Raw genomic sequence first — 363,852 nt, 5'->3', positions numbered from 1 at the left:
AGCCGCGACCTCCACCCGTCCGTGCCGGCGGTACTCCCGCCAGAACACATCCTCGAAACGACGAGCCACCTTCAACGTCACAACACACCTCCGCAGGTCGTGTTGCACTCACCCCTTGAAGTCGCCGCGCCGACCGTCGGCGTGTTGCCCGACGTCGACGACCGTGAGGTGCCGCTCGGACCGACGCGCGGTCGAAGGATCAGTCGCCCGGGTGCACGTGCGAGGAGGCGTACGACGTCTCACCGACGGCGATGGAGTACTCCGCGTAGTAGTCCGCGACGCCGTGCCGCTGGGCCTCCCGGTGCCGCGGGTGGTCCCGCCACCCCGCGTGCGAGGCGGCGTCGGCGAAGGTCACGACCGTGCACCGCTCGCCGTCGTCGGCGACGAACGTCTTCGTCTCGACGAACCCCGGCATCGACGCCGCGAGGTCGGCGACGACGGCCAGCTCGTCCCGGTAGGCGTCCTCGTGCTCCGGGCGCAGCCGGTTGCGGAAGACGGTGACGACCTGCCCGACGGCGGGCCGCTCCGGGAGCGACATGTCAGATGTCGCGGAAGGTCTCGATCGTCGCGCCGAGAGCATTGAGCCGCTCGGCGAGGTCCTCGTAGCCGCGGTTGATGACGTAGACGTTGCGCAGGACCGACGTGCCCGGCGCCGCGAGCATCGCGAGGAGGACGACGACGCCGGGACGCAGGGCCGGCGGGCACATGACCTCGGCGGCACGCCACTTCGGCGTCGGGCCGGTGATCATGACGCGGTGCGGGTCGAGCAGCTGGACCTGGCCGCCGATCTTCGTCAGCTCGGTGAGGTAGATCGCCCGGTTCTCGTAGACCCAGTCGTGGATCATCGTCGTGCCCTCGGCGCAGGCCGCGATGAGCGCGAAGAACGGCAGGTTGTCGATGTTGAGGCCCGGGAAGGGCATCGGCGCGATCTTGTCCTTCGGCGCGGTGAGCGGGCCGGGATGGATCGTGAGGTCGACGAGCCGGGTGTGCCCGTTCTTCGCGAGGTACTCCTCGGTGGTGTCGAACCGCAGGCCCATCTCCTCGAGCGTCGCGAGCTCGATCTCGAGGAACTCGATCGGGACACGCTCGATCGTGATCGTCGACTTCGTGACGACCGCGGCCGCGATGAGGCTCATCGCCTCGATCGGGTCCTCGGAGGGGGAGTACTCGATGTCCATGTCGACGGTCGTGACGCCGGTCACGGTGAGGGTGGTCGTGCCGATCCCCTCGATCCGCACGCCGAGGCCCTGGAGGAAGAAGCACAGGTCCTGGACCATGTAGTTCGACGAGGCGTTGCGGATGACCGTCGTGCCCTCGTAGCGGGCGGCCGCCATGAGGACGTTCTCGGTGACGGTGTCGCCGCGCTCGGTGAGGACGATGGCGCGCTTCGGGTGCCGCTCGGCGTCGACGGCCGACTCGTAGAAGCCGTGCGTCGCGGTGACGTCGAGGCCGAAGTGGCGCAGCGCCGACAGGTGCGGCTCGACGGTGCGGGTCCCGAGGTCGCAGCCGCCGGCGTACGGCAGCCGGAAGGCGTCGTACTCGTGGAGCAGCGGGCCGAGGAACATGATGACGGTCCGGGTGCGCCGGGCCGCCTCGATGTCGATGCCGGCGATGTCGAGCCGGGCCGGCGGCACGATCTCGAGGTCGTTGCTGTCGGGCAGCCAGCGGACCTTGACGCCGATCGAGGTGAGGACCTCGATGATCCGGTTGACCTCCTCGATGCGGGCGAGGTTGCGCAGCGTCGTGCGGCCCTTGTTGAGCAGGCTCGCGCACAGCAGCGCGACGGCGGCGTTCTTGCTCGTCTTGACCGGGATGGACCCGGAGAGCTTCTGGCCGCCGACGATCCGCAGGTGCTGCGGGCCGGAGTGCCCGAGCGAGACGAACTCGCTGTCGAGCTTCTCGCCGACGCGGGCGAGCATCTCGAGGGACAGGTTCTGCTTGCCCTGCTCGATCCGCGCGACGGCGCTCTGGCTCGTGCCGAGCAGCTCCGCGAGCTCGTTCTGGGTCAGCCCCTGGTGGCGTCGCGCGTCCCGGATGAGGGTGCCGATGCGGGTCAGGTACGTGTCGGTGGTCGTCGTCACGATCCCCACTGTAGATCACATATGAGATATGTCGAACGCGCCGGGCGGGGTGTCCTGAGCGTCGCCCTCAGGACCCCGCACGACCTGGGACGCGCGGGAGGGCCGCCCGGCGACCCTCCCGCGCGCCCGCGGCTCAGGCGAGGACGCTCGCGACGCCGCGGGGCAGGACCCGGCGGCCGAGGACCCGTTCGGTGACGCCCTCGCGGTCCAGGAGCGGGATGATCCCGCCGTTCCAGAACTGGAACCCGGCGCCGGTGATCATCGCGAGGTCGATGTCCATCGGGGCCTCGACGACCCCGTCGGCGAGCATGATGCCGACCTCCTCCGCGATGGCGCCGAGCACCCGCTCACGGACCTCGTCGACCTCGAGGACGACCGGCTCGGCCGGCTGCTCGCGCATCGCCTCGACCTCCGGGTCGGGGACGGGGCGGCCGCGCTCGTCGGTGAGGTAGTACCCGCGCTTGCCGGCCTCGACGACGCGGCGCAGCGTCGGCGAGACGTGGAACCGGTCGCCGAAGGCGCGGTGCAGCGTCTCGCTGTTGTGCAGCGCGATGGCCGGCCCGACGAGCCCGAGGAGGACGAACGGCGGCATCGGGGCCAGGCCCGCGACGGCGCGGTCCGCGACCTCGACCGGGGTGCCCTCGTCGACGATCCGGCTGTACTCGCCCATGAACCGGCCGAGCAGGCGGTTGACGACGAACGACGCGGTGTCCTTGGAGCGGATGCACGTCTTCCTCAGCGCCTTGCCGGTCGCGAACGCCGTCGCGAGCGTCGCCTCGTCGGTCCGCTCGCCGGGGACGATCTCGAGCAGCGGCATGACGGCGACCGGGTTGAAGAAGTGGAACCCGACGACCCGCTCCGGGTGCTCCAGCCGGCTCGCCATCTCGGTGACCGACAGCGACGAGGTGTTCGTCATGAGGACGCACTCGGGGGAGACGACGGCCTCGACCTCGGCGAACACCTGCTGCTTGACCGACATCTCCTCGAAGACGGCCTCGATGACGAGGTCGGCGTCGGCGAACCCGTCCTTGGACGTCGAGCCGGTGACGGCGCGGGTGAGGAAGGACGCCTGGTCGGGGGAGACTCGGCGCTTCTCGAGAAGCGCCTCGACCTCCCGGTGGACGGACTCGACGCCCGTGGTCACCCGCTCCTCGTCGAGGTCGGTCATGACGACCGGGACCCCGAGGCGGCGGGCGAAGAGCAGCGCGAGCTGGCTCGCCATGAGCCCGGCGCCGACGACGCCGACCTTCGTCACGGGCCGGGCGAGGGCCTTGTCCGGGGCGCCGGCCGGCCGCTTGGCGCGCTTCTGGACGAGGTCGAAGGCGTACAGGCCGGCGCGCAGCTCGTCGGACATGACGAGGTCGCCGAGCGCCTCGTCCTCGGCGGCGAAGGCCTCCTCGCGGTCACTCGTGCGGGCGGCGCGGACGAGGTCGATCGCCCGCAGGACGCCGGGGGAGCGGCCCGCGGTCTTCGCGAGGGCGTTCTTCCGGGCGGCGTCGCACGCCGCGTCCCAGGCCTGCGCGTCGTCGAGGTCGACCGGGGCGCGGTCGACCGACACCTCACCGGTGAGCACGGCGGCGGCCCAGCGCAGGGAGTCCTCGAGGAAGTCGGCGGGCTCGAGGAGGACGTCGGCGATGCCGAGCCGGGCGACGTCCTTCGCCGGCAGCATCCGGTTCTGGGACAGCGGGTTCGCCGCGATGACCGTGAGCGCGTGCTCCGGCCCGACGAGCCGCGGCAGCAGCCAGCACCCACCCCACCCGGGCAGCAGCCCGAGGAAGGTCTCGGGCAGGGCGAACGCCGGGACACCGGCCGACACGGTCCGGTACGTCGCGGACAGCGCGAGCTCGACACCGCCGCCCATCGCCGCCCCGTTCACGAAGGCGAACGTCGGGACGGGCAGGTCGGCGAACGTCGCGAAGGCGCGGTGTCCGGCGCGGGCGATCTCCAGGGCCTGCGCGCGGTCGGTGACGGTCGGCACGCCGGACAGGTCGGCGCCGACGGCGAAGACGAACGGCTTGCCGGTGACGGCGGCGGCCTGGATCTCGCCGGCCTCGGCTCGGGCGCGCAGGGAGTCGAAGGTCTCCTGGAGCCCGGCGACGGACTCGGGTCCGAAGGTGGTCGGACGGGTGTGGTCCTTGCCGTTGTCCAGCGTCACGAGGGCGAGGACGCCCGCGCCGCCTGGCAGGACGACGTCCTGGACCGGGCTGTGCGTGACGACCTCGGCGTGGGCCTCGGGGGCGGTCGTGGTCATGGCTCAGGCGTCCTTCCCGTAGTCGGCGTGCTGGGGGTTCTCCCAGATGACGGCGCCACCCATCCCGATGCCGATGCACATCGCGGTGAGGCCGTAGCGGACCTCGGGGTGGGCCTCGAAGTGCCGCGCGAGCTGGGTCATGAGCCGCACGCCGGAGGAGGCGAGCGGGTGGCCGGTCGCGATGGCGCCGCCCCAGGGGTTGACCCGCTCGTCGTCGTCGGCGATCCCGAAGTGGTCGAGGAAGGACAGGACCTGGACGGCGAACGCCTCGTTGAGCTCGAAGAGGCCGATGTCCTCGATCGTCAGGCCGGCCTTGGCGAGCGCCTTCTCGGTCGCCGGGACGGGGCCGATGCCCATGACCTCCGGCTCGACGCCGACGAAGGCGTACGACACCAGCCGCATCCGCACCGGGAGGCCGAGCTCGTCGGCGGCGGCCTGCGAGGCCAGGAGGCACGCGGTCGCGCCGTCGTTGAGCCCGGCGGCGTTGCCCGCGGTGACGTTGCCGTGCGGGCGGAACGGGGTCCTGAGCGTCGCCAGCTCCTCGAGCGTGGTGCCCGGGCGGGGCGGCTCGTCGACCGTCGCGAGGCCCCAGCCCTTCTCGACGTGCCGGGTGGCGACGGGGACGAGGTCGGGCTGGACGTGCCCGGCCTCGTACGCCGCGGCGAGCTTGCGCTGGCTGCCGACGGCGAAGGCGTCGCAGCGCTCCTTCGTCAGCTCCGGGAAGCGGTCGTGGAGGTTCTCGGCGGTCCTGCCCATGACGAGGGCGGACTCGTCGACGAGCCGCTCGGCGACGATCCGCGGGTTGGGGTCGACGCCCTCGCCCATCGGGTGCCGGCCCATGTGCTCGACGCCGCCCGCGACGGCCACGTCGATGGCGCCGACGCCGATGGAGGACGACACGTTCGTCACGGCCGTCATCGCCCCGGCGCACATCCGGTCGATCGAGTAGCCGGGCGTGCTCTTCGGCAGGCCCGACAGCAGCCCGGTGAGCCGGCCGAGGGTCAGCCCCTGGTCGCCGATCTGGGTGGTCGCGGCGATCGCGACTTCCTCGACGCGCTCCTTCGGGAGCTCGGGGTGGCGTCGGAGCAGCTCGCGGACGCACTTGACGACGAGGTCGTCGGCGCGGGTCTGGGCGTACATGCCCTTCTCACCGGCCTTGCCGAACGGGGTGCGGACGCCGTCGACGAAGACGACCTCCTGGAGCTCACGGGGCACGGGGGTCCTCCCGGGTCGGGGACGGGGTCGAGGACCCGGGTCGCCGGGTCCGGTCCCGAGCATAACTAAGCGCTTGCTTACCGCGCACCCACCCTCGGCGTGAGTGTGCTCACGAGGACGGGCGACGGTTTGCCACGATGGGTCCGTCGACACCCGAGGAGGACCGATGGACCTGCAGCTGCCCGGTGCGCGCGAGGAGCTCGTGATCCGCGACCGCTACGAGACGGTGAGCATCGTCAACGACCTGCTCGTCGCGATCTGGTTCCTCGTCGGCAGCATCCTCTTCTTCTCCGCGGACACGACGTACGCCGGGACGTGGCTGTTCGTCGTCGGGTCCGCGCAGCTGATGCTCCGGCCCTCGATCCGGCTCTCCCGGCGGGTGCACCTGAAGCGGCACCACCGTAGGCACGGCCGGACCGGGCCGGTGGAGACGAGCCAGGACTTCTGACCCGCGGACCTGTGCTCGCGGGTCAGTCGTCGGGGTGCGCGGCGAAGGCCGCGTGCAGCATCGGTGCGACGATCCCCGCCTGCCACGGGCGGACCCCCCGGGCCCGCAGCGCGTCGGCGAAGGACGCGACGTCGTGGTCCTGCGGCGGGTCCCAGACGACACGGCGCAGCGGGTCGGGCGAGCAGACGTTCTCGACGGGGATCGTGTGCTCCTGCGCGAAGTCGGTGAGGGCGGCGCGCGTCGCGGCGAGCCGTTCCGCCGCGACGGGGTCCTTGTCGGCCCACACCCGCGGGGGCGGCGGGCCGTCGGAGGGCAGCGAGCGCGGCGGCAGCTCGTCCTCGGGGATGTCGTGGGCCCGGGCCACGGCCTCGACCCACTGCCGCCCGTAGCGCTTGATCGCGCGGTGCCCGGACGGCAGGTCGGCGGGGGAGCGGGGCGCGGCCTTGGCGATCTCGACGAGCGAGGCGTCGGGCAGGACCCGCCCCACGGAGGTGTCCCGCTCTCGGGCGATGACGTCCCGGGCGTACCAGAGCTCGCGGACGACGCCGATGGCCCGGCGCTGACGCAGGGTGTTGATGCCCGAGGTCCGGCGCCAGGGGTCGACCCTCTCGGCGGGGGCCCACTCGAGGAGGGCCTCGAACTCCTGGCGCGCCCACTCGTCCTTGCCCTGCGCCGCGAGGTCGACGCCCATGAGGTTGCGCAGCTCGCCGAGCACCTCGACGTCGAGCGCGGCGTACCGCAGCCACGGCTCCGGCAGCGGGCGGGTGGACCAGTCGACCGCCGAGTGCTCCTTGGCGAGGGAGAGTCCGAGGTAGTGCTCGACGACGGCGGCGAGGCCGACGCGGGGGAGGCCGAGGATGCGGGCCGCGAGCTCGGTGTCGAAGAGCTGGCGGGGACGCAGCCCGACCTCCGCGAGACACGCGAGGTCCTGGGTGGCGGCGTGCAGGATCCACTCCGCCGGGCCGATGGCGTCGGCGACGGGGGAGAGGTCCGGCAGCGCGATGGGGTCGACGAGCCACGAGCCGGACCCCTCACGGCGCAGCTGGACGAGGTAGGCGCGCTGGCCGTACCGGTAGCCGGACGCGCGCTCGGCGTCGATGGCGACGGGACCGACACCCGCGGCGACCGCACGGGCGACCTCGTCGAGCCCGCGCTCGGACTCCACGACGGGCGGCACGCCGTCGGCGGGCTCGGAGAGGGGGACCGGCGGCGGGGCGGACGCGGGCGCGTCGACGCCGACCGACGGGTCCTGGGACGGGTCGGGGAGCTGGCTCATCGGCTCCTCGTCACCGCCGCGGACCGGGCAGCGAGACGACGCCGTCGGGCAGCGGGGGCAGCCCGGCGATCGTGCACATGAGCTCGGACCACGCGGCGAGGTGCGCCCCGACGGCGTCCCCGTCCGGGGTCCACGACGCGCGCAGCTCCATCTCGACGCTCGCGGGGCGGTCGGACAGACCGCCGAAGCTCTCGGAGACCACCCGGGTCACCGTGCCGGCCGCCGCGCGGACCCCGAGCCCGCGGGACTCGAGGGCGTCGGTGAGCCACGTCCAGCCGACCTCCCCGAGCAGCGGCTCGACGGCGAACTCCGCCTCGAGCTCGGCGCGGGCGAAGGTGACGACCCGCCACTCCCCGTCCCACGGCTCCGGGGAGGAGGGGTCGTGGAGCAGGACGAACCGGCCGGTGGCCAGCTCCTCGTCCCGGTCCCGCGGGTCGAGCACGTCCGCGGTGAGCGCGACGGCGTGCGGGGCGATGCGCTGGGGGGCCGGGACCTCGGTGAGCCGGACCTCCGGGCGCAGACGCGCGGCGTGCAGGTCGGCGAGGGCCTGGGAGAACTCCTGCGGCTCCCGGCCGGTCAATGTGCTACGGGCCACGGCAGCACAGTAAGCGGACCGGGCCGTCCGGTGGGTGAGGCCACGCCGGTCGGCGCGGGAGCCGCCGTCTACAGTGCGCGCGTGCTGAGCCTCGTCGCCCTCGGGTCCTCCCTCGTGTGGGGCACCTCCGACTTCGCGGCCGGACTCGTTTCCCGTCGCAGGCCCCCGGTCGCCGTCGTCGGCTGGACCCAGGGGCTGGCGCTCGTCGTCCTCACCGCCGTCGTCCTCGGCGTGCACGGCACGTCGGTCCCGGGCGGCGGCTGGTACCCGTGGGCGGTGGGCGCGGGCCTCGCCGGGACCACGGGCCTCGTCTGCTTCTACACCGCCCTCTCGACCGGGACGATGGGCGTCGTCGCCCCCATCGCGGGCCTCGGCGTCGTCGTCCCCGTCGTGCTCGGCGTGCTCGGCGGCGAGCGGCCGGCCGCGTCGGCCTGGGCGGGGATGGCGGTCGCCGTGGTCGGGGTGACCCTCGCGTCCGGTCCGGAGCTGCGGGCCGGGCTGTCGGTGCGTCCCGTCGCGCTCGCCGCCGTCGCGGCGCTGGGCTTCGGGTTCGGCCTGTTCTTCCTCGACCGAGGCGCGCGGGAGTCGACGCTCATGACGCTGTGGGGGATGCGCTCGACGTCGCTGCTCGTCCTCCTGCTCCTCGCGCTCCTCCTCCGGTCCGCCGGCGGGGTGCGCGCGCGGGAGACCCCCTGGCTCCTCGTCATCGGCTGCGGCGACCTCGCCGCGAACGCCCTCTTCGCGCTCGCCTCCGCCCGGGGACAGGTGAGCGTCGCCTCCGTCCTCGCCTCGCTGTACCCGGTCGTCACCGTCGTGCTCGCCCGCTTCGTCCTCGACGAGCGGCTGCAGCGGGTCCAGCAGGTCGGGGTCGCCCTCGCCGTCGTCGGCGCGGTCCTCATCGCCGCCTGAGCGCGGTCCTCGTGGCGTCGGCGGCGTCGCGGCGGTGGGAGGATGGGTCGTCGTGACGACCTCCCAGCCGCCGGCCGCCGCCTCCGACTCCCCGCTCGTGCGGGCCGCCCGCGGGCTCGACGTCCCGCACACCCCCGTGTGGTTCATGCGCCAGGCGGGCCGGTCGCTGCCGGAGTACCGCGCGGTGCGCGAGGGCGTGGGGATGCTCGAGGCGTGCCGCCGGCCCGACCTCGTCACCGAGATCACCCTCCAGCCGGTCCGCCGGCACGGCGTCGACGCGGCCATCTTCTTCTCCGACATCGTCGTCCCGCTCGCGGCCGTCGGCATCGACCTCGACATCGTCCCGGGGGTGGGGCCGGTCGTCGCCGAGCCGGTCCGGGACAGGGCGGGCGTGGAGCGGATCCGCGACCTCGTCCCCGAGGACGTGCCGGACATCGACGAGTCCGTGCGCCGGCTCGTCGCCGAGCTCGGGCCCACGCCGCTCATCGGCTTCGCCGGGGCGCCGTTCACCCTCGCCTCCTACCTCGTCGAGGGCGGGCCGTCGAAGAACCACGAGCACACGAAGGCGCTCATGCACGGCGACCCCGACCTCTGGCACGACCTGTGCGCCCGGCTCGCCCGGATCTCCGGGGCGTTCCTGCGGGTCCAGGGCGAGGCGGGGGCGTCCGCCCTCCAGCTCTTCGACTCGTGGGCCGGGGTACTGAGCCGCGCCGACTACGTCCGCTTCGTCCAGGAGCACTCGGCGGCGGCGCTCGCCGAGGTCGCCGACCTCGGGGTGCCGCGAATCCACTTCGGGGTCGGGACCGGCGAGCTGCTCACCCTCATGGGGGAGGCCGGGGCCGACGTCGTCGGCGTCGACTACCGCGTCTCGCTCACCGACGCCCTCGAGCGGACCGGTGGCCGCTGGCCGCTCCAGGGCAACCTCGACCCGGCGCTGCTCTTCGCCCCGTGGGAGGCGCTGGAGCGCCGGGTCCGCGAGATCGTCGAGGAGGGCCGCGCCGCCCCGGGCCACGTCTTCAACCTCGGCCACGGGGTCCTGCCGGACACCGACCCCGACGTCGTGACCCGCGTCGTCGAGCTCGTCCACGAGGTCTCGGCCCGCTGAGCGTCCGCACCGGACGGTCGGGACCGGCCCGGACGCTCGGGACCGGCCCGGACGCTCGGGACCGGCTCAGGCGGTCGGGGCCGGCGGGGTCGTGGCGGCGGGCACCGGATGGCGGCGGCGCCACCACAGCCCGGCGGGCACGAGGACGAGGGCGGCGGCCACGGCGAAGGGCAGCAGGGCCCCGGCGAGGGTGAGCAGCAGGGTCACCGACGTCGTGAACGCCGACCAGCCCGAGGCGAGCCCGGCGAGGAACCCGGTCGGGTCCTCCTCCTGCGGCAGGACGTCCGCGTCGGTCGTCAGCTGCACCGTGATCGGGGCGAGCGTCACGCGGTCCCGCAAAGCCGCGAGGGTGCTCTGGTAGGCCTCGAGGTCGGCCTGGCGCCGGGACAGCTCGGCCTCGAGCTGGACGACGTCCGAGAGGTCGCTCGCGTCCGCGAGGAGCCCGCGGACCCGCGAGACGCTCTCCTGCATCGACGCGACCCGGGACTCGGTGTCGACGTACTGCGCGGTGACGTCGTCGGTGCTCGTGCTCCGCGAGAGGACCGTGCCGACGCCCGCCACCTCGTCGAGGGTCGCGTCGAGCCGGTCGGCGGGGACGGAGATCGTCACCGTGCCCCACCCGGTCGGCCGCGTCGTCGAGGCCGGGTCGACGGGGTCGGACGAGACCTCCTCGTTCGTCACGAGCCCGTCCGCGGCCGAGGCGACGGCCCGCAGCCGGGAGGCCGCCCGGGCCACGTCGTCGACGGCGAGGCTGATGTCGGCGCGCCGGGCGAGGCGGCGCTCGACCACGGCCGGGGCGACCTCGCCCGGGGCCGCCGCGGTCGCCCGGTCCGCGGACGGCTCGTCGGCCGCGAGGTCGTCGGCGGACTCCTCGGCGCCGGCGGACCCCGCCGACCCGCCGTCGGCGCCGGACATCGCGTCGTTCCCGCTGCTGCAGGCGGTGAGGCCGAGGAGGGCGATCGCCGCGGCCGCGACGAGGACCCGGGGCCGGGACGGGTGGTGGCTGGTGTTCACGGTGACTCCTTCGTCGGGGCGCTCCGTCGTGCGCCGTCCCCGCTGTGGCGCGGCGCGCCGCGACCGGGTTCCCGTCGCCCGGTCTCGATGCGGTCACGTCGCGGCGTCGGCGCGGTCACGGCCCCGGGCCGGTCCGCTCACCACCGCGTGGGATCCTGAGGGCATGTCCGACACCGCCGTGCGCCCGGCCCCGCGGGTCGCCGTCGTCGGCGGCGGCGTCGCCGGGCTCACCGCGGCGGTCGAGGTCGCCGAGGCCCTGCCCGGCGCCCGGGTGACGGTCCTCGAGAAGGGGCCGACGGTCGGGGGTGCCCTGCGCCGCGAGGAGGTCGCCGGCCACCTCGTCGACGTCGGCGCCGAGTCCCTCCTCGCGGTCCGGCCCGAGGCCGTCGACCTCGTCGGCCGGCTCGGCGCCGCGCAGGACCTCACGTCCCCCGCCACGACCTCCGCCGCGGTGTGGAGCCGCGGCCGCCTGCACCCGATGCCCCGCGCGACGCTGCTCGGCGTCCCCGCCACCCCCGCGTCCGCACGCGGTGTGCTCGAGGAGCCCGAGGTGGCGCGGCTCGCCGACGAGCGGCCGTGGCCCGGTGGTCCGCTCACCGAGGACGTGGCCGTCGGCGACTACGTCGCGACCCGCCTCGGGGCGGCCGTCGTCGACCGCCTCGTCGAGCCGCTCCTCGGCGGGGTCTACGCCGGGCACGCGCACCGGCTCTCCCTGCGGGCGACGATGCCCGCCGTGTGGCAGCGCGGCGTCGCCGGCGACTCGCTGCTGCGCGGCGAGGTCCCCGGCCCGCCCGCGCCCCCGGAGCGGCCGCCGTTCGCGGGCGTCGTCGGCGGGGTCGGCCGGCTCCCCGGGCTCGCGCTCGCCCACCTCGGCACCCTCGGCGTCGAGGTGCGCATCGGCAGCACCGTGCGGGCCCTCGAGCGCACCGCACACGGCTGGCGCCTCGTCGTCGGCTCCGCCGCGGACCCCACGGCCCTCGAGGTCGACGCCGTGGTGCTGGCCGTCCCACCCGCCCCGACCTCGCGGCTGCTCGCCCCGCACGCCGCCCACGCCGCCAGCCTCCTCGCCGACGTCGAGACCGCCTCGATGGCCGTCGTCACCCTCGCCGTCACCCGGGCGGGGCTGCCCGGGCTGCCCGGCTCCGGCTTCCTCGTCCCACCGGTCGACGGCCGCGGCATCAAGGCGGCCACCTTCAGCGCCGCGAAGTGGGGGTGGGTCGACGCGCTCGACGACGCCGTCGTGCACCTGCGCGCGTCCGTCGGCCGGGCGGGGGAGGAGGCGTCGCTCCAGCGGACCGACGAGGACCTCGTCGCGCTCGCCGTCGCCGAGGTCGGCGCGGCGCTGGCGGCCCCCCTGCCCCGCGTCGTCGACGCGCACGTCCAGCGGTGGGGCGGCGCCCTGCCGCAGTACGCCGTCGGGCACGTCGACCGGGTCGAGGCGGTCCGCGCCGACGTCGCCGCCCTGCCCGGCCTCGCCGTCGCCGGCGCCGCCTACGACGGGGTCGGGGTCCCTGCCGTCGTCGGCTCCGCCACCCGCGCCGCCGAGGCCGTCGTCCACCACCTGACCGCACGATCCGTCCCCTCCCGAGGAGAGCACCCATGAGCACCCCGTCGCGTCCCGCCCCCGGCAAGCCCGGCGCGGCCCGCATCCGCGAGATCAACGACTCGATCCGGTACGCCATGTGGTCGGTCTTCGCGCTCGCCGAGCCGCTCGGCGACGCCGACCGCGACGCGCTCACCGCCGAGGTCGAGTCCCTCGTCGACGACCTCGGCGGCGGTGACGTCGTCGTCCGCGGCGTGTACGACGTCGCCGGCCTGCGCGCCGACGCCGACGTCATGGTCTGGTGGCACGCCCCGACCGTCGAGGCGCTCCAGGACGCCTACCACCGGCTGCTGCGCACCGGCCTCGGCCGGCACCTGCGGCCGGTGTGGTCGGTCGCCGCGCTGCACCGCCCCGCCGAGTTCAACAAGAGCCACGTCCCGGCGTTCATGTCCGGCGAGGAGGCACGCGACTACGTCTGCGTCTACCCCTTCGTCCGCTCCTACGACTGGTACCTCCTCGACGACACCGAGCGCCGCGACATGCTGGTCGAGCACGGGAGGATGGCCCGGGAGTACCCCGACGTGCGGGCCAACACCATCGCCTCCTTCGCGCTGAACGACTACGAGTGGGTGCTCGCCTTCGAGGCCGACGAGCTGCACCGCATCGTCGACCTCATGCGCGAGCTGCGCGCCTCGCAGGCCCGGCGGCACGTCCGCGAGGAGGTGCCGTTCTACACCGGCCCCCGGGTCGAGGTCGCGGACCTCGTCGCGCGGCTGCGGTGACCCACCGCACCCCGCCGAGGGCGTGACCCCCGGACGGGTCGCGCACTACGCTCGGTAGGTGACGCGCGACCCGGTGGTGCCGGAGACCGTCACGGTGGCCGGGCGCGGTGCGCTGATGGACGCCGTGGTGGCGATCGGCACCGACCTGGACCTGCACGCCGTGCTGCGTCGCATCGTCGACGCCGCCTGCCGGCTCGTCGGCGCGCGGTACGGGGCCCTCGGGGTGCTCGACGACTCCGGGGAGCGGCTCGTCGACTTCGTGACGGCGGGCGTCAGCGACGAGCAGCGCCGCGCGATCGGTGACCTGCCCCACGGCTACGGCCTCCTCGGGCTCGTCATCGAGACCCGGGGTCCGCAGCGGGTCCCCTCGATCGCCGACCACCCGCTCGCGCACGGCTTCCCCCCGGGTCACCCGACGATGACGCGCTTCCTCGGGGCGCCCGTCCGCGTCCGGGACGAGGTGTTCGGCAACCTCTACCTCACCGACAAGGAGTCGGGGGCGGACTTCGACGCCGACGACGAGGCGTCCGTCGTCGCCCTGGCCGCGGTCGCCGGCGTCGCCATCGACCACGCGCGGCTCTACGAGAGCAGCCGGTCCGCGCACGCGTGGTCCGAGGCGGTCCGCGACCTCGTCCTGGAGCTGCTCGGGGGCCGGTCCGCCGACGAGGTGCTCGCCGACGTCGCCGACGTCGTCCACCGGCTCACCGCGGCCCGCTCGTGCCTCGTCGTGCGGCGCACCGGCGGGCGGACCGTCGTCGTCGCCTCCGCCGGCGAGGTCGTCCCCGCCCCCGGAGAGGTCGTCGACGACGTCGCCCCGGAGACCGCCCGGGTCGAGCTGCTCGGGGTCGACGAGGAGGTGGGGCTCCTCGTCGTCGACGGGGTGGTCGTCGCGCCCGGCGCCCCGGAGCCGCCGCTCGCCGACTTCGCCCACCGGCTCTCGGTCGGGCTCACCGCGGCCGCCGCCCAGCGCGAGCAGGCGCGCCTGGAACGCGTCGAGGACCACGACCGGATCGCCCGCGACATGCACGACCACGTCATCCAGCGGCTCTTCGCGACCGGCCTGGCCCTGCAGTCCACCGCGCGGCTCGAGCGCGACGCCTCGGTCCGGGACCGGCTCGAGGCCGCGGTCGACGAGGTCGACGCCGTGATCCGGGACATCCGGCACACGATCTTCGGGCTGCACCGGGACATCACCGGCGCCGGGCTGCGCTCGGCCCTCGGCGACGTCGTCACCGCGACCGCGGGCGTGCTGCCGCAGGCGCCGACCCTCACGCTCGAGGGGGACCTCGCCGGCCTGCCGGACGACCTCGCGGCCGACGTGCTCGCGGTCGTTCGCGAGGCGATGAGCAACGTCGCCCGCCACGCCGGCGCGCGGCACGTCGCGGTGCGCGTGCTCGTCGGGGACGAGGTGCTCGTCGAGGTCGTCGACGACGGCAGGGGCATGGCGGGCACCGGGCCGCGGTCGGGGCTGGTCAACCTCACCCGGCGGGCGGAGCGTCGCGGGGGACGGCTGGACGCCGGACCGGCCGCTGGCGGCGGGTCCGCGCTCTCGTGGCGGGTGCCCCGATGAGGACGGGACCAAGGTCCCTGTCCGGGCCGCGCCCCGGGGCCCGATGCTTGCACCGGAGACGACGGGACCGGCCCGGAGGGAGCGGCCGAGCAGGGCGGCCGGCACCCGCGCCGGTCCCGTCGCCTCCACGAAGGCCCGGACGACGATGACGCACGAGGTGAGCGCCACGGTGATCCGGGTCTTCCTGCTCGACGACCACGAGCTCGTCCGCCGGGGCGTCATCGACCTCCTGGAGTCCGAGCCCGACGTCGTCGTCGTCGGCGAGTCCGGCTCGGCCGAGGACGCCGTCCACCGCATCCCGGCGCTGCGGCCGGACGTCATGGTCCTCGACGCGCGGCTGCCCGACGGGTCCGGCCCGGACGTGTGTCGACGCGTCCGGGCCGTCGACCCGTCGATCGCCGGGCTCGTCCTCACCTCCTACGACGACGCGGACGCCCTCGCCGCGGCGGTGGCGGCGGGGGCCGCCGACTACGTCCTGAAGGACGTGCGCGGCGCCGACCTCGTCGGTGCGGTGCGCCGCGCCGCGGCCGGGGCGAACCGGCTCTCGCCCGACCTCGTCGACCGGCTGCGCCACGACTGGGAGCCACCCGAGGACCCGCGGCTCGCGGCGCTGACGCCCCAGGAGCGCCGGGTGCTCGCGGGGGTCGCCGAGGGCCTGACGAACCGGGAGATCGGCACGCGCCTGTACCTGTCGGAGAAGACCGTGAAGAACTACATGACCTCGATCCTCGCCAAGCTGGGGCTCGAGCGCCGGGCCCAGGCCGTCGCGCTGCTCGCCGGGCATCACGTCTGACCGGCCGAACGGCCGACGGGGACCGCTCCCCATGTGCGACACCCCTCCCGGCTGCGAGGATGGCGCCGACCACCACCGTGGTGGCCGACGACGAGGGGAGCAGACGTGGCACGGGCAACGGAGGGCGGACGGGGGTCCGGTAGCGGGGAGCGGTTCTCGGTGCAGCCGCAGTCGCTCGCGACGTTCGCGAAGGCGCTCGACGAGCTCGAGACGGACGCCGACAACGCGCGCTCGTACGCGCTGAGCCACGCCGACGTCCGGGTCACCGGCGGAGGGCTCATGGCCCGGCTCGGCGACGCGACGATCCACGTCGACGACGACCTCGAGCGGCTCTTCCGCCGCCTCGGCCAGATCGCCGGACGCGCGGCGAGCGAGATCCGCGCCTCCCGCGACACCTACCGCTCGCTCGACGCGCAGACCGCGCAGGAGCTCGACTCGACGTACTGGAGCCGGTGATGGCGCTCAAGCCCGACAGCGGTGGCGGCGGCTACGCCCCGAGCGGCTGGCTCTTCGAGCCGACGCCGGAGGACGCCATCCCCGACGAGTGGGAGGCGATCATCAACGCCCGCTCGAAGATCCCCTCCCTGGGGTCGATGGCCCTCGCGGCGTGGGAGGAGATGGGGGGCGACGACATCCCGAACGCCTGGAGCGAGATGCTCGCCGGGGACTGGAAGGACGTCACGAAGGTCTCCTCGGCCCTGCGCAACCTCGGCGGGTTCTGCGACTCCTACGCGGGCTCGCTCGACTCCAGCGTGTCCCTCGCCCTCGGGGGCTGGACGGGGACCGCGGCCGACGCGATGAGCACGTACTTCGCCGGTGTCTCGGCGGAGCTGCGGTCGCTCAAGACGACGCTGGACTCGCTCGCCGACGACTGCAACGAGGTGGCCTTCGGGGTCTACGAGTGCGGGATCGCCGTCGAGGACGGCGTCTCCGTCGTCTTCGACCTGGTGCTCACCGCCGCGGTCGCCCTCGCGGCGGCGGCCGCGTCGTCGTGGACGGTCGTCGGCGGGCTCGTCGGGGGCGGCGCGGCCGCGGCGGCCATCGTCGCCGCCGTCGCCAAGATCAAGCTCGTCGTCGACGCCATCGACCTCGCCTTCCAGATCGCCAACGGCACCATCGGTGTCATCGCGACGTTGAGCGGGGCCATCGCGGAGTCGGTCGACATGACCCTGCCCTCCGGGGACTACGACAACAAGGCCGTCGGATGAGCGAGCCCACGACCCCGCCCGGCGACGACCGGCCGCTCCTGCCCGGCCTCACCGGGAACGCGGCCCTGCAACGCCAGCTGCGGCTGTCGCTCGAGACCCTCCGCGACCAGGCCGACCCGAGGGTCCGGGAGCGGCTCACGGCCGTCCTCGAGGGACGGGCCTCGCTGCGCGACGTCGCCCGGGAGGACGGGTTCTCCCGGTTCGTCGGACCGCTCGCCGACCGCGGGTGGGACCGCTTCCGGGAGATGAGCCCGCAGGAGCGGGACGAGGCGCGCCGGCTCGTCGAGGAGGGGGAGGACCCCGACGGCACCGCGGAGGGCGCGCCGCGGGGCACGCCTCCGTCACACGACGGCGGCACCTGGTAGGGCTGCGGGAGGCGCTGCGGGCGTAGGCCCCCGAAGCACCCGCCGCGGTGGGAGGGTGCGTCCATGACCGACCTCGTCGTCCTCGTCGTCGTCGTCGCGCTGCTCGTGCTCGCGTCGTCGCGCTTCCGGATCCACCCGTTCATGGCCCTGCTCGGGGCCGCCCTGGTCGGGGGCGTCGCCTTCGGCCTGCCGCTCGTCGACGGGGAGGACACCGACGGCGTCGTCACGGTCGTCGCCGACGGCTTCGGCGACCTCCTCGGCGGGATCGGCCTCGTCATCGTCCTCGGCACCGTCGTCGGGGTGATGCTCGAGCGGGCCGGGGCCGCGGTGACGATGGCGAACACCGTGATCCGTCTGCTCGGGGACCGCTTCCCGACGCTGACGATCTCGATCATCGGCTACTTCGTGTCGATCCCGGTGTTCTGCGACTCCGGGTACGTCATCCTCAACTCGCTCAAGGAGTCGATCGCCAAACGGGCCGGCACCTCGCCGGTCGCGATGTCCGTCGCCCTCGCCACCGGGCTCTACGCCACGCACACCTTCGTCCCGCCGACGCCCGGCCCGATCGCGGCCGCGGGCAACCTCGGGATGGCCGACCGGCTCGGCCTCGTCATCCTCCTCGGCGCCCCGGTCGCCGCGGTGACCGCCGGCGCCGGGCTGCTCTGGGCCAACCGCTTCCGCGACGAGGCCCCCGCCGGGCTCCAGGAGCGGCTGCAGGAGAGCCGGGAGGCCTTCGACGAGGTGCGCGAGAGCGTCGGACCGCTGCCCGGGGCCTGGGCGTCGTTCGCGCCGATCCTCGTCCCCATCCTGCTCATCATGCTCGGGTCGGTGGCCGAGCTGCCCGCCGCGCCGTTCGGTGACGGGGTGCTCTACACCGGGCTCGCGTTCCTCGGCGAACCGGTCATGGCACTGCTCGTCGGCGTCCTCGTCGCGCTCCCGCTGCTGCGCGGCCGCGGCGGGGTCGGTGCCTTCACCGAGCAGGTGGCGGCCGCGATCACCGCGGCGGCGCCGATCCTGCTCATCACGGGGGCGGGTGGCGCGTTCGGTGCCGTCATCCAGGCGACCGACCTCGGCGACTACCTGGGGAGCTCCCTGTCGGCGCTCGGCGTGGGGATCTTCATGCCCTTCCTCGTCGCCGCCGCGCTGAAGTCCGCGCAGGGCTCGAGCACCGTCGCCCTCGTCACGACCTCGGCCCTCGTCGCGCCCCTCGTCGGCAGCCTGGGCTACGACAGCGACCTCGGTCGTACCCTCGTCGTCCTCGCGATCGGGGCGGGCGCGATGACCGTGTCGCACGCCAACGACAGCTACTTCTGGGTCGTGACCCAGTTCAGCCGGATGAGCGTCGCACAGGCCTACCGGGCGCAGACCGCGGCGACGCTCGTGCAGGGCGTCACCGGGATCGTCGTCGTCTGGCTGCTCAGCCTCGTCCTCGTGTGACCGACCCGGTCAGGAACCGTCGGCCGGGTGGAGGGTGAGGCTGATCGAGTTGATGCAGTACCGCTGGTCCGTCGGGGTGTCGTAGCCCTCGCCCTCGAAGACGTGGCCGAGGTGGCTGCCGCACGAGGCACACCGGACCTCGGTGCGGACCATCCCGAGCGTGCGGTCCTCGATGAGCTCGACCGAGTCGCCGGCGAGCGGGGTGTAGAACGACGGCCACCCGCAGTGGCTCTCGAACTTCGTCCCGGACGTGAACAGCTCGGCGCCGCACGCCCGGCACGAGTAGGTCCCCACGGTCGTCGTGTCGGTGTACTCCCCGACGAACGGCCGCTCGGTGCCGGCCTCGCGCAGCACCTGGTACTCGGCGGGGGAGAGCGTCTCGCGCCACTGCTCGTCCGACTTGGTCACGGCGTACTGGCGGTCGGTCGGCTTCATCGTCATGCCGGGTCCAACACCGCGGCCCGCCGGAAGGTTCCCGGCGGGCCGCGGCGGTCCGGCTCAGCCGGACTCGGGGCGCACCACGAGCACCGGGCACTGCGCCCGGTGCAGGACGCCCTGCCCCACCGAGCCGAGGACGAGGCCGCCGAACCCGCCGAGCCCGCGGCTGCCCACGACGAGGATCGCGGCGTCCGCCGCCGCGTCGGTGAGGGCGAGGACGGGGTGCTCGTCGACGACCCGCACGTCGACGTCCACCCCGGGGTACTTCTGCCGCCAGCCGGCCACCGCGTGCTCCGTGCTCGACCGCTCGTACTCGGCGATGCGCTCGCGCAGCTCCGGCGAGTCGACGACCGCCAGGTGGGTCCCGACGGTGGCGGCCGTCGAGCCGTGCACGACGACGAGCGGCATCCCGCGTTCGTCGGCGAGCCGGAAGGCCTCGCCGAGGGCGGCGTCGGCGTTCCCGGAGCCGTCGACGCCGACGACGACGGCCGTGCGCGGGGTGTCGGCGTCGGCACGGTGCCGGACGACGGCGACGGGGCAGTGCGCGTGCCCCGCGACGTGCAGCGACGTCGACCCGAGGAAGGCGCCGGCGACGGCTCCCCGACCGCGCGCGCCCACGACGACGAGGTCGGCCGTGCGCGACTCGTGGACGAGGGAGGCGGCCGCGTCCCCGACGGGGCGCACGGTCGTCACCGTGAGGTCCGGCGCGAGCCGGTGCGCCCGCTCGGTTGTCTCGCTCACCACCTGCTCGGCGTGCGCCTCCTGGTGCTCCATCGCCGGCAGGGCGTGGATCCCCCCGAGGGTGACCGGGACGGCGTGGAGGACCCGCAGGTCGCGGTCGCGTCGGACGGCTTCCGCGACCGCCCACTCCAGGGCGGCGGTGCTGTGCTCGCAGCCGTCCGTGCCGAGCAGGACGGGGCGGTGGGTGGTGGTGTTCATGGTCGGCCTCCTCGGGGTCGTTCCCGGTGGGTCCTCCCAGCCTCGTCGGCGCGCCCGCGCGTCGCCAGGGACCAAGGTCCGGCGTCGTCGCGTCGTCGTGTCCCCGGGGCTGGCTAGGCTCGGCGCATGGCGGATGCGCAGATCGTCGAGGTCGAGGGTCCGGGGGGCGTGCGGCAGGTCCGGCTCAGCAGCCCCGACCGGGTGATGTGGCCGGACGCGGGGATCACCAAGGGCGACCTCGCGGGGTACGTCATGGCGGTCGGCGACCCCCTGGTGCGGCACATCGGGGACCGGCCCGTCACCCTCCAGCGCTTCCCCGACGGCATCGAGGGCGAGGAGTTCTACCAGAAGAACCCGCCCAAGGGCATGCCCGACTGGGTCCGCACGACGCGGTGCCGGTACCCCAGCGGACGACAGCACGACCAGGTCGTCGTCGACGAGGTCGCCACCGCCGTCTGGGCCGTCCAGATGAACACCGTGACCTTCCACCCCTGGCCGGTCCGCACCGCCGACAACGACGACCCCGACGAGCTGCGCATCGACCTCGACCCGCAGCCGGGACGCACGTTCGCCGACGCCGTCGAGGCCGCGCAGGCGCTGCGCGAGCTGATGGCCGGGATCGGGCTCACCGCCTGGGCCAAGACGAGCGGCAACCGGGGCGTCCACGTCTACGCGCGGGTACGACCCGCGCACGAGTTCCTCGCGGTGCGCCACGGGGTCATCGGGATCGCCCGCGAGCTCGAGCGGCGCCTGCCCGACCTCGTCACCTCGTCCTGGTGGAAGGAGGAGCGGGGCGAGCGGGTGTTCGTCGACTTCAACCAGGCCTGCCGCGACCGCACCATCGCCAGTGCGTACAGCCCCCGGCCGCTGCCCGGGGCGCCGGTGTCGATGCCGGTGACCTGGGACGAGCTCGCGACCGTCGTCCCCGGCGACTTCACCGTGCTCACGGTGCCGGACGTCGTCGAGGACCGCGGCGACGCCTGGGAGGGGATCGACGACGCCGTGGGCGACCTCGGCGGAGCCCTCGCGCTGTGGACCCGCGACGTCGAGGAGCGCGGGCTCGGCGAGCTGAACTTCCCCCCGGACTACCCGAAGATGCCCGGTGAGCCGCCCCGGGTGCAGCCCTCGAAGCGCCGGTCCGACAAGGCCGACGACGAGTACGAGGCGCCGAAGGCCGAGCGGGACGCCGCGCTGCGCGAGGAGTGGGGGATGCCGCTCGTGCCCCCGGTGCCCCCGATGCTCGCCAAGCCCGTCAAGGGGCTGCAGGCCAAGGCCCTCACCGACGTCGAGGTCGTCTACGAGCCGAAGTGGGACGGGTTCCGCTCGATCGTCTTCCGCTCCGGCGACCGGGTCGAGATCGGCAGCCGCAACGAGAAGCCGATGACCCGATACTTCCCCGAGGTGGTCGAGGCGGCCCTGGCCAACCTGCCGGAGCGCTGCGTCGTCGACGGCGAGATCGTCGTCGTCCGCCCCGGCGAGGACCGGCTCGACTTCGACCTGCTGAGCCAGCGGATCCACCCGGCCGCCAGCCGCGTGCGGAAGCTGGCTCAGGAGACCCCGGCCCGCTTCGTCGCCTTCGACCTGCTGGCCCTCGGCGACGAGGACCTCACCGGACGCCCGTTCGCCGAGCGACGCGCGCTGCTCGAGGAGGCGCTGGCCGTCGCCGAGGCCCCGGTCCACCTCACCCCCGCGACCCGCGACCCCGAGGTCGCCCGCGAGTGGTTCACCGCCTTCGAGGGCGCCGGGCTCGACGGTCTCGTCGCCAAGCCGGTCGACGGCCGCTACGAGCCGGACAAGCGCACCATGCTCAAGATCAAGCACGAGCGCACCGCCGACTGCGTCGTCGCCGGGTACCGCACGCACAAGTCCGGTCCGGACGTCGTCGGCTCCCTCCTGCTCGGCATCCACGACGCCGACGGGTCGCTGCTGTCGGTCGGGGTCATCGGCGCCTTCCCGATGGCCCGCCGCCGCGAGCTCTTCGAGGAGCTGCAGCCGCTCGTCACGACCTTCGACGACCACCCGTGGGCATGGGCCCGGCAGGAGGAGGGGTCCCGGACCCCGCAGTCGTCGGCCGGCAGCCGGTGGGCCGCGGGCAAGGACCTGTCGTTCACCCCGCTGCGCCCGGAGCGGGTCGTCGAGGTCCGCTACGACCACATGGAGGGGGTCCGCTTCCGGCACACCGCCCAGTTCGTCCGGTGGCGCCCGGACAAGGATCCCGCCGACTGCACCTACGACCAGCTCGACGAGCCGGTGTCCTACGACCTCTCGGCCGTGCTCGACGGGGACGGGTCGTGAGCCGGCCGCCGTCGCGGGCCAAGGTCGCGGCGATCGCGGGGGCGGCGGTCGGCGGGACGGCGACGGTCGCCTCGGCCGGCGGGTCGCTCGCGGCGGCCGCGTACTTCGCCCGACGGGTGCTCACCCCCGACCCGTTCCGGCCCGACGACGTCGTCGTCCGGGAGGTCGAGGACGACGCCGTCGTCCTCGACACCACCGCCGAGACCGTCGTCCCGGGCCGGTACGGGCTGTGGCTCGACAACGGCCGCGGGCACGCCCGGCTCGGGGACGTCACCGACCTCGACGCCGCCGCCGGGACCGTGCGCCGTGTCCTGCTCGGCGTCGACGCCGGACGGCTGCGGCCCGGCACCGCCCGGTGGAACGGCTACTTCGTCGGCTCGCCGCCGGACGAGAGCCTCGGCCTCGCCACGGAGCACGTGACCTACGACGGCGAGCTCGGGGCCATGCCGGCGTGGGTCGTCCCCCCGGACACCGGCCCCACCTCCCGGTGGGCCGTCCTCGTCCACGGGCGCGGTGCCCGGCGCGAGGAGGTGCTCCGGGCCCTCCCGCCGCTGCTCGGTCAGGGGTGGACCTGCCTCGTCCCGACGTACCGCAACGACGAGGGGGTGCCGTCCGGGCCCGACCGCCGGTACGCCCTCGGCCTCTCCGAGTGGCGGGACGTCGACGCCGCGATCGAGTACGCGGTCGCCCGGGGGGCCACCGAGATCCTCCTCGGCGGCTGGTCGATGGGCGGGGCGATCGTCCTCCAGCTGCTCGACCGGTCCCCACGCGCCGACCTCGTCTCCCGGGTCGTCCTCGACGCGCCGGTCGTCGACTGGGGCGACGTCCTGGCCCACCACGCCCGCTCGCACCACGTGCCACGGCCCGTCGGGTCGCTCGCCCGGGTGATGATGCGCCAACGCTGGGGCCACCGGCTCGTCGGCGTCCACGAGGGTGTCGACCTCGCGCTCACCGACTGGGTCCGTCGCGCCGACGAGCTGCGCCACCCCATGCTCCTCGTGCACTCCGCCGACGACGAGTTCGTCCCGTTCGGGCCGTCCCTCGCTCTCGCCCAGGCCCGCGCGGACCTCGTGACGTTCCCGGACTGGCGGGTCGCCCGGCACTGCAAGGAGTGGAACACCGAGCCGGACCGGTGGGAGGACCTCGTCGCCGACTACGTCGCCTGAGGTCCTCCCGGCGGCGGGGCGCCGACGTCAGCGGCGCACCCGCCACAGCCCGAGCAGCGTCCCCGACTCCTCGAGCAGCAGGTGCGGACGCAGCGCCACCCCGTCCGGGACGGCCAGGGGCGGGCCGGTCACGATCCGGGGGAAGTCGCCGCCGACGACCGTCGGCACGACCGTCACCGCCATCTCGTCGACGACGCCCGCCTCGAGGGCGGTGGCGAGCAACGACGGCCCGCCCTCCAGCAGCAGCCGGGTGAGGCCGCGGGCGGCGAGGGCGTCGACGGCGCCGGACAGGTCGACCCGGGCGTCCCCGCACACGAGGACGTTCTCCTCGCCGAGGACGGAGCGGGCCCGGGACAGCCGGTCCGTCCCGGCGGCCTCGCACGTCACGAGCAGGCCCTCTCCGCGCCCCTGCGTGGGGGTGCGCAGCCCCTCGGGCACGCGCCCGCTGCGGGTGACGGCGACGAGCGCGGGCGGGACGGGCGAGCGTCGGGTCGGCGCGACCCTGCGGTAGCCCTCGTCGCGCATCGTCCCGGCACCGGCGACGACGGCGTCCGCGTGGTCGCGCAGCAGGCCGAAGACCTTGCCGTCGGCTGCGGTGTTGACCGACCCGCTGCGGCCGTCCGAGCCGACGGCCGACCCGTCGAGCGTCGTCACCATGTTGGACCGGACCCAGCGGCGCTGGGACGGGGCGTAGAGCCGTTCGAGCTCCCCGGCCGCCACGCGTTCCCCGGGGCGGCTCGGACGGCGGGGGTCGAGGAGGACGCGCATCCGGTCATCCTCGCAGCCGGCCCCGGGTCTGGAAGGATGCCGTGATGGCGAAGGGTTCGAGGAAGAAGTCCGGGAAGAAGGCCGACGCGGCGTCGCTCGGGAAGGGGAAGCCCCCGAAGAGGGCCCGGGTGGCCGACGAGGAGCTCACCGGCAAGGCCGCGCGCAAGCTGGCCAAGCAGAAGGCCAAGGAGAAGCAGGCCCGGGCCGACGAGACGACCGGCTCGTGGTCGGACCTGCTGCGCTTCCGGCCCGGCGACCGGCTCGCCGACGTCCACCCCCGCTCGACACCGGGGTTCGCCGGCAAGAAGAAGCACGCCGAGGAGGCGATGGCCGCGCTCCAGGCGCGGCTCGGGGACCTCCAGGAGCGTCTGTACGCCGAGGCGTCCGGGGGCGGCGGCCGCTCGGTGCTCCTCGTGATCCAGGGGATGGACACCGCCGGCAAGGGCGGGATCATGCGGCACGTCGTGGGCAGCGTCGACCCGCAGGGGGTGGCCATCACCGCGTTCAAGGTGCCGACGGCCGAGGAGCGGCGGCACCCGTTCCTCTGGCGGATCCGCCGGGCCCTGCCGGCGGCGGGCCGGATCGGGGTGTTCGACCGCTCGCACTACGAGGACGTCCTCGTCGTCCGTGTCCACGACCTCGTGCCGCGGGCTCAGTGGGCGCGACGCTACGGCCAGATCAACCGCTTCGAGGAGGGCGTCGTCGACGGCGGGACGAGCGTCGTCAAGGTGATGCTCCACGTGTCCCAGAAGGAGCAGAAGGCGCGGCTCGGGGAGCGGCTGCGCCGGCCGGACAAGTTCTGGAAGTACAACCCCGGCGACGTCGACGAGCGGATGCACTGGGACGCCTACCAGGAGGCGTACCAGGTCGCGCTCGAGCGCTGCTCGACCGACGCCGCGCCGTGGCACGTCGTGCCGGCGGACCGGAAGTGGTTCGCCCGCCTCGCCGTAACGAACCTGCTGCTCGAGGCGCTCGAGGCGATGGACCCGCAGTGGCCCGCCGCGGACTTCGACGTCGACGCCGAGCGGGAGCGCCTGGCCGCGACCTGAGCGGCGCTCCGCCTCAGCCCGGCAGGACCCGGTCGAGCACCGCACCCGCCGCGGTCGGTCCGACGTCGGGGCCGAGGGTGCCGAAAGCGCCCCCGTGCCCACCCCGGAGCCGACCGGAGACGAAGGCCTCGGCCACCGGGGCCGGTGAGTGCCGGACGAGGAACGCCCCCTGGAGGGTGACGGCCAGCCGCTCGACGAGCCGGCGCGCACCCCAGGCGGCGTCCTCGTCGCCCGCGGCGGCGGCGAGGGTCCGGCACTCCCGGGCCGACGCGTCGAGGTCCGGGTCGGACCCGCGGACGGCGTCGACCTCGGCGAGGACGGCCTCGAGCGAGCCGGGCTCGCGGGCGATCGCCCGCAGCACGTCGAGCGACCCGACGTTGCCCGAGCCCTCCCAGATCGAGTTGAGCGGTGCCTCCCGGTACAGCCGCGCGAGCCCGTTCTCCTCGACGTACCCGTTGCCGCCGAGGCACTCCAGCGCCTCGGCGACCATCGGCGGGGTCCGCTTGCAGACCCACACCTTCGCGAGCGCGACGCCGAGCCGGACGAGGTCTCGCTCCCCGGCGTCGACGGCGTGCGCGAGGCGCATGCCGAGGAGGGTCGAGGCCTCGGACTCGACGGCGAGGTCGGTGAGGACGTTGCGCATGAGCGGCTGGTCGACGAGGACGGCGCCGAAGGCGCGCCGGTGGCGGGCGTGGTGGACCGCCCGCACGAGGGCGGCCCGCTGGGTGGCGGCCGAGCCGAGGACGCAGTCGAGCCGGGTGGAGGCGACCATGTCGATGATCGTGCGGACACCTCGGCCCTCGTCGCCGACGCGGACGGCCCACGCCTCGTCGAGCTCGACCTCGGAGGAGGCGTTGGCGCGGTTGCCGAGCTTGTCCTTGAGGCGCTGCAGCCGCAGGGCGTTCCGCTCGCCGTCGTCGAGGACGCGGGGGAGGAGGAAGCAGGTGAGCCCGCCGTCGGCCTGCGCGAGGACGAGGAAGCCGTCGCTCATCGGGGCCGAGCAGAACCATTTGTGCCCGGTGAGCCGGTAGGTCCGCCCGGCGAGCGGCCCGCCGGGGACGGCGACGGCGCGGGTGGTGTTGGCACGCACGTCCGAGCCGCCCTGCTTCTCGGTCATCCCCATGCCGAGCGTGAGCCCGGGCTTGTCGGTGTGCTGGCGCAGGTCGGGGTCGTAGGCCCGGGCGGCGATGCCCGGCAGCCAGCGCGCCGCGACGTCGGGCTCGGCGGCGAGCGCGGGGGCCGAGGCGTAGGTCATCGACACGGGGCACAGGTGGGCCGCCTCGACCTGGGACCAGGTGACGAACCCGGTGGCGCGCCGCACGTGGGCGCCGGTGCCGGTCGGCAGGGTCCAGGGCTCGGCCGTGAGGCCCGCGCCGACGGCGACCTCCATGAGCCGGTGGTAGGCCGGGTCGTAGGCGACCTCGTCGACCCGCTCGCCGGTCGGGGAGTGGGTGCGCAGCACCGGGGCGTTGCGTTCGGCCCGGTCGGCGAGGTCGCGCACCGCCGCTGTCCCCGCGAGCCGCCCGAGCGCCGCCAGGGCCTCGCGGGCGGGGTCGTCCGCCGGCCCGCCCCACCGTCCGAGTGCCTCGTGCAGCACCGCGTCGCCGCCGAGGACGTCGTGGTCCGGCAGCGGGGGAACCTGGTTCGTCACCTCGTGGGTCCGCACCCCTTCACGGTACGGCGGATACCGTGGGCTGCATGACCGGGGCCAGGCGACGCGTGCGGGCGCTGCTCGCGTCCGTCCCCGGAGCGCTGACGACCGCCCGCCTCACGGTCGCGACGACGCGGATCTGCCTGCGCTACCGGGTGACGGGGCTGGCCTCCGAGGCGGGCTTCTTCGCCCTGCTGTCCCTGCCGCCGCTCGTCCTCGGGCTGTTCGGCGGCCTCGGCTACCTCGGCAACGCCCTCGGTCCCGACACCGTCGTCGAGGTGCGGCAGGACATCCTCGACTACTCCGCGCAGTTCCTCACCCAGCCGGTCATCGACTCGGTGCTCAGCGAGACCGTTGACGACGTCCTCGACACCGGCCGGGCCGACCTGCTGTCGATCGGCTTCATCCTCTCGCTGTGGTCCGGCTCGCGGGCCCTCAACGTCTTCGTCGACACCATCTCGATCATGTACGGCCAGTCCGGGGTGCGGGGGATCGTGCGGACCCGGGCGCTGTCGCTGTCGCTGTACTCGGTGGCGCTGCTCCTCGGGATCGTCACCATCCCGCTCGTCCTGCTCGGCCAGTCGATCATCGAGGGATGGCTGCCGGCCCCGTGGGAGGCGCTGGCCCAGCTGTACTGGCCGCTCGTCACCGTCCTCACGATCGGCGGGCTCACGAGCCTGTACCACGTGTCCACGCCCCGCCGCTCGCCGTGGCGCCGGGACATCCCCGGGGCCGCGCTCACCCTCGTCATCTGGGCGTTGGCGTCCTACGTCGTCCGCGGGACCATCGCGGCCTCGCTGGGCGGGTCCTCGATCTACGGGCCGCTGTCGGCGCCCATCGTCATCCTCATCTGGCTCTACGCCCTCGCGATCGCCGTGCTCATCGGCGCGGCCCTGAACGCCGCGATCCGCGAGCTGTGGCCGCACGACGAGGGGCGCGCCCTGCACACCCGGTTCGCCGACTGGGTCCGTGGGGTGCGCGAGCGCCGGCGTCCCGCGGAGGTCCCGCCGGCTCTCCAGGACCCGTTCGCGGGCTACGCCCGGTCCGAGAGCCTGCGCGACGACCTCGACATCCGGGCGCTGCGGGACGCCGCGAACCGGCCGCTCACGCCGATGGCGAACAACGCCACCGGCACCGAGCCGGAGCCTGCCAAGGACGTCGTGCCGATGGCCGAGTCGGACCGCTGAGCGGGTGCGTCCGAGCCGGGTGGCCGTCCGCCGGTCCCGGTTTGGAGAACGCGTCGCGGATCGGATACTGTCTCGGAGCACGCCGAGAGGGGTTCTCGCCAGGGAGCACCGAACGACGCGCGCGGATGTAGCTCAGTTGGTAGAGCGCAACCTTGCCAAGGTTGAGGTCGCCGGTTCGAGGCCGGTCATCCGCTCGGAGGGTTAGCCGCCCCCACGGTGGAGTGGCCGAGAGGCGAGGCAGCGGCCTGCAAAGCCGCGTACACGGGTTCAAATCCCGTCTCCACCTCGAGTAGTAACCCCACGGGCGATTGGCGCAGTGGTAGCGCGCTTCCTTGACACGGAAGAGGTCACTGGTTCAAACCCAGTATCGCCCACCACGACGAACGGCCCCCGACCTGCGAGACGCAGGTCGGGGGCCGTTCGCGTGCCGCCGGGAGGTCGCCGCGGGTACGCCGCTCGTCCACCGACGAGGTCCGAGGACGACGAAGGACGGCCCGGATCGCCGTGCAGGGGGATGGCGATCCGGGCCGTCCTGAGACAAAGGCTAGACACGGCGCCGCCCGGACCGCGAGGGAGAAGCGCGGGGTCGGGCCGAACGGCCGATGGGCCTCGTCCGTTCGGCCCCTGGCCGGTGAAGGTAAAGGGATCGTAAAGTGGGAGCCAGAGGCGGTCGAGACTGCAGGGGTCGAGGCCGCCGCAACCGGACGGACCGCAGGGGGTTCGGTTCGGCACCGTTGGCCGGCACTGCAGGGATGTAGGCCACCCAACGACGCAGGCGCCCCCTCCGCACCGCGGAGGGGGCGTCGTCGTGTGCCCGGGGCCGGCCCGCGCCCAGCTCCCCGAGGTGAGCCGGACGCGCGGACGCCGTGTGCGACATCGCGGGCGTGGCTCCGAGTCGTGCGGGGTAGGGGACGGGCATGAACACACCACCGGCACACCCCCGTCTGGCCGTCGTCACCGGCGGCGACTCCGGCATCGGCAAGGCCGTCGCGGCCCTCCTCGCGACGGAGGGCTTCGACGTCGGCATCACCTACCACAGCGACGAGGAGGGGGCCGAGGACACCCGTCGTCTCGTCACCGAGCGCGGTCAGCGGTGCGTCGTCGCCCAGCAGGACACGGCCGACCCCGGCACGGCGGGGACGACGGCCCGGCTCGTCGAGGACCTCGGCGGCATCGGCGTCCTCGTGAACAACGCCGGCACCGACGAGCGCGTCCCCGCCCTCGACCTCGACCGGGAGACGTGGGACCGGATGATCGCGACCGACCTCACCGGGTCCTTCCTCAACGCCCAGGCCGCCGCGCGGGTGATGGTGCAGCAGGGACGCGGCGGGCGGATCGTCAACGTCACGAGCGTCCACGAGCACGTGCCGCGGTACGGGGCGAGCGCCTACTCCGTCGCGAAGGCGGGGCTCGGCATGCTCACGAAGTCCCTGGCGCTCGAGCTCGCCGGGCACGGCATCCTCGTCAACTCCGTCGCCCCCGGCGAGGTCACGACCCCGATCAACGACGCCGACCCGTCCGACGCGTTCTCGACCGACCGCCCGGGCAACCCGGTCGGACGTCCCGGGCACGTCGAGGAGATCGCGGCGGCCGTGGGGTTCCTCGCGTCCCCGCGGTCGTCCTACCTCACGGGGTCCTCGCTCGTCGTCGACGGCGGCCTCACCCTCATGGCGGCGCACGGCCACGACCGGGCGACGGACTGGCGTCGGGCCTGAGTCCCGGGGCGGATAACCCCGCCGGCGTCGTCGGGCAGGACCGGGATACCCCCGCAGGGTATGGCGTAGGGTGGGCGGTCGCTGACGGAAGCCACACCGGGACGGGACGGTGTGGGTGCCACGACGAGGACGAGAGGACGGCCGCATGACCGGGATGGTGCTCGCAGCGTGCGTCGCCGTCGGCGCGGTGCTCGTCGTCCACGTCGTCGACGGGCTGCTGTTCCGGGACCCGGTGCTGCGCACCCTGCCGTACCAGTCCGGCGGGGTCCCCGACGCCCACGCACTGTCCCGCTTCCACGTCCGCTGGTACCCGGCGACGCTCGTCTTCCTCGCCGTCGACGTCGAGATGCTCTTCATGTACCCGTGGGTCCTCGTCGTCGCCGACCTCGGCATCGGCGCCGTCGTCGAGATGTTCCTCTTCCTCGGCGTGCTCGCGGTGGCCGTGGCGTGGGCCTGGCGTGAGGGGGCGTTCCGGTGGGTCTGAGGCAGTGGGTCGAACGCCGCGCCGTGCGGGCGAGCCGGGTCCTCCTCGTCGAGTGCCCGGGGGCGTGGCAGGTCCGCGCGGCGTGCGAGGGGGCCGTGCTGCGCCGGGGATGGCGCCTCGCGGACTGCCCGGCCGGCGCCGACGTGCTCCTCGTCGCCGGCGTCCCGGACGAGGACACGCAGGTCGTGCTCGAGCGGGTGTGGGAGGCCATGCCCGGCCCCCGTGTCCGCGTCGGGGCCCGATCGGAGCACGCGGTCGACGCAGCCCTCGACGACGCGGTCCGCGACCTGCTGGACCTCGGGGCCCGGGACGACGACGCACGGAGCCGTCCCACCGTCCCCGACCTCGGCGACACCGACCACGACGACACGGCCATGGCGCCCGACGGGATCCCGCTCGCCGAGGGGGACCCGGACGACCGCGACGGGCTCGAGATGGACGTGCTGCCCCTGCGCCTCGGCCCGGTGCTGCCCCACTGGCCGCCGGGACTCGTCGTCGACGTCCGGCTCCACGGGGACCTCGTCGTGGCCGGGAGCACCTCGTGGGTCGGGGGCGGGACGGTCGCGGCGGAGCCGCACCCGCGGCTGCGGGCGGCCCGGGCCTGCGACGACGTCGCCGCGGTGCTCGCGCTCGTCGGATGGGAGGACGCGACGGACGCCGCCCGCACGGCGCGCGACACCCTGCTGGCGCGCCACGGGGACGACGCCCGAGCCACGATCGCCGACCTGCGCCACCGGGTGGCCCGCTCGCGCCGGCTCGGATGGGCGCTGCGGGGCGTGGGGTACCTGGAGCGGGAGGCCGTGCTCCGCGCAGGTCTCCCCGGGTCCGCCGCCGGGGACTGCCTCGACCGGCTGCTCGTCCTGCTGGAGCGCGCCGACACCGCTGCCCGTGAGTACCGTGAGGGCGCCGACAGCCACGGCGGGGAGCCCGGGCAGCCGGCCGTCGTCCTCGACGACCTCCTGGCCCACCAGGACCTCGGCGTCGCCCGCATCCTCGTCGCGAGCCTCGGCCTCCGGGCGCCGTGCAAGGTGGGCGCCGATGCCTGACACCGTGACGGCGGCCGGGCCGTGGGGCGCCCTGCTGGCCGGGGTCCTGCTCGTGGTCCTCGCCGCGGCCGCCCTCGTGGCCGAGGGGGTCCTCGCGGCCCGCGCCCGTGGGGGACCCGTCGGGCCGGAGCTGACCCGACCGCTCGACGAGACCCTCCGCCTCCTCCGCCAGCGCCGCAGGGCCCCGGTCTCCGCCGACCTCCTCCTGTGGCGGGTCGCGGGCGGGGGCCTGGTCGTCGTCGCGCTGCTCATGGTCGCGCTCGTCCCGCTCGGGAACCGCGTCGTCGCCGACCTCGACGTCGGTGTCGTGTGGTTCACCGCGCTCGACGTCCTCGTGTGGGCCCTGGTCTGGCTGCTGGGGTGGGGGGCGAACGCCGCGTACTCGCTCGTCGGTGGCTACCGCTTCCTCGCCCTCGCCCTCGCCTACGAGCTGCCCCTGATGTTCGCGCTCGTCGCCCCCGCGCTCGCCGCCTCGAGCCTGGACGTCGCCGAGGTCGCGGCGGCCCAGGACGACCTGTGGTTCGTCGTGTGGATGCCCGTCGCCTTCGTCGTCTTCCTCGTGGGGGTCGCCGCGTTCTCCGTCCGCGGGCCCTTCACCTCCCCGGCCGGTGCCGACGTCGCGGGCGGGGTGCTCTGCGAGCTGAGCGGGGTCGACCGGCTCGTCGCCCGGGCGGGCCTGGCCTGCCTGCTCGTCGCGGGCTCGGCGTTCGCCGTGCCGATGTTCCTCGGGGGCGGTGCGGGGCCGGTGCTGCCCGGGTGGCTGTGGGTCCTGCTCAAGACGGCGGCGGTGCTCACGCTGCTGCTCGCCCTGCGCCGACGCCTCCCCGTGGTGCGGCCGGAGCTGGCGATGGAGGTCGGCTGGGTCGTCCTCCTGCCCGCGGTCCTGATGCAGGACCTCGTCGTGGCCGTCGTCGTCGCGGTGCGGGGGTGACCGGCGTGCTCCTCGACGTGCTCTTCTGGGGGCTCGGGACGGTCGCCGTCGCGAGTGCGGTGGCCGTCTTCGTCGTCGACTCGATGGCCCGGGCCACCTACGCCCTCGCCGTCTCGTTCGTCGCGGTGGGCCTGACGCTGCTGCTCATGGAGCAGGGCTACCTCGGTGTCCTCGTCGTCCTCATGATGGTCATGGAGATGGCCGTCATGGGCGTCTACATGGTGATGTTCATGGGGATGAACCCCGCGCTCATGCCGATGTCGATGGTGCACGACAAACGGGCGGCGCTCGTCGTGTCCGTCCTCGCGTTCGTCGTCCTCGGCGCCGGGGCGCTGCTCGTCCCGTGGCCGTCGCGCCGAGGGCTCCCGGACCCGGACGTCACCGCCGCCCTCGGCGAGTCCCTCATGGGCCCGCAGATGCTCACGATGGTCGTCGTCAGCCCGGTCATGGTCGCGACCATCGTCACCGGGGTCGTCCTCGCGGCCGGCCGGACGCGGTACGACCGGTTCGGCGACGACCTCGACGTCCGTCCGCCGCGCGACCCGCAGCGGGGAGGGGTCGGCCGATGACGCTCCAGACGGTGCTGCTCGTCGCGGCCGCGCTCTTCGCCGTCGGCCTGTACGGCGCGATCTCCCAGCAGGTGGTCGTCATGGTGATGATGGGCCTGGAGGTCATGGTCAACGCCGTCCTCCTCGCCGCCGGCGCCATGTGGTGGTTCCTCGCCCCGGACCCCACCGGACAGGTCCTGCTCCTGCTCGTCCTCGCCGCGATGACGGTCGAGATGGCGACCGGCTTCGCCGTCGCGACCCTCGTCCACCGGTACCGGGGGTCCGACACGACCGACTCCGCGACGGACCTGGCCGGGTGAGGCGCCGATGACCGACGCCCTCCTGTGGGCGCTGCCCGTCCTCCCGGCCGTCGTCGGGGGTCTCCTCCTGCTCGTCCCGATCCGCCACCCGCACGCCGTGGTCGTCGGCGTCGGGACCGCCGTGCTGAGCACGACGCTCGCCGTCGTCGCCGGGACGAGCGGCGCCGAGGTGGCCGTCCCCTTCGTCGCCGGGGCCGACCTCGGGCTCGCGCTGCGCGGTCCGGGGGTGCTCCTCGCGCCGGCCGTCACCGCCGTGACCGCCCTCGCGCTCCTCGCGGCCCCGGACCAGGTGCGCGGCAGCGCGGCCCGCTTCCACGGCCTCATGCTGCTCTTCTGCGCGGCCGCCCTCGTCACCGTCGCCGCGACGACCCTGCCCGCCCTCCTGCTCGGCTGGGAGGTCATGGGGGCGATGTCGTACGCCCTCATCGGCTTCCGCTGGCGGGACCCCCACCGGGTCGAGTCGGGGCTCACCGCCTTCGTCGCGACCCGGGGGGCCGACCTCGGCCTCTACGTCGCGACCGGGGCCGCCCTCGCCGGAGGCGCGGGGACGGCCCTGGACGACCTGGCGGCGGCGTCCCCGGGCTGGCGGTCCGTCGTGGCGGCAGGCCTCGTCGTCGCGGCCCTCGGCAAGTCCGCCCAGCTGGTCCTCGCGTTCTGGCTGGCGCGGGCGATGGCCGGTCCGGCGCCCGTCAGCGCGCTCCTGCACTCGGCGGCGATGGTCGCGCTCGGCGGCTACCTGCTCCTGCGGGTCGAGCCGCTGCTCGCCGCGACGTCCTGGGCGGGCCCGACCGTCGCGTGGGTCGGTGCGCTCTCCACCGTGCTGCTCGGCCTGGTCGCCCTCGGGCAGCGTGACCTCAAGCAGCTGCTCGCCGCGTCGACGTCGGCGCAGCTCGGGTTCGTCGTGCTCGCCGCGGGCGTCGGCGGGGTCGTCGCGGGCACGACGCACCTCCTCGCGCACGCCGCGACCAAGGCCGCCCTCTTCCTCGTGGCGGGGGCGTGGCTGGCCGCGCACGGGACGAAGCAGCTCGCGGGACTGCGGGGGGCGGTCCGGCGGCACCGGGGTCTGCGGGTGCTCGCCTCGCTCGCCCTGCTCTCTCTGGCCGGGGTGCCGCCGCTGTCGCTGTGGGCGACGAAGGACCTCGTCCTCGCGGCCGCGTTCGCGCGCTCGCCCGCCCTCGGTGTCGTCGCGGTGCTCGGGGCCGCGCTGTCGGCGGCGTACGCGGGAGTCGTCCTGCGGGTGCTGTGGGCGCCGGTGACCGACGCCGAGGCGCGGGAGGCCTCCCGGCTCCGCGGGTCCGAGGAGCCGGCGTCCGGGCGGGTCGGCCCGTCGACGGCCGTCGCCGTCGCGGTGCTCATCGTCGCGGCCGCCCTCGGTGGGCTCGTCGCCGTCCCGGCCGTGGGTGAGACGGTCGCCGGGGTCGTCGGGGCGTCCGCCACCGGTCCCGGTCCGCTCGCCGCCGCGTCGGGGGTGCTCGCCCTCGCCGTCGTGGCCGCGGTCTGGGCGCGACCGCCGGGGTCCTGGGCCCGGGCGCGGGCCTGGGGCGGCGTCGAGGCGGCGGTCCGTGGCGGCCTCGTCGCACCGACCCTACGCCTCGCGGACGCGGCGGCCCGGGTCGACGAGGGACTGGCGCGGACCGTCCGCGCCGTCCCGGCGGTCGTGCACCGGCTCGCCGCCACCGTGGCGGCGGGGGAGCGGAGCGTCCTGGAGGCCGCCGTGGACCGCGCGGCCGGTGGCACCGTCCGCGTCGCGCAGGTCGCCCGTCGGGGTGACGAGCGTCGGGTGCACGGTGCCGTCCTCGCCGTCGCCGGTGCCGCCCGCCGGGCCGGAGAGGCGGCGCGACGCCCGCAGACCGGGCAGCTGCACCAGTACTACGTCCAGGCCGTCGCGCTCGTCGCGCTCGGCACCGTCCTGCTCCTCGTCGCGAGGTGACCGTGCTCTCCCTGACCGTCTTCCTCCCGCTGCTGGCCGCGTCCCTGCTCTGCGGCCCGCGGCTGCCCTCCCCGGTGCTCCGCTGGGGCTGGGTCGTGGCGTCGGCGCTCGAGCTGGCGCTCGTCGCGGTCCTGTGGGCGCGCTACGACACGCCCGCGGAGGGCACGCTCGCGTTCGAGACGCGGGTGCCGTGGATCCCCGGGGTCGCGTCCGACTACCACGTCGGTCTCGACGGCCTGTCGCTGCCGCTCGTCGCGATGACGGCCGTGGTCTTCCTCGCGGCCGCCCTGTACTCGTTGCGCGACGAGGACCGGCCCCGGTCCCGGGTGGCGGTCTTCCTCGCCCTGGAGACCGTGTGCGTGGGGACCTTCGCCGCCGCCGACCTCGTCCTCTTCTTCGTCTTCTTCGACCTGTCGATCGTCGGCATGTACCTCGTCATCGCCGGGTGGGGGCACGGGGAGCGGGCCCGCTCGGCGCTGCTGTTCTTCCTCTACACCTTCCTCGGGTCGCTCGCGCTGCTCGGCGGCTTCATCGGGCTCTACGTCGCGTCCGACCCGCACACCTTCGACATGGTCGAGCTGGCCCGGCAGGACCCGTTCGCCGGGGGAGGCACCGCGGCGGCGGTCGTCCTCGGAGCGATCCTGCTCGGGCTCGCCGTGAAGACCCCGACGGTGCCGTTCCACACCTGGCTCCCGCCGGCGCACACCGACGCGCCCGCGGCGGGGTCGGCGGTCCTTGCCGGGGTTCTCCTCAAGCTCGGGACCTACGGGTTCGTCCGGCTCGGGATGACCCTGCTGCCGGACGCCTGGCAGGCGTGGGCGTGGGTCGTCCTCGTCGTTGGGCTGGTGTCGGTCCTGTGGGGGGCGCTCGTCGCGATGGCCCAGCGCGACCTCAAGCGGCTCATCGCCTACACCTCCGTCAACCACATGGGCTACGTCGTGCTGGCCGTCGGTGCGGCGGGCGTCGTGGCAGCGGACACCGCCGGGGCCCGTGAGGTCGCGGTGAGCGGGGCCGTGACGCAGATGGTGAGCCACGGGCTCGTCACGGCGGCCCTCTTCCTCCTCGCGGGGGTGGTCCTCGAGCGCAGCGGGACGTACGAGATCGACCGGTTCGGCGGGCTCGCGGGACGCGCACCCCGGTTCACGGCGCTGTTCGCGGTCGCGGCGTTCGCCTCGCTCGGCCTGCCCGGCCTGTCCGGGTTCGTCGCCGAGCTGCAGATCTTCGCCGGCAGCATCGCCGCCGTCCCCTGGAGCGCCGTCGGACTGCTCGGGATCCTGCTGGTCGCCGGACTGCTGCTGTGGACCCTGCAGCGGCTCGTCACCGGCGAGGCCGGACCCGCGACGCACCGCTTCTCGGACGTGCGCGCGCACGAGCTGCTCGCGGTCGGGCCGCTCCTGCTCCTCTCACTCGCGATCGGGCTCGCGCCCCGCCCGCTCCTCGACGTCGTCGAGCCCGCGGCCGCGGCCGTCGTCGCGGTCCTCGGGAGGTAGCGCGTGGGGACGATGGAGATGCGGCCGCTCGCGATGCTGCCGGAGATCCTCCTGCTCGCCGGGGGGCTCGTGTGCCTGCTGGGCGGCTCCTTCACGCCGCGGCGCCGGCAGTGGCGGCTGCGCGTCGTCGCTGCGGGAGCCCTGCTCGCGGCCCTCGTCGCCGCCCTGGTCGGGTCCCGGGACCCGGGGCCGGCGCTGGAGGGCGCCGTCGTCGTCGACGGGCTCACGACGGGCACCCGGGTCGTCGTCGCGCTGGCCACCCTCGCGGTCCTCCTGCTCGCCGAGGAGGAGGTCCGCGACGACGACCGGGAGAGCGAGACGTACGCCCTGATGCTCCTCGCCGCGACCGGCGCCCTCGTCCTCGGCGGGGCCCGCGACCTGCTCGTGCTCGCCGCCGCCTTCCTCCTCGCGAGCATCCCCCTCTACGGCCTCGTCGGCCTGCGACGCACGGACCGTGGCGCCGAGGCCGCCCTGAAGACCTACCTCACCGGCGCGGTCTTCGGGATCCTCCTGCTCCTCGGCACGACCCTGGTCTACGGGCTGGCCGGCACCACCCGGCTGCCCGACCTCGCCGCCCGGCTGGCCACCGCTCCTGCGGCGCCGCTCGCGGTCGGTGTCGTGTGCGTCGTCGCCGGGCTGGCGTTCAAGGCCGGCGCGGTCCCGGCGCACTTCTGGGTGCCCGACGCCGCCCAGGGGGCCGGGGGCCACACGGCCGCCTTCGTCACGACGATCCCGAAGGTCGGGGCCGTCGTCGCGCTGTACCGCCTCGTCACGGCGCTGCCGGAGACGTTGCCGTGGGGGCTGCTCGTCGCCGTCCTCGCGGTGGCGAGCATGACGCTGGGCAACCTCGCGGCGTTCGGACAGGACGACCCGCGCCGGCTCCTCGGGTGGTCGACGGTGAGCCAGGTCGGCTACCTCCTCGTGCCGGTCGCCGTCGCTGGCCGGACGTCGCTCGCCGCTGCCGCGATGCTGCTCTACCTCGCGGCGTACGCCGTGACGAACGTCGTCGCCTTCGCGGTGACGACGGCCCTGCCGGACGTGCGGGACCTCGCGGGGTACGCCGGGCTGGGACGCGGTCGCCCGGCCCTCGCCGCGTCCCTCGTCGTCGCCCTGCTCGGTCTCGTCGGCACCCCGCCGACGGCGGTGTTCGTCGGGAAGCTCGCGGTCGCGACCGCGGCCTGGGACGGAGGGATGCCCTGGCTCTCGGTCGCCCTGCTCGCCAACACGCTCGTGTCGCTGTTCTACTACCTCCGCTGGGTCGCCCCCGTCCTGCGGCAGGGCGACCCCGACGTCGGGCCGCCGGTCACGCGGCCCTGGTCGACGGGCGCAGCGACCGGGCTCGCGGTGCTCACGCTCGTCGGTGCTCCCGCCGCCGGGATCCTGTGGTGCGCACTCGGCGGGACCGGCTGACGGCGGCCCGGGGACGCCCTGCTCCCCGGGGGGTGCGGGGGGACCCGGACGAGCGCGCCCTCCCGCGTGCGTACCGTGGGTGGTCCCATGGGGGAGACCCAGCGACCCGTCGGTGAGGGAGATCCCATGACCGCGCAGACCACGACCGTCCTCGTCCCCGGACCGGACGGCACCTGGCTCGAGGAGGAGCGTCCGGCCCCGACGGCCGGTCCCGGAGTGGTGCTCGTCCGCTCCCGGTACGTCGCGGTGAACAACGCCGACGTGGCAGGGATGGCCGCCGCGGCGGCCGTCGACGAGCCCGGCGTCGCCGGCTACGAGACGGCCGGCGAGGTCGTCGCGGTCGGGGCCGGGGTCGATGAGTCACTCCTCGGCACGTCCGTCGCCGCCTGCACGCCCGGCGCGTTCGCCGGCCTCGTCGCCGCCGACGCGCGGCACACGCTGCCGGTGCCCGACGGCGTCCCGCTGTCGGACGCCGCCGCACTGCCCACGGCCCTCCTCACCGAGCACGGCGCGCTCCGTGCCGGGGGGTTCGAGCCCGGTCGCACGGTCCTCGTGACGGGCGCCACCTCGGCGATCGGCCTCGTCGGCGTCCGGCTGGCGAAGGCCCTCGGAGCCTCCCGGGTCCTCGCGACGACGCGCTCGGCGGGCAAGGCCGACCTTCTCGGCCAGGTGGGGGCCGACGAGGTGCTCGTCGGCACGGACGACCTCGGCGAACGGGTCCGGGCCCTCACCGGCGGCGAGGGCGTCGACCTCGTCCTCGAGCACGTCGCCGGCGACGTGCTCGACGGCGCGATCGCGGCCACCCGGCCGCACGGGACCGTCGTGCAGATGGGCCGCCTCGGGGGCCCGCAGGCACGGGTCGACGTCGACGCCCTGTCCTTCGGGCGGGTCACCGTCGTCGGGGTGTCCTACGGGCTGCCCGACGAGCTCGCGGAGCTGCTCGGCACCGTCCGCGAGCAGGTGCTGCCGCTCGTCGCCAACGGCTCGGTCCGCCCCGTCGTCCACGAGGTGCTGCCCTGGGCGGGGCACGCCGAGGCGGCGCGGCTCGTACGGAAGGGTCAGGCCGTCGGGAAGGTCGTCCTCTCCGTGCCCTGACGGACTCAGGACCCGTCCACGAGGGTGACGCCGTCGGCGAGCCGGTACGGGGCCGTCGCGACGAGCGCGCCGACGACCCGGCGCAGCCGGCTCACCTCCGCGCGGACGGTGACGCGGTGCTCGTCGTCCCCGAACAGGTCCCGGCTGAGGTCCGCGGCCGTCCTGCCGTGGGGCGTCGCCGCGGCGAGGGCGCGCAGGACGGTGGCGTGGCGCGGGGTGAGCGTGACCCGCCAGGACGCCCCGTCCGACCCGGTGACGTCGAGCACGGTGTCCCCGGCGACCTCGTGGAGCCGGGCCCGGAGCGAGGACCCCGACGCGCCGGGGCGCACGAGCCACCCCTCGCCGACCCGCTCCGGCAGGCACAGCCCGAGCCCGGGGACGGACACGGGCCGGTCCGCCCGAGGGGCCGCCACGCGGTCCCTCACGAGGACACCGCAGTGGTGGGCCACCCAGCCGTCGTCGTCGACGAGGAGCAGCGGTCCGCTCGTCGTGGCCAGGACGTGCTCGGCCGAGCGCCGCACCCGTCGCAGCGCCTGTTCGTGGTGGCGCCACAGCGCGGCCTCCGCGAGCCGCGCGGCGGTGCCGACGAGGGCGACGAGGGCCGGGTGCAGCGTGAGGGCCGGGCCCGACACGTCGACGACCCCGAGCAGGGCACCGGTCCGCGGGTCGTGGACCGGGGACGCCGTGCAGTACCAGGGGTGCTGACCCTCCTCGAAGTGCTCGGCCGAGAAGAGCTGGACCGGGGCCTGCTCGGCGAGCGCCGTCCCGATGGCGTTCGTCCCGACGTGGTCCTCGGTCCAGGTCGCCCCCTCGCAGAAGCCGAGCCGGTCGGCGGTGCGCAGGACGCCGGCCGAGCCCTCGCGCCACAGGATGATGCCGTCGGCGTCGGTGACGACGACGATGAAGCGGGACGCGTCGGCGACCGAGGTGAGGACCGAGCGGACCTCGTCGACGACGAGGGCGAGGGGCGAGGCCTGGCGGCGGCGCTCGACCTCGGCACGCGGCAGGGGGTCGCGGGCGTTGGCGTGGGTCGGGTCGAGCCCGAAGCCGAGGACGCGCGACCACGAGCGCGAGACGAGGGGGCGGACGGGGTCCTGCGGCCGGGCGCCGCCCATGACGGCGTCGTGCGTCCGGCGGAGCGCGCGGGCGTGCTGCCCGAGGTCGGTGCCCGGGACCACGGCGCTGCCCGCGAACGGCGTCATCGTCGACTCCTGACCGTCGGCGCGCAGGGGCGCCGGACGTCGTGTCCAGGCTAGTCCGGGCCGGGCGGGTGCACCCCGTCGGATCGGAGGGGCTGCAACCCGGTGCAACCCTTCCCGGGAGGTGCGTCCCGGGGGTTCCCTGGCCCGGACGCGGGTCGACGTGGACCCGCCCGCGGGAAGGAGCCCTGCCATGACCGACACCCTGGAGCGACCCGCCACCGAGGGACGGTCCGCACCCGACCGGGCGGACGCCTGGCTCGCCGACCTCGAGGCGGCGCTGACCGCCGGCGACGTCGAGCGGGCGGCAGGGATGTTCGCCGCGGAGAGCTACTGGCGCGACCTCGTGTCCTTCTCGTGGAACCTCACGACGGTCGAGCACCCGGACGGGGTCCGCGACCTGCTGACGGAGACGCTCGCCCGGACGGCACCGTCGTCGTTCGCGACGAGCGAGCCGGCGACCGAGGACGGTGGCGTCGTCACCGCCTGGTTCACGTTCGAGACCGCCGTCGGGCGCGGCACCGGCCTCGTGCGCCTGAAGGAGGAGGACGGCGCGGACAGGGCCTGGACGCTGCTCACGACCCTCGACGAGCTCAAGGGGTTCGAGGAGCCGCGGCGCCGGCGGCGGCCGATGGGCGCCGAGCACGGGGCGAACAGGACGCGGACGACCTGGAAGGAGCAGCGCCAGGAGGAGGCCGAGTCGCTCGGGTCGACCACGCAGCCGTACGTCCTCGTCATCGGGGGCGGCCAGGGCGGCATCGGCCTCGGCGCGCGGCTGCGGCAGCTCGGCGTGCCGAGCCTCGTGATCGACAAGCACCCACGCCCCGGCGACCAGTGGCGCGGCCGGTACAAGTCGCTCTGCCTCCACGACCCCGTCTGGTACGACCACCTGCCCTACATCAAGTTCCCGGACACCTGGCCGGTCTTCGCGCCGAAGGACAAGATCGGCGACTGGCTCGAGTCGTACGTGAAGGTCATGGAGATCCCGTACTGGTCGAGCACCGAGGCCAGGAGCGTGACCTGGAACGAGGAGGCGGGGGAGTGGACGGTCGAGGTCGAGAGGGAGGGCCGGCCGCTGACCCTCACGCCCACGCACGTCGTCTTCGCGACCGGGATGTCCGGCAAGGCCCGGATGCCCGAGGTCGAGGGCCTCGACGTCTTCCGGGGCGACGTCCACCACTCCTCGCGCCACCCCGGGCCGGACGCCTACCGCGGCAGGAGGGCGGTCGTCATCGGCAGCAACAACAGCGCCTTCGACATCTGCGGCGCGCTGTGGGAGAACGACGTCGACGTCACGATGGTGCAGCGGAGCTCGACGCACATCGTGAAGTCGGACAGCCTCATGGAGTACGGGCTCGGTGACCTCTACTCGGAGCGGGCGCTCGACGCCGGCGTGACGACCGAGAAGGCCGACCTGATCTTCGCCTCGCTGCCGTACCGCATCCTTCACGAGTTCCAGATCCCGGCCTACGAGACGATGGCCGAGGTCGACAAGGACTTCTACGACCGGCTCGAGAAGGCCGGGTTCTGGCACGACTGGGGCGCCGACGGCTCGGGACTGTTCATGAAGTACCTCCGACGCGGCTCGGGCTACTACATCGACGTGGGCGCGGCCGACCTCGTCGCGGACGGCGAGGTGACCCTGGCGCACGGCCAGGTCGTCCGGCTCACCGAGGACGCCGTCGTGCTCGACGACGGCACCGAGCTGCCGGCGGACCTCGTCGTCTTCGCGACCGGGTACGACTCGATGAACGGCTGGGTCGCCGACCTCGTCGACCAGGAGACCGCCGACCGGCTGGGCAAGTGCTGGGGCCTGGGGTCCGACACGCCGAAGGACCCCGGTCCGTGGGAGGGCGAGCAGCGCAACATGTGGAAGCCGACCCAGGTGACCAACCTGTGGATGCACGGCGGCAACCTCCACCAGTCACGCCACTACTCGCAGTTCCTCGCCCTCCAGCTCAAGGCCCGGTACGAGGGCCTGGACACCCCGGTCTACCGGCTGCAGGAGGTGCACCACACCGGGTGAGCGCCACCGCCACGGCCCGGTCCGCCGCGGCTGCCGACGCGCACCCCTGCGCGTCGGTAGCGTGCGGCCGTGGGCGACGACCGGCTGTACCGCGTGGTCATCCGGGCGGCCTTCGTGCTGTTCCGGCTCCTCGGGTTGCGCTTCGACGTCCGCGGGGAGCAGCACGTGCCCACGTCCGGCGCCGCCGTCGTCGCGGCGAACCACCAGAGCTTCCTCGACTTCCTCGTCGTCGGACTGCCGGCCGTCCGGCGCGGCCGGCTCGTGCGCTTCATGGCGAAGGAGGCGGTCTTCCGCTCACCGGTCGGCGGCCCGCTCATGCGCGGCATGCGCCACATCCCCGTCGACCGGCGGCACGGGGCGGTGGCGGCCCGGACGGCGCTCCGGGCGCTGCACGCCGGTGAGCTCGTCGGCGTGTACCCGGAGGCGACGATCGGGCACTCCTTCGTCGTCAAGGACCGCGCCGACCTGCGGCTCGGCGCCGCCCGGCTGGCCGTCGAGGCCGGGGTGCCGCTCGTCCCGGTCGCGACGTGGGGCCTGCACCGGGTGTGGACGGTGGGGCCGCACCTGTCGCTGCGTCGCGGCCGGTGGGTCGGGCTGTGGGTCGGCGAGCCGTTGTGGGCGCTGCCGGGGGAGGGCGCCGAGGAGCTGACCGACCGGTTCCACGCCGCGCTGCACGACCTCGTCACCGGTCTCGTCGACGCCTACCCCGACCCACCGCGGCGGCCCGAGTCGGCGTGGTGGTGGCCGGCCGAGCGCGGCGGTGGTGCGCCCTCGCCCGAGGTCGCCCGGGTGCTCGACCGCCGGGCCGTCGCGAAGGCCGACGGCCTCCCCGACCCGGGCGACTGACGACGTCGGCGACGGACGAGGTCGCGCCGACCCAGCGATCTCGCGCCGACCCAGCGGGCTCGCGCCGACCCAGCGAGCTCTATGCACCGGGCGTGGTCGGGGAGCGCCGCGCGGGGACGCCGTGCCGGGGTCGGGTACGTCACATCCGTGACAACGTTGTCCCACAGGCGAAATCGCTTACACCCACCCCTACTGACCGGTATCTGTGACGCAGGTCTCGTCGTGGGTACCCGATGTGACCAAGCCCTCCCGCAGGGGTCGTCCCGGGTGGTGGCCCGCCCCTTCCGACTGCGGTCCAATGGCCGTCTCGTGGAGCGGACACCCCGGCGTCGTGGTGCACCGGTCCCGGCATCTGTGACCGACGAGAAGGGTGAGGAACCGTGGCCGACCTGGAGAAGTCCCTGGATGACGCGGGGCTGACGAACAGCAGCGTCCGGGAGTACGTCCTGCACTGGGCGCAGTTCCTGGACGCCGAGCGGATCGAGGTGGTGAGCGCCGTCGACGACGCCCGGCTGCTCCGGGAGTCCCTCGACGCCGGCGAGATCGACCCGGCCGGGGAGGGGCTGTACTACTCGCGCAGCTACTCCAAGGACACCGCCCGCTCCGAGGAGCGCACGATCGTCGCGACGAGCCGCCCCCAGGACGAGGGCGTCTACAACAACTGGAAGCACACCGACGAGATCCGTCCCGTCGTCGAGGGCCACATGAAGGGCGCGATGGCCGGGAAGACGATGTACGTCATCCCCTACCTCATGTCGCCCCCCGGGTCCCCGCTCGAGCGGTTCGCCGCCGGCGTCGAGATCACCGACAACCGGACCGTGTGCCTGCACATGATCCGGATGGCCCGGGTCGGCATCGACCTCATCAACGACCTCGACGAGCCCGACATGTTCGTCCGGGCCGTCCACGTCACCGGTGACCTGCCGACCCTCGGCCAGGGCACGCCGGAGGACAAGCGGTACTTCGTCACCGTCGCCGACGAGCGGACGATCCTGCACTTCGGGTCCAGCTACGGCGGCAACGCCCTGCTCGGCAAGATCGCGCACGGGCTGAGGCAGGCCGCCTACGACGGCTGGGCGTCGGGGGAGTTCCTCGGCGAGCAGTTCATGCTCCTCGGTGTCACCGACAAGGAGACCGGCGAGAAGCACCACATCTGCGGGGGGTTCCCCAGCGCCTCAGGCAAGACCAACCTCGCGATGACGCTCGCGCCGGACGCCCTCGGCGAGCGGTACCACGTGGAGTTCTACGGGGACGACATCGCGTGGCTGTGGGTCGGCGAGGACGGCCACCTCTACGGGATGAACCCCGAGAACGGCGTCTTCGGCGTCGCCAAGGACACCAACGAGCGGACCAACCCGACGGCCCTGGACGCCGTCGCCGAGGACACCCACGCCCTGTTCACGAACGTCGCCTACAACGAGAAGACCCACGAGGTCTGGTGGGAGGGCCGCACCCCGGCCCCGCCGGCCGACCTCGACGGGTGGCGCGACTGGAAGGGCGAGCTCGTCGCCGAGCGCGGCGCGGACGAGGCCGACGCCCCGTGGGCGCACCCGAACAGCCGCTTCACGACGACGCTCGCGAACGTGCCGAACGTCGCCGCCGACTTCGAGAAGCCCGAGGGCGTGCGGATCGACGCGATCATCTTCGGCGGCCGCACCCGCGACCGCGAGCCGCTCGTGCGCGCCATCACCGACCTCGCCGAAGGGGTCTACGACGGGCTGACGCTCGGCGCCGAGGCCACCGCGGCGGCCGAGGGCGTCGAGGGCAAGCTGCGCTACGACCCGATGTCGATGCGCCCGTTCATGTCCTACCCCGAGGGCGCGTACGCCGCGCACTGGCTGAAGATCGTCGGCGCCGCGACCCACCAGCCGCTCTTCGCCCACGTCAACTGGTTCCAGCGCGACCCCGAGGACGGCCACTTCCGCTGGCCCGGCTACCGCGAGAACCTCCGCGCCCTGCTGTGGATCATCGCCAGGACCAAGGGCGAGGTCACCGGACGGCAGACCCCCGTCGGGATCCTCCCCCTCGAGGAGGAGCTCGACCTCACCGGTCTCGACATCAGCCGCGAGGACCTCGACACCATCCTCACCGTCGACGTCGACCGCTGGCGCGAGGAGATGCGCTTCCGCGAGGACCACCTGAACCAGTTCCACGACCTGCCCGAGGAGATCTGGGCCGCGCACCGCCGCGTCGCCGCCGCCCTCGAGCAGGAGGCCAGCGTCACGGCCTGAGCGGTCGCCGGCCGAGCGGACAGGCAGGGCCCCCGACCGACCGGTCGGGGGCCCTCTGCTCGTCCGCGGTCAGCGCCCGAGCAGCGCGTCCTCGAGGGTGCGGGCGGGCCGGCCGAGGACCCGCTCGACGTCGCCGCTCACCCGCGCGACCGAGCCGTCGGCGATGGCGGTGTACGTGCTGACCCAGGCGTCGAGCTGCCACTGCGGGACGTCGTACTCCGCCGCACGGGAGGCGTAGGCCTCCTCGACGGTCTCCTCCTCGTACCGGAGGTCCCGGCCGAGCACCGCCCCGGCCCGGCGCGCCGCCTCGTCGAGGGTGACGGCCTCGGGCCCGGTGAGGTCGTACGCCACGTCCCGGTGCGCCGCCGGGTCCCGCAGGACGGCCGCGGCGACGTCGGCGACGTCGAGCCGGCCGACGAGGGCGACCCGCCCGGACCCGGCCGGCCCCCGGATCACGCCCTCGGCGTCGGCGAAGAGCGGGACGACCTCGGCGTAGAAGTCGTCCCGGAGCAGCGTCCACGCCATGCCGGACGTGCGGACGGCCTCCTCGGTGTCGGCGTGGTCCCGGCCGAGGGTGAACGTGGCGTCCGGCGACGCGCCCGCGAAGGAGGTGTAGACGACGTGCGACACCCCGGCCGTCGCCGCGGCGCGCACGAAGGTGCGGTGCTGCTCGCGTCGGTCGGCGGACTCCGAGCCCGAGACCATGAGGAGGACGTCGACCCCCTCGAGGGCGCGGACCGAGGCCTGCTCGTCGCCGTAGGACGCGACGACGACGTGGCTGTCCTCGAGGGTCGGCGCGCGTCCGGCGTCGCGGACGACGAGACGGGGCGCGAGGTCGGCGACGCGGCGGGCGACGGCGCCGCCGAGGGCGCCGGTGGATCCGGTGATGGCGATCGTCATGGCGCGGCAACCCCGCGTGCGCCGCCGGCATTCCGCGGCGCGCGGGACGCTCCGCCAGGAGCCCCTAGGCTTGCCCGTCGTGGGTGAGGCACGGTTCGGGTCGCTCGTGGCGCAGGGGGTCCAGGACGTCACGGACGACGTGGCCGACCTCACCGCCGGGTTCTGGGCCGTCGTCCTCACCTTCGAGGGGCGTCTCACCGCGGTGCGGATGGCCCGGGTCGGACGGGGCGCGACGCCCGACCCGGACCCGCCGTGGCACCCGCTCGAGGGCCCCTGGCGCAGCTCGCTGGACCGCGCCGGCTACCTCGCCGGTGTCGAGGAGGTCCGGCGCCGCATCGCCGACGGCACCGTCTACCAGGTCAACCTCTGCCGCGTCCTCGAGCACGACCTGCCCGAGGACGCGGACCTGCGCGGGCTCGGCGCCCGTCTCGCCCGGGGCAACCCGGCGCCGCACGAGGCGGTCCTCCACCTGCCCGAGGCCGGGCTGGAGGTCGTGTGCGCCTCGCCCGAGACCTTCCTGCACCGCGCGGGCGACCGCGTCGTGTCCGGACCGATCAAGGGCACCGCGGCCGACCCCGTGTCCTTCCTGCGCAAGGACCACGCCGAGAACGTCATGATCGTCGACCTCGTCCGCAACGACCTCGCGCGCGTCGGCGTCCCGGGGACGGTCGCCGTCGACGCCCTGTGCCGGGTCGAGGAGCACCCCGGCCTCGCCCACCTCGTGTCGGAGGTGTCGGCCCGGCTGCGTCCGGGCACGGGTTGGCGGGACCTGCTGGCGGCGACCTTCCCACCGGGGTCGGTGAGCGGGGCGCCGAAGCACAGCGCCCTGGTGACCATCGCCGAGCTCGAGCCCGTGCCGCGGGGCCCCTACTGCGGCGCGGTCGGCTGGCTCGACGCCGACCGCGGCACCGCCCGGCTCGCCGTCGGCATCCGCACGTTCTGGGCCGCCCGCCGCGACGACGGGGGCCGGGTGCTGCGCTTCGGCACCGGGGCGGGCATCACGTGGGGGAGCGACCCGGCGGCCGAGTGGGAGGAGACCGAGCTCAAGGCGGCCCGCCTCGTCGGGCTGGCGGCCGGTCGCGTCCCCGCGTCTGGGACAGTGTGAGCATGACGGAGGTGCGGGTCTGGGTGGACGGCGAGACGGTGTCCCCGGACGCCCCGGCGCTCAGCGCGATCGACCACGGGGTCACCGTCGGCGACGGCGGGTTCGAGACCCTCCAGGTCCGAGACGGCCGGCCCTTCGCGATGCGGCGTCACCTCGCCCGGATGGACCGCACGATGGCCGGGCTCGGCCTGCCCCGGGCCGACCACGACCGGATCCGGGCGGGGGTCGAGGCGGTGCTCTCCGGACCGCCGATCGAGTTCGGGAGGCTGCGCTGGACGGTGACGGGCGGACGTGGCCCGCTGGGGTCCGACCGGCTCGGCGCCGACCTCACGACGATCGTCACCGCCGTCGCGCACGCCCGTCCGCCCGCCACCGGGGCCGTCGTCACGGTGCCGTGGACGCGCAACGAGCGGTCCGCGACGGCCGGGCTCAAGACGACCTCGTACGCCGACAACGTCGTCGCCCTGGCCCGCGCCCAGGAGCACGGCGCGCTCGAGGCGCTGCTCGCGAACACCCGGGGCGAGCTGTGCGAGGGAACCGGGAGCAACGTCTTCGTCGTTCTCGACGACGTGGTCCTCACCCCGCCCCTCGACAGCGGCTGCCTCGCCGGCGTCACCCGAGAGCTCGTCCTCGAGTGGTGCCGCGCCGACGGCGTCGACGTGCGCGAGCGCCCCCTGCCGCTCGCCGTGCTCGAGGACGCCCGCGAGGTCTTCCTCACCTCCTCCCTCAAGGACGTGCTGCCGGTCTCCTCCGTGGACGGCCGCGCCCTCGGCGCCCCCGGCCGCGTCACGCGGCGCGTCCAGGACGCGTGGGCCCGGCACGCCGCGACCGACGAGGACCCGTGAGCGACGGCGAGCCCCGTCGGGCCGAGACGGGCGAGGTCGTCCCGGGGGCGAGCACCCCCGAGGAGGCGCCGCCGCTCGTCGTCGGCCGGGACTGGGAGTGGCGCCGCCGGGTCCGGGCGAACCCCGCCACCTACCGGGTCTACCGGCTGGTCGTCGGCGTCGTCGGCAGCATCCTCGTCGTCGGTGGACTGGCGCTCGTCCCCCTGCCGGGGCCCGGCTGGCTCATCGTCATCATCGGCCTCGCCGTCCTGTCGACGGAGTTCGAGCGGGCGCAGCGCCTCCTCGGATTCGTCCGCACCAACGTGCGAGCCTGGGAACGGTGGATGGCGCGGCAGGCCTGGTACGTCCAGGGCGTCGTCGGGCTGCTGACGTTCGCGTTCGTCGCGGCCGTCGTCTGGGCCACCCTGCGGGTGTTCGGGCTGCCCGAGTTCGTCCCCATCGAGGCCGGCCGGTGGCTCGTGCGCAACCTCGGCCTCTCCTGGGGCTGACGCCCGATTACCCGCGCGCCGGGGGCGCCGGGTATGGTCATCCCGCCGCACGGCACCCGGATGTGTAGCTCAGCTGGTTAGAGCGTTCGCTTCACACGCGAGAGGTCGGGGGTTCGAGTCCCTCCACATCCACTGACGAGCCCCCGACGCGACGCGCCCGGGGGCTCGCCCGTGTCCTCCGGCGTGTCGAGCGCCGGGACCCCTGGCGCGCGGCCCCGCCCCCGGGTGTAGGAATGGACGCATGACGATGACCGTGCAGGCGCTGCACACCTTCCCCGAGCGCGGGCAGGACGGCCGGGAGCACGAGCGGGCCGAGGTGACCGCCGAGGGGCTCGTCGGCGACCGGCCGAAACGGGCCGCCGTCTCCGTCGTCGGGCACGACGCCCCGGCGACCCGGGCCAACCTCGTCCTCGACGTCCCCACCGCGCAGGTCGAGTCGCTCGCGGGGCGCCTCGTGCGCGTCGGGGGCGTGCTGCTGGCCGTCGAGGCGACCGGCAACGCGTGCCCGGGGCTGTACGCCGCCGTCGGCGAGCCGGGGACGCTGGCCGTCGGCGACGCCGTGGAGGTCGTCGAGGAGGAGGCGTGACGGCGGCGACCACCGGCCTCGCCGCCCACGACCGGGGGGTGCAGCGGCTCGTCGACAGCCATCGCGCCATCCCGGCGGGGGCGCCGGTCCGGCTCGCCAAGCGCACGAGCAACCTCTTCCGGGCCCGCACCGCGACCGACACCCCGGGGCTGGACACCTCGGGCCTCACCGGGGTGGTGTCGATCGACACCGGCGCCCGCACCGCCGACGTCCAGGGGATGTGCACGTACGAGGACCTCGTCGCGGCCACCCTGCCGCACGGGCTGACCCCCCTCGTCGTCCCGCAGCTGCGCACCATCACCCTCGGCGGCGCCGTCACCGGCCTCGGCATCGAGTCCGCCTCCTGGCGCAACGGGCTCCCGCACGAGTCCGTCCTCGAGATGGACGTCCTCACCGGGGCGGGGGAGGTCGTGACGACCGACGCGACGGACCGCCACCCGGACCTCTTCCACGCCTTCCCCAACAGCTACGGGACCCTCGGCTACGCCACCCGGCTGCGGATCGAGCTCGAGCCCGTCGGCCGCACGGTCTCCCTGCGCCACGTCCGCTTCCACGACGTCGCCGACCTCGTCGCGGCCATCGGCGCCGTGACGAGCGCCGGCGCCTGGGACGGGGAGCCGGTCGACTACGTCGACGGCGTCGTCTTCTCGGCGCAGGAGGCCTACCTCGTCCTCGGCCTGCGCACCGAGGACCCCGGCCCGACGAGCGACTACACGGGCCGGGAGGTCTACTACCGCTCGCTCCGGCACGACGGGCCGAGGCCGCGGCGGGACGTCCTCACGACCCACGACTACCTGTGGAGGTGGGACACCGACTGGTTCTGGTGCTCGCGCGCGTTCGGCGCCCAGCACCCGGCCGTCCGCCGGCTCTGGCCGCGGCGGTACCTGCGCTCCAGCGTGTACTGGCGCCTCGTCGCCCTCGACCGCCGCTTCGACGTCGCCGACCGGCTCGAGGCCCGCCGTGGTCGCCCGGCCCGGGAGCGCGTCGTCCAGGACGTGGAGATCCCCCTCGAGCGGACCGCGGACTTCCTCCGGTGGTTCCTGCGCGAGGTCCCGATCGAGCCGGTCTGGCTGTGCCCCCTGCGGCTGCGCGACGACCGGACGTGGACGCTCTACCCCCTGGCGCCGGGGGAGACGTACGTCAACGTCGGCTTCTGGTCCACCGTCCCGGTGACGCCGGGGGAGCCCGGGGCGACGAACCGCCGCATCGAGGACGTCGTCACCGCCCACGGGGGGCACAAGTCCCTCTACTCCGAGGCCTTCTACGACGAGGACACCTTCTGGCGTCACTACGGCGGCGCCGACTACCCCGCGCTCAAGGAGCGCCACGACCCCGACCACCGCCTGCCGGACCTGTACGCCAAGGCCGTCCGGGGCGCCTGACACCCATCGAGGAGACCATCGTGAGCATCGCCGACATCATCGACTCCGTCGTCGAGGGCCCCCTCCCGCTGCGGGTCGAGGCCTACGACGGCTCGGCGGCCGGCCCGGCCGACGCCGACTACCGGCTGCGCATCACGAGCGAGCGCGGCGTCTCCTACCTCGCGACCGCCCCGGGCGACCTCGGCATGGCCCGGGCGTACGTCACGGGCGAGATGGAGGTCGACGGGGTCCACCCCGGCGACCCCTACGCGCTGCTCGCGACGATGGCCGGCATCCGCTACCGCCGGCCGCCCCGGGAGCAGGCGGTCGAGCTCGCCCGCACGCTGGGGCCGCGCGGCCTCACCCCGCCGCCCCCGCCACCGCAGGAGGCCCTGCCCCGCTGGCGGCGGGTCGCCGAGGGGGTCCGCCACTCGCTGACCCGGGACGCCGACGCCATCCACCGGCACTACGACGTCTCGAACCGCTTCTACGAGATGGTCCTCGGCCCCTCGATGACGTACACCTGCGCGGCCTACCCGCAGCGGGACGCCACCCTCGAGGAGGCCCAGGAGAACAAGTACCGTCTCGTCTTCGACAAGCTCGGGCTCTCCGCCGGCGACCGGCTCCTGGACATCGGCTGCGGCTGGGGCGGCATGGTCCGCTACGCCGCGCGACGGGGCGTGTCGGTCCTCGGGGTGACGCTCTCGCGCGAGCAGGCGCAGTGGGGGCAGAAGGCCCTCGCCGAGGAAGGGCTCGCCGACCTCGGCGAGATCCGGCACAGCGACTACCGCGACGTCACCGAGACCGGTTTCGACGCGGTCTCCTCGATCGGGCTCACCGAGCACGTCGGGGTGCGCCGCTACCCGGCGTATTTCGGGTTCGTCCGGGACCGGCTGCGCGACGGCGGCCTGCTGCTCAACCACTGCATCACCCGGCCGCACAACGGGCGGACCGAGACCGGGGCCTTCATCGACCGCTACGTCTTCCCCGACGGCGAGCTCACCGGGTCCGGACGCATCGTCACCGAGGCCCAGGACGCCGGTCTCGAGGTGCTCCACGAGGAGAACCTGCGCGAGCACTACGCCCTGACCCTCGCCGGGTGGTGCCGCAACCTCGTCGAGCACTGGGACGAGTGCGTCGCCGAGGTCGGTGAGGGCACCGCGCGGGTCTGGGGCCTGTACATGGCCGGCTCCCGGCTCGGCTTCGAGCGGAACGAGGTCCAGCTGCACCAGGTGCTCGCGACCCGGACCGGGGCGGACGGCACGCACGGGCTGCCGCTGCGCCCCTGGTGGAACGCTTGACGCGACCGGCTCCCCCGGGCGTGCCGCTCAGGCGGCGTGGCCGGCGAGACCGCCCCACGCGAGGGCGGTGAGGTCGTCGGCGAGGTCGTCCGCGGACCGACCGTCCACGGCGCCGCCCTCGGCGAGCCACGCGTCGGCGGCCGCCCGGACCATGCCGACGAGGGCGACGCCCCACAGCCGTGTCGTCGCCGGGTCGTCCGACCCGTCGAGACCCTCGCCGAGGATCGTGGCGACGTGCTCGGCGATGCGCGTCGTCATCCCGGCGGCGACGTCGCCGTCCGGTCGCTCCCCGGGCGGCAGGATCGGGGCGTTGACGATGAAGCGGTACACCTCCGGGTCGTCCTCCACGAGATGCAGGTAGGCGCCGATGACGGCCCGCACGACGCGGCGCGCGTCGCCGCGGCCGGACGCAGGGCCCGCGCCCGCCGCCCGGGTGATGCCCCGGATGATCGTGCCGTCGACGCGCTCCGCGACACCGCGGTACAGCCCGGCGCGGTCCGTGAAGTGCCGGTAGAAGACGGTCTTCGACGTCCCGGCGGACGCGGCGATCCCGTCCATCCCGACCCCGGCCCCGTGGGTGCGCACCGCGGCGACGGTCGCCTCGACGAGCTCGCGGCGCCGGGCGAGGCGGTGCTCGTCCCAGCGCGCGCTGCGACCGTCGGTGCCAGCGGTGCTCACCCGGTCGACGGTAGCAGGGACCGTCGGTACCTGATACCTTCGGTACCGGATACGGTCCGGGGCGGTCGCCCCGCCCGGACCCCACCGACCCACGAGGAGCACCTCCGGTGACCACCACCCGCCGCGCCGCCGTCCTCGGCGGCAACCGCATCCCCTTCGCCCGGCAGTTCGGCCCCTACGCCGAGGCCTCGAACCAGGACATGCTCACCTCCGCCCTCGAGGGCCTGGTCGCCCGGTACGGGCTCGCGGGGGAGCGTCTCGGCGAGGTCGTCGCCGGCGCGGTCATCAAGCACAGCCGCGACTTCAACCTCACCCGCGAGGCCGTGCTCGGCTCGAGCCTGTCGCCGGACACCCCCGCCTACGACGTCCAGCAGGCGTGCGGCACCGGGCTCGAGGCCTCGATCCTGCTCGCGAACAAGATCGCGCTCGGGCAGGCGGACTCGGGGATCGCCGGGGGCGTCGACTCCGCCTCCGACGCGCCCGTCGTCGTCGCCGAGCGGCTGCGCCGCAAGCTGCTGCGGCTCAGCCGGGCCCGCTCCACGGCCGACCGCGCGAAGGCGCTCGCGCAGATCCGCCCGACCGACATCGGCATCCAGGTCCCGGGTGCCAGCGAGCCCCGGACCGGGATGACGATGGGCCAGCACATGGCGATCACGGCCGAGCGCTGGGGCATCACCCGCGAGGCGCAGGACGAGCTGGCCCTCGCGAGCCACCACCGGCTCGCCACCGCGTACGAGGCGGGCTTCTTCGACGACCTCATGACGCCCTACCTCGGGCTCACCCAGGACCAGAACCTGCGCCCCGGGACGACGCTCGACAAGCTCGCCTCCCTGCGGACGGTGTTCGGCGAGGGCGAGGGCGCGACGATGACGGCCGGCAACTCGACGCCGCTGTCCGACGGCGCCGCGACGGTGCTGCTCGGCTCCGAGGAGTGGGCGCAGGCGCACGGCCTGAAGCCGCTCGCCTTCTTCGTCGACGGCGAGACCGCCGCGGTCGACCACGTCTCCGGTGACGAGGGGCTGCTCATGGCCCCGGCCTACGCCGTCCCGCGGATGCTCGCCCGCCAGGGCCTGACCCTCCAGGACTTCGACCTCTACGAGATCCACGAGGCCTTCGCCTCGACGGTGCTCTCGACGCTCGCGGCCTGGGAGAGCGAGTCCTTCTGCCGTGACCGGCTCGGCCTGGACGCCCCGCTGGGGTCGATCGACCGCGACCGGCTCAACGTCACCGGGTCCTCGCTCGCCGCCGGCCACCCCTTCGCCGCCACGGGCGGGCGCATCGTCGCGACCCTCGCCAAGCTCCTCGCCGAGCGCGGCAGCGGCTCCCGGGGCCTGGTGTCGGTGTGCGCCGCGGGCGGCCAGGGCGTCGTCGCCATCCTCGAGGCGGCCTGAGATGGCGCGCGCGGACGGCTACACCGCCTTCGTCGGCACCCCCGTCGGGCGCCGGCTCGCGTCGACCCTCGGTCTGCCGCGGCCGGTGCCGCTGCGGCGGTACGAGCCCGGGCAGCCGGTCACCGAGGGTCCCGTGCTCGTCGGCGGGCACGGCGACACCCCGGCGCTGGCCGCCCTGCGCGGCGGTCTCGTCGCGGCGGGCGTCGACGTCGTCGACGAGGCGGGCGAGGACGCGCGGCTCGCCGGTGTCGTCGTCGACCTCACGGCCGCCGAGGACCCGGCCGACCTCGAGTCGCTGCGGGCGCTCCTCTCGCCGGCCCTGCGACGCCTCGACCGCTGCGCCCGGGTCGTCGTCGTCGGCCGGCACCCGGAGTCCGCCTCGGGCGTGGCCCAGCGCGCCGCGCGCCGGGCCCTCGAGGGCGTCACCCGTTCGGTCGCCAAGGAGCTGCGCGCCGGGGCCACCGCGAACCTCGTCCTCGTCACCGAGGGGGCGGAGGCCGCCGCCCTGGGCACCGTCGGCTTCCTCCTGTCCGCCCGGTCGGCCTACGTCGACGGTCAGGTGGTCCGGGTCGGCGGCGGGTCGGTCCCCGACGCCGCCGTGCAGGCGGAGCGCCCGCTCGCCGGCACGGTCGCGGCCGTGACCGGGGCGGCCCGCGGCATCGGTGCCGAGATCGCCCGCACCCTCGCCCGGGACGGCGCCCGGGTCGTCTGCGTCGACGTCCCCGGCGCCGGCGCACCGCTCGCCGCCGTCGCGAACGAGGTGGGCGGGACCGCGCTGCAGACCGACGTGACCGACGAGCGGGCCGGCGCCCGCATCCTCGAGCACGCCACCCAGCGGCACGGCGGGCTCGACCTCGTCGTCCACAACGCCGGCATCACCCGCGACAAGCTGCTAGCCAACACCGACGCGCAGCGGTGGGCGTCCGTCCTCGACGTCAACCTCCGCTCGATCGTGCGGATGAACGAGACCCTGCTCGCGCCCGGCGCGCTGCGTGCGGGCGGCCGGGTCGTCCTCGTGTCCTCCATCGCGGGGATCGCCGGCAACCGGGGCCAGAGCAGCTACGCGGCGTCCAAGGCCGGGGTCATCGGGCTCGTCGACGGCTACGCGGCGGACGCGGGGCTGCGCCGCCGCCGGATCACCGTCAACGCCGTGGCTCCGGGGTTCGTCGAGACCGAGATGACGGCGCGGATCCCGCTCGCCACCCGTGAGGTCGGGCGCCGGCTCAACAGCCTGTCCCAGGGCGGGCTGCCGGTCGACGTCGCCGAGACCGTCGCCTTCTTCGCCGGCGACGGACAGGCCGCCGTCACCGGGAACGTCGTGCGCGTCTGCGGCCAGAGCCTGCTCGGGGCGTGACGATGGCCGTCGAGACCCTGCCGGAGATCCCCGCCATGGGACCGCTGCTCGTCCGTGCCGCCGTCACCGCCCGCGGCCGGCACGGCGACGACGTGCCCGAGCGCACCCTGCGCGTCGAGGACGCGACCGTCGACCGCGCGCGCCTGGCCGCCTACCAGCGGATCACCGGCCACGACGTCGCCGACACCCTGCCCCAGGCCTACCCGTGGGTGCTCGCGTCCCCGCTGCAGACCGCGCTCATGGTCCGCCCGGACTTCCCGCTGGCCCTGCCGGGCCTGGTGCACCTGGAGAACCGGGTGACGACGCACCGCCTGCTCGACGCCGCCGACCCGCTGACCCTCGAGGCCTCCGCCGGGCCGCTCCGGGCGCACCGGCGGGGCCGGACGGTCGGCGTCCGGCTCACCGCCCACGTCGCCGGCGACCTCGTGTGGGAGAGCGACAGCGTCTACCTGGGCCGCGGTCGTGGCGACGAGGACACCGTGCGGACCGGCGGGCCACCGGACGCCCCGGAAGGACCGGCGCGCGCCGTGTGGCGCCTGCCCGAAAACCTCGGCCGGCGCTACGCCGCCGTGTCCGGGGACGTCAACCCGATCCACCTCCACCCGCTCACGGCCCGGGCCCTGGGGTTCCGCCGGCACATCGCCCACGGCATGTGGACGTACGCGCGAGTGCTGTCGGCGCTCGGTCGTGGCTCGCTCGGGCCGTCGACGAGCCGGGTGTGGTTCACGCGGCCCGTCGAGCTGCCGTCGACCGTGGAGCTCGTCGCCCGCACCGGGTCCGACGGGTCCGTGGCGGCGGTGCGCCCGGCAGGCGACCGGTCCCGCACGAGCGCCGTCGTCGTCCTCGAGGGCTGAGCGCGACTAGCCCTGCCCGAGCCGGAGCACCCGCGTGTAGAACGCCAGCTCGCGCTCCAGGGCGTCGACGAGGCTGTCCCGTCGGCGGAACCCGTGCCCCTCGCCGGCGTAGACCGCGAGCTCGACGTCGCGGCCGAGGGCGCGGACGGCGTCCGCCATCTCCTGCGCCTGCGCGAGCGGGACGACCTTGTCCTCGTCACCCTGGAGCAGCAGCAGCTCGCCGCGGAGGCGGTCGACGTGGTGCACGGGGGAGCGGTCGCGGTACACCTGCTCGCCCTCGGGAAACGGGGCGACCAGCCCGTCGGTGTAGCGGGACTCGAACTTGTGGGTGTCCCGCGCGAGCGCCGAGAGGTCGCCGATGCCGAAGAGGCTCGTCCCGGCGGCGAAGACGCTGCTCGTCGTCATCGCGCGGAGGACGACGTAGCCGCCGGCGCTGCCGCCCCGCACGGCGAGCCGGCTCCGGTCCGCGAGCCCCGCGCCGGCGACGGAGAGGGCGCCCGTGACGACGTCGTCGATGTCGACGAGCCCCCACCGGCCCCTCAGCCGCTCGCGGTAGGCCCGCCCGTAGCCGGTGCTGCCGGAGTAGTTGACGTGCAGGACGGCGAAGCCGCGCGTCGTCCAGAACTGCACCGCGCTCGCGTAGCCCGCCTCGGTCCGGCTCGTCGGGCCGCCGTGCGCCATGACGAGCAGCGGCGGCAGGTCACCGTCCGGGCCCGTGACTTCGCGCAGCCGCGGCCGGAAGAGGACGCCGTGCACCTCGTCGCCGCCGCCGTTGCGCCATGACCACGGCTCCGGAGGGGAGACCGAGGCCGGGTCCGGCACCTGCGCGGACGACGCCGCGAGCACGGGGAACGGACCGGGCAGCGGACCCCGGACGACCTCCGGCAGCGCGTCGACCCGGCCGCGCTTCATCGCGACGGTGCCGTCCGCCGCGACGAGGTGGTCGTGGGAGGCGCCGGGGTCCGGCAGGACCTCGACGGCGCCGGTGCGGGCGTCGAGCACCCCGAGGTCCTGGCCCTCGGCGGTCCACCACCGCACGAGGGCGCGGTCGGCGTCGAGCACGGCGTAGTCGTGCATCCCGAGCGACCACTGGGGTGCGGCGTGGTCGGCCTCGGCGTCGTGGACCGGCACCGGACCGGACCCGGTGTCACGGTGCAGCAGCCACCAGCCCGAGCCGTCCGCGACGAACCACAGGGCCCCGTCCGGCCCAAACCGGGGCTGCGCGACCGAGACCCCGGCACCGCCCGCGACGAGGACCGGGGGGCCGGCCCCGTCCGGCCCGAGCGGTGCCCGCAGCAGCCGGGTCGAGTCCCACGGCATGTCCGGGTGGTCCCACGCGACCCAGGCGATCGCCGAGCCGTCGGGCGCCACCGCGGGCCTCGAGACGAAGTCCGACCCGGTGGCCAGCACGACGCCGCCGTCCTCGTTCGGGCCGGCGAGGTCGAGGCGGACCAGCTCGTTGGCGGGCTCGGGCGACCGGGAGTGGTCCTCGCGGACGGCGTACACGTGCTCGCCGTGGAGGACGAGACCGCCGAAGCGCCAGGGCCCCTCGGGGGTGATGGCGACCGGCTCGCCCGCTCTGCTGTCGAGGCGGTGCACCCGGTCACCGGGGAGGGCGGAGACGACGACCGTGCCTCCGGCGACGGTGTACGCACCGCCGCCGTACTCGTGGACCCGGGAGCGGACGTTCCACGGCTCCGGCAGCACGTCGCGCGCCGCCGTGCCGTCGTGCCGGACGAGCGCCTGGCGACCGCCCTCCGCCGGTCGCGACTCGAGCCAGTAGGTGTCGCGGCCGTCGACCCGGACCTCGTCGAGGGTGCGCTGCCCGGCGGCCAGCGCGTCGGGAGTGACGGGTGAGGGCCAGGTGCCGTACGGGACCACGCGGGACGTCATGGCCCGCCACCCTAGGCGCCCGCCGGCGAAACCCCGTGGCGGCCCTCTGCCGTCCGGTGGTGGGATGACCCCGTGACGGACGACGAGTACGCCGCGCTGGACACCGACGCCCAGGTCGCCGTGCTGCGCGACGTCGCCGGACGGGCCGTCCCGCTCTTCGGCCTCGACGTCGGGTCGCTGGACCTCGTGCTCCACGGCTTCAACACGACGTTCGCCCTCGTCACCCCGGACGGGGAGCGTGCGGCGGTGCGGGTCAACACGAACTCGCTCGCCCGGCCGGAGCACATCGCGGCGCAGCACGCGTGGCTGCACGCCGTCACGACCGAGACCGACGTCCGGGTCCCCGACCCCTACCGCACCCTCGACGGCGAACCGTTCGCCACCGTCCGCGAGGGTGGGGGCGAGCACCGGGTCGTCGTCACGTCCTGGCTCGACGGCCCCGACGTCGAGGACTGCGACACCGAGCAAGCCGTCGCGCTCGGGCGCGCGATGGCGGCGCTCCACGAGCACGCCGAGGGCTGGACCCTCCCGCGGGGGGCCGCGCTGCCCTCCTTCACGGGGCCGCTGCTCGGCGACGAGGACCGGCTCTCCGACACCTCCCTCCTGGACACCGCCGGGCACGACGTCGTCGAGGAGGCGATGCGACGGGCCCGCGCGGTGTTCGAGGACCTGCCCGGCCCTCGGCTCGTCATCCACGGGGACCTCCACGGTGGGAACCTCAAGTGGCACCAGGGGCGCCTCGCGGTGTTCGACGTCGACGACGCGGGGATCGGGACCCCGGCCCTCGACCTCGCCGTCGCGACCTTCTACGTGCGCGACGCGCCGTCGGTCGAGGAGGCCCTGCGGGCCGGGTACGCCGGCCGTGCACCGCTGCCGGTCGTCGACGCGGCCGCCTTCGAGACCCTGGTGGCGTCCCGGCAGCTGCTCCTCGCGAACAGCCTCCTCACCTCGAGCACCGCCGAGCTGCGGGCCATGGCTCCCGAGTACGTGCACCGCACCGTCGAGCGGCTGCGGTACTGGCTGGACGCGGGTCGGTTCCTCCTGGACCCGCCCGGCTGACCGGCGCGCGGTATCACCGGCGGGCGCGCCGCCTCCTCCTCCACGACCGGTCGGGGCCGTCGGGGGGGAGCACATCATGGGTGTCGGGGTCGAGCTGGAGTCGGTGCTGTGCGAGCGGGAGACCTCCTCCGGTCGTCACGCCCGGGTGCGCGCCCGACGACGACGGCGGGGGTCGGACGAGGTGGCGCTCTTCGTCGCCGTCCACGACGCGGAGTCCGGAGGGCTGCTCGCGACGTCCCGCTGGATCAGGACCGGCGTCGACGACCACGAGCTCCACGTCGTCCGGCAGACCGTCCTGCCGGCCGACGGCTCGGCGGGGTCGGTGGCCGTGACCCTCGTCGGCCACGAGATCGACGGACGGGGCTCGACGGCGACCCTGGCCGAGGAGAAGTTCGCGGGGTTCCGCGACGCGGTGAGCCTCGGGGACCGGGGGACGGCGCTCGGTCGGGGCCGGGCACGCACGGCCGCGCGGGTCCTGCTCGTCCCACCGTTCGTGCGGCGCGTCCTCCGGGACGACGTCGTCGTGCTCGACCACCTCGTCGTCGCGGACACCGACCTCGACGGCCCCGGACTGCCGGAGCCGACGTGGACCTCCGCGGGGGAGACCGTCCCCGGTCTGTCCGTCGAGGGCACCTGGGAGCGCACGACCCGCGCGCTGCGGGCGACCCGGGTCCACCGGGCGCGGGCCGAGGACTCGGTCTACCGGGTCCGTTCGCCTTCTCGCGCTGACCCTCCGACGCCGGAGGGACAGGCCACCCGACGTGACGGGGATGCGCCCGGCCCCGCCCCGGTGGTGTGCTGGTGGGGCCAGCGTCCGCCGACGATCCCGGGAGCCCGCCATGGACCGCACGATCACCGAGGAGTACCTGCTCCTCGTCCTGGACCGCGGCTCCGGGCGGCTGCCCGCCGACCCCGTGGGCATGCGGGTGGCGACGAGCGGTGCGGTGCTCGCGCAGGCGGTACTGGACGGCGGGCTCGTGCTCGAGCACGACGGCGAGGCCGCGCGCCTCGTCGCCACGGGGGCCGGACCGGCCCGGTCGGCGGAGGTCGCCGAGGCCGTCGCCCTCGCCGACGGCCACCTGCCCAAGGACGCCGTCTCCCGGATCGGGGGGATCGGGGCCTGGAGCGACCGGGCGGGGGTGCTGCGGCGCCGCGCCGTCGAGGGGCTGGTGGCGGACGGGGTGCTCCGGAGGGCCGACCGGCGGGCGCTCGGGGTCTTCCCCGTCCGGCGGCTCGAGCTCGCCGACGCGGGGCCGGCCGACGACGCGCTCGAGCGGGTCCGGGCGGCCGTGGCACCCGGGGGTCCGGAGTCCGCGGAGGCCCGTACGGTCGCCCTCGTCGCTCTCCTCGGGGCGACGGGCCGGCTGCACCCCCTGCTGCCCGGACGGACCGCGGACGAGGCCCGGCGCCGTGCGGAGGAGGTCGCGGACGGCGACTGGGCGGCTCCCGCGGTGCGTGCCGCCGTCCGCGAGGTCCACGCCGTCCTCGTGACGACGGCGGTCGCGGCCGTCGTCACCGGGTCCGTCGTCGCGGGCGGCTGACCCCGTCGCCGGCGGAGGGGCCCGCGAAACCGCCGCGACCCCCTCGGCCACCGGTCGCTAGCATCGTCGGGGCGTCGGACGTCGGCGCCGCACCCCCCTTTCCGAGGAGCACAGGCCATGCCCGCGCAGATCACCGTCCACGTCGCCGGAAGCGAGCGATCGGTGGACGCGGGCACGACGTACGCCGACCTCTTCGAGGGCGACCGGGCGGTGCTCGTCGCCCGGGTCGACGGCGAGCTGCGCGACCTGCACCTCGAGGCCGGCGACGGCGAGGCGGTCGAGCCCGTGACCGCCGCCGAGCAGGACGGGCTCGAGGTGCTGCGCCACTCGGCCGCCCACGTCCTCGCCCAGGCGGTCCAGCAGCTGCGCCCCGACGCCCGGCTCGGGATCGGTCCGCCGGTGCGCGACGGCTTCTACTACGACTTCGACGTCGACGAGCCGTTCACCCCCGAGGACCTCAAGGCCCTCGAGAAGGCGATGCAGCGGATCGTCAACGAGGGACAGACCTTCCGCCGACGCGAGGTCAGCGACGCCGACGCCCAGGTCGAGCTGTCCGGCGAGCCGTACAAGATCGAGCTCATCGGGCTCAAGGGCGGGGGCGCCGACGACGCCGCCGAGGGCGCGGCCGTCGAGGTCGGCGGCTCCCAGCTGACGATCTACGACAACGTCCGACGCGATGGCAGCGTCGCCTGGGGCGACCTGTGCCGGGGGCCGCACGTGCCGTCGACGAAGGTCCTCGGCAACGCCTTCAAGCTCATGCGCAGCGCGGCGGCCTACTGGCGCGGCTCGGAGAAGAACCCGCAGCTCCAGCGTGTCTACGGCACCGCGTGGCCGAGCAAGGACGAGCTCAAGGCGTACCTCGACCGGCTCGCCGAGGCCGAGAAGCGCGACCACCGCAGGCTCGGAGCGGAGCTCGACCTCTTCTCCTTCCCCGAGGTGCTCGGGGCCGGCCTGCCGGTCTTCCACCCCAAGGGCGGCGTCGTCAAGCGCGAGATGGAGGACTACGTCCGGCAGCGGCACATCGAGGAGGGCTTCTCCTACGTCGGCAGCCCGCACATCTCGCGCGAGGAGCTCTTCTACACCTCCGGGCACCTGCCGTACTACGCCGACGGGATGTTCCCGCCGATGGACGTCGACGGGCAGAACTACCGCCTCAAGGCGATGAACTGCCCGATCCACAACCTCATCTACCGCTCCCGCGGCCGGTCCTACCGCGACCTGCCGATGCGGCTCTTCGAGTTCGGGACGGTCTACCGCGACGAGAAGTCCGGGGTCCTGTCCGGCCTGACCCGGGTGCGGATGATCACCCAGGACGACTCGCACTCGTACGTGACGAAGGAGGACGCCCCGGGCGAGGTGCGCCATCTCCTCGACTTCGTCCTGTCGCTGCTGCGCGACTTCGGCCTCGACGACTACTACCTCGAGCTGTCGACCCGCGACGACAGCAAGCCGGACAAGTTCATCGGCTCGGACGAGCAGTGGGACGAGGCGACCCGGATCCTCGAGGACGTCGCCACCGCCTCCGGCCTCGAGCTCGTCCCCGACCCCGGCGGCGCGGCGTACTACGGCCCGAAGATCTCCGTCCAGGCCCGCGACGCCATCGGCCGGACCTGGCAGATGTCGACGATCCAGTACGACTTCAACCAGCCGGAGCGGTTCGGCCTCGAGTACCAGGCCGCCGACGGCAGCCGGCAGCAGCCGGTGATGATCCACTCGGCGAAGTTCGGTTCCATCGAGCGGTTCGTCGGGGTCCTCGTCGAGCACTACGCCGGCGCGTTCCCGCCCTGGCTCTCCCCGGTCCAGGCCCTCGGCATCCCGGTCGCCGACGAGTTCGCCCCCTACCTGGAGGACGTCGTGGGGGAGGCGCTGCGGGCCGAGGGGCTGCGCTACGAGGTCGACACCTCCGACGACCGCTTCCCGAAGAAGATCCGCACGGCGAGCAAGTCCAAGGTGCCGTTCGTGCTCATCGCGGGCGAGGACGACCGCTCCGCCGGTGCGGTGTCCTTCCGCTTCCGCGACGGGTCGCAGAAGAACGGCGTCCCGCTCGACGAGGCGGTCGCCGAGATCGCCGCCGCCGTCCGGGACAAGCGCCAGGTCTGACCACCGATGCCCCGGGAGACCGGTGGTCGTCCGGGGCCGCACCCTCGGCGGCGCCCTTTCCCGCACCGGGTCGGCCCCGATGGGCCATGCTGGACGCGTGCAGACCTCCCGTGACGTGCGCCTCCGCGAGGCGGTCCCGACCGACGCGTTCTCCGTGGCGGCCCTGCACATCCAGGACGAGCGCGAGCGGGGACACGTCCCGGCCGCCGGCTTCCTCGACCGGTTCGCCGACGCCTGGCTGCGCGACCGGGCCCGTCGGACGTGGCTCGCCGAGGAGGTCGAGGGTCGTCCCGTCGGGGTGCTGCACGGCACCCGCGTCCAGAAGCTGCCGAGCGCGCACCGACCCGCCGACGCGTGGTTCCACGTGAGCTTCCTCTACGTCGCGGTCGACGCGCGGGGCCACGGGCTCGGGGAGCGGCTCCTGCGGACCCTCGTCGGCTGGGCCGCCTCCGACGGTGTCGGCCGCGTCCAGCTCACCGCGGTCCCGCAGGCCCGGACCCTCTACGAGCGGGTCGGCCTCGGCGCGCCGGACGAGCGCCTCATGGAGCTGCGTCTCGGTCGCCCGAGCGGACCGTCGGCGTGAGCGGCGTGACCGGCGCATCGGGAAGGGGTCGTGGCGTCCTGGTCACGGGCTCCTCCCGGGGTGTCGGGGCCGCCGTCGCTCGGGCCTTCGCCCGGGCGGGTGACCGCGTCGTCGTCCACCACAGCGGCGACCGCTCCGCCGACCGGGCCGAGGCGGTCCTCGCCTCGCTCGACGGCGAGGGCCACGGCCGGCTCGCCGCCGACCTCGCCGACCCCGAGGCGGTCCGCCGGCTCGCGGACGACGCGGCCGACCTGCTCGGGCGGGTCGACGTGCTCGTCAACAACGCGGCGCTCATCGTCCCGCCCGGGGGAGGGGGCAGCCGTCGCGGCGACCACCCGCTCGACGCGACGGGCTGGGAGGACTGGGTCGCCGTCTGGCGCGCCACGCTCGCGACGAACCTCGAGGGGCCGGCCCACCTCACGTGGTGCGTCGCGCGCCGGATGGTCGAGGTCCCGCCGGCCGACGGCGTGCCCGTCGGACGGGTCGTCAACGTCGGCAGCCGCGGCGCGTACCGCGGGGAGCCGGACATCCCCGCGTACGGCGCGAGCAAGGCCGGTCTGCACGCCTTCGGCCAGTCGATGGCCGTGCACCTCGGCCGCCACGGCATCGCCGTCACCTCGATCGCGCCGGGGTTCATCGCGACGGACATGGCCGGGTACGCCCTCGCGGACGAGGACGCGGCCGCGGCGACGCGGGCCCAGAGCCCGTTCGGCCGGGTCGCGACGCCGGAGGAGGTCGCGGAGGCCGTCCTGGCCCTCGCGGCACCGGGCGCGGAGTGGGCCTCCGGTGCGGTGCTCGACTTCAACGGGGCGAGCCACCTGCGCTGACCCCGGGCCCCGCCACCCGTCGAGATCGGGCAACACGCAGGAGCGAGGGCGCGGGAGTCCACGTGTTGCCCGATCTCGACGGCGCCCTCGGGTGGTTCCGGGCCGGACCGGGGCCCGGTGCGTCCGGCCACCTAGGATCGGGACATGGCCGAGACCGAGGACCCCGCCGACTTCGTCGGGGAGCCCGACGGCTTCGACCGGCTCTGGACCCCGCACCGGATGGTCTACATCGAGGGGGACCGGCCCGACCCGGACGGCGGGACGGGGTGCCCGTTCTGCGCCGCGCCGGACAAGGACGACGCCGAGGGGCTCGTCGTGCACCGCGGTGAGCACTGCTACGTCGTCCTCAACCTCTTCCCGTACAACCCGGGGCACGTGCTCGTCTGCCCGTACCGGCACGTCGCGCGGTACGTGGACCTCACCGACGACGAGACGGTGGAGTTCACCGCCCTCACGAAGGCCTCCGTGCACGCGCTCGAGGCCGCGTCCGCGCCGATGGGCTTCAACCTCGGCATGAACCAGGGCGAGGTCGCCGGGGCCGGGGTCGCAGCCCACCTGCACCAGCACGTCGTGCCGCGCTGGGGTGGCGACAGCAACTTCCTGCCGATCATCGCCCGCACCAAGGCGCTCCCGGTGCTGCTCGAGGACGTCCGCACGCGGCTCGCCGCGCACTGGCCGCACGGCTGAGCCGGCCCCGCCCCACTACGCTGGTGCCGCCATGCTCAACCGTTACGCGCGCGCCTTCTTCACGAAGGTCCTCACCCCCGTCGCCGCCTTCCTCCTCCGCCTCGGCGTCAGCCCCGACGTCGTGACGATCGTCGGCACCCTCGGGGTCGCCGCCGGGGCGCTGGTCTTCTACCCCCGGGGTGAGCTGCTCGTCGGCACCCTCGTCATCACCGCCTTCGTCTTCTCCGACACCGTCGACGGGATCATGGCCCGCCGGCTCGGCCGCTCCAGCCGCTGGGGGGCCTACCTCGACTCCACGCTCGACCGGGTCGGCGACGCCGCGATCTTCGGCGGGCTCGTCCTCTGGTACGCCGGGGACGGCGACGAGACGGTGATGGCCACCCTGGCGCTCGCCTGCCTCATCCTCGGCAGCGTCGTGTCGTACGCGAAGGCCCGTGCCGAAGGGCTCGGCATGACGGCGAACGTCGGGATCGCCGAGCGCGCCGACCGGCTCGTCGCGGTCCTCGTCGCCACCGGGCTGACGGGGCTCCTCGGGCTGCCGACGGCCTTCCTCGGCGTCGTCCTCGGGCTGCTGGCCGTCGCGAGCCTCGTCACGGTCGTCCAGCGCGTCCTCGTCGTGCGCCGGCAGGCCCTGGACGCGGGGTGAGCCCGGCGGCGCACCGGCTGCGAGACGCGCTCGTCGTCGCCGGCTACCGGGTCGGGTGGACCGCGGTCCGCAGGCTCCCCGAGCGGGCGGCCCTGCGGCTGTTCGACGCCGCCGCGGACGTCACCGTCGCCCGCGGCGGCGCGGCCCGGCTGCGGGCCAACTACGCCCGGGTCCGGCCCGACCTCGACGACGCCGCGCTCGACGCGCTCGTGCGCGAGGGCATGCGGCGGTACCTGCGTTACTTCTGCGAGGCCTTCCGGCTGCCGGACCTGGACCGCCCGGCCATCGACGCGCGGGTGCGGATGGAGCACGACGACGAGGCCCGGGAGGTGCTCGACGCGGGTGGCTCGGTCGTCTGCTTCCTCGGCCACCTCGGCAACTGGGACCTCGCCGGTGCGTGGGGGACCCTCAACCTCGGACCGGTGACGACGGTCGCCGAGCGGCTCGAGCCGGAGGAGGTCTTCGCCGAGTTCCTCCGCTTCCGCGAGTCCCTCGGGATGACGATCCTGCCGCTCACCGGTGGGCCCGAGGTGTTTCCCGCGCTGCGCGAGGCGGCACGCCGGCAGGGCGTCATCCCGCTGCTCGCCGACCGCGACCTCACCCGCCGCGGCGTCACGGTCCGGCTCTGCGGGAGTCCCGCGCGGATGGCCCCGGGCCCGGCCGCCCTCGCCCTCGCCGAACGACGACCGCTCTACCCCGTCTCGGTGCGCCACGAGCGCCGCGGCCGGGGATGGGGGATCGTCGTGCGCTTCCACCCCCGGGTCGAGCCGCCGACGTCGGGCACGACCCGCGAGAAGGTCGTCGCGATGACGCAGGGCTGCGCCGACGCCCTCGGCGAGGCGATCCGCGAGCACCCCGCCGACTGGCACATGCTCCAGCGCGTCTTCGTCGAGGACCTCGACGACCGGGCGACGGGAGCGGCGTGATGCGCATCGGCATGGTCTGCCCGTACTCCTTCGACGTCCCCGGCGGCGTGCAGTTCCACGTCCGCGACCTCGCCGAGGTCTTCCTCGACCAGGGCCACGAGGTCTCCGTGCTCGCCCCGGCCGACGACGACGAGCCGCTCCCGCCGTACCTCGTCTCGTGCGGGCGGGCGGTGCCGGTGCGCTACAACGGCTCGGTGGCGCGCCTCACCTTCGGCCCGGTCACCTCCGCCCGCGTCGGGCGCTGGCTGGAGCACGGCCGCTTCGACGTCCTGCACCTCCACGAGCCGGTCACGCCGTCGGTCTCGCTCATGGCGCTCTGGGCCGCCGAGCAGCCGGTCGTCGCGACGTTCCACACCTCGACGACCCGGTCCCGGGCCATGCACGCCGCCCAGCCGCTGCTGCGCCCCTCGCTGGAGAAGATCCACGCCCGGATCGCCGTCTCGGAGGACGCGGCGCAGACCGTGCGCAGCCACCTCGGCGGGGACACCTACATCATCCCCAACGGCGTCCACGTCGAGCGGTTCGCCCGGGCCGGCCGCGTGCCCGCCTGGCAGGGGACGCCCGCCGCTCCGACGCTCGCCTTCCTCGGCCGGGTCGACGAGCGGCGCAAGGGGCTCGCCGTCGCGCTGGCCGCGATGCCGCGGGTCCTCGACGCCCACCCCGGGGCGCGGCTGCTCGTCGCCGGCCCGGGGGACGCCTCCGAGACCCTGCGCCACGCCGACCCGCGCGCGAGCGCGGCGACCGAGCTGCTGGGCCCGGTGAGCGACGGGGACAAGGAGTCGCTCCTCGCCTCCGTCGACGCCTACCTCGCGCCGCACCTCGGCGGCGAGAGCTTCGGGATCGTCCTCGTCGAGGCGATGGCCGCCGGGGCACCCGTGCTCGCCTCGGACCTGCCGCCGTTCCTGCGGGTGCTCGACGACGGACGGGCCGGGGCGACCTTCCCCGTCGGCTCCGCGGACGGCCTCGCGGACGCCGTGCTCGACGTCCTCGGCGACGGCTCGGTCCGCGAGCGGCTGCGGGCCGCCGGCCGCGCGCGGGCACCGCTCTTCGACTGGACCGGCGTGTCCGGCCAGGTGATGGCCGTCTACGAGACGGTGCGCGCGGGGGCGGACGCGGCGCCGCCGGAGCGGGCCCGGCTGTGGGGCCGTCTCGTCCGGGGCGGGGCCGGGACCGGGGCGGAGCGATGAGCGAGTCCGGCGTCGACGTCCTGCAGACGGTGACCCTCGTGGTCATCGTCCTCATCGGGGTCGCCTGGTACCTGTCCTACAGCGCCGCGCGGCTCGACCGCCTGCACGCCAAGGTCGAGGGCTCGATGTCGGCGCTCGACGCCCAGCTCGTGCGGCGGGCCGAGGCGACCCTCGAGCTCGCGAACAGCGGCACCCTCGACCCGGCGACGGCCCTCCTCCTCGCCGACGCGGCGACGGCCTCGCTCGAGCGCACGACGGAGCTCCCCCACGAGGACGACCTCCTCGACGGACAGCACTTCGGCGACCGCGAGGACACCGAGGGGACCCTCACCGAGGTGCTCGGGCTCACCCTCACCCCGCCCGTCGTCGCCGAGCTGCGCGGTCGCGGCGACGGGCTCGTCGACGACGCCCTCGACCGGATCGCCGCGAGCGCGCTGCGGGCCCGGATGGCCCGCCGGTTCCACAACGCGGCGGTCCGCGAGGTGACCCGGGTCCGCGGCAAGCGGGTCGTGCGCTGGTTCCGGCTCGCGGGACATGCGGACCTGCCGCGCCGGGTGGACTTCGACGACGACCTGCCCGAGGCCCTCGTCCGCTGACCGGGCCGGTCGGAGGCGCCCGCCCCGCGGTCCTACAATCGCGGCATGACCGACCAGCACAGCACGTCCGGCACCGGCACGACCCGCGTCAAGCGGGGGATGGCCGAGATGCTCAAGGGCGGCGTCATCATGGACGTCGTCACCGCCGAGCAGGCCCGCATCGCCGAGGACGCCGGCGCCGTCGCCGTCATGGCGCTCGAGCGGGTGCCCGCCGACATCCGGGCCCAGGGCGGCGTGTCGCGGATGAGCGACCCGGACATGATCGACGGCATCATCGAGGCCGTCTCGGTCCCGGTCATGGCCAAGGCCCGGATCGGGCACTTCGTCGAGGCCCAGGTGCTCCAGAGCCTCGGCGTGGACTACGTGGACGAGTCCGAGGTCCTCACGCCCGCCGACTACGCGAACCACATCGACAAGTGGGCCTTCACCGTCCCCTTCGTCTGCGGCGCGACCAACCTCGGCGAGGCGCTGCGCCGGATCACCGAGGGCGCGGCGATGATCCGCTCCAAGGGCGAGGCCGGCACCGGTGACGTGTCGAACGCGACGACCCACATGCGCTCGCTGCGCAAGGAGATCAACCGGCTGCGCTCGATGGAGCCCGACGAGCTGTACGTCGCCGCGAAGGAGCTGCAGGCGCCGTACGACCTCGTCAAGGAGGTCGCCGAGACCGGGAAGCTGCCGGTCGTCCTCTTCACCGCCGGTGGCATCGCCACCCCCGCCGACGCCGCGATGATGATGCAGCTCGGCGCCGAGGGCGTCTTCGTCGGCTCGGGGATCTTCAAGTCGGGCAACCCCGCGCAGCGCGCGGAGGCCATCGTCAAGGCGACGACCTTCCACGACGACCCGGACATGCTCGCCAAGGTCTCGCGCGGCCTCGGCGAGGCGATGGTCGGCATCAACGTCGACGACGTCCCCCAGCCGCACCGTCTGGCCGAGCGCGGCTGGTGACGCCCGGGCGGCCGCCCGTCAGGTGACGGTCGTGCGGGTCGCGTGCTCGGGCCGGCGGTGCTCCTCGGCGTCGAGGACCGCGCGCAGCTGCTCGGCCGCCCGCAGCACGTCGCCGTGGGTGAGGTACATCGGCGAGAACCCGAGCCGGACGATGTCGGGCTCCCGGAAGTCACCGACGACGCCACGGGCGATGAGCGCCCGGACGACGCCGTACGCCTCCGGATGGCGCAGGCTCACCTGCGAGCCGCGCCGGTCGGCCTCGCGCGGCGTGGCGACCGACACCTCGGGGACGAGGGCGTCGAGGCACTCGAGGAAGAACCCGGTGAGGGAGAGCGACCGGGCCCGAAGGTCCGCGACCGCCACCCCGTCGTAGGCGCGCAGGGCCGCCTCGAGGGCGAGCATCGACAGCAGCGGCGGCGTGCCCACCCGTCCGCGGGACACCCCGGGGGCGGGGGCGAAGTCCGGGGCCATCGCGAAGGGCGTGGCGTGGCCGTTCCAGCCGGCGAGGGGCTGGTCGAAGTCGTCCTGGTGGCGCCGCGCGACGTAGAGGAACGCCGGCCCGCCCGGCCCGCCGTTGAGGTACTTGTAGCCGCAGCCGACGGCGAGGTCGACGGCGTGCTCGTCGAGGCCCACCTCGAGCACGCCCGCGGAGTGGCACAGGTCCCAGCAGACGAGCCCGCCGACGTCGTGCGCCGCGCGGGTCAGCGCCGGGAGGTCCCACAGCTCGCCGGTCCGGTAGTCGACCGAGCTGTAGGAGGCGAGGACGAGGTCGTCGCCGACCTCCCGCACCCGGGCGACGGCGTCGGCGGGGGAGACCCGCTCGACCCGCAGCCCGGCGTCGCGGGCGGCGGCCTCGGTGACGTACAGGTCGGTCGGGAAGGAGTCGGGGTCGGTGAGCACGACCGAGCGGCCCGGCCGCATCCGCGCTGCCGCGACGACGGCCTTGTAGAGGTTCACGGTCGTGGAGTCGGTGCACACGACCTGACCCTCGCCGGCGCCGACGAGGGCGCCGATGCGGTCACCGACCCGGGTCGGCGCCTCCCACCAGCCCTCGTCGTTCCAGCTCGCGACGAGCTGTCCGCCCCACTGCCGCTGGACGACGTCGGACACCGCCTCCGCGACGCCCACCGGAAGTGCGCCGAGCGAGTTGCCGTCGAGGTAGGTGACGCCCGCGGGGAGCCGGAACCGGCCCCGCAGGTCGGTCGCGGCGTGGGCGGCGTCGAGGTCTCGGGCACGGTCCGGCAGCGCTGACGTCATGGGACGGAACCTACCGACAGTCAGCCCGCGGGCGGCAGCGCCATGAGCAGGACCGGGTCCTGGTCCTCGGGCAGCCACACCGGTCGCGCCTCTCCGACGACCTGCCACCCGCGCGCCCGGTACACCTCCGAGGCGTCGGTGTGGGTCCGGACGACGTCCAGGACCGGCATCCGGCCGAGCTCGCGGCACCGGTCGGTCACCGTGTCCATGAGCCGCCCGCCGACCCCGCGGCCGCGGACCGCGGTGGCGACGAAGAGGACCGCGAGGACGGCGAGCCGGTCCGCGGGCAGCCCGGTCCCGCGCTCCCACCCGTCGGTCTCCGGGCCCGGGGACGGCTCGAGCACCGAGGCGTGCCCGACGACCTCGTCGCCCCGCGTCGCCACCCACGCCCCGAGCTCGCCGGGACGGACGAGGAACTCCTCGACGGGGAACGGCAGGGGCCAGCGCAGGGGGTAGTGCGAGCGCGGCTGCTGCTCGGCGAGCACCCGGGCGAGGAGCGGGAGGTCCTGGGCCCGCCGCTCCCGCACCTCCACCCCGTCACCCACGGGCGCCAGGCTAGCCGGGCCGCCCGTAGAGTCGCGTCCGTGACCACCACCCCGACCGTCGGAGTCCTCGCCGTCCAGGGCGACGTCCGCGAGCACGTCGCCGCCCTGGAGCGCGGGGGCGGCCGGGCGGTCACGGTCCGGCGCCCGGCCGAGGTCGAGGCCGTCGACGCGATGGTCCTGCCGGGCGGGGAGTCGACGACGATCGACAAGCTGCTGCGGGCCTTCGACCTGCACCAGCCGATCCGGGACCGGATCGCGGCCGGCATGCCGGTCTACGGCTCGTGCGCCGGGATGATCCTCCTCGCCGACCGGCTCGCCGACGGCGCGGCGGGGCAGCAGACGCTCGGCGGGATGGACGTCCTCGTCCGGCGCAACGCCTTCGGGCGGCAGGTCGACTCCTTCGAGGAGGACCTCCACATCCGCGAGGTGGGTGGCGAGCCGGTCCGGGCGGTGTTCATCCGCGCCCCGTGGGTCGAGGAGGTGGGGGAGTCCGTCGAGGTCCTCGCCCGCGTGGAGCACGGACCGGCCGCGGGTAGGATCGTCGCCGCGCGGCAGCGTGACCTGCTCGTCACCGCCTTCCACCCGGAGGTGACCGGCGACCACCGGGTCCACCAGCTGTTCGTCGACATCGTGAGACAGAGTCTGAGGGAGCGTTCATGAGCGGCCACTCAAAGTGGGCGACCACCAAGCACAAGAAGGCGGCGATCGACGCCAAGCGCGGCAAGCTCTTCGCCAAGCTCATCAAGAACATCGAGGTCGCCGCCCGCACCGGCGGCGGCGACCCCGCGGGCAACCCGACGCTCTACGACGCCATCCAGAAGGCCAAGAAGTCGTCGGTGCCGAACACGAACATCGACAACGCCGTCAAGCGCGGGTCCGGGGCGACCGCAGGCGGCTCGGACTGGGAGAACATCACGTACGAGGGCTACGCCCCCGGCGGGGTCGCCGTCCTCATCGAGTGCCTCACCGACAACCGCAACCGGGCCGCCGCCGAGGTGCGCACCGCGCTCACCCGCAACGGCGGGCAGCTCGCCGACCCGGGGTCGGTGTCCTACGTCTTCGACCGTCGCGGCGTCGTCATGGTGCCGAAGTCGGAGAAGTCCGAGGACGAGCTCCTCGAGATCGTCCTCGAGGCCGGCGCCGAGGAGATCAACGACCACGGCGACGCGTGGCAGATCGTCAGCGAGGCCACCGACTTCGTCGCCGTGCGCTCCGCGCTCCAGGAGGCCGGCGTCGACTACGACTCCGCCGAGGCGTCGTGGGTCCCGAACCTCCAGGTGCCGCTGGACGCCGACGGCGCCCGGAAGATGATCCGCGTCGTCGAGGCTCTCGAGGACTCCGACGACGTCCAGGACGTCTTCGCCAACGGCGACGTCCCCGACGACGTCCTCGCCGAGCTCGACGAGGACTGACCCGGCGGGCGTGTCGCACGGCGACCCGCCCCGGCCGCTGCCGTACGTTGGGTCCCGAACACGTGTTCTAACCGGATCCCAGGAGTCTCCCGTGCGCGTCCTCGGTGTCGACCCCGGTCTCACCCGCTGCGGTCTCGGCGTCGTCGACGGTCGCCCCGGGCGGGCCTCGCTCGTCGCCGTCGGCGTCGTGCGCACCCCCGTCGCGGCAGAGCCGGGGGACCGGTTGCTCTACCTCGAGCGCGAGATCGAGCGGTGGGTCGAGCGGTACCGCCCGGACGTGGTCGCCGTCGAGCGGGTCTTCGCCGACGTCAACGTGCGCTCGGTGATGTCGACCGCCCACGCGACCGCCGTCGCCCTCCTCGTGGCCGCGCGCCGGGGGACCCCCGCGGTCTTCCACACCCCGACCGAGGTGAAGGCGGCGGTCACCGGCAGCGGCCGCGCCGAGAAGGCCCAGGTCGGCGCCATGGTCGCCCGGATCCTCGGGCTCGACGAGGCGCCCCGGCCCGCCGACGCCGCCGACGCCCTCGCCCTCGCCGTCTGCCACGCCTGGCGCGGGGCGCAGACGAGCCGCCTCGCTGCCCTCGCGGACGGGGCCCGCTCGTGATCGCCTCGGTGCGCGGGGTGGTCGAGCACGTCGGCCTCGACCACGTCGTCGTCGTGGTCGGGGGCGTCGGGATGCTCGTGCACACGACCCCCGCCACCGCGACGACCTGCCACCGGGGGCAGGAGGCCGCCCTGGCGACGAGCCTCGTCGTGCGCGAGGACTCGCTCACCCTCTACGGCTTCGCCGCGACCTCGGAGCGGGACATGTTCGAGACGGTGCAGACGGTCTCGGGCGTCGGTCCCCGGCTCGCCCTCGCGATGCTCTCGGTCATGGGTCCGGACGAGCTCGCCGCCGCCCTGACCCGGGGCGACACCAAGGCCCTCACGACGATCCCCGGGATCGGGGCCAAGTCGGCGCAGCGGCTCGTCCTCGAGCTCAAGGACAAGGTGGCGGCGATCCACGGGACACCCGTCGCCGGCGCCGGGACCCCGCCCCCCTCGTCCTCGGCCGAGCCCTGGCGCGAGCAGGTCACGGAGGCCCTCGTCGGGCTGGGCTACACCGCCAAGCAGGCCGGTGACGCCGTCGACGGGGTCGCCGGCGACGCCCCGGCCGACGCCGACGTCGCGACCTACCTGCGTCTCGCGCTGCGGGGGCTGCGCCGATGACGGCCGGCGACGCGAGCGGGTTCCGGTCCGAGGTGCACGAGGCGGACGGGTCGTGGGACGCCACCGCCCGGGTCGTCGACGCCGAGGGCGGCGAGGACGAGCGGGTCGTCGAGGCCGCGCTGCGTCCCCGCCGGCTCGCCGACTTCCCCGGCCAGCCGCGGGTGCGCGACCAGCTCGGCCTCGTCCTCGAGGCGGCGCGCCGCCGCGGCAGCCCGCCGGACCACGTCCTGCTCTCCGGGCCGCCCGGTCTCGGCAAGACGACGCTCGCGATGATCGTCGCCGCCGAGCTCGAGCGCCCGATCCGGGTGACGTCCGGCCCGGCGATCCAGCACGCCGGGGACCTCGCGGCCGTCCTGTCCAGCCTCGACGAGGGCGAGGTGCTCTTCCTCGACGAGATCCACCGGATGAGCCGGGCCGCGGAGGAGATGCTCTACCTCGCGATGGAGGACTTCCGCGTCGACGTCGTCGTCGGGAAGGGGCCGGGCGCCACGGCCATCCCCCTCGAGCTGCCCCCGTTCACCGTCGTCGGCGCCACGACCCGCGCCGGGCTCCTCCCCGCCCCGCTGCGGGACCGGTTCGGGTTCACCGGGCACCTCGACTTCTACGCCACCGACGACCTCGTGACGATCCTGCGCCGGTCGGCCGCGCTGCTCGACGTGGAGGCCGACGACCCGGGCGTCGCCGAGATCGCGGGCCGCTCCCGGGGCACCCCGCGGATCGCGAACCGGCTGCTCCGACGGGTCCGCGACTGGGCCCAGGTGCACGGCGAGGGGGTCGTCGACCGGCACGCCGCCCGCGAGGCCCTCGCCCTCTTCGACGTCGACACCGCCGGCCTGGACCGGCTCGACCGCGCCGTCCTCGAGGCGCTGTGCCGGCGGTTCGGCGGCGGGCCCGTCGGCGTGTCGACGCTCGCGGTCGCCGTGGGCGAGGAGAGCGACACCGTCGAGACCGTCGCCGAGCCCTACCTCGTGCGCGAGGGCTTCATGGTGCGCACCCCGCGCGGCCGGGCGGCGAGCCCCCGGGCCTGGCAGCACCTCGGTCTCACCCCGCCGGTGGACGCCCCGGCCCAGGCCGTGCTGCCGATCGACGACGGAGGACCGGGGCGGCTGGGCTGAGGGCCGCCGCGGCACTCCGGGCGCACCTGCTTCGTTGGTGAGGTGTCCGGCTCTCGCCTAGAGTGGGCCCTCGGCCCGGGCGCGTCCGGGCCGATCCGCTGCCCGGTGACCCGGGCGACCCGTTTCCGTGAAGGACCTTTCTGCGATGTCTGACGGCTCCGGCTCCGGCCTTGCCTACGTCCTGCTCCTGGGACTCCCGTTCCTCCTGATCGTCTGGATGTTCTTCACCCAGCGGCAGCGGACCAAGCAGGTGCAGGCCCTCCAGGACTCGCTGTCGGTCGGTGACGAGGTCGTCACCACCTCCGGGCTCTACGGGACGATCGCCGCCGTCGACGACGGGGTCGTCACGCTCACCGTGGCCGAGGGCGTCACCGTGCGGTTCGACCGGCGCGCGATCGGCATGCGCACCGGAGAGGCGGCCTGATGGCCTCCGCCACCCCGAAGACCCTGGCCCGCCGGGCGCTCATCGGCATCACCGTCCTGACCGTCGTGCTCGGCGGCCTGCTCGGCGGGTCGATCGTCTGGGGGAGCGGCGAGCCCACCCCCAAGCTCGGCCTCGACCTCGAGGGCGGGACGCAGATCATCCTCGAGCCCCAGACGAGCGAGGGCCAGGACGTCACGACCGAGCAGCTGAACCAGGCGCGCGACATCATCGTCCAGCGCGTCGACGCGGGCGGGGTGTCCGGCGCCGAGGTGACGACCCAGGGTGACCGCAACATCGTCGTGAGCATCCCGGAGATCCCCACCCAGGAGGTGCGGGACGCGATCAGCCGCTCCTCGCAGATGCAGTTCCGCCCCGTGCTCCAGGTCGCGAGCGGGGTGCCCGTCCCGACCCCGTCCCCGAGCGAGGGCGGCGAGCCGGGTGCGAGCCCGTCGCCGAGCGCCTCCTCGTCGGCCTCCGAGGGCGGGGACGCCGAAAGCGGGGACGCCGAGGCGTCCCTGACGCCCGAGCCGTCCGCGACGAGCAACAGCGCCCTCAACGAGGTCCTCACCGCGGAGTCCCCGACCCCCTCCGGCTCCGACGAGGCCACCCCGAGCCCGTCCGGCTCCGACGAGGCCACCCCGAGCCCCGACGCCACGAGCGGGACCGGCGAGCCGCAGGACGCGACGTCGCTGGAGTGGGTCACCCCCGAGCTGCAGCAGCAGTTCGACGAGCTCGACTGCACGAACCCCGACGCGATCCCGACCGAGGCCGCCGACCCGACCCAGCCGCTCGTCACGTGCGGCGACGACCTCGGCAAGTACATCCTCGGCCCCGTCGTCGTCTCCGGTGCCGACATCGACGACGCGACGGCCGGCTACCGCGCCAACCAGCAGGGCGTCCTCACCAGCGACGTCGAGATCGCCCTGTCCTTCTCCAGCGAGGGCAGCGACCGCTACGCCGACATCAGCCGGCAGATGGTCTCGCTGCCCCCGCCGCAGAACCAGCTCGCCACGGTCCTCGACGGGCGGGTCATCGTCGCGCCGCAGTTCAACGAGGCCATCCCGAACGGGCAGGCGAGCATCACCGGCGGCTTCACGCTCGACGGTGCCCAGGCCCTCGCCGACCAGCTGAAGTTCGGTGCCCTGCCGCTGTCGTTCCAGGAGCAGTCGAGCGTCGACATCAGCCCGACGCTCGGCAGCGAGCAGCTGCGCTACGGGTTCGTCGCCGGGCTCATCGGCCTCGCGCTCGTCGTCGTGTACTCGCTCTTCCAGTACCGGGTGCTCGGCTTCGTCACGGTGGCCTCGATCGTCGTCGCGGCGCTGCTCACCTACCTCGCGATCACGATCCTGGGGTGGGCCGAGAACTACCGGCTCGACATGGCCGGCATCACCGGGCTCATCATCGCCATCGGGTTCACCGCCGACTCGTTCATCGTGTACTTCGAGCGGATCCGCGACGAGCTGCGCGACGGCAGGTCCCTCGCGGCGGCCGTCGAGACGGCGTGGGACCGGGCCAAGCGGACGATCCTCATCGCCGACGCCGTCAACGTCCTCGCGGCGCTCGTCCTCTACGTCCTCGCGAGCTCGAGCGTGCGGGGCTTCGCCTTCACGCTCGGCCTCACGACGGTCATCGACATCATCGTCGTCTTCTGGTTCACCCACCCGCTGCTCACACTGCTCGCCCGGCGGAAGTTCTTCCGCGAGGGCCACCCGTGGTCGGGCCTGGACCCGAACCGGCTCGGTGCCTCCGCCGCCCGGTACGTCGGCCGAGGGAGGTTCGTGCCCCGCTCGCAAGGCGTGCGCGAGCCCGAAGGGAGCCACGCATGAACACCGATCTCGCACGGTTCGGCAACGACCTTTACACCGGTCGCCGCTCCATCCCCGTCATCAGCCTGAGCAAGCGGTTCTACGCCGCCTCGGTCGTCCTGTTCCTCGTCGCCGCCCTCGGCCTCGTGACCCAGGGGCTCAACCTCGGCCTCGAGTTCCGCGGCGGCTCGGAGTTCCGTGTCGCGACCTCCTCGGCCCCCGAGGACTACGAGCAGACCGCCCGCGAGGCCGTCGGTGCCGCCGAGGGCGACCGCGGCGTCAACGTCACCCTCGTCGGCACCGACACGGTCCGGGTGCAGACCCAGTCGCTCGGCGACACCGAGGCCCAGGACGTCCGCGGCTCGCTCGCCGAGGCGTTCGGCGTCGCTCCGGACGACGTGAGCGCGACGACCATCGGCCCGTCGTGGGGCCAGTCGGTGAGCCAGGAGGCGCTGCGCGCCCTCGCGATCTTCCTCGTCGGAGTCGTCGTGATGCTGAGCATCTACTTCCGCAACTGGAAGATGGCGGCGGCCGCGCTCTTCGCCCTCGCGCACGACCTCTTCATCACCGTCGGGATCTACGCCCTCGTCGGGTTCGAGGTGTCCCCGGCGACGCTCATCGGGTTCCTCACCGTCCTCGGCTACAGCCTCTACGACACCGTCGTCGTCTTCGACAAGGTCCGGGAGAACACGAACGAGGCCTTCCGCACCGGCCGGGTGACGTTCGCCCAGGCGGCGAACCTCGCCGTGAACCAGACGATCGTGCGCTCGATCAACACGACCGTCATCGGCGCCCTGCCGATCGCCGCCGTGCTCGTCGTCGGGTCGCTCTTCCTCGGCCCCGGCGTCCTGCTCGACCTCACCCTCGTGCTCTTCGTCGGCCTCGTCGTCGGTGCGTACTCCTCCCTCTTCATCGCGACGCCGTTCCTCGTGACGCTGCGGCGGAACGACCCGCAGGTGCTCGAGCTCGCGAAGCGGGCGAGGACCTGGGAGGAGCGGGTCGAGAAGCGCGACGCCCTCGAGTCCGCGCAGGCCGCCGAGCGCGCGGGCGAGCCGGTGCCGGCGGGGGCCGCCGGGACGGGCGAGCGCACCGAGGGCTCGACGGTCACCGGCCGCTCGGTCCACCAGTACGCCCGGGGCGGGCCGCGCAACCAGCCGAAGCGCCCGCCGAAGTCCAAGCGCTGACCGTGGCCGACGCGCGGCCCCCGGTCGCCGGCGTCGTCGCGGCGCACGTCCGCGACGTCCCGGACTTCCCGCAGCCCGGGGTCGTCTTCAAGGACCTCACCCCGCTCTTCGTGGCGCCGGAGGCCTGGGACCGGGTGCTCACCGCCCTCGCGGACGGTCGGCACGGCGAGGTCGACCTCGTCGCCGGGGTCGAGGCGCGCGGCTTCGTCGTGGGCGCCGCTCTGGCGCGCGTGCTCGGCACCGGCTTCGTCCCCGTCCGCAAGGCGGGCAAGCTCCCGGGGGACGTCGTCGCCGCGACCTACGGCCTCGAGTACGGCGAGGCGACGATCGAGGTGCAGACGGGTGCCGTCCCGGACGGCTCCCGGGTCCTCCTCGTCGACGACGTCCTCGCGACCGGGGGCACTGCGGTCGCCGCGTGGGACCTGCTGGAACGGGTCGGCGCACGGGTCGTCGGCTTCGACGTCGTCGTCGAGCTCGGGCTCCTCGGGGGGCGCGACCGGCTGGGCGTCCGGCCGGTGAGGTCCCTGCTCACCGTGGGGTGAGCCCCGTCTAGACTCCCGTCATGGCGGACCACACGACGACGACGGCGGGGACGCCGCCGCCGTCCGGGGGGTCCCGGGCCCGGGCCCGGGCCGCGCTGGCGCGCGTCGGGCGCACCAAGGGGGCGAGCATCCCCGTCCTCGAGCCGCTGCTCCAGGTCGTCCGCCAGACCCACCCCAAGGCCGACGTCGCGATCGTCGAACGCGCCTACGCCGTCGCCGAGCGCGCCCACGAGGGGCAGAAGCGGCGCAGCGGCGACGACTACATCACCCACCCGCTCGCGGTGACGACGATCCTCGCCGAGCTCGGCATGACCCCGACGACGCTCGCGGCCGCGCTGCTCCACGACACCGTCGAGGACACGGCGTACAGCCTCGAGGCGCTGCGTCGGGACTTCGGCGACGAGATCGCGATGCTCGTCGACGGGGTCACCAAGCTCGACAAGGTGACGTACGGCCAGGCCGCCCAGGCCGAGACGGTCCGCAAGATGATCGTCGCGATGGCGCGCGACATCCGGGTCCTCGTCATCAAGCTCGCCGACCGTCTCCACAACGCCCGCACGTGGCGGTACGTCTCCCAGGAGAGCGCCCAGCGCAAGGCCAAGGAGACGCTCGAGATCTACGCCCCGCTCGCGCACCGCCTCGGCATGAACACCATCAAGTGGGAGCTCGAGGACCTGTCGTTCCAGGCCCTCTACCCCAAGGTGTACGACGAGATCGTCCGGCTCGTCGCCGAGCGCGCCCCGGCACGCGAGGAGTACCTCGCCGAGGTGCGCGACGAGGTCGGGTCGGACCTGCGCGGGGCGAAGATCAAGGCGACGGTCACGGGGCGTCCGAAGCACTACTACTCCGTGTACCAGAAGATGATCGTCGGGGGCCGCGACTTCGAGCAGATCTACGACCTCGTCGCCGTCCGCGTCCTCGTCGACACCGTCCGCGACTGCTACGCCGCGCTGGGGGCCCTGCACGCCCGCTGGAACCCGGTGCCGGGGCGGTTCAAGGACTACATCGCGATGCCCAAGTTCAACATGTACCAGTCGCTGCACACGACGGTCATCGGACCGGGCGGCAAGCCGGTGGAGATCCAGATCCGCACCCACACGATGCACCGCCGCGCCGAGTACGGCGTCGCCGCGCACTGGAAGTACAAGGAGGACCCGAAGGGTGGCGGGTCCCCCGGGGCGCGGGTCGAGGACGGCCAGACGGGCCCGGTCAACGACATGGCGTGGCTGCGCCAGCTGCTCGACTGGCAGAAGGAGACGGCCGACCCGGGGGAGTTCCTCGAGTCGCTGCGCTTCGAGATCACCGCCTCGGAGGTGTACGTCTTCACCCCGAAGGGCCAGCTCGTCGGGCTGCCCGCGGGCGCGACCCCCGTCGACTTCGCCTACGCCGTCCACACCGAGGTCGGCCACCACTGCATCGGGGCCCGCGTCAACGGCCGGCTCGTCCCGCTCGAGAGCCGGCTCGACAACGGGGACCTCGTCGAGGTGCTGACCTCGAAGGCGGACTCCGCCGGACCGTCGCGCGACTGGCTCGGGTTCGTCCGTTCGGCACGGGCCCGGAACAAGATCAAGCAGTGGTTCACCAAGGAGCGGCGCGAGGAGGCCATCGAAGAGGGCAAGGAGGCCCTCGCGAAGGTGCTGCGCAAGCAGGGCCTGCCGATGACCCGGATGATGTCGCTGGAGTCCCTCACCGGCGTCGCCGAGGAGCTGCGGTTCAACGGGATCGACGCGCTCTACGCCGCCGTCGGCGAGGGCAACGTCTCGGCCCAGCACGTCGTCTCGCGGCTCGTGGCGTCGGTCGGCGGCGAGGAGGGCGCGAGCGAGGACATCGCCGAGGCCGCCAGCCCCGACCTCTCCCGCCCGTCCCGCCGGCGGCACGGCGACCCCGGGGTCGTCGTCAAGGAGATGTCGGACGTCTGGGTCAAGCTCGCCCGGTGCTGCACCCCGGTCCCCGGCGACGACATCCTCGGGTTCGTCACTCGCGGCAACGGCGTCTCCGTCCACCGCCGGGACTGCACGAACGCCGACTCGCTGCTGGCCCAGCCCGAGAAGATCATCGACGTCGAGTGGGCCCCGACCGCGGGGAGCATGTTCCTCGTCCAGCTCCAGGTCGAGGCCCTCGACCGCTCACGCCTGCTGTCCGACGTCACGCGGGTCATCTCCGACCACCACGTGAACATCCTCTCGGCGTCGGTGCAGACCTCCCGCAACCGGGTCGCGGTGCTGCGGTTCACCTTCGAGATGGGCGACCCGGGGCACCTCGGCCACGTCATCCGCGCGGTGCAGAGCGTCCCCGGTGTCCTCGACGCCGAGCGGGTCACCGGCGGACGGCGCGACGCCTGAGGGCCGCCCGCCGCCGACCCTGCCTCAGCCGCCGAACTCGTCGACGCCGGCCCGGGCCTGGTCCAACCACTGCTGCTGGGCCGTGAGCCGCTCCCGCGCCGCCGCGGCCTTCTTCTCGTCGCCGGCCGCCTCGGCCTTCTCGACCTCGGCCCGCACGGACGCGACGGACGCCTCGAGCTGGTCGACGAGGCTCTGCGCCCGCGCCGCGACCTCGGGGTTCGTCTGCTTCCAGCGCTTCTCGTCGGCGTCGCGGACGGCCTGCTCGACCGCGCGCATCCGCTTCTCGACCCGGTCCAGGTCGGCGCGCGGCACCTTGCCGGCGGCGTCCCAGCGGTCCTGGACGTCGCGCAGGGCGACCTTGGTCCTCTCGATGTCCTGCACCGGGAGCAGCGCCTCGGCCTCGACGAGCAGCTCCTCCTTGACGACGAGGTTGGCGCGGAAGGACTCGTCCTCGGCGGCGGCGACCTCGTCCTTGGCCGTGAAGAACGCGTCCTGGGCGGCGCGGAAGCGCTCCCAGAGGGCGTCGTCGTCGGCGCGGGCGGCCCGCCCGGCGGCGCGCCACCTGTCCATGAGCTGCTTGTAGGCGCGGGCCGTGGGTCCCCAGTCGGTGCTCTTCTGCAGGGCCTCGGCCTCGGCGACGAGCTTCTTCTTCGTCGCCTTGGCGTCGGCGCGGGTCGTCTCGAGCTCGGCGAACCAGGCCCGCCGTGCCTTGTCGAAGGAGTTGCGGGCGTGGCTGAAGCGCTGCCACAGCGCCGTCTCGGTCGGCTTGTCGAGCTTCGCCGCGGAGCGCTGGTGGGCCTTCCACTGGTCGAGCAGGGCGCGCATCCGCTCGCCGCTCTGCTTCCACTGCGTGCGCTCGGCGGGTTGGGCCGCGATCTTCTCGGCCTCGGCGACGATGAGCTCCCGCTCGGCGGCGGCGGCCGCCCGGGCCTGCTGCCGGGCCTCGGACTCACCGGCCCGCTTGGCCTCGAGCCCGGTGCGGACCCGGCCGACCGTGGCGTCGAGGGCGGCGAGGTCACCGACGACGTTGGCCTCGGCGACGTGCTGCTCGAGCGTCCGCAGCCCGTCCGCGACCTCCTTGGCCGAGACCTCGGGGTTGGCGAGCCGGGCCTCGAGCAGGTCGGCGGAGGCGGCGAGCTCGTCGTACTTGCGGGCGAAGTACTGCAGCGCCTCCTCGGGCGCGGCGTCCGGGTAGGACCCCACCTCGCGCTCCTCGTCGCCGACGGTGACGAACACCCGACCCTGCTCGTCGGCCCGGCCGAAGCGGGCGGACTCGGAGTGCGTCACGGGGGCGGGCGGCGCGGCCGCCGGGCGGGGCGGACGCCGACCTGCGAGGGCGGCGGGGGAGGGCACGGGGGGACGGGGCGTGGGCTGGTCCTCGGACACGGTCAGGACGACTCCTCGGTGACAGCAACCTGCAGGATGCTGATCGGTGCGGCGGGCGGACCGTCCGTGGGGCTCGAGCCGGTGGCTACGACCCCCTGGGCGGCGACGCGGTCGACGATATCCAACCCGGCCGTCACCGTGCCGAACACGGTGTAGCCGTCCGGGTCCGGGATCTCGGTGTCGCCGTACACGAGGAAGAACTGTCCGCCGTTGCCGTTCTCCGGGTCGGACGTGCGGGCCATCGCGACGGAGCCGCGGGGGTACACCCCGTCGGCCGGCGCGTTCTCGACGCCGTACCCGTACCCGGGGCCACCGGTCCCGGTGCCCGTGGGGTCGCCGCACTGGAGGACCTCGAAGGACTCGCCCGTCGTGAGCCGGTGGCACGGCGAGTCGACCCAGTACCCGGTGCGGGCCAGCTGGAGGAAGGACGCGACCGCCTGCGGGGCGAGCGTGCCGTCGAGCCGGACGACGATGTCGCCGCAGTTCGTCGTGAGGGTCGCCTCGTAGACGGTGCCCTCGGCCTCGGCGGCGTCCGGGAGCTCCAGCTCGGCGGCCGTTCCGGGGGCGGCGGGCGGCTCGGTGCAGCCGGACGCCGTCGTCCCGGCCGTGCCGCCCTCCGGCTCGTCCTCCGCACCGCCGAGCACCCCGAAGGCGACGACCGCGCCGAGGACGACGAGGACCGCCACGACGACCGCGACCGTCCGCTGGACCCGGCCGCGGGCGGCGGCGTCGGCCTCGTCCCGCACCTCGAGCCGGCGCGCCCGGCGGCGGGCGCGCTCCTGCTCCTGCTTCCTCGTGCTCACGTGGCTCCTCCGGCATCGGCTCTGACGGTGGCGCTCAGTGTAGGAGGCCCGGCGCGTAGTCTCGCCGGGTGCTCGCCCTGTCCTTCCCCGCCGCCGCCTTCGACACCAACTGCTACGTCCTGGCCCCCGGTCCGGGGGAGGAGTGCCTCGTCGTCGACCCCGGCATCGGGGTCGAGGACACCCTCGCCGAGGTGCTGCGCGAGCACCGGCTGCGTCCCGCCGCGGTGCTCCTCACCCACGGCCACCTCGACCACGTGTACTCGGTGACCCCGGTGTGCGGTGGCACGACCGCGGCCTACATCCACGCGGACGACCGTTACCGGCTCGAGGACCCGCTCGCCTCGGTCGGTCCCGCGATGGTCGCGATGATGGAGGCCCAGTTCGGCCGGTCCGCGACCTGGGCCGAGCCCGAGACCGTCGTCGACGTCGCGGACGGGCAGCGTCTCGAGGTCGCGGGGCTCGCCCTCGACGTCCTCCACGCCCCGGGTCACACCGAGGGCTCGGTGATGTTCGCCCTCGACGCCGTCCCGGACGGCCTGGCGCCGGGGGAGGGGCTGGACCGGACCGTCGTCTCGGGTGACGTCCTCTTCGCGGGCTCGATCGGCCGCACCGACCTGCCGGGTGGCGACACGGCGGCGATGCAGCGCTCGCTGCGCGACGTCGTCCTCCCGCTCGCGGACTCCACGCTGGTCCTCACCGGTCACGGCCCGGCGACGACGATGGCGCGCGAGCGGGGCACCAACCCGTACCTGCGAGGATTGGACGCGTGACCCCTCCCGCCACGAAGGTGACCCCGATCTCGGGGTTCCCCGAGCTGCTGCCCGCCGACCGGCTCCTCGAGCTGCACTTCCTCGACACGATCCGTGAGGTCTTCGAGCTGCACGGCTTCGCCCCGCTCGAGACCCGGGCCGTCGAGCCCGTCGAGCGGCTCCTCGGCAAGGGCGGGGACGCGGACAAGGAGATCTACGGGGTGAGCCGCCTCGCCGGCGAGGAGACCGGCCGGGACGCCGACCTCGGGCTGCACTTCGACCTCACCGTCCCGTTCGCGCGGTACGTCCTCGAGCACGCCGGACGCCTCCAGTTCCCGTTCCGCCGCTACCAGATCCAGAAGGTCTGGCGCGGCGAGCGGCCGCAGGAGGGCCGGTTCCGCGAGTTCACCCAGGCCGACATCGACGTCGTGGACGTCGGCGAGCTCGCGCCGCACCTCGAGGCCGAGATGCCGCTCGTCGTCGCCGAGGCGTTCCGCCGGCTGCCGGTCGGCGAGTTCCGCATCCAGGTCAACAACCGCAAGGTGCCGGAGGGCTTCTACCTCGGCATCGGCCTCACCGACGTCGCCGGGACCCTGCGGGTCGTCGACAAGCTCGCGAAGATCGGACCGCGGAAGGTCACCGAGCAGCTCGTCGCGGCCGGGGCCACCGAGGAGCAGGCGCGGCTCGCGCTGGCCCTGGCCGACATCCGCAGCGGCGACCTGTCCTTCGTCGACGAGGTCCGGGCGCTCGGGGTCTCGCACCCCACCCTCGACGAGGGGCTCCGGGCCCTCGCCGCCGTCGTCGCGGCCGGGGCCGAGCAGGCTCCTGGCACGCTCGTCGCCGACCTGTCCGTCGCCCGGGGGCTCGACTACTACACCGGCACGGTCTACGAGACCCAGCTCGTCGGCTCCGAGGAGTGGGGGTCGGTCTGCTCGGGTGGCCGCTACGACTCCCTCGCCTCCGACGGCCGGACGACGTACCCGGGCGTCGGCATCTCGATCGGCCTCACCCGGCTCGTCCACCTCCTCGTGGCGAAGCGGGGACTCACGGCGTCCCGGTCCACCCCGGCGGCGGTGCTCGTGGCCGTCGTCGACGAGGAGTCCCGGGCCCGGTCGGGGCGGGTCGCCGCGACCCTGCGCGGTCGTGGCGTGCCGTGCGAGGTCGCGCCCTCCGCGGCGCGCTTCGGGAAGCAGATCCGCTACGCGGACCGCCGGGGCATCCCCTTCGTCTGGTTCCCCGGGACGGACGACGCCGGGGACCAGGTCAAGGACATCCGCAGCGGCGAGCAGGTCGACGCCGACGCCGCGACGTGGACGTGCCCGGCGCAGGACCTGCGTCCGGCCGTCGTCACTCGGGACTGACGGGCGGCGGCCGCAGCCCCGAGGCCCGCAGCTCGAGGACGGCGAGGGCGCGCACGACCTCCGGGTCCCCGCGTCGCCACGCGCCCGCCGGGTCGGTGCTGATCCGGGCCAGCCGGGGCATCGGCTGGTTCGCCATCGCCCGCAGGGCGAAGAGGTCGAGGTCGGGGGCGCCGTCGACGAACCGCTGCGCGGCCCCCGCCCGCCGGGCGAAGCGGACCCGCAGCAGCAGCCAGGTGAGCACGACGAGCACGATCGGGGTCGCCGCGACGACCACCCCGAGGACGAGGGCGAAGCGCTCGACCGCCGCGACGAGGTCGGCGCCCGCCGACTCGAACCCGGCGCCGGCGTCGGCGGCGGAGCGGAACGGGGTCGCGATCCGGTCCTCGAGGAGCGGCAGCCCGTCGACCTGGTCGCCCGCCGCTGTCATCCGGCCCCGGAAGCCCGAACCCGCAGCCTCGAGCCGTCGCCCGGGCTCGGCCAGGGTGAGCGTCGCCTCGTGCACGGCCGTCCCGACCCACACCCAGGCGAGGACCCAGAGAAGGACGCAGAGGTCCGTGACGACCTGGGCGGTGCGGCGGGCGGGGAGGTCGCTGTAGGGCTTCACGGGTTCTCCGGCTTCCGGTCGGGGTGTCGCGTCCCACTAGACTTCCACCCTCCCTCCCACGAGGAGGGGCACAGGGGCGACGAGGCCCGGACCGCGACACGAGACAGGGTTGGTCACACGTGAAGATCGGCATCCCCACCGAGGTCAAGAACAACGAGTTCCGGGTCGGCATCACGCCGGTGGGTGTCAACGAGCTCACCCGCCGCGGTCACGAGGTGCTCGTCCAGAAGGGCGCCGGCCTCGGGTCGACGATCACCGACGAGGAGTACGTCGCCGTCGGCGCCCGCATCCTCGACGCGGCCGACGACGTGTGGGGCGAGGCCGACATGGTGATGAAGGTCAAGGAGCCCGTCGCCGAGGAGTACCACCGGCTGCGCGAGGGGCTCACCCTCTTCACCTACCTCCACCTCGCCGCCGACGAGCCGCTCACGAGCGAGCTCGTCGAGAGGAAGGTCACCTCCGTCGCCTACGAGACCGTCCAGCTGCCGTCGGGTCTGCTGCCGCTGCTCTACCCGATGTCCGAGGTCGCCGGCTGCCTCGCTCCCCAGGTGGGCGCGCACTCGATGATGCGCGCCCAGGGGGGTCGCGGGGTGCTCATGGGCGGTATCGGCGGCGTGAAGAGCGCCAAGGTCGTCGTCCTCGGGGCCGGGGTGGCGGGTCAGAACGCCGCGAACATCGCCCTCGGGATGGGCGCCGACGTCACCCTGCTCGACACCGACCTCGACAAGCTGCGGATGAGCTTCTGGCGCTACGACAACCGGGTCGCCCAGATCGCCTCGTCGGCGATGTCGGTCCGCGAGCAGGTCCTCGAGGCCGACCTCGTCATCGGGACGGTGCTCATCCCCGGTGCGAAGGCGCCGAAGCTCGTCACCGACGAGATGGTCTCGCAGATGAAGCCGGGGTCCGTCCTCGTCGACGTGGCGATCGACCAGGGCGGGTGCTTCGAGAACAGCCGGCCGACGACGCACGCGGACCCGACCTTCGAGGTCCACGACTCGATCTACTACTGCGTCGCGAACATGCCCGGAGCGGTGCCGCACACCTCGACGTGGGCCCTGACGAACGCGACGCTCGCGTACGCGACCACCCTCGCCGACCAGGGCTGGGAGGCCGCGATGCGTGGCGACGCGGCTCTCGCCAAGGGCCTGAACACCCACGGCGGCCGGCTCACCTACCCCGCGGTCGGCGAGGCGTTCGGGATGGACTCGGTGACCGTGGACGAGGTCCTGTCCTGACGGCGGACCCCCGTCCCACGGCGCTCGACCGCGCGGTCGACGCGTGGCTCACCCACCTCGACGTCGAGCGCGGCGTCTCGGCGAACACCCTCGCCGCGTACCGCCGGGACCTGCGCCGCTGGACCGGCTTCCTCGAGGCGGAGTCGGTGCGCCGGCCCGAGGACGTCACGGCGGCCCACGTCGCCGAGTTCCTCTCCCGGCTGCGCGAGGGCGCCCCGGACCGTCCCCCGCTCGCGGCGTCCTCCGCGGCGCGGACGCTCGTCGCCGTCCGGGGACTGCACCGCTTCCTCGCCCTCGAGGGGGACCTCGACGGGGACCCGACGCGTGACGTCGCCCCCCCGCGCACGCCCGACCGGCTGCCGAAGGCGATCTCCACCCACGAGGTCGAGCGCCTGCTCGAGGCGGCGTCGCTCGGCGACGGCCCGCTGCCGCTCCGGGACCGGGCCCTGCTCGAGCTGCTCTACGGGACCGGGGCCCGCATCTCGGAGGCGAGCGGCCTCGACGTCGACGACGTCGACACCGGCGAGCGGGTCGTCCGGCTCCTCGGCAAGGGCGGCAAGGAGCGGCTCGTCCCGCTCGGCTCCTACGCCGCGAGTGCGCTCGAGGCGTGGCTCGTGCGCGGTCGACCGGAGACGGCCCGCCGCGGCCGGGGGACGCCGGCGGTCTTCCTCGGGGTGCGGGGCGCGCGGCTGTCCCGGCAGAGCGCGTGGGCGGTGCTGCGCTCGGCGGCCGAGCGCGCCGGCCTCGACGGCCACCTGTCGCCGCACACCCTGCGGCACTCCTTCGCCACCCACCTCCTCGAGGGCGGCGCGGACGTCCGGGTCGTCCAGGAGCTCCTCGGGCACGCCTCGGTGACGACGACGCAGGTCTACACCCGGGTCACCGTCCAGCAGCTGCGCGAGGTGTACGCGCAGAGCCATCCCCGGGCCCGCTGATCACCGGGGCGGGGGCCGGCCGCTGATAAGGTCGTCCCCGATCGGCGGGAGGCCGACCGAGACCGAGAAGCACCGGGGAGAAGAGCGAGTTGGGCGAGACCGAGGCGGCGTTGCAGACCCGGACGGACGGACGGCTCGGACCGACCGGCCGTCCGCTGCCCGACTTCCCGCCGCCCCCTCCGCTCACGGCGCACGGGCCGGCGCGGGTCATCGCGATGTGCAACCAGAAGGGCGGCGTCGGCAAGACGACGACGACGATCAACCTCGGTGCCGCGCTCGCCGAGCAGGGCCGCCGGGTCCTCCTCGTCGACTTCGACCCGCAGGGCGCCCTGTCCGTCGGGCTCGGCATCCCGACGCACGAGCTCGACGTCACCGTGTACAACCTCCTCGTCGAGCGCGGCCACGACGTCCGGGACGTCATCCAGCGCACGGCCGTCGAGGGTCTCGACGTCCTCCCCGCCAACATCGACCTGTCCGCCGCGGAGGTCCAGCTCGTCGGCGAGGTCGCCCGCGAGCAGATCCTCGCCCGCGTCCTGCGTCCGGTCGAGGACGACTACGACGTGGTCCTCGTCGACTGCCAGCCCTCGCTCGGGCTCCTCACCGTCAACGGGCTCACGGCCGCGCACGGGGTCATCATCCCCCTCGAGTGCGAGTTCTTCGCGATGCGCGGCGTCGCCCTGCTCGTCGAGACGATCGAGAAGATCACCGACCGGCTCAACCCCCGGCTCGAGGTCGACGGCATCCTCGCGACGATGTACGACGGGCGCACCCTGCACTCGCGCGAGGTCGTCGCCTCCGTCGTCGAGCACTTCGGGGACCTCGTCTTCCACACCGTCATCTCGCGGACCGTGAAGTTCCCCGACGCCACCCTCGCCGCCGAGCCGATCACGACGTACGAGTCGAGCCACAAGGGCGCCGACGCCTACCGCCAGCTGGCCCGCGAGCTCATCGCCCGTGGCGGCGCGGCCTGACCCGGTGACCGAGCCGCCCGTCGTCCCCGGCGGCGTCCTCACCCGGCGTGCCGCGAGCACCCCGTTCGAGGTCCACCTCGAGAACTTCACCGGGCCGTTCGACCTGCTGCTCGGGCTCATCAGCAAGCACCGGCTCGACATCACCGAGATCGCCCTCGCCAGCGTCACCGACGAGTTCATCGCCCACATCCGGGCCGCGCAGCAGGGCGAGTCCGAGTGGGACCTCGGCCAGGCGACCGAGTTCCTCGTCGTCGCATCCACCCTCCTGGACCTCAAGGCCGCCCGGCTGCTGCCGCAGGCCGGCCCCGAGGACGAGGAGGACCTCGCCCTCATCGAGGCGCGCGACATCCTCTTCGCCCGGCTGCTGCAGTACCGGGCCTTCAAGGACATCGCCCACACCTTCGGGGAGCGGATGGCGACGGCCGGGCGCCGGCAGCCGCGCTCGGTCGCCCTCGAGCCGCACCTCGCGGCGCTGCTCCCCGAGCTCGTCATGACGGTGTCCCCGGAGCGCCTCGCGATGATCGCGGCGCGGGCCATCGCCCCGCGGACGCCGCCGACCGTGGGACTGACCCACCTGCACGCCCCCCAGGTGAGCGTCCGCGAGCAGGCCGGCGTCATCGGCGCCCGGCTGCGCCGCGACCGCGTCGCCTCCTTCCGCAGCCTCGTCGCCGACGCGGACACCACGCTCGTCGTCGTCGCGCGCTTCCTGGCCCTCCTCGAGCTCTTCCGCGAGTCCGCCATCGGCTTCGAGCAGGCCGAGGCCCTCGGCGAGCTCACCGTCCGCTGGACGGGGCCGGACGAGGACGTCGACGTCACCGACGAGTTCGACGAGCCCGACGCACCGCCGGGCGACACCCCGGACCCGGAGACCACAGGAGCCACCCCATGACCGCCCCGCCCCCCGAGCCGCCCGCCGTCGAGACCCCCACCGAGGACCAGCTCGCCTTCGACGTCGCCGACTTCCCCGGCGGCATCCGCGGCGCCCTCGAGGCCGTCCTCATGGTCGTCGACGAGCCCGTGACGACGCTCGCCCTCGCCTCGGCCCTCGAGCAGCCCATCGACGCCGTCGCCGCGGCCCTCGCCGACCTCGAGCAGGGCTACGAGGAGCAGCGCCGCGGCTTCACCCTCCGCGAGGTCGGCGGGGGCTGGCGGATGTACAGCCGCCACGAGTACGCCCCCGTCGTCGAGAAGTTCGTCCTCGACGGGCAGCAGGCGCGCCTCACCCAGGCCTCCCTCGAGACCCTCGCCGTCATCGCCTACCGGCAGCCGGTGTCCCGCTCCCGGGTCGCCGCCGTCCGGGGGGTCACGGTGGACGGGGTCATCCGGACCCTGCTCACCCGTGGTCTCATCGAGGAGGTGGGTCAGGACGAGGAGTCCACCGCGACCCTCTACGGGACGACCTCCTACTTCCTGGAGCGGCTCGGGCTCGGCAGCATCGAGGAGCTGCCGGCCCTCGCTCCGTACCTGCCCGAGGTCGACGTGCTCGACGAGATCGCCGAAGGAGGCCGCGGATGACACCGCCGAAGGGACGAGGAGGCCGGCGCGCCGGTGACCGGCAGCAGCGCCGCCGGGGGAGCGGCGAGCAGCAGCGCGACCGCCGCGTCGGCACGACCCGCCGCAGCCAGCCGACCCGGCCGAAGCAGGAACCGGCCCGGCCGGTCGTCGACGTCCACGACCCCGAGGGCGTCCGGCTCCAGAAGCTGCTGGCGGCGGCCGGGGTCGGGTCGCGGCGGGTCTGCGAGGACCTCATCGCCCAGGGGAGGGTCGAGGTCGACGGCCAGGTCGTCACCGAGCTCGGCGTGCGGATCCGGTCGACCCAGGTCGTCCACGTCGACGGTGAGCGGGTGCAGCTCGACGAGTCGCGGGTCTACCTCGCCTTCAACAAGCCGCTCAACGTCGTGACGTCGATGAGCGACGACCTCGGCCGGGTCGACATCGGCGACTACCTCGGCCAGCGCAAGGACCGGCTCTTCCACGTCGGCCGGCTCGACGCCGACACCGAGGGCCTGCTGCTCCTCACGAACGACGGCGACCTGGCCCACCGGCTCCAGCACCCGCGCTACGGCGTCCTGAAGACCTACCTCGCCGAGGTGCCCGGACCGATCCCGCGCGACCTCGGCCGCCGGCTGCGCGAGGGCGTCGAGCTCGAGGACGGCCCGGCCGCGGTCGACTCCTTCAAGGTCGTCGACTCCCGGCCCGGCAAGGCCCTCGTCGAGGTCGTCCTCCACGAGGGACGCACGCACATCGTCCGGCGGATGCTCGAGGCCGCCGGGCACCCGGTCATCTCGCTCGTGCGCACCGAGGTCGGCCCCATCCGCCTCGCGGACACCAAGCCCGGCAAGTGGCGGGCCCTCAGCGGGGCCGAGGTCGCCGCGCTGTACAAGGCCGCCGGGCTGTGACCGACGTCCACGTCGTCGGGACCGGCCTGCTCGGCACGAGCCTCGGCCTGGCGCTCGTGCGCGCCGGTCACGACGTCACGCTCGAGGACGCCGTGCCGACGCACGCCGCGCTGGCGCGCGACCTCGGCGCGGGCCGGCTCCCGGGCCCGGGGGAGCCGTCGGGCCCGGACCTCGTCGTCGTCGCGGCGCCCCCCGACGTCACCGCCGGGTGCGTCCTCGACGCGCTGCGGCGCTGGCCGCAGGCCGTCGTCACCGACGTCGCCTCGGTCAAGGGGGTCGTCCTGCGCGCCCTCGAGGCGAGCGGGGTCGACCTCGCCCGGTACTGCGGGTCGCACCCGATGGCCGGACGCGAGCGCTCGGGCGCGGTGGCCGGCCGGGCGGACCTGTTCGACGGGCGCGCCTGGGTCCTCACTCCGACGACCGCGACGGCGCGCTCGGCCACCGACCTCGTCGCCACGGTGGCGCGGGCGGCGGGCGCAGCCGTCCGCGAGCTGGACCCCGCGAGCCACGACGCGGCCGTCGCGGTCGTCTCGCACCTGCCGCAGCTCGCCTCCAGCCTCGTCGCGGCGCGGTTGGCGTCGCTCGACGACGACGCCGTGGCCCTGGCGGGGCAGGGCCTGCGCGACGTCACCCGCATCGCGGCGAGCGACCCGCACCTGTGGACCCAGATCCTCGCCGGCAACGCCCGCGCCGTCCGCGAGGTCCTCTCCGGCCTCGCCGACGACCTCGACCGGGTCCTCGAGGCGCTGGCCGCCCTCGAGGACGGCGGCGACGTGCCGGGCGCCCGCGGCACGCTCGCCGCGGCGGTCGCAGCGGGCAACGCCGGTCAGGCCCGGCTGCCCGGCAAGCACGGCGCAACGCCGACCGCCTACACGACGGTCCGGGTGCTCCTGCCGGACGAGCCGGGTCAGCTCGGCCGGCTCTTCGCGGACATCGGCGAGATCGGCACGAACGTCGAGGAGTTCCACCTCGACCACGGCCTGGGGCAGCAGCTGGGCCTCGCGGAGGTCGACGTCGTCCCCGCCGCCGCCGCGGGCCTCGTCCACGCCCTCGCGGACCGGGGCTGGCGCATCCACGGCTGAACGCCGGGCTAGAGTCACCGCCCATGACCGCGCCGCTCACGATCGCCATCGACGGACCGTCCGGATCGGGCAAGAGCACCGTCGCCCGCCGCGTCGCGGAGCGGCTCGGCATCGGCTACCTCGACACCGGGGCGATGTACCGGGCCGTCACCTGGTTCTGCCTCGACACCGGCGTCGACCTCGACGACGAGGAGGCCGTCGTCGCCGCGACCGAGCGCCTGCCGCTCGACCTCGGCACCGACCCGGGCGCCCCGACCGTCCTCGTCGGCGGCCGGGACGTGTCGCGGGAGATCCGCACGACCGAGGTGAGCACGGCCGTCTCGCGGGTGGCCACGAAGCAGCGCGTCCGTCCGGTCCTCCAGCGGCTGCAGCGCGAGGAGATGGCGCGGATCGCGGTCGACACCGGCGGGGTCGTCGCCGAGGGCCGGGACATCACGACGGTCGTCGCGCCCGACGCCCGGGTGCGCATCCTCCTCACGGCCTCGGAGGAGGCCCGGCTGCGCCGGCGCTCCACGGAGCTGCACGGCAGCGCCGACGCAGCGGCGGTCGAGGCCACCCGGGACCAGGTCGTGCGCCGGGACCGGGACGACGCGACCGTCTCGCAGTTCGCCGAGGCCGCCGAGGGCGTCACCCTCGTCGACACCTCCGACCTCACCCTCGAGGGCAGCGTCGAGGCGGTCCTCGACGTGGTCGCCGCGGCGGGCGGCCCGGGGGACTGAGCACCCCCGCGGATGCGGGACAATGGGGGGATGACGAGCGAGGACACGACGCGGACCGAGGACGGGCCGCCGGCCGAGGACCCGGAGGCGGTCGAGCGCGCGCTGCGCGCCGGCCTCGAGGACTTCGAGCTGAGCGAGGAGGACCGTGCGCTGCTCGACGTCGACGGCCCGGCCCTCGGCGACGGCGACGATGACGGGCCCCAGCCGGTCGTCGCGGTCGTCGGGCGGCCCAACGTCGGCAAGTCGACCTTCGTCAACCGCGTCCTCGGGCGCCGCGAGGCCGTCGTCGAGGACGTCCCGGGCGTGACCCGGGACCGCGTGGCCTACGACGCCGAGTGGACGACGCGCCGCTTCACCCTCGTCGACACCGGCGGCTGGGAGGTCGACGCCACCGGCATCCACCTGCGGGTCGCCGAGCAGGCCGAGATCGCCGTCGAGCTCGCCGACGCCGTGATGTTCGTCGTCGACGCCACCGTCGGGTCCACCGACGACGACGAGGCCGTCGTGCGGCTGCTGCGCCGGTCCGGCAAGCCGGTCGTCCTCGTCGCGAACAAGGTCGACGACGAGCGCACCGAGGCCGACGCCGCGGCGCTGTGGAACCTCGGGCTCGGCCAGCCGTGGCCGGTCTCGGCGCTGCACGGGCGGGGGAGCGGTGACGTCCTCGACGCCCTCCTCGACGTGCTGCCGGAGGTGTCGCAGGTCGCGGCCTACGCACCCGGGGGTCCGCGACGGGTCGCGCTGCTGGGGCGTCCGAACGTCGGCAAGTCCTCGATGCTCAACAAGCTGACCGGCACCGACCGGGTCGTCGTCGACGACGTGGCGGGGACCACCCGCGACCCCGTCGACGAGGTCGTCGAGCTCAAGGGCCGCACGTGGCGGTTCGTCGACACCGCGGGCATCCGTCGCCGGGTCCACCAGACGCGGGGGGCCGACTTCTACGCGTCGCTGCGGACCCAGACGGCCCTGGAGAAGGCGGAGGTCGCCGTCGTCCTCGTCGATGCCAGCGACACGGTCGCCGAGCAGGACGTCCGGGTCATCCAGCAGGTCATCGACGCCGGCCGGGCACTCGTCATCGCCTACAACAAGTGGGACCTCACCGACGAGGAGCGCCGGCACTTCCTCGAGCGCGAGATCGAGCGCGACCTCGTCCAGGTGCCCTGGGCCCCCCGGGTCAACGTCTCCGCCCGCACCGGCCGCCACCTCGAGCGCCTCGTCCCCGCGCTCGACACCGCGCTGGAGTCCTGGGACTCGCGGATCCCCACGGGACGCCTCAACGCCTTCCTCGGCGAGGTCGTCGCGGCGCACCCGCACCCGGTCCGGGGCGGCAAGCAGCCGCGCATCCTCTTCGCCACCCAGGCGGGGACGCGCCCGCCGCGGTTCGTCCTCTTCGCCTCCGGCTTCATCGAGGCCGGCTACCGCCGGTTCGTCGAGCGGCGGCTGCGCGAGGAGTTCGGGTTCGAGGGCACGCCGATCGAGATCTCGGTGCGGGTGCGCGAGAAGCGGCGCCGCCGCTGACCACGGGCCGGGGCGATTGGGCCGCCCCGGCTTCGGTGGGATAAGGTTTCGACCGCCCTCGAGAGGGGGCAGCCACGGGCTGTGGCGCAGCTTGGTAGCGCACTTGACTGGGGGTCAAGGGGTCGCAGGTTCAAATCCTGTCAGCCCGACGCTGTGATGTCTCAGGACATCGGCAAGGCCCGAACCCTCAGGGTTCGGGCTTTTTGCTGTTCTGGGGTTGGTACCGGCGGGTGGGGTCGAGGGTGAGCTCGTGGAGGACTTCGCCGGTGGTGGCGTCGAGGACGGTGATGTGCAGGCCGTGGACGAGGATGGTGACGGCGCGGTTCCGGTGAAGGCTCGTCCGAGGCCGATGGAGTACAGGGTCCCGCCGTGGCGGAGGGTGATCTTGCCGTTGTTGACCTTGTCGTGGCGGACGCGGGTGTGGGTCCGGTCCGCAGGTTCGCCGGCCGGGGGTGCGGCTTTGGGGCGGGCGGTGTACGCGGCGGCGGGGGTGCGCCGGTCCAGGGCCCGGTGGGGGCGGTCGTGGTTGTAGGCGTGCCGGAAGTCCTCGAGCCGGGCGTGGAGGTCCTCGATGGTCGCCGGCGGGTCGGGTTGCCGGGTGAGCCAGGTCTTGAGGGTCTGTTGGAAGCGTTCGACCTTGCCCTGGGTCTGGGGGTGGTTGCCGCGGCCGTTCTTCTGGGTGACGCCGAGGGTGGCGAGCTCGGTCTCGAACGCGTTGCGGCCGCCGCGGACCCGGTGGGAGGAGTGGCGCACCGTGTACACCATCCCGTTGTCGGTCAACGTCGATGCGGGGCAGCCGTGCTCGGCGACCGCGGCCCGGAAGGTGGCGAGGACGATCGCGCCGGTCACGCGTCGGTGGGCCGAGACGTGCAACGCCATCCTGGAGTGGTCGTCCAGCCAGGTGATGACCTCGACCTGGCTGCCGTCGGCGAGGGTGACGTGGGTGAAGTCGGACTGTCAGCACTCGTTGGGCTGCTCGGCGGCGAAGCGGCGGTAGGCGGACTTGGGCTTCTTCTTCGGCGCCGGGACCACCCGGTCGTGCCGGGTCAGCAGGCGCGCGATCGTCGCCCGTGACGGCGCCGGCAGCCCGGCCCGCTGCAGGTGCCAGGCGATGGTCTCCGGGCCGGCGTCGTGCCCTGAGGCGACGAGCCGGTCCCGTTCGGCCAGGACCGCGGTCACCACCGGTCCCGCAGTCGCGGTCGGAGACGTGCGCGGGCGCCGGGAGCGGGGTTCGAACGCCGCCTCGCCCTCGACCCGGTAACGCGCCACCAGTCGGGACACCCACGCCTGGGAGAGCCCGTACCGGCGGGCAGTCTCGGCCTGGGAGAGCCCTTGGACGGTGACGGCGGTGATGACCAGCCTGGCTTTCGACACCCCCGCATCGCACCGCCGGGGTGTTGCCTATGTCTTGAGACATCCCTTGCCGATGTCCTGAGACTCGACACTGTCAGCCCGACGCTGTGATGTCTCACGACATCGGAAACCCCCGAACCGTCAGGTTCGGGGGTTTCGTCGTGGTCCGACGGCCCGCGTGGAGGATCTCCGGGGCCCTGACCCCGGAGATCCTCCACACGAGTGGGCGAGGCACGGCTCGATGCACCGGCCCCGCGGGGTCGCTCACATGCCGTGGGCGGCCAGGCCCTCCTGCCACTCGAGGAGGTCGGACACCTTCTCCGAGACGTGGGCCCCGCCGCCGAGCCCGTGCGCCATGCCGCGGGCCTTGCGCAGGTGCTTCACGGCGGTGGCGCGGTCACCGGCGTCCGCCGCGCTCTCGGCGGCGGCGAGCGCCGCCTCCACCTTCGGGGCGAGGGCCTTGGAGCCGCGGCCGTCGGCGCCGTCCACGAGGGACTCCACCTCGTCGAAGGTCACGCAGTTGCCGCCGCCCTCGACGACACCGGCGGTCCACTCGATGCCCTTGAGCATGTGCTCGACGAAGAGCGGGTCGGAGTAGGACTCGTCGACGTGGCCGGCGCCCTCGTACCAGGAGCGGCCGCCCTCGAAGTTGTGGCACCAGGCGATCGGGTGGTCCGCGCCCATCGTGCCGCCCTCGTACGTCGACTCGTCCAGCGTCATGAGGACGTGGACGTCGTCGCGCGGGTTGGACGTGTAGTTGTACCACTCGTCGAAGCGGGTCCACTCCAGCGGCAGGTGCTCGGTCGAGGGGTGCGTCGGGCTCTCGACCCGCATCGTCGCCGTCTGCTGCCGCGGGTGGCCGGCGAACCGGGCCCCGCCGCCGGTCAGCTCGCTGTACCAGGGGACGGTGTGCATCGTGTCGGTCGCCGCGTGGAGGCCGACGTAACCGCCACCGGCGCGCATGTAGCCCTGGAAGGCGGCGAGCTCGGCGTCGTCGAGCAGCCGCGGCTTGTCCGGGTCGAGGTCGTTGGTGTTGTCGACCGGCGAGGCGAAGACGATCGTCGCGTACTGCGAGAGGTCGGCGGCGCTCGTGAAGGGGGTGCTGTCCATCGTCAGCTCCGGCTGGCCGGGGGAGCCGGGCCCCCACCAGCCGCCGGAGGTGTTCGGCGGGTCCCACACGTCGACGGAGAAGCCGTGCTCCTCACCGAGGTCGATGACCGCGTGCGTCGTCTCGTCGATGTGCGAGTGCCGGAAGCCGAGCGTCTCGCCGACGACGAGGACCTTGTACTCCTCGCCTGCCGTCTCCTCCTCGGCGACCGCGGGCGCGATCCCGAGGCCGAGCACCATGCCGGAGAGGGCTCCGAGGGCCGCGAGCGGCCGACGGACACGTCGTTGTGTCGAGGTCATGCTGGTTCTCCCTGGTCGTCACTGTCCCGGGACCGGGCGGACCCGGGCTGCCGCCGACGAGCCTGCCCCTGACGGAGGCTTTTGTCCAGTGATGAAACAAATGTGTCCGAGCGGGCGTCGGAAGACGCCTGCGGCTCAGACCGACCGGGCCATCCGGCGCACGGCCTCCTCGACGATCCCGGGCGAGGTCGCGAGGTTGAGGCGGACGAAGCCGCGTCCGGCGTCGGCCCCGTAGCGCGGGCCCGAGCCGAGGGCGACGCGGCCGCGCTCCCGGAACACGGCCGCCGGGTCGTCGCCGAGGCCGAGCCCACGGCAGTCGAGCCACGCGAGGTACGTCGCCTCGGGCGGGGTCCAGCGCACGTCCGGCAGGTGCTCGGCGAGCAGCCGCCCGAGCAGGTCGCGGTTGGCCGCGAGCTCGGCCATGAGCCGGTCGTGCCAGTCCCGGCCGTCGCGCAGGGCGGCGACGTGGGCGATCTCGCCGAGGTGCGACGAGCCGTGGGTGTGGACCTCGTGCAGCGCCCGCACGTCCTGCCGCGCGGCCGACCCGCCGACGACGAGCGCCGACTTCAGCCCGGCGAGGTTCCAGCCCTTGGACGGGGAGAACACCGCGATGCCCCGCTCGCCGCCCGGCACGGTGAGGTACGGGGTCGCGTCCGGGCCGCCGGGGTAGGTGAGAGGAGCGTGGATCTCGTCGCTGACGACCCGGACCCCGTACCGCTCGGCGAGCGTCGCGAGGTCCGTCAGCTCCTCGCGGGTGTGGACCGCTCCCGTGGGGTTCTGCGGGTTGCACAGCAGGTAGGCCGCCCGCTCGCCGCCCGCGGTCGCGGAGCGGAAGGCCTCCTCGAGCACCGCGAGGTCGAGCCGACCGTCGGCCCCCAGCGGGGCGTCGACCCGGCGACGACCGATGGCCTCGACGAACCCGAAGAACGAGTCGTAGACCGGGGGCGAGACGACGACCGGGCCGCCCTCGTCGGTGAGCAGGCGCAGCACCTCGCTCGCGCCGATCATGACGTCGGCGACGACGAGCGTCGCCGAGGCGTCGATCCGCCAGCCCCACCGGTCGGCGGCGTAGCGCGCCACCTCGGCGGCGTAGCGCGGGGCCCAGCCGTACCCGGTGTCGCCGCGGGTCACGGCGTCGGTGACGGCCCGCACGACCGCGGGGCACGGGGCGACGTCCATCTCGGCGACCCACAACGGCAGGACGTCCGGTGGGTACGCGACCCACTTGACGCTCGTGCGGTCCCGGCGGAGGGTGGCCTCGGAGCCACCGAGGAGTGCGGCCGTCATGGGCCCACCCTAGGGACGGGCCACCGGCGACGGGCCGGCCGCCTCCCACGGCCGGGCACCGCTACGCATACAGTGGCGCCATGGCGGGAGAGACGCCGGGGCGCCGGGTGAGTGCGAGCGTCGTGACGCTGCCGAACGTGCTGTCCGCGCTGCGTCTCGTCCTCGTGCCCGTCTTCCTCTGGGCCATCCTCACCGAGCGTGACGTCCTCGCCATCGTCCTCCTCGCCGCCTCCGGCGTCACCGACTACCTCGACGGCCGGATCGCACGGACCTACCAGCTCGAGTCCCGCCTGGGCCAGCTCCTCGACCCCGTCGCGGACCGGCTGTTCATCGCCTCGACCCTCCTCGGCCTCGCCTGGCGGGACGTCGTGCCCTGGTGGCTCGTCGCGGTGCTCTTCGGTCGCGAGGTCTTCATGGCCGTGGTCATGGTCGTCGCCAAGCGCCACGGCTGGACCGGCCTGCCCGTCCACTTCGCGGGCAAGGCGGCGACCTTCAACCTCCTCTACGCCTTCCCGCTGCTCCTGCTCGCCGACGGGGACTCCACGGCGGCCCGCGTCGCCGAGCCGGTCGCGTGGGGCTTCGCGTGGTGGGGCATCTGCCTCTACTGGCTGGCGGGCATCCTCTACGCGGTCCAGCTGCGCCGGCTCGTCGTCGGCGGGCGGCCGGTGCCGGCATGAGCACCCCGGACGCCCCCGACCCCGGGCGTCCGAGGACCCGCGAGGAGGTCCGCGCCGGTCGCCGCCCCGACCGGCGGCCGGACGCGTCGATGACGCTCATCCGCACGATGATGGAGCGGCCCCTCGACCCGGGGTACCAGGCCGCCGCTGACCGGCGGGAGGCGGCGGGGGAGCCCCGGGCCACCTCGCTCCGCTCGCCCCGGCTCACCGCCGCGGCGCTGGCCCTCGGCCTCGTCGTCGGGGTCGCCGCCTCCAACCTCACCGCGACCGACAGCCCCCGGGCGGCGGCACGGGCCGACCTCGTCGACCAGATCGAGCAGCGCCGTGCCGAGGTCGAGGACCTCTCGGCCCGGGCGCAGGACCTCCAGGGACGGGTCACCACCCTCGAGGCCGAGCAGGTGGGGGGCGGTGAGGCGGCCCGCACCCGCGACCTCGCGGTCGCCGTCGGGGCGCTGCCCCTCGAGGGGCCGGGGCTCTCGATCGTCCTCGACGACGCGCCGGACGTCGACCAGGACGCCGCGGACGGCGGCGACGAGGGACGGGTCAACTCCCGCGACCTCCAGTTCGTCGTCAACGCCCTGTGGGAGGCGGGTGCCGAGGCGGTGAGCATCAACGGGCAGCGCCTGACGTCGGTCTCGGCGATCCGGTTCGCGGGTGCCGCCATCGTCGTCGACAACCGCCCCCTCGCACGGCCCTACACGGTCACCGCCCTCGGTGACCCGACCTCGCTCCCCACCGACTTCGCCGACGGCCCGGGCGGCAGCTACGTCTCCACCCTCGACAGCTCGTTCGGCATCCGGGTCGAACGCGAGGTGTCCGACGACCTCGCGGTGCCCGCGGCCTCCGGCCTGACGACGCGGTACGCGCGGATCATGGATACTGGCACCGCACCGACGCGAGGTGCCGACACCAGCACCGACCCGGAGGACGGCTCGTGATCCCAGCCATCGGCCTCGCCCTGGGCATCCTCATCGGGCTCCTCCTGCAGCCCGCGGTCCCCGTCTGGCTCCAGCCCTACCTCCCGATCGCGGTCATCGCGGCGCTCGACGCCGTGTTCGGCGCCGTCCGGGCGATCCTCGACGGGATCTTCAGCGACAAGGTGTTCGTCGTCTCGTTCCTCTCCAACGTCGTCGTCGCGGCCTTCATCGTCTTCCTCGGGGACAAGCTCGGCGTCGGCAGCCAGCTCTCGACGGGCGTCGTCGTCGTGCTCGGGGTGCGGATCTTCTCCAACGTCGCCTCGATCCGGCGGCACCTGTTCGACGCATGACGGCGGAGCGACGGGGCAGCCCCCCGCAGGACGCCCGGCACGCGTGGGCCCGGCTGCGGCGGGCGGGGGCGCCGACCCCGAGCCGGTCCAACCTCCTCGCGATGCTGCTCGCCGTCGCCCTCGGGTTCGCGATCATCGCCCAGGTCCGCCAGACCTCGGTCCAGGGCCTGGAGACCCTCCGCGAGGACGAGCTCGTGCGGATCTTCGCCGACGTCGACCAGGACGGCGAGCGGCTCGGCGACGAGGTCCGCGAGCTGCAGACCTCGCTCGAGCGGCTCGAGAGCCGGTCGACGAGCGAGGAGGAGGCCCAGCGGGCGGCCCAGGAGCGGGTCGACGCGCTCGGCGTCCTCGCCGGGACGGCGCCCGCCACCGGTCCGGGCATCGTGCTGCGCATCGAGGACCCCACCCAGCAGGTGCGCTTCACCGTCCTCCTCGACGCGATCCAGGAGCTGCGGGACGCCGGGGCCGAGGCCATCCAGGTCGGTGACGTCCGTGTCGTCGCCGGCACCTGGCTGGAGGACACGACCGACGGGATCTCGGTCTCGGGCAGCCTCGTCCAGCCGCCCTACGTCATCCGTGCCATCGGTGACGCGAACACCCTCGCCGGCGCGATGCAGATCCCCGGCGGCGTCACGGCGACCGTCCGACGGGTCGGTGCCCAGGCCGACGTCGAGATCGTCGACCGGGTCGAGGTCGACGCGTTGCTCACCGTCACCACGCCTCAGTACGCTCGCCCCGTCCCCTCGACCCCCTGACGCGGCCGGCGCCGCGAGACTGGAGCACCATGAGCGACCTCGAGTACCCCGCAGGCCTGCGCTACACCGCCGAGCACGAGTGGCTGCGCACCGAGGGCGACACCGTGCGGGTCGGGATCACCTCCTTCGCCCAGGAGGCCCTCGGGGACGTCGTCTACGTGAGCCTCCCGGGGGTCGGCGACACCGTGACCGCGGGGGACACCTGCGGCGAGGTCGAGTCGACGAAGTCGGTGAGCGACCTCTACGCCCCGGTCTCGGGGGAGGTCACGGCGGTCAACCCCGCGCTGGACGCCACCCCGGAGCTCGTGAACACCGACCCCTACGGCGAGGGCTGGATGTACGAGCTGCGCCCGGCCGACGGCGCCGACGTCGAGGCCCTCATGGACGCCGACGCGTACACGGCCCAGCTGTCCTGACCACCCACCGCGGCGCCCCCGCCGGGGGCTGCCCGAGGATCGGGACGACGCGGGGTCCCCGCGTCCCTTAGGGTGGGCTGACCTCGAGTCACGAGAAGGAGGAGGAGCGCGCCATGAGCACCGACGAGCGCGAGCAGGGTCCCGCGCCCGCGGCCGAGCCGACGACGATGCGGTTCCAGGCCGTCGAGGGGTCGACCCGGCCCGAGCAGACGGGTGAGGGCGAGCACGCCCTCACGAAGGCCGACCTCGCGACCGTCGAGGCCCTGCGTCCCGGCACCGCGCTCCTCGTCGTCCTCCGTGGCCCGAACACCGGGGCCCGGTTCCTCCTCGACGACGACGAGGTCGTGTCCGGGCGTCATCCGGACAGCGACATCTTCCTCGACGACGTCACCGTCTCGCGCAAGCACGCGGTCTTCCGGCGGACCGGCGACACCTTCCAGGTCTCCGACGTCGGCTCCCTCAACGGGACCTACGTCAACCGCGACCTCGTGGACGAGGCGACGCTCGGCACCGGCGACGAGGTGCAGATCGGCAAGTTCCGCCTCGTCTTCTACGCGGCCGCGCAGGGCTGACCCCGGCGGTGGCCGCGGCCCTGACGATCGGGGCGGTCGTGCGCGCCCTCGCCGAGGAGTTCCCCGACGTCTCGGTCTCCAAGGTCCGCTTCCTCGAGTCCGAGGGTCTCGTCACCCCCGAGCGCTCCGGCGCCGGCTACCGTCGCTTCACCGAGGACGACGTCGAGCGGCTGCGGTACGTCCTGCGGGCGCAGCGCGACCTCTTCTGGCCGTTGCGGGTCATCAAGGAGGCCCTCGCCCAGGCCGACCGCGGACTCGAGCCCGCCGGCCCCGACCGGCCCGCCGCGCTCCCACGGGTCATCGACGACCCGGCGCTCCCGGACGCCGGTGCGGTCAGTGGCGGGGCCGTCCTCCGGCTCACCCGCGACGAGCTCGTCGCGGCGTGCGGCCTCACCGCTCCCGAGGTGGACGAGCTCGTCGACCACGGGATGCTCCGCCCGGACCGCGCCGGGCTGCACGGCGCCGCCGACGTGCGCGCCGCGCGCGCCGTCGCCGGTCTCGCCCCGTACGGCCTGGAGCTGCGTCACCTGCGGGCCTTCCGGACCGCGGCCGACCGTGAGGTGGGGCTTCTCGAGCAGGCCACGGGCGCGCTGCGCGGCGAGGCGGCGGTGCAGGCCCGGGAGGACCTCGTGCGGCACGCCCTCGCGCTGCATGCCGCCCTCGTGCGCAACGGGCTCGACGAGGGGACCTGACGACCCGTCGTCCTCGCGGGGTACGGTGACGGGATGAAGGTCCTGGACGTCCTCGGGGTGCGGGTCGAGATGCCGACGAACAACCCGATCGTGCTGTTGCGCGAACGCGACGGCGACCGCTACCTGCCGATCTGGATCGGGGCGGCGGAGGCCACGGCCATCGCCTACGCCCAGCAAGGGGTCGTGCCGCCGCGCCCGCTGACGCACGACCTGCTGCGGTCGGTCATCGACGAGACCGGCCACACCCTGACCCGGGTGCGCATCACCTCGCTCGAGGACGGCGTCTTCCACGCCGTCCTCGACATCGACGGGGGAGCGGCCGAGGGCGGCACCGACGTCGACTCCCGGTCCTCCGACGCCATCGCCCTCGCGCTCCGGGCAGGGGCCGACATCGTCGCCGACGAGGACCTCCTCGCCGAGGCCGGGGTCGAGATGACCGAGACCGAGGACGACGAGGTGGAGAAGTTCAAGGAGTTCCTCGACCACGTGTCGGCGGACGACTTCGACACCGAGAGCGACTCCTGAGGGCGCGACACGCCGAGGGCGTCGGGGCCACGGTCGTTGACCGCCGTCACATGCGCCTCTAGTTTCACACCTGTCACAGAAGTGACCGGAGAGTGACGCCTATGTCATTCCCGGCGTAGAGTCGCTCCGTCAGGCGGCATCCAGGAGGTAGGCGTGGGCTCCACAGGAGAGGCGCGACGCACGGGCCAGGTCCCGGCGGCGGCGCAGGGGATGCTGTTCTCCGACGACCTGCCCGAGCTCGACGAGGAGGTCGGCTACCGCGGCCCCACGGCGTGCCAGGCGGCCGGGATCACCTACCGCCAGCTCGACTACTGGGCCCGCACGGGGCTCGTCGAGCCGTCGGTCCGCTCCGCCGGCGGGTCCGGCACCCAGCGGCTCTACGGCTTCCGCGACATCCTCGTGCTCAAGGTCGTCAAGCGGCTCCTCGACACCGGCGTCTCGCTCCAGCAGATCCGCGGCGCGATCCAGGTGCTGCGGGACCGCGGCGTCGAGGACCTCGCCGGCATCACCCTGATGAGCGACGGCGCCTCGGTCTACGAGTGCACCTCCACCGACGAGGTCATCGACCTGCTCCAGGGCGGCCAGGGCGTCTTCGGGATCGCCGTCGGCCGGGTCTGGCGCGAGGTCGAGGGCGAGCTGTCCGAGCTGCCCGGGGAGCGGGCCGAGCAGGACGGCGCGGGCGAGCACCCCGACGACGAGCTCAGCGCCCGCCGGGCCGCGCGCCTGGCCTGACCCGTCCCGGCCCCGCCGCGCCGGCCCTCGTGCCGCGCGGCCGGTGGTAGATTCGGCACCGCCGCTCACACCGTGCGGGAGAGTCCCCGGCGATCGTCGTCGGGGCGCCGAAGGGGCAAATCTCCCCAGAACCTCTCAGGCGCCAGGGACCGCACGGCACAGGCACCTCTGGAGGAGCGTCACGGCCCGACAGAGGGGGAGACGTCGACGCCGTCTGCCCCTGGAGGTCCGTCCGTGAGTACCCCCGCCCTTCCCGACTTCGCCGCCCGCCACATCGGTCCGCGCGAGAGCGACATCGAGACGATGCTCGGCGTCGTCGGAGCCGGCTCGCTCGCCGAGCTGGTCGACAAGGCCGTGCCCTCGGGCATCCGCGCGGCCGGTGAGCTCGACGTGCAGGCGGCCGCCTCCGAGCAGGCCGTCGTCGCCGAGCTGCGCGAGGTCGCCGCCCGCAACCGGGTCGTGACCTCGCTCATCGGCCTGGGGTACTACGGCACGGTGACGCCGGCCGTCGTGCAGCGCAACGTCCTGGAGAACCCGGCGTGGTACACCGCCTACACGCCCTACCAGCCGGAGATCTCGCAGGGACGCCTCGAGGCCCTCCTCAACTTCCAGACCGTCGTCTCCGACCTCACGGGGCTGGCCGTCGCGGGCGCCTCCCTCCTCGACGAGGCCACGGCCGCGGCCGAGGCGATGACCCTCATGCGGCGCGGCTCGAAGGTCGCCGCCGACGCCGTGCTCCTCGTCGACCGGAACGTCTTCCCGCAGACCCTCGCCGTCGTCCGGACCCGGGCGCTGCCGCTGGGCCTCGAGGTCGTCGAGGCGGACCTCGAGGGGGTCGACTCCGTCGAGGCGCTGCGGGCCGCGGCGGGCGACCGCGACGTCTTCGGCGTCCTCGTCCAGTACCCGGGCCTCGACGGCTCGCTGCGCGACCACCGCGCCCTGGCCGACGCGGCGCACGAGGCGGGGGCGGTCGTCACCGCGTCCGCCGACCTGCTCGCCCTGACCCTCGCGACGCCGCCGGGGGAGTGGGGCGCGGACATCGCCGTCGGGACCACGCAGCGGTTCGGGGTCCCGATGGGCTTCGGTGGCCCGCACGCGGGCTACATGAGCGTGCGGCAGGGCCTGGAGCGCACGCTGCCGGGCCGCCTCGTCGGCGTCTCGGTCGACGCCGACGGCGCCCCGGCCTACCGGCTGGCGCTGCAGACCCGGGAGCAGCACATCCGCCGCGAGAAGGCGACGTCGAACATCTGCACCGCCCAGGTGCTGCTCGCCGTCATGGCGAGCATGTACGCCGTCCACCACGGTCCCGAAGGGCTGCGCGCGATCGCCCTGCGTGTCCACGGGCACGCCAGCGCCCTCGCCGCGGCCCTCCGCTCCGGCGGGTACGACCTCGGGGACGCGCCGTTCTTCGACACCCTCGCCGTCCGCGCGCCGGGCGAGGCCGAGCGGCTCGTCGCCGCGTGCCTCGCCGAGGGCGTCAACGTCTGGCGCCGGGACGACGACACCGTCCTCGTGAGCCTCGACGAGACGACGGACCTCGTCGTGCTGGGCAAGGTCTGCCGGGGCTTCGGTGTCGAGGCCCCCGGCCGGGTCGAGGTCGCCGCCCCCGCGTGGCCGGGGTCCTTCGCCCGCACGAGCGACTACCTCACCCACCCCGTCTTCTCGGCCCACCGGTCCGAGACCGCGATGCTGCGCTACCTGCGCCGGCTCGCCGACCGCGACTTCGCGCTCGACCGCGGGATGATCCCGCTCGGCTCGTGCACGATGAAGCTCAACGCGACGACCGAGATGGTCGCGGTGACGTGGCCGGAGTTCGCGGCGCTGCACCCGTTCGCGCCGCACGAGCAGACCCGCGGCATCCGGGGCCTCGTCGACGAGCTGTCGTCGTGGCTGTGCGAGATCACCGGCTACGACGCCGTCTCGCTCCAGCCCAACGCCGGCTCGCAGGGCGAGCTCGCGGGGCTGCTCGCCATCGCCGCCTACCACCGGGCCGCGGGCGACCACGAGCGCCGGATCTGCCTCATCCCCTCGAGCGCGCACGGCACGAACGCCGCGAGCGCGGTCATGGCGGGGATGAAGGTGGTCGTCGTGGGGACCGACCCGAGCAGCGGCAACGTCGACATGGACGACCTCGCGGCCAAGGTCGAGCAGCACCGCGACACGCTCGCGGCCATCATGGTCACCTACCCGTCGACGCACGGCGTCTTCGAGGACACGATCACCGACCTGTGCGCCATGGTCCACGACGCCGGCGGCCAGGTGTACGTCGACGGCGCCAACCTCAACGCGCTCGTCGGGGTCGCCCGGCCCGGTCGGTTCGGCGCCGACGTCTCGCACCTGAACCTGCACAAGACGTTCTGCATCCCGCACGGCGGCGGTGGGCCCGGGGTCGGGCCCGTCGCGTGCCGCGAGCACCTCGCGCCGTTCCTGCCGAACCACCCGCTCGACGCCGACGCCGGGCCGGAGACCGGGGTGGGGCCGATCTCGGCCGCTCCGTACGGGTCGGCCGGCATCCTGCCGATCTCGTGGGCCTACGTGCGGCTCATGGGCGGGGCCGGGCTGACCCGGGCCACGGAGGTCGCGGTGCTGTCGGCGAACTACGTCGCGGCGCGGCTGCGGGAGGCCTTCCCGGTGCTCTACGCAGGGCACGGCGGCCTCGTCGCCCACGAGTGCATCCTCGACCTGCGGGGCATCACGAAGGAGACGGGGGTGACCGTCGACGACGTCGCGAAGCGGCTCATCGACCACGGGTTCCACGCCCCGACGATGTCCTTCCCGGTGGCGGGCACCCTCATGGTCGAGCCGACCGAGTCCGAGGACCTCGGCGAGCTCGACCGCTTCTGCGACGCCATGCTCGCGATCCGGAGAGAGATCGACGAGGTCGCGCAGGGCACGGTCGACGTCGCGGACAGCGCCCTGCGTCACGCCCCGCACACGGCCGAGTGCCTGACGGCGGACTGGGACCACCCGTACGACCGCCGCACCGCCGCCTACCCGGACGGCGTCGACGCTGCGTCGAAGTACTGGCCGCCGGTGCGCCGCATCGACGGGGCGTACGGCGACCGCAACCTCGTGTGCTCCTGCCCGACGCCGGAGGCCTTCGAGGACTGACGGCGGGAAGGGGCTGCCCGCGGGCCCCCGTCGCTCAGGCGGCGGGGGCGCCGTCCGCGACGCGCACGGACGCGGTGCTGCCGGCGACCCCCTTCTCGACGACCACCTGGTGCGGGACCCGGGTGCGCAGGTCGGCGACGTGGCTCACGACGCCGACGGCCCGCCCGCCCTCGCGCAGGCCGTCGAGGACGGTGAGCACCTGCTCGAGGCTGTCGTCGTCGAGGCTGCCGAAGCCCTCGTCGACGAACAAGGTGCCGAGGTCGAGCCCGCCGGATTCCTCCCGGACCGCGTCCGCGAGGCCGAGCGCCAGCGCGAGCGAGGCCATGAAGGACTCGCCCCCGGACAGGCTCGCGGTGTCGCGCGCCCGCCCGGTCCACTGGTCGAGCACCCGCAGCCCGAGCCCGGACCGCTTGCCGCCGGCCACCCGGTCGTCGCTGTGCTCGAGGACGTAGCGGCCCCCGCCCATGACCGCGAGCCGCTCGTTGGCGCGGGCCGCGACCGCCTCGAGCCGAGCGGCGAGGACGAAGGAGGTGAGCCGCATCTTCAGGGTGTTGTCCGGGCTCGTGCCGACGACGGTGTCCGCGAGGTCGCGCAGCCGGTCGTGGCGGTGGGTCAGCGCCGCCACCTGCTCGCACGCACCGAGCACCCGCGGCGCCACCCGGCCGAGGGCCCGGTCGGCCCGGCGCAACGCCTCGAGCTGCTGGTGGGCGCCGAGGACCTCGCGCCGGGCACCGGCCCGGGCGTCCTCGAGGACCGGGAGGTCGGGCGGGTCGAGGGCGAGGGCCGCGGCGACCTCGGGCTCGGCGAGGACGGACCGCGCGGCGTCGGCACTCCTGACGTGCTCGTGCACGGCGTCGCGCAGGCGGTCGGCCTCCGTCGTCGGCAGCGCGGCGGCTGCGCAGTCCTCGGCGGTCTCGAAGCCCGCGTCGGCGAGGGCCGCCGCGAGGTCGACCTCGGCCCGGGCGAGCCGCTCCTCGGCGCCCCCGAGCGCCTCCTCGGCGCGGCGCAGGGCCTCCAGGGCCTCGCGCACGGTGTCGTGGGACGAGGCGTCGGCCGAGCCGCACGGACAGCCGGCGTGGGCATCGGTGGCCGCGGTGAGGGCGGACGCCGCCCGCTCGGCGTCGGTCTCGAGCTCGGCGGACCGGGCGTCCAGCGCGTCGAGCGTCGCGAGGGCCCGGGTGTGCTCCCCGCCCCGCCCCTCGGCCTCGGCCCGGGACACGGCTTCGGCGGTCTGCGCTCCAGCGAGCTCGGCGGTGGCGGCTCGGGCCGCGGCCCGGGCCGCGCGGGCGTCGTCGAGCGCCGCGGTGACCTCCGCGCGGGTGCTGCCCTCGAGGAGCCCTTCCCGGGTCTCGACGGCCGCCTCGAGGCGGCGCGCCTCACCGGCGAGGGCGTCCAGCCGCTCGGACGCCTCCGTCAGCCGCGACTCTGCGTCCTCGAGGGCGGCGTCGTTGACCCGGTCACCGGCCGCGGCGGGGGCGGGGTGCTCGGTGGCCCCGCAGACGGTGCACGGGCGACCGTCGACGAGGGCGTCCGCGAGCTCGGCCGCCATCGAGTCGACCCGCCGCTCGCGTAGCAGGACGAGCGCCTCGCGGCGGTCCGCGACGTGCTCGCGCGCCTCGAGGAGCGCCGGGACGAGGTCCTCGCGGGCCGACCGGTCCCGCTCGAGGTCGTCGAGCGTCGACGCGGACGCCTCGAGCCGGCGCACCCGCTCCTCGTGCCCGTCGGCGCCCTCCGCGGCGCGAGCGAGGACGCGGACCCGCTCGCCGGCGTCCGAGGCGGCCGCCACGGCCTCGGCGTGGGCGGCCTGTGCCGCCGTCGCTGCCTCGGCGGTCGCGAGGCGGCGCTCCGCCGTCCCGGCGAGCTCCGCGGCGACCCGAGCGGCGTCCTGCCGGGACGTGACGACCTCGGCGGCCGCGGGGTCGAGGTCGCGCAGGTCCCGCAGGACCGCGACGGCCGGCCGGTCCGCGGGCATGCCGGACGCCACGAGCGGTCCCCGGGCCCGCTCGCACCGGGCCCGGGCGTCGGCGGCCTCCTGGCGAAGGCGCTGCTCGGCGCGCAGGTGCCCGCGGACGGTGGCGGCGCGGTCCGCGGCGTCGAGCCGTGCGACCCGGTCCGCGTGGGCCTCGCCGTCGGCCTCGAGGGCCGTGAGGCGCCGGCGGGCCCGCGCCGCGCGCTCCTGCCGCTCGTGGGTCGTGCTCGCCTCGTCGTGTGCGGCGACCGCGGCCCGTTCGACCTGCTCGGCGGCGTCGAGCCGGGCCATGGCCTCACCGACCCGCCGGGCGAGGTCGTCGGCCACCCCGCGCACCCGGTCCGGAAGGCCGGCGAGGTCGGCCTCGTCGACGACGGCGGGGCCGTGCTCGTGCTCGTCCGCGACGGAGCCGAGGAGCTCCTCGACGACGCGCAGCTCGGCGTCGAGGGCCGAGCGGGCCCCCTCCGCGTCGGCGGCCGAGCGGCGTCGGGCGTCGACGAGCCACTGCTCGACGTCGGCGAAGACGGAGATGTCGAAGAGCCGCTGCAGCAGGGAGCGGCGGGCCTCGGGGTCGGCCCGCAGGAACGTCGCGAAGTCGCCCTGGGGGAGCAGCACGACGCTCGCGAACTGCGAGAGCCCCATCCCCAGGAGGTCGAGGACGAGGTCGGCGACCTCGTCGTTGCGGTGGCTGAGACCCTCCCACCGGGACCCGACCCGCTCCTCGAGGACGACGGAGGCGGGGACGGACGTCGTCCCGCTGCCCCGCTTCTTCGGGCGGTCCCACGCGGGGGAGCGGGTGATCCTCAGCCTCCGGCCACCGACCGTCAGCTCGAGGACGACCTCGGGCCGCACGTCCGGTGCCGCGTGGTCGCTGCGCAGGCCGTGCCGACCCCGGGCGCCGGGGACGTCGGCGTAGAGGGCGAAGCAGACGGCGTCGAGGAGCGTCGTCTTGCCCGCGCCAGTCGGGCCGTGGACGAGGAAGAGCCCGGCGCCCGCGGCGGTGTCGAGGTCGATCTCGACCCGGCCGGCGAACGGCCCGAACGCCTCGACCTCGAGGCGGTGGATCCTCACGCCGCCCCCACGGACCGGGCCCGACCCTCGTCGTCGGTGGCGCCGCGGGCCAGCCGGGCGGCCTCGACGGCCTCGCGGACGAGGGCCTGCTCCTCGTCGTCGGCGGCGCGCCCGCCACGGACGTGGCCGAGGAAGTCGCAGCAGACGTCGACGGTCGAGCGCTGGGCGACCCGGGTGGCGTAGGGGCGCAGCGGCGCGGCGGCGCCCTCGGGCTCGAAGCGCAGCTCGAGGGTGTGCGGGAAGCGGCGGCGCAGGCGTTCCATCGCCCCGAGCGGGCGCGCGGCGTCGGTGAGGGTGACCTGGCACCAGGCCGACTCCGCCTCGCGGTGCTCGGGGGACGCGAGGAGGTCCTCGATCCGGCCGCGCAGGACCGCGAGCGGTCGCCCGACCGGTGCGTCGACCTCCTCGACGACGGGCTCGTCCCCGGACAGGTCGACGAGGAGGGAGCCCTTGCGCTGCCGCGCCTCGCCGAAGGACATCGCGAGCGGCGAGCCGCTGTACCGGACGTGCTCGTCGACGGCCTGCCGGCCGTGGAGGTGCCCGAGGGCGGCGTAGTCGACCCCGTCGAAGACGTCGGGAGCGACGACGGAGACCCCGCCGACCGCGATGTCCCGCTCGGACTCGCTCGTCGCGCACCCGCTGACGAAGGCGTGCGCCATGACGACGCTGCGGCCGCCGCGCGTCGCGACGTCGTCCCGCACCCGGTCCATCGCCGCGCGGACGACGGCGCCGTGGCTGCGCTCGGTGGCGCCGAGCGCGTCGGCCACGAGCGACGGCTCGAGGTAGGGGAGCGGGTGGACCGCGACGTCGCCGAGGAGCACGGGCCGGCCGATGTCGGCGACCGAGGTGCGCACGTGCACCCCTGCACGCTCCAGGAGGCCGGAGGCGAAGCCCAGCCGCACCGCGGAGTCGTGGTTGCCGCTGGAGACCACCACGCGCGCCCCGGCGTCGACGATCCGCTCGAGGGTGCCGGAGAGCAGCTCGACGGTGTCGGGCGCGGGCAGGGCCCGGTCGTAGACGTCACCGCTGACGAGGACGGCGTCGACGCCCTCGGTGCGGACGACGTCGACGAGGTGGTCGAGCCAGGCTGCCTGGGCACCGAGCAGCCCGACCCCGTGGAACGAGCGTCCCAGGTGCCAGTCCGAGGTGTGCAGCAGCCGCATGACCGAAACGGTAGGAGAGAGGTCCGACAACCCGGTGGACCGAAACGCGATGCGCCGCTACCGCCGACCCGTGCGATGTGGTTGGTTGTCACCATGGGAGCCGAGGTCTCCGCGCAGAGCTACACGCGCGAGCAACGTCAGCGGTACCGCGAGAAGGTGCGCCAGAACCTCGACGTGTTCGAGCGGATGCTCACCCAGAGCAGCTTCGAGTTCGAGCGCCCGATGACGGGGCTCGAGATCGAGCTCAACCTCGTCGACGGGGACCAGCAGCCGCACTTCCACAACGCCGAGGTGCTCGAGGCCATCGCCGACCCGGGGTTCCAGACCGAGCTCGCCCGGTACAACATCGAGCTCAACGTCCCGCCCCGGCCGTTGCCGGGGGACGCCGCGCTCGAGCTCGAGCACGACATGCGGGCCAGCCTCAACGCCGCCTCCAGCGCCGCGGCCGAGGTCGGCAGCCGGCTCGTCGCCATCGGCATCCTCCCGACCCTCATGCCCGAGCACTACGAGGGCGACTGGATCAGCGCCAACAACCGGTACACGGCGCTCAACGACTCGATCGTCGGCGCGCGCGGCGAGGACGTCTACCTCGACATCGAGGGCCCGACGGGGGAGCGGGTCGCGACCTACTCGAGCAGCATCGCGCCCGAGTCGGCGTGCACCTCGGTCCAGCTGCACCTCCAGGTCGCCCCGCACGACTTCGCGCCGCACTGGAACGCCGCCCAGGCGCTCTCACCCGTCCAGGTCGCCCTCGCCGCGAACTCCCCGTACTTCTTCGGCAAGCGGCTGCACGCCGAGACCCGCATCGAGCTCTTCAGCCAGTCCACCGACACCCGTCCGGTGGAGCTGAAGAACCAGGGCGTGCGCCCACGGGTGTTCTTCGGCGAGCGCTGGATCACCTCGATCTTCGACCTGTTCGAGGAGAACAGCCGCTACTTCCCGGCCCTCCTCGCCGAAGTGACCGACGAGGACCCGATGGCCAAGCTCCAGGCCGGGATCGCCCCGGACCTCGCGGAGCTGCGGCTGCACAACGGCACGGTCTACCGCTGGAACCGCCCGATCTACGACATCGTCGGCGGCACCCCGCACCTGCGGGTCGAGAACCGCGTCCTGCCCGCGGGTCCCACGATCGCCGACGTCCTCGCGAACGCGGCGTTCTACTACGGCGCCGTGCGGGTCCTCGCGGCCGCCGACCGGCCGGTCTGGACGAAGATGAGCTTCGCCGCGTGCGAGGAGAACTTCCGCCGCGCCGCCCGCGACGGCATCGAGGCGCGGGTGTACTGGCCGGGCTTCGGCGAGGTCTCCGCGGACGAGCTCGTGCTGCGCCACCTGCTGCCGATGGCGCACGAGGGGCTGGCGTCCTGGGGCGTCTCGGACGACGTCCGGGAGCGCTACCTCGGCATCATCGAGGGGCGGGCGACGACCGGGCTCAACGGGGCCGAGTGGCAGACCCGCGCGGTCGCGCACTTCGAGGCCGACGGCCACGAGCGCCGCGACGCGCTGCGGCTGATGCTCGGACGCTACGTCGAGCACATGGACGGCAACGAGCCGGTCCACACCTGGCCGCTGCCCTGACCGGCGGCCCCGGGCGCTACTCCATGTCCTCCAGCTCGCGGCCTTTGGTCTCGGGCACGAACTTGAGCACGAAGAACAGCGAGGCCAGCGCGGCGAGCGTGTAGAAGCCGTAGGCGAACCACAGACCCACGGCCGCCATCGAGGGGAACGTCGTCGAGATGAGGAAGTTCGCGGCCCACTGGGCGGCCGCGGCGACACCGAGCGCGGTGCCGCGGATCCGGTTGTTGAACATCTCGCCGAGCAGCACCCACACCGCCGGTCCCCAGGACATCCCGAAGAAGACGACGAAGAGGTTGGCCGCGACGAGCGCCGCCGGGCCGGCCGCCCCCTCGAGGACCGGCGACGTCGAGCCGTCGGGGTTCGTCGTCAACGGGGCCTGGCTGAAGATGACCGCCATCGTGCCGAGGCTGAGGAACATCCCGGCGGAGCCGATGGTGAGCAGCCGGCGGCGCCCGATCCGGTCGATGAGGGCGATGGCGACGACCGTCACGACGATGTTCGTCACCGAGGTGATGACGGTCTGCTGGAGGGCGTCCTCCTCGGTGAACCCGACCGCGCGCCACAGCGTCGTCGAGTAGTAGAAGATGACGTTGATCCCGACGAACTGCTGGAAGACCGACAGCGCGATCCCGATCCACACGATCGGCAGGAACCAGCCCTTCGGCGCGCGCAGGTCGGACAGCGAGGTGTGCCGGTCGCGCAGGATGGTCCGGCGGATCTCCTTGATCCGCTCGTCGACCCCTCCCTTGAGCACCTGCCGGAGGATGTTCCGGGCCTTCTCCTCCTCGTCGAGGTGCATGAGGTAGCGGGGCGACTCAGGGATCGTCGTCGCGAGCAGACCGTAGGCCACGGCCGGCACGACCTCGGTGATGAACATCCACCGCCACGCCTCGAGCCCGAGCCACAGCTCGTTCGCCGACCCGCCGGCGGCCGTCGCGATGGCGTAGTCGGACAGCAGGGCGACGAAGATGCCGGAGACGATGGCGAGCTGCTGCAGCGAGCCCATCCGACCGCGGATCGCCGCGGGCGAGATCTCGGCGATGTACGCGGGGGCGATGACCGAGGCGGCGCCGACACCGAGGCCACCGACCACCCGCCAGAGGATCATGTCGACCGGCCCGAAGGCGAGCCCGGAGCCCAGGGCGGAGATCGTGAAGAGGGCCGAGGCGAGGAACATCACCCGCAGCCGCCCCCACCGGTCCGCGAGGCGCCCGGCCCCGTAGGCCCCCGCCATGCAGCCGAGGAGGGCGGAGGACACGGTGAAGCCGGTGAGACCGGCGCCCATCCCGAAGTCGTCGCGCATGGCGTCGACCGCGCCGTTGATGACGGCCGTGTCGAACCCGAAGAGGAAGCCGCCGAGCGCGGCGACCGTGGCCAGCTGGACGACCTTGCTCGTGTAGTACCCCTGCTCGCTCGGCAGGTCCCGGGTCTGGCTCATCGTGCCTCCACGTCCTCGCGGCCGGCCGGGTCGTCGCGGTCGCCTGGGGAGACGGTCGCAGACGCCGCGCCGCGGCGCCACCCGACGGACGGACGGTCCGCACGTCGTCGGCGGGCGGTGACAGGATGTCGCACATGCCCCGCTACGTCGCCTTCCTGCGCGCGGTCAACGTCGGCGGCCGCTTCGTGCGGATGGCCGAGCTGCGGGCGGCGCTCGAGGGCGCGGGGTTCACGTCGGTGGAGACCCACATCCAGTCCGGCAACGTCGCCGTGACCAGCCGCCGCCGCTCGACCGCCGCCGTCGGGCGCGAGCTCACCGACGTCCTCACGGCGTGGGCCGGGTTCGACGTCCCCGCCATCGTCCGCACGCCGGCCGAGGTGGCCGCCCTCGTCGCCGAGGCCGACGCCGTCCCCGCCCTCCTGCCGGGGACGACGAAGCGCTACCTCGCGGTCGCGGACGGCGACGTCCCGGCCGACGCCGCTGCGACCCTCTCCGCGTGGGACGTCGAGGACGAGCGGGCCCGCGCCCTCACCGGCGGCGTCCTCGCCGAGCTGGGCAAGGACTTCCACCGCACCCGCCTGACCAACGCCCGGATCGAACGGATCACGGGCCTCACCACGACGTGGCGCGACCTCGGGGTCGTGCGCGCCGTCGCAGAGAAGTGGAGCCGACGATGACCGACGCCACCCAGGAGACCGGAGGCACCGGCCTCGGCCGCCGCACCGTGTCGATGGCCCGGACCGGGAAGGGCACCTACCGGGTGACGAACGCCCGCGGCGGGACGATCGAGATCGGGGGAGGGGAGTCCGACGACTTCACCCCCGTCGAGCTGCTGCTCACGGCGATCGCGGGCTGCAGTGCGGTCGACGTCGACTTCATCACGAGCCGGATCGCCGAGCCGGTCGCGTTCGACGTCGACGCCGCCGGCACGAAGATGCGCGACGACGACGGCAACCACCTCGGGGACATCGAGGTGACCTTCCGGGTGCGCTTCCCCGACGGGGAGGACGGCGACCGCGCCCGCGAGCGGCTGCCGCGAGCGGTCGCGCAGAGCCACGACCGGCTGTGCACCGTCTCCCGCACGGTCCAGCGCGGCGCGCCGGTGTCGATGACGCAGGACTGACCCCCGGGTGGCCGCGGACCCGGCGCTCGCCGCCGTCAAGACCTCCCGGTACCTCCGGGTCGGGCTCGTCGCCCTCGTCCTGCTCCTGTTCTCCGGCGTCGCCCGCGAGTGGGCCGTGTCCGGGTGCCTCCAGCCGTCGATCAGCGCCTACGTCCACACCCCCGCCCAGCCGGTGCTCGTCGGCTCGCTCGTCGGCATCGGCGTCGCCCTGCTCGCCCTCCAGGGCAGCACCGAGGTCGAGGGGCTGCTCCTCAACGTCGCCGGGATGCTCGCGCCGGGCGTGGCGTTCATCCCGACGACGACGCGCGGCGAGTGCCTGCCGAGCGCCGCCGTCGGCGACCCGTCGGCCACGGTGTCGACGAGCATGCCGGCCCTCTTCGTCGCCGGGGCGGCCGTGGGCGTCTTCGCGGCGGTCCTCGCGGTCCGCGAGCGCCGCCCGCGGGGGGTGCCGCGGGCGGACCGGGTCGGCCTCGTCGGCACGGCGGCCCTGCTCGGCGCCGGGGCGGTGTGGTTCGCGCTGGACCGCGACTCCTTCCTCGCGCACGCCCACGGGGTCGCGGCCGTCCCGATGTTCCTCGCCGTCATCGCCGTCGTGTGGCTCAACGCCCGTGAGGCCGCGGGGGAGCGCCGTCGGCGCTACGTCGCCGTGTACCGGACGATCGCCGTCGCGATGCTCGGCGCGCTCGCCCTCGCGGTCGTCGTGGACCTCGCCACCGCGGCCTCGACCGTGGTGCTCTGGGTCGAGGTCGTCCTCATCCTGCTGTTCGGGGTGTTCTGGGTCGTGCAGACCGTCGAGCTCTGGTCGCGGGGCCTGCGCCGGTCCTAGGCTTCGGGGATGGCTCGCTACCTCGACGTGCACCCGGTCGACCCGCAGCCCCGTGCCATCGCCCAGGCGTCGGCGATGCTCCGCGACGGCGGTCTCGTGGCCTACCCGACCGACTCCGGCTACGCGCTCGGCGCCCTCATGGGGGACCAGCAGGCCAAGGAGCGCATCCGCTCGATCCGCCGGCTCGACGACAAGCACCACTACACCCTCGTCTGCCGCGACTTCGCGCAGCTGGGGCAGCTCGTCCACGTCGACAACCACGTCTTCCGGGCGGTCAAGGCGGCGACGCCGGGCCGCTACACCTTCATCCTGCCCGCCACCGGCGAGGTGCCCCGGCGGCTGCTGCACCCGAAGAAGCGCACCGTCGGCGTCCGCATCCCCGAGCACCCGGTCGTCCGCAGCCTCCTCGCCGAGCTCGGTGAGCCGCTGCTGTCCTCGACCCTCATCCTCCCGGGGGAGAGCGAGCCGATGACCGACGGCTGGGCCGTCAAGGAGGCCCTCGACCACGTCGTCGACGTCGTCATCGACTCCGGGGAGTGCGGGACCGAGCCGACGACGGTCGTCGACTTCACGACCGACCCGGCCGGCGAGGTCGCCCGTGAGGGTGCCGCTCCCTGGCCGCCGCGCTAGTCCGCTCGTCCGTCCCGCCGTGGATGTGAGGTGCCCCGGTGCCGGTGAGCCGACCGGCACCGGAGCACCTCCGAGGTGGTCTCGGTCGAGCCAGCCGCGGGGCCGGAGGGGGAGGACAAGCGACGTGCCGCGGACGGCGACGTCGGCCGAGGGCCTCGCAGGGCGTGGACCACCGCCGTCCACGGTAGGTGTCCCCGACCCGGGCGTCACCCCCGCGCGCGTCAGGAGTCGGTAAGGGTTCGGTCAGCCCGCGGTCCGGGACGTCCCCGCCGTCTCGCGCAGCGTCTCGAGGACGCGGGCGTCGACCCCGTCCGGCGTCATCCGGTTCTCCAGGTTGGCCTCGCCGGCCCAGGCCTCGAGCGCGCCCGCGACGTCGTCGTCGACCGGGGCGTGACCGAGTGCCGTGAGGAGCCAGGTCACCTCGCCGCGCAGGGACCCCTCGAGCGGCTGCACGTCCTCGGGTGTCCCGAAGAAGAGGGTGGAGAGGGAGTGCAGCCGGGCGAGCTCGCGGGGGGCGTCGTCGTGGTCGTCGACCCGCAGGTCGGCGACGACACCACACCCGTCGTACCCGGCCCCGGGGCAGCGGACGAGCAGCGCGGCGCTCTGGCGCCCGCGCGCGTCACCGCCCTCGGTGTCCCCGGCGAGCAGGACGCCGAGCAGGCGGTGGTCGAGCGGGAGGCCCGCCCCCTCGTGCCACGCGGACTCCATGGCCTCGACGACCCGGGGGCCGACGAGGATGTTGCCCTGGACCGCGTACGCGGTGTCGCCGTCCTGGCCGCTGCGTCCGCCGGCCCAGTGCAGGCACTCCGAGCCGGTGTACGACGCGGCCCCGTCCGGGGCGACGAGACCGACCTGACGGTGCTCGCGTCCCTCGTCCCCGGCGACGGCGGCGGCGAGCGCCTCGGTCACCGGGGTGCCGGCGGCCACGGCGGCCTCGAGCTCGTCGAGGTAGGCCACCCGGGCCATCGCCTGGGTCGCGACGGCGGGACCGTGCAGTCCCACCCGGGGCACGATGGAGCCGACGGCGAGGAACTTGCTGGCGACGGCGACGCCCCAGGCGTCCCCGTCCCGGGCGGCGATGGAGAAGGTCATGGCCTCACCGTAGGCGGGCGGGGGCCTGCGTGCGCTCCAGGAGGACGAGCGTCTCCACGTGCCGGGTCTGCGGGAACATGTCGGCGAGCCGGGCGGCGACGACCCGCAGCGACGGCATCGCGGCGAGGTCGCGCTCCAGCGAGGTGACGTCGCAGCTGGAGTAGACGACGTGGCGGGAGGGTGAGCGGTCGAGGAGGGCCGCGAGGTCCGGTCCGATGCCGCGCCGCGGCGGGTTCACGACGACGAGGTCCGGGTCCGGGCCGCCGGGCGGGTCGGTGGTCGCGTCGCCGGCGTGGAAGCGGACGTCGCCCGGCACGTCGGCCGCCGCCGCCCGGGCGGCCCCGACCGCCTCGGCCGAGGTCTCGACGCCGACGACGGACCGCTCCGGAGCAGCGAGGTGCAGGGCGAAGCCGCCGACCCCGCAGTAGAGGTCCCACACCGTCCGGGCCGCGGTCTCGGTGACCCAGGCGCGCGCCTGCTCGTAGAGGGCCGCGGCGACCGCCGTGTTCGTCTGGAAGAAGGAGCGCGGGCCGAGGAGCAGCCGGGCGCCGGGGAGCCGCATCGGCAGCAGCCGCTCGTCGGTGAGCACGTGCTCGACCTCTCCCTCGAGGACGGCCTTGTGCTCCGGGTGGACGTTGACGGTGACGACGCGGGCGCTCGGGACGGCGGAGCGGACCGCGGGCAGGGCCTCCCGCAGCGACTGCGCCGCGGCCTCGCTGCGCACGACGAACCGGACGAGGTGCTCGCCGTCGGGGGAGTGGGTGACGATGACGTGCTTGAGCTCGCCGCGGCGGCCGGGGACGTCGTACGGTGCGATGCCGAGGTCGGCGACGACGTGGTGCAGCGGGTCGAAAGTCGCGGTCAGCCCCGGCTCGTAGAGGCCGCACCGTCGCAGGTCGACGCCCCGGCCGCCCGCGTCGAGGATGCCGAAGGTCGGGCGTCCGGGACGACCGCCGACGACGAGCTTGGCCTTGTTCCGGAAGTGCGAGGCGGGGGAGCGGACCGGCTGGTCCCACGCTCCCGGCGGCACGTGCGCGGAGAGCACCTCGGCGACGTGCCGCTGCTTGTCGGCGAGCTGGGTGGCGTAGGGCACTCCCATGAGGGTGCACGAGCGGCACCGGCCGGCGTCGAAGTAGTCGCACTGCACCGGGCTCAGGCTACGGCGGCACCCGGTGCGCGGGAACGGCGGATGTTGCACATCCGAAACACGCAGGTGCGTGCACCGTGACCGTCCCCGCCCTAGGGTGCCTCACTATGAACACGCGTCGAATGACCAGCATCCTCGCCGGCGGGGCCCTCGCGCTCACCGCGTCGGCCTGCGCCACCGAGACCACGACCAGCGAGAGCGGGGCCAACCTCATCTCCGAGGGCACGCTCACCGTCTGCACGTCGCTGCCCTACGAGCCCTTCGAGTTCCGCCAGGGGAACGAGGTCGTCGGCTTCGACATGGCGATGATGGACGCCATCGCCGAGGCCAACGGTCTCGAGAAGTCGGTCGAGGTCACCGGCTTCGACGGCATCCAGTCGGGCCAGGCGCTGAACTCCGGGCTGTGCGACGTCGCTGCCGCGGGCATGACGATCACCGACGCCCGGGCCGAGGCCATCGACTTCAGCGACCCGTACTTCAACGCGACGCAGGCGCTGCTCACGACCGACGAGTCGATCACCAGTCTCGAGGACCTGTCCGGGATGAGCCTCGGTGTCATGACCGGGACGACGGGCGAGATCTACGCCGAGGAGAACGCCCCCGAGGACGTCGAGATCCGCTCCTTCGAGGACCTCGGCCTCCAGACCCAGGCCGTGAGCAACGGCCAGGTCGACGCGATCATCCAGGACAACGGTCCGCTCCTGGACTACGCGAACAAGAACGAGGGCACCTTCGTCACCGCCGAGTTCGAGACCGGTGAGGAGTACGGCTTCGCGGTCCGCAAGGACGGCAACGACGAGCTGCTCGCCTCGATCAACGAGGTCATCGCCACGGTCCAGGAGGACGGGACCTACGACGAGATCTACACGGAGTGGTTCGGCCAGGCGCCGGAGTCCGAGTGACCCCTCGCTGACGAGACCGACCACACCACCACCCCCGAGGACGACACCCCATGGCCATGAGCCCCCGTAAGCGTGCCCAGGTCAGCCGGGGCATCCAGTACGCCGTCCTCGGGGTGGTGGTGGTGGCGATCGCCCTCGCCGCCGACTGGGGGACCCTCCAGCAGACGTTCCTCAACGGGGAGATCCTCCCCGAGCTGTTCCCCGACCTGTTCACGGTCGCCCTGAAGAACACGATCTACTACACGGCCGGCGCGTTCGTCTTCGGTCTCGTGCTCGGTCTCGTCCTGGCCCTCATGCGGCTGTCGTCGGTCGGCCCGTACCGGTGGATCGCGACGACCTTCATCGAGTTCTTCCGCGGCGTCCCGGCGCTCATCGTCTTCATCGGCTTCTACTACGGCCTGCCCGTCGCCTTCCCGGGCCGCGCGCTGCCGGGCGGGACGTTCGGCACCGTGACGGTCGCCCTCGGTCTCGTCGGCGCCGCGTACATGGCCGAGACGATCCGCGCCGGCATCCAGGCCGTGCCCAAGGGGCAGGTCGAGGCCGCCCGCTCGCTCGGCATGTCCTCGACGCGGGCGATGGTCACGATCGTCATCCCGCAGGCCTTCCGGATCATCCTGCCGCCACTGACGAACGAGCTGATCCTCCTCACGAAGGACTCCTCGCTCGTCTACCTCATCGGCCTCAGCTTCTCCGACTACGAGCTGACCAAGTTCGGCCGTGAGGGGCTCAACCAGTACACGAACCTCACACCGCTGTTCGCCGCGGCGCTGTGCTACCTGCTCATCACCGTCCCGCTCTCCGTCGTCGTCAGACGCATGGAGGCCCGAGCCGACAGGGCCCGCTGATGTCCCAGATCACCGTCGACGAGAACGCCCCGGCGATCGACGTCCAGCAGCTGCACAAGTACTTCGGAGACAACCAGGTGCTCACCGGCATCGACTTCCACGTCGACCGCGGCACCGTCGTCTGCGTCATCGGGCCGTCCGGGTCCGGCAAGTCCACGCTGCTGCGCTGCATCAACCGGCTCGAGGAGCCGACCTCCGGCAAGGTCTTCGTCGAGGGGGTCGAGGTCACCGACCCCGACATCGACCTCGACGCGCTCCGGGCCCGGATCGGGATGGTGTTCCAGCAGTTCAACCTCTTCCCGCACCTCAGCGTGCTCGACAACCTCACCGTCGCCCAGACGAAGGTCAAGAAGCGGAAGAAGGACGAGGCCGTGGAGGTCGCGCGCAGGAACCTCGAGAAGGTCGGCCTCGCCGAGCGCGAGGACTCCTACCCGGCCCACCTGTCCGGCGGACAGCAGCAGCGCATCGCCATCGCCCGTGCCCTGTCGATGGACCCCGACCTCATGCTCTTCGACGAGCCGACGTCCGCGCTGGACCCCGAGCTCGTCGGGGACGTCCTCGGTGTCATGAAGGACCTCGCCTCGGAGGGCATGACGATGATGGTCGTCACCCACGAGATGGGCTTCGCCCGTGAGGTCGGCCACAAGCTCGTCTTCATGGACGGCGGCGTCATCGTCGAGGAGGGCGACCCCCGCACGGTCCTCGGCGACCCCCAGGAGGAGCGCACCCAGTCCTTCCTCTCCAAGGTCCTCTGAGGGCGGTCACCGCTGGGCGAGCGCCCGGCGCAGGGTCGGCAGGAAGGCTCGGGCGATCTCGACGTAGCCCGCGTCGTTCGGGTGGAAGAAGTCCGTCGCGAGCCGGCCCCGCCAGGACGTCGGACCCTCGGCGCGCATGTCGACCATCATGAGATCGCCTCTCGCGGAGGCGTCCTCGAGATGACGGTTCGCCTGCTGGGCCGCCGTCCGCGGCTGGGGGAGCGAGGCGATGACACTGCCGCGGGGGAGGGCCGTCACGAGCTCGCCGAAGGCGTCCGGCAGGCGCCGTCGCACCGCGCCACCGGCGAACAGGTCGTTGGAGCCGACCATGACGGTGACGAGGTCGTCGTCGGGCGAGTCGGCGGGCGGCAGGTCGCGCAGGACCGGGAGCTGCTGGTCGAGCACGTCCCGGGTCCGGGCACCGGTCGCCGAGAGGTTGACGACGGTGAGGGGGTGGCCCTCGTCCCGCAGGGTGGCGGCCGCGACGTCGACCCACCCGGCGTCCCACGACGAGGCGCCGACCGACTGGGACATCGAGTCGCCGAGGACGACCCAGCGCCGGCCGGGGGCGGCGAGAGCGTCCCGGTTGTGGGCGCTCCACGCGTCGGCGTACCGCTCCGCGTGCCCGTTGACCGACCGCACGCCCGGGAGGACGACGCCCAGCGCCCGTGTCACGAGCCCGCGCGGGCGGCCGGTGCGGTTGGTGTAGCCCAGGGGCAGCGCGTCGCCGGTCACGGTGCCGACTCTAGGCATCGGCGGGCCGGTGCGCCGATTCGACCGGGGGAGAGGGCAGGATCGCGGGCATGCGCGTACTCGTCGTCGGGATCGGTGCCATCGGAGGGACCCTCGCGGTCCGGCTCGCCCGGGCCGGGCACGAGGTCACCGCGGTCGCGCGCGGGGAGCACCGTTCGGCGGTCGTCCGCGACGGTCTGCGGCTGCTGACCCCGGAGGAGGACGTCACCGTGCCGCTGCCGTGTGTCGGTGACGTGGCCGACGCGCCCGACGTCGACGTCGTCCTGCTCACGGTGAAGAGCCAGGACACCGAGGCTGTCGCGGCCTCGCTCGGCGCCGGTCACCTGCGTGACGTCCCCGTCGTGTGCGCCCAGAACGGGGTGACGAACGAGGAGGTCGTGGCGAGGTCGTGCTCCGACGTCCACGGCGGGCTCGTCATGATGCCCGCCGCGCACCTCTCGCCGGGGGAGGTGCTGGCGTTCTCGACGCCGACCGTCGGCATGGTCGACGTCGGGCGGTGGCCCGGGGGGCGTCGACGCGGTCGACGACGCCGTCGCGGCGGTGTTCCGCGGGGCGGGCGTCGACAGCCGGGCGGTGCCGGACATCGCGCGCTGGAAGCACACGAAGCTGCTCATGAACCTCGGCAACGCTGTCGTCGCGCTGTGCGGGGACGCCGGACGGGGGAGCGACCTGCTGCGACGGACCGGCGAGGAGGGGCGCGCCGTCCTCGCCGCCGCCGGGATCGCCCACGCGAGCGAGGACGAGGACCGGGCCCGTCGCGCCGACGTCCTGCGGGTCCGGCCGATCGCCGGACGGGACCGCCCGGGCAGCTCGACGTGGCAGAGCCTGGCGCGCGGGACGGGCACCTCGGAGGTCGACGCGCTGAACGGCGAGGTCGTCCGGATCGGTGCGCGGGCCGGGGTCCCGACGCCGGTCAACGCGGCGCTCACCCGGCTCGTGCTCGCAGCGACGCGGGAGGGGAGGCCGCCGGGGACCCACACGCCGCACGAGGTGCTGGCCGCGGCGGGCGTGGACTGAGGGCCGGGAGGGGCACCGGGCTGCTCCAGCTCCGCCGTATTGACATAATGTGGATTATCGGCGTTTTCGGTGGCTATCTCACGGGTTCCCGGTGGCCGCCGCTCCGTCGGTCTCGCGTGAGCCGTCCAGGAAACCGTGGGATCCTGGGAACCCGTCCCGCGGTCCGTTCGCTGGACCGGGTGCGCCCCGTGGCGCGACGGCCGATGCCGAGACACGACACCGACCCAGGAGCCAACCACCGTGAGCAAGAACTCCGGCACGTCCGGGCGCAAGAACCGTGACGCCCTCGAGGCGATGAAGAAGCAGCAGGCCGCCAAGGAGCGCCGCTCCCGCCTCCTGCTCGTCGGCGGCATCGCCGGGGTCGTCCTCGTCATCGCCGGCATCGTCGGCGTGACGATCTACCGCGACGTCTCCACCCGGCCGACGCTCGACGCCGTCCAGGAGTTCGACGGGCTCACCGCGGACCACGTGACCGAGCCCGTCGAGTACGACCAGACCCCGCCGGTCGGTGGCAACCACCACCCGGTGTGGCTCAACTGCGGCGTCTACGACGTCGAGGTGCCGGCCAACCACGCGGTCCACTCGCTCGAGCACGGTGCCGTCTGGGTCACCTACCGTCCCGACCTGCCGGCCGACCAGGTCGAGGCCCTCGTCGACAGCGTGCCGGACACGTACATGATCGTCTCCCCCATGGAGGGCCTGCAGGCGCCGGTCGTCGCCTCGGCCTGGGGCGTCCAGCTCGAGCTCGACGGCGTCGACGACCGGCGTCTCGAGCAGTTCGTCCGTGACTACCGCCAGGGTCCGCAGACCCCCGAGCCGGGCGCCGCGTGCACCGGCGGCACCGACGAGTCCGGGATGGGCGGCGCGGCGATGGAGCAGCCCTCGTCGTGACTGAGGACCACCTCGAGCCCGGGCGCACGGGCGTCGGCCGCGGCGTCGTCGCGGTCGTCGCCGTGCTCGCCCTCGCGCTCGGGGTGACGCTCGGCTGGGCCGTCACCCGTCAGTCGGGGCCGACGGTGCCGGACTTCGGGGTCGACGCCGGGTTCGCCCGGGACATGCAGAAGCACCACCTGCAGGCGGTCGAGATGTCCTTCATCGTGCGCGACCGCACGCAGGACCCGGCGGTGCGCACGCTCGCCTTCGACATCATCACGAGCCAGCAGCAGCAGGCCGGACAGATGTACGGCTGGCTGCGGCAGTGGGGTCTCCCCCAGACCGGCTCGTCCCCCGAGATGGCCTGGGTCGGCGGTGAGCACGCCGCCCATGTCGAGGCGGGGCAGCCGATGCCCGGGCTGGCCACCCCCGAGCAGCTCGACGACCTGCGGGCCGCGAGCGGCGTCGAGGCCGAGCGGCTCTTCCTCGAGCTGATGATCGCCCACCACCGCGGCGGGGTCGACATGGCGATCGCGGCCGTCGCGGACGCGCGCACCGACGAGGTGCGCAGCCTCGCCCGCGCGATGGAGAACGCCCAGAGTGCGGAGATCACGCTCATGGAAGGCATGCTCGAGGAGCGAGCCCCGGCGTGAGGGCCGGACCGGTCGCCGCCGCGTCGCTCGCCCTCGCCGGCCTCACCGGGTGCGGGAGCGGGGACGACACCCCCGACATCGACGGCCTCGTGACGTGGGACCTCGAGCCGTCGCACGTGACGACGCCCGTGGACTACCCGATGACGCCGGGCGCCGGGGGCCCGCACCACCCGACGTGGTTGGACTGCGGGGTCTACGACGAGCCGGTGCCGGACGAGAACGCGGTGCACTCACTCGAGCACGGCGCGGTCTGGGTGGCCTACCGCCCGGACACGGCCGCGGACCAGGTGGACGCGCTCGTCGCCTCGCTCCCGGACACCTACGTCGTCGTCTCCCCCTACCCCGGGCTCGAGGCGCCCGTCGTCGCGACGGCCTGGGGCGCCCAGGTCGCTCTCGACGGGGTCGACGACCCGCGGCTGAAGGAGTTCGTCGTCGCCTACCGGCAGGGGCCGGACACCCTCGAGCCGGGGGCGCCCTGTCACGCCGGCACGGACGGCACGACGGCCACCCCGCAGCCCGAGGGCTAGCCGGACGGGCCCCCGGTCGACGGTGCGCGGCGGATGCGGTGGGCCTCGACCTCATACCGGCTCGCCGCGCCGCCGCCGGTGCGGAAGAACCGTCGCCGCAGCGCGCCGGTCACCTCCACCCGGTCCTGGACCACGAGCCGCCCGGCCACCCGCCGCGTCGCGGCGCTCCAGCACGCGACGTCGACCGCGTCGACCACCGTGCGTCCGTTCCCCCGGCCGACCCGTCGCACGGTCACCCGCAGGGAGTGCACGAGGTCCCCGCTCGGGAGCTCGGTCACCTCCCCCACCGCCGTGACCCGTCCCACGAGGTGCACCTCGTTGACATCCGTCCCGCTCATCGCCTCTCCTCCCCGGTCCTCGGTCCAGCCAACCGGCGGCCGCCCTCCCCCGCCACGGCCGCGCCCGGACTGTGGACGGGGGACGGTGGCCGGCGGGGCCTGTGGACGACCACGGCGTCCTGCCCGAGGTACTCGTGTGACTCATGATGCTGATGTGACGATCGCACCGCGGGAACGGTCCGTTCGGCCGACCCAACGGGTGCCGCCGCGTCGAGGTGACACCTATGCTCGACGGAGGGCGCGGAGCAGGGCGCGCCCGGGGTTGGTTGCGGCCCGTGCTGTCGACAGGAAGCAGGTTGTTGGTGCGTTCGCTCGGTGCTGGAGCCATCGTGCGCGGTGCTGCCGTGACGGTCGTCGCGGCGCTCGCGGTGCTGGGCTCGCTCGCCCCCGCCGTCGCCGACTCCGGTGACCTCACCTTCGCCTCCGACGAGACCGCGTCGGCCACGCCCAGCGCGAGCCCGACGCCGACCCCCACCCCGACGTCGACTCCCTCGCCGTCGGCCACCCGGACCCCCTCGCCGACCACCTCCTCGCCGGCCCCGTCACCGAGCACGCCGCCCTCCTCGGACGACGCACCCCCGCCGCCGGAGCCCGAGAGCGGGCACGCCGAGCCCGACGCCCCGGCCCCCCTCGCGGGTGAGGTCCTCGCGGCCCAGATCGCCGAGGCCGAGCGGATCGCCGCGATCCTCGAGGAGTCCTCGTCCGAGGTCGCCGTCGAGATGCGCCGCATGGACCGTCTCTCGGACCGCTCCAACGACGTCCTGGAGTCCCTCGCGGCCGCGACCGACGCCGAGGACGCGGCCAGCGAGGAGTCCTCGCAGGCCCACCGCGACCTCATCTCGCTCGAGGCCCGGCTCGCCAAGGCCCGGGCGATCATGCGCAGCTGGGCCTTCGACGTCTACAGCGGGGGCGAGCACGCCGACCTCGAGGGCATGCTCGACGCGATGCAGTCCGAGGAGGACGAGGCCGGCAACCCGCTCGGCGACCTCGCCTACCTCACCGACCAGCGCACCCGCGCCGTCGCCGAGGTGCGCAGCCTCACCGCCGAGCAGGAGCGGCTCACCGAGGCCGCCGACGAGGCGGAAAAGACCGCGCGCGAGGCCCGGACCCGGATCGAGAAGGACAGCGAGCGGCTCGAGACGCTGCTCAAGGCCCAGCGGGCCCGTGTCGGCGAGCTCCGCAAGCTGCAGATGGCCGAGGTCGACAAGGCGGGCCCGGTGGCGAACATCCTCGTCGGGGCCCGCACCCCCGAGGCCAAGGCCGCGGCCGAGCGGCTGCGGGCCGCCCTCAGCGGCGCCGTCGTCGACACCGCCGACGTCGGCAAGCCCTGCACCGACGAGACCGGCACGTTCGCCAACGGTCTCTTCCCCTCGAGTGCCCTCTGCCCCGTGTGGCGCCAGCCCGGCGAGCGCCTCTCCCCCGAGGCCGCGGCCTCCTTCAACGCCCTGAGCAAGGCGTACGCCGCACAGACCGGCACCCCTCTGTGCGTCACCGACTCCTACCGCTCGCTCCCGGAGCAGGTCGCGATCAAGGGCAGCCACGGGCACATGGCCGCGACGCCGGGCACCTCACGCCACGGGCTGGGCCGCGCCGTCGACCTCTGCGGTGGCGTCCAGGACTTCGGCTCCCCCGCCCATCAGTGGATGCGCCAGAACGCCCCGCTGTACGGCTGGTTCCACCCGTCCTGGGCCGGCGCCGGGGGGTCGCTCCCCGAGCCGTGGCACTGGGAGTTCGCCGGCTGAGCGGAGCCTCGCTCTCCTAGCCGACGCGGTGCTCGCCGTGCTCCTTGACCGGGAGCATCACGGCGAAGCCGGCCGCGAGGATGAGGACGATCCCGAGGATCCCCCAGTACTGGGTGTTCTCCTCCCCCGTCACCGCGGCGCCGAGGGCGATGAACACGCCGAAGGCGAGCGGCGACAGGAACGACACGACCCGGCCGGTCGTCGCGTACAGACCGAAGATCTCACCGCCCTTGCCCTGCGGCACCAGACGCGCGAGGAAGCTGCGGGACGCGGCCTGGGCCGGGCCGACGAACACCGTCATGAGCAGGCCGAGCGTCCAGAAGACGACGGCGCCCCCGTCGTGGAACACGAAGATCCCGAGCCCGAGGACGACGAGCGCGGCGAGCGAGACGAGGATGACCCGCTTCGGCCCGAGCCGGTCGTCGAGCATCCCGAAGAGCATCGTCGCGACGCCCGCGACGATGTTGGCCGCGGCTCCGAAGACGATGACGTCGGCCGCCGAGAGCCCGAAGGTGCCCGCGGCGAGCACCGCCCCGAAGGCGAAGACGCCGGCGAGCCCGTCGCGGAACAGCGCGGAAGCCATGAGGAAGTAGACCGTGTGCCGGGACGAGCTCCACAGCGCCCGGATCGAGGCCCAGACGAGGCGGTAGGAGTCGGCGACCCCCACCCGCGGCGCGCGCTCCCGCGGACGGTCCCTGAGGACGAGGAAGGCGGGGACGGTGAAGAGGGCGATCCACAGCCCGCAGACCAGCATCGACACCCGGATGTCGAGCCCGTCCTCCCCCGTGACGCCGAAGAGGCCGACCTCGGGCTGGATGAAGAGGACGTAGATGAGCAGCAGGACGATGATGCCGCCGAGGTAGCCCATCCCCCATCCGACGCCGGACACCCGGCCGACGGTCCGGGGCGTCGCGACCTGGTCGATCGTCGAGTTGTAGTTGACCCCCGCGATCTCGGAGACGACCGACCCGACGGCGAGCAGCCCGAGACCCACCCAGAGGAACCCGGGCTCGGGCAGCACGACGAAGAGGGCGGCGGACAGGAGGGCGACGACCAAGGTCTGAACCCTCAGGTGGCTCACCGTCCGGCCCGACCGGTCCGAGTTCTGCCCGAGCACCGGGGCGAGCAGCGCGACGAGCAGACCCGCGACCGCGGTGGAGACGGCCAGCGCCGTGGACGTCGTGTTCGTCGACCCGAAGGCCTCGCCCGTGATGTAGACGGAGAAGACGAACGTCGTGATGACGGTGTTGAACGGCTGGGTCCCCCAGTCCCACATCCCCCAGGCGAGGACTCGGCGCTTGGCGGTGGGTCCGGCGAGGTCGAGCGCGGCGGGGCCGGTCACGTCGACGTGGCCGGCGGGAGGTGTGGTCACACCGAGACGGTAGCGACGTGTACTCTCTCCCGGCGGGAGAACGCGCGCGCATCGTGGCGCCGCCCGGGGACGGCACCGGGGACGGTTGTGACGTAGGTCACACGACCCCTCGACAACCGCCGGGCGCCGGAACAACGAACCCCCCATGCACGTTCTCCACCCATGACCCGGTCGAGAGGACCCCGTCCGGGACATCCGAGACCCCCGGGAGACAACCATGGCAGAACGCAGCCTGCGCGGCAGTCGGCTCGGCGCCCTGAGCATGGAGACCGACGACAACGTCGTCCCCTCCGAGCGTCGCATTACGACGTACCTGTGCCCGAACGGCCACCAGATCGAGCTGCCGTTCTCCGTCGAGGCCGAGGTGCCGCCGGTGTGGGAGTGCCGCTGCGGCGCCGAGGCGAAGCTGCAGGGCGGCGGCGCCGACGTCGAGGTCAAGCCCGTCAAGCCGCAGCGCACCCACTGGGACATGCTGCTCGAGCGCCGCTCCATCCCCGAGCTCGAGGAGCTGCTCCAGGAGCGGCTGACGCTCCTGCGCGAGTCGCGCGGTGAGAAGCCGAAGAAGAAGAAGTCGGCCTGACGCACCGCTCCGCGAACGACGCGCCGGTCACCGCGAGGTGACCGGCGCGTTCGTGTGTCCGGGACGCAGTGCTCCCGTCAGTCGATGATCTCGCCCTCGACGACGTCCGGCCCGTCGTCCCGTCGACCTGGGCCACCCGGGCCACCGGGGCCGCGCCCCGGCCACTCGCCGAAGGGGCCCAGCAGGCGCCGGGCGACGAGCGCCTCGAGCCACCGCCGGGTGATCGGCCGGGTCACCGGCAGCACGACGAAGAAGCCGACGACGTCGGTGACGAAGCCGGGGGTGAGCAGCAGCGTCCCCCCGACGAGCACGAGGGCGGCGTCGGCGAGCTGGTGGCTGGGCATCCGGCCGCTGCGCAGCGCCTCCCGCAGGGCCGACCAGGCCCGTCCCCCCTCGCGCTGGACGATGACGGCTCCGACGAGGGACTCCAGGAGCAGCAGGCCGAAGGTGGGCCACCCCCCGATCGTGCGGCCGACGGCGATGATGACGGCGATCTCGACCATGGGGACGAGGAGGATCGCGAGGAAGACCAGCCGCAGCACGCGTCCACGGCGGCCGCGGGAGGCGTAGGGCGTCGACCCGGTGGGGCTCACAGGTCGTGCCACCGTTCGGTGCGCCGGGGGACGCGGTCGCGGACCTGCCCGGCCCGGTGCGCCAGCCCCCAGCCGGTGATCCGCCGCAGCGACTCGGCGACGATGTCGCCGCTCATCTTCGACGTCCCGACCTCGCGCTCGACGAAGGTGATGGGGACCTCGACGACGGTGAGCCCCGCGCGGACGGCCCGCCACGTGAGGTCGGTCTGGAAGCAGTAGCCCTGCGACGCGACGTCGGCCAGGCCCATCGCGTGCAGGGCGTCGGCGCGGTAGACCCGGAAGCCGGCGGTCGCGTCGTGGACCGGCATCCCGAGCAGCGCCCGGACGTAGAGGTTCCCCCCGACCGACAGCGCCTTGCGGTGCACCGGCCAGTTGACGACCGAGCCGCCGCGCACCCAGCGGGACCCGATGACGACGTCGGCGTCGGCCGCTGCGGCCAGCAGCGACGGCAGGTCCCGCGGGCGGTGCGAGCCGTCGGCGTCCATCTCGACGAGGGCGTCGTAGCCGCGTTCGAGGGCCCAGGAGAACCCCTCGAGGTACGCAGCCCCGAGCCCCTCCTTGCCGGCACGGTGGACGACGTGCACGTGGGGGTCCTCGGCGGCGAGCACGTCAGCGACCGCACCGGTGCCGTCCGGCGAGGCGTCGTCGATGACGAGGACGTCGGCCTCGGGGGCGTGCTGCCGGACGCCGGCGACGGCGGCGGGGAGCGTGTCCCGCTCGTTGTACGTCGGGATGAGCACGACGACGCGCGCCAGCGGGGGGCGGGCGGGTTCAGGCACGGGGGCGGTCCTCGGCGGGTCGGGGCGTTCCCGTCACCCTAGCGCGGTGCCCGGAGCGGACCGAGGCGAGGACGAGCAGGCCGAGCACGGCGGTCGCGAGGGCCTGCGGCGCCGGTCCCAGGCGGTCCGAGAGCGTCGTCCCGCTCCGCAGGACCGGGCGACCGATCCCCTGCTCCGCCGTGAAGAGCCCGGTCTTGCCGGTCACCGACCCGTCGGGGGCGACGAAGCCCGAGACCCCGACGGTGGAGACGTGGACGACGCTGCGGCCGTGCTCGATGGCGCGGAGCCGGGAGATGGCGAACTGCTGCTCCGACTCGGCGGTGAAGCCGAACGTCGCGTTGTTCGTCTGGACGAGGATGACGGAGTCCCGGTCCCCCGCCGCGAGGACGCTGTCGCGCATCAGCCCGTCGTAGGCCACCTCGAAGCAGATCGTCGGCAGGGCGGCGTAGGAGCCGCCGGGCGCCGGCACGTCGAAGACCCCGATCTCGTCCCCCGCGACGAAGTTGCCGGCGAGGTCGGCCATCGGGGTGAACGTCCGGAAGAACTCGCGGTGCGGGATGTACTCGGCGAACGGGACCGGGTGGATCTTCGTGTACCGGTCGGCGGGCTCCCCCTGCCCGGTGTAGAAGAGCGACACGTTGGAGCTGGCGTCGGCGGGCTCGGCGAGGACGGCCCCGACGACGAGCGGGACGTCGACGGCGGCCTGCGCCCGGCGGACCTGCTCGGCGGCGTCCTCGTTGCGCAGCGGGTCGATGTCGGAGGCGTTCTCGGGCCACACGACGAGGCTGAGGTCCTCCGGGGCGCTCTCCGCGAGGCGTTCGGTGCCGGTGACGTGGTTGTCCAGGACCGCCCGGCGCTCGGCGTTGAACGACAGCCCGGGTTCGGGGACGTTGCCCTGGACGAAGCCGATCGTCGCCTGGCGCCCGTCGGTCGGCAGCGGGACCGTCCCGGAGAGGAGGACGACCGCCGCGGCGAGGAGGGCCGGCAGCGGCGCGACGATGCGCGGGCCGCGGACGAGGAAGACCACGGAGACGAGCAGGAGCGTCCCGACGAGGGCGACGGCGAACGTCACCCCGGGGGCGCCGAACCAGCGCGCGAGGTGGGCCAGCGGGCTGTCGGCCTGGCTGAACGCGAGCCGGGCCCAGGGGAAGCCGCCCCAGGGCTGGGTCCCGCGCAGCCACTCCTGGGCCACCCAGCCGAGCGGGATCAGGGCGTAGGCGGCGCGGGTGGCCCCGGCGGCGGCGAGACGGCGTCCGGCGAACCCGGTGAGCGAGCACTGGAGGGCGACGTACAGCGCCTCGAGGACGGCGAGGGCGAACCACGGCAGGCGCCCGACGTAGATCCCGGTCCACGACAGCGTCGGGACGAAGACGGCGAGCCCGGCGACGAAGCCGAGGAGGAAGCCCTGAGGGCCTCCGGCGCGCAGCGTGGCGCCGCCGAGCAGGGCCACCCCGACGGGCGCGAGCCACCACAGGTCGTGCTCGGGGAAGGACAACCACAGGGCGAGGCCGGCGGCGACGGCGGCGAGCAGCCGCAGCGGGAGGCGGAGCGCGTCGGGCACGCGCTCACGGTAGGTCACCCGGCTGGGGGCACGACGACCACCCCGCGGGCGGTCGTGGCGACGAGCGGCGGGTCGAGGACGTCGGCCGCCGACTCCCCCCGCTCCGGGGCGCCGCGTCCGACGACCCGCACCTCGAACTCCATCTCCCGCGACCGGGTCCCGACGCGGACGATCCGGGCCTCGACCTCGATGACGTCACCGGCCCGGACGGGCGCGACGAACTGGACGTCGGAGTAGGAGGCGAAGAGGCCCTCGTCGCCGTCGGTGCGGATGCACATCTCGGTGGCGACGTCGCCGAACGCGGCGAGGCTGTACGCCCCGTCGACGAGGTTCCCCGCGTAGTGGGCGTGGCTGTACGGGACGTAGCGGCGGTGGGTGACGGTCGTCCCGACCTCGGCCGTCGTCATCGCTGGGCTCCTCGGGGGTCGGGGCGGGTGCGGGAGGTGACGAGCTCGTGGACGAGGTAGGACGCGACCTCGCCCGGGGTCGTGCCGCGGCCGAACACCCGGTCGACGCCCAGCGTGGCGGCCGAGCCCTCCTCGAAGCGGGGGCCACCGGCGACGAGCAGCGGGACCTGACCGGTCGGGAAGGCCTCGCGGAAGGCCGCGGACATCGTCGTCGTGTTGTGGATGTGGGCGTCGCGCTGGGTGACGACCTGGGAGACGAGGACGGCGTCGGCCTGCACCTCGCGGGCGGCCTCGACGAGGTCCGGGACGAGGACCTGGGCGCCGAGGTTCACGACGGTCATCTCCCGGTAGTACTCCAGCCCCTTCTCCCCCGCGAACCCCTTGATGTTGAGGATCGCGTCGATGCCGACGGTGTGCGCGTCGGTGCCGATGCACGCCCCGACGACGACGAGCTTGCGCTGGAGGTGGCTGCGGATCGCCTGGTTGACGTCGGCGGAGGACAGCAGCGGGTACTCGCGCTCGACGACGTGGACCTCGCGCAGGTCGACGAGGTGGGTGACCGAGCCGTAGACGACGAAGAAGGTGAAGTCCGGGCCCATCGGCTTGGCGTGGACCAGGAGGGCCGGGCTCATCCCCATCTTCGCGGCGAGCTGGAGGGCGGCGCCCTCGGCGCGCTTGTCGTGCGGCAGCGGCAGGGTGAAGGACGTCTGCACCATGCCGTCGCCGGTCGTGTCGCCGTACGGGCGGACGAGGTCTGCGCTCATCGGGTGCTCCCCTCCTCGAGGAGGGTGATCGCCGGGTTGTCGTAGTCGTCGGCCTTGACCGCGACGCCGTCGAGGCCCTTGCCGGCCGTCGGCGGCCGCTTCATCGCGCCGAACGTGCCGTCGGCGATCGCGGCGAGCAGCGGCTGCGGGTAGGTGGAGCCCTTCGCGGAGGTGTCGGAGACGATGCCCTCGAGCAGGCCGACCGCCTCGTCGAGCACCTCGCGGGCGCGGGTCTGGACGAAGCCGTCGCGCGGCGGGTGGAAGTCCTCGGTGAGCCCGCCGGCGGCGTCCATGACGTACCGGACGTTCTGCAGGGCGAGGTCGCGGTCGCTGATCCACGGGGTGACGACGGCCTCGGTCATCATCCCGACGAGGAGGATGCCCTGGCCGGTCATCGCCCCGACGAGGTTGAAGAAGCCGTCGAGGAGGTAGCCGCGGAACACGTCGCCCGTCATGTGCTTCGTCGGGGGCATCCACTTCAGCGGCGCCTTCGGGAAGAGCTGGCGGGCGAGGAGGGCGTGGGCGAGCTCGAGGCGGAAGGACTGCGGCACCTCGGGGTCGATCTCGAAGGCGTGCCCGAGCCCGAGCTGCCAGTCCTCGAGGCCGGCCTCCTTCGCGAAGTACTCGTTGAGCAGCTGGCTCACGGTGACGGTGTGCGCGGCCTCGACGGCGTCGGCGGTCGTGAGGTAGTTGTCCTCGCCGGTGTTGATGATGATCCCGGCGCGGGCGTGGACCTGGCGGCTGAACCGCTGGTCGACGAAGGTGCGGATCGGGTTGATGTCGCGGAAGAGGATCCCGTACATCGAGTCGTTCAGCATCATGTCCAGCCGCTCGAGCCCGGCGAGGACCGCGATCTCGGGCATGCACAGGCCGGAGGCGTAGTTCGTGAGCCGGACGTACCGGCCGAGCTCGCGGCTCGTCTCGTCGAGGGCCGCCCGCATGAGGCGGAAGTTCTCCTGGGTGGCGTACGTGCCGGCGTAGCCCTCGCGGGTCGCGCCCTCGGGGACGAAGTCGAGGAGGCTCTGGCCGGTCGAGCGGATGACGGCGATGACGTCGGCGCCGGCGTGCGCGGCGGCGCGGGCCTGCGGGATGTCCTCGTGGATGTCGCCGGTCGCGACGATGAGGTAGATCCAGGGCGTGCGCGGGGCGTCGCCGACCTTCCGGACGAACCGGTCTCGGGCGGCGTGCTGCCGGTCGAGGGTGCGGACCCCGGCGGCGACGTCCTTGCGCGCGGCCTTGCGTGCCGCGGTGGCGTCCTTGCCGTCGGGGAGCCGGAAGGTCACTCCCCCGCTGCTCGCCTTCTGGGCGAGGGTGAGCAGGTCGGGGGCGGCGTCGCGGCGCAGGGCGTCCCACACCGGGGTCGTCACGCCGTGCTCGAGGCCGACCTCGGCGCGGACGGCGTCGACGAGGTGGTTGACCCACGGGGTGCCGTCGTGGTCGGCGCCGGTCAGCCCGGCGAGCCGCAGCGTCGCCCGCTCGACCGAGACCGTCGTGTGCGCCGTCGCGAGGTCGACGACCGGCTTGCCGGCCTTCCGGGCGAGGCTGCGGGCCCGGCGGACGACCGCCGGGTCGAGGTCGAGGAGCGCGTGCGAGCGTGGAGACACCTCGCCAAGATAGCAACCGGACGCAAGGACTTGCGGCTGAGCACGGCTGGGGCGGGAGAACTTGTCGTCGCCGGATGCGTCCGGGCGCGTGGCGGTGCCGTCGTCCGGTGCGAAAGCCGGTCGCCGGCTGGGTGTCGGCGTGGTTGGCTCGGCCCCGATGAGCGATAACCCCTCCCCCGCCTCCGACCTCGTGGTCCGACCCACCGCCGCCCGCGACGTCGACGAGCTGATGCGGTGGCGCGCCGACCCCCGGATGACCCGGTGGATGCTGCGGACCCGGACGACCGCCGATGAGATGCGTGCCCGGCTCGCCGACCCGGGCACGACGACGTCCGTCGTCGGCGTCCTCGACGGTCGGGTCGTGGCGACCGGGTCCGTCGACGTCGGCGACGGCATGACGCAGGACGAGGAACGCGCTCCGCGCGCCACGGGGGGACTCATCGGGTACCTCGTCGCGCCGGAGTTCCATGGTCGCGGCGTGGGGACGGAGATGGCGCGGCGGCTGCTGTCGATCGCCTTCGACGACCTCGGGGTTCGCCGGGTGACGGCCGGCTGCTTCGCGGACAACACCGCCTCGTGGCGGGTCCTCGAGCGGGTCGGGATGCGGCGTGAGCAGCACGGCGTCGAGGACTCGTGGCACGCCGAGCTCGGCTGGGTCGACGGCTACACGTACGCGATGCTGCGGTCCGAGTGGGAGGCGCAGCGGCGCGGGTGACGCCCCCGGCGGACCCCCTGGCGACCCGCAGATCTGTGGACGAACCCTGGTGTTCGAACACGTGTTCGAGTATACTCGAGGCATGGACCGGGGGGATGTCAGCAGCCGCATCGCGGCTCTGCGCGCGGAGTGCGCGGCGCTGGGTCGGGAGCTCGCGGCGTCGGGGGCGTCGATGACGCCGGACGAGGCGTTCGCGGCCGCGGGAGAGCTGCAGGGTCTCGTCAACGCCGCCGAGGGCGCGCAGGCCGCTGTCGCGGCGTGGGGCGCGCGGGTGGAGTTCACCGTCCACGAGTCGCGGCCATGGGAGCGGGTGCACCCGGTCGGCTTCGTCGACGGGATGGCCGCCGCGGAGGTCTCGCTCGCGACGGGAGTCACCGAAGGGCTGGCCCAGCGGAAGGTCCGGCTCGGGGCGGCGCTCGCCGACCGCTTTCCCATCCTGCAGCGTCTCGTCCTCGACGGCGAGGTCGGCTCCGCCACGGCCCACAAGGTGCTCGACGCCTGTGCCGGCCTGGACCACGACGCCTGCCACCTCGTCGACGGCGCGCTCGCCGGCCGTCTCCCGCAGATGGACCCGGCGCGCGTCGCCGCGCAGGCCCGTGCGACGGCGACCCGCGTGGCCGCGGACCAGGTGCAGGCTCACGTCGCCGCGTCCCGGCGGGGGCGGTCGGTCGAGGTGCGACCCGGGGAGGACGGCCTGACCGAGTGGTGCGCGACCGTGCCGACCGCGACGAGCGTTGCCGCCTGGTCGGCGGTCGACACGCTCGCCGCGGAGTACCGCCGGGTCGACGACACGCTGACCGTCGCGGAGTCCCGCGCCGACGCGTTCGTGGACCTGATGCTGCGCGACGTCCGCGTCACCGCTCAGGTGACCCTCGGCGTCCCGGTCGTCACCGGCGACGCCGCATCCTTCCTCGACGAGACCGGCTGGGTCGAGGTCGAGCACGGTGATGACGAGACGTTCCTCGACGCCGACACCGGGGCGGAGGTCCGCTACGGCGACCTCACCCCCGCCTCGCGGGCCGAGCTGTCCCGCCACCCGGTGACCGACCACGACGAGCACACCGTCGACACCGGCTGGGGTCCGATGCTCACCGTCGACGGACGCAGCCGCGACCTCGCGCCCGTCCCCTCCGGCGCCGCCGCGCCCGGTGTGGCCGGAGTGATGGTCTCCGGTGCCGCGGTCCCCGGTTTGGGCTGGGTCGACGCCGCCACGATGGCGTCCCTCCTCGCGAGCGTCCCGATGAGTGTCGGCCGGGCCGTCCTGGACGCGGAGACCGGGGTGCTGACCTCGACGACGAGCTCGGCGTACACCCCGCCACCCCGGATGCGGGAGCACGTGACGACCCGTGACGGCACCTGCCGGATGTGGGGCTGCACCCGTCCCGCCGTCCACTGCGACCTCGACCACAGCCGGCCGTGGCCGGAGGGCCGGACGAGCCCACAGAACCTCGTCGCGCTCTGCCGCCGACATCACCGGATGAAGCAGCAGACCCGATGGCGCCCGGTGCTCGACCCCGCGACCGCCACTCTCACCTGGCACGGCCCGGGCGGTCGCACCCGCACCACCGAGCCCGAACCCTGACTTCTCCCCGCCCGTCGTGGTCCCGACACCGAGCCGCAGCCTGAGTTCCCGGCTCCGACCACCCGCGACGTCCCCGAGCTCATCCCCTTCTGACGCGATCAGCGCACCCAGGTCGGGTTGCCGATGGTGCTTCCACCCGTCACGGGCGGTGGGCGAGCTCGATCTCGGTCGGATGGGGCGGGAACTCGGCGGGACGGGAGCGGCCGGTGGGTACCCAGCCCAGGTGCTCGTAGAGGCCGCGGGCCCGGTGGTTCTGCTCGAGCATCCAGAGCGTCGGCGTCTCCATGCGTGCCGTTGCGACGTCGAGGGCGCGGCGGGCGTGGCCGTGGCGCCAGTGCCGCGGGTGGACGGCGAGGTGACGGATCCGGTCGGCGTCGAACGCGACGAAGGCGACGACCTCACCGGGTCGCTCCTCGCTCTCCAGCAGCAGCGTCGTCACCGACGGGTCGGCGAGGACGACGAGCCACCGCGCCCGGATGTCGTCGGTCGGGTACGGGTACTCGTCCGGCGGGAAGATGTGACCGAGCGCGGCGAGCGAGGCACCCCGCTCCACGGCGACGAGGGCTTCGACGTCGTCCACCCGGGCCGGACGGAACTGCGGCTCCGGCCTCGGCTCACGCCGTGCGGGCATGGAGGACCACCCCGGAGCGGACGGTGAGACGGCAGTCGGGCAGCGGCGCGCCTCCGCCGAGGACCGGCAGCCCGCCGGGACCCCGCTCCGGGACGTCCCACGCCGAGAACGACGCGACCGCGCCGACGGACAGCACCCCGCCCCGCTCCCCCGCCAGCGACCACCCGCCGACAGTGTGCGCCTCGAGCGCGGCCTCGGCGCTGATCCGCTGCGACGGCTCCCGGTGCTCGACCGCGGCCCGGACGGCCACCCACGGCGAGAACGGCGTGACCGGCGAGTCCGATCCGAGCCCCACCCGGACCCCCGCCGCGATGAGGTCGGCGAGGAGGTTCGTGTGGGCCCCGCGGTCGGCGCCCATCCGCTCGGCGTACATCCCCTCGCGCCCGCCCCAGTACCAGTCGAACGCCGGCTGCACGCTCGCGCCGATCCCGAGCCGGGCCATCGTCGCCGTCCCCGCGGCGTCGACCATCTCGGCGTGCTCCAGGCGCGGACGCGACGCCCGGACGACGTCCTCCCCGACGAGCTCCGCCGCCCGCACGTACCCCTCGAGGACGAGGTCCATCCCCGCGTCCCCGATGACGTGGAAGCCGCTCTGCACCCCGGCGACCGCGCACGCCGCGACGTGGTCGCGCACCGACGCCACGTCCCGGTACGCCGTGCCGTGGCAGTCCGGGCGGTCCGCATACCCGTCCCGCAGCAGCGCGGTGTGCGACCCGATCGACCCGTCGATGTTGAGGTCTCCGCCGAGCCCGCGCGCCCCGTGCAGCGTGACGAGCGCCCGCGCCTGCTCCGGGTCGGTCACCGCCTCGGCCCAGTAGCCGACGGTCGCGGGGAGGTCGGCGCGCCGGCCGAGGTCCACGACGTCGGCGAAGTCCTCGGCGGAGGTGAGCAGCGGCCCGCCGCACTCGTGGACGGCGACGATGCCCTGGGCGGCGGCGGCACGCAGCGCCACCTCGACGTCCGCCCGCCGCTCCCCCGACGGTCTCGACGCGTCGTAGGCCGCGCGGGCCGCGTTCTTCGCGTCCCGTACGACGAAGCCGCTCTCGGACCACCCGTCGAGCGAGTCCGCCCCGCACAGCGCGACGAGGGCGCTCGACACGACCGCCGAGTGCCCGTCGATCCGCGACGCGTAGACGACGCCGCCCGAGGACGCCCGGTCCAGCTCGGCCGCGGTCATCGTCCGCTCCCGCGTCCAGTCCTGCTCCTGCCAGCCGTGCGCGAACACCGGCCGGCTCGGGTCCCGACGGGCGGCCGCGGCGACGAGGTCGAGGGCCTCGGTCACCGTCCGCGTTCCCGCGAGGTCGACCCCACGTACCCCGAGCCCGGTGTGCGAGACGTGCGCGTGGGCGTCGACGAACCCGGGGACGACGAGCGCCCCGTCGAGGTCGACGACCGCGTCGACGGCGTCGGCGTGACCCGACGACCGCGCCTCGTCCCCGAGCCACACGACCCGGCCGTCGTCACCGACGACGAGCGCGGTGGCGGCAGGATGGTCCGGCGTCCACACGCGTCCGTGGCGGTACAGGGTCGTCGGCACGGCGCCACCCTATGCGGCGGCGACGCGCCCGCAGGCGCAAGACCCGCTCAGAGCAGGCCACGCTCCCGGGCCTTCCCCGCGGCCTCGGCCCGGTTCCGGGCGCCGAGCTTCTGCATCGCCTCCGAGAGGTAGTTGCGCACCGTCCCCTCGGCGAGGTGCAGCGTCGCCGCGACCTCCCGGTTCGGCACGCCGGTCTCGACGACGCGCAGGACGTCCCGCTCCCGCTCGGTGAGCTCGACGGGGGCGTCCCAGGCCATGACGGCGAGCTCCGGCGCGACGACGCGCCGCCCCGACGCCACCTGCCGCAACGCCGACACGAGCTCGTCCACCGGGGCCGCCTTGAGGACGTAGCCGGCCACCCCGGCGTCGAGGGCCCGCCGCAGGTACCCCGGCCGCGCGAAGGTCGTGAGGATGACGACCCTCGTCGGGACGTCGGCCGAGGCCACCTGCTCGGCGAGGTCGAGCCCGCTCGTGCCCGGCATCTCGATGTCGGTGAGGACGATGTCGGGCCGCAGCCGCTCGACGAGCCGCATCGCCTCCGCACCGTCCTCGGCGCGCGCGACGACCTCGACGTCGGGCTGGAGGTCGAGCAGGCGGGCGAAGGCGTCGCGGATCATCCCCTGGTCCTCCGCGACGACCACGGTGACCCGGCGCGACGGTCCGGACGCGTCGCTCATGCCGGCACCGTCACGACGATCCGCGTGCCGCGCTCCCCGGAGCGTTCGACCGAGCCCCCGACGGCGGCCACCCGCTCGCGCATCCCCCGCAGCCCGTTGCCCTCGGCCTCGTTCCCGCCGACCCCGTCGTCCGCGACCTCGAGGCGCCAGAGGCCGTCCGCGGAGGCGAGGACGACGCGACAGCGGGTGGCCTCCGAGTGCCGGATGAGGTTGGTCACCGACTCCCGCAGCGCGAGCGCGAGCGAGCGCTCGACGAGCGGGTGGGGCCCCTCCCCGGTCGGGACCTCGAACGCGGCCTCGATCCCGGCGGCCCCGAGCGAGCGCCGGGCGCCCTCGACCTCGTCCACGAGGCTCACCTCGCTGAGCCCACCGACGGTCCGCCGCACCTGGTCGAGCAGGTCCCGGGCCTCGGACTCGAGCAGCCGGGCCTCCTCCGCCGCCTCATCGGGGGCAGCGGCGGCGAGGGACTGGATGAGCTGGCTGCGGACGACGACCCCCGTGAGCTGCTGGCCCAGCAGGTCGTGGAGGTCGCGGGCGATCCGCTCCCGCTCGGCGGCCGTCGCCAGCTGCTCGATCCGAACGTTGTCGATGCGCAGCCGCTCCGCCTCGACCTGCTGCAGCATGGCGGCTCGGGTCTGCAGGCCGATGACCCAGAGCAGCACGACGCACGGCAGCACCCCGAAGAGGCTGTAGGGCCACGGGACGAAGGTGACGACGGACAGGACGGCGATGGCCACCGTGAGCCCGGCGAGCCAGCGCATCGGGCGTCGCCCCCGCTGGCGCACCGCGATGGCGCCGGCGTAGACGAAGAAGACGGCCGCCCCGATGTTCACCATCGTCACGACGACCCCGAGGCCGGTCGTGCCGTACAGGGCGCCGCTCCGGAAGCGCGGATCGGGGTGGTAGGAGGCGACGAAGAACGCGACCATGAGAGTGGCTGCCACCCCGACGACCGTCCAGGACACCCAGGACGACGCCGGGTCGAACACCGGCTGCCACAGCAGGTTCGACACCCACACGAGGTGCACGAGCTCGCCACGCGGCGCCCAGGCGGGGCGGCGGGAGGGTGCTGCGGCGTCGCTCACGGGCGCTCCTTCATCGTGCGGGACGACGGTACGCCACCGCGGCCACGGCGCCGGCCACGACGGCGAAGCCGAGCAGGTACGCGGCGTGCCCGATCGAGCCGGTCGCGGCCCCGCCCTCCAGCGGGCCGAGGGCCAGCCGGGAGAGGTGGTAGGTCGGCAGGAACTGCGCGACGGACCCCATCCAGCCCGGCAGCATCTCGAGCGGGAACCACAGGCCCCCCGCGATCGCCATCGGGATGACGAACGCGTTGAGGACGGCCGTCGTCGCGTTGCCCGAGGCCCGGGCGCCGACGGCGAGGCCGATGAGGGCGAAGGGCAGACTGCCGACGAGGAGTGCCGCGAGCAGCAGGAGCCACTGGCCGACGCCGATCCGGAGCACCCCGAGTGCCGCGGCCGTCGCGGTCATCGCCCCGAGGATCCCCACGCAGTAGGGCAGGGTCGCGACGACCTTGGCGAGCAGGGTCAGGGGGACGGGCACCGGGGACACCTTGACGACGTCGAGCCACCCGCGCTCCCGCTCCTCGGCCAGACCGATCCCCGGGGTGAGCATCGTCGCACCGAGGACCCCGTAGGCACCGAACGTCGCGAGCATCGTCGTCCCGACCGGGAGGCCACCGACCCCGGCCGTCTCGCCGCCGAACATCGCGCTGAAGAAGGCGAAGAAGGCGACGGGCATGAGGACGCTGAAGAACAGGGCCGCGGGTTCGCGGTAGACCTGCTTCAGCTCGTCCCTGACCTCGGCGCCGAGCAGCGCGAGCGTGGAGGGTGCACGGGTGGCGGTGGCCGCTGTGGCGGCCGTGACGGGAGTGTCGACGGTGGTCATGCGCTCATCCGATCGGTCGCGGCCATGACGGCCTCCTCGAGACTGGCGGCCTCCACGCGGAGGTCGTGGGCGGTGGGGTCGTCGTGCAGGACCCTGCGGACGACGGCCTCGGGGCTCGTCGTGACGACGACGAGACGGCCCGCGGTCTCCTCGACCCGCAGGACGCCGGGCAGGTCGCGGACGACGGCCGCCGGGAGGGCCGTGCGCACGGACACCGTGCGGTCGGCGAGGCGGCCGGTGAGGGAGGCCGGGGACTCGTCGGCGACCACGCGCCCTCCGGCGATGACGCTCACCCGGTCGGCGACGGCCCCCGCCTCCTCGACGATGTGCGTCGTGAGCAGCACCGCCATGCCGGCGTCCCGCCGGGCCGTCAGGTTGCGCCAGAAGTCGCGCCGGGCGGCGGCGTCCAGGCCCTCGGTCGGCTCGTCGAGGACGAGCAGGGCCGGGTCGGCGACGAGGGCCCGGGCGAGCTGGAGCCGACGCCGCTGCCCTCCGGAGAGCTTGCCGCTGCGCCGACGGGCGAGGTCGTCCAGGCCCACCTCCTCGAGGACACCGGCGGCCCGCCCGCGCGGGACACCCGAGCGGACCGCCGCGCCCTCGACGAGCTCGCGGACCGTGAGGTGCCGCGGGAAGGCGGTGTCCTGGAGGACGGCGCCGAGCCGCAGACGGGTCCGGGCCGACGTCGGGTCGCCGCCGCAGACCCGCACCGTGCCCCGGTCCGGGACCCGCAGCCCCGTCACCATGCCGATGAGGGTCGTCTTCCCGGCGCCGTTGGGACCCAGGAGGGCGACGTACTCGCCGGGGTCGACCCGCAGCGAGACGTCGTCGAGGGCCGGTGCGTCGGCGCCGGCGAAGCGGAAGGTGACGCCGACGGCGTCGAGGGACGGGTGCACGGGGACTCCGGTGGGTCGGGCCACCCCGGGGGCGGCGGGCTGTCGATGGCCCCACTGTGGTGCGGCCCGGCACGGCCCGGTAGCGACGACCGTCACCCGTCGCGGGTGACAAACGTCAGGGCCGCCGCGGGCTCAGTCCTCCGCGAGCCGCGCCTCGAACAGGGCCCGGACGGCGTCGGACCCGCGGAGCAGGTCGAGGGCGTACTCGGCGTGCCCGGGGACGTAGCCGTTGCCGACGAGCATCCGCACGTCGGCCGCGAGCCCCTCGGCCCCGAGCGCCGCGGCCGCGAAGCTCGTCGCCATCGAGAAGTACACGATGGTGCCGCCCTGCGCCGTGGCGAGCACCGCGGGCTGCTCGCAGCCCGGGACGTCGACGCACACGACGGTGACGTCGGCAGGGCCCCCCGCGGCCGTCACCGCCTCGGCGAGCCCGAGCGGTGACCGTGCGTCGGCGACGACGACGTCCGCGAGCCCGGTGCCACGCAGCGTCTCGGCCTCGGCCTCGGTCGGGACGACCCCGATCCGGAGCCCGGCCCCGGAGGCGGCGGCCGCGGCGAGGGACAGCGACCCGGACTTGCCGGCGGCGCCGAGGACCGCGACCGTCGGGGCGCTCCCGCGCTCGAGGTGCTCGCGCACGACCCGCGAGACGAGCGCCGGCGCCCCGCACACGTCCATGACCATGAGGGCGAGGTCGGGCGAGAGGTCCTCCGGGAGCCGCGCGGCGATGGACCGGCCGAAGAGCACGGCGGTCCCCTGCGCCGGCACCCGCTCGGACCGTCCGTCCCACCGCTCGAGACCGTCGGTGAGGACGAGCGGTGTGAGCGAGAGCGACACGAGCGTCGCGACCCGGTCCCCGACCGCGAGCCCGAGCGGCGACTCCGGGCCGACCTCGGCGACCGTCCCGACGAGCATCCCGCCCGACCCCGTGACCGGGTTCTGCATCTTGCCGCGCGCCGCGACGATGTCGAGCACCTCGGCACGCACCGCGACTCCGTCGCCGCCGTGCTTCTCCGTGAGCTGGCGGAAGGACGCGGCGTCGAGGTTGAGGGTCTCGACGTCGATGCGCACCTCGTTGGGCCACAGGTCCGGACCGGCGTCGAGGACGGCGGCGGCCTGCGGCAGCGAGGCTCCCGCGGGCTCGATCACCCGGTGCAGGCCGACGGGTGAGCTGGGCGTGGTGCGCACGAAATCCTCCTTGTCCGGCGACGCGCCGCAGGAGTTCTTGCGGCCTGGACGTGTCGTAAGCGTGGCTCGTCCCGTATCGTGCCACGTATGACGACCATCGAGCAGCCCTACGTCTACCGGCGCCAGCCGCTCGTCGAGCCGGACTGGACCCGGCTCCCCGGGTGGCGCGACGTGACCTCCGCCGACTGGGAGAGTGCCCAGTGGCAGCGCGCCCACTGCGTGAAGAACGTCGGGCAGCTGCGGGCCGTCATGGGCGACCTCCTCGAGGACCGCTTCTACGCCGACCTCGAGCGCGACCAGGCCGAGCGGGCGACGATGTCGATGCTCCTGCCACCGCAGATGCTCAACACGATGGTCCCGTCGACCGACGGCGACGTGCCGTCCGCGGGTGCCGCGTACACCGAGGCGTTCTACGCCGACCCGGTGCGCCGCTACATGCTCCCCGTCTTCTCCGACCGGCGCACCGACTGGCCGAGCCACCCGTTCGCCGCACGCGACAGCCTGCACGAGCACGACATGTGGGCCGTCGAGGGCCTGACCCACCGGTACCCGACGAAGGTGCTCGCCGAGCTGCTCCCGACGTGCCCCCAGTACTGCGGCCACTGCACCCGGATGGACCTCGTCGGCAACTCCACCCCGCAGGTCGTCAAGCTCAAGCTCGCCGGCAAGCCCGTCGACCGCCACGAGGCGATGCTCGACTACCTGCGGCGCACCCCCGGCGTGCGGGACGTCGTCGTCTCCGGCGGTGACGTCGCGAACATGCCGTGGAAGGGCCTGGAGTCCTTCCTCGACCGGCTGCTCGACGTCGAGAACGTCCGCGACGTCCGGCTCGCGACGAAGGCGCTCATGGGGCTGCCGCAGCACTGGCTGCAGCCCGACGTCGTCGAGGGCGTCGGCCGGGTGTCGGCCAAGGCCCGCTCCCGCGGCGTCTCGCTCGCCATCCACACGCACGTCAACGCGGCGCAGTCGGTCACCCCGCTCGTCGCCGACGCCGCCCGGGCCATGCTCGAGGCCGGCGTGCGCGACGTCCGCAACCAGGGCGTCCTCATGCGGGGTGTCAACGACTCGTCCGAGGCGCTGCTCGACCTCTGCTTCGCCCTGCAGGACGGCGCGACCATCACGCCGTACTACTTCTACATGTGCGACATGATCCCGTTCTCCGAGCACTGGCGGCTCTCGCTCGCCGAGGCCCAGGAGCTGCAGCACGACATCATGGGCTACCTGCCCGGCTTCGCGACGCCGCGCATCGTCTGCGACGTCCCGTTCGTCGGCAAGCGCTGGGTGCACCAGGTGCACAGCTACGAGACGACCACCGGGATGTCCTACTGGCGGAAGAACTACCGCACCTCGATCGAGGGTGACGACACCGAGGCGCTCTCGCGCGAGTACGTCTACTACGACCCGATCTACACCCTCGCCGAGGAGGGGCAGGACTGGTGGCGCCGCAACACGGACCTCGACGCCGCGCACGAGGCCGCCCTCGCCGGGGCCGGTGCGAGCCGGGCCGCCTCCGCTGCCGACCTCGCTTGAGGCCCGTAGCCTGGTCCGCATGGCCCGTCGCGCGCCGTCCGGCACCCCCGCGACCGTCGCGCTCACCGATGCCGGGGTCGCGTTCACCCAGCACCCGTACGAGCACGACCCGGCCGCGCCGTCCTACGGGCTCGAGGCGGCTGCCGTGCTGGGCCAGCCGCCGGAGCAGGTCTTCAAGACGCTGCTCGTCGACACCGGCGACGGCCTCGCGGTCGGCGTCGTCCCCGTCGCGGGGTCGCTCGACCTCAAGGGGATGGCGGCGGCGCTGGGGGTGAAGAAGGTGACGATGGCGCGCCCTGAGGACGCCGAGCGATCGACCGGCTACGTCGTCGGCGGGATCTCCCCCGTCGGGCAGAAGCGTCCGCTGCCGACCGTCGTCGACGAGACCGCCGAGCTGTACGACGTCGTCTACGTCTCGGGGGGACGGCGCGGCCTCGACCTCGGCCTCGCCCCCGCCGACCTGCTGCGGGTCACCGGCGCGACCGTCGCCGACATCGCTCGCTAGGAGCGCGCCTGCTTCGGGCGGGCCCGGACGTGCATCCGCTCCCCCTGCGGGCCCATGATGCTCAGTAGCTCGACGGGGCGGTCGTCCGCGCAGCCGAACCAGTGCGGCGTGCGGGTGTCGAACTCCGCGACCTCGCCGACCCCGAGGACGACGTCGTGCTCCGCGAGGACGAGCCGCAGCCGGCCGTCGAGGACGTAGATCCAGTCGTAGCCCTCGTGGCTGCGGGGGTCGGGCTCGCGGCCGTCGGGACGGAGCACCATCTTGAACGAGCGGGGACCGCCGACCCGTCGGGTCAGCGGGATGACCGTGGCGTACGCGTGGTCGACCGGCCGCAGGTGGACGCGGGGGTCCGCGGAGTCCGGCGCGTCGACGAGCTCGTCGAGCGTCACCCGGTAGACGCGGGCGAGCGGCACGAGGTGCTCGAGCGTGGCCCCACGCTTGCCCGACTCCAGCCGGGAGAGGGTGCTCACGGAGACCCCGCTGTCCCGGGCGACCTCCGCGAGGGTGAGCCGCCGCCGGGTCCGCAGGTCGCGCAGCCGATGCCCCACGGCGAGCGGGTCGAGGTTTGCCGTCATGGCAACGGAGTTTGCCACGTCGGTCGGCGGCGCCGCACGCTCGAACCATGAGCACCCCCACCTCCCCCACGTCGTCCGTGACCGATGCGTCCCCGACCGTCGACGTCCTCGTCGTCGGAGGCGGCGCCGCCGGGCTGTCCGCCGCGACCGTCCTCGCCCGATCCCGCCGCTCGGTCCTCGTCCTCGACGCCGCCGAGCCCCGCAACGCCCCCGCCGACGGGGTCCACGGCTTCCTCGGCCACGACGGCGTCCCCCCGCTCGAGCTCCTGGCCCGCGGCCGCGCCGAGCTCGAGTCCTACGGCGGTCGCGTCGTGACCGCCGAGGCCGTCTCGGCGACCACGGACGACGACGCCGTCACCGTGAGGACGGCAGCGGGCGACGTCCATCGGGCCCGGCACCTCGTCGTGACCACCGGAGCGGTCGACCGGCTGCCGGAGGTCGACGGCCTGGCCCGGCACTGGGGGCGCGGGGTCGTCCACTGCCCCTACTGCCACGGTTGGGAGGTGCGCGACCAGCGCGTCGTCGTCCTCGCGGCGAGCCCGGCGGCCATGCACCAGGTCGGCCTCTTCGGGCAGCTCACCGACCGGCTGGCGGTTCTCGCCCACGACGCCGACGCCCTCGACGACGCGGCCCGCGACCGGCTGGCCCGCCTCGACGTCCCGGTCCACGAGGGACCCGCCACCGGGGTCGTCGAGTGCGACGGCACCCTGGTCGGGCTCGAGACGGCCGCCGGGGTCGTCCCGGCCGACGCCGTCGTCGTCGCCTCGTTCGTCGAGCCCCGCTCGGCCCTCCTCGACGGCCTCGGGCTCGCCGTGCTCGACCTCGAGATGGGCGGGACGGTCCTCGCCCGTCACGTCGAGGCGGACCCCGTCGGACGCACCGCCCTCCCCCGGGTCTGGGCCGCGGGGAACGTCGTCGACCCGATGAGCCAGGTCGTCCTCGCCGCGGGGGCCGGGATGCGCCTCGGGGCCGCGCTCAACGGCGTCCTCGTCGTGGAGGACCAGGAGACGCGGCTCGCCGGGTGACCGTGGTCGGTCGAGGACCGGCCCGGGTGTCCGTACGCTGTGCCGGTGACCGAGCCGCCCCCGATGACCTCCGGGTCCGTGCACCCCTTCGCGGCCTGGCTCGTCCGCCCCGACGCCGCGGCCGGCGAGGTGGCCGCGATGGCCGAGACCGCGGTGGCCGCCCGGTCCGGTCCTCGTCCGGTCCGGCCGGAGGCGTACGATGCGATGGCCCCCGCGGTGTACGTCTACCGGCAGCGCACCCCGGTCGCCGACCACGTCGGCATCGTCTGCGACATCACTCCCGAGGTCTTCGTCGCGGGCCGGGTCCTGCGCCACGAGGAGGTCCAGGCCGACCGCGTCGAGGCCCTCTCCCACTACCTCGAGTCGGTCCCGCAACGGGTCGACCTCGTGAGCACCATGCACCACGCCGGTCCGGTGGCCGAGCGGGCGGTCGCGGACGCCCTCGTCTCACCCCCACTGCTCGACGTCCCAGGGGCTGACGGGACGCAGCAGACGGTGTGGCAGGTACCCCCGGGCGCGAGCACCGAGGAGCTCTGCCGCGAGCTCGAGACGGGCCTGCACTACATCGCCGACGGGCACCACCGGGTCGCGGCCGCGCTCCGGGTGTGGGAGCGCTCCGGACGTGCGCCGGGTCATGGGGTCCTCTGCGCCGTCTACTCCCTCGGTGGTCTGCGGCTGGAGTCCTTCGACCGGTGGGTCCACGGTCCGCTCGACCCGCAGGCGTTCCTCACGCTCCTCGAACGCGACTTCGAGGTGCGCCCGGCGGCCGACGCCCGGGACGCCGCGCGCTCCGGGAGCGCCGTCTACCTCGGGGGCCGCTGGTACGGCGCGCGGTTCACCGGCGTGCGCCCGGGCGGCGCGGCAGGCCTGGACGTCTCCCTGCTGCACGCCCTCGTCCTGGACCACCTGCCGCCGGGGACGTCCGTCGAGCCGGTGCGTGAGCTCACCGACGTCCTCGTCGCGGCGTGCGACGCGGACGGCGGCGCCCTCGTCATCCCGCCCGCCCCCGGGCTCGCGGCGGTCACGGCCATCGCCGACGCCGGGGAGGTCGTGCCGGCCAAGAGCACCTTCTTCGCGCCGAAGCCGGCGTCCGGGATCTTCCTCCGGGCCCCTGCCGCGGTCGACGACCGGCGACGGGCCCTGGCCCACCCCGAGCGCGCCTGACCGGCCGCCCCGGCAGGTCTCACTCCCAGGGCGTGGAGAGCACCACCGTCGTCCGGGTCGAGACGTGCGCCGACCCCCGGATCCGCGCGATGAGCTCCTCGAGGTTCTGCGGGGTGGCCACCCGGATCTTGAGGATGTAGTTCTCGTCGCCGGCCACCGAGTGGCACTCCTCGATCTCGGGGATGTCGTGCAGCCGCTGCGGGATGTCGTCCGGCGCGGCGGGGTCGAGCGGGGTGACCGACATGAACGCCGTGAGCTCCCGCCCGAGCTCGCGGTGGTCGACCGTCGCCGTGTAGCCGGTGATGACCCCGCGCTCCTCGAGCCGGCGGACCCGCTGGTGGACGGCGGAGGTCGACATCCCGAGCGCCTTGCCCAGGTCGGTGTAGCTCATCCGGCCGTCCCCGGTGAGGAGGTCGACGATGCGGCGGTCGAGGTCTTCCACGCGGCCAGACTAGTGGGCGCCGCTCCCCCTCGGCAGCCGCCGATCCACGGGCCGGACGTCCGTACCTCGTCCTCGGCTTGACCTCAAGTGAACCTGAGGTGATGGGCTCCTTCCATGGATGTCACGACGTTGCCCGAGTCCGCCACCTGCGAGCTGACGACCCGGGGTCGCCGCAGCGGACGGGAGTCCCGGATCGAGATCTGGTACGTCGTCGCCGACGGCCGCCTCGTCATCACCGGGACCCCGGGCCGGCGGGACTGGCTCGCGAACCTGCGGGCCGACCCCCGCGCCCGGCTGCACCTGCGCGGCCGGGACGTCGACGTCGTCGCGCACGAGATCACCGACCCCGACGAGCGGCGGCACGTCGTCCGCGAGGTGTGGCGGGTCCAGCCCTGGTACTCGCGCCAGGCCTCCTCCATCGACGCCTGGGTCGCCCGCGCGCCGATCGTCGTGCTGCGCGAGGCCGACACCCGCGCGGCGTGAGCCTCCCCTAGGCTCGGCGCCATGCCGCGCGAGACGACCCGCCCGCAGAAGCTGCTGCTGCTCGACAGCGCCTCGCTGTACTTCCGCGCGTTCTACGGGGTGCCGGACCGGCGGGAATCCCCCGACGAGACCCCGACGAACGCCCTGCGCGGCTTCCTCGACATGATCGCGACGCTCGTCACCGCGCACCGGCCGACGCACCTCGTCGCGTGCTGGGACGACGACTGGCGACCGCAGTGGCGGGTCGACCTCGTGCCGACCTACAAGACCCACCGGCTCACCGACGGCTCGGACACCGCCGAGGAGAGCCCCGACGACCTCACCCCGCAGGTGCCGCTCATCCGTGACGTCCTCGCCGCCGTCGGGATCCCCCGGATCGGGGTGCCCGAGTGCGAGGCGGACGACGTCATCGGCACCCTGACGACGACGCACCACGGCGTCATGCCGGTCGACGTCGTCACCGGTGACCGCGACCTGCTCCAGCTCGTCGACGACGCCCACGAGGTCCGTGTCCTCTACACCGGCAAGGGCGGCGTCCGCGAGCCCGACGTCTTCACCGAGGCCGCCCTCGCCGAGAAGTACGGCGTGACCTCCGGCGAGGGCTACCTCGAGATGTCCGTCCTGCGGGGGGACACGAGTGACGGGTTGCCCGGCGTCAAGGGCATCGGCGACAAGACGGCCGCGACGCTCATCGCGCAGTACGGGTCGCTCGCCGCGCTGCGCGAGGCCGTCGACGGGGGCGACCCGGCCATCAAGGGCGCCCGGCGGACCAACCTCGAGGCGGTGGCGGACTACCTCGACGTCGCTCCCGACGTCGTCCGCGTGCGCCGGGACGCCGCCGTGCCCGACGTCGACGTCGCCATCCCGTCGGTCGTCGCCGACCGCATCGCCCTCGACGAGCTCGCCGCCCGGCACGGCATCGAGAACCCGGTGGGCCGGCTGCTCACCGCTCTCGGCCTCGACTGACCGGACGGGTCCAGCGCATCCGGAACGCCGTCGGGACGAACCCCGTCGCGGGGTCCGGTCCCCGGCGGTACTCGCTCGGCGGCACCCCGACGACGTCGGAGAAGGTCCGGCTGAAGGTGCCGAGGCTCGTGAACCCGACCGCCATGCAGACGTCCGTGACGGGGGTGTCCGTCGTCCGCAGCAGGGTCATCGCCCGCTCGATCCTGCGCCGCTGGAGGTAGCGGTGCGGCGTCTCGCCGAAGGCCGCCTTGAAGGCCCGGATGAAGTGCGCCCGCCCCATGAACGCCACGGCCGCCAGGGCGTCGACGTCGAGCGGCTCGGTGCTGTGCCGGTCGATCGTGTCGCGGGCCCGCAGCAGGCGGCGGTTCCGGTCCTCCTTCGCGGCGCTCACGGCGCCACGGTACGGCCCCGCGGTCCACGAACCGCACTTTCGGAGAAGCGGCCCGGCGCCGGCGGCCCTAGCGTCCTCCTCGTCACGATCCTTCGCTCCGAGAGGCACCCCATGCTCACCCGCAACAACATCTCCTCGATCTTCGTCCTCGACCAGGACGAGGCCCTGACGTTCTACACCGAGGTCCTCGGCCTCGAGGTGGACACCGACATGGACTTCGGCCCGATGCGCTGGCTCACGGTGCGCGTCCCCGGGGACCCGAAGTCGATCCTGCTCGAGCGTCCCGGGGTGCCCGCCCACGACGAGGCCACCGCCGAGCAGATCCGCTCGCTCGTCACGAAGGGCGCCGGGGGCGGCTGGCTCGCCTTCACCTGCGACGACGTCGAGGAGATGTACGCCCGCGTCGTCGCCGCCGGGGTGGACGTCACGCAGGAGGTCGTCGAGCAGCCCTACGGACGCGACTTCGCGATCCGGGACCCGTTCGGCAACCACATCCGCATCGGCGACATCCGCGAGTGACGGCCGCTGCCGGCCGCGCTCGCTCAGTCGAGCCGGTCGGCGGCGACGACACCGCGCCGCACGGCGTCGACGGCCTGCCGCGCGGTCCGGCGCAGCACCTGGTCGCTCGCGGCGTCCCCGACCTGGTCGAGCAGGTCGACGAGCTGCTTGCACCGCCGGACGAAGTCGCCCGCCGCGATGTCCTGGCCCCGCAGCACGTCCTCGAGCCGGCCGCCGGACGCCCAGCGGTGCACCATCCACGCCATCCCACCGTCCGGCATCGACGTCGTCGGCAGGTCGTGCTCGGTCTCCAGGTCGTGGATGTCCGACCAGTGCCGCTGCATCTCGTGGACGGCCTCGGCGACGTCCTCGGTGGGCATGCGGGGCTGGACGTCGGTCTCCTCGTGCCGCGGCTCGTGGACGAGCGCCGACACCGCGGCCGCGAGCCCGGGCGCGTCGAGCCGCTTCCACACCTCGTACCTGAGGCACTGCGCGGCAAGGAGGTCCTTCTCGGTGTAGAGCCGGCGCAGCCGCTCCCCCCGCTCGGTGACGACGGTGCCCCGCTCGTCGAGGTAGCCGAGGTCCTCGAGGGCGTCGCAGATCCGGTCGAACGTGCGGGCGACGGTGTTCGTCCGTCCCTCGACGCGGCGCTGCAGGCCCGTCGTCTCGCGCTTGAGCCGCCACCAGCGCTCGGCCCAGCGCGCGTGGTCCTCGCGCTTGGGGCACTGGTGGCACGGGTGGTCCTTCAGCTCGCGCCGGAGGTGGTCGACGAGGTCGGGCTCGGGGGCGGTGACGTCCGGGCGCCCCCGGCGCGACGGGGCGTCCTCGAGGCCGTGGGGCGTCGCCACCCGCAGCGCCACGGCGAGGTCGCGCCGGGACCTCGGGGACTTGGGGTTGAAGTGCTTCGGGACGGAGACCCGGGCCATCGCCTCGACCGGCTCGGGGACGTCGACGAGCGTCAGCCGCCGGAACTGCTTGTCCTCGGTGACGACGCCCGGACCGCTCGGTGAGCCCTTCGCGGTCCGCGCCGGCTGGACGACGACGGCCCATCCGGCCCGCCGTCCCGCGGGGATCCTGATGACGTCCCCCACCCTCAGCGCCTCGAGCGACACGGCGGCCTCCGCCCGCCGGGTGGCGGCCCGTCGCTTGCGGCCGTCCTTCTCGGCGTCGGCGAGCTCGCGGCGGATCCGCGCGTACTCACGGAAGTCGCCGAGGTCGCAGTGCATCGCCTCGGCGTACCCCGAGAGGCCCTCCTCGTTCTTGCGCAGCGTCGTCGCGATGCCGACGACCGCCCGGTCGGCCTGGAACTGGGCGAACGAGGTCTCGAGCAGCTCGCGGGTGGTCTCGCGGCCCACCTGGGCGACGAGGTTGACCGCCATGTTGTACGTCGGGCGGAAGCTCGAGCGCAGCGGGTAGGTGCGCGTCGTCGCGAGACCGCCGACGGCCATCGGGTCGGTCCCCCGGCTCCACTGGACGACGGCGTGGCCCTCGACGTCGATGCCGCGGCGTCCGGCCCGCCCGGTGAGCTGGGTGTACTCGGCGGGCGTGATGTCGACGTGGGCCTCGCCGTTGAACTTCACGAGCTTCTCGAGGACGACGGTGCGCGCGGGCATGTTGATGCCGAGGGCGAGGGTCTCGGTCGCGAAGACCGCGCGGATCCGTCCGTCGGTGAACAGCTCCTCGACGATCTCCCGGAACAGCGGCAGCATCCCGGCGTGGTGGGCGGCGAACCCACGGGTCAGCCCCTCGACGAAGTCCCAGTACCCGAGGACCCCGAGGTCCTCGTCCTCGAGCGCCTCGACGCGCTGCTCGACGTGCCGGCGGATGCGGTCGCCCTCGCGCTCGGTGACGAGGCGGGTGCCGGCCGCGAGGAGCTGGCCGACCGCCGCCTCGCAGCCGACCCGGCTGAAGATGAACGTGATCGCCGGGAGCAGGCCGTCGGCGTCGAGCTCGGCGACCATCTCGGCCCGGGACGCCCCTCCCCCGGGCCGGCTGCCCCGGGTGTAGCCGCGGGCCTGCTGCGGACCGTCCGAGAAGCCCTTGCCGGCGCGCCCGCCACGGGGACCGCCCTTGCCCCCACGTCCCCCGTGACCGCCACGACCTCCGCCCCGCCGGCCACCCGGCCCGCTCGACCGTCCCGTGTCCTGCTCGAAGCGGCCGCGCTGCTCGGCGCCCCGGATGGCGTGGAGCAGGTCGGGGTTCACCCGGTTGCCCGCGAAGAGGTCGAACATCGTCGTCCCGACGGTCATGTGCTGGAAGAGCGGGACCGGTCGGTGCTCGGACACGACGACGGCGTGGTTGCCGCGGACCTCGGCGAGCCAGTCGCCGAACTCCTCCGCGTTGCTCACCGTCGCGGACAGGGACACGACCTGCACCGACTCCGGGAGGTGGATGATGACCTCCTCCCAGACGGCGCCGCGGAACCGGTCGGCGAGGTAGTGCACCTCGTCCATGACGACGAAGCCGAGCCCGAGGAGCGTCGAGGACCCCGCGTACATCATGTTCCGCAGCACCTCGGTCGTCATGACGACGACCGGCGCCTCCCCGTTGACGGAGCTGTCGCCGGTGAGCAGCCCGACGTTCTCGGCGCCGTGCGTCGCCGCGAGGTCGTGGTACTTCTGGTTCGACAGCGCCTTGATCGGCGTCGTGTAGAACGCCTTGCGACCCGTTGCGAGGGCGAGCTGGACGGCGAACTCGCCGACGACCGTCTTGCCCGCGCCGGTCGGCGCCGCGACGAGGACCCCCTGACCGGCCTCGACCGCCTCGCACGCCTCGATCTGGAACGGGTCGAGCGGGAAGTCGAGCGCCGCGGTGAACCGGCCGAGCTCCGAGCGTTCCCGGCGGCTGCGGGCCTGGGCCGCGGCGTACCGCTCGGCGGGACTGGGCATGTCCTCAGGCTACGTCAGCGCTCAGGCGAGCACCGACAGCGCGCCCGGGACCACCTCGAGGTCGAGCGGCAGCGGGCCGAGCCGCTCGCCGTCGGCGTACCCGACGATGCCGGTCGCCTCCAGCCGCACCCGGCGCGCGCGGTGCACCTCGACCGCCGGGTGGCCGAGGTGGCCCCCGGAGAACACCCGCGGGAAGACGCGGAGGAACTCCGCGACCGGGAGACGGTGCAGGACGAGCACGTCGAGGAGACCGTCGTCGAGGGCCGCGTCGGGCGTCACCCGCATCCCACCGCCGTACGACGGGCCGTTGCCGACCGCGACGAGCATCGCCTCGGTCTCGAGCCGCCGGTCGTCGAGGTGCAGCACGTACGGGATCGGCCGGAACCCCGGCAGCTCGCGCAGGACGGCGAGGGTGTAGCGCGCCTGGCCGCGCGGCCACCGCCAGCCGTTGGCCCGCTCGTTGACGACGGCGTCGAACCCCGCGGCGAGCACCCCGACGAACCACCTGCTGCCGTCCGGCCCCGGGTCCTGCCGCCGCACGGCGTCGACGGCACGGGTCCGTCCCGCCAGGACCCGCTCGACGGCGGCGGCCGCGTCCCGCACCGGCAGGCCGAGGGCCCGCGCGACGTCGTTGCCGGTCCCGGCGGCGACGATGCCGAGCGGCACGTCGGTCCCGGCGCACACCTGGGCGCCGAGGTGGACCATCCCGTCACCGCCGACGACGACGACGGCGTCGAGCCCTCCGGCCGCGACCGCGGCGCGCGCCCGTTCGAGGGCGCCGCGGCCGTCGGCGGCGGACAGGTCGACGACCTCCGCGCCCGCGGCCCGCAGGAGGGTCAGGGCCGTGGCCCCGACGGCGCGTCCGGTGTTCTTGCCGGCGGTGGGGTTGACGAGCACCCCGAGCCGGGTCACAGCGAGGAGGCCTCGTCGTCCGACACGTCGAGCCACTCCGGCCGGTTCTTCGCCTTGCGCTTGTCGAGCAGCCGGCAGACGAACCAGGCCCCGAAGAACAGCAGGGTGAGCGGGGCCGCGAAGACGAACATCGTGAACGGGTCGGCGGTCGGGGTGGCGACGGCGGCGAAGACGAAGATGAGGACGACGGCGACCCGCCAGCCTTTGATGAGCCGCTCCGCCGGCATCGCGCCGAGGACGTTGAGCCCGACGAGGACGACGGGGAAGAGGAAGCCGAGCCCGAAGACGAGGATGAAGCGGGTGACGAACGAGAAGTACATCGACGTCTGCTGGATGTTCGAGGTCCCGGCGGGGCTCAGCCCGTAGAGGATCTGAAGGCTCTGCGGGAGGATCGCGTACGCCAGCGCGCAGCCCGTGAGGAACAGCGGGACGGTCGCCGCGACGAAGAGCAGCGAGACCCGCTTCTCCTTGCGGGTCAGCCCGGGCACGATGAACGCCCACGCCTGGTAGAGCCAGACCGGGCTCGAGACGATGACGCCGACGAAGATCGACAGGCTGATGAGGTTGGACAGCGCCGAGGTGGCCTCGCCGAAGTTCAGGCTGATCGTGTTGTCCGGGTTGGCGTCGGCGTAGGCGTAGAAGGGCGCCGTGAGGAACTGGAAGACCCGGTCGTAGAAGATGCCCGCGACGATCGCCGTCACGAGCACCGACGCGGCGGCGACGAAGAGACGCCTACGGAACTCCCGGAAGTGCTCCGCCAGCGTCATCCGACCCTCGGGGTCGCGAGGGCTACGGGGCTTCCGGGCCATGGAGGGTGGGTGGTCCCGGGGTCAGGCGCGCGGGCCGGACTGGTTGTCGGTCCGGGGCTGCTTCTCGTGGACGGCGTTGCCGGCCTCGTCGGGACGGACGACGTTGTCGACGCTGCGGTCCTGGGTGATCGACTCACCCCGGACCGTGGACTCCGAGGCGTCGGACTTGCTCGCCTCGCTGTCGCGCTTCATCTCGTCGACCTCCGACTTGAAGACGCGAGCCGAGCGGCCGATGCTGCGCGCCGCGTCGGGCAGCCGCTTCCAGCCGAAGATGACGATGATCAGCACCGCGATGATGATGATCTCGGTGGGTCCGATCCTGCCCATGTGGGTCCATCCCCTTCGATGTGTCGAGGTCGTGGGTCAGTCTACGCGTGCCCAGGCCGGCATCCGCGCGGCACGTCGTGCCGATCGGTCCGCCCGCTGTCGGGCCCGCTCGCTCCGATACTGCCTCAGCAGCGTCCGCGGCGCCTGTGCGACCGCCGTGTCCGGTGGGTGAACCGCCGGGGAACGCTCCAGGGCGGCCTCGAGCTCCGCGACGACGCGGCCCGCGCGGGAGACCTCGGCGGACAGCGCCCGGACGCTGCGCCAGAGCGAGCGCAACCGCAAGAAGACGACGACGCCTCCGCCCAGGACGAGCACGGACCACAGCAGCAGCCAGCCCCACCACGGCAGCACGGTCAGGCCCGGGAGTAGGCCGCGAGGGCGGCGTCGGCCCCGCCGAGCACCTCGGCGGCGAGGTCGGCCGGGGACTCGACCCGTCCGGCGCCGCCGAGCCGCCACAGCAGCCGGCGCAGCCAGGCCGTGTCCGCGGTCCGCAGGGACACCCGCAGGCCCCCGCCCTCGGACGCGGGCACCTCCTCGACGTCGTCGACCGCGTAGTGGTCGGCGACCCACGTCGCGCCGGGCAGCAACCGCAGGACGACCGTGACGTCGTCGGGCGCCGGGCGGAAGGTGCCCTCGGACAGGTCGCGCTCGTGGGCCTGCTGCGGCGGGGTGCCGTCGACGTCGAGGACGACGAGGTCCTCGATCCGGTCGAGCCGGAACAGCCGGACGTCCTCCGCGCGGTGGCACCATCCCTCGAGGTACCAGGCGCCGTCCATCCCGACGACCCGCATCGGGTCGACGTCGCGCTCGGTCGCCTCGTCGCGGGCGGGCACGACGTAGCGCAGGTGCAGGCGCCGGTGGTCCGCGAGCGCGCCCCGCACGCGGCTCAGGACGTCCGCCTCGACCCGCGAGCCGACCTCCGCCCTGACCCGGCTCGCGGGGGCGGCGGCCTCCCCGGCGGCGCTCTCGAGCTTGGCGAGGGCGCGGTCGACGGCGTCGCGCTCGTCGAGCCCCGGGACCTCGCGCAGCGCCCGCAGGCCGACGATGAGCGTCACCGCCTCGTCGACCCCGAGCCGCAGGGGGCGGGAGATCTCGTCGGCGTTCCCGACGAAGACCCGGCCGCCCTCCCAGTCGGCCTCGATGAGCTCGTCCGGCATCTGCCCGTAGCCGCAGAGGAAGAGCAGCCGCAGGTCGGCCTCGAGCTGGTCGGTGCTCACCCCGAGCTCGTCGGCGGCCCGGCGCAGGTCGATGCCCTGCCGGTTGACGAGCCACGGGACCATCGTGAGCAGCCGGCCGAGCCGGGCGGTGGCGCTCTCGGTCGTCGGCGGCGTCACCGGACGGCACCCCCGTGCGCGAGGACGGCGCCGCGCAGGCGCTCCACGACCGCGTCGACGAGCTCGGGGGGCTGCTCGACGACGACGTCGGCGCCGTAGGACGCGAGCTCCTCGGCCTGCATGTCGAGGTCGTGGTAGTCGAGGTCGAGGAGCGACCACGTGTCGTCGACGTCGCCGACGGTCCGGGCGCGTCGGCGCAGGCTGTGGCCCGCACCCTGACGCACCCGGACGACGGCGGGGCTCGGCTGCGTCGCCGGCGTGCCCTCGCGGCGGGCCATGACGTGCGGCTCGTGGTCCTCGGGGACCTCGAAGGCCCCGGGACGCCCGACGGTGCGGACCGCACCGGAGATCCGGGAGAGCCGGAAGACGCGCGGCGCCTCGCGGTCCTCGTCGTACGCCGTGAGGTACCACCGACCGTTCCACGACACGAGCGACCACGGCTGCACGTGCCGCTCGCTCGCCTCGGCGTCCTCGGGGCGGCGGTAGCCGAAGCGCAGCCGCACCCGGCGCACCACGGCGTCCTTGACGGCGTCGAAGGCCGGCTCGGTGGTCCGCAGCCGCGGCTCGATCCCGATGAGTGCCTCGGCGTCGCGCTCGACGCCGGCGGCGCGCAGCTTGCGCAGGGCCTGGGCGGCGGGACCGGCGAGGGAGGCCTGCGCCCAGGTGCGGCTCGCGAGCCCCAGGACGGCGAGCTCGTCGGGCTCGAAGGCGATGTCCGGCAGGGCGTAGTCGCGCTGGTGGATGCGGTATCCGGGCTCGTCCTCCCAGAGGGCGTCGATGTCCTCGGTGACGAGCGGGACGCCGAGCTCGCGCAGCTCGTCCTTGTCCCGCTCGAACATCCGCTCGAAGGCCTCGACGGAGGCGTTGGCGGCGTACTGCGGGACGAGCCGGCGGATCTGCGCCTTGGACAGCGGACGCCGCGTGTAGAGCAGGACGAGGACGAGGTTGAGCAGCCGCTCGGTCTTCGCCTGGGCCCCGCTGGGCGCACCTCCCCCGTTCTCGCTGCTCACCCGTCAGACGGTACACGGGCCGTTACGCTGCCCGGCGTGATGCAGTGGCGTGCCGGACGGGTCGTGCAGGAGCGTCGCCGGTGGTCCGGCGCGGTGGAGCTGGAGGTGAGCGTGGAGGGCTCCCCCGAGCCGGTCCGCGCCCTCGCGTACACCGCCGTGACGGGGGTCCCGGCGGCCGGGGAACGGGTGCTCCTCAACGCCTCGGCCCTCCTGCGCGGTCTCGGCACCGGGGGCCTGGCGTTCGTCGTCGCCCGCACCGACGTCCTGCCGGAGGACCCCGAGGTGGGGCCCGGCCACATCGTCAAGGCCCGCTACACGCCGCTGCAGCAGATGCTGCTCGCCGTCGACGAGCAGGACAGCCCGCACCACGACCTGCTGCGGGACGCCGACGACCTGGACGGCACCCCCGTCGTCGTCGCCGACCTGCACAGCGCCCTGCCGGCGGTCGTCGCGGGTGTCCGCTCGGCGCGTCCCGACGCCCGGGTCGCCTACGTCATGACGGACGGCGGGGCGCTGCCCGCCGCCTTCTCCCGGGCCGTCGCGGGCCTGCGGGAGTCCGGCGCGCTGGCCGCGTGCGTCACGGTGGGCCAGGCCTTCGGCGGTGACCACGAGGCCGTGACGGTCCACACGGGGCTGCTCGCGGCCCGGCACGTCGTCGGCGCCGACGTCGTCGTCGTGGCTCAGGGACCGGGCAACGTCGGCACCGGCACACGGTGGGGGTACTCCGGCGTCGCGGCCGCGGAGGCGCTGCACGCCGCGGACGTGCTCGGCGGACGGTCCGTGGCGAGCCTGCGGGTGTCGGGCGCCGACCGGCGCGAGCGGCACCACGGGGTGAGCCACCACAGCACGACGGCCTACGGCCGGGCGCTGCTCACCCCGGCCGACCTCCCGGTGACGACGCTGCCGGACCCCGCGTTGGACGCGCGAGTGCGGCGGCAGGTCGAGGACCTCGTCGCGGGGGCGCGCGCGACCCTCACGGTCGTCGAGGTCGACCCGGAGGGCCTCCGCGAGGCGCTCGAGGCGTCCCCGGTCGGGCTCTCGACGATGGGCCGCGGCCTCGCGGAGGACCCGGCGCCGTTCCTGTTCGCGGCGGCCGCCGGGTCCCACGCGGCGTCGGTCAGCGCACGCCCATGAGGTCGACGACGAAGACGAGCGTCTCCCCGGGGGCGATGACGGCGCCCGCGCCGCGGTCGCCGTAGGCCTTGTGCGCCGGGATGGTCAGCTTCCGCCGGCCTCCGACCCGCATGCCGGCGATGCCCTCGTCCCAGCCGGCGATGACCATGCCCACGCCCAGCTGGAAGTCCAGCGGCGCGCCCCGGTTCCACGAGGCGTCGAACTCCTCGCCGGTCGAGTGCGCGACGCCGACGTAGTGCGCGGACACGGTGCTGCCGGACGTGGCCTCGGCGCCGTCGCCGACGGTGATGTCCTCGATGACGAGGTCGTCCGGTGCCTCGGTGCCGGGGAAGTCGATCTCGGGCTTCGTGGGCTCGCTCACGGTGCTCTCCTGACGTCGGTGCGGGTGGGGACGCGGCTCAGTAGGCCGCGAGGATGTCGACGACGAACACGAGGGTGTCCGACCCGGTGATCTGCTCACCACGGCCCTGCTCGCCGTAGCCGTCGGCCGGCGGGACGACGAGGAGCACCCGGCTGCCGACCGGCTGGCCGACGAGGCCGTCGTCCCAGCCCTTGATGACCTGGCCGACCCCGATCGGGAAGTCGACCGAGGAGGCCGCCGGGTTGTTGAAGCTGGAGTCGAAGACCTCGCCGTTCTTGTAGAGGACGCCGGTGTACGTGACCTTGATGGTCTGGCCCTCCTCCACCTCGGGGCCCTCGCCGCGGACGAGCTGCTGGGTCACCGTCTCCTCGGGGGCGTCGACGCCGTCCGGGATCGTGATCTCCGCCGGGGCGTCCTCCTGCCACTGCACCTCGGGCAGGTCCTCCTCGGGCTGGACCTCCTCGCCCTGTGCGCTCTCGAGGACGTCCGGCGCGGCGACGAGGTCGACGACGAAGAGGACCGGGTCCTCGGCGCCGACGCCGAGCTGCTCGTTGCCGGTCTCGCCGTAGGCGTCCGCCGGGGTCGAGCCGATGACGAGACGGGAGCCGACGGTCTTGCCGGGGATCTGGGTCTTGAACGCCGGGAAGAGGTCCTGCGCGGACAGGTCGAGGCCCACCGGGTCGTTCTCCCAGGTGCTCGTGAGGGTCTCACCCGTCGTGCCGTTGACGATGACGGCCTGGACGGTCACGAGGTCGCTCTCGGCGATCTCGTCGCCGTCGCCCTCGGAGACGACCGAGGACTCGGTGCGGCTCAGCTCGAGCGGCGCGTCGACCTCGACGGTCGGTTCCGCACCGGCGTCGCCGGTGACCTCGACCCCGGTGAGGGACGAGGCGGGCTCGCTCGCGGTCTCCTCCGCGCAGCCGGCGAGGACGAGGGCGCCCGCGGCGGCCGCGGCGGTCAGGGTGGTGGTCAAGCGGGAGGGCACGAGGTGGTCACCTTCGGTCGGGGACGTGCGCGGGCCCGGGGCACCGGCACGGCGGGAACTCCTCGACGATAACCACTCCGGATGGGAACTCCCTCATCGTCGCCTGGGAGCGGACCGGCTCAGGGCGTGCGCATCCCCTCGACGAGGCGGGCGACGCGGGCGTCCTCGGCGAGGAAGGGGTCCTTGCACAGGACGGTCCGCTGCGCCTGGTCGTTGAGCTTGAGGTGGACCCAGTCGACGGTGAAGTCGCGGCGCTTCTCCTGGGCGGCGCGGATGAAGTCCCCGCGCAGCTTCGCCCGGGTGGTCTGCGGTGGGCGCACCTTGGCCTCGAACACCTCGGGGTCGGACACGACCCGCTCGACCCGGCCGCGCCGCTGGAGCAGGTAGAACAGCCCCCGGCTGCGGTCGATGTCGTGGTAGGCGAGGTCGATCTGCGCCAGCCGCGGGCTGTCGAGGTCGAGGCCGTGCCGGGAGGCGTACTCCTCGAGCAGCCGGTACTTCACGACCCAGTCGATCTCGCGCCCGACGAGCGAGAGGTCGTCGGTCTCGACGGCCGTCAGGGTGCGGTCCCACAGGTCGAGCACCCGCTCGTGGCTCGCGTCCTGGGCGCCCTCACGGGCGACGAACTCGGCGGCCTTGGCGTGGTACTCGCGCTGCAGGTCCAGGGCCGACAGCTCACGGCCGTTCGCCAGGCGCACGGTCCGCCGGCCGGTGAGGTCGTGCGCGATCTCGCGGATGGCCCGGATCGGGTTCTCGAGGGTGAGGTCGCGCATGACGACGCCGGCCTCGATCATCCGCAGCACGAGGTCCGCCGACCCGACCTTGAGCATCGTCGTGGGCTCGGCCATGTTGCTGTCGCCGACGATGACGTGCAGGCGCCGGTAGTGCTCCGCGTCGGCGTGCGGCTCGTCCCGGGTGTTGATGATCGGGCGGCTGCGGGTCGTCGCCGACGACACGCCCTCCCAGATGTGGTCGGCCCGCTGGCTCAGCGCGTACGAGGCGCCCTTGGACGTCGTGACGAGCTTGCCCGCCCCGCACGTCAGCTGCCGGCTGATGAGGAACGGCAGGAGAGTCTCGGACAGCGCCTGGAACTCCCCGCCCCGGGTCACGAGGTAGTTCTCGTGGCAGCCGTAGGAGTTGCCGGCCGAGTCGGTGTTGTTCTTGAAGACGTAGATGTCGCCCGCGACGCCGTCCTCGCGCAGCCGCTGCTGGGCGTCGACGACGAGGCCCTCGATGATCCGCTCCCCCGCCCGGTCGTGGGTGACGACCTGGCGGATCGAGTCGCACTCCGCCGTCGCGTACTCCGGGTGCGACCCGACGTCCAGGTAGAGCCGCGAGCCGTTCGTGAGGAAGACGTTGCTCGAGCGCCCCCACGCGACGACCTTGCGGAAGAGGTAGCGGGCGACCTCGTCCGGGGTGAGCGTGCGCTGGCCGTCGGTCGAGCACGTGATGCCGTACTCGTTCTCGATCCCGAAGATCCGCCGGGTGCCGCGGGTGCTCACCCGGGCCGTCCGTCCTCGTCGCGCTGGGTCTGCGGGTTCGTCGACTCGCTGCGGGCGGAGTCGTCGTCACCGGCCGGGGCGTCCTCGGTCGGGTCGTCGCTGCTGAGCAGCCGCTCGAGCAGCTCGCCCTGGACGCGGCGGAACCGGCGCCGCGGGCGGTGCCGGTCGAGGACGGCGACCTCGAGCTGGTCCGGGGACAGCGTCCGCGCCTCCCCGCCGGCCGGGTCGGCCCCGAGCAGCGGCACGGCGAGGCCGAGCACCGCCGCGAGATGCATCCCGGGGCGCCAGCCCTCACGCAGCCCGGCCTCGATCTGCTCGGCGCCACCGCCCATCGCGACGAAGCCGTGCTCGTCGGCGACGGACCCGTCGTAGGTGAGCCGGTAGACCTGGTCGCCGTCGGCGGTGTCCCCGACCTCGGCGACGACGATCTCGACCTCGTACGGCTTGGACTCCTGGGTGAAGACGGTGCCGAGCGTCTGGGCGTAGGCGTTCGCGAGGCCACGCGCGGTGACGTCGGAGCGGTCGTAGGAGTAGCCGCGCAGGTCGGCGTAGCGGACCCCCGCCACCCGGAGGTTCTCGAACTCGGGGTACTTCCCGACGGCCGCGAAGGCGATCCGGTCGTAGATCTCGGACACCTTGTGCAACGCCCGGCTCGGGTTCTCGGCGACGAACGCGATCCCGGCGTCGTACTGGACGACGAGGACCGCCCGGCCCCGGGCGATGCCCTTGCGGGCGAAGTCCGCCCGGTCCTTCATGAGCTGCTCGGGCGAGACGTAGAACGGCATGCCGGCGCTCATCGGGCGCCTCCTTCCGCCGCGGCGCGGTCGCCGATGATCGCGTCGACGACCGGCGCGACGTCGTCGCTCGGGACGAAGCGGGTGCCCTCGGCGTCGACGACGCCGACGGTCGGCCAGATCCGGCGCCCGACGTCCGGTCCCCCGGTCGCCGAGTCGTCGTCCGCGGCGTCGTAGAGCGCCTCGACGGCGACCCGGACGGCCTCGTCGGCGGTCATCCCGCGCCGGAAGAGCTTCTTGAGCGCGCCCCGCGCGAAGAGCGAGCCGGAGCCCACGCTGTGGTGGTCGTGCTCCTCGTAGCAGCCGCCGGTCACGTCGTAGGAGAAGATCCGGCCGGTGGCGCCGCCGAGGTCGTACCCGGCGAACATCGGCACGACGGCCAGGCCCTGCATCGCCATCCCGAGGTTGCCCCGGATCATCGTCGCGAGCCGGTTGGCCTTGCCCTCGAGGGACATGAGCGTGCCCTCGATCTTCTCGTAGTGCTCGAGCTCGACCTGGAAGAGGCGGACGAGCTCGATGGCCAGGCCGGCGGTGCCGGCGATCCCGACGAGGCTGAACTCGTCGGTGGCGAAGACCTTCTCCATGTCCCGGTTCGCGATGACGTTGCCCATCGTCGCCCGCCGGTCACCGGCCATGACGACGCCGCCGTCGAAGGTCACGGTGACGATGGTCGTCCCGTGCGGGGCCTCGGTCACCGGTCCGGACGGCACGGGGCGCCGTCCGGGCAGCAGGTCGGGGGCGTGCGCGCCGAGGAAGTCGGAGAACGAGGACGATCCCGGGGCGAGGAACGCGGAGGGCAGGCGACCGGCGTCGGCTCCGCGGGTCACTGGCCGCCCTTCTGGACGAAGCCGCGCACGAACTCCTCGGCGTTGGACTCCAGGACGCCGTCGATCTCGTCGAGGATGTCGTCGATCTCGCTCGTCTGCGCGGCGGGGGCGGTGGCGGCCTCGGGGGCGTCGCCCTCGTCCGGGCCGTCGTCGCGTCGCTGCGGTCGGACCTGCTCCTGACCGGCCATGGTCACCCTCCTGTCGTCGGGACGTACCGCCGAGCCTAGTCGGCGGACCCGAGCGCGGTGAGGAGTGTCTCGACGTCGGGTGCGCCGCGCACGACCTCACCGATCCCCGCCTCGGTCCCGCGCTGCGGCTCGAGCATCGGCACCCGCTGGAGCATCCGGCGGCCCGGGACCTCGAAGATCACCGAGTCCCACGACGCCGCGACGACGTTCTCGGGGAACCGGGTGAGGCACGTGCCGCGGAACCAGGCCCGGGTGTCGGTCGGCGGCTCGGTGACGGCCCGGGCGACGGCGGCGTCGTCGACGAGCACCTCCAGGCGGCCGCTCGCGGCGAGCCGGTGCGCGATGCCGCGGTCCGGCCGGACGTCCGACCACTGGAGGTCGACGGCCTTGAGCCGCGGGTCGCCCCAGCCGAGGCCGTCCCGCTCGCGGTAGCCCTCGAGGACGGCGAGCTTGGCGACCCAGTCGACCTCGCGGCGGGCCTCCATCGGGTCCCGGCCGAGGCGGTCCAGGACGGTGGACCACCAGTGCAGCACCTCGGCGGTGTCGGCGTCCGGGGCACCGCCGGAGCGCTCGTCGACGAACCTCGCCGTTCGGTCGTGGTACTCCCACAGCAGCTCGACGGCGGTCATCCGGCGCCCGTCGACCAGCTCGAGCCTCGTCCGCAGCGACGGGTCGTGCGAGACGGCGTGGAGGGTCGGGACCGGGCGCCGCACGGCGAGGTCGTCGGCGAGCACGTCCGCCTCGACCATCGCGAGGACGAGCGAGGTCGTCCCGACTTTGAGCAGGTTCGCGACGTCGGCGTGGTTCGCGTCGCCGATGATGACGTGGAGCCGCCGGTAGCGGTCGGCGACGGCGTGCGGCTCGTCCCGGGTGTTGACGATCGGCCGCTTGAGCGTCGTCTCGAGGCCGACCTCGACCTCGAAGAAGTCGCTGCGCTGCGCCACCTGGTAGCCCGGGGTGCGCGAGTCGGTCCCGATGCCGACCCGGCCGCTGCCGCACATGACCTGCCGGGCGACGAAGAACGGGACGAGGTGGCGCACGACCGAGGCGAAGGGCGTCGAGCGGGACATGAGGTAGTTCTCGTGCGTCCCGTACGAGGCGCCCTTGCCGTCGGTGTTGTTCTTGTACAGGTTGACCCCGGGCGGGACCGTCGCCAGCCGGGCCACCGCCTCGCGCATCACGAGCTCGCCGGCGCGGTCCCACGTCACGACGTCCCGCGGGGTCGTCACCTCGGGCGAGCTGTACTCGGGGTGGGCGTGGTCGACGTAGAGCCGGGCCCCGTTCGTGAGGACGACGTTGGCGAGCGTCGGGTCCTCGACGTCGTCGGTCAGCTGGCTCGGGTGCGCCTCGCCCCGCCCCATGTCGAAGCCCCGCGCGTCGCGGAGCGGGGCCTCGTCGGCGTAGTCCCAGCTGGCCCGCGCCGGGCGGATGCCGCGAGAGCGGGCGTAGGCGGTGACGACGTCACCCGAGGCCACCATGGGGTTGGCGCTCGGGTCCCCCGGCACGACGATCCCGTACTCGGTCTCGATCCCCATCACCCGGCGCACCGTCATGGGGCCGACGATACTGACCGGATGCGCAGCTACCGCGGGATGTCCCCCCTCACGACGCTCGTCTCGGCCGTCGCCGACCTCGGCCGTCCGGGCATCGCCTCGCTCGACCTCGACGGGATCCAGGAGGCCCGCGGGCGGCACCGCAGCCGGCACCCGGTGGCGCAGCGCGTGCTCGGCCGCATCGACGACCGCGTCGGCGTCGCCTACGGCACGGCACCGGCACGCGACGACCACGAGATCCCGCTGCGGATCTACCGGCCGCGCGCGCTGCCGGACGCCCGGGACGACGTGCCCGTCGTCGTGTGGTTCCACGGCGGCGGCTGGGTCCTCGGCAACGTCGTGGACTACGACTCCCTGTGCACCCTGCTCGCCGGCGGGGTCGGGGCGGTCGTCGTGTCCGTCGACTACCGGATGGCCCCGGAGCACCCGGCACCCGTCGCCGCGCACGACGCCGTCGACGCGACGACGTGGGTCGCCGCCCACGGCGACGTGCTGCGAGCCGACACCTCGCGGATGGCCGTCGCCGGGGACTCCGCCGGCGGCAACCTGGCCGCCGTCGTGGCGCAGGTGATGCGGGACGCGGGGATGACGAACCTGCGCCACCAGGCGCTGCTCTACCCGGCGACCGACCTCACCCGCTCGTCCGCGTCGATCCTCGAGCACGCGCACGCGCCGATCCTCGACAAGCGGGCCGTCGACGCGTTCGTCGGGCACTACCTCTCGGGGGACGTCGGGCCCCGCGAGCCCGTCGTGTCCCCGCTGTTCGGCGATCTCGCCGGGCTGCCGCCGACGTTGGTGCAGACCGCCGACCTCGACCCGATCCGGGACGACGGGATCCGCTACGCCGCTGCGCTCGAGGCCGCCGGCGTGCCGGTGCGGCTCACGAACTACCTCCGCGTGCCACACGGGTTCGCCTCGTTCCCGGGGGCCACCCCCGTGGGCCGCCAGCAGCGCGCGGAGCTCGTCACCGAGGTCTCGCGGGCCCTGCACCGGCCGCTAGGGTGACGGCATGCGGGAGATCGTCGTCTTCTCCGGGTCGGCCCACCCCGGGCTGGCGCACCGCATCTGCGACTCCCTCGGGGTGCCGCTCTCGGAGTCGGTGACGAGCCGGTTCAGCAACGACTGCCTCCAGGCCCAGCTGCTCGCCAACTGCCGCCAGCGCGACGTCTACATCGTCCAGCCGCTCGTCCCGCCGACGCAGGACTCCCTCATGGAGCTGCTGCTCATGGTCGACGCGGCCCGCGGCGCCTCGGCGGCGATGGTCACGGCGGTCGTCCCGCACTTCGCCTACGCCCGGTCGGACAAGAAGGACGCCTCGCGCATCTCGCTGGGCGGGCGGCTCGTCGCCGACCTCATCGCCACCGCGGGCGTCGACCGGGTCATCACGATGAACCTGCACGCCCCGCAGGTCCACGGCTTCTTCTCGGTCCCGGTCGACCACCTCACCTCGCTCGGCGAGCTCGCGGCGCACTTCCGGGCGCAGGACCTCGCCGACGCCGTCGTCGTCTCCCCGGACCTCGGCAACGCCAAGGACGCGACGCAGTTCGCCCGGCTGCTCGGGCTGCCGGTCGCGGCCGGCAGCAAGCGGCGGCTCGCCGACGACCGGGTCGTCGTCGACTCCATCGTCGGGGACGTCTCCGGGCGGCGGGCCATCGTCCTCGACGACGAGATCGCGACCGGCGGCAGCATCGTCGAGCTGCTCGAGCGCCTGGCCGACCACGGCGTCGAGGAGGCGGCGGTCGCGTGCACGCACGGGCTGTTCGCCGGCAGGGCGGTCGACCGGCTCCGGGCGCACCCGATGGTCTCCGAGGTCGTGACGACCGACACCGTCCCGGCACCCGACGGCTGGCCCGAGCTGCGGGTCCGCTCGGTCGCCGGGCTGTTCGCCGAGGCCATCCAGCGCATCCACGACGGCGAGTCCGTGTCGAGCCTGTTCGACGGCGTCGACCCCACGCACGCCCCGCCCCGCCAGCGCACCCTCTTCGAGCCGGTCGACGGATGAGCCGCCTCCTGCCGGCCCTCCTGGACGTGGCCGTCGTCCTGGCCTTCGCGGCGGTCGGCCGCCGGTCGCACGCCGAGGGGCTCGACGTCGTCGGGATGCTGCGCACCGCGCTGCCTTTCGTCGTCGGAGCCGCGGCGGGCTGGCTCGTCGCGGCCGTCACGCTCGACGCGGGGCCGCGGTCCCTGGCGTTCGGGGCGGTCGTCGTCGTGTCCGCGGTCGTCGTCGGCATGGTGCTTCGAGCGCTGACCGGTCAGGGCGTGGCGGTGTCGTTCGTCGTCGTCGCGACGACGGTGCTGGCCGTCCTCCTCCTCGGCTGGCGGCTGCTCGCCCGGCTCCTGGGGTGACCGTTCCCGGCAGGGATGCCCGGACCCGACCGAGTGTTTGACAACTTTTTACCACCCCTCCTGACCTGCACGGACGTGCGTCGAACGGACCCTGCGCGCGCCGCCCGACGTCGTCCCGGCCGCTCCCCGGTGGCAGCGTCCCGGCCGCTTTCGTAGCGTCCGGGACGACTGCCCCCACCACCCCAGGAGCATGCAGCGATGTGTGACCAGCACCCGACCACGACCCCCGTCCGGCGCCCCCTCGGCCGTCGTGCCGTCCTGCGCGGGGCCGGTGGCCTCCTCGTCGCCGGTGGCGCCGCGACGGCCGCCGCCCCGAGCGCGTTCGCCGCGACCTCACAGAACGGCTGGCCCGCCGGGTACTCCAACGAGATCCCGCTGTCCTCGCTGGCGGTCGGCGCCGCGACGTTCCCCGCCGGCGTGCGCTCCGGTGACGTGTACACCGTCCTGCGACACGTCGCCGCGCGCTTCGACGCCACGGTCGAGCGGCTGTACTCCCCCGGCTGCTGGGGCCACAACTACCGGGAGATCTCCGGCAGCACGAACCTGTCCAACCACGCGAGCGGCACCGCCATCGACTGCAACGCCCCCGACCACCCGCTCGGCGCGTCCGGCACGTTCACCTCGGCGCAGGTGTCGGCCATCCGCGCCATCCTCAGCCAGTGCAACGGGGTCGTGCGGTGGGGCGGCGACTACAGCTCGCGCAAGGACGAGATGCACTTCGAGATCAACGTCGCGCCGGGCGACTCCCGGCTGTCCTCGCTCGCCGCGAGCCTCGGCGGCGGGGGCGGGACCCCGGCGCCGCCGGCGCAGTGGGCCCTCGTCCGCCAGGGCGACAGCGGCTTCCGGGTCCGCCACGTGCAGTACCTGCTGCGGCAGCGCGGGTACTCGATCGGCATCGACGGGGTCTTCGGGTCCGGCACGGCGAGCACGGTGCGCAGCTTCCAGTCCTCGAGGGGCCTCACGGCCGACGGGATCGTCGGGACGAACACGTGGACCGCGCTCGTCCTCACCGTCCGGAACGGCTCGAGCGGCGACGCGGTCCGCGCCGTCCAGACCTCCCTCACGGCCAAGGGGCTCTCGACGGGCGTCGACGGGATCTTCGGGTCCGGCACCGAGAGCCGCGTGCGGTCCTTCCAGGACTCGCGCAGCCTCGTCGTCGACGGGATCGTCGGCGAGAACACCTGGCAGGCGCTCACCGCCTGACGGACCCGCCGCGCACCACCGCCCGCCGGGCCTCCCCGCCTCGTCGTCACGTCGGACGGAGCCACCGGAGCACCACGGTGCGCGTCCGAGACCCTCCCCGCGTGGAGCACTCCCTCCACGCGGGGAGGGTTCCGTGACGACCACCTGTGGTGGCCGGACGCGTGGCCCCGTCCGCCCACGCGCTCGGGGGCCGCGGTGGGTGCCCGTGCGCGGCTACAGGTACTGGCCGGTGTTCGCGACCGTGCTGATCGACTTGCCGGGCTCCGAGCCCTCCTTGGTCTTGATGAGGGTGCGGATGTAGACGATCCGCTCCCCCTTCTTGCCGGAGATCCGGGCCCAGTCGTCCGGGTTCGTCGTGTTCGGCAGGTCCTCGTTCTCGCGGAACTCGTCGGTGCACGACTCGAGGAGGTGCTCGACCCGCAGGCCGCGCTGGCCGGTGTCGAGGAGGTCCTTGATCGCCATCTTCTTCGCCCGGTCGACGATGTTCTGGATCATCGCGCCGGAGTTGAAGTCCTTGAAGTAGAGGATCTCCTTGTCGCCGCCGGCGTACGTCACCTCGAGGAAGCGGTTCTCCTCCTCCTCGGAGTACATCCGCATGACGACGGCGTCGATCATCGCCCCGAGGGTGGCCCCCTCGTCGCCGCCGTGCTGCTCGACGTCGTCGGCGTGCAGGGGCAGCCCCGTCGTGAGGTACTTCGCGAAGATGTCACGCGCCGACTCCGCGTCGGGCCGCTCGATCTTGATCTTCACGTCGAGACGGCCGGGCCGCAGGATCGCCGGGTCGATCATGTCCTCGCGGTTCGAGGCGCCGATGACGATGACGTTCTCGAGGCCCTCGACGCCGTCGATCTCGGCGAGCAGCTGCGGGACGATCGTCGTCTCGACGTCCGAGGACACCCCGGACCCGCGGGTGCGGAAGAGCGACTCCATCTCGTCGAAGAACACGACGACGGGGTAGCCCTCGCTCGACTTCTCACGGGCCCGCTGGAAGATGAGCCGGATGTGCCGCTCGGTCTCGCCGACGTACTTGTTGAGCAGCTCCGGGCCCTTGATGTTGAGGAAGTAGGAGCGGACGGAGTCCCGCCCCTCCTTCTCCGCGACCTTGCGGGACAGCGACGCGGCGACCGCCTTGGCGATCATCGTCTTGCCGCAGCCGGGCGGGCCGTAGAGCAGGACGCCCTTCGGCGGCTTGAGCCGGTGCTCGACGTAGAGGTCGGCGTGCAGGTACGGCAGCTCGACGGCGTCGCGGATCGCCTCGATCTGGCCGGTGAGGCCGCCGATGTCGGCGTAGTCGATGTCCGGGACCTCCTCGAGGACGAGGTCGGCGACCTCGGCCTTGGGGATCCGCTCGAAGACGAAGCCGGAGCGCGGCTCGAGGAGGAGGGCGTCGCCGGCGCGCACGTGGACCCCGGCGAGCGAGGACGCCATCCGGCAGACCCGCTCCTCGTCGGCCTGGGCGACGACGAGGACGCGCCCGTCCTCGAGGAGCTCCTTGCACATGACGACCTCGCCGACCGTCTCGAAGCCGTGCGCCGCGACGACGTTCATCGCCTCGTTGAGCATGACCTCGCGGCCGGGGGCGAGCTCGCCCTCCTCGACGGAGGGGCTCACGGCAACGTGCATCTTGCGGCCGCTCGTCAGGACGTCCGCGGTGCCGTCCTCGAAGACCTCGACGACCGTGCCGTACGCGGCCGGGGGCTGTCCCAGCCGGTCGACCTCGGACTTCAGCGTGACGATCTGCTCGCGGGCCTCGCGCAGGGTGCGCACGAGACGCTCGTTCTGGGCGGAGAGGGTGGCGGTCTGGGAGCGGAGCTGGGCGAGGTCCCGCTCGAGCGAGCGGACCTGGTCGGGACTGACCTCACCGCCGGCGCGCAGCGCGGCCAGCTCGGACTCGAGGGACCGGCGCTCGGCCTCGAGCCGCTCGCGGGTTCCCTGCTCCTCCGTGGGCTCGTCGGTGCTCATGCTCGACGATAACCCGCGGGCGTCAGGAAGGGTCGGACGTCCCGGTGACCGAACGGCGCACCTTGCGGACCTTCTTGTCCGACGGCACCCGCTCGCCCACGTTCTCGGGGGTCCAGTCGCCCTCCCCCGCCTCCTCGCTCGTCACGTAGCCCTTGCCCGGGCGGCGCTTGCGCAGCGGCGGGGTCGTCCCCGGAGCGAGGCGTCGGGTCGTCACGAGGAAGCCGGTGTGTCCGTGCATCCGGTGCTGCGGCCGTACGGCGAGGCCCTCGAGGTGCCAGCCCCGCACGAGCGACTCCCAGGCCTGCGGCTCGGTGAAGGTGCCGTGGTCGCGCATCGCCTCGGCGACCTTGCTCAGCTGGGTGGCCGTCGCGACGTAGCAGATGAGCACACCGCCGGGCGCGAGGGCGGCCGAGACGACGTCGAGGCACTCCCAGGGCGCGAGCATGTCGAGGACGACCCGGTCGACGCCGCCGTCGTCGACGGCGCCGGGGAGCGCCTCGACGAGGTCGCCGACGCTCACCGACCACGCCGGGTGGTCGCCGCCGAAGAAGTCACGGGCGTTCGCCCGGGCGATGTCGGCGAAGTCCTCGCGCCGCTCGAAGGACAGCACGCGGCCGTGCTCGCCGACGGCGCGCAGCAGCGACATCGACAGCGCCCCCGACCCGACCCCGGCCTCGACGACGGTGGCCCCGGGGAAGATGTCGGCCATCTGGACGATCTGCCCGGCGTCCTTGGGGTAGACGACCGCGGCGCCGCGCGGCATCGACATGACCCAGTCCGAGAGCAGCGGCCGCAGCGCGAGGTACTCGACCCCGGCGGTGTTCGTCACCGTCGAGCCGTCGGGACTGCCGATGAGCGCGTCGTGGGTGAGGTGCCCGCGGTGGGTGTGGAACTGCTTGCCGGGGGTGAGCGTGATGGTGTGCAGCCGGCCCTTGGGGTCGGTGAGCTGCACGCGGTCGCCCTCGGCGAAGGGACCGCGCCGGCGGTCGGCTCCGGTGGGGGTCGTCATGCGAGGGAGTCTAGGTGCGCGCCGAGGACCGCTTCGCCACGGCGTCGACGTGCCCGGCCGAGGTGACCGCCCAGACCCGACCCCCGTCCCGGGTGAGGACGACGATCGGCACCTGGGTCGACGACATCGCCTGGAGCACCGGCACGAGGAGGTCGTCCGGGCCCACCTCGACGACGTTGCCGTCCGGGACCCGGGTGACGAGGGCGCTGAGCGGCACCTGCGGGTCGACAGGGCCCTCGACCCCGGTGAGCACGAGGGTCGGCCGGCCGTGCTCGTCGGGGCAGACGACGATCCCCGGCCGGGTGCGGGCCGTGGCGAGCGGGGTCTCGCTCGGCAGGACGACGGCGGGCTGCGCGACGTCGGCCACCCGTACGGTGTGGACGAGCTGCTCGAGGGGGGCACGCGCGATGGCCGCCGACGCCCCGGTCCAGAGGATCCAGCCCATGACGACCCCGATGAACAGGTCGAAGAGGTCCGGCAGCGTCCCGGCGAGCAGCGGACGCCCGAGGACCCACAGCACGACGAGGACGGCGACGGCCCGGCCGATCCATCCCGCGACGAGCAGCCCGCGGTCGCGGCGGCCCGTGGCGCCCCAGACGGCGGACTGGACCGCGGCGCCGCCGTCGAGGGGCAGGCCGGGCAGGAGGTTGAAGACCGCGAGGAGGCCGTTGAGGAAGCCGAAGGCCCAGGCGAAGGAGGACGCCGTCCCGTCGAGCACGATCGAGGCGACGAGGCCCGCCGCGGCGAGGGCGCCGTTGACCGCCGGGCCGGCGAGCGCGACGAGCGCGGTGCGCCAGGGCGTGGCCCCCGTCGCGTCGTACGAGGTGTGCCCGCCCCACAGCGTCGCGACGATGCGGTGCACCCGGAAGCCGAGCGCACGGGCGACGAGCGCGTGGCCCGCCTCGTGGCCGAGCACGGCGACGAAGATGCCGACGACGAGCCAGACGGCGTACGCGAGGCCGATCCCGGGCCCCAGCGCGGAGCCCGACTGGTAGCCGAGGAACCCGATGACGAGGGCGAGGAGCAGCCACGTGCGGTCGAGGTGCACGGGGACGCCGGCGACCGACCCGATCCGCAGGGAGCCCCGGGGTGCCTCGGGCGCGCTGGACATGGTGCGACCCTACGCGAGCCAGCGTCCATACTTGGAGGTCGACCTGGTCACCGGCCCCGGAGAGGACCCCGAGCACCCCCGTGCCCGACACCCCCCAGCACCGTCCCGACGCCACCGCCGCCCTCACCGCGGCGATGGGCGAGCGCGTCCTCGTCCTCGACGGGGCGATGGGCACGATGATCCAGGCGCGCGGCTACTCCGAGGCGGACTACCGGGGCGAGCGGTTCGCCGACCACCCGAGCGACCTCCAGGGCAACAACGACCTCCTCTCGCTGACCCAGCCGGACGCGATCCGCGAGATCCACGAGGCCTACCTCGAGGCGGGCGCCGACCTCGTCGAGACGAACACCTTCAACGCCCAGCGGATCTCCCTCGCCGACTACGGGATGGAGGACCTCGCGTACGAGATGAACCGGGCCGCCGCCGCCCTGGCGCGCGCCGCCGCCGACGCGGTGACGGAGCGGACGCCCGACCGGCCGCGCTGGGTCCTCGGGGCGCTCGGCCCGACGAACCGGACGGCGTCGATCTCCCCCGACGTCAACGACCCCTCGGCGCGCAACGTCACCTTCGACGAGCTCGTCACCGCCTACCTCGAGCAGGCCCGCGGCCTCGTCGACGGCGGCGCCGACGTCCTCCTCGTCGAGACCGTCTTCGACACCCTCAACGCCAAGGCCGCGATCTTCGCCCTCGAGACCCTCTTCGAGGAGCACGAGCGCCGGTGGCCGGTCATGATCTCCGGCACGATCACCGACGCCTCCGGCCGGACCCTGTCCGGGCAGGTCACCGAGGCCTTCTGGTACTCGGTCCGGCACGCGCGGCCGCTGCTCGTCGGGCTCAACTGCGCCCTCGGCGCCGACGAGCTGCGCCCCTACGTCGCGGAGCTGTCCCGGCTCGCGGACTGCTACGTCTCGGCCCACCCGAACGCCGGGCTGCCGAACGCGTTCGGCGAGTACGACGAGTCCCCCGAGACGATGTCCGCCGTGGTCGGCGAGTTCGCCACCTCGGGCCTGGTCAACGTCGTCGGCGGCTGCTGCGGGACGACGCCGGAGCACATCGCGGCCATCGCGACCGAGGCCGCCGGCGGGGCGCCCCGCACCCCGGCGGAGGTGCCGCCCGCGCTGCGCCTGTCCGGGCTCGAGCCGCTCGTCGTCGACGCCGACAGCCTGTTCGTCAACATCGGCGAGCGGACGAACATCACCGGCTCGGCGCGGTTCCGCCGGCTCGTCCGCGACGAGGACTACCCGACCGCCCTGTCGGTCGCCCGCCAGCAGGTCGAGAACGGCGCCCAGGTCATCGACGTCAACATGGACGAGGGGATGATCGACGGGGTCGCCGCGATGGACCGGTTCCTGCGGCTCGTCGCCTCCGAGCCGGACATCTGCCAGGTCCCGCTCATGGTCGACTCCAGCAAGTGGGAGGTCATCGAGGCCGGCCTCAAGGTGACCCAGGGCAAGTGCGTCATCAACTCCATCTCGATGAAGGAGGGCGTCGAGCCCTTCCTCGAGCACGCCCGGCTGGCCCGCAAGTACGGCGCGGCGGTCGTCGTCATGGCCTTCGACGAGGACGGCCAGGCCGACACCCTCGAGCGCCGCAAGGAGATCTGCGAGCGGGCCTACCGGATCCTCGTCGACGAGGTCGGGATGCCGCCCGAGGACATCGTCTTCGACCCCAACGTCTTCGCCGTCGCGACCGGCATCGAGGAGCACGCCGCCTACGGCACCGACTTCATCGAGGCCGCGCGCTGGATCCGCGAGAACCTGCCGCACGCCCACGTCTCCGGCGGGGTCTCGAACGTCTCGTTCAGCTTCCGCGGGAACAACGCCGTCCGGGAGGCCATCCACGCCGTCTTCCTCTACCACGCCATCCGTGCGGGGATGGACATGGGCATCGTCAACGCGGGCGCCCTCGTCCCCTACGACACCGTCGACGAGCGGCTGCGCGAGGCCATCGAGGACGTCGTCCTGAACCGGGTCGAGGACCCGACCGAGGCCACCGAGCGGCTCATCGGGCTCGCCGAGGAGTTCCGCTCCGACGGCGAGCAGGCCGAGGCCGCGACGGAGCAGTGGCGCGAGCTGCCGTTGCGCGAGCGGATCACGCACGCCCTCGTCAAGGGGATCGACGACCACGTCGTCGACGACACCGAGGCCCTGCGGGTCGAGATCGACGAGGCGGGCGGCCGCCCGCTCGAGGTCATCGAGGGCCCGCTCATGGACGGGATGAACGTCGTCGGCGACCTCTTCGGGTCCGGGAAGATGTTCCTGCCGCAGGTCGTGAAGTCGGCCCGGGTCATGAAGAAGGCGGTCGCCCACCTCGTGCCGTTCATCGAGGCCGAGAAGACCGAGGGCGCGAAGGTCCGCAGCAAGGGCAAGGTCGTCACGGCGACGGTCAAGGGCGACGTCCACGACATCGGCAAGAACATCGTCGGCGTCGTCCTCCAGTGCAACAACTACGACGTCGTCGACCTCGGGGTCATGGTCCCGCTCCAGACCATCCTCGACACTGCCCGCGAGGAGCAGGCCGACGTCATCGGGCTGTCCGGTCTCATCACCCCGAGCCTGGACGAGATGGTCCGGGTCGCGGCCGAGATGGAGCGTCAGGGCTTCGAGGTGCCGCTGCTGCTCGGCGGCGCGACGACCTCGAAGGCGCACACCGCCGTCAAGGTGGACGAGCAGTACTCCGGCCCCGTCGTGTGGGTCAAGGACGCCTCGCGGTCCGTGCCCGTCGTGAGCCGGCTGCTGTCGGACTCCGCCCGGGACGGGTTCGTCGCCGAGGTCGCCGACGAGTACCGCGGCCTGCGCGAGCGGCACGCCGCGAAGTCGTCCGACCGGCCGATCGCGGCTCTTCAGGAGGCCCGAGACAACGCCCCGACGATCGACTGGGCGGGCCACGAGGTCCTCCGCCCCGCGATGCTCGACCGGGAGGGGTCCCTCGACGGCGGGTTCGTCCGGGTCCTCGACGAGCACCCCGTCGCCGAGCTGCGCGGGTACATCGACTGGACGCCGTTCTTCCAGGCCTGGGAGATCCGCGGGCGGTACCCCGACGTCCTCAACAACGCCGCGACCGCCGAGCAGGCGCGCTCGCTGTTCGACGACGCCAACGCGATGCTCGACCGGATCGTCGAGGAGCAGTGGCTCACGACCCGCGGCGTCGTCGGGCTCTTCCCGGCCGCCTCCCGTGGCGACGACGTCGAGGTGTACGTCGACGAGTCACGGGGCGAGGTCCGCGAGGTGCTCCACGGGCTGCGCCAGCAGGGGCGGTTCCGCGAGGGGGTGACGAACAAGTGCCTCTCGGACTACGTCGCGCCCGTCGGCTCCGGCGTGCAGGACTGGGTCGGGGCGTTCTCGGTCACCGCCGGGCTCGGGCTCGAGAAGCGCCTCCAGGCCTTCAAGGACGACCTCGACGACTACTCGGCCATCATGCTCGAGGCGCTCGCCGACCGGCTGGCCGAGGCGTTCGCCGAGCGGCTGCACGAGATGGTGCGGACCGACCTGTGGGGCTACTCCCCCGACGAGGACCTCGACAACGCGGCGCTCGTCAAGGAGCAGTACCGGGGCATCCGGCCCGCGCCGGGCTACCCGGCCTGCCCGGAGCACACGGAGAAGGAGACGCTCATGCGCCTGCTCGGCGGCGAGGAGCGGACCGGGGTCCGGCTCACCGAGTCGATGGCGATGTGGCCGGGCGCGTCGGTGTCCGGCTGGTACCTCGGCCACCCGGACAGCCAGTACTTCGTCGTCGGGCGGCTCGGGCGGGACCAGGTCGAGGACTACGCGGCCCGCAAGGGCTGGGACCTCGCGACCGCCGAGCGGTGGCTCGCCCCGAACCTCGGCTACACCCCCGACGACTGAGCGGCCGCCCGCCCCGGTGTGGGGGCGCCCTCGTGTCGGACCGGGCACCTACCGTGGTCGCCATGACCCCCGCTCTCTCCCCGAGCCGGGCCGCGGACTTCAAGCAGTGCCCGCTGCTCTTCCGGTTCCGGACGATCGACAAGCTCGAGGGTCCGCCGTCGCCCGCGGCGGCCCGCGGCACCCTCGTGCACGCCGTCCTCGAGCACCTCTTCGACCTGCCGGCCGACCAGCGCACGCCCGCGGCCGCCACCGCCCTCCTCGAGCCGCGCTGGCGGGCCCTCGTCGAGGAGCGTCCCGAGCTCGCGACGATGCTCGAGGAGGACGCGGCCCTCACCGAGGAGGGCTGGTTCTTGGCCGCCGCGGGCCTCGTCGAGCAGTGGTTCGCCCTCGAGGACCCCACCCGGCTCGAGCCGCAGGCCCGTGAGCTCTACGTCGAGACCGAGGTCGAGGGCCTCACGCTGCGCGGCTACGTCGACCGGCTCGACGTCGCCCCGGACGGCGCCATGCGGGTCGTCGACTACAAGACCGGCCGCTCCCCCGGCGAGCTCTTCGAGGGCAAGGCCCTCTTCCAGATGAAGTTCTACGCCCTCGTCCTGTGGCGCCTGCACGGCCGCGTCCCCGCGATGCTCCAGCTCGTCTACCTCGGCAACGGCGAGATCGTCCGGTACCTGCCGGACGAGCGAGACCTGCTCGCCGTCGAGCGCAACGTCCGCGCCATCTGGGACGCCGTCGTGCGGGCCGCGCGGACGGGCGACTGGCGCCCGCGCACCTCGAAGCTGTGCGCCTGGTGCGACTTCCAGGAGCTCTGTCCCGAGTTCGGGGGCACGCCGCCGCCGCTGCCCGAGGGCGCGGACCGCATCGCCCTCGACCCGGCCCGCTCAGGCGCGCTCGACCCCACCGAGGAGTGAGGCGACCGCGTCGGCGAGGCCCTCGGGGGTCATCCCCTCGAGACCGGTGACGTGGACGGCGCCGGCGATGTCCGGCACCGGCACGACGTGCGGGACGGCGACGGTGGGCACACCCGCCGCCACCGCGGACCGCACCCCGGTCGGGCTGTCCTCGATGGCGACGCAGGCCGCGGGGTCGACCCCGAGGGTCCGCGCGGCCGCGAGGTAGGGCTCGGCGTGCGGCTTGCCGTGCTCGACCTCGTCGCCGGTGACGACGGCGCCGAAGGAGCCCGGGGGCAGCGAGGCGACGACCGCGTCGGCGAGACTGCGCCACGACATCGTCACGAGGGCCGTGGGGACGCCGCGCTCGACGAGGGCGGCCAGCAGCTCGCGGGCGCCCGGCCGCCACGGCACGTGCTCGCTCACCTGCCGCACGACACGGGCCAGCAGCTCCTCGACGATCCGCTCCGGCTCCCACGTGATCGGGGAGTTCTCCCGGATGAAGCGGGCCGAGACCATGAGGTCGTTCCCGACGAGCTCGTGGGCGAACGCGTCGTTCCACCGGCCGCCCGCCTCCTCGACGATGGCGTGCTCCGCGGCGATCCAGTACGGCTCGGTGTCGACGAGGGTGCCGTCCATGTCCCAGAACACGGCTGCGGGGAGGCTCATGGGCCGCGAGCCTAGCGAGCCGTAGGGTGGAGGCAGGACCCCGCCCGCAGCGACCCGCAAGGAGGCACTGGTGATCGAGCTCGAGGACATCGGCGAGCTGCGCGACCCGGTGATGATCGTCGCCTTCGAGGGCTGGAACGACGCCGGCGAGGCCGCGAGCTCCGTCGTGGAGCACCTCGCGACCGTCTGGGGTGCCGACGTCGTCGCGGCGATGGACCCCGAGGACTACTACGACTTCCAGGTCAACCGCCCGCGGGTCGTCGTCGAGGGCGGCAAGCGGCGGATCAGCTGGCGCACGACGCGCATCCTCGTCGCCCGCGACACCCCGCTCGGTCGTGACGTCGTCCTCGTGCAGGGGGTCGAGCCGTCCTTCCGGTGGCGCGCCTTCGCCATCGAGCTCATGGAGGTCGCCGAGTCCGCCGGGGTCGGGGCCGTCGTCACGCTTGGCGCCCTCATGGCCGACGTCGCGCACTCGCGCCCCATCCCGGTGTCGGCGACCTCCGACAGCGAGGACACCCGGCACCGGCACGACCTCGAGATGAGCACCTACGAGGGCCCGACGGGCATCGTCGGCGTCGTCGCCGACGCCGCGACCCAGGTCGGGATCCCCTCGATCTCGTGCTGGGCGGCCGTCCCGCACTACGCGGGCCACACGCCCTCCCCCAAGGCGACCGCGGCCCTCCTCGGCCGGCTCGAGGAGCTGCTCGACGGCCCCATCGAGCACGGTGAGCTCGACGAGGACGCGCGCGCGTGGGAGCGGGGCATCGACGAGCTCGCGGCGTCGGACACCGAGGTCGCCGAGTACGTCGAGAGCCTCGAGGAGGCCCAGGACACCGCTGAGCTGCCGGAGGCGAGCGGGGACGCGATCGCCAAGGAGTTCGAGCGCTACCTGCGCCGTCGCGGCACCGACGAGCGGGGTCCGTCCGGACCCTGACCCGCCGGCGCCGCGCGTGGCCGCCTCAGGCCACCGGCACGCAGACCTCGGTCACGAGGTCCTCGGGAGCGGTGCCGCTCGGGTCGGTGAGGTAGCGGTTGAACACCTTGGCCTCGACCGGGTCGTCCGCCGACGTGGCCGCGGGACGGAGGCCCTCGGCGGCGCACAGCTCCTGGATCCGGGCGTGGGCCTCGGAGATGAGCTCGTACGGGCCCACGACGCGGGCCACGACGACGTCCTGCGCCGGCAGGTCGAGCGCCTCCAGCGGTGCCGTGGCCTCGGTCCCGGGGGCGACCGGGAGCCACACCGACTCGTCGACGTCGTGCTCGACGTACTCGGGGACGTGCTCGATGCACCCGCCGGGGCCGGTCGGGACGATGCCCTGGGCCTGCAGCTCGGGCATCATCCGGCCCCAGAGCGCCCCCTCGTCGGAGTAGGTCGGGACGACGCCGCGCAGGGCGACGACGCGGCGGGCGGGGACGGTGGTGCGGGTGACGGTGATGTCGGTCATGGGATGTCCTTCGTCGGAGATGAGTCGGTCGATGAGCGCCAGCCGTCCCCGGGCCGCGGCCGCCTCCTCCTCGAGAGCCGCGCGCTGTGCCGCCAGCGCCTCGGCGTACGCGGGGGTGCCGGCCGCCGCCCGGACGGCGACGATGGCGGACACGGTGAACCCGACGTCGCGCAGCCGCCGCACGTGGAGCGCCTCGGCCACCTGGGCCGGGGCGTAGGCGCGGTAGCCGGTCCGGGGGTCGACCGCTGCGGGGGCCAGCACGTCGTGCTCGTCGTAGTGACGGAGCATGCGCACGCTGAGCCGGGTCCGGGCGGAGAACTCCCCGATCGACATCAGGGTCTCGGTGTCGTCCATGCGCCCCACGGTGGCGCCTCCCATCGTGTGAGGGTCAACCCCACCCGTCACCGGATTTCGGGGTGACCCCGAAATGTCCGGTGAAGCAAGGGTTCGGATGTCGTGTCTCGAGGGACGTTCCCTTGTCTCGAGGCCGTTCCCCGTCTCCTCTGACCGGTCCGGCCGACGGACCGGTCAGAGGCGGACGCCGAGGATGGCGTCGACGGTCCGCGCGACGAGCCCGGGGGCCCCGGCGTCCTCGGCACCGCCGGCCAGGGTCCGCTCGCACCAGTCGTCGACGGCGCGCAGCGCGCCCGCCGTGTCGAGGTCGTCGGCGACGGCCGCCCGGACCGCGGCGATCGTCGCCTCGGCGGGCACGCCGCCGTTCGTCGACATCGCCCGACGCCACCGCTCGAGCCGCCGCCGCGCGTCGTCGAGCAGCGCGTCGGTGTACTCCCACTCGGCGCGGTAGTGCTGGGCAAGCAGCAGCAGGCGCAGGGCCACCGGGTCGACGCCCTCGCGGCGCAGCGCCGAGACGAGCACGAGGTTGCCCTTGGACTTGCTCATCTTCGACCCGTCGAGACCGACCATCGCCTGGTGGGTGTACTGGCGGGCGAAGACGGGGTCGCCCGTGAGGGCGACGGACTGGACCGCGCTCATCTCGTGGTGCGGGAAGACGAGATCGGTCCCGCCGCCCTGGACGTCCAGCGGGTGCCCCAGGTGGTGCAGCGCGATGGCGGTGCACTCGATGTGCCACCCCGGACGACCGGCGCCGAGACCGTCGGCGTCCCAGGCCGGCTCCCCGTCCCGCGCGCCCCGCCACAGGAGCGGGTCGAACCGGCCGCGCTTCCCGGCGCGGCCCGGGTCGCCACCGCGGTCGGCGAAGACCTCGTCCATCGCGGCCTGGTCCCACCCGCTCACCGTGCCGAACGTCGGGGCCTGCCCGAGGTCGAGGTAGACGTCCTCGCCGCCGCCGTCGGCGCCCTCCCCGGGCGGGACCGGCAGGCGGTAGGCGACGCCCCGCTCGAGCAGCCCGCGGACCGCCGCCGCGATCTCGTCCATCGACTCGACGACGCCGCACAGCGCGTCCGGCGGGAGCACCCCGAGAGCCGTCATGTCCTCGCGGTAGAGGTCGATCTCGGACGTCGCGAGGTCCCGCCAGTCGACCCCGTCGCGGGCGGCCCGCTCCAGGAGCGGGTCGTCCACGTCGGTGACGTTCTGGACGTAGCGGACCTCGTGGCCGGCGTCGCGCAGTGCCCGACCGAGGACGTCGAAGGTGACGTAGGTGGCGGCGTGCCCCAGGTGGGTCGCGTCGTACGGGGTGATCCCGCAGACGTACATCGAGGCGGTCCCGTCGACCTCGAGGGGACGTTGCTGCCCGCTGCGGACGTCGTGGAGCCGGATCGGCTCACCGTGACCGGGGACGGCGGGGACGAACGGGGTGGGCCACGACTTCACGGCGCCAGCCTACGGGTGCGCCTCAGAGCGCCGGCCACGGGATCGCCGACCAGCCGTCGTGCGGCAGCGGGTGGCTGCCGGTGCGCCGCAGCGCCGCCGTCCGCTCCGTGAGGGCGGCGATCTCCGCGAGGGTCAGGAGCGGCTCCAGCGCCTCGGTGAGACCGTCCGCGAGGGCCGCCTGCAGCCGTTCCAGGCGGGCGGCGTCCGCGGGCAGCAGCGGGTCACCGGCCCACCCCCAGAGGACGGTCCGCAGCTTCGGCTCGACCCCGAGGCTCACGCCGTGGTCGCAGCCGAGGACCGCCTCGCCGTCCCGCAGCAGGTGCCCGCCCTTGCGGTCGGAGTTGTTGAGGACGGCGTCGAGGACGGCGACCGCACGCAGGGCCGGCTCCGGGCTGTGCGAGACGACGACGGGCTCCCCGACCGGCGACTCGCCCTCGAGGACGACGTGCCAGCCGTCGGGCACCTCGGCCTCGCTCGTGACGTCGACGAGCGGCGGGACGTCCGTCGCGGGGTCGAGGCCTCCGACCCACAGCTGGACCGAGCCGGGTCCGCGCGGACCGTCCCGCAGCACGGTCGGGGGGACGGCGTGCCAGCCCCCCGCCTCGCTCACGAGGTAGGCGGCCCGCTCGCGGGCGACGAGGGTCCCGTCGGGGTAGTCCCACAGCGGGCGCTCGGTGATCTCGGGCTTGTGGATGGCGAGGAGCTGGTCCGCGGGGTCGCCGACGACGCAGAGCAGCGCACCGTTCGAGGAGCCGGAGATCCGACCCACGGGGGTGAGGTCCCCGCGGGTCAGCAGCTCCTCGAGCTCAGCGCCGGTACCCGTTGGCACGGGGACAGATGTGGCCGCCGGGGTCGAGGGGCTGGCCGCAGAAGGGGCAGGACGGACGACCGGCGGCGACGACCTTGCCCGCGCGGCGGGCGAAGGCGCGGGCGGCCTCGGCGGTGAGGACGACCCGCAGGGTCTGCACGGCGTCCTCGTCGACCTCCTCGGGGTCCTGGTCGTGGCACTCGATGACGAGGACGTTCCGCTCGGTGTCCCAGGCGAGCCCGAGGGTGTCGACCCGGAACTCGTCCTCGATCGGCACCTCGAGCGGTCCGGTGTCGCCGTCGCCCAGGGGTTCGGTGGCGGTGCCGGCGGCGTGCGTGTCGAGGAGGTCGGTGACCCGTTCCGCGAGGACGGTGACCTGGACCTTCTCGACCGAGACCGACACGAGGCGGCCCTCGCCGCGAGCCTGGAGGAAGAAGGTCCGGCCGCCCGGCGGCCCGACGGTCCCGGCGACGAAGCGCTCGGGCGGGTCGAAGACGGTGGATGCCATGCGCCCCACCCTAGATCGCGAACCCGACGGGCAGCTCCAGGCGGTGGGCCCGCATGAGGTCCTCGTCGGCGAGGACGGTGCGGGTCGGGCCGTCGGCCACGACCGTCCCCTCCGAGAGGACGACGGAGCGCTCGCACAGCTCGACGGCGTAGGGCAGGTCGTGGGTGACCATGAGGATCGTCGTGCGGAGCGAGCGGAGGATCTCGGCGAGCTCTCGGCGCGAGGTCGGGTCGAGGTTGGACGACGGCTCGTCGAGGACGAGGATCTCCGGGCGCATCGCGAGCACCGTCGCGATGGCCACCCGGCGCCGCTGGCCGAACGAGAGGTGGTGCGGCGCCCGGTCCGCGAGGTCGGCGACGCCGACCGCCTCGAGCGCCTCGACCACCCGCGCGTCCAGCTCGGCACCCCGCAGCCCGAGGTTGGCCGGCCCGAAGGCGACGTCGTCGCGGACCGTGGGCATGAACAGCTGGTCGTCGGGGTCCTGGAAGACGATGCCGACCCGGCGGCGCACCTCGAGGAGGGTGTCCTCGGTGACCGGGAGGCCCGAGACGTGGACCGACCCGTGCCCGGGTCGGAGCACCCCGTTGAGGTGCAGCACGAGGGTCGTCTTGCCCGCGCCGTTCGGACCGAGGAGGGCGACCGACTCCCCCGGGTGCACGTGGAGGTCGACGCCGAAGAGGGCCTGGTGCCCGCCCGGGTAGGCGTAGGCCACGTGGTGCAGGTCGAGGACGGGGGTCGTCACGAGGACAGCCTCGCACCGATCGCGGCGGCGACGGCGACGAGGGTGGGCAGCGCGGCCAGTGCCCACTGCCCGCGCGTCGCGGTGAGCGGGTGGGTCACCGGCATCCGTCCGTTCCAGCCGCGGCTCACCATGGCCAGGTGGACGCGCTCGCCCCGCTCGTAGCTGCGGATGAACAGGGCGCCGGTCCCGGCGGCGAGGACGGGCCAGGACCGCACTGACCGGCCACTGAAGCCGCGCGAGAGCCGCGCGACGCGCATCCGGCGCAGCTGGTCGGCGACGACGTCGACGTAGCGGACCATGAAGGAGGCGATGAGGACGAGCGGGTCGGGCACCCGTAGGTGCTGCAGGGCCCGGACGAGGTCGCGCGGGCGGGTCGTCACCGCGAAGGCGACGGCGGCGACGACGCCCGTGGTTCCCTTGAGCAGCAGCGCGACCGCCGCGGCGAGCCCCGGCTCGGACACCGTGAGCGGCCCGAGCTCGACGCGGGGGCCGGTCGCGACGAACGGCAGGACGAGCGCGAAGATCGCGAAGGGGGTCTCGACCGCGAGGCGGGGAGCGAGATGGCGCGGCGCGACGCGCGTCGTCGCCAGCAGGGCCACGGCGAGCAGGAGCAGGCCGAGGAGCACGCCGTGCGCGGGTGAGGGCACGGCGACGACCGCGAGGACGAACGTGAGCAGCGCCAGCAGCTTCACGTGCGGCGGCAGCCGGTGCAGCGGGGTGTCACCGTCGACGTGCAGGTGGCTCGAGTGGCCGGACCCCACGTCAGTCGCGCGAGGACGAGCGGCGCCGCAGGAGCGCCACGAGCCCGAACATCACGACCGCGGTGACGACGACGCCGACCACCCCGGCGAGACCACCGGACAGCAGACCGGAGGACACGCCCTCGGTGCCGTAGTCCGCGAAGGGCGACCCCGCGGTCGCCGAGTCCCGGGCGGACCCCTCGAAGCCGAGGCTGCCCGCGACGAACTCGAGCCCGTCGGGGTGCCCGGAGGCCCAGAAGGAGAGCAGGCCGGCGACGAGCAGGCTCACCCCGAGCCCGACGAGGACGAGGACGCGGGTCGTGACGCGCGGTCGCGTCGGGGACGGGGTGCGCTCGGACGTGGGGGTGCTCATGCGACGTGCTCCGGGGTGCGCAGCTCGAGGGCGGGCATCCGTCCCCGCGCGAGGTGGACGAGGTCGGGCCGGGCGGCGACGATGCTGCCGACCGCGAGGAAGGTGATGACCGCCTCGCCGACACCGATGAGCAGGTGCCAGGTCCCCATCGCCGTCGCGAGCGTGTCGAGCGGGATCGGGGCGGCGCCGCCGACGGCGTAGAGGCCGACGAAGACGAGCGCCGCGGCGGGCACGCTGACGAGGGCACCGGCCGCCGCCGCGAACGGCACCGAGGCCGGCCTGGTCGGCAGGACCGCGACGACGGCGCGCGAGACCCCGTAGCCGACCCACACCGCGGCGAGCCCCATGAGGACGACGTTCGTCCCCAGGGCGGTGACCCCGCCGTCGGCGAAGAGGAACGCCTGGACGCCGAGCACGACGGTGAGGCAGAGGGTCGCCGTCGCCGGCCCGACGAGCACCGCCGCGAGGACCGCCCCGATGAGGTGGCCGGAGGTCCCGGCCCCGACGGGGAAGTTCACCATCTGGGCGGCGAAGACGAAGACGGCGACGAGCCCGGCCAGGGGTGCGGTCCGCTCGTCGAGCTCGCGGCGCGAGGCGCGCGCGAGCGAGAGGGCGACGACACCGCCGGCGACGACCGCCGTGCCGACGGAGGTCGGGGCGTCGAGGAATCCGTCGGGGACGTGCATGGGGTCCTCCCCTGCTCGCTGGGTGCGCCGTGCGACGCGGATCTGTTGCACACTATTCGCAACAACGGGGGGACGGCAAGGACGGTCCCCGCACCTGCCCGACCGGTCAGCCCGCGCCTCCCCCGACCGTCGAGTCCCCGGCGCGCTGCCCCGTGGGCAGGGCGACGAGCGGGGCCAGGTCCCCGTCGACGGTGTTGCTCGCGAGCAGCACCATCCGCTCGCGGGTCACGTGCACGGCCGTGACCGACCCAGGGTCCACCCGCACCCGCTGCAGACCGGCGACCCCGGCCCCGACCGCGTCCGCGACGACGGCCTTGATCGGGTCGCCGTGGCTCACCGCGAGCCACACCGCCCCCGGCCCGTGCGCCTCCTCGACCTCCGCGTCGAGGGCCCGCACCCCGGTGACGACCCGCTCCGCCATCTCCCCGAGCGACTCGGCGGCGTGCTCGTCCGACGCCGGGAAGCGGGCCGACGCGGGGTCGTCCTGGATGACCCGCCACAGCGGGTCCTTGGCCGCCTCGGCGAGGGCCCGGCCGGTCCACGCGCCGTAGTGGCACTCCCCGATCCGGTCGTCGACGACCGGGTCGTGACCGGGCAGGGCGGTCGCGACCGTCTCGCGACACCGTTGCAGCGGGCTCGAGACGGCGCGGGCGACGTCGAGCGGCGCAAGCCGGCGCGCGGCCCGCTCGGCCTGCTCGCGTCCGGTGTCGGTGAGCCCGACCCCCTCGGTCCAGCCGGCGAGGACGCCGGCGGCGTTGGCACTGGAGTGCCCGTGCCGGAGGAGGAGGACGATCGCCACGACAGGCCACTGTACGGCGGCGTCGGCCCCCGGTCGGGCCCCCGGTCACCCACAATGGCCCTCGTGATCGTCGACCGGGCCATCTACGAGGGCGGGAGCCGCCGCGACTGCGGCGACCTCGCCGACGAGCTCCGCCGGCTGCGGGAGGGCCCCGACGACGGCGGGTTCCTGTGGATCGGGCTGAAGGACCCGACGGAGGAGGAGTTCTCCGGGGTCGACACCGAGCTCGGCATCCACCCGCTCGCCGTCGAGGACGCCCTCGAGACCGGCGGCGCCGGGCGGCGCCGCCCGAAGGTCGAGCACTACGACGGGCTGGTGTTCGTCGTGCTGTCCCCCCTGCGCTACATCGACCGGACGTCCGACATCGAGACCGGCGAGCTCATGGTGTTCGTCGGCGACCGGTTCGTCGTGACCGTCCGACGCGGCGAGCTGAGCCCCCTCGACGGGGTGCGCCGCTCCCTCGAGGCCGACCCGCAGCGGCTCGCCCTCGGTCCCTTCGCGGTGCTCCACGAGGTCCTCGACCGCACGGTCGACGGCTACCTCGCGATCGACCGCGAGGTCGAGCAGGACCTGGACGAGATGGAGTCGGTCGTCTTCTCCCCCGAGCGCACCGACACGGCGTCGATCTACGCGCTCAAGCGCGAGGTCCTCGAGTTCCGGCGGGCCGTCGTCCCGCTCGCCGACCCCCTGCGGATGCTGCACTCCTCCCCGCGCAGCCCCGTCCCGGACGGCGAGCTGCGGCTGCTGCTGCGCGACGTCGCCGACCACCTCGTCGCCGTCATCGACCACGTGGAGACCTACGACTCGCTGCTGTCCGGCATCCTGGACGCCTACCTCGCCCAGGTGTCGGTCCAGCAGAACGACGACATGCGCAAGATCTCGGCCTGGGTGGCGATCGCCGCCGTGCCGACCCTCATCGCCGGCATCTACGGGATGAACTTCACCCACATGCCCGAGCTCGACTGGACCTACGGCTACCCGCTGACGGTCGGGCTCATGGCCGGGGTGTGCGGGACGCTGTACGGCCTGTTCCGGCGCGCCGGCTGGCTGTGAGCCGGGGGCGGTCCTCCGCCGGTGCCCGTCCGGGGGTCAGGTCGCGGTCATCCAGCCGGCGCCGAGGGCCACGAGGAGCGCGAGGCCGAGGGTGACCCGGTAGCCGACGAACGCCCGCAGCGAGTGCGCGGCGACGAACCGCAGCAGCCAGGCGATCGAGGCGTAGGCGGTGAGGAACGCCACGACGATGCCGACGAGGACCGGCCCGACCCCGAGGGTGATGACGTCGTCCCACTCGTCGACGAGCTGGTAGGCGCCGGCCGCGGTGAGGGCGGGGATCGCCATGAAGAAGGACAGCTCGGTGGCGGTCACCCGGTCGATGCCGCGGGCGATGCCCGCGGAGATGGTGGCCCCGGACCGGGAGACGCCCGGGATGAGCGCGAAGCACTGGACGACGCCGATGACGAGGCCGTCCCGCAGGGACACCCCCTCCTCACCGCGCTGCGCGTCGTCGGCGGCGAACCGGTCGTGCCGCGACTCGGCCCACCAGATGACGCCGCTCCACAGGATGAGGGCGCCGGCGACCACCCAGAGGCTGCGGACCGGCCCGGTGATGACGTCCTGGAGCAGGAACCCGACGACCCCGATGGGGAGCGAGCCGACGATGACGGCCCAGGCGAGCGAGTAGTCGCGGTGCGCGCGCCGCTCCTCGTCGCGTAGCCCGCCGACCCAGGCGAGGAAGAGCCGGGCGATCTTCCGCGCGAAGTAGAGGAAGGTGGCGACGATCGCGCCGATCTGGATGATCGCGGTGTACGCGGTCACCGCCGGGGCGTCGACCGGCAGGCCGAGGACCTTCTCCGCGATCGTGAGGTGACCCGTCGAGGAGACCGGGAGGAACTCGGTGAGCCCCTCGACGATCCCGAGGACGACGGCCTGGAAGTAGGTGAGCTCGACGGGCACCGGGCAAGCCTAGGGGGTGGCGCTCAGAGGTCGGCGCAGGCCTCGGCCATGAGGCGCAGGACGGCGAGCCGCTGCTCGGTCGTGCGCGCGTACGGGGCGACCGAGAGCGTCGTCACCCCGGCGTCGGCGTAGCGCCGGGCGCGCTCGGCGACCCGTTCCGGAGGTCCGAGGAGGGCCGTCGCGTCGGCGAGCTCGAGCGGGACGGCGTCCGCCGCGTCCCGCGGACGACCCGCGAGGTAGAGGTCCTGGATCGTGTCCGCCGCCTCCTCGAACCCCATCGAGCGGGCGAGCCGGTTGTAGAAGTTCTGCTCCCGGCTGCCCATCCCGCCGATGTAGAGCGCCGTGTAGGGCGCGACGGCCGCGCGGGCCTGCTCGAGGTCGTCGGTGACGACGACCGGGACGGAGGCGACGACGTCGAACCCGGCCATCGGGTCCTCCGGCGTCCCCTTGCCCGCCGCCGCCCGGGCCTCGCGCACCGTGTCGAGGCTGTCGGTGGAGTGCTCGGGCGAGACGAAGATGCCGAGCCACCCGTCGGCGACCTCCCCGGCGAGCGCGAGGTTCTTCGGGCCGACGGCGGCGAGGTAGACCGGCAGGTCGGGGCGGGGCGGGTGGATCGTGAGCCGCAGGGCCTTCCCGGGGCCGTCCGGCAGCGGCAGCGTGTGGTGCTCGCCGTCGTACTCCAGCGGCCGTCGGGCGAGCGCCGTGCGCACGACCTCGACGTACTCGCGGGTGCGCCCGAGGGGCTTGGCGAACCGGACGCCGTGCCAGCCCTCGCTCACCTGCGGACCGGACACCCCCAGCCCGAGCAGGAAGCGGCCCCCGGAGAGGGTGTCGAGCGTCGCGGCGGTCATCGCCGTCATCGCCGGGGTGCGGGCCGGGATCTGCATGACACCGGCGCCCAGCCCGATCCGCTCGGTCTGCGCCGCGAGCCAGGCGAGGACCGTCGGACTGTCCGACCCGTACGCCTCGGCGACCCACACCGACGCGTAGCCGAGCCGGTCGGCCTCCCGGGTGAGGTCGAGCAGGTCCTCCCCCATCCCCATGCCTGCGTATCCGGCCGCGAGTCCGAGCTCCATGGCGCTCAGGCTAGCCCCCGTGCGCCTCACCGGGGTCCGGCACGCCCGCCGCTAGGCTGCCCGCCCATGCGCACCCGTCGGCTCGGCGCCACCGGCCTCACCGTGTCCCGGCTCGCGCTCGGCACGATGACCTGGGGCGGACGCACCTCCGCCGAGGACGCCGAGGACCTGCTCACGGCCTTCCGGGACGCCGGTGGGACGCTCGTCGACACCGCGCACGGCTACGGCGGGGGAAGTGCCGAGGAGCTGCTCGGCCGCTTCCTCGGCGGGGGCCGTGACGACGTCGTCGTCGTGACGAAGGCCGGGATCGGCGCCCGCAGCGGGGACCGCGTCGTCGACTGCTCGCGGCGGGCGATGCTGCATCAGCTCGACACCTCGCTGCGGCGCCTCGGCACCGACCACGTCGACGTGTGGGCCGCCCACGCCTGGGACGACGCCACCCCGCTCGAGGAGACCGTCGCGGCGCTCGTCCACGCCTGGCGCAGCGGCCGGGCGCGCTACGTCGGGGTCTCGAACCACGTCGGCTGGCAGGCGGCCCGCACGATGTCGCTCCTCGCGGCCGAGGGGGTGCCGCTCGCGTTGGACTCCGTCGAGCTGAGCCTCGTCGAGCGGCGGGCCGAGCGCGAGCTCGCCGACGCGGCGCGGTCGCTCGGCTTCGGTCTCCTGCCGTGGTCGCCGCTCGGCCGGGGGGTGCTCACCGGCCGCTACCGCGGTGGCGTGCCCGCCGACTCGCGGTTGGCCTCGGACGACCTCGCCCGGTTCGCCGGCCGCCACGTCGGCGACCACACCCGGGGCGTCGTGGAGTCCGTCCGCACGGCCGCCGAGGGCCTCGGGGTCTCCCCCGCGCTCGTGGCGCTCGCGTGGGTGCGCGACCGGCCCGGGGTCACCGCCCCGGTGCTCGGGGCCAGGACCCCCCGCCAGCTGGCGCAGCTGCTGCCCGTCGAGGACCTGGAGCTGCCCGCGCAGATCGTCGAGGCGCTCGACGAGGTGTCGTCCGACCTCGCCTGAGGTCGGTCAGTCGTCCTCGTCGTAGTCGCCGTCCAGACCGGCGTAGATCCGCGTGTCGTCCCCGTCCTCGTCGACGTGCCCGTCCTCGTCGTCGTCCGGGTCGTCCGCGCCGTAGACGTCGAGCGGGGTCATCTCGCCGAACGCCTCGTAGAGGGCGACGTCGTAGTCCTCGAAGGCGTCGGCGAGGTCCTCGTAGGCCGCGACGACGCTCGGGTCGTCCTCCCCGCGACGGACGCTGCACACCTCGAGATGCCGCTCGAGGGCGGTGACGAGTGTCGCGAGGGCGGCCCGCGGGTCGGTGCTCATGCACAGACCGTACCGCCCTGGTGGAGACTGTGGTCGTGGCCGACTACGAGTACCTCGTGCTGAACTTCGGGCGTGAGACGGACCGCTCCGACATCCGCCGCGCCCTCACCGAGCACGCGGAGTACGGGCGGTGGGAGCTCGCCCGGACCCGCACCTACATGGGAGGGATGACCAGGACCTGGCTGCGCCGCCGGATCATCCGCGCGCGGCGCTCGGTCAGCTCGTCGCGATGAGGCGCTGGAGCACCCGGGTCCCGAACTCGAGCGACTCGGTGGGCACCCGCTCGTCGATGCCGTGGAACATCGGCGCGAAGTCGAGGTCCGCGGGCAGCCGCAGCGGCGCGAAGCCGTAGCCGGTGATGCCGAGGAGGGACAGCGCCTTGTTGTCCGTGCCACCGGAGAGGCAGTAGGGCAGCACCTCGGCGTCCGGGTCCTCGTCGCGCAGGGCCTGGACCATCCGCTCCACGAGGTCGCCCTCGAAGGGGGCCTCGAGCGAGATGTCGCGGTGCAGGACCTCGACCTCGACGTGCTCGCCCGCGAGCTCGCGGATCGTCGCCATGAGGTCGTCCTCGTGGCCGGGCAGGAAGCGGCAGTCGACGTTGGCCGACGCCTGCTGCGGGATGACGTTGTGCTTGTACCCGGCGTCGAGCATCGTGACGTTGCTCGTGTCCTGGAGGGTGCCCCGGACGAAGCCCTGGGCGCCGCCGAGGTGGTCGAGCAGGTCCTCGAGGTCCTCGTCGGACCACGGGGTGCCGGTGAGCTCGGACAGACCGTCGAGCAGGGTGCGGACCGCGGGGATGTACTCGCGCGGCCACTTGTGCTCGGCGATCCGGGCGATGGCCTCGGCGAGCCGGACGATGGCGTTCTCGTCATTGGGGACGGAGCCGTGGCCGGCGCGGCCGTGCGCGGTGAGCCGCAGCCACGTGATGCCCTTCTCGCTCGTCTGGAGCAGGTAGGTGCGCTTCTCGTCCCCGTGCCGGTCGGTGACGGTGACGCTGTAGCCGCCGACCTCGCTGATCGCCTCCGTGACGTTCTCGAAGACCTCGGGATGGTGCTCGACCATGAAGTGCGAGCCCTTGCGGCCACCGGCCTCCTCGTCGGCGAAGAACACGACGACGAGGTCGCGCGGCGGGACGGTGCCGGTGCGGGCCATGTCCCGGACGCACGCGAGGATCATCGCGTCCATGTCCTTCATGTCGACGGCGCCGCGGCCCCAGACGCAGCCGTCGCGCAGCTCCGCGCCGAAGGGGTCGACCTGCCAGTCCTCGGCGTTGGCCGGGACGACGTCCAGGTGCCCGTGGATGCACAGGGCCCCCCGCTCCCGGTCGGCACCGGGGATCCGGACCGCGACGGTCGTCCGGCCGGGGTCGGACTCGTAGGTCGTCGGCTCGAGCCCGACCTCGCGCAGCTGGTCGACGACGTAGGCGGCGGCCTCGGCCTCGCCCGGACCGCTGCCGTCGCCGTAGTTGGTCGTGTCGATCCGGATCAGGTCCCGGCAGATCCGGACGACCTCGTCCTCGGGGCGCGTCTCGCTCATCCCCTCACCCTAGGGGGCGCGCTCCCGACGGGCGATTTCGGTTCCCGGCCCTGGGGCGTGTATCGTTCCTGGTCGCAGGACGGCCTCCCCGGCCGGCCTCGCACCACTCGTCCGGGTGGCGGAATTGGCAGACGCGCTAGCTTGAGGTGCTAGTGCCCGTATTAGGGCATGGGGGTTCAAGTCCCCCCTCGGACACCGGATGACGAAGGCCCCGGACCGCTCAGGTCCGGGGCCTTCGTCGTGCAGCGAGGGGCGACGACGGTCAGCCGACGTAGGCGTCGACGGCGTTCGACAGGTCCTGGACGACCGGGTCGAGCGTCCCGGCGGCCTCGGGCGAGACCTCGCCGTCCGACACGGCCTCCCGGTAGCTCTCGACGAAGTCGTCCCGCGCCTCGGCCACGCCCTCGGCGTCCCCGTCGCGCAGCGCGCTCTCGACGTCCCGCAGCTGCTGCCGCAGGTCCTGCACCGTCTGACGGTCCGCCTGGTCCGCCTGGGCCGCGTCGTTGAGACCGGTGTCCGTCCGGCCCAGCGCGTCCTGGACGGGAGCGGGGTCGGGGGCCTGCTCGGTCGGCTCGGGCTCCGGCTCCGGCTCCTCCTGCGTCGGCTCGGGAGCCTCGGTCGTCGGCTCGGGCGCCTCCGAGGTCGGTGCCGGCTCGGCGGTCGTCGACGTCGGCGTGCTCGACGCCTCCTGGCCCTGCTCGTCCGAGCCGCCGGAGAGCAGCTGCCAGCCCACGACGAGGGCGAGGACGGCCACGACGGCCGCGAGGGCCCAGATGCCTGCGGAGGAGCGCCGCTGCGGCTCACGGCCGCCCGGAGGGGGTCCGACCCGGGCCGGGCCGGTGGGCGGCGGAGGCGGGGGCGGGGTGCCCCGGTCGAGGCGCTGGGTCGCCGCGGCACCCGCGGCTGCCCCTGCCGCAGGCAGCACCGTCGTGCGACCCGCAGCGGCCTCCGGAGCCCGCCGTGCGTCGATGGCGGCGACGACCGCGCCGGCCCCGGCCGGTCGGTCCTGCGGGTCCTTGGCCAGGAGCGAGCCGACGAGCCCGGCGAGCCACGCCGGGGTGTCCGGGCGCAGGTCGCGCACGTCCGGGGCCTCGTCGGTGGCGTGCATCATCATCGTCGCGACCGGGGTGGGGCCGCTGAACGGCGCCCGTCCGGTGAGCAGCGCGAACAGGACGCAGCCGAGCGCGTAGAGGTCGGCCCGGCCGTCCACCCGGCCGCCGGTCGCCTGCTCCGGTGCGAGGTACTCGGCGGTCCCCATGACCGTGTTCGTCGCGGTGAGGGCCTGGTTCGCCGCCGCCGACTCCCCGAGCTGGGTGATGCCGAAGTCGAGCACGCGCACCCGACCGTCGGCGGCGTAGACGAGGTTCGCCGGCTTGACGTCACGGTGCACGAGCCCGCGCTCGTGCGCGGCCTCGAGGGCCGCGGCGACCTGCCGGCCGACATCGGCGACCTCGTCGACGGGCAGCGGGCCCTCGGCCATCCGGTCGGCGAGGCTGGGCCCGGGCAGCAGCTCCATGACGAGGTAGGCGGTGTCGTCCTCGACCCCGGTGTCGTGGACGGTGACGACGTTCGGGTGGCTCATCGCCGCCGTCACCTGCGCCTCGCGCTCGAACCGGGCGGCGCCCGCCTCGTCGGGAACCCGGCGCAGGTCGATCGTCTTGACGGCGACCTCGCGGTCGAGGACGGTGTCGGTGGCCCGCCAGACCTCGCCCATGCCGCCCCGACCGATGGGGGCGTCCAGGGCGTACCGTCCGGCCAGGCGTCGCTGCTCGGTGCTCATCGCCGCCAGACTAGTGCCCTGCCGTAGCCTGACCGGGTGCTGGAGCCCGTGACCGCCGTCCGCTACGTCGCGCCCCTGCGCGAGGGCGGCTCGCTCCCCGGGCTCGTCGAGGCCGACGACCTCGGCACCTACGTCGTGAAGTTTACCGGGGCCGGGCAGGGACGCAAGGTCCTCGTCGCCGAGGTCCTCGTCGGGGAGGTCGCCCGACGCCTCGACATCCCGACGCCACGGCTGGCCGTCGTCGACCTGCCGTCGGCGATCGCCCGGTACGAGGCGGACGAGGAGGTCCAGGACCTGCTCACCGCGAGCCCCGGGCGCAACCTCGGGGTCGACTTCCTCCCGGGTGCCTTCGGCTACGACGGCACCCGTCCGCCGTCGGCGCAGGACGCCGGGGCGATCCTCTGGCTCGACGCCTACACCGCCAACGTCGACCGCACCTGGGCCAACCCGAACCTCCTCGTGTGGCACGGCCGCACGTGGGCGATCGACCACGGCGCCGCGCTGTGGTTCCACCACTCCTGGCCCAGCCGCCCCCCGGACGCCGCGCGCTTCGTCGCGCAGCCGTTCGACCCCTCCGGCCACGTCCTCGCCCCTGTCGCCGAGCCGCTGCGCACGGCGCACGACCGGCTCGCGTCCCGGCTCACCGACGACGTCCTCGCCGCGGTCGTCGAGGCGGTCCCGCAGGACTGGCTCGAGACGACGACGAGCCTGCCGACCCTCGAGGACGTGCGGCACGCGTACGTCGAGCACCTGCGGGAGCGGCTCGCGGCCCCGGAGGCATGGCTCGGGAGCGCATCGTGAGCCACCCCTACCAGTACGTCGTCCTCCGGTTCGTCCCCCGTGTCGACCGCGGGGAGTGCCTGAACGTCGGCGTCGTCCTGCACAGCCAGGCCGCCGGGGTGCTCCGCTGCGCGTGGCACGTCGACGAGGCGCGGGTCCTCGCCGTCGCGCCGGACGCCGACCTCGAGGGGCTCGCGGCCGCGCTGGAGGCCGTCGGCACGATGTGCGCGGGTCCGCCGCCCGGTGTCGAGGCCGCCCTCACGACGCAGGGCAAGCGGTTCGGCTGGCTCAGCGCGCCCCGCTCGACGGTCCTTCAGCCGGGGCCGGTCCACGGCGGGGCCTGCCCCGACCCGGACGCGGAGGTCGACCGGCTGCTGGACCGCCTCGTGCGCTAGTCCACGCGCGGAGGTTTCCGCAGCGCCCAGGCGGCGACGGCCCCGGCGGCGGCGACGTTGAGCGAGTCCACCCCTCCGGCCATCGGGATCGTCACGACGCTGTCGGCGGCCGTCACGGTCCGCCGCGACAGCCCGTCCCCCTCGGTGCCCAGGACGAGCGCGAGCCGCTCCGGTGGGTCGGCCGCGAGCGCGTCGAGCCCGACGGCGTCCTCGGCCAGGGCGAGCGCCGCGACGTGGAAGCCGAGGGCACGCAGCTGCTCGACCCCGCCGGGCCACGGGTCGACGCGCGTCCACGGGACCTGGAACACCGTCCCCATCGACACCCGCACGGCCCGCCGGTACAGCGGGTCGGCGCACCGCGGGGTGACGAGCACGGCGTCCATCCCGAGCGCCGCGGCCGACCGGAAGACGGCACCGACGTTCGTGTGGTCGACGACGTCCTCGAGGACGAGGACGCGCCGGGCGTCCCGGAGCACCTCGGCGAGCGGGAGGAGCGCCGGCCGGTGCATCGAGGCCAGCGCCCCACGGTGGAGGTGGAAGCCGGTGAGCCGCTCGATGACGTCGTGCTCCCCGACGTACACCGGAACCCCGTCGCGCTCGGCGTCGGCGACGAGGTCGCCGAGGTCGGTGAGCCACCGCTGCGCCATGAGGTAGGACCGGGGCCGGTGGCCGGCGCGCAGGGCCCGCCGGATCACCTTCTCGGACTCGGCGACGTACAGCCCGCCCTCGGGCTCCAGCCGGCGCCGCAGCGCGACGTCGGTGAGCGAGACGTAGTCCTCGAGGCGGGGGTCGGCGGCGTCCTCGACGCGCACGACGCTCACGAGAGCACGAGGAGGTTGACGACGGCGACGAGACCGATGACGACGATGACCCCGCGCAGGACGAGCGGCGGCAACCGGCGACCGACGGTCGCCCCGAGCACCCCGCCGAGCGTCGAGCCCACCGCGACGAGCAGGACGACCCACCAGTCGACGAGGTCACGGGCGACGACGAGGAAGACGACGGCGGCGACGGCGTTGACGACGGTCGCGAGCACGTTCTTGTAGCCGTTGAGCCGCTGCACCGGTTCGCTGCTCAGCGCCCCCATGACCCCCATGAGGAGGACGCCCTGGGCGGCGCCGAAGTACCCGCCGTAGACGCCGGTGCCGAGGACGCCCGCCTGCATCGCGAGCGTGTGCCGGGAGGCCGCGGTCCCGTCGCCGTCCCGGCGGGCGGCCGCCCACCGGTTGATCCGCGGACCGACGACGACGAGGACGACGCCGAGGAGGATGAGGACCGGCACGACGGCGCGGAAGACGTCGGGGTCGAGGACGAGGAGCAGGAGGGCGCCGACGAGCCCGCCGACGAGGGACATCGGGACGAGCCGGGCGAGGTCGCGCCGGGCGCCGACGAGCTCCTTGCGGTAGCCGATGCTCCCGGCGAGGCTGCCCGGCACGAGGCCGAGGTTGTTCGTCACGTTGGCCGCGACCGGCGGCATCCCGAGCAGGAGCAGCGTCGGGAAGGTGATGAGGGTGCCCGAGCCGACGATCGTGTTGATCGTCCCGGCCCCCATCCCCGCGAGCACGACGAGGAGGGCTTCACCGACGGACACCCCGTCACCTTAGTGCGGGCGACGGGGTGTCCGGACGGCAGGTCAGGGCCTGGTCGGCGGCTCCTGCGGCGGCTCCGGCGCGGCCGGAGGGGTGTCCGGCGCGGCCGGAGGGGTCGGCGGCTGCGGCTCCGGGTCCTGCGGCGCGGCCGAGGGCGGGGTCTGCCGCGGCGGCACCGCGTCGGCGCCGGGACGGACCGGCGGCTGGACCCGCGAGGTCGGCGTCGCGTGCGTCTCGGCCTCCTTGCTGGACTGCGCCGCCTGCCCGCGGGCGGCGGCGAGCGCCTCCGACGGGTCCTCGAGGACGGTGTCCTCGAAGGCGTTGGACATCGACTCCTCCGGCTCGACCCAGCCGTCGTCGTCGCCGTCGCCGGACGGGGCCTGCTGGTTGCCGAGCGCTCCCCCGATCCCGCGGAGGGCGTCGGTGAGCTCGCTGGGGACGATCCACATCTTGTTGGAGTCGCCTCGGGCGATCTGCGGCAGCACCTGGAGGTACTGGTAGGCCAGCAGCTTCTGGGTGGGCTTGCCGCGGTGGATGGCGTCGAACACCTGCTGGATGGCGCGGGCCTGGCCCTGGGCCTCGAGGATCCGGGACTGCGCCGAGCCCTCGGCCCGCAGGATCGAGGACTGCTTCTCGCCCTCGGCCGTGAGGATCTGGCTCGCCTTGATGCCCTCGGCGTTGAGGATCGCCGCACGACGGTCCCGCTCGGCCTTCATCTGCTTCTCCATCGACTCCTGCACCGAGGCGGGCGGGTCGATGGCCTTGAGCTCGACGCGGTTGACGCGGATGCCCCACTTGCCGGTGGCGTCGTCGAGCACGCCGCGCAGCTGGCCGTTGATCTGGTCGCGGCTGGTCAGCGTCTGCTCGAGGTCGAGCGAGCCGATGACGTTGCGCAGCGTCGTGACGGTCAGCTGCTCGATGCCGGCGATGAAGTTCGCGATCTCGTAGACCGCCGACTTGGAGTCGATGACCTGGTAGTAGATGACCGTGTCGATGGACACGACGAGGTTGTCGCTCGTGATGACCGGCTGCGGCGGGAAGGAGACGACCTGCTCACGCAGGTCGATGTTGGCCCGGACGATGTCGACGAACGGGACGAGGAAGTGGATGCCTCCCTCGAGCGTGCGTGAGTAGCGGCCGAGCCGTTCGATGATGAGCGCCGTCTGCTGCGGCACGATCCGGATCGTCCGCATGAGGACGATGACCGCGAAGATCGCGAGCAGCACGATGACGATGAGGGGACCGATTCCGTCCATGGTGGGCCTTTCGTGGGTGGCCGGCGGGTGTCAGGGGGTGGTCGTGGGGGGCTCGGGGGACCGGGCGGGCTTGGGGACGACGATCGCGGTCGCGCCGTGGATGGCGACGACGCGGACCTCGTCCCCGGGGCCGACGGGCTCGCCGTCGTCGGGAAGCCGGGCCGACCAGGTCTCGCCGCCGAGCTTGACGCGTCCGTCGGTCTCGGTGACGGTCTGCAGCACCCAGGCGGTGCGTCCGACGAGCGCCGAGGCGCCGATCCGGTGGTCGGTCGCGTCGTCGGTGAACCGTCGCTTCAGGACCGGGCGCAGCAGGAAGAGCAGGCCCATCGCCGCGACGATGGCGACGACCATCTGGAAGAAGAAGGGGAACCCGAGGAGCGCCGCGACCCCTCCGGCGACCGCTCCGCCGGCGAGCATCGCGAACGCGAAGTCGACGGTGGCGGTCTCGATGGCCCCGAGGACGAGCGCGACCCCCAGCCATCCGAGCCAGGCGTTCTCGGCCAGCCACTCCATCGCTCTCCCCTTCCTCGGGCGTTCGGTGGTCGGACGTGCCGACCGCGGTCGCGGTTCCCGCGACCCGGGCCCCTATCGTGCCCGAGCCGCGAACCGTTCGCCGCGCACCTCGAGCTCGAGTGGCATCCCGAAGGTCGCCTCGAGGTTCTCACGGGTCAGCGTGATCTCGATGGGGCCCTGGGCAACCACCCGGCCGCCCCGGAGCAGCAGCACGTCGGTGAAGTGCGGCGGGATCTCCTCGACGTGATGGGTCACGAGCACCAAGGCCGGCGCCGCGAGGTCGGCGGCGAGGAGGCCGAGGCGCCGGACGAGGTCCTCACGACCACCAAGGTCCAGCCCCGCGGCGGGCTCGTCGAGGAGCATGAGCTCGGGGTCGGTCATCAGCGCCCGGGAGATCTGCACCCGCTTGCGCTCCCCCTCGGACAGGGTGCCGTAGCGGCGGTCGGCGAGATGCGCCGCACCGAGGGCCTCGAGCAGCTCGAGGGCGCGTCGCTCGTCCATGCCGTCGTAGCTCTCGCGCCAGCGCCCGACGACGCCGTACGAGGCGGTGACGACGACGTCCCGGACGCGCTCGTGCGGCGGGATGCGGTCGGCGAGGGAGGCGCTGGAGAGCCCGATCCGGGGACGCAGCTCGAAGACGTCGACGGCCCCGAGCACCTCGCCGAGGACACCGGCCACGCCGCGGGTCGGGTGGATCCGGGCGGCGGCGAGCTGCAGCAGGGTCGTCTTGCCGGCGCCGTTGGGGCCGAGGACGACCCAACGCTGGCCCTCCTCGACCTCCCACGTCACGTCGTCGAGGATCGTCGTGTCCCCGCGCACGACACCGACGCCAGCCAGGGCCACGACGTCGCTCATGCCCCAACCCTAGGTGACGTGGGGGCGGGCGCGACGGCGGCACGCGCAGCGTACGACCCGTCAGTGCTCGCGCATCGGACCGCCGCCCGCCCCGTGGCGGCCGGCGACGACCTCGGCCATGACGGACAGGGCGATCTCCCCCGCCGACCGGCCGCCGATCCGCAGCCCGGCCGGCACGTGGAGCCGGCGCAGGTCGTCCTCGCCGAACCCCTCGTCGCGCAGGTCCGCCAGGAGCCCGGCCGAGCGGGACCGGCTCGCCATCATCGCGACGTGGCCGACACCCGCACGGAGGGCCCCGCGCAGCAGGTCACCCGCGCCCTCGGCGTCGTGGTCGCACAGGACGAGGGCGTCGACGTGCCCGAGGTCGCCCGCCTCCTCGGCCGTGGGGACGGCGGGAAGCCGCACGACGTCCCACCCGGTCGCCGTGGCGATGTCCGCGAGGGCGGCCGCGATCCGGTTGTCGGCGACGACGACGAGCCGCCCCAGCGGTCGCTCGGACGGCTCCGCTCCGCTGCCGAGCACCGGGTCGTGCCGGGTGTCGCTCATCGGGGGCTCACCCGCCCAGCACCCCGCGGTAGACCTCCATCGTGCGGTCGGCGATCGTTCCCCACGAGAACTGCTCGACGGCCCGCTCGCGTCCCGCGCGGCCGAAGCGGGCCGCCCGGTCCAGGTTGGACACCGCGTCGGTGAGGGCGGCGGCGAGGTCGGCGACGAAGCGGTCCTCGTCGACCGGGATGCCCGTGCCGTCGGTCACCCGCTCGATGGGCACGAGCCAGCCGGTCCCCCCGTCGACGACGACCTCGGGGATGCCCCCGGTGGCGGTCGCGACGACGGGCAGCTCGCAGGCCATCGCCTCGAGGTTGACGATGCCGAGCGGCTCGTACACCGACGGGCAGACGAACACCGTCGAGGCGCTGAGCACCGCGGTCACCTTCTCCCGCGGCAGCATGTCGGAGATCCACACCACGCCGTCGCGCTCCGAGCGCAGCCCGTCGACGAGGCCCTCGACCTCGGCCTTGATCTCGGGGGTGTCCGGGGCGCCGGCGAGGAGGACGAGCTGGACCTCCGGCGGCAGCTCGGCCGCGGCGCGCAGGAGGTACGGCAGGCCCTTCTGCCGGGTGATCCGGCCGACGAAGACGACGGCCGGGCGGTCGGGGTCGATGCCGAGCGACCGGACGGTGTCGGGGTCGTCGTGGCGCCGCCAGAGCTCGGAGTCGATGCCGTTGTGGACGACCTGGACCTTGGCCGGGTCGACCTGCGGGTAGGAACGCAGGATGTCCTCGCGCATGCCGGCGCTCACGGCGACGATCGCGGCCGCGCCCTCGTAGGCGGTGCGCTCCACCCACGACGAGAGCCGGTAGCCGCCGCCGAGCTGCTCGGCCTTCCACGGCCGCATCGGCTCGAGGCTGTGCGCGGACAGCACGTGCGGCACGCCCTCGAGGATGCCCGCGACGTGGCCGGCGAAGTTGGCGTACCAGGTGTGCGAGTGGACGAGGTCGGCGCCGGCGCACTCCGCCGCCATCGTGAGGTCGACCCCGAGCGTCCCGAGCGCGGCGTTCGTGCCCTCGAGCGCCGGGAGGTCGGGATGGCTCGTCGTGCCCTCCTCGTCCCGTGGGTCACCGAACGCGTGCACCCGCACGTCGGTGTCGGACCGGCCGCGCAGCGCCCGGACGAGCTCGGCGACGTGCACCCCGGCCCCTCCGTAGATGGCGGGCGGGTACTCCTTGGTGAGGATGTCGATACGCACGGATTTCACCGTAGTGGTGTCCGGGCCTCCCGGCGAGCGCCGGAACCCCATAGGTTGGTGCCATGGCGTACCGCAGCGGAGGTCCCAAGGTCCTGGCCATCGTCCTCGCAGGTGGGGAGGGGAAGCGGCTCATGCCGCTCACCCGCGACCGGGCCAAGCCCGCCGTCCCGTTCGGCGGCATCTACCGGCTCGTCGACTTCGCCCTCTCCAACGTCGTGAACTCCGGCTACCTCAAGGTCGTCGTGCTCACCCAGTACAAGTCGCACAGCCTCGACCGGCACGTGACGACGACGTGGCGGATGAGCAACATGCTCGGCAACTACGTCGCCCCCATCCCGGCGCAGCAGCGCATGGGCAAGAGCTGGTACCTCGGCAGCGCCGACGCGATCTTCCAGAGCATGAACACGATCGTCGACGAGCGGCCGGACATCATCGTCGTCGTCGGGGCCGACCACGTGTACCGGATGGACTTCTCCCAGATGGTCGACCAGCACATCGAGACCGGCGCCGGTGTGACGGTCGCCGCGATCCGCCAGCCCAAGGACACCTCCGACCAGTTCGGCGTCATCGACGTCCAGCCGGACGACCCCCGCAAGATCCGTGCCTTCCTCGAGAAGCCGACCGACCCCGACGGCCTGCCGGACTCCCCCGACGAGATCCTCGCGAGCATGGGCAACTACGTCTTCAGCGCCGACGCGCTCGTCGACGCGGTGACCGCCGACTCCACCCGCGAGGGCAGCAAGCACGACATGGGCGGCGACATCGTCCCCGCCCTCGTCGAGCAGGACGCCGCCTACGCGTACGACTTCAAGAACAACGTCGTGCCCGGCGGGACCGAGCGCGACATGGGCTACTGGCGCGACGTCGGGACGATCGACAGCTACTACGACGCCCACATGGACCTCGTGTCGATCCATCCGGTCTTCAACCTCTACAACTACGACTGGCCGCTCTACACGACGTACGGCTACTACCCGCCGGCGAAGTTCGTCCACGGCGCGCACGGCCGGTTCGGGGAGGCGCTGAACTCCGCCGTCTCCCCCGGTGTCGTCATCTCCGGGGCCCGGGTCAACGGGTCGGTCGTCTCCCCCGACGTCCACGTCCACAGCTACACCGAGATCGAGGACAGCGTCATCCTCGACGGGGTGCAGATCGGGCGGAACTGCCGGATCGAGAAGGCGATCATCGACAAGAACGTCGTCGTCCCCGAGGGCGCCTCGATCGGCGTCGACCGCGAGCACGACCTGGCCCGCGGCTTCTCGGTCACCGAGTCGGGCATCACGATCGTCGGCAAGGGCCAGGAGGTGGGTCCGTGAGCGCTACGGGCTCGGCCCGGATCGGCGTCCAGATCCAGCCCCAGCACGCGACCTACGCGCAGATCCGTCGGACGTGCGCGCGCCTCGAGGAGATGGGCGTCGACGTCCTCTTCAACTGGGACCACTTCTTCCCCCTCTACGGGGACCCCGACGGCGCGCACTTCGAGTGCTGGACGATGCTCGGCGCGTGGGCCGAGGCGACCGAGCGCGTCGAGATCGGGGCGCTCGTCACGTGCAACAGCTACCGCAACCCGCAGCTGCTCGCCGACATGGCCCGCACCGTCGACCACGTCAGCGCGCGCGAGGACGGTCCGGGCCGTCTGGTCCTCGGGATCGGGTCGGGGTGGTTCGAGCGGGACTACGACGAGTACGGCTACGAGTTCGGCACGGCGGGGGGCCGGCTCGACGCGCTGGCGCGGGACCTGCCGATCATCGAGCGGCGCTGGGAGAGCCTCAACCCGGCACCGACGCGCAAGATCCCCGTGCTCGTCGGCGGCGGCGGCGAGAAGAAGACGCTGCGGATCGTCGCCGAGCACGCCGACATCTGGCACGGCTTCGGCGACGCGGCGACGGTCGCCCACAAGCACGCCGTCCTCGACGAGTGGTGCGGGACGGTCGGCCGCGACCCCTCCGCCATCGAGCGCTCGGCCGGGGTCTCGCCCAAGCCCGGGCGGCTCCCCGAGGACGTCGAGGACTACGCGGCGGGCGCCCAGGAGCTGTACGACGTCGGCACCCGGCTGTTCACGGTCGGGCTGAACGGGCCGGACCACGACGCCGGTCCGGTGCGTGACCTGCTCGCCTGGCGGGACGCGCTGCGCGGCTAGCCTGCCTGGCGTGAGCACCTCCGCCGCGCCGCCACCCCTGCCCGACCCCGACGCCCGGACCCTCCTGCTGTCGTTGTCCGGTCGCGACCGGCCGGGGGTCACGAGCGTCGTCTTCGACGCCGCGAGCACGGTCGGCGCGGAGGTCCTCGACGTCGAGCAGGTCGTCGTGCGGGGCCACCTCGCGCTCTCGGTCCTGCTCTCCCCCGGACCCGACGAGAACGTCCTCACCGACCGCCTGACGAGGGCCGGCGAGTCGCTGGGGATGGAGGTCATCCTCGTCGCGGGTCGCGGCGACAACGCCTCGCGCCGCACCGGCCGGGCCGCCGTCGTCGTCATGGGTTCCCCCCTCGAGACCCGGCACGTCGCCGCGGTGTCGGCGGCCGTCGCCCGCCACGGCGCGAACATCGACCGCATCCGCCGGCTCTCCCGGTGGCCCGTGACGACGGTCGAGCTCGACGTGTCCGGCGCCGACGTCCCCCGGCTGCGCCGCGACCTCGCCCTCGTCTCCGCCGACGCCGGCTGTGACATCGCCGTGTCCCCGGCGGGTCTCGCCCGCCGCGGGGGCCGGCTCGTCGTCATGGACGTCGACTCCACCCTCATCCAGGACGAGGTCATCGAGCTCATCGCCGAGCACGCCGGCACCCTCGAGGAGGTCGCCGCCGTCACCGATCGCGCGATGAACGGTGAGCTCGACTTCGCCGAGAGCCTCGCCGCCCGGGTCGCGACCCTCGAGGGGCTGCCGGTGTCGGTGCTCGAGGAGGTGCGCGAGGCCGTGCGGCTCACGCCCGGCGCACGGACCCTCGTGCGCACTCTCAAGGACCTCGGCTTCACCGTGGCCCTGGTGTCCGGCGGCTTCTGCGAGATCGTCGAGCCGATCGGGGCCGACCTCGGCGTCGACCACGTCCGGGCGAACCGGCTCGAGGTGGCGGACGGTCGCCTCACCGGGCGCGTGCTCGGTGAGGTCGTCGACCGGCCCGGCAAGGCCGCCGCGCTGCGCGAGTTCGCCGACCTCGAGGGGCTGCCGCTCGCCCGCACCGTGGCCATCGGGGACGGGGCCAACGACCTCGACATGCTCCAGGCGGCCGGGCTCGGGGTGGCGTTCAACGCCAAGCCCGTCGTGCGCGAGCAGGCCGACACCTCCGTCAACGTGCCCTACCTCGACACCGTCCTGTTCCTCCTCGGCATCAGCCGCGAGGAGGTCGAGGACGCCGGCACGAGCGCCTGAGGCGCAGCGCGGGTCAGGCGCCGATGGCGTGGTACCCGCCGTCGACGTGGACGATCTCGCCCGTCGTCGCCGGGAACCAGTCCGAGAGCAGCGCGACGACGGCGCGGGCCGCCGGCTCGGCGTCCCTCACGTCCCAGCCGAGCGGGGCCCTGCTGCCCCACGCCTCCTCGAACTGCTCGAAGCCCGGGATCGACTTCGCCGCCGTCGTGCGGATCGGGCCGGCGGAGACGAGGTTGCACCGCACGCCCCGTGGGCCCATGTCCCGGGCGAGGTAGCGGTTCGTCGACTCGAAGGCCGCCTTGGCGACGCCCATCCAGTCGTAGACCGGCCAGGCGTACCTCGCGTCGAAGGTGAGCCCGACGACCGAGCCCCCCTCGTCCATGAGCGGCAGGGCGGCCTTCGTGAGCGCCTGGAGGCTGAACGCCGAGATCTGGACGGCGGTCGAGACGTCCTCCCACGAGGCCCTCATGAAGTCGAACGCGCCCTGCGGGGCGAAGCCGATGGAGTGCACGACCCCGTCGAGACCGTCGACGTGCTCGCGGACCCGGCCCTCCAGCGCGGCGAGGTCCTCCTCGGAGGAGACGTCGAGCTCGACGACCGGCGCCGGCTCCGGCAGCCGCCGGGCGATGGCCGTCGTGATCCTCGTCGTCCGTCCGAAGGAGGTGAGGACGACCTCGGCGCCCTGCTCCTGCGCGAGCCGGGCGACGTGGAAGGCGATGGAGGAGTCCATGAGGACGCCGGTGACGAGCAGCTTCTTGCCCTCGAGCAACATCGGTGCTGGCCTTTCGCTGGGGGTCGGTGCGGTGGGGTCGGGCGTCAGTGGCCCATGCCGAGGCCGCCGTCGACGGGCAGCACGGCACCGGAGACGTAGGCCGCATCGGGTCCGGCGAGGAAGCGGACGACGCCCGCGACCTCCTCCGGGGTGGCGAACCGGCCCGCCGGGATCGCCGCCTTGTAGGTCTTCTGGGTGTCCTCGGGCAGGGCCGCCGTCATGTCGGTCTCGATGAACCCAGGCGCGACGACGTTGGCGGTGATCCCCCGGCCGCCGAGCTCGCGGGTCACCGAGCGCGCGAGGCCGACGAGGCCGGCCTTGCTCGCGGCGTAGTTGGCCTGGCCGGGCCCGCCGTAGAGCCCGACGACGCTGGAGACGAGGACGATGCGGCCTCGGCGCAGGCGGATCATGCCCTTGCTGGCACGGCGGACGCAGCGGAAGGCGCCGGTGAGGTTCGTCTCGAGGACCGCGTCCCAGTCCTCGTCGCTCATCCGCATGAGCAGGCCGTCCTTCGTGATGCCGGCGTTCGCGACGAGCACCTCGACGGGGCCGCCGAGCTTCTCCTCGGCCTCGGTGAACGCGGCGTCGACCGACGCGGCGTCGGTGACGTCGCAGCGCACCCCTTCCAGGCCCTCGGGCGGCTCCCCGCTGCGGTGGGTGACGACGACCCTGTCGCCGGCCTCGGCGAAGGACCGGGCGATCGCGAGGCCGATGCCTCGGTTGCCGCCGGTGACCAGGACGGTGCGGGGCTCGCTCATGGCACCCGAACCTAGTGGACTACCGGCCGGTAGCCGGAACCCCGGCGACCGCGCCGGGGGCTCGCCGGGACTGTCGAAGGTCGCCGCAGGTCACGGGCCTCGCGTGGGGGTCCGGACGTACAGTGGCTGAATGGCACATCGCACCCACGTTGGCGACACCCAGTCGGTGACGAGCGTCGCGGAGTCGCCCGAGGCCGACCGTGCCGACCGCATCAGGAAGTACCTCTTCACGATGTCGCTGCGCACCGTCTGCTTCGTCCTCGCGATCGTCTTCGACGGCTGGCTGCGCTGGGTCTTCGCCGCCGGGGCGGTCTTCCTGCCGTTCTTCGCGGTCGTCGCCGCCAACGCCGTCCGACCGCGGGTGGGGGGCCGGTACCGCCCCGTTACCCCCACCCGGGACGAGACCCCGCGCATCACCGACCGCTCCTACGTCCACGTCCCCACGGTCGTCACACCGCAGGACGACGAGGACGACCCGCGCAGCGACGGGCGGTAGGTCGGTCCGCTCAGCCGCCGATGGCCGACATCGGCCGGTCCGGCTGGGTGAAGTCGGGGCGGTCGATGCCGTGGCCGGCCTTCTTGGCCCACATCTCCCCGACGACGAGGTCCTCGAGCTCGGCGTCGGTCGCGCCGTCCCGGAGCGGGCCGCGCAGGTCGATCTCGCTGCGGCTGAAGAGGCAGTTGCGCAGCTGGCCGTCGGCGGTGAGGCGGACCCGGTCGCACGCGGCGCAGAACGGGGCCGAGACGCTGGCGATGACGCCGACCGTCTCCGGTCCGCCGTCGACGAAAAAGAGCTCGGCGGGGGCGCTGCCGCGATCGGTGACGGGGGTCAGCGTGAACCGCTCGCCGAGCCGCTCGAGGATCTCCTGCTGGGACACCATCTGCGAGCGGTCCCACGCGTGCTGGGCGTCGAGCGGCATCTGCTCGATGAACCGCAGGGCGTAGCCGCGGTCGAGGCACCAGGCGAGGAGGTCCGCGACCGAGGTGTCGTTGACCCCGCGCATGGCGACGGCGTTGACCTTGACGGGGGTGAGGCCGGCGTCGGCCGCGGCCTTGAGCCCGGCCTCGACGTCGCGGAACCGGTCCCGGCGGGTGAGGTCCTTGAACGCCTCAGGGTCGACGGTGTCGAGGCTGATGTTCACCCGGTCGAGCCCGGCCTCGGCGAGCGGCGCCGCGAGCCGGTCCAGGCCGATGCCGTTCGTCGTCATCGCGATGCGCGGGCGCGGCTCGAGGGCGGCGATGCGTCCGACGACGTCGACGAGCGAGCGGCGCAGGATCGGCTCGCCGCCGGTGAGCCGCACGTTCGTCACGCCGAGCCCGACCATGACGCGCACGAGCCGGACGAGCTCGTCGTCGTCGAGCATCTCCGGTTTCGCCATCCAGTCGAGGCCCTCGGCGGGCATGCAGTAGGTGCACCGCAGGTTGCAGCGGTCGGTGACCGAGACGCGCAGGTCCCGCCCGACGCGGCCGAAGCGGTCGAGGAGTCGTGGCTCTGGGAGGTCGGTCATAGGGTCCCAGCCTACGACGAGTAGCGTGACGGACGTGCTGCGACGGCTCATCACTCCCCGGTGGCTGGGGGCGCTCGTCCTCGCGGTGCTCTTCGCGGTCGCGTCCTACCACCTCGGGTTCTGGCAGTACCACCGGTACGAGGCCAAGGTCGAGCGGAACACCCTGCTCGACGACCACTACGCCGCCGACCCCGTCGCCCTCGACACCGTCCTCACGAGCGAGCCGGTCCCCCCGTCGCAGGAGTGGACCCGGGTCGAGGTCACCGGCGAGTACGTCGGCGGCCCGCTCCTGGTCCGGGGGCGCCCGAACAACAGCGTCGTCGGCTTCGAGGAGCTGGCCGTGCTCGCCCCCGACGACGGGGGCACCCCGGTCCTGGTGAACCGCGGCTGGGTCGCGCCGTCGGACTCGGGGGCGAGCGTCCTGCCGCAGGTCGACCCCCTGCCGACCGGCACCGTGACGGTCCTCGGCTGGGTGCGCCCGTCGGAGTCCTCCCGGGGGGACGTCGCCCCCGGTGCCGAGCAGATCCGCAGCGTCTCGGTCGCGGACGCCGCGACGGCCCTCGACACGACGCTGCGCCCCGGCGTCGTCCGGATGGAGGAGGAGGCGCTCCCGGACGGCTCGGCGCCCCCGCGCCCGGAACCCCTCGAGCCGCCCGACCGCAGCCTCGGGGTCAACCTCGCCTACGCCTACCAGTGGTGGATGTTCATGGGGCTGGGCTTCCTCCTCGTCGTGCTCGGGGTACGCCGCGAGGAGCGACTGGCCAACCCGGACCGCTACCCGCCCAAGGCCAAGAAGGTCCGGATCTGGGACGAGGAGGACGAGTAGGTCCCGTCCCGTCCCGTCCCGGCGCGGTGTGCCATGGTTCGGCGATGGCTCCCTTCACCGGCGAGGACCGCACCGACACCGTCGTCAGCACCCTGCGCGAGGCCTTCGAGCCGCTCATGCTCGGCGACCCGCGCGCGTTCCGGACGAAGTTCCGGAAGATGGCTCGCGACCCGTTCGCGTTCTACCGGGGCTCCGCGTGCCTCTTCTACGCCGACCTCGGGCCGGGCGGCCGGTACGCCGACGTCGACGCCCGCTGGGTCGACGAGGACTCCTCCCGGGTGTGGATCCAGGGCGACCTGCACGCCGAGAACTTCGGGACCTACCTCGACGCCGACGGCCGTCTGGTCTTCGACGTCAACGACTTCGACGAGGCCTACCTCGGGCACTGGACGTGGGACCCGATGCGGTTCGTCGCGAGCCTGGCCCTGCTGTGCTGGCAGAAGGCCCTGCCGGACGGGACGATCGACGACCTCGTCGCCCGGTACGTGCGGGCCTACGTCGACCAGGTCGGCCACTACCGCGAGGCCGCCGACGACACCGAGTGGGCGATCACCCTCGAGAACGCGGAGGGCGCCGTCCTGCACGCCCTCCACGAGGCCAAGCTGTCGACCCGGTTCGAGATGCTCGAGAGCCAGACCGTCGTCGAGGACCACCGTCGTCGGTTCGCCGACACCTCCGTGGTCCGCCGGCTCGGGGACGACGAGCGTGCCGCCGTCTGCGACGCCTTCGACCGGTACCGCTCCTCCCTCCCGGGCTCCCGCCGTCACGAGCGGGTGACATTCGACGTGCTCGACGTCGTCGGGCGGTCCGGGGTGGGGATCGGCAGCGCCGGTCTGCCGACGTACAGCGTGCTCATCGAGGGGTTCACCCAGGCCCTCGACAACGACGTCGTCCTGTCGGTGAAGCAGGGCAACGTCGCGGCGCCGAGCCGGGTCGTCGACGACGCACGGGCCCGGGACTGGTTCGAGCACCACGGGCACCGGACCGCCGTGTCCCAGCGGGCCCTCCAGGCCCACGCGGACGGCTTCCTCGGCTGGACCTCCCTCGACCTCGGCGACGGGCCGACGGGGTTCGTCGTCAGCGAGGTCTCGCCGTACGAGTCGGACCTGTCCTGGGACGAGCTGTCCGAGCCGGAGGACCTCGAGGTCGTCGTGCCCCAGCTGGGCCGGGCGACGGCGAAGATCCACTGCGTCGCGGACGAGGACTCCGACCAGGACCTCGTCACCCTCTCGGTCGAGGAGGCCGTGGGGCGCAGCGTGGGGGACGACGTGGACGCCCTCGTGGCCGCCCTCACCGAGTTCGCGCACACCTACTCGCGCCAGGTGCGCGAGGACCACCGGCTCTTCGTCGACGCTTTCCGCGGCGGGGCGTTCGAGCACGTCGCACCCGCCTGACCCGGTCGACGCGTCGGTCGTGGTGAGGACCGACGGGGCTCACGCGGACAGGTCGGCGGCCTGCTCGGCGAACTGGGTGCGGTAGAGGTCGGCGTAGAGCCCGCCGCGCTGGACCAGCGCGGTGTGCGTGCCCCGCTCGACGATCCGGCCGTCGTCGACGACGAGGATCTCGTCGGCGTGCCGCACCGTGGACAGGCGGTGCGCGATGACGAGGGCCGAGCGGTCGCGCAGGGCCTCGTCGAGGGCCCGCTGCAGGGCCTGCTCGGACTCGCTGTCGAGGTGGGCCGTCGCCTCGTCGAGGACGATCATCCCGGGGCCCTTGAGGAGCAGACGCGCGATGGCGAGGCGCTGCTTCTCGCCCCCGGACAGGCGGTGTCCCCGGTCGCCGACGACGGTGTCGAGCCCCGACGGCAGCGACTCGACGAGCCGCAGCACCTGGGCGGCGCGCAGGGCGTCGAGCATCTGCTGCTCGGTGGCGTCGGGAGCCGCGTAGGCGAGGTTGGCGCGGATTGTGTCGTGGAAGAGGTGCGCCTCCTGGGTGACGAGACCCACCGTGTCCTGGAGCGAGGCGAAGGTCGCCTCGCGCAGGTCGACCCCGTTGACCCGCACGGTGCCCCCGGTCGGGTCGTAGAGCCGGGCCACGAGCGAGGTGATCGTCGACTTGCCGGCCCCGCTCGGGCCGACGAGCGCGACGAGGGAGCCCGGCTCGACCGTGAAGGAGACCTCGCGCAGCACCGTCTCGCCGGCGCCCCGGTCGCCGCTGGCGAGCGACTCGAGCGAGGCGAGGGAGACGTCGTCGGCCGACGGGTACCCGAAGGTGACGTCGTCGACCTCGACCCGCACCGGTCCGGCGGGGATGTCCCGCGCGTCGTCCCGCTCGGCGACGAGCGGCGGCAGGTCGAGCACCTCGAAGACCCGCTCGAAGGACACCAGTGCCGTCATGACGTCGACCCGGACGTTGGAGATCGCCGTGAGCGGGCCGTAGAGGGCTCCCAGCAGCGCGACGAGCGCGAGGAGGGTGCCGACCGTCAGGGTGCCGTCGACGGTCATCACGCCACCGAAGCCGTACACCATCGCCGTCGCGAGCGAGGCGATGCCCGTGAGCCCGACGAAGAAGACCGACCGGTTGAACGCGATGCGCACCCCGATGTCCCGGACCTGACCGGCGCGCTCGTCGTACTCGGCGTCCTCCGTCTGCGGCCGCCCGAAGAGCTTGACGAGCAGGGCCCCGGCGACGTTGAACCGCTCGTTCATGCGGGTGCCGAGGTCGGCGTTGAGCGACATCTGCTCGTGCGTCATCGCCGCCAACCGGCGACCCATGAGACGCGCCGGGAGGACGAACAGCGGGACGAGGGTCAGCGCCCCGAGCGTGAGCGGCCAGGACAGCGCGAACATCGTCCCGATGATGACGACGAGCGAGATGGCGTTACTGACGACGTTCTGCAGGACGGAGGTGAAGGCCTGCTGGGCGCCGATGACGTCGCTGTTGAGCCGGGTGACCAGGGCTCCGGTCTGGGCCCGGGTGAAGAAGGCGACCGGCTGGCGCAGGACGTGACCGAACACCTGGCGCCGCAGGTCGTAGATGAGACCCTCGCCGATCCGGGAGGAGTACCAGCGCTGGACGAGGGTGAGGGCCGCGGTGACGAGCGCGAGCCCGGCGACGAGGAGGGACAGGCGGACGACCAGGCCCCTGTCGTCCTGGCTGATCCCGTCGTCGACGATCGCCTTGAGCAGCAGTGGGACGGCGACGACGAGCGCGGAGCTGACGACGACGAGGGCGAGGAAGACGACGATCTGGCGCGCGTACGGGCGGGCGTACTCGAGGACCCGCCGCCGGGTCCCCGGCGCGAGCTGCTGCCCCTTGACGCTGGAGTCCTTCGTCAGCGAGTGCATGACCTGCCACCCGTTCGCGCTCACCCGTGTATCCCCTTTCCGTCGACCTCGCCAGTCAACCACCGCGGACCGACAGGTGTTCCCGCGCCCGCGGCCGTGCGGTGGACACTCCCTTGTGCCGGCCGCCCGCACCGGCCCACGATGTCGCCACCCCACGATGACGCCACGCCGCTCCCCGACGACGCCGGAGGTTCCCGTGCCCGACCCGCTGCGCCACAAGGTCCTGCTCGACGAGGACGAGATGCCGACGCACTGGTACAACCTCCTCGCCGACCTGCCGGTCCCTCCCCCACCGCCGCTGCACCCGGGCACCGGGGAGCCCGTCGGGCCGGACGACCTCACCCCGCTCTTCCCGATGGACCTCATTGCCCAGGAGCTGAGCACCGAGCGGTACGTCGCGATCCCCGAGGAGGTGCGCGACGTCTACCGACTGTGGCGCCCCTCGCCGCTGTTCCGCGCCCACCGCCTCGAGAAGGCGCTCGGCACCCCGGCGCGGATCTACTACAAGTACGAGGGCGTCTCCCCCGCCGGGTCGCACAAGCCGAACACCGCCGTCCCGCAGGCGTACTACAACGCGAAGGCGGGCGTGCGGAAGCTGACGACCGAGACCGGCGCCGGCCAGTGGGGCACCTCGCTCGCCTTCGCGTGCGCCCAGTTCGGCCTCGAGTGCGAGATCTGGCAGGTCCGCGCCTCCTACGACTCCAAGCCGTACCGCAAGGTCATGATGGAGACCTTCGGGGGCACCGTGCACCCGAGCCCGTCGGACCTCACGCAGGCCGGCCGCGACGTCCTCGCCACCCGCCCGGACTCCCCCGGGTCGCTGGGGCTCGCCATCAGCGAGGCCGTCGAGGTCGCGGCGCAGGACCCCACCGTGAACTACGCGCTCGGCTCCGTGCTCAACCACGTCCTGCTCCACCAGACGGTCATCGGCGAGGAGGCGCTGCTCCAGCTCGCGAAGGTCGACGAGACGGTCGACCTCATCGTCGGCTGCACCGGGGGCGGGTCGAACTTCGGCGGGCTCACCTTCCCCTTCCTCCGCGAGAAGCTCGCGCGCGGGAGCGGGCCGGTCATCCGCGCCGTCGAGCCGGCGTCCTGCCCCTCGCTCACCCAGGGCACGTATGCCTACGACTTCGGCGACGTCGCCGGCATGACGCCGCTGCTCAAGATGCACACCCTCGGCCACGACTTCGTCCCGGACCCCATCCACGCAGGTGGGCTGCGCTACCACGGGATGAGCCCGCTCATCAGCCACCTCTACGACCAGGGGCACCTCGAGGCCGTCGCGAAGACCCAGCAGGACTGCTTCGCCGCGGGCGTCCTCTTCGCCCGGACCGAGGGCATCGTCCCCGCTCCGGAGCCGACGCACGCCCTCGCGGCGGCCGTGGACGAGGCGCTCGCGTGCAAGGAGTCCGGCGAGGAGAAGGTCATCCTCACGGCCCTCTGCGGGCACGGCCACCTCGACCTGCCGGCCTACGAGGCGTACCTGCGCGGCGACCTCGTCGACCACACGTGGGACGACACCGAGCTCCAGCAGTCGGTGGCCGCGGCCCTGGAGAGGCTACCGGCCATCCCGGGCTGAGCCCGCACCGGGCTCACAGCGCCGCGTAGACGGCCTCCTCGAACTCCCCGTAGGTGCGCCACGCGTCGTCCTCGACGATGAACGGGAGCGAGTTGGTGTAGATCGACGCGCAGATGCCCGTCGTCCGGTCCACCCAGAAGTGGGTGTTGAACAGCCCGGCCCAGGCGCCGGACCCCGCCCGGCGGCGGCCCGGCACGTCGACGGTGTTGACGAGCAGCCCGTAGCCCCAGGTCCACCCCGGGCCGAGGTGCAGGGTGTCGGTGATCGCCGGGTCGGCCGTCGGGATCTCCTCCGGGAACGGGGTTCCGCGGAGCTGGTCCCGGAAGGCCGCGTCGACCGTCGCCTCCTCGAGGATGCGGACCCCGTCGAGCTCGCCGCCGCGCAGGAGCGCCCGCTCGAACCGGACGTAGTCCCGGGGCGTGGAGTACAGGCCGTGCCCGCCCGCCCACCAGTCGGGGTCCTGGTTGAGGATCTCGCCCGCCGACGCCCACCCGTCCTCGCCCGGGACGTGGACCGTCACGGTGTTCGCCAGCCGGCCCTCGTCGAGCCGGAACATCGTGTCGTCCATCCCGAGCGGGCCCGTGACGTGCTCCTTGACGACGACGTCGAGGGTGCTGCCGGCCACGGCCTCGACGACCCGGCCGAGCCAGTCGGTGTTGATGCCGTAGACGAACCGGGTGCCCGGGTCGGTCGTCATCGGGGCCTTGAAGGCGTCCATGGACCCGGGGACGACGTTGGGGGTGCCGGTCGCGGCCTCGAACCGCACGAGGTCCTCGTTCCAGAACCAGTAGCCCAGCCCCGTCGTGTGGGTGACGAGGTGGCGGACCGTCGCCTTCGTCGCCGGGGCCCGCAGCCGTGGGGTGTCCCCGTCCCACCCGTCGAGGACCTGCACCTCGGCGAACTCGGGGACGTACTCCTCGACCGGGGCGTCGAGGTCGAGGTCCCCGCGCTCGGTCTGCTGCAGCGCGGCCGTCGTCGCGACCATCTTCGTCATCGACATGATGCGGAACTGGGTCGACGTCGTCACCGGGTCCTCGGACTCGCCCGCGACGCGCACCCCCGCCCCGCCCTCGTACAGGACCCCGTCCGCGTCCGCGACGATGGCCGCCACGTGCGGGACGGCACCCCGCTCCACCGCCGCCGCGAGGACCGCGTCGATCCCCTGCCCGTCCATCGTCCTGCCCATGGCGTCACCTCCGGGTCGTGCCGCCCGCCTCGTCGCACGCGGCGCCGACCCCCAGGCTCCCCGCGTCCCGGCCCGGTGTCACCCCCCGGTCGGTCAGGTCCTGCCGGGGTCCGGTGCTCAGGGCAGGTCGGCGACGAGGTCCGCGTAGTAGCCGCTCATGCCCTCGTAGTCCGCCCAGGCGACCGTGTCCGCCGCGCCGCCGTCCTGGGCGACCGCGAGCCGGTCGAGGTAGTACTCCCAGCCGGGTCCGACGTCGCGACCGGTCGCGGCGTCGGCGACGCGTTGTGCGAAGGTCATGGTCGTGACCCCACCGACCTCGACGAGGTCGATCTCGAGGTGCCACTCGGGGCGCCCCGCCGTGTCGTCCGGCCAGCTGACGACGAGCCGGCGCGGCGGCTCGCAGACGTGGATCGTCGTCGGCACCGCCGCCACGTCCTCCCCCTCCGCGGTCATCCGGAAGCCGACCGTGCCGGTCGTCGGGTCGCCGTCCCACGTGCCGACCCACCGCTGCAGCCGCTCGGGCTCGGTCACCGCGGCCCAGACGTCCTCCGCCGGCGCGTGGAAGGTCCGGGTGAGGACGAGCAGGTCGGCGCCGTCGCGCTGCTCGCGGCGGCCTCCGGGACGGGGGACACGCGGCCACGGGGACGAGGTCGTCGAGCAGGGCGCGGACCTCGGCGAGCGGCTCGGGCCGCATCCGGTAGTGGTGCTCCCTGCCCCGGACATCGGCCTCGACGAGACCGGCCTCCGTGAGGACCCGCAGGTGCTTGCTCACCGCGGGGCGGCTCACCGGGTGCTGCGCCGCGAGGTCCACGACCCGGGCGCTGCCCCGGGCGAGGGTGCGCAGCAGGTCGCGGCGGACCGGGTCGGCGACGGCCGAGAAGACGTCCACGCAGATAGGTAACCACATGGTTACCTATTGCGTCCAGGGTCAGGCCAGGGTGACGAGCTCGCGGTAGTCGGCTCCGTAGAGGTCCTCGACGCCGTCGGGCAGCAGGAGGATCCGCTCCGGCTCCAGCGCGTCGACGGCGCCCTCGTCGTGCGTCACGAGGACGACGGCGCCCTCGTACGTCCGCAGGGCCCCGAGGATCTCCTCGCGCGAGGCGGGGTCGAGGTTGTTCGTCGGCTCGTCGAGGAGCAGGACGTTCGCCGACGACACGACGAGCAGGGCGAGCGACAGGCGGGTCTTCTCGCCGCCGGAGAGCACGGCCGCCGGCTTGTGGACGTCGTCGCCGGAGAAGAGGAAGGACCCGAGCACCTTTCGGACGTCGGTCTCGCCGAGGTCCGGGGCGGCGGACTTCATGTTCTCGAGCACGGTCCGCCCGACATCGAGGTTCTCGTGCTCCTGCGCGTAGTAGCCGAGCTTGAGCCCGTGGCCCGGCTCGACCTGGCCGGTGTCCGGGTCGTCGACGCCCGCGAGCAGCCGGAGCAGCGTCGTCTTCCCGGCGCCGTTGAGGCCGAGGACGACGACCCGCGAGCCGCGGTCGATCGCGAGGTCGACGTCGGTGAACACCTCCGCCGAGCCGTACGAGCGGGACAGCCCGGAGGCACGCAACGGGGTCTTGCCGCACGGCGACGGCTTCGGGAAGCGCAGGTTCGCGACCTTGTCCTGCGCGCGCTCCGCCTCGAGCCCGCCGAGCAGCCGCTCGGCCCGGCGCTGCATGTTCTGCGCCGCGACCGTCTTCGTCGCCTTGGCCCGCATCTTGTCGGCCTGGGCCATGAGCGCGGACGCCTTCTTCTCGGCGTTGGCGCGCTCGCGCTTGCGGCGCCGCTCGTCGGTCTCGCGCTGCTGGAGGTACGCGGACCAGCCGAGGTTGTACTGGTCGAGCTCCGCGCGGTTCGCGTCGAGGTGGAAGACCTTGTTGACGACGACACCGAGGAGGTCGACGTCGTGGCTGATGACGACGAGGCCGCCGCCGTAGCCCTTGAGGTGGTCACGCAGCCAGAGGACCGAGTCGGCGTCGAGGTGGTTCGTCGGCTCGTCGAGGAGCAGGGTCTCGGCGCCCGAGAAGAGGATCCGGGTCAGCTCGACACGGCGGCGCTGGCCACCGGACAGGGTCCCGATCTCCTGGTCGAGCAGCCGCTCCTCGAGGCCGAGCGCCGCGGCGATCCGGGCCGCCTCGGACTCCGCCGCGTACCCGCCGGCCGCGGTGAACTCACCGTCGAGCCGGGCGTACTGGCGCATCGCCTTCTCCTGGCGCTCCCCCGTCTCGGCCCCCATCGCATGCTCGGCCGCACGGAGGTCCCGCACGATGGCGTCGAGCCCCCGCGCGGACAGGACCCGGTCCCGGGCGGAGACGTGGAGGTCGCCCGTGCGCGGGTCCTGCGGGAGGTAGCCCACCTCGCCGGACCGGGTGATCGTGCCGGCGGCGGGCTGGGTGACCCCGGCGAGCGTCTTCGTCAGCGTCGTCTTGCCGGCCCCGTTGCGGCCGACGAGACCGATCCGGTCGCCGGGCGCCACGCGGAAGGAGGCCCCGTCGAGGAGCAGGCGGGAGCCCGCACGCAGCTCGACGGACGCAGCGGTGATCACGGGGGGCCTTCCGGTCGGGGTCGGATGCGGAGGTCGGGGTGGGCACGAGCCGCTCCGCTGGTCCTAGTCTAAGGGCCGGCGGGCGTGGGCCCGTCCCGACCCGGAGGTGGCCCGTGAGCTTCAACGACGACGTCACGCTCGACACCTCGCAGGTGCGCTCCGGTGGGCGGGGCGGCGGACGCGGGGGTCTCGTCGTCGGCGGGGGCGTCGGGGGCCCTGCTCGTCGCCGTGCTGCTCGTCGTCCTCGGGGTCGACCCGTCGATCCTCGGGACCGGCGGCGCGTACGACCCGGGCCAGGTGGAGGCCGCGGGTGGGACCGACGAGGACGCCTTCGAGCGGTGCCGGACCGGCGCGGATGCCGACGCCGACGTCGAGTGCCGGGTCATCGGGACGGTGAACTCGGTCCAGGCGTTCTGGGAGGACGAGCTGCCCCGGGCCCTCGACCGGGAGTGGCAGCCGACGCAGACGGTGCTCTACGCCGGGTCGACACCGTCGGCCTGCGGGACGGCGAGCAACAGCGTCGGCCCCTTCTACTGCCCGTCGGACCGGCTCGTGTACGTCGACGCCGACTTCTTCGCCGTCCTCACCGACCGCTTCGGGGCCGACGACGGCGCCCTCGCCCAGGAGTACGTCGTCGCCCACGAGTACGGCCACGCACTCCAGGACCAGCTGGGGCTGCTCGGCCGCGCCCAGGAGGACCGGCAGGGCGCGGACTCCGGTGCCGTGCGTGTCGAGCTCATGGCCGACTGCCTCGCCGGGGTGTGGGCGCACCACGCGAGCGAGGTGACCGACGAGGACACCGGGGTCGCCTTCCTCGAGCCGCTGACCCGCGAGGACGTCGACTCGGCCCTGTCCGCGGCCGCCGCCGTCGGTGACGACCGGATCCAGGAGGCCGCGACCGGCCGCGTCGACCCGGAGTCGTGGACGCACGGGTCGGCCGCGTCCCGGCAGCGCTGGTTCCTCGACGGCTACGAGACCGGGGACCTCGGGCGCTGCGACACCTTCGCCGTCGACTCGGTCTCCGGCTGACCGCCTCCCGCTGGACTTCCGGACGCCCCGGGCACAGGATCGAAGGCCCGACGAGAGGAGGACGCCGTGCGGGTCATGGGCGTCACGCCGAACATCTCGGTCGACGACGTCGAGCGGGCCCGGACCTTCTGGACCGAGGTGCTCGGCTTCTCCGTCGTGGAGTTCGACCTCGGCTGGGTCACCCGCCTCACCTGCCCGACGTCGGGTGCGCACGTCCAGCTCGTGACCCGGGACGCGACGGCACCGGAGGACTCCGCCCTCACGGTGAAGGTCGACGACGTCGACGCCGCCCATGCCGAGGCCGTCGCGGCCGGGGCGGAGATCGTCCACCCGCTCGGCACGGAGGGGTGGGGCGTGCGACGGTTCTTCCTCCGCACCCCCGACGGCACGGTCGTCAACGTGGCGCAGCACCACGGGTGACATCGGCGCCGTCGCGACCTACGGTAGTCGTGAGGTGATCTGGGATGAAGCACCACGGAGGGGGACCCGTCGCGCGGCGGGTCGCGATCGTCTGCACGGCCCTCGTCGCCGTGCTCTTCGGCACGGCCGGCATCGTGACCGGCGACCTGGGGACCACGCTGATCGGCGTCGGGTTCGTCGTCGTCATGGTGGTGCTCTCCGTGCCGGGCCTGCGCTGGCTGCGGCGCGGTGACGGGCCGCACGCGACACGCTCGGCGGCCGACGAGGACCGCGAGACCTACGTCCACCTCCGGCACACCGGTGGCAACTCCAACGGCCGCTGAGCGACGGACGCGGCCCGGGCTACTCCTCGATCGTGACGCGGACGGCGCGGGCGCGCTCGTAGGCCGTCTCGAGGACGGCGAGCCGCGGGTCGGGCAGGTCGAACAGCTCGCGCCGCGGCAGGTCCCGCAGCCCCGCGAGGCGGTCGTCGTCGAGCACCGCCTCGGCGAGCGACCGGTCGCCGCCGAGGACGACGCCGCGCGCCCCGCTCCCCCGCAGCAGCCGGACGGCGTGCTCGGTCACGGCACCGACGAGCTCGTCGGCCTGGTTGCCGCGGCGCCGGGCGAACCGCTGCTGGCTCCAGCCACCGGCCGCCGTGCGGGACTGGACGTACCGGGTCCCCGTCTTGTGCGCGCTCAGCGCGCCGGAGGACCCCACGCCCACGGCGTAGCCGCCCCGGCGGACGAGGACGAGGGCCAGCGGGTCGTGGTCGAACTCCTCGACCCCGGCGACGCGCTGCGGCCCGTCGGGGTTGTTCTCGTCGAAGCGCGCCCGCCAGCGGGGGTACCGGGCGGGCGCGACCTCGACGACGCGGGTGGGCACCCGCTCAGATGTTGAAGCCCAGCGCGCGCAGCTGCTCGCGGCCGTCGTCGGTGATCTTGTCCGGACCCCACGGCGGCATCCAGACCCAGTTGATCCGGTGCGAGGCGACGACGCCCTCGAGCGTCTGCTGCACCTGGTCCTCGATGACGTCGGTGAGCGGGCAGGCCGCGGACGTCAGCGTCATGTCGATGACGGCGTGGTTCTGCGGGTCGACGGTGACGCCGTACAGGAGGCCGAGGTCGACGACGTTGATCCCGAGCTCGGGGTCGACGACGTCGCGCAGGGCCTCCTCGACGTCCGCGACGTTGGCGGGGGTGGCGGTGTCGGTCACTTCTGTGCTCCTTCGGCCTGGTACAGGGCGTCGGTGAAGGCGGCCCACGACAGCAGGGCGCACTTCACCCGGGCGGGGTACTTCGCGACGCCGGCGAGGGCGACGCCGTCGCCGATCGCCTCCTCGTCGCCGGGGTCCTCCCCCTTGCTCGTGAGCATGGCGCGCATCGCCTCGTAGGTCTCCCGGGCGTGGGACACGGTCCCTCCGGTGACCTCCTCGGCGAGGATCGAGGCGGAGGCGACGCTGATCGAGCAGCCCATCGAGTCGTACGAGACGTCCTCGACGACGGCGTCCGCACCGGTGCCGACGAGGTGCACGCGGAGGGTCACCTCGTCGCCGCACGTCGGGTTCACCTGGTGCGACTGACCCTCGAAGGGGTCGCGAAGCCCGGCGCGCACCGGGTTCTTGTAGTGGTCGAGGATGAGCTCCTGGTAGAGGTCCATCAGGCGGGCACCTCCAGCCCGAAGAGCGCGGGGACGCGGTCGAGCGCCTCGAGCAGCGCGTCGACCTCGGCGGGGGTCGTGTAGGCCGCGAACGACGCCCGGGTGCTCGCCGGCACCCGCAGCGCCCGGTGCAGCGGCCACGCGCAGTGGTGGCCGACGCGCACCTCGACGCCGCGGTCGTCGAGGACCTGCCCGACGTCGTGCGGGTGGACGCCCTCGACGGCGAAGGCGACGGCGCCGCCGCGGTCGCGCAGGTCGGCCGGCCCGAGGACGGTGACCCACGAGCGCTCGCCGAGCCCGCGGACCATCCGCTCCGTGAGCATCTGCTCGTGGGCATGGACGCGGTCCATCCCGAGGGCGGTGAGGTAGTCGCACGCCGCGGCCAGCCCGACGGCCTGGGCCGCGACGGGCACCCCGGCCTCGAACTTCTGCGGCACCGGTGCGTACGTCGAGCCCTCCATCGTCACCGTCTCGATCATCGAGCCGCCGGTGAGGAACACCGGCATCTCGTCGAGCAGCTCGGGGCGGCCCCAGAGGACGCCGACCCCGAGCGGGCCGAACATCTTGTGCCCGGAGTACGCCATGAGGTCGACGCCGAGGTCACGCACGTCGACCGGCAGGTGCGGGACCGACTGGCAGGCGTCGAGGACCGCGAGGGCCCCGACGGCGTGCGCCCGCTCGACGAGCTCGTGGACCGGGTTGAGGGTGCCGAGGACGTTGGACACGTGGGTGAAGGCGAAGACCTTCGTCCGCTCGGTGAGGACGCTGTCGAGGTGCTCGAGGTCGAGCTTGCCCTCGGGCGTGACCGGCACCCAGCGCAACGTCGCGCCGGTCCGCCGGCACAGCTCCTGCCACGGGACGAGGTTCGCGTGGTGCTCCATCTCGGTGACGAGCACCTCGTCGCCAGGGGCGAGGCAGAACCGGTCACCGCGGCCGCCGCCGCCGCCGGCCGCGCCGTTGCTGAAGGCGTACGCGACGAGGTTGAGGGCCTCGGTCGCGTTGCGGGTGAAGACGACCTCGTCGGCCGAGGCCCCGACGAAGCGCGCGATCGTGGCGCGGGCCGACTCGTAGGCGTCGGTGCCCTCCTCGGAGAGCTGGTGGGCGCCCCGGTGGACGGCGGCGTTCGTGTGCTCGTAGAACCGGCGCTCCGCGTCGAGGACGACCGTCGGCTTGTGCGAGGTGGCCCCGGAGTCGAGGTAGACGAGCGGGTGCCCCCCGCGCACGGTGCGCGACAGGATCGGGAAGTCGGCCCGGAGGCGGGCCGACTCCTCGTCGGTGAAGGGGGCCGCGGACATCAGGCCCCGGCGCCCGCGGGGAGGAAGCGGTCGTAGCCCTCGGCCTCGAGGCGGTCGGCGAGCTCGGCGCCGCCCTGCTCGGCGATCCGGCCGTCGACGAACACGTGGACGTGGTCCGGGGTGATGTACCGCAGGATGCGCGTGTAGTGGGTGATGAGCAGGACGCCGACGTCGGTGCCCTCCTTGACCCGGTTGACGCCCTCGGACACGACGCGCAGGGCGTCGACGTCCAGACCGGAGTCGGTCTCGTCGAGGACGGCCATCTTGGGCTTCAGCAGCTCCATCTGGAGGATCTCGTGGCGCTTCTTCTCGCCACCGGAGAAGCCCTCGTTGACGTTGCGCTCGGCGAAGGCGGGGTCCATGCGCAGGTTGCCCATGGCGTCCTTGACGTCCTTGACCCAGTGCCGCAGCTTCGGGGCCTCGCCGTCGACCGCGGTCTTCGCCGTGCGCAGGAAGTTGGACACGGTGACGCCGGGGACCTCGACGGGGTACTGCATCGCGAGGAACAGCCCGGCGCGAGCCCGCTCGTCGACGGACATCTCGAGGACGTCCTCGCCGTCGAGGGTCACCGAGCCGGAGGTGACCGTGTACTTCGGGTGGCCGGCGATGGAGTAGGCGAGGGTCGACTTGCCGGAGCCGTTCGGCCCCATGATGGCGTGCGTCTCGCCGCTGTTGATGGTCAGCGTGACGCCGCGGAGGATCTCCTTGGCGCCCTCCTCGGTGTCGACGCTGACGTGGAGGTCCTTGATCTCAAGGGTGGACATGAAGCTCAGCTCTCCTCGGAGAGGGCGACGAAGACCTCGTCACCCTCGGTTCGGACGGTGTGGACGACGATCGGGACGGTGGCCGGCGGCCCGGAGGGCTCGCCGGTGAGCAGGTCGAAGCGGGAGCCGTGCAGCCAGCACTCGAGGGTGCAGCCGTCGAGCTCGCCCTCGGACAGCGAGACGTTCGCGTGCGTGCACGTGTCGTCGACGCAGTGCACGCCGCCGTCCTCGGTCCGCACCAGCGCCACCCGGCGGCCGTGGATGTCGGCCGCGGCGGCCCCCGTCGCGGGGAGCTCGTCGAGCCGGCAGACCCGGACGAAGCCCTGCTCGGTCAGCTGCTCGCTCACGCGGCGGCCTCCCCGGCGAGCTCGCGCTCGATGGCCTCCATGAGGTGCTCCTGCACCTCGGGGACGCCGATCCGGGCGACGACGGAGGCGAAGAACCCGCGCACGACGAGGCGGCGGGCCTCGTCCTCCCGGATCCCCCGCGCCATGAGGTAGAACAGCTGCTCGTCGTCGAAGCGACCGGTGGCGGACGCGTGGCCCGCACCCTCGATCTCCCCGGTCTCGATCTCGAGGTTCGGCACCGAGTCGGCACGGGCGCCGTCGGTGAGGATGAGGTTGCGGTTCAGCTCGTAGGTGTCGGTGCCCTCGGCCGCGGCACGGATGAGGACGTCACCGACCCAGACGGTCCGGGCGGTCTCGCCCTGGAGGGCGCCCTTGTACTCGACGTTGCTCCTGCAGTGCGGCGCCTCGTGGTCGACGAAGAGCCGGTGCTCGAGGTGCTGGCCGGCGTCGGAGAAGTAGACCCCGAGGCCCTCGAAGGACCCGCCGGGACCGGCGTAGGACGCGTTCGTGTTCACCCGGACGACCCCGCCGCCGAGCGTCACGGCGATGTGCCGGACCCTGGCGTCCCGACCGACGACGACGTCGTGCTGGGCGAGGTGGTGGCTGCGGTCGTCCCACTCCTGGACGGACACGACGGTGACGTCGGCACCGTCGCCGGTGAGCACGGTGAGCATCTCCGAGTAGTCGGCCACCCCGGTGTGCTCGAGGACGACCGTCGCCTTCGCGAAGCGGCCGACCCGCACGAGGAGGTGCCCGTGGACGAGGTCCTGCTCGGAGCCGGTGAGCCGGATCCGGACCGGCTCGGTGAGCTCGGCCTCGGCCGGGACGTCGACGACGCCGACCCCGCCGCTGTGCGCGGCGGCGACGGCCGCCGCACGGTCCTGCGGCGTCGGGACCCCGAGGGCCTGCCAGTCGGCGACGGAGATCGTCGACGTCGTGACGCCCTCGGGCAGGGTCTCGGTCCAGTCGAGGTGGGCACCGGTGGCCTCGTCCCGGAAGAACGTGCCGAGCCGGTCGACCGGCGTGAAGCGCCACTCCTCCTCGCGCCCGGTGGGGACCACGAAGGCTGCGACGTCGAACGAGGAGACCCGCTCGGCCCGGGAGGCGTCGGGGACCATCGTCGCCGCGCTGTGGGTGTGCTCCCCCTGGGTGGGGGTCTGGGTCAGCAGGCTCATCAGCCGACCGCTCCTTCCATCTGCAGCTCGATGAGGCGGTTCAGCTCGAGGGCGTACTCCATCGGGAGCTCCTTGGCGATGGGCTCGACGAAGCCGCGCACGATCATCGCCATCGCCTCCTCCTCGGACAGACCGCGGGACATGAGGTAGAACATCTGGTCCTCGGACACCTTCGAGACCGTGGCCTCGTGGCCCATCTGGACGTCGTCCTCGCGGATGTCGACGTACGGGTAGGTGTCGGACCGGCTGATCGTGTCGACGAGCAGCGCGTCGCAGACGACGGAGCTCTTCGAGCCGTGCGCCCCCTCCATGACCTGGACGAGGCCGCGGTACGACGTGCGACCCCCGCCGCGGGCGACGGACTTGCTGACGATCGAGGACGAGGTGTTCGGGGCCGCGTGGACCATCTTCGACCCGGCGTCCTGGTGCTGGCCCTCGCCGGCGAAGGCGATGGACAGGGTCTCGCCCTTGGCGTGCTCGCCGAGGAGGAAGACGGCCGGGTACTTCATCGTCACCTTGGAGCCGATGTTGCCGTCGATCCACTCCATCGTCGCGCCCTCCTCGCAGGTGGCGCGCTTCGTGACGAGGTTGTACACGTTGTTCGACCAGTTCTGGATCGTCGTGTAGCGCACGCGGGCGTTCTTCTTCACGACGATCTCGACGACGGCGCTGTGCAGGCTGTCGGACTTGTAGATCGGCGCGGTGCAGCCCTCGACGTAGTGCACGGACGAGCCCTCGTCGGCGATGATCAGCGTCCGCTCGAACTGACCCATGTTCTCGGTGTTGATCCGGAAGTAGGCCTGGAGCGGGATGTCGACGTGGACGCCCGGCGGGACGTAGATGAACGAGCCACCGGACCACACGGCCGTGTTGAGCGCGGCGAACTTGTTGTCGCCGGCGGGGATGACGCTCGCGAAGTACTCGCGGAAGAGGTCCTCGTGCTCGCGCAGACCGGTGTCGGTGTCGACGAAGATGACGCCCTTCTCCTCCAGGTCCTCGCGGATCTGGTGGTAGACGACCTCCGACTCGTACTGCGCCGCGACACCCGCGACGAGGCGCTGCTTCTCCGCCTCCGGGATGCCGAGCTTGTCGTACGTCGCCTTGATGTCCTCGGGCAGGTCCTCCCACGAGGTGGCCTGCTTCTCGGTGGACTTCACGAAGTACTTGATGTTCTGGAAGTCGATCCCGCTGAGGTCGCTCCCCCAGCTGGGCATCGGCTTCTTGCCGAACAGCCGCAGCGACTTCGTCCGCAGGTCCTTCATCCACTGCGGCTCGGCCTTGCGGTCCGAGATGTCGGTGACGACGTCCTCGGACAGGCCGCGCCGCGCGGACGCGCCGGCGGTGTCGCTGTCGGCCCAGCCGTACTCGTAGCGGCCGAGGTCCTTCAGACCCGGGTTGAGCTCTTCGATGTGGCTCGTCATCGCGATGGCCTCTCGGTGGTCGGGGTCGGGACGAACGTGGTGCAGACGTGGTCGCCGTGGGCGAGGGTCGCCAGGCGCTGGACGTGGACGCCGAGGAGGCGGGAGAACGCCTCCGTCTCGGCCTCACACAGCTCCGGGAACTCGCTCGCGACGTGCTGCACCGGGCAGTGGCCCTGGCACAGCTGCACTCCGGTGAGCGCGTGCGGGGCGTCCGGTGTTCCCACCGGACGGGCCGAGGCGGAGTAGCCCTCGGCGGTGAGCGCGCGGACGAGGGCCTCGGCGCGCTCGGCGGGGTCGTCGGGGCTCGTCGCGAGCTCCTCGGCGATGCGCTGCTCGAGGCCGGCCATCCGCTCCTCCGCGAAGGCCTGGACGGCGTCCGGGCCCGCGGTGCGGCGCAGGAAGCGCAATGCCTCCCCCGCGAGGTCGTCGTAGTCGGCGCTCAGGGCGCGGTGGCCGGCCGACGAGACGACCCACGCCTTCGCGGGGCGGCCGCGGCGGCGGGGACCGCCGACCTCCCGGGGCTCGACGAGCCCGTCGGTGTGGAGGGAGTCGACGTGCCGACGGACGGCGGTCTCGGTGACCCCGAGGACGGTCGTCAGCGCGGCAATGCTCACCGGGCCCTGCTGGCTCACGACACGCAGCACCCGGTCGCGGGTGCGCGACTCCTGGGTCGGGGTGTCGGTATTAACCACACACTCATGTTAGGTAAATGCCGCGCGCGGCACCAAGCAAGGCTCCCCTAACCCGCCGAGGGGTCGTCGACCGCGTCGTCCGCGTCGATCGGGAGCAGCACCGACGGCAGCCGGCGCCGTGGCGGGGCGACGGCGTCCGCGCCGAACAGCCGCTCGCGCACCGGTGCGGTGAGCACCCCGAGCGGGGCGGTGAGGACGTAGCCGTACGCGACGACGACGAGCGTGAGCCCGGGGGACGCGAGGAGGCCGACCGCGACCGCGAGCAGGACGGCCCCCGCCCCGGCCCGGGCCCGGCCGCCACGGGGCGAGAGCAGGCTGCGGAAGGAGCGGAAGCGGACCGTGACGACCATGAGGAGGGCGGGGACGACGCTCACGAGGAGCGGGAACCAGGCCCGCCACGGCCCCTCGCCCGGACCCCACAGGGGCGACTCCAGGGCGAGGATCGTCGCGATGACGACGCTCGCCGCCCCCGGGGACGGGAGGCCGACGAAGTACCGCTTGTCGGCCGTCGGGTCGATCGTGACGTTGAAGCGCGCGAGGCGGAAGGCGGCGCACGCCAGCCACAGGAAGGCCACGGCCCAGGACAGGAAGGGCCACTCGTCGAGCGCCCAGAGGTGGACGAGCACCGCCGGGGCGAGACCGAAGGACACGAGGTCGGCGAGCGAGTCGAGCTGGAGCCCGAACGGCGACGTCGCCCCGACCCGCCGGGCGACGAACCCGTCGGCGATGTCGAGGGCGATGGCGAGGACGACGAGCAGCGCCGCCGCGGTGAACCGCTCCTCGAACGCGAGCAGCACCGACGTGAAGCCGCTCATCATGTTCGCCGTCGTCAGGGCGCTCGGGGCGAGCAGCCGGGCCCGCTCGCGGCGCGGCAGCTGGCGCAGCGAGACCACCTCCGCGCCGCTCGGGGACACCAGCCGCCACCGGTCGAGGAAGCGGCGTCCGCCGGCCCGGCCGTCGGTCGGCCCCCGGTCGTCGGTCGGTCGCCGGCTCACCGGCGGTCCGACGGCCACCGCGCGAGCACCGTCTCTCCGGCGACCACCCGCTGCCCCCGCGCGACGGCGATCTCGCAGGCCGTCGGGACGAACACGTCCATCCGTGACCCGAACTTCATGAGGCCGATCCGCTCCCCCGTGCGCACCGTGTCGCCGGCGACGACCCGGGTGACGACCCGACGGGCCATGAGACCGACGACCTGGCGGAAGTGCACGGTCCGGACCTGGCCGTCGACCTCGCGCTCGACGGTGAGGTCCGAGCGCTCGTTGAGGTGGGCGCTCTCGTGCCGGTAGGCCGCGAGCCACCGCCCGGGGCGCCGCACGACCTCGGTGACCCGACCGCCGTAGGGGGCCCGGTTGACGTGGACGTCGAACGCCGAGAGGAAGATGCTCACCTGCAGCCAGTCCCCCGCGGGCGCGACGCCGTCCTGGCCGGGACCGGCGTGGACGACCCGTCCGTCGGCCGGGGACACGACGACGTCGGGGGTGACCTCGCGGCGGTCCGGGCCCCGCTCCGGGTCTCGGAAGAAGGCCGCGACGGCGAGCGGTGCCACCGCGAGGAGGGCGGCCAGCCGGGGCCGGCCGGAGAGGAGGGCGAGGGCGCTCGGCGCGGCGGCGACGGCGGTCGCGGGCACGGCCTCCCGGTCGATGCTCGGCATGCGGACCAGCCTAGGATGTCGCGCCATGACCGACGCGGTGGTGGTGCGTGACGTGCGCCGCGTCTTCGGCCCGGTCACCGCGCTCGACGGCGCCTCCTGGGAGGCACCTCTCGGGGCCGTCACGGCCGTCCTCGGCCCGAACGGGGCCGGCAAGTCGACGACCGTCGACTGCCTCGTCGGCCTCGACCGTCCCGGCTCCGGCACGGTGCGGGTGCTCGGGACCGACCCCTGGCACGCCGACGCCGGCCACCGCGCCCGCGTCGGGGTCATGCTGCAGGACGGGGGGCTGCCGACGACGTCCCGCCCGCTCCCCCTCCTGCACCACCTCGCCGCGCTGCACCGGGACCCCTGGCCGGTCGAGGACCTGGCCCGCCGCCTCGGGATCGACGGCTTCGCCCGCACGACCGTCCGCCGGATGTCCGGCGGCCAGCGCCAGCGGATCGCCCTCGCGGCGGCGCTCGTCGGTCGCCCCGACGTCCTGCTCCTCGACGAGCCGAGCGCCGGGCTCGACCCGCACGGCCGGCGTGAGGTGTGGCGGCTCGTGCGCGAGGAGGCCGACCGCGGCGTCGGCGTCGTCCTCACGACCCACTCCTTCGAGGAGGCCGAGCGGGTCGCGGACGGTGTCGTCGTCCTCGCCGGCGGCCGGGTCGTGGCCGCGGGGACGGTGGCCGACGTCGCCGGCACAGAAGGCCTCGAGACGACCTACTTCCGGCTCACCGAGGGGCCACCGCGATGACGCGCCCGGTCCCGCCCGGGGCCCGGGTACGGGCCCAGGCCGCGTTCGAGGCCCGCATGCTGCTCGGCAACGGCGAGCAGCTGCTCGTCTCGCTCGTGCTGCCGGCCCTGGCCCTCGTCGGGCTCACCCTGGCGTCGGTGCCCGACCTCGGCGCCGCCTGTCGCGTGGACGTCGCCACGGCCGGGGCGCTCGCCCTCGCGGTCGTCTCGACCGCGTTCACCGGGCAGGCGATCGCGACCGGCTTCGACCGTCGGGCGGGCGTGCTCCGGCTCCTGGGGACGACGCCGCTCGGCCGGGGCGGCCTGCTCGGGGGCAAGGCCCTCGCCGTCCTCGCGGTGCTCGCCGTCCAGGTCGCCGTCCTCGGCGCCCTCGGGCTCGCCCTCGGCTGGCGCCCGCAGCCCGCCGGCCTCCTCCCCGCGCTCCTCACGCTGCTCCTCGGGGCCGGGTCCTTCGCCGCGCTCGCTCTGCTCCTCGCCGGGACGGTCCGGGCCGAGGGGGTCCTCGCCGTGGCCAACCTCGTCTGGGTCCTGCTCCTCGGGCTCGGCCTGCTGCTGCCGACCTCGTCCCTGCCCGGGCCGCTGTCCGCGCTCGCCGCGGCGCTGCCGTCCGGCGCCCTCGGTGACGCGGTGCGGGCCGCCCTCGTCGACGGTGCCTGGCCCTGGGGGCCGTGGGTCGTGCTCCTCGTCTGGGGCACCGCGGGCACCGCGGGCGCCGTGCGGTGGTTCAGGTGGTCGGGGTGACCGGTCGCCCCCGACGTACGATGACCCGGTGAGCGTGTCCCTCCTGCCCGACGAGGTCTCGACGCGGACGCTCCGCCGCTGGGCGTGGGCGAACCTCGTCGCCAACACCGTCATCATCCTCACCGGCGGCCTCGTCCGGCTCACCGGGTCGGGGCTCGGCTGCCCGACGTGGCCGCGGTGCACCCCGGAGTCCTTCGTCCCGCACCGCGAGCTCGGCCTGCACGGGGCCGTCGAGTTCGGCAACCGGCTCCTCACCTACGTGCTCGTCGCCGTGGTGATCGGCACGCTCGTCGCCGTGTGGCGCTGGTCGCGGACCTCCCGCTCGCTGCGGGTCCACACGGCGGTCATCGCCGTCGGCATCCCGTTCCAGGCCGTCATCGGGGGCATCACCGTCCTCATGGACCTCAACCCGTGGATCGTCGCGCTGCACCTCGTGCTCTCGCTCGTCCTCGTCTCGCTCTCGACGTGGCTCGTCCTGCGCGTCTCGGACCGGTCCCGCGGCCCCGTCCCCCCGCGGGCGGCGCCGCTCGCCCTGGTGGCACTCGTCCTCACCTGGGTCGCGGTCTACCTCGGGACCGTCGTCACCGGCAGCGGCCCGCACGCCGGCGACGCCGACGTGCCCCGGAACGGGCTGGACCCCGAGCTCGTGAGCCGTGTCCACGCCGTGAGCGTCTACCTGCTCGTCGGCGTCACCGTCGCGCTGTGGCTGCTCGTGCGCCGCTCGGCGGCGCGGACCGCGGTCACGGCCCTGCTGGCGGTCGAGCTCGCCCAGGGCGTCGTCGGCTACGTCCAGTACTTCACCGGCCTGCCGGTCGCCCTCGTCGCGGTCCACCTCGTGGGCTCCGCCGCCGTCGTCGCGGCCGCCACGTGGGCCGTCCTCGAGACCCGACCGGTCGCTCCCCTGCCGGTACCCGAGCGGGCCGAGTCCGGCGCCGGCGTCCCCGCCTGACCGCCGCCGTCACCGGTCCTCCGGCGACCGGCACGAGGGCCCTCAGCCGGCGAGCGGGACCAGCAGCAGCGGGTCGACCGCGACGGCGAGGAAGACGACGGTCACGTAGGTGATCGAGTAGTGGAACAGCCGCATCGGCTTGAGGGCGTGCCCCGTGACGCCCCGCTTGGCGGCGCCGAGCAGCCGGTGCGCCTCGGCGACGAAGAGGACGCCCGCGGCGACGGCAGCGGCGGTGTAGACCCACCCCATCCCCGCGACCGGCACGAGGACGAGGGACGTCGCGACCATGACCCACGAGTAGAGGACGACCTGGCGGCCGACGGCGACCGGACCCCGCTCGACCGGGAGCATCGGCACCTCGGCGGAGGCGTAGTCGTCGCGGAAGGCCATCGACAGGGGCCAGTAGTGCGGCGGGGTCCAGAAGAAGATGACGAGGAAGAGCACCACGGCCGGCCACCCGACGGTGCCGGTCACCGCGGACCAGCCGATGAGGGTCGGCATGCAGCCGGCGACCCCGCCCCACACGATGTTCTGCGCCGTCCGCCGCTTGAGGAGCACCGTGTAGAAGACGGCGTAGAGCGCGATCGCCGCGAGCGAGAGCAGCGCCGAGACGACGTTGACGACGAGGGCGAACCACACCGTCGAGACGACCGTGAGGACGCCGCCGAAGACGAGCGCCTCGCGGACACCCACCTCGCCGGTCACCATCGGCCGGGTGCTCGTGCGGTGCATGAGGCCGTCGATGTCGCGGTCGTACACGGAGTTGAACGTGTTCGCCGCCCCGGCGCTCAGGACGCCGCCGACGAGGGTCGCGGCGAGCAGCCAGAGCGAGGGGACCCCGCGCTCGGCGAGGAACATGACCGGGACCGTGGTGACGAGCAGGAGCTCGATGATGCGCGGCTTGGTCAGGGCGACGAACGCGGCGACCCGGCTCCGACGGACCGGCGGCACGGCGGGTGCCGCCGCGGTCGGCAGGGAGGTGCTGGACACGTCGTCCTCACGAGTCGGAGTGCAAGTGCACGGCGATTCTAGCCGCGCCCCGCGGTCTGCCCCGCGACCGCCCCCGACGTGCGCACACGCCCCGGGTCTAGGGTGGTCGGAGAAGCTGAAAGGACGGCCGCCACCGCGTTCCGGCGGGCGTCCGCCGAAGGTCTCCCGCGAAAGAGGTACACCTTGTCCCCCAGCACCCGCACCCGCTCCGCCGGCGCCGTCGCCGCGCGCTCGTCCGCCCTGACCCGCCCCGTCGCCAAGAAGGCCGGCTGGAGCGACCTCGACGTCCGCGCCGTCGACACCGCCCGGGTCCTCGCCGCCGACGCCGTCCAGCACAAGGGCAACGGCCACCCGGGCACGGCGATGAGCCTGGCCCCCGTCGCCTACCTCCTCTTCCAGCAGGTCATGCGGCACGACCCCGCGGACCCCACGTGGCTCGGCCGGGACCGGTTCGTCCTCTCGTGCGGGCACTCCTCGCTCACCCAGTACGTGCAGCTCTACCTGTCCGGCTACGGCCTCGAGCTCAAGGACCTCAAGGCCCTGCGGACGTGGGAGTCGCTGACCCCCGGGCACCCCGAGGTCCACCACACCCCCGGCGTCGAGATCACGACCGGCCCGCTCGGCTCGGGTCTCGCCTCCGCCGTCGGCATGGCGATGGCCCAGCGCCGTCAGCGCGGGATGCTCGACCCCGACGCCAAGGCCGGCGAGAGCCCCTTCGACCACCACGTGTGGGTGCTCGCCTCGGACGGGGACCTCATGGAGGGCGTCGCGTCGGAGGCGTGCTCGCTCGCCGGGCACCAGGAGCTGGACAACCTCACCGTCGTCTACGACGCCAACCAGATCTCCATCGAGGACGACACCGACATCTCCTTCAGCGAGGACGTCGCGAAGCGCTTCGAGGCCTACGGCTGGGACGTCGTCGACGTCGACTGGCGCCAGTCCTCCGACCCCGCCGGGACCGACGACTACACCGAGGACGTGGACGCCCTCCTCGCGGCGCTGCAGAAGAGCCGCCGCCCGGGCAAGCGCCCCACCCTCGTGCGGCTGCACACCGTCATCGCCTGGCCGGCGCCGTCGGCCCGCGGCACGGGCAAGGCGCACGGGTCGGCCCTCGGCGACGACGAGGTCAAGGCCACCAAGGAGCTCCTCGGCTTCGAGCCCGGCAAGTCCTTCCAGGTCGAGAAGGAGGTCCTGGCGCACACCCGCGAGGTGAAGAAGCGCGGCAAGGCCGCCCACCGCGACTGGGACAAGGGCTACGCCGCGTGGCGCAAGGGTCACCCCGAGGAGTCGGCGCTCCTGGACCGGCTCACCTCCGGCGAGCTCCCTGACGGCTTCGTCAAGGCGATCCCGACGTTCGAGCCCGACGAGAAGGGCCTCGCGACCCGAGCCGCCTCCGGGACGGTGCTCGGCGCGCTCGCCGACACCCTGCCCGAGCTGTGGGGCGGGTCGGCGGACCTCGCCGGGTCGAACAACACGACGATGGAGGGCGTCGAGTCCTTCGTCCCCACCGGCAAGCAGACCGAGATGTTCCAGGGCGGTCCGTACGGCCGCACCCTGCACTTCGGCATCCGCGAGAACGCCATGGGGATGATCCTCAACGGCATCGCGCTCGAAGGGCTGACCCGCCCCTACGGCGGCACGTTCCTCGTCTTCTCCGACTACATGCGCCCGGCCGTGCGGCTCGCGGCCATCCAGGAGCTCCCCGTGACGTTCGTGTGGACGCACGACTCGATCGGTGTCGGGGAGGACGGCCCCACCCACCAGCCGATCGAGCACCTCGCCTCGCTGCGGGCCATCCCCCGGCTCGACGTCGTGCGCCCGGCGGACGCCAACGAGACCGCCGAGGCGTGGGCCGAGGTGCTGCGCCGGCACCGGACCGCCGGGTTCGCGCTCTCCCGGCAGAACCTGCCGACGATCGACCGCACGACGCACGCGAAGGCGAGCGGGGTGCGCAAGGGCGCCTACGTGCTCGTCGACGGTGGGAAGGACGGCGACGAGTCCCCGGACGTCGTCCTCGTCGCGACCGGCTCCGAGGTCTCCCTCGCCCTCGAGGCGCGCGAGCGCCTGGAGAAGGCACGGATCCGCACGCGCGTCGTGTCGATGCCCTGCCGGGAGTGGTTCGAGGAGCAGTCGCGCAGCTACCAGAACAAGGTGCTCCCGCCGGACGTCAAGGCCCGGGTGAGCATCGAGGCCGGTGTCGCGATGGGCTGGCACGACCTCGTCGGCGACTCCGGCCGGTGCGTGAGCATCGAGCACTACGGCGCGTCCGCCGACGCGGGAACACTCTTCCGTGAGTTCGGGTTCACGCCGGAGGTCGTCGTCAAGGCCGCGAAGGACTCCCTCAAGGCCGCCCGTGCGGCCGGGCAGGTCCCCGCGGTCAGCGACACGGCGCCGCGGGTCAAGAAGGCCCGCGCCGCCACGAGCAGCACGAGCACGCCGAACCGCCTCAGCGCGGACTCGGCGAGGAAGTGAGACGAGCATGAGCACCCCGCAGCCCCTGAAGGACCTCGCCGGCCACGGCGTGTCCGTCTGGCTCGACGACCTCTCCCGGGAGCGGATCTCCTCCGGCAACCTCCAGGAGCTGATCGACACCCGCGGCGTCGTCGGCGTCACGACGAACCCCTCGATCTTCCAGGCCGCCCTCGCCGAGGGCGACGCCTACGACGAGCAGGTCCGCGAGCTCGCCGGGTCCGGCGCGTCGGTCGACGAGGCGGTCTTCGCCGTGACGACGACCGACGTCCGCGACGCCTGCGACGTCCTGCGTCCCGTCTACGACGCGACCGGCGGCGAGGACGGCCGGGTCTCCATCGAGGTCGACCCGCGCCTGGCGCACGAGACCGCGAAGACCGTCGAGGAGGCGAAGAAGCTGGCGACCGAGGTCGACCGCCCGAACCTCTTCATCAAGATCCCGGCGACGCTCGAGGGGCTGCCGGCCATCTCGCAGGTGCTCGCCGAGGGCATCTCGGTCAACGTCACCCTCATCTTCAGCCTCGACCGCTACCGCGCGGTGATGAACGCCTTCCTCACCGGTCTGGAGCAGGCGCGGGAGAAGGGAGTCGACCTCTCCGGCATCCGCTCGGTCGCGTCGTTCTTCGTCTCCCGCGTCGACGGCCTCGTCGACGGCCGGCTCGACGAGATCGGCAGCGACGAGGCGAAGGCGGTGCGTGGCAGGAGCGGCATCGCCAACGCCCGGCTCGCGTACCAGGCCTACGAGGAGGTCTTCGCGACCCCGCGCTGGCAGTCCCTCGAGGCCGCCGGCGCCCACCGGCAGCGTCCGCTGTGGGCCTCCACCGGGGTCAAGGACGACGCCTACCCGGACACCCTGTACGTCACCGAGCTCGTCGCCCCGGACACCGTGAACACGATGCCCGAGAAGACGCTCGAGGCCACCGCCGACCACGCCGAGGTGACGGGCGACACCGTCCGCGGCCGGTACACCGAGGCCGAGGAGGTCCTCGACACCCTCGAGCGGCTCGGCATCTCCTACGCCGAGGTCGTCGCCCGTCTCGAGAAGGAGGGCGTCGAGAAGTTCGAGGCGTCCTGGACCGAGCTCGGCGAGCGGATGTCCGAGGAGCTGGGGAAGGCGCAGCGGTGAGCACCCTCGCTGTCTCCGCCACCGGGGCCGCGGCGGACGCCGTCGCGGCCCGGGTCCCCGGACTCGTCGCCGACCGGGTCGCGAGCCGCCTCTTCGCCCAGGACCCCACCCTGTGGGGCCCGGACGCCGAGGACGAGGCGGCGAAGCGGCTGTCGTGGACCTCGCTCCCGCGCAGCTCGCGTCCGCTCGTCGGGGAGATCGCAGCGCTGCGGGCGACACTGGAGGACGTCGGCTACGACCGGGTCGTCCTCTGCGGGATGGGCGGGTCGTCCCTGGCCCCGGAGGTCATCTGCGGCACGGCCGGGCGACCCGTCGTCATCCTCGACTCCTCCGACCCCGACGTCGTGCGTGGCGCGCTGCACGACCTCGACCGCACGGTCGTCGTCGTCTCGAGCAAGTCCGGCTCCACCGTCGAGACCGACAGCCAGCGGCGCGCCTTCGTCCAGGCCTTCCGCGACGCCGGGCTCGACCCGACCGAGCGCCTCGTCGTCGTGACCGACCCGGGCAGCCCGCTCGACGAGCAGGCCCGGGGCGAGGGCTACCGCGTCGTCAACGCCGACCCCGAGGTCGGCGGCCGGTACTCGGCCCTCACGGCCTTCGGGCTCGTCCCGAGCGGCCTCGCCGGGGCCGACGTCGAGGCCCTCCTCGACGACGCCGAGGCGGTCGCCGACCTCCTCGCCGATGACGACGAGGCCAACCCGGCGCTGCGGCTCGGCGCCGCGATGGCCGGGACCGAGCCGCTGCGCGACAAGCTCCTGCTCGTCGACGCCGGCACCGAGAACGTCGGCTTCCCGGCGTGGGCCGAGCAGCTCATCGCCGAGTCCACCGGCAAGCAGGGCACCGGGGTGCTCCCCGTCGTCGCCGTCGGCGGTGAGCCCGCCGCCGTGACCGACGACGTCACCGTGGCCCGGCTCGTCGCCACCGACGCGGACGACGACGCCGCCACGGGGGCCTCGACCGTCACGGTCGCGGGCCCGCTCGGCGCCCAGTTCCTCCTCTGGGAGGCAGCGACCGCCGTCGCCGGACGGCTCCTCTCGATCAACCCGTTCGACCAGCCCGACGTCGAGAGCGCGAAGGCCGCGGCCCGCGACCTGCTCGAGGCCGGCATCGACGACTCCGACGCCCCCGCCTTCACCGACGGCGCCGTCGAGGTCCGGGTCGCCGGTGGCGACTGGTTGTCCGGCACGCACACCCTCGCGACCGCCCTCGACGACCTGCTCGCGCAGCTCGACTGCGACCGCGGCTACGTCGCCGTCATGGCCTACCTCGACCGCGAGGCCGACGCCGACCTCGAGAACGTCGCCCGCGACCTGTCCGACCGCACCGGTCGGCCGGTGACCTTCGGCTGGGGGCCGCGCTTCCTCCACTCGACCGGCCAGTACCACAAGGGCGGTCCCGCGACGGGGGTCTACGTGCAGGTCACGGCGGCGCCCGCGCAGGACCTCGCCGTGCCCGGCCGCGACTTCACCTTCGGGCAGTTCATCGCCGCCCAGGCGGGTGGGGACGCCGCGGTGCTCGCGGACCACGGTCGGCCCGTCCTGCGCCTCCACCTCACCGACCACGACGCGGGGCTGGAGCAGGTCCGCGAGCTCCTCGGTCGGGGCGGCGCATGAGCCCGACCCGCGTCACGGCGGACGCCAACCCGCTGCGCGACCCGCGCGACAAGCGGCTGCCGCGGATCGCCGGACCGTGCTCGATGGTGATGTTCGGCGTCACCGGCGACCTCGCGCGCAAGAAGCTCATGCCGGCGATCTACGACCTCGCCAACCGCGGGCTGCTGCCGCCGGGCTTCTCGCTCGTCGGCTTCGCCCGTCGCGACTGGGCCGACCAGGACTTCGGCAAGATCGTCTACGAGTCGGTGAAGGAGCACGCCCGCACCCCGTTCCGCGAGGAGGTGTGGCGCAACCTCGCCGACGGCGTCCGGTTCGTCCCCGGCAGCTTCGACGACGACGCCGCCTTCGACCTGCTCGCCGAGACCGTCGCCGAGCTCGACGAGCAGCGCGGCACCGGGGGCAACCACGCCTTCTACCTCTCGATCCCGCCGGGGTCGTTCTCCACGGTGTGCCAGCAGCTCGAGCGGTCCGGCCTGTCCAGCCCGCAGCAGGGCGCCTGGCGCCGGGTCGTCATCGAGAAGCCCTTCGGCCACGACCTCGAGTCCGCGCGCGAGCTCAACGCCGTCGTCGAAGGGGTCTTCCCCGCCGACTCGGTGTTCCGCATCGACCACTACCTCGGCAAGGAGACCGTCCAGAACCTCCTCGCCGTCCGGTTCGCGAACACGATGTTCGAGCCGGTGTGGAACAACCGGTACGTCGACCACGTGCAGATCACGATGGCCGAGGACATCGGCATCGGCGGGCGTGCGGGGTACTACGACGGCATCGGGGCCGCCCGGGACGTCATCCAGAACCACCTCCTCCAGCTCCTCGCGCTCACCGCGATGGAGGAGCCGGTGTCCTTCGACGCCCACAACGTGCGCCTGGAGAAGGAGAAGGTCCTCTCGGCGGTGCACATCCCCCAGGACCTCGCCCGGGGCACCGCCCGCGGGCAGTACTCCGCGGGGTGGCAGGGCGGCGACAAGGTCCTCGGCTACCTGGAGGAGGACGGGGTCGGCGACGGCTCGAGGACCGAGACCTACGCCGCCGTACGGCTCGACGTCGACAGCCGGCGCTGGGCGGGCGTGCCGTTCTACCTGCGCACCGGGAAGCGTCTCGGCAAGCGCGTCACCGAGATCGCCGTCGTCTTCAAGAAGGCGCCGCACCTGCCCTTCACCGACACCGCGACCGAGGAGCTCGGCCAGAACGCCGTCGTCATCCGGGTCCAGCCCGACGAGGGCGTCACCCTCCGCTTCGGCGCGAAGGTCCCCGGGGCGCAGATGGAGGTCCGGGACGTGAGCATGGACTTCGGCTACGGCCGCTCCTTCACCGAGTCCTCGCCCGAGGCCTACGAGCGGCTCATCCTCGACGTCCTGCTCGGCGAGCCGCCACTGTTCCCGCGGCACGAGGAGGTCGAGCAGTCCTGGCGGATCCTCGACCCGATCGAGCGCTTCTGGGCCACCGAGGGCGACCCGCCCGACCAGTACAGCGCCGGCACGTGGGGCCCCGCCTCGGCGGACGACCTCATGCGCCGCGACGGACGCCAGTGGAGGCTGCCGTGATCGTGGACCTGCCCAACACCTCGACCGCCGCGGTGTCCAAACGCCTCGTGCAGCTGCGCGCGGACACCGGGGCGATGGCGCTCTCGCGCGTGCTCACCCTCGTCGTCGTCGTCGCCGACGACGCCGCGGAGGAGGCCATCGCCGTGGCCAACGACGCGAGCCGGCAGCACCCCTGCCGGATCATCGTCGTCGTCACCGGCAACAAGCGCGGCACGGCCCGGCTCGACGGACAGATCCGGGTCGGGGGTGACGCCGGGGCCTCCGAGGTCGTCGTGCTGCGCCTCTACGGTCCACTCGCCACGCACGGTCGTGCCGTCGTCACCCCCCTCCTGCTCGCCGACTCGCCCATCGTCGTGTGGTGGCCGCAGGACCCGCCGCGGGACCCGGCCGCCGACCCGGTCGGGGCGATGGGCCAGCGGCGGATCACCGACTCGGCCCGCACGAGCACGGCGCCGCGCACGGTCCTCAAGCGCCTCGCCTCGGCCTACCGGCCCGGCGACACCGACCTCGCCTGGTCGCGGGTCACGCACTGGCGGGCGCTGCTCGCCGCGGCGCTCGACCAGCCCCCGTACGAGCCGCTCACCGAGGCCACCGTCGTCGCCGCCCCGGACTCACCGTCCGGGTTCCTCCTCGCGGGGTGGCTCGCGGCCCAGCTGCGCTGCCCCGTGTCGGTGGCCCGGTCCCGCAACGGCACCGGCATCATCTCGGTCCGCCTCGAGCGGGCGAGCGGCACCGTCGACCTCGTCCGCCCCGAGGACGGCGACAGCTCGGTGCTCAGCCAGCCCGGACAGCCCGACCGCACGCTCGCCCTGCCGCACCGTGGCGACGCCGAGTGCCTCGCCGACGAGCTCCGCCGGCTGGACCCCGACGAGGTCTACGAGGACGCCCTGACGACCGGGCTCGGTGCCGTCTCCGGACGGAGCCGGACCGCGACCGAGGCGATCAAGGCGGGTGAGGCCCCCTCCCCCGCCGAGGCCGCGAGGACGACACAGCGGCTGCGCCGGTCGGCGCGGGCCGCGGGAAGCAGTGCGATGGTCGAGAAGATGGACATGCCCGAGGACGCGGCGAGCACGGAGTCCGTGCAGCAGGCCGCCGCCGACCGCCTGTCGGAGATCCGGGAGCGGCGCTCGTGAGCGCCGCTCCGGACGTCGTCGTCCACCCGACGAAGCAGGCCCTCGCCGACGCCGCCGCGGCCCGGCTGCTCGTCGCCCTCGTCGACGCCGTCGCCGACCGCGGGGTGGCGCACGTGTCGATGACCGGAGGGTCGATGGGCTCGGAGATCGTCCGCTCCCTCGCCGCGCAGCCGGCCGTCGACGCGCTCGACTGGGACCGGGTCCACGTGTGGTGGGGCGACGAGCGCTACCTGCCGGCGGGCGACCAGGACCGCAACGACACCCAGAACGACGAGGCCGGCCTGGCGCGTCTGCCGCTGCGGCCCGAGCACGTCCATCGGGTCCCCGGGCCGGACACGACGGCCTCCGCCGAGGAGGCGGCCGCGGCGTACGCCGGGACCCTGCGGGCCGAGGGCGGCGGCGCCTTCGACGTCATGGTCCTCGGCGTCGGGCCCGACGGGCACGTCGCGTCCCTCTTCCCGCACCACACGGCGGCCGCGACGACGGGCGCCCTGACGGTGGCGGTGCACGACTCCCCCAAACCGCCCCCGGACCGGGTCTCCCTCACCGTGGAGTGCCTCGAGCGCTCCCGCGAGGTGTGGTTCCTCGTCGCGGGGTCCGACAAGGCCGACGCCGTCCGTCGCGGCACGACCGGCTCGCCCTTCGCCGAGACGCCGGCCGCCCACGTGCACGGCACGGAGCGGACCGTGTGGCTGCTCGACCGGGACGCCGCCACCGACCTGGGCTGAGGAGGAGACATGGGACTGCTCGACCGCTGGCGCTCCCGCGCCGAGGACGAGGAGCCGGCGAGCCCGGACACCGCGGACGTCGACCCCGTCGAGGAGGTGCGCACCCGCCCGCTCGACGCCGACGAGGAGGCGCGTCTCGAGGCCTACCGGCTGCGCTACCCGGCCCACGACATCGACCCCGGGGACCTCGCGAGCATCCACCGGGCGTGGGAGGGGGCGCTGGACACGGCCCCGCACGACGCCGCCGCCGAGATCGTCACGGTCGTCTCGACGGCGATCGGTGACCACCTCGTCGGGCACGGGTACCGCTGGGTCGTGAGCACCGACCCCTACGGGACCGACCTCGCCGTGGAGCCGCCGCGCCGTGGCGTCCCCGTCGTCGTGCGCACGCTCGTCGCGGTGCGCTGGATGTCCCGACAGCGGGACTGGGTGGACAGCGTCGTCGGTCACCTCGTGCGCAGCGCACAGCGCTGACGAGCGCGCGACGGTGACCCGGACGGTTCGGGTGACCGCACGCGGCGGGCCGGTGACGCCGCGGTCACCCCGTCACTGGATGAGGCCGCGGTCCCGCAGGGTGCTCAGCGCCTCGTCGAGGATGGCGGCACCGTCCGCGTCGGAGCGCCGCTCCTTCACGTAGGCCAGGTGCGTCTTGTACGGCTCGACCTTCGGCGGAGCCGGCGGCTCGTCCTTGTCCTGACCGGCGGGGAACCCGCACCGGGGGCAGTCCCACTGCTCCGGGACGACGAGCCCGGCCTCCTCGGCGAAGCTGGGTCGCGTCTCGTGCCCGTTGGCGCACCAGAACGACACGACGCGCCGAGGGGCGGCGTCGCCGCGCTCGGCCTCCCCCATCGGGCCCGCGCCGACGCGCGAGCCGCGGATCGCGTTACCACCTGCCATGACCCACTCCCTCTCAGGCGAAGCGCTCGATGACCCCGAGGCCCACGACGCACGTGAACCAGATGAGCGCGACGGCGACCGTGATCCGGTCGAGGTTGCGCTCGGCGATGGACGAGCCACCGAGGGAGCTCGTCATGCCGCCACCGAACATGTCGGACATCCCGCCGCCCTTGCCCTTGTGCAGGAGGATGGCGAGGGTCAGGAAGAGACCGCCCAGGACCAGCAGGGCCTGGAGGCCGATTCGTACCGCGTCCACGGAGGAATCCTTCGGGTGGGGGTCGGGACAACCGGACAAGGATAACCACTGCCCGGAGCGGGCGCTGCGCACGGGCCGCGGCGCGGCGGCCCGTGCGCCGCGGTCAGCCGGCGGAGAGATGGTCGCGGAACCGGCAGATCGCCGAGAACTCCGCGGGGTCGATGGACGCGCCGCCGACGAGCGCGCCGTCGACGTCGTCCTGGGCCATGATCGCCGCGACGTTGCCGGACTTCACCGAGCCGCCGTAGAGGACGCGGATGCCGTCCGCGACGTCACCGGAGTACAGCTCGGCGAGCGTCGTGCGGATGGCGGCGCAGACCTCCTGCGCGTCCTCGGGCGTCGCGACCTCACCGGTGCCGATGGCCCAGACGGGCTCGTAGGCGACGACGATGCTGCGGGCCTGCTCGACGGGCAGACCCTCGAGCCCGGCCCGGACCTGGGCGACCACGTGCTCGACGTGGGTGCCGGCCTGCCGGACCTCCAGGCCCTCCCCGACGCAGAAGATCGGCGTGATCCCGTGCCGGTAGGCCGCCTGCACCTTCGCCGCGACGACGTCGTCGCCCTCGGCGTGGTACTCGCGCCGCTCGCTGTGCCCGACGACGACGTAGGCGCACCCGAGCTTGGCGAGGAAGGCCCCGCTGATCTCGCCCGTGTACGCCCCGGTGTCGTGGACCGAGATGTCCTGCGCGCCGTGCTTGAGCTCGAGGCGGTCACCGTCGATGAGCGTCTGCACGCTGCGGATGTCGGTGAACGGCGGCAGGACGGCCACCTCGACGGCGCCGAAGTCGTGCTTGCCGTCCCGCAGGGTCCAGTCGAGCTTCTGCACGAGGTGGGTCGCCTGGAGGTGGTCCAGGTTCATCTTCCAGTTCCCCGCCATGAGCGGGGTGCGGCCGGAGGCCATGTCAGTGCTCCTTCGTGAGGATCGCGATGCCGGGCAGCTCCTTGCCCTCGAGGTACTCGAGGGAGGCGCCACCACCGGTCGAGATGTGGCCGAACTGCCCGTCGTCGAAACCGAGCTGTCGCACCGCCGCGGCGGAGTCACCGCCACCGACGACGGTGAGCGCACCACCGGCGGTCGCGTCGACGAGCGCCTGGGCGACCCCCTGCGTGCCGGCGGCGAACGGCGCCATCTCGAAGGCACCCATCGGCCCGTTCCAGAAGACCGTCCGGGCGTCGGCGAGCCGGTCGGCGTAGAGCCGCGCGGACTCCGGGCCGATGTCGAGACCCATCGCGTCGGCCGGCATGGCGTCGGCGGCGACGGTGTCGGTCTCGGTGTCGGCGGAGAACTCCTTGCCGACGACGACGTCGACCGGGAGGACGATCTCGACACCCTCGCGCTCGGCGCGCTCGAGGTAGCCCTTGCACGCCTCCACGCTGTCGGCGTCGAAGAGGCTCGTGCCGATCTCGTGACCCTGGGCGGCGAGGAAGGTGAACACCATCCCGCCGCCGACGAGCAGCCGGTCGGCGGTGCCCATGAGGTTGTCGATGACGGCGAGCTTGTCGGCGACCTTCGCGCCGCCGAGGACGACGGCGTACGGCCGCTCGGGGCTCTCGGTGAGCCGGCGGAGCACCTCGACCTCGTCCCGGACGAGGCCGCCCATCGCGGACGGCAGGCGGGTCGCGACGTCGTAGACCGACGCCTGCTTGCGGTGCACGACGCCGAAGCCGTCGGACACGTAGGCGTCCGCGAGCCCGGCGAGGGCGTCCGCGAACGCGGCCCGGTCCTCGTCGGCCTTCGCGGTCTCGCCCGCGTTGAACCGGAGGTTCTCGAGGAGGACCACGTCCCCGTCGGACATCCCGTCGACCGCCGCCTGCGCGGACGGGCCGACGGTGTCCTCGGCGAAGGTCACCGGCCGGCCGAGCAGCTCGGAGAGCCGCCCGACGACGGGCCGGAGGGAGTACTTCTCCTCCGGCTCGCCCTTGGGCCGGCCGAGGTGGGCGCACACGACGACGCGTGCGCCCGCCTCGGCCAGCGCCGAGATGGTCGGGACCGACGCACGGACGCGACCGTCGTCGGTGATCGTCGTGCCGTCGAGCGGCACGTTGAGGTCTGACCGGACGAGGACGCGCTTGCCGCGCACGTCGCCCAGCGAGGCGAAGTCGGTCATCTGCTGTCGGTCCCCGGCGCTCAGAGGCTCTGGCCGACCTTCGTGGTGAGGTCCACGAGGCGGTTGGAGTAGCCCCACTCGTTGTCGTACCAGCCGACGACCTTCACCTGGTTGCCGATGACCTTCGTGAGGCCGGCGTCGAAGATGCAGGAGTGCGGGTCGGTGACGATGTCGGAGGAGACGATGGCGTCCTCGGTGTACTTGAGGATGCCGGGCAGCTGGGCGGCGGCCGCCTTGACGGCGGCGTTGACCTCCTCGACGCTCGTCTCGCGCGAGGCCTCGAAGGAGAGGTCGGTCGCCGAGCCGGTCGGGGTCGGCACGCGCAGGGCGTAGCCGTCGAGCTTGCCCTTGAGCTCGGGCATGACGAGGCCGATGGCCTTCGCCGCGCCGGTCGAGGTCGGCACGATGTTGAGGGCCGCGGCGCGCGAGCGACGCAGGTCCTTGTGCGGGCCGTCCTGGAGGTTCTGGTCGGCGGTGTAGGCGTGGATCGTCGTCATGAGGCCCTTGACGATGCCGACCGAGTCGTTGAGCGCCTTGGCCATCGGGCCGAGGCAGTTCGTCGTGCACGACGCGTTGGAGATGACGGTGTGCTTGGCCGGGTCGTAGTCGCCGTCGTTGACGCCCATGACGACGGTGATGTCCTCGTTCGACGCCGGCGCCGAGATGATGACCTTCTTCGCCCCGCCGTCGACGTGCACCTTGGCCTTCGTCGCGTCGGTGAAGATGCCGGTCGACTCGACGACGACGTCGGCCCCGAGGTCGCCCCAGGGCAGGTTGCCCGGGTCGCGCTCGGCGAACGCCTTGAAGCTCGTGCCGTCGACCGAGATGTCGGTGTCGGTCGAGGTGACCTCGCCCGGGAAGCGGCCGAGGATCGAGTCGTACTTGAGCAGGTGGGCGAGCGTGGCGTTGTCCGTGAGGTCGTTGACCCCGACGATCTCGATGTCGGCCCCGGACGCCGCGACGGCGCGGAAGAAGTTGCGGCCGATCCGGCCGAAGCCGTTGATCCCTACGCGAACGGTCACTGTGCGAAACCTTCCATGGTCGGTGGTCGCCGCGCGTCCGGCGCGGCGACGTGGTCCACCTCACACCCTAGACCCCGTCCCGAGGGTCGGACGAGGCGTCCGGAGTTCGGTCAGGCGGGTGACCCGGCGTCGTCGGCGGGCGGGGCGGAGGAGTCTGGGTCAGCCCTCGAGCATGTCGGGGGTGAGGACGGCCTCGGTGTCCGGGACGCCCTCGTCCTGGGCCTTCTTGTCGGCCATCGCGAGGAGCCGGCGGATCCGGCCGGCCACCGCGTCCTTGGTCATCGGGGGGTCGGCGAGCTGGCCCAGCTCCTCGAGGGAGGCCTGCTTGTGCTCCAGCCTCAGGTGGCCGGCCTCGCGCAGGTGGTCGGGGATCTCCTCGCCGAGGATCTCGAGCGCACGCTCGACCCGGGCGCCGGCGGCGACGGCGGCCCGCGCCGAACGACGCAGGTTCGCGTCGTCGAAGTTCGCGAGCCGGTTCGCGGTGGCACGTACCTCGCGGCGGATGCGGCGCTCCTCCCACGCGAGGACGGCGTCGTGGGCGCCGAGGCGGGTGAGCATCGCCCCGATCGCGTCGCCGTCGCGGATGACGACCCGGTCGATGCCGCGGACCTCGCGCGCCTTGGACTGGATGCCGAGCCGTCGGGCTGCGCCGACGAGGGCCAGCGCTGCCTCGGGACCCGGGCACGTCACCTCCAGGGCCGAGGAGCGCCCCGGCTCGGTGAGCGAGCCGTGGGCGAGGAACGCCCCGCGCCAGGCGGCCTCGGCGTCGCAGACCGAGCCGCTGACGACCTTCGGTGGCAGGCCCCGGACCGGGCGGCCTCGGCTGTCGATGAGCCCCGTCTGCCGGGCGAGCGCCTCGCCGTCACCGACGACGCGCACGACGTAGCGGCTGCCCTTGCGCAGCCCACCCGCGGCGAGGACGAGCACCTCCGGGGAGTGGCCGTAGACCTCCGACAGCTCGCGACGGAGCCGTCGGGCGGCCGACGCGGTGTCGAGCTCGGCCTCGACGACGATCTGGCCGCCGATGATGTGGAGGCCGCCGGCGAAGCGCAGCATCGCCGCGACCTCGGCCTTGCGGCAGCAGGGCTTGGTCACGGCGTGTCGGCTGAGCTCGTCCTTCACCTTCGCCGTCATCGCCATGCGGTCATCCTGCCACGCCGTCAGCGGACCGGCCGCGGGCTGTACAGGATGTCCCGGAGGGCCGCGGCGTACCTCAGGGGGTCGTGCTCGCCGGCACTGCGGCGCTGCGCGACGGGCAGGACGTGGAGGTCCGCGCCGAGCGCCGACGCCCGGTCGGTCAGGGCCACCTCGTCGTCGACGACCCCGGGGTCGGCGAGGACCGCGTCGAGCCGCAGCCCCGGCGCCATGGCGGCCAGGACCTCGAGGTGGCGGTCGGCCGTGTACCCCGCCGTCTCCCCCGACCCCGGGTCGAGGTTGAGCACGACGAGCCGTCGCGCGCGGGTGACCTCGAGGGCCTCGCGCAGCTCGGGGACGAGCAGGTGGGTCAGGACCGAGGTGAACCACGACCCGGGACCGAGGACGACCCAGTCGGCGGAGCGGATCGAGGCGACGGACTCGGGGTAGGCCGGCGGGTCGCTCGGGACGAGACGCACCTCCTCGACGGTCCCCGGGGTGCGCGCGACCTGGGCCTGCCCCTCGACGCAGCGGCGGGCGGCGGGGTCCTGCGGGTCGAGCCCGCTGACGTCGGCCTCGATGACGAGCGGGACCGCCGCCGCGGGCAGGACCCGTCCCTGCGCCTGGAGCAGCCGGCCGACGAGGTCGAGACCCGCGACCGGGTCGTCGTGCAGCTCCCAGAGGGCCATGATGAGCAGGTTGCCGAGGGCGTGCCCGCCGAGCGGGCCGTCCCCCGCGAAGCGGTGCTGCAGGACGTCGCGCCAGGTGTGGCCCCACTCGCTGTCGTCGCACAGCGCCGCGAGGGCCATCCGCAGGTCGCCGGGCGGGAGCACGCCGAACTCGTCGCGCAGCCGCCCGCTGGACCCCCCGTCGTCGGCGACCGTGACGACCGCCGTGATGTCGTCGGTGACGAAGCGCAGCGCCGTGAGGGTGGCCGCGAGCCCGTGGCCACCGCCGAGGGCGGTGACGGCGGGGCCGCTCACTCGCGCCCCAGGTCGCGGTGGACCACGAAGGTCTCGACGTCGTCGCCCCGCAGCCGCCGGGAGAGAGCCTCGGCGACCGCGACGGACCGGTGCTTGCCGCCGGTGCAGCCGACGGCGAGGGTCGCGTACCGGCGTCCCTCGCGGCGGTAGCCGCCGGTCACCGGCTCCATGACCCCGACGACCCGGTCGACGAAGCTGCCGGCGCCCTCCTGGGACATCACGTAGTCGGCGACGGGGGCGTCGACCCCGGTGAGCGAGCGGAGCTCGGGGACCCAGAACGGGTTGGGGAGGAAACGCATGTCGAAGACGAAGTCGGCGTCGAGGGGGACCCCGTACTTGAAGCCGAAGGACATCACGGCCAGCCGCAGGCTCGGTCCGCTGCTCGTCCCGACGATCGGGGTGAGCTTGCGGCCGAGCTGGTGGACGTTGAGCCCGGAGGTGTCGATGACGACGGTGGCCTCCGCACGCAGGTCGCCGAGGGTGCGGCGCTCGGCCTGGATGCCGTCGAGGAGCCGGCCGTCGCCCTGGAGCGGGTGCGGGCGCCGGACGGACTCGAAGCGGCGCACGAGCGCCTCGTCGGTCGCGTCGAGGAACATCAGCTGCGGGCGCCACCCCATCTCGCGGAGCATCCGCAGCCCGTCCCGCAGCTCACCGGTGAACAGCCGGGCCCTGACGTCGACGACGGCGGCGATGCGCACCTCGGTGCCTCGCTCGTCGCGCTGCCGGGCCGCGAGGTCGGCGAGCGAGGGGATGAGCTCGGGGGGCAGGTTGTCGACGACGTACCAGCCCTGGTCCTCCAGCACGTTGGCCGCGGTGGAGCGGCCGGCGCCGCTCATCCCCGTCACGACGAGGAAGTCGGCCTCCTGGGTCTGCGGTGCCGGGATGTCCTGGGTCACGTCTGGGAGCCTCCGTCGTCGATGACCTCGCCGGTCGTGGGGTCGACCGCCGGCGTCTCGTCCTGCGTCGTCCCCAACTCTGCCGCAACGACCCCCGCGAGCGCAGGCCCGATGCCCGGGACGTCGGCGAGCTCCTCGACGGTCGCGGCCCGGATCCGCTTCACCGAGCCGAACCGGGCGAGCAGCGCCTTGCGCCGCTTCTCGCCCAGCCCCGGGACGGCGTCGAGGGCGCTCGACGTCATCGCCTTGGACCGGCGCTGCCGGTGGAAGGCGATGGCGAAGCGGTGCGCCTCGTCCCGCAGCCGCTGGAGCAGGTAGAGCCCCTCGCTGGAGCGCGGGAGGATCACCGGGTGGTCCTCGCCGGGGACCCAGACCTCCTCGAGGCGCTTGGCGAGGCCGACGACCATGACGTCGACGACCCCGACGTCCTCGAGGGCCCGGGCGGCCGCGTTGACCTGCGGCAGCCCGCCGTCGACGACGACGAGGTTCGGGGTGTAGGCGAAGCGGGCCGGGCGGTCACGGCCCTCGGCCGCGGCGGTCTCGGCCTCCTCGACCTCCTTGCGCCCGCGGACGAAGCGGCGGGTGAGGACCTCGTGCATCGCGGCGGTGTCGTCGGTGGCGCCGGTCTCGTCGCCGCGGACGACGAAGCGACGGTACTCGGACTTGCGCGGCAGGCCGTCCTCGAAGACGACCATCGACCCGACGACCTGGGTGCCCTGGACGTGCGAGATGTCGTAGCACTCGATCCGCAGCGGGGCGTCGTCGAGGTCGAGGGCCTCCTGCAGCTGCTGGAGGGCCTGGCTGCGGGTCGTGAGGTCCCCGGCCCGGGTCACCTTGTGCCGGGCGAGGCTCTGGGTGGCGTTGCGGCCGACGGTCTCCATGAGGGTGCGCTTGTCCCCGCGCTGCGGGACGCGCAGGTCGACCCGGCTGCCGCGCAGCCCGGAGAGCCAGCGGCCGACGGCGTCGGCGTCCTCGGGCAGCACCGGGACGAGCACCTCGCGGGGAACGGCCTCGCCGGACTCGTCGCCGTAGACCTGCTGGAGCAGGTGCTCGACGACCTCGGGCGTCGACTCGGCGTCGCGTTCGGCGACCCAGCCGCGCTGGCCGCGGACGCGCCCGCCGCGGACGTGGAAGAGCTGGACGGCGACCTCGAGCTCGTCCTCGGAGAGGCCGAAGACGTCGGCGTCGGTGGCGTCCGGCAGGACGACGGCCGACTTCTCGAGGACCCGCTCGAGGGCGCCGATGTCGTCGCGGATACGGGCGGCCCGCTCGAACTCGAGCTCGGCCGAGGCCTGCTTCATCTCGCGGGTCATCCGGGAGAGGAACCTGCCGGAGTTGCCGGCCATGAAGTCGCAGAAGTCCTCGGCGATGTCGCGGTGGTGCTGGGCGTCGACCTTCCCCACGCACGGGGCGCTGCACTTGTCGATGTACCCGAGGAGGCAGGGGCGGCCGACCTGGTGCGCCCGCTTGAAGACACCGGCCGAGCAGGTGCGCATCGGGAACACGCGCATCGCGAGGTCGAGGGTCTCGCGGATCGCCCAGGCGTGGGCGTAGGGGCCGAAGTACCGGGTGCCCTTGCGCTTGGCGCCGCGCATCACCATCGCCCGGGGGAACTCCTCCCCCATCGTCACGGCGAGGTAGGGGTAGGACTTGTCGTCCCGGTACTTGACGTTGAACCGCGGGTCGAACTCCTTGATCCACGCGTACTCGAGCTGCAGGGCCTCGACCTCGGTCGAGACGACCGTCCACTCGACGCTCGCGCCGGTGCGGACCATCGTCGCGGTGCGGTGGTGCAGGTTCGCGACGTCCTGGAAGTACGACGACAGGCGGGACCGCAGGCTCTTGGCCTTGCCGACGTAGATGACCCGACCCTCGGCGTCCCGGAACCGGTAGACGCCCGGGTCGGTCGGGATCTCCCCCGGTCGGGGACGGTACGTCGACGGGTCGGCCACGCCCCCGACCCTAATCCGCCCTGCCGACACCCGGCCCGCCCCACCCCTCCCTCCCGCCTCCACATTTCGGGGTGACCCCGAAATGTCCGGTGAAGCAAGAGATCGGTTGTCATGTCTCGGGGGATGTTCCCTTGCGTCGGGAGCGGGGTTCACGCTGCGTGGCGACGCGAGATCGCGACGGCCCGCCGGACGGCAGCGACGACACGGTCCGGGTGGCGGAGGTCCTGCCACGTGATCCTCACGACGACGTACCCCAGCTCGCGGAGCCGGTCCTCACGCCGCTTCTCGCGCACGAGTGCCTCGGGTCCGCCGTCGCGGTACTTCACCAGCCCGTCGAACTCGACGAGGACGTTCGTCCCGTCGACGGCCAGGTCGACCCGCCCCACGAGAGCTCCTCCGGCATCACGCACCTGCACCTGCGGGGTCACCGCCAGTCCGGCGGCCACGAGGACGAGCCGCAGCCTGCTCTCGCCGACGCTCTCGGATCGATCGTCGCAGAGGGACGTCATGGCCACGGCCTGCTGGACCCGTCGGTGCCCGGCCCGCCTGCTGGTCTCCGCGACGAGGGCGTCGTGGGCGACGACTCCGCGGCCCAGTGCGGCGTCGGCCGTCACCACTCCGACGGCGGCACCATGGTCGAGGGCAGCCTGCACGATCGCGTGCACGGGCGAGGTCGCCGGTCCGGTCTGCGTGTCGATGACCGTGGCACCCGGATCCAAGGCGCGGATCCGGGCGCCGCTGCGGGTCACCTGTCGATCCACCGGCCGACGGAGCAGGGCCGTCGACAGGGGCATCCCCCAGACCGGGAGTCCGGACGCGAGGAGAGCCGATCGACCCGCCAGCACCGCGTCCGGGTACTCCAGGAGCAGCGCGCGGCACAACTCGGCATGGCGGGCCTCGGGGCTCGCCGCCGCAGGACCGACCCCGTAGAGGCCACGCCCCAGCGACCTGATGACGCCTCGCCGGCACCCTGCGGTGAGGACGTCCCGGTCGATCCCGTGCCCGAGCGCCATCCGCGTCGTGAAGACTCCCCCGATGGCCCAGCCCCATGTGTCGTCCATGTCGTCACCGTGACTGTGCCCCCTCGGCGGCACCAGGGTGATCCACGGGTCTGGGGACGAGGACGCGACGGTCGAGCACCCTGTGGACTGCGCCGTCTGCACTGCGGTGTCGGGTGAAGCAAGGGAACCTCCGGCGAGACAAGGCAACGGTTGTCTTGCGTCACCGGACATTTCGGGGTGACCCCGAAATGTGGGGGCGTCAGGTGATGGTGAGGCCGTCGCCGTCGAGGGTGACGGACTTCTCCGGCAGCGGGTCGGTCGCGGGACCCTGGAGGACCTCGCCGGTCGAGGCGTCGAACTCGCTGCCGTGGCACGGGCAGGAGATGACGTTGTCGGCGACACCGCCGACGGTGCAGCCGGAGTGCGTGCAGACGGACGAGAACGCCTTGTACTCGCCCTCGGTGGGCTGGGTGACGACCGTCTCCATGTCCTCGACGACGAGACCGCCGCCGACCGGCACGTCGGCGGCGGCGATGGCGTCGCCCGCCGCCCCGGCCGCCGAGCTCGCGGCGTCCCCGGCGGCGTCCGCCGCCTCCTCCGCGGAGGACCCGCACGCGGCGAGCGTCCCGACCCCGGCCACGCCCGCACCGGCGACACCGACGGCCCGCAGGCTGTCGCGACGGCTCCAGCAGCGGCAGGTGGCGGTCGTGGAGTCGGGGCCGTGGCTGTGCTCGGTGCTCATCGGGGGTCCTTCCCGGTGGGGGTCACGAACCCCCAGTATCACCGCCCGGGCTGGACGCCACCTGTCAACCGGCCTTCCTGCGCGAGCCCGACGCCCCTGACGACCGGCCGCCCGAGGAGCGGGCGCCCGAGGAGCGCGACCCGCCGGCCCGCCCCGCTCGCCGCCCTCGCGTCGGCTGCGACGTGCGCGCCGTCCGCTCGAGGATGGGCGCGAGGAACCGCCCGGTGTGCGAGGCCTCGACCTTCGCGACCTGCTCGGGCGTGCCCTCGGCGACGACCTGGCCGCCGCCGCTGCCGCCCTCGGGGCCGAGGTCGACGAGCCAGTCCGCGTTCTTGATGACGTCGAGGTTGTGCTCGATGACGATGACGGTGTTGCCCTTGTCGACGAGCCCCTGGAGGACCCCGAGGAGCTTGCGGATGTCCTCGAAGTGCAGTCCGGTCGTCGGCTCGTCGAGGACGTAGACCGTGCGCCCGGTCGAGCGCTTCTGCAGCTCGGAGGCGAGCTTGACGCGCTGCGCCTCGCCACCGGAGAGCGTCGGCGCCGGCTGACCGAGTCGGACGTAGCCGAGCCCGACGTCGTTGAGCGTCTTCATGTGCCGGGCGATGGCGGGGACGGCGGCGAAGAAGTCGGCGGCCTCCTCGATCGGCATGTCGAGCACGTCGGCGATGGACTTGCCCTTGTAGTGCACCTCGAGCGTCTCGCGGTTGTACCGGGCGCCGTGGCAGACCTCGCAGGGGACGTAGACGTCCGGCAGGAAGTTCATCTCGATCTTGATCGTGCCGTCGCCGGAGCACGCGTCGCACCGGCCGCCCTTGACGTTGAACGAGAAGCGCCCGGGCTGGTAGCCCCGGATCTTCGCCTCCTCGGTCGTCGCGAAGAGCTTGCGGACGTTGTCGAAGACGCCCGTGTACGTGGCGGGATTGGACCGCGGCGTGCGCCCGATCGGGCTCTGGTCGACGTGGACGACCTTGTCCAGGTGCTCCAGCCCCGTCACCGTCTTGTGCCGACCGGGGACATGCCGGGCGCCGTTGAGCTTGTTCGCCAGCACGTTGTAGAGGATGTCGTTGACGAGGGTCGACTTGCCGGACCCGGACACCCCGGTGACCCCGACGAGCGTCCCGAGCGGGAAGGACACCGACACCTTGTCGAGGTTGTGCTCGGTGGCGCCCACGACGGTGACCTGGCGGTCCTTGTCACGCGGCCGGCGGACCGACGGGGTCGGGATCTCGCGGCGGCCGGAGAGGTACTTGCCGGTGATCGAGTCCGGGTGGGTCAGCAGGTCGGCCACCGTGCCGGCGTGGACGACCTCGCCGCCGTGCTCGCCGGCGCCCGGACCGATGTCGACGACCCAGTCCGCGGTGTTGATCGTGTCCTCGTCGTGCTCGACGACGATGAGGGTGTTGCCGAGGTCGCGCAGCCGGGTCAGGGTCTCGATGAGCCGGTGGTTGTCCCGCTGGTGCAGGCCGATGCTCGGCTCGTCGAGGACGTAGAGGACGCCGACGAGCCCGGAGCCGATCTGGGTGGCGAGGCGGATCCGCTGGGCCTCGCCGCCGGACAGTGTCCCGGCCGGCCGGTCGAGGCTGAGGTAGTCGAGGCCGACGTCGAGGAGGAAGCCCAGCCGGGCGTCGATCTCCTTGATGACCCGGGCGGCGATCTGGCGCTCGCGCGCGGTGAACTCGATCGTGGAGAAGAAGGCGGCGCACTCGGCGATCGCCATCGCCGAGACCTCGGCGATGGAGCGGCCCCCGACGAGCACGGCGAGCGACTCGGGCTTGAGCCGGGCGCCCTTGCACGTCGGGCACGGCACCTGGCGCATGTAGCCCTCGTACCGCTCGCGGCTCCAGTCCGAGTCGGTCTCGGCGTGCCGGCGCTTGACGAACGGCACGACACCCTCGAAGCCGGTGGAGTACGAGCGCTCCCGGCCGAAGCGGTTGCGGTAGCGGACGTGCACCTTGTGGTTGCGGCCGTGGAGCAGGGCCTCCTTGGCCCGCTTCGGCAGGCCGCGCCACGGCGTGTCCATCGAGAACGACATCTCGTCGGCGAGGGCGGTGAGGACCCGCTGGAAGTACTCCGAGGCCCCCGACCCGCTGGCCCACGGCGCGATGGCGCCCTCGGCGAGGGTCAGGTCGTCGTCCGGCACGACGAGCTCGGGGTCGACCTCGAGCTCGGTGCCGATGCCGGTGCAGTCGGGGCAGGCGCCGAACGGGCTGTTGAAGGAGAACGACCGGGGCTCGACCTCGTCCATCGACAGCGGGTGGTCGTTGGGGCAGGCCATCTTCTCGGAGAAGCGGCGCTCCCGCTCGGGGTCGTCCTCGTCCCGGTCGACGAAGTCGACGACGACGAGCCCCCCGGCGAGCCCGAGAGCCGTCTCGACGGAGTCGGTGAGCCGGCGCTTGGCCTTGGGGTCCCCGCCCTTGCTCACGAGGCGGTCGACGACGACCTCGATCGTGTGCTTCACCTGCTTCTCGAGCGTCGGCGGCTCGGTGAGCATGACGATCTCGCCGTCGACCCGGGCCCGGGAGAACCCCTTGATCTGGAGCTCCGCGAACAGGTCCACGTACTCGCCCTTGCGGGCCCGCACGACGGGCGCGAGCAGCTGGAAGCGCGTGCGCTCGGGCAGCTCGAGGAGGCGGTCGACGATCTGCTGCGGGCTCTGCCGGGTGATGGGCTCGCCGCACACGGGGCAGTGCGGGCGCCCGGCGCGCGCGAAGAGGAGCCGGAGGTAGTCGTAGACCTCGGTGATCGTCCCGACGGTGGAGCGCGGGTTGCGGTTCGTCGACTTCTGGTCGATGGAGACCGCCGGGGACAGCCCCTCGATGAAGTCGACGTCCGGCTTGTCCATCTGACCGAGGAACTGCCGGGCGTAGGCGGACAGCGACTCGACGTAGCGTCGCTGGCCCTCGGCGAAGATCGTGTCGAAGGCGAGCGAGGACTTGCCGGAGCCGCTGAGCCCGGTGAAGACGACGAGGCCGTCCCGGGGCAGCTCGACGCTGACGTCCTTGAGGTTGTGCTCGCGGGCTCCACGGACGACGAGGTGGTCATGAGTCACGTCCGCCAGGCTAGTCCTCGCCACCGACAGGCCCGACATCCGAGGTCGGCGGCGTCTAGGGTCGAGAGGGTGACCACCCCCATCGGCGAGTACGCCCTCCTCGGGGACACCGAGCGCGCCGCCCTCGTGAGCCGTCACGGGGCGATCGACTGGCTGTGCCTCCCCCGCTTCGACTCCCCCGCCTGCTTCGCCGCCCTCCTCGGCACCGACGACCACGGCCGCTGGTTCCTCGGCCCGGTCGAGGAGGCGAGCGCGACCCGGTCCTACCGGGGCAGCAGCTTCGTCCTCGACACCGTCCACGAGACCGCGACCGGCCGCGTGCGGGTCACCGACCTCATGCCCTTCGGCGACGGCCGGGCCGACGTCGTGCGCGTCGTCGAGGGCCTGGACGGCGAGGTCGAGATGGACCACCAGTGGGTCGTGCGGACCGGCTACGGGAAGATCCTCCCCTGGGTCTCGCGCGTCGAGGACGCCGCCGGCCAGACCGTGATCCGCGCCATCGCCGGACCCGACATGCTCGTCCTGCGCGGCGACCGCCTCCCGGAGCCCGAGGACCACCACCACCGCGACGTCTTCACGGTCCGGGCCGGCGACCGGCTGCGCTTCTCGATGACGTGGGTGCCGTCCTGGTGCCCGGTGCCGGAGGCCCTCGACATCGACTCCCGGATCGAGGACACGGTCTGCCACTTCGACGACTGGGCGGACCGCAACCACTATGACGGTCCCTACCCGGAGGCGGTCACCCGATCCTTGCTCGTCCTGCGGCTGCTCACCGACGAGCTGCGGGGCGGGATCGTCGCGGCCCCGACGACGAGCCTTCCCGAGGACATCGGCGGGGAGCGGAACTGGGACTACCGGTACTGCTGGCTGCGGGACGCCTCGCTGACCCTCGAGGCCCTCCTCGCGTGCGGCTACGTCGACGAGACACGGCTGTGGCGGGACTGGCTCGTGCGCGCCGTCGCCGGCGACCCGTCCGACCTCCAGATCATGTACGGCGTCGACGGCTCCCGCGAGCTGCCCGAGCGCGAGCTCGACCACCTCCCCGGCTACGAGGGCTCCCGGCCCGTACGGGTCGGCAACGGCGCCGTCGGCCAGCGGCAGAGCGACGTCCTCGGCGAGGTGATGATCGCCCTCGACCGCGCCCGGGCCCTCGGCGTCACCGAGTCCGGCGAGTCCTGGTCCGTGCAGCGGGCCCTGGTGTCCGACCTCGTCGAGCACTGGGACCAGACCGACCACGGCCTCTGGGAGATCCGCGGTCCGGCCCAGCACTTCACGCACAGCAGGGTCATGGTCTGGGCCGCCTTCGACCGGGCGATGCGCGCCGTCGAGGACGGTGGGCACGAGGGGGACGTCGAGACGTGGCGGTCGTTGCGGGACCGCGTCCACGCGGAGGTCTGCGAGCGCGGCTACGACCCGGACCGGAACACCTTCACCCAGCACTACGACACCCGGCAGGTCGACGCGGCCCTGCTCCAGCTGCCGGTCGTCGGCTTCCTGCCGTGGGACGACGAGCGGATCCAGGGGACGATCGCCGCGGTCGAGGAGGACCTCATGCGCGACGGCTTCCTCCTGCGCTACCGCACCGAGAGCGGCGTCGACGGTCTCGCCGGTGACGAGAACCCCTTCCTCGCCTGCTCGTTCTGGCTCGTCACGGCCTTCGCCGGCTGCGGACGCCTCGACGACGCCCGGGCCCTCATGGAGCGGCTCCTGGGGTGCGCGAACGACCTCGGCCTCCTCGCCGAGGAGTACGACCCGGCCACCGGCCGGCTCGTCGGGAACTTCCCGCAGGCGTTCTCCCACCTGGCCCTCGTCCAGGCCGCCGCCGCCATCGCCGACGCCGAGCACGGGCGTCCGACGACGGGGGTAGCGTCGGGAGCATGAGCTACACCGGAGACGTCACCCCCGGCGGACCGAGCGACGAGCGCGACCTCGGCGCCGCCACGATCCGCAAGATGTCCGTGTCGGACATGCACAACAACGTCTACCTCCTCACGTGCGCCGCGACCGGGGCCCAGCTGCTCGTCGACGCCGCCGACGACGCCGAGCGCTGTCTCGCCCTGGTCGCCGAGGGCAGCGGCCGGCTCGACCACCTCGTGACGACGCACCAGCACTGGGACCACGTCCGGGCCCTCGAGGACGTCGCCCGGTCCACCGGGGCGCGGACCTACGCCGGCGCCGACGACGCGGACGCGCTCCCCGTCGCACCGGACGTGCGTCTCGCCCACGGTGACACCGTCCGGGTCGGCGAGCTCGTCCTCGACGTCGTCCACCTCCGCGGGCACACGCCGGGGTCGGTGGCGCTGGCGTGGCAGGACCCCTCGGGCACCCACCACCTCTTCACGGGTGACTCGCTCTTCCCCGGCGGCGTCGGCAACACCAAGCAGCCGGGCCAGGACTTCGACACGCTCTACGCCGACGTCGTCGCCCGGGTCTTCGAGGTCTACCCCGACGAGACGTGGTTCTACCCCGGTCACGGCGGCGACGGCACGATCGGCGCCGAGCGACCGCACCTCGAGGAGTGGCGCGAGCGCGGGTGGTGACGCCCGCGAGGGATCAGCCCCGGCGGACGGCGTCGACGGCGTCCAGCACGCCGCGGTAGCCGGCGAGGACGCCCTCGGGCGTGGCGTGCCGTCGCACCCAGCCGGCGGCTCGCTCACGCACCGCGTCGGCCTCCGCGCCCCCGCGCAGCCGGGCCAGGCGCTCGTCCACGAGCTCCCCGTCGAGGTAGACGGCTCGGTCGCCCAGCCGCGACCGGAGGACCTCCGGGGCGAGCACGAGGGTCCCGTGCGCCCAGGCGTCGACGACGTCCGCGACGGTCCCCGCCCCGGGCCCCGGTGGGAGGACGAGGACGTCGACGCCGCCGAGGAAGCCCGACCACGTCGTGTCCGGCAGCGCCCTGCGGACGACGGGGCGACCGGCGAGCCGGGTGCGGCCCAGCCCCCGGCACCACACCGTCGTCGCCGGGTCGCGGGGCACGAGGTCCCGCTCCCAGGCGGCCCGGTCCGCGTCCTCGGTGCCCCTCGGAGGGAGCAGCCCCACGACGAGCCCGGGTCCGAGCCACCCCTGCCGGTCCGACACCGGGGCGGCCGTGGCGACCCACGGCGTCTCCGGGAGGACCGAGGCCCCGGGGAGGCGGCGGCGGAGGTCCTCGCGCACGGCCGCGTCGGCGGGGAGCCAGTGGACCGTGGGTCGGGGCTCCCCACGCACGCCGTGCGCGGCGAGGAGGTCGGCCGCCGCGAGGACGTCGTCGTCGACCGCCTCGACGACGACGACGAGGTCGTCGGCCCCCGCGGCCGCCACGCGCCGCCACGGCATGACGAGGACGGCGGCCGGGTCGTGGACGAGCGCCAGCCGGGAGCGGACGTGCTGCTCGGGCAGCACCCACCGCGCGGCGCCGGTCCGCAGGTGCGCGCCGACCGCGTCGCCGGGCGGCTGCGGGGGGACGCGGACGTCCCGCGGCCCCGGGAGCTCGACGAGCCCGACGCGCACGCCGGCCCCGCAGAGGGCCGCGACGAACGGGGCGACGTCCCGGGGGACGTTCGGGCCGAGCGACGCGAGGAGGGCGACGTCGACGGTCCCGGCGTCGGCGTCCTCGCGGCCGGTGGTCACGTGGCCGGGGGCGGCGAACGGCCCCCGCGCCGGGGGCCGGAGCATCGGGCTCTCCCGACCCGCCCGCACCTCGGCGTGCCACGCGCCGGCCGACGCCGCGTAGGCCTGGCGCGCGGCGTGCCGCCGGAGGAAGCCCATGTCGCCCCGGGACAGCGACCCCGGGGTCAGCTGGATGACGGCGAGCGGCTCCGGGAGGGTGACGACGGCCCCGTCACCGAACGTGGCGAGGAGGCGGTCGAGGAGCTCGCGGTCGCCCGAGCGGCGGACCGCGTCGAACCCGCCGAGCCGTGCCGTCACCGCCTCCCGGCGCAGGAGGAGCGAGGACAGGTTCGTCGCGATCTTGTTGAGCCCGAGCGCCGTGAGCTCGAGCCGGTCCGTGGCCCGCACGGCGTGGGACACGGAGGCCATCGCGTCCGGCGACGCGGCGAGGGCCCGGACCTGCCGCTCGAGCCGCTGCGGGTGCGCCAGGTCGTCGGCGTCCTGGAAGGTCACGTAGCGGCCCCGGGCGTGGGCCAGGCCGAGGTTGCGGGCGGCGTAGGCCCCGCCGTTGCGGTCGGACCGCAGGAGCCGCACCCGCGGGTCGAGGGCGGCGCAGGCGTGCAGGTGCTCACGTCCCCGCGTGGAGGCGTCGTCGACGAGGAGCACCTCGAGGGTCACCCAGCTCTGCGCGAGGACGGACCGGACCGCCGTGAGCAGGTCCGGTCCGGGGTCGTGGACCGGCATGACGACGGACACCTGGTCGCCCCACACGGGGTCCACCGGTCCCGCGACCAGGCGCTGGAAGGGCGTCCCGTCGCCGTCCGCGACGGTGAGGGGGACGAGCCCGCGGTCGGTGAACGGCCGCGAGAACGACGCCTCCCACCGGCGCCGGTCCCCCGCGGGGGTGCGGAACGGGCTCAGCAGGTCCGTCGCGACCGCCCACCAGTGCTCCGCCTCGACCTCGTCCTCCCGCGGGCCCGCCGCACCGCGGTCCAGCCGCCCCGTGACGAGGAGGACCTGCAGCCACAGCCCGAGCACCTTCGGACCGAGGTCGGCGTCGCCCCCCGCCGCGTGGTCGAGGAGCAGCGCGACGTCGTCGAGCGTGGCCCGGTCCCCGGGCTCCGCGGCGAGGACGTAGCCGAACCGGCCCAGGCCCTCGGCGTCGGTCCCGGCGAGGTCGCCGGCCCTGGCCCGGGCCACGAGGCCCGCCGCGTCCGAGACTCCGCCGCTGGCCCGCAGCGCGAGCAGGTCCAGCCAGGCCGAGTCCGGGTACCGGGTCACGAGCCGCCCCACCGCGGCCGGCAGCGCCCCCGCGGGCAGGACCGGCAGGCGCGGCGACGAGGGCGTCACGTCCTGCCTCCTGGAGCGAGCGACGACGGGGATGGCGGGGCGCCGGCACGGTGTCCCCGACGGCCCACGGTACCGGCCGCGGACCGGTCCCCGAGCCCGTCCGGGGCCGGGCTAGCCTGACGCGGTGACGACCGCCGACCGCATCCCCGCGCCGGTCCTCGTCCTCGGCGGGATCGTCTCCGTGCAGTTCGGCGGAGCCCTCGCCGCGACCCTCGTCCCCGTCATCGGAGCGGGTGGGTCGGTCGTCATGCGGCTGCTCTTCGCGACGGTGCTGCTCCTCGCCGTCGTCCGCCCACGCTGGCGTGGCCACTCCCGCCGGGCGTGGGCGACGGTCGTCGCCTTCGGGGTCGCCCTCGGCCTGATGAACTTCGCGTTCTACGGCTCCCTCGCCTACCTGCCGATCGGCGTCGCGGTGACGATCGAGTTCATCGGCCCGCTGGCGCTCGCGGCCGCCCTCTCCAGGCGGCTGCTCGACGGCGTCGCCGTCCTCTTCGCCGCGGGCGGGGTCGTCCTCATCTCGGAGGCGCTCCACGTCCCGCTCGCCGAGCTCGAGTGGGCCGGCATCCTCCTCGCCCTCACGGCCGGCGCCTTCTGGGCCGGGTACATCGTCCTGTCCGGGCGCACGGGGGCGGAGTTCCCCAAGCTCGAGGGGCTCGCCCTCGCGATGGTCGTGGCGACCCTCGTCACCCTGCCGTTCGGCGTCGCGAGCGTGCCGCAGTGGGACGCCGGGCTGCTCGCCAAGGGTCTCGGCATCGCCGTGATGTCCTCGGTCCTGCCCTACTCCCTCGAGCTGCTCGCGCTGCGCCGGCTGCGGGCGCAGGTGTTCGGGGTGCTGCTCAGCCTGGAGCCGGCGTGCGCCGCGCTCGCCGGGCTCGTCGTGCTCGGCCAGCGGCTCGGCCCCGTCCAGCTCGTCGGGATGGCCCTCGTCGTCGCCGCGTCGACGATCGTCCTCGGGCTCGGCGCCCGCAAGGACCCGGCGGCCGCCGCCGCCACCTGACGGCGGTCGCTCAGCCGCGCCCACCCGCGACGTCGCTGGGCTCCCGGTCCGGCGCGGCGTCGTGGCGCGACCGCCACAGGCTCGCGGCGGCCGTCACGCCGAGGATGACGACGATCGCCCCGAGCGACACGCTGGTCGGGATCTCCGGGACCGGCAGCGGGCGGCCCCCGTTGACGAAGGGCAGGTCGTTCTCGTGGAGGGCGTGCAGGACGAGCTTGACGCCGATGAACGCGAGCAGGACCGCGAGCCCCTGGCTGAGGTAGACGAGGCGTCGCAGCAAGCCGCCGATGAGGAAGTACAGCTGGCGCAGCCCCATGAGCGCGAAGAGGTTCGCGGCGAGCACGATGTACGGCTCGTCGGTGAGGCCGTAGATCGCGGGGATCGAGTCGAGGGCGAAGAGCAGGTCGGTCGTGCCGAGCGCGAGAATGACGAAGAACAGCGGGGTCGCGACCCGGGCCCCGCCCTCGACGGTGAAGAGCCGGGTGCCGTCGAACGTCGTCGTCGCCGGCAGCCGCCGCTCGACGACTCGCATGAAGCGGTTCTGCTCGTACTCTTCCTCGTCGTCGTCGCCCCCACGGACGAGCATCACCGCCGTGTAGACGAGGAAGGCGCCGAAGACGTAGAAGATCCACGTGAAGCGGTCGATCGCGGCCGCCCCGACGGCGATGAAGACGCCGCGCAGGAGGATCGCGATGACGATGCCCACCATGAGGGCGAACTGCTGGTAGCGCTCCGGGACCCGGAAGGCCGACATGATGAGGATGAAGACGAAGAGGTTGTCGACGGACAACGAGTACTCGGTCACCCATCCGGCGTAGAACTCCCCCGCCACGGCGCCCCCGGCGACCCACCACAGACCGGCCCCGAAGAGCAGCGCGGCGCCGACGTAGCCACCGAGCGCGACGGAGAGCTCGCGGGTGGACGGCCGGTGGGGCCGGCGCGCGATGATCGCGACGTCGGCGGCGAGGAGCACCACGGCCACCCCGATCGTCACCCACCACACCCACGGCAGGACGTCGAGGGCCGGCGCGGCGGCCGAGGTGAGGCTGGGCACCGCGCGAGTCTATGCGGCGCTCAGCGGGTCGCCTCGCTCATCTGCCGCAGCTCCTTCTTGAGGTCCCCGATCTCGTCGCGCAGGCGCGCGGCGAGCTCGAAGTGGAGGTCTCCGGCCGCCTGGTGCATCTGGGTGCTCAGCTCCTGGATGAGGTTCGCGAGCTCGCTCGCCGGCATGTCCTCCGGACGCCGCGAGACCCCGGCCGCGTCGGCGTCGGCGACGACGGTGCCGCGGCCACCCCGCCCGCCGTCGGCCTTGCCCCGGGAGCGGGCCCGCCCCGAGCCCAGCAGCTCCTGGGTGTCGGCGTCCTCGCGCTGGAGCATGTCGGTGATGTCGGCGATCCGCTTGCGCAGCGGCTGCGGGTCGACGCCGTGCTCGCGGTTGTACGCGATCTGCTTCTCCCGACGGCGCTGGGTCTCGTCGACCGCCTGCCGCATCGACGGGGTGAGGGAGTCGGCGTACATGTGCACCTGGCCGGAGACGTTGCGGGCGGCGCGACCGATGGTCTGGATGAGCGACCGCGCGCTGCGCAGGAAGCCCTCCTTGTCCGCGTCGAGGATCGCCACGAGGGAGACCTCGGGCAGGTCGAGTCCCTCCCGGAGGAGGTTGATGCCGACGAGGACGTCGAACTCGCCCATCCGCAGCTCGCGGAGCAGCTCGACGCGCCGGAGGGTGTCGATGTCGGAGTGCAGGTAGCGGACCCGCACCCCCTTGTCGAGGAGGTAGTCGGTGAGGTCCTCGGCCATCTTCTTCGTGAGGGTCGTGACGAGGACGCGCTCGTTGCGGTCCGCCCGCTCGGTGATCTCGTGGAGGAGGTCGTCGATCTGGCCCTTCGTCGGCTTGAGGACGACCTCGGGGTCGACGAGCCCGGTGGGCCGGATGATCTGCTCGACGTACCCGTCGGCCTTCGCCATCTCGTAGTCCCCGGGCGTCGCGGACAGGTACACCGTCTGCCCGATGCGCTCGAGGAACTCCTCCCACTTCAGCGGACGGTTGTCCATCGCCGACGGCAGCCGGAAGCCGTGGTCGACGAGGGTGCGCTTGCGGGACATGTCGCCCTCGTACATCGCCCCGATCTGCGGGACGGTCTGGTGCGACTCGTCGATGACGAGGAGGAAGTCCTCGGGGAAGTAGTCGAGGAGGCAGTTCGGCGCCGAGCCGGGCGAGCGGCCGTCGATGTGCATCGAGTAGTTCTCGATGCCCGAGCAGGAGCCGATCTGCTGCATCATCTCGAGGTCGTACGTCGTGCGCATGCGCAGCCGCTGCGCCTCGAGCAGCTTGCCCTGCTGCTCCAGCTCGGCGAGCCGGGCCTCGAGCTCGGTCTCGATGCCCTTGATCGCCCGCTCCATCCGGTCGGGACCGGCGACGTAGTGCGACGCGGGGAAGACGTACATCTCGTCCTCCTCGCGCACGACCTCGCCGGTCAGCGGGTGCAGCGTGTAGAGCCGCTCGATCTCGTCGCCGAAGAACTCGATGCGGACCGCGAGCTCCTCGTAGACCGGGATGATCTCGACGGTGTCGCCCCGGACCCGGAAGGTGCCGCGGGTGAAGGCGAGGTCGTTGCGGGTGTACTGCATGTGGACGAACTTCCGGAGGAGCTCGTCGCGGTCGACCTCGTCGCCGACCCGCAGCGGGACCATCCGGTCGACGTACTCCTGCGGGGTACCGAGGCCGTAGATGCACGACACGGACGCGACGACGACAACGTCGCGCCGGGTGAGCAGGCTGTTCGTCGCGCTGTGCCGCAGCCGCTCGACCTCGTCGTTGATCGAGGAGTCCTTCTCGATGTAGGTGTCCGACTGCGGGACGTAGGCCTCGGGCTGGTAGTAGTCGTAGTAGCTGACGAAGTACTCGACGGCGTTGTTCGGCAGGAGCTCGCGGAACTCGTTGGCCAGCTGGGCGGCGAGGGTCTTGTTCGGCGCCATGACGAGGGTGGGGCGCTGCACCTGCTCGACGAGCCAGGCGGTCGTCGCCGACTTGCCCGTCCCGGTGGCACCGAGGAGCACGACGTCCTGCTCCCCCGCCTTGACGCGGCGGGCGAGCTCGGCGATCGCCTTCGGCTGGTCGCCCGCGGGCGAGAACTCGGAGACGACCTCGATCGGCGCGACGCTGCGCTGCAGCTCGGTGGTGGGACGCATGCTCCTACGGTATGCCGCGCCACCGACAGCCCGGCCCCCGGCGGACGCCGGTCACGTCCCTGGCGGCTGCCACCCGGTCCGCTCGGCCCAGGCCCTGCACCGGCCGTAGGCGTCGGCGAACCAGGGCTCCTTCGCCTCGGCGTACTCCTCCGTCGTGGCGAGCCGGGCCGCGAGGGCCGTCTTGCTCGCGGCGTAGTCCTCGCGCTCGGCCGGCTCGGCCCGCAGCCAGTCGCGGAACCGGAGCGCGAACGTCCACCCCGGTGCACCGACCTCGCGCACGTGGACGTGCGCCACCCGGCCGGGGTCGCACGAGCCGTGGAACCGCTTGGCCCACACCGGGCCGTCGTGCCCGACGTCGGCGTCGTTCCCCTCGACCCGCGGGAACCCGGCCCCGGCCAGCGCTTCGACGAAGGCCGGGTCGTCGGCGGCGGAGAGGTCGCGCACCCCGACCTGGAGGTCGATGACGTCCTTGGCGAGCAGCCCGGGCACCGCGGTGGACCCGACGTGGTGCAGGCTCGCGGCACGGTCACCCACGGCGTGCCGGACGCGGGCCAGGAGGCGCGCGGCCGCGTCCGGCCACGCGGGATCGGGAGGGGTGAGGACCGGTGCGAGGAGCCGGCTGCGCGTGCGAGTGCGCAGGTTGTCCGCGAAGGGCTCGACCCGCTCGTGCCACGTCCGCCGGACCGCCTGCTCCAGTGCCTCCCGCGTGCCCTCGTTGTCGAGCCACACGTCGGCCGCCGCGCGCCGGGCGTCGTCGTCCGCCTGGGACGCGATGCGGGCCCGGGCGTCCTCCTCGCGCATCCCCCGGTCCTCGACGAGCCGCCGCAGCCGGGTCCGCTCCCCCGCCCCGACGACGACGACGAGGTGGTACTCGCCGACGCTGCCCTGCTCGACGACGAGGGGCATGTCGTGCAGCACGACGGCCCCGTCGGGGGCTGCGGCGAAGAGCTCCGTCGTGCGCTCGCGGATCCGCGGGTGGGTGACGGCCTCCAGGTCGCGCAGGGCGGCCCGGTCGCCGAAGACGACCCGCCCGAGGGCCGGCCGGTCGAGGGAGCCGTCGGGCAGGAGGACGTCGGGGCCGAAGCGCTCGACGACCTGCGCGAGCCCGGGCGTCCCGGGGGCCACGACCTCTCGGGCCACGCGGTCGGCGTCGACGACGTGCGCGCCGAGCGCACCGAAGGCCGCCGCCGCGGTCGACTTGCCGGACCCGATGCCCCCCGTGAGCCCGATCCGCAGCATGCGCCGCACCCTACCGAGGGCCGTCGAGGTCGCGGACGTCGGCGAGGAAGGCCTCGAAGGCCACGGCTCCCGACGGGCCGTCGAGGCCGCGGTTCGTGAGGAGGACGGACGTGCGGTCGGCGGCCGGGTCGGCGACGCCGAGCGTGCCGGTCCCGCCGCTCCAGCCGACCGCACCGGCACGGGGCCCCTGCGGGTCGTCCTCGGTCGCGACCGAGACCTGCCAGCCGTAGGAGTACCCGGGCGGCAGGAAGTCCGCCGCCGACTCCCGCTGGACGTCGGTGAGGGCGGGGCGACGGGCCGCGGCGACGGCCTCGACGGGGAGCGTCGCGGGCCGGACGAGCTCGTCGAGCACCCGCAGCACGTCGGGGGCGGCGCCCCACAGCCCGGCGGCGAGGGTGGGCAGGGCGTCGGGACGCGGTCCGTCCGGCTCGATCGGTCGCCACGTCCCGTCCTCGACGAAGAGGGCGGGTGCGCGGCGCTCGGGCGGCGGGGCGTCGAAGGACACGCTCGGCGCGTCGAGCGGTCCGGTGACCCGCTCGGCGACGAGGTCCGGCAGCAGCCCACCGGCGGCCCGCTCGAGGAGGATCCCGAGGACCTCCGTCGAGGAGTGGTACGCCCAGCCGGCGCCGGGCTGGAAGGTGAGCGGCAGCGCCGCGAACCGGGCGAGCAGCTCGGCACGCGTCAGGGTGGGGCCGACCGGACCCGGGTGGACACCGGCGGTCTCCATCGCCCGGGTCAGGGGTGTCGCGTCCGTCCCGATGCCGAGCCCGCTCGTCATCGTGAGGAGGTGGTGGACCGTCATGACCACGGCCTGGTCCTCGGTGTCCGTGAGCGGGCCGTCCGGGCGGCGGAGCACAGCCAGCCCGTCGAGCTCGGGGAGCCAGCGGCCCACGGGGTCCTCCGGAACGAGCACCCCGTCGGCGACGAGGCCCGCCGTCAGCAGCGCCGCGACCGGCTTGGACAGCGACGCGAGCCGGTACGCGGTGTCGGCAGCGACCGGGCGCCCCGCCCCGTCCGGCTCGCTCGTCCCGGCGACGGCGAGGAGGACGTCGGCGCCGTTGCGCACGGCCACCGAGTAGCCCGGCAGCGTCCCGTCGGCGACGAGCGCGTCGAGCCGGCGGCAGCGCAGCGTCCCGGTAAAGGTCATCCGTCCGCGAGCCGGGCCGGGAAGCCGCCGGTGGCGATCGGGGACCACCGGGTCGGGGTGATTCGCAGCAGCGACTTGCCCTGGTCGACCATCGCCTGCCGGTACTCGTCCCAGTCCGAGTGCTCGCCCGAGATGTTGCGGAAGTACTCGACGAAGGGCTCGACGTCGTCGGCCGCGTCGACGACGTCGACGTCCCCGTCGACCTGCACCCAGGCGCCGCCGAAGTCGTCGGAGAGGACGACGACGCTCGCGCGTGCGTCCCGGCGGGCGTTGCGGACCTTCGCCCGCTCGGGGTAGCTCGTGACGACGATCCGCCCCGAGTCGTCCACCCCGCCGGTCACGGGCGACGCCTGCGGACGGCCGTCCGAGCCGCGGGTCGTCATGAGGACCATGTGGTGCCGGGGCCGGACGAACTCCAGGAGCCCGTCGAGGTCGACCGTCGTGTTCGTCGCGATGCTGCGTGCCATGGCCCCAGCCTGGCACGTCCCGGCCCGTGGGGCGCTCCCCCGGCCCGGGGGCTCAGCCGACGAGCCGCTCCCCGCTCGAGCCGTCGAAGACGTGGACCTCGGACTCGACCGGCCGGACCCGGACGGTCTCCCCGACGGCGACGGGGACCCGCTTCTCGGTCTTGATCGTCACGCGCTCGGTGTCCGGGGCGTCGTCGGCGGGGTCGAGCGGCCCGCGCCGTCCGTAGACGAAGGACTCCGACCCCAGCGACTCGACGAGCTCGACCGTGAGGTCGATGCCCTCGGGGTCGCTCTCCGGCACGATCCGCCAGGACTCCGGGCGCACCCCGACGGTGACGCGCTCCCCCGCGGCCCCCGCGAGCGAGCGGTCGATCGGCACCTCGAGGCCGTGGACGTCGGCACGACCGTCGCGCACCGGGGCGTCGACGAGGGTGATCGCCGGGGACCCGATGAACGCCGCGACGAACGTGTTGACCGGCCGGTCGTACAGCTCGTCCGGCGGGGCGACCTGCTGGAGCCGGCCGTCGCGCAGCACGGCGACGCGGTGGCCCATCGTCATCGCCTCGACCTGGTCGTGCGTGACGTACACCGTCGTGATCCCGAGCCGTCGCTGCAGCCCCGCGATCTGGCTGCGGGTCGACACCCGCAGCTTGGCGTCGAGGTTGGACAGCGGCTCGTCCATGCAGAACACCTTGGGCTGACGCACGATGGCCCGGCCCATCGCGACCCGCTGGCGCTGGCCGCCGGACATCTGCCCCGGCTTGCGGTCGAGGAGGTCCTCGAGCTCGAGGATCCTCGCGGCCTCGGCGACCCGGGAGCGGATCTCGGCCTTGGCGACCTTCGAGTTGTCGAGGGCGAAGGCCATGTTCTGCGCGGCCGACATGTTCGGGTACAGCGCGTAGCTCTGGAACACCATCGCGATGTCCCGGTCCCGTGGCCGGACGCCCTTCTGGTCGTGCCCGTCGACGAGGATGCGTCCGCCGTCGACCGGCTCGAGGCCGGCGAGCATCCGCAGCGACGTCGACTTGCCGCACCCGGAGGGGCCGACGAGGACGAGGAACTCACCGTCGGCGATGTCGAGGGTGACGTGGTCGACGGCCGGTGCCCCGTCCTTGGAGTACCGGCGCGTCGCCTCGTCGAAGTAGACCGTTGCCATCGAAGGTGTCAGCCGCCCGTCAGAGCTTCGGCTCGATCTGGTTCTCGAACGCCTGCTGGGTCTCGGCGTCGAGGCGCTCGAAGACCGTCGCGACGTCCTCGCCCTGCGCCACCTGGTCCAGGCCGGTGCCGATCCGCAGGCCGCCACCGGGCACGAGCACCCGCGCGTTGTCCTGCGAGCGGGTCGCGGAGAGCTGGTCGATCGCCGTGCGGGCGTTCGGGTTCTCCTCGAGGTAGGTCTGCTCCTCGGGCAGCTCGGTCGCCGACTTGCGCACGGGCATGTACCCCGTCGCCTGGGTGAAGAGGACCGTGTTCTCGGGGTTGGTGAGGAACTCGACGAACTTCACGGCGTTCGCCTTGCGCTCGTCGGAGATGTTCGCCGGGATGGCGACGCCCGCCCCGCCCGTCGGGCAGTTGTCGGTGCCGGGCAGGAACGCCGTGCCCACCTCGAACTGGGCGTCGGTCGAGATCCCGCCGAGCGACCCGGTGGACTCGAGGATGCAGCCGGCGATCCCGGCGGAGAAGCTCGCCGCGGGGGTCGCGTTGTACGTGACGACCCCGTCCTGCGACAGCCGCTGGAGGAAGGTCCCGGCCTCGACGGTCGCCGGGTCGGAGAAGGTCGGGGTCCACTCCCGCGAGTAGCCGCCGCCGAAGTGCCACGCCATGTTCTGGAAGTACCAGTCGAGGTAGTTCGAGCCGTCGGCGAGCTGCATCGCCGACGCGTCCGCGCCGACGGCGGCCTTGAGGTCGGCCGACCACTCCTCGAACTCCTCCCACGTCTCGGGGCCGCGGTCGGGCAGGCCGGCCTTCGACCACAGCTCCTTGTTGTAGTAGAAGAGCGGCGTGGAGCGCGCGTACGGCAGCGCGAAGTGCGCCCCGTCGTAGAGGTAGTCGCCGTAGAGCGCGTCGACGTAGTCGGAGGTGTCGACCCCGGCCTCCGAGAGGAGGTCGTCGAGCGGGCTCAGCTGGTCGTTCAGCGCGAAGTTGAACCACGTGACGTCCGAGGCGACGATGACGTCCGGCTGCGCCCCACCGGCGAGCGAGGCGTTGAACTTCTGCGCGACCTCCTCGTAGTTCGCGCCCGCGTCGACGAGCTTGACGGTGAGGTCGGGGTTGGCCTCCGTGAAGGCGTCGATGATCTGCTGCTCGACGGCCTTGCTCGTGCCGGGGTGGTTGCTCCAGAACTCGATGGTGTTGCTCGCACCACCGCTGCTCTCACCGCCCCCCACCCCGGTGCCGGTGCCGGCACAGGCGGAGAGACCGGCGACGCCGGCCGCACCGGTGAGTCCGAGGAACCCGCGACGGGTGAAGCTGTTCATGGTCGTGCCTTCCGTGTGGCCGCCGGGGTCCCCGGCGGACGATGGGTGGTCAGCTCTTCACCGCTCCGGCGGTGAGGCCCTTGATCATCTGGCGTTGCAGGACGAGGAAGAGGACGAGGACGGGGAGCATCGCGAGGACGGTCGCCGCCATGACGGGCCCCCAGTTCGTCACGCCGTCGTTGTTCTGGAGCAGCGTGAGGCCGACGGGCAGCGGCGCGGTGCGCGAGTCGTCGGACATGAGGAACGGCCAGAGGTACTCGTTCCACTCGTTGACGACGGTGATGAGCGCGAAGGCGACGACGGTCGGCCAGGACATCGGCAGCGCGACGCGCCAGAGCAACTTGAGTGGGCCGGCACCGTCGAGCCGGGCGGCCTCGATGATCTCGCTCGGCAGCCCGAGGAACTGGTTGCGCATGAGGAAGGTGCCGAAGGCGACGCCGGCGAGCGGGACGATGATGCCCTGGAAGGTGTTGCGCCACCCGAGCTGCGCGACGAGGGCGTAGTTGCTGATGACCGTGATCTGGTTCGGCACCATGAGCGCGGCGATGACGACGAGGAAGACGAGACCGCGCCCGGGGAAGCGCAGCAGGGCGAGGGCGTAGGCGCTGATGACCCCGAGCACGATCTTGATCGTCGCGAGCGAGATCGTGATGACGAGCGAGTTGCGGAAGTAGTCGAAGAACGGGATCCGCGTCGTGACGTCGGCGTAGTTGTCGGTCGTCCCCGGCGCCGGGAGCCACTGGGCCGGCCGGACGTAGATGTCCTGGCGCTCCTTGAGCGAGGTGATCACGATCCAGAACAGCGGCACCGCGACGAGGAGGACGACGAGGACCATCCCGACGTACCCGGCGACCGTCATCGCCGGCGAGCGGTGGGACGCCGCCTCGGCGCCGTGCGCGACCTCCTTGCGCCCGATCACGTCTGCTGCCCCTTGTCCATGATCCGCACCTGGACGACGGTGACGAGCAGGAGGATGAGGAACATGACCGTCGCGACGGTGGCCCCGTAGCCGGCGCGCTGGTTGAGGAACGTCTCCTGGTAGACCTGGTAGACGAGTGTCGTCGTGCCGTTGCCCACGGGTCCGCCGCGGGTCATGACGTTGATGATGTCGAAGACCTGCACCGAGCTGAGCAGCACGGTGATCGACAGGAAGAAGGTCGTCGGCCGCAGCTGCGGCAGGAGCACCTTGCGGAAGTGCCGCCAGGGCGAGGCGCCGTCGATCTCGGCGGCCTCGTCGAGGTCGGCCCGGCGCCCCTGGAGCGCGGCGAGGTAGATGACGAAGGTGTAGCCGAGGTTCTTCCAGATGTACGTGAAGGTCACCATGAACAGCGCCCAGCCGGAGTCCTGGTAGAAGTTCGGCGTCCCGAGGCCGACCCGGACGAGCAGGTCGCGCACGAGCCCGAACTGCGGGTCGAAGACGAACTGGAACGCGAGCCCGATGGCGGCCCCGGAGATGACGAACGGCGCGAAGACGACCGAGCGCACGAGGTTGCGCCCCCGCAGCCGCTGGTCGAGCAGGAGCGCGAGGGCGAGCCCGAGGGCCATCGAGATCCCGACCGTCGCCACGGTGAAGACGAGCGTGTTGCCGAGGACCGTCCGGGTGTCGGCGCGGCCGAACCACTCGACGTAGTTCGCGACCCCGATCGGGTTGGCGACCGGCGCCGAGATGTTCCAGTCGGTGAAGGACAGCCGGATGTTGTCCAGGAGCGGCCGGTACGTGAAGACGACGAGCAGGGCGAGGTTGGGGAGGAGGAGGAGCGCCGCGAGGGTCCACTCCCAGGCACGCCCGCTCGAGCGCCGCGGCGGGGGTCCGACCGGGTCCGGTGGACCGCTCCTGCCCCCTGCCGAGGCGGCCTGCTCCGAGGTCGTCGTCGACTGCACGGGCTCAACGTAGCCACAAAATGTCGCAGACGGCGCGTTGAGGGGTGAACGATTCCCGAACGGGGCGGGGACGGCTGTGCCGGAGGCCGACACGGCGACGGCCCGGCCCCCTCGTGGGGACCGGGCCGTCGTGACCGGGGCGCCGTGCGGCGCGCCGGGTCAGTTGCCGGTGAGCTTCTCGCGCAGCGCGGCGAGGGCCTCGTCGGAGGCGAGGGTGCCCTCGTTCGACGGGGCCGGCGCGGCCGGACGGGCGGCCGGGGCCGACTCCTCCGCGGACTCCGAGGAGTACGAGGTGCCGGCGTCGCCGGCGGCCTCGGCGTCGGCCTTGAGCGCGGCCTCGACCTGCGCCCGGTGGGCCTCCCACCGCGCGTGGGCCTCGGCGTACTGCTTCTCCCACTCCTCACGCTGCTTCTCGTAGCCCTCGAGCCACTCGTTGGTCTCCGGGTCGAAGCCCTCGGGGTACTTGTAGTTCCCCTGCTCGTCGTACTCCGCGGCCATCCCGTAGAGGGTCGGGTCGAACTCGACCTGGCCGGCGCCGTCCTCGTTGGCCTGCTTGAGGCTCAGCGAGATGCGGCGACGCTCGAGGTCGATGTCGATGACCTTGACGAAGATCTCCTGGCCGACCTGGACGACCTGCTCCGGCAGCTCGACGTGACGCTCGGCGAGCTCGGAGATGTGCACGAGGCCCTCGATGCCGTCGTCGACGCGGACGAACGCGCCGAACGGGACGAGCTTGGTGACCTTGCCCGGGACGACCTGGCCGATCGCGTGGGTGCGGGCGAAGTGCTGCCACGGGTCCTCCTGCGTCGCCTTGAGCGACAGCGAGACCCGCTCGCGGTCCATGTCGACGTCCAGGACCTCGACCGTGACCTCGTCGCCGACCTCGACGACCTCGGACGGGTGGTCGATGTGCTTCCAGGACAGCTCGGAGACGTGGACGAGACCGTCGACCCCGCCGAGGTCGACGAACGCACCGAAGTTGACGATCGAGGACACGACACCGGTGCGGACCTGGCCCTTGCCGAGCTCCTTGAGGAACGTCGTGCGGACCTCGGACTGGGTCTGCTCGAGCCAGGCACGGCGCGACAGGACCACGTTGTTGCGGTTCTTGTCGAGCTCGATGATCTTCGCCTCGATCTCGCGGCCGACGTACGGCTGGAGGTCGCGGACCCGGCGCATCTCGACGAGCGAGGCGGGGAGGAAGCCGCGGAGGCCGATGTCGAGGATGAGGCCACCCTTGACGACCTCGATGACGGTGCCGGTGACGACGCCGTCCTCCTCCTTGATCTTCTCGATCGTGCCCCAGGCGCGCTCGTACTGCGCACGCTTCTTGGACAGGATCAGGCGACCCTCCTTGTCCTCCTTCTGGAGGACGAGGGCCTCGACCTCGTCACCGACGGCGACGACCTCGTTGGGGTCGACGTCGTGCTTGATGGACAGCTCGCGCGAGGGGATGACGCCCTCGGTCTTGTAGCCGATGTCGAGCAGCACCTCGTCGCGGTCCACCTTGACGATGTGACCCTCGACGATGTCGCCGTCGTTGAAGTGCTTGATCGTCGCGTCGATCGCGGCGAGGAGGTCTTCCTCGGTGCCGATGTCGTTGACGGCAACCTGAGGGGCGGTCGTGTCGACCGTGCTGGCAGTCATGTAGTAGGAACTCCGATGTGGACAGATGGACTCGGTGGGATGGTTCGGGTGTCCGCGGGCAGCCCGAAGGGCACACGCACACCCGTCCAGACTACCGCTCCGTCACCACGGCTGCCAATCCCGTCACGGCGCGCCCGGCCGTGCCCGCGCGGCGATGACGGAGCACGCAGCGCGCCGGCCGGCCGGCCCCGACGAGACGCGGTCGGCCAACCGCGCCTGGTGGGACGGCGAGGCCGAGGCGTACCACGCCGAGCACGGGGCGTTCCTCGGCGACGACGGCTTCGTGTGGGGCCCCGAGGGGTGGACCGAGGACGAGCTGGGCCTGCTCGACCTCTCCCCCGGGATGACGGTCCTCGAGATCGGTGCCGGCGGGGCGCAGTGCTCGCGCTCCCTCCTCTCCCGCGGCGACGTCCGGGTCGTCGCGAGCGACCTCTCCGGCGGCATGCTGCGCACCGCGGCCCGGATCGACGCCGGACGCGAGGGGCCTCCGGTCCCCCTCCTGCAGTGCGACGGGACGAGGCTGCCGCTCGTCGACGACTCGGTCGACCGCGTCTTCACGGCCTACGGCGTCGTCCCCTTCGTCGCCGACAGCGCGACGGTGCTCGCGGAGGCCGCCCGGGTGCTGCGCCCCGGGGGTCGGTTCGTGTTCTCGACGTCGCACCCGGTCCGCTGGGCCTTCCCGGACGTCCCGGGCGAGGCCGGGCTCACCGCCACGACGTCGTACTTCGACCGCACCCCGTACGTCGAGTCGACCTCGGGGGTCGTCACGTACGCCGAGCACCACCGCACCCTCGGCGACCTCGTCCGCCAGGTGGTCGCCGCCGGGCTCGCCCTCGTCGACCTCGTGGAGCCGGAGTGGCCGGAGCGCAACCGCGAGGAGTGGGGCGGCTGGTCGCCCCTGCGCGGGCGGCTGCTGCCCGGCACCGCGATCCTCGTCACCGAGCGCCCGGTCCCTTGACCCCGGACCGGCCGCGCGTCAGCGCCGTCGGGAGCGGGTGGCGACCCGCTCGCGCGGCTCCTCACCGGGGAGCGGCCCGAGGTCCTCCGCGTCGTCGCGGGTGGGACGGCGCCCTCCACGGGAGAGGACGAGCACGCTCCCGGCCGCGACGAGGACGAGCCCCAGGCCGAGGCCGAGGAGGGTCAGCCAGGAGTCGACGAAGCCGAGCAGCCCGGCGCGGGGACCCCACGTCTCCGCGTTGTCCACGACGGTCTCGGCCGAGAAGCCGATCGTGCCGACGGTCCGGGCGACCGGCTCGTAGCCGTCCGCCTCGTACGTGAGCGACACCTCCTCCTGGCCGTCGACGAGGACGCCCGTCACCGGCTCGACCCACAGGGTGCGGGTGTTGCTGTACACCGCGTCGGCCTCGACCGAGCCCGACGCGGTGGCGTCGAAGAGGTACGCCGGGATGTCGAGGGTGTCGACGGTCTCCGGCCCGATCGACTGGCGGAAGACGTAGACGCGCACGCCCTCGACCTCGTCCTCCTCGACGAAGCGGATCGGGTCGGCCCGGCCGACCGCACCGTCCCACCACGCGTAGTCCTGCTGCTTGGTGTCGAAGGGGAACTTGAAGTAGTTCCCCTCGTAGGTCCGCGGCTCGACGAGGTCGGGGTCGGTGAGGTCACCGGCCGACGCGTAGTCGCCGCAGCAGTTCGTGGCCTCGCCGGTGCGCCGGTCGACCGAGACGCCCGCGTCGCTGTAGCTGAGGTCGACGAGCCGGCCGTCGACCTCGGCCTGCGAGCGCACCGTGGTCTGCCAGAACGCCTCGGTGTCGGCGACCCCCGCCTCCTCGACGACACCGGGGATGCCCTTGATGGTGCGGGTGCTCGTCACCGAGACGTCGGTGAGCTTGTCGATCCGGGCGTCCTCGCCGGTCCCGTGCGGCCACAGGGCGTCGACCCCGGTGCCCACGGACACCGACTGCGAGTCCTGGTCGAGGGGGACGACCGCGAGCCGGTCGTAGAGGTAGGGCTTGGCGAGGACGCCGAACCCGATGAACAGGGCTCCGAGGACCACCAGAGCCACGCCCGAGACCCGACGCATTGCCACGCTCCTTCGCGAGTAGGTGGCTGGACTGTACCAGCGGGTAACCGCCGACGTTCACGGCTCGCCACGGGTAGCCTGCGGGCACCCCTCCGTCACCCCCGAGAGCCCCCGTGACCACCACCCCGCCCGACGCCCCGGCCGCCCCGGACACCCGCCGTGCCGCCCACGCGTCCGCGCCCGGGGACCCCCTCGCCGTCCTCGTGCGGCGCGCCGCCGCCGCCCCCTGGGACACGGCCCTGTGGGTGCTCGCCGGCGTCCACGTCCTGGCCGTCGCGGTCCTCACCGCCGGCGGCGGGCTCTTCGTCGACGACCTGCGGGCGCAGGCCTACGCCGCGGGCCGGACGTGGTGGCCCTTCGTCGTCGAGAGCAACGGCACCCACCTCGCCCCCGGCGCCCGGACCGTCGACTGGCTCATGGCGTCGTACGCACCCCTGAGCCACTGGCCCGCCGTCGTCGTCACGGTGCTGGTCGCGGCCGGCTACGCGCTCACGGTGCTCACCGTCGTCCGGCTCGCCCTCCGGGATCCGGCGGCGCGGGTGCTCGGCGCGGGGTGGATGCTCTTCGTCGCCGCGCTCGTGCCCACCTACGCGTGGTTCCGCCAGGCCCTGACGACGATGCTCCCGCTGACCCTCGTCCTCCTCGCCGGCGTCCTCCTCGTCCGCTGGCTGCGGGACGGGGACCGGCGCATCCTCGTCGGGGCCGTGGCCGCGCACGCCGTGGCGCTCACGTTCTCCGAGCGGGCCCTGGCCGTCCCCGTCGTGGTCGCGGCCCTCGTCCTCGTCGTGCGGACGCCCGCGGGACGACGCCAGTGGCGCCGCGGGGCCGCCGCGGTCGTGCCCACGGCGGCGGCGAACCTCGTCTTCCTCGCCGCGTACGCCGGCGGCGACTTCGACCGGGCCGAGCGCGCGACCCCGGGCGTCCTCGACGCCGCCGTGAAGGTCGGCCGCTGGGTCGCCGTCGACCTCGTGCCGCAGCTCCTCGGGGGGCCGGTCTCGTGGCGGCCGGGCATCGGTGCGTACTCGCTCGCCGACACGCCCACGGTGCTCGTCGTCGTGGCCTGGGCCCTCCTCGCCGGGGGCCTCGTCGCGCTCGCGCGGACGCCGGGGGCCCTGCGGTCGGCACGACCCGTGCTGCTCGTCGCCCTCGCGTACGCGGTCCCCGTGCTCACGATGGTCTACGTCGGACGGCTCGCGGTCGTCGACACGGTCGAGGCCAGCGACGACCTGCGGCTGCTGCCCGACGTCACGGTCGTCACCGCCCTCTCCGTCGCCGCGCTCGTCGACGCCACCCGCCGCGCCCGCGCCGGGTCCGGTCGCCGGTCCGGGCGCGCACGACGTCTCGTCGCGGGTGCCGTCGTGCTCGCCGTCGTCCTCGGCGGGCTGTCCTGGGTGCGCTTCGGCACCGCGTGGCACCGCAGCACCGTCCCTGGCTACCTCGACGCCCTCCGCACCGGCCTCGGTGACCGGTCGGGCCAGGTGCTCCCCGGCACCGTCCCGACGGACGTCGTCCCGGGCTGGGTCGACCCCGCGTTCACGACGGCCTCGCTCGTCCGGCTGCTCGACCCCGACGCCGTGTCCTCGGCCTTCGACGGCCCCGGGGTCGTCGTCGACGCCTCCGGCGACCTCGTGGAGCCGAGGTTCGGCACCGTGGCGAGCGCCTCGGTGCCCGACGGGTTCTGCGGGTACGTCGTCCCGGCGGGTGAGCGCAGCCTCCGCATCCCGCTCGACGAGGCCGCGCCGTACTTCCGGGGGTCGCTCGTCCAGCTGGGCATCCTCGTCGGGGACGCGGAGCGTCTCGGGGTACGGGTCGTGGGCCGGGACGGCACCGTGTCCCCGCCGCTCGTCCCGGACCCGCCCGAGCTGCTGCGGGGGCCGCACCGGGTGCTCGCCGAGGTCCCGCCCGACGTCGCGGTCTCCGAGGTGCTCCTCGACGTCGTGACGGGCAACACCGACGGGGTGTGCGTGACCTCCGCCCAGGTGCTCACGGTCGAGGCGGCGTCGTGAGCGCGACGACCCCGGGGTCGCTCGTCCCCCGCGACCGCCCGGGCGGGCACCTGCGAGAGCTCGAGGGGCTGCGCGCGCTCGCCGCCCTCGCGGTGCTCGTGACGCACGCCGCGTTCCTCTCCGGTGCGACGGGGCGCGACCTGCTCCCCGGGTTCCTCGCGCGGCTCGACGTGGGCGTCGCGATCTTCTTCGTGCTCAGCGGCTTCCTCCTCTACGGGCCGCACGCCCGGCGGCTCGTCGACGGGACCCCGCCCGCGACGACCCGCGCGTACGCCGTGCGTCGGGCGGCCCGGCTCGTCCCGGCCTGGCTGCTCGTGCTCGCCGGGACGGTCGTGCTCGTGCCCGAGTCGCGCTCCGGCCACGGCGACGCCTGGCTGGCGAACCTGCTCCAGGTCCAGAGCCTGCGCCTGGAGTGGGACGTGCCGGGTCTGGCCCAGCTGTGGAGCCTGTCGACCGAGGTGATGTTCTACGCCGTGCTCCCGGCGACGGCGGCGCTGCTCCTGCGTCTCGTCGGCGGCCGCGGTCCACGGGCGCACCTCGCCGCGCTCCTCGTCCTCGCGGCGGGGACGTGGGGCTTCCGGGTCGTCGTCGGTGTCGGGCTCCTGCCGGACGGCTGGTCGTGGCTGCGCACCCTGCCGGCGGTCGCCGACTGGTTCGTCGTCGGCATGGTCCTCGCCGTCGTCGTCGCGGACGACCGGCTGCGCGTCCCCGTCTCCGCGGTCGTCCGGGCGGCGCCGTGGCACCTGTACGGGCTCGCCGCCTGCGTCTACTGGGTCGTCGCGACCCGCGCGGCCGGGCCGTACGACCTCGCCCCGCCGACCGCCGTCGAGGCCGGCGTCAAGCACCTCGGCTTCACCCTCGTCGCCGGGCTCGTCGTCGCCCCCTCCGTCCTCGGGGCGCGCACCGCCGTCTCACGGGTCCTGTCGTCGCGGGTCCTCGTCTACGGCGGGACGATCAGCTACGGCGTCTTCCTCTGGCACCTGCCGCTCATGTTCCGGGTCCGCCAGGTGCTGGGTCTCGACGTCTTCGAGTGGGGCTTCTGGGTCACGGTGCTCCTCACCCTCGCGGTGTCGGTCGTCGTGGCGGCCCTGAGCTGGCACCTCGTCGAGGCCCCCGTCCAGGCCTGGGCCCGTCACCGGACCGCGTCGGAGCGTGCGGCGCGGCGGCCCGGCCCCACGGCGGCGCCGGGTGCAGGCGAGCGCGACGAGGAGCAGCGCCAGCACGCCTGACACGAGGTCCCGGTTCGACGCCGCGGGATGCGGCCAGGGGCGGGCGGCGGCCCAGGCCAGCCACCCCAGCGACGCGGCGCCCGCGACGGGCGCGACCCACGCCGCGGGCAGCCGCCGCGCGAGCAGGGCCGCCCCGGCGGCCACGGCCCCGACGACACCGCCGACGCCCGTGAGCGCCACGACGACGAGGACGGGCGCGGCCCCGGGGGCGGTCGCCGCCTCGAGCACCGGCGCGCCGCGGCGCCGCCCGGACCGTGCGGCGAGGGCGACGAGCGACGCGGCGAGCACGGCCCCGAGGCCCAGCGACAGCACGAGGAGCCGCTGCGGCCCGAAGACGAGGTCGACCGGTCCGGACACCCCGGCGGGGACGACCCACCCCTGCGCCCAGCCGTCGACCCGGACCGGTCGCAGCTCGGTGCCACCCGCCCGGGCGGTCCACCCGGCGTTGGCGTTCTCGCGGACGACGACGACGGTATCGACGTCGCGGGCGGTCCCGACGTCCACGGTCCGCGAGGTGCTCTCCCAGCGCAGGACACGGACCGGCGTCGACGCGGGGGACGGTGCCCGGTCCGGCCGCGCGTCGAGGACGAGCGACCGCACGGCGAGCTGCCCCGAGGCCAGGGTCTGGACGCGCTGCTCGCCCGCCCCGAGCGCCACGGGAGCGCAGACCCGCAGCGACAGGTCGGCGCGGCCCAGGACGTCCGCGCGGGTCCCCTCGACGCTCGTGGGGTGGTCCACTCCCCCGGCCTGGACCGTCGGACCGAGCCCGCACGGGACGACGACCGGGTCCTCGCCCGTCGGACCGACCGGCCAGGGGTCGCCCAGGAGCGCGACGTCGCCGACGACGACGGGCATCGGACGGCGGCCGGCCGCGGTGAGCGCGTCCTGGCTCGTCGTGTCCGTCACGACGACCCGGACCCGGTCGGTGCGGGTCGTCGGGAGGTCGACCACGCCGTCCCGGTCGAGCACCCGGCGGACGGTGCGCCCGCCGAGCGTGACCTCGACCGCCGTCGGGCGCCGGCCCGCGACGTCGGACGCGACGGTGAGGCGCAGGCCCTCGACGGTCCGGCGCCCCGGCCAGCGGACCGTGAGCGTCGGACGCTCGTCGTCGGGGTCGGCGGCCCAGTACGTCCCCGGGTCGCCGTCGACGACGAGCTGCGGGGAGACCCCCGGCTCGGTCAGCCAGCGGCTGGACCCCGAGGCCCGCACGCCGTCGAGCCGGCGCAGCAGAGCGTCCGCCCCGACGCCGGTCGCGACGGCGGATCCGGTGACCTCGAAGGTCCGGGCCTCCTCGAGACGCACGACCCGACGCATCTGCGTCGCCTCCTCCCCCGTCCGCGCGTACCCGGGCGAGCACGCGAGGACCCCGTTCGCGAGGGGGTGGCACGCGGGGCGGTCGTCGCCGGACGCCCCGAGGGTCACGACGTCCGGTCGGAGCTCGGTGACGGGCAGCCGGACGGCGGGCTCGGTCCGGGGCAGGACCCCCGCCCCGACGTCACGCACCCGAACGGTCCGGCCCCCGTCCCGGACCGCGGCGACCTCGAGGCGCAAGCCCGTCGTCGGGCCGGGCGGCACCTCGACGGCGACCCGGTACCGCTCCGGGTCGACGTCGTCCCCCGCGAGCGAGGGGGTGGTCACCGGCGTCCGGAGCGTCCCCGCGTCCGTCGTGACCGTGAGGGCCGCGACGTCGGCTCCCCGTTCGGTGTCGAGGACGACCTCGACCGACGCCGGCGGGAGGAGCGGCTCGGCCCACGTGAGGCCGAGCCACTGGCCCTCGGGAGAGAAGCCCGACGAGGTCCACGCCGTCTCGCCGCTGAGGTCGAAGGCACGCCACGGGTCGCTCGCGAGCTCGCGGCCCTGCCCGAGCGCCGGCTCGGCGAGGCTGGACGACGCGTCGGCGCGGGCCTCGCCGTCGTCGACGCGGACCGTCTGGGCGTCGGTGAGCCCGGGAGAGGTCTCGCCGAGGGGTGCGGGCCAGTAGTCGTGGACGGCCCGGGCCGACCGGTAGTCCTCGTCGGCGCTGCGCAGCGGGCCGTAGAGGTCGGTGGCCGTCGCGAAGCCCGCACGGCGGCGCTGCAGGGTGTCGGTCACGACGACCGGGCCCGCGGCCGCGGACGCCCCGGGCTCGGTCGTGAGGACGCCGGCGCCGGCTGCGGGCAGTGCCGTCGCACCCTCCGGCCCGCCGGCGTAGCGCGCGAGGGTCGCGAGCGGCACGCGCTCGGTCGGCGCGATCCGGGACCCGGTCCCGACGTCGAGGACCTCGAGCTCGCGCAGGGGGCGGTCCAGCCCCCAGTCCGAGGCCACGGCGACGTCGGTGCTGCCCCCGACGACGTCGCCGAACGCGGCCACCGACGTCGCGCCGCTGCGCACGAGCGCGGCGCGGACGACGACCGGGGGCGTCGTCCCCGCGCCGGGGCGGGCGTGGTCGGCGACGACCACGACCCGGGTCACGGCGAGGGCCTCGAGCAGCGCCCGGAGCTCCTCGCCGCCGCGCCCCTGCGCCACCCGGGTCTCGACGGCGTTGAGGATGCGGGTGGCGCCGGCGGAGCCGAGCGGGACCGCGTCCCGCACGACCCACGGGGACTCGGCGTACGGCTGGAGCGGCTCGTCCTTGGGCTCCCCCCAGAACCGGGCCGGGGCGTTGCCACCGGGCAGCAGTAGGGTCCGGCCGCCGTCGTCGTGGTCGGCGAGCCACCGCGCGGTCTCGGACCAGGCGGCCGGCACGGCGACGAAGGGGCCCCGCTGGACCACCCCGAGGGCGGCCGGGACGGCGGTCTGTCCGACGAGGGCCGTCACGACGAGGGCCGGGGCCAGGGCCGGCCACGGGGCGCCCCTGGACCGCAGCCACGTCACGGCGAGCGGCAGCGCGTGGGCCACGCCGAGCGCCAGGGGGAGCCGGACGACGGGCTCGAACTTGTGGGTGTTGCGGAAGGGGGCGAGGGCGCGGTCGAGCAGGTCCGCCTCGGCGCCGGCCCACGGCGGCGCCACGCCCCCGAGGTGGCCGAAGGTCACGAGGACGAGACCGAGGAGCAGGCCGCCCCGGGCGAACCCGGCCCACGGTCCCCGGGCCAGAGCCAGGCCGAGCAGCCCGGCCAGGACGACGACCAGCCCGAGCAGGACGACGTTCCGGGAGGTGAGCACGACCCACCCGGCGGGCCACACCGCGGCCTGCGAGCCACCGATCGTCGCGATCCACTGGGTCGTCCCGCGCAGGGCCTCGGTGACCGAGGCCACCGACGTCGTCACCCGCGCGTCCTCGATCCAGTCGAGGAAGGGCGGGCTGTAGCGGCCGAGGAGGACGAGGGGGCCGACCCACCACGCGCTCGCGAGGACCACGGCGACCGACCACCAGCCGAGGAGCAGCCGGCGGGGACGGCCGCGGCGGGTGAGGATCCACCAGGCCGGCAGCACGAGGGTGGCGAGCGACGCGACGGCGTTGACCGCCCCGAGCGCGAGGACGGCCACCCCGGACCGGAGCGCCGCCGACCGCTCGTCCCCCGGCCGCACGGCGAGCAGCGGCAGGAGGACCCACGGGGCGACCGCCATCGGCCAGATCTCCGAGCTGATCGCGCCGAGGCCGACGAGCATGCGGGGCGCGAGGGCGTAGGTGAACGCCCCGACGACCCGCGACCAGCCGGTCCCGACCCCCAGCCGCTCGAGCACCCGGCGCGCGCCGTGGTAGGCCAGGACGAGCACCAAGGCCCACCACAGCCGCTGCACGACCCACCCGGGCAGCCGCAGCGCGTCGCCGAGGAGGAAGAACGGACCCATCGGGAAGAGGTAGCCGTAGGCCTGGTTCTGCAGCTGGCCGCCGGCTGCCAGCGGGTCCCACAGGCTGAGGGCGCGCCCGAGGAAGCCGGCCGGGTCGACGACGAGGTCGAGCTTGGTGTCGGCCGCGGTCCAGCCGGGGCGCTGGACGAAGGCGAGGGCGACGAGGAAGACGCTCGGGAGCAGCCGGTCCAGGCGGGACCGCCACACCGCCGCGTCGTCGGTGCGCCTCGTCACCGCGCGGCCCGGCGCAGGACGAGCACCGCGTTCCAGCTGAGCACCTCGCGGACCCCCGCGACGTCCACGACCCACCGGGCCCACCACGGGTGGTACCGCGGTAGCACCTCGACGACCTCGACCCGTCCCTCGCGCTCGGCCGTGCGGGCCCAGCGGACCATCGGCGCGACGGGGCAGCGGAACAGCGTGCGGCCGAGGTCGTTCTTGGGACGTCGGCCGTGGCGGCGGGCGTAGCGGTCGGCGGCGCGCTGGCCGCCGAGGTAGTGCCACGGGGAGGTCTCGTGACCACCCCACGGGGAGAGCCACGGCGTCCAGGAGACGACGACGAGCCCGCCGGGGCGGGCGACCCGGACCATCTCCTCGACCATCCGGACGGGGTCGGAGACGTGCTCGAGGACGTTGCTCGAGAAGGCGACGTCGACCGCGCGGTCGGCGACGGGCAGCGCGAGACCGGACCCGCGCACGCTGTTGCCCTCGACGTCGCCGCGTGCGGTGAGCTCCCCGGCGTCGGGCTCGACCCCCGCGTACCGTGCGCCCGCGGCGTCGAAGGCCGACGAGAAGTACCCCGGGCCCCCACCCACGTCGAGGACGCTCGCGCCGTCGAGGACGGCCCACCGGGAGAGCATCTCGACCGAGTCGTCCGCGAGGGCGCCGTAGAAGCGGTCGGGGTCGGTCTGCTCGACGAGGAAGGCCCGGAAGAGCCGGACGGAGCGGGCGAGCGTGGGGCGGCGACGACGGGGCCCGTCGGCACTCGGGTGCTGCGATAACATCCGGCTCCGGTCGATCTGAAAGAGCACCTGGTGCGCATTGCCTTCCTGAACTGGCGCGACTCTACACACCCCGAGGGCGGGGGCGCCGAGAAGTACGCCGAGACGGTCTGCGCGGGTCTCGCGGCCGCCGGGCACGAGGTGACGCTCCTCTGCGCCCGCCACCCGGGCTCCGCCGTCGAGGAGGTGCGAGACGGCGTGCGGGTGCTCCGTCAGGGGGGCCGGCTGGGGGTGTACCCGGCGTCGGTGCGCCGCCTGCGCGCCCTCGAACGCACCGGGGGCCGCTTCGACGCCGTCGTCGACACCCAGAACGGCGTGCCGTTCCTCGCCCGACTGGCGACCCGCTCGCCCGCCGTCGTCCTCGTCCACCACGTCCACCGCGAGCAGTGGCCGATCGTCTTCGGGCCGGTGGCCGCGCGGGTCGGGTGGTTCGTCGAGTCCCGGGTGGCCCCGCGCCTGCTGCGCGGGTCGCAGTACGTCGCCGTCTCCGAGCGGACCCGGGACGAGCTCGCGGGTCTCGGGGTCGACCCCGGGAGCATCGCCGTCGTGCACAACGGGACCGAGCCCCCGCTGCTCGCCGACCGGCCCCGGCACCCGGACCCCCGGCTCGTCGTCCTCGGTCGGGTCGTGCCGCACAAGCGCGTCGAGCACGCCATCGCCGTGCTGGCCGCGCTCGCCGACCGGCACCCCCGGCTGCGGTTGCGGGTCGTCGGCGACGGGTGGTGGCGCGAGGAGGTGGCGACCGCCGCCCGGAGGGCGGGGGTCGGGGACCGGGTGGACCTCCTCGGCTTCGTCGACGAGGAGACCAAGCACGCCGAGCTCGCCGCGGCCTGGGTGGCCCTGGCCCCGAGCGTCAAGGAGGGCTGGGGGCTGTGTGTCGTCGAGGCCGCGACCCACGCGACGCCGACGGTGGCCTACCGGGGGGCCGGCGGGCTGTCGGAGTCGATCCTGGACGGGGAGAGCGGACTGCTCGTCGACGACCTCGAGGACCTGACGCGGGCCGTCGACCGGCTGCTCGTCGACGACGAGGAGCGGGAGCGCCTCGGAGCGGGAGCGGTGCGCCACGCCGCACGCTTCACGTGGGCCGGCAGCGTCGAGGCCTGGATCACGGTGCTCACCGACACGGCGAGCCGCCGGGTTCCGACGGCGGACCGCGACGCCGAGCTCAGCCGCCGTAGCCGAGGAGCTCGTTCGCCGGGATCGGGGCGCCGGGCCCCTCGCTGACGGCCGAGGAGTCGCCGGGACCGTTGACCGAGACGATCGTGGCGGCGGCCGCGAAGGCGACCCCGAGGCCGAGCAGCAGGCTGACGAAGAGGAGCACGGCGGCGGAGCGGCCGCCGGCGGCGGTGCTGGTGGTGGTCGCGGTCATCGTCGGTGGGACCTTCCTCGGGACGGGCTGACGGGATCCTACCGCCTGGTAGCCCGATCGGGGGCGTGCGTCCTCAGCGTGCCGCTCGCACGTCCCAGAGACGCAGCTCCGGGGTGCTCACGACCTGCACCCACCCGGGTCGCTCCGCAGGAAGGGCGCCGGGGGTGTCGAGCCACTCGACGACGAGGTCGACGCCCCGCTCCCGCAGGGACTCCGTCGTCACCACGCCGCGCCGCCACGTGGGCTCCCCCGGCGTCGGGCCGACGACGAGCGACCGGCCGTCGCGCTCCACGACGAGCGCGCCGTCGACGAGGACCTCCGCGGACAGCGCGCGGGGCAGCGGGTCGAGGAACGGCGCCGGCCCGCCCCAGCCCGGCCGGCGCAGCGGCTGCCAGGGGAACGACGCGACGACGGGCCGTCCGGGGACCCGGTCCACCGCGGACACCACCGCCTCCCAGCCGGCCGGGTAGGTCACCGGGCGGTAGGCGGCGCCCACCGACCGGGGCAGGTCGGGGACGGCCGCGACGGCGAGGGCGAGGACGAGCGCCGCGACGAGCGCCCCGGCGGCACGGCCCGCGACCGTGCGCACCGCCCCGGTCGCGACCCCGGCGAGGACGGCGAGGGCCAGGACGGCGGGCGCGAGCACCCGGTGCTGGTCGCGGACGAGGGCCACCCCGGGCACCGACTGCAGCGCGGCGAGCACGCCGAGGAGCGGACCCGAGAGGGCGGTGAGCACGAGCGACGGACCGACGAGCAGGCCGAGCGCGACGAGCCCGGCCCGCCACCCCCACCGCCGCCCGAGGGCCGCGGCCCCGACGGTGGCGACGACGACGAGGACGAGGCCCGCACCGAGGGCCACCGGGTCCTCCCGGGACCGAGGCACCGCGCCGCTCCCCCACACCCCGCCACCGGTCAGGGCCGAGAGCCAGGTGCCGAGGCCGGAGTCGTCGGCGAGCGCGAACGCCGCCGCACCGTCGGGGTCGGCGGGCAGGCCCCCGGCGAGCACCGCCGGGACCGCCCACGGCAGGCACCAGGCGAGACCGACGGCGGCGGTCGCGGCGACCTGCCGCACGCCGCGGTCGTCACGGCTCAGGGCCCCGACGACGGCGACGGCCAGCGCGAGGGCGCCGCCCCACGGGGTGAGCGCGGCCGGGGCCGCGGCGAGGACGAGCAGCGCGAGGCGGGGGCCGAGGGGCCGGGCGGAGCGCACGGCGAGGAGCACCCACGGCAGCATGGCGTAGCCGAGCAGGGTGGGCGGCTGGCCGAGGAGCACCCGCTCGGTGACGTACGGGTTCCAGACGGCCAGCACGGACGTCGCGGCCACGGCGGACACCCCCGCCCGGGACACGAGCAGCCCCGCCCCCGTCCCGGCGAGGACGAGGGCGCCGGCGAGGATCAGCGCCTGCTGGACGCCGGTGGGGACGAGCCCCGACAAGAGCCAGACGACCGCGTCGAGGGGCCAGGCGCGCAGCGTCTCCGCGTTCGAGGGCAGGACGGACACCGGGCGAGCGGGGTCGGGGACGGCGACGAAGTCGCGGACGAGGTACTGTCCGGGGCCCGGGATCCCGCGGAGCACCCACGCCGTGACGAGCAGGGACACCGGCAGGGCCACGAGGAGACCGCGACGTCGCGCCCCGGTCCGGCGCCCCGGGGCGGGCCCACCTCCGGGGTTCGTCACGACGCCCAGCCTAGGCGCGGGCCGGCCGTGCGGTCGTGCGACGGCGCGGGCCGTACCCTGTGTCGGTGTCGAGGCGGACGGGCGGGATGGCGCTGGCCCGTGGCGCGGGCCTCGTCGCCGTCGGGATGACGGCCATGAACGCGGCGGCCTACGCCTTCACCCTCCTCGCGGCCCGTGCTCTCGGGCCGGACGAGTACTCGGAGGTGGCGGCCCTCATGGGCGTCGTCCTCGTCGTCAACGTCATCGCGCTCGGTGTCCAGGCGACGACGGCACGGCGGGTCGCGGTCGCGGGGCCGGACCGGCCCGCGGGGCCGCTCGTCGTCGAGGGCCGGCGCGCGGCCGTCGCCCTCGGTCTCCTCTGCCTGGCCCTCGTGCCCGTCGCGACCGCGGTCTTCCGTCTCGGGTCGTGGCTCACCGCCGCGACCGTCGCCGTGACCGCCGCCGCGCTCACCCTCACCGGCGTGCGCCTGGGCCTCGCCCAGGGCCGGCGTCGGTGGCGGGCCTTCGCCCTGCTGAGCGTCACGAGCGGGCTCGGCCGGGTCGTCGTCGGTGGCGCCGTGCTCGCGGTGCTGCCGACGGCCCTCGGGGCGATGCTCGGCGTCGCCCTGGGGGCCCTGGTCCCCGTCGTCGCCGGTCGGCTCCTCGTCCCCGACCCCCCGCCCGAGCGTTCCGGGGCGCCGAAGGCCCCCGGCGTGCTGCGCGAGGTGCTGCGCGACGCGCACACCCTGCTCGCCTTCTTCGTCCTCACCCAGGCGGACGTGTTCGCCGCGCGGGCGATCCTGCCTCCCGACGAGTCCGGGGTGTACGCCGCCGGCCTCATCCTCGCCAAGGCCGTCCTGTTCCTCCCGACCTTCGTCACCGTCCTCGCCTACCCGGCGATGGCGCGGCGCCGGGGCGGACGGCACCTGCACCATCTCGGGCTGCTCGTCGTCCTCGGCCTCGGACTCGTCGCCGTCGTGGCCGTCTCCCTCCTCCCCGAGGTGGCCCTCGCCTTCGTCGGAGGCCCGGCCTACGCGGCCGTCGCGCCGGACCTGTGGCTCTTCGGCCTGCTCGGGACCGTGACGGCGATGGTGCAGCTCCTCGTCCAGACGGCGCTCGCGCGCGAGCACCGCGCGGCGGTCGTGTGGGTCTGGGCGGCGTGCGTCCTCGTCGCGTCGGCGCTGCCGCTCGTCGAGGACGGGCACTCCCTCCTGCTCGTCGTCCTCGGCGTCGACGCGGCCCTCCTCGCGGTCCTCCTCGTCGTCACCTGGCGCGACGTGACCGAGGTCTCGGCCACCGAGGACGACGCGCTCGCCGAGGCGCTGAGCCGGTCCGAGGGCGGCGACGGCCGCTGGGTCCGTGCGGTCCGTCGGGCCCGGACGGTCCGGCCCCGACGCTGACGCGGGGGCCCGTCAGTGGGCGGCGTCGTGCCAGGAGCGGCCGACGCCGACGCTCACGTCGAGCGGCACGTCCATGTCGGTGGCCGCACCCATCTCCCGGCGGACGAGCGTCTCGACGGTCTCGCGCTCCCCGGGGGCGATCTCGAGGACGAGCTCGTCGTGGACCTGCAGGAGCATCCGGCTCGCGACGCCCTCGTCGCGCAGGGCGGCGTCGACGCGCTTCATCGCGAGCTTGATGATGTCCGCCGCCGAGCCCTGGATGGGGGCGTTGAGCGCCATCCGCTCCGCCATCTCGCGGCGTTGGCGGTTGTCGCTCGTGAGGTCCGGCAGGTAACGGCGCCGCCCGAGCATCGTCGAGGTGTACCCCGTCGCGCGGGCCTCGGCCACGACCTCGTGCAGGTAGTCGCGCACCCCGCCGAAGCGGGCGAAGTACTCGTCCATGAGGCCCTGGGCCTCGCCCGTCGTGATCGTCAGCTGCTTGGACAGGCCGAAGGCCGACAGCCCGTAGGCGAGCCCGTAGCTCATCGCCTTGACCTTGCTGCGCATCTCGAGGGTGACGTCCTCGGGCTCGACCGAGAAGACCCGTGCGCCGACGAAACGGTGCAGGTCCTCCCCCGTGCGGAAGGCCTCGATGAGGCCCTCGTCGCCGGACAGGTGGGCCATGATCCGCATCTCGATCTGGCTGTAGTCGGCCGACATGAGCGACTCGAAGCCGTCGCCGACGACGAAGACCTCGCGGATCCGGCGGCCCTCCTCGGTCCGGATCGGGACGTTCTGCAGGTTCGGGTCGGTCGAGGAGAGCCGTCCCGTGGCCGCGATGGTCTGCAGGTACGTCGTGTGGATGCGGCGGTCCGGCGCCACGGACTTGATGAGCCCCTCGACGGTGACCCGCAGGCGGCTGGTGTCGCGGTGGCGCAGCAGGGCCTCGAGGAACGGGTGCTCGGTCTTGACGAAGAGGTCGGCGAGGGCGTCGGCGTCCGTCGTGTACCCGGTCTTCGTCCGCTTCGTCTTCGGCATGTCGAGCTGCTCGAAGAGCACCTGCTGGAGCTGCTTGGGGCTGCCGAGGTTGACGTCCTCGCGGCCGATCGCGTCGTACGCGTCCTGCTGGGCCTGGCGCATCTTGGCCGCGAAGTCGGCCTCGAGCGCGGTGAGCGCGTCACCGTCGGCCGCGATGCCGACCCGCTCCATCGCGGCGAGGATGTCGACGAGCGGCAGCTCGAGGTCGTGAAGGAGCTCCGTGCCGCCGGTCTCCTCGACCTTCTCGGCGAGGGTGGCCGACAGGTCGAGGACCGCGCGGGCCCGGACCATCGCGTCGCGCGCGGCCGTGTCGTCGTCGGTGTCGAAGTCGAGGGTGCCCTGGCGTCCCTGGTCCCCGGTCTCGTCGGCCGTCGCGACGAGCTCGCGGCCGAGGTGGCGCACGACGAGGTCCTCGAGGTCGTAGGAGCGCTGGTCCGGGCGGACGAGGTAGGCCGCGAGCGCGGTGTCGCTCGTCACCCCGGCGAGGTCGAGCCCGCGGGTGGACAGCGCCTGCAGCTGCGGCTTGAGGTCGTGGAGGACCTTCGCGGCCGAGGGGTCGGCGAGCCAGCCGCGCAGCGCCTGCTCCTGCTCGGGGGTGAGTGCGGCGAGGTCGACGTGTCCGGTCGCGCCGTCCTCCCCGGCGAAGGCCAGGGCGGTGGCGTCTCCCTCGCCGGCCCGGTACTGCCCGGACACGACGACGCCGTGCGGCATCGCGCGACCGGGGCCGCCCTCGCCGAACCGCGCGGTGAGGTCGTCGGCCCCGAGGACCTCGCCGTCGAGGTCGAAACCGCCCTCGACCTCGTCGGACTCCACCTCGAAGGTCTGGAAGAGCCGATCGCGCAGGACGCGGAACTCGAGCCCGTCGAAGACCCGGTGGACCTCCTCGCGGTCCCACGAGGCGCGCTCGAGGTCGGCGACGCCGAGCGGGAGGTCGAGGTCGTCGACGAGCCGGTTGAGCCGCCGGTTGCGCAGGACGCCGTCGAGATGGCCCCGCAGGTTCTCACCGGCCTTGCCCTTGATCTCGTCGACGTGCGCGACGACGCCCTGGAGGTCGCCGTACTGGCCGAGCCACTTCGCGGCGGTCTTGGGGCCGACGCCCGGGACGCCCGGGAGGTTGTCGCTGGACTCGCCGACGAGGGCGGCGAGGTCGCTGTACCGGTCCGGCGGGACGAGGTACTTCTCCTCGACCGCGGCGGGGTCCATCCGCCAGACCTCGGAGACGCCCCGGACCGGGTAGAGCAGGGTGACCCGGTCGGAGACGAGCTGGAAGGCGTCGCGGTCGCCGGTGCACAGCACGACCTCGCCCCCGGCGTCGACGGCCTGCTTCGTGAGTGAGGCGATGACGTCGTCGGCCTCGAAGCCCTCGACGCCCACGTGCCGGATGCGCAGCGCGTCGAGGACCTCGCGCAGCAGCGGCAGCTGGCCGGTGAACTCGGTCGGGGTCTTGGCGCGTCCGGCCTTGTACTCGCTGTACTCCTGGGCCCGGAACGTCTGTCGCGACACGTCGAAGGCGACCCCCACGTGGGTGGGCGCCTCGTCCCGCAGGACGTTGATGAGCATCGCGGTGAAGCCGTACACCGCGTTCGTGTGCTGGCCCGTGCTCGTCGAGAAGTTCTCGACCGGCAGGGCGAAGAAGGCCCGGTAGGCCAGCGAGTGTCCGTCGAGCAGCAGCACCTTCACGCATGGCAGCCTAACCACCATGACCGACAGCCCGGACGCGCCGGACCGCTCCTCCTCCCCCGCCGACGCCGCCCTGGCCGGCGTGGCCCGGATGCAGGCGATGAACCCCGACTCGCTCATGACCCGGATGGGGATCGAGGTCCTCGAGGCCTCCCCCGAAAGGCTCGTCGCGACGATGCCGGTCGCGGGCAACACCCAGCCGTACGGCCTGCTGCACGGCGGCGCCTCCGTCGTGCTCGCCGAGACCCTGGGGTCGATCGGCGCCGCCCTGCACGCGGGCCCGGACAAGGCCGTCGTCGGGCTCGACATCAACGCCACCCACCACCGGGCCGCGCGCTCCGGACAGGTCACCGGCACGGCGACGGCACTGAGCCTCGGACGGACGCTCGCCAGCTACGAGGTCGTCGTCACCGACGAGGACGGCCGACGCGTCTGCACGAGCCGGATCACCTGCCTCGTGCGCGACGGCGCACCCGGCGCCTGACCCGCCTCGGGTCAGCGTCTCCCCCGGCTCGTCCCAGGCCCCGGTCACGCGCAGGTCAAGGCCGGGTCAAGAACGGCGAGCGGCACCCCTTCGGCCCCCGCTGACCTGCCCGAACGGCCGACGCCGGGTGGCCGGCGGGACCACACCATGCTCGGGTGACTCCTCTCCCGTCCCGGCGCGCGCTCCTGCGCGGCGCCCCGACCCAGGCCCCCGCCGGGGACCGCCCGCCGTGGATGCCCGAGGTCATCACCCGGCGCACGGCCCCGTGGTCGCCCCCGGCGCCGCCCGTGGAGCCCCCGACACCCCCGCCCCCACCGCCGTCGTCCGGCACGACCCGGGCCCAGGCCCTCCACCTCGCCCGCCGCGCCACGTGGGGCGCCACCCCGCGGCTCGTCGCGGACATCCGGGCGGTCGGCGCGCAGGCGTGGGTGGACGCCCAGCTCGACCCGGCGCGGATCCCGCTCACCGCCGACGAGAGGACGGTCCTCGCCGAGTACCCCCGGCTGTCGATGTCCGTCGCGGCCGTCCGCGAGCGGTACGGCAGCGACACCGGCGACCTCGGCACGGACAGCATCCACGCGTACACCGCGCGGGCGATCTGGAGCGAGCGCCAGCTCTTCGAGGTCATGGCCGACTTCTGGACCAACCACCTCGTCGTCACCGCCCCGTGGGGCCCGGCGTGGGACTCGGTCCACCGCTTCCAGGAGGACGTCGTCCGCCGTCACGCGCTCGGTCGGTACGCCGACCTGCTCGTCGCCGCGGTGACCCACCCGGCGCTGCTGAAGCAGCTCGACAACACCTCCTCGACGAGGTGGTCCCCGAACGAGAACCTCGGCCGTGAGCTGCTCGAGCTGCACACCGTCGGCGTCGAGGCGGGCTACACCGAGGCCGACGTCCGGCACTCGACCCTCGTGCTCACCGGGCTCACGACGCACCGGCAGACCGGAGAGGCGGCCTACGAGCCCGACTGGCACCACACCGGCCGGCTCACCGTCCTCGACTGGAGGCACGCCAACACCGCCGCCGACGGCTCGGCCGTCGTGCGCGACTACCTCCTCCACCTGGCGCGCCACCCCCGGACGGCGCGGCGGATCGCCACGAAGCTCGCCGTCCGCTTCGTGGGCGACTCCCCGCCCGCGGCGCTCGTCGACCGGCTGGCCGCCGCCTACCTCGCGGCCGACACCCGGATCGCCCCGGTGCTGCGGACCCTGTTCGCGTCGGAGGAGTTCGCGGGCGCGGGCGGGACGAAGACCAAGCGACCCTTCGAGAACGCCGTCTCCACGGCCCGCGTCCTCGGGATCCGGCCGGGCCCGGCGAACCGGCGGTGGTTCGACGAGGTCCTCTGGCTGTCCTCGCTCGCCGGGCACAAGCCGATGGGCTGGCCCGCACCCAACGGCTACCCGGACGTCGCCGCGGCCTGGGCCGGGGCCGGCGCGACGCTCGGGGTGTGGAACCTCCACATGCAGCAGGGCTGGCAGTCGACCCGGACCGACGACCCATGGGTCACGGTCCCGCCGTTCAGGGGTCTGCTCCCGGCAGCTCTTCCGGCGACCCACGGCGAGTACGTCGACGCCCTCGCGTCCCGGCTGCTCGTCGGGCCGCTGTCCACCGCGAAGCGCGCCGCCGTGTGCGCCTTCCTCGACCGCACGCCGGCCTCGCCGCTGCGCGCCACGGACGCCGCGGTCGGCTGGCGGCTGCCCTACGTCGTCGCGCTCCTGCTCGACACCCCCGAGTTCGCGACCCGATGAGGACCCGACCGATGACCGACACCGTCCCCGCCGAGGCCCGCGTCCGCGCCTGCGGCTGTCCCGAGTACGAGCGCAGCACGGTGGACCGCCGCGCCGTGCTCGGCGGCCTCGCGGCGCTCGGGGCGGGGGCCGCGACGGTGGCGCTGGCCCCACGCGCCGACGCGACGACCTCGCTCACCTTCGCCGACGGCACGTACACCGGCGACACCCTCGTCGTGCTGTCCTTCCGCGGCGGGTTCGACGGTCTCTCGGCGGTCGTCCCCGTCGCCGACCCCGCCTACCTGACGCTCCGGCCGACGATCGGCATCCCGACGTCGCGCACGCTGCAGCTCGACGCGCGCTTCGGCCTGCACCCCGCCCTCGCGCCGCTCCTGCCCTGGTACACGGCAAAGAAGCTCGCCTTCGTCCACGCCCTCGGCCTGCCCAACCCCACCCGGTCGCACTTCACGGACATGGCCGAGCTCGAGCGGGCCGCCCCCGGCTCGTCGCTGCGGAGCGGCTGGCTCGACCGGATGGTCGGGGCCACCGACCGGCCCGGCACCTTCGCCGGCACCGCGCTCGGGACCGCGTCCGCCCCGGCGAGCTTCGCCGGGCCGACGCTGGAGCTCGCGATGCGCTCGGTCGACCGCTTCACCCTCTCCGGCGCCTGGGACGCCACGGAGGAGGCCCGCTGGTCGACCGCCCTGCGCGCCCTCCACGCCGGCGCCGCGCCGCAGCACGCCGGCCCCGCGACGACCGCCCTCGACGCCGTCGCGACGACGACCGCGATGAAGAACGCCGGATACTCCCCCGCCCACGGCGCCGTCTACCCCTCCGGGGACCTCGCCGCGTCGCTGCGGGACGTCGCCCGGCTCGTCAAGACGGGGGTCGGGCTGCGGGCTGCGACCGTCGACTCCGGGAACTGGGACATGCACGAGGGCCTCGGCCGCAGCGACCGGGGCTGGATGTTCGACCAGCTGGGGCAGGTCGCCGCCGCGCTCGCGGCGTTCATGACCGACCTCGGACCCGCCGCCGACCGCGTCACCCTCGTCACGCTGTCCGAGTTCGGGCGCCGCGCCGCGGAGAACGGCTCGGGCGGGACCGACCACGGGCACGGGAACGTCTCGATGGTCCTCGGCGGCAAGGTCAACGGCGGCCGGGTCTACGGGACCTGGCCGGGCCTGGGTGCCGGACAGCTGCAGCAGGGCGACCTCGCGGCGACGACGGACTTCCGCAGCCTGCTCGGCGAGATCCTCGAGCGGCGCTGCGGCCTCACGGCCTCGACGGTGCTGCCGGGGCTGCCGTCCGCCCGCCTGGGCGTGGTGCGCCGGGACGCCTGAGCCCCGGTCAGCCGGGGAAGGGCGGGACGAAGGCCCGGCGGCGCAGGCTGCGGCGGCGCCGGTCCAGCTCGAGACCGGTCGGGGCCGTCTCGGGCGCGAGCCTGCGGCGCAGCGTGCGGGTCGGCACGACGCGACGGGTGACGACCGAGCCGAAGCCGAGCCGGGCGAAGAACCGGTTGGCCTCGCGGCTGGTCGTCGGCACGTTGGACACGACCGTCTCGCAGCCGCCGCGCTCGGCGCCGGTGAGGACGGAGGCGAGGAGGGCCTTGGCGACCCCCAGGCGGCGGGCGTCGGGGCACACGTACAGCTGCTCGATCGTCACCTCCGGCGTGGGGCTGAGCCCGAACGGGTTGTCGGTCGTCACGACGAAGCCGACCGGCGCGCCCTCGAGCCGGGCCACCGACGCGACGACCCCCGGACGACGCAGCGCCGCGGCGAGGCGGCCGTCGGAGATCGTCCGCGCACAGGCCTCACGGCTCGCGCCCTGACCGACCCGCGACTCGAGCCAGAGCGCGGTGACGTCGGTCAGGTCGTCGCCGACCGGACGCACGTCCACGGGACGTCGACCCACGTCGCCTCCTCGGTCCGGGCCCACCGGACGGTGCCGGCCCCTGCTCGTGCCGACGATAGGGCGCGCAGCGCCCCCGCCGGAAGATCCACGGCCGAGGAACTCCCCCGGCGTCGACGGTCGCGTCCGCTCAGGACTTGGTGTCCATGCCCGCGACGACGGCGTCCGCGACCTCGCGCATGCCCATCCGCCGGTCCATCGCCGTCTTCTGGATCCACCGGAAGGCGTCGGCCTCGCTGATCTTGAGCTTCGTCATGAGGATGCCCTTGGCCCGGTCGACCGCCTTGCGGGTCTCCAGCCGCTCCCCGAGGTCGGCGACCTCGGACTCGAGCGCCTTGACCTCGGCCCACCGCGAGAGCGCGATGTCGAGCGCCGGGGTGACGTCGCCGGCGGTGAACGGCTTGACGACGTACGCCATGACCCCGGCGTCGCGGGCCCGCTCGACGAGCTCGGTCTGGCTGAAGGCCGTGAGCATGACGACGGGGCAGATCCGCTCCGCGCCGATCGTCTCGGCGGCCGTCAGCCCGTCCATGACCGGCATCTTGACGTCCATGATGATGATGTCCGGCGTCAGGGACCGGGCCATCTCGACGGCCTGCTCGCCGTCGCCGGCCTGGCCGACGACGTCGTAGCCGGCCTCGCGGAGCATCTCCGCGAGGTCCAGTCGGATGATGGCCTCGTCCTCGGCGACGAGAACCCGCTTCTTGGTGGGTGCGCTCTCACTCATGTGCCGGGAGCGGGACTCGAACCCGCACGCCCATCGGGCAGAGCATTTTGAGTGCTCCGTGTCTGCCGTTCCACCACCCCGGCGGGGGTTGTGGCCAGCGGGTCGACGAACGCGACGGCCGACGGTGGCCACGGAACGGTGCGGTCCGCTGTCCGCGCGTCATCCTACCGATCCGCGCACCCCCGGGCGTCACTGCTTCGCGGCGTCGGCGACGTCCATGTAGGCGGGGGCGACCCGGTTCTTCGCGTCACCGATCCGGTGCACCCGCAGGGCGTTCGTCGAGCCCGGGATCCCGGGCGGGGACCCCGCGACGATGACGACGTGGTCGCCCTCCTGGACCCGGCCGAGGGACAGGAGCATCTCGTCGACCTGCATCGCCATCTCGTCGGTGTGCCGGCACTTCGGGGTGAGGAAGGTCTCGACGCCCCACGAGAGCGCGAGCTGGCTGCGGGTCGACTGGTTCGGGGTGAAGGCGAGCATCGGGATGCGCGGGCGGACCCGGGCGAGCCGGCGGGTGCTGCCGCCCTTCTCGGAGAAGGTGATGAGGTACTTCACCCCGAGCAGCTCGCCGATCTCGGCGGCCGCGGCGGTCACGGCGCCGCCCTTGGAGTTCGGGCGGGTGCCGAGGGGGCGGATCCGGTGCAGGCCGTGGGTCTCGGTGTTCTCGATGATCTTCGCCATCGTCGAGACGGCGGCGAACGGGTGCTTCCCGACGCTCGTCTCCCCCGAGAGCATGAGCGCGTCCGCCCCGTCGAGCACGGCGTTCGCGGCGTCGGAGGCCTCGGCGCGGGTGGGCCGGCTGTTCTCGACCATCGACTCGAGCACCTGCGTCGCGACGATGACCGGCTTGGCGCGCCGCCGGGCGATCTCGCAGGCGCGCTTCTGGACGAGCGGGACCTGCTCGAGCGGCATCTCGACGCCGAGGTCGCCGCGGGCGACCATGACGCCGTCGAAGGCGCGGATGATCTCGTCGAGGTTCTCGACGGCCTGCGGCTTCTCGATCTTGGCGACGACGGGCAGCCGCAGCCCTTCCTCGTCCATGATCTCGTGGACCCGGGTGATGTCCTCGGCGCTGCGGACGAAGGACAGCGCGATCATGTCGGCCTTCGTGCGCAGGGCCCAGCGCAGGTCGTCCTCGTCCTTCTCGGACAGCGCCGGGACGGACACGGCGACGCCGGGGAGGTTGATCCCCTTGTTGTTCGACAGCGGGCCGCCCTCGAGCACCTGGCAGACGACGTCGGTCTCGGTGACGTCGGTCGCGATGAGCGCGATCTTGCCGTCGTCGATGAGGATGCGGTCGCCCGCCTGGACGTCGCCGGGAAGCCCGTCGTAGGTCGTCCCGACGGCCTCCTGGTCGCCGGGGACGTCACGGGTCGTGATCGTGAACGTCGCGCCCCGCTCGAGGACGATGGGGCCGTCCGCGAAGCGGCCGGTGCGGATCTTCGGGCCCTGGAGGTCGACGAGGACGCCGACCGCGTGACCGGTGGCGTCACCGGCCTCGCGGACCGCGGTGTACACCGCGTCGTGGTCGGCGTGGCTGCCGTGGCTGAGGTTGAGCCGGGCCACGTCCATGCCGGCGCGGACGAGCTCGCGGACGTTATCGGGAGAGGAGGTGGCAGGGCCCAGGGTGCAGACGATCTTCGCGCGACGCATGGGGCCGAGCCTATCGGTGGAAGCGGTTCCACTATGACCCGGGTCACATGACGGAGAGAGGGGCCCCACCCGTATCGGTGGGGCCCCTCGCGGACGGTGGCTCAGGCCGTGAGCGGGCGGTCCGTCGGGGCGACCGGGCGCGGCAGCCGGGACGGCTTGTGCATGAGCCAGGCGTCCACCTCGTGGGCGACCGAGCGACCCTCGGCGATGGCCCAGACGATGAGCGACTGCCCGCGGCCGGCGTCGCCGGCGACGAAGACGCCGGGGACGCTCGACATGAAGTGCCCGTCGCGGGCGACGTTGGTCCGCTCGTCCTTGTCGACGCCGAGCTGGTCGAGCAGGCCCTCGGGCTCGGGGCCGAGGAAGCCCATCGCGAGGAGGACGAGCTGCGCGGGGAGCTCGCGGTCGCTGCCCTCGACCTTCTCGAAGCCGTTCTCGCCGCGGGTCACCTCGTGGACCCGGAGGGCACGGACGCGGCCCTCGTCGTCGCCGACGACCTCGCTCGTGGAGATGGCGTAGACGCGGTCGCCGCCCTCCTCGTGCGCCGAGGCGACGCGGAAGAGCATCGGGTAGGTCGGCCACGGGTGGGCGTCGGAGCGGTCCTGGCCGGGCTGGGGCATGATCTCCAGGCTCGTCACCGAGCGGGCACCCTGCCGGTGCGCGGTCCCGATGCAGTCGGCCCCGGTGTCGCCGCCGCCGATGACGACGACGTCCTTGCCGGCCGCCGTGACCTGGCCCTCGACGGTCTGCCCGAGCGCCACCCGGTTCGCCGGCGGCAGGAAGTCCATCGCCTGGACGACACCGTCGAGCTCGCGGCCCGGGACCGGCAGGTCGCGCGGGACGGTGGAGCCGGTGGCGACGACGACCGCGTCGAACCGCTTGCGCAGGTCGGCGGCCGTGAGGTCCTTCCCGACGGTGACGCCGGTGCGGAAGCGGGTGCCCTCGGACTTCATCTGGGCGATCCGCCGGTCGAGGACGGACTTCTCCATCTTGAACTCGGGGATGCCGTAGCGCAGCAGCCCACCGGGCTGGTCGGCGCGCTCGTAGACCGCCACGGTGTGCCCGGCGCGGGTCAGCTGCTGGGCGGTGGCCAGGCCCGCCGGGCCGGAGCCCACGACCGCCACGGTCTTCCCGGACAGCCGCTCTGGCGAGCTCGGCAGGACGATGCCGTTGTCGAAGGCCCGGTCGATGATCGAGACCTCGACCTGCTTGATCGTCACGGCCGGCTGGTTGATGCCGAGGACGCACGCCGACTCGCACGGGGCCGGGCAGAGCCGGCCGGTGAACTCCGGGAAGTTGTTCGTCGCGTGCAGCCGCTCGATGGCCTCGCGCCACTCGCCGCGCCGGGCGAGGTCGTTCCACTCCGGGATGAGGTTCCCGAGCGGGCAGCCGTTGTGGCAGAAGGGGATGCCGCAGTCCATGCAGCGACCGGCCTGACGCTGGAGCTCGGGGACCGGCTGGTCCTCGTAGACCTCCTTCCAGTCCCTGATCCGCACCGGCACGGGACGCCGGCGCGGCAGCTCGCGCTCACGGGTCTTGAGAAAGCCTTGGGGGTCAGCCACGGGACGCCTCCATGATCCGCTCCCACACCTGGGGGCCGTCGGGGTCGAGTCCTTCCTGCTCCGCCTTCGTCCGCACGTCGAGGACGCGCTGGTACTGGCGGGGCAGGACGAGGGTGAAGGCCGACCGGGCGGAGTCCCAGTCGGCGAGCAGCCGGTCGGCCACGGCCGAGTCCGTCCACTCCCGGTGCCGCTCGAGGAGGTCGCGGCAGACGAGCGCGTCCTCGTCGCGCAGCGGCCGCAGGTCGACGAGCTCGCGGTTGACCCGGTGCGGGTCGAGGTCGAGGACGTAGGCGACGCCGCCGGACATGCCGGCCGCCAGGTTGCGGCCGGTCGGTCCGAGGACCATCGCGTGCCCGCCGGTCATGTACTCGAGGGCGTGGTCGCCGACGCCCTCGACGACGACGGTCGCGCCGGAGTTGCGGACGCAGAACCGCTCACCGACCCGGCCGCGGAGGAAGATCTCGCCGGACGTCGCGCCGTAGGCGATGACGTTGCCGGCGATGACGTTCTCCTCGGCGACGAGGGCGGAGTCCTGCGCCGGGCGGACGACGATGCGCCCGCCGGACAGGCCCTTGCCGACGTAGTCGTTCGCGTCGCCGACGAGGCGCAGGGTGACGCCCTGCGGGACGAAGGCGCCGAAGCTCTGCCCGGCGGAGCCGGTGAGCGTGAGGTCGATCGTGCCGTCGGCGAGGCCGTCCGGGTGGGCCTTGGTCACCTCGTGCCCGAGCATCGTGCCGACGGTGCGGTTGACGTTGCGGATCGCGAACTGCGCCTGCACCGGGTGGCCCTGGTCGATGGCGTCGCGGGCCGCGGCGATGAGCTGGTGGTCCAGGGCCTTCTCGAGGCCGTGGTCCTGGGCGACGCGGTGCCGCACGTCCGACCCGTCCGGGCTCTGCACCTTCGTGAGGACCGGGGACAGGTCCAGGCCGGAGGCCTTCCAGTGCGCCACCGCCTTGTCGGTGTCGAGGTGCTCGATCTGGCCGATGGCCTCCTCGATGCTGCGGAAGCCGAGCGCGGCCAGGTGCTCGCGGACCTCCTCGGCGATGTACTCGAAGAAGGTCTCGACGAACTCCGGCGCCCCGGAGTACCGGGAGCGCAGCTCCGGGTTCTGGGTGGCGATGCCGACCGGGCAGGTGTCGAGGTGGCAGACCCGCATGAGGATGCAGCCGGACACGACGAGCGGCGCGGTCGCGAACCCGAACTCCTCGGCGCCGAGCAGCGCGGCGACGACGACGTCGCGGCCGGTCTTGATCTGCCCGTCGACCTGGACGACGATCCGGTCCCGCAGCCCGTTGAGGACGAGGGTCTGCTGGGTCTCGGCGAGGCCGAGCTCCCAGGGGCCGCCCGCGTGCTTGAGCGAAGTGAGCGGGGAGGCGCCGGTGCCGCCGTCGTGCCCGGAGATGAGGACGACGTCGGCGTGCGCCTTGCTCACCCCGGCCGCGACGGTCCCGACGCCGACCTCGGAGACGAGCTTGACGTGGACCCGGGCCTGCGGGTTCGCGTTCTTGAGGTCGTGGATGAGCTGGGCGAGGTCCTCGATCGAGTAGATGTCGTGGTGCGGCGGGGGGCTGATGAGCCCGACACCCGGCGTCGAGTGCCGGGTCTTGGCGACCCAGGGGTACACCTTCGGGCCGGGCAGCTGCCCGCCCTCGCCGGGCTTGGCGCCCTGGGCCATCTTGATCTGGATGTCGTCGCTGTGGGTGAGGTACATCGACGTGACACCGAAGCGCCCGGAGGCGACCTGCTTGACCGCCGAGCGCCGCTCGGGGTCCAGGAGGCGCTCGACGTCCTCGCCGCCCTCGCCGGTGTTCGAGCGTCCGCCGAGGCGGTTCATCGCGACCGCGAGGGTCTCGTGGGCCTCCTGGCTGATCGAGCCGTAGCTCATCGCGCCGGTGGAGAACCGTCGGACGATGGCCTCGACGGGCTCGACCTCCTCGATCGGGACCGGCTCGCGCGGCGTCTCGCCGCCGAGCTCGAAGAGCCCGCGGAGGGTCATCAGCCGACCGGACTGCTCGTCGACCCGCTGGGTGTACTGCTTGAAGACGTCGTACCGGCGCTGCCGCGTCGCGTGCTGCAGTCGGAAGACGGTCTCGGGGTCGAAGAGGTGCGGCTCGCCCTCGCGGCGCCACTGGTACTCGCCACCGACGGCGAGCTTGCGGTGGGCCTGGCGGATGCCGTCCGGCGGGTAGGCGCTCTCGTGCCGGGCCGCGGTCTCGGCAGCGAGGACGTCGAGGCCGATGCCGCCGAGCTGGGAGACGGTGCCGGTGAAGTACTCGTCGACGAGGTCCTGGGAGAGGCCGAGCGCCTCGAAGACCTGCGCGCCGCGGTAGGACGCGACGGTGGAGATGCCCATCTTCGACATCACCTTGAGGACGCCCTTGCCGAGCGCCTTGATGAGGTTGGCGACCGCCTGCTCCTCGCTCACCTCGGTGATGTCGCCGCGGCGGACCATGTCCTCGACGGTCTCCATCGCGAGGTAGGGGTTGATCGCGGCGGCGCCGTAGCCGATGAGCAGCGCGACGTGGTGCACCTCGCGGACGTCCCCGGCCTCCACGACGAGCCCGACCTGGGTGCGGGTCTTCTCGCGGATGAGGTGGTGGTGGACGGCCGAGGTGACGAGCAACGACGGGATCGGCGCGGTGTCGCGGTCGGAGTCACGGTCGGACAGGACGATGAAGCGCGCCCCCTCCTCGATGGCCTGCGAGACCTCGGCGAAGATCTCCCCGAGCCGGTCGCGCAGGGCCTTCTCGCCGCCGTCGACGTCGTACGTGGCCCGCACGACGTGGGTGCCGAAGCCGGGCAGGTCGCCGTCGGCGTTGATGTGGACGATCTTCGCGAGCTCGTCGTTGTCGAGCACGGGGAACGGCAGGACGACCTGGCGGGCGTGCGCCGGGTTGGCGTCGAGGAGGTTGCCCTCCGGGCCGACGGCGCTGTCGAGCGAGGTGACGAGCTCCTCGCGGATCGCGTCGAGCGGCGGGTTCGTCACCTGGGCGAAGAGCTGGGTGAAGTAGTCGAAGACGAGCCGCGGGCGGTCCGACAGCACCGCGATCGGGGTGTCGGTGCCCATCGAGCCGAGGGCCTCCGCCCCGGTCCGGGCCATCGGGGCGAGGATGACCTTGAGCTCCTCCTCGGTGTACCCGAAGGTCCGCTGCCGCCGGGCGACCGAGGCGGCGGTGTGCACGATGTGCTCGCGCTCGGGCAGGTCCGGCAGCCGGATGAGGCCGGCGTGCAGCCACTCCTCGTACGGGTGCTCCCCCGCGAGCCCGGACTTGACCTCCTCGTCGCTGACGATCCGGCCCGCCTCGGTGTCGACGAGGAACATCCGGCCCGGCTGGAGCCGGCCGCGGCGCACGACGTTCTCGGGCTCGAGGTCGAGGACGCCGGACTCGGAGGCGAGGACGACGAGCCCGTCGCCGGTGACCCAGTACCGGCCCGGGCGCAGGCCGTTGCGGTCGAGGACGGCGCCGACGAGGCTGCCGTCGGTGAAGCAGACGGCCGCGGGACCGTCCCACGGCTCCATGAAGGTCGAGTGGAACTCGTAGAAGGCCCGGCGGGCCGGGTCCATCGACGCGTGGTTCTCCCACGCCTCCGGGATCATCATGAGGACGGCGTGCGGCAGCGAGCGGCCCCCGAGGTGGATGAGCTCGAGGACCTCGTCGAAGGAGGCCGAGTCGGACGCGTCCGGGGTGCAGATCGGCGACAGGCGGGACAGGTCCCCGGACAGCACGTCGGAGGCCAGCTGGCTCTCCCGGGCGTGCATCCAGTTGCGGTTGCCCTTCATCGTGTTGATCTCGCCGTTGTGGGCGATGAGCCGGTACGGGTGGGCGAGCGGCCAGCTCGGGAAGGTGTTCGTCGAGAAGCGGGAGTGGACGAGGGCGAGCTCGGTGGCGAACCGCTCGTCGGAGAGGTCGGGGAAGAACGGCTCGAGCTGGCCGGTCGTCAGCATCCCCTTGTAGACGACGGTGCGCGCCGACAGCGACGGGAAGTAGACGTCGGCCTCGCGCTCGGCCCGCTTGCGCAGGGCGAAGGCGAGCCGGTCGAGCTCGATGCCCGCGAGGCCCTCGTCGGAGCCGACGAAGACCTGGCGGAAGCACGGCATCGTGTCGCGGGCGGCGGCACCGACGAGGTCCGGGACGACGGGGACGTCGCGCCAGGCGAGGACGCGCAGACCCTCGGTGCGGGCGATCTCCTCGACCCGCTGCTCGGCCCGGGCCCGCTCGGCCTCGTCGGTCGGCAGGTAGGCCATGCCCGCGGCGTACTGCCCGGCGGGCGGCAGGTCCGCGTCGACGACCTCGCGGAAGAAGGCGTCGGGGACCTGGGTCAGGATGCCCGCGCCGTCGCCGACGAGCGGGTCGGCGCCGGTGGCACCCCGGTGGTCGAGGTTGCGCAGGGCGTCGAGGGCGTGGACGACGATGTCGTGCCCGGCGTGCCCGCGCATCGTCGCGACCATCGCGACGCCACAGGCGTCGTGCTCGTGCTCGCGGCGGTACAGGCCGGTGTCGGCGGGCTGGGCGGAGAAGCGGGCGACGGACACGTCGCATCACCGTCCTCTGGGTCGTCGGCCCCCGGGCGGAGGCCAGGCACGGCAAGGTCAGGCGCGGACGTCGATGGCCACGTCGGGGAATCGTAGCCCGCACCGCCGCCGTCCCGACATTCGAGCCGCCCTATCCCACATCCTGGGAACGCGGAGGCGTCTCGTCCGCGTCCTCCGAGGGCTCGGCCGTGGGCTCGTCGCCGGCCTCGTCCGGGGCGTCCGCGGTCGCGCCGGGGTCGGGCGCGCGGCGGGCCCGCCGCCCCGTGAACCACAGGATCCAGACCCCGAGGAGGAAGACGCCGATGCTCGTCCACACGTTGAGCCGTTGGCCGAGCACCATCTCGGCCTCGTCGGTCCGCATCCGCTCGATGACGACCCGGCCGAGCGGGTAGCCGGCGACGTAGAGACCGAACACCTGACCGGGGGCCCAGCGGCGCCACCGTCCGGCGAGGAGCAGCAGGACGCCGAGGACGACGAGGAAGACGCTCTCGTACAGGAACGTGGGCTGGAAGGTGCCGAGGACGACCGGGTCGCCCGCGGCGTCGGTGACGGCCCGGGCCGCCGACTGGTCCCACTCGTGGATGACGAGGCCCCAGGGCGCGTCGGTCGGCCCGCCGTAGAGCTCGTTGTTGAACCAGTTGCCCCAACGGCCGAGTGCCTGGGCGAACGCGACCCCGGGGGCCGCCGCGTCGGCGAAGACGAGGAACGGGATCCCGGCCCGACGGCAGCCGACCCACGCGCCGAGTGCCCCCAGGGAGATGGCGCCCCAGATGCCGAGACCGCCCTCCCAGATCCGCAGCGCGGCGGAGAGGTCGCCGCCCTCGCCGAAGTACGGGCCGGGGGTCGAGACGACGTGGTAGAGCCGCCCGCCGACGATCCCCGCGACGACGGCGTAGGCCGCGACGTCGAGGACGACCCCGGACTCGTACCCGCGCGCCGCGAGCCGGCGCCCGGTGAGCCAGACGGCGAGGACGATGCCCGCGAGGATGCACAGGGCGTACGCGCGCAGCGTGAGCGGTCCGAGGTCGAACGCCCCGACGGTGGGGCTCGGGATCGAGGTCGTCACGAGGTGGCCCCGAGCACCTCGGCGAGGTCCTCTGGGGTCGAGACGCCGGACAGGTCGACCTCCTCGCCGTCGGACTTCACCGTCGGCGTCCCGCGCACGCCCTCCTCCTCGAAGGCCGTCGCGTTCACGGACGTGACGTACCGGGTGTACGTGCCGTCGGCGACGCACTGCTCCCACGTGTCGAGGTCGTCACCGGTGATGCCGGCCTCCTGCGCCCAGCCGTCGAGGGTCTCCTGCGGCAGGTCGACGCCCTCCCGGGCCTGGCCGGCGTAGGCGGCGTCGTGGAAGTCCTGGAAGGCGCCCTGGTCCGCAGCGCAGAAGCCGCCGTTCGCCGCGGGGGTCGAGTAGTCGGCGCCGGTCGTGTCGTCGAGGAAGTTGAGGATGTGGTACCTCAGCTCGATCCGTCCGTCCCGGGCGAGGTCCTCGATCGGGCCGCCGAAGGCGGCTTCGAACTGCCCGCACGCGGGGCACTGGAAGTCCTCGAAGACGTCGACGACCGGGGCGCCCTCCCGGAGCTCGACGTCGGCGAAGGCCCGGTACCCCTCGCCCATCTGCGCGCCCGCCGGGGTCGCGGTGCTCGTCCCGACCTCGGCCTCGCGCTGCACCTGGGTCCACACGACGCCGGCGACGACGGCGACGATTGCGACGACGACGACGGCGGCCGCCACGACGATCCGGTTCGCTCCCCCGCCGCCGGACCCCGCCGCGGCCTGGATCTTCGCCTGCCGGCCACCGGACGCGGTCTTCTTCGTCGTCTTCGCCATCGCTGCGGGTCAGCCTCTCAGTCGCGGAACAGGACTCGGTCGAGGGCGGCGAGCGAGCGCGGCCGCCACCACAACCAGACACCCGCGGCGGCGAACGAGGCGTCGCGGGCGATCTCCTGAGGGTATTTCGTCTCGTTCTCGCCGATCTGGCCGCCTCCGCCGAAGCAGCCGCAGTCGATCGTCAGCCCGCGGGCCCACGCCTGGGCGATGCCGACGACGAAGGCGACCATGAGCAGCGTCGAGACGACCGCCACCGGACGGGTGAAGAGGCCGAGGACGAGGAGGACGCCGAGGACGATCTCGACGAACGGCAGGGCGAGGCCGACCCAGCCGGCGAGGCCGAGCGGCATGATCTCGTAGGCCTGGACGGCCCGCTCCGAGGTGAGCGGCTTGCCGACCTTCGCGAGGCCGGCCCAGAGCAGGACGCCGCCGAGGAAGAGGCGGGCGAGGAGGCCGACGACGTCCAGGACCCGCGGCGAGCGGTACCAGGCGGTGACGGCCCGCTCGGTCTCGACGTCGGTCGTCACGCGCGTCCCTCCCGGACCCCTGCGGCCAGCTGTTCGGTCAGTGAGCGCAACGCCTCGAGCCGGTCCGCGAGTTCCCCCTCACCCCCGAGGGTGCGCACGAGGGCCGACCCGACGATGACGGCGTCGGCGTACGCGGCGATCTCGGCGGCCTGCTCGCGGGTGGAGACCCCGAGCCCGATGCCGACCGGCAGGTCGCAGACGGCGCGGACCTTCTCGACGAGGCCGCGGGCCTGGGAGTCCACGCTCGTGCGGGCACCCGTCACACCCATCGTCGAGGCCGCGTAGACGAACCCGGACGAGGCCGTCGTCACGACCTCGAGCCGGTCCGGCGTGCTGCTCGGGGCGACGAGGAAGATCCGGTCGAGGCCGTGCCGGGCGGACGCCGCGAGCCAGTCCTCGGCCTCGTCCGGGACGAGGTCGGGGGTGATGAGCCCGGAGCCGCCGGCCGCGGCGAGGTCGGCGGCGAAGCGCTCGACGCCACGGCGCAGGACGGGGTTCCAGTACGTCATCGCGACGGGGACCGCGCCGGCGTCGCGGACCGCCCGCACCGCGGCGAAGACGTCGTCGACGCGCGCCCCGCCGGCGAGCGCCGTCACCATGGCGTCCTGGTTCACCGGTCCGTCGATGACGGGGTCGCTGTAGGGGATGCCGACCTCGACGACGTCGCACCCGCCCTCGACGAGGACGCGCATCGCGGCGACGGAGGCCTCGACGGTCGGGAAGCCGACCGGCAGGTACCCGACGAGGGCGGCGCGGCCCTCGGCCCGGCAGCGGGCGAAGACGTCGGCGAGGCCCGGCGCGGTCGTCGTCACGGCGCTCACTGCGTGCCCTCGTCGACGAGCCCGAACCACGCCGCGGCGGTGTGCATGTCCTTGTCGCCGCGTCCGGAGAGGTTGACGAGGACGAGGCCGTCGGGCCCGAGCTCCCGCCCGATCTCCATCGCCCCGGCGAGCGCGTGCGCGGACTCCAGGGCCGGGATGATGCCCTCGGTCCGGCACAGCAGCGAGAACGCCTCCATCACCTGGTCGTCGGTGGCGTACCGGTACTCGGCCCGCCCGCTGTCGCGCAGGTGGGCGTGCTCCGGTCCGACGCTCGGGTAGTCCAGGCCCGCGGAGATCGAGTGCGACTCGAGGGTCTGACCGTCCGCGTCCTGCATGAGGTAGCTCATCGCGCCGTGGAGCACGCCGGGGCTCGCGGAGGCGAACCGGGCGGCGTGGCGCCCGGACTCCACGCCCTCTCCCCCGGCCTCGACGCCGACGAGCCGGACGCCCTCGTCGGGGACGAAGCGGTGGAAGATCCCCATGGCGTTCGAGCCGCCGCCGACGCAGGCGAGCACCGCGTCGGGCAGCCGGCCGGTGAGCTCGAGGACCTGCTCGCGGGCCTCCTCGCCGATGACGGCGTGGAAGTCGCGGACCATCTCGGGGAACGGGTGCGGCCCGGTGACGGTGCCGATGCAGTAGTGCGTCGTCCCGACGTTCGTCACCCAGTCGCGCAGCGCCTCGTTGATGGCGTCCTTGAGGGTGGCACTGCCGTGCTCGACGGCGACGACCTCGGCGCCCAGGATGCGCATCCGGGCGACGTTGAGCGCCTGGCGCTCGGTGTCGACCTTGCCCATGTAGACGGTGCAGTCCAGGCCCATGAGCGCGGCGGCGGTCGCCGTGGCGACACCGTGCTGGCCGGCGCCGGTCTCGGCGATGATCCGGGTCTTGCCCATGCGCTTCGTGATGAGGGCCTGGGCGAGGACGTTGTTGATCTTGTGCGAGCCGGTGTGGTTGAGGTCCTCGCGCTTGAGGACGACCCGTGCCCCGCCGCAGTGCGCCGCGAACCGGGGCACCTCGGTGACGATGCTCGGCCGGCCGGTGTACGTCGCGTGCAGCCGGGCGAGCTCGTCACCGAACTCGGGGTCGACGGCCGCCTTCTGCCGGGCCTCGTCGAGCTGCTCGAGGGCGGGGACCAGCGCCTCCGGGACGTACCGCCCGCCGAAGCGTCCGAAGCGGCCCGGCCGCTCGAGCGGCACCGGGGTCATCCCCTCGGCCGCCTCGTCCACCGGGTGCTCCTCGGGCGCGGTCACCGTGCCACCCCCGACCCGGCGGCGACGATCGCGGCCGCGGCCGCCCGGGGGTCGCCGTCGCGCACGAGCGCCTCGCCGACGAGGACGACGTCGGCGCCCTGCGCGGCGTAGGCCGCCGCGTCCTGCGGCCCGGAGATCCCGGACTCGGCGACGGTGACGACGCCGTCCGGGACGAGCGGGCGCAGGCGGGAGAAGGTGTCGGGGTGGACCTGCAGGGTCTTGAGGTCGCGGGCGTTGACACCGACGACGGTGGCGCCGGCGTCGACGGCGCGCTGGGTCTCGTCCTCGTCGTGGACCTCGACGAGAGCGGTCATCCCGAGCTCGCCGACCCGCGCGAGGAGGGACCGCAGGGTCGGGTCGTCGAGGGCGGCGACGATGAGCAGGACGATGTCCGCGCCGTGCGCGCGGGCCTCCCACACCTGGTAGTCGGTGACGACGAAGTCCTTGCGCAGCACGGGGACGTCGACGGCGGCCCGGACGACGTCGAGGTCGGCGAGGCTGCCGCGGAACCGCCGCTGCTCGGTGAGCACCGAGATCGCCGTGGCCCCACCGGCCTCGTACGCGGCAGCGAGGGAGGCGGGGTCGGGGATGTCGGACAGCTCGCCCTTGCTCGGGCTGGCCCGCTTCACCTCGGCGACGAGCGAGAGCCCCGGGCGCCGGAAGAGCGCCTCGGCGTCGAGCGCCGGCGCGGCCGTGGCCACGGCGCTCTCGAGGTCGGACCTGCTCGTACGGCGCTGCCGCTCCGCCAGGTCCTCCCGGACCCCGGCGACGATGTCGTCGAGGACCGAGGCCCCGGCCGACGCGCCGGTCATCGGATGGACGGTGCCTTCTCGGTGTCCCGGTCGGCGGCACCGTAGCCCGCCATCGAGAGCACCTTGCCGGCGACCGCACCGACGACCGCGAGCACGGCGCCGCCGACGAACAGCCAGACGTTGGGGAAGACGACCGCGAGCGACATGATCGCCGAGGCGACGATGATGATCCCGACGGCCGTCCAGGCCGCCACGCTGTGGCCGTGGTCTTCGTGCTCGCTCATGCTGCTCACTCTACGAAAGGGGGTGGCCCGGGCGGGCGGGTCGCCGCCCGGTGCTGGGGCCAGTGTCTCAGGTCCCGCGCTCGTCGCCGACGTCGGTCGGGTCGCGACCGGCCGACAGGTCGTCCCAGGTGCTGCTCACCCGCTCGCCCCGGGCGCCGGCCACGTCGCCGGACCCCGACGGCGGCTCGTACCGGCGCGACGGTCCGGACCACCGGCGCCGGCCGAGGACGGCGAGCACGAGGGCGAGGAGGGACAGGAGCACGCCGAGGAGCGCCAGCCACGGCCAGACCGTCGCGACCGCCTCCGCGGGCACCGTCCCGGTCCGCCCGACCCGTGCCGCGGCGACGGGACCCAGCACCCCCGAGGGGTCGAGGAGCACCCGGACGACGAGGGCGCCCGCGCCGACGGCGCAGCCCGCCCACAGGACGAGGGCGACGACCCGGGCGACGCGGCCGGCGGAGACGACGGCCACGGCCGCCGCGGCGAGGGCCAGGGCGAGGGCGGACAGGCCCGGGGCGACGTCGGTCCCGGTGGCGACGACGCGGCTGCCGCCGAGGACGGCGTCCTCGACCTGCCCCGAGACCCAGGGGCGCAGCCCGGTGACGAGGACGACGCCGGCCCCGAGGAGGGCGAGGAGAGCGACCGGACCCCGCCCGGTGAGCCGCCTCACCGGACGGTCCGCAGCGCGCCGGCGGTCGCGACGGCCCGCAGCGCGGCGGTGGCCTTCGCGACGCACTCCTCGTGCTCACGGGCCGGGTCGGAGTCGGCGACGATGCCGGCCCCGGCCTGGACGTGGGCGACGCCGTCCTTGACGACGGCGGTCCGGATGGCGATCGCCATGTCGAGGTCGCCGTGGAAGTCGAGGTAGCCGACGACGCCCCCGTAGATGCCGCGGCGCGAGGGCTCGTAGCGTTCGATGAGCGCCAGGGCCCGCGGCTTCGGCGCCCCGGACAGGGTGCCCGCGGGGAAGGTGGAGCGGAGGACGTCGTAGGCGCTCACCCCGGGCCGCGTGTCCCCGACGACCGTCGACTCGATGTGCATGACGTGGCTGTAGCGGCGCACGTCCATGAGCTCGACGACGTCGACGGTCCCCGGCCGGCAGACCCGCTGGAGGTCGTTGCGGCCGAGGTCGACGAGCATGACGTGCTCGGAGCGCTCCTTGGGGTCGGCGAGCAGCTCCTCGGCGAGCCGGACGTCGTCCTCCGGGGTCTTGCCCCGCGGCCGGGACCCCGCGATCGGGTGGGTGATCGCCCGCTCCCCCGTGACCTTGACGAGCGCCTCCGGTGAGCTGCCGACGACCGCGAACGACGAGCCCTCCCCGTCCGGGAACCGGAAGAGGTACATGTAGGGACTCGGGTTCGACGCCCGCAGCGCCCGGTACACCTCGAGCGGGTCGGCCGGGCAGTCGAGGGAGAACCGCTGGGACAGGACGACCTGGAAGACCTCCCCGGCGCGGATGTCCTCCTTGGCCCGCTCGACGACCTCCTCGTAGCCCTCGCGGGTGGTGTTCGAGCGGACGAGCCGCAGCGCCTCCTCGGCGGCCGGCCCGTCGACGACGGCCACGGTGCTCGGTGCGGGCGCGGCGAGCGCCTCGGTCATCGCGTCGAGGCGGGACACCGCGTCGGCCCACGCCTGCTCGACCCGCTCGTCGGTCGCGTCGTAGTTCACGGCGTTGGCGACGAGGAGGATCGAGCCGTCGGCGTGGTCGAGGACGGCGAGGTCGGTCGCGAGCATCATCGCGACCTCCGGGACCCCGAGCTCGTCGGGCAGCTCGTCGGGGACCCGCTCCCAGGCGCGGACGGCGTCGTACGACACCGCGCCGACCATCCCCCCGGTGAGTGGCGGCAGGCCGGCGATCGGCGGCGTCGCGAGCGCCTCCATCGTCGCCCGCAGCGCCTCGGTGGCGGGCCCGTCGGTGGGGACGCCGGCGGGCGGCTCGCCGACCCAGTGCGCCTCGCCGTCGCGCTCGGTGAGCGTCGCACGGCTCGCGGCGCCGACGATCGAGAAGCGCGACCAGACCCCGCCGTGCTCGGCCGACTCGAGGAGGAAGGTCCCCGGCCGGTCGCCCGCGAGCTTGCGGTAGACCCCGACGGGGGTCTCGGCGTCGCCCATGAGCCGGCGCACGACGGGGATGACCCGGCGGTCGCGGGCCAGGACGCCGAACGCGTCGAGGCTCGGCCAGGTCTCGCCGAACCCGAGCCGGGGGGCATCGACGGCCGGCGCCGTCACGCCGCGCCCCCGACGACCGCCCCGAGGTCACGGCCGTCGAAGCACGTGCGGCTGCCGGTGTGGCAGGCCGCCCCCACCTGGTCGACCCGCACGAGGAGGGCGTCGCCGTCGCAGTCGAGGGCCACCGACCGGACGTGCTGGACGTGGCCGGAGGTGTCGCCCTTGCGCCAGTACTCCGCCCGGGACCGGGACCAGAAGGTCACCCGGCCCTCGGTGAGGGTGCGGCGCAGCGCCTCGTCGTCCATCCACCCGAGCATGAGCACCTCGCCGGTGTCGTGCTGCTGGACGATCGCGGCGACGAGCCCCGCGGGGTCCCGGGTGAGCCGCGCGGCGAGCGCGGGGTCGAGGGCGGCGTCGGAGGTCGGCACCCCGCCATTCTGCCGTGGCGCCCCGGGGACGGGGGTCAGCGGCCGTCCGCGGGGACCGGCCGCAGCCGGCGGTCGAGCGCGACGGCCCCCGCGAAGAGCAGGAGGAAGAGGACGGTGATGCCGGCGCAGGCGACGACGACGGCCGCCGTCCCGCCCTCCCGGTGGTCGAGGAACGGGTAGGGATACCAGCCCGAGACGACCCCGACGACGAGGGTCGAGGCGGTCCACAGCAGCGGCCAGGCGAGCGCCTCCCCGGCGGTCCGCCAGGTCGTGCGGGGACGTGGTCCCGCGACCACCCACCCGAGGACGGCGACGAGCGGGACGACGACGTGCAGGAGGGTGTCGGCGAGGGCGTCGAGCCCCTCGAGGTCGAGCAGCGGGCGCAGCAGGACGTAGTGGACGAGCCCGGTCACGGTGATCCCGACGAGCGCCGCGAGGCGGACCGGCCGGAACCACCGGCCGTCCTGCGCGGGGTCCCCCGCGAGCCACCAGGACGTGACGGCGACGAGGAGGTTGCTCTGGATCGTGAAGTAGCAGAGGAACCGGACGAGGGCCAGGCCGAGCGGCGGCGCGGCCGACTCGTCGAGGACGGCGCTGCCCGCGAGCACGAGGGCGAGCTGGAGCAGCACCGCGGCCGTGGCGAGCCCGGCTACGACGAGGTGGGTGCCGCGGGCGGCGCTCCGGCCCACACCCGGCGCCCGGACGCTCATCGGACGGGGAGGTCGGCGGCCCGCAGCGCGTCCTTGACCTCGCCGATCGTCAGCTCGCCGAAGTGGAACACGCTCGCGGCGAGGACGGCGTCGGCACCGGCCTCGACGGCGGGGGCGAAGTGCTCGACCGCCCCCGCTCCCCCGCTGGCGACGACGGGGACGTCGACCGCGGCCCGGACGAGCCGGACGAGCTCGAGGTCGAAGCCGTCCTTGGTCCCGTCGGCGTCCATCGAGTTGAGGAGGATCTCGCCGGCCCCGAGGTCGGCCGCCCGGGCGCACCACTCGACGGCGTCGACGCCGGTGCCCGTGCGCCCCCCGTGGGTCGTCACCTCGAAGCCGGCGACGACCCGGCCGTCCTCGGCCCGGCGACGGCGCACGTCCGCCGACAGGACGAGCACCTGGGCGCCGAACCGGTCGGCGGTCTCGGCGATGAGCGCGGGTCGGGCGATGGCCGCGGTGTTGACGCCGACCTTGTCGGCGCCGGCCCGCAGCAGCCGGTCGACGTGCTCGACGGTGCGCACCCCGCCCCCGACGGTCAGCGGGATGAAGACCTCCTCGGCGGTCCGCGCGACGACGTCGTACATCGTGTCCCGGTCGCCGCTGGAGGCGGTGACGTCGAGGAAGGTCAGCTCGTCGGCGCCCTGCTCGCCGTAGCGGCGGGCGAGCCCGACGGGGTCGCCGGCGTCGCGCAGCCCCCGGAAGTTCACGCCCTTGACGACCCGCCCGGCGTCGACGTCGAGGCAGGGGATGACACGGACGGCGACCGACACGCGGCCAGCCTAGCCGCGGCACTAGGGTCGCTCGCGTGTGGTTCCAGGTCACCGACCCGGCCGACCCCGCGCACGTCGTCGCCGTGCTCGAGGCGCTGCAGGACGCCCGGCCGCGGTGCGGTGCCACGGCCGTCGTCGCGGTCGACGGCCCGAGCGGGTCCGGCAAGACGACCCTCGCGAAAGGGCTCGTCGACGCCCTCGGCTGCCCCGCCGTCCACATGGACGAGATCTACCCCGGCTGGGACGGCCTCGCCGACGCCGTCCCCCTCCTCGTCGACCAGGTCCTCGCCCCGCTGTCCCGCGGGCTGCCGGGGCGGTACCGCACCTGGGACTGGGAGGACCACCGGTGGGGGCCGTCGAGGGACGTCCCCGTCACCCCGCTGCTCGTCGTCGAGGGCTGCGCGTCCAGCGTCGGCGCGGCCGGCGGGTACGCCGCCGTCCGGGTGTGGGTCGAGGCCGACCGCGACGAGCGGATGCGCCGGGGCCTGGCCCGGGACGGCGAGACCTTCCGCCCGCACTGGGAGCGCTGGGCCGCGCAGGAGGCGGCCCTCTTCGGCGCCGACGGCACCCGTGAGCGGGCCGACGTCGTCCTCGACACCCGGGTGGCACGATGACGCGCTCGCCGGCGGCGACCGTCCGCGACGTCCGCGCCGGCCTCGGCCGGGGGGTCTCCCGGGTCCGCACCCGCGGGGTGTTCCTCGCCCAGATCGGGGTCGCGGTCCTGCTGTCGTGGACGCTCGCGACCGGTCTCCTCGGTCACGACCAGCCGTTCTTCGCCCCGGTCACGGCACTGCTCTGCCTCGGGCTCACCTACGGCCAGCGGCTGCGACGGATCGTCGAGGTCTCGGTCGGCGTCGCCATCGGCGTCCTCGTGGGCGACGTCATCGTCCTGCTCCTCGGCAGCGGTGGCTGGCAGATGGCGGTCGTCGTGATGCTCGCCATGAGCCTCGCCCTCCTCGTCTCCTCCGGCCAGCTCGCGGTCGTCCAGGCCGGGGTGCAGTCCGTCTTCATCGTCGCCTTCGCCGCGGGGGCCGGCGAGGGGGTCGACCGGTGGCTCGACGCCCTCGTCGGCGGCTCCGTCGCCCTCGTCATCGGCACCCTCGCCCCGACGACACCGGTCGTGCGCCCCCGCGCCGAGGCGGCGGCGACGGTGCGGGCCGTCGCCGGGACGCTCCGGCACGTCTCCGCGGCGCTGCGCCGAGCGGACCTCGACGCGGCCCACGAGGCGCTGGTCGAGGCCCGGTCGCTCGAGGGCCGGCTCGGCGACCTGCGCACCGCCGCCGCGGAGGGTGTCGCCGTCGTGCGCCAGTCCCCGTTCCTGCGCGGCAGCCGGCCGCACGCCGTCGCCGCCTCCGCCCTCGTCGTCCCGCTCGACCGCTGCGTGCGCAACCTGCGCGTCCTCGCCCGGCGCGCCACCGCGGCCGTCCGGCGCGACGAGGAGGTGCCCGCCAACTACGTCGCCCTCGTCGACGAGCTCGCCGCCGCCGCGGAGGACCTCGCCCGGATCCTCGACGAGCACGTCCGGCCCGTCGAGGCGCGGCTGGCTCTCACCCGCGTGGCCGGGCTCACGGGGCGTGCGGAGCCCGGGGCGGGGCTGTCCTCGGAGATGATCCGCGGCCAGGTGGCCTCGATGGTCGTGGACCTCCTCGTCGTCGCCGGCACCGATGACGACGAGGCCCTGCGGCTCGTCCAGGAGGCGCAGGGCGCCTGAGCCTCGGGTCAGGCCTGCGCGCGGTGGTGCGCGACGAGCCGTCCGAGCCGGCGGGCCTCCGCCCGGCCGCGCTCCCCGTCGACCCGCTGGATCGCCATGACGGCGAGGGTGTCGTGGTCGGTGAGGTCGATGCTCACCCACGGGTCGCCGTCGGGGAAGCGGACGTCGGCGATCTCGTCCCAGCCGACGGTGCGGGTGAGGACGAGGTTGCGGACGACGATGCCGTCGGGCCCGGGCACCGCGCGGATCGCGCTGTAGCGCCAGATGAACGCCGAGACGAGCAGGCCGAACCCGATGAGCGCGGCCTGGTCGAAGGGGCCCCACGCCCCCTGCAGCCCCATCCCGACCGCGACGCCGACGTGGATCGCGAGGAACACCGCGGCGACGACCGCCGGCACGACCCGGCCGCGCCGCGGGCGGAACGGGGCGTCGAGGGCGCCCTCGGGGCCGGCGTCGGTCACAACCGGCACGCCGTGATGTCCGTGACGAGGATGGCGCGGGCGCCGAGCTCGTAGAGCTCGTCCATCACGGCGTTCGTCACCCCGCGCGGCACCATCGCCCGCACGGCGACCCACTCGCGGTTCTGCAGCGGGGACACCGTCGGGCTCTCCAGCCCCGGGGTCACGGCGCACGCCCGGTCGACGAGGTCGGCCGGGCAGTCGTAGTCGAGCATGACGTACTCGCGGGCGGTGACGACCCCGAGGAGCCGGCGACGCAGCACCTCGACCGCGGCGAGCTCGGTGGAGGTCTCGTCCCGCACGAGCACCGCCTGGCTGCGCAGGATCGGGTCGCCGAAGACCTCGAGCCCCTGGCCGCGCAGGGTGGCGCCGGTCTCGACGACGTCGGCGATGACGTCGGCCACCCCGAGGGTGATCGCCGTCTCGACGGCCCCGTCGAGCCGGACGACCTGCGCGGAGACGCCGTGGTCGGCGAGGTGCTTCTCGACGAGGCCGGAGTAGCTCGTCGCGACGCGGTGGCCGGCGACGTCCTCGAGGGTCGAGGCGGTGCCGGGGCGGGCGGCGTACCGGAAGGTCGAGGCGCCGAACCCGAGCTCCATGACCTCGGTCGCGGCGGACCCGGAGTCCAGGAGCAGGTCGCGGCCGGTGACGCCGCAGTCTACGGTGCCGGACCCGACGTAGACGGCGATGTCCCGGGGCCGGAGGTAGAACAGCTCGACCCCGTTGGCCTCGTCGCGGACGACGAGCTCCTTGGAGTCGCGGCGGGTGCGGTAGCCGGCCTCGCGCAGCATGGCGGCGGCGGGCTCGGAGAGGGACCCCTTGTTGGGGACGGCGATGCGCAGCATGGTCGGTGGCCTTCGGTTCAGAGGTGGCGGTAGACGTCGTCGGGGGTGAGGTCGCAGGCGAGGAGGAGCACCTGGAGGTGGTACAGCAGCTGGCTGACCTCCTCGGCGGTGCGCTCGCGGCCCTCGTGCTCCGCGGCCATCCACACCTCGGCGGCCTCCTCCACGACCTTCTTGCCGATGGCATGGACACCGGCGTCGAGGGCGGCCACCGTGCCGGAGCCCTCGGGGCGGGTCCGCGCCTTGTCGGCGAGCTCGGCGAACAGGTCGTCGAAGGTCTTCACAGGCGACAAGGGTACGGGCCGCGGCCGGGTGGTCGGCGCCGAGTCCGGCCTACCCTCGGGTCATGACCGCGCCCGCGCCCGTCCCGTCCGCCCCGCTGCCGGGCCTCGCCGTCCTCCACGGCGACGCCACGATGCTGCGGCACGCCTCGATGGCCGCCTGGGAGCGCCCGGTCCCGTCCTGTCCCGGGTGGGACGGCGCCGGGCTGCTCGGCCACTGCGGGGAGATCCTCACCTGGGCGGGGACGATCCTCGGGACCGGGGAGAAGGTCGACCGCGCCGACCGCGAGAAGCCGCCGGCCGACCGGTCGACGTGGGTCGCCTGGTACGACGCCGCGCTCGCCCGGGTCGTCGACACCCTCGGGACGGTCCCGCCGGACCGGCCCACGTGGGTGTTCGCCCCCTCGGGGACGCCGGAGGCCCGGTGGTGGCAGCGTCGGCTCGGGGTCGAGCTCGCCGTCCATCGCTGGGACGCGCAGCTGGCGGCCGACGCGGCCTGCGCCCCGCTCGACCCGGTCGTCGCCGTCGCGGGCGTCGAGGAGCACCTCGTCCAGTTCCTCCCGGGGCTGCTCGCCCGGCACGAGGGCCCGGCCCTCACCGGGAGCCTGCACCTGCACGCCGACGACGTGCCCGACGGCCTCGAGTGGTGGGTCGACCTCGGGGCGGGCGGGGACGCCGTGCCCGTCACGGAGCACCGGCACGGCGACGTCGCGGTCCGGGGCACCGCCTCGGACCTGCTCCTGTGGCTGACCCACCGGCGGCCCGCCGACGCGCTCGACGTCGTCGGCGACGTCGACCTCGCGCGTGCCCTCACCGCCCTCGTGCGCTGACGTCAGCCGCTGCCGACCCGCTCCGGCGCCGCGGGCGTCGCCGACGCGCGGGTGACCGCGACCCACTGGCTGAACCCGTAGAGGACGAACATCCCGTAGAAGACGTACATGACGGCCGTCGGCACGTAGCCGGTGGCGAAGCCGAGCGGTACCCCGACGAGGTCGACGCCGATCCAGGCGAGCCAGAACTCGTTCCAGCCCCGTGCCATGGCGTACGTCGCGACGATCGACCCGACGAAGATCCACGCGTCGCACCAGGCGAACCACCACGCCGGGGTCCAGAAGGGGTTGGGGTTGGCGTCGAGGATCGCCTGGAACACCGCGTGGACGAGCACCGTCCCCAGGCCCCAGACGACGACGACGAGACCCCGCTCAGCCCCGGTCATCCACCGCGGGCGGACGGCCGGGCCGGCACCCCCCGTGCGGCGCCGGTGCGCCGCCCACGTGGCCCAGCCGTAGACGCTCACGACGACGAAGAAGACCTGGCGCCCCGCCTGCCCGAGGAGCGGCACGCGCTGGTCGGCCCCGAGCGTCGCGCCGATGTAGACGAGGAAGAGCATGACGTTGGCGAGGATGCCGACCGGCCAGGCCCAGACCCGGCGCCGCATGCCGAACCAGGCGGAGACGACGCCGATGAGGACGCCGAGCGCCTCGAGGTAGTACAGCTCGTACGGGCCGATCGGGAGCGAGGCGTCGAGGACCTGCTGGAAGAGGTTCGGGCCGGCCCCCTCGGCGGCGGTGAGGAGCGTCACCGGGTCCCGTCCCGCGCCTCTGCCTGCGCCTCGGCCCTTCGCAGGGTGACGGCGGTCGCGACGGCGGCCGTCGCCGCCTCGTGGCCCTTGTCCTCGCGCGACCCCGGCAGACCCGCCCGGTCGCGGGCCTGCTCGTCGTCGTCGCAGGTGAGGACACCGAACCCGACGGGCACACCGGTGCGCACGGCGACCTCGGTGAGCCCCACGGTGACGCCCTGGCACACGTAGTCGAAGTGCGGCGTCCCGCCGCGGACGACGACGCCGAGGGCGACGAGCGCGTCGTGGGTCGGCGCGAGCCGGGCGCACGCCACGCTCAGCTCGACGGTGCCGGGGACCCGCACGACGAGGGGGTCCGCGACGCCCGCCTCGGCGAGGCCGCGCCGGGCGCCGTCGAGGAGCCCGTCCATGACGGCCTCGTGCCAGCTCGCGGCGACGACGGCGACCCGCAGGCCGCTCGCGTCGGTCGTGACGGTGGGTGCTCCGCTCCCGCTCATCGGGTGCTCCTGTCGGTCGTGTCGTGGGGTCGGGGGCCGTCGGCGGGTGTCATGCGGGGGTGCCGGTGTCGTCGGCGTCGACGACGAGGTCGTGGCCCATCCGGTCGCGCTTGGTGCGCAGGTAGCCGCTGTTCGCCGGCCCGGGGGTCGTGCGCAGTCGCTCGACCGCGCCCACGGACACCCCGTGCAGCCGCAGCCCGGCGACCTTCTCGGGGTTGTTCGTCAGCAGCCGCAGCGACCCGACGCCGAGGTCGGTGAGGATGCCGGCGGCCGCGACGTAGTCCCGGGCGTCGACCGGGAGCCCGAGCTCGAGCTGCGCGTCGACGGTGTCGAGGCCGCCGTCCTGCACCTCGTAGGCCCGCAGCTTCTCGGCGAGGCCGATCCCGCGGCCCTCGTGCCCGCGCAGGTAGACGACCGCTCCCCCCTCGGCCGCGACCCGCTCGAGGGCGCGCTCGAGCTGCGGGCCGCAGTCGCAGCGCAGCGACCCGAAGGCGTCGCCGGTGAGGCACTCGGAGTGCACCCGCACGAGCGGCGCGTGGTCCGGCAGGCCCCGGGGGCTCACGAGGGCGAGGTGCTCGTCGCCGGTGAGGGAGTCCCGGTACGCGAGGGCCCGGAAGGTGCCGTGCGCCGTGGGCAGCGTCGTGTCCGCGACGCGGTGCACCCGGTCGTGGCGCTGCCGCCACTCGACGAGGTCGGCGATCGCGAGCACCGGCAGGTCGTGGGCCTCCCCGAGGGCGAGCACGCCCGGGAGCCGGGTCATCGTGCCGTCGTCCTCGACGAGCTCGCCGATGACGCCGACCGGCTCCAGGCCGGCGAGCCGGCACAGGTCGACCGTCGCCTCGGTGTGGCCGGGACGGGTGAGCACGCCCCCGGCCCGCGCCCGCAGGGGCACGAGGTGACCCGGCCGGACGAGGTCGGCGGCGGTGGCCGACGGGTCGGCGAGGACCCGGGCGGTGCGGGTGCGGTCGGCCGCCGAGATGCCCGTCGTCACGCCCTCGGCGGCGTCGACGGTCACCGTGTACGCCGTCCGCAGGGGGTCGCGGTTCTCGGTGACCATGAGGGGTAGTCCGAGCCGGTCGGCGGTGGCCTCCGGGAGCGGGGCGCACAGGTAGCCGGAGGTGTGCCGGACCGCCCAGGCGGTCCACTCCGGGGTGAGGGTCTGCGCCGCGAGGACGACGTCGCCCTCGTTCTCGCGGTCGGCGTCGTCGACGACGAGGACCGGACGTCCCGCGCGCAGGGCGTCCAGGGCCTGCTCGACCGTGGCGAGACGGGTCATCGGGGTGCCTCCTGCGAGAAGCGGGTCGCGAGCAGCCGCTCGACGTACTTGGCGAGGACGTCGACCTCGAGGTTCACCGGGTCGCCGACCCCCTTCGTCCCGAGCGTCGTGAGCCCGAGCGTCGTCGGGACGAGCGAGACGGAGAACCCGTCGTCGGTGACGTCGACGACGGTGAGGGAGACGCCGTCGACGGTGATCGACCCCTTCTCGACGAGGTAGGGCGTGAGCGCCGCGGGCAGCGACAGCCGCACGACCTCCCAGCGCTCCCCCGGCTCCCGCGCGGTGATCGTCGCCGTCCCGTCGACGTGGCCCTGGACGACGTGCCCGCCGAACCGGGCGCTCGCGGCCATGGCCCGCTCGAGGTTGACCCGGTGTCCGGGCGCGAGGGCCCCGAGGGAGCTGCGGGCCAGGGTCTCGGCCATGACGTCGGCCGTGAAGGCGTCGTCGGCGACGCTCGTCACGGTGAGGCAGACCCCGTTGACGGCGATCGAGTCCCCGTGCCGGGCGTCGGAGGTGACGACCGGGCCGTGGACGGTGAGCCGGGCGGAGTCGGCGGCGGTCTCCAGGGCGGTGACGGTGCCGAGCTCCTCGACGATGCCGGTGAACACGATGGTCAGCTCCTCGGTGCGGACGGTCGGGGTGTGGCTTTGATGCGGACGTCCCCGTCGAGGACGGCGACGTCGGTGGTGTCGAGGCGCAGGGCGTCGTCGATCCGGACGATCCCGAGGTCGCCGACGACGCCGGCTCCCGCGCCGAGCAGGGCGGGGGCCACGTAGGCGACGACCTCGTCGACGAGGCCGGCGTCCAGGAAGGCCGCGGCGAGGGTCGGTCCTCCCTCGAGCAGGACGTGGTGGACCCCGCGCCCACGGACGGCGGCGAGGGCGGCGTGCGGGTCGCGGTGCGCGAGGTGCAGCGTCTCGGCGGCGTCGTCGAGCAGGCGCGACCCCGTCGGGAGGGCCCGGGTGCCGAGGACGACCCGCAGCGGCTGACGCCCGGCGACCCGGCCGTCGGCGTCCCGGACGGTGAGGGCGGGGTCGTCGGCGAGCGCCGTGCCGCTGCCGACGAGGACGGCGCCGACCCGGGCGCGCAGCGCGTGGACGTCGGCCCGGGCCCGCGGGCCGGTGACCCAGCGGCTCGAGCCGTCGGCGGCCGCGGACCGTCCGTCGAGCGTCGTCGCGCACTTCCACGTGACGAACGGTCGCCCCGTGCGCACGGCGGCCAGCCACGTGCGGTTGAGCTCCGCGGCCTCCTCCTCGAGCGGCCCGGGCCCCACGTCGACTCCGGCGTCCCGCAGCCGCAGGGCGCCGCCCGCGCCCGGGCCGGGGTCGGCGACGGCGTAGCGCACCGCGGCGACACCGGCGTCGAGGAGGGCCTCGGTGCACGGACCGGTCCGGCCGGTGTGGTCGCACGGCTCGAGCGTCACGTGGGCGGTACCGCCCCGGGCCGCCGCTCCGGCGGCCCGCAGGGCGTCGACCTCGGCGTGCGGTGTGCCGGCGCCGCGGTGGTGCCCGACACCGACGACGACCCCGGAGGCGTCGGTGACGACGCAGCCGACGCGCGGGTTGGGGTCGGCCTCCGGACCGAGGCGGGCAGCGTCGAGCGCGCGCCGCATGTGCGCGGTGTGCTCGTCCATCGCTCTCGCCCTCGTGCCGCTGACCTCGTGGTCGGGCTCCGGGCGATGGCCGACGACGACGGGGACGTCCGTGGACGCACCGCCGTACGCGGCGCCGGCGGGCGCGGGACGCCCTGCCGGTCACGTGTGCCTACCATCCGGACTTTCACCGTCGGTCCAGGAGTTCCACCTGGTCAACCGGCCGCTGGCTGCGGTCGGGTCGCGGACTGTCACCGCCGGCTCGGAGTTTCACCGACCCCGGAACACGTGCCCCCAGTATGCACCAGCGGCCGGGCGCCCGACCGGCACCGGCGGTGTGGCACCGCTCACCGGCCGGTCACAGGTCCCGGGCGCGTGGGTCGGCGGGGTCCTCCCCCACCGCGACCAGGAACTCCGAGGCGCTCTCGCGGTGCAGGGCGAGCCGTCCCCCGTCGGGATCCCAGGTCCGGTAGGCCGCGACGACCTCGCGCGCCGTCGGTCCGGGGTGCCCCGGGTCGGGGTCCACGACCTCGACCTCGAGGCCGCGACGCCGGGCGGCGTCGACGACGTGGTCGGCCAGCCAGCCCCCGGGGCCGGCGCCGACCGCGACGACGTGCCGCGCCCCGGGGTGCCGGTCGAGGGCGGTGTCGACGACCGCGCGGGCGGCCGCGCGGGAGGCCTTCCGCGCGAGCAGCACCCGGTCCGGGTCGACCCCCACGGCGCCCGCGGCGTCGAGCAGCTCCGCCCGCACCGCGGCCTCGACCTCGCGGTCCTCGAGCGGCCGGCCGATCTCGCGGGCGAGCGCCCGCCGCCGGCCGGCCGGCACCCCGACGGCGACGTGGACGAGCGAGAGGTCGGCGGGGTCGGTGGCCGCCAGGCGCCCGCCGAGGGCGTGCAGCTCATCTCCCGGACGGGCGAGGTACCAGACCTCGCCCTGCGGCGACGGCGGGGAGGAGGTCGTGCGCACGGACCGGGCCGCGCGCACGACCCGACCGACGAGGGGGCGGGCCCGACGGGCGAGGGGGCGCGCCCGACGGGCGAGCGAGCGCAGGTCGTGCCGGGGCCGGGTCGTGTCGGAGGCGGCGGACGCCGCGTCGGGCGCGGCCTGCACCTGCTCGCCCTGCTGCGCCGGCTCCGTGGCCCGGCGCTCGACCCGCAGCCCGTACGTCGACCCGAAGTCCTCGGTCCACTCGAACTTCCAGGGGTAGCGCCCCGAGCCGAGGTCGAAGACGTCGACGCCGCCCTCGGCGAGGACGTGCTCGAGGACGTCGTACTGGATGACCTTGCCGAGCCGGTAGTCCCGCAGCGCGGGGTCGTAGGCGCTCGTCCACGACAGGAGCGTGCGGCCGTGCCGGAAGGTCGAGCGAGCGGCGAGCAGGTCCCCCGCCGGGGACTCGTAGCAGAAGGTGCGCACGAGTCCAGGGGTCGCGAACATCCGCTCGTACATCCCCATGCGCTGCGGGTTCTCTCCCCAGGAGTGCCGCTCCGAGCGGCCCTCGTCCTGGACGAGGTGCTCCTTCTCGCGCACGTGGAGCGCGGCGAGCCGGGCGAGGACGTCGCCGTCGTCGCCGTCGCGGACGACGAACCGGACGTCGTGGTCGCGCAGCAGCCGGTTGCGGTACTTGCGGGTCTTCGACGGCAGCCCGCGCTCCTCGAAGGTCGCGAGGTCGGGGACGTCGGCGAGGAGGATGCAGGGCTGCTCGACCTGGTGACGCAGGTGCCGGTTCCACCGCTCCGAGCCGAGCGTCGCCGAGCACAGCCACGAGCCGGCCCGGATCCCGTCGAGCCGCAGCACGTCCCACGCGGGGTCGGCGTCGACGTGGTCGAGGAGGGCCTTGAGGACCGTGCCCACCGGCCCGGCGGGGTCGACCACCGCGCCGAGGTAGTCGCCGTGGGCGGCGAAGCGGAGCACCTGTCGCGTGCGCCCACCGGTGCGTCGGGCCTGACGCACGAGCGGCAGGAGGCCGACGACCGCGCCGTTGTGCCGGGCCACGAGGACGTGCAGCGTCCACTGCTCCTGCGCCCCGAAGCCCGCCCACCAGGCGCGGACCCCGTCGAAGGAGGTGTAGAGCTCCGAGCGCGGGTCGGCCTCGTCCAGGCGGCGCCAGTCCTCCTCGAGGGCGGCGAGCCCGGCACCGTCAGCGACGACCTCGACGTCCACCGGCCACCCCCCGGAGGAGACGCGAGGCGGCCGGGACCTCGACGGTCCGCCCGAGCCGGGGCACGTGGAGCAGCCGGCTGCGCCGGGTGAAGCCGAGCCGGCCGTAGGAGGCCCGGCTGGGGCCGTTGGAGTCGGAGATCGTCGTGACCGCGCCGGTCATCCCGTCCCGGCGCGCCATCTCCATCCGCGCGAGGATCGTGAAGCGGTGCACCCCGCGGCGCTGGTGCGCCACGAGGGTGCGGTCGTCGAAGAGGAAGACCTCGTCGGGGCGCAGCCGCAGGGTGTGCCCGATCCGCGAGTTCGGCCCGCTCCCCCGGACCGTGTGGCACCAGCCGACCCACTGCCCGTCGCCGTCGCGCACGAGCCAGGTCTGCTCGTCGGTGCCGAGCCGGGAGCGCAGGACCTCCAGCTTGCGGGGACGCAGGCCCTTCGGGTTCGCGGCGTGGAAGGCCTCGAGGGTCTCGGCGGTGCCCCGCACGAGCTCGAAGGGGGACCCCGCCGTCGGGGGCAGGTCCTCGAGGTCCCGGCGGTAGGTCGTGAGCGCCTCGTACCGGGGCGTCGGGGGCGGCATCGGGTCCTCTCGGGCGCGGGGGTCGTCCGGTCGACGGCTACGCTAGCGCAGTGTCCGGCGCCCCTTCCGTGCTCGCCCTCGTGCCGCACCAGGACGACGAGCTCCTCGTCATGGGGGCGGCCCTCAAGGCGGCCGCCCGCACCCGCGACGTCCGGCTCGTCCTCCACGGTCTCGGCGACGGCACCGCCGTCCGCCGCCGCCTGCCCCGGCTGCTCGGGTACGAGCCCACACCCGAGGAGGTCGGCCGGGTCCGCGACCGCGAGCTGACGGTGTCGGCGTCGCTGCTCGGCATCTCCCCCGACCGGGTCGAGGCGGCCCGCCCGCGGCAGCGCGAACGGCACTTCACCGAGGCCGACACCCGCACCGCGGTCCTCGCGGCCCTCGAGGGCAGCCCGGACGCGGAGGTGTGGGTCGTGAGCGAGCACGACGACAACCCCGACCACGTCGTCCTCGGCCGGGTCGTCGCCGACCTCGCGCGCGAGGGCCGGCTCGCCCGACCGGCGCGGGCCTTCGTCGCCCCCTGGTGCCGGGGCCGGCTGCCGCACCCGCCGCTGGAGCGCGAGGAGGGCGACATCGGCTACCGGGAGCAGTACGCCTACCGCTACACCGACGTCCCCGCCGGGCAGTGGGGCGTCGGGCTTCGCTCGGTGCGCGAGCACTTCGCCGCCCAGCTCGAGGACCCGAGCTGCTGGAGCCACCCCGTCCCCCTCGGCTGAGCCCGGGCCGGACGGGCGCGCGTCAGTCGACGACGATGCCGAGCGCGCGCAGCACCCCGGCCGCGCCCGCGGCGTCGACCCGCATCCCCCGCACCCGGTTGCCCGCGGGGTCGACGACGTAGCCAGTGGCGTCGGTGAGGACCGCCTCGCGCAGGTCCGTCCCGGCGAACGTCGCCCCGGTGAGGTCGCAGCCGGTGAGGTCCGCGCGCCGCAGGTCCGCACCGGCGAGGTCGGCCTCGACGAGGGAGCACCCGGCGAACCGCGAGCCCGCGACGTCCGCGTCGCGGAAGGAGCCGAGGTCGAGGCGGCACCGCTCGAAGTCCCACGGCCGGGCGGACAGGGGCGCGACGGCCGCGAGCGCCCACCCGACGGCCAGCGCCTTGCAGTCGACGAAGCGGCAGTCGGTGAACCGGGTCCCGCCGACGTCGAGCATCGACAGGTTGCACCCCGTGAGCACGCAGTCGGTGAGGACGCAGTCGCGCAGCACCCCCTTCTCCAGCGTCACGCCGTCGAGCCGGCACGCCTCGAGCTCGACGCCGGCGAGCACCTCCCCCGGGGCCAGCCCCTCGGTGAGGTCGAGGTCGGCGGCGTACCCGCCGGTGTCGGCGAGCCGCTCGACGAGGGAGGTGCTCACCCGTGCCGCCGGGCCAGCTCCCGCAGCTCCTCGACCGCGTCGGCGGCGCGGTCCGCCCCGTAGACGGCCGAGCCGGCGACGAAGACGTCGGCCCCGGCCTCGGCGCACTGCCCGATCGTGTCCGCCGAGACCCCACCGTCGACCTGGATCCACACGTCGCCGCCGTGGCGCGCGACGGCGGACCGGACCTGCCGGACCTTGGCCATCTGGTCGGCCATGAAGGACTGACCGCCGAACCCGGGCTCGACCGTCATGACGAGGACCATGTCGACCTCGGGCAGCAGGTCCTCGTACGGTGCGAAGTCGGTGCCGGGCTTGACGGCGAACGCGGCCCGCGCGCCCTCGGAGCGGATCGCCCGGGCGAGCGACACCGGGTCGCGGGCCGCCTCGACGTGGAAGGTCACCGACCCGGCGCCGGCCTCCGCGTACCCGGGGGCCCACCGGTCGGGGTCGTCGATCATGAGGTGGCAGTCGAGGGGGATCGGCGAGACCCGGGCGAGGGCCTCGACGACCGGCAGCCCGAGGGTGAGGTTCGGGACGAAGTGGGCGTCCATGACGTCGACGTGGGCCCAGTCGGCGTTGCCGACGGCCTCGAGCTCGGACTGGAGGTTGGCGAAGTCGGACGCGAGGATCGACGGCGAGATCTGCACGGGCGCCACCCTAGCGAGGCAGCCCGTAGGCCCGGACGTGCCCGATGAGCCACCGGTCGCCGCGGCGGACGAGGACCTCGGTGTAGCCGTGCTCGACGACCCCGTCCGCGTCGACCCCGGGGCCGTCCGGGCCGACACCGGTGAGCCGCGCCGCGCCGTCGAGGACGAGGACGTCGTCGGCGACCGGCTCGACCCGCAGGACCGTGCTCGTGTGGACGGTGCCGGCGGCCCAGCCGGCGAAGAGGCCCTCGAAGACCGCCCGGACCTCGTCGTGGCCCCGGGCGACGTCACCGCGGGGGCTCACGAGGAGGACGTCCGGCGTCAGGCAGCCGAGCAGGTCGCCGACGTCGGCCGCGGCCCAGGCGCGGTCGTAGGCCGCCTCGATCGCGCGTCCGACGGCGAGCGCGTCCGTCACGACGACCGCTTCCGCAGCAGGGCGAGGTACATCGCGTCGGTGCCGTGGACGTGCGGCCACAGCTGGACCGCCGGACCGTCACCGAGGTCGGGGAGCGGGTCGCCCGCCGCGTCCCGCAGCAGCGGCCGGACGTCGACCTGCTCGACGTCGTCCCGGCGCTTGAGGACGTCCGAGACGACGAACCGGGTCTCGGCGACGTGCGGGCTGCACGTCGCGTACGCCACGACGCCGCCGGGGGCGACGGCGTCGAGCGCGGAGGCCAGCAGCGCCCGCTGGAGCGGCCCGAGCGGCGCGAGGTCCGACGGCTGACGGCGCCACCGGGCCTCGGGTCGCCGCCGGAGGGCGCCGAGCCCGGTGCACGGGGCGTCGACGAGGACGCGGGCGTAGGCCCCCGGCTCCTCCGCCCCGACCTCGCGGCCGTCCGCGGTGCGCACCTCGACGGTCCGGCCGACCTCCCCGGCGCGGGCGGTGAGGGCGGCGAGCCCGGAACGGACGAGGTCGGCCCGGTGCGGGCTCACCTCGACGGCCACGAGGTCGGCTTGCTCCTGGAGGGCGACGGCGCCGAGGACGCCGGCCTTGCCGCCCGGGCCGGCGCACAGGTCGAGCCAGCGGGCGGGCGGGTCGCCGGCCACCTCGGCCGCCGCGAGCGCGAGCGCGAGGTGCTGGCTGCCCTCGTCCTGGACGGCCGCGCGCCCGTCCCGCACGGCCGGGATCGCGCCCGGGTCGCCCGAGCGCAGGACGGCGCCGACGGGGCTCGTCGCGCTCGGCTCAGCGTCCCCGGCCTCGACGAGCTCGTCGACGGTCGCGAGGCCGGGACGGGCGACGAGGTGGACCCGCGGGGGCACGTTGTCGGCCGCGAGCAGCGCCGAGAGCTCGTCGTCGACCGTCTCCGGGGTCGCCCGGCCGTGCCCGAGGAGGGCGGCGCGCAGGGCGGTGACGACCCACTCGGGGTGGGAGTGACGCACCGCGAGCGCTGCCGGGCCGCTGCCCTCCGGGGTCACCGCGTCGGTCCACTCCTCGAGGGTCCGCTCCCCGACCCGGCGCAGGACGGCGTTGACGAACCCCGCGGCGCCCTGGCCGACGACGGTCCGGGCGAGGCCGACGGTCTGGTCGGCGGCGGCGTGCGCCGGGACCCGCATCCCGAGGAGCTGGTGGCAGCCGAGACGCAGGACGTCGAGGACGGCCGGGTCGATGCGGTCGGTCGGACGGTCCGCCGCGACGGCGATCACCCGGTCGTACAGGCCCTGCCACCGGACGGTCCCGAAGGCGAGCTCCGTCGCGAACGCGGCGTCCCGGCCCTCGAGCCGTCGGCGCCGCAGGATGCGGGGCATCTCGAGGTTCGCGTAGGCGCCGTCCTCGTCGACCTCCCGCAGCAGGGTGTAGGCGGCGAAACGCGTCGGCTCGGCCCCCCGGGTGCGCTGGGCGGGGGCGGTGCGGGACCGGGGACGCGGGCCCCCGCGGCGGGGGCCGTCACGGCGGGGGCGGGACTGCTCGGGCACGGCAGGAGGCTAGCCCGCCGACCGACCGGCGTGCTGGGATGCCCCCATGAGCCACGAGGTGGAGCACTGGCGGCAGGCGCACGAGCGGGTGTGCGCGCTCGTGACCGACGCGGGCGAGGAGGCGATGGGCCGGCGCGTCCCCGCCACCCCCGACTGGACCGGCCGCGACCTGCTCGCGCACGTCGTCGGGCTCGGCGCCGACGTCCTCGCCGGGAACGAGCCGGACGACCACGACCCGCGGTGGACCCAGGCGCAGGTCGACGCCCGGTCCGGGCGCAGCACCGCCGACCTCGTCACGGAGTGGCGCGACCTCGCGCCGGACCTGTGCCGGTGGATGGGCGAGCACGGCACCCGTCCGCTCAACGACGTGGTGATCCACGAGCAGGACCTGCGCGGCGGTCTGGGCGTCCCCGGCGGCCGGGACTCCGGTGGTCTCGCCGTCGTCCGCGAACGGATGCTCGGCCGGTTCGCGCGTTCCGTGGAGGGCCTCGACCCCGTCCTCCTCGACGGCGGGGGGTGGCGGTGGGTGAGCCGCGGGGTCCCCGAGGACGCCGTCACGGTGCTGCGCGCCCCGGCCTTCGACCTCTTCCGGGCCCTCACCTCGCGCCGGACCGCCGAGCAGCTGCGCGGCTGGACGCTCCGCGGCGACGTCGCCCCCTACCTGCCGGCCTTCGCCGGGCTCGGCGACCTGCCCCTCGAGCCCTTGTCCGGGGAGTGACGCCGGCGGTCCCTCGCCGGCGGTCTCACTCCCCGAAGGCCAGCGGCTCGCGGCTCATCCGGTAGCCGGCCCACCGCAGCGTGCCGACGGTGCCGTCCTCGCGGCGCAGGACGCGCAGCAGCTCACCACGCTCCCCGCCGGACGTCGTCCGCAGGGTGTCGTCGTCGAGGGCCTCGAACGTCCAGGACTCGCGGGAGGCCGGCCACGCCGGCGAGCGGGCCTCGAGGGCGCCCCGGCGCACGGTGAGGTCCCACGGCGCGCCCTCGGCGTACCACCGTCCGAGGAGGGGGCGCAGGGCGTCCGGCACCTCGGTCCCGGGCCGCCAGGCCTCCTCCTCCGGCGGGTCCCGGTCGAGGACGAGGTCGACGAGCTCGACGGCGAACGCCGTCGGGTCCGGGGGCGTCGAGGCGTTCATGAGGACGACGGCGGCGGTGCCCGTGGCCCGGTCGGTGAAGACACCGGTCACGTGACCGGGCATCCCCCCGGTGTGCCCGGCGAGGAGCCGGCCGCCCGGGGTGCGGACGAGGAAGAACCCGAGACCCATCGCCCGCTCTCCGCCGTCGGTATCGACGAGGGCGCGGGGCCGGCACATCTCGTCCATCGTCCTCGGGTCGAGGACGGCGGGGTCCGGTGCCGCGACGAAAGCCGTCCAGCGCGCGAGGTCCGTGGCGGTCGAGGCGAGCGCTCCCGCCGGGCCCGTGCCGCGCAGGTCCGGCACCGGCTCCGGGACGGGGACGTCGTGCCACGGGCCGACGTAGTAGCCGTGCGCCCGCGGACCGCCGTCGAACCCGACACTGGTACGGGTGAGACCGAGCGGCTCCAGGACCCGAGCGGCGAGCGCGTCCTGCCACGGCCGGCCGTCCAGGCGGGCGACGACCTGGCCGAGGAGGGCGTAGCCGAGGTTGGAGTAGTGCCACGCCTCGCCGGGCCGCAGGACCCGCTCGGCCTCCCCCGACTCGCGCAGCAGGCGTGCGGCGTCGGGGTGCTCGAGGCTGACCCAGGCATCGCCGACGGGCTCGCGCTGCAGCCCGGACACGTGCGCGAGGACGTCCCGCACCCGCAGGTCGTGGACGAGCCCGGGCAGGTGGTCGGCGAGCCGGTCCTCGAGGTCGAGCCGGCCCTCGTCGCGCAGCTGCAGGACCATCGTCGCGACGAAGGACTTCGTGTTCGACGCGACGAGGAACTGGTCGTCCGCGGTCGGCGGGCGCTCCGTCCCGACCTCCACGGTGCCGACCCCGGCCTGCCAGAGCACCTCGCCGTGGCGGACGACGCTCGCGTGGACGCCCGGGACCCGTCCCGAGCGCTGCCGCCCGAGGACGGTCCGGCGCAGGAGGGCCGAGGTGGAGTCGCGCAGCATCCCCCGACCCTAGGCCGCCGGTGCGCCGGGCCCGAGCCGCTCCCCCGGCCCGATCCGCACGCCACGCGCCCAGTCGGCCGCCGCCATCTCCTTCTTGCCGCGCGGCCCCACCCTCCCGAGGGTGACGGGGCCGGTCGCCGTGCCGACGAGGACGGCGCGCTTCGTCACGTGGAGCTCGCCGGCGGCGAGCGCCGGGAGGTCGTCGGAGCCGGCGGCCGGCGACACCGGCCCCACCTTGAGCCGCTCGTCGCGGAACGTCGTCCACGCGCCCGGCGCCGGGGTGCAGCCCCGCACGTGGCGGTCGACGACGTGCGCCGGCAGGGCCCAGCGGACCTGCGCCTCCTCGGTCGTGAGCTTCGGGGCGTGGCTCACCCCGTCGCTCGGCTGCGGCACCGCGCGCAGGGAGCCGTCGGCGAGACCGTCCATCGTCGCGACGAGCAGGCCGGCCCCGACCTCCGCGAGCCGCTCCAGGAGGACGCCGGCGGTGTCACCGGGACGGACGACCTCGGTGACGGCACCGAGGACCGGGCCGGTGTCCAGGCCCTCCTCGATGACGAACGTGCTCGCACCCGTCACCTCGTCGCCGGCCATGAGGGCGCGCTGGACCGGCGCCGCACCCCGCCAGGCCGGCAGCAACGAGAAGTGGAGGTTGACCCAGCCGTGGACCGGGACGTCGAGCGCCACGCGGGGCAGGAGCGCCCCGTAGGCGACGACGGGACAGCAGTCCGGGGCGATCACCCGGAGCCGGTCGAGGAAGTCGGGCTCCCGCGGCCGGTCCGGGGTGAGCACCTCGACGCCGTGCTCGAGCGCGACCTCCTTGACGGGCGAGGGGCGCAGCGTCCGGCCGCGCCCCGCGGGGGCGTCCGGCCGGGTGACGACGGCGGCCACCTCGTGGTCGGAGGCGAGCAGCGCCCGCAGCGCGGGGACGGCGGTGTCGGGGGTTCCGGCGAGGACGAGACGCACCCGCCCGAGTCTAGGAGCCGGGCCGCTGCACCGACGCTCAGGCCGTCGGGTCCCGGGGGTCGACGCGGACCGTCACGGCGTCCCGCTCCTTGCGGGCCGACGCGCGGGCGCGGACGGCCGCGAGCTCGCGGGTGAGGGCGGGGCCGTCCGCGTCGGGGACCGTGACGACCGCCCGCCAGCGCTCGTCGCCGTGCGGCAGCGGCCCGAGCACGGACCCGCTGGGCGGCACGGCGAGCTCCTCGAGGGCGGCCGTCACCGCCGTCCGGGTGCCGGTGAGCGCGGCCAGCCGGGCGGTCGGGGGGAGGGAGAGCTCGTCCCGCTCGGCGAGCTCCCGGTCGGCGAACCACGCCGGGTCCCAGCGCACCAGCGCCTCGAGCGCCGGGACGGACACGTGGACCGGCGCCCCGGCGACGACGACCCGCCCCCCGGCCGACGCCGGTCGCACGAGCGCCGTCGCCGCGGCCCAGCGGCGCAGCGCCTCCTCGCCCGCGTCGAGGGTCGGGCGGTCCAGCAGCGCCCACGCGTCGAGGAGGAGGGCCGCGGCGTAGCCCCCGCGCGCGACGGGCTCGGCGCCGGGGGTCGCGACGACGAGCCGCGGGCCGTCCTCCACGTCGTCGAGGACCGTGCCGGCGCCGGAGCGCTCGACCGGGACCCCGGGGAAGGCGCGCCCCAGCTCCTCGGCGGTCCGGCGGGCACCCACGACCGAGGACCGCAGGCGACCACCGGAGCAGGCCGGACACGTGAACGCGGTCTCGGCCCGACCGCACCAGCGGCAGGCCGGCGGCCCCTGCGGCCCGGTGAGTGCCAGCGGCCCGGAGCAGACCCGGCAGCGCGCGGGACGCCGGCAGTCCTGGCAGGACAGCGACGGCAGGTAGCCCCGCCGGGGCACCTGGACCAGGACGGGACCGGCGGCGAGGGCGTCCTTGGCGGCCCGCCACGCGACCGACGGCAGGTGCGCGGCGCTCGCCGCGGCGTCCCGCTCGAGGTCGTCGCCCTCCCCCGCGACCCGGACGAGCGGCACCGTCGCCCGGACGGTGGCCCGGGGGGCGTCGACCGCCCGCAGGACGGCGCGACGCACGAGGTCGGCGACGGCGGCGGAGCGGACGTGCCCCGCGGCGAGGACACCGGTGCCCTCCTGCGCGGCCCGGGCGAGCAGGACCCGGCGCACGTGCGGGTAGGGGGCACGCGGCTCGTCGTGCGAGTCGTCGCCGTCGTCCCACCAGGCGACGAGCCCGAGGTCGCGCAACGGCGCGAAGGCCGCCGCCCGGGTGCCGACGACGACGTCGACGTGGCCGCGCAGTGCCTTGAGGAAGGCGGTGTAGCGGGCCTGCGGCCCCTGGTCGGCGGTGAGCCGGGTGTGCCGGCCGGGGCCGAGGACCTCGCCGAGCGCGGTCTCGACCCGCCGGACGTCGCGGGCGTCCGGGACGACGAGGAGGGCGGTGCGACCGGAGGCGACGGTCGCCCGCGCCGCGTCCGCGAGGAGCCGTGGCCAGGCGAGGTCCGGGTCGACGGCGGGCAGCGCGAGGGCCGACGCATGCGGGGCGTCGCCGTCGGTGAGCCGGCGCAGGAAGGCCGGCCCGGCGGGCAGCCGGTCCCAGGCGGGTGCGGGGACGGCGGGGAGTGCGGGTCGCTCGTCCGGCTCCGCCGCGAGGGCCTGCTCGGCCCGGGCGTGCCGTGGTGGGACGGCGAGGCGCAGGACGTCCCCGAGGGTGCCGGCGTACCGGTCGGCGACCGCCCGCGCGGCCGCGAGGACGTCCGGCGTGAGGACCGGCTCCGGGGAGACGACCCGCCGCAGCGGGGTGAGCCGGCCCGCGTGCTCGGCGGCGTCCCGCCGCTCCAGGACCCAGCCGTCGAGGTCCTGGCCGGCGAAGCGGACCTTGACCCGGGCGCCGGGGACGGCACCGTGCGCCGCGGACTGCGGCACCGTGTACTCGAAGGGCCGGTCGAGGTGGGCGAGGCCGGTGTCGACGTGGACGAGAGCGACCGGCCGCTCGGCCGCCGGCGGGTCGTCACCGGGGCGGCGGCGGGGTGCGGACCTGCCGGTCGCGGACCTGCCGCTTGCGGACCTGCCGGGCGCGAGGAGGGGCAGCTGCTCCCCCGTCCCGTCCCGCTCGCTCACCGGCCCGAACCTAGCGGAGCCCGCCGACCCCCGAGGGGGGCGGCGGGCCCGTCCTGTGGACGACCGCTCAGCGGGCCGCGCTCTGCAGCGCCTCGACGCGGTCGGTGCGCTCCCACGGGAAGGCGTTCTCGACGCCCTCGACCCCGGTGCGGCCGAAGTGGCCGTACGCCGCGGTCGCCTGGTAGATCGGGCGGAGCAGGTCGAGCTGCTCGAGGATCGCGAGCGGACGCAGGTCGAAGACCGACCGGATCGCGCCCTGGATCCGCTCGACCGGGACCGTCTCGGTGCCGAAGGTCTCGACGTAGAGGCCGACCGGCTGCGCGACCCCGATGGCGTACGCCACCTGGACCTCGCAGCGCCGGGCGAGGCCGGCCGCGACGACGTTCTTGGCGACCCAGCGCATCGCGTACGCGGCGGAGCGGTCGACCTTCGAGGGGTCCTTGCCGGAGAAGGCGCCGCCTCCGTGCCGGGCCATCCCCCCGTAGGTGTCGACGATGATCTTGCGGCCGGTGAGGCCGGCGTCGCCCATCGGCCCGCCGATGACGAACTTGCCGGTGGGGTTGATGTAGGCCCGGTAGTCGTCGTGGCGCAGCTCGGTGCCCGCGTCGGCGAGCTCGGCGAGGACCGGCGCGATCACGTGGGTGCGGATGTCGGGCTCGAGGAGCCCGTCGAGGCTGATGTCCTCGGCGTGCTGGGTCGACAGGACGACCGCGTCGAGGGAGACCGCACGGTCGCCGTCGTAGGCGATCGTCACCTGGGTCTTGCCGTCCGGGCGCAGGTAGGACAGGTCGCCGTTCTTGCGGACCGCCGTGAGCCGCTCGGACAGCCGATGCGCGAGGAAGATCGGCAGCGGCATGAGCTCGGGGGTGTCGTCACACGCGTACCCGAACATCAGCCCCTGGTCGCCGGCCCCCTGCTTGTCGAGCGGGTCGACCCCGCCGCTGCGGTTCTCGAACGCCGTGTCGACGCCCTGCGCGATGTCCGGGCTCTGCTGGCCGATGGAGACCTCGACGCCGCAGGACGCCCCGTCGAACCCCTTGGTCGAGCTGTCGTAGCCGATGCCGAGGACGGTGTCCCGCACCACCTGCGGGATCTCGACGTAGGCCTCGGTCGTCACCTCGCCGGCGACGTGGACCAGGCCGGTCGTCACCATCGTCTCGACCGCGACCCGGCTGCGCGGGTCCTGCGCGAGCATCGCGTCGAGGATCGCGTCCGACACCTGGTCGCAGATCTTGTCGGGGTGCCCCTCGGTGACGGACTCGGACGTGAACAGGCGTGCTGACACCCGGGTGGCTCCTTCTCAGTGGTCGACCGGCCGCTGCCGTGGTCGTCCGCCAACATACCGTCCCGTCCATTTCCGGATCGTCCGAGTCTGCGCTCCGGCGAGCGCATGGAAGGATGGGCGGCGTGTCCGACGGCACTTCCTCCGAGACCTCGCCGACCGACCACGGGGCGTCCAGCACCGGCGCACCGGTCGACGAGGCCCTCACGCTGCTCACCCGCGCCCAGACCCTCGCCGACCAGCTGCGTGCCGAGGCCGACCGCGAGCTGACCTCGGCACGGAGCGAGGCGGGACGCGTCCGGGAGGAGACCGCGGCGGCCGCCAAGGAGCTCGAGGACCTCACCGCGCGCGTCGAGTCGGCCCGTGAGGACGCCGACCGCACGCTCGAGGAGACCCGCGCCGAGGTCGAGATCATGCTCGCCGACGCCGCCGACCAGGCGGCGCTGCTGCGGGCGCGGGCGACCAAGGCGAGCGACGAGGCGATCGGCATCGCCGAGGAGCAGGCCGCCGCGCACCTCGCGCAGGCCCAGGAGCAGGCCGAGGACCTCCTGGAGCGGGCCCGCCGCTCCCACGACGAGACCTCGGCGCGGCTCGCCGCCGAGGAGCGAGCCCACCAGGAGCAGCGCGAGGCGCTGCACGCGGCGACGCTCGCCGAGATCGAGGACCTGCGCAGCGGCACGGCGCGCGAGCTGGAGGAGGACCGCCAGGCCTCCGACGAGTACTCCGCCTTCGTCCGCGGGGAGGCCGACGCCCAGGTCGCCGAGGACCGGCGGCTGCTCGCCGAGGAGCAGGAGCGGGCCCGCGCCGAGCTCGCCCGGATGCGCGACGAGGCGGAGACCGAGGCGCGGCGTCGGGCCGAGGAGGCCGAGGCGGAGGCCACCGACGTCGTCGCCGCGGCCGAGAAGCACCTCGCGTGGGCCCAGAGCACGGTGCGCGAGATCCTGGACAACAGCGAGGCCGAGCGGGAGCGCCGGGCGCGGGAGCACCACGCCGAGCTGGCGGAGCGGACCCGCAGCCACCGCGGCCGGGTGCAGACGATCCTCGCGTCCGCGACGACGAAGAGCCGCGACCGGCTCGCCGAGGCCGAGTCGGAGTCGCGGCGCATGCGCGAGCTCGCCGAGCAGGTCCTCGCCGAGGCCCGCGCCGACGCCGACCGCACGCGCCACGCCGCCTCGCGCGAGTCCGAGCGCCTCCTCGAGGAGGCCCGCCGCCGCGAGACCGAGTCGAGCGCCCGCGCCGACCGCCGGCTCGCCGAGGCCGAGGAGGGGGCCCGACGGGTGCGGCAGAGCGCGGCGGAGGACGTCGAGCGGATGCACCGCGAGGCCCACGAGTACCACCGGGCGGCCCGCGCGGAGATCGTCCGCGCCTCCGACGACGCCCGCGGGCGGGCCGACGCCGTCCGGGCCGAGGCGCAGGCCGCCGTGGAGCGGGCGCGTGGCGAGGTGCATACACTCGCAGCGCGCCGTGACGCGATCACCGCACAGCTCGGCAGGCTCTCCGGCGTCATCGACGCCCTCGCCGTGGAGGACCTGCCGGTCGAGCCGTCCGACGCGGACGGCTCCGACGCGACCACCGACCCCACCACCTCTGACCAGGAGTCGCCATGAACGATCCGGACTTCCCGACCGTCTTCCGGGGCTACGACCCCGTCCAGGTCGACGCCCACGTGCGTGCCCTGGAGCAGGCCGTGGACTCGGCCCAGCGGGAGGCGGAGGCGGCCCGCCAGGAGGCGGCGGAGAGCTCGGTCGAGCTGACGAAGGCGCGCCAGGACCACGAGGCCGCGACCGGCGAGCTCGAGGGGCACCGCGCCAAGGTCGCCGAGCTCGAGGAGCGCTCCCGGCAGGTGTCCAGCCCGACGTTCGCCGACCTCGGCGAGCGGATCGGCGCGATGCTGGGCCTCGCCGACGAGGAGGCCGCCTCGATCCGGGACACCGCGTCGAGCGAGGCCGCCGAGGCCCGCCAGGCCGCCGAGGAGCAGTCCCAGCTGACCCGGGCCGAGGCCGACCGCTACGCCGAGGAGGCCCGCAACCGGGCCGACACCGACGCGGCCGAGGTGCTGTCCAGGGCCCGGGCCGAGGCCGACTCCATCGTCGACGACGCCGCCCGTGAGGCCGCGGCGCGTCGCGAGGAGGCGGAGGCCTACTACGAGAAGCAGCGCGAGGCCGCGGCCGCGCAGGCCGCCGACTTCGAGCGCACGCTCGGCGAGCGCCGCGAGCAGTCCGCCGCCGAGTTCAACGACCAGATGGCGGCCCAGGACGAGGCCCTGCGCGCGGCCCAGGAGCGGGCCGACCTCCTCGTCCGGGAGGCCGAGGACGACCACCGCAGCAAGACCGCCGAGGCGGCCCGGGCGCTGGACGCGGCCCGCACGGAGGCCGAGACGATCGTCCGCTCCGCGAAGGAGCAGGCCGAGCGCGTGCGGCGCGACTCCGAGCGCGAGCTCGCGGCCTCGACCGCCCGCCGGGACAGCATCACCGCCCAGCTGTCCAACGTCCGCAACATGCTCGCCACCCTCGGCGGCCCCGCGGCCGCGGAGGCCATCGTCGCCGCGGCCGAGCCGGCGCAGCCGGCGCAGGACGAGGGCCCCGAGGACGAGGTCGACGTCGAGGAGTCACTCGTCGCCGAGGAGGGCGAGGTCGTCGACGAGGACCCCGCGGGCGGCGAGGTCGTCGCCGAGGAGGAGGTCGTCGAGGACCCCGCGGGCGGCGAGGTCGTCGCCGAGGAAGAGGCGGTCGAGGAGGACGCTGCCGTCGAGGGCGAGCCGGTCGAGGAGGCCCCGGCGGAGGACGCCGAGCCCACCGACGAGGCCGAGGTCGTCGAGGACGACGCCGAGGTCGAGGAGACCGAGAGGGCCGGCGTCAAGCGCTGAGCACCGACGCGCCGTGCACCGTCCGCCTCCTCGGGCGGGCGGCGCACGCGCGTCAGAGGAGGTCGGTGACGACGTCCCAGACGGCCGCGGCGACGGCGGACTTCGTCGCGGGTCCGACGTCGACGACGTCCCCGCTCCCCCGGCGCAGCACGTGGACGGTGTTGTCGTCGGTGCCGAAGGCCTTGCCGCCGCCGACCTCGTTGACGACGAGGACGTCGCAGCCCTTGCGCTCGAGCTTGGCGCGGCCGTGGTCCAGCACCGACCCGTCCTCGTCGCCGGTCTCGGCGGCGAACCCGACGAGGACCGGGCCGCCGTCCCCGCGGCGCGAGGCCACGAGCCCCGCGAGGACGTCGGGGTTGCGGACGAGCGTGAGGGCCGGGACCGACTCGTCGGGCGCGCCGTCCGGGCCGGGGCCGTGCGACTTCTTGATCTTGTGCTCCGCGACGTCGGCCGGCCGGAAGTCGGCGACGGCAGCGGCCATGACGACGACGTCCGCGGACGCGGCCGCGGAGCGCACGGCGTCCTCCATCTCGCGGGCGGTCTCGACGGGCACGACCGCGACCCCGTCCGGGGTGGCGAGGTCGGCCGTCGAGACGAGCGTGACCTCGGCCCCGCGCTCGGCCGCGACGGCGGCGAGGGCGTACCCCTGCTTGCCGGAGGAGCGGTTGCCGAGGAAGCGCACCGGGTCCAACGGCTCTCGGGTCCCCCCGGCCGAGACGACGACCCGGCGCCCGGCGAGCGTGCCCGCCCCCCGGGTCCGCTCGAGCTCACGGCGGCACACCTCGTAGAGCGTCTCCGGCTCGGGCAGCCGGCCCGGGCCGCTGTCCTTGCCCGTGAGCCGGCCGGACGCGGGAGGCACGACGTGCACGCCGCGCTCGGTGAGCGTCTCGATGTTCGCCTGGGTGGCCGGGTGCTCGAACATCTCGGTGTGCATGGCCGGGGCCATGACGACCGGGCAGCGGGCCGTGAGCAGCACGTTCGTCAGGAGGTCGTCGGCCTGGCCGGTGGCGGCCCGCGCGAGCAGGTCGGCGGTCGCGGGGGCGACGACGACGAGGTCTGCCTCCTGGCCGATGCGGACGTGCGGGACCTCGGTGATGTCGGACCACACGTCGGTGTGGACGCGCTTGCCGGACAGCGCCGACCACGTCGCCTCACCGACGAAGCGGAGGGCGGCGGCGGTGGGGACGACGGTGACGTCGTGGCCGGCCTCGGTGAGGAGCCGCAGCAGGGAGCACGCCTTGTACGCGGCGATCCCCCCGGCGACCCCGAGGACGACCCGCACGTCGGTCAGACCTCGGTCGGCGGGTCGGCCGGGGTGTCCTTCGTGGGCTCGGAGGTGAGGAGGCCCTCGTTGATCTCGCGAAGGGAGATCGACAGGGGCTTCTCGTGCACCTCGGAGTCGACGAGCGGGCCGACGTACTCGAGCAGCCCTTCCTGGAGCTGGGCGTAGTACGCGTTGATCTGGCGGGCCCGCTGGGCCGAGTAGAGCACGAGGGCGTACTTGGAGTCGGCCTGCTCGAGGAGCTCGTCGATCGGCGGGTTCGTGATGCCGATGGGGTTCGCGGTGGTTCCGGACACGCGTCAGACTCGTTTCGTCGAGGGTTGCGGGGTTCGCATCCATGATACGAGCTCCTCGGCCGCACGCCGAATGTCGTCGTTGACGACGGTGACGTCGAACTCCTCGGCGGCCGCGAGCTCGGTGCGGGCGGTGGTGAGACGGGCGGTGCGTTCCTCCTCGTCCTCGGTGCCCCGGCCGACGAGGCGCCGGACGAGCTCCTCCCAGCTGGGCGGGGAGAGGAAGACGAACTGCGCCTCGGGCATCGAGGCCCGGACCTGACGGGCCCCCTGGAGGTCGATCTCGAGCAGGGCCGGCCGCCCGGCGGCGAGCACCTCCTCGACGGGCCGGCGGGGGGTGCCGTACCACGCCCGGCCGTGGACGACCGCCCACTCGAGGAGCTCTCCGTCCTGCACCATCTGCGCGAAGCGCTCGTCGGAGACGAAGTGGTAGTGGACGCCGTCGACCTCGCCGGGGCGGGGACGGCGCGTCGTCGCGGACACCGAGAGCCACACGTCGGGGTGGTGCTCACGGACGTACGCGGCGACGCTCCCCTTGCCGACCGCGGTCGGCCCGGCGAGGACGGTGAGACGGGAGGGGCTCGTCACGACCGCCCGAAGCGGTCGAGGAGGGCGGACACCTGGTTCTGGCCGAGACCGCGCACGCGCCGGCTCTCGGAGATGCCGATCTCCTCCATGATCTGGCGGGCGCGGACCCGGCCGACACCCGGCATCGACTCGAGGAGGGCGGACACGCGCATCTTGCCGATGACCTCGTTCGACTTGCCGTCCTGGATGACGGTCTGGAGCGAGGCGCCGTTGTGCTTGAGGCGGTTCTTGACCTCGGCGCGCTCCCGACGGGAGGCCGCGGCCTTCTCGAGGGCGGCGGAGCGCTGTTCTTGGGTGAGGGGAGGCAGTGCCACGGGTAGGTCCTTGGTGACGTGCGGACGCTGGCTGCTCAACGTCCGGCTGTACCTTCGTGACTGTACAGCGCGCCGCCGGGCGGGTCAGGTCAGGGGCGCGCCGCCTCGACGGCGTCGGCGAGCCCCGCCGCCGCGTCGCGGGCCGCGGAGCGCAGCGCGGCCACGTCCGGCCCGGCACCGAGCACCTCCCGCGAGCTCGTCCCGAGCACCTGCGGCAGCGCCGCACCGAAGGTCGCCCGCAGTCCCTCCGGGGTCCCGCCCTGGGCGCCGAGGCCCGGGGCGAGCAGTGGCGCGGCCGACCCGACGAGGTCGAGCCCGAGGTCGTCGACGGCCGTGCCGACGGTGGCACCGACGACCATGCCGACGCTGCCGAGCGTCCCCCGAGCGGCGGCGGCGGCGTTGTCGGCAGCCACCCCGGCGACGACGTGCCCGGCGACCGAGCGTCCCTCGAGGACGGCGTGCTGGACGGCCGGCCCCTCGGGGTTGGAGGTGAGCGCGAGGACGAAGACTCCCCGGCCGGTCCGGTGCGCCAGGTCGACGGCGGGACGCAGCGAGCCGTACCCGAGGTACGGGCTCACCGTCATGGCGTCCGGCGGCGACGGGGCGTCCTCGCCGAGGAAGGCCTCGGCGTAGGCGTCCATCGTCGTCCCGATGTCGCCGCGCTTCGCATCGAGGACGACGAGCGTCCCGGCCGAGCGCACCTCGTCGACGACCCGCTCGAGGAGGGCGACCCCGCGGGACCCGAAGACCTCGAAGAAGGCGGACTGGGGCTTGACCGCCGCGACGTGGCCGCCGAAGGCCTCGGCGCAGGTCAGGGCGAACCGCTCGACCCCGGCGAGGTCGTACGTCAGGCCCCACGACTCGACGAGGGCGCGGTGCGGGTCGATGCCCGGGCAGAACGGGCCGTGCTCGTCCATCGCGGCGCGCAGCCGCTCGCCGAAGGGGAGGTCGGGGGCCTCGGTCACGGGCGCACCATCCTGTCGTGGGCGATGCCGACGAGGTCGGCGAAGCGGTCGACGCCGTGCCGGGCCACCTCGGCCTCGAGCTCGGCGAGCACCCGCCGCGGGGCAGACGGGTCGTTGAAGGTCGCGGTCCCGACCTGGACCGCGGCGGCCCCGGCGGCGACGAGCTCGAGGGCGTCCCGGCCCGTGCGCACCCCCCCGACCCCGATGACCGGCGCCGTCGGCAGCCGGCCCTCACGCATCGCCGCGACGACCTGCCACACGGCGCGCACCGCGACCGGGCGGACCGCGGGACCGGAGAGCCCCCCGGTGACCCCGGCGAGCTGCGGGCGGAGCAGGTCGGTGTCGATGACGATGCCGAGCAGGGTGTTGATCATCGTCAGGCCGTCGGCGCCGGCCCGGACGGCGGCCTCGGCGACGGCGACGATGTCAGTGACGTCCGGGGTGAGCTTGGCGACGACGGGGACGCCCTCGGGCACCCGGGTGCGCACGATGCGCACGACCTGCTCGGAGCTCACCGGGTCGCAGGCGAAGACGAGGCCGCGGTTGGCGACGTTCGGGCAGGAGATGTTCGCCTCGACGCCGACGACGCAGGAGAAGGCCGGGCTCGCGACGAGCCGCTGGACGACCTCGCCGAACTCCTCCGCGGTGTTCCCCGCGACGGAGACGAGAACGCGGGCGCCGCGCTCGGCGAGCCAGGCGAGGTCGTGCTCGACGAAGGCGTCGATGCCCGGGCCCTGGAGGCCGATGGAGTTGAGCATCCCCGACGAGGTCTCGGCCATCCGCGGCGTCGGACGCCCCGACCTCGGGTCGAGCATCACCGTCTTCGTCACGAAGGCACCGAGGTCGGTGACCGGGAAGAACCGGTTGAGCTCCTTGCCGTTCGCGGCGCAGCCGGAGGCCGTCATCACGGGGTTCGGCAGGACCGTCCCGGCGAGCGTCGTCGACATGTCGACCATCAGTGGCCCCCCGCCCGCGGCGCGCCGACGGCGTCGTCCGGCACCCGGCAGATCCCGTCGGCGAAGGCGTCCCACCGCACCCGGTCCCCCCGGAAAACGGGGCCCTCGACGCACGAGCGGACCATCCGGGTCACCCCGTCGTTGCCGGTGACGGGCATGACGCACGTCATGCACACCCCGACACCGCACGCCATCGACTCCTCGACGGCGACCTGGGCGACGGCCCCGTGGGCGCTCGCCACCTCGGTCACCGCGCGCAGCATCGCCATCGGCCCGCACGCGTACGCGACGGCCGCGCCGGTGCGCTCGAGGACCTCGCCGAGGACGGCGGTGACCCTCCCCCGCGTCCCCGCGCTGCCGTCGTCGGTCGTCACGTGGACGCGGTCCGCGCTGCGGCGGGCCTCGACGACGCCGAAGAGCCGGTCCTCGGAGGCCGCCCCCAGGACGATCTCGACGGGGCAGCCGCGCTCGCGCAGGGCCTCGGCGAGCCAGAACAGCGGCGCCGAGCCGTAGCCGCCGCCGACGAGGACGCAGGGCACCGGGTCCGCCGGGAGCGGGAAGGGTCGCCCGAGCGGGCCGACGACGTCGACCGCGTCGTGGGTGCGCAGGCCGGTGAGCCACTGCGTACCGGGCCCGTGGGCGGCGACGACGACGTCGAGGGTCCCGCCGTACGTGCCCGTCGGGCGGACCCTGTGGATCGAGAAGCAGCGCCGGAGCAACGTCGCGGAGGTCTCGCCACCGACGGCGAACGCCGCGAACTGCCCGGGGTGGGCGAGCTCGGCGAGGCCGGGGGCGGTCACCGTGAGGTGGTGGTACGCCCCGACCCGGCGGTTGGCGACGACCTCCCCGGGGGTCTGGACGACGCCGGCGCTCACGCGGAGGCCCCCTGGCCGTAGAGGTCGAGGGCGGCGGCGTGGACCTGCAGGCTCGTGACGTCGAGGTCGTCGTGCTGGACCGCCTCGATGGCGAGGACGGCCGCGGACAGCTGCTGGACCGTCGTGACGATCGGCTTGTCCATCGACGTCGTCGCCGCGCGGATGGCGTACCCGTCGGCCCGGGTCGTCGGGCTCGTCCCGCTCGGGGAGTTGACGACCATCGCGATCTCGCCCGCGTCGATCAGGTCGACGACCGAGGTCCCGCCCTCGCCGCGCTCGGCGTGCTTGAGCACGATGTCGGCCTCGATGCCGTTGCGGCGCAGCACCTCGGCCGTCCCGGAGGTCGACAGGATGCGGAAGCCGAGGTCGACGAGCCGCTTCACGGGGAAGATGATCGCCCGCTTGTCCCGGTTCGCGACGGAGACGAAGACCGTCCCGGACGTCGGCAGGCCGCCGATCGCGCCGAGCTGGGCCTTGGCGAAGGCCCGCCCGAAGTCGACGTCGATGCCCATGACCTCGCCGGTCGAGCGCATCTCCGGACCGAGGAGGCTGTCGACGACGTGCCCCTCGAGGGTGCGGAAGCGCTTGAACGGCAGGACCGCCTCCTTGACGGAGATCGGCGCCGTCGCGGGGATCCTCCCGCCGTCGGTGTGCGCCGGGAGCAGGCCCTCGGCGCGCAGCTCGGCGATCGTCGAGCCCATCATGATCCGCGACGCGGCCTTCGCGATGGGCACCCCGGTCGCCTTCGCGACGAACGGCACGGTGCGCGAGGCCCGCGGGTTGGCCTCGAGGACGTAGAGGATGTCCTGGGCCAGGGCGAACTGGACGTTCATCAGCCCGCGCACCCCGATGCCCTCGGCGAGCTTGCGGGCCGACTCGCGGACCCGCTCGATCTCCGAGTGCCCGAGGGTGACCGGCGGCAGGGCGCACGAGGAGTCGCCGGAGTGGATGCCGGCCTCCTCGACGTGCTCCATGACACCGCCGAGGTACATGTCCTCCCCGTCGAAGAGGACGTCGACGTCGATCTCGATGGCGTCGTCGAGGAACCGGTCGACGAGCACCGGGTGCTCCGGGCTCGCGACGGTGGCCCGGTCGACGTAGCGCACGAGGGTCTCGTCGTCGTACACGATCTCCATGCCGCGGCCGCCGAGGACGTAGGACGGGCGGACGAGGACGGGGTAGCCGATCTCCTGGGCGATGGCGACGGCCTCGGTCGCACTGTAGGCGGTGCCGTGCTTCGGCGCCGGCAGGTCCGCCTCGGCGAGCACCCGGCCGAAGGCCCCGCGGTCCTCCGCGAGGTCGATGGCCTCCGGGCTCGTCCCGACGACCGGCACGCCGGCGTCCTTGAGCGCCTTCGCGAGCCCGAGCGGGGTCTGCCCGCCGAGCTGGACGACGACGCCGGCGACGGGGCCGGCGGCCTGCTCGGCGTGGACGACCTCGAGGACGTCCTCGAGGGTGAGCGGCTCGAAGTAGAGCCGGCTGCTCGTGTCGTAGTCGGTCGAGACTGTCTCGGGGTTGCAGTTCACCATGACGGTGTCGTACCCCGCCTCGCGCAGCGCGAAGGAGGCGTGGACGCACGAGTAGTCGAACTCCACGCCCTGCCCGATCCGGTTCGGCCCGGACCCGAGGATGACGACCGCCTCCCGCTCGCGTGGGGCGACCTCGGTCTCCTCGTCGTAGGAGCTGTAGTGGTACGGCGTGCGGGCGGCGAACTCGGCGGCGCACGTGTCGACGGTCTTGTAGACCGGGCGCACCCCGAGGGCGTGGCGGACGCCGCGGACGACCGGCTCGGGCATCTCCCGCAGGGCGGCGAGCTGGACGTCGCTGAACCCGTGCCGCTTGGCGAGCCGCAGCAGGTCGGGGGTCAGCTCCTCGGCCGTCGCGACCTCCTCGGCGACCTCGTTGACGAGGGCCACCTGGTCGAGGAACCACGGGTCGATCCTCGTCGCGTCGTGGACCTCCTCGACGGTGAGCCCGGCGCGCAGAGCCTGCTGGACGAGCAGGAGCCGGCCGTCGGTGGGCCGGCGCGCCGTGTCGAGCATCGCCCGGCCGGCCTCGGTGGTCGGCCGCTCGCCGTCCCAGTGGAAGCTGCTGCCGGCCTTCTCGAGGCTGCGCAGCGCCTTCTGGAGGGCCTCGGTGAAGGAGCGGCCGATCGCCATCGCCTCGCCGACCGACTTCATCGTCGTCGTGAGGGTGTCGTCGGCGGCCGGGAACTTCTCGAACGCGAAGCGGGGCACCTTGACGACGACGTAGTCGAGCGTCGGCTCGAAGGACGCGGGCGTCTCCTCGGTGATGTCGTTCGGCACCTCGTCGAGGGTGTAGCCGATCGCCATCTTCGCGGCGATCTTCGCGATGGGGAACCCGGTCGCCTTCGACGCGAGCGCCGAGGAGCGCGAGACGCGCGGGTTCATCTCGATGACGATGATCCGGCCGTCCTCGGGGTTCACGGCGAACTGGATGTTGCAGCCGCCGGTGTCCACCCCGACCTCGCGGATGACGGCGATCGAGATGTCCCGCAGGCGCTGGTACTCGCGGTCGGTGAGGGTGAGAGCCGGTGCGACGGTGATCGAGTCGCCGGTGTGGACGCCCATCGGGTCGAGGTTCTCGATGGAGCAGACGACGACGACGTTGTCCGCGCGGTCGCGCATGAGCTCGAGCTCGTACTCCTTCCACCCGAGGATCGACTCCTCGAGGAGGACCTCGGTGACGGGCGAGTACTGCAGGCCCGCGCCGGCGATCCGGCGGAGGTCCTCGGGGGTGTGCGCGAAGCCGGAGCCGAGGCCGCCCATCGTGAAGGACGGCCGGACGACGACGGGGTAGCCGAGGTCGTCGGCGGCGGCGAGCACCTCGTCCATCGAGTGGCAGATCGCGGAGCGGGCGGACTCGGCGCCGCAGCGCTCGACAACGCCCTTGAACGCCTCGCGGTCCTCCCCGAGCCGGATGGCCTCGACGTTGGCGCCGATGAGCGGGCACTCGTACCTCTCGAGCACACCGCGCTCGTGGAGCTCCATGGCGCAGTTGAGGGCGGTCTGCCCGCCGAGGGTCGCGAGGACGGCGTCCGGGCGCTCCTTGGCGATGATCCGCTCGACGATCTCCGGGGTGATCGGCTCGACGTACGTCGCGTCGGCGAACTCCGGGTCGGTCATGATCGTCGCCGGGTTGGAGTTGACGAGGACGACCCGCAGGCCCTCCTCCTTGAGCACGCGGCACGCCTGGGTGCCGGAGTAGTCGAACTCGCAGGCCTGGCCGATGACGATCGGGCCGGAGCCGATGACGAGGACGCTCTGGATGTCGTCGCGCTTCGCCATCAGACCGAGACCTCCTGGGTGGCGTGGGCGGTGGCTCGTCGCTCCATGAGCTCGGCGAACCGGTCGAAGAGGTAGGCGGCGTCGTGCGGACCGGCCGCGGCCTCGGGGTGGTACTGGACGGAGAAGGCCGGCACGTCGAGGCACTCCAGGCCCTCGACGACGTCGTCGTTGAGGCAGACGTGGCTGACCCGCACCCGCCCGAAGGGGGTGTCGGAGTCCCGGTCGAGCGGGGCGTCGACGGCGAACCCGTGGTTGTGCGCGGTCACCTCGACCGTGCCCGTCGTGCGGTCCATGACGGGCTGGTTGATGCCCCGGTGGCCGTAGCGCAGCTTGTACGTGCCGAACCCGAGCGCCCGGCCGAGGATCTGGTTGCCGAAGCAGATGCCGAAGTACGGTGTGCGGTCCCCGAGGACGGCCCGGACGAGCGCGGACTGCTGCTCGGCGGTCGCGGGGTCGCCCGGCCCGTTCGACATGAAGACCCCGTCGGGCGCGAGGGCGCGGACGTCCTCGGCCGTGGCGGTCGCCGGCAGGACGTGCACCTCGATGCCGCGCTCGGCCATCATCCGCGGGGTCATCGACTTGATGCCGAGGTCGACGGCCGCGACGGTGAACCGCTTCTCCCCCACGGCCGGGACGACGTAGGCCTCCTTCGTCGCGACCTCGGCCGCGAGCGAGGCACCGGTCATCTCCGGCGCGGACGTCACCTGCGCGAGGAGGTCGGCCGGGGTGCGCTCGGCGTCCGGGCCGCTGAAGATCCCGACCCGCATCGCCCCGCGCTCACGCAGGTGGCGGGTCAGGGCGCGGGTGTCGAGGTCGCAGATGCCGACCACGCCCTGGGTGTCGAGCTCGTCCTCGAGGGTCCGCCGGCTGCGCCAGCTCGAGGGGCGGATCGCGGGGTCGCGCACGACGTAGCCGGCGACCCAGATGCGGCCGGACTCGTCGTCCTCGTCGTTCCACCCCGTGTTGCCGACGTGCGGCGAGGTCATGACGACGACCTGGCGGTGGTAGCTCGGGTCGGTGAGGGTCTCCTGGTAGCCGGTCATGCCGGTCGAGAAGACGGCCTCGCCGACCGTCGTGCCGCGGTGGCCGTAGGCCCGGCCGGTGAAGGTGCGCCCGTCCTCGAGGACGAGGACGGCGGGCTCGCGGGCGGTCAGCATGGGACGGGCTCTCCTTCCCGCGCGGTGACGTCGCCGCGCAGGATCGTCGTGTGGACGGCGCCGGTCAGCGTGCGTCCGTGCCAAGGGGTGTTGCGGGACAGCGAGTGCGACGCGTCGCGGTCGACGGTGACCGTGGCGGTGGGGTCGACGAGGACGAGGTTCGCCGGCTCGCCCGGGGCGAGCGGGCGGCCGTGCCCGTCGAGGCCGGCGATCCGCGCCGGGGCGGTCGACATGACCCGGGCGAGGTCGGCGAGGGACATCCCGCCGTCGCGGACGAGGAGGTCGTGGACGACGGAGAAGGCGCTCTCCAGGCCGAGCATCCCGAAGGCGGCGTCGACGAACGCGTGCTCCTTGTCGTGCCGGGCGTGCGGGGCGTGGTCGGTGGCGACGGCGTCGACCGTGCCGTCGAGCAGCCCGGCGCGCAGGGCCTCCTGGTGCTCGGTGGGGCGCAGCGGCGGGTTGACCTTGTAGACGGGGTCGTACCCGGCGAGCAGGTCGGTGCCGAGGACGAGGTGGTGCGGGGTGACCTCGCACGTCATCCGGATGCCACGGGCCTTGGCCCACCGGACGACGTCGAGCCCCTCGGCGGTGCTCACGTGGGCGACGTGGACGCGGGCCCCGGTGTGCTCGGCGAGCATCGCGTCCCGGGCGATGACGCTCGACTCGGCGACCGGGGGCCAGCCGGGCAGGCCGAGGCGGCCGGACAGCTCGCCCTCGTGGCAGCACGCCGAGGGTCCGGCGAGGTCGGGGTCCTGGCTGTGCTGGGAGACGACGCCGTCGAAGGCCCGCACGTACTCCAACGCCCGTCGCATGACGCGGGCGTCGGCGACGCAGCGCCCGTCGTCGGAGAAGACCCGGGTCCGGGCGCGAGAGCGGTGCATGAGCCCCAGCTCGGCGAGCTCCGCTCCGTCGAGACCCTTCGTCACCGCCCCGACGGGGACGACGTCGGTGAGCCCGCAGCGGCGGCCGAGGTCGAGGACGTGCTCGGCGGCCTCGGCGGTGTCGGTGACGGGGGTCGTGTTCGCCATCGCGAGGACGGCGGTGTACCCGCCCGCGGCCGCCGCCCGGGAGCCGGTGCACACGGTCTCGGCGTCCTCCCGACCGGGCTGGCGCAGGTGGGTGTGGAGGTCGACGAACCCCGGCAGCACCGTGAGCCCGTCGGCGTCGAGCCGCGTCAGTCCCTCGGTGTCGGTGACGGTGCCGACCTCGGTGACGATGCCCTCGCGGATCGCGAGGTCGCCGCGCCGCTCGGTGCCGTCGGGGCCGAGGTGGGTGACGCCGGTGACGAGCCAGTCGCTCATGCGGCCACCTCCTCGCCGGCGAGCAGGTGGTAGAGGACGGCCATCCGCACCGCGACGCCCGCCGAGACCTGGTCGAGGACGAGGCTGCGGGCCGCGTCCGCCGCGTCGGCGCTGATCTCGAGCCCGCGGTTCATCGGGCCCGGGTGGCAGATGACGGCCTCGGGGTTGGCGTCGGTGAGCGCGCGGAGCCGGTCACGGGTCAGGCCGAAGCCCACGGTGTACTCCCTCGGGGTCGGGAAGAAGCCGCCGCTCATCCGCTCGCGCTGCACACGGAGCATCATGACGACGTCCGGGCCCGAGGCGAGGACGGCGTCCAGGTCGTCGGTGAGGTGGAGGCCGTCGGCCTGCGCCCAGGGGCGGATGCCGCTCGGCATGAGGGTCGGCGGGGCGACGCACGTGACGTCGGCGCCGAGGGTGCGCAGGGTGATCGCGTTGGAGCGGAACACCCGGCTGTGGGTGAGGTCGCCGACGATCGCGACGCGGCGGCCGGCGAGGTCGCCGATCCGCTGCTCGACGGTGTAGGCGTCGAGCAGGGCCTGGGTCGGGTGCTCGTGGGTGCCGTCGCCGGCGTTGACGACGCTCGCGTCGACCCACTGCGCGACCTGGTGCGCGGCGCCGCTCGCCCCGTGGCGCATGACGAGGCAGTCGACCGCCATCGCGTCGATCGTGCGGACGGTGTCGCGCAGCGACTCCCCCTTCGACGCCGACGAGCCCTTCCCCGTGATGTTGATCGTGTCGGCGGACATCCACTTGCCGGCGATCTCGAAGCTCGAGCGGGTCCTGGTCGAGTCCTCGAAGAAGAGGTTGATGACCGTCCGCCCGCGCAGGGTCGGCAGCTTCTTGACGTCGCGGCGCTGGACCTCGTGCATCTCGGCGGCGGTCGCGAGGAGCATCCGCACGTCGTCGCGGCTGAGGTCGGCGCTGGAGAGCAGGTGCCTCATCGGGGGCCTCCCGGGGTGGAGGGACGGCCGGCGCGGGTCTCCCCGAGGGCGATCGAGACCGAGTCCTCGGTGACCTCGTCGACGCCGTCCAGCCGGACCATGACGCGCTCGGTGTGCGAGGTCGGCAGGTTCTTGCCGACGTGGTCGGCCCGGATCGGCAGCTCGCGGTGGCCGCGGTCGACGAGGACCGCGAGCCGGACCGCCCGGGGCCGGCCCAGGTCGGCGAGGGCGTCGAGCGCGGCGCGGATGGTGCGGCCGGAGTACAGGACGTCGTCGACGAGGACGACGACCCGGTCGTCGACCCCCTCGGACGGGATGCGGGTCGGCATCGGGGCGCGGGTCGGCTGGCTGCGCAGGTCGTCCCGGAACATCGTGATGTCGAGCTCGCCGACCGGCACGGTGGCGCCCTCCATGTCGAGGAGCAGGGCGGCGAGGCGGCGGGCCAGCTCGACGCCGCGGGTCGGGACGCCGAGGAGGACGAGGTCGTCGGCGCCCTTGTTGTGCTCGACGACCTCGTGGGCGATACGGCGCAGGGCCCGGGCGACGTCCGCGCCGCTCATCACGGTGCGCGGGGCACCGGGAGCGGGGTCGTCGGCTCCGGCGGGTGGGTGTTCGTCGGCGCGCGTCATCCGCGTGCGACCTCCTTCCCCGCCTCACGGGACGGGTCGTTAAAGGACGTCTTGCGCCGCTCACTCTAAGGGGTCGCGGGAGCTCCGCCGACAGCGGACCAGCGCGTGGACGGCGCGTGTCGGGCCTACCGTGCCGGGATGAGAGCGAACCCGCCGGAGACCGTCGCCCTGCTGTCCGACACCCACGGCGTGCTGCCGGTGCTCGAGGCGGTCCTCGCCGAGCCCGAGGTGCGGTCCGCCGACCTCGTCGTCGTCACCGGCGACCTCGTCTCCGGCCCGATGCCCGTCGAGACCCTCGACGCGCTGACATCGCTCGGGGACCGCGTCCTCCTCGTGCGCGGCAACGCCGACCGCGAGGTCGTCGAGGCCTCCCGCGGGGCCGCCTGCGAGCACCCCGAGTCGGTGTTCGCGGCGGAGATCCTCGGCGCGGACCGGCTGGCGCTGCTCGCCGGGCTGCCGCACCCCGTGACGCTGGCGGTGCAGGGGTTCGGGGACGTCGTCCTGTGCCACGGCAGCCCGCGGGACGACGACGAGGTCGTCCTCGTCGACACCCGTCCGTCGCGGTGGGCCGAGGCGTTCGCGGACCTGCCGGACTCCGTGCGGACGGTCTGCTGCGGGCACACGCACATGCCGTTCGTCCGGCTCGTCGACCGGCGGCTCGTCGTCAACCCGGGCAGCGTCGGGATGCCGTACGGCCGGCCGGGCGGGGCGTGGGCGCTGCTGCGCGGGGGGCAGGTTTCGCTGCGGCACACGCCGGTGGACGTCGACGCCGCGTGCGCGCGCATCGTCGCCGAGTCGGCCTACCCCGACGCGGCCGCCTGGGCGGACGAGTACGTGCGGGCGGTGCACTCCGACGTCGAGGCGCTGGCGTCGTTCGGGCCCCGCGACGGACGGACGTCATCACGTCCGTGACACCGGTCCGGGCCGTGGGACGCATAACGCGACAGCATGCTTTCCAGAACATACTGTGATGACGACACCGCCCGAGCGCCCCGAAGGAGGCCCGCCATGTCCGACCGCGACACGACCATCCCGACCGTCGAGGGCATGTGCGCCGAGCCCCCGGCAACCCCGGTCCCGGCGTTCGCGGGCCTCTTCCCGCCGCGCGACGCCGACGAGCAGACCTACCGGCGGTGGCTCGCCGAGTCCCCCTGGCCCGAGGTCGTGTTCGCCGCCGCCCGCTGAGCCGGGCTCCCCGACAGCGACCTCGCTGGCGCGCCGCCACCTCGCCCGGTCACGTCGACCTCGCCGAGACGGTGCGCCATGACGCACCGTCTCGGCGAGATCGCACCGAGCCGGCGAGATCAGCAGGTGCCGGAGAGGTCGCGCGCCGGCCGGGCGACCGGTCTCACGCGAGGGTCGGCTTGACCTCGGCGAGCCGGGCGAGCAGCCCGTTGACGAACCGCGGGCTGTCGTCGGTCGACAGCTCCGTCGCCATCGACACCCACTCGCTGATCGCAACGTTCTCCGGGACGTCCGGGGAGTAGAGGACCTCGAAGGCCCCGAGCCGGATGATGGCCCGGTCGACGGCGGGCATCCGCTGCAGCGACCAGCCCTGCGAGTACGTCGTGATGAGCTCGTCGATCTCGGACCGGCGCTCGGAGACCCCGACGACGAGGTCGGCGGTCAGCTCCGCGAGCGGGTGCTCCGTGACGGGCTTCGCGAGCCGCTCGCGCAGCAGGTCCGCGGCGTCGACGCCCCGCTGCTCGGCCTCGAACAGCAGGTCGAGGGCGCGCTTGCGGGCCTTGGTGCGGGCGGCCACGGGTCAGGCCCGGCCGAGGTAGCTGCCGTCGCGGGTGTCGACCTTGACCTTGGTGCCCTGCTCGAGGAACAGTGGCACCTGGATCTCCGCGCCGGTCTCGAGCGTCGCGGGCTTCGTGCCGCCCGACGAGCGGTCGCCCTGGAGGCCCGGCTCGGTGTACGTGATCTCGAGGACGACCGAGGCGGGGAGCTCGATGAAGAGCACGCTGCCGTCGTGACGGGCGACGACCGCCTCCTGGTTCTCCATCATGAACCGGGACGCGTCACCGACGACCTCCGGGCTCACCGGCAGCTGGTCGTAGGTGTCGGGGTCCATGAAGACGTAGTCGGTGCCGTCGTTGTAGAGGTACTGCATCGTGCGACGGTCGACGGTGGCGGTCTCGACCTTGACGCCCGCGTTGAAGGTCTTGTCGACGGTCTTGCCGCTCATGACGTTCTTCAGCTTGGTCCGCACGAACGCGGGACCCTTGCCGGGCTTGACGTGCTGGAACTCCACGACGCTCCACAGCCCGTTGTCCATCCGCAGGACCATGCCGTTCTTCAGGTCGTTCGTCGATGCCACTGGGTGTCGCTCTCTGCTCCGGTGCGGGCCGCACGCCCGTCCTCGGGGCGCGCGTCACCCCCGTCGAGGGGTGGGGATCGCGCCCATCGTACCGTCCGGTCCGCCCCCACCCGCACGCCGCGGGCGGGGGTGCCGGAGGGTCAGCAGACGTCGAGCTTCGCGGCGTCCTCCGAGACCGAGGCCGTCCCGCCGACGGTCATGACGTACGTCGGACCGACCCGGCTCGCCTCGGCCTTGGTGCCGGCGGAGACGCAGGCGCCGCTGCTCAGCAACGTCGTGCCCCGGGCCAGGCCCGCGAGGGGCGCCGAGGAGAGAGCGTCGGGGAACTTCTTGCCGCTCACGACGACGACCGCCTCGGCGGTGCCGAAGACCATCTTCGAGAGGTTGACGGCCGCCTCGTACCGGTCCGCGCCGGAGGCCCGCTGGAGGTTCGTCGTCGGCAGCGTCTCGCGCACCGCTGTGGCCACGGACCCGCTGACGCTCGCCGTCCCGCCGACGATGATGACGCGCTTCGGCTTGAGGTCGCGCAGGGCGGACCGCGTGACGTTCGGCAGGCCGGAGCCCTTCGTGAGCAGGAGGGCGCCGCGGGAGTTCGCCGCGGCCCCGCCGCCCCCGAGGGCGTCGGCGAAGATCTCGCCGGAGGCGAGGACGACGGTCTCGACGCCCTTGCCGTCGGGCTTGCCGTCCTGGTCGTCGTCGCTCGCCCGCCACAGCTCGTCGTTGTAGCGCGCGACCTGGGCCGCGACCGCGTAGCGGTTGGCTCCCTCGATGCGGTCCGAGCCCTCCGGCACGACGGCCGCGAGCTGACGCTCGACGTAGTCGCTGATCGTCGCCGTGCCGCCGAGGACCACGACGAACCTCGGCTGGATGCGCTCGATCTCGGTGATGACGGCCCGCGGGACCACGCCGGTCCCCGGGGTGAGGAGCAGGGGCCCGATGCCGTAGGCCAGCGGCCCGGCGCCCAGGGCGTCGGGGAACTTCGCGCCGCTCGCGACGAAGACGATGTCGACGGGGTCGGCCTTGCCGCCGAGCATCCCGTCGCAGCTCGTCGCCGTGCGGGCGCACACCGAGGCCTTGCTCACGGCGACGGCCGCGGCGTACCGGTCCTTGCCGGAGATCCGCAGGTAGTTGTCGGCGCCGGGCAGACCCGCCTGGACGGCGCTCGGCGAGACCGCCGCGGCCACGGCGGCGCGGGACCCGGTCGCGGCGGCCGGTTCGGCCGGCGCGACGGACTCCGTCGTCACGAGGGTAGCGCCGCCGTCGAGCCCGGAGGTGGGCGCGGCGAGGGCGGTGGCGGATCCGACGGTGACCAGGCACGTGGCAGCGGCCATGGTCCGAAGGAGAGACAGTGCGTGCACAGGGACACTCCGGGGAGGGGTGGTCGTTCTCGGGCCGTCCTCCGTGCCCTGCATCACGTCGGTCGCGTGCGCCACAGTAACCCCACCGGCGTGTCGTTGTCGCGCTTTCGTGCAAAACGTGCTTGCCGCGTCGTGATGGGCGCCGGGGCGCGCCTACCCGCCGAGGGCCGCGAGGCTCTCGCGCAGCAGCCGCTCGTCGGGCCCCTCCAGCCGGACCGGTCGGGCGAGCCCGTCGAGGACGACGAAGCGCAGCAGCGACCCGCGCGCCTTCTTGTCCCGCGACATCGCGACGAGCAGCGCGTCGGCGTCGCCGCTGTACGTCGTCGGCAGCCCGACCCCCTCGAGCACCCGGCGGTGCCGAGCGAGGAGGTCGGCGTCGAGGTGACCGGTCCGGTACCCCAGCTCCGCGGCGAAGACCATGCCGATGGCGACGGCCTCACCGTGGCGGCGCCGGTAGCCCTCGACCTGCTCCACGGCGTGCCCGAGGGTGTGGCCGTAGTTGAGGACCTCGCGCAGGAAGAACTCGCGCAGGTCGGCCGCGACGACCTGCGCCTTGACCCGGACCTTGCGCTCTACGAGCTCGGCGAGCGCCGGGGAGTCCCATCGGGTCGCGGCCGCGGGGTCGCGCTCGAGGAGGTCGAGGATCGCCGGGTCGGCGATGAAGCCGCCCTTGACGACCTCGGCGAGCCCCGCGACGAGGTCGGCCCTCGGCAGCGTCTCGAGGACGTCGAGGTCGCACAGCACCCCCGCGGGGGTGTGGAAGGCGCCGACGAGGTTCTTCCCCTCGGCGGTGTTGATGCCGGTCTTGCCGCCGACGGCCGCGTCGACCATCGCGAGCAGGGTCGTCGGGACGTGGACGACCGGGACCCCCCGCAGCCACGTCGCGGCGACGAACCCGGCGAGGTCGGTGACGGTCCCGCCGCCGACGGCGACGACCGCGTCGGTCCGGGTGAACGCCCGCTCCCCGAGGACGCCCCAGAGCCGGGCCGCGACGTGGACGTCCTTGGCCGCCTCGGCGTCGGGCACCTCCGCGGTCACGACCGCCAGGCCGCGGGCGGAGAGCAGGTCGGCCACCGGCCCGGCGTACCGGTCCAGGCCTTCGGGACGCACGACGAGCACCTGCCGGACGCCGTCCGGCAGGAGGTCCGCGACCCGGTCGAGCACCCCGCGCCCGACGACGACGTCGTGGAGGTCGCCGACCGGGATCGTCAGGGCGTCGCTCACGGGTCCGTCCCGACGAGGCGCGCGACCTCGCCGGCGACCTCGTCGACGCCCCGTCCCGCCGTGTCGACGGTGTGCGTCGCGACCCGTTCGTAGACCGGGCGCCGGGCCTCCATGAGACGGACCCACGAGGCCCGAGGGTTGACCGCGAGCAGCGGCCGGCTCGCGGCGAAGCCCACCCGCTTCGCGGCGTCGGCGATCCCGACGTCGAGGAAGACGACGGTGTGTCCCGCGAGCGCGGCCTCGGTGGTCGGGTCCACCGGCGCCCCGCCGCCGAGCGCGACGACCCCGTCCTCCGCGGCGAGCGCGCGGGACACCTCGGCCCGCTCGAGGTCGCGGAAGGCGGGCTCCCCGTCCTCGACGAAGATGTCGGCGATGGACCGGCCGGCCGCGGCCTCGACCGCGGCGTCGGTGTCGTGGAACCCCACGCCCAGCAGCTCGGCGACCGTCGCACCGGTCGTCGACTTCCCCGACCCCGGCGGTCCGACGAGCACGACGCGCGGCATCAGTCGCCGTCCCAGGTGCGCATCGACGCGGGGACGTGCTCGAGGTAGGAGCGGTGGTTGCGGGCGGTCTCCTCGAGCGAGTCGCCGCCGAACTTCTCGAGGCAGGCCTCGGCGAGGACGAGCGCGACCATCGCCTCCGCGACGACGCCCGCCGCGGGGACCGCGCAGACGTCGGAGCGCTGGTGGATGGCGGTCGCCGGGTCGTCGGAGGCGACGTCGACGGTGCGCAGCGACCGCGGGACGGTCGAGATCGGCTTCATCGCCGCCCGGACCCGCAGGACGCCGCCGACGGACATCCCGCCCTCGGTGCCGCCGGCACGGCCGGTGGCTCGGCGGATGACACCGTCCTCGTCGCGGTCCATCTCGTCGTGGGCGACCGAGCCGCGGCGGGCGGCGGTGCGGAACCCGTCGCCGACCTCGACGCCCTTGATGGCCTGGATCCCCATGAGGGCGGCGGCGAGCCGGGAGTCCAGGCGGCGGTCCCAGTGGACGTGCGAGCCGAGCCCCGGCGGGACGTGGTGCGCGACGACCTCGACGACGCCGCCGAGGGTGTCGCCGTCCTTGCGGGCGGCATCGACCTCGGCGACCATGGCGGCCGACCCGGCGGCGTCGAAGGCGCGGACCGGGTCGGCGTCGAGCGCGTCGACGTCGCCGGGGCCGGGCACCGGCGCGTCGTCGGCGACGCCCGCGGCGCCGATGGCCACGGTGTGCGACACGAGCCGGATGCCGTAGGCCTGCTCGAGGAACGCGGCGGCGACGGCGCCGAGCGCCACCCGGGCGGCCGTCTCGCGCGCCGACGCCCGCTCGAGGACCGGTCGGGCGTCGTCGAACCCGTACTTCTGCATCCCGACGAGGTCGGCGTGGCCGGGGCGCGGCCGGGTGAGCGGCCGGTTGCGGGCGACCTCCTTCTCGGCGTTGACGTCGTCCGAGGCGGCGTAGGCGTCCTCGGTCACCGGGTCCGCGCTCATCACGGTGCGCCACTTGGGCCACTCGGTGTTGCCGATCCGGATCGCGACCGGGGACCCGATCGTCTCGCCGAGTCGCACGCCACCGAGGAACTCGACCTCGTCCTGCTCGAACTTCTGCCGGGCGCCCCGGCCGTGGCCGAGCCGGCGCCGGGCCAGGGCCGCCGCGAGGTCCGACGTCGTGACCCGGACCCCGGCGGGCAGTCCGTCGACCGTCGCGACGAGCGCGGGTCCGTGCGACTCCCCGGCGGTCAGCCAACGCAGCATGCGCCCGATCCTGTCACGGTGCTCTCAGCCGGCGAGCAGGGCGGTCAGGATGCGGTCGCCGGCGCCGACGCCCACCCAGGCCCCGAGGCACATCGCGGGGCCGTAGGCGATGTGCGAGCGCAGCCCGACCCGGCGCAGGGCGAGGAGGGCGGCCGCCGCCACCCCACCGACGAGGAAGCCGGAGGCGAGGCCGACGACGAGGACGTCCGCGCCGAGCCACCCCAGGAGCGCTCCGAGGACCGGGGCGAGCCGCACGTCGCCGCCACCGACACCCCCGCCCGGGACGATGCCGAGGAGGAGGTAGACCCCGCCCATGACGAGCGCGCCGACGAGGGCGCCGAGCCAGCGCCCGTCCGCGGTGGCGAGGCTCGCGGGGACGAGGAGGACTAGGAGCGCCGCGCCGGTGGGGACGACGAGCCCGACCGGCAGCCGGTGCACGTCGAGGTCGATCCACACCAGGCCGGTCGTGAGCCAGGCGAGGAGCAGGAAGGCCGGCACCGCGGCCCACTCCCCCGTCCGGGCGAGCACCGCGAGGACGGCGACGACCGTGAGGGCGGCGGTGAGGGGGCCGGTCCACCAGACCCGGCCCGGGGGACCGACCGCCTCGTCCTCGACGATCCGGTAGCCGCCCGTCGCCAGCTCGCGACCGGTGAGGTGCCCGACGGCACCGAGGGCCACGGCGCACCCCGCGAGGGCCCACCAGGTGGGCGTCACCCGCCCGCCCCGAGCGCCCGCAGCCCGGCGGCCCGCATGTCCTCGACGGGCGCCGCGTGCCCGGTGAACATCGTGAACTGCGCGGCGGCTTGGTGCAGGAGCATGTCGAAGCCGGAGACGACGCGCATCCCGGCGGCGGCCGCCGCCCGGGCGGGCAGGGTCGGCCAGTCGGCGTACACGACGTCGAGGAAGACGCCGGAGTGGGTGGCGGGCACGGTCGCGGCGACCCGCTCGGCGGCGGCCGGGGGCACGGTCGAGACGACGACGTCGTCGCGGGTCGTCACCCAGGGGTCGATGCCCGCGACCGAGCCGTTGCGGATGCCGGTGCCGCCGTCCATCGCCCAGGCGAGGAGGTCGGCCGCCCGGCCGGTGTCACGCGCGCGGACGGTGAGGGTGCGCACGCCGAGCCGGGTGAGGGCGAGCACGCAGGAGCGGGCCGTCGCCCCCGCCCCGAGCAGCAGCGCCCGCTCCGGGGTTCCGGGCAGGACCGGTGCGAGGGCGTCGGTGACCCCGACGACGTCGGTGTTGTCGCCGTCCCAGCCGCCGTCGGCCCGCCGGACGAGCGTGTTGACGGCGCCGGCGGTCCGTGCCGTCGCCGAGACGGTCCTCGCCACCTCGAGCGCGGCCTCCTTGAGCGGCATCGTGAGGGAGAGCCCGCGCCACGTCGGGTCGAGGTCGGCGACGACCCCGGCGAGCTCGTCGGCCCCGACCTCGCGCAGCCCGTAGTCCCAGTCGGTGAGCCCGAGCGCGGCGTACCCCGCGCCGTGGAGGACCGGGGAGAGCGAGTGCGCGACGGGGGACCCGAGGACCGCGGCCCTCAGCACCGGTCCCTGTTCTCGCGGCACCACTGCTGGAACTCGGCGACGTTGGCCTGGTGCTCGGCGTCGGTCGAGGCGAACTTGGTCTCCCCCGTGTCCGGGTTGACGGCGACGAAGTACACCCAGTCGCCCTCCTCGGGGTCGGCCGCGGCCTCGATCGACGCGGCACCGGGGCTGTTGATCGGTCCCGGGGGCAGGCCCTCGGCGCGGTAGGTGTTGTACGGGCTGTCGGAGCTGCGCTGCTCGTCGGTCGTCCCGGCGCGGCCCCGCTCCTGGGCGACGAAGTGCACGGTCGAGTCCATCTGGAGCAGCCCGTAGCTCGGCGGGCCGCCCTCGAGCCGGTTGAGGATGACCCGCGCGACCTTGGCCCGGTCGGCGTCCCCGTTGACCTCACCCTCGACGATCGAGGCGATCGTGAGGACGCGCATCCGGTCGGACTGCTCCACGCCCGCGTCCTCGAGCGCCGACACCGTGCCCTCGATCATCCGGGAGAGCTGGTCGGCGGCGCTGGTCTCGTCGCCGAACTCGTAGCTGGCCGGGAAGAGCCAGCCCTCGAGCTCGCCGTCCGCGGCGTCCGGCAGGCCGAGCGCCTCGGGGTCCTCGGCGGCCGCCTCGTAGTCCTCCACCGGGATCCCGGTCGACTCCGACAGCAGGGCGAAGGTCTCGTCGACCCACAACCCCTCGCGGATCGTCACCCGTTCGGCGACCCGGTTCCCCGGGTCGACGAGGACCTGGAAGGCGTCCGCCCCCCGCATCTCCTCGCGCATGACGTAGGTGCCGGGCTGGATGCCCGCCGCCGCCTGCGGGTCGGCGGCCGCCGCCTCGAGGTAGGCGGTCCGGGACTTGGTGACCCCGGCGTCGCGCAGGATGGTGGCGATCTCCTCGCCGGTGTTGCCGGAGGCGACGACGACCTCGACCTGGCCCTCGCCGGGTCCGTCGAAGTCGAGGTCCTCCTCGGAGGAGCCGCCGGCGAGACCGCCGATGACGGGGCCGACGACGCTGTAGGCGCCGTAGCCCGCCCCACCGATGAGCGCGACGGCGACGAGCAGCACGACCCACCGGCCACGGCGCCGCGGCGGCTTGCGTCGCCGTCCGTGGATCTCGCGGCGCGAGCTGGGGGTCGGGCGCTCCGCCTCGTCACCGAAGATGGTGTCGGTGAAGTCGTGGCTCACGTCGTCGTGCCCTTCGTCCGCGGCTTGCGTCGCCGCCCTGTCACCGGGTCACCGGCCGGTGACCCGCTGGCCCGCTCCGCGTCGAGTGCCGCCTGGAGGATGATGACGGCGGCGGCCTGGTCGACCACCGCGCGCTGTCTCCGACCGGGGACACCGCTCTCACGGAGCGTGCGGTGCGCGTCGACCGTCGTGAGCCGCTCGTCGACGAGGCGGACCTCGACGGGGGTGACGCGCGCCGCCAGCACGCCAGCATACGTGCGTGCGCGCTGAGCGGAAGGGCCTTCGGCCCCGGACAACGAGCGCGGGAGCCCGACGACGACCCGCACCGCCTCACGCTCCCGCACGATCTCGGCGATGCGCTCGACGTCGGCGTCGCCGGCGCGCGGCGGCTCGTCGGAGCTCCGGGGGACGGTCTCGACGGGGGTGGCGAGGACCCCACCCACGTCGCTGGCGGCGACGCCGACCCGGACCGACCCGACGTCCACCCCGACGCGCACGCCCCGCAGTGCCGCGTCCTGCGGACCCGGCATCAGCCGGCGATCTCCCCGACCCGCCACTCCAGCGCGGCGAGCGCCTCACCGACCTTCGTCGGGTCCTGGCCGCCGCCCTGGGCGATGTCGTCCTTGCCTCCGCCGCCGCCGCCGAGGACGCCGGCAGCGACCCGCACGAGCTCGCCGGCGGTGACGCCCCGGTCCCGGGCCGGCTCGTTCGTCGCGACGACGACGACCGGCCGTCCCTTCGCGACGCCGGTGGCGGCGACGACGACGGGCCGGTCGGTGCCCAGCCGCCCACGCAGGTCCAGCACCATCGAGCGGACGTCGCCCGCGTCCGCCTCGCCGGCGTCGTGGGCGAGGAAGGTCACCCCGCCGACGTCGCGGGCGGCGTCGGTGAGCGAGCCGGCCGCCGCCCGGAGCTGCTCCTTGCGCAGCCGGTCCAGGTCACGCTCGGCCTCCTTGAGGCGCGACATGAGTCCACCGACCCGCTCCGGCAGCTCTTCCGGGCGGCCCTTGACGAGCTCCGTGAGCTGACCGACGATCGCCCGCTCGCGGGCGAGGAAGGAGAACGCGTCGGTGCCGACCAGCGCCTCGACCCGGCGGACGCCGGAGCCGATCGACGCCTCCCCGAGGAGGGTGACGAGCCCCAGCTGGGTCGTCCGCTCGGCGTGCGTGCCGCCGCAGAGCTCGCGGGCCCAGTCGCCGACCGAGATGACCCGGACGGCGTCGCCGTACTTCTCCCCGAAGAGCGCCATCGCGCCGGCGTCCCGTGCCTCCTTCTGGGTCATGACCTCCGCGTGCACCGCGAGGTCGTCCAGGAGGAGGGCGTTGACCCGGGCCTCGACGTCGGCGAGCACCGACGCGGGGACCGCCGACGAGGCGTGGAAGTCGAACCGGAAGCGTCCGGGCGAGTTCTCCGAGCCGGCCTGCGTCGCGGTCTCCCCGAGCGCCTCGCGGATCGCCTTGTGGACCATGTGGGTCGCGGTGTGCGCCCGGGAGATGGACCGGCGCCGCTCGATGTCGACCTCCATGAGCGCGCGCTCCCCGGTCCCGACCTCGCCGTCGACGACCGTCGCCCGGTGGACGACGAGGCCCCCGATGGGCGACTGGACGTCGCGGACCTCGACGAGGGCACCGCCGTCGAGCCGGACGAGCCCGCCGTCGGCGAGCTGCCCACCGCCCTCGGCGTAGAAGGGCGTGCGGTCGAGGACGAGCTCGACGTCCTGGCCGGCGACCGCGGACGTCACCGGGGCGCCGTCGCGCAGGATGCCCGCGACCCGCCCCTCGGACACGACCTCCTGGTAGCCGGTGAACTGCACCGGACCGCCGAGCGCGTCGGCGATGCCGCGGTAGACGCTGACGTCGCCGTGCTCGGACTTCTTCGACCGGGCGTCGTCCTTGGCCCGCTGGCGCTGCTCCTGCATGAGCCGTGCGAAGCCCGCACGGTCGACCTCGAGGCCCTGCTCGGCCGCCATCTCGAGGGTGAGGTCGATGGGGAAGCCGTAGGTGTCGTGGAGCGCGAAGGCCTGGTCGCCGGCGAGGACGCTCCCTCCACCCGAGCGCGTCCGCTGCACCGCGGTGTCGAGGATCGTCGTGCCCGCGGCGAGCGTGCGCCGGAACGCCTCCTCCTCGGCGTAGGCGGTCTGGCTGATCCGGTCCCAGTCGGTCCGCAGCTCGGGGTAGGACTGCTCCATCCGTTCGAGCGAGACCGGGAGGAGCTCCGGCAGGCAGGGGTCCTCGTGACCGAGGAGGCGCATCGAGCGCACCGCCCGGCGCAGCATCCGGCGCAGCACGTAGCCGCGGCCCTCGTTGCCCGGCGTCACGCCGTCGCCGATGAGCATGAGCGAGGACCGGACGTGGTCGGCGACGACCCGCAGCCGGACGTCGTCCGGGTGGCTCTCGCTCGCCGAGTGCCCGGAGGACTCGCCGTACCGCTTGCCGGTCATCTCGGCCGCCCGGACGAGGACGGGGTGGACCTCGTCGATCTCGTACATGGTGTCGACGCCCTGGAGGATCGAGGCGATGCGCTCCAGCCCCATCCCGGTGTCGATGTTCTTCCTCGGCAGCTCGCCGCGGACGTCGAAGTCCTCCTTGGACCGCACGGCCGACAGCTCGTACTGCATGAAGACGAGGTTCCAGAACTCCATGAACCGGTCCTCGTCGACGGCCGGTCCGCCGTCGGGGCCGTACTCGGGACCCCGGTCGTAGAAGATCTCCGAGCAGGGACCACCCGGACCCGGGACCCCCATGTGCCAGTAGTTGTCGGCCTTCCCACGGCGGACGATCCGCTCGACCGGCACCCCGACCTGCCGGTGCCAGATCTCGAACGCCTCGTCGTCGTCCTCGTAGACCGTCGGCCAGATCCGGTCGGCGTCGAGTCCGAAGCCCCCCTCGCTCTGCGGCGTCGTCACGAGCTCCCAGGCGAGGCCGATGGCCCCTTCCTTGAAGTAGTCGCCGAAGGAGAAGTTGCCGTTCATCTGGAAGAAGGTGCCGTGCCGCGAGGTCTTGCCGACCTCCTCGATGTCCTGGGTGCGCACGCACTTCTGGACGCTCGTCGCGCGGTCGTACGGGGCGCTCTCCTGGCCGAGGAAGTACGGCTTGAAGGGCACCATGCCGGCGTTGACGAACAGGAGGTTGGGGTCGTCGAGCAGCAGCGAGGCGCTCGGCACGACGGTGTGGCCGCGCTGACCGAAGAAGTCGAGCCAGCGGCGGCGGATCTCGGCGGTGTCCATGGGGTGTCCTGGGGTCTCGGGCCGTGCGACGGGCGCCGGACATCGTATGCCGGGCCGGGCACGGGAGGGGTGGGCGTGCGGAGGCGGGGGCTAGCGCCCCCGGCGAGCTCGGCGTCCGGCGCCGTGCCGACCCGCGGGGTCGAGGAGCAGGTCGCGCGCCTGGTCGGGCGTCAGGGAGCGGCCGGGGTCGGCCTCGCCGGGCGGCACCGCGCCGCCGTCGCGGTCCCAGCCGGCGCGCACCCCGAGGTCGGGCACGCGGGAGCCCGCGGCGTGCCGCGGGGCCCGGACGGTGGCGTCGGTGCGCACGGCGGTCTCGACGGCCGACCGCAGCGCGCTCTCCCGCTCGGCGGCGGCCGAGCGGACGGTGCCGACGAACCGCCGCACCACCGGGATCCGGCCCACGGCGTACCCGGTCCCGAGGACGACGACGGCGGCACCGACGAGCAGTGCGGGGCGGGTCACGAGGACCCCCGGCGCAGCGAGCCGAGCGCGACCCGCACGCCGTAGCTGTACGCCGCGACCTTGATGAGCGGGGCGCCGACGGAGGCGGCGAAGACCGAGGTGAGCGCGGACGCGTTCGTCGTCATCGTCGAGACGTTGCTCGTGATGGCGTCGACCCGCGCGAGCTGGTCGTTGGTCAGGCCGACGGTGTCGGTGAGGCCGCGCAGCGTCGGCTGCACGCTGTCGGTGGTCGTGCGCAGGCTCTCGCGCGTCTCGTCGAGGACCCGGCCGGCCTTGCCGAGCAGGCCCGCGACGCGGACGACGAGGTAGGCGAACGCGAGCGCGGCGACGAGCCCCGCGATCCCTCCGAGCGTCACCGTCATGGTGTCCGACCCTACAAGGGGTGGTAGCGGGTCGTCGCCTCGGTTCCGGGGTCACGCGTGGGCCACGCACCGGCTCGTGAGGGGCCGGGCCTCGAGGCGCTCGGCGGGGATCTCGACCCCGCACACCTCGCACCGGCCGTACGTGCCGTCGGCGACCCGCGCCCGGGCGGCGCGCACCTGCTCGAGGGCGGCCAGCAGCCGCTCCTGGACGGCGACGGCGGTGAGTCGGTCGACGGCGAGCGAGGTCCCCTCCCCCACCCGCTTGCCGAAGGAGATGCTGCCGACGTCCTCGGGGGCGCGGGTCAGCTCCGCGAGGTCGGCGAGCAGCTGCTGCTCGTGGGCGGCGAGCACCGCGTCGGGGTCCATCGCCCCACGGTAGCCAGCGGGCCGGGCAGCGAGCGGGTCAGCGGCCGAGCCGGTCCCGCAGCCAGCGCCACCGCTCCTGCAGCCGCGCCTCGAACCCGCGGTCGGTGGGGCGGTAGTAGTCGGTGCGCCCCGCGAGGTCGTCCGGCAGGTACTGCTGCGCGGCGACACCGTCGGGGGCGTCGTGGGCGTACACGTAGGCCGGGGCCCGCTCCCGGCCCGCGGCCGCCGCCGACGCCTGCGCCACCCGGTCGGCGCCGCCGTAGCCGCTGCCGCGCAGGTGCAGCGGGACGGGTCCGCCCCGACCGGCCCGCACGTCCGCGATCGCCTCGTTGATCCCGGTGTACGCGGCGTTGGACTTCGGGGCGAGGGCGTTGTGCACGACCGCCTGGGCGAGGACGATCCGGGCCTCGGGCATGCCGATCTGGGCGACGGCGTGCATCGCGGCGACGGCGCTCTGCAGGGCCGTGGGGTCGCCGAGCCCGACGTCCTCGGAGGCGGCGATGACGACCCGGCGCGCGATGAACCGCGGGTCCTCGCCGGCCTCGAGCATCCGGGCGAGGTAGTGCAGGGCTGCGTCCACGTCGGAGCCGCGCATCGACTTGATGAGGGCCGACGCGACGTCGTAGTGCTGGTCCCCGGTGCGGTCGTACCGGACGGCGGCGTGGGCGACGGCCTGCTCGCAGTGGGCGAGCGTCACCTCGACGACGTCCGGCCGCGCCGCCCCCGGGGCGAGGTCGTCGTCGGCCACCCCGGCGGCGGCCTCGAGGAAGGTGAGCGCCCGCCGGGCGTCGCCGCCCGCGAGGCGGACGAGGTGCTCACGCGCGTCCCCCGCGAGCCGGTAGGCCCCAGCCAGGCCGCGCTCGTCCTCGGTCGCCGCGGTGAGCACGTCGGCGACCTCCTCGTCCCCGAGCGGGACGAGGGTGACGAGCATCGAGCGCGACAGCAACGGCGC

The 363,852-nt window shown here is 74.2% G+C and carries 350 protein-coding genes, 7 tRNA genes, 5 pseudogenes and 2 riboswitches (1 of these 364 cut by a window edge); of the genes and pseudogenes, 162 read left to right on the top strand and 200 right to left on the bottom strand.

What is annotated here, in order from left to right; all coding sequences use genetic code 11:
• Positions 1-199: 199 nt before the first annotated feature.
• The 4 genes from KC207_RS04010 to KC207_RS03995 all read right to left on the bottom strand — a co-directional run bounded on the left by KC207_RS04010 (position 200) and on the right by KC207_RS03995 (position 5,547).
• The gene (locus KC207_RS04010; protein WP_211601583.1) at positions 200-538 is read right to left on the bottom strand and encodes an antibiotic biosynthesis monooxygenase family protein; all 339 of its coding nucleotides are present in this window, start codon (positions 536-538) and stop codon (positions 200-202) included.
• Position 539: 1 nt separating this feature from the next.
• On the bottom strand, positions 540-2,081 hold the full coding sequence (locus tag KC207_RS04005; protein ID WP_211601582.1) for a helix-turn-helix domain-containing protein: 1,542 nt from the start codon (positions 2,079-2,081) through the stop codon (positions 540-542).
• 133 nt (positions 2,082-2,214) lie between these two features.
• Positions 2,215-4,332 (bottom strand): 3-hydroxyacyl-CoA dehydrogenase NAD-binding domain-containing protein, encoded by a 2,118-nt coding sequence (locus KC207_RS04000; protein ID WP_211601581.1) that lies wholly within the window; start codon positions 4,330-4,332, stop codon positions 2,215-2,217.
• Positions 4,333-4,335: 3 nt separating this feature from the next.
• Entirely contained in the window at positions 4,336-5,547 is a 1,212-nt protein-coding gene (locus tag KC207_RS03995; RefSeq protein ID WP_249138542.1) for a thiolase family protein, read from the bottom strand.
• A 166-nt stretch (positions 5,548-5,713) separates the two neighbouring features.
• Here KC207_RS03995 and KC207_RS03990 point away from each other — a divergent pair, with 166 nt between their 5' ends.
• Positions 5,714-5,995: a YrhK family protein gene (locus KC207_RS03990; protein WP_211601579.1), complete on the top strand. Its 282-nt coding sequence runs from the start codon at positions 5,714-5,716 to the stop codon at positions 5,993-5,995.
• 22 nt (positions 5,996-6,017) lie between these two features.
• Here the strand turns inward: KC207_RS03990 and KC207_RS03985 are convergent, their stop codons facing one another.
• The gene (locus tag KC207_RS03985) at positions 6,018-7,271 is read right to left on the bottom strand and encodes a ribonuclease D (protein ID WP_211601578.1); all 1,254 of its coding nucleotides are present in this window, start codon (positions 7,269-7,271) and stop codon (positions 6,018-6,020) included.
• A 10-nt stretch (positions 7,272-7,281) separates the two neighbouring features.
• Positions 7,282-7,866 carry a DUF3000 domain-containing protein gene (locus KC207_RS03980; protein ID WP_211601577.1) on the bottom strand — a complete coding sequence of 195 codons (585 nt, stop codon included), beginning with the start codon at positions 7,864-7,866 and terminating at the stop codon, positions 7,282-7,284.
• Between the two features lie 81 nt (positions 7,867-7,947).
• Between KC207_RS03980 and KC207_RS03975 the strand changes: the two genes are divergently transcribed.
• Positions 7,948-8,775, top strand: a complete 828-nt coding sequence (locus KC207_RS03975) for an EamA family transporter (protein WP_211601576.1) — start codon at positions 7,948-7,950, stop codon at positions 8,773-8,775.
• Between the two features lie 52 nt (positions 8,776-8,827).
• Positions 8,828-9,880, top strand: a complete 1,053-nt coding sequence (hemE, locus tag KC207_RS03970; protein ID WP_211601575.1) for a uroporphyrinogen decarboxylase — start codon at positions 8,828-8,830, stop codon at positions 9,878-9,880.
• Positions 9,881-9,946: 66 nt separating this feature from the next.
• Here the strand turns inward: hemE and KC207_RS03965 are convergent, their stop codons facing one another.
• Positions 9,947-10,894 (bottom strand): DUF4349 domain-containing protein, encoded by a 948-nt coding sequence (locus KC207_RS03965; RefSeq protein ID WP_211601574.1) that lies wholly within the window; start codon positions 10,892-10,894, stop codon positions 9,947-9,949.
• Between the two features lie 163 nt (positions 10,895-11,057).
• On the opposite strand from KC207_RS03965, the gene KC207_RS03960 reads away from it, so the two are divergent.
• The 8 genes from KC207_RS03960 (at position 11,058) to KC207_RS03925 (ending at position 18,592) form a co-directional block, all read left to right on the top strand.
• Positions 11,058-12,497, top strand: a complete 1,440-nt coding sequence (locus tag KC207_RS03960; protein ID WP_211601573.1) for a protoporphyrinogen/coproporphyrinogen oxidase — start codon at positions 11,058-11,060, stop codon at positions 12,495-12,497.
• The gene (gene hemQ / locus KC207_RS03955) at positions 12,494-13,219 is read left to right on the top strand and encodes a hydrogen peroxide-dependent heme synthase (RefSeq protein ID WP_211601572.1); all 726 of its coding nucleotides are present in this window, start codon (positions 12,494-12,496) and stop codon (positions 13,217-13,219) included. Before KC207_RS03960 ends, hemQ begins: the two co-directional genes overlap by 4 nt.
• Positions 13,220-13,277: 58 nt before the next feature.
• Positions 13,278-14,789, top strand: coding sequence for a GAF domain-containing sensor histidine kinase (locus KC207_RS03950; protein WP_211601571.1), 1,512 nt, complete (start codon positions 13,278-13,280; stop codon positions 14,787-14,789).
• 145 nt (positions 14,790-14,934) lie between these two features.
• Positions 14,935-15,582: a response regulator transcription factor gene (locus tag KC207_RS03945; RefSeq protein ID WP_437179118.1), complete on the top strand. Its 648-nt coding sequence runs from the start codon at positions 14,935-14,937 to the stop codon at positions 15,580-15,582.
• A gap of 105 nt (positions 15,583-15,687) precedes the next feature.
• Entirely contained in the window at positions 15,688-16,038 is a 351-nt protein-coding gene (locus tag KC207_RS03940) for a type VII secretion target (RefSeq protein WP_211601570.1), read from the top strand.
• The gene (locus KC207_RS03935) at positions 16,038-16,790 is read left to right on the top strand and encodes a hypothetical protein (RefSeq protein ID WP_211601569.1); all 753 of its coding nucleotides are present in this window, start codon (positions 16,038-16,040) and stop codon (positions 16,788-16,790) included. Before KC207_RS03940 ends, KC207_RS03935 begins: the two co-directional genes overlap by 1 nt.
• Positions 16,787-17,155: a hypothetical protein gene (locus KC207_RS03930; protein ID WP_211601568.1), complete on the top strand. Its 369-nt coding sequence runs from the start codon at positions 16,787-16,789 to the stop codon at positions 17,153-17,155. The genes KC207_RS03935 and KC207_RS03930 overlap by 4 nt, the downstream gene beginning before the upstream one ends.
• A gap of 63 nt (positions 17,156-17,218) precedes the next feature.
• Positions 17,219-18,592: a GntP family permease gene (locus KC207_RS03925; RefSeq protein ID WP_211601567.1), complete on the top strand. Its 1,374-nt coding sequence runs from the start codon at positions 17,219-17,221 to the stop codon at positions 18,590-18,592.
• 9 nt (positions 18,593-18,601) lie between these two features.
• On the opposite strand, the gene msrB is transcribed toward KC207_RS03925, so the two are convergent.
• Entirely contained in the window at positions 18,602-19,033 is a 432-nt protein-coding gene (gene msrB / locus KC207_RS03920; protein ID WP_211601566.1) for a peptide-methionine (R)-S-oxide reductase MsrB, read from the bottom strand.
• Positions 19,034-19,090: 57 nt separating this feature from the next.
• On the bottom strand, positions 19,091-19,969 hold the full coding sequence (locus KC207_RS03915) for a universal stress protein (RefSeq protein WP_211601565.1): 879 nt from the start codon (positions 19,967-19,969) through the stop codon (positions 19,091-19,093).
• 126 nt (positions 19,970-20,095) lie between these two features.
• On the opposite strand from KC207_RS03915, the gene KC207_RS03910 reads away from it, so the two are divergent.
• Positions 20,096-22,264 (top strand): ATP-dependent DNA ligase, encoded by a 2,169-nt coding sequence (locus tag KC207_RS03910; RefSeq protein ID WP_211601564.1) that lies wholly within the window; start codon positions 20,096-20,098, stop codon positions 22,262-22,264.
• On the top strand, positions 22,261-23,430 hold the full coding sequence (locus KC207_RS03905; RefSeq protein WP_211601563.1) for an alpha/beta hydrolase family protein: 1,170 nt from the start codon (positions 22,261-22,263) through the stop codon (positions 23,428-23,430). Before KC207_RS03910 ends, KC207_RS03905 begins: the two co-directional genes overlap by 4 nt.
• A 27-nt stretch (positions 23,431-23,457) precedes the next feature.
• Here KC207_RS03905 and KC207_RS03900 read toward each other — a convergent pair whose 3' ends face one another.
• Positions 23,458-24,198 (bottom strand): dihydrofolate reductase family protein, encoded by a 741-nt coding sequence (locus KC207_RS03900; RefSeq protein WP_211601562.1) that lies wholly within the window; start codon positions 24,196-24,198, stop codon positions 23,458-23,460.
• Between the two features lie 44 nt (positions 24,199-24,242).
• On the opposite strand from KC207_RS03900, the gene KC207_RS03895 reads away from it, so the two are divergent.
• Entirely contained in the window at positions 24,243-25,247 is a 1,005-nt protein-coding gene (locus KC207_RS03895; protein WP_211601561.1) for a polyphosphate kinase 2 family protein, read from the top strand.
• A 13-nt stretch (positions 25,248-25,260) separates the two neighbouring features.
• Here KC207_RS03895 and KC207_RS03890 read toward each other — a convergent pair whose 3' ends face one another.
• Complete coding sequence (locus tag KC207_RS03890; RefSeq protein ID WP_211601560.1) at positions 25,261-26,913, bottom strand: acyl-CoA dehydrogenase family protein; 1,653 nt, start codon at positions 26,911-26,913, stop codon at positions 25,261-25,263.
• A 32-nt stretch (positions 26,914-26,945) separates the two neighbouring features.
• On the opposite strand from KC207_RS03890, the gene KC207_RS03885 reads away from it, so the two are divergent.
• The 14 genes from KC207_RS03885 to KC207_RS03820 all read left to right on the top strand — a co-directional run bounded on the left by KC207_RS03885 (position 26,946) and on the right by KC207_RS03820 (position 39,054).
• Entirely contained in the window at positions 26,946-28,085 is a 1,140-nt protein-coding gene (locus KC207_RS03885; RefSeq protein WP_211601559.1) for a YihY/virulence factor BrkB family protein, read from the top strand.
• Between the two features lie 121 nt (positions 28,086-28,206).
• Positions 28,207-28,279: transfer RNA gene (locus KC207_RS03880), tRNA-Gly, on the top strand.
• Positions 28,280-28,300: 21 nt separating this feature from the next.
• Positions 28,301-28,371: transfer RNA gene (locus KC207_RS03875), tRNA-Cys, on the top strand.
• Between the two features lie 16 nt (positions 28,372-28,387).
• Positions 28,388-28,462 (top strand) — tRNA-Val (locus KC207_RS03870).
• A gap of 540 nt (positions 28,463-29,002) precedes the next feature.
• A complete protein-coding gene (locus tag KC207_RS03865) occupies positions 29,003-29,800 on the top strand; it encodes an SDR family oxidoreductase (protein ID WP_211601558.1) in 798 nt (265 codons plus the stop codon).
• A gap of 145 nt (positions 29,801-29,945) precedes the next feature.
• A complete protein-coding gene (locus KC207_RS03860) occupies positions 29,946-30,284 on the top strand; it encodes an NADH-quinone oxidoreductase subunit A (RefSeq protein WP_211601557.1) in 339 nt (112 codons plus the stop codon).
• Complete coding sequence (locus KC207_RS03855) at positions 30,275-31,330, top strand: hypothetical protein (RefSeq protein ID WP_211601556.1); 1,056 nt, start codon at positions 30,275-30,277, stop codon at positions 31,328-31,330. The genes KC207_RS03860 and KC207_RS03855 overlap by 10 nt, the downstream gene beginning before the upstream one ends.
• Positions 31,323-32,261, top strand: a complete 939-nt coding sequence (locus KC207_RS03850; RefSeq protein WP_211601555.1) for a complex I subunit 1 family protein — start codon at positions 31,323-31,325, stop codon at positions 32,259-32,261. Before KC207_RS03855 ends, KC207_RS03850 begins: the two co-directional genes overlap by 8 nt.
• Positions 32,258-32,830, top strand: coding sequence for an NADH-quinone oxidoreductase subunit J (locus KC207_RS03845; protein WP_249138541.1), 573 nt, complete (start codon positions 32,258-32,260; stop codon positions 32,828-32,830). Before KC207_RS03850 ends, KC207_RS03845 begins: the two co-directional genes overlap by 4 nt.
• Positions 32,827-33,129, top strand: coding sequence for an NADH-quinone oxidoreductase subunit NuoK (locus KC207_RS03840; protein WP_211601554.1), 303 nt, complete (start codon positions 32,827-32,829; stop codon positions 33,127-33,129). The genes KC207_RS03845 and KC207_RS03840 overlap by 4 nt, the downstream gene beginning before the upstream one ends.
• Before the next feature lie 7 nt (positions 33,130-33,136).
• The gene (locus tag KC207_RS03835; RefSeq protein ID WP_211601553.1) at positions 33,137-35,059 is read left to right on the top strand and encodes a proton-conducting transporter transmembrane domain-containing protein; all 1,923 of its coding nucleotides are present in this window, start codon (positions 33,137-33,139) and stop codon (positions 35,057-35,059) included.
• Positions 35,056-36,549, top strand: coding sequence for a complex I subunit 4 family protein (locus KC207_RS03830; RefSeq protein ID WP_249138540.1), 1,494 nt, complete (start codon positions 35,056-35,058; stop codon positions 36,547-36,549). Before KC207_RS03835 ends, KC207_RS03830 begins: the two co-directional genes overlap by 4 nt.
• A gap of 12 nt (positions 36,550-36,561) precedes the next feature.
• Positions 36,562-37,959, top strand: a complete 1,398-nt coding sequence (locus KC207_RS03825; protein WP_211601552.1) for an NADH-quinone oxidoreductase subunit N — start codon at positions 36,562-36,564, stop codon at positions 37,957-37,959.
• A 126-nt stretch (positions 37,960-38,085) separates the two neighbouring features.
• Positions 38,086-39,054, top strand: coding sequence for a quinone oxidoreductase family protein (locus KC207_RS03820; RefSeq protein WP_211601551.1), 969 nt, complete (start codon positions 38,086-38,088; stop codon positions 39,052-39,054).
• A 5-nt stretch (positions 39,055-39,059) separates the two neighbouring features.
• Here the strand turns inward: KC207_RS03820 and KC207_RS03815 are convergent, their stop codons facing one another.
• Positions 39,060-40,256, bottom strand: coding sequence for a GAF domain-containing protein (locus KC207_RS03815; protein WP_249138539.1), 1,197 nt, complete (start codon positions 40,254-40,256; stop codon positions 39,060-39,062).
• A 190-nt stretch (positions 40,257-40,446) separates the two neighbouring features.
• Between KC207_RS03815 and KC207_RS03810 the strand changes: the two genes are divergently transcribed.
• From KC207_RS03810 to KC207_RS03800, 3 genes are all read left to right on the top strand, one after another.
• Positions 40,447-42,279, top strand: coding sequence for a flavin-containing monooxygenase (locus tag KC207_RS03810; protein ID WP_211601550.1), 1,833 nt, complete (start codon positions 40,447-40,449; stop codon positions 42,277-42,279).
• A gap of 69 nt (positions 42,280-42,348) precedes the next feature.
• Positions 42,349-43,125 (top strand): lysophospholipid acyltransferase family protein, encoded by a 777-nt coding sequence (locus tag KC207_RS03805; protein WP_249138538.1) that lies wholly within the window; start codon positions 42,349-42,351, stop codon positions 43,123-43,125.
• 380 nt (positions 43,126-43,505) lie between these two features.
• Positions 43,506-45,356: a phosphoenolpyruvate carboxykinase (GTP) gene (locus KC207_RS03800; protein WP_211601549.1), complete on the top strand. Its 1,851-nt coding sequence runs from the start codon at positions 43,506-43,508 to the stop codon at positions 45,354-45,356.
• Between the two features lie 69 nt (positions 45,357-45,425).
• Here the strand turns inward: KC207_RS03800 and KC207_RS03795 are convergent, their stop codons facing one another.
• Entirely contained in the window at positions 45,426-46,256 is an 831-nt protein-coding gene (locus tag KC207_RS03795; protein ID WP_211601548.1) for an SDR family oxidoreductase, read from the bottom strand.
• 79 nt (positions 46,257-46,335) lie between these two features.
• Here KC207_RS03795 and KC207_RS03790 point away from each other — a divergent pair, with 79 nt between their 5' ends.
• The 7 genes from KC207_RS03790 (at position 46,336) to KC207_RS03760 (ending at position 51,942) form a co-directional block, all read left to right on the top strand.
• Positions 46,336-47,361 (top strand): chorismate-binding protein, encoded by a 1,026-nt coding sequence (locus KC207_RS03790; protein ID WP_437179117.1) that lies wholly within the window; start codon positions 46,336-46,338, stop codon positions 47,359-47,361.
• Positions 47,362-47,363: 2 nt separating this feature from the next.
• Positions 47,364-48,206 (top strand): aminotransferase class IV, encoded by an 843-nt coding sequence (locus tag KC207_RS03785; protein WP_211601547.1) that lies wholly within the window; start codon positions 47,364-47,366, stop codon positions 48,204-48,206.
• Positions 48,203-48,694, top strand: a complete 492-nt coding sequence (locus KC207_RS03780; protein ID WP_249138536.1) for a TIGR02611 family protein — start codon at positions 48,203-48,205, stop codon at positions 48,692-48,694. Before KC207_RS03785 ends, KC207_RS03780 begins: the two co-directional genes overlap by 4 nt.
• Positions 48,695-48,752: 58 nt before the next feature.
• Positions 48,753-48,826 (top strand) — tRNA-Val (locus KC207_RS03775).
• Positions 48,827-48,935: 109 nt separating this feature from the next.
• Positions 48,936-49,280 carry a hypothetical protein gene (locus tag KC207_RS03770; RefSeq protein WP_211601546.1) on the top strand — a complete coding sequence of 115 codons (345 nt, stop codon included), beginning with the start codon at positions 48,936-48,938 and terminating at the stop codon, positions 49,278-49,280.
• Positions 49,277-50,662 carry an FAD-binding oxidoreductase gene (locus KC207_RS03765; protein WP_249138535.1) on the top strand — a complete coding sequence of 462 codons (1,386 nt, stop codon included), beginning with the start codon at positions 49,277-49,279 and terminating at the stop codon, positions 50,660-50,662. Before KC207_RS03770 ends, KC207_RS03765 begins: the two co-directional genes overlap by 4 nt.
• A gap of 20 nt (positions 50,663-50,682) precedes the next feature.
• Positions 50,683-51,942, top strand: a complete 1,260-nt coding sequence (locus KC207_RS03760; protein WP_249138534.1) for a class I SAM-dependent methyltransferase — start codon at positions 50,683-50,685, stop codon at positions 51,940-51,942.
• Positions 51,943-51,969: 27 nt separating this feature from the next.
• On the opposite strand, the gene KC207_RS03755 is transcribed toward KC207_RS03760, so the two are convergent.
• Positions 51,970-52,620, bottom strand: coding sequence for a TetR family transcriptional regulator (locus KC207_RS03755; protein WP_211601545.1), 651 nt, complete (start codon positions 52,618-52,620; stop codon positions 51,970-51,972).
• 107 nt (positions 52,621-52,727) lie between these two features.
• Between KC207_RS03755 and KC207_RS03750 the strand changes: the two genes are divergently transcribed.
• From KC207_RS03750 to KC207_RS03740, 3 genes are read left to right on the top strand one after another with little or no spacing between them, the layout of a single operon-like run.
• Positions 52,728-54,011, top strand: a complete 1,284-nt coding sequence (locus KC207_RS03750) for an acetyl-CoA C-acetyltransferase (RefSeq protein ID WP_211601544.1) — start codon at positions 52,728-52,730, stop codon at positions 54,009-54,011.
• Between the two features lies 1 nt (position 54,012).
• On the top strand, positions 54,013-55,365 hold the full coding sequence (locus KC207_RS03745) for a 3-oxoacyl-ACP reductase (protein ID WP_211601543.1): 1,353 nt from the start codon (positions 54,013-54,015) through the stop codon (positions 55,363-55,365).
• A gap of 2 nt (positions 55,366-55,367) precedes the next feature.
• Positions 55,368-56,219, top strand: coding sequence for a MaoC family dehydratase (locus KC207_RS03740; RefSeq protein WP_249138546.1), 852 nt, complete (start codon positions 55,368-55,370; stop codon positions 56,217-56,219).
• A gap of 6 nt (positions 56,220-56,225) precedes the next feature.
• On the opposite strand, the gene KC207_RS03735 is transcribed toward KC207_RS03740, so the two are convergent.
• Positions 56,226-58,112: an alpha/beta hydrolase family protein gene (locus KC207_RS03735; RefSeq protein ID WP_211601541.1), complete on the bottom strand. Its 1,887-nt coding sequence runs from the start codon at positions 58,110-58,112 to the stop codon at positions 56,226-56,228.
• Positions 58,113-58,184: 72 nt separating this feature from the next.
• On the opposite strand from KC207_RS03735, the gene KC207_RS03730 reads away from it, so the two are divergent.
• Positions 58,185-59,171, top strand: coding sequence for a phosphotransferase enzyme family protein (locus KC207_RS03730; RefSeq protein WP_211601540.1), 987 nt, complete (start codon positions 58,185-58,187; stop codon positions 59,169-59,171).
• A 13-nt stretch (positions 59,172-59,184) separates the two neighbouring features.
• Here KC207_RS03730 and KC207_RS03725 read toward each other — a convergent pair whose 3' ends face one another.
• On the bottom strand, positions 59,185-59,517 hold the full coding sequence (locus tag KC207_RS03725) for a hypothetical protein (RefSeq protein WP_211601539.1): 333 nt from the start codon (positions 59,515-59,517) through the stop codon (positions 59,185-59,187).
• A 493-nt stretch (positions 59,518-60,010) separates the two neighbouring features.
• Here KC207_RS03725 and KC207_RS03720 point away from each other — a divergent pair, with 493 nt between their 5' ends.
• From KC207_RS03720 to pdxS, 10 genes are all read left to right on the top strand, one after another.
• Positions 60,011-60,712: a GOLPH3/VPS74 family protein gene (locus KC207_RS03720; protein WP_211601538.1), complete on the top strand. Its 702-nt coding sequence runs from the start codon at positions 60,011-60,013 to the stop codon at positions 60,710-60,712.
• Positions 60,713-60,829: 117 nt separating this feature from the next.
• Complete coding sequence (gene thrS / locus KC207_RS03715; protein WP_211601537.1) at positions 60,830-62,812, top strand: threonine--tRNA ligase; 1,983 nt, start codon at positions 60,830-60,832, stop codon at positions 62,810-62,812.
• Positions 62,813-62,909: 97 nt separating this feature from the next.
• On the top strand, positions 62,910-63,395 hold the full coding sequence (locus KC207_RS03710; RefSeq protein ID WP_211601536.1) for a GNAT family N-acetyltransferase: 486 nt from the start codon (positions 62,910-62,912) through the stop codon (positions 63,393-63,395).
• Positions 63,392-64,222 carry an SDR family NAD(P)-dependent oxidoreductase gene (locus KC207_RS03705; RefSeq protein ID WP_249138533.1) on the top strand — a complete coding sequence of 277 codons (831 nt, stop codon included), beginning with the start codon at positions 63,392-63,394 and terminating at the stop codon, positions 64,220-64,222. Before KC207_RS03710 ends, KC207_RS03705 begins: the two co-directional genes overlap by 4 nt.
• Positions 64,223-64,366: 144 nt before the next feature.
• On the top strand, positions 64,367-64,909 hold the full coding sequence (locus KC207_RS03700) for an HIT family protein (RefSeq protein ID WP_211601535.1): 543 nt from the start codon (positions 64,367-64,369) through the stop codon (positions 64,907-64,909).
• A 31-nt stretch (positions 64,910-64,940) separates the two neighbouring features.
• On the top strand, positions 64,941-65,555 hold the full coding sequence (pgsA, locus tag KC207_RS03695; RefSeq protein ID WP_211601534.1) for a phosphatidylinositol phosphate synthase: 615 nt from the start codon (positions 64,941-64,943) through the stop codon (positions 65,553-65,555).
• On the top strand, positions 65,552-66,481 hold the full coding sequence (locus KC207_RS03690) for a phosphatidylinositol mannoside acyltransferase (protein WP_211601533.1): 930 nt from the start codon (positions 65,552-65,554) through the stop codon (positions 66,479-66,481). The genes pgsA and KC207_RS03690 overlap by 4 nt, the downstream gene beginning before the upstream one ends.
• On the top strand, positions 66,481-67,668 hold the full coding sequence (locus KC207_RS03685) for a glycosyltransferase family 4 protein (RefSeq protein ID WP_211601618.1): 1,188 nt from the start codon (positions 66,481-66,483) through the stop codon (positions 67,666-67,668). The genes KC207_RS03690 and KC207_RS03685 overlap by 1 nt, the downstream gene beginning before the upstream one ends.
• Complete coding sequence (locus KC207_RS03680; RefSeq protein WP_211601532.1) at positions 67,665-68,264, top strand: hypothetical protein; 600 nt, start codon at positions 67,665-67,667, stop codon at positions 68,262-68,264. Before KC207_RS03685 ends, KC207_RS03680 begins: the two co-directional genes overlap by 4 nt.
• A 45-nt stretch (positions 68,265-68,309) precedes the next feature.
• Complete coding sequence (pdxS, locus tag KC207_RS03675; RefSeq protein ID WP_211601531.1) at positions 68,310-69,212, top strand: pyridoxal 5'-phosphate synthase lyase subunit PdxS; 903 nt, start codon at positions 68,310-68,312, stop codon at positions 69,210-69,212.
• Positions 69,213-69,230: 18 nt separating this feature from the next.
• Here pdxS and kynU read toward each other — a convergent pair whose 3' ends face one another.
• Complete coding sequence (kynU, locus tag KC207_RS03670; RefSeq protein WP_211601530.1) at positions 69,231-70,469, bottom strand: kynureninase; 1,239 nt, start codon at positions 70,467-70,469, stop codon at positions 69,231-69,233.
• A gap of 20 nt (positions 70,470-70,489) precedes the next feature.
• Positions 70,490-71,014, bottom strand: a complete 525-nt coding sequence (locus KC207_RS03665; RefSeq protein ID WP_211601529.1) for a GNAT family N-acetyltransferase — start codon at positions 71,012-71,014, stop codon at positions 70,490-70,492.
• A 39-nt stretch (positions 71,015-71,053) separates the two neighbouring features.
• On the opposite strand from KC207_RS03665, the gene pdxT reads away from it, so the two are divergent.
• From pdxT to KC207_RS03615, 10 genes are all read left to right on the top strand, one after another.
• Entirely contained in the window at positions 71,054-71,674 is a 621-nt protein-coding gene (pdxT, locus tag KC207_RS03660; protein WP_211601528.1) for a pyridoxal 5'-phosphate synthase glutaminase subunit PdxT, read from the top strand.
• Entirely contained in the window at positions 71,671-72,426 is a 756-nt protein-coding gene (locus tag KC207_RS03655; RefSeq protein WP_211601527.1) for a YebC/PmpR family DNA-binding transcriptional regulator, read from the top strand. The genes pdxT and KC207_RS03655 overlap by 4 nt, the downstream gene beginning before the upstream one ends.
• Before the next feature lie 91 nt (positions 72,427-72,517).
• Positions 72,518-73,030 carry a crossover junction endodeoxyribonuclease RuvC gene (ruvC, locus tag KC207_RS03650; protein ID WP_211601526.1) on the top strand — a complete coding sequence of 171 codons (513 nt, stop codon included), beginning with the start codon at positions 72,518-72,520 and terminating at the stop codon, positions 73,028-73,030.
• The gene (ruvA, locus tag KC207_RS03645; RefSeq protein ID WP_211601525.1) at positions 73,027-73,635 is read left to right on the top strand and encodes a Holliday junction branch migration protein RuvA; all 609 of its coding nucleotides are present in this window, start codon (positions 73,027-73,029) and stop codon (positions 73,633-73,635) included. The genes ruvC and ruvA overlap by 4 nt, the downstream gene beginning before the upstream one ends.
• Positions 73,632-74,750, top strand: coding sequence for a Holliday junction branch migration DNA helicase RuvB (gene ruvB, locus KC207_RS03640; protein ID WP_211601524.1), 1,119 nt, complete (start codon positions 73,632-73,634; stop codon positions 74,748-74,750). The genes ruvA and ruvB overlap by 4 nt, the downstream gene beginning before the upstream one ends.
• Positions 74,751-74,895: 145 nt before the next feature.
• Positions 74,896-75,174, top strand: a complete 279-nt coding sequence (gene yajC, locus KC207_RS03635; protein ID WP_211601523.1) for a preprotein translocase subunit YajC — start codon at positions 74,896-74,898, stop codon at positions 75,172-75,174.
• On the top strand, positions 75,174-77,000 hold the full coding sequence (gene secD / locus KC207_RS03630) for a protein translocase subunit SecD (RefSeq protein WP_211601522.1): 1,827 nt from the start codon (positions 75,174-75,176) through the stop codon (positions 76,998-77,000). Before yajC ends, secD begins: the two co-directional genes overlap by 1 nt.
• On the top strand, positions 76,997-78,163 hold the full coding sequence (gene secF, locus KC207_RS03625; RefSeq protein ID WP_211601521.1) for a protein translocase subunit SecF: 1,167 nt from the start codon (positions 76,997-76,999) through the stop codon (positions 78,161-78,163). The genes secD and secF overlap by 4 nt, the downstream gene beginning before the upstream one ends.
• A 2-nt stretch (positions 78,164-78,165) precedes the next feature.
• Entirely contained in the window at positions 78,166-78,705 is a 540-nt protein-coding gene (locus KC207_RS03620; RefSeq protein ID WP_211601520.1) for an adenine phosphoribosyltransferase, read from the top strand.
• A 20-nt stretch (positions 78,706-78,725) separates the two neighbouring features.
• The gene (locus tag KC207_RS03615) at positions 78,726-81,047 is read left to right on the top strand and encodes a RelA/SpoT family protein (RefSeq protein ID WP_211601519.1); all 2,322 of its coding nucleotides are present in this window, start codon (positions 78,726-78,728) and stop codon (positions 81,045-81,047) included.
• A gap of 24 nt (positions 81,048-81,071) precedes the next feature.
• Here KC207_RS03615 and KC207_RS03610 read toward each other — a convergent pair whose 3' ends face one another.
• Together KC207_RS03610 and KC207_RS03605 are read right to left on the bottom strand one after the other, a co-directional pair.
• Positions 81,072-82,433 carry a DUF349 domain-containing protein gene (locus KC207_RS03610; protein WP_249138532.1) on the bottom strand — a complete coding sequence of 454 codons (1,362 nt, stop codon included), beginning with the start codon at positions 82,431-82,433 and terminating at the stop codon, positions 81,072-81,074.
• Between the two features lie 2 nt (positions 82,434-82,435).
• Positions 82,436-83,236 carry a peptidylprolyl isomerase gene (locus KC207_RS03605; RefSeq protein WP_249138531.1) on the bottom strand — a complete coding sequence of 267 codons (801 nt, stop codon included), beginning with the start codon at positions 83,234-83,236 and terminating at the stop codon, positions 82,436-82,438.
• Positions 83,237-83,304: 68 nt separating this feature from the next.
• Here KC207_RS03605 and KC207_RS03600 point away from each other — a divergent pair, with 68 nt between their 5' ends.
• Positions 83,305-84,006, top strand: a complete 702-nt coding sequence (locus KC207_RS03600; RefSeq protein WP_211601518.1) for an MBL fold metallo-hydrolase — start codon at positions 83,305-83,307, stop codon at positions 84,004-84,006.
• Positions 84,003-85,346: a histidine--tRNA ligase gene (gene hisS, locus KC207_RS03595; protein ID WP_211601517.1), complete on the top strand. Its 1,344-nt coding sequence runs from the start codon at positions 84,003-84,005 to the stop codon at positions 85,344-85,346. Before KC207_RS03600 ends, hisS begins: the two co-directional genes overlap by 4 nt.
• On the opposite strand, the gene KC207_RS03590 is transcribed toward hisS, so the two are convergent.
• Positions 85,333-85,950 (bottom strand): hypothetical protein, encoded by a 618-nt coding sequence (locus KC207_RS03590; RefSeq protein ID WP_211601516.1) that lies wholly within the window; start codon positions 85,948-85,950, stop codon positions 85,333-85,335. The two genes, hisS and KC207_RS03590, sit on opposite strands and share 14 nt — an antisense overlap.
• A 119-nt stretch (positions 85,951-86,069) precedes the next feature.
• On the opposite strand from KC207_RS03590, the gene ald reads away from it, so the two are divergent.
• From ald to KC207_RS03540, 10 genes are all read left to right on the top strand, one after another.
• Positions 86,070-87,185: an alanine dehydrogenase gene (gene ald, locus KC207_RS03585; RefSeq protein WP_211601515.1), complete on the top strand. Its 1,116-nt coding sequence runs from the start codon at positions 86,070-86,072 to the stop codon at positions 87,183-87,185.
• On the top strand, positions 87,182-88,120 hold the full coding sequence (locus KC207_RS03580; RefSeq protein WP_211601615.1) for a site-specific tyrosine recombinase XerD: 939 nt from the start codon (positions 87,182-87,184) through the stop codon (positions 88,118-88,120). The genes ald and KC207_RS03580 overlap by 4 nt, the downstream gene beginning before the upstream one ends.
• A gap of 89 nt (positions 88,121-88,209) precedes the next feature.
• The gene (locus KC207_RS03575; RefSeq protein ID WP_249138530.1) at positions 88,210-89,091 is read left to right on the top strand and encodes a ParA family protein; all 882 of its coding nucleotides are present in this window, start codon (positions 88,210-88,212) and stop codon (positions 89,089-89,091) included.
• A 4-nt stretch (positions 89,092-89,095) separates the two neighbouring features.
• Positions 89,096-89,980: a segregation and condensation protein A gene (locus tag KC207_RS03570; protein ID WP_249138529.1), complete on the top strand. Its 885-nt coding sequence runs from the start codon at positions 89,096-89,098 to the stop codon at positions 89,978-89,980.
• Positions 89,977-90,606, top strand: coding sequence for an SMC-Scp complex subunit ScpB (gene scpB / locus KC207_RS03565; RefSeq protein WP_211601513.1), 630 nt, complete (start codon positions 89,977-89,979; stop codon positions 90,604-90,606). Before KC207_RS03570 ends, scpB begins: the two co-directional genes overlap by 4 nt.
• Complete coding sequence (locus KC207_RS03560) at positions 90,603-91,490, top strand: pseudouridine synthase (protein ID WP_211601512.1); 888 nt, start codon at positions 90,603-90,605, stop codon at positions 91,488-91,490. Before scpB ends, KC207_RS03560 begins: the two co-directional genes overlap by 4 nt.
• Positions 91,487-92,572 (top strand): prephenate dehydrogenase, encoded by a 1,086-nt coding sequence (locus KC207_RS03555; RefSeq protein WP_211601511.1) that lies wholly within the window; start codon positions 91,487-91,489, stop codon positions 92,570-92,572. Before KC207_RS03560 ends, KC207_RS03555 begins: the two co-directional genes overlap by 4 nt.
• Before the next feature lie 23 nt (positions 92,573-92,595).
• Positions 92,596-93,291: a (d)CMP kinase gene (cmk, locus tag KC207_RS03550; RefSeq protein ID WP_211601510.1), complete on the top strand. Its 696-nt coding sequence runs from the start codon at positions 92,596-92,598 to the stop codon at positions 93,289-93,291.
• A gap of 30 nt (positions 93,292-93,321) precedes the next feature.
• Complete coding sequence (gene der, locus KC207_RS03545; RefSeq protein WP_211601509.1) at positions 93,322-94,806, top strand: ribosome biogenesis GTPase Der; 1,485 nt, start codon at positions 93,322-93,324, stop codon at positions 94,804-94,806.
• Positions 94,807-94,881: 75 nt separating this feature from the next.
• Positions 94,882-94,955, top strand: a tRNA-Pro gene (locus KC207_RS03540).
• Positions 94,956-94,993: 38 nt separating this feature from the next.
• On the opposite strand, the pseudogene KC207_RS17130 reads toward KC207_RS03540, so the two are convergent.
• From KC207_RS17130 to KC207_RS03525, 3 genes and pseudogenes are all read right to left on the bottom strand, one after another.
• Positions 94,994-96,180, bottom strand: a pseudogene (locus tag KC207_RS17130) (IS481 family transposase).
• Positions 96,181-96,423: 243 nt separating this feature from the next.
• Positions 96,424-97,566 (bottom strand): ThuA domain-containing protein, encoded by a 1,143-nt coding sequence (locus KC207_RS03530; RefSeq protein WP_211601508.1) that lies wholly within the window; start codon positions 97,564-97,566, stop codon positions 96,424-96,426.
• Between the two features lie 135 nt (positions 97,567-97,701).
• A complete protein-coding gene (locus tag KC207_RS03525) occupies positions 97,702-98,853 on the bottom strand; it encodes a MalY/PatB family protein (RefSeq protein ID WP_211601507.1) in 1,152 nt (383 codons plus the stop codon).
• A gap of 80 nt (positions 98,854-98,933) precedes the next feature.
• On the opposite strand from KC207_RS03525, the gene clsA reads away from it, so the two are divergent.
• From clsA to gcvP, 10 genes are all read left to right on the top strand, one after another.
• Positions 98,934-99,530 carry a cardiolipin synthase ClsA gene (clsA, locus tag KC207_RS03520; protein ID WP_211601506.1) on the top strand — a complete coding sequence of 199 codons (597 nt, stop codon included), beginning with the start codon at positions 98,934-98,936 and terminating at the stop codon, positions 99,528-99,530.
• Positions 99,527-100,468, top strand: coding sequence for a DUF881 domain-containing protein (locus KC207_RS03515; protein WP_211601505.1), 942 nt, complete (start codon positions 99,527-99,529; stop codon positions 100,466-100,468). Before clsA ends, KC207_RS03515 begins: the two co-directional genes overlap by 4 nt.
• Positions 100,465-100,797, top strand: coding sequence for a small basic family protein (locus tag KC207_RS03510; protein ID WP_211601504.1), 333 nt, complete (start codon positions 100,465-100,467; stop codon positions 100,795-100,797). Before KC207_RS03515 ends, KC207_RS03510 begins: the two co-directional genes overlap by 4 nt.
• A complete protein-coding gene (locus KC207_RS03505) occupies positions 100,794-101,552 on the top strand; it encodes a DUF881 domain-containing protein (RefSeq protein WP_211601503.1) in 759 nt (252 codons plus the stop codon). Before KC207_RS03510 ends, KC207_RS03505 begins: the two co-directional genes overlap by 4 nt.
• A 29-nt stretch (positions 101,553-101,581) precedes the next feature.
• Positions 101,582-101,968, top strand: a complete 387-nt coding sequence (gene gcvH / locus KC207_RS03500; RefSeq protein ID WP_211601502.1) for a glycine cleavage system protein GcvH — start codon at positions 101,582-101,584, stop codon at positions 101,966-101,968.
• A 113-nt stretch (positions 101,969-102,081) separates the two neighbouring features.
• On the top strand, positions 102,082-102,540 hold the full coding sequence (locus KC207_RS16835) for an FHA domain-containing protein (protein WP_249138527.1): 459 nt from the start codon (positions 102,082-102,084) through the stop codon (positions 102,538-102,540).
• Positions 102,541-102,548: 8 nt separating this feature from the next.
• Positions 102,549-103,232, top strand: coding sequence for a transcriptional regulator FtsR (gene ftsR / locus KC207_RS16830; protein WP_249138526.1), 684 nt, complete (start codon positions 102,549-102,551; stop codon positions 103,230-103,232).
• Positions 103,233-103,265: 33 nt separating this feature from the next.
• Entirely contained in the window at positions 103,266-103,757 is a 492-nt protein-coding gene (locus KC207_RS03490) for a bifunctional nuclease family protein (protein WP_211601501.1), read from the top strand.
• 210 nt (positions 103,758-103,967) lie between these two features.
• The gene (locus KC207_RS03485; protein ID WP_211601613.1) at positions 103,968-104,489 is read left to right on the top strand and encodes a MerR family transcriptional regulator; all 522 of its coding nucleotides are present in this window, start codon (positions 103,968-103,970) and stop codon (positions 104,487-104,489) included.
• A gap of 65 nt (positions 104,490-104,554) precedes the next feature.
• Positions 104,555-104,651: riboswitch (glycine riboswitch) on the top strand.
• A gap of 72 nt (positions 104,652-104,723) precedes the next feature.
• Complete coding sequence (gene gcvP, locus KC207_RS03480; RefSeq protein ID WP_211601500.1) at positions 104,724-107,600, top strand: aminomethyl-transferring glycine dehydrogenase; 2,877 nt, start codon at positions 104,724-104,726, stop codon at positions 107,598-107,600.
• A gap of 34 nt (positions 107,601-107,634) precedes the next feature.
• Here the strand turns inward: gcvP and KC207_RS03475 are convergent, their stop codons facing one another.
• Positions 107,635-110,640 carry an AAA family ATPase gene (locus tag KC207_RS03475; RefSeq protein ID WP_211601499.1) on the bottom strand — a complete coding sequence of 1,002 codons (3,006 nt, stop codon included), beginning with the start codon at positions 110,638-110,640 and terminating at the stop codon, positions 107,635-107,637.
• Positions 110,637-111,803 (bottom strand): exonuclease SbcCD subunit D, encoded by a 1,167-nt coding sequence (locus tag KC207_RS03470; protein WP_211601498.1) that lies wholly within the window; start codon positions 111,801-111,803, stop codon positions 110,637-110,639. The genes KC207_RS03475 and KC207_RS03470 overlap by 4 nt, the downstream gene beginning before the upstream one ends.
• Positions 111,804-111,896: 93 nt before the next feature.
• Here KC207_RS03470 and KC207_RS03465 point away from each other — a divergent pair, with 93 nt between their 5' ends.
• Positions 111,897-113,378: a glutamate-cysteine ligase family protein gene (locus KC207_RS03465; RefSeq protein ID WP_211601497.1), complete on the top strand. Its 1,482-nt coding sequence runs from the start codon at positions 111,897-111,899 to the stop codon at positions 113,376-113,378.
• Between the two features lie 16 nt (positions 113,379-113,394).
• Here the strand turns inward: KC207_RS03465 and KC207_RS03460 are convergent, their stop codons facing one another.
• Positions 113,395-114,816, bottom strand: a complete 1,422-nt coding sequence (locus KC207_RS03460; protein WP_211601496.1) for a sugar porter family MFS transporter — start codon at positions 114,814-114,816, stop codon at positions 113,395-113,397.
• A 134-nt stretch (positions 114,817-114,950) separates the two neighbouring features.
• On the opposite strand from KC207_RS03460, the gene KC207_RS03455 reads away from it, so the two are divergent.
• Genes KC207_RS03455 through KC207_RS03440 form a run of 4 tightly spaced genes read left to right on the top strand, consistent with a single transcriptional unit; the run spans position 114,951 to position 117,395 of the window.
• On the top strand, positions 114,951-115,493 hold the full coding sequence (locus KC207_RS03455) for a DUF1697 domain-containing protein (protein WP_249138525.1): 543 nt from the start codon (positions 114,951-114,953) through the stop codon (positions 115,491-115,493).
• The gene (locus KC207_RS03450) at positions 115,490-115,939 is read left to right on the top strand and encodes an OsmC family protein (RefSeq protein ID WP_211601494.1); all 450 of its coding nucleotides are present in this window, start codon (positions 115,490-115,492) and stop codon (positions 115,937-115,939) included. The genes KC207_RS03455 and KC207_RS03450 overlap by 4 nt, the downstream gene beginning before the upstream one ends.
• 7 nt (positions 115,940-115,946) lie before the next feature.
• On the top strand, positions 115,947-116,765 hold the full coding sequence (locus tag KC207_RS03445; protein ID WP_211601493.1) for a hypothetical protein: 819 nt from the start codon (positions 115,947-115,949) through the stop codon (positions 116,763-116,765).
• Positions 116,766-116,774: 9 nt separating this feature from the next.
• Positions 116,775-117,395 (top strand): L-threonylcarbamoyladenylate synthase, encoded by a 621-nt coding sequence (locus KC207_RS03440; protein ID WP_211601492.1) that lies wholly within the window; start codon positions 116,775-116,777, stop codon positions 117,393-117,395.
• Between the two features lie 243 nt (positions 117,396-117,638).
• Here KC207_RS03440 and KC207_RS03435 read toward each other — a convergent pair whose 3' ends face one another.
• Positions 117,639-118,487, bottom strand: coding sequence for a DUF1028 domain-containing protein (locus KC207_RS03435; protein WP_211601491.1), 849 nt, complete (start codon positions 118,485-118,487; stop codon positions 117,639-117,641).
• A 4-nt stretch (positions 118,488-118,491) separates the two neighbouring features.
• Positions 118,492-119,634, bottom strand: coding sequence for a methyltransferase domain-containing protein (locus KC207_RS03430; protein ID WP_211601490.1), 1,143 nt, complete (start codon positions 119,632-119,634; stop codon positions 118,492-118,494).
• A gap of 107 nt (positions 119,635-119,741) precedes the next feature.
• Here KC207_RS03430 and KC207_RS03425 point away from each other — a divergent pair, with 107 nt between their 5' ends.
• From KC207_RS03425 to KC207_RS03415, 3 genes are read left to right on the top strand one after another with little or no spacing between them, the layout of a single operon-like run.
• Positions 119,742-120,536, top strand: coding sequence for a basic amino acid ABC transporter substrate-binding protein (locus KC207_RS03425; RefSeq protein WP_211601489.1), 795 nt, complete (start codon positions 119,742-119,744; stop codon positions 120,534-120,536).
• A 50-nt stretch (positions 120,537-120,586) separates the two neighbouring features.
• Positions 120,587-121,381 (top strand): amino acid ABC transporter permease, encoded by a 795-nt coding sequence (locus tag KC207_RS03420; RefSeq protein WP_211601488.1) that lies wholly within the window; start codon positions 120,587-120,589, stop codon positions 121,379-121,381.
• Positions 121,381-122,136 carry an amino acid ABC transporter ATP-binding protein gene (locus KC207_RS03415; RefSeq protein WP_211601487.1) on the top strand — a complete coding sequence of 252 codons (756 nt, stop codon included), beginning with the start codon at positions 121,381-121,383 and terminating at the stop codon, positions 122,134-122,136. The genes KC207_RS03420 and KC207_RS03415 overlap by 1 nt, the downstream gene beginning before the upstream one ends.
• 6 nt (positions 122,137-122,142) lie before the next feature.
• On the opposite strand, the gene KC207_RS03410 is transcribed toward KC207_RS03415, so the two are convergent.
• On the bottom strand, positions 122,143-122,871 hold the full coding sequence (locus KC207_RS03410) for an SGNH/GDSL hydrolase family protein (protein WP_211601486.1): 729 nt from the start codon (positions 122,869-122,871) through the stop codon (positions 122,143-122,145).
• Positions 122,872-122,939: 68 nt separating this feature from the next.
• On the opposite strand from KC207_RS03410, the pseudogene KC207_RS17070 reads away from it, so the two are divergent.
• A pseudogene (locus tag KC207_RS17070) lies at positions 122,940-123,287 on the top strand (ketopantoate reductase family protein); the annotation flags it as partial.
• Here the strand turns inward: KC207_RS17070 and KC207_RS17125 are convergent.
• Positions 123,209-123,370, bottom strand: coding sequence for a hypothetical protein (locus KC207_RS17125; RefSeq protein WP_249138524.1), 162 nt, complete (start codon positions 123,368-123,370; stop codon positions 123,209-123,211). The pseudogene KC207_RS17070 and the gene KC207_RS17125 sit on opposite strands and share 79 nt — an antisense overlap.
• A gap of 92 nt (positions 123,371-123,462) precedes the next feature.
• Here KC207_RS17125 and KC207_RS03400 point away from each other — a divergent pair, with 92 nt between their 5' ends.
• From KC207_RS03400 to KC207_RS03385, 4 genes are all read left to right on the top strand, one after another.
• The gene (locus KC207_RS03400) at positions 123,463-123,906 is read left to right on the top strand and encodes a ketopantoate reductase family protein (RefSeq protein WP_211601485.1); all 444 of its coding nucleotides are present in this window, start codon (positions 123,463-123,465) and stop codon (positions 123,904-123,906) included.
• Between the two features lie 240 nt (positions 123,907-124,146).
• Positions 124,147-124,797 (top strand): thioredoxin-like domain-containing protein, encoded by a 651-nt coding sequence (locus KC207_RS03395; protein WP_249138523.1) that lies wholly within the window; start codon positions 124,147-124,149, stop codon positions 124,795-124,797.
• On the top strand, positions 124,794-125,432 hold the full coding sequence (locus KC207_RS03390) for a DUF305 domain-containing protein (protein WP_211601484.1): 639 nt from the start codon (positions 124,794-124,796) through the stop codon (positions 125,430-125,432). Before KC207_RS03395 ends, KC207_RS03390 begins: the two co-directional genes overlap by 4 nt.
• Entirely contained in the window at positions 125,429-125,959 is a 531-nt protein-coding gene (locus tag KC207_RS03385) for a thioredoxin-like domain-containing protein (protein WP_211601483.1), read from the top strand. The genes KC207_RS03390 and KC207_RS03385 overlap by 4 nt, the downstream gene beginning before the upstream one ends.
• Here the strand turns inward: KC207_RS03385 and KC207_RS03380 are convergent.
• Complete coding sequence (locus tag KC207_RS03380) at positions 125,956-126,297, bottom strand: single-stranded DNA-binding protein (protein ID WP_211601482.1); 342 nt, start codon at positions 126,295-126,297, stop codon at positions 125,956-125,958. The two genes, KC207_RS03385 and KC207_RS03380, sit on opposite strands and share 4 nt — an antisense overlap.
• 329 nt (positions 126,298-126,626) lie before the next feature.
• Between KC207_RS03380 and KC207_RS03375 the strand changes: the two genes are divergently transcribed.
• Positions 126,627-128,039 carry a M15 family metallopeptidase gene (locus KC207_RS03375; RefSeq protein WP_211601481.1) on the top strand — a complete coding sequence of 471 codons (1,413 nt, stop codon included), beginning with the start codon at positions 126,627-126,629 and terminating at the stop codon, positions 128,037-128,039.
• Between the two features lie 16 nt (positions 128,040-128,055).
• Here the strand turns inward: KC207_RS03375 and KC207_RS03370 are convergent, their stop codons facing one another.
• Positions 128,056-129,411 (bottom strand): MFS transporter, encoded by a 1,356-nt coding sequence (locus KC207_RS03370; RefSeq protein WP_249138522.1) that lies wholly within the window; start codon positions 129,409-129,411, stop codon positions 128,056-128,058.
• Between the two features lie 217 nt (positions 129,412-129,628).
• On the opposite strand from KC207_RS03370, the gene KC207_RS03365 reads away from it, so the two are divergent.
• Positions 129,629-129,991, top strand: coding sequence for an RNA polymerase-binding protein RbpA (locus KC207_RS03365; RefSeq protein WP_211601480.1), 363 nt, complete (start codon positions 129,629-129,631; stop codon positions 129,989-129,991).
• Between the two features lie 77 nt (positions 129,992-130,068).
• Here the strand turns inward: KC207_RS03365 and KC207_RS03360 are convergent, their stop codons facing one another.
• Genes KC207_RS03360 through kamD form a run of 6 tightly spaced genes read right to left on the bottom strand, consistent with a single transcriptional unit; the run spans position 130,069 to position 135,699 of the window.
• A complete protein-coding gene (locus tag KC207_RS03360; protein WP_211601479.1) occupies positions 130,069-130,584 on the bottom strand; it encodes an FxsA family protein in 516 nt (171 codons plus the stop codon).
• Positions 130,581-131,363 (bottom strand): polyprenol monophosphomannose synthase, encoded by a 783-nt coding sequence (locus tag KC207_RS03355; RefSeq protein WP_211601478.1) that lies wholly within the window; start codon positions 131,361-131,363, stop codon positions 130,581-130,583. The genes KC207_RS03360 and KC207_RS03355 overlap by 4 nt, the downstream gene beginning before the upstream one ends.
• A complete protein-coding gene (lnt, locus tag KC207_RS03350) occupies positions 131,356-132,924 on the bottom strand; it encodes an apolipoprotein N-acyltransferase (RefSeq protein ID WP_249138521.1) in 1,569 nt (522 codons plus the stop codon). Before lnt ends, KC207_RS03355 begins: the two co-directional genes overlap by 8 nt.
• Positions 132,925-132,938: 14 nt before the next feature.
• The gene (kal, locus tag KC207_RS03345; protein ID WP_211601476.1) at positions 132,939-133,331 is read right to left on the bottom strand and encodes a 3-aminobutyryl-CoA ammonia lyase; all 393 of its coding nucleotides are present in this window, start codon (positions 133,329-133,331) and stop codon (positions 132,939-132,941) included.
• Positions 133,328-134,095 (bottom strand): lysine 5,6-aminomutase subunit beta, encoded by a 768-nt coding sequence (kamE, locus tag KC207_RS03340; RefSeq protein WP_211601475.1) that lies wholly within the window; start codon positions 134,093-134,095, stop codon positions 133,328-133,330. The genes kal and kamE overlap by 4 nt, the downstream gene beginning before the upstream one ends.
• The gene (gene kamD / locus KC207_RS03335) at positions 134,092-135,699 is read right to left on the bottom strand and encodes a lysine 5,6-aminomutase subunit alpha (protein ID WP_211601474.1); all 1,608 of its coding nucleotides are present in this window, start codon (positions 135,697-135,699) and stop codon (positions 134,092-134,094) included. The genes kamE and kamD overlap by 4 nt, the downstream gene beginning before the upstream one ends.
• Before the next feature lie 157 nt (positions 135,700-135,856).
• On the opposite strand from kamD, the gene KC207_RS03330 reads away from it, so the two are divergent.
• Positions 135,857-136,414 (top strand): GNAT family N-acetyltransferase, encoded by a 558-nt coding sequence (locus tag KC207_RS03330; protein ID WP_211601473.1) that lies wholly within the window; start codon positions 135,857-135,859, stop codon positions 136,412-136,414.
• 82 nt (positions 136,415-136,496) lie between these two features.
• Entirely contained in the window at positions 136,497-137,996 is a 1,500-nt protein-coding gene (locus KC207_RS03325; RefSeq protein ID WP_211601472.1) for an HNH endonuclease signature motif containing protein, read from the top strand.
• 139 nt (positions 137,997-138,135) lie between these two features.
• Here KC207_RS03325 and KC207_RS03320 read toward each other — a convergent pair whose 3' ends face one another.
• The 7 genes from KC207_RS03320 to kdd form a co-directional block, all read right to left on the bottom strand.
• Positions 138,136-138,576 (bottom strand): GNAT family N-acetyltransferase, encoded by a 441-nt coding sequence (locus KC207_RS03320; RefSeq protein WP_211601471.1) that lies wholly within the window; start codon positions 138,574-138,576, stop codon positions 138,136-138,138.
• 34 nt (positions 138,577-138,610) lie between these two features.
• The gene (locus KC207_RS03315) at positions 138,611-140,164 is read right to left on the bottom strand and encodes an amidohydrolase (RefSeq protein ID WP_211601470.1); all 1,554 of its coding nucleotides are present in this window, start codon (positions 140,162-140,164) and stop codon (positions 138,611-138,613) included.
• 47 nt (positions 140,165-140,211) lie between these two features.
• Positions 140,212-140,841, bottom strand: coding sequence for a response regulator transcription factor (locus KC207_RS03310; RefSeq protein WP_211601469.1), 630 nt, complete (start codon positions 140,839-140,841; stop codon positions 140,212-140,214).
• Positions 140,838-141,926, bottom strand: coding sequence for a sensor histidine kinase (locus tag KC207_RS03305; RefSeq protein WP_211601468.1), 1,089 nt, complete (start codon positions 141,924-141,926; stop codon positions 140,838-140,840). Before KC207_RS03305 ends, KC207_RS03310 begins: the two co-directional genes overlap by 4 nt.
• Positions 141,927-141,936: 10 nt before the next feature.
• Positions 141,937-142,749: an ABC transporter permease gene (locus KC207_RS03300; RefSeq protein WP_211601467.1), complete on the bottom strand. Its 813-nt coding sequence runs from the start codon at positions 142,747-142,749 to the stop codon at positions 141,937-141,939.
• Entirely contained in the window at positions 142,746-143,642 is an 897-nt protein-coding gene (locus KC207_RS03295; protein ID WP_211601466.1) for an ABC transporter ATP-binding protein, read from the bottom strand. The genes KC207_RS03300 and KC207_RS03295 overlap by 4 nt, the downstream gene beginning before the upstream one ends.
• Before the next feature lie 132 nt (positions 143,643-143,774).
• The gene (gene kdd / locus KC207_RS03290) at positions 143,775-144,827 is read right to left on the bottom strand and encodes an L-erythro-3,5-diaminohexanoate dehydrogenase (protein WP_211601465.1); all 1,053 of its coding nucleotides are present in this window, start codon (positions 144,825-144,827) and stop codon (positions 143,775-143,777) included.
• Between the two features lie 87 nt (positions 144,828-144,914).
• On the opposite strand from kdd, the gene KC207_RS03285 reads away from it, so the two are divergent.
• Entirely contained in the window at positions 144,915-146,357 is a 1,443-nt protein-coding gene (locus KC207_RS03285) for a KamA family radical SAM protein (RefSeq protein WP_211601464.1), read from the top strand.
• Between the two features lie 19 nt (positions 146,358-146,376).
• Positions 146,377-146,862, top strand: a complete 486-nt coding sequence (gene ybaK, locus KC207_RS03280; RefSeq protein WP_211601463.1) for a Cys-tRNA(Pro) deacylase — start codon at positions 146,377-146,379, stop codon at positions 146,860-146,862.
• On the opposite strand, the gene KC207_RS03275 is transcribed toward ybaK, so the two are convergent.
• Positions 146,859-147,437, bottom strand: coding sequence for a helix-turn-helix domain-containing protein (locus KC207_RS03275; RefSeq protein WP_211601462.1), 579 nt, complete (start codon positions 147,435-147,437; stop codon positions 146,859-146,861). The genes ybaK and KC207_RS03275 overlap by 4 nt on opposite strands.
• Before the next feature lie 47 nt (positions 147,438-147,484).
• Between KC207_RS03275 and KC207_RS03270 the strand changes: the two genes are divergently transcribed.
• Positions 147,485-148,462 (top strand): NAD(P)/FAD-dependent oxidoreductase, encoded by a 978-nt coding sequence (locus KC207_RS03270; protein ID WP_211601461.1) that lies wholly within the window; start codon positions 147,485-147,487, stop codon positions 148,460-148,462.
• 45 nt (positions 148,463-148,507) lie between these two features.
• The gene (locus tag KC207_RS03265; RefSeq protein ID WP_211601460.1) at positions 148,508-149,626 is read left to right on the top strand and encodes a DUF1015 family protein; all 1,119 of its coding nucleotides are present in this window, start codon (positions 148,508-148,510) and stop codon (positions 149,624-149,626) included.
• A gap of 19 nt (positions 149,627-149,645) precedes the next feature.
• Here the strand turns inward: KC207_RS03265 and KC207_RS03260 are convergent, their stop codons facing one another.
• Entirely contained in the window at positions 149,646-150,068 is a 423-nt protein-coding gene (locus KC207_RS03260; protein WP_211601459.1) for an Lrp/AsnC family transcriptional regulator, read from the bottom strand.
• 114 nt (positions 150,069-150,182) lie between these two features.
• Here KC207_RS03260 and KC207_RS03255 point away from each other — a divergent pair, with 114 nt between their 5' ends.
• A complete protein-coding gene (locus KC207_RS03255) occupies positions 150,183-150,551 on the top strand; it encodes a nitroreductase/quinone reductase family protein (RefSeq protein ID WP_211601458.1) in 369 nt (122 codons plus the stop codon).
• 21 nt (positions 150,552-150,572) lie between these two features.
• Positions 150,573-151,517: a 5'-3' exonuclease gene (locus KC207_RS03250; RefSeq protein WP_211601457.1), complete on the top strand. Its 945-nt coding sequence runs from the start codon at positions 150,573-150,575 to the stop codon at positions 151,515-151,517.
• Here the strand turns inward: KC207_RS03250 and KC207_RS03245 are convergent.
• Complete coding sequence (locus KC207_RS03245; RefSeq protein WP_211601456.1) at positions 151,495-151,908, bottom strand: helix-turn-helix domain-containing protein; 414 nt, start codon at positions 151,906-151,908, stop codon at positions 151,495-151,497. The genes KC207_RS03250 and KC207_RS03245 overlap by 23 nt on opposite strands.
• 111 nt (positions 151,909-152,019) lie before the next feature.
• Between KC207_RS03245 and KC207_RS03240 the strand changes: the two genes are divergently transcribed.
• Positions 152,020-152,427 carry a VOC family protein gene (locus KC207_RS03240; protein ID WP_211601455.1) on the top strand — a complete coding sequence of 136 codons (408 nt, stop codon included), beginning with the start codon at positions 152,020-152,022 and terminating at the stop codon, positions 152,425-152,427.
• A gap of 23 nt (positions 152,428-152,450) precedes the next feature.
• Here the strand turns inward: KC207_RS03240 and KC207_RS03235 are convergent, their stop codons facing one another.
• The 7 genes from KC207_RS03235 to KC207_RS03205 form a co-directional block, all read right to left on the bottom strand.
• Positions 152,451-155,294 carry a DEAD/DEAH box helicase gene (locus KC207_RS03235; RefSeq protein WP_211601454.1) on the bottom strand — a complete coding sequence of 948 codons (2,844 nt, stop codon included), beginning with the start codon at positions 155,292-155,294 and terminating at the stop codon, positions 152,451-152,453.
• Positions 155,295-155,315: 21 nt separating this feature from the next.
• Entirely contained in the window at positions 155,316-156,206 is an 891-nt protein-coding gene (locus KC207_RS03230; protein WP_211601453.1) for a YegS/Rv2252/BmrU family lipid kinase, read from the bottom strand.
• Positions 156,203-156,973, bottom strand: coding sequence for a twin-arginine translocase subunit TatC (gene tatC, locus KC207_RS03225; RefSeq protein ID WP_211601452.1), 771 nt, complete (start codon positions 156,971-156,973; stop codon positions 156,203-156,205). Before tatC ends, KC207_RS03230 begins: the two co-directional genes overlap by 4 nt.
• A gap of 63 nt (positions 156,974-157,036) precedes the next feature.
• Complete coding sequence (gene tatA, locus KC207_RS03220; RefSeq protein ID WP_211601451.1) at positions 157,037-157,342, bottom strand: Sec-independent protein translocase subunit TatA; 306 nt, start codon at positions 157,340-157,342, stop codon at positions 157,037-157,039.
• Between the two features lie 36 nt (positions 157,343-157,378).
• Positions 157,379-157,693 (bottom strand): hypothetical protein, encoded by a 315-nt coding sequence (locus KC207_RS03215; RefSeq protein WP_211601450.1) that lies wholly within the window; start codon positions 157,691-157,693, stop codon positions 157,379-157,381.
• 2 nt (positions 157,694-157,695) lie between these two features.
• Positions 157,696-158,676: a helix-turn-helix transcriptional regulator gene (locus KC207_RS03210; RefSeq protein ID WP_249138520.1), complete on the bottom strand. Its 981-nt coding sequence runs from the start codon at positions 158,674-158,676 to the stop codon at positions 157,696-157,698.
• Complete coding sequence (locus KC207_RS03205) at positions 158,673-159,686, bottom strand: helix-turn-helix transcriptional regulator (RefSeq protein ID WP_211601449.1); 1,014 nt, start codon at positions 159,684-159,686, stop codon at positions 158,673-158,675. The genes KC207_RS03210 and KC207_RS03205 overlap by 4 nt, the downstream gene beginning before the upstream one ends.
• A gap of 36 nt (positions 159,687-159,722) precedes the next feature.
• On the opposite strand from KC207_RS03205, the gene KC207_RS03200 reads away from it, so the two are divergent.
• The gene (locus tag KC207_RS03200) at positions 159,723-160,820 is read left to right on the top strand and encodes a DUF3866 family protein (RefSeq protein ID WP_249138519.1); all 1,098 of its coding nucleotides are present in this window, start codon (positions 159,723-159,725) and stop codon (positions 160,818-160,820) included.
• Here the strand turns inward: KC207_RS03200 and KC207_RS03195 are convergent.
• From KC207_RS03195 to dop, 7 genes are all read right to left on the bottom strand, one after another.
• Complete coding sequence (locus KC207_RS03195) at positions 160,804-161,181, bottom strand: FKBP-type peptidyl-prolyl cis-trans isomerase (RefSeq protein WP_211601448.1); 378 nt, start codon at positions 161,179-161,181, stop codon at positions 160,804-160,806. The two genes, KC207_RS03200 and KC207_RS03195, sit on opposite strands and share 17 nt — an antisense overlap.
• Before the next feature lie 37 nt (positions 161,182-161,218).
• On the bottom strand, positions 161,219-162,166 hold the full coding sequence (locus KC207_RS03190) for an FKBP-type peptidyl-prolyl cis-trans isomerase (RefSeq protein WP_211601447.1): 948 nt from the start codon (positions 162,164-162,166) through the stop codon (positions 161,219-161,221).
• Positions 162,167-162,285: 119 nt separating this feature from the next.
• Positions 162,286-163,668: a Pup--protein ligase gene (gene pafA, locus KC207_RS03185; protein ID WP_211601446.1), complete on the bottom strand. Its 1,383-nt coding sequence runs from the start codon at positions 163,666-163,668 to the stop codon at positions 162,286-162,288.
• Positions 163,665-164,465, bottom strand: a complete 801-nt coding sequence (prcA, locus tag KC207_RS03180) for a proteasome subunit alpha (RefSeq protein WP_249138518.1) — start codon at positions 164,463-164,465, stop codon at positions 163,665-163,667. Before prcA ends, pafA begins: the two co-directional genes overlap by 4 nt.
• A complete protein-coding gene (prcB, locus tag KC207_RS03175; RefSeq protein ID WP_211601445.1) occupies positions 164,462-165,289 on the bottom strand; it encodes a proteasome subunit beta in 828 nt (275 codons plus the stop codon). Before prcB ends, prcA begins: the two co-directional genes overlap by 4 nt.
• Positions 165,286-165,477 carry a ubiquitin-like protein Pup gene (locus tag KC207_RS03170; RefSeq protein ID WP_211601444.1) on the bottom strand — a complete coding sequence of 64 codons (192 nt, stop codon included), beginning with the start codon at positions 165,475-165,477 and terminating at the stop codon, positions 165,286-165,288. The genes prcB and KC207_RS03170 overlap by 4 nt, the downstream gene beginning before the upstream one ends.
• A gap of 35 nt (positions 165,478-165,512) precedes the next feature.
• Entirely contained in the window at positions 165,513-167,030 is a 1,518-nt protein-coding gene (gene dop / locus KC207_RS03165) for a depupylase/deamidase Dop (protein WP_211601443.1), read from the bottom strand.
• Positions 167,031-167,051: 21 nt separating this feature from the next.
• Between dop and KC207_RS03160 the strand changes: the two genes are divergently transcribed.
• From KC207_RS03160 to KC207_RS03145, 4 genes are all read left to right on the top strand, one after another.
• Positions 167,052-168,035, top strand: a complete 984-nt coding sequence (locus tag KC207_RS03160; protein WP_211601442.1) for an alpha/beta hydrolase — start codon at positions 167,052-167,054, stop codon at positions 168,033-168,035.
• Between the two features lie 4 nt (positions 168,036-168,039).
• Positions 168,040-169,032, top strand: a complete 993-nt coding sequence (locus KC207_RS03155) for a ribose-phosphate diphosphokinase (RefSeq protein WP_211601441.1) — start codon at positions 168,040-168,042, stop codon at positions 169,030-169,032.
• Positions 169,029-169,376 (top strand): DUF3054 domain-containing protein, encoded by a 348-nt coding sequence (locus KC207_RS03150; RefSeq protein ID WP_211601440.1) that lies wholly within the window; start codon positions 169,029-169,031, stop codon positions 169,374-169,376. The genes KC207_RS03155 and KC207_RS03150 overlap by 4 nt, the downstream gene beginning before the upstream one ends.
• Positions 169,377-169,574: 198 nt before the next feature.
• Complete coding sequence (locus KC207_RS03145; RefSeq protein ID WP_211601439.1) at positions 169,575-170,579, top strand: peptidoglycan-binding protein; 1,005 nt, start codon at positions 169,575-169,577, stop codon at positions 170,577-170,579.
• Between the two features lie 213 nt (positions 170,580-170,792).
• Here KC207_RS03145 and arc read toward each other — a convergent pair whose 3' ends face one another.
• Genes arc through KC207_RS03130 form a run of 3 tightly spaced genes read right to left on the bottom strand, consistent with a single transcriptional unit; the run spans position 170,793 to position 174,661 of the window.
• Positions 170,793-172,541, bottom strand: coding sequence for a proteasome ATPase (arc, locus tag KC207_RS03140; protein ID WP_211601438.1), 1,749 nt, complete (start codon positions 172,539-172,541; stop codon positions 170,793-170,795).
• Positions 172,542-172,563: 22 nt separating this feature from the next.
• Positions 172,564-173,550: a tRNA (adenine-N1)-methyltransferase gene (locus tag KC207_RS03135; RefSeq protein WP_211601437.1), complete on the bottom strand. Its 987-nt coding sequence runs from the start codon at positions 173,548-173,550 to the stop codon at positions 172,564-172,566.
• Positions 173,551-173,560: 10 nt separating this feature from the next.
• Positions 173,561-174,661 carry a site-2 protease family protein gene (locus tag KC207_RS03130; protein WP_211601436.1) on the bottom strand — a complete coding sequence of 367 codons (1,101 nt, stop codon included), beginning with the start codon at positions 174,659-174,661 and terminating at the stop codon, positions 173,561-173,563.
• 134 nt (positions 174,662-174,795) lie between these two features.
• Here KC207_RS03130 and metH point away from each other — a divergent pair, with 134 nt between their 5' ends.
• Entirely contained in the window at positions 174,796-178,506 is a 3,711-nt protein-coding gene (gene metH / locus KC207_RS03125; RefSeq protein ID WP_211601607.1) for a methionine synthase, read from the top strand.
• 62 nt (positions 178,507-178,568) lie between these two features.
• Positions 178,569-179,414: a RecB family exonuclease gene (locus KC207_RS03120; RefSeq protein ID WP_211601435.1), complete on the top strand. Its 846-nt coding sequence runs from the start codon at positions 178,569-178,571 to the stop codon at positions 179,412-179,414.
• Here KC207_RS03120 and KC207_RS03115 read toward each other — a convergent pair.
• Positions 179,385-180,062 carry an HAD family hydrolase gene (locus KC207_RS03115; protein WP_211601434.1) on the bottom strand — a complete coding sequence of 226 codons (678 nt, stop codon included), beginning with the start codon at positions 180,060-180,062 and terminating at the stop codon, positions 179,385-179,387. The two genes, KC207_RS03120 and KC207_RS03115, sit on opposite strands and share 30 nt — an antisense overlap.
• Positions 180,063-180,132: 70 nt before the next feature.
• On the opposite strand from KC207_RS03115, the gene KC207_RS03110 reads away from it, so the two are divergent.
• Positions 180,133-180,996: a PAC2 family protein gene (locus KC207_RS03110; protein WP_211601433.1), complete on the top strand. Its 864-nt coding sequence runs from the start codon at positions 180,133-180,135 to the stop codon at positions 180,994-180,996.
• Between the two features lie 25 nt (positions 180,997-181,021).
• Here the strand turns inward: KC207_RS03110 and KC207_RS03105 are convergent, their stop codons facing one another.
• From KC207_RS03105 to KC207_RS03065, 9 genes are all read right to left on the bottom strand, one after another.
• On the bottom strand, positions 181,022-181,861 hold the full coding sequence (locus KC207_RS03105; RefSeq protein ID WP_211601432.1) for a MerR family transcriptional regulator: 840 nt from the start codon (positions 181,859-181,861) through the stop codon (positions 181,022-181,024).
• Between the two features lie 174 nt (positions 181,862-182,035).
• Entirely contained in the window at positions 182,036-183,298 is a 1,263-nt protein-coding gene (mshC, locus tag KC207_RS03100; RefSeq protein WP_211601431.1) for a cysteine--1-D-myo-inosityl 2-amino-2-deoxy-alpha-D-glucopyranoside ligase, read from the bottom strand.
• 22 nt (positions 183,299-183,320) lie between these two features.
• A complete protein-coding gene (locus tag KC207_RS03095) occupies positions 183,321-184,127 on the bottom strand; it encodes an SCO1664 family protein (RefSeq protein WP_211601430.1) in 807 nt (268 codons plus the stop codon).
• Complete coding sequence (locus tag KC207_RS03090) at positions 184,105-184,614, bottom strand: DUF3090 domain-containing protein (RefSeq protein ID WP_211601429.1); 510 nt, start codon at positions 184,612-184,614, stop codon at positions 184,105-184,107. Before KC207_RS03090 ends, KC207_RS03095 begins: the two co-directional genes overlap by 23 nt.
• A 10-nt stretch (positions 184,615-184,624) precedes the next feature.
• Positions 184,625-185,356: an energy-coupling factor ABC transporter ATP-binding protein gene (locus KC207_RS03085; protein WP_211601428.1), complete on the bottom strand. Its 732-nt coding sequence runs from the start codon at positions 185,354-185,356 to the stop codon at positions 184,625-184,627.
• Positions 185,353-186,117, bottom strand: a complete 765-nt coding sequence (gene cbiQ / locus KC207_RS03080) for a cobalt ECF transporter T component CbiQ (protein WP_211601427.1) — start codon at positions 186,115-186,117, stop codon at positions 185,353-185,355. Before cbiQ ends, KC207_RS03085 begins: the two co-directional genes overlap by 4 nt.
• Before the next feature lies 1 nt (position 186,118).
• Positions 186,119-186,469, bottom strand: a complete 351-nt coding sequence (locus KC207_RS03075) for a PDGLE domain-containing protein (RefSeq protein ID WP_211601426.1) — start codon at positions 186,467-186,469, stop codon at positions 186,119-186,121.
• On the bottom strand, positions 186,466-187,155 hold the full coding sequence (locus tag KC207_RS03070; protein WP_211601425.1) for an energy-coupling factor ABC transporter permease: 690 nt from the start codon (positions 187,153-187,155) through the stop codon (positions 186,466-186,468). Before KC207_RS03070 ends, KC207_RS03075 begins: the two co-directional genes overlap by 4 nt.
• A gap of 106 nt (positions 187,156-187,261) precedes the next feature.
• Positions 187,262-187,954 carry an MSMEG_4193 family putative phosphomutase gene (locus KC207_RS03065; protein WP_211601424.1) on the bottom strand — a complete coding sequence of 231 codons (693 nt, stop codon included), beginning with the start codon at positions 187,952-187,954 and terminating at the stop codon, positions 187,262-187,264.
• A gap of 54 nt (positions 187,955-188,008) precedes the next feature.
• Between KC207_RS03065 and corA the strand changes: the two genes are divergently transcribed.
• A complete protein-coding gene (corA, locus tag KC207_RS03060) occupies positions 188,009-189,007 on the top strand; it encodes a magnesium/cobalt transporter CorA (protein ID WP_367616023.1) in 999 nt (332 codons plus the stop codon).
• Between the two features lie 36 nt (positions 189,008-189,043).
• Here corA and KC207_RS03055 read toward each other — a convergent pair whose 3' ends face one another.
• The gene (locus KC207_RS03055) at positions 189,044-189,907 is read right to left on the bottom strand and encodes an undecaprenyl-diphosphate phosphatase (protein ID WP_211601422.1); all 864 of its coding nucleotides are present in this window, start codon (positions 189,905-189,907) and stop codon (positions 189,044-189,046) included.
• A 23-nt stretch (positions 189,908-189,930) separates the two neighbouring features.
• Complete coding sequence (locus tag KC207_RS03050) at positions 189,931-190,983, bottom strand: LLM class F420-dependent oxidoreductase (RefSeq protein ID WP_211601421.1); 1,053 nt, start codon at positions 190,981-190,983, stop codon at positions 189,931-189,933.
• A 66-nt stretch (positions 190,984-191,049) separates the two neighbouring features.
• Between KC207_RS03050 and KC207_RS03045 the strand changes: the two genes are divergently transcribed.
• A complete protein-coding gene (locus KC207_RS03045; protein ID WP_211601420.1) occupies positions 191,050-191,991 on the top strand; it encodes an aldo/keto reductase in 942 nt (313 codons plus the stop codon).
• A 6-nt stretch (positions 191,992-191,997) separates the two neighbouring features.
• Here KC207_RS03045 and KC207_RS03040 read toward each other — a convergent pair whose 3' ends face one another.
• Complete coding sequence (locus tag KC207_RS03040) at positions 191,998-192,297, bottom strand: primosomal protein (protein WP_211601419.1); 300 nt, start codon at positions 192,295-192,297, stop codon at positions 191,998-192,000.
• Positions 192,298-192,332: 35 nt separating this feature from the next.
• Here KC207_RS03040 and KC207_RS03035 point away from each other — a divergent pair, with 35 nt between their 5' ends.
• Complete coding sequence (locus tag KC207_RS03035) at positions 192,333-192,530, top strand: DUF5703 family protein (protein WP_211601418.1); 198 nt, start codon at positions 192,333-192,335, stop codon at positions 192,528-192,530.
• On the opposite strand, the gene KC207_RS03030 is transcribed toward KC207_RS03035, so the two are convergent.
• Positions 192,514-193,833 (bottom strand): M20/M25/M40 family metallo-hydrolase, encoded by a 1,320-nt coding sequence (locus KC207_RS03030; protein WP_211601417.1) that lies wholly within the window; start codon positions 193,831-193,833, stop codon positions 192,514-192,516. The two genes, KC207_RS03035 and KC207_RS03030, sit on opposite strands and share 17 nt — an antisense overlap.
• A 109-nt stretch (positions 193,834-193,942) precedes the next feature.
• On the opposite strand from KC207_RS03030, the gene KC207_RS03025 reads away from it, so the two are divergent.
• A tRNA-Leu gene (locus KC207_RS03025) sits at positions 193,943-194,028 on the top strand.
• A 67-nt stretch (positions 194,029-194,095) separates the two neighbouring features.
• Here the strand turns inward: KC207_RS03025 and KC207_RS03020 are convergent.
• On the bottom strand, positions 194,096-195,613 hold the full coding sequence (locus KC207_RS03020; RefSeq protein WP_211601416.1) for a serine/threonine-protein kinase: 1,518 nt from the start codon (positions 195,611-195,613) through the stop codon (positions 194,096-194,098).
• 36 nt (positions 195,614-195,649) lie between these two features.
• Here KC207_RS03020 and KC207_RS03015 point away from each other — a divergent pair, with 36 nt between their 5' ends.
• Both KC207_RS03015 and KC207_RS03010 read left to right on the top strand, forming a co-directional pair.
• Positions 195,650-196,414, top strand: coding sequence for a HipA family kinase (locus tag KC207_RS03015; protein WP_211601415.1), 765 nt, complete (start codon positions 195,650-195,652; stop codon positions 196,412-196,414).
• Complete coding sequence (locus KC207_RS03010; protein ID WP_249138517.1) at positions 196,411-196,788, top strand: DUF3037 domain-containing protein; 378 nt, start codon at positions 196,411-196,413, stop codon at positions 196,786-196,788. The genes KC207_RS03015 and KC207_RS03010 overlap by 4 nt, the downstream gene beginning before the upstream one ends.
• On the opposite strand, the gene KC207_RS03005 is transcribed toward KC207_RS03010, so the two are convergent.
• The 7 genes from KC207_RS03005 to glgA form a co-directional block, all read right to left on the bottom strand.
• On the bottom strand, positions 196,785-197,609 hold the full coding sequence (locus KC207_RS03005) for a TrmH family RNA methyltransferase (protein ID WP_249138516.1): 825 nt from the start codon (positions 197,607-197,609) through the stop codon (positions 196,785-196,787). The genes KC207_RS03010 and KC207_RS03005 overlap by 4 nt on opposite strands.
• Entirely contained in the window at positions 197,606-198,379 is a 774-nt protein-coding gene (locus KC207_RS03000) for a sulfite exporter TauE/SafE family protein (RefSeq protein WP_211601413.1), read from the bottom strand. Before KC207_RS03000 ends, KC207_RS03005 begins: the two co-directional genes overlap by 4 nt.
• Positions 198,380-198,421: 42 nt before the next feature.
• The gene (locus KC207_RS02995; protein ID WP_211601412.1) at positions 198,422-199,633 is read right to left on the bottom strand and encodes an SPFH domain-containing protein; all 1,212 of its coding nucleotides are present in this window, start codon (positions 199,631-199,633) and stop codon (positions 198,422-198,424) included.
• A gap of 30 nt (positions 199,634-199,663) precedes the next feature.
• The gene (locus KC207_RS02990; protein WP_211601411.1) at positions 199,664-200,146 is read right to left on the bottom strand and encodes an NfeD family protein; all 483 of its coding nucleotides are present in this window, start codon (positions 200,144-200,146) and stop codon (positions 199,664-199,666) included.
• 72 nt (positions 200,147-200,218) lie between these two features.
• Positions 200,219-201,001, bottom strand: a complete 783-nt coding sequence (locus KC207_RS02985) for an ABC transporter ATP-binding protein (RefSeq protein ID WP_211601410.1) — start codon at positions 200,999-201,001, stop codon at positions 200,219-200,221.
• A 60-nt stretch (positions 201,002-201,061) separates the two neighbouring features.
• A complete protein-coding gene (locus KC207_RS02980; RefSeq protein ID WP_211601409.1) occupies positions 201,062-201,547 on the bottom strand; it encodes an XdhC family protein in 486 nt (161 codons plus the stop codon).
• 7 nt (positions 201,548-201,554) lie between these two features.
• Positions 201,555-202,748 (bottom strand): glycogen synthase, encoded by a 1,194-nt coding sequence (gene glgA, locus KC207_RS02975; protein ID WP_211601408.1) that lies wholly within the window; start codon positions 202,746-202,748, stop codon positions 201,555-201,557.
• Between the two features lie 62 nt (positions 202,749-202,810).
• Here glgA and glgC point away from each other — a divergent pair, with 62 nt between their 5' ends.
• Genes glgC through serB form a run of 3 tightly spaced genes read left to right on the top strand, consistent with a single transcriptional unit; the run spans position 202,811 to position 206,113 of the window.
• A complete protein-coding gene (glgC, locus tag KC207_RS02970; protein WP_211601407.1) occupies positions 202,811-204,064 on the top strand; it encodes a glucose-1-phosphate adenylyltransferase in 1,254 nt (417 codons plus the stop codon).
• On the top strand, positions 204,061-204,888 hold the full coding sequence (locus KC207_RS02965; protein WP_211601406.1) for an LLM class F420-dependent oxidoreductase: 828 nt from the start codon (positions 204,061-204,063) through the stop codon (positions 204,886-204,888). Before glgC ends, KC207_RS02965 begins: the two co-directional genes overlap by 4 nt.
• A gap of 10 nt (positions 204,889-204,898) precedes the next feature.
• Positions 204,899-206,113 (top strand): phosphoserine phosphatase SerB, encoded by a 1,215-nt coding sequence (serB, locus tag KC207_RS02960; RefSeq protein ID WP_249138515.1) that lies wholly within the window; start codon positions 204,899-204,901, stop codon positions 206,111-206,113.
• 13 nt (positions 206,114-206,126) lie between these two features.
• Here the strand turns inward: serB and fabI are convergent, their stop codons facing one another.
• Positions 206,127-206,885: an enoyl-ACP reductase FabI gene (fabI, locus tag KC207_RS02955; protein ID WP_211601405.1), complete on the bottom strand. Its 759-nt coding sequence runs from the start codon at positions 206,883-206,885 to the stop codon at positions 206,127-206,129.
• Positions 206,886-206,929: 44 nt separating this feature from the next.
• On the bottom strand, positions 206,930-207,643 hold the full coding sequence (gene fabG / locus KC207_RS02950; RefSeq protein WP_211601404.1) for a beta-ketoacyl-ACP reductase: 714 nt from the start codon (positions 207,641-207,643) through the stop codon (positions 206,930-206,932).
• A gap of 130 nt (positions 207,644-207,773) precedes the next feature.
• On the opposite strand from fabG, the gene KC207_RS02945 reads away from it, so the two are divergent.
• Positions 207,774-208,139, top strand: a complete 366-nt coding sequence (locus KC207_RS02945; protein ID WP_211601403.1) for a DUF3099 domain-containing protein — start codon at positions 207,774-207,776, stop codon at positions 208,137-208,139.
• A 10-nt stretch (positions 208,140-208,149) separates the two neighbouring features.
• Here the strand turns inward: KC207_RS02945 and moaA are convergent, their stop codons facing one another.
• A complete protein-coding gene (gene moaA / locus KC207_RS02940) occupies positions 208,150-209,151 on the bottom strand; it encodes a GTP 3',8-cyclase MoaA (RefSeq protein WP_211601402.1) in 1,002 nt (333 codons plus the stop codon).
• A gap of 25 nt (positions 209,152-209,176) precedes the next feature.
• On the opposite strand from moaA, the gene KC207_RS02935 reads away from it, so the two are divergent.
• Complete coding sequence (locus KC207_RS02935) at positions 209,177-209,977, top strand: SURF1 family cytochrome oxidase biogenesis protein (RefSeq protein WP_249138514.1); 801 nt, start codon at positions 209,177-209,179, stop codon at positions 209,975-209,977.
• A gap of 44 nt (positions 209,978-210,021) precedes the next feature.
• Positions 210,022-211,371 carry a DUF2252 domain-containing protein gene (locus tag KC207_RS02930; RefSeq protein ID WP_211601401.1) on the top strand — a complete coding sequence of 450 codons (1,350 nt, stop codon included), beginning with the start codon at positions 210,022-210,024 and terminating at the stop codon, positions 211,369-211,371.
• Between the two features lie 39 nt (positions 211,372-211,410).
• Here KC207_RS02930 and KC207_RS02925 read toward each other — a convergent pair whose 3' ends face one another.
• Positions 211,411-213,264: an ABC transporter ATP-binding protein gene (locus KC207_RS02925; RefSeq protein WP_211601603.1), complete on the bottom strand. Its 1,854-nt coding sequence runs from the start codon at positions 213,262-213,264 to the stop codon at positions 211,411-211,413.
• Positions 213,265-213,421: 157 nt separating this feature from the next.
• On the opposite strand from KC207_RS02925, the gene KC207_RS02920 reads away from it, so the two are divergent.
• The gene (locus KC207_RS02920) at positions 213,422-214,843 is read left to right on the top strand and encodes a TrpB-like pyridoxal phosphate-dependent enzyme (RefSeq protein WP_211601400.1); all 1,422 of its coding nucleotides are present in this window, start codon (positions 213,422-213,424) and stop codon (positions 214,841-214,843) included.
• Between the two features lie 13 nt (positions 214,844-214,856).
• Here the strand turns inward: KC207_RS02920 and KC207_RS02915 are convergent, their stop codons facing one another.
• The 4 genes and pseudogenes from KC207_RS02915 to KC207_RS02900 form a co-directional block, all read right to left on the bottom strand.
• A complete protein-coding gene (locus KC207_RS02915) occupies positions 214,857-216,029 on the bottom strand; it encodes a serine hydrolase domain-containing protein (protein WP_211601399.1) in 1,173 nt (390 codons plus the stop codon).
• A 117-nt stretch (positions 216,030-216,146) separates the two neighbouring features.
• Positions 216,147-216,752: an SRPBCC family protein gene (locus KC207_RS02910; RefSeq protein ID WP_211601398.1), complete on the bottom strand. Its 606-nt coding sequence runs from the start codon at positions 216,750-216,752 to the stop codon at positions 216,147-216,149.
• Positions 216,753-216,756: 4 nt separating this feature from the next.
• Positions 216,757-216,936: pseudogene (locus KC207_RS02905) on the bottom strand (ArsR/SmtB family transcription factor); the annotation flags it as partial.
• 21 nt (positions 216,937-216,957) lie between these two features.
• Positions 216,958-218,556, bottom strand: coding sequence for an ABC-F family ATP-binding cassette domain-containing protein (locus KC207_RS02900; protein ID WP_211601397.1), 1,599 nt, complete (start codon positions 218,554-218,556; stop codon positions 216,958-216,960).
• A gap of 113 nt (positions 218,557-218,669) precedes the next feature.
• Between KC207_RS02900 and ypfJ the strand changes: the two are divergent.
• The 3 genes and pseudogenes from ypfJ (at position 218,670) to KC207_RS02885 (ending at position 220,328) form a co-directional block, all read left to right on the top strand.
• A pseudogene (gene ypfJ / locus KC207_RS02895) lies at positions 218,670-219,585 on the top strand (KPN_02809 family neutral zinc metallopeptidase).
• A 75-nt stretch (positions 219,586-219,660) separates the two neighbouring features.
• The gene (locus KC207_RS02890) at positions 219,661-220,005 is read left to right on the top strand and encodes a VOC family protein (protein WP_211601602.1); all 345 of its coding nucleotides are present in this window, start codon (positions 219,661-219,663) and stop codon (positions 220,003-220,005) included.
• A 44-nt stretch (positions 220,006-220,049) separates the two neighbouring features.
• The gene (locus tag KC207_RS02885) at positions 220,050-220,328 is read left to right on the top strand and encodes a hypothetical protein (protein ID WP_211601396.1); all 279 of its coding nucleotides are present in this window, start codon (positions 220,050-220,052) and stop codon (positions 220,326-220,328) included.
• Positions 220,329-220,347: 19 nt separating this feature from the next.
• Here KC207_RS02885 and KC207_RS02880 read toward each other — a convergent pair whose 3' ends face one another.
• The 11 genes from KC207_RS02880 to KC207_RS02830 are packed head-to-tail and all read right to left on the bottom strand — an operon-like array spanning position 220,348 to position 228,991.
• Complete coding sequence (locus KC207_RS02880; protein ID WP_211601395.1) at positions 220,348-220,869, bottom strand: acVLRF1 family peptidyl-tRNA hydrolase; 522 nt, start codon at positions 220,867-220,869, stop codon at positions 220,348-220,350.
• Positions 220,870-220,873: 4 nt separating this feature from the next.
• On the bottom strand, positions 220,874-221,200 hold the full coding sequence (locus tag KC207_RS02875) for a metal-sulfur cluster assembly factor (RefSeq protein ID WP_211601394.1): 327 nt from the start codon (positions 221,198-221,200) through the stop codon (positions 220,874-220,876).
• A complete protein-coding gene (sufU, locus tag KC207_RS02870) occupies positions 221,197-221,643 on the bottom strand; it encodes a Fe-S cluster assembly sulfur transfer protein SufU (protein ID WP_211601393.1) in 447 nt (148 codons plus the stop codon). The genes KC207_RS02875 and sufU overlap by 4 nt, the downstream gene beginning before the upstream one ends.
• Positions 221,643-222,938 carry a SufS family cysteine desulfurase gene (locus tag KC207_RS02865; RefSeq protein ID WP_211601392.1) on the bottom strand — a complete coding sequence of 432 codons (1,296 nt, stop codon included), beginning with the start codon at positions 222,936-222,938 and terminating at the stop codon, positions 221,643-221,645. Before KC207_RS02865 ends, sufU begins: the two co-directional genes overlap by 1 nt.
• Positions 222,938-223,702, bottom strand: a complete 765-nt coding sequence (sufC, locus tag KC207_RS02860; protein ID WP_211601391.1) for a Fe-S cluster assembly ATPase SufC — start codon at positions 223,700-223,702, stop codon at positions 222,938-222,940. Before sufC ends, KC207_RS02865 begins: the two co-directional genes overlap by 1 nt.
• 5 nt (positions 223,703-223,707) lie before the next feature.
• Positions 223,708-224,049: a non-heme iron oxygenase ferredoxin subunit gene (locus KC207_RS02855; RefSeq protein ID WP_249138513.1), complete on the bottom strand. Its 342-nt coding sequence runs from the start codon at positions 224,047-224,049 to the stop codon at positions 223,708-223,710.
• Positions 224,046-225,224: a Fe-S cluster assembly protein SufD gene (sufD, locus tag KC207_RS02850; RefSeq protein ID WP_211601390.1), complete on the bottom strand. Its 1,179-nt coding sequence runs from the start codon at positions 225,222-225,224 to the stop codon at positions 224,046-224,048. The genes KC207_RS02855 and sufD overlap by 4 nt, the downstream gene beginning before the upstream one ends.
• Positions 225,224-226,645, bottom strand: coding sequence for a Fe-S cluster assembly protein SufB (gene sufB / locus KC207_RS02845; protein WP_211601389.1), 1,422 nt, complete (start codon positions 226,643-226,645; stop codon positions 225,224-225,226). Before sufB ends, sufD begins: the two co-directional genes overlap by 1 nt.
• On the bottom strand, positions 226,642-227,337 hold the full coding sequence (locus tag KC207_RS02840) for a helix-turn-helix transcriptional regulator (protein WP_211601388.1): 696 nt from the start codon (positions 227,335-227,337) through the stop codon (positions 226,642-226,644). The genes sufB and KC207_RS02840 overlap by 4 nt, the downstream gene beginning before the upstream one ends.
• 47 nt (positions 227,338-227,384) lie before the next feature.
• On the bottom strand, positions 227,385-228,332 hold the full coding sequence (gene pssA / locus KC207_RS02835; protein WP_211601387.1) for a CDP-diacylglycerol--serine O-phosphatidyltransferase: 948 nt from the start codon (positions 228,330-228,332) through the stop codon (positions 227,385-227,387).
• Complete coding sequence (locus tag KC207_RS02830; protein WP_211601386.1) at positions 228,329-228,991, bottom strand: phosphatidylserine decarboxylase; 663 nt, start codon at positions 228,989-228,991, stop codon at positions 228,329-228,331. The genes pssA and KC207_RS02830 overlap by 4 nt, the downstream gene beginning before the upstream one ends.
• 25 nt (positions 228,992-229,016) lie before the next feature.
• Between KC207_RS02830 and KC207_RS02825 the strand changes: the two genes are divergently transcribed.
• Genes KC207_RS02825 through KC207_RS02815 form a run of 3 tightly spaced genes read left to right on the top strand, consistent with a single transcriptional unit; the run spans position 229,017 to position 231,416 of the window.
• Positions 229,017-229,727: an ABC transporter ATP-binding protein gene (locus KC207_RS02825; RefSeq protein WP_211601385.1), complete on the top strand. Its 711-nt coding sequence runs from the start codon at positions 229,017-229,019 to the stop codon at positions 229,725-229,727.
• Positions 229,724-230,467, top strand: a complete 744-nt coding sequence (locus KC207_RS02820; protein ID WP_211601384.1) for an ABC transporter permease — start codon at positions 229,724-229,726, stop codon at positions 230,465-230,467. Before KC207_RS02825 ends, KC207_RS02820 begins: the two co-directional genes overlap by 4 nt.
• A gap of 28 nt (positions 230,468-230,495) precedes the next feature.
• On the top strand, positions 230,496-231,416 hold the full coding sequence (locus KC207_RS02815) for a COX15/CtaA family protein (RefSeq protein WP_211601383.1): 921 nt from the start codon (positions 230,496-230,498) through the stop codon (positions 231,414-231,416).
• Positions 231,417-231,458: 42 nt separating this feature from the next.
• On the opposite strand, the gene KC207_RS02810 is transcribed toward KC207_RS02815, so the two are convergent.
• Positions 231,459-232,406 (bottom strand): heme o synthase, encoded by a 948-nt coding sequence (locus KC207_RS02810; protein WP_437179116.1) that lies wholly within the window; start codon positions 232,404-232,406, stop codon positions 231,459-231,461.
• A gap of 183 nt (positions 232,407-232,589) precedes the next feature.
• On the opposite strand from KC207_RS02810, the gene tkt reads away from it, so the two are divergent.
• The 7 genes from tkt to KC207_RS02775 are packed head-to-tail and all read left to right on the top strand — an operon-like array spanning position 232,590 to position 241,490.
• The gene (gene tkt / locus KC207_RS02805) at positions 232,590-234,878 is read left to right on the top strand and encodes a transketolase (RefSeq protein ID WP_211601382.1); all 2,289 of its coding nucleotides are present in this window, start codon (positions 232,590-232,592) and stop codon (positions 234,876-234,878) included.
• A 7-nt stretch (positions 234,879-234,885) separates the two neighbouring features.
• Positions 234,886-236,001: a transaldolase gene (gene tal / locus KC207_RS02800; RefSeq protein WP_211601381.1), complete on the top strand. Its 1,116-nt coding sequence runs from the start codon at positions 234,886-234,888 to the stop codon at positions 235,999-236,001.
• Positions 235,998-237,614 carry a glucose-6-phosphate isomerase gene (locus KC207_RS02795; protein ID WP_211601380.1) on the top strand — a complete coding sequence of 539 codons (1,617 nt, stop codon included), beginning with the start codon at positions 235,998-236,000 and terminating at the stop codon, positions 237,612-237,614. Before tal ends, KC207_RS02795 begins: the two co-directional genes overlap by 4 nt.
• Positions 237,611-239,155: a glucose-6-phosphate dehydrogenase gene (gene zwf / locus KC207_RS02790; RefSeq protein WP_211601379.1), complete on the top strand. Its 1,545-nt coding sequence runs from the start codon at positions 237,611-237,613 to the stop codon at positions 239,153-239,155. Before KC207_RS02795 ends, zwf begins: the two co-directional genes overlap by 4 nt.
• A gap of 2 nt (positions 239,156-239,157) precedes the next feature.
• The gene (locus tag KC207_RS02785; RefSeq protein WP_249138512.1) at positions 239,158-240,288 is read left to right on the top strand and encodes a glucose-6-phosphate dehydrogenase assembly protein OpcA; all 1,131 of its coding nucleotides are present in this window, start codon (positions 239,158-239,160) and stop codon (positions 240,286-240,288) included.
• Positions 240,285-241,016 (top strand): 6-phosphogluconolactonase, encoded by a 732-nt coding sequence (gene pgl / locus KC207_RS02780; protein ID WP_211601377.1) that lies wholly within the window; start codon positions 240,285-240,287, stop codon positions 241,014-241,016. Before KC207_RS02785 ends, pgl begins: the two co-directional genes overlap by 4 nt.
• 9 nt (positions 241,017-241,025) lie before the next feature.
• Positions 241,026-241,490 (top strand): glucose-6-phosphate dehydrogenase, encoded by a 465-nt coding sequence (locus KC207_RS02775; protein WP_211601376.1) that lies wholly within the window; start codon positions 241,026-241,028, stop codon positions 241,488-241,490.
• A 72-nt stretch (positions 241,491-241,562) separates the two neighbouring features.
• On the opposite strand, the gene KC207_RS02770 is transcribed toward KC207_RS02775, so the two are convergent.
• From KC207_RS02770 to uvrA, 12 genes are all read right to left on the bottom strand, one after another.
• A complete protein-coding gene (locus KC207_RS02770; RefSeq protein WP_211601375.1) occupies positions 241,563-241,913 on the bottom strand; it encodes an RNA polymerase-binding protein RbpA in 351 nt (116 codons plus the stop codon).
• Positions 241,914-241,926: 13 nt separating this feature from the next.
• Complete coding sequence (gene secG, locus KC207_RS02765) at positions 241,927-242,169, bottom strand: preprotein translocase subunit SecG (RefSeq protein ID WP_211601374.1); 243 nt, start codon at positions 242,167-242,169, stop codon at positions 241,927-241,929.
• A 103-nt stretch (positions 242,170-242,272) separates the two neighbouring features.
• Complete coding sequence (tpiA, locus tag KC207_RS02760; protein WP_211601373.1) at positions 242,273-243,070, bottom strand: triose-phosphate isomerase; 798 nt, start codon at positions 243,068-243,070, stop codon at positions 242,273-242,275.
• A gap of 1 nt (position 243,071) precedes the next feature.
• Positions 243,072-244,277 (bottom strand): phosphoglycerate kinase, encoded by a 1,206-nt coding sequence (locus KC207_RS02755; RefSeq protein ID WP_211601372.1) that lies wholly within the window; start codon positions 244,275-244,277, stop codon positions 243,072-243,074.
• Positions 244,278-244,297: 20 nt separating this feature from the next.
• The gene (gap, locus tag KC207_RS02750) at positions 244,298-245,299 is read right to left on the bottom strand and encodes a type I glyceraldehyde-3-phosphate dehydrogenase (protein ID WP_211601371.1); all 1,002 of its coding nucleotides are present in this window, start codon (positions 245,297-245,299) and stop codon (positions 244,298-244,300) included.
• A 159-nt stretch (positions 245,300-245,458) separates the two neighbouring features.
• Positions 245,459-246,439, bottom strand: coding sequence for a DNA-binding protein WhiA (gene whiA / locus KC207_RS02745; RefSeq protein WP_211601370.1), 981 nt, complete (start codon positions 246,437-246,439; stop codon positions 245,459-245,461).
• A gap of 20 nt (positions 246,440-246,459) precedes the next feature.
• Entirely contained in the window at positions 246,460-247,416 is a 957-nt protein-coding gene (locus KC207_RS02740; protein WP_211601369.1) for a gluconeogenesis factor YvcK family protein, read from the bottom strand.
• A complete protein-coding gene (gene rapZ / locus KC207_RS02735; RefSeq protein WP_437179115.1) occupies positions 247,413-248,312 on the bottom strand; it encodes an RNase adapter RapZ in 900 nt (299 codons plus the stop codon). Before rapZ ends, KC207_RS02740 begins: the two co-directional genes overlap by 4 nt.
• A complete protein-coding gene (gene uvrC, locus KC207_RS02730) occupies positions 248,309-250,264 on the bottom strand; it encodes an excinuclease ABC subunit UvrC (RefSeq protein WP_211601368.1) in 1,956 nt (651 codons plus the stop codon). The genes rapZ and uvrC overlap by 4 nt, the downstream gene beginning before the upstream one ends.
• A 149-nt stretch (positions 250,265-250,413) precedes the next feature.
• Positions 250,414-251,325, bottom strand: a complete 912-nt coding sequence (locus KC207_RS02725) for a hypothetical protein (RefSeq protein ID WP_211601367.1) — start codon at positions 251,323-251,325, stop codon at positions 250,414-250,416.
• Positions 251,326-251,524: 199 nt separating this feature from the next.
• A complete protein-coding gene (locus KC207_RS02720) occupies positions 251,525-252,007 on the bottom strand; it encodes a Rieske (2Fe-2S) protein (protein ID WP_211601366.1) in 483 nt (160 codons plus the stop codon).
• A gap of 64 nt (positions 252,008-252,071) precedes the next feature.
• Positions 252,072-255,095 (bottom strand): excinuclease ABC subunit UvrA, encoded by a 3,024-nt coding sequence (gene uvrA / locus KC207_RS02715; RefSeq protein ID WP_211601365.1) that lies wholly within the window; start codon positions 255,093-255,095, stop codon positions 252,072-252,074.
• 30 nt (positions 255,096-255,125) lie between these two features.
• On the opposite strand from uvrA, the gene KC207_RS02710 reads away from it, so the two are divergent.
• Complete coding sequence (locus KC207_RS02710; RefSeq protein ID WP_249138511.1) at positions 255,126-256,937, top strand: glycoside hydrolase family 15 protein; 1,812 nt, start codon at positions 255,126-255,128, stop codon at positions 256,935-256,937.
• Positions 256,934-257,596, top strand: a complete 663-nt coding sequence (locus tag KC207_RS02705) for an MBL fold metallo-hydrolase (protein ID WP_211601363.1) — start codon at positions 256,934-256,936, stop codon at positions 257,594-257,596. Before KC207_RS02710 ends, KC207_RS02705 begins: the two co-directional genes overlap by 4 nt.
• A gap of 13 nt (positions 257,597-257,609) precedes the next feature.
• On the opposite strand, the gene KC207_RS17010 is transcribed toward KC207_RS02705, so the two are convergent.
• Positions 257,610-259,994 carry a glycosyltransferase family A protein gene (locus KC207_RS17010; protein WP_211601362.1) on the bottom strand — a complete coding sequence of 795 codons (2,385 nt, stop codon included), beginning with the start codon at positions 259,992-259,994 and terminating at the stop codon, positions 257,610-257,612.
• Positions 259,995-260,118: 124 nt separating this feature from the next.
• Between KC207_RS17010 and KC207_RS02695 the strand changes: the two genes are divergently transcribed.
• Complete coding sequence (locus tag KC207_RS02695; protein WP_211601361.1) at positions 260,119-260,991, top strand: EamA family transporter; 873 nt, start codon at positions 260,119-260,121, stop codon at positions 260,989-260,991.
• A gap of 10 nt (positions 260,992-261,001) precedes the next feature.
• Here KC207_RS02695 and KC207_RS02690 read toward each other — a convergent pair whose 3' ends face one another.
• The 10 genes from KC207_RS02690 to rpsA all read right to left on the bottom strand — a co-directional run bounded on the left by KC207_RS02690 (position 261,002) and on the right by rpsA (position 273,038).
• The gene (locus tag KC207_RS02690) at positions 261,002-262,045 is read right to left on the bottom strand and encodes a TerC family protein (protein ID WP_211601360.1); all 1,044 of its coding nucleotides are present in this window, start codon (positions 262,043-262,045) and stop codon (positions 261,002-261,004) included.
• A 20-nt stretch (positions 262,046-262,065) separates the two neighbouring features.
• A complete protein-coding gene (gene uvrB / locus KC207_RS02685; protein WP_211601359.1) occupies positions 262,066-264,183 on the bottom strand; it encodes an excinuclease ABC subunit UvrB in 2,118 nt (705 codons plus the stop codon).
• A gap of 51 nt (positions 264,184-264,234) precedes the next feature.
• Positions 264,235-265,422: a dephospho-CoA kinase gene (gene coaE / locus KC207_RS02680; protein ID WP_211601358.1), complete on the bottom strand. Its 1,188-nt coding sequence runs from the start codon at positions 265,420-265,422 to the stop codon at positions 264,235-264,237.
• A 10-nt stretch (positions 265,423-265,432) separates the two neighbouring features.
• On the bottom strand, positions 265,433-266,569 hold the full coding sequence (locus KC207_RS02675) for a serine hydrolase domain-containing protein (RefSeq protein ID WP_211601357.1): 1,137 nt from the start codon (positions 266,567-266,569) through the stop codon (positions 265,433-265,435).
• A complete protein-coding gene (locus tag KC207_RS02670) occupies positions 266,566-267,036 on the bottom strand; it encodes a PPOX class F420-dependent oxidoreductase (RefSeq protein ID WP_211601356.1) in 471 nt (156 codons plus the stop codon). Before KC207_RS02670 ends, KC207_RS02675 begins: the two co-directional genes overlap by 4 nt.
• Positions 267,037-267,088: 52 nt before the next feature.
• Positions 267,089-268,192: an ABC transporter ATP-binding protein gene (locus tag KC207_RS02665; RefSeq protein WP_211601355.1), complete on the bottom strand. Its 1,104-nt coding sequence runs from the start codon at positions 268,190-268,192 to the stop codon at positions 267,089-267,091.
• A gap of 19 nt (positions 268,193-268,211) precedes the next feature.
• Positions 268,212-269,510 (bottom strand): ABC transporter substrate-binding protein, encoded by a 1,299-nt coding sequence (locus KC207_RS02660; protein WP_211601354.1) that lies wholly within the window; start codon positions 269,508-269,510, stop codon positions 268,212-268,214.
• Positions 269,511-269,559: 49 nt separating this feature from the next.
• On the bottom strand, positions 269,560-270,429 hold the full coding sequence (locus KC207_RS02655; protein ID WP_367616021.1) for a carbohydrate ABC transporter permease: 870 nt from the start codon (positions 270,427-270,429) through the stop codon (positions 269,560-269,562).
• Positions 270,426-271,391 carry a carbohydrate ABC transporter permease gene (locus KC207_RS02650; protein WP_211601353.1) on the bottom strand — a complete coding sequence of 322 codons (966 nt, stop codon included), beginning with the start codon at positions 271,389-271,391 and terminating at the stop codon, positions 270,426-270,428. The genes KC207_RS02655 and KC207_RS02650 overlap by 4 nt, the downstream gene beginning before the upstream one ends.
• A gap of 159 nt (positions 271,392-271,550) precedes the next feature.
• The gene (rpsA, locus tag KC207_RS02645; protein WP_211601352.1) at positions 271,551-273,038 is read right to left on the bottom strand and encodes a 30S ribosomal protein S1; all 1,488 of its coding nucleotides are present in this window, start codon (positions 273,036-273,038) and stop codon (positions 271,551-271,553) included.
• Positions 273,039-273,192: 154 nt separating this feature from the next.
• On the opposite strand from rpsA, the gene KC207_RS02640 reads away from it, so the two are divergent.
• Positions 273,193-273,996: a class I SAM-dependent methyltransferase gene (locus KC207_RS02640; protein ID WP_211601351.1), complete on the top strand. Its 804-nt coding sequence runs from the start codon at positions 273,193-273,195 to the stop codon at positions 273,994-273,996.
• An 18-nt stretch (positions 273,997-274,014) separates the two neighbouring features.
• On the opposite strand, the gene pgfA is transcribed toward KC207_RS02640, so the two are convergent.
• The gene (gene pgfA, locus KC207_RS02635; protein ID WP_211601350.1) at positions 274,015-275,061 is read right to left on the bottom strand and encodes a cell envelope lipid trafficking protein PgfA; all 1,047 of its coding nucleotides are present in this window, start codon (positions 275,059-275,061) and stop codon (positions 274,015-274,017) included.
• A gap of 131 nt (positions 275,062-275,192) precedes the next feature.
• On the opposite strand from pgfA, the gene KC207_RS02630 reads away from it, so the two are divergent.
• Together KC207_RS02630 and KC207_RS16815 are read left to right on the top strand one after the other, a co-directional pair.
• Complete coding sequence (locus KC207_RS02630) at positions 275,193-277,085, top strand: hypothetical protein (protein WP_211601349.1); 1,893 nt, start codon at positions 275,193-275,195, stop codon at positions 277,083-277,085.
• On the top strand, positions 277,082-278,314 hold the full coding sequence (locus KC207_RS16815) for an acyltransferase family protein (protein WP_249138510.1): 1,233 nt from the start codon (positions 277,082-277,084) through the stop codon (positions 278,312-278,314). The genes KC207_RS02630 and KC207_RS16815 overlap by 4 nt, the downstream gene beginning before the upstream one ends.
• Positions 278,315-279,145: 831 nt before the next feature.
• Here the strand turns inward: KC207_RS16815 and KC207_RS17120 are convergent.
• Both KC207_RS17120 and KC207_RS02620 read right to left on the bottom strand, forming a co-directional pair.
• Positions 279,146-282,292, bottom strand: a pseudogene (locus KC207_RS17120) (alpha-(1->3)-arabinofuranosyltransferase domain-containing protein); the annotation flags it as partial.
• 23 nt (positions 282,293-282,315) lie between these two features.
• The gene (locus tag KC207_RS02620) at positions 282,316-283,089 is read right to left on the bottom strand and encodes a class I SAM-dependent methyltransferase (protein WP_211601347.1); all 774 of its coding nucleotides are present in this window, start codon (positions 283,087-283,089) and stop codon (positions 282,316-282,318) included.
• Positions 283,090-283,119: 30 nt separating this feature from the next.
• On the opposite strand from KC207_RS02620, the gene KC207_RS02615 reads away from it, so the two are divergent.
• A complete protein-coding gene (locus tag KC207_RS02615; RefSeq protein ID WP_211601346.1) occupies positions 283,120-284,310 on the top strand; it encodes a glycosyltransferase family 4 protein in 1,191 nt (396 codons plus the stop codon).
• Here KC207_RS02615 and KC207_RS02610 read toward each other — a convergent pair.
• Positions 284,252-284,455 carry a hypothetical protein gene (locus KC207_RS02610; RefSeq protein ID WP_211601345.1) on the bottom strand — a complete coding sequence of 68 codons (204 nt, stop codon included), beginning with the start codon at positions 284,453-284,455 and terminating at the stop codon, positions 284,252-284,254. The two genes, KC207_RS02615 and KC207_RS02610, sit on opposite strands and share 59 nt — an antisense overlap.
• A 73-nt stretch (positions 284,456-284,528) precedes the next feature.
• Positions 284,529-286,133 carry an MmpA family trehalose lipid delivery protein gene (locus KC207_RS02605; protein ID WP_211601344.1) on the bottom strand — a complete coding sequence of 535 codons (1,605 nt, stop codon included), beginning with the start codon at positions 286,131-286,133 and terminating at the stop codon, positions 284,529-284,531.
• A gap of 65 nt (positions 286,134-286,198) precedes the next feature.
• Here KC207_RS02605 and KC207_RS02600 point away from each other — a divergent pair, with 65 nt between their 5' ends.
• The gene (locus KC207_RS02600; protein ID WP_211601343.1) at positions 286,199-287,512 is read left to right on the top strand and encodes a lipopolysaccharide biosynthesis protein; all 1,314 of its coding nucleotides are present in this window, start codon (positions 286,199-286,201) and stop codon (positions 287,510-287,512) included.
• A gap of 12 nt (positions 287,513-287,524) precedes the next feature.
• Here KC207_RS02600 and polA read toward each other — a convergent pair whose 3' ends face one another.
• Positions 287,525-290,230, bottom strand: a complete 2,706-nt coding sequence (polA, locus tag KC207_RS02595; protein ID WP_211601342.1) for a DNA polymerase I — start codon at positions 290,228-290,230, stop codon at positions 287,525-287,527.
• Positions 290,231-290,300: 70 nt separating this feature from the next.
• On the opposite strand from polA, the gene KC207_RS02590 reads away from it, so the two are divergent.
• The 3 genes from KC207_RS02590 (at position 290,301) to KC207_RS02580 (ending at position 293,760) form a co-directional block, all read left to right on the top strand.
• Positions 290,301-290,693, top strand: coding sequence for a PaaI family thioesterase (locus KC207_RS02590; RefSeq protein WP_249138544.1), 393 nt, complete (start codon positions 290,301-290,303; stop codon positions 290,691-290,693).
• 155 nt (positions 290,694-290,848) lie between these two features.
• Positions 290,849-292,441, top strand: coding sequence for a DUF1800 domain-containing protein (locus tag KC207_RS02585; protein ID WP_211601340.1), 1,593 nt, complete (start codon positions 290,849-290,851; stop codon positions 292,439-292,441).
• A gap of 11 nt (positions 292,442-292,452) precedes the next feature.
• A complete protein-coding gene (locus KC207_RS02580; protein ID WP_211601339.1) occupies positions 292,453-293,760 on the top strand; it encodes a DUF1501 domain-containing protein in 1,308 nt (435 codons plus the stop codon).
• A 7-nt stretch (positions 293,761-293,767) separates the two neighbouring features.
• On the opposite strand, the gene KC207_RS02575 is transcribed toward KC207_RS02580, so the two are convergent.
• From KC207_RS02575 to hisF, 18 genes are all read right to left on the bottom strand, one after another.
• Positions 293,768-294,331, bottom strand: a complete 564-nt coding sequence (locus KC207_RS02575) for a GNAT family N-acetyltransferase (protein ID WP_211601338.1) — start codon at positions 294,329-294,331, stop codon at positions 293,768-293,770.
• Between the two features lie 127 nt (positions 294,332-294,458).
• Positions 294,459-295,055, bottom strand: coding sequence for an ANTAR domain-containing response regulator (locus KC207_RS02570; protein WP_211601337.1), 597 nt, complete (start codon positions 295,053-295,055; stop codon positions 294,459-294,461).
• A gap of 1 nt (position 295,056) precedes the next feature.
• A tRNA-Leu gene (locus KC207_RS02565) sits at positions 295,057-295,138 on the bottom strand.
• Between the two features lie 106 nt (positions 295,139-295,244).
• Positions 295,245-296,708, bottom strand: coding sequence for a pyruvate kinase (gene pyk, locus KC207_RS02560; RefSeq protein WP_211601336.1), 1,464 nt, complete (start codon positions 296,706-296,708; stop codon positions 295,245-295,247).
• A gap of 101 nt (positions 296,709-296,809) precedes the next feature.
• Positions 296,810-298,270, bottom strand: coding sequence for a glutamate synthase subunit beta (locus tag KC207_RS02555; protein ID WP_211601335.1), 1,461 nt, complete (start codon positions 298,268-298,270; stop codon positions 296,810-296,812).
• Positions 298,263-302,804: a glutamate synthase large subunit gene (gltB, locus tag KC207_RS02550; RefSeq protein ID WP_211601334.1), complete on the bottom strand. Its 4,542-nt coding sequence runs from the start codon at positions 302,802-302,804 to the stop codon at positions 298,263-298,265. The genes KC207_RS02555 and gltB overlap by 8 nt, the downstream gene beginning before the upstream one ends.
• Before the next feature lie 130 nt (positions 302,805-302,934).
• On the bottom strand, positions 302,935-303,870 hold the full coding sequence (gene lgt, locus KC207_RS02545; RefSeq protein WP_211601333.1) for a prolipoprotein diacylglyceryl transferase: 936 nt from the start codon (positions 303,868-303,870) through the stop codon (positions 302,935-302,937).
• The gene (locus tag KC207_RS02540) at positions 303,867-304,634 is read right to left on the bottom strand and encodes a DsbA family protein (protein ID WP_211601332.1); all 768 of its coding nucleotides are present in this window, start codon (positions 304,632-304,634) and stop codon (positions 303,867-303,869) included. Before KC207_RS02540 ends, lgt begins: the two co-directional genes overlap by 4 nt.
• 17 nt (positions 304,635-304,651) lie before the next feature.
• The gene (locus tag KC207_RS02535) at positions 304,652-305,161 is read right to left on the bottom strand and encodes a MauE/DoxX family redox-associated membrane protein (RefSeq protein WP_211601331.1); all 510 of its coding nucleotides are present in this window, start codon (positions 305,159-305,161) and stop codon (positions 304,652-304,654) included.
• Positions 305,158-305,982 (bottom strand): tryptophan synthase subunit alpha, encoded by an 825-nt coding sequence (gene trpA / locus KC207_RS02530; protein ID WP_437179114.1) that lies wholly within the window; start codon positions 305,980-305,982, stop codon positions 305,158-305,160. The genes KC207_RS02535 and trpA overlap by 4 nt, the downstream gene beginning before the upstream one ends.
• A complete protein-coding gene (trpB, locus tag KC207_RS02525; protein WP_211601596.1) occupies positions 305,979-307,187 on the bottom strand; it encodes a tryptophan synthase subunit beta in 1,209 nt (402 codons plus the stop codon). Before trpB ends, trpA begins: the two co-directional genes overlap by 4 nt.
• Positions 307,188-307,228: 41 nt before the next feature.
• Entirely contained in the window at positions 307,229-308,044 is an 816-nt protein-coding gene (trpC, locus tag KC207_RS02520; protein WP_211601330.1) for an indole-3-glycerol phosphate synthase TrpC, read from the bottom strand.
• Positions 308,041-308,268, bottom strand: coding sequence for an HGxxPAAW family protein (locus KC207_RS02515; RefSeq protein WP_211601329.1), 228 nt, complete (start codon positions 308,266-308,268; stop codon positions 308,041-308,043). Before KC207_RS02515 ends, trpC begins: the two co-directional genes overlap by 4 nt.
• A gap of 67 nt (positions 308,269-308,335) precedes the next feature.
• Entirely contained in the window at positions 308,336-308,938 is a 603-nt protein-coding gene (locus tag KC207_RS02510) for a Trp biosynthesis-associated membrane protein (protein WP_211601328.1), read from the bottom strand.
• Positions 308,935-310,497 (bottom strand): anthranilate synthase component I, encoded by a 1,563-nt coding sequence (locus KC207_RS02505; protein ID WP_211601327.1) that lies wholly within the window; start codon positions 310,495-310,497, stop codon positions 308,935-308,937. Before KC207_RS02505 ends, KC207_RS02510 begins: the two co-directional genes overlap by 4 nt.
• Positions 310,494-310,865: a phosphoribosyl-AMP cyclohydrolase gene (hisI, locus tag KC207_RS02500; protein WP_211601326.1), complete on the bottom strand. Its 372-nt coding sequence runs from the start codon at positions 310,863-310,865 to the stop codon at positions 310,494-310,496. Before hisI ends, KC207_RS02505 begins: the two co-directional genes overlap by 4 nt.
• A 35-nt stretch (positions 310,866-310,900) precedes the next feature.
• Positions 310,901-311,575 (bottom strand): Pr6Pr family membrane protein, encoded by a 675-nt coding sequence (locus KC207_RS02495; RefSeq protein WP_211601325.1) that lies wholly within the window; start codon positions 311,573-311,575, stop codon positions 310,901-310,903.
• Complete coding sequence (hisF, locus tag KC207_RS02490; RefSeq protein WP_211601324.1) at positions 311,572-312,345, bottom strand: imidazole glycerol phosphate synthase subunit HisF; 774 nt, start codon at positions 312,343-312,345, stop codon at positions 311,572-311,574. The genes KC207_RS02495 and hisF overlap by 4 nt, the downstream gene beginning before the upstream one ends.
• Positions 312,346-312,380: 35 nt before the next feature.
• Between hisF and KC207_RS02485 the strand changes: the two genes are divergently transcribed.
• Together KC207_RS02485 and KC207_RS02480 are read left to right on the top strand one after the other, a co-directional pair.
• Positions 312,381-312,959 (top strand): nucleoside/nucleotide kinase family protein, encoded by a 579-nt coding sequence (locus KC207_RS02485; RefSeq protein WP_211601323.1) that lies wholly within the window; start codon positions 312,381-312,383, stop codon positions 312,957-312,959.
• Entirely contained in the window at positions 312,956-314,056 is a 1,101-nt protein-coding gene (locus KC207_RS02480; RefSeq protein WP_211601322.1) for an FUSC family protein, read from the top strand. The genes KC207_RS02485 and KC207_RS02480 overlap by 4 nt, the downstream gene beginning before the upstream one ends.
• Positions 314,057-314,064: 8 nt before the next feature.
• On the opposite strand, the gene KC207_RS02475 is transcribed toward KC207_RS02480, so the two are convergent.
• The 3 genes from KC207_RS02475 to KC207_RS02465 are packed head-to-tail and all read right to left on the bottom strand — an operon-like array spanning position 314,065 to position 315,640.
• Complete coding sequence (locus tag KC207_RS02475; protein WP_249138509.1) at positions 314,065-314,526, bottom strand: PH domain-containing protein; 462 nt, start codon at positions 314,524-314,526, stop codon at positions 314,065-314,067.
• Positions 314,514-315,359: an ATP phosphoribosyltransferase gene (gene hisG, locus KC207_RS02470; RefSeq protein WP_211601321.1), complete on the bottom strand. Its 846-nt coding sequence runs from the start codon at positions 315,357-315,359 to the stop codon at positions 314,514-314,516. Before hisG ends, KC207_RS02475 begins: the two co-directional genes overlap by 13 nt.
• Positions 315,360-315,376: 17 nt before the next feature.
• On the bottom strand, positions 315,377-315,640 hold the full coding sequence (locus tag KC207_RS02465) for a phosphoribosyl-ATP diphosphatase (protein WP_211601320.1): 264 nt from the start codon (positions 315,638-315,640) through the stop codon (positions 315,377-315,379).
• Positions 315,641-315,702: 62 nt separating this feature from the next.
• Here KC207_RS02465 and KC207_RS02460 point away from each other — a divergent pair, with 62 nt between their 5' ends.
• Complete coding sequence (locus KC207_RS02460; protein ID WP_211601319.1) at positions 315,703-316,467, top strand: maleylpyruvate isomerase N-terminal domain-containing protein; 765 nt, start codon at positions 315,703-315,705, stop codon at positions 316,465-316,467.
• 2 nt (positions 316,468-316,469) lie between these two features.
• Here the strand turns inward: KC207_RS02460 and pnuC are convergent, their stop codons facing one another.
• From pnuC to KC207_RS02425, 7 genes are all read right to left on the bottom strand, one after another.
• A complete protein-coding gene (gene pnuC / locus KC207_RS02455) occupies positions 316,470-317,219 on the bottom strand; it encodes a nicotinamide riboside transporter PnuC (RefSeq protein ID WP_211601318.1) in 750 nt (249 codons plus the stop codon).
• Complete coding sequence (gene ribH / locus KC207_RS02450; protein ID WP_211601317.1) at positions 317,216-317,713, bottom strand: 6,7-dimethyl-8-ribityllumazine synthase; 498 nt, start codon at positions 317,711-317,713, stop codon at positions 317,216-317,218. The genes pnuC and ribH overlap by 4 nt, the downstream gene beginning before the upstream one ends.
• A 49-nt stretch (positions 317,714-317,762) precedes the next feature.
• Complete coding sequence (gene ribB / locus KC207_RS02445; protein ID WP_211601316.1) at positions 317,763-318,989, bottom strand: 3,4-dihydroxy-2-butanone-4-phosphate synthase; 1,227 nt, start codon at positions 318,987-318,989, stop codon at positions 317,763-317,765.
• Positions 318,986-319,597 (bottom strand): riboflavin synthase, encoded by a 612-nt coding sequence (locus tag KC207_RS02440; RefSeq protein WP_211601315.1) that lies wholly within the window; start codon positions 319,595-319,597, stop codon positions 318,986-318,988. The genes ribB and KC207_RS02440 overlap by 4 nt, the downstream gene beginning before the upstream one ends.
• Positions 319,598-319,602: 5 nt before the next feature.
• Positions 319,603-320,622, bottom strand: coding sequence for a bifunctional diaminohydroxyphosphoribosylaminopyrimidine deaminase/5-amino-6-(5-phosphoribosylamino)uracil reductase RibD (gene ribD, locus KC207_RS02435; RefSeq protein WP_211601314.1), 1,020 nt, complete (start codon positions 320,620-320,622; stop codon positions 319,603-319,605).
• A 121-nt stretch (positions 320,623-320,743) separates the two neighbouring features.
• A riboswitch (FMN riboswitch) is annotated at positions 320,744-320,871 on the bottom strand.
• Positions 320,872-320,938: 67 nt separating this feature from the next.
• Positions 320,939-322,741 carry a GNAT family N-acetyltransferase gene (locus KC207_RS02430; protein WP_211601313.1) on the bottom strand — a complete coding sequence of 601 codons (1,803 nt, stop codon included), beginning with the start codon at positions 322,739-322,741 and terminating at the stop codon, positions 320,939-320,941.
• A complete protein-coding gene (locus tag KC207_RS02425; RefSeq protein ID WP_211601312.1) occupies positions 322,719-323,312 on the bottom strand; it encodes a GNAT family N-acetyltransferase in 594 nt (197 codons plus the stop codon). The genes KC207_RS02430 and KC207_RS02425 overlap by 23 nt, the downstream gene beginning before the upstream one ends.
• Before the next feature lie 50 nt (positions 323,313-323,362).
• Between KC207_RS02425 and KC207_RS02420 the strand changes: the two genes are divergently transcribed.
• Entirely contained in the window at positions 323,363-324,028 is a 666-nt protein-coding gene (locus KC207_RS02420) for a PIG-L deacetylase family protein (RefSeq protein WP_211601311.1), read from the top strand.
• A gap of 22 nt (positions 324,029-324,050) precedes the next feature.
• Here KC207_RS02420 and KC207_RS02415 read toward each other — a convergent pair whose 3' ends face one another.
• Genes KC207_RS02415 through KC207_RS02400 form a run of 4 tightly spaced genes read right to left on the bottom strand, consistent with a single transcriptional unit; the run spans position 324,051 to position 327,226 of the window.
• The gene (locus tag KC207_RS02415; protein ID WP_211601310.1) at positions 324,051-324,662 is read right to left on the bottom strand and encodes a pentapeptide repeat-containing protein; all 612 of its coding nucleotides are present in this window, start codon (positions 324,660-324,662) and stop codon (positions 324,051-324,053) included.
• Positions 324,659-325,312, bottom strand: a complete 654-nt coding sequence (gene rpe / locus KC207_RS02410) for a ribulose-phosphate 3-epimerase (RefSeq protein WP_211601309.1) — start codon at positions 325,310-325,312, stop codon at positions 324,659-324,661. Before rpe ends, KC207_RS02415 begins: the two co-directional genes overlap by 4 nt.
• Positions 325,313-325,322: 10 nt before the next feature.
• Entirely contained in the window at positions 325,323-325,727 is a 405-nt protein-coding gene (locus KC207_RS02405) for a YybH family protein (protein WP_211601308.1), read from the bottom strand.
• Positions 325,724-327,226 carry an RsmB/NOP family class I SAM-dependent RNA methyltransferase gene (locus KC207_RS02400; RefSeq protein ID WP_211601307.1) on the bottom strand — a complete coding sequence of 501 codons (1,503 nt, stop codon included), beginning with the start codon at positions 327,224-327,226 and terminating at the stop codon, positions 325,724-325,726. The genes KC207_RS02405 and KC207_RS02400 overlap by 4 nt, the downstream gene beginning before the upstream one ends.
• Positions 327,227-327,272: 46 nt before the next feature.
• Here KC207_RS02400 and KC207_RS02395 point away from each other — a divergent pair, with 46 nt between their 5' ends.
• Positions 327,273-327,944 (top strand): maleylpyruvate isomerase N-terminal domain-containing protein, encoded by a 672-nt coding sequence (locus tag KC207_RS02395; RefSeq protein WP_211601306.1) that lies wholly within the window; start codon positions 327,273-327,275, stop codon positions 327,942-327,944.
• 25 nt (positions 327,945-327,969) lie between these two features.
• Here KC207_RS02395 and KC207_RS02390 read toward each other — a convergent pair whose 3' ends face one another.
• The 4 genes from KC207_RS02390 to metK form a co-directional block, all read right to left on the bottom strand.
• Entirely contained in the window at positions 327,970-329,301 is a 1,332-nt protein-coding gene (locus KC207_RS02390) for a serine hydrolase domain-containing protein (RefSeq protein WP_211601305.1), read from the bottom strand.
• Positions 329,302-329,310: 9 nt separating this feature from the next.
• A complete protein-coding gene (gene fmt, locus KC207_RS02385; protein WP_211601304.1) occupies positions 329,311-330,264 on the bottom strand; it encodes a methionyl-tRNA formyltransferase in 954 nt (317 codons plus the stop codon).
• A gap of 37 nt (positions 330,265-330,301) precedes the next feature.
• Positions 330,302-332,383: a primosomal protein N' gene (locus KC207_RS02380; protein WP_249138508.1), complete on the bottom strand. Its 2,082-nt coding sequence runs from the start codon at positions 332,381-332,383 to the stop codon at positions 330,302-330,304.
• A 67-nt stretch (positions 332,384-332,450) separates the two neighbouring features.
• On the bottom strand, positions 332,451-333,668 hold the full coding sequence (gene metK, locus KC207_RS02375; protein ID WP_211601303.1) for a methionine adenosyltransferase: 1,218 nt from the start codon (positions 333,666-333,668) through the stop codon (positions 332,451-332,453).
• Positions 333,669-333,790: 122 nt separating this feature from the next.
• Here metK and KC207_RS02370 point away from each other — a divergent pair, with 122 nt between their 5' ends.
• Positions 333,791-335,272 carry a coiled-coil domain-containing protein gene (locus KC207_RS02370; protein ID WP_211601302.1) on the top strand — a complete coding sequence of 494 codons (1,482 nt, stop codon included), beginning with the start codon at positions 333,791-333,793 and terminating at the stop codon, positions 335,270-335,272.
• Positions 335,269-336,531, top strand: coding sequence for a coiled-coil domain-containing protein (locus tag KC207_RS02365; RefSeq protein ID WP_211601301.1), 1,263 nt, complete (start codon positions 335,269-335,271; stop codon positions 336,529-336,531). The genes KC207_RS02370 and KC207_RS02365 overlap by 4 nt, the downstream gene beginning before the upstream one ends.
• Before the next feature lie 52 nt (positions 336,532-336,583).
• Here KC207_RS02365 and coaBC read toward each other — a convergent pair whose 3' ends face one another.
• From coaBC to pyrR, 12 genes are all read right to left on the bottom strand, one after another.
• Positions 336,584-337,813, bottom strand: a complete 1,230-nt coding sequence (gene coaBC / locus KC207_RS02360; protein WP_211601300.1) for a bifunctional phosphopantothenoylcysteine decarboxylase/phosphopantothenate--cysteine ligase CoaBC — start codon at positions 337,811-337,813, stop codon at positions 336,584-336,586.
• A 5-nt stretch (positions 337,814-337,818) separates the two neighbouring features.
• Positions 337,819-338,109, bottom strand: a complete 291-nt coding sequence (gene rpoZ, locus KC207_RS02355; protein ID WP_211601299.1) for a DNA-directed RNA polymerase subunit omega — start codon at positions 338,107-338,109, stop codon at positions 337,819-337,821.
• A gap of 3 nt (positions 338,110-338,112) precedes the next feature.
• Complete coding sequence (gene gmk, locus KC207_RS02350) at positions 338,113-338,694, bottom strand: guanylate kinase (RefSeq protein ID WP_211601298.1); 582 nt, start codon at positions 338,692-338,694, stop codon at positions 338,113-338,115.
• Positions 338,691-339,008, bottom strand: coding sequence for an integration host factor, actinobacterial type (gene mihF, locus KC207_RS02345; RefSeq protein ID WP_211601297.1), 318 nt, complete (start codon positions 339,006-339,008; stop codon positions 338,691-338,693). Before mihF ends, gmk begins: the two co-directional genes overlap by 4 nt.
• Positions 339,009-339,097: 89 nt before the next feature.
• Entirely contained in the window at positions 339,098-339,973 is an 876-nt protein-coding gene (gene pyrF, locus KC207_RS02340) for an orotidine-5'-phosphate decarboxylase (protein ID WP_282958948.1), read from the bottom strand.
• The gene (locus KC207_RS02335) at positions 339,970-340,929 is read right to left on the bottom strand and encodes a dihydroorotate dehydrogenase (RefSeq protein ID WP_211601296.1); all 960 of its coding nucleotides are present in this window, start codon (positions 340,927-340,929) and stop codon (positions 339,970-339,972) included. Before KC207_RS02335 ends, pyrF begins: the two co-directional genes overlap by 4 nt.
• Entirely contained in the window at positions 340,929-341,804 is an 876-nt protein-coding gene (locus tag KC207_RS02330; RefSeq protein WP_211601295.1) for a dihydroorotate dehydrogenase electron transfer subunit, read from the bottom strand. Before KC207_RS02330 ends, KC207_RS02335 begins: the two co-directional genes overlap by 1 nt.
• Positions 341,801-345,112, bottom strand: coding sequence for a carbamoyl-phosphate synthase large subunit (carB, locus tag KC207_RS02325; protein WP_211601294.1), 3,312 nt, complete (start codon positions 345,110-345,112; stop codon positions 341,801-341,803). The genes KC207_RS02330 and carB overlap by 4 nt, the downstream gene beginning before the upstream one ends.
• The gene (gene carA / locus KC207_RS02320) at positions 345,112-346,269 is read right to left on the bottom strand and encodes a glutamine-hydrolyzing carbamoyl-phosphate synthase small subunit (RefSeq protein WP_211601293.1); all 1,158 of its coding nucleotides are present in this window, start codon (positions 346,267-346,269) and stop codon (positions 345,112-345,114) included. The genes carB and carA overlap by 1 nt, the downstream gene beginning before the upstream one ends.
• Entirely contained in the window at positions 346,263-347,570 is a 1,308-nt protein-coding gene (locus tag KC207_RS02315; protein WP_211601292.1) for a dihydroorotase, read from the bottom strand. The genes carA and KC207_RS02315 overlap by 7 nt, the downstream gene beginning before the upstream one ends.
• Positions 347,567-348,511: an aspartate carbamoyltransferase catalytic subunit gene (locus KC207_RS02310; protein ID WP_211601291.1), complete on the bottom strand. Its 945-nt coding sequence runs from the start codon at positions 348,509-348,511 to the stop codon at positions 347,567-347,569. Before KC207_RS02310 ends, KC207_RS02315 begins: the two co-directional genes overlap by 4 nt.
• Positions 348,508-349,140, bottom strand: a complete 633-nt coding sequence (gene pyrR, locus KC207_RS02305) for a bifunctional pyr operon transcriptional regulator/uracil phosphoribosyltransferase PyrR (RefSeq protein ID WP_282958947.1) — start codon at positions 349,138-349,140, stop codon at positions 348,508-348,510. The genes KC207_RS02310 and pyrR overlap by 4 nt, the downstream gene beginning before the upstream one ends.
• A gap of 138 nt (positions 349,141-349,278) precedes the next feature.
• Here pyrR and KC207_RS02300 point away from each other — a divergent pair, with 138 nt between their 5' ends.
• Entirely contained in the window at positions 349,279-350,052 is a 774-nt protein-coding gene (locus KC207_RS02300) for a metallophosphoesterase family protein (RefSeq protein WP_211601290.1), read from the top strand.
• Between the two features lie 96 nt (positions 350,053-350,148).
• A complete protein-coding gene (locus tag KC207_RS02295; protein ID WP_211601289.1) occupies positions 350,149-350,325 on the top strand; it encodes a hypothetical protein in 177 nt (58 codons plus the stop codon).
• Between the two features lie 163 nt (positions 350,326-350,488).
• Here KC207_RS02295 and nusB read toward each other — a convergent pair whose 3' ends face one another.
• The 15 genes from nusB to KC207_RS02220 all read right to left on the bottom strand — a co-directional run.
• Positions 350,489-350,902 (bottom strand): transcription antitermination factor NusB, encoded by a 414-nt coding sequence (nusB, locus tag KC207_RS02290; protein ID WP_211601288.1) that lies wholly within the window; start codon positions 350,900-350,902, stop codon positions 350,489-350,491.
• Between the two features lie 3 nt (positions 350,903-350,905).
• On the bottom strand, positions 350,906-351,463 hold the full coding sequence (efp, locus tag KC207_RS02285) for an elongation factor P (protein WP_211601287.1): 558 nt from the start codon (positions 351,461-351,463) through the stop codon (positions 350,906-350,908).
• A gap of 140 nt (positions 351,464-351,603) precedes the next feature.
• Entirely contained in the window at positions 351,604-352,794 is a 1,191-nt protein-coding gene (locus tag KC207_RS02280) for a cell wall-binding repeat-containing protein (RefSeq protein ID WP_211601286.1), read from the bottom strand.
• 180 nt (positions 352,795-352,974) lie between these two features.
• Complete coding sequence (gene aroB, locus KC207_RS02275) at positions 352,975-354,045, bottom strand: 3-dehydroquinate synthase (protein WP_211601285.1); 1,071 nt, start codon at positions 354,043-354,045, stop codon at positions 352,975-352,977.
• Positions 354,042-354,548 (bottom strand): shikimate kinase, encoded by a 507-nt coding sequence (locus tag KC207_RS02270; protein ID WP_211601284.1) that lies wholly within the window; start codon positions 354,546-354,548, stop codon positions 354,042-354,044. The genes aroB and KC207_RS02270 overlap by 4 nt, the downstream gene beginning before the upstream one ends.
• Positions 354,548-355,780, bottom strand: coding sequence for a chorismate synthase (aroC, locus tag KC207_RS02265; protein WP_211601283.1), 1,233 nt, complete (start codon positions 355,778-355,780; stop codon positions 354,548-354,550). The genes KC207_RS02270 and aroC overlap by 1 nt, the downstream gene beginning before the upstream one ends.
• Before the next feature lie 24 nt (positions 355,781-355,804).
• Positions 355,805-356,494, bottom strand: a complete 690-nt coding sequence (locus KC207_RS02260; protein WP_211601282.1) for a prepilin peptidase — start codon at positions 356,492-356,494, stop codon at positions 355,805-355,807.
• Positions 356,491-357,318 carry a shikimate dehydrogenase gene (locus KC207_RS02255; protein ID WP_249138507.1) on the bottom strand — a complete coding sequence of 276 codons (828 nt, stop codon included), beginning with the start codon at positions 357,316-357,318 and terminating at the stop codon, positions 356,491-356,493. The genes KC207_RS02260 and KC207_RS02255 overlap by 4 nt, the downstream gene beginning before the upstream one ends.
• Entirely contained in the window at positions 357,312-358,484 is a 1,173-nt protein-coding gene (gene mltG / locus KC207_RS02250) for an endolytic transglycosylase MltG (RefSeq protein ID WP_211601281.1), read from the bottom strand. Before mltG ends, KC207_RS02255 begins: the two co-directional genes overlap by 7 nt.
• Positions 358,481-359,014, bottom strand: coding sequence for a Holliday junction resolvase RuvX (gene ruvX / locus KC207_RS02245; RefSeq protein ID WP_211601280.1), 534 nt, complete (start codon positions 359,012-359,014; stop codon positions 358,481-358,483). Before ruvX ends, mltG begins: the two co-directional genes overlap by 4 nt.
• Positions 359,014-361,710 carry an alanine--tRNA ligase gene (gene alaS / locus KC207_RS02240; RefSeq protein WP_211601279.1) on the bottom strand — a complete coding sequence of 899 codons (2,697 nt, stop codon included), beginning with the start codon at positions 361,708-361,710 and terminating at the stop codon, positions 359,014-359,016. The genes ruvX and alaS overlap by 1 nt, the downstream gene beginning before the upstream one ends.
• A 90-nt stretch (positions 361,711-361,800) precedes the next feature.
• The gene (locus KC207_RS02235) at positions 361,801-362,172 is read right to left on the bottom strand and encodes a hypothetical protein (RefSeq protein ID WP_211601278.1); all 372 of its coding nucleotides are present in this window, start codon (positions 362,170-362,172) and stop codon (positions 361,801-361,803) included.
• Entirely contained in the window at positions 362,169-362,528 is a 360-nt protein-coding gene (locus KC207_RS02230; RefSeq protein WP_211601590.1) for a DUF948 domain-containing protein, read from the bottom strand. Before KC207_RS02230 ends, KC207_RS02235 begins: the two co-directional genes overlap by 4 nt.
• Before the next feature lie 57 nt (positions 362,529-362,585).
• On the bottom strand, positions 362,586-362,900 hold the full coding sequence (locus tag KC207_RS02225; RefSeq protein WP_211601277.1) for a TraR/DksA family transcriptional regulator: 315 nt from the start codon (positions 362,898-362,900) through the stop codon (positions 362,586-362,588).
• A gap of 37 nt (positions 362,901-362,937) precedes the next feature.
• Positions 362,938-363,852, bottom strand: partial view of a replication-associated recombination protein A gene (locus KC207_RS02220; protein ID WP_211601589.1) — the 3' portion only. The gene runs 429 nt beyond the window's last position; the window shows 915 of its 1,344 coding nt (coding positions 430-1,344); its start codon lies beyond the right edge, outside the window; its stop codon occupies positions 362,938-362,940.

Source organism: Phycicoccus avicenniae, from assembly GCF_018139485.1.
Taxonomy (GTDB): Bacteria; Actinomycetota; Actinomycetes; order Actinomycetales; family Dermatophilaceae; genus Phycicoccus; species Phycicoccus avicenniae.
The sequence above is the reverse complement of the archived record's forward strand: the minus strand, read 5'-3'. Positions and strand labels throughout refer to the sequence as shown.

Bases quoted from the DNA above. Each gene is read 5' to 3' on its own strand.
- KC207_RS02395 (WP_211601306.1), top strand. From the start codon at position 327,273: ATGAGCCACGAGGTGGAGCACTGGCGGCAGGCGCACGAGCGGGTGTGC.
- KC207_RS03420 (WP_211601488.1), top strand. From the start codon at position 120,587: ATGGCCATGAGCCCCCGTAAGCGTGCCCAGGTCAGCCGGGGCATCCAG.
- KC207_RS02390 (WP_211601305.1), bottom strand. From the start codon at position 329,301: ATGCTGCGCGACTCCACCTCGGCCCTCCTGCGCCGGACCGTCCTCGGG.
- KC207_RS03990 (WP_211601579.1), top strand. From the start codon at position 5,714: ATGGACCTGCAGCTGCCCGGTGCGCGCGAGGAGCTCGTGATCCGCGAC.
- KC207_RS03155 (WP_211601441.1), top strand. From the start codon at position 168,040: ATGCGGGAGATCGTCGTCTTCTCCGGGTCGGCCCACCCCGGGCTGGCG.
- KC207_RS02995 (WP_211601412.1), bottom strand. From the start codon at position 199,633: ATGGACGGAATCGGTCCCCTCATCGTCATCGTGCTGCTCGCGATCTTC.
- der (WP_211601509.1), top strand. From the start codon at position 93,322: ATGACGAGCGAGGACACGACGCGGACCGAGGACGGGCCGCCGGCCGAG.
- KC207_RS03075 (WP_211601426.1), bottom strand. From the start codon at position 186,469: ATGAGCACCCCCACGTCCGAGCGCACCCCGTCCCCGACGCGACCGCGC.
- KC207_RS03770 (WP_211601546.1), top strand. From the start codon at position 48,936: ATGACGATGACCGTGCAGGCGCTGCACACCTTCCCCGAGCGCGGGCAG.
- coaE (WP_211601358.1), bottom strand. From the start codon at position 265,422: ATGCTGCGGATCGGGCTCACGGGGGGCATCGGGTCCGGCAAGTCGACC.
- sufU (WP_211601393.1), bottom strand. From the start codon at position 221,643: ATGGACCTCTACCAGGAGCTCATCCTCGACCACTACAAGAACCCGGTG.
- KC207_RS03380 (WP_211601482.1), bottom strand. From the start codon at position 126,297: ATGAGCGGGACGGATGTCAACGAGGTGCACCTCGTGGGACGGGTCACG.
- KC207_RS03840 (WP_211601554.1), top strand. From the start codon at position 32,827: ATGACGCTCCAGACGGTGCTGCTCGTCGCGGCCGCGCTCTTCGCCGTC.
- KC207_RS02915 (WP_211601399.1), bottom strand. From the start codon at position 216,029: ATGGGCAGGACGATGGACGGGCAGGGGATCGACGCGGTCCTCGCGGCG.
- pgsA (WP_211601534.1), top strand. From the start codon at position 64,941: ATGCTCAACCGTTACGCGCGCGCCTTCTTCACGAAGGTCCTCACCCCC.
- KC207_RS03090 (WP_211601429.1), bottom strand. From the start codon at position 184,614: ATGGCATCCACCGTCTTCGACCCGCCCGAGCGCTTCGTCGCCGGGACC.
- zwf (WP_211601379.1), top strand. From the start codon at position 237,611: ATGAGCCCGACCCGCGTCACGGCGGACGCCAACCCGCTGCGCGACCCG.
- KC207_RS02755 (WP_211601372.1), bottom strand. From the start codon at position 244,277: ATGACCGACTTCGCCTCGCTGGGCGACGTGCGCGGCAAGCGCGTCCTC.
- trpC (WP_211601330.1), bottom strand. From the start codon at position 308,044: ATGACCGGCGCGTCGGCCGGGGCCTCGGTCCTCGACGACATCGTCGCC.
- KC207_RS03795 (WP_211601548.1), bottom strand. From the start codon at position 46,256: ATGACGATCGCCATCACCGGATCCACCGGCGCCCTCGGCGGCGCCGTC.
- KC207_RS03825 (WP_211601552.1), top strand. From the start codon at position 36,562: ATGGAGATGCGGCCGCTCGCGATGCTGCCGGAGATCCTCCTGCTCGCC.
- KC207_RS03150 (WP_211601440.1), top strand. From the start codon at position 169,029: ATGAGCCGCCTCCTGCCGGCCCTCCTGGACGTGGCCGTCGTCCTGGCC.
- KC207_RS02570 (WP_211601337.1), bottom strand. From the start codon at position 295,055: ATGAGTGAGAGCGCACCCACCAAGAAGCGGGTTCTCGTCGCCGAGGAC.
- aroC (WP_211601283.1), bottom strand. From the start codon at position 355,780: ATGCTGCGTTGGCTGACCGCCGGGGAGTCGCACGGACCCGCGCTCGTC.
- KC207_RS04010 (WP_211601583.1), bottom strand. From the start codon at position 538: ATGTCGCTCCCGGAGCGGCCCGCCGTCGGGCAGGTCGTCACCGTCTTC.
- KC207_RS03865 (WP_211601558.1), top strand. From the start codon at position 29,003: ATGAACACACCACCGGCACACCCCCGTCTGGCCGTCGTCACCGGCGGC.
- trpB (WP_211601596.1), bottom strand. From the start codon at position 307,187: ATGACCCCGGTGCCGCTCGAGCGGCCGGGCCGCTTCGGACGCTTCGGC.
- KC207_RS02580 (WP_211601339.1), top strand. From the start codon at position 292,453: ATGACCGACACCGTCCCCGCCGAGGCCCGCGTCCGCGCCTGCGGCTGT.
- secF (WP_211601521.1), top strand. From the start codon at position 76,997: ATGAACACCGATCTCGCACGGTTCGGCAACGACCTTTACACCGGTCGC.
- KC207_RS02830 (WP_211601386.1), bottom strand. From the start codon at position 228,991: ATGCCGAGCATCGACCGGGAGGCCGTGCCCGCGACCGCCGTCGCCGCC.
- KC207_RS02670 (WP_211601356.1), bottom strand. From the start codon at position 267,036: ATGGCACGCAGCATCGCGACGAACACGACGGTCGACCTCGACGGGCTC.
- tal (WP_211601381.1), top strand. From the start codon at position 234,886: ATGAGCACCCCGCAGCCCCTGAAGGACCTCGCCGGCCACGGCGTGTCC.
- KC207_RS03235 (WP_211601454.1), bottom strand. From the start codon at position 155,294: ATGCCCAGTCCCGCCGAGCGGTACGCCGCGGCCCAGGCCCGCAGCCGC.
- KC207_RS03030 (WP_211601417.1), bottom strand. From the start codon at position 193,833: ATGAGCGAGACGCGCCCCGAGGACGAGGTCGTCCGGATCTGCCGGGAC.
- KC207_RS03440 (WP_211601492.1), top strand. From the start codon at position 116,775: ATGGCTCGCTACCTCGACGTGCACCCGGTCGACCCGCAGCCCCGTGCC.
- KC207_RS02665 (WP_211601355.1), bottom strand. From the start codon at position 268,192: ATGGCAACGGTCTACTTCGACGAGGCGACGCGCCGGTACTCCAAGGAC.
- pdxS (WP_211601531.1), top strand. From the start codon at position 68,310: ATGACCGACCAGCACAGCACGTCCGGCACCGGCACGACCCGCGTCAAG.
- KC207_RS03505 (WP_211601503.1), top strand. From the start codon at position 100,794: ATGACGGCGGAGCGACGGGGCAGCCCCCCGCAGGACGCCCGGCACGCG.
- KC207_RS02515 (WP_211601329.1), bottom strand. From the start codon at position 308,268: ATGAGCGAGCACGAAGACCACGGCCACAGCGTGGCGGCCTGGACGGCC.
- KC207_RS03240 (WP_211601455.1), top strand. From the start codon at position 152,020: ATGCTCACCCGCAACAACATCTCCTCGATCTTCGTCCTCGACCAGGAC.
- pyrR (WP_282958947.1), bottom strand. From the start codon at position 349,140: ATGACGCGCGCCGACGAACACCCACCCGCCGGAGCCGACGACCCCGCT.
- KC207_RS02775 (WP_211601376.1), top strand. From the start codon at position 241,026: ATGGGACTGCTCGACCGCTGGCGCTCCCGCGCCGAGGACGAGGAGCCG.
- KC207_RS03925 (WP_211601567.1), top strand. From the start codon at position 17,219: ATGACCGACCTCGTCGTCCTCGTCGTCGTCGTCGCGCTGCTCGTGCTC.
- ruvB (WP_211601524.1), top strand. From the start codon at position 73,632: ATGACGGCCGGCGACGCGAGCGGGTTCCGGTCCGAGGTGCACGAGGCG.
- KC207_RS03720 (WP_211601538.1), top strand. From the start codon at position 60,011: ATGGACCGCACGATCACCGAGGAGTACCTGCTCCTCGTCCTGGACCGC.
- KC207_RS02620 (WP_211601347.1), bottom strand. From the start codon at position 283,089: ATGTTATCGCAGCACCCGAGTGCCGACGGGCCCCGTCGTCGCCGCCCC.
- metH (WP_211601607.1), top strand. From the start codon at position 174,796: ATGGGCGAGCGCGTCCTCGTCCTCGACGGGGCGATGGGCACGATGATC.
- uvrA (WP_211601365.1), bottom strand. From the start codon at position 255,095: ATGTCGGGCCTGTCGGTGGCGAGGACTAGCCTGGCGGACGTGACTCAT.
- KC207_RS03170 (WP_211601444.1), bottom strand. From the start codon at position 165,477: ATGGCCGGTCAGGAGCAGGTCCGACCGCAGCGACGCGACGACGGCCCG.
- glgC (WP_211601407.1), top strand. From the start codon at position 202,811: ATGGCGTACCGCAGCGGAGGTCCCAAGGTCCTGGCCATCGTCCTCGCA.
- KC207_RS03145 (WP_211601439.1), top strand. From the start codon at position 169,575: ATGTGTGACCAGCACCCGACCACGACCCCCGTCCGGCGCCCCCTCGGC.
- KC207_RS03960 (WP_211601573.1), top strand. From the start codon at position 11,058: ATGTCCGACACCGCCGTGCGCCCGGCCCCGCGGGTCGCCGTCGTCGGC.
- KC207_RS03655 (WP_211601527.1), top strand. From the start codon at position 71,671: ATGAGCGGCCACTCAAAGTGGGCGACCACCAAGCACAAGAAGGCGGCG.
- yajC (WP_211601523.1), top strand. From the start codon at position 74,896: ATGTCTGACGGCTCCGGCTCCGGCCTTGCCTACGTCCTGCTCCTGGGA.
- KC207_RS03900 (WP_211601562.1), bottom strand. From the start codon at position 24,198: ATGCGCGTCCTCCTCGACCCCCGCCGTCCGAGCCGCCCCGGGGAACGC.
- KC207_RS02425 (WP_211601312.1), bottom strand. From the start codon at position 323,312: ATGCCGCCCCCGACGCCCCGGTACGAGGCGCTCACGACCTACCGCCGG.
- tpiA (WP_211601373.1), bottom strand. From the start codon at position 243,070: ATGGCCTCCGGCCGCACCCCGCTCATGGCGGGGAACTGGAAGATGAAC.
- ribB (WP_211601316.1), bottom strand. From the start codon at position 318,989: ATGACCCGTCTCGCCACGGTCGAGCAGGCCCTGGACGCCCTGCGCGCG.
- KC207_RS03020 (WP_211601416.1), bottom strand. From the start codon at position 195,613: ATGAGCACCGAGCAGCGACGCCTGGCCGGACGGTACGCCCTGGACGCC.
- KC207_RS02720 (WP_211601366.1), bottom strand. From the start codon at position 252,007: ATGAGCACCGAGCACAGCCACGGCCCCGACTCCACGACCGCCACCTGC.
- KC207_RS02225 (WP_211601277.1), bottom strand. From the start codon at position 362,900: ATGGACCCCGACGCGGTGCTCGCCGCCCACGAGCAGCAGCTGCTCGCC.
- KC207_RS03105 (WP_211601432.1), bottom strand. From the start codon at position 181,861: ATGGACGACACCGAGACCCTGATGTCGATCGGGGAGTTCTCCGCCCGG.
- KC207_RS03255 (WP_211601458.1), top strand. From the start codon at position 150,183: ATGGATGTCACGACGTTGCCCGAGTCCGCCACCTGCGAGCTGACGACC.
- KC207_RS03285 (WP_211601464.1), top strand. From the start codon at position 144,915: ATGACGACCATCGAGCAGCCCTACGTCTACCGGCGCCAGCCGCTCGTC.
- KC207_RS03895 (WP_211601561.1), top strand. From the start codon at position 24,243: ATGGCGAAGGGTTCGAGGAAGAAGTCCGGGAAGAAGGCCGACGCGGCG.
- msrB (WP_211601566.1), bottom strand. From the start codon at position 19,033: ATGACGATGAAGCCGACCGACCGCCAGTACGCCGTGACCAAGTCGGAC.
- moaA (WP_211601402.1), bottom strand. From the start codon at position 209,151: ATGACCGACCTCCCAGAGCCACGACTCCTCGACCGCTTCGGCCGCGTC.
- KC207_RS03910 (WP_211601564.1), top strand. From the start codon at position 20,096: ATGGCGGATGCGCAGATCGTCGAGGTCGAGGGTCCGGGGGGCGTGCGG.
- KC207_RS03915 (WP_211601565.1), bottom strand. From the start codon at position 19,969: ATGAACACCACCACCCACCGCCCCGTCCTGCTCGGCACGGACGGCTGC.
- KC207_RS02270 (WP_211601284.1), bottom strand. From the start codon at position 354,548: ATGCCGCGCGTCGTGCTCGTCGGACCGCCGGGGTCGGGGAAGTCGACG.
- corA (WP_367616023.1), top strand. From the start codon at position 188,009: ATGGCCCTCGTGATCGTCGACCGGGCCATCTACGAGGGCGGGAGCCGC.
- KC207_RS02540 (WP_211601332.1), bottom strand. From the start codon at position 304,634: ATGGCGAAGACGACGAAGAAGACCGCGTCCGGTGGCCGGCAGGCGAAG.
- KC207_RS02890 (WP_211601602.1), top strand. From the start codon at position 219,661: ATGGGCGTCACGCCGAACATCTCGGTCGACGACGTCGAGCGGGCCCGG.
- rpsA (WP_211601352.1), bottom strand. From the start codon at position 273,038: ATGACTGCCAGCACGGTCGACACGACCGCCCCTCAGGTTGCCGTCAAC.
- KC207_RS02920 (WP_211601400.1), top strand. From the start codon at position 213,422: ATGACGCCACGCCGCTCCCCGACGACGCCGGAGGTTCCCGTGCCCGAC.
- fabG (WP_211601404.1), bottom strand. From the start codon at position 207,643: ATGAGCGAGCCCCGCACCGTCCTGGTCACCGGCGGCAACCGAGGCATC.
- polA (WP_211601342.1), bottom strand. From the start codon at position 290,230: ATGGTGGTTAGGCTGCCATGCGTGAAGGTGCTGCTGCTCGACGGACAC.
- KC207_RS03785 (WP_211601547.1), top strand. From the start codon at position 47,364: ATGACGGAGGTGCGGGTCTGGGTGGACGGCGAGACGGTGTCCCCGGAC.
- pyk (WP_211601336.1), bottom strand. From the start codon at position 296,708: ATGCGTCGCGCGAAGATCGTCTGCACCCTGGGCCCTGCCACCTCCTCT.
- KC207_RS02295 (WP_211601289.1), top strand. From the start codon at position 350,149: ATGTCCGACCGCGACACGACCATCCCGACCGTCGAGGGCATGTGCGCC.
- sufD (WP_211601390.1), bottom strand. From the start codon at position 225,224: ATGAGCCTGCTGACCCAGACCCCCACCCAGGGGGAGCACACCCACAGC.
- KC207_RS02925 (WP_211601603.1), bottom strand. From the start codon at position 213,264: ATGCACTCGCTGACGAAGGACTCCAGCGTCAAGGGGCAGCAGCTCGCG.
- KC207_RS03470 (WP_211601498.1), bottom strand. From the start codon at position 111,803: ATGCGGCTGCTGCACACCTCGGACTGGCACCTGGGACGCTCGTTCCAC.
- KC207_RS03465 (WP_211601497.1), top strand. From the start codon at position 111,897: ATGGGAGCCGAGGTCTCCGCGCAGAGCTACACGCGCGAGCAACGTCAG.
- KC207_RS02945 (WP_211601403.1), top strand. From the start codon at position 207,774: ATGGCACATCGCACCCACGTTGGCGACACCCAGTCGGTGACGAGCGTC.
- KC207_RS03435 (WP_211601491.1), bottom strand. From the start codon at position 118,487: ATGACCTTCTCCATCGCCGCCCGGGACGGGGACGCCTGGGGCGTCGCC.
- KC207_RS03115 (WP_211601434.1), bottom strand. From the start codon at position 180,062: ATGAGCCTCCCCGCAGCCGTGTTCTGGGACATGGACGGCACCCTCGTC.
- KC207_RS02640 (WP_211601351.1), top strand. From the start codon at position 273,193: ATGACGGAGCACGCAGCGCGCCGGCCGGCCGGCCCCGACGAGACGCGG.
- thrS (WP_211601537.1), top strand. From the start codon at position 60,830: ATGCCCGCGCAGATCACCGTCCACGTCGCCGGAAGCGAGCGATCGGTG.
- KC207_RS02280 (WP_211601286.1), bottom strand. From the start codon at position 352,794: ATGGCCGCTGCCACGTGCCTGGTCACCGTCGGATCCGCCACCGCCCTC.
- kynU (WP_211601530.1), bottom strand. From the start codon at position 70,469: ATGACGTCAGCGCTGCCGGACCGTGCCCGAGACCTCGACGCCGCCCAC.
- KC207_RS03135 (WP_211601437.1), bottom strand. From the start codon at position 173,550: ATGACGACCCCCACCGGAGCCGACCGCCGGCGCGGTCCCTTCGCCGAG.
- KC207_RS03885 (WP_211601559.1), top strand. From the start codon at position 26,946: ATGACCGGGGCCAGGCGACGCGTGCGGGCGCTGCTCGCGTCCGTCCCC.
- carA (WP_211601293.1), bottom strand. From the start codon at position 346,269: ATGCTGACCGCCCGCGAGCCCGCCGTCCTCGTCCTCGAGGACGGGCGC.
- KC207_RS04000 (WP_211601581.1), bottom strand. From the start codon at position 4,332: ATGACCACGACCGCCCCCGAGGCCCACGCCGAGGTCGTCACGCACAGC.
- KC207_RS03530 (WP_211601508.1), bottom strand. From the start codon at position 97,566: ATGACCTCGACACAACGACGTGTCCGTCGGCCGCTCGCGGCCCTCGGA.
- KC207_RS02910 (WP_211601398.1), bottom strand. From the start codon at position 216,752: ATGTCCGGGGCAGGGAGCACCACTACCGGATGCGGCCCGAGCCGCTCG.
- KC207_RS02315 (WP_211601292.1), bottom strand. From the start codon at position 347,570: ATGAGCGACTGGCTCGTCACCGGCGTCACCCACCTCGGCCCCGACGGC.
- KC207_RS03050 (WP_211601421.1), bottom strand. From the start codon at position 190,983: ATGGAGCTCGGACTCGCGGCCGGATACGCAGGCATGGGGATGGGGGAG.
- KC207_RS03985 (WP_211601578.1), bottom strand. From the start codon at position 7,271: ATGAGCCAGCTCCCCGACCCGTCCCAGGACCCGTCGGTCGGCGTCGAC.
- KC207_RS02300 (WP_211601290.1), top strand. From the start codon at position 349,279: ATGAGAGCGAACCCGCCGGAGACCGTCGCCCTGCTGTCCGACACCCAC.
- KC207_RS02820 (WP_211601384.1), top strand. From the start codon at position 229,724: ATGACGCGCCCGGTCCCGCCCGGGGCCCGGGTACGGGCCCAGGCCGCG.
- KC207_RS03735 (WP_211601541.1), bottom strand. From the start codon at position 58,112: ATGACGTCCCGCGTGGTCCCGTACGGCACCTGGCCCTCACCCGTCACT.
- KC207_RS03515 (WP_211601505.1), top strand. From the start codon at position 99,527: ATGAGCACCCCGGACGCCCCCGACCCCGGGCGTCCGAGGACCCGCGAG.
- cmk (WP_211601510.1), top strand. From the start codon at position 92,596: ATGACCGCGCCGCTCACGATCGCCATCGACGGACCGTCCGGATCGGGC.
- secD (WP_211601522.1), top strand. From the start codon at position 75,174: ATGGCCTCCGCCACCCCGAAGACCCTGGCCCGCCGGGCGCTCATCGGC.
- KC207_RS03455 (WP_249138525.1), top strand. From the start codon at position 114,951: ATGCCCCGCTACGTCGCCTTCCTGCGCGCGGTCAACGTCGGCGGCCGC.
- KC207_RS03365 (WP_211601480.1), top strand. From the start codon at position 129,629: ATGGCAGAACGCAGCCTGCGCGGCAGTCGGCTCGGCGCCCTGAGCATG.
- KC207_RS03330 (WP_211601473.1), top strand. From the start codon at position 135,857: ATGAGCGATAACCCCTCCCCCGCCTCCGACCTCGTGGTCCGACCCACC.
- clsA (WP_211601506.1), top strand. From the start codon at position 98,934: ATGGCGGGAGAGACGCCGGGGCGCCGGGTGAGTGCGAGCGTCGTGACG.
- KC207_RS03810 (WP_211601550.1), top strand. From the start codon at position 40,447: ATGACCGACACCCTGGAGCGACCCGCCACCGAGGGACGGTCCGCACCC.
- KC207_RS03040 (WP_211601419.1), bottom strand. From the start codon at position 192,297: ATGAGCACCGACCCGCGGGCCGCCCTCGCGACACTCGTCACCGCCCTC.
- KC207_RS03070 (WP_211601425.1), bottom strand. From the start codon at position 187,155: ATGCACGTCCCCGACGGATTCCTCGACGCCCCGACCTCCGTCGGCACG.
- tatA (WP_211601451.1), bottom strand. From the start codon at position 157,342: ATGGGCAGGATCGGACCCACCGAGATCATCATCATCGCGGTGCTGATC.
- KC207_RS03300 (WP_211601467.1), bottom strand. From the start codon at position 142,749: ATGACCACCGTCGACACTCCCGTCACGGCCGCCACAGCGGCCACCGCC.
- KC207_RS03045 (WP_211601420.1), top strand. From the start codon at position 191,050: ATGCGCACCCGTCGGCTCGGCGCCACCGGCCTCACCGTGTCCCGGCTC.
- hemQ (WP_211601572.1), top strand. From the start codon at position 12,494: ATGAGCACCCCGTCGCGTCCCGCCCCCGGCAAGCCCGGCGCGGCCCGC.
- KC207_RS03275 (WP_211601462.1), bottom strand. From the start codon at position 147,437: ATGACGGCAAACCTCGACCCGCTCGCCGTGGGGCATCGGCTGCGCGAC.
- KC207_RS03490 (WP_211601501.1), top strand. From the start codon at position 103,266: ATGAAGGTCCTGGACGTCCTCGGGGTGCGGGTCGAGATGCCGACGAAC.
- KC207_RS16835 (WP_249138527.1), top strand. From the start codon at position 102,082: ATGAGCACCGACGAGCGCGAGCAGGGTCCCGCGCCCGCGGCCGAGCCG.
- gcvH (WP_211601502.1), top strand. From the start codon at position 101,582: ATGAGCGACCTCGAGTACCCCGCAGGCCTGCGCTACACCGCCGAGCAC.
- fabI (WP_211601405.1), bottom strand. From the start codon at position 206,885: ATGTTGCTCGAGGGCAAGAAGCTGCTCGTCACCGGCGTCCTCATGGAC.
- KC207_RS02610 (WP_211601345.1), bottom strand. From the start codon at position 284,455: ATGACCGCGACCACCACCAGCACCGCCGCCGGCGGCCGCTCCGCCGCC.
- KC207_RS03160 (WP_211601442.1), top strand. From the start codon at position 167,052: ATGCGCAGCTACCGCGGGATGTCCCCCCTCACGACGCTCGTCTCGGCC.
- uvrB (WP_211601359.1), bottom strand. From the start codon at position 264,183: ATGCGTCCCACCACCGAGCTGCAGCGCAGCGTCGCGCCGATCGAGGTC.
- KC207_RS03560 (WP_211601512.1), top strand. From the start codon at position 90,603: ATGACACCGCCGAAGGGACGAGGAGGCCGGCGCGCCGGTGACCGGCAG.
- KC207_RS02675 (WP_211601357.1), bottom strand. From the start codon at position 266,569: ATGACCTTTACCGGGACGCTGCGCTGCCGCCGGCTCGACGCGCTCGTC.
- KC207_RS02335 (WP_211601296.1), bottom strand. From the start codon at position 340,929: ATGGTCGACATGTCGACGACGCTCGCCGGGACGGTCCTGCCGAACCCC.
- KC207_RS02480 (WP_211601322.1), top strand. From the start codon at position 312,956: ATGACGCGCTCGCCGGCGGCGACCGTCCGCGACGTCCGCGCCGGCCTC.
- KC207_RS03850 (WP_211601555.1), top strand. From the start codon at position 31,323: ATGCCTGACACCGTGACGGCGGCCGGGCCGTGGGGCGCCCTGCTGGCC.
- KC207_RS02885 (WP_211601396.1), top strand. From the start codon at position 220,050: ATGAAGCACCACGGAGGGGGACCCGTCGCGCGGCGGGTCGCGATCGTC.
- KC207_RS03860 (WP_211601557.1), top strand. From the start codon at position 29,946: ATGACCGGGATGGTGCTCGCAGCGTGCGTCGCCGTCGGCGCGGTGCTC.
- KC207_RS03740 (WP_249138546.1), top strand. From the start codon at position 55,368: ATGGCCGTCGAGACCCTGCCGGAGATCCCCGCCATGGGACCGCTGCTC.
- KC207_RS03835 (WP_211601553.1), top strand. From the start codon at position 33,137: ATGACCGACGCCCTCCTGTGGGCGCTGCCCGTCCTCCCGGCCGTCGTC.
- KC207_RS03525 (WP_211601507.1), bottom strand. From the start codon at position 98,853: ATGACGGCCGCACTCCTCGGTGGCTCCGAGGCCACCCTCCGCCGGGAC.
- carB (WP_211601294.1), bottom strand. From the start codon at position 345,112: ATGGCGAAGCGCGACGACATCCAGAGCGTCCTCGTCATCGGCTCCGGC.
- KC207_RS03130 (WP_211601436.1), bottom strand. From the start codon at position 174,661: ATGTCCAGCGCGCCCGAGGCACCCCGGGGCTCCCTGCGGATCGGGTCG.
- KC207_RS02985 (WP_211601410.1), bottom strand. From the start codon at position 201,001: ATGAGCGACGTCGTGGCCCTGGCTGGCGTCGGTGTCGTGCGCGGGGAC.
- KC207_RS03680 (WP_211601532.1), top strand. From the start codon at position 67,665: ATGAGCGAGTCCGGCGTCGACGTCCTGCAGACGGTGACCCTCGTGGTC.
- KC207_RS02460 (WP_211601319.1), top strand. From the start codon at position 315,703: ATGACCGCGCCCGCGCCCGTCCCGTCCGCCCCGCTGCCGGGCCTCGCC.
- KC207_RS03270 (WP_211601461.1), top strand. From the start codon at position 147,485: ATGAGCACCCCCACCTCCCCCACGTCGTCCGTGACCGATGCGTCCCCG.
- ribH (WP_211601317.1), bottom strand. From the start codon at position 317,713: ATGAGCGGGAGCGGAGCACCCACCGTCACGACCGACGCGAGCGGCCTG.
- KC207_RS03685 (WP_211601618.1), top strand. From the start codon at position 66,481: ATGCGCATCGGCATGGTCTGCCCGTACTCCTTCGACGTCCCCGGCGGC.
- sufC (WP_211601391.1), bottom strand. From the start codon at position 223,702: ATGTCCACCCTTGAGATCAAGGACCTCCACGTCAGCGTCGACACCGAG.
- hisG (WP_211601321.1), bottom strand. From the start codon at position 315,359: ATGCTGCGCATCGCCGTCCCCAACAAGGGGTCCCTCTCCGAGCCCGCC.
- KC207_RS17125 (WP_249138524.1), bottom strand. From the start codon at position 123,370: ATGCCGACGGTCGGCGTCGAGAACGCCAGCACCTCCCCCGGCGAGAGG.
- tatC (WP_211601452.1), bottom strand. From the start codon at position 156,973: ATGACGCTGGCGGAGCACTTCCGGGAGTTCCGTAGGCGTCTCTTCGTC.
- KC207_RS03120 (WP_211601435.1), top strand. From the start codon at position 178,569: ATGACCCCCGCTCTCTCCCCGAGCCGGGCCGCGGACTTCAAGCAGTGC.
- ybaK (WP_211601463.1), top strand. From the start codon at position 146,377: ATGGCCCGTCGCGCGCCGTCCGGCACCCCCGCGACCGTCGCGCTCACC.
- alaS (WP_211601279.1), bottom strand. From the start codon at position 361,710: ATGGACACCGCCGAGATCCGCCGCCGCTGGCTCGACTTCTTCGGTCAG.
- KC207_RS03450 (WP_211601494.1), top strand. From the start codon at position 115,490: ATGACCGACGCCACCCAGGAGACCGGAGGCACCGGCCTCGGCCGCCGC.
- KC207_RS03615 (WP_211601519.1), top strand. From the start codon at position 78,726: ATGGCGGACCACACGACGACGACGGCGGGGACGCCGCCGCCGTCCGGG.
- KC207_RS02660 (WP_211601354.1), bottom strand. From the start codon at position 269,510: ATGAACAGCTTCACCCGTCGCGGGTTCCTCGGACTCACCGGTGCGGCC.
- sufB (WP_211601389.1), bottom strand. From the start codon at position 226,645: ATGACGAGCCACATCGAAGAGCTCAACCCGGGTCTGAAGGACCTCGGC.
- KC207_RS02365 (WP_211601301.1), top strand. From the start codon at position 335,269: ATGAACGATCCGGACTTCCCGACCGTCTTCCGGGGCTACGACCCCGTC.
- KC207_RS02930 (WP_211601401.1), top strand. From the start codon at position 210,022: ATGGCTCCCTTCACCGGCGAGGACCGCACCGACACCGTCGTCAGCACC.
- KC207_RS03485 (WP_211601613.1), top strand. From the start codon at position 103,968: ATGCTGTTCTCCGACGACCTGCCCGAGCTCGACGAGGAGGTCGGCTAC.
- scpB (WP_211601513.1), top strand. From the start codon at position 89,977: ATGACCGCCCCGCCCCCCGAGCCGCCCGCCGTCGAGACCCCCACCGAG.
- KC207_RS03325 (WP_211601472.1), top strand. From the start codon at position 136,497: ATGGACCGGGGGGATGTCAGCAGCCGCATCGCGGCTCTGCGCGCGGAG.
- KC207_RS03310 (WP_211601469.1), bottom strand. From the start codon at position 140,841: ATGAGCGACGCGTCCGGACCGTCGCGCCGGGTCACCGTGGTCGTCGCG.
- KC207_RS03700 (WP_211601535.1), top strand. From the start codon at position 64,367: ATGGCCGAGACCGAGGACCCCGCCGACTTCGTCGGGGAGCCCGACGGC.
- KC207_RS02825 (WP_211601385.1), top strand. From the start codon at position 229,017: ATGACCGACGCGGTGGTGGTGCGTGACGTGCGCCGCGTCTTCGGCCCG.
- arc (WP_211601438.1), bottom strand. From the start codon at position 172,541: ATGAGCACCGACGAGCCCACGGAGGAGCAGGGAACCCGCGAGCGGCTC.
- kal (WP_211601476.1), bottom strand. From the start codon at position 133,331: ATGACGACGGCCGAGGTCGGGACGACCGTCACCCACCGCCGCTACGTC.
- KC207_RS03250 (WP_211601457.1), top strand. From the start codon at position 150,573: ATGCCGCGCGAGACGACCCGCCCGCAGAAGCTGCTGCTGCTCGACAGC.
- KC207_RS02310 (WP_211601291.1), bottom strand. From the start codon at position 348,511: ATGAGGCACCTGCTCTCCAGCGCCGACCTCAGCCGCGACGACGTGCGG.
- KC207_RS03745 (WP_211601543.1), top strand. From the start codon at position 54,013: ATGGCGCGCGCGGACGGCTACACCGCCTTCGTCGGCACCCCCGTCGGG.
- KC207_RS02705 (WP_211601363.1), top strand. From the start codon at position 256,934: ATGAGCTACACCGGAGACGTCACCCCCGGCGGACCGAGCGACGAGCGC.
- prcA (WP_249138518.1), bottom strand. From the start codon at position 164,465: ATGAGCGCCGGCATGCCGTTCTACGTCTCGCCCGAGCAGCTCATGAAG.
- KC207_RS03820 (WP_211601551.1), top strand. From the start codon at position 38,086: ATGACCGCGCAGACCACGACCGTCCTCGTCCCCGGACCGGACGGCACC.
- ruvX (WP_211601280.1), bottom strand. From the start codon at position 359,014: ATGCCGGGTCCGCAGGACGCGGCACTGCGGGGCGTGCGCGTCGGGGTG.
- KC207_RS02980 (WP_211601409.1), bottom strand. From the start codon at position 201,547: ATGAGCGACACCCGGCACGACCCGGTGCTCGGCAGCGGAGCGGAGCCG.
- KC207_RS03945 (WP_437179118.1), top strand. From the start codon at position 14,935: ATGACGCACGAGGTGAGCGCCACGGTGATCCGGGTCTTCCTGCTCGAC.
- ribD (WP_211601314.1), bottom strand. From the start codon at position 320,622: ATGGACGAGCACACCGCGCACATGCGGCGCGCGCTCGACGCTGCCCGC.
- KC207_RS03815 (WP_249138539.1), bottom strand. From the start codon at position 40,256: ATGACGCCGTTCGCGGGCAGCGCCGTGGTCCCGGGCACCGACCTCGGG.
- whiA (WP_211601370.1), bottom strand. From the start codon at position 246,439: ATGGCGATGACGGCGAAGGTGAAGGACGAGCTCAGCCGACACGCCGTG.
- KC207_RS03935 (WP_211601569.1), top strand. From the start codon at position 16,038: ATGGCGCTCAAGCCCGACAGCGGTGGCGGCGGCTACGCCCCGAGCGGC.
- kamE (WP_211601475.1), bottom strand. From the start codon at position 134,095: ATGAGCGCAGACCTCGTCCGCCCGTACGGCGACACGACCGGCGACGGC.
- KC207_RS03460 (WP_211601496.1), bottom strand. From the start codon at position 114,816: ATGAGCCAGACCCGGGACCTGCCGAGCGAGCAGGGGTACTACACGAGC.
- KC207_RS02990 (WP_211601411.1), bottom strand. From the start codon at position 200,146: ATGGAGTGGCTGGCCGAGAACGCCTGGCTCGGATGGCTGGGGGTCGCG.
- KC207_RS02725 (WP_211601367.1), bottom strand. From the start codon at position 251,325: ATGGACGACACATGGGGCTGGGCCATCGGGGGAGTCTTCACGACGCGG.
- KC207_RS03425 (WP_211601489.1), top strand. From the start codon at position 119,742: ATGAACACGCGTCGAATGACCAGCATCCTCGCCGGCGGGGCCCTCGCG.
- dop (WP_211601443.1), bottom strand. From the start codon at position 167,030: ATGACGGTGCGCCGGGTGATGGGGATCGAGACCGAGTACGGGATCGTC.
- KC207_RS03415 (WP_211601487.1), top strand. From the start codon at position 121,381: ATGTCCCAGATCACCGTCGACGAGAACGCCCCGGCGATCGACGTCCAG.
- KC207_RS02590 (WP_249138544.1), top strand. From the start codon at position 290,301: ATGCAGGCGATGAACCCCGACTCGCTCATGACCCGGATGGGGATCGAG.
- KC207_RS03930 (WP_211601568.1), top strand. From the start codon at position 16,787: ATGAGCGAGCCCACGACCCCGCCCGGCGACGACCGGCCGCTCCTGCCC.
- KC207_RS02865 (WP_211601392.1), bottom strand. From the start codon at position 222,938: ATGTCCGCGGCCCCCTTCACCGACGAGGAGTCGGCCCGCCTCCGGGCC.
- KC207_RS02770 (WP_211601375.1), bottom strand. From the start codon at position 241,913: ATGGCAGGTGGTAACGCGATCCGCGGCTCGCGCGTCGGCGCGGGCCCG.
- KC207_RS02495 (WP_211601325.1), bottom strand. From the start codon at position 311,575: ATGAGCGTCCGGGCGCCGGGTGTGGGCCGGAGCGCCGCCCGCGGCACC.